334 protein-coding genes and 3 tRNA genes (2 of these 337 running past the window's edge) are annotated in these 461,373 nt (G+C 46.6%); 162 read left to right on the top strand and 175 right to left on the bottom strand.

The window, feature by feature from the left end; all coding sequences use genetic code 11:
* From ACO08K_RS22640 to ACO08K_RS22665, 6 genes are all read right to left on the bottom strand, one after another.
* On the bottom strand, nucleotides 1-814 hold the 5' portion of the coding sequence (locus ACO08K_RS22640) for an MFS transporter (RefSeq protein ID WP_421798751.1). It extends 626 nt beyond the left edge of the window; the window shows 814 of its 1,440 coding nt (coding positions 1-814); the start codon lies at nucleotides 812-814; the stop codon falls past the left edge of the window.
* A 224-nt stretch (nucleotides 815-1,038) separates the two neighbouring features.
* Nucleotides 1,039-2,337, bottom strand: coding sequence for a glycosyl hydrolase family 17 protein (locus ACO08K_RS22645; protein WP_421798753.1), 1,299 nt, complete (start codon nucleotides 2,335-2,337; stop codon nucleotides 1,039-1,041).
* Nucleotide 2,338: 1 nt separating this feature from the next.
* On the bottom strand, nucleotides 2,339-5,755 hold the full coding sequence (locus ACO08K_RS22650; RefSeq protein WP_421798754.1) for a hypothetical protein: 3,417 nt from the start codon (nucleotides 5,753-5,755) through the stop codon (nucleotides 2,339-2,341).
* 6 nt (nucleotides 5,756-5,761) lie between these two features.
* Complete coding sequence (locus ACO08K_RS22655) at nucleotides 5,762-6,601, bottom strand: glycoside hydrolase family 16 protein (RefSeq protein ID WP_421798755.1); 840 nt, start codon at nucleotides 6,599-6,601, stop codon at nucleotides 5,762-5,764.
* 47 nt (nucleotides 6,602-6,648) lie between these two features.
* Nucleotides 6,649-8,994 carry a hypothetical protein gene (locus ACO08K_RS22660; RefSeq protein WP_421798756.1) on the bottom strand — a complete coding sequence of 782 codons (2,346 nt, stop codon included), beginning with the start codon at nucleotides 8,992-8,994 and terminating at the stop codon, nucleotides 6,649-6,651.
* A 20-nt stretch (nucleotides 8,995-9,014) separates the two neighbouring features.
* Entirely contained in the window at nucleotides 9,015-12,173 is a 3,159-nt protein-coding gene (locus tag ACO08K_RS22665; protein ID WP_421798757.1) for a glycoside hydrolase family 2 TIM barrel-domain containing protein, read from the bottom strand.
* A gap of 274 nt (nucleotides 12,174-12,447) precedes the next feature.
* Between ACO08K_RS22665 and ACO08K_RS22670 the strand changes: the two genes are divergently transcribed.
* Entirely contained in the window at nucleotides 12,448-15,303 is a 2,856-nt protein-coding gene (locus ACO08K_RS22670) for a triple tyrosine motif-containing protein (RefSeq protein WP_421798758.1), read from the top strand.
* A gap of 192 nt (nucleotides 15,304-15,495) precedes the next feature.
* Here ACO08K_RS22670 and arsB read toward each other — a convergent pair whose 3' ends face one another.
* The 4 genes from arsB to cdd all read right to left on the bottom strand — a co-directional run bounded on the left by arsB (nucleotide 15,496) and on the right by cdd (nucleotide 18,347).
* Nucleotides 15,496-16,563: an ACR3 family arsenite efflux transporter gene (gene arsB, locus ACO08K_RS22675; protein WP_421798759.1), complete on the bottom strand. Its 1,068-nt coding sequence runs from the start codon at nucleotides 16,561-16,563 to the stop codon at nucleotides 15,496-15,498.
* A gap of 280 nt (nucleotides 16,564-16,843) precedes the next feature.
* The gene (locus ACO08K_RS22680; protein WP_421798760.1) at nucleotides 16,844-17,269 is read right to left on the bottom strand and encodes an arsenate reductase ArsC; all 426 of its coding nucleotides are present in this window, start codon (nucleotides 17,267-17,269) and stop codon (nucleotides 16,844-16,846) included.
* A 19-nt stretch (nucleotides 17,270-17,288) separates the two neighbouring features.
* Nucleotides 17,289-17,618 (bottom strand): ArsR/SmtB family transcription factor, encoded by a 330-nt coding sequence (locus ACO08K_RS22685; RefSeq protein ID WP_421798761.1) that lies wholly within the window; start codon nucleotides 17,616-17,618, stop codon nucleotides 17,289-17,291.
* Nucleotides 17,619-17,873: 255 nt separating this feature from the next.
* Nucleotides 17,874-18,347, bottom strand: a complete 474-nt coding sequence (cdd, locus tag ACO08K_RS22690) for a cytidine deaminase (RefSeq protein ID WP_421798762.1) — start codon at nucleotides 18,345-18,347, stop codon at nucleotides 17,874-17,876.
* A 66-nt stretch (nucleotides 18,348-18,413) separates the two neighbouring features.
* On the opposite strand from cdd, the gene ACO08K_RS22695 reads away from it, so the two are divergent.
* Nucleotides 18,414-19,748: a saccharopine dehydrogenase C-terminal domain-containing protein gene (locus ACO08K_RS22695; RefSeq protein WP_421798763.1), complete on the top strand. Its 1,335-nt coding sequence runs from the start codon at nucleotides 18,414-18,416 to the stop codon at nucleotides 19,746-19,748.
* A gap of 157 nt (nucleotides 19,749-19,905) precedes the next feature.
* On the opposite strand, the gene ACO08K_RS22700 is transcribed toward ACO08K_RS22695, so the two are convergent.
* The 3 genes from ACO08K_RS22700 to ACO08K_RS22710 form a co-directional block, all read right to left on the bottom strand.
* Entirely contained in the window at nucleotides 19,906-20,808 is a 903-nt protein-coding gene (locus tag ACO08K_RS22700; protein ID WP_421798764.1) for an alpha/beta hydrolase, read from the bottom strand.
* 106 nt (nucleotides 20,809-20,914) lie between these two features.
* On the bottom strand, nucleotides 20,915-21,790 hold the full coding sequence (locus ACO08K_RS22705; RefSeq protein ID WP_421798765.1) for an alpha/beta hydrolase family esterase: 876 nt from the start codon (nucleotides 21,788-21,790) through the stop codon (nucleotides 20,915-20,917).
* Between the two features lie 72 nt (nucleotides 21,791-21,862).
* Nucleotides 21,863-22,297, bottom strand: a complete 435-nt coding sequence (locus ACO08K_RS22710) for a nuclear transport factor 2 family protein (protein ID WP_421798766.1) — start codon at nucleotides 22,295-22,297, stop codon at nucleotides 21,863-21,865.
* Nucleotides 22,298-22,487: 190 nt separating this feature from the next.
* Here ACO08K_RS22710 and ACO08K_RS22715 point away from each other — a divergent pair, with 190 nt between their 5' ends.
* The 6 genes from ACO08K_RS22715 to ACO08K_RS22740 all read left to right on the top strand — a co-directional run bounded on the left by ACO08K_RS22715 (nucleotide 22,488) and on the right by ACO08K_RS22740 (nucleotide 32,490).
* A complete protein-coding gene (locus ACO08K_RS22715; RefSeq protein ID WP_421798767.1) occupies nucleotides 22,488-23,729 on the top strand; it encodes a lipopolysaccharide biosynthesis protein in 1,242 nt (413 codons plus the stop codon).
* 93 nt (nucleotides 23,730-23,822) lie between these two features.
* Complete coding sequence (locus ACO08K_RS22720) at nucleotides 23,823-25,034, top strand: saccharopine dehydrogenase family protein (protein WP_421798768.1); 1,212 nt, start codon at nucleotides 23,823-23,825, stop codon at nucleotides 25,032-25,034.
* 277 nt (nucleotides 25,035-25,311) lie between these two features.
* Nucleotides 25,312-26,451 carry a carboxynorspermidine decarboxylase gene (gene nspC, locus ACO08K_RS22725; protein ID WP_421798769.1) on the top strand — a complete coding sequence of 380 codons (1,140 nt, stop codon included), beginning with the start codon at nucleotides 25,312-25,314 and terminating at the stop codon, nucleotides 26,449-26,451.
* Nucleotides 26,452-26,645: 194 nt separating this feature from the next.
* Nucleotides 26,646-27,503 carry a peptide chain release factor N(5)-glutamine methyltransferase gene (prmC, locus tag ACO08K_RS22730; protein WP_421798770.1) on the top strand — a complete coding sequence of 286 codons (858 nt, stop codon included), beginning with the start codon at nucleotides 26,646-26,648 and terminating at the stop codon, nucleotides 27,501-27,503.
* A 40-nt stretch (nucleotides 27,504-27,543) separates the two neighbouring features.
* Nucleotides 27,544-28,758, top strand: a complete 1,215-nt coding sequence (locus ACO08K_RS22735; protein ID WP_421798771.1) for an exonuclease SbcCD subunit D C-terminal domain-containing protein — start codon at nucleotides 27,544-27,546, stop codon at nucleotides 28,756-28,758.
* Nucleotides 28,759-28,842: 84 nt separating this feature from the next.
* The gene (locus tag ACO08K_RS22740; RefSeq protein ID WP_421798772.1) at nucleotides 28,843-32,490 is read left to right on the top strand and encodes an SbcC/MukB-like Walker B domain-containing protein; all 3,648 of its coding nucleotides are present in this window, start codon (nucleotides 28,843-28,845) and stop codon (nucleotides 32,488-32,490) included.
* Nucleotides 32,491-32,573: 83 nt separating this feature from the next.
* Here ACO08K_RS22740 and ACO08K_RS22745 read toward each other — a convergent pair whose 3' ends face one another.
* Both ACO08K_RS22745 and ACO08K_RS22750 read right to left on the bottom strand, forming a co-directional pair.
* A complete protein-coding gene (locus tag ACO08K_RS22745; RefSeq protein WP_421798773.1) occupies nucleotides 32,574-32,747 on the bottom strand; it encodes a hypothetical protein in 174 nt (57 codons plus the stop codon).
* 40 nt (nucleotides 32,748-32,787) lie between these two features.
* Nucleotides 32,788-33,300 carry a hypothetical protein gene (locus ACO08K_RS22750; RefSeq protein WP_421798774.1) on the bottom strand — a complete coding sequence of 171 codons (513 nt, stop codon included), beginning with the start codon at nucleotides 33,298-33,300 and terminating at the stop codon, nucleotides 32,788-32,790.
* A gap of 101 nt (nucleotides 33,301-33,401) precedes the next feature.
* Here ACO08K_RS22750 and ACO08K_RS22755 point away from each other — a divergent pair, with 101 nt between their 5' ends.
* Both ACO08K_RS22755 and ACO08K_RS22760 read left to right on the top strand, forming a co-directional pair.
* Nucleotides 33,402-34,415 (top strand): acyl transferase, encoded by a 1,014-nt coding sequence (locus tag ACO08K_RS22755; protein WP_421798775.1) that lies wholly within the window; start codon nucleotides 33,402-33,404, stop codon nucleotides 34,413-34,415.
* A gap of 169 nt (nucleotides 34,416-34,584) precedes the next feature.
* Nucleotides 34,585-35,460, top strand: coding sequence for a carbon-nitrogen hydrolase (locus tag ACO08K_RS22760; RefSeq protein WP_421798776.1), 876 nt, complete (start codon nucleotides 34,585-34,587; stop codon nucleotides 35,458-35,460).
* Between the two features lie 89 nt (nucleotides 35,461-35,549).
* Here the strand turns inward: ACO08K_RS22760 and ACO08K_RS22765 are convergent, their stop codons facing one another.
* The gene (locus ACO08K_RS22765; RefSeq protein WP_421798777.1) at nucleotides 35,550-36,098 is read right to left on the bottom strand and encodes an ExbD/TolR family protein; all 549 of its coding nucleotides are present in this window, start codon (nucleotides 36,096-36,098) and stop codon (nucleotides 35,550-35,552) included.
* Between the two features lie 224 nt (nucleotides 36,099-36,322).
* Between ACO08K_RS22765 and ACO08K_RS22770 the strand changes: the two genes are divergently transcribed.
* Complete coding sequence (locus ACO08K_RS22770; protein WP_421798778.1) at nucleotides 36,323-37,081, top strand: tRNA1(Val) (adenine(37)-N6)-methyltransferase; 759 nt, start codon at nucleotides 36,323-36,325, stop codon at nucleotides 37,079-37,081.
* Between the two features lie 131 nt (nucleotides 37,082-37,212).
* On the opposite strand, the gene ACO08K_RS22775 is transcribed toward ACO08K_RS22770, so the two are convergent.
* Nucleotides 37,213-37,458 (bottom strand): DNA-binding protein, encoded by a 246-nt coding sequence (locus ACO08K_RS22775; protein ID WP_421798779.1) that lies wholly within the window; start codon nucleotides 37,456-37,458, stop codon nucleotides 37,213-37,215.
* Nucleotides 37,459-37,790: 332 nt separating this feature from the next.
* On the opposite strand from ACO08K_RS22775, the gene smc reads away from it, so the two are divergent.
* The 4 genes from smc (at nucleotide 37,791) to ACO08K_RS22795 (ending at nucleotide 44,148) form a co-directional block, all read left to right on the top strand.
* A complete protein-coding gene (gene smc, locus ACO08K_RS22780) occupies nucleotides 37,791-41,348 on the top strand; it encodes a chromosome segregation protein SMC (protein WP_421798780.1) in 3,558 nt (1,185 codons plus the stop codon).
* Nucleotides 41,349-41,408: 60 nt separating this feature from the next.
* Entirely contained in the window at nucleotides 41,409-41,630 is a 222-nt protein-coding gene (locus ACO08K_RS22785) for a hypothetical protein (protein WP_421798781.1), read from the top strand.
* Nucleotides 41,631-41,712: 82 nt separating this feature from the next.
* Nucleotides 41,713-42,003: a hypothetical protein gene (locus ACO08K_RS22790; protein ID WP_421798782.1), complete on the top strand. Its 291-nt coding sequence runs from the start codon at nucleotides 41,713-41,715 to the stop codon at nucleotides 42,001-42,003.
* A gap of 48 nt (nucleotides 42,004-42,051) precedes the next feature.
* Nucleotides 42,052-44,148: a leucine-rich repeat domain-containing protein gene (locus tag ACO08K_RS22795; RefSeq protein ID WP_421798783.1), complete on the top strand. Its 2,097-nt coding sequence runs from the start codon at nucleotides 42,052-42,054 to the stop codon at nucleotides 44,146-44,148.
* Between the two features lie 4 nt (nucleotides 44,149-44,152).
* Here ACO08K_RS22795 and ACO08K_RS22800 read toward each other — a convergent pair whose 3' ends face one another.
* The 10 genes from ACO08K_RS22800 to ACO08K_RS22845 all read right to left on the bottom strand — a co-directional run bounded on the left by ACO08K_RS22800 (nucleotide 44,153) and on the right by ACO08K_RS22845 (nucleotide 54,041).
* A complete protein-coding gene (locus tag ACO08K_RS22800) occupies nucleotides 44,153-45,022 on the bottom strand; it encodes a cell division protein FtsX (protein ID WP_421798784.1) in 870 nt (289 codons plus the stop codon).
* Nucleotides 45,023-45,324: 302 nt separating this feature from the next.
* Nucleotides 45,325-45,789: a hypothetical protein gene (locus ACO08K_RS22805; RefSeq protein ID WP_421798785.1), complete on the bottom strand. Its 465-nt coding sequence runs from the start codon at nucleotides 45,787-45,789 to the stop codon at nucleotides 45,325-45,327.
* 55 nt (nucleotides 45,790-45,844) lie between these two features.
* A complete protein-coding gene (locus ACO08K_RS22810) occupies nucleotides 45,845-46,768 on the bottom strand; it encodes a GlxA family transcriptional regulator (protein ID WP_421798786.1) in 924 nt (307 codons plus the stop codon).
* A 191-nt stretch (nucleotides 46,769-46,959) separates the two neighbouring features.
* Entirely contained in the window at nucleotides 46,960-47,730 is a 771-nt protein-coding gene (trpA, locus tag ACO08K_RS22815) for a tryptophan synthase subunit alpha (RefSeq protein WP_421798787.1), read from the bottom strand.
* Nucleotides 47,731-47,825: 95 nt separating this feature from the next.
* Complete coding sequence (trpB, locus tag ACO08K_RS22820; RefSeq protein WP_421798788.1) at nucleotides 47,826-48,998, bottom strand: tryptophan synthase subunit beta; 1,173 nt, start codon at nucleotides 48,996-48,998, stop codon at nucleotides 47,826-47,828.
* A gap of 171 nt (nucleotides 48,999-49,169) precedes the next feature.
* Nucleotides 49,170-49,829 carry a phosphoribosylanthranilate isomerase gene (locus ACO08K_RS22825; RefSeq protein ID WP_421798789.1) on the bottom strand — a complete coding sequence of 220 codons (660 nt, stop codon included), beginning with the start codon at nucleotides 49,827-49,829 and terminating at the stop codon, nucleotides 49,170-49,172.
* Nucleotides 49,826-50,629 carry an indole-3-glycerol phosphate synthase TrpC gene (gene trpC, locus ACO08K_RS22830; RefSeq protein ID WP_421798790.1) on the bottom strand — a complete coding sequence of 268 codons (804 nt, stop codon included), beginning with the start codon at nucleotides 50,627-50,629 and terminating at the stop codon, nucleotides 49,826-49,828. Before trpC ends, ACO08K_RS22825 begins: the two co-directional genes overlap by 4 nt.
* 269 nt (nucleotides 50,630-50,898) lie before the next feature.
* Complete coding sequence (trpD, locus tag ACO08K_RS22835; RefSeq protein WP_421798791.1) at nucleotides 50,899-51,885, bottom strand: anthranilate phosphoribosyltransferase; 987 nt, start codon at nucleotides 51,883-51,885, stop codon at nucleotides 50,899-50,901.
* A gap of 102 nt (nucleotides 51,886-51,987) precedes the next feature.
* Nucleotides 51,988-52,593 carry an anthranilate synthase component II gene (locus ACO08K_RS22840; RefSeq protein WP_421798792.1) on the bottom strand — a complete coding sequence of 202 codons (606 nt, stop codon included), beginning with the start codon at nucleotides 52,591-52,593 and terminating at the stop codon, nucleotides 51,988-51,990.
* A 32-nt stretch (nucleotides 52,594-52,625) separates the two neighbouring features.
* Nucleotides 52,626-54,041: an anthranilate synthase component I family protein gene (locus ACO08K_RS22845; protein WP_421798793.1), complete on the bottom strand. Its 1,416-nt coding sequence runs from the start codon at nucleotides 54,039-54,041 to the stop codon at nucleotides 52,626-52,628.
* Nucleotides 54,042-54,478: 437 nt separating this feature from the next.
* Here ACO08K_RS22845 and ACO08K_RS22850 point away from each other — a divergent pair, with 437 nt between their 5' ends.
* Nucleotides 54,479-55,417, top strand: a complete 939-nt coding sequence (locus tag ACO08K_RS22850; protein ID WP_421798794.1) for an alpha/beta hydrolase family protein — start codon at nucleotides 54,479-54,481, stop codon at nucleotides 55,415-55,417.
* Nucleotides 55,418-55,457: 40 nt separating this feature from the next.
* Here ACO08K_RS22850 and ACO08K_RS22855 read toward each other — a convergent pair whose 3' ends face one another.
* Together ACO08K_RS22855 and ACO08K_RS22860 are read right to left on the bottom strand one after the other, a co-directional pair.
* Nucleotides 55,458-55,952 (bottom strand): hypothetical protein, encoded by a 495-nt coding sequence (locus ACO08K_RS22855; RefSeq protein ID WP_421798795.1) that lies wholly within the window; start codon nucleotides 55,950-55,952, stop codon nucleotides 55,458-55,460.
* A 25-nt stretch (nucleotides 55,953-55,977) separates the two neighbouring features.
* Entirely contained in the window at nucleotides 55,978-56,319 is a 342-nt protein-coding gene (locus tag ACO08K_RS22860; protein WP_421798796.1) for a XisI protein, read from the bottom strand.
* 205 nt (nucleotides 56,320-56,524) lie between these two features.
* On the opposite strand from ACO08K_RS22860, the gene ACO08K_RS22865 reads away from it, so the two are divergent.
* Complete coding sequence (locus tag ACO08K_RS22865; RefSeq protein WP_421798797.1) at nucleotides 56,525-58,507, top strand: S9 family peptidase; 1,983 nt, start codon at nucleotides 56,525-56,527, stop codon at nucleotides 58,505-58,507.
* 308 nt (nucleotides 58,508-58,815) lie between these two features.
* Nucleotides 58,816-59,181: a hypothetical protein gene (locus ACO08K_RS22870; RefSeq protein WP_421798798.1), complete on the top strand. Its 366-nt coding sequence runs from the start codon at nucleotides 58,816-58,818 to the stop codon at nucleotides 59,179-59,181.
* 5 nt (nucleotides 59,182-59,186) lie between these two features.
* Here ACO08K_RS22870 and ACO08K_RS22875 read toward each other — a convergent pair whose 3' ends face one another.
* The gene (locus tag ACO08K_RS22875; RefSeq protein WP_421798799.1) at nucleotides 59,187-60,170 is read right to left on the bottom strand and encodes a bestrophin family protein; all 984 of its coding nucleotides are present in this window, start codon (nucleotides 60,168-60,170) and stop codon (nucleotides 59,187-59,189) included.
* Nucleotides 60,171-60,310: 140 nt separating this feature from the next.
* Between ACO08K_RS22875 and ACO08K_RS22880 the strand changes: the two genes are divergently transcribed.
* The 5 genes from ACO08K_RS22880 (at nucleotide 60,311) to ACO08K_RS22900 (ending at nucleotide 69,031) form a co-directional block, all read left to right on the top strand.
* Entirely contained in the window at nucleotides 60,311-61,951 is a 1,641-nt protein-coding gene (locus ACO08K_RS22880) for a metallophosphoesterase (RefSeq protein WP_421798800.1), read from the top strand.
* Nucleotides 61,952-61,999: 48 nt separating this feature from the next.
* Entirely contained in the window at nucleotides 62,000-63,709 is a 1,710-nt protein-coding gene (locus ACO08K_RS22885; protein ID WP_421798801.1) for a FlgD immunoglobulin-like domain containing protein, read from the top strand.
* A 76-nt stretch (nucleotides 63,710-63,785) separates the two neighbouring features.
* Nucleotides 63,786-65,258, top strand: coding sequence for a YHYH protein (locus ACO08K_RS22890; RefSeq protein ID WP_421798802.1), 1,473 nt, complete (start codon nucleotides 63,786-63,788; stop codon nucleotides 65,256-65,258).
* Nucleotides 65,259-65,273: 15 nt separating this feature from the next.
* Nucleotides 65,274-67,433, top strand: coding sequence for a DUF1566 domain-containing protein (locus tag ACO08K_RS22895; RefSeq protein ID WP_421798803.1), 2,160 nt, complete (start codon nucleotides 65,274-65,276; stop codon nucleotides 67,431-67,433).
* On the top strand, nucleotides 67,433-69,031 hold the full coding sequence (locus ACO08K_RS22900; protein WP_421798804.1) for a sulfatase-like hydrolase/transferase: 1,599 nt from the start codon (nucleotides 67,433-67,435) through the stop codon (nucleotides 69,029-69,031). The genes ACO08K_RS22895 and ACO08K_RS22900 overlap by 1 nt, the downstream gene beginning before the upstream one ends.
* Nucleotides 69,032-69,162: 131 nt before the next feature.
* Here ACO08K_RS22900 and ACO08K_RS22905 read toward each other — a convergent pair whose 3' ends face one another.
* Nucleotides 69,163-69,834, bottom strand: a complete 672-nt coding sequence (locus tag ACO08K_RS22905; RefSeq protein WP_421798805.1) for a GldM family protein — start codon at nucleotides 69,832-69,834, stop codon at nucleotides 69,163-69,165.
* A gap of 108 nt (nucleotides 69,835-69,942) precedes the next feature.
* Between ACO08K_RS22905 and ACO08K_RS22910 the strand changes: the two genes are divergently transcribed.
* The 10 genes from ACO08K_RS22910 (at nucleotide 69,943) to ACO08K_RS22955 (ending at nucleotide 87,283) form a co-directional block, all read left to right on the top strand.
* On the top strand, nucleotides 69,943-70,614 hold the full coding sequence (locus tag ACO08K_RS22910) for a hypothetical protein (protein WP_421798806.1): 672 nt from the start codon (nucleotides 69,943-69,945) through the stop codon (nucleotides 70,612-70,614).
* Between the two features lie 174 nt (nucleotides 70,615-70,788).
* Entirely contained in the window at nucleotides 70,789-73,884 is a 3,096-nt protein-coding gene (locus ACO08K_RS22915) for a VPS10 domain-containing protein (protein WP_421798807.1), read from the top strand.
* Nucleotides 73,885-74,280: 396 nt separating this feature from the next.
* Nucleotides 74,281-77,487 (top strand): SusC/RagA family TonB-linked outer membrane protein, encoded by a 3,207-nt coding sequence (locus ACO08K_RS22920; RefSeq protein ID WP_421798808.1) that lies wholly within the window; start codon nucleotides 74,281-74,283, stop codon nucleotides 77,485-77,487.
* Nucleotides 77,488-77,520: 33 nt separating this feature from the next.
* On the top strand, nucleotides 77,521-79,083 hold the full coding sequence (locus ACO08K_RS22925) for a RagB/SusD family nutrient uptake outer membrane protein (protein WP_421798809.1): 1,563 nt from the start codon (nucleotides 77,521-77,523) through the stop codon (nucleotides 79,081-79,083).
* A gap of 222 nt (nucleotides 79,084-79,305) precedes the next feature.
* On the top strand, nucleotides 79,306-81,582 hold the full coding sequence (locus ACO08K_RS22930) for a PQQ-binding-like beta-propeller repeat protein (protein ID WP_421798810.1): 2,277 nt from the start codon (nucleotides 79,306-79,308) through the stop codon (nucleotides 81,580-81,582).
* Between the two features lie 51 nt (nucleotides 81,583-81,633).
* Entirely contained in the window at nucleotides 81,634-82,848 is a 1,215-nt protein-coding gene (locus ACO08K_RS22935) for a cupin domain-containing protein (RefSeq protein WP_421798811.1), read from the top strand.
* Between the two features lie 78 nt (nucleotides 82,849-82,926).
* Nucleotides 82,927-84,048 carry an alpha/beta hydrolase-fold protein gene (locus tag ACO08K_RS22940; RefSeq protein ID WP_421798812.1) on the top strand — a complete coding sequence of 374 codons (1,122 nt, stop codon included), beginning with the start codon at nucleotides 82,927-82,929 and terminating at the stop codon, nucleotides 84,046-84,048.
* A gap of 11 nt (nucleotides 84,049-84,059) precedes the next feature.
* A complete protein-coding gene (locus ACO08K_RS22945; RefSeq protein ID WP_421798813.1) occupies nucleotides 84,060-85,691 on the top strand; it encodes a hypothetical protein in 1,632 nt (543 codons plus the stop codon).
* A 283-nt stretch (nucleotides 85,692-85,974) separates the two neighbouring features.
* Entirely contained in the window at nucleotides 85,975-86,901 is a 927-nt protein-coding gene (locus ACO08K_RS22950) for an RraA family protein (RefSeq protein WP_421798814.1), read from the top strand.
* Between the two features lie 37 nt (nucleotides 86,902-86,938).
* A complete protein-coding gene (locus ACO08K_RS22955) occupies nucleotides 86,939-87,283 on the top strand; it encodes a hypothetical protein (RefSeq protein ID WP_421798815.1) in 345 nt (114 codons plus the stop codon).
* 78 nt (nucleotides 87,284-87,361) lie between these two features.
* On the opposite strand, the gene ACO08K_RS22960 is transcribed toward ACO08K_RS22955, so the two are convergent.
* Nucleotides 87,362-88,363 (bottom strand): SMP-30/gluconolactonase/LRE family protein, encoded by a 1,002-nt coding sequence (locus ACO08K_RS22960; protein WP_421798816.1) that lies wholly within the window; start codon nucleotides 88,361-88,363, stop codon nucleotides 87,362-87,364.
* 20 nt (nucleotides 88,364-88,383) lie between these two features.
* The gene (locus ACO08K_RS22965) at nucleotides 88,384-90,180 is read right to left on the bottom strand and encodes an SMP-30/gluconolactonase/LRE family protein (RefSeq protein ID WP_421798817.1); all 1,797 of its coding nucleotides are present in this window, start codon (nucleotides 90,178-90,180) and stop codon (nucleotides 88,384-88,386) included.
* 374 nt (nucleotides 90,181-90,554) lie between these two features.
* Here ACO08K_RS22965 and ACO08K_RS22970 point away from each other — a divergent pair, with 374 nt between their 5' ends.
* A complete protein-coding gene (locus ACO08K_RS22970) occupies nucleotides 90,555-91,511 on the top strand; it encodes an RraA family protein (protein ID WP_421798818.1) in 957 nt (318 codons plus the stop codon).
* A 42-nt stretch (nucleotides 91,512-91,553) separates the two neighbouring features.
* Complete coding sequence (locus ACO08K_RS22975) at nucleotides 91,554-92,843, top strand: mandelate racemase/muconate lactonizing enzyme family protein (RefSeq protein ID WP_421798819.1); 1,290 nt, start codon at nucleotides 91,554-91,556, stop codon at nucleotides 92,841-92,843.
* A gap of 141 nt (nucleotides 92,844-92,984) precedes the next feature.
* On the opposite strand, the gene ACO08K_RS22980 is transcribed toward ACO08K_RS22975, so the two are convergent.
* Nucleotides 92,985-94,550 (bottom strand): SusD/RagB family nutrient-binding outer membrane lipoprotein, encoded by a 1,566-nt coding sequence (locus tag ACO08K_RS22980; protein ID WP_421798820.1) that lies wholly within the window; start codon nucleotides 94,548-94,550, stop codon nucleotides 92,985-92,987.
* Nucleotides 94,551-94,555: 5 nt separating this feature from the next.
* Nucleotides 94,556-97,696 carry a SusC/RagA family TonB-linked outer membrane protein gene (locus tag ACO08K_RS22985; protein ID WP_421798821.1) on the bottom strand — a complete coding sequence of 1,047 codons (3,141 nt, stop codon included), beginning with the start codon at nucleotides 97,694-97,696 and terminating at the stop codon, nucleotides 94,556-94,558.
* Between the two features lie 491 nt (nucleotides 97,697-98,187).
* On the opposite strand from ACO08K_RS22985, the gene ACO08K_RS22990 reads away from it, so the two are divergent.
* Nucleotides 98,188-99,891 carry an AMP-binding protein gene (locus ACO08K_RS22990; protein WP_421798822.1) on the top strand — a complete coding sequence of 568 codons (1,704 nt, stop codon included), beginning with the start codon at nucleotides 98,188-98,190 and terminating at the stop codon, nucleotides 99,889-99,891.
* A 3-nt stretch (nucleotides 99,892-99,894) separates the two neighbouring features.
* On the opposite strand, the gene ACO08K_RS22995 is transcribed toward ACO08K_RS22990, so the two are convergent.
* Nucleotides 99,895-100,293: a UPF0158 family protein gene (locus ACO08K_RS22995; protein ID WP_421798823.1), complete on the bottom strand. Its 399-nt coding sequence runs from the start codon at nucleotides 100,291-100,293 to the stop codon at nucleotides 99,895-99,897.
* Between the two features lie 163 nt (nucleotides 100,294-100,456).
* Here ACO08K_RS22995 and ACO08K_RS23000 point away from each other — a divergent pair, with 163 nt between their 5' ends.
* The 10 genes from ACO08K_RS23000 (at nucleotide 100,457) to ACO08K_RS23045 (ending at nucleotide 113,420) form a co-directional block, all read left to right on the top strand.
* Nucleotides 100,457-100,807, top strand: a complete 351-nt coding sequence (locus ACO08K_RS23000) for a hypothetical protein (RefSeq protein WP_421798824.1) — start codon at nucleotides 100,457-100,459, stop codon at nucleotides 100,805-100,807.
* Between the two features lie 141 nt (nucleotides 100,808-100,948).
* Nucleotides 100,949-101,755 carry a hypothetical protein gene (locus ACO08K_RS23005; RefSeq protein ID WP_421798825.1) on the top strand — a complete coding sequence of 269 codons (807 nt, stop codon included), beginning with the start codon at nucleotides 100,949-100,951 and terminating at the stop codon, nucleotides 101,753-101,755.
* Nucleotides 101,756-101,766: 11 nt separating this feature from the next.
* Nucleotides 101,767-102,372 (top strand): ABC transporter ATP-binding protein, encoded by a 606-nt coding sequence (locus ACO08K_RS23010; RefSeq protein ID WP_421798826.1) that lies wholly within the window; start codon nucleotides 101,767-101,769, stop codon nucleotides 102,370-102,372.
* Complete coding sequence (locus ACO08K_RS23015; protein WP_421798828.1) at nucleotides 102,369-103,133, top strand: hypothetical protein; 765 nt, start codon at nucleotides 102,369-102,371, stop codon at nucleotides 103,131-103,133. Before ACO08K_RS23010 ends, ACO08K_RS23015 begins: the two co-directional genes overlap by 4 nt.
* On the top strand, nucleotides 103,130-105,025 hold the full coding sequence (locus ACO08K_RS23020; protein WP_421798829.1) for a prolipoprotein diacylglyceryl transferase family protein: 1,896 nt from the start codon (nucleotides 103,130-103,132) through the stop codon (nucleotides 105,023-105,025). The genes ACO08K_RS23015 and ACO08K_RS23020 overlap by 4 nt, the downstream gene beginning before the upstream one ends.
* A 115-nt stretch (nucleotides 105,026-105,140) precedes the next feature.
* Entirely contained in the window at nucleotides 105,141-105,485 is a 345-nt protein-coding gene (locus ACO08K_RS23025; protein WP_421798830.1) for a hypothetical protein, read from the top strand.
* A gap of 38 nt (nucleotides 105,486-105,523) precedes the next feature.
* On the top strand, nucleotides 105,524-107,305 hold the full coding sequence (locus tag ACO08K_RS23030; protein ID WP_421798831.1) for a glycoside hydrolase family 13 protein: 1,782 nt from the start codon (nucleotides 105,524-105,526) through the stop codon (nucleotides 107,303-107,305).
* Nucleotides 107,306-107,436: 131 nt separating this feature from the next.
* The gene (locus tag ACO08K_RS23035; protein WP_421798832.1) at nucleotides 107,437-108,792 is read left to right on the top strand and encodes an ATP-binding cassette domain-containing protein; all 1,356 of its coding nucleotides are present in this window, start codon (nucleotides 107,437-107,439) and stop codon (nucleotides 108,790-108,792) included.
* Between the two features lie 189 nt (nucleotides 108,793-108,981).
* Entirely contained in the window at nucleotides 108,982-110,091 is a 1,110-nt protein-coding gene (locus tag ACO08K_RS23040) for a fatty acid desaturase family protein (protein ID WP_421798833.1), read from the top strand.
* Between the two features lie 53 nt (nucleotides 110,092-110,144).
* Nucleotides 110,145-113,420, top strand: a complete 3,276-nt coding sequence (locus ACO08K_RS23045) for a thioester reductase domain-containing protein (protein WP_421798834.1) — start codon at nucleotides 110,145-110,147, stop codon at nucleotides 113,418-113,420.
* A gap of 187 nt (nucleotides 113,421-113,607) precedes the next feature.
* Here the strand turns inward: ACO08K_RS23045 and ACO08K_RS23050 are convergent, their stop codons facing one another.
* Complete coding sequence (locus tag ACO08K_RS23050) at nucleotides 113,608-114,345, bottom strand: fibrobacter succinogenes major paralogous domain-containing protein (protein ID WP_421798835.1); 738 nt, start codon at nucleotides 114,343-114,345, stop codon at nucleotides 113,608-113,610.
* A 171-nt stretch (nucleotides 114,346-114,516) separates the two neighbouring features.
* Nucleotides 114,517-116,052, bottom strand: coding sequence for a carboxylesterase/lipase family protein (locus ACO08K_RS23055; RefSeq protein ID WP_421798836.1), 1,536 nt, complete (start codon nucleotides 116,050-116,052; stop codon nucleotides 114,517-114,519).
* Between the two features lie 455 nt (nucleotides 116,053-116,507).
* On the opposite strand from ACO08K_RS23055, the gene ACO08K_RS23060 reads away from it, so the two are divergent.
* Nucleotides 116,508-117,191 carry a choice-of-anchor E domain-containing protein gene (locus ACO08K_RS23060; protein WP_421798837.1) on the top strand — a complete coding sequence of 228 codons (684 nt, stop codon included), beginning with the start codon at nucleotides 116,508-116,510 and terminating at the stop codon, nucleotides 117,189-117,191.
* A gap of 53 nt (nucleotides 117,192-117,244) precedes the next feature.
* Nucleotides 117,245-127,708 carry a PKD-like domain-containing protein gene (locus ACO08K_RS23065; protein ID WP_421798838.1) on the top strand — a complete coding sequence of 3,488 codons (10,464 nt, stop codon included), beginning with the start codon at nucleotides 117,245-117,247 and terminating at the stop codon, nucleotides 127,706-127,708.
* 85 nt (nucleotides 127,709-127,793) lie between these two features.
* On the opposite strand, the gene ACO08K_RS23070 is transcribed toward ACO08K_RS23065, so the two are convergent.
* Nucleotides 127,794-129,347, bottom strand: coding sequence for a helicase HerA-like domain-containing protein (locus ACO08K_RS23070; protein ID WP_421798839.1), 1,554 nt, complete (start codon nucleotides 129,345-129,347; stop codon nucleotides 127,794-127,796).
* A 7-nt stretch (nucleotides 129,348-129,354) separates the two neighbouring features.
* Nucleotides 129,355-130,275, bottom strand: a complete 921-nt coding sequence (locus ACO08K_RS23075) for a DNA/RNA non-specific endonuclease (RefSeq protein WP_421798840.1) — start codon at nucleotides 130,273-130,275, stop codon at nucleotides 129,355-129,357.
* A gap of 129 nt (nucleotides 130,276-130,404) precedes the next feature.
* Here ACO08K_RS23075 and coaE point away from each other — a divergent pair, with 129 nt between their 5' ends.
* The 4 genes from coaE (at nucleotide 130,405) to ACO08K_RS23095 (ending at nucleotide 135,715) form a co-directional block, all read left to right on the top strand.
* Nucleotides 130,405-130,989 carry a dephospho-CoA kinase gene (gene coaE / locus ACO08K_RS23080; RefSeq protein WP_421798841.1) on the top strand — a complete coding sequence of 195 codons (585 nt, stop codon included), beginning with the start codon at nucleotides 130,405-130,407 and terminating at the stop codon, nucleotides 130,987-130,989.
* A 114-nt stretch (nucleotides 130,990-131,103) separates the two neighbouring features.
* The gene (locus ACO08K_RS23085; RefSeq protein WP_421798842.1) at nucleotides 131,104-133,668 is read left to right on the top strand and encodes a DUF7133 domain-containing protein; all 2,565 of its coding nucleotides are present in this window, start codon (nucleotides 131,104-131,106) and stop codon (nucleotides 133,666-133,668) included.
* Between the two features lie 5 nt (nucleotides 133,669-133,673).
* Complete coding sequence (locus ACO08K_RS23090) at nucleotides 133,674-134,789, top strand: sugar phosphate isomerase/epimerase family protein (protein ID WP_421798843.1); 1,116 nt, start codon at nucleotides 133,674-133,676, stop codon at nucleotides 134,787-134,789.
* Nucleotides 134,790-134,923: 134 nt separating this feature from the next.
* On the top strand, nucleotides 134,924-135,715 hold the full coding sequence (locus tag ACO08K_RS23095) for an SDR family NAD(P)-dependent oxidoreductase (RefSeq protein WP_421798844.1): 792 nt from the start codon (nucleotides 134,924-134,926) through the stop codon (nucleotides 135,713-135,715).
* Between the two features lie 149 nt (nucleotides 135,716-135,864).
* On the opposite strand, the gene ACO08K_RS23100 is transcribed toward ACO08K_RS23095, so the two are convergent.
* Nucleotides 135,865-136,737: an endonuclease/exonuclease/phosphatase family protein gene (locus ACO08K_RS23100; protein WP_421798845.1), complete on the bottom strand. Its 873-nt coding sequence runs from the start codon at nucleotides 136,735-136,737 to the stop codon at nucleotides 135,865-135,867.
* A gap of 47 nt (nucleotides 136,738-136,784) precedes the next feature.
* Here ACO08K_RS23100 and ACO08K_RS23105 point away from each other — a divergent pair, with 47 nt between their 5' ends.
* Nucleotides 136,785-139,004 carry a DUF6851 domain-containing protein gene (locus tag ACO08K_RS23105; protein ID WP_421798846.1) on the top strand — a complete coding sequence of 740 codons (2,220 nt, stop codon included), beginning with the start codon at nucleotides 136,785-136,787 and terminating at the stop codon, nucleotides 139,002-139,004.
* A 1-nt stretch (nucleotide 139,005) separates the two neighbouring features.
* Here the strand turns inward: ACO08K_RS23105 and ACO08K_RS23110 are convergent, their stop codons facing one another.
* From ACO08K_RS23110 to ACO08K_RS23125, 4 genes are read right to left on the bottom strand one after another with little or no spacing between them, the layout of a single operon-like run.
* The gene (locus tag ACO08K_RS23110) at nucleotides 139,006-140,163 is read right to left on the bottom strand and encodes a serine hydrolase domain-containing protein (protein WP_421798847.1); all 1,158 of its coding nucleotides are present in this window, start codon (nucleotides 140,161-140,163) and stop codon (nucleotides 139,006-139,008) included.
* 53 nt (nucleotides 140,164-140,216) lie between these two features.
* A complete protein-coding gene (locus ACO08K_RS23115) occupies nucleotides 140,217-141,092 on the bottom strand; it encodes a DUF3667 domain-containing protein (RefSeq protein WP_421798848.1) in 876 nt (291 codons plus the stop codon).
* A gap of 41 nt (nucleotides 141,093-141,133) precedes the next feature.
* Complete coding sequence (locus tag ACO08K_RS23120) at nucleotides 141,134-141,958, bottom strand: alpha/beta hydrolase (RefSeq protein ID WP_421798849.1); 825 nt, start codon at nucleotides 141,956-141,958, stop codon at nucleotides 141,134-141,136.
* A 6-nt stretch (nucleotides 141,959-141,964) separates the two neighbouring features.
* Nucleotides 141,965-142,609, bottom strand: coding sequence for a deoxynucleoside kinase (locus ACO08K_RS23125; RefSeq protein ID WP_320029515.1), 645 nt, complete (start codon nucleotides 142,607-142,609; stop codon nucleotides 141,965-141,967).
* Nucleotides 142,610-142,891: 282 nt separating this feature from the next.
* Between ACO08K_RS23125 and gatC the strand changes: the two genes are divergently transcribed.
* From gatC to ACO08K_RS23140, 3 genes are all read left to right on the top strand, one after another.
* Nucleotides 142,892-143,182, top strand: coding sequence for an Asp-tRNA(Asn)/Glu-tRNA(Gln) amidotransferase subunit GatC (gene gatC, locus ACO08K_RS23130; protein ID WP_421798850.1), 291 nt, complete (start codon nucleotides 142,892-142,894; stop codon nucleotides 143,180-143,182).
* Nucleotides 143,183-143,217: 35 nt separating this feature from the next.
* Nucleotides 143,218-143,943 carry an ABC transporter ATP-binding protein gene (locus ACO08K_RS23135; protein ID WP_421798851.1) on the top strand — a complete coding sequence of 242 codons (726 nt, stop codon included), beginning with the start codon at nucleotides 143,218-143,220 and terminating at the stop codon, nucleotides 143,941-143,943.
* A 459-nt stretch (nucleotides 143,944-144,402) separates the two neighbouring features.
* On the top strand, nucleotides 144,403-150,036 hold the full coding sequence (locus tag ACO08K_RS23140; RefSeq protein ID WP_421798852.1) for a gliding motility-associated C-terminal domain-containing protein: 5,634 nt from the start codon (nucleotides 144,403-144,405) through the stop codon (nucleotides 150,034-150,036).
* A gap of 76 nt (nucleotides 150,037-150,112) precedes the next feature.
* Here ACO08K_RS23140 and ACO08K_RS23145 read toward each other — a convergent pair whose 3' ends face one another.
* Both ACO08K_RS23145 and ACO08K_RS23150 read right to left on the bottom strand, forming a co-directional pair.
* Entirely contained in the window at nucleotides 150,113-150,304 is a 192-nt protein-coding gene (locus tag ACO08K_RS23145) for a cold-shock protein (protein WP_421798853.1), read from the bottom strand.
* A gap of 92 nt (nucleotides 150,305-150,396) precedes the next feature.
* Complete coding sequence (locus ACO08K_RS23150) at nucleotides 150,397-151,641, bottom strand: serine hydrolase domain-containing protein (protein ID WP_421798854.1); 1,245 nt, start codon at nucleotides 151,639-151,641, stop codon at nucleotides 150,397-150,399.
* 307 nt (nucleotides 151,642-151,948) lie between these two features.
* Here ACO08K_RS23150 and ACO08K_RS23155 point away from each other — a divergent pair, with 307 nt between their 5' ends.
* The 4 genes from ACO08K_RS23155 (at nucleotide 151,949) to ACO08K_RS23170 (ending at nucleotide 160,387) form a co-directional block, all read left to right on the top strand.
* A complete protein-coding gene (locus ACO08K_RS23155; RefSeq protein WP_421798855.1) occupies nucleotides 151,949-153,730 on the top strand; it encodes a histidine kinase in 1,782 nt (593 codons plus the stop codon).
* The gene (locus ACO08K_RS23160; protein ID WP_421798856.1) at nucleotides 153,727-154,476 is read left to right on the top strand and encodes a LytR/AlgR family response regulator transcription factor; all 750 of its coding nucleotides are present in this window, start codon (nucleotides 153,727-153,729) and stop codon (nucleotides 154,474-154,476) included. Before ACO08K_RS23155 ends, ACO08K_RS23160 begins: the two co-directional genes overlap by 4 nt.
* A 121-nt stretch (nucleotides 154,477-154,597) precedes the next feature.
* The gene (locus ACO08K_RS23165) at nucleotides 154,598-157,261 is read left to right on the top strand and encodes a T9SS type A sorting domain-containing protein (RefSeq protein ID WP_421798857.1); all 2,664 of its coding nucleotides are present in this window, start codon (nucleotides 154,598-154,600) and stop codon (nucleotides 157,259-157,261) included.
* A gap of 246 nt (nucleotides 157,262-157,507) precedes the next feature.
* Nucleotides 157,508-160,387 carry a VPS10 domain-containing protein gene (locus tag ACO08K_RS23170; RefSeq protein ID WP_421798858.1) on the top strand — a complete coding sequence of 960 codons (2,880 nt, stop codon included), beginning with the start codon at nucleotides 157,508-157,510 and terminating at the stop codon, nucleotides 160,385-160,387.
* A gap of 183 nt (nucleotides 160,388-160,570) precedes the next feature.
* On the opposite strand, the gene leuB is transcribed toward ACO08K_RS23170, so the two are convergent.
* Together leuB and ACO08K_RS23180 are read right to left on the bottom strand one after the other, a co-directional pair.
* Complete coding sequence (gene leuB / locus ACO08K_RS23175) at nucleotides 160,571-161,683, bottom strand: 3-isopropylmalate dehydrogenase (protein ID WP_421798859.1); 1,113 nt, start codon at nucleotides 161,681-161,683, stop codon at nucleotides 160,571-160,573.
* Nucleotides 161,684-162,063: 380 nt separating this feature from the next.
* Nucleotides 162,064-163,233, bottom strand: coding sequence for a 2-isopropylmalate synthase (locus ACO08K_RS23180; protein ID WP_421798860.1), 1,170 nt, complete (start codon nucleotides 163,231-163,233; stop codon nucleotides 162,064-162,066).
* Nucleotides 163,234-163,382: 149 nt separating this feature from the next.
* Here ACO08K_RS23180 and ACO08K_RS23185 point away from each other — a divergent pair, with 149 nt between their 5' ends.
* A complete protein-coding gene (locus tag ACO08K_RS23185; RefSeq protein WP_421798861.1) occupies nucleotides 163,383-164,933 on the top strand; it encodes a hypothetical protein in 1,551 nt (516 codons plus the stop codon).
* Nucleotides 164,934-165,001: 68 nt separating this feature from the next.
* On the opposite strand, the gene ACO08K_RS23190 is transcribed toward ACO08K_RS23185, so the two are convergent.
* Nucleotides 165,002-165,844: an O-methyltransferase gene (locus ACO08K_RS23190; RefSeq protein WP_421798862.1), complete on the bottom strand. Its 843-nt coding sequence runs from the start codon at nucleotides 165,842-165,844 to the stop codon at nucleotides 165,002-165,004.
* 104 nt (nucleotides 165,845-165,948) lie between these two features.
* On the opposite strand from ACO08K_RS23190, the gene ACO08K_RS23195 reads away from it, so the two are divergent.
* Nucleotides 165,949-167,610 carry a S8 family peptidase gene (locus tag ACO08K_RS23195; protein WP_421798863.1) on the top strand — a complete coding sequence of 554 codons (1,662 nt, stop codon included), beginning with the start codon at nucleotides 165,949-165,951 and terminating at the stop codon, nucleotides 167,608-167,610.
* 92 nt (nucleotides 167,611-167,702) lie between these two features.
* Here ACO08K_RS23195 and ACO08K_RS23200 read toward each other — a convergent pair whose 3' ends face one another.
* Entirely contained in the window at nucleotides 167,703-169,610 is a 1,908-nt protein-coding gene (locus ACO08K_RS23200; RefSeq protein ID WP_421798864.1) for a DUF3857 domain-containing protein, read from the bottom strand.
* A 4-nt stretch (nucleotides 169,611-169,614) separates the two neighbouring features.
* On the bottom strand, nucleotides 169,615-171,591 hold the full coding sequence (locus ACO08K_RS23205) for a DUF3857 and transglutaminase domain-containing protein (protein ID WP_421798865.1): 1,977 nt from the start codon (nucleotides 171,589-171,591) through the stop codon (nucleotides 169,615-169,617).
* Between the two features lie 446 nt (nucleotides 171,592-172,037).
* On the opposite strand from ACO08K_RS23205, the gene ACO08K_RS23210 reads away from it, so the two are divergent.
* Both ACO08K_RS23210 and ACO08K_RS23215 read left to right on the top strand, forming a co-directional pair.
* The gene (locus tag ACO08K_RS23210) at nucleotides 172,038-172,970 is read left to right on the top strand and encodes a sensor histidine kinase (RefSeq protein ID WP_421798866.1); all 933 of its coding nucleotides are present in this window, start codon (nucleotides 172,038-172,040) and stop codon (nucleotides 172,968-172,970) included.
* Nucleotides 172,967-173,722, top strand: coding sequence for a LytR/AlgR family response regulator transcription factor (locus ACO08K_RS23215; protein WP_421798867.1), 756 nt, complete (start codon nucleotides 172,967-172,969; stop codon nucleotides 173,720-173,722). Before ACO08K_RS23210 ends, ACO08K_RS23215 begins: the two co-directional genes overlap by 4 nt.
* Nucleotides 173,723-173,752: 30 nt before the next feature.
* Here ACO08K_RS23215 and ACO08K_RS23220 read toward each other — a convergent pair whose 3' ends face one another.
* The 3 genes from ACO08K_RS23220 to kdsB form a co-directional block, all read right to left on the bottom strand.
* A complete protein-coding gene (locus ACO08K_RS23220) occupies nucleotides 173,753-174,490 on the bottom strand; it encodes a sulfite exporter TauE/SafE family protein (RefSeq protein ID WP_421798868.1) in 738 nt (245 codons plus the stop codon).
* A gap of 16 nt (nucleotides 174,491-174,506) precedes the next feature.
* A complete protein-coding gene (locus ACO08K_RS23225; RefSeq protein ID WP_421798869.1) occupies nucleotides 174,507-175,652 on the bottom strand; it encodes a DUF2252 family protein in 1,146 nt (381 codons plus the stop codon).
* 127 nt (nucleotides 175,653-175,779) lie between these two features.
* The gene (kdsB, locus tag ACO08K_RS23230) at nucleotides 175,780-176,520 is read right to left on the bottom strand and encodes a 3-deoxy-manno-octulosonate cytidylyltransferase (RefSeq protein WP_421798870.1); all 741 of its coding nucleotides are present in this window, start codon (nucleotides 176,518-176,520) and stop codon (nucleotides 175,780-175,782) included.
* Between the two features lie 66 nt (nucleotides 176,521-176,586).
* Between kdsB and ACO08K_RS23235 the strand changes: the two genes are divergently transcribed.
* Nucleotides 176,587-177,435, top strand: coding sequence for a LysM peptidoglycan-binding domain-containing protein (locus ACO08K_RS23235; RefSeq protein WP_421798871.1), 849 nt, complete (start codon nucleotides 176,587-176,589; stop codon nucleotides 177,433-177,435).
* Between the two features lie 3 nt (nucleotides 177,436-177,438).
* A complete protein-coding gene (locus ACO08K_RS23240; protein WP_421798872.1) occupies nucleotides 177,439-178,797 on the top strand; it encodes a pyridoxal-phosphate dependent enzyme in 1,359 nt (452 codons plus the stop codon).
* Here the strand turns inward: ACO08K_RS23240 and ACO08K_RS23245 are convergent.
* Together ACO08K_RS23245 and ACO08K_RS23250 are read right to left on the bottom strand one after the other, a co-directional pair.
* Nucleotides 178,794-180,899 carry a heavy metal translocating P-type ATPase gene (locus tag ACO08K_RS23245; protein WP_421798873.1) on the bottom strand — a complete coding sequence of 702 codons (2,106 nt, stop codon included), beginning with the start codon at nucleotides 180,897-180,899 and terminating at the stop codon, nucleotides 178,794-178,796. The genes ACO08K_RS23240 and ACO08K_RS23245 overlap by 4 nt on opposite strands.
* Nucleotides 180,900-180,989: 90 nt before the next feature.
* Nucleotides 180,990-181,733 carry a superoxide dismutase gene (locus ACO08K_RS23250; protein WP_421798874.1) on the bottom strand — a complete coding sequence of 248 codons (744 nt, stop codon included), beginning with the start codon at nucleotides 181,731-181,733 and terminating at the stop codon, nucleotides 180,990-180,992.
* 233 nt (nucleotides 181,734-181,966) lie between these two features.
* On the opposite strand from ACO08K_RS23250, the gene ACO08K_RS23255 reads away from it, so the two are divergent.
* Together ACO08K_RS23255 and nhaD are read left to right on the top strand one after the other, a co-directional pair.
* Complete coding sequence (locus ACO08K_RS23255; protein ID WP_421798875.1) at nucleotides 181,967-182,401, top strand: CBS domain-containing protein; 435 nt, start codon at nucleotides 181,967-181,969, stop codon at nucleotides 182,399-182,401.
* A gap of 99 nt (nucleotides 182,402-182,500) precedes the next feature.
* A complete protein-coding gene (gene nhaD, locus ACO08K_RS23260) occupies nucleotides 182,501-183,814 on the top strand; it encodes a sodium:proton antiporter NhaD (RefSeq protein ID WP_421798876.1) in 1,314 nt (437 codons plus the stop codon).
* A 141-nt stretch (nucleotides 183,815-183,955) separates the two neighbouring features.
* Here nhaD and ACO08K_RS23265 read toward each other — a convergent pair whose 3' ends face one another.
* Nucleotides 183,956-184,588 carry a hypothetical protein gene (locus ACO08K_RS23265; RefSeq protein WP_421798877.1) on the bottom strand — a complete coding sequence of 211 codons (633 nt, stop codon included), beginning with the start codon at nucleotides 184,586-184,588 and terminating at the stop codon, nucleotides 183,956-183,958.
* Between the two features lie 91 nt (nucleotides 184,589-184,679).
* Complete coding sequence (locus ACO08K_RS23270; RefSeq protein ID WP_421798878.1) at nucleotides 184,680-188,036, bottom strand: caspase family protein; 3,357 nt, start codon at nucleotides 188,034-188,036, stop codon at nucleotides 184,680-184,682.
* Nucleotides 188,037-188,185: 149 nt separating this feature from the next.
* Here ACO08K_RS23270 and ACO08K_RS23275 point away from each other — a divergent pair, with 149 nt between their 5' ends.
* Together ACO08K_RS23275 and ACO08K_RS23280 are read left to right on the top strand one after the other, a co-directional pair.
* The gene (locus tag ACO08K_RS23275) at nucleotides 188,186-188,725 is read left to right on the top strand and encodes an RNA polymerase sigma factor (RefSeq protein ID WP_421798879.1); all 540 of its coding nucleotides are present in this window, start codon (nucleotides 188,186-188,188) and stop codon (nucleotides 188,723-188,725) included.
* Nucleotides 188,726-188,803: 78 nt separating this feature from the next.
* Entirely contained in the window at nucleotides 188,804-190,138 is a 1,335-nt protein-coding gene (locus ACO08K_RS23280) for an outer membrane beta-barrel protein (protein WP_421798880.1), read from the top strand.
* Nucleotides 190,139-190,140: 2 nt separating this feature from the next.
* Here the strand turns inward: ACO08K_RS23280 and ACO08K_RS23285 are convergent, their stop codons facing one another.
* A complete protein-coding gene (locus ACO08K_RS23285) occupies nucleotides 190,141-190,947 on the bottom strand; it encodes an MOSC domain-containing protein (RefSeq protein WP_421798881.1) in 807 nt (268 codons plus the stop codon).
* Between the two features lie 161 nt (nucleotides 190,948-191,108).
* Between ACO08K_RS23285 and ACO08K_RS23290 the strand changes: the two genes are divergently transcribed.
* The gene (locus ACO08K_RS23290; protein ID WP_421798882.1) at nucleotides 191,109-191,687 is read left to right on the top strand and encodes a DUF1415 domain-containing protein; all 579 of its coding nucleotides are present in this window, start codon (nucleotides 191,109-191,111) and stop codon (nucleotides 191,685-191,687) included.
* Between the two features lie 45 nt (nucleotides 191,688-191,732).
* Here ACO08K_RS23290 and ACO08K_RS23295 read toward each other — a convergent pair whose 3' ends face one another.
* On the bottom strand, nucleotides 191,733-193,058 hold the full coding sequence (locus ACO08K_RS23295) for a DEAD/DEAH box helicase (protein ID WP_421798883.1): 1,326 nt from the start codon (nucleotides 193,056-193,058) through the stop codon (nucleotides 191,733-191,735).
* Nucleotides 193,059-193,191: 133 nt separating this feature from the next.
* Between ACO08K_RS23295 and hscA the strand changes: the two genes are divergently transcribed.
* Entirely contained in the window at nucleotides 193,192-195,048 is a 1,857-nt protein-coding gene (gene hscA / locus ACO08K_RS23300) for a Fe-S protein assembly chaperone HscA (protein ID WP_421798884.1), read from the top strand.
* A 5-nt stretch (nucleotides 195,049-195,053) separates the two neighbouring features.
* Nucleotides 195,054-195,476 carry a hotdog fold thioesterase gene (locus ACO08K_RS23305; protein WP_421798885.1) on the top strand — a complete coding sequence of 141 codons (423 nt, stop codon included), beginning with the start codon at nucleotides 195,054-195,056 and terminating at the stop codon, nucleotides 195,474-195,476.
* Between the two features lie 140 nt (nucleotides 195,477-195,616).
* On the opposite strand, the gene ACO08K_RS23310 is transcribed toward ACO08K_RS23305, so the two are convergent.
* The gene (locus ACO08K_RS23310) at nucleotides 195,617-196,714 is read right to left on the bottom strand and encodes a hypothetical protein (protein WP_421798886.1); all 1,098 of its coding nucleotides are present in this window, start codon (nucleotides 196,712-196,714) and stop codon (nucleotides 195,617-195,619) included.
* An 807-nt stretch (nucleotides 196,715-197,521) separates the two neighbouring features.
* Here ACO08K_RS23310 and ACO08K_RS23315 point away from each other — a divergent pair.
* Both ACO08K_RS23315 and ACO08K_RS23320 read left to right on the top strand, forming a co-directional pair.
* Nucleotides 197,522-198,817: a sensor histidine kinase gene (locus ACO08K_RS23315; protein WP_421798887.1), complete on the top strand. Its 1,296-nt coding sequence runs from the start codon at nucleotides 197,522-197,524 to the stop codon at nucleotides 198,815-198,817.
* Nucleotide 198,818: 1 nt separating this feature from the next.
* On the top strand, nucleotides 198,819-199,568 hold the full coding sequence (locus tag ACO08K_RS23320; protein ID WP_421798888.1) for a LytR/AlgR family response regulator transcription factor: 750 nt from the start codon (nucleotides 198,819-198,821) through the stop codon (nucleotides 199,566-199,568).
* A 48-nt stretch (nucleotides 199,569-199,616) separates the two neighbouring features.
* Here ACO08K_RS23320 and ACO08K_RS23325 read toward each other — a convergent pair whose 3' ends face one another.
* The 4 genes from ACO08K_RS23325 to ACO08K_RS23340 all read right to left on the bottom strand — a co-directional run bounded on the left by ACO08K_RS23325 (nucleotide 199,617) and on the right by ACO08K_RS23340 (nucleotide 203,904).
* The gene (locus ACO08K_RS23325; RefSeq protein WP_421798889.1) at nucleotides 199,617-200,159 is read right to left on the bottom strand and encodes a hypothetical protein; all 543 of its coding nucleotides are present in this window, start codon (nucleotides 200,157-200,159) and stop codon (nucleotides 199,617-199,619) included.
* A 72-nt stretch (nucleotides 200,160-200,231) separates the two neighbouring features.
* Nucleotides 200,232-201,965 (bottom strand): M56 family metallopeptidase, encoded by a 1,734-nt coding sequence (locus ACO08K_RS23330; RefSeq protein ID WP_421798890.1) that lies wholly within the window; start codon nucleotides 201,963-201,965, stop codon nucleotides 200,232-200,234.
* A 7-nt stretch (nucleotides 201,966-201,972) separates the two neighbouring features.
* Nucleotides 201,973-202,338 (bottom strand): BlaI/MecI/CopY family transcriptional regulator, encoded by a 366-nt coding sequence (locus ACO08K_RS23335; RefSeq protein ID WP_421798891.1) that lies wholly within the window; start codon nucleotides 202,336-202,338, stop codon nucleotides 201,973-201,975.
* A 126-nt stretch (nucleotides 202,339-202,464) separates the two neighbouring features.
* Nucleotides 202,465-203,904 carry a pyruvate kinase gene (locus tag ACO08K_RS23340; RefSeq protein ID WP_421798892.1) on the bottom strand — a complete coding sequence of 480 codons (1,440 nt, stop codon included), beginning with the start codon at nucleotides 203,902-203,904 and terminating at the stop codon, nucleotides 202,465-202,467.
* Nucleotides 203,905-204,097: 193 nt separating this feature from the next.
* Between ACO08K_RS23340 and ACO08K_RS23345 the strand changes: the two genes are divergently transcribed.
* Nucleotides 204,098-205,732, top strand: a complete 1,635-nt coding sequence (locus tag ACO08K_RS23345; RefSeq protein WP_421798893.1) for a hypothetical protein — start codon at nucleotides 204,098-204,100, stop codon at nucleotides 205,730-205,732.
* A gap of 20 nt (nucleotides 205,733-205,752) precedes the next feature.
* On the top strand, nucleotides 205,753-206,979 hold the full coding sequence (locus ACO08K_RS23350) for a radical SAM protein (protein WP_421798894.1): 1,227 nt from the start codon (nucleotides 205,753-205,755) through the stop codon (nucleotides 206,977-206,979).
* A 152-nt stretch (nucleotides 206,980-207,131) separates the two neighbouring features.
* Here the strand turns inward: ACO08K_RS23350 and ACO08K_RS23355 are convergent, their stop codons facing one another.
* Nucleotides 207,132-210,602 (bottom strand): DUF2126 domain-containing protein, encoded by a 3,471-nt coding sequence (locus ACO08K_RS23355; protein WP_421798895.1) that lies wholly within the window; start codon nucleotides 210,600-210,602, stop codon nucleotides 207,132-207,134.
* A gap of 318 nt (nucleotides 210,603-210,920) precedes the next feature.
* Here ACO08K_RS23355 and ACO08K_RS23360 point away from each other — a divergent pair, with 318 nt between their 5' ends.
* The 4 genes from ACO08K_RS23360 (at nucleotide 210,921) to ACO08K_RS23375 (ending at nucleotide 215,221) form a co-directional block, all read left to right on the top strand.
* Nucleotides 210,921-212,381, top strand: coding sequence for a circularly permuted type 2 ATP-grasp protein (locus ACO08K_RS23360; protein WP_421798896.1), 1,461 nt, complete (start codon nucleotides 210,921-210,923; stop codon nucleotides 212,379-212,381).
* Between the two features lie 117 nt (nucleotides 212,382-212,498).
* The gene (locus ACO08K_RS23365; RefSeq protein WP_421798897.1) at nucleotides 212,499-213,464 is read left to right on the top strand and encodes an alpha-E domain-containing protein; all 966 of its coding nucleotides are present in this window, start codon (nucleotides 212,499-212,501) and stop codon (nucleotides 213,462-213,464) included.
* A 20-nt stretch (nucleotides 213,465-213,484) separates the two neighbouring features.
* Nucleotides 213,485-214,372, top strand: a complete 888-nt coding sequence (locus tag ACO08K_RS23370) for a transglutaminase-like domain-containing protein (RefSeq protein ID WP_421798898.1) — start codon at nucleotides 213,485-213,487, stop codon at nucleotides 214,370-214,372.
* 120 nt (nucleotides 214,373-214,492) lie between these two features.
* Nucleotides 214,493-215,221: a peptidase gene (locus tag ACO08K_RS23375; RefSeq protein ID WP_421798899.1), complete on the top strand. Its 729-nt coding sequence runs from the start codon at nucleotides 214,493-214,495 to the stop codon at nucleotides 215,219-215,221.
* Here the strand turns inward: ACO08K_RS23375 and ACO08K_RS23380 are convergent.
* From ACO08K_RS23380 to ACO08K_RS23410, 7 genes are all read right to left on the bottom strand, one after another.
* A complete protein-coding gene (locus ACO08K_RS23380) occupies nucleotides 215,218-216,225 on the bottom strand; it encodes an AAA family ATPase (RefSeq protein WP_421798900.1) in 1,008 nt (335 codons plus the stop codon). The genes ACO08K_RS23375 and ACO08K_RS23380 overlap by 4 nt on opposite strands.
* A gap of 133 nt (nucleotides 216,226-216,358) precedes the next feature.
* Nucleotides 216,359-217,039 (bottom strand): nicotinamide riboside transporter PnuC, encoded by a 681-nt coding sequence (gene pnuC / locus ACO08K_RS23385; protein WP_421798901.1) that lies wholly within the window; start codon nucleotides 217,037-217,039, stop codon nucleotides 216,359-216,361.
* Nucleotides 217,040-217,255: 216 nt separating this feature from the next.
* Nucleotides 217,256-219,790: a zinc-dependent metalloprotease gene (locus ACO08K_RS23390; protein ID WP_421798902.1), complete on the bottom strand. Its 2,535-nt coding sequence runs from the start codon at nucleotides 219,788-219,790 to the stop codon at nucleotides 217,256-217,258.
* A 180-nt stretch (nucleotides 219,791-219,970) separates the two neighbouring features.
* Nucleotides 219,971-220,822, bottom strand: a complete 852-nt coding sequence (locus ACO08K_RS23395; protein ID WP_421798903.1) for an MbnP family protein — start codon at nucleotides 220,820-220,822, stop codon at nucleotides 219,971-219,973.
* Between the two features lie 6 nt (nucleotides 220,823-220,828).
* Complete coding sequence (locus ACO08K_RS23400; RefSeq protein WP_421798905.1) at nucleotides 220,829-221,674, bottom strand: exonuclease domain-containing protein; 846 nt, start codon at nucleotides 221,672-221,674, stop codon at nucleotides 220,829-220,831.
* An 80-nt stretch (nucleotides 221,675-221,754) separates the two neighbouring features.
* The gene (locus ACO08K_RS23405; RefSeq protein WP_421798906.1) at nucleotides 221,755-222,792 is read right to left on the bottom strand and encodes an FAD:protein FMN transferase; all 1,038 of its coding nucleotides are present in this window, start codon (nucleotides 222,790-222,792) and stop codon (nucleotides 221,755-221,757) included.
* On the bottom strand, nucleotides 222,793-223,194 hold the full coding sequence (locus ACO08K_RS23410; protein ID WP_421798907.1) for a DoxX family protein: 402 nt from the start codon (nucleotides 223,192-223,194) through the stop codon (nucleotides 222,793-222,795).
* A 120-nt stretch (nucleotides 223,195-223,314) separates the two neighbouring features.
* Between ACO08K_RS23410 and ACO08K_RS23415 the strand changes: the two genes are divergently transcribed.
* From ACO08K_RS23415 to ACO08K_RS23445, 7 genes are all read left to right on the top strand, one after another.
* Nucleotides 223,315-224,892: an ArnT family glycosyltransferase gene (locus tag ACO08K_RS23415; RefSeq protein WP_421798908.1), complete on the top strand. Its 1,578-nt coding sequence runs from the start codon at nucleotides 223,315-223,317 to the stop codon at nucleotides 224,890-224,892.
* Complete coding sequence (locus tag ACO08K_RS23420) at nucleotides 224,889-225,611, top strand: FkbM family methyltransferase (RefSeq protein ID WP_421798909.1); 723 nt, start codon at nucleotides 224,889-224,891, stop codon at nucleotides 225,609-225,611. Before ACO08K_RS23415 ends, ACO08K_RS23420 begins: the two co-directional genes overlap by 4 nt.
* Nucleotides 225,612-225,678: 67 nt before the next feature.
* Nucleotides 225,679-227,496 (top strand): hypothetical protein, encoded by a 1,818-nt coding sequence (locus tag ACO08K_RS23425; RefSeq protein ID WP_421798910.1) that lies wholly within the window; start codon nucleotides 225,679-225,681, stop codon nucleotides 227,494-227,496.
* Nucleotides 227,486-228,226, top strand: coding sequence for a glycosyltransferase family 2 protein (locus ACO08K_RS23430; RefSeq protein WP_421798911.1), 741 nt, complete (start codon nucleotides 227,486-227,488; stop codon nucleotides 228,224-228,226). Before ACO08K_RS23425 ends, ACO08K_RS23430 begins: the two co-directional genes overlap by 11 nt.
* Before the next feature lie 32 nt (nucleotides 228,227-228,258).
* Nucleotides 228,259-228,777 carry a hypothetical protein gene (locus ACO08K_RS23435; protein WP_421798912.1) on the top strand — a complete coding sequence of 173 codons (519 nt, stop codon included), beginning with the start codon at nucleotides 228,259-228,261 and terminating at the stop codon, nucleotides 228,775-228,777.
* A 24-nt stretch (nucleotides 228,778-228,801) separates the two neighbouring features.
* The gene (locus ACO08K_RS23440; protein WP_421798913.1) at nucleotides 228,802-231,132 is read left to right on the top strand and encodes a hypothetical protein; all 2,331 of its coding nucleotides are present in this window, start codon (nucleotides 228,802-228,804) and stop codon (nucleotides 231,130-231,132) included.
* A gap of 9 nt (nucleotides 231,133-231,141) precedes the next feature.
* Nucleotides 231,142-232,533: a hypothetical protein gene (locus ACO08K_RS23445; protein WP_421798914.1), complete on the top strand. Its 1,392-nt coding sequence runs from the start codon at nucleotides 231,142-231,144 to the stop codon at nucleotides 232,531-232,533.
* A gap of 38 nt (nucleotides 232,534-232,571) precedes the next feature.
* Here the strand turns inward: ACO08K_RS23445 and ACO08K_RS23450 are convergent, their stop codons facing one another.
* The 3 genes from ACO08K_RS23450 to ACO08K_RS23460 all read right to left on the bottom strand — a co-directional run bounded on the left by ACO08K_RS23450 (nucleotide 232,572) and on the right by ACO08K_RS23460 (nucleotide 235,222).
* A complete protein-coding gene (locus ACO08K_RS23450) occupies nucleotides 232,572-233,828 on the bottom strand; it encodes an RNA polymerase sigma factor (protein WP_421798915.1) in 1,257 nt (418 codons plus the stop codon).
* A 7-nt stretch (nucleotides 233,829-233,835) separates the two neighbouring features.
* Nucleotides 233,836-234,189 carry a YciI family protein gene (locus ACO08K_RS23455; RefSeq protein ID WP_421798916.1) on the bottom strand — a complete coding sequence of 118 codons (354 nt, stop codon included), beginning with the start codon at nucleotides 234,187-234,189 and terminating at the stop codon, nucleotides 233,836-233,838.
* A 199-nt stretch (nucleotides 234,190-234,388) separates the two neighbouring features.
* Nucleotides 234,389-235,222, bottom strand: a complete 834-nt coding sequence (locus ACO08K_RS23460) for an HAD-IIA family hydrolase (protein ID WP_421798917.1) — start codon at nucleotides 235,220-235,222, stop codon at nucleotides 234,389-234,391.
* A gap of 207 nt (nucleotides 235,223-235,429) precedes the next feature.
* Here ACO08K_RS23460 and ACO08K_RS23465 point away from each other — a divergent pair, with 207 nt between their 5' ends.
* From ACO08K_RS23465 to ACO08K_RS23485, 5 genes are all read left to right on the top strand, one after another.
* The gene (locus ACO08K_RS23465) at nucleotides 235,430-236,101 is read left to right on the top strand and encodes an MCP four helix bundle domain-containing protein (RefSeq protein ID WP_421798918.1); all 672 of its coding nucleotides are present in this window, start codon (nucleotides 235,430-235,432) and stop codon (nucleotides 236,099-236,101) included.
* A 51-nt stretch (nucleotides 236,102-236,152) separates the two neighbouring features.
* Nucleotides 236,153-238,213: a S8 family peptidase gene (locus ACO08K_RS23470; RefSeq protein WP_421798919.1), complete on the top strand. Its 2,061-nt coding sequence runs from the start codon at nucleotides 236,153-236,155 to the stop codon at nucleotides 238,211-238,213.
* A 625-nt stretch (nucleotides 238,214-238,838) separates the two neighbouring features.
* Nucleotides 238,839-239,693 carry a glycerophosphodiester phosphodiesterase gene (locus ACO08K_RS23475; RefSeq protein ID WP_421798920.1) on the top strand — a complete coding sequence of 285 codons (855 nt, stop codon included), beginning with the start codon at nucleotides 238,839-238,841 and terminating at the stop codon, nucleotides 239,691-239,693.
* 120 nt (nucleotides 239,694-239,813) lie between these two features.
* On the top strand, nucleotides 239,814-240,356 hold the full coding sequence (locus tag ACO08K_RS23480; protein WP_421798921.1) for a hypothetical protein: 543 nt from the start codon (nucleotides 239,814-239,816) through the stop codon (nucleotides 240,354-240,356).
* Nucleotides 240,357-240,446: 90 nt separating this feature from the next.
* Nucleotides 240,447-242,858 (top strand): TonB-dependent receptor, encoded by a 2,412-nt coding sequence (locus ACO08K_RS23485; RefSeq protein ID WP_421798922.1) that lies wholly within the window; start codon nucleotides 240,447-240,449, stop codon nucleotides 242,856-242,858.
* A 137-nt stretch (nucleotides 242,859-242,995) separates the two neighbouring features.
* On the opposite strand, the gene ACO08K_RS23490 is transcribed toward ACO08K_RS23485, so the two are convergent.
* The 4 genes from ACO08K_RS23490 to ACO08K_RS23505 form a co-directional block, all read right to left on the bottom strand.
* Complete coding sequence (locus ACO08K_RS23490) at nucleotides 242,996-244,801, bottom strand: acyl-CoA dehydrogenase (RefSeq protein ID WP_421798923.1); 1,806 nt, start codon at nucleotides 244,799-244,801, stop codon at nucleotides 242,996-242,998.
* Nucleotides 244,802-244,927: 126 nt separating this feature from the next.
* A complete protein-coding gene (locus ACO08K_RS23495; protein WP_421798924.1) occupies nucleotides 244,928-246,898 on the bottom strand; it encodes a hypothetical protein in 1,971 nt (656 codons plus the stop codon).
* Nucleotides 246,899-246,915: 17 nt separating this feature from the next.
* Nucleotides 246,916-247,674: a hypothetical protein gene (locus ACO08K_RS23500; protein WP_421798925.1), complete on the bottom strand. Its 759-nt coding sequence runs from the start codon at nucleotides 247,672-247,674 to the stop codon at nucleotides 246,916-246,918.
* A 257-nt stretch (nucleotides 247,675-247,931) separates the two neighbouring features.
* The gene (locus ACO08K_RS23505; protein WP_421798926.1) at nucleotides 247,932-250,379 is read right to left on the bottom strand and encodes a heavy metal translocating P-type ATPase; all 2,448 of its coding nucleotides are present in this window, start codon (nucleotides 250,377-250,379) and stop codon (nucleotides 247,932-247,934) included.
* A gap of 189 nt (nucleotides 250,380-250,568) precedes the next feature.
* Here ACO08K_RS23505 and ACO08K_RS23510 point away from each other — a divergent pair, with 189 nt between their 5' ends.
* Nucleotides 250,569-251,837: a sugar MFS transporter gene (locus ACO08K_RS23510; RefSeq protein WP_421798927.1), complete on the top strand. Its 1,269-nt coding sequence runs from the start codon at nucleotides 250,569-250,571 to the stop codon at nucleotides 251,835-251,837.
* A gap of 115 nt (nucleotides 251,838-251,952) precedes the next feature.
* Here ACO08K_RS23510 and ACO08K_RS23515 read toward each other — a convergent pair whose 3' ends face one another.
* The 4 genes from ACO08K_RS23515 to ACO08K_RS23530 form a co-directional block, all read right to left on the bottom strand.
* Entirely contained in the window at nucleotides 251,953-252,567 is a 615-nt protein-coding gene (locus ACO08K_RS23515) for a CHAP domain-containing protein (protein ID WP_421798928.1), read from the bottom strand.
* A 28-nt stretch (nucleotides 252,568-252,595) separates the two neighbouring features.
* Nucleotides 252,596-253,291 carry a hypothetical protein gene (locus ACO08K_RS23520; protein ID WP_421798929.1) on the bottom strand — a complete coding sequence of 232 codons (696 nt, stop codon included), beginning with the start codon at nucleotides 253,289-253,291 and terminating at the stop codon, nucleotides 252,596-252,598.
* A 178-nt stretch (nucleotides 253,292-253,469) separates the two neighbouring features.
* Complete coding sequence (locus ACO08K_RS23525; RefSeq protein ID WP_421798930.1) at nucleotides 253,470-256,058, bottom strand: COR domain-containing protein; 2,589 nt, start codon at nucleotides 256,056-256,058, stop codon at nucleotides 253,470-253,472.
* Nucleotides 256,059-256,119: 61 nt separating this feature from the next.
* Nucleotides 256,120-256,254, bottom strand: coding sequence for a hypothetical protein (locus ACO08K_RS23530; protein ID WP_421798931.1), 135 nt, complete (start codon nucleotides 256,252-256,254; stop codon nucleotides 256,120-256,122).
* Nucleotides 256,255-256,416: 162 nt separating this feature from the next.
* Here ACO08K_RS23530 and ACO08K_RS23535 point away from each other — a divergent pair, with 162 nt between their 5' ends.
* Nucleotides 256,417-256,743 carry a hypothetical protein gene (locus ACO08K_RS23535; RefSeq protein WP_421798932.1) on the top strand — a complete coding sequence of 109 codons (327 nt, stop codon included), beginning with the start codon at nucleotides 256,417-256,419 and terminating at the stop codon, nucleotides 256,741-256,743.
* Between the two features lie 336 nt (nucleotides 256,744-257,079).
* Here the strand turns inward: ACO08K_RS23535 and ACO08K_RS23540 are convergent, their stop codons facing one another.
* On the bottom strand, nucleotides 257,080-259,440 hold the full coding sequence (locus ACO08K_RS23540; RefSeq protein WP_421798933.1) for a TonB-dependent receptor: 2,361 nt from the start codon (nucleotides 259,438-259,440) through the stop codon (nucleotides 257,080-257,082).
* A 288-nt stretch (nucleotides 259,441-259,728) separates the two neighbouring features.
* Here ACO08K_RS23540 and ACO08K_RS23545 point away from each other — a divergent pair, with 288 nt between their 5' ends.
* From ACO08K_RS23545 to ACO08K_RS23555, 3 genes are all read left to right on the top strand, one after another.
* On the top strand, nucleotides 259,729-261,099 hold the full coding sequence (locus ACO08K_RS23545; protein ID WP_421798934.1) for a DUF4403 family protein: 1,371 nt from the start codon (nucleotides 259,729-259,731) through the stop codon (nucleotides 261,097-261,099).
* Between the two features lie 190 nt (nucleotides 261,100-261,289).
* The gene (locus ACO08K_RS23550) at nucleotides 261,290-261,862 is read left to right on the top strand and encodes an RNA polymerase sigma factor (protein ID WP_421798935.1); all 573 of its coding nucleotides are present in this window, start codon (nucleotides 261,290-261,292) and stop codon (nucleotides 261,860-261,862) included.
* 65 nt (nucleotides 261,863-261,927) lie between these two features.
* On the top strand, nucleotides 261,928-263,631 hold the full coding sequence (locus ACO08K_RS23555; protein ID WP_421798936.1) for a hypothetical protein: 1,704 nt from the start codon (nucleotides 261,928-261,930) through the stop codon (nucleotides 263,629-263,631).
* A 110-nt stretch (nucleotides 263,632-263,741) separates the two neighbouring features.
* On the opposite strand, the gene ACO08K_RS23560 is transcribed toward ACO08K_RS23555, so the two are convergent.
* The 4 genes from ACO08K_RS23560 to ACO08K_RS23575 form a co-directional block, all read right to left on the bottom strand.
* On the bottom strand, nucleotides 263,742-265,877 hold the full coding sequence (locus ACO08K_RS23560) for a DAPG hydrolase family protein (RefSeq protein ID WP_421798937.1): 2,136 nt from the start codon (nucleotides 265,875-265,877) through the stop codon (nucleotides 263,742-263,744).
* 72 nt (nucleotides 265,878-265,949) lie between these two features.
* A complete protein-coding gene (locus tag ACO08K_RS23565; RefSeq protein WP_421798938.1) occupies nucleotides 265,950-266,537 on the bottom strand; it encodes a Crp/Fnr family transcriptional regulator in 588 nt (195 codons plus the stop codon).
* A 46-nt stretch (nucleotides 266,538-266,583) separates the two neighbouring features.
* Nucleotides 266,584-267,603, bottom strand: a complete 1,020-nt coding sequence (locus tag ACO08K_RS23570) for a S41 family peptidase (protein WP_421798939.1) — start codon at nucleotides 267,601-267,603, stop codon at nucleotides 266,584-266,586.
* Between the two features lie 18 nt (nucleotides 267,604-267,621).
* On the bottom strand, nucleotides 267,622-268,518 hold the full coding sequence (locus ACO08K_RS23575; protein ID WP_421798940.1) for an alpha/beta hydrolase fold domain-containing protein: 897 nt from the start codon (nucleotides 268,516-268,518) through the stop codon (nucleotides 267,622-267,624).
* Between the two features lie 270 nt (nucleotides 268,519-268,788).
* Between ACO08K_RS23575 and ACO08K_RS23580 the strand changes: the two genes are divergently transcribed.
* A complete protein-coding gene (locus tag ACO08K_RS23580; RefSeq protein WP_421798941.1) occupies nucleotides 268,789-270,372 on the top strand; it encodes a hypothetical protein in 1,584 nt (527 codons plus the stop codon).
* Nucleotides 270,373-270,546: 174 nt separating this feature from the next.
* Complete coding sequence (locus tag ACO08K_RS23585; protein ID WP_421798942.1) at nucleotides 270,547-271,749, top strand: hypothetical protein; 1,203 nt, start codon at nucleotides 270,547-270,549, stop codon at nucleotides 271,747-271,749.
* A 5-nt stretch (nucleotides 271,750-271,754) separates the two neighbouring features.
* On the opposite strand, the gene ACO08K_RS23590 is transcribed toward ACO08K_RS23585, so the two are convergent.
* The 5 genes from ACO08K_RS23590 to ACO08K_RS23610 form a co-directional block, all read right to left on the bottom strand.
* Nucleotides 271,755-272,417 (bottom strand): response regulator, encoded by a 663-nt coding sequence (locus ACO08K_RS23590; RefSeq protein ID WP_421798943.1) that lies wholly within the window; start codon nucleotides 272,415-272,417, stop codon nucleotides 271,755-271,757.
* Entirely contained in the window at nucleotides 272,401-273,084 is a 684-nt protein-coding gene (locus ACO08K_RS23595) for a sensor histidine kinase (RefSeq protein WP_421798944.1), read from the bottom strand. The genes ACO08K_RS23590 and ACO08K_RS23595 overlap by 17 nt, the downstream gene beginning before the upstream one ends.
* A 122-nt stretch (nucleotides 273,085-273,206) precedes the next feature.
* On the bottom strand, nucleotides 273,207-273,842 hold the full coding sequence (locus ACO08K_RS23600; RefSeq protein ID WP_421798945.1) for a hypothetical protein: 636 nt from the start codon (nucleotides 273,840-273,842) through the stop codon (nucleotides 273,207-273,209).
* Nucleotides 273,843-273,916: 74 nt separating this feature from the next.
* Entirely contained in the window at nucleotides 273,917-274,762 is an 846-nt protein-coding gene (locus ACO08K_RS23605) for a hypothetical protein (protein WP_421798946.1), read from the bottom strand.
* A 550-nt stretch (nucleotides 274,763-275,312) separates the two neighbouring features.
* Nucleotides 275,313-276,563: a hypothetical protein gene (locus ACO08K_RS23610; protein ID WP_421798947.1), complete on the bottom strand. Its 1,251-nt coding sequence runs from the start codon at nucleotides 276,561-276,563 to the stop codon at nucleotides 275,313-275,315.
* A gap of 498 nt (nucleotides 276,564-277,061) precedes the next feature.
* Here ACO08K_RS23610 and ACO08K_RS23615 point away from each other — a divergent pair, with 498 nt between their 5' ends.
* The 4 genes from ACO08K_RS23615 (at nucleotide 277,062) to ACO08K_RS23630 (ending at nucleotide 280,368) form a co-directional block, all read left to right on the top strand.
* Nucleotides 277,062-277,508, top strand: a complete 447-nt coding sequence (locus ACO08K_RS23615; RefSeq protein ID WP_421798948.1) for a hypothetical protein — start codon at nucleotides 277,062-277,064, stop codon at nucleotides 277,506-277,508.
* A gap of 5 nt (nucleotides 277,509-277,513) precedes the next feature.
* Entirely contained in the window at nucleotides 277,514-278,368 is an 855-nt protein-coding gene (locus ACO08K_RS23620; RefSeq protein WP_421798949.1) for a DUF6895 family protein, read from the top strand.
* A gap of 7 nt (nucleotides 278,369-278,375) precedes the next feature.
* Nucleotides 278,376-278,915, top strand: a complete 540-nt coding sequence (locus ACO08K_RS23625) for a hypothetical protein (RefSeq protein WP_421798950.1) — start codon at nucleotides 278,376-278,378, stop codon at nucleotides 278,913-278,915.
* A 373-nt stretch (nucleotides 278,916-279,288) separates the two neighbouring features.
* Entirely contained in the window at nucleotides 279,289-280,368 is a 1,080-nt protein-coding gene (locus ACO08K_RS23630; RefSeq protein WP_421798951.1) for a lipase family protein, read from the top strand.
* Between the two features lie 53 nt (nucleotides 280,369-280,421).
* Here ACO08K_RS23630 and ACO08K_RS23635 read toward each other — a convergent pair whose 3' ends face one another.
* From ACO08K_RS23635 to ACO08K_RS23645, 3 genes are all read right to left on the bottom strand, one after another.
* A complete protein-coding gene (locus tag ACO08K_RS23635) occupies nucleotides 280,422-282,050 on the bottom strand; it encodes a DUF5597 domain-containing protein (protein WP_421798952.1) in 1,629 nt (542 codons plus the stop codon).
* 139 nt (nucleotides 282,051-282,189) lie between these two features.
* A complete protein-coding gene (gene groL / locus ACO08K_RS23640; RefSeq protein WP_421798953.1) occupies nucleotides 282,190-283,824 on the bottom strand; it encodes a chaperonin GroEL in 1,635 nt (544 codons plus the stop codon).
* Between the two features lie 92 nt (nucleotides 283,825-283,916).
* Nucleotides 283,917-284,180: a co-chaperone GroES gene (locus tag ACO08K_RS23645; protein ID WP_413776687.1), complete on the bottom strand. Its 264-nt coding sequence runs from the start codon at nucleotides 284,178-284,180 to the stop codon at nucleotides 283,917-283,919.
* Nucleotides 284,181-284,419: 239 nt separating this feature from the next.
* Here ACO08K_RS23645 and ACO08K_RS23650 point away from each other — a divergent pair, with 239 nt between their 5' ends.
* Both ACO08K_RS23650 and ACO08K_RS23655 read left to right on the top strand, forming a co-directional pair.
* Complete coding sequence (locus ACO08K_RS23650; protein WP_421798954.1) at nucleotides 284,420-286,357, top strand: glycoside hydrolase family 13 protein; 1,938 nt, start codon at nucleotides 284,420-284,422, stop codon at nucleotides 286,355-286,357.
* 151 nt (nucleotides 286,358-286,508) lie between these two features.
* Complete coding sequence (locus ACO08K_RS23655) at nucleotides 286,509-287,060, top strand: RidA family protein (RefSeq protein ID WP_421798955.1); 552 nt, start codon at nucleotides 286,509-286,511, stop codon at nucleotides 287,058-287,060.
* A 101-nt stretch (nucleotides 287,061-287,161) separates the two neighbouring features.
* On the opposite strand, the gene ACO08K_RS23660 is transcribed toward ACO08K_RS23655, so the two are convergent.
* The 4 genes from ACO08K_RS23660 to ACO08K_RS23675 form a co-directional block, all read right to left on the bottom strand.
* Nucleotides 287,162-288,760 (bottom strand): T9SS type A sorting domain-containing protein, encoded by a 1,599-nt coding sequence (locus ACO08K_RS23660; RefSeq protein WP_421798956.1) that lies wholly within the window; start codon nucleotides 288,758-288,760, stop codon nucleotides 287,162-287,164.
* A gap of 96 nt (nucleotides 288,761-288,856) precedes the next feature.
* The gene (locus ACO08K_RS23665) at nucleotides 288,857-291,691 is read right to left on the bottom strand and encodes a TonB-dependent receptor domain-containing protein (protein WP_421798957.1); all 2,835 of its coding nucleotides are present in this window, start codon (nucleotides 291,689-291,691) and stop codon (nucleotides 288,857-288,859) included.
* 197 nt (nucleotides 291,692-291,888) lie between these two features.
* The gene (locus tag ACO08K_RS23670; RefSeq protein ID WP_421798958.1) at nucleotides 291,889-292,629 is read right to left on the bottom strand and encodes a ZIP family metal transporter; all 741 of its coding nucleotides are present in this window, start codon (nucleotides 292,627-292,629) and stop codon (nucleotides 291,889-291,891) included.
* A 5-nt stretch (nucleotides 292,630-292,634) separates the two neighbouring features.
* Nucleotides 292,635-293,213 carry a phosphatase PAP2 family protein gene (locus ACO08K_RS23675; protein ID WP_421798959.1) on the bottom strand — a complete coding sequence of 193 codons (579 nt, stop codon included), beginning with the start codon at nucleotides 293,211-293,213 and terminating at the stop codon, nucleotides 292,635-292,637.
* Between the two features lie 47 nt (nucleotides 293,214-293,260).
* Here ACO08K_RS23675 and glmM point away from each other — a divergent pair, with 47 nt between their 5' ends.
* Nucleotides 293,261-294,640, top strand: coding sequence for a phosphoglucosamine mutase (glmM, locus tag ACO08K_RS23680; protein ID WP_421798960.1), 1,380 nt, complete (start codon nucleotides 293,261-293,263; stop codon nucleotides 294,638-294,640).
* Between the two features lie 93 nt (nucleotides 294,641-294,733).
* On the opposite strand, the gene ACO08K_RS23685 is transcribed toward glmM, so the two are convergent.
* The 6 genes from ACO08K_RS23685 to ACO08K_RS23710 form a co-directional block, all read right to left on the bottom strand.
* Complete coding sequence (locus ACO08K_RS23685) at nucleotides 294,734-295,285, bottom strand: carboxymuconolactone decarboxylase family protein (protein ID WP_421798961.1); 552 nt, start codon at nucleotides 295,283-295,285, stop codon at nucleotides 294,734-294,736.
* A 122-nt stretch (nucleotides 295,286-295,407) separates the two neighbouring features.
* Complete coding sequence (locus ACO08K_RS23690; protein ID WP_421798962.1) at nucleotides 295,408-295,953, bottom strand: carboxymuconolactone decarboxylase family protein; 546 nt, start codon at nucleotides 295,951-295,953, stop codon at nucleotides 295,408-295,410.
* 6 nt (nucleotides 295,954-295,959) lie between these two features.
* Nucleotides 295,960-297,192, bottom strand: a complete 1,233-nt coding sequence (locus ACO08K_RS23695) for an MFS transporter (RefSeq protein ID WP_421798963.1) — start codon at nucleotides 297,190-297,192, stop codon at nucleotides 295,960-295,962.
* Nucleotides 297,193-297,317: 125 nt separating this feature from the next.
* On the bottom strand, nucleotides 297,318-300,083 hold the full coding sequence (locus ACO08K_RS23700) for a TonB-dependent receptor (RefSeq protein WP_421798964.1): 2,766 nt from the start codon (nucleotides 300,081-300,083) through the stop codon (nucleotides 297,318-297,320).
* A gap of 117 nt (nucleotides 300,084-300,200) precedes the next feature.
* Nucleotides 300,201-300,770 (bottom strand): carboxymuconolactone decarboxylase family protein, encoded by a 570-nt coding sequence (locus tag ACO08K_RS23705; protein WP_421798965.1) that lies wholly within the window; start codon nucleotides 300,768-300,770, stop codon nucleotides 300,201-300,203.
* An 81-nt stretch (nucleotides 300,771-300,851) separates the two neighbouring features.
* Nucleotides 300,852-301,400, bottom strand: a complete 549-nt coding sequence (locus tag ACO08K_RS23710) for a hypothetical protein (protein ID WP_421798966.1) — start codon at nucleotides 301,398-301,400, stop codon at nucleotides 300,852-300,854.
* A 150-nt stretch (nucleotides 301,401-301,550) separates the two neighbouring features.
* On the opposite strand from ACO08K_RS23710, the gene ACO08K_RS23715 reads away from it, so the two are divergent.
* On the top strand, nucleotides 301,551-302,816 hold the full coding sequence (locus ACO08K_RS23715; RefSeq protein WP_421798967.1) for a DUF5690 family protein: 1,266 nt from the start codon (nucleotides 301,551-301,553) through the stop codon (nucleotides 302,814-302,816).
* Nucleotides 302,817-302,833: 17 nt separating this feature from the next.
* Here the strand turns inward: ACO08K_RS23715 and ACO08K_RS23720 are convergent, their stop codons facing one another.
* From ACO08K_RS23720 to ACO08K_RS23730, 3 genes are all read right to left on the bottom strand, one after another.
* On the bottom strand, nucleotides 302,834-303,376 hold the full coding sequence (locus ACO08K_RS23720; RefSeq protein ID WP_421798968.1) for a DinB family protein: 543 nt from the start codon (nucleotides 303,374-303,376) through the stop codon (nucleotides 302,834-302,836).
* A gap of 6 nt (nucleotides 303,377-303,382) precedes the next feature.
* Complete coding sequence (gene ytxJ / locus ACO08K_RS23725) at nucleotides 303,383-303,763, bottom strand: bacillithiol system redox-active protein YtxJ (RefSeq protein ID WP_421798969.1); 381 nt, start codon at nucleotides 303,761-303,763, stop codon at nucleotides 303,383-303,385.
* A 152-nt stretch (nucleotides 303,764-303,915) separates the two neighbouring features.
* On the bottom strand, nucleotides 303,916-306,294 hold the full coding sequence (locus ACO08K_RS23730; protein ID WP_421798970.1) for a gliding motility-associated C-terminal domain-containing protein: 2,379 nt from the start codon (nucleotides 306,292-306,294) through the stop codon (nucleotides 303,916-303,918).
* Between the two features lie 229 nt (nucleotides 306,295-306,523).
* On the opposite strand from ACO08K_RS23730, the gene ACO08K_RS23735 reads away from it, so the two are divergent.
* Nucleotides 306,524-307,771 carry a DNA/RNA non-specific endonuclease gene (locus tag ACO08K_RS23735; protein ID WP_421798971.1) on the top strand — a complete coding sequence of 416 codons (1,248 nt, stop codon included), beginning with the start codon at nucleotides 306,524-306,526 and terminating at the stop codon, nucleotides 307,769-307,771.
* A 306-nt stretch (nucleotides 307,772-308,077) separates the two neighbouring features.
* On the opposite strand, the gene ppk1 is transcribed toward ACO08K_RS23735, so the two are convergent.
* Nucleotides 308,078-310,195 carry a polyphosphate kinase 1 gene (gene ppk1 / locus ACO08K_RS23740; RefSeq protein WP_421798972.1) on the bottom strand — a complete coding sequence of 706 codons (2,118 nt, stop codon included), beginning with the start codon at nucleotides 310,193-310,195 and terminating at the stop codon, nucleotides 308,078-308,080.
* Nucleotides 310,196-310,377: 182 nt separating this feature from the next.
* On the opposite strand from ppk1, the gene sppA reads away from it, so the two are divergent.
* From sppA to ACO08K_RS23770, 6 genes are all read left to right on the top strand, one after another.
* Nucleotides 310,378-312,159, top strand: a complete 1,782-nt coding sequence (gene sppA, locus ACO08K_RS23745) for a signal peptide peptidase SppA (RefSeq protein WP_421798973.1) — start codon at nucleotides 310,378-310,380, stop codon at nucleotides 312,157-312,159.
* Nucleotides 312,160-312,387: 228 nt separating this feature from the next.
* Complete coding sequence (locus tag ACO08K_RS23750) at nucleotides 312,388-313,080, top strand: metal-dependent hydrolase (RefSeq protein ID WP_421798974.1); 693 nt, start codon at nucleotides 312,388-312,390, stop codon at nucleotides 313,078-313,080.
* A 109-nt stretch (nucleotides 313,081-313,189) separates the two neighbouring features.
* Complete coding sequence (locus ACO08K_RS23755; protein WP_421798975.1) at nucleotides 313,190-313,996, top strand: ParA family protein; 807 nt, start codon at nucleotides 313,190-313,192, stop codon at nucleotides 313,994-313,996.
* 12 nt (nucleotides 313,997-314,008) lie between these two features.
* Complete coding sequence (locus ACO08K_RS23760; RefSeq protein ID WP_421798976.1) at nucleotides 314,009-314,941, top strand: ParB/RepB/Spo0J family partition protein; 933 nt, start codon at nucleotides 314,009-314,011, stop codon at nucleotides 314,939-314,941.
* Nucleotides 314,942-315,000: 59 nt separating this feature from the next.
* Nucleotides 315,001-315,597, top strand: a complete 597-nt coding sequence (locus ACO08K_RS23765; RefSeq protein ID WP_421798977.1) for a DUF5683 domain-containing protein — start codon at nucleotides 315,001-315,003, stop codon at nucleotides 315,595-315,597.
* 89 nt (nucleotides 315,598-315,686) lie between these two features.
* Complete coding sequence (locus ACO08K_RS23770) at nucleotides 315,687-317,561, top strand: hypothetical protein (RefSeq protein WP_421798978.1); 1,875 nt, start codon at nucleotides 315,687-315,689, stop codon at nucleotides 317,559-317,561.
* Nucleotides 317,562-317,727: 166 nt separating this feature from the next.
* Here ACO08K_RS23770 and ACO08K_RS23775 read toward each other — a convergent pair whose 3' ends face one another.
* From ACO08K_RS23775 to ACO08K_RS23800, 6 genes are all read right to left on the bottom strand, one after another.
* Complete coding sequence (locus tag ACO08K_RS23775) at nucleotides 317,728-318,396, bottom strand: transposase (protein WP_421798979.1); 669 nt, start codon at nucleotides 318,394-318,396, stop codon at nucleotides 317,728-317,730.
* Nucleotides 318,397-318,791: 395 nt separating this feature from the next.
* The gene (locus ACO08K_RS23780; RefSeq protein ID WP_421798980.1) at nucleotides 318,792-321,998 is read right to left on the bottom strand and encodes a S41 family peptidase; all 3,207 of its coding nucleotides are present in this window, start codon (nucleotides 321,996-321,998) and stop codon (nucleotides 318,792-318,794) included.
* 140 nt (nucleotides 321,999-322,138) lie between these two features.
* Nucleotides 322,139-323,212 (bottom strand): PorV/PorQ family protein, encoded by a 1,074-nt coding sequence (locus ACO08K_RS23785; protein ID WP_421798981.1) that lies wholly within the window; start codon nucleotides 323,210-323,212, stop codon nucleotides 322,139-322,141.
* Between the two features lie 32 nt (nucleotides 323,213-323,244).
* Complete coding sequence (locus ACO08K_RS23790; protein ID WP_421798982.1) at nucleotides 323,245-324,360, bottom strand: YihY/virulence factor BrkB family protein; 1,116 nt, start codon at nucleotides 324,358-324,360, stop codon at nucleotides 323,245-323,247.
* Nucleotides 324,357-324,770: an acyl-CoA thioesterase gene (locus ACO08K_RS23795; protein WP_421798983.1), complete on the bottom strand. Its 414-nt coding sequence runs from the start codon at nucleotides 324,768-324,770 to the stop codon at nucleotides 324,357-324,359. Before ACO08K_RS23795 ends, ACO08K_RS23790 begins: the two co-directional genes overlap by 4 nt.
* A 121-nt stretch (nucleotides 324,771-324,891) precedes the next feature.
* Nucleotides 324,892-326,142 carry an arginine deiminase family protein gene (locus ACO08K_RS23800; RefSeq protein WP_421798984.1) on the bottom strand — a complete coding sequence of 417 codons (1,251 nt, stop codon included), beginning with the start codon at nucleotides 326,140-326,142 and terminating at the stop codon, nucleotides 324,892-324,894.
* Nucleotides 326,143-326,415: 273 nt separating this feature from the next.
* On the opposite strand from ACO08K_RS23800, the gene ACO08K_RS23805 reads away from it, so the two are divergent.
* Entirely contained in the window at nucleotides 326,416-327,099 is a 684-nt protein-coding gene (locus tag ACO08K_RS23805) for a hypothetical protein (protein ID WP_421798985.1), read from the top strand.
* Nucleotides 327,100-327,165: 66 nt separating this feature from the next.
* A complete protein-coding gene (locus ACO08K_RS23810; protein ID WP_421798986.1) occupies nucleotides 327,166-328,194 on the top strand; it encodes a hypothetical protein in 1,029 nt (342 codons plus the stop codon).
* An 81-nt stretch (nucleotides 328,195-328,275) separates the two neighbouring features.
* On the opposite strand, the gene ACO08K_RS23815 is transcribed toward ACO08K_RS23810, so the two are convergent.
* Nucleotides 328,276-329,070, bottom strand: a complete 795-nt coding sequence (locus tag ACO08K_RS23815) for a DUF6089 family protein (protein ID WP_421798987.1) — start codon at nucleotides 329,068-329,070, stop codon at nucleotides 328,276-328,278.
* 202 nt (nucleotides 329,071-329,272) lie between these two features.
* On the opposite strand from ACO08K_RS23815, the gene ACO08K_RS23820 reads away from it, so the two are divergent.
* Together ACO08K_RS23820 and ACO08K_RS23825 are read left to right on the top strand one after the other, a co-directional pair.
* Nucleotides 329,273-329,806, top strand: a complete 534-nt coding sequence (locus ACO08K_RS23820; RefSeq protein ID WP_421798988.1) for a hypothetical protein — start codon at nucleotides 329,273-329,275, stop codon at nucleotides 329,804-329,806.
* 77 nt (nucleotides 329,807-329,883) lie between these two features.
* Nucleotides 329,884-329,959 (top strand) — tRNA-His (locus ACO08K_RS23825).
* A 169-nt stretch (nucleotides 329,960-330,128) separates the two neighbouring features.
* Here the strand turns inward: ACO08K_RS23825 and ACO08K_RS23830 are convergent.
* The 5 genes from ACO08K_RS23830 to ACO08K_RS23850 form a co-directional block, all read right to left on the bottom strand.
* Entirely contained in the window at nucleotides 330,129-331,439 is a 1,311-nt protein-coding gene (locus tag ACO08K_RS23830) for a gluconate:H+ symporter (RefSeq protein ID WP_421798989.1), read from the bottom strand.
* 135 nt (nucleotides 331,440-331,574) lie between these two features.
* Nucleotides 331,575-331,985 (bottom strand): ubiquinol-cytochrome c reductase iron-sulfur subunit, encoded by a 411-nt coding sequence (locus ACO08K_RS23835; RefSeq protein WP_421798990.1) that lies wholly within the window; start codon nucleotides 331,983-331,985, stop codon nucleotides 331,575-331,577.
* Between the two features lie 164 nt (nucleotides 331,986-332,149).
* Nucleotides 332,150-332,956 (bottom strand): orotidine-5'-phosphate decarboxylase, encoded by an 807-nt coding sequence (gene pyrF, locus ACO08K_RS23840; protein WP_421798991.1) that lies wholly within the window; start codon nucleotides 332,954-332,956, stop codon nucleotides 332,150-332,152.
* An 11-nt stretch (nucleotides 332,957-332,967) separates the two neighbouring features.
* A complete protein-coding gene (locus tag ACO08K_RS23845) occupies nucleotides 332,968-333,219 on the bottom strand; it encodes a NifU family protein (RefSeq protein ID WP_421798992.1) in 252 nt (83 codons plus the stop codon).
* A gap of 136 nt (nucleotides 333,220-333,355) precedes the next feature.
* Nucleotides 333,356-334,450: an Mrp/NBP35 family ATP-binding protein gene (locus ACO08K_RS23850; RefSeq protein WP_421798993.1), complete on the bottom strand. Its 1,095-nt coding sequence runs from the start codon at nucleotides 334,448-334,450 to the stop codon at nucleotides 333,356-333,358.
* 268 nt (nucleotides 334,451-334,718) lie between these two features.
* Between ACO08K_RS23850 and ACO08K_RS23855 the strand changes: the two genes are divergently transcribed.
* From ACO08K_RS23855 to ACO08K_RS23865, 3 genes are read left to right on the top strand one after another with little or no spacing between them, the layout of a single operon-like run.
* A complete protein-coding gene (locus ACO08K_RS23855; RefSeq protein ID WP_421798994.1) occupies nucleotides 334,719-336,713 on the top strand; it encodes a bifunctional riboflavin kinase/FAD synthetase in 1,995 nt (664 codons plus the stop codon).
* The gene (locus ACO08K_RS23860; RefSeq protein ID WP_421798995.1) at nucleotides 336,710-337,441 is read left to right on the top strand and encodes an RluA family pseudouridine synthase; all 732 of its coding nucleotides are present in this window, start codon (nucleotides 336,710-336,712) and stop codon (nucleotides 337,439-337,441) included. The genes ACO08K_RS23855 and ACO08K_RS23860 overlap by 4 nt, the downstream gene beginning before the upstream one ends.
* 11 nt (nucleotides 337,442-337,452) lie before the next feature.
* Nucleotides 337,453-339,123: an ArnT family glycosyltransferase gene (locus ACO08K_RS23865; protein WP_421798996.1), complete on the top strand. Its 1,671-nt coding sequence runs from the start codon at nucleotides 337,453-337,455 to the stop codon at nucleotides 339,121-339,123.
* On the opposite strand, the gene ACO08K_RS23870 is transcribed toward ACO08K_RS23865, so the two are convergent.
* Both ACO08K_RS23870 and ACO08K_RS23875 read right to left on the bottom strand, forming a co-directional pair.
* On the bottom strand, nucleotides 339,124-339,873 hold the full coding sequence (locus ACO08K_RS23870) for a GNAT family N-acetyltransferase (protein WP_421798997.1): 750 nt from the start codon (nucleotides 339,871-339,873) through the stop codon (nucleotides 339,124-339,126).
* Between the two features lie 57 nt (nucleotides 339,874-339,930).
* The gene (locus ACO08K_RS23875; protein WP_421798998.1) at nucleotides 339,931-340,242 is read right to left on the bottom strand and encodes a hypothetical protein; all 312 of its coding nucleotides are present in this window, start codon (nucleotides 340,240-340,242) and stop codon (nucleotides 339,931-339,933) included.
* Nucleotides 340,243-340,385: 143 nt separating this feature from the next.
* Here ACO08K_RS23875 and ACO08K_RS23880 point away from each other — a divergent pair, with 143 nt between their 5' ends.
* Nucleotides 340,386-340,592, top strand: coding sequence for a hypothetical protein (locus ACO08K_RS23880; protein ID WP_421798999.1), 207 nt, complete (start codon nucleotides 340,386-340,388; stop codon nucleotides 340,590-340,592).
* Nucleotides 340,593-340,683: 91 nt separating this feature from the next.
* Entirely contained in the window at nucleotides 340,684-341,415 is a 732-nt protein-coding gene (locus tag ACO08K_RS23885; RefSeq protein ID WP_421799000.1) for a hypothetical protein, read from the top strand.
* Between the two features lie 169 nt (nucleotides 341,416-341,584).
* Here ACO08K_RS23885 and ACO08K_RS23890 read toward each other — a convergent pair whose 3' ends face one another.
* Nucleotides 341,585-343,003, bottom strand: a complete 1,419-nt coding sequence (locus tag ACO08K_RS23890; protein WP_421799001.1) for a c-type cytochrome — start codon at nucleotides 343,001-343,003, stop codon at nucleotides 341,585-341,587.
* A 113-nt stretch (nucleotides 343,004-343,116) separates the two neighbouring features.
* Between ACO08K_RS23890 and ACO08K_RS23895 the strand changes: the two genes are divergently transcribed.
* Nucleotides 343,117-343,731 carry an inorganic diphosphatase gene (locus tag ACO08K_RS23895; protein WP_421799002.1) on the top strand — a complete coding sequence of 205 codons (615 nt, stop codon included), beginning with the start codon at nucleotides 343,117-343,119 and terminating at the stop codon, nucleotides 343,729-343,731.
* 83 nt (nucleotides 343,732-343,814) lie between these two features.
* Nucleotides 343,815-345,050, top strand: a complete 1,236-nt coding sequence (locus ACO08K_RS23900; RefSeq protein WP_421799003.1) for a hypothetical protein — start codon at nucleotides 343,815-343,817, stop codon at nucleotides 345,048-345,050.
* On the opposite strand, the gene ACO08K_RS23905 is transcribed toward ACO08K_RS23900, so the two are convergent.
* Nucleotides 345,047-345,406 carry a hypothetical protein gene (locus tag ACO08K_RS23905; protein WP_421799004.1) on the bottom strand — a complete coding sequence of 120 codons (360 nt, stop codon included), beginning with the start codon at nucleotides 345,404-345,406 and terminating at the stop codon, nucleotides 345,047-345,049. The two genes, ACO08K_RS23900 and ACO08K_RS23905, sit on opposite strands and share 4 nt — an antisense overlap.
* The gene (locus ACO08K_RS23910) at nucleotides 345,403-346,005 is read right to left on the bottom strand and encodes an RNA polymerase sigma factor (RefSeq protein ID WP_421799005.1); all 603 of its coding nucleotides are present in this window, start codon (nucleotides 346,003-346,005) and stop codon (nucleotides 345,403-345,405) included. Before ACO08K_RS23910 ends, ACO08K_RS23905 begins: the two co-directional genes overlap by 4 nt.
* Before the next feature lie 244 nt (nucleotides 346,006-346,249).
* Between ACO08K_RS23910 and lysA the strand changes: the two genes are divergently transcribed.
* From lysA to ACO08K_RS23925, 3 genes are all read left to right on the top strand, one after another.
* The gene (lysA, locus tag ACO08K_RS23915; protein WP_421799006.1) at nucleotides 346,250-347,479 is read left to right on the top strand and encodes a diaminopimelate decarboxylase; all 1,230 of its coding nucleotides are present in this window, start codon (nucleotides 346,250-346,252) and stop codon (nucleotides 347,477-347,479) included.
* Nucleotides 347,480-347,489: 10 nt separating this feature from the next.
* On the top strand, nucleotides 347,490-350,225 hold the full coding sequence (locus tag ACO08K_RS23920) for a valine--tRNA ligase (protein ID WP_421799007.1): 2,736 nt from the start codon (nucleotides 347,490-347,492) through the stop codon (nucleotides 350,223-350,225).
* Nucleotides 350,226-350,542: 317 nt separating this feature from the next.
* Nucleotides 350,543-351,526, top strand: coding sequence for a hypothetical protein (locus tag ACO08K_RS23925; protein WP_421799008.1), 984 nt, complete (start codon nucleotides 350,543-350,545; stop codon nucleotides 351,524-351,526).
* A 167-nt stretch (nucleotides 351,527-351,693) separates the two neighbouring features.
* Here ACO08K_RS23925 and ACO08K_RS23930 read toward each other — a convergent pair whose 3' ends face one another.
* The gene (locus ACO08K_RS23930) at nucleotides 351,694-352,389 is read right to left on the bottom strand and encodes a LytR/AlgR family response regulator transcription factor (protein WP_421799009.1); all 696 of its coding nucleotides are present in this window, start codon (nucleotides 352,387-352,389) and stop codon (nucleotides 351,694-351,696) included.
* Nucleotides 352,382-353,413 (bottom strand): sensor histidine kinase, encoded by a 1,032-nt coding sequence (locus ACO08K_RS23935; RefSeq protein ID WP_421799010.1) that lies wholly within the window; start codon nucleotides 353,411-353,413, stop codon nucleotides 352,382-352,384. The genes ACO08K_RS23930 and ACO08K_RS23935 overlap by 8 nt, the downstream gene beginning before the upstream one ends.
* A 219-nt stretch (nucleotides 353,414-353,632) precedes the next feature.
* Between ACO08K_RS23935 and pnuC (ACO08K_RS23940) the strand changes: the two genes are divergently transcribed.
* Nucleotides 353,633-354,244: a nicotinamide riboside transporter PnuC gene (gene pnuC / locus ACO08K_RS23940; protein WP_421799011.1), complete on the top strand. Its 612-nt coding sequence runs from the start codon at nucleotides 353,633-353,635 to the stop codon at nucleotides 354,242-354,244.
* On the top strand, nucleotides 354,228-355,310 hold the full coding sequence (locus tag ACO08K_RS23945) for an acyl-CoA dehydrogenase family protein (protein WP_421799012.1): 1,083 nt from the start codon (nucleotides 354,228-354,230) through the stop codon (nucleotides 355,308-355,310). Before pnuC (ACO08K_RS23940) ends, ACO08K_RS23945 begins: the two co-directional genes overlap by 17 nt.
* Nucleotides 355,311-355,425: 115 nt before the next feature.
* Here the strand turns inward: ACO08K_RS23945 and ACO08K_RS23950 are convergent, their stop codons facing one another.
* The 4 genes from ACO08K_RS23950 to ACO08K_RS23965 all read right to left on the bottom strand — a co-directional run bounded on the left by ACO08K_RS23950 (nucleotide 355,426) and on the right by ACO08K_RS23965 (nucleotide 362,024).
* Nucleotides 355,426-358,506, bottom strand: coding sequence for a WD40/YVTN/BNR-like repeat-containing protein (locus tag ACO08K_RS23950; RefSeq protein ID WP_421799013.1), 3,081 nt, complete (start codon nucleotides 358,504-358,506; stop codon nucleotides 355,426-355,428).
* Nucleotides 358,507-358,801: 295 nt separating this feature from the next.
* Nucleotides 358,802-359,548 carry a LolA family protein gene (locus ACO08K_RS23955; protein ID WP_421799014.1) on the bottom strand — a complete coding sequence of 249 codons (747 nt, stop codon included), beginning with the start codon at nucleotides 359,546-359,548 and terminating at the stop codon, nucleotides 358,802-358,804.
* Between the two features lie 252 nt (nucleotides 359,549-359,800).
* A complete protein-coding gene (locus ACO08K_RS23960; protein WP_421799015.1) occupies nucleotides 359,801-361,102 on the bottom strand; it encodes a sialidase family protein in 1,302 nt (433 codons plus the stop codon).
* Between the two features lie 355 nt (nucleotides 361,103-361,457).
* A complete protein-coding gene (locus ACO08K_RS23965; protein ID WP_421799016.1) occupies nucleotides 361,458-362,024 on the bottom strand; it encodes a hypothetical protein in 567 nt (188 codons plus the stop codon).
* Nucleotides 362,025-362,166: 142 nt separating this feature from the next.
* Here ACO08K_RS23965 and ACO08K_RS23970 point away from each other — a divergent pair, with 142 nt between their 5' ends.
* The 5 genes from ACO08K_RS23970 to katG all read left to right on the top strand — a co-directional run bounded on the left by ACO08K_RS23970 (nucleotide 362,167) and on the right by katG (nucleotide 370,550).
* Complete coding sequence (locus tag ACO08K_RS23970; protein WP_421799017.1) at nucleotides 362,167-363,684, top strand: hypothetical protein; 1,518 nt, start codon at nucleotides 362,167-362,169, stop codon at nucleotides 363,682-363,684.
* A gap of 2 nt (nucleotides 363,685-363,686) precedes the next feature.
* Entirely contained in the window at nucleotides 363,687-364,427 is a 741-nt protein-coding gene (locus ACO08K_RS23975) for an OmpA family protein (RefSeq protein ID WP_421799018.1), read from the top strand.
* A 102-nt stretch (nucleotides 364,428-364,529) separates the two neighbouring features.
* Nucleotides 364,530-367,310, top strand: coding sequence for a DUF7133 domain-containing protein (locus ACO08K_RS23980; RefSeq protein WP_421799019.1), 2,781 nt, complete (start codon nucleotides 364,530-364,532; stop codon nucleotides 367,308-367,310).
* A gap of 183 nt (nucleotides 367,311-367,493) precedes the next feature.
* On the top strand, nucleotides 367,494-368,213 hold the full coding sequence (locus tag ACO08K_RS23985) for an SDR family oxidoreductase (RefSeq protein ID WP_421799020.1): 720 nt from the start codon (nucleotides 367,494-367,496) through the stop codon (nucleotides 368,211-368,213).
* Between the two features lie 123 nt (nucleotides 368,214-368,336).
* Complete coding sequence (gene katG, locus ACO08K_RS23990) at nucleotides 368,337-370,550, top strand: catalase/peroxidase HPI (protein WP_421799021.1); 2,214 nt, start codon at nucleotides 368,337-368,339, stop codon at nucleotides 370,548-370,550.
* 88 nt (nucleotides 370,551-370,638) lie between these two features.
* On the opposite strand, the gene ACO08K_RS23995 is transcribed toward katG, so the two are convergent.
* Nucleotides 370,639-371,607, bottom strand: a complete 969-nt coding sequence (locus ACO08K_RS23995) for an alpha/beta hydrolase (RefSeq protein ID WP_421799022.1) — start codon at nucleotides 371,605-371,607, stop codon at nucleotides 370,639-370,641.
* Between the two features lie 58 nt (nucleotides 371,608-371,665).
* The gene (locus ACO08K_RS24000) at nucleotides 371,666-372,658 is read right to left on the bottom strand and encodes a 2-hydroxyacid dehydrogenase (RefSeq protein ID WP_421799023.1); all 993 of its coding nucleotides are present in this window, start codon (nucleotides 372,656-372,658) and stop codon (nucleotides 371,666-371,668) included.
* Nucleotides 372,659-372,800: 142 nt separating this feature from the next.
* Between ACO08K_RS24000 and ACO08K_RS24005 the strand changes: the two genes are divergently transcribed.
* The gene (locus ACO08K_RS24005) at nucleotides 372,801-375,245 is read left to right on the top strand and encodes a glutaminase domain-containing protein (protein WP_421799024.1); all 2,445 of its coding nucleotides are present in this window, start codon (nucleotides 372,801-372,803) and stop codon (nucleotides 375,243-375,245) included.
* Between the two features lie 78 nt (nucleotides 375,246-375,323).
* Here the strand turns inward: ACO08K_RS24005 and ACO08K_RS24010 are convergent, their stop codons facing one another.
* Nucleotides 375,324-377,645 carry a right-handed parallel beta-helix repeat-containing protein gene (locus ACO08K_RS24010; protein ID WP_421799025.1) on the bottom strand — a complete coding sequence of 774 codons (2,322 nt, stop codon included), beginning with the start codon at nucleotides 377,643-377,645 and terminating at the stop codon, nucleotides 375,324-375,326.
* A gap of 96 nt (nucleotides 377,646-377,741) precedes the next feature.
* Between ACO08K_RS24010 and ACO08K_RS24015 the strand changes: the two genes are divergently transcribed.
* Nucleotides 377,742-379,163, top strand: coding sequence for a sulfatase-like hydrolase/transferase (locus ACO08K_RS24015; RefSeq protein WP_421799026.1), 1,422 nt, complete (start codon nucleotides 377,742-377,744; stop codon nucleotides 379,161-379,163).
* A gap of 187 nt (nucleotides 379,164-379,350) precedes the next feature.
* Here the strand turns inward: ACO08K_RS24015 and ACO08K_RS24020 are convergent, their stop codons facing one another.
* The 6 genes from ACO08K_RS24020 to ACO08K_RS24045 form a co-directional block, all read right to left on the bottom strand.
* Complete coding sequence (locus tag ACO08K_RS24020) at nucleotides 379,351-381,495, bottom strand: TIM-barrel domain-containing protein (RefSeq protein WP_421799027.1); 2,145 nt, start codon at nucleotides 381,493-381,495, stop codon at nucleotides 379,351-379,353.
* 55 nt (nucleotides 381,496-381,550) lie between these two features.
* Nucleotides 381,551-384,484: a glycosyl hydrolase gene (locus tag ACO08K_RS24025; RefSeq protein ID WP_421799028.1), complete on the bottom strand. Its 2,934-nt coding sequence runs from the start codon at nucleotides 384,482-384,484 to the stop codon at nucleotides 381,551-381,553.
* A 10-nt stretch (nucleotides 384,485-384,494) separates the two neighbouring features.
* Complete coding sequence (locus tag ACO08K_RS24030) at nucleotides 384,495-386,936, bottom strand: alpha/beta hydrolase-fold protein (RefSeq protein WP_421799029.1); 2,442 nt, start codon at nucleotides 386,934-386,936, stop codon at nucleotides 384,495-384,497.
* Between the two features lie 127 nt (nucleotides 386,937-387,063).
* Nucleotides 387,064-388,194, bottom strand: a complete 1,131-nt coding sequence (locus tag ACO08K_RS24035; RefSeq protein WP_421799030.1) for a hypothetical protein — start codon at nucleotides 388,192-388,194, stop codon at nucleotides 387,064-387,066.
* A gap of 3 nt (nucleotides 388,195-388,197) precedes the next feature.
* The gene (locus ACO08K_RS24040; protein ID WP_421799031.1) at nucleotides 388,198-389,982 is read right to left on the bottom strand and encodes an FAD-dependent oxidoreductase; all 1,785 of its coding nucleotides are present in this window, start codon (nucleotides 389,980-389,982) and stop codon (nucleotides 388,198-388,200) included.
* 242 nt (nucleotides 389,983-390,224) lie between these two features.
* Nucleotides 390,225-390,941: a pirin family protein gene (locus ACO08K_RS24045; protein WP_421799032.1), complete on the bottom strand. Its 717-nt coding sequence runs from the start codon at nucleotides 390,939-390,941 to the stop codon at nucleotides 390,225-390,227.
* A 97-nt stretch (nucleotides 390,942-391,038) separates the two neighbouring features.
* Between ACO08K_RS24045 and ACO08K_RS24050 the strand changes: the two genes are divergently transcribed.
* Nucleotides 391,039-391,329, top strand: a complete 291-nt coding sequence (locus ACO08K_RS24050; protein WP_421800577.1) for an alkylphosphonate utilization protein — start codon at nucleotides 391,039-391,041, stop codon at nucleotides 391,327-391,329.
* Nucleotides 391,330-391,359: 30 nt separating this feature from the next.
* On the opposite strand, the gene yiaK is transcribed toward ACO08K_RS24050, so the two are convergent.
* From yiaK to ACO08K_RS24075, 5 genes are all read right to left on the bottom strand, one after another.
* Nucleotides 391,360-392,373: a 3-dehydro-L-gulonate 2-dehydrogenase gene (gene yiaK, locus ACO08K_RS24055; protein WP_421799033.1), complete on the bottom strand. Its 1,014-nt coding sequence runs from the start codon at nucleotides 392,371-392,373 to the stop codon at nucleotides 391,360-391,362.
* A gap of 84 nt (nucleotides 392,374-392,457) precedes the next feature.
* Entirely contained in the window at nucleotides 392,458-393,057 is a 600-nt protein-coding gene (locus ACO08K_RS24060) for a DUF6992 family protein (protein ID WP_421799034.1), read from the bottom strand.
* A 33-nt stretch (nucleotides 393,058-393,090) separates the two neighbouring features.
* A complete protein-coding gene (locus ACO08K_RS24065) occupies nucleotides 393,091-393,549 on the bottom strand; it encodes an HNH endonuclease signature motif containing protein (protein ID WP_421799035.1) in 459 nt (152 codons plus the stop codon).
* A gap of 413 nt (nucleotides 393,550-393,962) precedes the next feature.
* A tRNA-Gly gene (locus ACO08K_RS24070) sits at nucleotides 393,963-394,038 on the bottom strand.
* Between the two features lie 125 nt (nucleotides 394,039-394,163).
* Nucleotides 394,164-394,236 (bottom strand) — tRNA-Gly (locus ACO08K_RS24075).
* A 315-nt stretch (nucleotides 394,237-394,551) separates the two neighbouring features.
* Here ACO08K_RS24075 and gldC point away from each other — a divergent pair.
* From gldC to msrB, 4 genes are all read left to right on the top strand, one after another.
* Nucleotides 394,552-394,908 carry a gliding motility protein GldC gene (gene gldC, locus ACO08K_RS24080; RefSeq protein ID WP_421799036.1) on the top strand — a complete coding sequence of 119 codons (357 nt, stop codon included), beginning with the start codon at nucleotides 394,552-394,554 and terminating at the stop codon, nucleotides 394,906-394,908.
* 6 nt (nucleotides 394,909-394,914) lie between these two features.
* The gene (rimO, locus tag ACO08K_RS24085; protein ID WP_421799037.1) at nucleotides 394,915-396,228 is read left to right on the top strand and encodes a 30S ribosomal protein S12 methylthiotransferase RimO; all 1,314 of its coding nucleotides are present in this window, start codon (nucleotides 394,915-394,917) and stop codon (nucleotides 396,226-396,228) included.
* A gap of 82 nt (nucleotides 396,229-396,310) precedes the next feature.
* Nucleotides 396,311-396,775, top strand: coding sequence for a hypothetical protein (locus ACO08K_RS24090; protein WP_421799038.1), 465 nt, complete (start codon nucleotides 396,311-396,313; stop codon nucleotides 396,773-396,775).
* 143 nt (nucleotides 396,776-396,918) lie between these two features.
* The gene (msrB, locus tag ACO08K_RS24095) at nucleotides 396,919-397,446 is read left to right on the top strand and encodes a peptide-methionine (R)-S-oxide reductase MsrB (RefSeq protein WP_421799039.1); all 528 of its coding nucleotides are present in this window, start codon (nucleotides 396,919-396,921) and stop codon (nucleotides 397,444-397,446) included.
* An 87-nt stretch (nucleotides 397,447-397,533) separates the two neighbouring features.
* On the opposite strand, the gene ACO08K_RS24100 is transcribed toward msrB, so the two are convergent.
* The 3 genes from ACO08K_RS24100 to ACO08K_RS24110 all read right to left on the bottom strand — a co-directional run bounded on the left by ACO08K_RS24100 (nucleotide 397,534) and on the right by ACO08K_RS24110 (nucleotide 400,028).
* Nucleotides 397,534-397,953: a hypothetical protein gene (locus ACO08K_RS24100; RefSeq protein ID WP_421799040.1), complete on the bottom strand. Its 420-nt coding sequence runs from the start codon at nucleotides 397,951-397,953 to the stop codon at nucleotides 397,534-397,536.
* A 244-nt stretch (nucleotides 397,954-398,197) separates the two neighbouring features.
* Nucleotides 398,198-398,899: a hypothetical protein gene (locus ACO08K_RS24105; RefSeq protein WP_421799041.1), complete on the bottom strand. Its 702-nt coding sequence runs from the start codon at nucleotides 398,897-398,899 to the stop codon at nucleotides 398,198-398,200.
* A gap of 175 nt (nucleotides 398,900-399,074) precedes the next feature.
* A complete protein-coding gene (locus tag ACO08K_RS24110; RefSeq protein WP_421799042.1) occupies nucleotides 399,075-400,028 on the bottom strand; it encodes an ADP-ribosylglycohydrolase family protein in 954 nt (317 codons plus the stop codon).
* Nucleotides 400,029-400,171: 143 nt separating this feature from the next.
* Between ACO08K_RS24110 and ACO08K_RS24115 the strand changes: the two genes are divergently transcribed.
* The 3 genes from ACO08K_RS24115 (at nucleotide 400,172) to ACO08K_RS24125 (ending at nucleotide 404,483) form a co-directional block, all read left to right on the top strand.
* Nucleotides 400,172-401,284: a D-TA family PLP-dependent enzyme gene (locus tag ACO08K_RS24115; RefSeq protein WP_421799043.1), complete on the top strand. Its 1,113-nt coding sequence runs from the start codon at nucleotides 400,172-400,174 to the stop codon at nucleotides 401,282-401,284.
* 151 nt (nucleotides 401,285-401,435) lie between these two features.
* Nucleotides 401,436-402,386: a class I SAM-dependent methyltransferase gene (locus tag ACO08K_RS24120; protein ID WP_421799044.1), complete on the top strand. Its 951-nt coding sequence runs from the start codon at nucleotides 401,436-401,438 to the stop codon at nucleotides 402,384-402,386.
* 99 nt (nucleotides 402,387-402,485) lie between these two features.
* The gene (locus ACO08K_RS24125; protein ID WP_421799045.1) at nucleotides 402,486-404,483 is read left to right on the top strand and encodes a T9SS type A sorting domain-containing protein; all 1,998 of its coding nucleotides are present in this window, start codon (nucleotides 402,486-402,488) and stop codon (nucleotides 404,481-404,483) included.
* Between the two features lie 58 nt (nucleotides 404,484-404,541).
* Here the strand turns inward: ACO08K_RS24125 and ACO08K_RS24130 are convergent, their stop codons facing one another.
* The 5 genes from ACO08K_RS24130 to ACO08K_RS24150 all read right to left on the bottom strand — a co-directional run bounded on the left by ACO08K_RS24130 (nucleotide 404,542) and on the right by ACO08K_RS24150 (nucleotide 410,687).
* Nucleotides 404,542-405,324 carry a PhzF family phenazine biosynthesis protein gene (locus tag ACO08K_RS24130; RefSeq protein WP_421799046.1) on the bottom strand — a complete coding sequence of 261 codons (783 nt, stop codon included), beginning with the start codon at nucleotides 405,322-405,324 and terminating at the stop codon, nucleotides 404,542-404,544.
* Between the two features lie 10 nt (nucleotides 405,325-405,334).
* Nucleotides 405,335-406,465, bottom strand: a complete 1,131-nt coding sequence (locus ACO08K_RS24135) for a DUF819 family protein (RefSeq protein WP_421799047.1) — start codon at nucleotides 406,463-406,465, stop codon at nucleotides 405,335-405,337.
* Nucleotides 406,466-406,474: 9 nt separating this feature from the next.
* Nucleotides 406,475-408,742, bottom strand: coding sequence for an AAA family ATPase (locus ACO08K_RS24140; RefSeq protein WP_421799048.1), 2,268 nt, complete (start codon nucleotides 408,740-408,742; stop codon nucleotides 406,475-406,477).
* Between the two features lie 128 nt (nucleotides 408,743-408,870).
* On the bottom strand, nucleotides 408,871-410,049 hold the full coding sequence (locus tag ACO08K_RS24145) for a class I SAM-dependent rRNA methyltransferase (RefSeq protein WP_421799049.1): 1,179 nt from the start codon (nucleotides 410,047-410,049) through the stop codon (nucleotides 408,871-408,873).
* Nucleotides 410,050-410,183: 134 nt separating this feature from the next.
* Entirely contained in the window at nucleotides 410,184-410,687 is a 504-nt protein-coding gene (locus tag ACO08K_RS24150) for a metallophosphoesterase family protein (RefSeq protein ID WP_421799050.1), read from the bottom strand.
* Nucleotides 410,688-410,774: 87 nt separating this feature from the next.
* Here ACO08K_RS24150 and ACO08K_RS24155 point away from each other — a divergent pair, with 87 nt between their 5' ends.
* Nucleotides 410,775-411,905: an FG-GAP repeat domain-containing protein gene (locus ACO08K_RS24155; RefSeq protein WP_421799051.1), complete on the top strand. Its 1,131-nt coding sequence runs from the start codon at nucleotides 410,775-410,777 to the stop codon at nucleotides 411,903-411,905.
* A 2-nt stretch (nucleotides 411,906-411,907) separates the two neighbouring features.
* On the opposite strand, the gene ACO08K_RS24160 is transcribed toward ACO08K_RS24155, so the two are convergent.
* Nucleotides 411,908-413,191 carry a hypothetical protein gene (locus ACO08K_RS24160; protein WP_421799052.1) on the bottom strand — a complete coding sequence of 428 codons (1,284 nt, stop codon included), beginning with the start codon at nucleotides 413,189-413,191 and terminating at the stop codon, nucleotides 411,908-411,910.
* A gap of 166 nt (nucleotides 413,192-413,357) precedes the next feature.
* On the opposite strand from ACO08K_RS24160, the gene ACO08K_RS24165 reads away from it, so the two are divergent.
* Nucleotides 413,358-414,629, top strand: coding sequence for an NRAMP family divalent metal transporter (locus ACO08K_RS24165; RefSeq protein ID WP_421799053.1), 1,272 nt, complete (start codon nucleotides 413,358-413,360; stop codon nucleotides 414,627-414,629).
* 8 nt (nucleotides 414,630-414,637) lie between these two features.
* Here the strand turns inward: ACO08K_RS24165 and ACO08K_RS24170 are convergent, their stop codons facing one another.
* Nucleotides 414,638-415,597: a zinc-binding dehydrogenase gene (locus tag ACO08K_RS24170; protein ID WP_421799054.1), complete on the bottom strand. Its 960-nt coding sequence runs from the start codon at nucleotides 415,595-415,597 to the stop codon at nucleotides 414,638-414,640.
* Between the two features lie 107 nt (nucleotides 415,598-415,704).
* Here ACO08K_RS24170 and ACO08K_RS24175 point away from each other — a divergent pair, with 107 nt between their 5' ends.
* From ACO08K_RS24175 to ACO08K_RS24190, 4 genes are all read left to right on the top strand, one after another.
* Nucleotides 415,705-416,259: a Uma2 family endonuclease gene (locus ACO08K_RS24175; RefSeq protein WP_421799055.1), complete on the top strand. Its 555-nt coding sequence runs from the start codon at nucleotides 415,705-415,707 to the stop codon at nucleotides 416,257-416,259.
* Between the two features lie 46 nt (nucleotides 416,260-416,305).
* On the top strand, nucleotides 416,306-417,373 hold the full coding sequence (locus ACO08K_RS24180; RefSeq protein WP_421799056.1) for a phosphotransferase family protein: 1,068 nt from the start codon (nucleotides 416,306-416,308) through the stop codon (nucleotides 417,371-417,373).
* Between the two features lie 154 nt (nucleotides 417,374-417,527).
* The gene (locus ACO08K_RS24185) at nucleotides 417,528-418,724 is read left to right on the top strand and encodes an acyl-CoA dehydrogenase family protein (protein ID WP_421799057.1); all 1,197 of its coding nucleotides are present in this window, start codon (nucleotides 417,528-417,530) and stop codon (nucleotides 418,722-418,724) included.
* Nucleotides 418,725-418,771: 47 nt separating this feature from the next.
* Nucleotides 418,772-422,599: a PVC-type heme-binding CxxCH protein gene (locus ACO08K_RS24190; RefSeq protein ID WP_421799058.1), complete on the top strand. Its 3,828-nt coding sequence runs from the start codon at nucleotides 418,772-418,774 to the stop codon at nucleotides 422,597-422,599.
* A 372-nt stretch (nucleotides 422,600-422,971) separates the two neighbouring features.
* Here the strand turns inward: ACO08K_RS24190 and ACO08K_RS24195 are convergent, their stop codons facing one another.
* Nucleotides 422,972-423,754 carry a TIGR02757 family protein gene (locus ACO08K_RS24195; RefSeq protein ID WP_421799059.1) on the bottom strand — a complete coding sequence of 261 codons (783 nt, stop codon included), beginning with the start codon at nucleotides 423,752-423,754 and terminating at the stop codon, nucleotides 422,972-422,974.
* The gene (locus ACO08K_RS24200) at nucleotides 423,751-424,212 is read right to left on the bottom strand and encodes a regulatory protein RecX (protein ID WP_421799060.1); all 462 of its coding nucleotides are present in this window, start codon (nucleotides 424,210-424,212) and stop codon (nucleotides 423,751-423,753) included. Before ACO08K_RS24200 ends, ACO08K_RS24195 begins: the two co-directional genes overlap by 4 nt.
* Nucleotides 424,213-424,307: 95 nt before the next feature.
* Here ACO08K_RS24200 and ACO08K_RS24205 point away from each other — a divergent pair, with 95 nt between their 5' ends.
* On the top strand, nucleotides 424,308-425,132 hold the full coding sequence (locus ACO08K_RS24205) for a mechanosensitive ion channel family protein (protein WP_421799061.1): 825 nt from the start codon (nucleotides 424,308-424,310) through the stop codon (nucleotides 425,130-425,132).
* A gap of 113 nt (nucleotides 425,133-425,245) precedes the next feature.
* Here ACO08K_RS24205 and ACO08K_RS24210 read toward each other — a convergent pair whose 3' ends face one another.
* The 5 genes from ACO08K_RS24210 to ACO08K_RS24230 form a co-directional block, all read right to left on the bottom strand.
* Nucleotides 425,246-426,079, bottom strand: coding sequence for a TPR end-of-group domain-containing protein (locus tag ACO08K_RS24210; RefSeq protein WP_421799062.1), 834 nt, complete (start codon nucleotides 426,077-426,079; stop codon nucleotides 425,246-425,248).
* Nucleotides 426,080-426,227: 148 nt separating this feature from the next.
* Nucleotides 426,228-427,106, bottom strand: a complete 879-nt coding sequence (locus ACO08K_RS24215; RefSeq protein ID WP_421799063.1) for an alpha/beta hydrolase — start codon at nucleotides 427,104-427,106, stop codon at nucleotides 426,228-426,230.
* A gap of 147 nt (nucleotides 427,107-427,253) precedes the next feature.
* The gene (locus ACO08K_RS24220) at nucleotides 427,254-430,829 is read right to left on the bottom strand and encodes a family 78 glycoside hydrolase catalytic domain (protein WP_421799064.1); all 3,576 of its coding nucleotides are present in this window, start codon (nucleotides 430,827-430,829) and stop codon (nucleotides 427,254-427,256) included.
* Nucleotides 430,830-430,914: 85 nt separating this feature from the next.
* Nucleotides 430,915-431,958: a sensor histidine kinase gene (locus ACO08K_RS24225; protein WP_421799065.1), complete on the bottom strand. Its 1,044-nt coding sequence runs from the start codon at nucleotides 431,956-431,958 to the stop codon at nucleotides 430,915-430,917.
* Nucleotides 431,955-432,596 (bottom strand): hypothetical protein, encoded by a 642-nt coding sequence (locus tag ACO08K_RS24230; protein ID WP_421799066.1) that lies wholly within the window; start codon nucleotides 432,594-432,596, stop codon nucleotides 431,955-431,957. The genes ACO08K_RS24225 and ACO08K_RS24230 overlap by 4 nt, the downstream gene beginning before the upstream one ends.
* Nucleotides 432,597-432,785: 189 nt before the next feature.
* Here ACO08K_RS24230 and ACO08K_RS24235 point away from each other — a divergent pair, with 189 nt between their 5' ends.
* Entirely contained in the window at nucleotides 432,786-433,649 is an 864-nt protein-coding gene (locus ACO08K_RS24235) for a hypothetical protein (protein ID WP_421799067.1), read from the top strand.
* 226 nt (nucleotides 433,650-433,875) lie between these two features.
* A complete protein-coding gene (locus tag ACO08K_RS24240) occupies nucleotides 433,876-438,579 on the top strand; it encodes a BACON domain-containing protein (protein ID WP_421799068.1) in 4,704 nt (1,567 codons plus the stop codon).
* Between the two features lie 117 nt (nucleotides 438,580-438,696).
* Here ACO08K_RS24240 and pfkA read toward each other — a convergent pair whose 3' ends face one another.
* Nucleotides 438,697-439,683, bottom strand: coding sequence for a 6-phosphofructokinase (gene pfkA / locus ACO08K_RS24245; RefSeq protein WP_421799069.1), 987 nt, complete (start codon nucleotides 439,681-439,683; stop codon nucleotides 438,697-438,699).
* Nucleotides 439,684-439,841: 158 nt separating this feature from the next.
* Nucleotides 439,842-440,702 (bottom strand): hypothetical protein, encoded by an 861-nt coding sequence (locus ACO08K_RS24250; protein ID WP_421799070.1) that lies wholly within the window; start codon nucleotides 440,700-440,702, stop codon nucleotides 439,842-439,844.
* A 174-nt stretch (nucleotides 440,703-440,876) separates the two neighbouring features.
* Between ACO08K_RS24250 and ACO08K_RS24255 the strand changes: the two genes are divergently transcribed.
* Nucleotides 440,877-441,707, top strand: a complete 831-nt coding sequence (locus tag ACO08K_RS24255) for a glycoside hydrolase family 73 protein (protein ID WP_421799071.1) — start codon at nucleotides 440,877-440,879, stop codon at nucleotides 441,705-441,707.
* Between the two features lie 56 nt (nucleotides 441,708-441,763).
* Here the strand turns inward: ACO08K_RS24255 and ACO08K_RS24260 are convergent, their stop codons facing one another.
* On the bottom strand, nucleotides 441,764-442,396 hold the full coding sequence (locus tag ACO08K_RS24260; RefSeq protein WP_421799072.1) for a thioredoxin family protein: 633 nt from the start codon (nucleotides 442,394-442,396) through the stop codon (nucleotides 441,764-441,766).
* Between the two features lie 131 nt (nucleotides 442,397-442,527).
* Complete coding sequence (gene ribD, locus ACO08K_RS24265) at nucleotides 442,528-443,712, bottom strand: bifunctional diaminohydroxyphosphoribosylaminopyrimidine deaminase/5-amino-6-(5-phosphoribosylamino)uracil reductase RibD (protein WP_421799073.1); 1,185 nt, start codon at nucleotides 443,710-443,712, stop codon at nucleotides 442,528-442,530.
* A gap of 163 nt (nucleotides 443,713-443,875) precedes the next feature.
* Here ribD and ACO08K_RS24270 point away from each other — a divergent pair, with 163 nt between their 5' ends.
* On the top strand, nucleotides 443,876-444,517 hold the full coding sequence (locus tag ACO08K_RS24270) for a hypothetical protein (protein WP_320028131.1): 642 nt from the start codon (nucleotides 443,876-443,878) through the stop codon (nucleotides 444,515-444,517).
* 33 nt (nucleotides 444,518-444,550) lie between these two features.
* Here ACO08K_RS24270 and mnmD read toward each other — a convergent pair whose 3' ends face one another.
* The gene (gene mnmD, locus ACO08K_RS24275; protein WP_421799074.1) at nucleotides 444,551-445,249 is read right to left on the bottom strand and encodes a tRNA (5-methylaminomethyl-2-thiouridine)(34)-methyltransferase MnmD; all 699 of its coding nucleotides are present in this window, start codon (nucleotides 445,247-445,249) and stop codon (nucleotides 444,551-444,553) included.
* Nucleotides 445,250-445,273: 24 nt separating this feature from the next.
* Nucleotides 445,274-445,432: a hypothetical protein gene (locus ACO08K_RS24280; RefSeq protein ID WP_421799075.1), complete on the bottom strand. Its 159-nt coding sequence runs from the start codon at nucleotides 445,430-445,432 to the stop codon at nucleotides 445,274-445,276.
* 176 nt (nucleotides 445,433-445,608) lie between these two features.
* On the opposite strand from ACO08K_RS24280, the gene ACO08K_RS24285 reads away from it, so the two are divergent.
* The gene (locus tag ACO08K_RS24285; protein ID WP_421799076.1) at nucleotides 445,609-446,595 is read left to right on the top strand and encodes a pyruvate dehydrogenase complex E1 component subunit beta; all 987 of its coding nucleotides are present in this window, start codon (nucleotides 445,609-445,611) and stop codon (nucleotides 446,593-446,595) included.
* A gap of 55 nt (nucleotides 446,596-446,650) precedes the next feature.
* Here ACO08K_RS24285 and ACO08K_RS24290 read toward each other — a convergent pair whose 3' ends face one another.
* Nucleotides 446,651-447,745: a M50 family metallopeptidase gene (locus ACO08K_RS24290; protein WP_421799077.1), complete on the bottom strand. Its 1,095-nt coding sequence runs from the start codon at nucleotides 447,743-447,745 to the stop codon at nucleotides 446,651-446,653.
* Nucleotides 447,746-447,814: 69 nt separating this feature from the next.
* Nucleotides 447,815-449,092, bottom strand: a complete 1,278-nt coding sequence (locus tag ACO08K_RS24295; RefSeq protein WP_421799078.1) for a tetratricopeptide repeat protein — start codon at nucleotides 449,090-449,092, stop codon at nucleotides 447,815-447,817.
* A gap of 182 nt (nucleotides 449,093-449,274) precedes the next feature.
* On the opposite strand from ACO08K_RS24295, the gene ACO08K_RS24300 reads away from it, so the two are divergent.
* The 4 genes from ACO08K_RS24300 to ACO08K_RS24315 all read left to right on the top strand — a co-directional run bounded on the left by ACO08K_RS24300 (nucleotide 449,275) and on the right by ACO08K_RS24315 (nucleotide 461,055).
* Nucleotides 449,275-451,713 (top strand): bifunctional YncE family protein/alkaline phosphatase family protein, encoded by a 2,439-nt coding sequence (locus tag ACO08K_RS24300; protein ID WP_421799079.1) that lies wholly within the window; start codon nucleotides 449,275-449,277, stop codon nucleotides 451,711-451,713.
* Between the two features lie 232 nt (nucleotides 451,714-451,945).
* Entirely contained in the window at nucleotides 451,946-453,415 is a 1,470-nt protein-coding gene (locus ACO08K_RS24305; RefSeq protein ID WP_421799080.1) for a M48 family metalloprotease, read from the top strand.
* 316 nt (nucleotides 453,416-453,731) lie between these two features.
* The gene (locus tag ACO08K_RS24310; RefSeq protein ID WP_421799081.1) at nucleotides 453,732-458,804 is read left to right on the top strand and encodes a translocation/assembly module TamB domain-containing protein; all 5,073 of its coding nucleotides are present in this window, start codon (nucleotides 453,732-453,734) and stop codon (nucleotides 458,802-458,804) included.
* Nucleotides 458,794-461,055, top strand: coding sequence for a BamA/TamA family outer membrane protein (locus ACO08K_RS24315; protein WP_421799082.1), 2,262 nt, complete (start codon nucleotides 458,794-458,796; stop codon nucleotides 461,053-461,055). Before ACO08K_RS24310 ends, ACO08K_RS24315 begins: the two co-directional genes overlap by 11 nt.
* Before the next feature lie 2 nt (nucleotides 461,056-461,057).
* Here the strand turns inward: ACO08K_RS24315 and ACO08K_RS24320 are convergent, their stop codons facing one another.
* Nucleotides 461,058-461,373, bottom strand: partial view of a D-sedoheptulose-7-phosphate isomerase gene (locus ACO08K_RS24320; protein WP_421799083.1) — the 3' portion only. It continues 248 nt past the right edge of the window; only the last 316 of its 564 coding nucleotides appear in the window; its start codon lies beyond the right edge, outside the window; it ends in the stop codon at nucleotides 461,058-461,060.

The following is a 461,373-nucleotide window of genomic DNA, read 5'->3' on the forward strand; positions in this document are numbered from 1 at the left end:
TGAAAAAAGAGAAGGATGCTACGGTGTTGAATGCATTAAAAATAAAAAAAGTAGCAATGCATAATTTCCTGAATGGGACAATTATAAAGGCATCTTTGAATCCATTCAATATTTCTTTGAACCCACCTCCAATATTCTTCAGGCTCAAGGGGATGAGGCTCTCGTCGTCCTTGGTGGATTTACCTTTGATGAAAATAGCGGGAATCATGGCCATAACCATACAAAAAATACCCACCCAGATCGATAGGGTTCGTGTGGCGGTGTCTGCGTTTTCAAACCAACTTGGATCATACATTACTACCCAAAACCAAGGGGCAATTACCCAAGCCCACTGCCCAATCCATTGTGCTACCGCCATGATATTGGTACGCTCATGGAAATCATTGCTCAACTCGTAACCCATGGCTACATAGGGTATACTAAAAATGGTCAACCCGGTATAGAATACAAAGGACCAAAACAGGAAATAGGCGAAGTTGTATTCTACACTATTGTCGCGATACAATTGCCACATTGCCACAAACGAAATGCCCAAGATGATGGCACCGATGAAGACATAATGCCTGCGTCTGCCCCAAACGGAACGGGTATTGTCGGTGACAAACCCCATGATGACATCAATAATTGAATCGTATAGTCGGGGAAGGAAAAAGAGGATGCCCCACATCCAGCCTGGGAAACCCAAATCCTGTACCAGTACAACCATAAATATCCCCAGGGCAGCCGGGAACATTTGATTGGCCAGCATGCCCAAACCGAAGGCCACTTTTTGCCCAAAAGGAACTTTTTGCGATGATGTAGATGAATTGCTCATTGTTGGTTTATCATTGATGAATCAATATGGTTTAGGAGGAATCTTTTAACAAACGAAACTATTTAGCACCCATCCACCTGCGGTGGATTTTAAATCCAATTTTTTACCACAAAGACACAAAGGCACAAAGACACAACTTTTAGCACTTAATGTCTTTGTGCCTTTGTGTCTTTGTGGTAAAAAATCCCGCCGCAGGCGGCTGCTAAATAGTTACTAACAAACAATCAATTGTCTGGTGCCTTTCCTTTTTTTACCGGGGGAAGCGGCACCTGTTGGAGTAATGCCGCTTTGTTTCCACCGTAGGTTTTTACAATGGGATTCCCGTCCCTTGACAAACCTTTCAGCACACCCTGGTCTACCAAATCCCAGATAGCATACTTAGCCTTGCCATCAAGGGTGAATAGCCCGAAGTGGTTTTCCGATCCGCCAGGATTGGCCGCGTCCTTCCAGATTTCATCAAAAGCTTCAAAGTAAAAGCAAGCGATGCCCTCCCGATTGGTCCATTCCCGCATTTTCTGGTAATAAAGCCCTTCCTTGTACTCATCGGTTGCTCTGGAACCTTCCAAGCCATAGTGTTCATTGGAAGCGCTGGCCCAGCCCGTTTCGCCAATGTGAATGGGTTTTTGAATGCCCAATTTCTGCATGTATTTCGCTACACTTTGGTATTGTGAGATGGCGTAATTGACGGCACGGGTCATGGCCGCATCAATTTTGGCGGTATCGGGGAGCTTTTCTTCGCCCTCAAAATTGCCCCAAAAGGCAGGGTTGTAGTGGGTGTCGTGCATCGGGTAGGTATGCATGGACACATAATCAACCGCCTTGAACAATTTTGTTAAATCTTCGACGTGGTATTCAGCACCGCCGCCACCCCAGGACGCAAAATTATCGGAGCTGGTAATCCATAAGTCCTTTGGCAGCTTTCCAGCTTTTTTCAGCGCTTGCAAGTGGTTCACGTATTTTAGAATCACCCAGGGCTGTACGAAGTAGCTAGTGGCCCATTTCACCATTGCCTCGTTGCCGACGGCGATGATTTTTACAATATCGGGGTATTGGCTGGCCATATCTACTGCTCTTTGAATTTCGGCAGCGTTGGACTCGGCCTCTTCCTCTTCGTGTATGGGGGGCTTCGTCGTCCAGGCGTTTTTGCAATCAATCCAGGCCCCCAACATGACGTACATCTCGAAATTGGGGTCTTCCTGCTTCAATTCACGGATCGCCTTCAGCAAGTTGGAAGCTTCAGCCAGCTTGGTATTGTAGGTCCGGAGCACCTTGATGTTCATGGCGAAGAGGATTTTCATGTCCTCTTTCAATTGTGCTATACTCGGCTGCAATTCGCGGCTGTTTTCCCGGTAGCCACCATAAGAAATGGCCAGGTATTTGGGATTTCCCAAGATGTCTTTTGCCGTCAATTCTTTGCTGTTTTGTAGTCGTGATGGTTGATTTTGCCCCATTTTTACCCCGCAGGATAAGATGAAGGTCAATGCGAACAGGATCGCCAATATTTGACATAGGTTTGTTTTCATCCTATTTCAAAATTGACGTTTGGATGTGCACCCTGATTTGAATGATCTCGCCAGTTCGTTCAAAAATTTTCAGGCTGTTGCCTTCATCCAGGCTTAAGTCGTTCAGCGTGGTAGTGGTATGGTTTTTATCCGTAATGCTCAGTTGGTTTTCGGCTGCCAGGGTATAAATGATGGGCACCTGGCAATAAGTGAAACAAAGGGAACCTTTTTCAACCTGTAATTGCCGGGATTCCTGATGAACGTCCACGTAGGCAAAGGTTTTGGCTTCCTCCAGAAACTCGCTTTTTCGGAGCAGACGGGGATTGAAATGCAAGCGCCCATTTTTCACCTGAACGCCCAACTCGCCGAACCTGCTCAGGATGTCCTCCTTGACCTGACCGGTCATGCCGGGTTGCTGTGCGCCTTTTCCGGCAGGCGTATGGGAATAGGGGTCGGTTGGAAAAGCGCCATACAGCGACGGCGATTTGTGGACACCAATGCCTTCACTGATTTCATAATAATGGTCTAATAATTGGCCGATGAGTTCAGGGCTTTCGCCTTCATCAACGGCTTTTTGGCAACATTCCAGCACGGCCAATTGGAATTTAGATACCATGTGCCAATAAATGGATCCCAGGCCTTCATAACCGTAAAAAGTACCAGAACGCCCGGTAAACGCTTTGTGATTGAATAGGTCTTCAAAGATTTGCAGCACCCTTTTTTTGTCTTTTTCCAGGAGGGATGCATAAGCAGTATTGGCCAATTCATTCAAAGCTGTGGTCAGATCGTTGGCGTTTTTAAAATTGCTGTTGAAATGGAATACCCCATTGACGTCTTTTTCGATGATGTCCACATTGCCGTCGGATACCAATTGAGTGAGCAGGAGCGATTGTTCGACGGCTTCTTTGGGTACATTATTTTTTACAAAAAAGCCAGGTAGGTCTTTATTGGGATACAGCAGGTAACTGTACTGGTCAGGTCGGAATAATTTGCTTTGTTTTAAACTGTCCAACAGTGTCAATACCTCTTGACCTGGTAAATATTTAGCACTCAACACCGCCACTTGCCCCTCCAACATTTCGCTCAAATGGGAAATGGAAACGGCGTCATCGCCCTTGATGGTCATCAAGTTATAGGCGTGGTACAAGTGGTTTGGCCTTTTGTTGGCTTCAATCGTATGCTCCAAAAAGCGGAGGCTCAAATCAAAAAACGCGTTGATTTCATCCAACGCAATGGCTTGCTTTGCTCCTGAAAATGGCTGGCTGTACAGCTGCGTGCGGTATGCGCTACCCGCTTTTCCCAAGCCATCCAGGATCTGTTTGCGATCCTGGTCGCTGATTTTACCGGAAAGTAAATGTTCGTAGCCCTTCAAGGTCTGAGCTACACCATTCAAAAAGACCAGCAATTCGCTGGAAACCGCAGCCTCCTTAGCCTCAGAAGCATCGAATACTTTTTTGAAAAAATACAAGAATCGGCGCAGGTAGCATAGGGTCACAACCGAAACGCCGTTGCCAACCAGGGCGTTGTTGGCGTCGTTCCATTCAGGGCGCTGGGTGTTCATCCAAATGCCGCCTTCGGGAATGAAATTGGACAATTTGGCCAATACTGTTGCCAGGATTTTTTCCACAAAAGTCACCGTATGAATCTCGCCCTTTTGGTTCCGCAACAAGGCCCCATCTGCACCCAGGCTTTCTTTTTGTGCATGGATTTCCTTGTCTGATTCGTGGTCGAACTCAATGGTGTCCTTGGGGTTTTTGAGGGTATCCTCGTAAGTTTTTATTCGGTAAGGCACATTGGCATAGACGAAGCTGGCCTGGTCAAAAAGGCTTTCCAACTGACCGGGTTCATGGTCTTCCATGAATTCCAGAAACTTCAAGAGGTAGATGATCTGGTGGTCACCCCAGTAGCCGATGTACGACCAGGGGTTGTCCGGCTCAATGGTCTCCCAATCGAACCCGTCCTTGGTCACCCGGTAAGGGTTGTAGCCATCAAAAGTAGTAGCATTCAAAAACTTGAACACCATGCTTTCTATGAAGGCAGGGTAGGAGTGGGCCAGGGCTTCCCAGTTTTGGAAGATATCCCGCCAATTACCCTGGTAGTCAAGGATTTTTGAACCATCCTTTTCGCTGCGGGTATTGATCGAAAACCAGTTCCAGGGGCGGCTGGGGTCGCCGTGTCTGCGACTGAATTTGAGCGGCATGTATTCGAGGCACAAACGTGCAAAATGCGCATCCCCGCTTTGCTGGGCTATTTGTTTTACTTCAAAAAATGAAAAAACTTCGGGCAATTTGTCCAGAATCGGTTTTGCTTTTTCAAAAACGATTTTGTTGGCCTTGGACAAATAATGTGTGAAATCCCATTTCTCGATTTGATAATTGTTGTCAAAAATACCGCCCCGCATGATGTTGAACAGCACATTGGAAAAGTGACGGGTATCCTTCCGGTGGTCAGCGCTCATTTGTAGCCCATCTGCAGCTGCGTTGAGGGCGAGCAAACGTTTGGTTCCGGCGGCAACATCCTCGTTGACCAGTTGCGCCAAGCCTTTTTCATTTTTGATCCAGTCCAGCAGTTGGGCAAGGGTCATGTGGCTTTGGTTCACGTTGGCAACAATCATCCACGCTTTTTCCGATTGTGGAGCCAGTACGACTTGTTTGTGGAGAAAATAGGCGCCTTTTTCCGCCTTTACATCTTCTTCCTGCTGGAGCGGCTTGCCTTTTCGGAACGCAGCGAGTTGCAGGGAAGAAAGTAAATAGGTAGGGTTTTCAAGTCCTAGCGACCATACCACGTTGGCTTTCAGTGCCTCACTGGGTTCGGCTTTGTCCACAATGATGGCGCTCAAGGCATAGATGCCCAAGCCTGTCGCCTGGTCTAACTCGCTTCTTTTGTAAGCGTCAACGAGATTACTGGAGCTGTTTTGCAAACTACTGGGCACCCCGTAAGGCAGGATGTTTTGGATGCCATCCAAAAGGGAAACAGCAACTTCGGAGGGCCCATTGTTGATCAGCCTTGATTTTCTGACAAAACCAAATTGATCGCTGGAATTCCATTCAACCTGAAAGGTCAATTGCAGGTCGTGATTGGTTTCCTCGAAGATGATTTTATTCCCAAAAACATGCTTGTACAAATTCTGGCTTCTGCGGTGCAGGCCTTCGTACCGGGAGGAAAAGGGTTCCCAGATGTGATTGGCTCCGGTTCGCTGCACCAGAAATATGGACTTGCTGCCCGTTATTTCCACCGACTCGGTTATTTTGTCGTCGGTGTAATAAGGGAACAATGCGTAATCTGCATTTTTTCGTCCTGCGCTCAGTCCGCCATTGCTGGAAATGAACATCCAGTGGTCAGAGTCGCTGACGATGCTCATAAAAAATGGGCGAAGTGCATCGCTATCCGCTATTTTAAAATAGCTATCGCTGCCTATTTGGGTGTATTCTAGCTCCATGGTTGATTAGTTGACCTCTTTGTAAACTTTGACATAATCCACCAGCATAGTTTGTGGAAATGGCGTTTGGGGGGTAGGGAAGCCCACAAAGTTGCCGCCCACTGCAACATTCAGGATGATGAAAAAGGGTTGGTTGTAAACCCATTCTCCCGGCGTATCTTCTGGGGTTAAGCGTTGATAAAGGACATCGTCAACGTAAAAGTCAATAAAGTCTTTGCCCCATTCAACCGCAAAAACATGGAAATCGACATCAAAGCGGTCGTTTGTAAAACCATAACTTTTGGTAATGGCTGCTCCGCCCGAGTAGCCCGGGCCATGCACGGAACCATGAATGAGGTTGGGTTCCTGCCCACGGTACTCCATGATGTCGATTTCGCCGCACTGTGGCCAGGTAACCTGGTCAATATTGGCACCCAGCATCCAGAAAGCTGGCCAGATTCCAGGGCCCCAGGGCATTTTAATGCGCGCTTCAAAGCGGCCGTAAGCTTGGGCGAAAATTCCTTTCGTATTCAGCCTTGCTGAAGTGAAGCCACGTCCAGCATAACTTTCTCTTCGAGCGGTAATGGCCAGGTTGCCAGTTCCATCCAGTGCAACGTTTTCGGGACGATTGGTGTAAAACTGTAATTCCTGATTGCCCCAACCGTCATTTCCTGGGCCGATCCCGATGTCGTAAGCCCATTTAGTGGCATCGGGCGCCTTGCCCGCCGAGCCATCGAAATTGTCTTCCCAGACCAATTGGTAGTCGCGGTCCACGATCACATTGTCCTCATCCTGGCAGCTCCAGAAGACACAAAACATCAGAACAAGCAGAAAACTATTTATGAAGGTTGAATGATTCCATTTCATTGTAAAAGGATTAGTAACGCAGAAAAATGCGTCATGCTAAGTCAAGATTATTTGTGAAATAAAATATTGTCGAGATAGATTTTCCCGTTGCCCTCGAACTTGAACTGGAAAACCTTACTCAGGTCAACTGGCGGAGCGAATTCCTTCAGCGGAATATCGATGCTCGTCCAGCCTGAGGTGGGCACTTTTAAGGTATAGGGCTTCTCAGCGGGGCCTGGGCTGATCAGGAACACCTTTAGTTCAGTGGAGTTTGCTGTCCAGAAATCGAGGCGCAAATGAGTCATGCCACTTACGTTCTGATCACTGCCTAACTGCAGGCCTTGATAATTCAATCCGGAATACACGAGCGTATTATTGCCGGCTACTTTTACTTCGGTAACCTGGGTTGCCTGTCCCCAGTTAGGATTGAGGTCTGATCCAGCTACATTGGTATAAGCATCGCTGAACACCGAGATGACGTTGGCGGCAGCATAGGTAGGAGTTGGAGCAGCAGTGGTGGGTTCTGTAGCCGCAGGTGGATTTTTATAAAAGTAGATGTTGTCCAAATAAATGTCGCCGTTGCCGTCAAATTTGAACTGAATTAGGTCGTTAAGTGCGACCGGAGAGAAACTACTCAGTGGAATGTCTACACTGGTCCAGCCATTGGTGGGTACAGTTAAGGCCACCGCTCGCTCCACCGGCCCGGGACTGATGATAAACACATTCAAATTGCTGGAATTCTTGCTCCAGAAATCAAGGTGCAGGTGAGTCATGCTGGAGACGTTGAGGTTGCTGCCGAATTGTGTCCCCTGGTAATTCAAGTTCTCATAACGCAGCGTGTTGTTTCCTGCAATTGGCAATTGGGTAACCTTGGTCGCCTGTCCCCAATTCGGATTAAAATCTGTTCCGGCAACGTTGGTATAGGCATCGCTAAAAATGGAAGTGACATTGGCCGCACTACGGGTAGGCGTTGGCGCTGCAACAGTAGGCCCAATTGGCACCTCCTTTGGGGCTATGTTAAAATATACGTTGTCGAGATAAACATTTGGCAAGTCGCCCGATAGTACCAATTGTGCAAGGTTTCCTCTTCTACTCAGTCCCGTGAATCTCGAGAGAGGTATATTAATGCTCACCCATTCCTTAGAAACCAGAGTTGGGCGAGTAATTGATATTTCATGTGAAGAATCATCACCTCCTCCAAAAGTTCCATTTGGACCAAAATCAACGAGTTGCACTTTGAAAGTTTTCGGAAGGTCGGTGGGGTCAGGCGTCCAGATATCCAGATGGAAATTGGTCATGGCCGTAGCGTTAATGGTCTTGGAACTGAACTCGATGCCTACAAAATTTAGGTCTCGATACCGTTTTACGTCATTTCCGGCTATTTTAAGATCGACAGTCTGAGCGGTTGAAAACTGCCAGCCCGTGTTCCAGGTATCTACGGTCACATTGTTGTAGGCATTGCTGAAAAGCGAAATAACACTGTCCGCTTTAATGGTAGGGGTGGGGGCTGGAGTTTCGGGACCAACTGCTTTCCCACTTGAATTTAGGGTCATGGAGCCGGCTGCATTCACCTCGCCCACCTTGGCAGTGATGATTGCTTTTCCGGCATCAAGGACAGTAACAACTCCTCCGCTACTGACCGAAGCCACTGCGGGGTTGGAGGACAAAAATGTGAAATACGCCGGGGCTGCTTCCACACTTTGATCAATGCCCGTTGGCAGATTAAACGCAACCTTCAAGCCGCCGATGTTCAGCTTTTGATCCGTTTCCACCGAAAAGACCTGATTTTGTCCATCCAAAATAGCAGGTTTCGGATGGGCTATGGTGCCTAATTTTTCAAATTTCAAGTCGTCAATCCAGAAGGTATAGCCGAGGTCGTTTTCCGGGCCTTCGGAATAAAAGAACATCCCTTTTTCCTGTGTCAATTTTGAAGGATCGGGAATGGGGATGATGAATTTTTGCCAATTGGAGTTGACTTTTACCCCTCTTAGCGTAACCTGGTATTTTGACTCGCCAAAGTCGTTTCCAAAACCGACCACATCAATCGTCGCTGATTTGGAGGCCTTGGCCCAAAAGGTCAGTGCATCATAGCCCGACAGGTCACGCCCAACCGTGGTAATGAATCCACCACCAGCATAAGCCCCCTTGGGGTCTCCAGCATCGGGCACAGCAAATTTCATGGAGGCTGTGCCTTTGTATTTTACATCACCATCAACATCAAACGCGGTGACTTTAGAGCCACCGAAGGCGGCGTAGTTGAGTCCGGCGCTGAATCCGTCAATGAACACCTCAGGAGTAGTAGGAAAGGTAGCTGGCGCGAGGCCATCGATGTCTCGCTTGCAACTGAGCACAGTGATTAGGGCCGTGCTGGCGAACAGGATGAGGACAGATATTTTATGCTTTAAATGTTGCATGGTAGATTTCTTGAGGTTGACTAATTATTATTGATATTGATTTGCAAATAGGTCTGAAATTCCCATTCTTGGCCATTCCCGAAACCTATGGCAGTGGGATCACAAACGAGTTGTCCACTTGCATCAAATTTCGTTGCCGGGCAGTAGCGGGGCGAATACTGATCAAGGGAACGCCAAGTGTAGCGGATGCCTAAGCGGGAATTGGGCAATTCAATCCAGGAAGGTTTTGCCAGGCTGGTGGAAATATCAGCCATGAGCTGCAAGGGGAAGGTCAAGTTGAAGTCGCGGTGGTAGTCAAAAGGCCCCCAATCGTTTACCTTGGCCATGGCGATCAATTTGGTCTTTTTATAAATGAGTCGCAAATCGCCCCCAAAACGTTTGATGAGCCGGGAATCACTACCGTTGGCCTGGGCTGTCCCGGCGAAAAGGTTGGCGATAAACCCAAACTCAGGGGTCATTTTTGAAACGATGCGTGAATGGGCCTCCCAAAGGTCTTGTGCTGGAGCGGCTCCGGGGAAGGCAAAAATAGTGCGTCCGTCGCCCAGGATACCAATCGCTGCGTCTTGAGTGGTGGGCAAGTGGCGGTAAACGAAACCAGCGTTGATGGCAAACCTCGCATCTTCTGCAATGTCGTTGTCCCATTCATACATCCAGGTGCCGGGAGTAGGGTCGTAGGTAAAAAGGATTTCACCTGCCACGGTTTCCCGGTTTGAACGCACTGCAAATGGATCATCGAGAATGTTTCGCGGACGCCCCGGAGCTGGCACCCCGCTGGGAATGGGGTCTTCGATTGGTTTCTGCCACAAGAAGTTGGGAGCGATTTGGAAATCGCCTAATCCGACAGTGAAACCGGTCAGGAAATTGTATTGATTGCCGCTACCACTGTCTTTGAGCCGCCAACCAGTGAAGGTTTTGGTGTAATCAGCTCCACCTTGCGCAAGAATTCCCTGTGCAGCCCCCTGAGCATACCATTGGAAGGGCCCCGAAGCATAAGTCACCTTGAACTTACCTCCCCAGGTATCTTTCATGGTGGTTTTATCCTGGTAAATCTCGTATTTTCCTTCCTCGGTTTGGTGGGCAACCTGGAATACTTCTCCGACGCGGTTTGAGTTCGACCAGATACCGCCTATTTCAAACCCCACTGATCCCATCATCCTTTTGACATGCAAGGAAGCCCTGCGGGTAGGTGGAATCGGCACTGCAAATGAGCTCACGGCAGGGGCTTGCCGATCGATGTCTTCGTGGAAAACTCCCGTCAGGTTGTATTTGCCGATTTGTTTGCTGTATTTCGCCAAGACGGCCGGGTTGGCACCCCACCACAGTTGAGGACCGAATGCCACCTTTAAATTTTTGATTTGCTTTTTACCCGTCAGTTCAAAGCCAAATGGCGCATCACCATTGTAAATGTCAATATTGGGGCCGTAATTGGCTTCTGGGTAAAAGCCGAAAAAATCGCCTTCGTAGCCCCAATGGTAATGTCCGGTACGGTAGAAAGCCTTCAAGTCGAAGTGTTTGGCATTCCAATTGATATCGGCACGGTAGACCTTAAAACGTTCTGCATCGGACAGTTCAACTGCGCTGTTCGTATTGTTGCCAATGTTGAATGATTGCACCGTGCGGATGCGGCCTCGGTTTTCGTAAAATATTTCGTTGATGGGGTTTTCTGCAACGTTCCCCAGAATGTTGAAAGACACGTTGGCCCGCAAATTTTCGGAGGGTTTTGCCTCTACGCCAACAAAAAATGACTGCATGTGGTCAAAGCCCAATTGGTCGGGGTAGGCCGTCCGACCAGGAATCGGGTCATTGGGTGTAGAGATCCTTTTTCCACCCGTATTAAAGGTGTAGAGATCTGCTCTGAATTCGCTCAATCTTACCTTTTTGGTCTGCTCTCCGGCGAGGGCTGCTTTGTCTCCCCGTGCCTTTATCACCACATCCATGATTTGGATGTGGGAGAAATGATTTTCCACATTGGCCAGCGTCATTCCTTCTTCCAATGGGTTTAGGCCGTGGGCTTCTTTCAGTGCATAGTAGGCTGCCCGAGGATACAGCTGGTAAAGCCCTCTTTCATTGGTCGGCCCTTTGGCACAGATGCCAAACCACTCTTCATTCATGTTGTTTTCGCCCTCATCATAATCGTGCAAGTAACCACCGTTGCTCCAAGAGGCGTTGTTATCGTGGATAGAGAGGTTGCTGGTTTGTCCAAACTTCCACCAACCGTCGCTGAACTGGAAAGTGAAACCTCCGAGGCTATTGCCTGCTTTGCCCAGACCCGCAGCATTTTCATAAATTTCTTTCCAGTTGCCCAACATATAGTAGGCTTGGGATTGCTGGTCTTCTTCATTGTCACGGGCGTTGAAGGCATCTGCGCCAAATTCTGTAAACAAAATAGGTTTGTTCAGTTCAGCCTTCACCTTTTGAAAGGCATCCCCAAAGGAAAGGCCCCGGTACATGTTGGTGCCCAAAATGTCTACGTCTTTGCACTCTTTAACAATGAGGTCTAAAAAAAGCAGATCCCCATTACACATCGCCACAGGGTGTGATTGGTCGATGCCTTTCATTGCTACTGCGGCTTCGTTGAAGAGTTTGTACATCGCCGTTGCTCGGGTAGTAGATTTTCGGTCCTGCACCGGGATGTCCTCTGTTTCGGCACCTTCCCAGAATAGTCCGTAGTTGTTCTCGTTGCCGAGCAGGTACAGCAATAAACCTGGCGTGTCCTTGTATTGCTCGGTCATCGTTTTTACTTCTGCAAGCAGTAAATCCCTAGTGCGGGGGTCGGCATATTCCGTATTGGCTACCCAAGCGCCTCCCAAGGTGAGGCCGTAGCGCCCAAAAGAATGATTGAGCATGGTATAGATGCCATATTTTTCATAGATATAGCGAATCCAGCGGGCTGGCACTCCAGTGTACTGGCGTATTACATTGACCCCCATGCTTTTCAACAAGGGCATTTCGGTATCGAGGGCTGCCCGAATGATGTCGTCGGGCTGTTTCCACAGGCTGTAGGAATAATTGGCCCCGATTGGGAAGTAGTCCCAATTCATACCGTTGATGAAGAAGTCCTTGCCGTTGACGACTAGTCTCATCCCATCCTGCTGGTTTGTGATGTTAACCTTGTCAACCTGGGCCATGGCTGAAATGGCAAGAAAGGATAGAATCAAAGTTTTAACTATTTTTTTCATTTCCAGGTTATTGTAAAAGTAAATGATTGGGTCTGACGAATATTTCCTTTCTACTTGGGTGCGAAGCCTTTTTTTATTTGGTTTTTCAAGTAGAACAGGTGATTAGCTCAAATGTAAACTCGAAAATCAGCAGAAAAAAAAATTGAACCCCATCAAATATTTCATCAATAATTTTTTTGACTACTACAAAAAAGTATTTTTATCTTTATAATTAATTTGCTATTAATTTATTATGAAAATTAAAGACTTTCACAACACTAGTAACTTACACTACATGAAGTACATTTTTTGTCTGGTTTTTGTCTTTTTGCAAATCGGCATCAGCTATGCTGTTGTAGGAAAATATCCCATTCAAAATTTTATGCCTTCCGACTACAAAGCCGGAATACAGAATATTGATTTTGCACAAAACAGGGATATGACTTTGTTCGTCGCAAACAACCTCGGTATCCTTTCCTACAATGGTAAATCTTGGGAGAAGCATGCCTTTCAAACGGGTAAAAAACAGCGCTCCCTGGCATTCGACAAACAAGCAAACCGTTTGTATTTTGGTTCCCAGGGGGTATTCGGCTACTTTGATGGCGACTGGAACATGGTTTCGCTTAAGGACAAAATACCACAGTCTTCTCCCGATTTCGATGAAGTATGGGACGTTTTCCTGCTCAACTCAAAAGCCTATTTTTGTACCTTCCAAGGCATTTACATCTATGATGGCCGGACCATTTCGGTACTTTCCCATAAAGATGGGTTCAACCGAAGCTTTCAGACCAATGGAAAATTATTTGCCCAAAGCAAGCAGGGGCAACTTTTTGAGATAAAGGACAAGCAACTCCTCACTCCTGCTTACTTACCCAGTTTGAGTAATGAAACCATTGCTGGAGTCATCTCACAGGACGGTGGATACCTTTTGATTTACAATTCGGGGAAAATCGATTTTGCCACTTCATTCGGGGTTGAGAGCAAATACACCGCTTTGAGCAATGCATTGCAGGGCAAGTACGTCAACCATGTTCTTCAACTATCTGATAACCGTCTGGCCATTTCTACCCAGACGGCTGGCATGTTTCTTTTCGATTTACAAAAACAATCCATCGAAAACATCACAACCCAGGATGGCTTATTGTCCAACGCCTGTTTGCGCGCCTTTCAAGACTATTCCGGAAACCTGTGGGTGGGCATGCAAAACGGGATTGCGCTCATCGACATTAATTCCCCGATGCGCTTTGTTAACCAGGAAATCAACATTCAGGGCAGCGGGTATGAAGCATACCAAAGGGATGAGGGCACCTATTACACTACATCGGGCGGCATCTACTTCTTGGCTAAGAATGCTGGCCAAAGCGTATTTCTTAAAGGAACGGAAGGCCCTGCATATGGGATGCAAAACATCTCCGGAAAATTGTATGCCGGGCATCACACCGGACTTTTCCTACTGGCAAATGGGACCGCTAAGCGGATTGCCAATACACATGGATTGTGGGTAGTAAAACAGTTGCAATCTAACCCGGGTTTTGCCATCGGTGGCACCTACTCAGGCTTGTATCTTTTCAGGATGAATGCAAAAATGGAGCTTGAGGTGGTCGGAAAAATCTCCGGTTTTAATGAGTCGAGCCGTTTTTTTGAAGAAGACCGACAAGGAAAAATCTGGGTAGGGCAGTTCTACAAAGGCTTGTATCAACTGTCATTGTCAGCTGATTTAATGGCAGCAGCTGTGCACAAAATTTCTGCCAGTCAGGGACTCCCAATGGATGAGCAGATTATTTTGAGCCGAATTGACAACGAGCTGTATCTGGGCACCCCCAAAGGAGTGTACAAAATAGATCAGTCAAAGAATCGCATCGTAAAGTCGGAAACTTTTTCTACCGTTATCGGGGAACACCAGGTCTATTTGATGGTACAGGACAACCAAAAGAATGTCCATGTTTATACAGATGACATCGCTGGTTTTTTTAAACAAATCAGTGTCGACAACTATACATTTGTGCCGTCCTCTTTGTTTCGCTTGCGTTACTCTTTCAACAACGATTTGCTGAATGTTTCGACGCATACCGACAATGGCGTGTTGTTCAATGCCAACGAAGGCTTTATCCAGTACCGCGCCGAGTTAGAAAACCTTTTGGCTGCTGAAAAACCCTTGATAGTAAGCAAAGTAATCAATGTGGCTGAAGACAGCATTTTGTATGAGCGAAAACCCTTTGGAACAAAGTTGGAAAACCCGGTGCATTTGACGGTTTCGTATCGGGCCAAAGTATTGCAATTCGAAGTGGAGGCCTTTCAGTTCAATGAAGTGAACAACCAGCAGTTTCGTTATTTCCTGAAAGGTTTTGATGAGGGTTACGGCGAATGGACTTACGCTACGGTCAAGGAATACACCAATCTTAAGGAAGGTACATACGAGTTTAGGGTACAAACCAAAAACTTTCTGGGACAGATCATCACGAGTCAGCCTATCTTTTTAAAAGTAAAACCGCCGTTTCACCGGAGCCTGCTGGCCCGGATTTTATATGTGGCATTGGGTGTTTTGTGCCTGCTGATGGTGTCAAAGCTACAAAAGCGCCGTTACAAGTTGAGGGCACAAAAAGCAGAAGAGGCGAAACAACAAGAATTGATGAAAAAACAACAGGAATTGATCGACATAGAACATCAAAAGGAGCAGGCAGTACGACAAATAGAAGAGGATAAGATGAAAAGTGAACTGCAGCACCTCAATAGTTTGCTGGCTGCTTCGACCATGAATTTGGTGGTGAAAAACACCTTCATGGAAACCATCAAAGAAGAATTGGAAGAAGTGAAGCAAAAAGGGAAAAGTGTGGAAACAAAGCAGGCATTGGAGAAAATCGTGAGGGAAATTGATACTTCGTTAAGGCTTCAGGAGGACTGGAATCAGTTTGAATATCATTTTGACCAGGTTCACGGAGACTTTCTGAACCGCCTCAGGGAGCACTTCTCCGATCTCACCCCCAATGAGCAAAGGCTTTGCGTCCTGTTGCGGCTAAACCTGAGTACCAAGGAAATCTCCAACCTCATGAGTATCTCTCTCCGGGGGGTGGAAATTGCCCGTTACCGCCTCCGCAAAAAATTGGGACTGGACTTGGGGCAAAATTTGTCGAAATTTATTTTGGAGTATTGAAACACGAATCATCTCGAATTTTCAAAATAATTCCCAAGCCACATAATTTTCACAAAGAAAGCACAAAGAAACACAAAGCGAAGCGTTGTCTACCTCTAACTTTGTGTTCTTTGTGCCCTCTTTTTTTCCTTTGTGATAAAAAAATGTCGCATTTGTAATGCTTTAAGAAATTTGGGATGACGAACTCAGCCCTTATGTTGGAAGGTAATATCTTTTTCTCAACCAAAACGCCACATTCACCAACGCAATCAGGGCTGGCACTTCCACCAATGGGCCAATCACCCCAACAAAAGCTTGTCCACTATTGATGCCAAAAACGCCAATGGCTACCGCGATGGCCAACTCAAAGTTGTTGCCCGCCGCTGTGAATGCTATCGAGGCGTTTTTAGCGTAATCCGCACCGAAGGCTTTCCCGATGAAAAAGCTCAGTAAGAACATGATGGCGAAGTAAATCACCAATGGCACCGCAATGCGCAATACATCCAGTGGAATTTGTACAATCAGTTCCCCCTTGAGACTGAACATCACCACGATGGTGAAAAGCAGGGCGACCAGGGTAATGGGCGAAATGAAAGGGATAAACTTGTTTTGAAACCATTCTTCCCCTTTGACTTTAATCAAGGTATACCGACTGATTATCCCAGCGAGGAAAGGAATACCCAGGTAAATGGCCACACTTTCGGCGATTTGGGCGATGGTGATGTTGACATCCAAACCTTTCATGCCAAAAATCGGCGGCAAAATGGTGATGAAGAAATAGGCATATACACTGTACAACAACACTTGAAAAACGCTGTTCAATGCCACTAAACCCGCCGCGTACTCGCGGTTGCCTTCCGCCAGCTCGTTCCACACAATCACCATGGCAATGCAACGCGCCAGTCCGATCAGGATCAAACCAATCATGTATTCAGGTTGGTTGCGCAAGAAGGTAATCGCTAACAGGAACATCAGGATGGGGCCAATCACCCAGTTCAGGAGCAGGGAGGCGGTCAAAATCTTGGTGTTGCGGAATACTTCCCCCATTTTTTCGTAGCGCACTTTGGCCAAGGGTGGATACATCATCAGGATCAGCCCAATGGCCAATGGGATATTGGTAGTCCCTGAGGAAAAGGAATTGATGAAATTGGCGGAGGAGGGAAAAAAATAACCGATGCCTACGCCAATACCCATCGCCAGAAAAATCCAAAGAGTTAGGTATTGGTCGAGGAAGCTCAGTTTTTTGCGTTCGTGCGCGGGCGCACAGTCGTTGGCAGACATGTTTTTAGGTTAAATGGTATTGAAAAATTAGATTTCGGGCGAATTGATTATCAGGGAATTATTAGGCAACGACTAGCGGCAGCGCCGCCAAAACGTCTGTAGCTTTAATGCATGGTACCTGATTAAAGGTGCAGAGCACCGTAACTCCTGCTTCTTTGTTGCGGTGCTCTGCACCTTTATCCCAGAATTCGGCAATTTAGACTACAGACGTTTAGCGGCTCTGCCGCTGGTCGTTGAGCCTAAGAATGCTTAGTTTCTTGATGATCAATTCGCCTCAAGTTTATTGAAGGTACTGCTTAGCAAAATCCCCGAAATACACCTTAATCACTTCGCGCACTTCCCGAAATTGCTGCATGATTTCCTCCTCGCTCCCCACTGCCTTAGCCGGATCGGGAAAATTGTGGTGAAACTTTTGTGCTTTGCCGGGGAAAATGGGGCAACGCTCGTTGGCGTTATCGCATACCGTGATCACGTAGTCGAAATCTACATCCAGGTATTCATTGACGTTGTTAGAGGTATGCTGACTGATGTCGATACCATCTTCTAACATAGTTGCTATGGCGCGGGGATTTACGCCGTGGGTTTCCACCCCGGCGCTGTACACTTTTACTTTGCGACCATCGGTTAAATGCTCCAAATACCCGTGGGCAATCTGGCTACGGCAGGAATTGCCGGTGCAAAGGACAAGGACGTTTTTGTGACTCATTTTGGTGGGTATAAAAAGATTAACAATTACAGGGAAAATCATGAATGGTCAAGGCAAACAAAGCTTCAAATTGCCCTTTGATGGCTCGCCACTTCTCCGTATTTAAACAGTAATTCACATTCAAACCACTGATCTCCCCCTTGATCAGTCCCGCATTTTTTAACTCCTGCAAATGCTGGCATACCGTAGCCCGGCTCAGCGGCAGCTCATTGGCAATATCCCCGGAAATGCAAGTTTTTTGCGCAGCCAAGAGCTTGATGATCGCAATCCGCGCAGGGTGGGAGAGGAGCTTGGCAAACAGCGCTAACTCTTGTAATTCAGGATCAAATTCGGCAGTTTTGGCGTGCATGCAGTCAATTTTAGTTTGTATGTCGTAAACATACGAATTAATGCGCCTACTTTTATACTTTTACTAAAAATTTAACCTAGACTTAATGTACCATGAGCCTTTTTAGATCAAATTTTGATTGACTTCGTCTAACACCTAACGTAGTGCATAACTTTCTAAGGTGCCCCTAAGGTGAACTGAGGTGCCTCAGGTGGTGAAAAAGAAAAAAATCCCTGCGAAGCAAGGCTCCTACAAAAACTCCTTCTCTAAATGTTCTCAACCCAAATCCGTCCCACTAAACCCAAAAGGCAACAAATCCCCAATCGACTTAAAACTATACACTTTTCCTTCTGGCCCTTGAATCAACATAGTGATCGGTGCCCCATTCCGTTGCTCATTTTCCCAAATCACCTGCCGGCAAGCCCCACAAGGTGAAACAAAAATGTCTTCTTTTGCAGCAACAACGGCCATCGCTACCATTTTTTGGGAAGGATACTGTATATTTGCCACCGCTAAGGCATTTCGTTCGGCGCACAAACAAAGCGGGTAGGACGCATTTTCCTGGTTGGCACCCGGTATTTGGGTACCATCTTCCAGCAAAATGGCAGCACCCACTTTGAATGAAGAATACGGCGAATACGATAGGTCTAACGCTTTTTTTGCGCAGTCCAACAACTCTTGATACTCTGGCGGAAGTTCTGTCGTTGATGCATAACAACGATAGTCTACTTCCAATTTCAACTCTACCATCAGCGCAATTGGTTTACATCAGGGCATGCCCAAAACAAACATGCCTTTAGTTCAAAAATATACCATATGAACAACATTCTGATCATCGGAGCCGGACTTTCTTCCAGTTCACTGATCAAATATGTATTAGAACAAGCCGCAGTGCGGTCTTGGTTCGTTACGGTTGCAGATGCCCAACTGGAAAACGCCGAAAAAAAAGTAGGAAACCACCCCAATGGTCGTGCAGTATGGTTGGACGTGATGAAGGTCAATGACCGCCGTGAACTAATTGGCCGAGCCGATGTGGTCGTGTCCATTCTGCCCGCACACTTGCACCTCGAAGTTGCACACGATTGTGTAAAGCTCAAAAAGCACCTGATCACTGCATCGTATGTTTCCCAGGAAATGTACCGCCTGGGCGACGAAGCCCGCGATCGGGAACTGATCTTTATGGGTGAAATGGGCTTGGACCCCGGCATCGACCACATGTCGGCGATGAAAGTAATCGATGAGATCAAAGAAAGTGGGGGCAAAGTCACCGCTTTTCGCTCCTATACGGGTGGCCTGATTGCGCCCGAAAGTGACGACAATCCCTGGCACTATAAAATTACCTGGAACCCTCGGAATGTGGTGTTAGCAGGTCAAGGGACTGCCCAGTACCTGGAAAATGGCCGTTTGCGCTACCAACCTTACCACCGATTGTATAAAGAATGCCGCACCATTGATATTCCTGAAGTGGGCAAAATGGAGGCTTACGCCAACCGCGATTCCCTCTTGTACCGCGAGGCTTACGGATTGGGGGATATTCCCAATATTTTGAGGGGGACTTTGCGCTACCCCGGCTTTTGTGAAGCTTGGGATGCTTTGATCCAGATCGGTCTGACGGATGCCGACTTCCCAATTTTGCACTCTGGCGAAATCTCCTACCACGAGTTGATGGATGCCTACGTGGATCAACACATTGGTGGTTCGGTCAAAGAGCGGATTGCCCAGATGTTGAACGAAGACATCAATTCCCCCATCATGAAAAAACTGGAATGGTTGGGCGTCTTCAGCAAGAAAAAAATCAAACTGCCCAATGCCACTCCTGCCTTGATCCTGGAGCACCTGCTGCGGGACAAGTGGAAACTCAAGCCGACCGACAAAGACATGGTGGTGATGCACCATGAATTCGAATACGAGAAAAAAGGTGAAAAACGCATCCGTACCTCCACCATGTCCCAAAAAGGGGTAAATGCCGATGAAACAGCTATGGCGCAAACCGTAGGTTTACCGATGGCCATCTTTGTCAAACTGGTGGTAGAAGGCAAAATCAAGTCACGCGGGGTGCAAATTCCGGTGATGAAGGAGGTATACGAGCCCGTGTTGAGTGAGTTGGAACAGTACGGGATTGTGTTTAAGGAGATTGATCGGAAGTTGTAGGGGGCTATTCCTTTGTTATGACTTCTTGAATACAATTGATTAATGAGGGCTCCAATCCCGAAGTGTCGAAGCTTCGAGGTTGGAGCCCTTATTGTTTTGGTGAAATAGTAGGCTTTGGCTATGATTTTTGTCGCCAGGACAGTTTATCGAATACCATTTACCGAAAACATTGCACGAAGAAATTTTTCAAGGGCTCGGTAACAATCGTTTCACCCGCTGCCCCAATCGCATCGTTGATGCCTTCATGGTCGTATTGATTGGCGGTAACTTCACTTACCGAAATACCAACACTTTTTAATTTACTGATAAAATCATTCGCGTAAGTGATACGGGTATTGGTACCCCGTTTGGCGATGAAAAAATTGGGATAGGTAGTGCCATTAAACAGGTTATTGATCGGAGAGGCTTCCATCCAAAAAGTGTTGTTTTGCCCAAACGCATTGAGATAAACCTGATTGTTTTCCTTGCAACGCGCAACTACATCATATCCTTCCGTATCGATGCAAGCTACTCCTTTCAGTGCGTTCAGGTTTAGGCCACGGGTAGGCAGAAACTGTTTGCTTGTTCCGGTCAAAGCCACCAGGTGGGCCCCTGCACTATGTCCTAAAAGAGCCATTTTTTGAGGATTTCCGCCATAACGGCTGATGTTGTCGTAAATCCATTTGATGGCATCGGCAACGTCGTTGTTATGGGTAGGGTACATCACCCTATTCGGATCGGTGCTATAGGTTTCCGGGCTTAACCGATAATTTACACTGACCAGGATGTAACCCAAGGCCAAAAACAAATTTTGTTTATTGGTCATTTTATTGCCCTTGTCGCCAGTGGCAAAACCGCCGCCATGAACGTAAATAACTACGGGTTTTGATGCCTTGCCTTCTCTGTAATGGTACACATCAAGGCTTAATAAATTGGCATCTACACCATTCAATACTTTGTACTGAAGGGTGGTTTTGAGGTAGGTTTGGAGGCCAGGGTCAACCATGTTGTCACTTTTTTGGCAACTGGCCAAACCGATAGCAAAAAGTAGGCAGGAAATGGAATAGAAGATTTTTTTCATGCTACGGGCTTTCATTTTACCCATAGACAGCCTTACAGGGCCAAGGTTTAATCATCAGATTTAGCACGATGACCCTTTGGGCGCCTTTTACCTGAATTGAAAATCCTTACTGCCGCTTAAAAAACGCCCAAGCTTCCACATGCACATCAATATCACCCGGGTAATCATGTTTCCCCCCAATTACTTTCAGCAGTGTCACTTCTGGTTTTCCTTTTGCCTGGAACTGATACCGCTCAATCGTCTTCCCATCCTTGGGATCGGTATCGGGTAAGGTTGTTTTTACGGGCTCGCCAGTGTATCCAGCCAAAGCAGACCAATACTGAAAGCTACTTTCCGTTGAGCGCATCAATCCCATATTGACGCCACCTCCCAGTTTGATTTCGCCACCTTCCCAACGATTTAAAGGGTCTGCTGTCCCATTGACAATCATTACTGGTTTGGCCACTTTTTTATCGATACAGTCAAAATTACTCGGGTCGGGCAAACTGGCTACGATGGCGGTAATGGCCTTTATTTTTTCCGGCATGGTCATAGCCAATTTGTAAGCCATATGGCCACCGCCACTGGTACCCACTACAAATACATTTTTTGCATTGATCCGATAATGTTTTTTGAAGTAGTGGATCATGGCTTCAAAAAAGGCCTCTTCATTGATGTTTTCAAGATTTGGGGGGCTAGTAGCGGCTTTACGACACTCGTTCCAGTAGCGTTTGTAGCCATCGGGATAGACTACAATAAAATTTTCACTGCTGGACAATTTATCCAATTTGCTTGCGCCTGCCATCATTTGTTTGCCATTCCCGCCGGAGCCATGGAGCACAAAAATGAGACTCTTGTTCTTTTTGTTGTTTTCGGGTCGGTTGAAATGAAAACGGCGGAAGTTTTTTTCAATCTCAATCGAATCACTGATCACTTGAGCGGATGCTGTCAAGGAAAACAAACAGCAACACAGTAGTAAAATTGAAGGCATAAGGAATTTCATCCGTAGAGAAGGTTTCTGTGCTTGGTATAAGTATGATTTTAGCTGGGGCAAATATACTTTAGCCAACTAGGACTATTTGGGAATGCGGTTTTTTCGATAAGAATTCTTCACCGCGATTTTCCCATTTTTGAACGTAAAGAGATCACACCCCGTTACTTCAACCCTTGTTCCATCTGATTTTGTCCCTGAAAATGTCCATTCGGAAACCCCTCGGTCTCCAACGATCAGGTGCCTAGGATTGGACCAGCGGGCGTCTGGGAAAGTTTTAAATACGTTCTCAAATGCTTTCCGAACTTCAGCTTGACCTTGAAATGTCTCACCTTCAACGTTGGGACCCGCGGAAGCTTGGAAAACACAATCATCGGTCATGGCGTTCATGATTGCGTTAATGTCATGTGCATTGAATGCATCCGCAAAAGATTGCAAAAATGCTTCATTGACAACCGATGATTGAGCCATGGTCAAAATTGAAATTGTTGAGAAAATTCCGATTAATAATGGTTTCATTGCGAATGATTGAAATCTAAGTAATTTTCTGCTTTATACTAAAGCGTAAATTACAAATTTGCTGCGGGTCGAAATGTATCGCTCAGGCTTTTCTTAACTTTTATTTTTTATGTACCAAAGACTCAACTTAAGCCACTACCTCACCCTCCCTCGAGTTTACCTTTTCTATCAGCTTCTCCGCCAAGGAACGATGCTTCTCATCGCTATCCTCCTTACCAAAAGCGGCCTGGGCACCGCCGCCATCGGCCAATACGAACAAGTTTGGTTCATGGGTGGCGCGCTGAGTTTTTTCTGGATGATTGGTTTGCAACAAGGCTTATTGAATTATTATCCCCGTCTCGATGCCAAGGCTCAACCACAACTTTTGGCTTTAGCGGTGACCGCCTATTTTTTGATCAGTGGAGTTTTATTGGGAGGCTTGAGCTTATTTCCCACCGTGCTTTTGCCCATCTTTAGCGGCCAAAGCAGCTTACCCTTTGCCAGCATCGCCCTTCTGTTTTTGTTTTTTTACCTGCCAACCCTTTTGACAGATACTTTGTATGTGTTGTTAAAAAAGCCAGTTGAGCTTTTGGGGTATGGAATCCTGAGCTTTGGGGGCCAATTGTTGGTCGTTTTGTTGCCTGCATTTTGGGGTTGGAGCGCGGGTGCGATTGTGTTGGGTTTGCTCTGGCTTACTTTTTTCAAAGCACTGTGGTTGATTGCTTTAGCATTTAGATTCGGCCAATGGAACTGGGAATGGCTACAGGTGAAAAGTTGGTGGAATGCCTCCTTTTACCTGATGATTTATTCTGCCATCGGCGGTTACATCACCGTGTTCAATGCCTGGATTGTGAATTGGTATTATACAGGCGACGAACTTCAATTTGCCCTGTTTCGCTACGGTGCGCGGGAATTGCCAGTGTCCCTGGCTCTGGTGGGCGGGCTGAATGCCTTGATTTTGCAAAGAGCAGCCACTGATTTGCAGGGCACCATGCCAGAAATTCGGCTACGTTCCACGCGTTTGATGCATTTTTTGATGCCTTTTACGATTCTATTGATGCTGAGCTCCCGCTGGTGGTTTCCGGCCTTGTTTAATGCTGATTTTTTGGCAAGTTTACCTGTGTTCAACACCTTTTTGTTGCTGGTGATTTCCCGGGTGGTTTTTTCTTTCCCGATCCTCAACGCATTGCAAGACAAACGCATCACTTTGATTGGAGCCTGTAGTGAAGCTGCGTTTAATGTGATTGCTTGCTTTATTTTGGTGCCCATCTGGGGCTTGTTGGGCATTGCCTTGGCCAATTTTCTGGCTTATGGCCTGGAAAAACTAATTTACGGCATTCACTTATCCCGTCGTTATGGCATTGCTGTAAATGCCTATTTGAACCTGCCAGTTTGGGGGCTATACAGCCTTTTATTGATTCTTGCCTGGCTTTTTCAAATTAAGTTTGGATAAATTCTTCTTCACTGAAACCTTTGCGCTAGTTTTGCGTCTTAACTTGGCTTGTCAACTGACAAACTAGCTTTCATCGTTAAAATCCATTGAAAAATGTCCAAAGTACTCATCATTGGCGCGGGTGGGGTAGGCCGGGTTGTGGTCTACAAATGCGCTCAACATCCTGAAGTATTCTCCGAAATCCTGGTCGCCAGCCGCACCCAATCCAAGTGTGACGTGATTGTCAACGATGTAAAACGCGACACTGGGCATCAACACATCAGCACTGCAGCAATTGACGCTGAAGATGTGCCTGCATTGGTGGAACTGCTGCGCAGTTTTCAACCAAAATTGGTGATCCACGTGGCCTTACCTTACCAGGATTTAACCATCATGGAGGCCTGCCTGCAAGCGGGAGTCAATTACCTGGATACCGCCAACTACGAGCCTAAGGACGAAGCCAAATTCGAATACTCCTGGCAATGGGCCCTGCAAGACCGATTCAAACAAGCGGGTTTGACTGCCATTTTGGGTTGTGGTTTTGACCCCGGAGTAACGGGTGTGTTTACCGCTTACGCCGCCAAACACTACTTCGATGAAATGCACTACCTCGACATCATCGATGCCAATGCAGGTAGCCACGGCAAAGCCTTCGCAACCAATTTCAACCCGGAAATCAACATCCGTGAGGTCACTCAAAAAGGGCGCTACTGGGAAAATGGCCAGTGGGTGTACACTGAGCCGCACGAAATCTGGAAAGACATCAACTATCCCAACGTCGGCCCTAAACGTTCTTACGTGATTTACCACGAGGAACTGGAATCATTGGTGAAAAACTATCCATCGCTCAAAAGAGCCCGTTTCTGGATGACCTTTGGCGATGAATACCTCACCCACCTGCGCGTCATCCAAAACATCGGTATGGCGGGCATTGAACCGGTGAAGTACAAGGGCATTGACGTGATTCCGTTGGAATTCCTGAAAGCCGTACTGCCCGATCCCGGCGATTTGGGTGAAAACTACACGGGCCAAACCTCCATTGGTTGCCGCATTCGAGGCATCAAGGATGGCAAGTTGCGCAACTACTACATCTGGAACAACTGCCAGCACCAGGATGCCTACAAAGAAACGGGTACCCAAGGGGTTTCTTATACCACTGGCGTTCCTGCCATGCTAGGTGCCAAAATGTTCCTGGAAGGCCACTGGGGTGGCGCAGGTGTGTTCAACGTAGAAGAATTTAATCCAGATCCTTTCCTCGCTGAATTGGGTAAAGTTGGTTTGCCTTGGCATGAGGAGGTAGACGGGGATTTGGAATTTGAATACTAAAATCTCACATTACGCAGTAAGCAGCTTCGCTGCTTGTTTTTGTAACCGCGACGGCGCGACGGTGCGACGACTCATTTGGCTGCGCCAAATGTGCGGCGAAATACGACGCAAAGTGTGCGAAGCACACATAACGTCGCGCCGTCGTGTCGTCGCGGTTACAAAACATTTGGCGCAGCCAAATCAAAAAATCATTGCTTTTTTGAAAATAAAGCATTTGATATTTAGACTACTTCATGTGAGTTAAAGCCTAACGTCGGTTGACAAACCTTGGAACTAAATGATCAACTATTCAGCAATCCCTTCTCCCGCTTACGTACTCGACGAATCCCGGCTACGCCGCAACCTGGAGCTCATCCAGCGGGTGCAGCAGGAGTCCGGAGTTTCCGTAATTCTGGCGTTGAAAGGTTTTTCCATGTGGAAGGTTTTTCCACTGGTCAAGCAATATTTGGCGGGAGCTACAGCCAGTTCGCTGCACGAGGCACGGCTCATTTTTGAAGAAATGGGGGTGCAGGCGCATACCTACTCTCCTGCATACATGCCCGATGAGTTTGTGGAAATCATGCGCTACAGCAGCCACATTACTTTCAACTCAGTGGCGCAATACGAGCGCTTTTGGGGGCCACTGAGCCAGGCTGAGCGACCCATTTCGCCGGGTTTGCGGGTGAATCCTGAGTTTTCCGTGGTGGAGACAGATTTGTACAATCCCTCGGCAGCGGGCTCACGATTGGGTACGATGTTGGAAAACCTGGGTGGTCAATTGCCCGCTGGTATTGAAGGTTTACACATCCATACCTTGTGCGAGTCCAGTGCGGAAGATACTGCTAATCTGTTGGAAGCGGTAGAAGCTCGTTTTGGCGTCTTTTTCCCCCAATTGAAGTGGATCAACTTTGGCGGCGGCCATTTGATGACCCGCAAAGGCTACGATATTGAGCATTTGATCAAGGCCCTGCAGGCTTTCCGTGCGCGTAACCCGCACCTGGAAGTGATCCTGGAGCCGGGCAGCGCCATTGCCTGGGAAACCGGGGAGTTGGTTTCGACTGTGCTCGACATCGTGGATAGCCATGGAGTTAAAACGGCTATTCTGGACGTCTCTTTTACGGCCCACATGCCGGATACCCTGGAAATGCCTTACCGACCAAAAGTTTTGGGCGCTACTGATCCGGTGCCAGGCAAACCCACTTATCGCTTAGGCGGGGTGAGTTGTTTGGCCGGGGATTTTATGACGGAATACTCTTTTGAGCAGGAACTACAAGTGGGCGACCGCCTGATTCTCTGGGACATGATCCACTACACCATGGTCAAAACCACTACTTTTAATGGGGTCAAACATCCGGATATTTGTATCTGGCATGAGGATGATCAGTTGGAAGTGGTGAAGCATTTTGGGTATGAGGATTTTCGGGGGAGGTTGTCTTGAGCGTTTTGATCTCCGTACCACTAAGGACCAATAGATAAAAATGAAGATTCCCCAAGCGACATATTTTCACAAAGGACACGAAGGCAGCACAAAGGACACAAAGTTAGACGTTGACGGTCTTTGTGTCCTTTGTGCCCTTCTTTGTGTTCTTTGTGAAAATATGTCGCTTGGGTTCCTTCATAGCGCTACCAACTATGAAAACCTACGATGAATTTGTCATAGCCCTTCAATCCCTCTTCGACCCTCGCGAAGCCCAAAGCATCGCCCGAATCGTCTTTGAAGACTGTTTCCAGCTTCAGCGCAGCCAATTCCCCCAGACTATCCTGAATGATACCCAATCAAGCCGCTTACAATCCATTTTCTCCGCCCTGCAACGCCAGGAACCCCTCCAATACATCCTCGGCCAGGCCGATTTTTATGGTCTCAAATTCAAGGTCGACTCCCGCGTATTGATTCCCCGCCCCGAAACCGAAGAACTGGTCGAATGGGTGCTGGACACGATAAAGCCCCCGTCCTTTAGCACCTCAGCCCGCATCCTCGATATCGGCACAGGTTCTGGTTGCATCCCCATTACCCTGGCCAAAAAACTACCCCAGGCCGAAGTTTGGGGCCTAGATGTAAGCCCCGCTGCGCTGACACTCGCCCAGGAAAATGCTCAACTCAACCAGGTGCAAGTCCATTGGCTCGAAGTGGATATTTTGCAGGAAACCCTTTGGGGCCAGCGTTTTTCAAACAACCCCACTTTTGACGTGATCATCAGCAATCCGCCCTATATTCCTGAACGGGAAGAGGTCTTGATGCCCGTTCAAGTCACCCAATTTGAACCACACCTGGCACTATTTGTCTCCGACGATGACCCATTGATTTTTTACCGCCAGATTGCCCGTTTTGCCAAGCAATACTTGCGTAGAAATGGCTACCTGTTTTTTGAATGCAATGAATACAATGCCAGTGAAGTAGCGACTATGCTCAGCGAGATGGCTTGGAAAGAAATCGTGTTGCAAAAAGATTTGAGTGGAAAAGAGCGGATGATACGGGCATTACTATATTAATCCTACTTTTGTTATATTGGCTGCCTGAACAGCTTTGTACATGAAAATCATCCACACTTCCGATTGGCACCTCGGTCAACGCCTCCTTTTCAACGAGCGAGGCGATGAGCAACAACTGGCCCTGCAATGGCTCCACGAGACCATTTTGCAGGAGCAAGCCGATGCCTTAATCCTGGCGGGGGATGTATTCGACAATGGCAATCCGCCCCATCCGGCGCGGAAGTTGTACTATAATTTTTTGACCAGTTTATTGAATACCACTTGCCGCCACATCGTCATTATTGGTGGCAATCACGATTCGCCGGGTATGCTGGATGCGCCGCGCGACTTATTGGAATACCTCAACATCCGGGTGGTGGGTGCCGCTTCCGAAAACCTGGAACAAGATTGTTTGCTGCTTCACAATGCCGAGGGGGAATTAGAAGCGGTAGTTGCTGCGATTCCTTTTTTGCGCGACCGCGACCTTTCACCAAGTGTGGGCGGCGAAAGCACCCTCGACCGCATTCAACGCATCCAGGCCGGAATCCGCCAACGCTACCAGGACATGGGGGCCTTGCTGGAGCCTTACCGCGCTCAAAATGTACCCATCCTGGCAACAGGACACCTTTATGCCCAAGGTGCTCAAGCCTCCGACAAACAAGACAACATCTACATTGGCAATACCGAAAACCTGGATGTCGATACCCTGCCTAAATTGTTTTCCTACGTAGCCCTCGGGCACATTCACCGTCCGCAAGCCATTGCCGGAAACCAACGGGTGCGCTATTCCGGCTCCCTGATTCCGCTCAGTTTTAGTGAAACCAAAGATGAAAAAGGCGTGTATTGCCTGGAGTTTGATGGCCACACCCTGAGCGAAATCCGCTTTTTAGCCGCGCCTACTTTTCGCCGCCTCAAAACCATTCAAGGCACTTTGGCCGAAGTGGAAGAAAAACTGCAAGTTTTTGCCAACAAAGAGCGCGAAGCATTGCCCGCCTGGGTGGAGGTCATTGTGCAATCACCTACTTTTATTCCTCAGCTCGATAGCCATTTGCGCACCTTGGTCAAGGATTGGCCCCTCGAAATCCTCAAAATCCGCCTCGAACGCCAGTACCAGGCCCTCGATGAACAATTGGACGCCGTGGTAGAATCCCTAGAATCCCTAGATGTGCTCGAAGTGTTTCGCAAACGAGCCGAAAAAGACCAGCGCAGCGAAGAAGAATGGACCGAATTGGAAGCCACTTTTCGGGAGTTAGTGGAAGGTTTGAATAGCCCATAACCTGGTCGTTGAGCGTCGCTTACTGAGCGAAGTCGAAGTAAGCCGCGCTGCTATTCACTTTTCACTTTTCACTTTTCACTCAACATGAAGATCCGCAAACTCACCATAAAAAACCTCCATTCCCTCCGCCTCGATGCCGAGATTGATTTCCTCTCGGCACCACTGGGCACCACTGGTCTGTTCGCCATCACTGGAGATACCGGAGCGGGTAAAAGCACCATCCTGGATGCGATAACCCTGGCGATGTTTGGGAAGTTGCCCCGGGGCAGCGAGCGGGGTGAGGTCTTGTCTTTTGGTGCGACCCAATGTTTGGCGGAAGTAGAATTTGAAAACAACAACATCCTGCTACGCGCCAAATGGGGCATGCACCGCTCAGGGGGAAAACTGGAAGGAAAAATCCAGGAGCCCGTCCGCCGCCTGGAGCGTTGGGACGCCGAAAAAGAGGAATTCCTCACCATTGGCCAAAAGGGCAAAGAAGTTGATCAACTCATTGAAGAACTGACGGGGCTTGATTACGATCGCTTTCGGCGTTCAGTTCTATTGGCCCAAGGCGATTTTGCCGCTTTTTTGCACGCCGACGAAAGAGAGCGCAGCGAATTGTTGGAAAAAATCACCGGTTCTGAGATTTACAGCGAGTTGTCAAAGGCCGCTTATGCCCGGCACAAACAGGAAGACCTTTTGCTAAAGGAACTCCAGGCTGAAAAAAGCCGCCTGGAAATCCTGCCTGCCGAAGAAGCTGAAGCCCTGTCCCAACAAGCCAAACAACTGGAACAGGAAAGCGCCAGCACCCAACAAAACCTCAAAAAACTCCGCCATTTCCAGCAACAACTCCAGCGGAAAACCGAACTGGAAAACACCGCCCAAAACCTCAATCTGGAATACAGCCAATGGGAAGTAGCCCGGGCCGCAGCAGAAACCTCCTTTTTTCGCTTGCAGCGCTACCAATCACTCCGCGTTTACCAGCCCCAGCTGCAAAAAATGGACGATTTACTCCTTGGGAAAATCCAAATCGAGGCTCAAGTTATCGAGTTGAAAACACAGGAGGAAGCCCAGCAAGTGGCATTGTTGGAGCAGGAAGCTCAAACCCAAGTGGCCCAAAAACGCCTGGAACAAGCCCAACAACAGCAGAAACAACAAGAGCCTATTCTAGCCGAAGCCCTGCGCCTGGATGTAGAGATCAATACCCGTGCCCAACCCTTAAAAACGCAACAGGAAAACCTATTGCGTTTGCAAGCAGAAAAGGAACAAAGCCAGGCAAAAGGTAAAGAACTGGAAGCCGAACAACAGGCCGCAGCGGAACGCCTGCAAAAAGTGCAGACCTGGTTGCAAGAACATCCCAATTGGCACCAATTGGCGGGACTATTGCCCCTTTTGCAAAGTGAAATTGGAGCCTTGGAAGAGGCCCGGCAACAAAGCACCTTGTTGATTCAGGACCAAAGCCAGGCTACCCAACAGGTAAGTGAACTGCAAGCACAAATTCAGGAAGTTCAGGCCCAAAAATCCAAATTGTTGAGCCGCCAAACTGAGCTGAAAGCTGCTTACGAAGCCGCTTTGCCCCCTGATGTGCCCCATTCGGATCAGGCTTTGCTCAACTGGTTGTCTCAGGACTTGATCCGCCTTAGTCAACGCCAAAGTCAGTTGGAGCAATTGCAGGAATTGAATGGCACTTATCGGCAAGTGTTGGCCGAAATCAGCCATTTGGAGCAACAGCTGGAAACGCTGCGCCACCGCGAGATGGATTTGCAAAAACAACTCCTGAATGTTTTTGATGAACAGGAACTGAGTGATGAAATCCTCTTGTACAAGCAGCAAGTATACGAACAACAACGCCTGATTGCCAATTACGAACAAGACCGCAACCGCCTGAAAGAAGGGGAGGCCTGCCCACTGTGTTTTTCCACCGAACATCCCTTTCGCTACCACGAGTTCAAGCCCTTCGTCGATTTGGCTTTGCAGGAATACGAAAAAGCCCAGGCCAGCGCCGAAACCTTGCGTCTGCACCGCCAGGAACTGGCCCTGCAATTGCGGGAAACCAGCACCCAGGTGGAACAATTGGAACAACCCCTCCACGGTAAACTGAGCCAGGGCCTGTTGCGGATCAACGAATTGGAAGGTAAAAGGGGGCGGATCATGGGTAGCTTGGTGGGTATCGATGTGGATCAGGAAGCTGGGACATTGGGTGAATACCTTGCCGATACAGCCCAATTGTTACAAGCCCGCCGACAAGCCATTGCCATTTTGACCAACCTGACCAAGGAATTACAAACCTTACAGGAAGCACTGTTGGAGTCCCAGCAGGCCGAGCAACAACTGCTGTCGCGCAGCGCCATTCTAGCCGAACGACAGACTCAATTGGAGCAAAAACAAAACGAGATCAATGCCCGAATGGCCCAGAAGCAGGCCATCGTTTTGGAAAAATTAGGCTCACTCGATTTTGAGTACCAGGAGAACAGCAACATCTTGCTCCAAGCCCTGAACAATACCCGGGAGCATTTTCAAAAAGCCCAGGAACTGCAAGTGACCCTGGAACGTGATTTGGAGAAAAACCGCTTTGAAATTCAACAACAATCCGATAACCTGCACAAGTTGAATTTGCAAGCAGAGCAGCAACTGCAGTTGATTCAAAAGGAAACAGAAGCTTTGTCCCTTTTGCAACAAAAAAGAACTGCCTTAATTGGAGATCAGGACATCGAAGAATTTAAAGAAACATTGCAATTGGCCATTGTTCAAGCCGATGAACAGGTGCAAGCAGAAAATGCTCGCCTGAAAGCATTGCGAGAAACGAACATTGTTGCCCAGGCGCGCCTGGAAAATGTGCAGGTAGAGCTCCAACGCAGCGTTCAGGAAATCCAAAAACTGGAGACTGATTTGAAGTTGGTACTCCAAAACCAACAATTGCCCGATTTAAGCGCACTGCGCGCCTGTATGCTCAGCGCTGAGGAAGAGCAGGAAATTCGCAAACTGCAGGAACAATTGGCACGGCAGGAAGCAGAGTTACAACGACTACTACAAGAAAATGCCCTTCAATTGGCCGATCTGATCCAGGAAACCAGCGAGGTGCCTGAGGCAGAAATGCTTAACACCTTACTGGAAGAACAGGAGAAAGCCTGGCAAATGTTGGAGCAAAACCTAGGGCAATTGTTGGAAAAACTCCAGCGCCACGAGCAGCAACAAGCCAAGGCCAAAACCTTGCTCAAATCCATACAAGCCCAACAAAAGGAGTACCAACGTTGGGCCAAACTCAATGACTTGATCGGCTCAGCGGATGGCAAAAAGTTCCGCAGCTTTGCACAAGGTTTGACCCTGGCCAAACTCATTCAATTGGCCAACCGCCACTTGCAACAACTCAATGGCCGTTATGTGATTTTGAAAAAGCCCAACGAAGATTTGGCGCTGGAAATCATGGATACCTTCCAGGCCAACAACCGCCGCAGCATGCGGACTTTGTCGGGAGGTGAGAGCTTTTTGGTGAGCCTAGCCCTGGCCCTGGCGCTCTCCGAACTGGCTGGCCGCAATACTTCCATTCAATCCCTATTTATCGATGAAGGTTTTGGTACCCTAGACGACAGCAGTCTGGATCTTGCCATTTCAACCTTGGAAAACCTGCAATCGAGTGGCAAAACCATTGGGATCATCTCTCACGTCAAGGAATTGAAAGAGCGGATCGGCGTACAAATTCAGGTGAAGAAGCAGAGTGACGGGTTTAGTCAAATCAAGGTTTTACATGCTTGATTTGAAAAAAACGTACTCTAGCAGCTATAAAAAAGCCCAGAGTAGCAGTTGCTTCCCTGGGCTTTTTTCGTGGTTGATAGGGTTTACCCCGCCATCATGAAATACATCAACACCAAAAAAGCGACTACACACGCCGCGATGATGACTATTGTTTTAGTAGAGATTCCCTGTTGGGCATGCATCGTGCGTGCCCCTGATCCTTTGGAATCGTGTACACTGTGCATACCCGCTTTGCGCGGAGATTTATGTGGTTTCATACGTCCGATGTTTTAACTGCCAAAGCTGTTCATGACAGGTTTATTTACAAAAAATGGTTATTCTCTCGGTTTTGATGGTATTGCTCCATTTGCCGGAACGATCCCGAATTCGGATGAAATAAGAGAGAGAATCTGTGGGGTAAGTGGTGCTGGGGATACAGGTCAGACGGGTATTGGGAAAGGTACAACAAAAATATTTGGTATCCGGGCTATTCGTTAGTTTAATCGAAATTTCGCCTTGAATGCCATCCCCGGAGCCCAGCTGGGGAATGGGGCTCACCTTGAAAAAATGTTCGAAATTATCCCGGCTATCGGTCAGGGAGATGTTCGTGCTGTCTTTGCTGCCCAGATCGCCATCTCCATCGGTAAATGCAAAACGGATTTCGATGGTATCCAGCGGAATACCTCCGCCACGGCTTTGGGCGATAGAAGTATGACTCAACCCCAGGTACTTGATCACGGGTTCGGCCGGAAATTCTGGCGGGTTGGAGCAAGTACTGGCCAGCAGCAAAATCAAAAGGCAATAGAGGAAATATCCAGACTTTTTCATCATAATTACTAATTTTGACCGGATTCGAACTGGCCCCAGCAGTGTATTTAAAACGGGGCAATTTCAAATTCCGACTCAATTTGATCAAAAAATAAGACTTTTTATTGAAACAAGAAATGATATTTCAGTCGGCCAGGAGTCATCTGTACGATCTCGTCCAAAATGTGCAGCCTGATGAATTCGAAGCGCTTGCCCTTCAAGTGTTTCGCTTCCAGGCAAAGTACAATCCATTGTACGCACAATTTTTGGATTTGTTGCACATCAACCCCTCTCGCATTCAACGTTTGGAAGCCATTCCTTGTTTACCGATTCAATTGTTTAAGCAATACGAGATAAAAACCGGAGAATGGCCAAACGAGGCGATTTTTTCCAGCAGTGGTACCACCGGCGCACAAACCAGTCGCCATCCTGTTCGCAGTTTACAGGATTATACCCACAATACCCTGCGCGGTTTCGAGGCATTTTATGGGCCTTTGTCCGATTATTGCTTCGTTGCACTATTGCCAGCTTACCTGGAACGGGAAGGTTCTTCCCTGGTTTATATGGCAGAACAATTTGTACAATGGTCCAAATACCGACAAAGTGGTTTTTACTTGTACGATCATGCCGCCCTGCGCAAGACCCTGGCGGAATGCGCTGCAAAAAAAATCCCAACGGTATTGATTGGAGTTAGTTTTGCGCTCTGGGACTTGGCTGAGGAGGGAGATTTGAATTTTCCCGAGCTGATTGTGATGGAAACGGGCGGTATGAAAGGTCGGCGTCGGGAATTGACCCGGGTAGAACTGCACGAAATTTTGACGCAGGGTCTGGGCGTTCCAGAGATCCATTCTGAATACGGGATGACTGAATTGTTGTCCCAGGCCTATTCAAAAGGGCAAGGTTTGTTCCAACCCAGTCCGACCCTCCGCGTCTGGACCCGTGAGCCCAACGACCCTTTGGCTGCAACACCCCCAGCTCGTACCGGAGTCATCAATGTAATCGACCTGGCAAACCTGGACACCATTTCCTTCATCGCCACTGAAGACTTGGGTAAAGTGCACGCCGACGGCTCCTTTGAAGTCCTGGGCCGCCTCGACGCCGGAGACATCCGTGGCTGCAACCTGCTAGTCGAAATGTAAAATAGTGTATAAAATAAAGGGGTATTGCCCCTTTTTTAAGTGCATAGCCAACCCATGGATTTATCCGTGGGAGGCCACAAAACAGCATCACCCCATGGATTTATCCGTGGGATATCACACATGGCTTTAGCCGTGGGACCCGAATAGCTACGGGAAAAGAACCAAACACATGAAAACAGGCATCATTCAACAAACCTGCTCCCCCAACCAAAGCGAAAACATCGCCAAAAGCCTCGCCGCCATCAAAGCCTGCGCCGAGCAAGGCGCAGAACTGGTCGTACTCCAGGAACTCCACTGCGGCATTTACTTTTGCCAGGCAGAATCCGCCGACATGTTTGATCTGGCTGAACCCATTCCTGGCCCAGCTTATCATACCTTTGCCCAGGCAGCCAAGGAAAACAATGTCGTGTTGGTCACCTCCCTTTTCGAAAAGCGGGCACCCGGCATCTACCACAACACGGCAGTGGTATTTGAAAAAGACGGCACCGAAGCCGGGCGTTACCGCAAAATGCACATCCCTGATGATCCTGCCTACTATGAAAAATTCTACTTCACCCCTGGAGACCTGGGCTTCAACCCCATTTCCACTTCGGTAGGCAAACTAGGCGTTCTGGTCTGTTGGGATCAATGGTACCCTGAAGGCGCTCGTTTGATGGCTATGCGTGGTGCCGAGGTGCTGATTTATCCCACCGCGATTGGTTGGGCCGATACCGACCCGCAGGAGGAACAAGACCGCCAATTTGGTGCCTGGCAAACCATTCAAAGGGGGCATGCCGTTGCCAATGGGCTTCCGGTCATTTCCGTCAACCGGACGGGCTGGGAAGAAGATTTTTCGGGGGTAACTGGAGGCATTCGTTTTTGGGGTCAAAGCTTCATCGCAGGGGCGCAGGGAGAAATCCTTTACAGTGCCCCCATCGATCAAGAGGTAACTCAGGTGGTCGAGATTGACAAACAACGCACCGAAGCGGTACGCCGGATGTGGCCGTTTTTCAGGGATCGGCGCATTGATGCGTATGATGGATTGAACAAACGGTATTTGGATTGACGTATGGGTGGCCACCCAGGGCCGCCCATACGTGCGGGCGACCACATACGGGCGACCACACAGGGTCAGGCGACCACACAGGGTCACCCCTACAAATTACCCGAACGCGCCCCAATCACCCCATCCATTTCATTCCATTCATCCACAATCGCGTAGCGTTTTACCCCGCAAATTTTCATTTCATCCAATAAATCCACCATGTTGCGGTATTTGGATTTGGGGAAAAACTTTAGGGACACAAACAATTCATCCTGAGATCCCCACTGATCTTTTACCTCTTGTTGGCGCCGAATGATCCGTTCGCGCAATTCGTGCCTTGAAAAGGAGAGGGAATCAAATTTTAGGCCTGTTTCATCATCTGCACCAGTGTAGCAATATATTTTGTCATCTTTTCCAGCCACTAGGGTGAATGTTTTACTCTTGGACAAAAAAGAACATATGAGCTGCTCAGGGTCATCCGGAGGCACCGGCTTATTCACCTCCATCGCCTTCGGCTTTTGAAAAGCGGAAGCCAGCATAAAAAAGGTGATCAACAAAAAGCCCAGGTCAACCATTGCGGTCAGATCTACCCGAGTAGATGATTTAGGGGCACGGCGCGGCCCTTTGGAGCTACGCTCCGGAGTGTTCATTTCTGCCATCTTTTTTAATTTATTTGCTGTTGATTAAAAAAGGTCAGGGCGCAACTGCCCCATGACCGACGATTGAGAGTATGCTTTAAAAACAGTGTTTAAGAGTGTAGATTCACTAAAAATCATTTTTGGCGTGTGTTGAAAAAAAACTAAAGCTATTTTAGGATGTTGTAACTTTGCAAAAGCAGGTCTGGATTTATTAGACTTGCTCTAAGTTCAAAATGAAAGTGAGCATGAGTGCTAAAGCCAAAGCAGATCCAGCGGATAAAATTGAAAAAGTGGAGCAAATCTTTCAATTCAAACAATTCAGCATCCAACAAGATAAATGTTCCATGAAAGTGGGCACCGACGGTGTACTGTTAGGCGCCTGGGCAGATGGAGAGAAGGCTACCCGGATTTTGGACATCGGAACTGGTTCCGGCTTGATTGCCATAATGTTGGCTCAACGTAATGCCACGGCACAAATCCATGCCGTAGAAATTGATGACCAGGCCTACCTGCAAGCTACCGAGAACATGGAAAACACGCCATGGGCAGATCGTTTAACCGCATTCCACCAATCCATTCAGGAGTTTGCTGAAACGCCACAACAAGAATACGATCTGATTGTGAGCAACCCACCCTTTTTCAGTGGAGGGACTTTTTCCTTTAACCAGGATCGCAACAGCGTACGTCATACGGTCAAATTACCCCACGGCGACATGTTGCGCGCTGTACAAAAACTGCTCGCCAAAACCGGAAAGTTCTGTGTGATTTTACCTTTTGTGGAGGGTCTGCGTTTCCAGGAGCTCGCCGCGAGTTACCATTTTTATTGTACCCGGGTCACTGAGGTATTGACCAATGCCAATAAGCCCGTAGAACGATTGTTGATGCAGTTTGAATTGGAAAGTCGTACTCCGCAGCGGGATCAATTGGTTGTTCGGCAAGATGGGCCGATTGAGTGGACCGAAGCATATCAAAATTTAACCAGAGCTTTTTATTTGAAGATGTAAAGGGTAAAACCCGACGGGGGTGTTTGGCTACCAAGGCACGAAGACACCCAGTAAAACCGCGTTGGGGAGGTGCCTACGTGCCTTGATGGCCGGTTTGAAAAATCGGTTTGTCGTGGCAAAAATGGGTAGCGCTACTGCTGTTCGGCCAGGATTGCCCGGGCCGCCTCCAAAATAGCATCATCATCTAAATGAACAACTCCTCCTCCGGGACCCGGTTCGATGTGTACACCTATTGTCTCACCGTCATCCAACTTCGATGCTCCAAAATAATTCCGTACCGTCTGTTCGGAAATGTTCAGCTTTTTCGCAATGCGCGTAATGCTGCCAGTAGGGAGCTTGTGCTTAATGTCCCTAAGATCATTGAATGTGATGTTCATAGACAGTAAATTTAGTGAAAAAAGGAGAACCAACTGTTCATGTGAAATGTAGCAAAAATTTTATAATCTTCCAATAGAAGGCGTTTTAATTTTGTCAAAAAAAGCTTTCTAAAAAGAAATGTCTAATTTTTGATGATAAATAAAAATTAAACAATGATAAAAGTCAGTAGAGAGGGATGATTTTTGTGCCTCTGAAATCTTTTACCCTTAAGAACTCGTGCATAACTTCCCCCTTTACCAACAGCAAATGTGGAAAACTCGCCTACTTATCAAGACCCGATTGGAGGGGGATGCTGTATCTTTGTAGGCTTGTTTTCAACTAACCCACACTTATGCGGCTCAAAAGTCTAGAAATCAAAGGTTTTAAAAGTTTTGCGAATCCCACCGTCATCAACTTCGCTGCGGATGTCATTGGTATTGTAGGCCCCAATGGCTCGGGTAAGTCCAATGTGGTGGACGCCATCCGTTGGGTATTGGGGGAGCAGAGCAGCCGGGAATTGCGTTTGGATCAAATGTCCAGCGTCATTTTTAACGGCACCAAAAAGCGTAAACCAGCCGGGATTGCCCAGGTTTCACTGACTTTTGAGAACACCAAAAACCTGCTTCCAACTGAATACAATACCGTCACCATCACCCGCATGCTTTACCGCAGCGGGGAAAGTGAATACCGCCTCAATGGGGTTACCTGCCGCTTGAAGGACATCACCGGATTGTTTTTGGACACGGGCATCGGCTCCAACTCCTACGCCATTATCGCCCTGGGCATGGTGGACGACATCCTGGAAGACAAGGAAGACTCCCGCCGCAAAATGTTCGAGCAAGCTGCCGGGGTGTCCAAGTACAAGCTGCGCAAAAAAGAAACCCTCAGCAAACTCAAAAGCACCAGCGAAGACCTGGAGCGCATTGAGGACCTCCTGGCCGAAATAGAAAGCAACCTCAAATCGCTCGAAAAGCAGGCCAAACGCACCCAAAAATACTTCGAACTCAAGGAAGAATACAAGCAACTCAGCGTGGCCCTGGCCCTGATCAAGGTCGGCTCGCTCAAAGAAAAACACAAAACCCTACAAAGTCAGATCGACCTGGAGCAGGACAACTACCGCCAGATCGACGTAGAAAGTCGCAACCTGGAGGCCAACCTGGAAAAAGAACGCCTCACCCACCTCGACAAAGAAAAAGCGCTTTCCGAGCGCCAACGCGACCTCAATAGCCTGGTTGGGCGCATCCGTGGGATGGAAAATGACCGACGCATGTTGGAGCAAAAGCAACAGTTTGTGCAACAAAACCGCCAAAAACTGGAGCAAGACATCCAACAAGCCCAAGGCCGCATCGTGCAACTGGAGGAGGACATCGAACACTACCGCTCCGAATTGAACGTAGAAAAACGGGTGGAAGCACGCCTCGAACAAGAGCTGGAAAGCGCCGAACAACAACTCGATAAAATTCGCGGTGGCCACGGTGCCATGAAAGCCGACCTGGATGTAGTGGTCCAGGAGCAACAAAAACTGGAGCGTGCCATCAATGAACTGGAAAAACAGAAGGCCATCAGCCTCAACCAGATCGACAACCACCACAACGACCTCAACCGCAACGACGCTGAAATCCGCCAACGTCAGGAATCGGTGAGTGGCCTGCGCAACAAGGTGCAGGAACTTGAAACCCAGGAGCGCGTGCAGCAAGACGCCGTCACCCTCCTCGAACAAGCCGAGGAAAAACGCCAGCAAGACCTGCAAAAAGGGGAAGCAGAACTGAGCGAGATCACCCAAAAAATCGCCCGCGTCCGCCGTGACCTCGACGCCAAGCGCAACGAATACAAACTGACCAAAAGTATGGTGGAAAACCTCGAAGGTTTCCCCGAATCGATTCAATACCTCGTCAAAAGTAAGGATTGGGACAAGGGCGCTCCCCTGCTTTCCGACCTGATTTACGTGAGTGAGGAATACCGGGTAGCCATCGAAAACTACCTGGAGCCTTACCTCAATTACTTCGTTGTCAACAATCTGGAAGAGGCTTACTTCGCCATTGAATTGCTGGGCAAAACCCAAAAAGGCAAGGCCAACTTCTTCGTTTTGGACGCTTTCCGCGACTACCAGATGCCGATGACCCTTTTGCCCGAAACCAAAATGGCCATCGAACTGGTACAAACCGATCCAGCTTACCGGAATCTGGTTAGCTACTTGTTGGAGAATGTGTTGCTGACCGAAAAAGAAGAAGTCAGTGGCGCTTTACCCGATCAGGACGTGGTGGTGCTTTCCCGCAGTGGGCGGATCATCAAGCGCCGCTTTAGTGTGTCGGGTGGTTCGATTGGGTTGTTTGAGGGTAAAAAAATTGGGCGCAAGAAAAATCTCGAAGTGCTGGAGGAAGCCATCAAAAAGGCCGAGCAGGAAGAAAACCGCCTGTCGACATCTTCCTTCAACCTCAAAGAACGGGTGGATGCCCTCAAAGCCAAACGCCCCGACTTGGAAATGCAGCAACAGCGCAGCATCCTGAACAAATTGGCTCAGGAGAAAGTGTCCCTGGCTACCAGTTTATCCAATTTTGAGTCTCTGATCCAAGAGGTGAGTAACCGCCGGGAACTGACCGAACAACGCATCAAAGAGTTGCAAGTGGCAGTAGGGGAGACCGAGGCGCAACTAACCCTGCGGTATACAGAATTGGACGCGGTGAAGGAAAAAATCTCCCAAACCGATGGCAGTTTCCGCCAAATGGCCGACCAACTGAGCCAGGCTTCGGCGGCTTTTAACGACAAGAACATCCAGTTCATTCGCCAGCAAAATAAGGTCAATACCTTCCAGCAGGAACTGACCTTCCGCGAAAAACAAATCACGGACACCAAAAATGCCCTGCAACAAAACCAGCAAGGCATCCTCACTGCGGATCGCGAAATTACGGTGGTAGCGGATGAATTGGTGCGCTTGGCCGGCAACTTACAAACGGCTTATGCTGAGCGGGGTGTCCACGAATCCTCGCTCACTGAGGCCGAGCAGGTGTACTTCAAGGCCCGCACCGGTATGGTGGAAATGGAAGACCGCCTGCGCAAACTGAGCCGCCAGCAAAGCGACCTGCAGGTGCTGATCAACAACCTGAAGGACAAATTCAACGACGTCAAGTTTGAAATCAGCTCCATCTCTCAGCGCCTACGCATCGAGTTTGAAATCGGCATCAACGACATCCTGAACGAAGAGCCCTCAATCAAACGCCCCGAAGCCGAACTGCAAGAGGAAGTAGACAAACTCAAAAAACGCTTGGACAACTACGGGGAAATCAACCCCATGGCGGTCGAAGCCTATACCGAAATCAAGGAGCGCTACGACAATATCGCCCAACAACGCGACGACATCGTGGCGGCCAAAAAATCGCTGGAACAAACCATCCTCGAAATAGAAGAGACTGCCACTCGCCAGTTCCTGGAGGCCTTCGAGAAGGCCCGTCTCTACTTCATCGACGTATTCCGCAGCCTCTTCACCGAAGACGACAACTGCGACCTGATCTTGCTCGATCCAGACAACCCACTGGATTCCCGCATCGAAATTGTGGCCAAACCCAAAGGCAAACGCCCGCAAACGATCAGCCAATTGTCGGGCGGGGAAAAAACCCTGACGGCTACCGCCCTGCTCTTCGCGCTCTACCTGCTCAAACCCGCGCCCTTCTGCATCTTCGACGAGGTAGACGCACCCCTGGACGATGGCAACATCACCAAATTCAACCGCATCATCAAGAAATTCTCCAAGGACTCGCAGTTCATCATCGTCACCCACAACAAGCTGACCATGGCAGCCGTGGATACGATTTATGGGGTGTACATGGCGGAGCAGGGGGTGTCGGGTGTGATGCCGGTGGATTTCAGGGATTATGAGAATGTGGGGGGGCAGTTTGAAGTGGCGGTGGGGTAGGCTGATCCGAAGCTTGTATCGTCTAAAAAATAACCGTATTTTGCGAGTAAATTTCTGATTATGGTGTTGCCACAAACAAGTTATGTAGTTGATGCCCAAGGACAAAAGATATTTGTTCAAGTAACAGTTCAGGATTGGGAAAACCTGGTCAATGAGCTGACTAGATTGGAGAATCTGTTGGCATTCAAAGCAAAACTCAAAGATGCTTTTCGGGAAGTGAGGCAAATTAAAAGAGGGGAAATACAAGGTATTTCATTAAGCGATTTGATTGATGAATTGTAGGATTGTCGCTATTGCTGCTTTCAGTAGAGATGCAAAAAGGCTCAGCAAAAAGTACGCGTCGCTCAAAACGGAATTGCAAACCTTGCAAAATGAACTCTTGCAAAACCCAAGAGCCGGAACGCTCATTAGAGAAAACACTTACAAAATAAGAATGGCTGTAAAAAGCAAAGGAAAAGGGAAAAGTGGTGGTCTGAGCATCATCACTCATGTGGTTGAAGTAGAAATTGAGGTTGCTGAAAATGAGAAGGAACAAAATATTACGGTGGTGCTTGTCGCCATCTATGATAAATCCGAAATGGATACTCTACCAGATAAACAACTACGGGAATTGATTGATGATATTGAGAATGAGTTGGATGAGGATGAGAGGTAGATGCCCAAAGACTCGCAGTTCATCATCGTGACCCACAACAAGCTGACCATGGCCGCAGTGGATACGATTTATGGGGTGTACATAGCGGAGCAAGGGGTGTCGGGCGTGATGCCGGTGGATTTCAGGGATTATGAGAATGTGGGGGGCAGTTTGAAGTGGCGGTGGGGTAGGTCCGTTATAGAATTTAATAAAGACGAAATGAAGAAAAGGGTTTATTGGCTGATTTTAATTTTAATTCCTGCATTTTCATCATTTACAGCAGCACAAACGTCAATAACTGACAAGGAAAAAGAGCTGTTTAGAAAAATGAATTATGGTTATGCGGGGTATTTTTCTTATCAAAACTATATTATTGATACAGTAAACTGGGAAAAATATAGGCTTACTAGTAATTTTGATAGCATCCAAGTTGGAATTGATGGTATCCACATTTCTTGGAGGGGTATATATAATAAAACTCCTCAGGACTCAATTTTAACAAAAATAACTGCCCTCTCGGCAAGTTGGGATAAAGGAAAGGATTCAGTTTTATTTTCCTGGATTAGAAAAATGAAGAACCTAAAAGTATTAATTTTATTGAGGAATAGTTATAAGAAAATACCTTCTGAGATATACGAGTTAAATGAGCTTGTAATATTGTCATTGGAAGGCAATAGTATTTCCCATATTTCAGACTCACTAACAAGGCTTGAAAAATTATCTACTTTGAATCTTTCTGATAATGATATACAAAATGGAGAAAATCTACTCAGTGGGTTAATTAATTTAAAGCAATTGATTTTGAGTCGTAATAAATTAAGTTCTTTTTTGTTGGATTTTTCCAAATTAAAAAAATTGGAACATCTTGACTTGTCTTACAATGCTATTCAATCTATTTCTGAAAATCTTGGTTCTGCCAAACAACTCAATTTTTTAGATTTACAGTTTAACCAGCTTGCTATTTTGCCAAAAACAACCTATAAATTAACTGAACTTAAGGTTTTAGACATAACAGGTAACAAAATAACAGAAATAGCAGATGATCTGGGGGATTTATCAAACTTACACAAGCTTGAGTTTTCTGCTAATAAAATTAAAACAGTACCATCATCAATAGGCAAACTAGTCGATTTGCAAAAACTTAGCGCCTGGTCTAATTTAATCCAAGAAATTCCGGAAAGTATTGGTAACCTTTCAAAACTTCAATATTTGAACCTTAGCAATAATGAAATAGAAAAAATACCTACATCAATAAACCAACTAAAAGAGCTCATAGAACTCGATATAAGTGGAAACGCTATCGCGACCACAGGACCAGCTTTGGATGGATTGTCAAAACTCACAGAAATAGATTTTAGCTCCAACCAAAATTTGATAGTTGCTAGTAAAATGCAAACATGGACTTCGCTTAAAGAGCTTTCAATTGCTTATTGTAATTTGAAAGAAATTCCTTTTGGCGTTTTTGGGCTTAAGAACCTTCAGCATTTAAATTTAGCTGGTAATGGGGCGACAATTGCTTCTCCTGAATTAAAAAAACTCCCTAAGTTATCTTTATTGGATTTATCTTATAATCACATTAAAAACATTCCAACTTTCTTGTTTTTTATGCCATCACTTAAATATATTGAGCTAATGGGGAATGAAATTACGTATCTACCCAAAGAATACCCGTATCGAAAAGGCCCAGAACTTAGACTGAAAAAAAATCCAATTTTAGAACATCCATCCGATCTATTAAAACTTTCTAATTGGCAAGATCATTTATGTGATGTGCCCGAGCTATATTTTCTGCAAAAACAGTTTAAGAAGGCCCTGGAAGCTGCTACCAATTGCAATAAAACCAGGCCATATGAGACTACAAAATTGGATCCCAAAAACCACATCCGCTACGCCATGTATGCCCAAGATGCTCAACAAACGATTGACCTAGCAACTCGTTTTTTGACCTGGCATAGTACAGAAACCTACATCAACGCCCGCCTGATCATCGGATACATCTTCAACAAACAATTCTCTGAAGCGGAAAAACTCATTCTGGAATGGAAGGGAAAAAAATTCAGCAATGGAAAAGACGCGCATGAATACATCCTATACGAGATCCAGCTAATGGAACAAAACGGGATTCAGCATGTGGATTTTGCCAGGGCCAAGCTATTGCTGAAATGAAGATTCAATACAAATCATCCACCCGCATCTTCAAATACTTATTCACCACATAAAACGTCGACAGCGCATAAATCAGCACCCCCAAAAACACGATCCCAAAAATCACCAGCGACAACAAACGCAGATCCTGAAACAGGTACACCTCCGGGAAGCTTTGGTTGATCCAGTACAACAGCCCGACCAAAGCAAAAATCGCAATCATACTACTCAGCATCCCGTGCAAAATCGCCCGCAGCAAATACGGCCGACTGATGAAGCCCCAGGAAGCCCCCACCAATTCCATGTTTTTGATCAAAAAACGATTGGAATACAGCGCCAGGCGGATGGTATTGTGGATCAGCGTAGCACTCAGCAGGATAAAAAACAGCCCAAAGCCCAGGGCGAAATAGCCCGCTTTTTTCAGATTGTTGGCAATGTTGTCGATCAGGCTTTCCTGGTAGTACACGTCGTTGATGGCGTTCAGGCCTTTGATTTCTTCACGGATTTGTTTGAGTTTTTGTGGGTCGAGGTATTCGGCTTTCAGGTTGAAGAAGACCACGTCGAGAAAGGGGTTGGGCAGGTCGAGTTTGAGGAAGCTCTCCCCAAATTCGTCGCGCATCATTTCTGCTGCTTTTTCTTTGGACACCGTTTGGACGGTCCCTGGACGCACGAATGGCGCGTTGTTGAGGTAACTTTCCAGGTTTACCATGTCAATGATGGCAGCGCTTTCATCCAATTCTACGATGAGGTTGACTCGTTCCTTGTACAAGCGCACAAACTGTTGGGCGTGCAACAAGATGACGCCAAAAAAGCCCAGTACAAAGAGCACCAGGGCCACGCTGATCATGGAGTAAAGGTAGTTGGGGCGAGTGCGGCGAGTGGCGATGTTCGACATACGTTTGAGGGTTCCAGAGTTCCTAGGTTCCAAAGTTTGTCGCCCGACTCTAAGTTTTATAAAGGCGAAGCGACAAAAAGTTAAATCCAAACAATAGCCCCAAATGAGTTGACCAGCGGCAGAGCCGCCAAACGTCTGTAGGGGTAAGGGAACGAAGATAGATTTTAAGGTGCGTAGCACCGCAACTTTTCTTCTGTTCCGGTGCTACGCACCTTAAATGCACTGCTTGATCTAAACGCTACAGACGTTTGGCGGCTCTGCCGCTGGTCGTAAACACTAAATGGTGCAAATTATATGACCTTTTATTCTTTCTCCATCTGCCGCATCAACGTTTCCGTATCGCTCAGCAGGCGGCGCAAGTCAATTTTGAGTTCTTTTTCATCGGCGACGAGCGTCGTTCCCAAGGGGCGGTTTCGGCTGGTCTGGAGGTCCTTTTCCGCTTCGATTTCGGCCATTCGCTGCTCCAGCGCCAGGCGTTCACGTTCCAGTTCGGCCAAACGTTGTAGCGATTCGGTGTCGTTAGTGGAACGGGCCCGGCTGCGCAGGTCGTCATACACATTGCCAATCTTGTCGATAGCCGTATCGTATTTGCCTTCGTCCAACTTGGCTTTTTCCGATTTGAGCAAGGACCAGGAAGCTTTACCCAATTCGCCCACTTTGTGGAATATTTCTTTCGACTGGGCTTTTTCTTGCGCATCACCAAAGAAATAATTGTAGACCAGAATGGCTACAACGAGGATTAAACCCAATTTGATGAGTTGTCTCATGTCTGCTGATGTTTTGTTCCAACAAAGATATACAATCTAGCCGAAATTGGGTAGTTCATCCTTCCATACTCGCCATCACCCGCCGCAGTTGTCGATCACTTTGTAAACCAATGTGTTGAGCAATTTGGTGCCGCGATAAATCCGGCTTTTTCCTCAATTCCCTGATTTTTTCACAGCGCAAGAGCGTAATGTAATCGCTCACGGTGATGCCTGTTTCTTTCTTAAAGATCCGGGTAAAATTGCGGGTGCTCATGTGGGCCATTTCCGCCAGGTCATCAATGGAGTACTTTTTGTGCAGGTTTTCATTCAGCCAGTCCTGCACCTGATGAACGCCTGTATGCAGGTGATTGCGGTAGCTCAAAAACACACTGTGTTGCGCTTCATTTCCGCCGCGCCGAATGTAGACCACCAGTTCCCGGGCTACTTTGTGGGTGAGGTAATGCCCTGCCTCTTTCTCTAAAATATGCAGTGCCAGATCAATCCCTGAAGCCACCCCGGCACTGGTAAAAATACCCTCCTGCTCGGTGAACAGCACATTTTCTTTCACCTTTGCCCGAGGAAAAAGGTTTTGCATCTTTTGGGTATACTTCCAGTGGGTAGTACAACTTTTACCATTCAATAAACCGCAGTGCGCCAGCATAAAAGACCCTGTACAAACGGAACAGATGTTGACTCCCCGGGCGTGAATGGTGCGCAACCAGGCCAATAATGCTGGGGGTGCCAGCTTGTTTTCAACGATCAATTTGCCATCCATACCCGGGATGAAAACATAATCACCAGCCTGGAGCTCCACCTCCTCATAAGGGCTCAATTGGGCAAAATGTAAACCAGAAGAGGTATAGCTGGACGAGGTATAACTGCAGTATTCCAACTGAAAGGGCACCCCAAAATCGATGGCTTCATAAAAAACCTGGTCAGGTCCGGCCAAATCGAGAAAATGGGTTTTGGGGGAGATTAAAAAGGCGATTTTTTTAGACATGGTGTGGCGTATTGCCACAAAGATAAGAGAGGCAGGGGAGAGAGTGAAGACAAAAAATGGACAGATTCGGCCAAAACAACCCCGTAGCGGCGACCCTATGTGGTCGCCGCCTGTCGAAAAAAAAAACATTTAGGATCGGCAACCATGTAGGACGGCAACCATACAGGATCGGCAACCACATAGGGTTGCCGCTACAGGACCATTTTTACAAACTCCGCCGTACACTCCGCCACATTCGGATTGTTTTTCAACGCCTTGATGTACGCACTACCAATAATCGCCCCATTGGCATATTGACAAGCCGTCTCAAAAGTCTCATGATTCGAGATCCCAAATCCGATGAGCCGTTTGTTTTTCAAGTGCATGTCGTTGATCCGGTTGAAGTAGGCGATTTGGGTATTGGTGATTTCACTCTTGGCCCCAGTGATGGAAGAACTCGACACCATGTAGATGAACCCGTGGGTAAGTGCATCAATCTTGCGGATGCGTTCCGGCTCGGTTTGGGGGGTGATCAAAAAACTGACCGCCAGGCCCAGCGATTCCACGATGTCTTTCCAATAGGTTTCGTATTCAAACAGCGGCAGATCTGGTAAAATCAATCCATCTACCCCCACTTCGGCCACTTTTTCAAAAAATGCCTTTTCGCCGTATTGCATGACCTGGTTGAAGTAGCCCATCATAATCAGGGGCATTTCGGTCTTTTTGCGCACTGCCGCCAATTGTTCAAAGAGCAGCTGTAAGGTCATACCGTTTTCCAGGGCCGCCGTGCCACTTTCCTGAATGGTGGGGCCGTCAGCCAAGGGGTCCGAGTAGGGCATGCCTACTTCTACGAGGTCAACACCCGCTTTTTCAAGTGACAGAATGATGTCTTCGGTATCGTTCAAACCTGGATAGCCAGCGGTGAAATAGATGTTGAGTACGTTTTTATCTTTTCGTTGAAAGAGTTGTTCAATGCGGTTCATTGAAAAAGAGTTGAGAAGTTGAGAAGTTGAGGAGTTGAGAAGTGGCTACGTCAACGTCTCTGCGGTAGCCTCAACCTCTCAACTTCTCAACCTATTTACAAATGTTTCATATACGTGTTCAAATCTTTGTCGCCTCGGCCAGACAAACACAAAACCAACACATCCGTTGGATTGTATTTCATCACCCGTAGTGCAGAAAGCGCATGTGCCGTTTCCAGGGCAGGGATAATTCCTTCCTGACGTGAAAGGAACAGTGCTGCCTCCAGCGATTCTTCATCGGTGATGCTGATGGCTTCGGCCCGGCCCGAGCTGATCAGGTGGGCGTGCAAAGGACCAATGCCGGGATAATCCAGACCCGCAGAAATCGAGTGTGGCTCCACAATTTGACCATCCGCTGTCTGCATCAGCAGTGTTCGGCTGCCGTGGATCACACCTTTGGTGCCCAACACACTCGTTGCCGCGCTTTTGCCGCTGTGGATGCCTTCACCTGCCGCTTCTACCGCAATCAGGCGCACCCGGGTATCGTTGAGGAAATGGAAGAATGCTCCAGCGGCGTTGCTGCCACCACCCACACAGGCGATGACTGCATCTGGGTAATCCTTGCCCGTATGTTCTTCCAACTGCCATTTGATCTCCTCGCTGATCACCGATTGGAAGCGCGCCACCATATCTGGATAAGGGTGAGGGCCAACCACCGAACCAATGATGTAGTGTGTATCCACGGGGTTGTTGATCCAGTCGCGGATGGCTTCGTTGGTGGCGTCTTTGAGGGTTTTGCTTCCGCTAGTAGCTGGGCGTACTTCGGCACCGAGCATTCTCATGCGGGCAACGTTGGGTGCCTGGCGTTCGATGTCCACTTCACCCATGTACACAATGCACTCGAGACCCATGAGCGCACAAACGGTGGCCGTAGCCACTCCGTGTTGACCAGCACCCGTTTCAGCAATGATGCGGGTTTTGCCCAGGCGTTTGGCCATGAGGATTTGACCAATGGTGTTGTTGATTTTGTGGGCACCGGTATGGCAAAGGTCTTCCCGTTTGAGGTAGATGGTTACCCCGAAGTGTTCAGACAAACGTTTGGCCAGGTAGAGTGGGGTAGGGCGACCTACAAAATCGCGGAGCAGGGACTGAAATTCGCGCTGAAAATCGGGCTCAGCCATAAATTTCAGGTAATTCTCGCGGAGCTCCTGCACGTTGGGCCAGAGCATCTCCGGAATGTAAGCGCCACCAAATTCGCCGTAATATCCTCTTTCGTCAACCGCTATCATGCTGTTTATTTTTTAGTAACTATACAACCCGTTCATTTTGATCAAAAAAGGTCAATTTTTCGCCATGCTGCGCCTCTTTTTTCAGCCGATGCGCTGCATCGCCTTCAAAAAGAAGGCTTGCCTGCCAAAAAATTGCCTACTTTTTTGATTCAAAATCACTGGGTTGTATAGTTACATGTTTAGGTTTTGAATAAAACGTTCAATCGCTGCAATGTCTTTTTGCCCGGGTGCGGTTTCAAACTTGCTGTTGATGTCGACTCCGGCCAGTTGTGGGTGTTTCAGTTTTTTGATGGCTTCAGCCGATTCTTCGCCGATGCCACCACTGAGCAAAAAGGGCGTTTCTCCCTTGTATTGTTCGAGTAAAGACCAGTCGAATTGCACCCCGTTGCCACCAAAAGAAGCTCCCTTGGTATCGAATAGGAAATACTTGCAATAAGGCTCGTAAGCTTTGACCGTATCAAAATTGAACTTTTCGTCAACGCTAAATGCCTTGATGATGGAAGCGCGGCGAATGCTGCTAAAGTCCCACAAACTGAAGAGTTCCTTGCAGTATTCCGAACTTTCGCTGCCGTGTAACTGGATGTAGTCCAGCTCATAATCGTGGATGCGATTGATGAGGTCTTCCAATTCTGCATTGACAAAGACACCAACTCTGGCAATGCTTTTCAGCGCCGTGGGCGACTCCTTGGCCAGCCATTTTTCCAACTTCTTATTGGCGCCCGCAAAACGGGGCGAAGCGGGATAAAATATGAAGCCCATAAAATCAATGGGCAACTGGCTCAAGGCACTGATGTTATCCGGCTCGCGCATGCCACATACTTTCACTCTCATACCGATTGGGTTTCTAGAAGATGTAAACGTTGTACAAACTCCGCAAAGCGCAGTTCTGGGTGCGCATCACTCATGAAATATTCCCCGATCAAAAAGCCCTGGAAGCCTACCTGTTTGAGTTCCAGAATGGTTTGGGGATCATTGATGCCACTTTCAGAAATTTTTAGGAATTCCGACGGGATTTGCTCAAACAAGTCAATAGAGGTTTGTACACTGACGTTGAAGTTTTTGAGGTTGCGGTTGTTGACCCCAACTACATCTACTTCCGGGCAAAGTTTTTCTAACTGATCGCCGGAATGGACCTCCATCAGTACTTCCAAGCCCAAAGACTTAGCCGTTTTGGCCAAACTCCGCAATTGATCCGCCTCCAAACATTCCGCAATCAACAAAATGACATCGGCTCCAATCGCCCGGGCTTCGTAGACCTGGTAATCGTGCACGATGAAGTCCTTGCGCAAAACCGGGATTTGGTTGACTTCACGGCCTGCCATCAGGTCGGCGCTGCTGCCGCCAAAGAATTGCTCATCGGTGAGGATGGACAATCCGGATGCACCTGCGCCTGCGTATCCTGCGGTCACTGTGGCCACATCGGCGCTGGCGTTGATGTCCCCTTTGGAGGGAGAACGGCGTTTGAATTCGGCGATGATGCCAGTTCGCTCGGGATTCAAGAGTGATTCGCGCAGGGAGTAAGTCGAGCGGGTGAAATATGGGCTTTGCTCCAGTACACTGATGGGTGTTTTGGCGCTACGCTCGGCTATTTCCGTGTATTTGTGGGCGACAATTTTGTCAAGAATGTTCATTTTGCTTTGCTTATTGCTGTTGTTTACAAAAGCGACAATGAATAGCAGCGCGGATGACGCGGATTTACGCGAATTTTGCTTTGCCTGCGGCAAAGTTTATTCAACCACAAAGGCGCAAAGACACAAAGTGAATAAAACAGAACTAATTGCTTTGTGTCTTTGCGCCTTTGTGTCTTTGTGGTTATTTCTATTTCATCACGCCGCAGGCGTGTTTAAAATCCGCTTAATCCGCGTCCGCGCTACTGATATTGTCGCTTTAGACAATCAATTTATGAAACCAATTTCTTCCAACCCGCCAAGGCCTTTCCACTTTCAATGCTTTCCCGCGCCTCTGCAACACAGTCTTCTGCCGATTGTTCAGGTTTGATGACTTTGATGGCCATTCCTGCATTGGCGATCACCGCCATTTTTTGGGCTTCGGTTGCCTTGTCTTCGAGTACGGCCATGAAAATTTTGGCCGCATCCTCAGAGCTCTGACCACCATCTAGATCCTGCTGCTTGAGCTTCTTCAGACCCAATTCCACTGGGGACCAGATGCGTTCACTGTCGTTGCTGACCATTTTAAAATCGCTGGTGAGAGAGATTTCGTCGTAGCCATCCAATCCGTAAACAATGGCAAAACGCCGCCCGGAATGCTGCATGATATACTGGTACATGCGCAGGAGTTCCATGCTGAAGGTACCAAACATCTGGTATTTGGGCTGAATTGGATTGACCAATGGCCCCAACATGTTGAAAAAAGTACGGGTAGCCAGTTGTCGGCGGATTGGGCCAACCACTTTTAGGGCCGGATGAAAAAGGGGCGCGTGTAAAAAGCACATGCCTGCTTCATCCAGATGACGACGCAGGGTATCCTGCTCGTTGGTGAATTGGTAACCCATCTGGATCAGCACATCCGAAGAACCCACCGATGAAGAAACCCCATAACTACCGTGTTTACTTACCGGATAACCGGCCCCAGCAACCACCACGCAAGACAAGGTTGAGATGTTGAAAGTGTTTTTGCCATCTCCACCCGTTCCCACGATATCGATGGTTTCTCTGCCTTCCAGATCGAGGGGCACACAGAGTTCCAGCAAGGCATCGCGAAAGCCCTGCAACTCCGACAAGGTGATCGACCGCATGTTGAAGGCCGTGGCGAAGGCCGTGATCTGGACTTCGTTGTATTGCTCAGCGGCGATGTTGAGCAGGATTTGCCGGGCTTCTTCCCGACTGAATTTATCGTGCTCGTAAAGCCGATTCAAATATTGTTTCATTGCAAAGGACTTGTTCGGATAAGAACTTAGGTGTCTCTTAGGTGCCTCAGGTTTCTTAGGTGGTGAAAAAATTAAACCAAAGAAACCTAAGGTACACCATAGTTATGCAACTGCGGCTTTAGTGCCCAGTTTTTCAGCACAATAATCGAGAAAATTGCGCAACATTTTTTTGCCATCTGGCGTCATCACCGACTCAGGGTGAAATTGTACCCCAAAAACCGCATAATCGCGGTGGCGCATCGCCATTACCTCGTTTTGGTGGTCTACAGCTGTGACGATCAAGTCATGTGGCAAGGTGTTTTTGTTCACCACCCAACTGTGGTAACGGCCCGCCTCAAAAACCATGGGTACATCCTGGAAAAAATTGGCGTCGTTGCCCAATTGTTTCATCAAGGTAGACACGCCGTGGTACACGCGGGAAAGGTTGTCCAGGTTGCCACCAAAAGCTTCTCCAATCGCCTGATGCCCCAAACATACCCCCAAGATACATTTGCTTGAAGCATATTTTTTGATCAGTTCAGGCATAATTCCGGCCTCACTAGGCAAACCCGGACCTGGAGAAAGCACGATGACATCGTAGCGACCAACCTCATCTAGCGAAATGGCGTCGTTGCGGTACACATCTACGTTTTGCCCCAGAATTTCCTGGAAATATTGCACAAGATTGTACGTGAACGAATCGTAGTTATCGAGAACGAGCAGTTTCATGCTGTTTGTTTTTATAATGCTTTAGGAATGGATTAAATTTTTTCCGCTTCAACCAAGGCGCGGGTCAAAGCACCGAGTTTGTTGTGGACTTCCTGCAATTCGTTTTCCTCCTTGCTGTCCACCACAATTCCAGCACCAGCCTGGTAGTAAAGGTGGTTGTCCATACTCAGGAAGGAGCGGATCACAATGGCCTGATTGATTGATCCATCAAAACCAATCATCCCCAAGGCCCCACCGTAAAACGAGCGGTTTTGGTTTTCATATTGGTTGATGAGCTCAATGGCTTTGTATTTGGGGGCTCCAGAAAGGGTGCCGGCCGGGAAAGTATCGCCAAAAATTTGCACGGGATTGGCGTGGTCGGGCAAATCACCCGTAACGGTTGAAACCAGGTGAATCACGTGGCTGAAGAACTGGATTTCCTTCAATTTGCGCACCTGTACATTTTGAGCGTGTCTGCCCAGGTCATTGCGGGCCAAATCTACCAGCATGATGTGTTCGGCATTTTCTTTGGGGTCTTCCGCCAGGGCTACTGCGCGACGGGCATCTTCAGCGTTGTCGCCCGAGCGGCGGTAAGTACCAGCGATGGGGTTCAAACGAGCTACTCCGTTGCGGATGACCATTTGTGCTTCAGGTGAAGAACCGAAAATTTTATAGTTGCCGTAATCGAAGTAGAAGAGGTAAGGAGAGGGGTTGATGGAGCGCAGGACGCGGTAAACATTGAATTCATCTCCTTTGAACTGGCGGGAAAACTGGCGGGAAAATACAATCTGGAACACATCTCCAATTTGACAATGGCGTTTGCCGACCCGCACCAATTCCATAAATTCATCATCGCTGAGGTTGCTTTCTTCCTTGCCTTCCAGATGAAACTCGTGGGTGGATACTTTTTGACTGCGCAAAAGTGCTTCCAGTTTATCCATTTCCGAGGGCTGATCTGGCATGAGGTTTTCCAGCAGGTACAACTCGTTTTTGTAATGGTTGATCGCAATGATGAAGCGATGCAAGGTAAAGCGGATATCGGGGATGTCGAATTTGCGTTTGGAGGAGTCAAACTTCAGGGTATCGAAATATTGCACCCCGTCGAAACCTACATGCCCGAAGAGGCCATTGTACACTGGATAAGGCGTATCCTGTTCAACGCTGAATTGCTGCGCAAAATGCTGCAAGGCGTCGGGCACCGTATTGACATCAGCGACCGGGATGCTGCTGGTTTCGCCATCGGGTAACATGGTGCTAATGAGGCCATTTTTGACCTGAATTTCAGCGATGGCCTGAAGACCGATGTAAGAAAAGCAATCTTCCGCACTGCTGAAATCGTTGCTTTCCAGCATCACTGGCTGGGTGTAGTGGTCGCGTACTTTCAAAAAAACCGAAACGGGCGTGACCATATCCGCCAGTTGTTTTTTGATGTGGGTGCGCAGGTGAATTTGTTGGGTCGTGTCGATCATGGTTAAAAGTTGGGGTTGAGGAGTTGAGACGTTGAGGAGTTGAGGCTACCGCAAGCGTATTAGACAAGAATGCGTCCAAGTTACTCGCGGTAGCCTCAACTTCTCAACTTCTCAACTCCTCAACTTTTTTCAAAAATGGACCAAAAACAAAAACGGCTTGCCGAGTGATCCGACAAGCCGTTTTTGCGCTGTATGTTCTTTTAACAACATCAATGGCTATCTACTTCACCCGAGAACGGAATGATTCAGACGCCACCACCAATTGTTGTTTTGAACTGCTACAGTCATGATTGAATTTTTTTTCAATTCGCTTGCAAAGATATAGGCTTTTGAGAAATGTGCAAGGGGGCGAGTCATTTTTTTCAAATTTTTCAATTTTTAACTGCAATAGCCACCCACGTCGTATCTTGGTTTATTGTTTACGCAAAGACCTTCTTATGAAACAGTCTTTTTTGATTACCTGCCTTTGTATAATTGGCTTTTCGGCCACGGCTCAGCGCCCTGCTTACCTTCGAAAAGACAGCATCCGTTCGGCTTTGGATGGGGTCACCCAGGTTTTTTACTACGATAAATCCACTGCGACTACCCCACAACCGCTGGTGGTGGAATTGCATTCCTGGAGCAATTCGGCCGACTCCCAAATGGGCATGATTGCAACCCAGGTGCATGCCAAAAACTGGAATTACCTATTTCCCAATTTCAGGGGAGTGAACAATCATCCCAAGGCCTGTTGCAGCGAATTTGTGCTGTCAGACATCGACGAAGCCATTGATTGGGCGCTGAAAAACCTGAAAATTGACCGCAAGCAGATTTACGTGGTGGGCTTTAGTGGAGGTGGTTACGCCACCTTGTCGACCTACATGCGTTCGCGGCACGCCATTCGTGGCTTCTCGGCCTGGGCTTCCATTTCGGATTTGGAGGCCTGGTATGCACAATCTGTGGAACGCAAGAACAAATACGCCGCCGAAATTGTGCAATGCATCGGTGCCAATGGGACTTTTGATGCCGAAAAAGCCAGGGCACGGTCACCCTTGTTTTGGGAAACACCGGTTGGGAAACGTAAGAACAGCCTGCTGCAAATTTACGTAGGGGTACATGACGGTTATACCGGCTCGGTTCCTATTTCTCAATCCATCAATTTTTACAACAAACTTTTGAAGGATTTTAGAGAGAAGGATCAGACGCGGTATGTCTCAGAAGAGGATATGGAGCTGATGTTAAAAACGCGCTCCTTTCCGACTCAAAATCCAGCCGAAAAATTAGGAGACCGGGCGCTTCTTTACCAAAAAACAGCCAAGAATATCGGTCTTACGGTGTTTGAAGGGACGCATGAGATTTTGTATGGGGAGGTTTTGAGGGGAATGGGCATATGGTGATAGGCTGGCTTTCACATGCAAGATTAAATACAGCGTATTCTCATTCCGGCCGATAAGCTCCAAAAAACATTCCACTCAAGCCATATTTGTGGCAAATATCGTTGTATTGATTGCTGGCATAGCGGATTCTATTTTCACAACCCTCCAATTGCCCGTGTATTTCGATTGCTGGGTCATTCCAGTTTTTTGATTTTGAATTTTTTAAGGATTTTTTTAGTAGTTTTTTCAATATGTTTGTGAGTTGCTGATGTTGAATATTGATGGTTTCAATGGACGAGACATTTATTTTTTCCACTGCATTTATAGTATTGGAGAATAGTTGTGCAAAATTTCGAGCGTCCTCGGGTATGGTTTTGTTGATTTTAGAAGATTTACTAAGTAGATCGCTCAATTCTTTTACGTGATTTGCCTTTCGAAAAAGCATTTCTTTTAGATTTAACCAACTCTGATGTATTATTGAATCCTGTGGCTGAGCATAACAGCTATGAAAAATTAGCAGATTGAGAATAATCAAAAGTTGAAGTTGGAGTTTCATTTTAAGTATGTTTAAAATGAAGCAATCACCCCATTGCAAAATCAGGCATCAATTCCCTCCTAGCCGGAGCATGATAAGCCAAAACAATATCTTCTTTAGGGACAGCTCTATCAATCAACCATTGTGCCAGTACCAAATCCGTCCCATCGTGTTGAATCCAAATCTTGCCATCGGGTTTGACATCGATGTGTACAAAAGGTAGATATTCCCGCTTATTGTCGTGCCAGCCTAATGAAAGAAGCACATAATGCCCTCTCTCCGAATCCATGATCAATTGGGTTTCAGAGATATCATCGGATGGAGTCATGTCGGCTATTTCTTGAGCGATGTCCTCAACGATTTTTTTGTATGCAGTTACCTTATCCATGTTAAAACTAATGACAATAACGGTTTAAGATTCAAGACAAATTTAAGGAAAATTGCTAAATGATGTTGTCCATTTTAAAACTTGCAATACCGCTATCGAAGATTTTTGGAGGTAAAACAAGATCGTTTAAATGCTTGGTATTATTTTTAATCCCTCAGCTAACCTGGAAGGGCTTAAATACCTCTTCTGCCACATCCACTAATCAATGAAAACCAAGCTTTTTCTGTTCGCAATCACCTGCGTGTTTTGTGCCAATCTCAAAGCCCAAACCACCGCCAAACGCCCGATTGCAGCCTCCGATGTATACCGACTTTCCAGCATCGGCAGCCCCAAAGTATCGCCCGATGGCGCATGGGTGGCTTATGCGCTTTCGAGCGTAGATACCGCCAAAAACCGGCGGAATGCCGATATCTGGATGATCAGTTGGGATGGACAACAATCCATTCAATTGACCAGTAGCCCGGATGGGGAATCACAGCCACAGTGGAGCCCGGATGGCAAATATTTGTCCTTCGTATCGGCACGACAAGGTGCTACTGCTGCCCAAATCTGGCTGATGGATCGTAGGGGAGGAGAGGGCAAACAACTCACCACTTTGAAGGGAGATTTGCAGGAATACCTCTGGTCGCCGGATGGCAAAAAAATTGCACTGGCGATCCAGTCAGCCGACAGTACGGGCATCCCCAAATCCAAACAACCGCAGCCCTATGTGCTGGATCGCTACCATTTTAAGCAGGACGTAGAAGGTTATTTGCAAAAAAAACGTACTCATTTGTATGTGGTTGACGTGGCGACCAAAAAACTGGACACCCTTACCAGAGGAGATTACAACGAAAGCTCCCCAGCGTGGTCGCCAGATGGAAAATTTTTGGCTTTTGTCAGCAACCGTACCCCTGAACCCGACAAAAACGAAAATAGCGACATTTGGGTAATGGAGGCCAAGCCCAAAGCCGCCATCAAACAAATCACTACCTGGACTGGTAGCGAATCTTCGCCTGCATGGAGCCCGGATGGTACGCAGATCGCCTATTTTCGCTCAAGTTCGCCCACTTACACCATTTATGATCAAAACGTATTGGCCGTGGTTTCCAAAGATGGCGGCGAGCCCAACGTGTTGTCAACTGTATTGGATCGTCCGGTAAGCAACCTGCGCTGGACCAAAGATGGCCAATCCATTGCTGTACTGGTCAGTGATGACCGCCAACGGTATGTCGCCCAGTATGCAGTAAAAACAAAGCAGTTGGTTAAAATTGCGGATGGAAACCGCAGTTTTAGTGCATTGGAAAACCATCCTAACGGAGCATGGCTGACCATGCTCAGCGAACCCCGTTTACCCGCCGAATTGTTTGCTTTGGAGAATGGAACGCCTCGCCGATTGACCAAACACCACGAAGAATTTTTAGCGCCATTGGATTTGGCCACTGTGGAAGGCTTTGTTTCAACCAGCAAGGATGGCACCAAAGTATCGGGTTTGTTGTTCAAACCATCCAAAGCGGTAGCCAATCAAAAATTGCCGACTATCCTGTTTATCCACGGTGGCCCCACCGCTCAGGACGAATGGGGATTTGACCTAAGCAGGCAAATTTTGGCACAGGCAGGCTACGCGGTTGCTGCCATCAATTACCGGGGAAGTAATGGACGTGGGCTGGCATTTTGCAATGCCATTTCTGCCGATTGGGGCAACAAGGAAGTGATGGATCTTCATGGAGTTGCTGATTACCTCGTACAAACTGGAGTTGCTGACCCCAATAAATTAGGCATCGGTGGCTGGAGTTATGGAGGCATTTTGACCAACTATGCCATCGCTTCGGATACTCGTTTTAAGGCAGCAGTTAGCGGTGCGAGTTCAGCACAAGTGATGGCACTATACGGAGTGGATCAGTACATTTTGCAATACGAAAACGAATTGGGCCCGCCTTGGAAAAACGTAGACAAATACATGAAGCTCTCTTATCCTTTCTTGCAAATGGATAAAATCAAAACACCAACCTTGTTCTTGGTGGGCGAAAAAGACTTCAATGTCCCTTCGGTGGGCAGTGAGCAGATGTACCAGGGGTTGCGCAGTTTGGGCATACCGACTCAGTTGATCATTTACCCTGGGCAATTCCATGGGATTACTGTACCCAATTTTCAAAAGGACCGTTTTGAACGCTACATTGGCTGGTTTGATAAATACTTGAAAAATTAGGATTGATGTCTTCCATTTCTGAAATACAAAACATAAGTCATCCCGAATTTACAAGTACCACAATGAAAAAATGAGCACAAAGGACACAATGGCAGCACAAGGACACAAAGACGCGATTTTGACAAAGCAATAGGCCTGAAATTTATCTTATTTTGGATGTAAAGCATCGTCAACGTCTCACCTTTGTGTCCTTTGTGCTGCCTTTGAGTTCTTTGTGCTAAAAAAATGTCGCTTTGTGTTTTCTGAAAAATTTGGGATGATTAATGTTCCAGACGAGCGCATTGCGCGAACCAACAAATCCAAACCACATGAAACTCGAACACCGCACTCAAAAACTCGTACCCTTCTCTCATTTTTTAATCCGCGTTGGGCGCTACGGGTTCTTTTGTGGCCTGCTTATCTTTGTATCGCTGGCCATTGGTATGGTGGGCTACCATGCCGTAGGGCACATAGGTTGGCTCGACAGCTTTTACATGTCCTCGATGATTTTGACTGGGATGGGCCCGGTGGCCGAAATGCCCATGCATTCTGTGGCAGCCAAACTTTTTTCGGCCTTCTACGCCCTATACAGTGGCGTAGTATTTTTGAGTACCACGGCTGTATTTTTTGCACCAATTATCCACCGGGTGCTGCACATCCTGCAAGTGGATGAGGATGAAAATGCAGCGGATTAACGAGGCTACAACAACACATCATCCACTGGATTCATTTTGGCTGGCAGCGCCTCGCCCAAAAATTCTTTGATGTCAATTTCGATGTTGCGGCAAATCGCGGCTATGGGCGTATCATTGACCGAATTATCAAATGGATTTTCTGAGAATTCCCCAATTTGTTCCATCGTAAAAAACACCCAGGAAATCAGCATCGAAAAAGGTATAGTGAGCCAGACTCCCCAGTTGGCCAGATTGCCCAAATCCTTCAACAAACCAAAGGGCAAAAGATAGATAAACAAGACGACGAAGACCCGACTAAAGATGCTGTATTGCCGAAACAAGGGTGTGCTTTTGAGTCGCTCGCAGCCCCCTTGTAAATTGAAAAATTCGTTGACATGGCGCACCAAATCGCTGTGTTCGTATTCATCGATTTTTTTCTCCCGTTTGAGACGGGTTAAATCCATAATCTGCAATTTGAGAATGCCCGATGCCACATTGTTTTTGACCCGCAAAGTTTCATAATAATCCCCTTTGTTGTTTTCCTCCAGGATCTTTTTTAAACCCTGGTCAAACTCCTCTAGTTCAGCACGCTCGCCACGAAAGGTTTGGTGCAAATTATCCTTACTGGTGGCCCAGGGAATGGTTTTGCGCAGTTGGAGCCGCAGTACATTCAGGTAAGCGATGTGTCGGTACAGCAGTTCTTTGACCACTGCTTTCTCCTCAACCAAAGCAATCAACTGCGCTGAAAAATTGCGGCTGGTATTGGTGAAGCCACCCCAGAGTTTGCGGGCTTCCCACAAACGGTCGTAGGCCTGGTTGTTTTTGAAACCAATGTAAAAAGCGACTGCCGTACCAATCGTACCCACTGGCAAAAAGGGTATGGCCACAAATTTGAATTCAAAAACCTTGTACAAAACTGTAGCAACGGTGCTGACAATCATGGTTCTGAACAGGTTTTTGCGGGCGAAATGCCAGAGTAACTTGAAGTTGAAATCTTTTCCGGTGTACATGCTTAATCTATTTCGGGTAAAGGCTACTTAATAACTCGTGCTGAAGGTATAAAAACGAACACAAAAGAAAAAACGAGAAAAAATATCAGGGTCTTAAACCTTTTGAAAGTTGATCAGTCTCAGCTTTAAATTTTAGCTATATGCAAAAAACTTTACTCTTGATTGGCATTTGTGTGGCAAATATTGTGTTCAGCCAAAACAAATCTATCATCTTGGGCCGTCCTACGGACAACTCCATCACTGCGAGTATTTTATTTGATCAAAAAGTGGATTTTTACCTGGAATATGGCACAAACAAAGGCCTTTATCCACTGCGCAGCAGCACGGTGAGCAATGAAGCCAACCGCCCGGATAAAATTGAACTCAGTCAATTATTGCCCAACACCCGCTATTATTACCGGCTTCGTCACCGGGTGACTGGAACCAACACATTTGTCACGAGCCCGGAATATACTTTCCATACCCAGCGTGCGCCGGGTAATTCCTTCCGTTTTGTTGTGGAAGCAGATGAACACCTCTATGACAAAAAGGGCATACGCAACCTTTACAAAATTGCACTGGACAACCAGGCCAAAGACAGTGCGGATTTTATGTTGTCTTTGGGTGATACTTTTGGCGACGACCATACCCCCAACGAAACGACCAGCGAGGACATGAATGCCCTGCACAAGGATTATCTGCAATACCTTGGGGCAGTATGTCATTCTATGCCCTTTTTCTTTTGCCTGGGCAATCACGAAGGGGAAAATGGCTATTACCTCAAACAAAACGCGCCCAATAACATCGCCGTTTATGGCACCCAATGGCGCAAATATTATTATCCCAACCCATTTCCAAATGCCTTTTATTCGGGCAATTCCACCAAAGAAGCCTACGGCATTGAACAACCTGAAAATTATTACGCCTGGACCTGGGGTGATGCCTTGTTTGTAGTGTTGGATGTGTACCGGGATTGTGACGTTAACGAAAAACCACAAAACTGGGATTGGACTCTGGGTAAAACTCAGTACGACTGGCTCAAAAAATCACTGGAAACCAGCAAGGCTAAATACAAATTTGTTTTTGCACACCATACTCGTGGTCAGGGGCGTGGAGGAATCAACACGGCTAAAGGATTTGAATGGGGGGGCTATGGGGGCAAAAACACGTGGGAATTCGATAAAATGCGCCCAGGTTGGGCCATGCCGATCCACCAGTTGATGGTGACCAATGGTGTAAATATCTTTTTTCAGGGTCACGATCACTTGTACGCCAAAGAGCAGTTGGATGGTCTGGTTTACCAGGAAGTCCCCATGCCCAGCGATTCCACTTACGAAATTGGCGTATTGGCCAATGCCGACGCCTACACCGATGTAACCCTGGATGGATCGGGGCATTTGCGGGTCTCTGTGACGCCTACTTGTGTGACGGTGGATTATGTGCGGGCGTATTTGCCTAAAGACACCCTTGGTGGGAAACACCACAATCGGGAAGTGGCCTATCGCTACACTGTTGGACCCTGTTCCAGCACTACGCCGAGTAAGGAACTGGAAACGGAACAGGGTTTTAACGTTTTCCCCAATCCAGCGCAAGAGCTGTTGAATGTACAAGCCAAAACCGCCTATGATTTTGACCAAAAAGTGGAGCTCCTCAATTTGCAGGGTCAGGTATTACAAACACAAGTTTTAGCCCAGGGAAGTACCTTTTGCCGCTTCAACTTGCAACAAATACCTGCTGGGGTTTATGTGCTGCGTTTCCCAGCGCAGCAAAATTCCAGGGCGATGAGGGTTGTCGTCCAATAGTGTTGAAAACCCGGGTCTAACCATTTTTGATAGCATATTTTAACTTCCATGAAATTTCAACTCCTCATCTTGATCTCCGGTCTGGCTCTGTTGGCACAGGCTCAAACCTTGCGACATGCTGAATTGCTGGGCCGACCGACCGATCGCAGCATTACCCTACAAGCCTTTTTTGACAACCCCGCAGAGGTGTGCATCCAATATGGCACCCGCAGTGGAGTATACGACCAACAAAGCCCCTGGAAAACCTTTGCGGCAGAGGAATCTGCGGAAATATTGATTGAAGGACTTAGCGCCAATACCGCCTATTTTTACCGGATGTGCTACCGACAACCAGGCACAACCCAAATCATTACCCGCCCCGAGTACAGTTTCCGTACCCAGCGTACACCGGGTAGCACTTTTACCTTTGTTGTTCAGGCGGACCCACACCTTGACGAACAAAGCGACTCGGCCATTTATCGGCGTTGTCTCCGCAACCAATTGGAGGATGCACCCGATTTTATGATTGATCTCGGGGATATCTTCATGTCAGACAAACTCAAAAACGCGTCAGGTCGAATCACTCACGACACCATCACTTACCGTTGTCACCTCATGCGTTCTTTCTATGAAACCTCTGGTCATTCCGTGCCGTTATTTATGGCTTTGGGCAACCACGAAGGGGAGTCTGGCTGGAACTTGAACAACACGGCTGAGAATGTAGCGATTTGGGGTACCCTGGATCGCCAGAAGTTTTTTATCAACCCCGCGCCAAATGGTTTTTATACCGGGGATGAAACCGTTCATCCATTTGTAGGCAAACGTGAAAATTACTATGCCTGGACCTGGGGTGACGCCCTATTTATCGTACTGGACCCTTACTGGTACACCAGCCTAAAACCAGATGCACGCAACGGCTGGCGTTGGACTTTGGGGAAAACCCAGTACGATTGGCTCAAGGCAACTTTGGAAAAAAGTAATGCGAAATTCAAATTTGTTTTTGCTCATCAACTTGTCGGTGGGGATCCGAATGGACGCGGAGGAATTGAGTTTGCTGACTTGTATGAATGGGGCGGTAAAAACCTCGATGGAACGGAGGGTTTTGCCAACAATCGCCCCGGCTGGTACAAACCCATCAAAGATTTATTGGTAGAACATCAGGTCAACATCTTTTTTCACGGCCACGATCACTTTTTTGGCAAACAGGAAAAAGACTGTTTGATTTATCAGGAGACTCCCCAGCCGAGCCACCCCAATTTCCAGAATACCAATTTAGCCACAGACTACGGCTACTTTACCGGACAGTTTTTACCCAATTCTGGTCATATCCGGGTCACCGTTAGCCCGGAAGGGGTTAAAGTGGAGTATGTACGGGCCTATGCACCCAGGAGTGAAACGGCCACCCGTAAAAATAAGGACGTTTCTGCTTCTTATTTTATCGGGGCCAAAAACTGCTACAACTCAACCACAACGGGAACTTCCATGCTTTGGAACAGCAATTACGCTGATGAATTGGTGTACCCTAATCCTTTTAAACAGGACGCTGTGATTGAATTTACGGTTAACGAAGCCGAAAGGCTCAGCTTATCCATCCTCAACGAGCAGGGACAAACTGTACGCAATCTGATCACTGGAAACCTGGTGCAGAGTGGTAAGTTTCAAATTATTTGGGATGGCAAAGGTAATGCTGGAGAGGCGCTTCCTGCCGGAATTTACTGGTACCACATAAGGGGTGAAAACGGCGGGGTGAGAACCGGGAAAATACTGCATTTGCGATAATTCGTTCGACCTTTCTCATGCTAAAAAGGAACCCCTATGCCCCGCTTTTTTGTGCATTATGGAAAAACCAAACGTTATGAAAAAACCAACTATCACACTCCTCGTGTTTTGTTTGATTGCTCATTGTTTATTGGCGCACAATGGCAATGACCATGGGCAAATCAAACGTTGGGCCTTATGGCAAAATGGCAAAAAGACCACCATCGATGCTTACTTTTATTTGTACAAGGATGGCAAAGTTTTGCTTGAAAAAGCAAACCGCGAACTGATCAGCCTTCCAATCGAAGCCTTAGTCCAAAAAGACCGCTTCTTTGTTTTTGAACGCTACGCGGAAATTCAAATCCTCAATGAAAAATTGAAACAAAAGAAATCTGGTCCGTTAAAACCAGTCAATCCACTGGGGAAACGACTCCTTACCACTGACCCCCAGACTCTGGACGCTGCCTTCAAGCCATTCAAACCCAATATTGCCACCCGATGGGACGCCAATTATTTTTACGTTGAATCCAACGGTTTGCCGACTACCCACCCCATGATGAAGGGAATTACCGGTTGGCAACAGCAGTTTCCCATTCCGCAATGCTACACGGGCAGCAATGCCTGGAGCATCCCTTTAAACCCGGTTTTGGCCACCACGCCTGTACCGGTAAACGCGAACCATTTTATCCGGGGAGCAATCGCGATTGCCGTGAATGGGATTGCCATTTTTAATCCCTTTACCAATACCGGGGTAGATGCCCTCGTTGATGGCCAACTGGATGAATACGGTGGACATTGTGGCCGTGCCGACGATTACCATTACCACATTGCACCCTTAAGTTTGTACGACCATACTACTGCTACCTTGCCCATTGCTTACGGGTTGGACGGCTTTGCTGTTTATGGTGCTGTGGAGCCCGATGGAACGGCAATGAAAACCCTGGATGCCAATCACGGCCATTTTGGAGCAGATGGAGTATATCACTACCACGGTACCAAGACCTTTCCGTACATGATTGGCAATATGGTAGGCAAGGTAACCGAAGATGCTACCCTACAGATCATTCCACAAGCAGCAGCCAAACCCGTTCGGCCATCCGGTACGCCGCTGAGAGGTGCAGTGATAACCAGTTGTTTGCCCAATGCGAGCAACACCGGTTTCACCTTAAGCTATACCTTATCCGGGCAAAACTATTCGGTGGAGTACAGTTGGACGGCGGCCGGAGTGTTTACCTTCAACTTTAATTCTCCAACGGGCACAACCACTGCTACTTACAATGGCACTTCGGTTTGTAAAATCGCTACTGCAAGTCAGGATATTGTAGGGAAAAAGCTGAAGGTTCAGGTTTATCCCAACCCGACCAGCAAAGCAATAAACGTCAGTTTACCGAACGAACTAAAAGATATCGACATACAATCATTCACCCTTTACAATTTAAAAGGGGAATTGATTTACAAAACCAGCCATTTTACGCCAAACCTTGATTTGTCCCAATTTGCAAAAGGTGTATATCTGCTGCAAATTCGCTGGAAAGAAGGCCAGGTGAGCAAAAAAATTATCGTGCAATAATCAAAAAGAATCACCATGCCCGTGATAATTCATAGAGTTAATTTTGTCCTTACACTGCTTTGTTTAGGGCTGCCCTTTGTATCAGCAGCCCAATATACCGGAACGGCCTCGGTAACCCAGGGCTTGGCCGCCACGACGACCTCCAATTTGTTCTCCTGTGCCAACGGACGGGTCACCAATCTTGGCTCTATCACCGCTACCGATAAATCGGTTTGGACTGTACCTGCGCAGACAAATTTCAGCAATACCAGTTTCCCCTTTGCCTCTGACCTCCACAATGTTTGTAACGGTACTACGTATTCTACGGCTGCTGAGGCTCTTGCAGCGCTTAAAGGAACGGACATCATCAACGTTGATTCAGATGGAGAGGTGATTACCGCTTACATTTTTGCCGACAATTACTTTGAACTATACATCAATGGCATTGCAGTGGGCAAAGACAAAGTGCCTTTTACCCAGTTCAATTCCAGCATTGTGCGATTTAGGGCAAAAAGGCCATTTACCATAGCCATGTTGTTGGTAGATTGGGAGGAAAATTTGGGCTTGGGTTCTGAGAGTAATGGTGGTTTTGCTTACCATCCCGGAGATGGCGGTATGGTTGCGGTTTTCAAAGATGCAAGCAACAAAATTGTGGCCACCACAAACAGTGATTGGAAAGCCCAGACATTTTATACTGCGCCAATCATGAATTTAAGTTGCCCCACCGAAAATGGCAGCGCCCGGCTTTCCTCCAATTGTAGCACCCAGGATTCAAACAATGGGACAAGTTTTTATGCTTTGCATTGGAACAAGCCCAGCAACTGGTTTAGCTCCAATTTCAATGACTCATCCTGGCCAGCTGCGAGTACCTTCAGCAATGAAACTGTTGGTGTAAACAACAAACCTGCCTATACCAATTTTACAAGCGTATTTGATGACCCCAACGGTGATGCCCAATTCATTTGGAGCAGCAATATTGTGCTGGATAACGAAGTGGTGGTTCGTTACACCGTAGCAGCTGCATCGGGTACGGGAACCCTTAAAACCATGCTGCGCCTTCCCGACACGGGGCAAAACACCAGTTACACCGCTACTTTTGGCGAAGATCATGATTATACACTCAATCCCCCTTTTTTTATCAATCATGGCAATGGTACCCTTACCGATACCATTACCGGGCTGATGTGGCAAAGAATGGACGGAGGTGAAATGACTTTCGAACAAGCCCTGCAGTATTGTGATACCCTCACTTTGGGGGGCTATACGGATTGGCGTTTGCCCTCGGCTTTCGAAGCGTTCAGCATCTTGAACCATCAGCGCAGCAACCCCGCTTTGGATGTCTCCCAGTTCGCCAATTCAACGGCAGAATACTGGTGGTCGGCCACGGTTCAGTACAATGACACGCGCAGGGTTTGGGTTACCAATGCGGGGGGAGGCATCGGCAACCATCTTAAAACGGAGACCCTTAGTGCCGGAGGAAGCAAACGATACCATGCACGTGCGGTTCGTTCGCCCATTCCAGGTCAGTTGCTGAGTGCCCGTTTCATTGACAATGGCAATGGTACAGTGACCGATCAATTGAGCAATTTGATTTGGCAAAAAGTACCCAGTACGGGCACCTTTACCTGGGAGCAAGCCCTGACTTTTGCCGAAAACCTGAGCCTGGCCGGTGCAAACGACTGGCGGGTTCCCAACATCAAAGAACTTCAATCGCTCAATGATTTCAGTGCCAGTAACCCTTCTGTAGACCCGGCTTTTTTCGGTACCCTGGGAGTCAAAAAATACTGGTCTTCCACCACCTTGCCCAACCAGACTACCCGAGCCTGGTTTTGGGACACTCAATTTGGCATCACCACCTACGACTTAAAAACGGCAAGCAACTACCTGATTTGTGTACGCAGCAATAAGGCGATTTCGACTGGTATTCGCAAAATTGACCCAGAACTGGAGTCGGTTCGAATTTCCCCCAACCCTGCCGCAAATGAAATAATCCTGTATTTTGAAGGCGAAGACAAAAGTGCGGTCAAATCGATGACTTTGGGCAACGCTTTAGGGCAAGTATCGCAACAGATCAATATTCCCTTAGCCAGTAAAACCTTCCAAATCAATACAGGTGGGCTGGAGAATGGCTGGTATTTTTTATCCTTGCAAAAAGGTGAAGCCATCAAAACTTTTAAAATTTTAATCCAACACTAATGCTCAAAAAGATTCTGCCCATTTTCGGCTTCTTGTTCCTAACGTACACCACTCACGCCCAGCGCAACGTCATCCTGATCATCGCCGACGACGTGGGTTCTGACTACTGCGGTTTTTACGAAAACCACCTGGATACCTGTAAGTTGCCCAACGTACGCCGCTTGCTGGCGCGGGGTGTCCGTTTTCGCAATGCCTGGTCTAATCCACTTTGCTCGCCAACCCGGGCCGGAATCTTGACCGGGCGCTACAGTTTCAGGACAGGCGTGGGTGATGCAATAGGTGGTGCAGGATCAGCAGTATTGGACACCGCAGAAATCACCATTCCAAAATTATTGAACCGCTACGCCCCAAATGGCATTGCTAAAGCCAACATCGGGAAATGGCACCTGCAATCACCAATGCCGAATACCAATTTGGTTTATCCGAATCGGATGGGCTACGATCATTTTGAGGGCAATTTCACAGGAATGCTCAACAGTTTTACCAACTGGACTAAGGTAAAAAACGGCGTATCCAGCAACGTGACCACCTACGCTACCACCGAAACCGCGAACAATGCCATCAGTTGGATCAAAACCCAGGGCAACAAACCTTTTTTCCTCTGGCTGGCCTTCAATGCGCCGCATACACCGCACCATTTGCCACCTACAAGTTTGCATTCCTACAAAAACCTGAGTGGCACAACTGCTGATATTGCCGCTAATCCGAAGTCTTATTTTAAAGCCTCGGTGGAGGCGCTCGACCACGAGATTGGGCGCTTGTTCGACTCACTCCAAGCCTTGGGCAAATGGGACAATACCGACATCATTTTTATTGGCGACAATGGGAATGAAAGTTCGGTTGCCCAAAGTCGGGGAGGAGCCAAAGGCAGCATCGATCAGGAAGGGGTGGGCGTACCCTTTATCATTTCAGGCCCCTCTGTGGTCAACCCAAATCGGGTTAGTGATGCTCTGCTGAGCACACATGATCTGTTTGCCACCATTCTCGAACTATTTGGGTACTCGGATTGGCCCGGCCAAATTCCCGCCAATAAACCCGTTGACAGCCGCAGCATTATGCCCATCCTCAAAAACCAGTTGACCGAGGTGCGTAGCTGGGTATTTACCGAGGTATTTAAAAATCCTAGTGTGGCCGGCGATGGCAAAACCATGCGCAATAAGGACTATAAACTTTTGGATTTTGACAATGGCGCCCAAAAATTTTTCCGCATCTCCAACGACCCAACAGAAAGTAATGATTTGCTACTTAGTACAATGGATGCTACGGCTAAGAACAATTACACCGCTTTGTGTACCGAAATGACGAAGCTGGTGGGAACTGGTGGTTTTTGCAACCTGAGCACACCCACAACCGACCTTACAAATGCGCACAAACAATTACGGATTTACCCAAATCCGGTACTGGATTTCCTAACCCTTGAACATGCACAGGGCAATGAAGCATACCGGGTATTAAATGGCCTGGGGCAGGTGTTGTACGCAGGCGTAGGCATTCAGAAGCTGAATCTGAGTGGCTTGGATGCAGGAGTGTATTTTTTGGAGTTAGTGGGGAAGGAAAGGACGGTGTTGCGGTTTTTGAAAGGTAGATTACACAACTGACGAGCAACGCAGCAAAATCAAAAAAGAGCAAGGCAAGTGTTTACTTTATTTTTCGTTCCTTAGGTCTACAGGATTGTAAATTGAATTGCAGGAAAAAATAGAGGTGCGGCTACAAGTTCTTTGTTTTGGAATCACTCAATCTCGATGGCGATGTCTTGGGCAAAACTAGGCTGAACACTCCCGGGGCAACGATACCGAATATTGCGGAACCAATAAATGTCGCCGGGTAGTGCACGGTTAATGATGGGGCGAATGGTTGCATCAAACGGCCCTCCCGTGTTGCTGCCTCGAAAAACCATGCTCCGGGCATTGAATTTAAGGATCTCGTAATCGATGACATCACAGCGGGCATTAATGTCACAACATTCGATAGAAGCGATTATTCCTCCCTGGGCTTTGAACATCCCGCTGCTCATTTTGCCACTTTTGTTTAAACCTGCAAATCTCGTTACAGCATCCAAGGCAACACAACGCAGTTTTTTCTCAACTATGCCTTGCTCTGTTTTGATGCTTAAAATAAGGATCCCCGTTGTATCGACCAGAAGCCTAAAATGCCCTTTATCCCCAGTTAAAACCGCACGAGAACTGGAGTCAGGATTTGGATGTTCAAACCGCAGGCTGATTTGATTCCGATAGACTGGTTTTGCCTGCTGAGCCACAATGACAATCGGGTTTTCGATACCAGCCAGGATACGTGGATTACCTGCAGTGCTGATGGCGATTTCGGGTTTTTCAGCGGGCTTTGGAAAATGAAAGCTATGTAAAAGAAGGAAGGCTAGGGTGGCAATTAGGAATTGGTTCATGATTGGGTGGGTTTTGTTAAAAGAAAAATGCGGGGAGTGGGGAAAGGTTACATAGAATAAATAAGTTGCACCGATTAAATCTCAAAACATTGGAGATAAACAAGATATTTGGTAGGTTTGTATATGATCAATTGTGGCTCGCAATACACCCCCTCCGAAATCCTTGAGATCTTCAAAGAGCAGCACCGCCTTTGTAGCCCACTTGATCCTGATACAGACCCAAGTGCAACAATTACCCCGGAAATGACCATCCACGCATGGCGGTCAGCAAACGACCTAATCGGTTGGAAAAAGCTAGGCCAATTCCTCAACCAGGAATTTAGACTGGACATATCCGAACAAGAATGGTATAGTACCTTAGAACCATCGAAACAGAGGCAGTTGATTGACGTGTGTAAATTGATCTCAAAGTACGCTCAAAAAGACACCTATGAACCAAAGATTCTATTTGGACATGCTTGTTTAAAAGCAACGGTGTTCTTGACAATCAAAAGTAATCTGCAAAAAAAAGGTGTAAATGTTTCAAACCTCCGCCCCTCTTCTGTCTTGTCGGATTACCTGCTAAGATATTTCTCACCCATGATCGAAGAAATTACGCTTACAGGTACTCGGCCAATTGAAAAAATTGAGGTAAGCAGAAAGAAAAAGGGTTTTTGGAACACCATAAATATTTTTGATGCTGACAGATTTGAAATTCTAACGGGAGAGGTGAAAACTTTCCGGGATTTAATTGAGCAAATAGTTGACGAAAACAGAAAAATAGCGCGTGGTAAAAATTGATTGTGAGACAAAACTGGGTCATTTTCCAAAAGCCCTTCGTGTCTTTGATAGTCCTCTGATACTTTGTGGTGACAAACTGACACCTGTTCTTGCCAGAAAAAACCAAGCTCTGAGCAACAACCCACCTCCTTTTTCCCTATTTTAATCCCCAGAAACCAACACAAGCCGAACCAAATGCAAAAATCCATTCTCTCCCTGGGCACGCTGCTCTTATTCAACATTCTGAGCCTGGCCCAAACCAACAAATCCCTCACTTTTGACCCCGCCCTTTACGAAGGCCTCCGTTGGCGCGAGCTCGGCCCCTTCCGCGGCGGGCGATCCAGTACCGCTACGGGTGTACGCGGTAATCCCAATTTGTACTACTTCGGTACTGTAGGTGGGGGAGTCTGGCGCACCCAAGACGCAGGCCAAACCTGGGACAACATTAGCGACAAATACTTCGGGGGTTCCATTGGCGCAGTTGCCGTGGCGGAGAGCGATCCCAATGTGATTTACGTCGGAGAAGGCGAACAAACCTTGCGCAACAACGTAGCCTCCGGCGCCGGACTTTGGCGATCTACCGACGCTGGAGCGACCTGGAAAAGCATTGGCCTCCAGGACTCCCGACACATCGCCCGTATTCGAGTGCACCCCAAAAACGCGGATGTGTTGTACGTAGCTGCCCTCGGTAACCTCTGGAAACCCAACGAAATGCGCGGCGTATTCCGCAGTCTGGATGGTGGCCAAACTTGGAAAAAAATCCTCTACATTAACGATAAAGCGGGTGCGGCCGACCTCATCCTAGACCCCAACAACCCGCGCATCATCTACGCCAGTACCTGGAACATGACCCGCAATGGTTACCGCATGGACAGCGGCGGACCCGATTCCAAACTCTGGAAAAGCACCGACGGCGGCGACACCTGGGAAAACCTCTCCGACAAACCCGGCATGCCCAGCGGCATCAATGGCATTATTGGAGTGACGGTTTCGCCCCAAAATTCCAATCGGATTTGGGCCATCATTGAAAACAAGGAAGGTGGAGTTTACCGCTCCGACGATGGCGGCAAAACCTGGGCCCGCATCAATCAAGATCGCGCCCTACTCCAACGCGCCTGGTATTATTGCCGCATCACTGCCGACTCTCAAAATGAAGACATTGTATACGTAATGAACGTCAGTTACGGCATTTCCAAGGATGGGGGTAGAACCTTTACCCTCAAAAACGCCCCTCATGGTGACCACCACGACCTTTGGATTGACCCCGACAACAACCGCCGGATGATTATTGCCGACGATGGTGGTGCCCAAATTTCTAACGATGGAGGCAACAACTGGACGACTTACCACAACCAGCCCACCGCCCAATTTTACCGCGTTTCCACCGACAACCATTTTCCTTACCGCATCTACGGAGCGCAGCAAGACAACACCAGCGTGCGCATCCCTCACCGTACGAATGGCAGCGCTGTAACCGAAAAAGACTGGGATGCCCTGGCCATTGGCGAAAGTGCCCACCTGGCCCCCGATCCCTTGAATAGTGAAGTGGTATACGGCGGCGATTACAAAGGTTACATGACCATGCAGAACCTGGAAACGGGTCAGGAACGCTCTACCAACGTTTATCCAGATCTGCCTGCAGGCTCGGGTGCAGAAGTGATGAAGTATCGTTTTAACTGGAACTATCCGGTCTTTTTTAGTCCACACAATCCCAAAAAACTCTACGCTTGTTCCAACCACCTGCACATGAGTTTGAGTGGTGGGGAAAGTTGGGAGGTGATTAGCCCGGATTTGACCCGCGCTGATCCGGAAACGATCAGATCTTCTGGTGGCCCGATTACTCAAGACAACACCGGAGCAGAATACTACGCCAATATTTTTGCAGCAGCGGAGTCACCTTACACCGAAGGTGAAATCTGGACGGGTTCCGATGATGGTCTGGTGTACCTGAGTCTGGATGGCGGCAAAAACTGGAAAAATGTGACCCCACCCATGTCGCCCAAACTCAACATGATCAATGCCGTGGAAGTTAGTCCCTTCGTGAAAGGGGAAGCCTACATCGCCGCTACTTCCTACAAATTCGGCGACTACACGCCCTACATTTACCGGACGCTGGACTATGGTAAAACCTGGACTGTCACCACCAAAGGAATCCCCAAAGATGAATTTGTCCGGGTGGTACGCGCTGACCAAAAACGCAAAGGACTGTTGTACGCGGGCACCGAAAAAGGCATGTGGGTCTCCTTCGACGATGGCGACAACTGGCAAAAACTACAACTCAACCTGCCCCCGGTGCCGATTGCCGATCTGGCGGTCAAAAACGACAACCTCATTGCAGCTACGCACGGGCGTAGCTTCTGGCTCATCGACGATCTGACTCCTTTGCAACAGTTGAGCGCTGAAATGGCCGCCAAAGAAGCCATTCTGTATCAACCCATGCCAACTTACCGCATGGCGGGCAGCAATCGCCGCGACCCCAAGCTGGAAGGGGAAAACCATCCCAACGGGGTGATGATTCATTATTTCATCAAAAAACTGGAAACCGGGGCCGAGGTGAAAATTGATATTCTGGAAAGTGACGGCGATACCATCCGTACCTTCAGCACCAAGGCCAAGGACAAGTTGAATCAAATCACCGTCAAAGCAGGTGGTGGCCGCTTTGTGTGGGACATGCGGTATCCGGGTTACAAAACCTTCCCAGGGATGGTCTTTTACGGCTCGCCAAACCAGGGGCCAAAAGCGATACCTGGCAAATATCAGGTGCGCTTGACCGTAAACGGCAAAAGCCAGACCCAGGAGTTTGAAATCCTCAAAGACCCGCGTTTGAATACCAGACCCGAAGATTTTCAGGCTCAATTTGATTTCCTGATGAAGGTGCGCAACAAGGTCACGGAAGCCAACGAAGGCATCATCAATTTGCGCAAAATCAAGGAAGACCTAGGTTACCTGAAAAACAAACTGGGCAGTGACGAGAAGAACAAAGACATGATGGAGGCCATCAAGAAATTTGAGGAAGAATTGAATACCATTGAAAACAACATCCACCAAACCAAAAACCAGAGCGTACAGGATCCGCTGAATTATGGCATCAAGCTAAACAACAGGCTTGCACACCTGATGGTGGAACAGGCTCAGGGGGATTTCCGACCCACGAAACAAGGGGAGGAGGTACGCAGCAAGTTGAGCCAAATGGTGGATGAGGAATTATCCAAACTCAAAACCACCATCGACAATAATCTATACAAAATCAACCAAATGGCGAAGGAGAAGGGGGTTATGTTTGTGAATTAAGGGGCGACAAAATAAAATGTTCATTTTGCCAGAGGATTAGATGAGTAAACGGTTTATTTTAAGCGTATTATCTCGGTTTTTGGCAAAATGAACATTTATTTATTCCTCACTACTTAAAAAAATGTAGGGTTTTTTAACTCAGATACGTCTTTCATTTAAGACACCCGTTTCACAACAAAATTGAGGACTAAATTTTTCTCACAGCTGTAACGAATTGAAGCTGACTGGGCTGAGCTGGTATTTTTAGTGTTTTACAAATTAAATTTTTTTGAGTAAATTAAATTCATTATTTTATTATTAAAATTTACGCAATACTTAATTTTTTTACTAAATTTGGTTTGATTTTTAAAATAAAATTCTCTCACTTCCCTAATCTCCCATTTCGGGTTTATCAAGATGAAAAAAAAGTTACTTCCCGGCAGAACCTGGCCTCATTTTGGTCGGTTGCTGCTCACCCAAATCGCACTGGTGATTTGCTGTACTGGCATTTTGTATGCCGCCCCCAATCGAGAACCACTCGAAAAAATGGAAACTGAATCAAGGGTAGTTAAGGCCATTAACGGTACCGTTCTGGATGAAACCAATTCGCCATTACCTGGCGTGAGCATTTTAGTAAAAGGTACCACAAACGGTACGGTAACTGACGTAAACGGACAGTTCAGTTTGGAAGTACCGGAGGATGCAACATTGGTTTTCTCCTACACTGGTTATCTTACACAAGAAGTCGCAGTAGGTGCTCAAACTACAATTTCCGTCAGCCTAAAAACGGACGCAAAGTTGCTAGAGGGCGTTGTGGTGATCGGTTACGGCACGGCCAAAAAATCGGACTTGACTGGTTCGGTTGGTTCCGTCAAAGTCGACCAACTCCAGGAACGTCCCTCCGCATCACTTACCCAGGCGCTGTCTGGAAGAATTGCCGGGGTACAAGTAAACACCAACTCTGGCCGTCCCGGTGGTAGAACGACCATCCGCGTGCGTGGATTTAGTTCCATCAACTCTTCAAATAACCCGCTTTACGTGGTAGATGGGGTGATGCTTCCCCAGGGTAACCAAACTCAATTCAGCTCGGCCATTGACTACATCAACCCCAACGACATCGTATCGGTGGAGGTACTCAAAGATGCCTCTTCCACCGCCATTTATGGCGCCAGAGGTGCCAACGGGGTTATTTTGGTCACCACCAAAAAGGGAAAAGCTGGTGAAGGTTCGGTAACCTACAACGGCGATTTTAGTGTCAATACGATCGGACCAAACCGACCCGAAGTATTGAATGCCAAACAATACATGGCCGTAGAGGATTTGGCTTGGGCGAACATGGCCAAATACGACCCCGCAGGCTGGGCAGCAGGCAAATGGGCGTACTTGAACCCCAAATTGCGCCGCACTGACCCACGGGTATTCAACAGTGATGGTACGCCTAAATTTGATACAGATTGGTTTGAAGAAACCTCTCAACAGAAGCTTTCCCAAAACCACCAATTGGGTTTTAGTGGGGGCAACGAGCGCACCCAACATTCGATTTCGCTGGGTTATCGCGACGATCAGGGCTTGCTCAAGACTTCGTACATGAAAAGATACTCCGGTCGGTTTACGATTGACGACCAGGTGAAAAGATGGTTGAGAGTAGGCGGTACCTTGAGCTACAACAACCAAAGCGAGAATATTGTCGATCAAAATGATGCCATCGCTCGGCAGATTGTAGAGGACTTTCCATTTTTGCCCGTAAAGTACGAAGATGGAACCTACGCCAACAACCGCGATTTCCCCTTTGCAGAAGGCACCTTCAGCTCCGTTCACCGTTTGATGGGGCGTAAGTTCATTATGAACACCCAAACAACACTGGGAAGTTTGTATTCAAACATCCGTTTAGCCGAAGGTTTGGAGATGCGTACTGTGCTTGGTGTCAATGTTCTGACGCAAGAAATCAACCAATCTCAAACCCGCACACTGAACATCGGGGGCAATGGTAACGCTTCTACCAATAACAACAAGGAAAGCTTCTGGTCATTGGAAAACTACTTGACCTACAACAAGCAATTGGGCGACAAACACTCCCTGAATGGCTTGTTGGGGGTTTCCTGGCAAGAAACCACCACTTTTGGTATGGGAGCCAGTGTGAACAACTTTGCCACTGATTATTTCGGATTCAACAACCTGGGAGCGGGTGCCACCAACCCTGCAGTTAGCTCTGGTGCATCACGTTTTGCGTTTAACTCCTATTTTGGACGACTCAATTATACCTTGTCCAACAAGTACTTGTTCACACTTACTGGCCGCTCAGATGGTTCTTCCAAGTTTGGAGAAAACCACAAGTTTGCGTTTTTCCCCTCAGGTGCCGTGGCTTGGCGGGTATCTGAAGAAGGCTTTTTGAAAGGGAATACGCTTATTTCCAATTTGAAACTTCGTGCAAGTTATGGTCTGACCGGTAACTCTGAAATTCCGGCTTATTCCTCCTTGTCTTTGTTGAGCTCCAACTTCGCCACCATTTACAATGATGCACGGGTAGCTGGAACAGGTATTAACCGTTTGGCCAACCCCGATTTGCGTTGGGAAAAAACGGCACAGACGGACGTAGGGATTGAATTCTCTTTGTTCAAAGGCCGGGTTTCGGTTGAAGCAGATTATTACTACCGCAAAACAACCGATATGCTTTTGGATGCCCCCGTACCAACAACGAGTGGTTATGGTACCATCCGCAGAAACGTGGGATCCATGTACAACAAGGGCTTTGAAATTGGCTTGAATACCAGAAACGTTGACGCAGGCGGATTTCAATGGAATACGGCTTTCAATATTTCGTTCAACCGGAATAAAGTACTTTCCTTGGCAACGCCCTCCGATATTTTCAACGTAGGTGGACCCAACTTTACCAACCCAACCAACATCATTCGCATTGGTGAAGCAGTTGGTTCTTTTTGGGGCCTTACCCGCCTGGGGGTTTGGAGCGAATCCGAACGTGAGGAAGCGGCTAAATTTACGAGCTATCGCAACGGTTTGACGGTTTTGCCGGGTGATATTAAATATTTGGACGTAAATGGCGATAAAGCCATCACCGATGCCGACCGCAGCATCATTGGCAATGGTAGCCCCAAAGGTTGGGGATCATTAACCAACACCTTCCGTTACAACAACTTTGATTTGACCCTGGAACTTCAGTTTTCCTACGGAAACGATGTCATGATGATGAACTTGCACGCCAGTGAAGATCGTCAGGCCCTCGCCAACAGTTATACTTCAGTGCTGAACGCTTGGACGCCGCAGAACCAAAATACGATGATTGCCGAAATCCGCGACACCCGTGCGGGTTATGTGACCAACGTAGATTCATGGTGGATCAAGGATGGTTCATTCCTGCGGGGGAGGAATTTATTGTTTGGGTATACTTTCCCAGGACAAGTCCTCAATAAGCTCAAAATGGGCCGCCTGCGGATATATGCCTCAGCTCAGAATTTCTTCCTGGCCGTAAAAGACAAGATTGTGGGTGACCCTGAAGTTACTCCTACCAATCAAGGGAACAACAACAGTGCGTTTTCTCAGGGTATGATTTGGCACAACTATCCAAAGCCTACTACCTACATGATTGGTTTGCAAATTGGCCTTTAAGCACTTTTTTAATTCAAAACAACTTCATTTGTCATGAAATTGAACATCATCAAATATATCGGCAAAGCTACGCTCATTGGGGCGATCTTGCTGGGAACCTCGGGTTGTAACGATTTTTTGGACGAACAAGCTCCGTCCAACCTTACTCCTGACAGTTTTTATACCATTCCAGACCATGCTGAAGCTGCATTGGCTGCTGTTTATGCAGATTTGCGTTTTATGGGCGGCGGTGCCGGGATTTTTTCCAGCAACTGGCAGTTGTTAGAAGCCCTCACGGGTACTTCAACCACCGAAACAGCGCAAAACTCTGATTTGAATAACTTGTATGGTCTGGTACACGACGGCAATACCGCCCACGTGGTCAATTATTGGAACGGATTGTACCGCGTGATTGCACAAGCCAACCAGGTGATTGACAAAGTGCCGCCGATTACACCTATGCCAGAAGCCCAAAAGAAAAAAGTCTTGGGTGAAGCCCGATTTTTACGTGCTTCGGCTTACTTCACAGCAGTTCAATTGTGGGGCGATATTCCGCTCATCACCGTGCCACAAACAGCAGCTTCAGAAGATTTTTTACCTGCGCGGACGCCACAAGAAGAAGTGTACAAACTGATTGTAGATGATTTGATTGCTGCTGAGGCAGCTGGTTTGGCCTGGACGGACGTCAGTGGTCGGGCCAATTTGGCTGCAGTAAAAGCGCAGTTGGCAAAGGTTTATTTAACCATGGCTGGATTCCCGTTGAAAAAAGGAGCCTCGCATTACAAACTTGCGGCTGATAAAGCGCTGGAAGTAATCACTTATGCAAATGCGAATCCTGGATCCATTAATTTGTTTACCACCTACGAAGACGTGCATAAAGAAAGCACCGAAAACCGCCTTGAGCACCTCTTTATGCTGCAATACAATACTGTAGTAGCGGGGAACCCAATGGAGAATTTTTACCCGAACTTCAAGCCTGTAACGTTTAGCGGCCCCGGTGGAACCGGAAGCAGCGTGCCTACCTCAGCTTTTTACAAATCGTACGAGGAAGGTGATTTGCGGGCAAAGGACCAGGAAGGCTATTTCTACACTACCTATTTCACCAACGGCAACGGCGCGCGTTTTGACTTGGGGGCACCTTATGTTTTCAAACACTTCAATCGTACTTCGAGTGGCACTTCTGGAGTGGCAGGTACGCGCCAAAACAACCTGAACGTGCCGCAGATCCGTTATGCGGAAGTCCTATTGATATTTGCGGAAGCGCAGAATGAATTGGGTACACCTACACAAGCCGCTTATGATGCCTTCAAACGCATTAGAGATCGGGCCAAACTCACTACGCCAGGTATCGAAACGTACAACCAAAACTCATTCCGCGAGGCGGTTTGGAAAGAGCGTTGGCATGAGTTGTGCTATGAACAAATCACCTGGTTTGACATGGTGCGTTTGCGCAAGGTGTTCAACGAAAATACCAAGAAATTTGATGAATTTGTAGGGCATGTCAATTTGAGCTCCAATCGGCCATTGGAAAGTAAGCATTTGTTGCTGCCAATTCCAAAGCAGGAGTTGCTGAATAATCCAAATTTGAAAACTCAGAATCCGGGGTATCCGCAGTAAGGGGTAGCTTGATTTGATAAGGGAAAGCCTGTGAGGTACTTGTTATCTCATAGGCTTTTTTTATCGGTTGCCAGGCAAGAAATTTTTCTCCCAATTTTCTCCCTACAATCCAAAATAATTGTATTTTAGACAATTATTTCAATGTTTTTCATCGCGCATTACCCATGTGGGTTGCTAATCAGTACATTAGCTTTCACATGGGTAATGTTAAATGAAACCTACATGCTTAAAGATCGCAACAAAACCAAAAAGGTGTTTAGCCTTTTTACACCCGTTTCTACTGTACTACTCTTGTTGGTAGTGATTGGATTGTTGTCCTTGACGGACTATAGTGACAACAATATCGACCCGGCCCATACCACTTGGTCCCATTATGGCGGAAGTCCTGACCAATCCAGGTATTTCGCAGCTTCGGACATCACCAAAGAAAACGTTGCAAAACTGCAAGTGGCCTGGATGTACCCCTCGGGCGATCAACAACCCTACTTCTTCAGCCCGATTATCGTGGACACCACCATGTATGTGATGGGCAAAAACAACTCCTTAATTGCAGTAAGTGCATTGAGTGGCAAGGAGATCTGGATTCACGCCAATCTGCTTGGCATGAGCAGAAGGGGGCTCAATTATTGGGAGAGCAAAGACAAAAAGGACAAGCGCCTGATTTTTACCCTCAACAATTCCCTTCAGGCCATTGATGCAGTGACCGGAAAAACCATCACCAGCTTTGGAACTGATGGCTACGTAGACATGCGCGAAGGACTGGGCCGCGACCCTTCCTCCATCCGTAGAATGCAGGCCATGATGCCAGGTGTAATTTACAATGACCTCGTGATTGTAGGTTCTGCCCCTGGCGAAGGTTATTTCTCCTCGCCGGGTTTTGTAAGGGCCTATAATGTGGTGAGTGGAAAATTGGAATGGACTTTTCACACTGTCCCGCAACCCGGCGAATTTGGCTACAAAACCTGGCCAAAGGATGCGTACAAGTACATTGGTGGCACGAATGTGTGGAGTGAAATCTCGGTTGATCAAACCCGAGGCATCGCCTTTTTGCCCATTGGTTCACCAACCTATGATTTTTATGGTGCGGACCGCCTGGGGAGCAACCTTTTTGGCAATTGCCTCGTAGCTGTTGATGCACGCACGGGCAAACGTTTGTGGCATTACCAAATTGTTCACCACGACCTTTGGGACGTCGATCTCGCCAGTGCGCCTCAATTGTTAACCGTGAATCAAGGTGGAAAAAATATTGATGCCGTGGCAGTGGCTACCAAACATGGATTTTTGTTTGTATTCGATCGGGAAACTGGGAAGCCACTATTCCCCATCGAAGAAAAACCCTTCCCAGCCAGTCAAATGCCCGGAGAAAAAGCCTGGCCTACCCAGCCTATTTCTTCACTTCCCAATTTTACCAGACATGAGGTGACTTTGGAAACACTGAACCCATTTTTCCCCGATAGCATTAAGCAGCAATGGCAAAAAAGGCTGGCTACGGCCAAATCTGGCTTGTACATTCCTCCCTCCGACAAATACGAAACCATCATGATGCCGGGTGCATTAGGAGGCGCGAATTATGGCAACACGGCCTCTAATCCCAAAAATGGGTTCATGTACATCCTGACGCAGGAGCACGCTTCCACCTATAAATTGAATAAAGTAGAGCCTCCCAAAGTGGATCTTTCGGCAGATCAGGTTGCTCAGGTAAAGACTTTTTATGCTTCTACCTGCCAACCCTGTCATGGCAAAAACATGGAGGGCGTGACTGGCCCAGCTTTGGTCAATGCCGGGCAATACATCATCTACACCGAATTTAAAGACATCGTTTTAGGTGGCAAGGGGTCAATGCCCGGTTTTACCCACGTCAGTGAGGAAACGATTGAAGCGTTGTACCGCTATCTGGGTGGCAATCCGCGGGCCTTTAATTTTCCCCGCAGGGCCAACGCTGTGCCACCTAAAGGCCCGGTAGTTGCCTCCGGTGGAGCTACCATAAAGCCTGATGCAAAGAGAAGTGCACCAATGTTGGATTATCCCGAAAAAGTGAAACATCCAAAAGATCGCTACATTACCGATTATGGAACCGAATGGTCAGGTTTGGCGGCGCCACCTTGGTCTTCCATCGTAGCCTATGATTTGAACAAAGGAACCATCAAGTGGAGAAAACCTGTAGGGCTGGATTCCCTTTATGGCAAAGGGGATCCCAGTTTGGGTGCCCCCGGAGGGACCTTGCGGAAAGGTATGGTGGTTACTTCGACAGGTATCGTTTTTGCCACCGCCAAAGGAGGGAAGTTGTATGCATTTGATGCTGATAATGGGAATACTTTATGGGAAACCAACCTGAGTTATGAGGCCAATGCCCAACCCAGCATGTACACCTTGAATGGAAAGCAGTATCTGGTTATCAATGCTACTTCCAATTTTACCCGTGATAGTTACGACCGCTCCAAAAAACCTGGAGCATTGCCCCGGGGATATGTAGTGTATGCCTTGCCGAAAAGCAAATAAGTCAAAAGCAGGCAATACGTTTTTTTAAAACTATAACAAACAAGATCGCAGATGAAACCATTCTTGCTACTACTCGTGGCCAGCTTCGCGGTACAGGCCACTGCTCAATCCTTAAAGGATCGTATCATCCCCAATGATCCCTCCAAATACCGGGAACTTTCGGCTGTACATGCTGGTGCCGGGAAAATGGGATTCACCCAATTGATCGGTCGCAATGACCTATCCACCAACTTTCTTTACCTCCATACCGGAGTAATCAATGCCAAATCCGGCATTGGCCACCATTTTCACCACAGCATCGAAGAAATGTATGTGATCCTCAATGGTGAAGCAGAATTTACGATCAACGGGCGTACCGCCAAAATAAAAGCACCTGCAATTGTGCCCTGCAAAATGGGCGACTCGCACGCCATCTACAACGCTTCCAACGAGCCTATCCGTTGGCTCAATTTTGCGGTAAGTCAAAAGAAAGGGGTAGGGGACGCTTTTGATTTGGGCGATGCACGGGTTGGAGCAACCCTCGAACCTGTTCCCTCTTTTGTATCGGCGCGTTTGGAGCAAGATAAACTCAAGCCAAATACCCAGCTTTATACGGGTGAGGGGGTACTTTACCGCCGCCTGATCGGGCCGGAAGTATTCCGTACCGATTGGGACCATGTTGATCATCTGCTTATTCCAGCGGGTAAATCTGCGGGAAGACAGGCAATTGATGGCGCCGAAGCGGTTTATTATGTAGTAAATGGAAGTGGAACCATCACCAGCAACGGAGAAACAGCAAGCATCAAAGCCAATGATGCCTTTTCCAGCACTTTAGGTGAAAAACTGAGCATCAACAACAACGGTGACAAGAACCTTGAAATCCTGGTTATTGGCATCTCGGCTTCCAAACAAAAGAGTTTGAGCATTGCCAAACCACTGGCCACGCCCAAAGCAGTTTTGCTACAAATGGACTTTGTGGTTCCCCAAGAGAATGCCCAGGCCTTTGAAAAAATGTATTACTCTATCTATGTTCCGGCCATGACCGTGCAAAAAGGTTATGTGGGTTCCAAACTCTTGCGGCTTTTTCCAGAAGCTATTGCCAAGGAAATTCAAGCTGAACCAAGCACTCACAATTACTCCATTCAAATTTCTTTTGCTACCGAACAAGACCGTCGAAATTGGGTGAAGAGCAAAGAACATCAAATTGCCTGGCCTGCCGCCTCCGGCCTTGCTACCGCCTTTAAGTGGCGTGGTTTTGATGTGATGGGGGATGACAACCAGCCCTAAATCAATAACATAAATTTGATACGCCCCAGGATGTAATGCAAACTTAAACAGCTTTTTAAACAACAAACAAAAAACATTATGAGACGTAATTTTTTGGCATCAGCATTGCTGTTTGCCCTTTCTGCTTCATTCTGCTTTGGTCAAGGCGGTCAGGCAGAAATCAAAGAAGATTTCAAACCATCGATCCTCAATCAACCAGGGCAGGAGTACCCACAGGTCAATTCGCAAGGGTATGCGCGCTTCCGCATCATTGCGCCAGCTGCCGACAGTGTTCGGGTGAGCCTGGGCCTCGGTGGGCGAGGGGGTACGAAACTGGCCAAAGCTGCCGACGGATCCTGGATGGGCACTACCGCTGGCCCCATGGACGAAGGATTTCACTACTACAACGTCAATATCGATGGTGGAAAATTTAACGACCCGGGAACCCTCAGCTTTTACGGCTCAATACGTTGGGAAAGTGGCATTGAAATTCCCGCACACGATCAGGATTTTTATGCGCTGAAAGATGTACCTCACGGCCACGTGCAGCAGGTTCTCTTTCCTTCACCTAGCACCAATACTTCCCGTCGGGCCTTTGTCTACACTCCACCCGGGTATTTTGAAAGCACCAAAACGCGTTATCCTGTCCTGTATTTGCAGCACGGTTGGGGTGAAGACGAGACCGCCTGGAGCAATCAGGGTCGCGCCAATTTGATCATGGATAACCTCATTGCTGCGGGTAAAATTAAACCCTTCATCATCGTCATGACCTACGGGATGACCAATGATGTTAAAATGGGCGGCCTGAGAAATTTTGACATCAAGCCATTTCAAACCGTTCTGGTGGACGAGCTGGTTCCCTATGTAGACAAAACTTTCCGCACCATTGCCAAGCCAGAAAAACGCGCTATGGCTGGGCTTTCTATGGGGGGCATGGAAACCAAAACCATCACCATGAACCGGCCTGAAGTCTTTTCCCACTATGGCCTCCTGAGTGGCGGAATTTATGCACCTGCAGACATCAAAGACAAAACCAAAGTGAAGCTCGTCTTCCTGAGTTGTGGCAGCAAAGAACGACCAGATGGGATTAAAAATGCCAGTGCAGCCCTTAAAGAAGCTGGCTTTAACGTGGTTTCTTACATTTCTGAAGGTACCGCTCATGAATTCCAGACCTGGAGACGTAGTTTGTACCAGATGGCACCACTTCTTTTTAAAGATTAAGCCAATCATCAATGAGATTTAACAACTCTTTGATTGCAATCGCAGCATGCTGCCTTAATGCTTTTGTCGCCCAGTCTCAGGATATGCCTCCGACAACCTCTTTGGTGTATCCTGGGACTGGCGGAAAGTTGGTGTACATTGCGGATAGCCTTGGCAATACCATTCCTGATTTTTCTCATGCTGGGTATCAAGGGGGAGGGGTGCCTATTCCTTATGTGGCGGTAAAAGAAACGGTTTGGCCAAAATTGGGGGACAATGCCGATCTTATCCAAGCAGCTATCGATCGGGTATCTGCATTGCCGCTTGATGCCTCGGGATTTCGCGGAGCAGTGCTGCTTAAAATGGGTATGTATCAATTGGATAAACCCATCTACATCAAGGCTTCAGGAGTAATTCTGCGCGGGGAGGGCCGCAGCGATGTGGGTACTATTTTGTATGGCAAAATTCCCAAACCTGCTGAGCCAGGCAGTGGACCTCGTTTCAGACGCCCAGCCCTAATCAATGTTAGTGGCGCAACGGGTATAAAACTCCAGGAAGAGTCCAAACAAGACATCACGGATGATTACGTGCCAGTGGGGGCGTCTAGTTTTAAGGTTGTCTCGGCCAAAGGATTCAAAAAGGGCGACCGGGTAATCGTTAGAAGGATTGGCAATGAAGATTGGATCAAAAAGATTGGATTGGACACGGCCACGGTGGGAAGGAACCGCTGGAAGCCTTTTGATATCAATTTTGATCGAAGCATCGTTGCTGTCAATGGGAATACCATTACCCTTGATGCACCGATTTTTACCGCAATTGAAAAACGCTGGGGTGGGGGAGCGCTCTACAAATACAGTGAGGAGCGAATCGAACAAGTTGGCATTGAAAACCTGCGTGGAATCTCAGAATATGACCCCTCCATTCGTACAAAAGAGTATGGAAACATGGACCGAGACGACCTGGGCGCAACAAATCGTTATCAGGGGGAGGAGTATTTTTCTGACGAAAACCATTATGCCAATTTCATCGACCTTAGCAACGTTAAAAATGCATGGGTGAGGAATATGACCGCGCTTCATTTTGGAAGCAGCGTTGTACAGGCCAACGCTGGCACAAAATGGATTACGGTCCAGGATTGTGATGCCCGGGAACCAGTGTCACAACGCTGGGGCGGGCGGAGATTTACGTTCCAGATGAATGGCCAGTTTTGCCTGGTGCAGAGATGTGTTTCTGAAAAAGGGCGCCATTCCTTTGTTTTACAAGGATCTGAAGCAAGTGGGAATGTCTTTTTGGCTTGCACGGCTATCAATCCCTATTCTTCCAGCGAGCCCCACAACCATTGGTGCAACGGGGTCTTGTACGACAATGTGAAAGCCCCATTGACTGCCCGTTTTTGGGATTTCATCATTGGTTGGGCCGGGGCAAACATCGTATTTTGGAATTGCGAGGGAGACTACTTGATTCAACAACCGCCAACTGCACAAAACTATTCTTTTGGGCATATTGGGCTTAATGCGGTCATTTTTAATGCCGCGTTGCAAGATTTGACCAAACGCAATGGCCACGTAGAGGTTATGGACAGGCATGTAACGCCCAAAAGTTTATTTCTAACCCAACTTGAAGAACGACTGGGATCGGGAGCAGTTAAAAATATCAGCAACTAGAAGCTAAGGGACGAGAAAGAAATAACCTGATCTAAATTTAGTACAAAATTTAGAGATAGGTTGATGGTTTCTCTTTGAACATCTTACGTTAAAGAGCTTTTCGAAAGTCTGAAACTTTCGAAAAGGCGGCTTGAATTTGAGGTTTAAGCACCATTTGGGAACCCCTTTTCGAAAGTTTCAGACTTTCGAAAAGTTCAAATATGCACCATTTGGGAAGATAAATCGCAACTCAAATTACCTGCTTTTTAATTTCCCGTTCCAAAACGTGTAAATAATCAGTACCATGAGACCATATTTCGCCATTATTGCACTACTGTTTTTTTGCTGTTCAGCGCGTTTTTCTTTGCATGGGCAAACCATTTCCAAAGAAGAACTGATTTTTCTTACCTCGGAATGGAAAGGAGAACGTTTTGCCGATGGACGACCAAAAGTTTCCGATGACCTATTGGAAAGGGCAAAGCACATCATGATCGATGACGCCTGGACGGTGCTGAAAAACGAAGGCTACCTCAACCAATACGAAGGCGGCTGGAAAATGGTCAACAACCAAACCATGAGTGGCCGCGCAGTAACGGCCATGTACCTGCCCAGCCGACCCGATGTGGAAAAAAACGTCAAGGAAAGAGGGGCAAAACAAGGTCGAAAGGGGAATACGAATGCCTGGCCGATCGATGTACTGACCAAAGGGGACTTGTACGTTGCCGATGCCTTTGGGAAAATTGGTGGTGGCCCCATCATGGGTGCTACCCTGGCCAATTCCATTTTAAGCAAATCCGGTAACGGCGTAGTCTTTGATGGCGCTTGCAGGGACTTGCAGGAAATCACCAACCTCAAAGGTTTTAATGCTTTCGTACGGGATTTTCACCCCTCTTTCACCGAACAAATGGTGCTGATGGGACTCAATAGCCCCATTAGGATTGGCGAAGCCATCGTTCTTCCCGGAGACCTGGTAATTGCAACCATCGAAGGGGTGCTTTTTGTGCCCGCTCACCTGGCCGAGCAAGTGGTCAGCACGGCTGAATTTGTGATCCGCAAAGACCAGTTTGGCTTTGAAATGGTCAAAACGAACAAGTACAGCACTGGTGAAATCGACAGCCAATGGACGGATGAGATCAAAACGGAGTTTTTAAAATGGCTGGAAAAACATCCTGAACTGGGCAAGATGACCCGCGCCGAACTCGACAAAATGATGAGTAAAAGAACTTGGTAATCAACAAATTTTATTAACCACCTACAACTTTTTTATCATGAAACATTTGATCGCAGTACTGTTTTTACTTGGAAGCTTTAGCGCCTTTGCCCAAACCGGCATTGACGGAGACTGGAAAGGCACCCGCGAAACGCCAAATGGCACGATGGAAATCAACTACACGTTTAAAGTTGAAGGAAACACTTTAACGGGCATTTGGAAAACTCAATTTGGCGAACGTAAAATTGAGAACGGCAAAGTGGATGGGAAGAAATTTTCCTACACCATTTCCTTTAATGAGATGACCATCAACAACACAGGAGAATTGGTGAGTGACAACGAAATTGTTACTAAAAACGAAAGAGGGGAAATGAAATTGACCCGGGTAAAGAAAGAAAATTAAGCCTGGAGCAATTGAACCTATAACAACCCCGGTCGTCCGTCAGGAAGGACCGGGGTTGTTTCATTTTTTTGCTGTAATCTAGCGCATTTTAACCCTCAACAAGTATTGCGTAGCAGTAATGTAAAGCGTTTTTCCATCCGTACTTAAGGCACAATTGGCCGCAGTGATATTATTTACCTTGATTTTTCCAATTAATTTGCCCTCCTTGGTAAAAATCCAGATTCCACCTGGTCCAGCCGCGAATACATTGCCTTTTTTGTCGATTTTGAATCCATCACAGCCTCCCGGCTCCCGGGTCGTTCCTGGATTGTAAAACACACGAGCGTTTTCCAAAGCTCCATTCGAGGCAATATCATAAGCGTACCAGCCTCTGCCTCTACCCTGGGTATTGGCTACTAACAAGGTTTTTCCATCGGGAAGAATACCGATGCCATTGGGCGCTTGCATGGAATCAATCAAAACAGTAATTTTTCCTGCTTTGTCCATCCTGTAAACACCTTGAAATTGGAGTTCTTTTTTGGGATCCCTCATGCCTCCCTCAAAACCATAAGCAGGGTCGGTGAAATAAAGATCACCTTTCTTTGACATAAAAAAGTCATTCGGACTATTCAATTTTTTGCCATTGTAGGTGCCCACAACGGTTGAAAAATTTGCCTTTGGTGCATCGAGAGGAGCATCCATAGCGGCAATTCTGCGGTCTCCATGTTGGCAAATCCACAATTTACCGTCTTTGGTTTTGTACAATCCATTGGGTCCCATAAATCCACCTCTTGGTTCGCTGCCCGTGTAGCCACCTGGCTTCACATACACTTCTTTACCATTGGCTTCAGTCCATTTGTAAATGGTATTGGCAGGAATGTCAGAAAACAAGAGCATTTTCTCCTTTTCCAGCCACAGTGGTCCTTCCGTAAATTGAAAACCCTCTGCAATAACTTCTACCTTCGCTTCTTTTTTGATGAGGCTAGAAAGCTCTGGCGAAATGAATTCAATGCTGCCAATCGCTTGACCCGATACTTGAGCAACTCCAAAAAAGAATAGGTAGACTGCCAATAGCCTGCTGTTCATTGTGATCTTATTCATGCAGTTATGATTGTGAAAAATTACAAATAATTAACAAAACCCTCCATGTTGGTGCGAATTGTGTACACCTTGCTGTAGCTGACAATGTAAAGGGTTTTCATGTCCTTGTCCCCAAAGCATAGGCTCACCGGGAAGCTTGGCAAATTGATCATGCCAACATATTTTCCTTCGGCATTGAAAATTTGCACACCATAGTAGGTGGCTACGTAGAGGTTTCCTTTTTTGTCAATGGCCATTCCATCGGCACTAGATGACTTGCCTTTTCGGTCTAGCACATTGCCCGTCAGGAATAATTTGGCGAATTGCCTGCCATTGCTGATGGTCCCATCTTCCTTCACATCGTAGGCCCAGATGTAATTGTCCTTCTCACTGTTTACCGGAAACCAGGATTCGTCGTCGTAACAATTGTTGATGTACAGCGTTTTGCCGTCTGGTGACAAGACAATCCCATTGGGCATCGCGAATTCATTCGGTTTGGTAAGCCTCGTCACTTTACCCTGGGGCGAAACGTAATACACAGCCCGCCCGGGTTGAGATTTCTGGGGCTCCATTGTAAACTGAGGATCGGTAAAATAAATTCCCCCTTTGGCGTCGGTAACAATGTCATTTGGCCCGTCGATGGGTTTCCCATCGTATTGATCTACAATTACTTTCACCTCTTTTCCACTTGGCGTCATCTCCACCACTCTATGGCCGATCATGTCACAAACCAGGAGATTGCCATTTTTGTAGGGGTATAACCCATTGGTTTGCATTTTTCCCTGAGTAATATTTTTATAACTACCATCAGGATTTAATTCGACCGTAGAACTCTTGGAAGGATCGGCGGTCCAGGCCTGATCAAAATACATGTTGGAGAAATAGACTTTGCCGTTCATCCATTTTGGCCCTTCACTGAAAGTCAAACTTGGTTTGGTTTTTGTTCCATCCACCAATAATTTAGGTTTTGAGCCCTCCGGAATAATTGTTCTGAAAGCGGCCATCCTGGCATTTTCCTTTTCCATGTAGTCTGCCCGAACTGGCCAGAAAATGTCCAGCGCGTCACATCCCAAATCTCCCATTTTTGCGCCATGTACCATGTTGCCCGGGATGACTACCATGCTGCCTGGAACCATTTTTTGTTCAGTATCCAGCAAAATTTCGTCACATTCCCCTCTCAACACCATCATCATTTGTTCTTCAGGGTGAATATGATGTTTGAAAACTGAACCAGGGTCCATTGAAATAAAGCTAAGCTGGGTATACTCACCCGAAATCAGCCTGGAATTAGCTCCTTCTGCCAGTTCAGTCAATTGGAACTCGTACAAATCGTAAACCTTATTGGGTTCTACATTTGGCTTTGCAGGTTTCGAAGGTACCTCCATTGTGCTTGGAAGATTGCTTACTCCAGCCTTTTTTAGGTAATCCAAGCGGAAAGGGCTGTATATTTCCAATAATTTGGCTCCGTCGCTACCCGCGGTTACCCCACTTTTGGTTCCTTTTCCCAGGTACACAAAATCAACCCGAGGTGTACCACTATGCGTACCATCTGGAGCTTCCCTTTCCTGGGAAATCAGCGAAAGGGTCTTTCCGTTGGCCATTTGCTGGATTGAACCCTTAAGTACAAATGCAAATCTTTCCGCTTGAAGTTCCTCTTCAGGGATTTTGGCATTTGGCGCCAGTTCAAGGACACTCACCATAGTGCCTGTTCCCCAAAACATCTTGGCCTTAACACCTGGGTAAAGTTCCACGCTATCCAGTTTGTCCAAACTTGCCACCTGGCCATCTTTTAGGTTGGACTCAATATCATTGGTGGGTAATCCAGAGAGATTCCGCACCTTCAAATTGTGTTTACTAATTAGTTCCTGGTTAAGCTGTTGCCACTCTGTTTCAGGAGAAGAGGCACATCTGGTCATCGCAAGGACAATCGTAACAGACAAAATGAAGTAAAGAAAAATTTTGTTAGATCCTAAGCCATTCATAATTGATTAAGTTTTGTTGATGGGATGAATCTAGCAATATTATTTCATTTTCAATTGAATAATTGTAAAAAAAACAGTTATTATTTTGCTAAATTGGGTCCAATTCTTTTACCTTGTTTAGTGGTTATTATTTTCTCAAAAAATAGTAATTTAACATCTTGCGGATGTGACACTTCAAAAGTGTTTTTTCACGAACAAACAAACAAAAAAACATTAAAATCTTTTTCAACATGAAAACCTTGATCAAGTTTTGGGGCCTTTTAGCAATGCTCCCGCTGATGCTCCAAGCGCAGCAAAGCTCCAAAGAAGAAATGCTTTTTCTCACCCCCGAATGGAAAGGAGAACGATTTGCTGACGGGAGACCCAAAGTTTCCGATGACATTTTAAAAAGGATGAAATCGGTTACCCTTGAGGAAGCCTGGGCTACCTGCCGAGGAGCTGGTTTCAACTATCAATACGAAGGCAATTGGATGCAAGTTCACCCTGAAGGAGTTTTGGTAGGGCGAGCTTTAACCGCCACCTTTATCCCCGGCAGACCAGATATCCACAAAGCCATTCAGGAAAAAGGCAAGGCCGATGGCCGCATTTTGTCACCCAATGCCTGGCCGATCGACATGCTCCAACCTGGCGATGTGTATGTTGTTGATCATCACGGTGCTGAAATTGATGGTCCAACTGTTGGCGACAACTTGGCCAACTCCATTTTGGGCAGATCGGGCAATGGATTCATTTATGATGGCCCGATCCGCGACGTTAACGGCATGAAAGAAATGGCGGACTTTACCGTCTATTTCAAAACTTATCATCCTTCGCATCATTTTGGTAGCATCGGCCCTAATGACCGGGTGCCTCGTTTGAACACTACTCTGATCGGTATCAATACCCCTACTCGGATTGGCGCTGCCACGGTAATCCCTGGTGACGTGGTTCTGGCCAGAGATGGAGGCGTGATTTTTATTCCTGCTCACCTGGCTCAACAAGTGGTTGAATCTTCTGAAATCGTACGCCTCAGAGATATGTTTGGCCACGCAAGATTGCGGGAGAAAAAGTACACCGCTGGGCAAATCGATACCCGTTGGTCTGATGATATTGAGAAAGATTTTTCTCAATGGTTGAAAGACAACAAAATGAAGCTTCCGGTATCTCCAGAGCGGGTGGAAGAACTACTGAAAACCAGAACTTGGTAATTGTTTGTACCTACGTTCATCATTAATTAATAAACTATAAACATGAAAAAAACAGCTTCAAGACGTGCGTTTTTGAGCAAAAGTGCCTTGGTGGGTGCCATGGGGTTTACGGGGCTAACCCAAACTTTTGGCAAAGGGTATACCAACGCAGTGGATGAGAATCCGAAATTGTCCGCCCCTGCTGATCTGAAGATTACCGATGTAAAAGTCGCTTATCTGAGAGGCGGAGGAAGGATGTTCATTAAAATCACTACCAATCAAGATATTGTCGGGTATGGAGAAGGAGTGGATGCAGTAGGAGGCGCCTATCATCTGGCCAAACGTTTTGGGATGATGTTGAGGGATCAAAGCCCACTTAATGTTCACCGGCTTTTCGATCAAATCAGGAAAGGAGGGGTTTTTGGCGGTGCTCAGGCCGGTATGTACGTAGCCGTTTTATCCGCCATTGAAAGCGCATTGTGGGACCTCGCTGGAAAAGCACTAGGGGTTCCTGTTTACCAGTTATTGGGCGGGAAGTTTCGAGATAAGGTGCGGGTTTATATGGATACTGCCTTGTATCAGAATCAGTTGCCTAAGCCGGAGGACTTTGCCACTGCCGCAAAAGAGGCCGTTGCGATGGGCTTTACTGCTGTGAAATTTGACCTCGATCAAGGTAATGACCCCAACAAGTACGACCGCTACAACTGGACTGCGGGCCCAGCAGAAATCCAGAGAATGTATGACCAAATGGCTGCAGCAAGGCAAGCAGTGGGGCCTAATATTGACATTTGTGCCGACATGCACGGGCGTTATGATTTCCCAACTGGGCAACGCGCTGCTAAGGTACTGGAGCCTTTAAACCTGATGTGGTTGGAAGAACCCATTCCTGCCGAAAACGTGGATGCATACGCCGAAATCGCCAAATCGACCAGTACTCCGATTTGTGCTGGTGAAAACCATTATTTGGCTTATGGTTTCCGTCCATTACTCGAAAAAGGCGCAGTAGATATTGTCATGCCGGATTTGCAAAAAGCAGGAGGACTGGGTGAAGGCCAACGCATTGCGAACTTGGCAAATTTATACTATGTGCCTTTTGCTCCACACATGGTTGCATCTTACCTGGGCGCAATGGCCTCTGCCCATGTATGTGCCTCTGTACCCAATTTTATGATTTTGGAATGGCAAATTTATTACCACAAAGAGCCGATGTGGAAAGAAATTGTCAATTTTGACGGCACAGAATTTGTTGAAAAAGGTTTCATCAAAGTACCAGATAAGCCGGGTGTTGGGGTGAGCATCAACGAGGAAGGATTGAAAAAATATGCCGCTCAGGGTATACCGTTTTTTGAATAATGAGACTACTCTTACTCTCGGGCATTAAAAAAACGCCATAATAAAAGAGGGGCGTAACCACTCGGTTACGCCCCTTTGTTTGTGCTAATGCATTTGTTGTGATCAAAAGAAAGCTGTCGTTTGTTTATAGTTCAAAAAAAGTTATTCTTTATCCCAAAATACCCTTGTCGTTAAATTATCCGTCCCACCAATGGCCTTTACTGCGTTCTGGTAATTGGTACGGTTTTGAGCCAATTCGTAATCTGGATAAGACAATCTTCGGATGAACCCTCCATTGAGGAGATTGTTGAATTTATTAGGACTCAGCGCAGGGAAACCACTTCTTCTGAAATTGGCCCAGGCTTGGGTGCCATTTCTGATGTAGGCAATCCAAAGTTGGGTATTGATCAACTTGAGCGCATCCGTTGCATTATACGCTATTCCTGGACTAGCCAAAAAAGTAGCAATATCTGCGTCTGAAATGGTCGAAGACTTTGGATAAAGCGCATACCGCTTGATGTCAGCTTTGATGCCCTCCTCGTAGTATTGTTTGGCAGCGGCATCACCCCCGGCAATCCAACCTCTTTGGGCAGCTTCGGCTAAGAGTAAAGAAACTTCTGGATAGGTTACCCAAAAATCAGGAGCTGTCAGGGAAGCCACCACATTCACGTTCATTTGCGAATAGTTGTAACCACCTCCTTTGGCACCACGATAGGCTGGTTTGGTCAGATCAGTATTGATCACCCCCACTGGTACTCCAAACTGGCTTGCCAAATCGGTAACTGGCTTCGGATCAGCCAATGGATTTGAGGGGTTGGCGTAGGTAGCTACTATAAATTGCCCACGTGGATCGGCGGTTGTTTTTAGTTGCTCCACCAAGGGCTCGGCGGCATAATAAAAATAAGGGTTGTTGTTGACCAGGCCCCCGTTGGCTCCATTGGTAAACAAGGTTCCATCGTACTTGACCCAGGCATTGTCATCATTGGATTTCATTACTCCGCCGTTAAATGCGTCTGATACAATTGTTTTGGCTTTGGCTGGGTCCAACTTTGAATACCGCATGCCCAATCTCAAGAGCAGAGAATTCCCCAATTTTTTCCACTTGTCCACTTGTGCAGTGGCAGTAGTGGTTTTAGCCGATCCATTCGCTCCAAAAAAGAGATCCGCAGAAACAAAGTCTCCACTAGGGTTCAACGCAGCGATGGCTTCCCGGAGTTCTTTCTCCAGATCAGCGTAGATGGCGGTATCATCGTCGTAGTTGGGGTAGAAATACTCACTACCTTTGAGAAAAGCTTGCCCTGCGTTGAAATAGGGAATATCCGCATGGGTATCTACCAAACCCATATAAACCTGGGCCTTCCAGATGCGCAACATGCTCCGTAAGTTTACCCGGTCGCTCCCTTCTAGTAGTGAAAGTGCTTGAATCATGTTTTTAATTGGACCAGGATAGGAGCCGTCCCACTTCCCATTGTTGAAGTTGTCGATGTCGGCATTAAAATTCGGACCAAGCGTTGCACCTGAGTTGAAGGGGTTCACAAAGTGCTGAACGATGGTATGTTCGGTTTCCCAGCCCCCCAAGTGGGTACGTTGAGCTCCAGCAAACAAAAGGGCCGGATCAAGATCGGTTACCGCGTAAGGATTTGTGTTTAATTCTATAAAATCCTTGTCGCATCCTCCCAATAAGAAGAAGATGGCACTTATCAGCAAAAGTCCTTTAAACTTTTTCATAGTCATTAGAATTTGGCATTAAGACTAAAATTGAAATTGCGGGTGGTTGGCAACGAGGTATTCTCATAACCAGACCGGAAGTCTCCCGAAGATTGGATGGCTTCTGGATCAAGGTCAGGTATATCCTTGTAAAGCAGTGCCACATTTCGACAAGAAGCTGTAACGGAGAGCCCCTTGATGAACCCAAGGACATTTGATTTCCGCATCAAATCGGTAAGATTATAGGATATCGATACGTTTCTCAGCTTAACAAAATCAGACTTAAAGGTCACGATGTCCCCCATTTGATTGTTCCGGTAGTCCGCATAAAATGTGGCCGGATCAACTGCAGAGGTATTGGGCTGTTCATTTGATCTGTAAACACCAGGGAATACAACACCTTTTTCTCCTTCTCTACGACCAACCAAAGACTGTTTGGAGTGTCCTTGTCTGTTCGCATTTAAGGCAGTAGAGGAGATGACGACCCCACCTAATTTGTAATCAAAATGAACGGCCAGGCTCAGGTTTTTGTAGGTAAAAGTATTATTCCAACCACCAGTGTGTTTGGGAATCGAGCTGCCAAAACTTACGTAGTCAGCAGATGGAATTAAACGCCCTTGGTCGGTAAGGAGAATCTGGCCTGCTGCATTTCTTAAGTAGGTTCTTGCATAAACCTGATTCATTGGTAGCCCCTCAACATAGCGAAGTTGTCCAATGAACTCATTTCCGGTAGCCCCCCAGTTGAGCACAATGATTTCACTTGGCGCGCCCACCGATAGTACTTTTGTAGCCAGGAAGGCGTGATTCCAGGAACTTGTCCAGCTAAAATTCTGGGTTTGGATAGGTTTAACTTCCAATAAAAATTCCAAGCCACTGTTCTTTAAGGAGCCAAGGTTCTCCTTCGAGGTGTTGTATCCAGATGAGTTGGACAATTGAACATCCAATACCTGATCGGTGGTTATTTTGTCAAAAGCTGAAATGTCTATTGTTACCCGATTGCCGAACATCCTCATTTCCAGACCAATTTCTTTTTCTTCTACACTAAATGGCCGCAAAAACCGGTTGGGTGCTGAATTCCCTGAAATACTGGCTGTAGTTTGACCTTGAAATTGGTTTTGGCTGATGCCATACGTAAGTACCCCGTCGTAGGGGTTCACCCCGTTTGAACTGCCCACTTCAGCCCAGGAAGCCCTCAGCTTACCGTAGGAAAGCCATTTCTGATCTTTCATCAATTCAGAGAAAATGAAACTTCCCGAAACGGATTGGTAAAGCTCACTGTTGTCTTCTGGATTTAAGACGGAGAACCAATCCTGTCTGCCTGTAAAGTTGAGGTAAAACATGTTGTTGAATCCAAGTTCTGCCCAGCCATACAGTGAATTAACCCTGTATTGGGAAAAACCATAACCTTGGTTGCGTACACTACCGTTTCCGATGGAATAAAGATCACGGACGATAAAGTTTGATGAACTTTGATTAAATCCATTGTTTTTAACCCGCCAGGTGTTCCCACCAAAATTGGCATCTACTGAAAACTTACCAAACTCTTTGCCTCCACCGACCAGGAAATCGGCATTTACATCCGTCCCTTTATTCTGCGACAAATTGTAAGCTCCTTTATACGTACCGTCCGCATTGGTAGGCACACTGGTGCCTATCCCGCCCGGATCGTGTGATTCAGTAAAAGTCAGGGCAAAGTCATGATTATACCTGCCCTGCACATACAACCAATCGGTCAGATCATATCTTAATGTCGCCGTTGAAAGGAAGCGATTTCTTTCAGTTTCAAAACGTTGCCCTACTGCTAAAGCATAATAAGGATTTAATAAAGTGCCCTGGAAACCAGAAGTCAGGGTCTCCGTTCCATTGGCCGCTACTGCACTGTTTTTCAAAGCGGACAGCGGAATGGACGTAGCTAATCTGGTAAAGAAGTTTACAGCCCCTGGCCCTTGTGTGCCAATTTGCGGTGGATTGATCTGTTGCTCATTGGTGTAATTGACGTTCAACAGCAGTTTGAGCTTTTTAGAAATGTTATGATTGATCCCTATATTGGCAATTTTCCGGTTGTACTCATTGCTCGGTGTGATCCCTTCAGCATCGGTGTTGGAAAATGAGGCTCTAAAGCTACCGTTTGGACCACCACCCGATAGTGCAATCGTATTGGTGAAGTCTGTTCCGGTTTGTAAAAAGCCAAAAAGATTGTCTGGATTAGCCGAGTAAGGTTGCAAAGTTCCATCAAAAATGGGTGTGGGTGCGCCATCCAAGCGCTCGCCCCAGGCAAAATGGCCAGTAGTGGCCGCATTTGCACCACTGGTAGGTCGTTTTCCTCCTGTACCTTGACCAAACTCCGTCTGAAAGTCGAAGAAATTTAACGCATGTTGTGTCGAATAATTGGAGCTATATTCTACGCCAATTCCCTGATTCTTCCGGCCCGATTTGGTCGTAATGATGATGGCTCCGTTGGCTGCTCTGGCCCCGTAAATTGCGGCAGCAGTAGCACCCTTCAATACCGTCATACTTTCGATGTCATCTGGGTTAATGTTGGACAAGTTATCACCGAGGTCGCGTGGAGTTCCCAATCCATTCACACCTCGTGCACCTTGATCAATGGGAAGCCCGTTGATGACAATCAGGGGGGCGTTGTTTGCTCCTGCAAAGGCAGCTTGTCCACGTAAACGAATCTGCATACTGGACCCCGCACCAGCAGCAGGGGGGGTAATATTGAGGCCTGCAACCCGACCTTCCAACGACTCCATCACATTGGTCGTTCTATTTTGGGTGAGCTGTTCTGTATTCACCGCAGTTACGGAATAGCCCAGTTTTTTGGAATCCTTTTGGATCCCCAAAGCGGTTACGACTACTTCTGTCAAACTTTGAGCGTCCTCTTTCAAGGTGACATCCAATTTTTTTTCATTGCCTAGCTTAATTTCATAAGCCGCGAACCCAATGTAACTAAAAACCAAAGTGTTGCCTGGAGCAGCAGCAATTTGGAATGTTCCATCTGATTCTGAAATGGTACCTGTACTGGTTTCTTTGACGGAAATGTTTACTCCAATCAAAGGAGTTCCATCATTGGCCGTAACTTTACCAGTCACCTGTTGTGCAATTACTGTTAGGTGACAGCATAAAAAAGCCAGGACTAGAACAACGAGTTTGTTTAGTCGCATCATAGGGTTAATGGATTTAAATGAAAAAATATATCAATAGTAGACAAATAGCACTGCCATTGAACATGGTTTAAGCCATTGTCCTTCAATGAATTTTAACCTTGAAATCGATTGAATTTTTTTGCTGAAAAAATCTTGAAATCGATTGAATTTCACAGCAAAAAATTGAATCCAATGCAGGTATCCCCGTCATTGCCTTTATATCCCTTTTAAAGGCAAATGATGATGTTTTGGCAATAGTTTAGCTTGAACTTTAAGCGTACCGAATGGCCTTAAAGCTTTTAAATGTTTGATAATAGTGTCTTGTCCAAATTTTCGGTATCATTAATTGTCAAACTTACAATTGTTTTTTCTAACTTCCTATTTTGAAGCAATATTTTTTTGAAAGAGATTTTTATGGTTTTTTATTCTTTGGATGGCTCAGATTTACGCTTTATCTTTCGTAAGATGAAAAGAAGGCCGTTTTTACAGCCAAATAGTCTAAATTTGTTCACATGTCCATTCAACTCAGCTACCTCAGCGGCACCAGTAACAAACCATTGCTCGGTATCACCATCGGCGATATGCTTGACGGTATTGCGGCCCGTTTTCCGCACAACGATGCCTTGATCGTACCACATCAGGACATCCGCTTCAATTACCAGCAGTTTAAAGCAATAGTGGACGACTGCGCCAGGGCGTTTTTAGCTCTGGGTGTACAGAAGGGCGATCGGGTCGGGATGTGGTCGCCAAATCGTTATGAGTGGACGGTTACGCAATTCGCCACAGCCAAAATCGGGGCCATTTTGGTCAACATCAATCCCAGTTACCGCTTACACGAATTGGAATATGCCTTGAATCAATCCGAGTGTAGTACTGTTGTGATTGCCGATCAGTTCAAAGCCTCCAACTTTACGGAGATGCTTTTTGCACTGGCTCCAGAGCTGCAACATTGCTCAAGAGGGGAATTAAAAGCGGAAAAAGCCCCGTATCTGCGCACCATTATTCGTTTGGCCGAAGATGAAAGGCCAGGCATGTGGCGTTGGGATGATTTTTTGCAGGAAGCGGAAAAAACGCCTACCGATACACTAATAGATCGGCAAAGCAGCCTAGCTTTTGATGAACCCATTAATATCCAATACACTTCCGGTACCACTGGCTTCCCCAAAGGAGCAACCCTCAGCCACCACAACATTTTGAACAATGGCTACTTCGTGGCAGAGCTGATGAATTTTACAGAAAAGGATCGACTGATCATTCCCGTGCCCCTTTACCATTGTTTTGGCATGGTCATGGGGAACTTGGGCTGCGTTACACATGGGGCTACCATGATTTACCCTAGTGAAGGATTTGATCCAGCCAGTACTTTGGCTGCCGTGGAAAAAGAAAAGGCTACCGGGATTTTTGGAGTCCCTACCATGTTTATTGCCGAATTGGATTTACCCGATTTTGATCAATACGATCTGAGCAGTTTGCGTACAGGCATTATGGCTGGTTCGCCTTGCCCAATTGAGGTGATGAAAAAGGTACAAAGCCTCATGCACGTGTCCGAAATGGAAATTGCCTACGGCATGACCGAGACCAGCCCGGTGAGCACCCAAACCCGGATTGGAACTCCCCTGGAAAAGCAAGTCAGTACCGTGGGACAAATCCACCCACACCTGGAAGTTAAAATCATCGACCCTGAAACTGGCCGCACCGTTCCACGCGGGACTCCCGGCGAGCTATGTACTCGCGGCTACAGCGTGATGCTCGGTTACTGGAACAATGAAACCTCCACCCGCAACGCCATTGACAAAGCCCGTTGGATGCATACCGGCGATCTGGCGACCATGGATGAAGAAGGCTACGTCAAAATAGTGGGCCGCATCAAAGACATGATCATTCGGGGTGGGGAAAATATTTATCCACGCGAGATAGAAGAATTTTTGTACACCCACCCAAAAATCAGTGACGTGCAAGTGATCGGCGTGCCCGATCCCAAATACGTGGAGGCAGTGATGGCCTGGATTCGGGTAAAAGAAGGTGAAACCCTGACTATCGAAGAGGTAAAGGCCTATTGTCAGGGGCAAATTGCCCATTACAAAATCCCGCAGTACATCCGTTTTACCGATGGTTTTCCGATGACAGTTACCGGAAAAATCCGTAAGGTGGAAATGCGGGAGCAAAGCATTGCGGAGCTGGGGCTGGAGGGTGCGGCGGGGATAAAAACCGCCTAAAATTTATAACCTGTCACGGACCAGCATCTGTAAATAAGCATCCTTATAGGCGTACCAATCATCTTCTATTTCTTCACTCTGAAGGGCATTCCGAAAGTTGCGGAAAGGCTTCCGTGAGGCTAACGCATCCAATAATCTGGCTTTTAAATGCACATTTTTTAAAGTCTCTACAAACAATTCCATCATTTCAAAAGACTCATCTGAATTAGGCGGATCAAAACGGATGTAGCTGCCCGGATCGGTATTGATTACCTCCATAACCTCCTGCTCAATGTAGTCAAACTCTTCATCTGTAGGCCCATCTGCAATGGGATAAGACAAAATTTCGTGGGTTTCCTTGTGTAAAAACACCACCTCCGAGCAGTCAAGTGATTCTGCTATTTCTTTGATGATCTCTTCCATTGAGCTTGGTTTTGATTCTGGGCACAAAATACAGTTTACCCAGGAAAATCCCCTTGGCCAGTTTTATAGAACAATACATTTGTCAGACTACATCAACATGTGGATGAACCTTCCTCCTTTTGACCACAACTTTGTACCATCAACAAAATCAAATCAATTGACTATGAAAAGCACTAAATCCTTCATTCTTGCACTCAAAACACTGGGCTTAATGACCCTGTATTTCCTGATCGTTACCAAAGTACAGGCCCAAACTCCCGCTGCCACTGACCCCGTCTACATCCAGCGCGAATACATGAAAGTAATGCCCGGAATGAGAGAGGATTACCTGAAAGCGGAACAAGTTTGGAAGGCCGTTCACCAACGCCACAAGGACGAAGATAAAATCCTGGGCTGGACCTTGTACCGCAGCATCTTCCCGAGTGGAACCAACGCCGAGTACGACTACATGACCGTTACCCGCTTCAAGAGTTGCAAAGAACTGGAAGAGGCCGGTAAAATGACCTGGGCTTAATCCGCTTTAAGTTTATATGTTCCTCTACTTATGCCCCAAAATAAATTCTTTTGTCGAAGTATATTTCAGTGTAGACGGTAACTTATGTCATTCATTTTACTGCTATTTTACTTGAATTTGGATGTTACTGATCTACTTGACATGAAAACCAAATCCTCCTTTCATTTAAAAAAATGGTATTTCGACTGCACTACTGAAGACGGCAGGGTGCTCATTTGTTATGCGGCCTTGCTCCATTGGCGGGCCTTCAAAGTCGGGTACGTCAGTTACATTTATGTGGATGGAACTGGAGAAAGGCACCACATGAACAAGCTCAAAACGGTTCAGGAGCCGGAAATTGAAGACAAAACCATTCGTTGGCATGACTCTAGTTTAGACCTTTCCGGCTCATGGCACAGCGCTGCCCCGCCCATCCGCACGCGGTTGCACGACACTGACGAGGGCTACCTCGATTGGCACTGCATGCAACCCGCAGCTCAATGTTCCATCCGCCTTGGAAACGATCCTAACCTTTCTGGTTGGGGCTATGTAGAATGCCTTGAAATGACTCTCCCGCCATGGAAAATGGATTTCAACGAGCTCCGTTGGGGACGCTTTACCCAGGCGAACACGCCCCTGGTCTGGATTGAACTGCGGGGAAAATTGAACCGTTTTTGGGTTTTTGATGGCCAGGCCAGCATTCCGGTAGCTAATATTTCAGAGGAGGCCATTGTATTACCCGAAAGCCACAAAAAATTGCTATTGAGTGAACCATATGTCCTCGAAGACACGAATAAAATCAAGGAGACTGTAGACCTGTTGATCCGCTGGATGCCGGGGATTGACCGTTTTACCCCTCTGCATTTTTTAAGCGCTCAGGAAACCAAATGGCGCAGCAAAGGAACCTTGCTGGTCAACGATCAGGTAGAAAATACCGGATGGGTGATCCACGAATTGGTGAAATTTTAGAAAACTACCACATGTCAAACGTACTGGAAGTTGAACACGTAGCCCGCTCTTTTGGTCGCCAAAAAATATTGGTAGATGCATCCTTTACTGTGGATGCGGGACAGTTGATTGGCATTACTGGTGAAAATGGCTCTGGTAAAAGCACCTTGTTAAAAATCATTATTGGAGTGCTAAAGTCCGATTCCGGCCGTGTTATTCGACCCGAAAGTATGGGGTATTGCCCGCAAGAAGTATTGTTATTTGATCAACTTACAGTTTTGGAACATTTTAAATGCTGGGCTAGGGGCTATGGAATGAAGCAGGTACACTGGCAGGAACGTATGGAGCTGCTGCTCCAGCAGTTTCAGTTTAAACAGCATTTGGACAAACTAGTCGAGCAATTGAGTGGCGGTACCAAACAAAAGCTCAATTTGGCATTAGCCCTGCTTCATCAACCCGAATTGTTGGTGCTTGACGAACCCTACAATGGATTTGACTGGGAAACCTACCTACGTTTTTGGAGCTATGCAGAGGGAATTGTTGCAGCAGGACAGACCGTCCTGGTTGTTTCCCATTTCATCAATGACCAGCAGCGATTTGACCGTATTTTTCACCTACAAAATGGGGTACTGTCATGAATTTAAAACGCACCTGGAGTGTTATAGAAATCACCTTGCTTCAACTCGTCAGGCGGCGCATCACCCTCGTGTTGTTACTGGTCATTCCTTCTCTTTTCTTTTGGGTAGTCGATTTTACAACCAGCAAACGTATAACGCCCTTCAAGTTGGCTACCGTGTCGGAAAAAACCTACATTGAAGTGCCTGCACGCGACGAGTCTTTGGTTTTCATTGGGGTTGCGGCTGTAGGTTTTTTGGCCTCCTTTTTAGGCCTGAATCTGGTACAAAAAAATGTAGGCGTACACCGTCGGATGGTTCTGGCTGGGTACCGGTCCTGGGAGATTTTTCTTGCCTTATTTGCGGTTTTATTCTTTACTGTAGGACTGTTGGCTTTGTATGTAGGGCTCGCCTTGCATTTGTTTTTTACGCCACAAAATTTGATCGGAACCCTGCTGGGGATTTTTTCAGCAGGCATTGTTTATGGTAGCTATGGTATCCTTTCCGGAGTGCTGATTCGAGGGGAATTGGAAGGGATGTTGTTGATTGTTTTATTGGCCAATATTGACGCAGGTTGGCTGCAAAATCCCCTGTTTTACGATGGAGCACAGCATCAGGAGTTCATCCGTTACCTGCCCGCCTGGTTTCCCTCTCAAGCTACTTTGACTGCTGTATTCACGTCACATTCTTTTGTTAAATCCCTGGGCTTTTCTGCATTATATGGATTGGGCCTCTTATTGCTGGGGCTTTTATTGTACACCTACAAAATGCGCATCTTCAAATGAAAACAACTAGCCAAGACCTCATCGGTAAGCTGATCTACAGTTTGATTTTTATGGTGGTACTGCCCGTTGGGCTGTTGCTTTGGGCCAAAAATGCTAGCCATGCGGTGTTTTTGCCGCCAATTTCATCTGCTAACTGGGGTTTGATTCTTAGCTGCCTGGGAGGAGTTTTGGTGCTCACCGGGATGTATGCCTTGTGGCATTTTGGGCAAGGCTTGCCCATGAATGGGTATCCACCACCAAAATTTGTGCAAGATGGAGCCTTTAAGTTGCTGCCCCATCCCATTTACACGGGGTTTGTGCTGCTTTGTTTTGGCGTTTCCATCTATGCAGGCAGCGCCATTGGGTTCTGGCTGATCAGCCCGATAGCCACCTTGGGTTGTATGGCGCTGGTATGGGGTTACGAACGGATTGATTTGTTACAAAGATTTCCTTCAGAATCTCGCCAGTATTGGCTGGCCATTCCCTCCAAAGGAGAAGGCAAACCTTCTATTAGCAATTTTGCCTCGGTCTATCTCTGCTTGTTGTTTCCTTGGATTTTATTGAATGCCAGTGTTTTGTGGGCTAATCAAGACAATGTTTATACACCATTGCTGGTTCTTTCAAGCATGGAATTTAAACCAAATGTACATTGGGCAATTGGTCTTGCAGCCGCAATCTGGGTTTTTGCTGCCCCACTTTTTGCCAGAACGCAAGAACAGTTGCGGCAGTTTTTTATCAGCGGTTTCCTCGGTGGATTGGCAGTGCTTTATTTGGCCTTCATTTTGCCGATTATTGGACTGGGACATTTTAACAAGATTGAGGGCAGCCTTTGGCTAAATGCCAACTTATCCATATCCTGGTTTTGGATTTGGGTGGCAACCCAACTTTATCGTAAATCAATACCCGCATTCCAATCTGTAACAACAGCATTTGCAGGATTGCTTACCCTAGCTGTAGTGATCGCCAGTCGAGATCCTTTGGCCCATTTGTTGAGTGGTGGAGTGGGATTTGCTTTTGCTTTTTATGCTCCAGCTATTTGGTCTTTTTTGCGCCGTTCGGCTGAAAAAGTAGCCAACTCCTGGCAGGAATGGGTATTTGGGCCAGTACGGGTCATCAATCATGGCTTCTACGTTGGATTTGGTGCATTTGTAGGTACTGTGACAGGCAGTATTTTGGCTGGCGAGGAATACGCTTTTGGTATTGTTGTTGTAGGCGTATTTTTGACGGTTTGTGCCGGATTATGGGGGCAATTCATCGAGGGTTCCGACAAACTGAAACGCCCATTTGGTTGGTACGGCTCGATGGTAGGCGTCTTCCTGGCTATCCTGGTCATTCGTTGGATGGGCATGGATGTATGGATTATGTTGGGCGTGTTTGCGGTATTTATGCCTTGGGTTCAGGCAATTGGGCGCTTGCGCTGTCTCATTAATGGCTGTTGCCACGGAGCACCTTCCAATGAATACCTCGGCATTCATTATCTACATCCCCGATCCCGAGTATGTTATATTTCCAATTTGAAGGGGGCTGCACTTCATCCTACCCAGTTGTATGCCATGATTTGGCTGCTGCTCGTCGGTGGTTTACAATTCCGCTTGTGGTACAGCGGTGTTCCCATGTCGCTCCTAATTGGTTTGTATTTGATGTTGAATGGGCTGGGACGCTTCGTAGAGGAAGCTTATCGGGGCGAACCACAAACCCCCATTTTTGCCAAGCTCCGGCTTTACCAATGGGCTGCAATTGCCTCGCTACTGATTGGGATGCTTGTTACTGTTTTTGAAGCCCCATTGCCCCCAACCTTCTCGGGTATTGGTTGGCGGACATTAAGTGCCGGGATGATCAATTGGGTGATTGTTCAGTTTCTGATGGGGATAGATTTTCCTAAATCAAACCTGCGATTTTCACGCTTGACCTGAGTGGTGATAAATGAGCACTTGTTTGCCCGAAGACTATGGCGTGTTTTATGAAAAAGGATGTTTGATAAGGTGTTAAATTCTCTTACTTTGCTAACACCTAAATCGGATACCTACCATGAAACTGCGATTCAAAAATCCATTTGCCCAAAAAACAGGTTTACAACAATTGGCTGAAAACCTGGGCAATGCCCGTTTGTTGTACGCTACCGAAGGGCGTGGTGGAACGGTTTTTTTTGAAAGTGATGAAGCCAAGTTTGACATGTGGTGGGAATTTGGAGGAGGTGATGCCCTGGCAATTATTGATGTTCCTTCTGAACAACAATGGGGCGCCAGGACAAAATTACCATTGGAAAAAAGAGCGGCGGTCCTGGATTACATCGCACAACAGGTCATTCATGATCAGGCTTCAGGTAGAGGGACTTATGAAATCAGTGACAACTATTTGACGATTTATCAATAATGAAATTTTAAATTTGCCGGGTATGAAACAATAAAAAAATGAGATTAGTCCTTCAATCAACCCTGTTGCCAATCCTGGCAATGGCCCTTTTGCTGGGCGCCTGTAAGCAGGCAACGCAAAAAGCAAATCAATCAACTGTTAAAACAACTGCCCCCGCAAGCAGTGAACCCTGGTGGAAAGAAGCGGTTGTTTACCAGATTTATCCGCGCAGTTTTAAAGACAGCAATGGCGATGGAGTAGGGGACCTTCAAGGGATCATTTCCAAACTGGATTATGTCAAAAGCCTGGGCATCGACATGGTCTGGCTCAATCCGATTTACGCTTCCCCTAACAAAGACAATGGGTACGACATCTCGGATTACCAAAACATCATGAAGGAGTTCGGGACCATGCAAGACTTTGACGCCTTGCTCAAGGGATTCCATGATCGGGAGATCAAGGTGTTTATGGACTTGGTGGTCAACCATTGTAGTTCCGAACACGCCTGGTTCAAATCGGCGCGTAGTTCGCGCAACAGTCCCTATTACAAATACTTCCATTGGTGGCCCGCCGAAAAAGGAAAGCCACCGTACCGCTGGAGTATTTTTGATGAAAAAGGGGACGCCTGGGAATACAACAAGGCGACCAATTCCTATTACCTGCATTATTTTGCCGATGCACAACCGGATCTGAATTGGGAAAACCCCCAATTGCGCCAGGAAATCTACAAAATGATGCGTTTTTGGTTGGACAAAGGTATTGACGGTTTTCGCCTGGATGCCATTGCTTTTTGTTCCAAAGACACCACCTGGCAGCCACTTCCCGCCGAGTACAATGGCCAATGGGGCATGTATTACGCCAGTGGCCCTCACCTTCACGACTACATGCAGGAGATGAACCGCGAAGTGTTGAGCAAATACAACGTTGCAACAGTAGCGGAAGCCATGGGCGACGTAGAACGGGTCATGAAGTTTGTAGCCCCTGAGCGCAAGGAGTTGAACATGGCCTATTATTTCGAAGCCATTGATTTTGGTTACCTGCCCAATGAATACAAAATGCCCGACCCCAAGGGTTATGATTTTGTGGCCTGGAAAAAAATCTATGCCAAATGGACCGAAGCTTTTGCACAAAAAGGTTGGGGCACCATTTACCTGGCCAACCACGATCAGCCGCGCATGTTGACCCGTTGGGGCAATGATACCCCGGAGTTCCGTGATGCCTCCTCCAAATTGCTCAGTACTTTTATCCTGAGCATGCGGGGCACAGCCTTTTATTACTACGGCGATGAAATTGGCATGAGCAACATTAAGTTCGACAAAGTGGAAGACTATAACGACATCGAACTGTTGACCAATTACGCCCAGGTGAAAGCCAAAGGTGGCGACTTGAAACGTTTTTTAGAAGGCATGAAAATTTCATCCCGTGACAATGGGCGTACCCCCATGCAATGGGACGACAGTGACAATGGTGGTTTTGGAGCTGGAAAACCCTGGCTTAAAGTCAATCCCAATTACACCAGCGTAAATGTAGCCGCACAGGAAAAGGATCCAAATTCTGTGCTCAACTACTTCCGCAAGATGGTTCAATTGCGGAAAAAGGAACGCGCCTTGATTTACGGCGACTTTAAGTTAGTAGACGCTGAAAACCCCTCCATATTTGCCTATACCCGCTCTTTGGAAGGCCGTACCATTTTGGTGTTACTCAATTTTAAAGCTGTAGAAGCAAAAGTAAATACCGAAGGATTGGATTTGAGCAAAGCCAAAGTATTGCTGGGTAATTATCCCAATTCCAAAGCCACAAATCAGCTAAAACCTTACGAGGCATTGGTTTTGAGTTTGTAAAACATTTTTATTTTAGCCACGAAGGCACTAAGAAGCTTAAGAACATTTTCTGATCTTAGGGGCGATAAAAATAAGTGCTCATTTTGCCCGCTACTTAGGAACTTCGTGGCTAATTTTTTTAAAAGGTATCAATGTCGCTAATAACTGTAGATGGATTACCCATTGGTGATCAGGTGCTCAATTTTGAACTAAAATCTCAGCACCTTTATGAGATCACTGGCCCTAATGGCAGCGGCAAATCCTATTTGGCCCGCGTTCTTTGTGGCAAAGTGTTCAATAAAAACAACATCAACCGCCAGCTGAGCCTTACCGAAATTTCCTACACTGATTTTACTGCCGATGGTTCAGTATTTCAATACTCCAGCTCTTACTACCAGGAACGCTACCAGAGCGGGGTCAAGCAAGAATCCATCAAAGTCATCGATTTTCTCAAACTGCAACAGGCTGATCCAGCTACAGTCGATTTTGCCCAAATCATTTTGCCCGCCAAATTATTGGATCGGGAAATGATTGAACTATCAAGCGGAGAGACCCGCAAAGTGCTCATTGCCAAAACCTTGCTCAAACCCGCTCAAATTTATATCCTGGATAACCCTTTTACCGGATTGGATGCGCAGTCGACGGCTGACTTGTCGGAATTTTTGCGCCATTTTCACGAGCGGAGTGGCTGTTGTTTGGTGGTGCTGACGGTAAAACGCCATTTCACCAAAGATGATGAAGTGGAATCCATTTATTTAGCTCCATTTACCAGCCGTAGTGGCGCCATACCCGATCTGCATCAATTGCCTCGATTTGAAAGCCCAATCGCCCCGTTTGAACGTGTATTTGACATCCATCAGGGGCAAATTCAGGCCGGGGGTAAACAATTGCTCAGCGATGTAAACTGGTGTATTCGCAAAGGGGAGAAATGGCTGTTGCAAGGCCCCAATGGTTCTGGCAAAACGACTCTGACCAGTTTGATGTATGCCGATAACCCTAGTGCTTATGCCCAGAACTTGGTCATTTTTGACAAAAAGCGGGGCTCCGGTGAAAGCATTTGGCAAATCAAAGCCCGCATTGGTTTTGTCTCACCTGAAATCCAGAATTATTGGCCGCAAAGCGCCAAAGTATTGGATGTTGTACAATCTGGTTTGAGTGGCACCCAAATTTTGGTGCGTTCGATTAAAGCAGCCGAAAAAGTGCACATAGCTGCATTATTGAAAGCGCTTGGTTTATCCATTTTTTCCCAAACGCCCCTGGGACAATTGTCTTCTGGTGAAAAAAAAATGGTGATGATCGCAAGAGCCTTGGCCCTCAACCCTCCTGTGCTGATTTTGGATGAACCTTTTCAGGGTTTGGATGCCGAAAAAACGTCCCTGGTGCAAGCTCTATTCAGCCAATTGGCAGATGATGAGCGGACAATTTTGCAAATTGCCCACGAGGAATCGGAGATTTTGGATTGTATTCAGAAGCGTGCCAGGATTGAGGATGGGCAATTAAAAATCTAAGCTTTTGTACCCAATTGTAAAGGCTTGGAGGAACAAGCCACCAAATAATATAGATCAACAGGGTAGTAAATATAGACAAGCTTATTACATTTGGGGATTAAGAGCAAATTTGAGTTTTGGGGGTCGGGTTGGGAACTGCCCGGTTTTTCCCAAATTGTGATCTGATTCAAAACAAAAAACACCTACAATATGTCAACAACTGCTGTCGACACTAATGCGGCATTCAAAAAGGTTTTATTTGAAAGGCTGAATTATTTTTTTGAAAAAAACCAGCTTTCCAAGAAGGGAAACTGGGAAATGACGTTGAAAGTTACTTTTGCACTGGCATGGTGGATAGGCAGTTACGTGTTGCTATTGGCATACAACTGGAACTACACCCAGTTCTTCTTCTTGTATTTGTTGCAAGGCTTGGGCCAGATCTTTATGTTTCTAAACATTGCCCATGATGCCAACCACAATTCCATTTCGAATAAAAAAATCGTCAACAAGGTTCTTAGTTATGTCCTGGACGCCTGTGGCATTAGCTCCTATATGTGGCGGATCATGCACAACAAAGGCCACCACGCGGTAATGAACGTTTATGGGGATGACGAAGGAATTTTCGCCCATGGAATTTTCCGTTTTTCTCCCCATGCAGAGTGGAAATGGATGCACCAGTTTCAGCACCTTTACGTTTTTCCCATGTACGGGATTACCACCCTTGATTTCCTTTTTGTCAAGGACTTTGAGTATCTGTTTTTCAACAACAACAAGCACGTAGAAAACGTCAAACACCCTCTGAGAGAATGGATTACCATCATTGGTAGTAAAATCCTCTATCTCTTTTACATGATCGGAATTCCAGTCATTGTGCTCCATTTTTCGATTTGGCAGGTGCTGATTGCTTTTGTGATTACTCACCTTATTATGGGATTGGCTGCAGCCTGGATCATTCAGACGGCACACTTACTCGACATCAACGAATTTCCCGAAACACGACACGATCTTGATTTTGTAGACCACATTTTTGCCACCACTACTGATTATGCAACCCGCAGTCGCATCGCAAATTTTATTTGTGGAGGCTTGAATCACCATGTGGTTCATCACATTTTCCCTCAAGTTGCACATACCCACTATCCCAAATTGACAAAAATAGTACGCGAGACTGCGGCTGAATTTGGTGTAGAATACCGCGAAAACCGCTACATGTATCAGGCGATGGCCCACCACCTTAAATTACTCAAACTGCTGGGTAAACCACCCGTATCCGTAACTTCCCAAAACTTTGCCAAGGACAGCAACGCTTCAGTCTCCTAATGAATGATTACAAATCGAACAACCAATTGACAATAAACGAACAAGCTTTGCCTATGAATTCTATTTTTGAAAGACTTGATTTCTGGGTGGATGAACAACCGGACAAGCTACTCTTTTCATTCCTCGATATTTCTGGCAATCAAACAGAGAAATACACGTATAGTGAATTTATCTATCGCACCAATGCAATTGCGAGCAATTTGTACAATGAGCATAACTTTCCGGTTGGAAGCCGCATCTTGCTGGCTTACCCACCTGGGTTGGAAATGATTTGTGCTTTTTTTGCTTGCGCTCGTTTGGGGTTGATACCGGTGCCTGCCTATCCACCCACCTCGCATGGGTTTGAGTCATCACTCAATAAAATGACTTACATCGCCAAAGATTGCCAGGCCAAAGCCATTCTGACCAGCCGGGATTATTACTGGTCGGTAAAGCTCAACCTGTCACGTACCAATATTGCGGAATCATTTTTTAGCACGAGTTACATCTCTAAACTCAGCTGGATCAATACGGAAGATTTTAGAGACGTTAACAAAAATGGATTCGAGGCAGGGCATTCTGATGTTTTGTTTTTGCAATACACTTCAGGTTCTACCAGTGAGCCTAAAGGTGTAATGGTATCTCATCAGAACATCTTGCACAACTGTGATCTGGCCACAGAGTTCGTTCCCGTAGGCGTAAGCTGGTTGCCCCAGTACCACGACATGGGCTTGATTGGTTACTATATTTACATCGCTTTAAAAGGAGGAACCACTTATGGTTTTTCTCCGCTTGATTTTATCCAACGCCCGGCCTTGTGGTTGGAAACGATCACAAAATACAAGGCAACTCACTCCTCTGCGCCCAATTTTGCATTTGAATATTGCTTGCAAGCAGGCAAAATTTCCGAGCAAACCTTGGAAAAATTGGACTTGAGTTCACTCGAATACCTGATGACTGCTGCAGAGCCAGTCATTCCTGCTACTTATACGCGTTTCCTGAAGTTTTTTGAACCTCGTGGACTCAAACCAGAAGCCTTATTCGCAGCCTTCGGTTTGGCGGAGAATACATTAGCAGTAACCAATTACGGGCGCACTTACGTATCAGTTGACCCTGCCGCCTTCAAACAAAACAAGCTGAAAGTATTGCCCGTATTGTCTGAGCCGGACGCTGGTACCAACATCATGAACTGCGGAGCAGCATTGGGTGATATCATTGTCAGAATCGTGGACCCCAACACGCGTCACGCACTCAAGGAAGGACAGATCGGCGAAGTGTGGTTGAGTGGCAAAAGCAAATGCCTGGGGTATTGGGATAAGCCAGATTTGACCAAAAAAATCTTCCAGGCTTCGATTGTTGGTGAAAACCAAAACGCCAACAACTACCTGCGTACCGGTGACATTGGCTTCATGTACCAGGATGAACTTTACATTTGTGGCCGCCAAAAGGACATGATCATCATCAGAGGGCTCAATTATTTCCCTCAGGACATTGAAAAGATTGTCGAACAGACCGCGTCCAGCCATGTACGACATGGTTTTTCTGCTGCCTTTGACGTTTTTGATGGTGAGGAGAAGTTGGTTGTTGTAGTTGGGGTCAAAAACCCAAAATCACTGCCTGATCCACTTCCAATCGTCAATGCCATCCGCAAGGGTTTGAACGTACAAACCCATATCATTGCCTTTGTGTCCGCCCGGGAAATCCCTAAAACCAGTTCTGGTAAAATCATGCGGCACAAGGCCAAAGAAATGTGGGAATCCGGCCAATTTAATGTGCTGGAGCAGTTTTCCGGTGCTGCTGCTGTTGAACATTTCCATGAAGAATGCAAGGGCCCAACTTCGCCCCTGGACGATCTCAAGCAGAAATACGGATTTACGGGCGAGGAGACTTACACTCTGGGTAAGGCTGGCCTCGAATCCATCGATTTGGCGGTGTTGATGCACGACATCAAGGAACTGCTCAAAGAGAAAGGTGCGGATGCCTTGTCCAAACAAATTGACCTGCGGCTCATCCAGGAAATTTCCATTTCTGAATTGTTTGACCTGGTCGCTCAATTTGAATCCGCATCGGCTCTGGCCATTTTGCGGTTGAAAAAAATGATCGACACGCTCCAGAAGGAGCATACCGAGATGGAACAGAAAATCATGTTGAGTGATGTCCATCTCTCCTTTGATCCGCTTGCCCCGGTTTATCCAGCCGAACATCGGGCAACGGATGTATTGCTTACCGGAGGTACGGGCTTTTTTGGCCCCTTTATCCTGAAAAGTATTCTAGAGCAAACTGAGCAGAGAGTCTACGTTTTGGTTCGCGCCTCTAGCGAAGAACAGGGGATGGAGCGCCTCATGGCCGCGATGGAAGCTGTAGAACCTATGAATGCCCAACTTGAAACGGCATTTAGAGAGCGGGTAATTCCAGTTTGTGGGGATTTGGGCCAGCAGCAACTTGGCTTGAGCCGCGAAAAATGGGAATTCCTGGCCAATAATGTTCAGGAAATCTACAACAACGGCGCTACCGTAAACTACCTGTTCAACTACGACAGGATGCGGAACGTCAATGTGGTGGGTACCAACGAAATCCTCAAGCTTGCTTTCCACGGCAATCCCAAAGTGTTCAACCACATCTCAACTACCTTCATCTTTGGATGGGCGGTCAAAGATGTGTTGTATGAATCGACTACGAACGACAACATCAACCTCCTCGATTTTGGATACAGCCAAACCAAATGGGTGTCGGAAGAAATCGTGAAAGATGCCTTGAGTCGGGGGCTGCAAGGCCGTATTTTCCGCCCGGCACTGATCACTCCTTCCATCAACGGGGGAGGCCACAATTTTGACATCTCCATTCGCCTGATTGCATTTATGTTCAATTACGGCATTGGGGTTGACGCCCAAAACCAGGTCAGTTTTTCACCAGCGGATCGGGCTGCCCACAACATCGTGGCTGCTTCCAATATGCCGGAAACTATCAACAAAACTTTCCACGTGGTTCGGGATGTGTACTCCAATATGCGCGACATTACGGACATCATCACCGAGCTTACGGGTAGGGAGTTCGTGATCTATCCACTCAAGCAATTTGTACCAGTTATCCTGGAACGTTGCACCAAAGATGACCTGCTTTTCCCACTGCTCGACTTCTTGGTGCGCTCAGTAGAGAATATTTCAGCGATGGAATTCAAACTCTATGACAGCAGCAATTTCCAGGCTGCGCGGAATGCCTCGCCAGTGGGATGGCCAGATCCGAGCTTGAAAGAGACAGTGAAAGGGATTCTGTTGTTTTTGAAGAAAAACGGCATCATCGACTTTGAATTTGTGCCAGCTGAGCAACAATTAAGTTACTCTCAGCAATAGGCCCATCCATAAATACATCAAATGCCCGTTTGGCTTTTAAATAAGCTGAACGGGCATTTTTTTTGCGCAAAGTAGTGGGGCAAAATGAAGCACTTGTTTTTTTCGCCCTTAAAAAAAGCCACCACAGTCTTTTAACACCATGGTGGCTCCAGATTCAAAACCAACTACTCAACTATATGCAGCAATATTAATCTTGCAAACAACGGATACAGTACCCTAACTGCTTGGGGTTAGCCCCTTCAAAAGATGACTCATAATTTCCAAAATCCCGAAACCAGGCAAAATTGGCGTCTTTTTCCGTAGTAGTCCACCACCCCGTTAATCCACCCAGGTTGGAGAATTCTCCAGTGTCGCTACGGCGAACCCCTGTTGGGAGGGCAGTAAAACCACTGCTATTGGTCCCCCCTGTATTGTTTTTCCATTTGGTCCCAGTTTCCTTTAGTTGTGTTCCGGCTGTATTTTGACCTAAAAAGGTCATTAAAGTTTGGGCTTCTGCCTTGCTGGGTACGTGCCAACCAAAAGGACAAACCTTACGGCTATCTGAAACCACATACCAATTGTAGAGGTTGCCAAAGGTGGCGATGCTGTCTGGATTATTCGAGTTGCCATAGGTGCAATAAGCACCGCTGCTAAGTTTGATCCAATCCGCAGCGCCTTTTACATTGGCGATTGGATCCCCATTGCGGTAGTGTGTGCTACGCAAGTTTTCCGCCATCCAGGTTTGGGTGCCAATTTTAATGGTTTTGTACACATTCCCCTGGTGGTCTGAAACGGTACCATAAGTGAGCGATGGATTAAAAACAGCGCTACTTTTTCCCTCCGTAACTACGGGCTCGGTCCCTTCCTCTTTTTTACAAGAACTGGCAATCAATAAGGTTGAGGCAAAAACTAAGCACAACAAATTTCCTCCAATCGGATTTTTCATAAAAACGAAACAATTTTTTCCCTACTTGACTGCGGCATCGGGTTTCCGCTTTGGGTTTTAAGTGCAAATCGCAAACAACTGCACATTGTACAAATGAATGTGTTTTTGGCAAGGTGCAGCGTTCCAGGATGACTGGGAATTTTTTTAAATTTTTTCAGCTTAGGATGGACTTTATTTGTTTAAGCTCTCTATGAGCATCAACTCAGCCTTGTATAAACCTGGTTTGGACAAAACCTGATCGCCCAAATCAATAACTGTAGCCTCGCCTGGCTCGTATTTTTTCCATTGAGGCAGACCTGGGCCGTTGGGATCCCCATTTTTGGCAAAATTCACCCAGTAGTCTGACATGGTTTTTTCCAGATCGAGGTCCACTTGCCGCCAAGGGCGGTTCCATAATTTGAGTGTATGTAGTGCAAAAGGCACTTCAGACGTATGGAAGGCACCATAGTTGGGAAAACCAGGCTTGTCTACCGGGACATGGCTGAACTGGTAAACGAATGATGCTTTGCTATTGGTGCTGGCCATCATGTGTGAACTGAACACCGCAAATGAAATGAGGCCCTGTTTGAGGGCGGATTGTTTGGCCTCTTCGTCTGTATTGGCAGGGAATAAGGCCAAAAAGGCATCTATTTTGTCGCCATATACTTTTTGATTGTTGGCCTTAAATTGTTGCGCCGTAATGTTCTGATTGCCGCCACCCAGGCCCCCATCACCCATGACCCAGCCAGTCATGATCGGGATTTGGTTTTGTTTCCCGGCCCGGAAATGAGCAAAAACATCAAGGGGCAATACATATCCATCATTTACTGGTGAAAAACTACCTCCTGGCATGGTAGCCGAAATTTTCAGGATTTCATCGGGTGATTTTTTGCGTAAATTAGCCAGGCTACTAACCCCCGCATTTTTAAAAAACAACTCTCCTGCTTTCTCAGCATCTGCTAAAGACTTTGTTCTTGCCCGGTTAAACAAACCACCACTTTGCGCAATTGCTCGGTGAAATAATCCCTTTGCTAGTGGTGACGCAATCAGGGCATTGATGGAAAAAGAACCAGCTGACTGGCCCGCGATGGTCACATTGTTGGGATCGCCGCCAAAAGCTGCAATGTTTTGTTTCACCCACTTCAAAGCGGCGATTTGGTCCAGGAAGGCGTAATTGCCCGAAGCATTGTAGCCTGATTCCTTGGATAACTCCGGATGCGCCATAAAGCCCAGTGCTCCAACTCTATAGTTTATGCTTACGTACACCACGCCCTTCTGGGCTATAGCATCCCCATCGTACACCGCACAAGCACTGGAGCCAGAAACAAAACCTCCCCCGTAAATCCAGACCAGGACTGGTCTTTTTTCTTTGGCAGATTTAGCCGCTGTCCACACATTCAGGTACAAACAATCTTCACTCAAAGGTTCAGGAGGTGCAATAAACTCTTCGGTCCACATTGAAAAGGGAACGGGTTTATTTTGAATAGGACTGGCTGAAAATTTGGTACAGGCACGAATCCCTTTCCAGTTTTGAGCGGGTTGGGGCGCCTTCCAGCGCAAATCCCCGACGGGAGGTGCCGCAAAAGGAACCCCCAGATAGCTGCGGACAGTTCCATTTTGCAAACCACTCACAAGCCCATTTGCTGTTTTGACGGGCTTGGCTTGAGCAAAAAGAGCGAAATTCAGGGCAAAAAATACCAGAAAAATGGAGATGTAGGTACGGTACATTAGAATCGTTTTTGCTAATAATCAGCGTCTAAAATAGCGGTTAAATCGCATCGGTGTTAAAAAACAGCTTTAGGATTTGCCAGCTAATGTTAACTTTTTAAAAAAATATCAACAAGCATTTCGTTTTTTAAAATCAATGGTTACATTTGCATTGTAATAGAAGTATACTGTTAAATACATTTGACTCCCTTTCTGAAAGTTCAACTCCCTTTATTACATCGATTTTACTACCATGTACCATTTGTAATGCTTGATTTGTAGTGTTTTAGCACTTCAAATAACACCACTGCGCTAAATTTTCGGTTTTGCATCTTTGACTAAGTTGTTTTCTTAGTCATCAGAGTAGTATTTTTTTTACTATAAAAAACTTGATTGTTGCTTATAGATGGAAGAGGTTTGTCCTTTTTTGATCTATTGTGCTGGTAATTAATGACTTTGTAAATCAAAATGTTCTCATGAAAAAAAACTACGACTTGCTCCACGCTGGAAGCGAGGCACTAATCTATTGTCTCAAAGCAATAACAAAGTTTTGGGATAATTCGCCGACGATCCAGAAAAGACCGAAGTACCCATTGTTGTACTTCGCGTTACCGCTTGTAACACTATTTTTGTGGACAGATTTTGTTCAAAACAGTGTTTACACCCAAGCCCACCGTTCCATTGCCACTGCTGAAACTTGTAACGAAGTTACTTTCCAGAACAATAGCCAGACTGCAGCTTTGAGCCTGCCGAAGTTTGATCCGAACCTGGGTACTTTGCGCAGTGTGGAAATCATGACTGAGTGTATGGTCATGGCCGATGTCGCTGAAAAAGAGGTAAAAGGGAACAATTATGCCCTGATGTTGAGTGTGGATTTGACGGCCCAATTGCCCAACCAAACGCAAAAAGTACATCAGTCCAGCGCCAAGTTCAATAAAACGGTGCGGGATGAAGGCATGCAGCAAAATGGCTTTTCTGAGACATTCAAAGACGCCAAACAAAGTACAGAGTTGATTACCACGAACCTGGATGCCTTTACTGGCAGCGGCAACCTGACGATACCATTGAGTGTGAGTGGCTTGATTAACTTCAAAGATGAAGTTTCAACCATTACTTCGAATCTGAAAGCTAAGATTTGCATCAAGTACAACTATGAATAAAGCTTGATGCTTTTTGTTTCTATTTCCAGTATTGAACACATCATAATCACGACATGAAAAAATTTTACACCTATCTCCAATTGGGGCTATGGTTGATCATTGCTTTGGCAATTCCCAATCTAGGGCTTGCCCAAACTTGCGATGTGACACCCATGAACATCTCTAAAATTGCCACCGATTGGACTACCAATTGCGCCAGAGTTGCGACCGATGCTTGTGATCCGACCAATGGGCCACTCTGCGACGGAAGCCCAAGCTCCAACTGGCTTTTACTCAATCCAAATGACTATTGCCTGCCCAAAGCACCTTGTAATGCCGTCGGTTTTTCCAAAGTGGAAGTGACCATGACCATGGAAGGTACCTGGAAGGTAAAAAACATTGGGAACCTCTCCCAGAATACATCAGTGGGCCTTTTGGGCTGTATCAAAGCCTGGATGTGTGATCTGCTTTTCGACCCACTCGAACCATCTGCATTTACCGGAATCATTACTTTGGCAGCTGGGGAAGAAAAATCAGGACTTTTACCTACCCGCACCAAGACCTCCCCATACCCAGGCGATTTAGACGCTCTTTTTGCCAAAAATTGCTCAGACAAAGTCTGCATTGAAGGCCTTGCCGATGGTTTCACAACTTTAACCATCAGCAACGGTAACCTACAAGCTGTAACTACTGTTTTCGCTTCGCTCAAAGCCTGCGTCAACTATAAGAAATTTGATTGGAGTGTTACCGGATCAGAAGCTGCTTGCGAAACAAGTTCTGACGGCAAGGTATTTGTCAGCTTTACTCCAGCTCCAGGTACCAGCGCGAGCGACTACGAAATTCGGGTCGGTAATGGTGGCACCTGGACGGTTGCTCAAACCGCAGTAAGTGGTGCAAATACCATTAGCGGCCTTCCTGCTGGCAGTTATACGGTTGCGGTGGTTTACAAGCCGCTAGCCAACACCGTTAAGCCTTCTGACAGCGAGTCTTGCGGCTATTGCAAAAGTTCAGTGACTATTGCTTCTGCTACGGCTACGATCTCTTGCGCTTCCACTCCTGATTGCCCAGGGGGCTCCGGTGATGGTACCGTGAGCGTAAGCGTAAGTGGCAACAGCCTGGGCACTGTGAAATATCTTTGGGGCAATGGTGCCACTACTTCTGGCATTACTGGGCTGACTCCTGGAAATTATTCAGTTACGGTTACCTATGGTCCAGATAACAAGTGTAGTAAGATCGAGACTTGCACCGTAGTGGCAGCACCTGGCGTAGATGCCGATGTCACCTTTACCAACGTCAAGTGTAAAGATGCTGCTGACGGAACCATTACTGTAGATCCTACGACGGGAACGGCCAACTTTATAATCTCGGTGACAGGCAAATCCAACCAAACTTCAAATGGAGTGGCAAGAACCTTCACCGGTTTTGGCCCTGGAACTTATACCGTTACGGTAACCGATAAGAATGGTTGCGTGTACACTGAAATGGTAACCATTACAGAGCCTCCCGCCATCACTGGTTCCATAACTCCCACTTCCGCAGCCTGTACTGGTGCCACCAATGGCTCGGCTACAGTGAGCGCGAGCGGCGGTACTGGCGCATTCACCTATAACTGGTCACGGGGAACTGTGGCGATGGGCGGCACTCAGGTTACAGGTCTTGCACCTGGATCCATCAGTGTAACCGTTACTGATGCCAACAATTGTAAAAAAGTGCTGACTAGCACCATTGGTACAGTAAGTGAAATATCGATCAATTGTACACCTACTCCAGAACAGTGTGTAGATCAGGACAATGGATCGGTGAGCGTTGCAGTATCCAATGCGTCGCCCAATTATGTGGCGAGCTGGATCAGTGGACCAACTCAATTCAGCCAGGTTAGCTCTGCTACCAGCCCGGTAGTGGTCAATAACCTGAAACCAGGCAATTATAAAATTAGCATCACGGATAACAATGGTTGTTATGCCGAATGCACCTTCACCATTAATGAAGGCCTGGATTTGCCTTGTAACATCTCTGGTACTACTTCAATTTGCCAGGGGGAAACGCAGAATGCGCACAGTGTGGAAAGTGTTTCCGGTGCTACTTATGCCTGGAGTTTGGAAGGCAATACCGCTGGTGCCTCTATTTCTGGAATTTCCACGAATAGCTCAGTTACCGTTTCCATTCCAGCCAATGCAACGGGGTCCTATACCATACGGATGACCATTTCTAAAAATGGCTGTACCGAAACCTGTACCAAAACCGTCAATATTAAGGAACTAGTCACTTGTACCATCAATGGCCCATCCTCTGTATGTGAAGGCAGTACCGCTACCTTCACCACCAGTGGAGTTACTGACCGCACCTGGTTGGTGAGTGGTGGTTTGTCATTTACGGGTCAGGGGACTACTTCAATAACGGTTACTATACCCAACGGAACTGTCTTGACTAATTTTACAGTAAGCCTTTCTGGTACAGCGAGTTCGAATAGTTGCCCCACCAACTGTAGCACCACAACAACCATCAACCAAAAACCGGAAATAAGCATTGAACCCATCAGCCCGGTTTGTAACCTGGGTACTCAGCAAGGGGCGATTCAGGCCACTGCTTCGGGCACGGCACCCTTTGTGTACCGCTTGTACAAACACAGCCCAAGTCGTACTTTGCTTAGTACCTCTGCTTCCACGCCAAATGCAACGTACAACTTTACGAATTTGGGACCGGGTACTTACGACGTGGAGGTTACCGATGCCAACAACTGCACCTCCGATCCAAGTGCAACCATCATTTTGGTAAAGCCAGTTGCATTTGAACCAGCACTGGATTGTGAATCAAGAAGTGGTGAGAACATTGACATTATCCTGAATATCACCAATGGCACCGGACCTTTCACTTATTCTCTGGACAACAACAGCTTTAGTGCGGTTCCTGCCAATGGCATCATTTCCATTCCATTTGCTGATGGTTCCAATCAAACCATTTACCTTAAAGATGCAAATGATTGCCCTGCAATCAGTGAGACCATTCTATTGCAATGCTGCAAACTGGAGGGGGTATGCAAATTGACTAAACCTTCTCCATTGACAGGTTGTGATTACAGCGTTGTGCCAGCGGCAAAAACCAACCCTGCCGATGTCTTCAGCAACATTGCCTTTTGTGAAGAAGCAAAAATCAAGGTGATTACCACTGATGGCGGTTCCTTGTGTGGTGATGGTTTAACCCGGACTTACACTTACATCCTTTACGATGATTTGAATGACAACGACAAGTTTGACGAGGATGACGAGCCTTTCATCGAGGGTACCTGTGCCGAAACCTACGTGGTCAAATCACCCGCGCTCTCTTGTAACGCACCAACCGATTTTGCAATTAAAGAGACTTGTACGACTCAGAACATTGCCAACCTGTTCAGCACCTGGAAAAATAGCTTTACGTACACAGGTGGTTGTTCTCCCATGGTACGTTATCTGGTGAGCATCAATGATGGACCTGAAGTAGAATATCAGAGCATTGCCAATATTACTGCACCTACCTTTTGCGGTGGAAAAGTCAAGATCAAAATTTTGGTCAAGGACGCTTGTACTGCTGAAAAGATGTGCATGTCTACCTTCACTGTACCTACCCGCCCAGATTTGGTAGCAGAAGGTCCAGAGAATGTAACCAAGCCAACCTGTGCATCGACAACTGACTTCGCTAGCTGGAAAGCGGCCTTCAAATACAGCAGTGGCGGTTGCAACTACAAGATCAAATACGAAGTATCGATCAACGGTGGCAACCTGACCACGGTAACCAACCTGAACGACGTGTTAGCACCAAGCTCCTGCGGAGGTTCAGTTCGCATCAAAATGACGGTGACCGACGATTGTGACCAAACGGTGGTGAAGGACGCTACTTATACTGTACCTACCCGCCCAACGCTGGTAGCAGCAGGTCCAGAGGATGTTACCAAGCCAACCTGTGCATCGACAACTGACTTTGCTACCTGGAAAGCAGCTTTCCAATACACTAGCGGCGGTTGCGACTACAAGATCAAATACGAAGTATCGATCAACGGTGGCAACCTGACCACGGTAACCAACCTGAACGACGTGTTAGCACCAAGCTCCTGCGGAGGTTCAGTTCGCATCAAAATGACGGTGACCGACGATTGTGACCAAACGGTGGTGAAAGATGCTACTTATACTGTACCTACCCGCCCAACGCTGGTAGCAGCAGGTCCAGAGGATGTTACCAAGCCAACCTGTGCATCGACAACTGACTTCGCTAGCTGGAAAGCGGCCTTCAAATACAGCAGTGGCGGTTGCAACTACAAGATCAAATACGAAGTATCGATCAACGGTGGCAACCTGACCACGGTAACCAACCTAAACGACGTGTTAGCACCAAGCTCCTGCGGAGGTTCAGTTCGCATCAAAATGACGGTGACCGACGATTGTGACCAAACGGTGGTGAAGGACGCTACTTATACTGTACCTACCCGCCCAACGCTGGTAGCAGCAGGTCCAGAGGATGTTACCAAGCCAACCTGTGCATCGACAACTGACTTCGCTAGCTGGAAAGCGGCCTTCCAATACACGAGCGGCGGTTGCGACTACAAGATCAAATATGAAGTATCGATCAACGGTGGCAACCTGACCACGGTAACCAACCTGAACGACGTGTTAGCACCAAGCTCCTGCGGCGGTTCGGTACGCATCAAAATGACGGTGACCGACGATTGTGACCAAACGGTGGTGAAAGATGCTACTTATACTGTACCTACCCGCCCAACGCTGGTAGCAGCAGGTCCAGAGGATGTTACCAAGCCAACCTGTGCATCGACAACTGACTTTGCTACCTGGAAAGCAGCTTTCCAATACACTAGCGGCGGTTGCAACTACAAGATCAAATACGAAGTATCGATCAACGGCGCCGCCCTGACCACGGTTGCCAACCTGAGCAGCGTAGTAGCGCCAAGCTCCTGCGGTGGTTCGGTACGCATCAAAATGACGGTGACCGACGATTGTGACCAAACGGTGGTGAAAGATGCGACTTATACGGTGCCCATCCGCCCAACCTTAGTAGCGGCAGGCCCGGATAATGTAACGAAAGAAGCATGTGCCTCTACCAGCGACTTTGCTACCTGGAAAGCAGCCTTCCAATACACTAGCGGCGGTTGCAACTACAAGATCAAATACGAAGTATCCATCAACGGTGCTGCTCTGACTACGGTTGCCAACCTGAGCAGCGTAGTAGCGCCTAGCTCCTGCGGCGGTTCGGTTCGTATCAAAATGACGGTGACCGACGATTGTGACCAAACGGTGGTGAAAGACGCTACTTATACAGTGCTTACTCGTCCTGATCTGGTGATCAATCTTCCTGCTGATAAAACCGTAAGATGTCTACTTCAAGGTGGTATCGATACAGAATTCGCAGCTTGGATCGCCCAATTTAAGACCAGTGGTGGCTGTGGTGCTACGGTAAAATATTATGTGAATGATCAGGAAGTGGCCAGCTTAAACGGTGTGGATGCACCAAGTGAGTGTGGTGGCAAAGTGACCATCAAAATTGTCATGACTGACATTTGTGATCAAACCTTGACCAAGACTGCTTATTTCAAGGCCATTCCAAAACCAGTTGGTTTACCGATTGAAAAGAACATTTACTCTTGTATTGCGGTCAATGTAGATTTGCAATTGCAGGTGAAATGTGACGTACAAAGTACCTTTAAATGGTATAGCGTAGCATCTGTTGGTTCAAGTGTACCTTACAATCATCCGCAAATTGATGGTGAAACCTACAGCCCCGTTGGGACAAGTACGGTCATCAATGACCTGCTTACCAACTTGAGTACTACCACCCAAACCATCATCTACCGGGTTGTTCCAACGAGCACCGAAGATTGTGAAGGGGATCCATACTACGTAACTGTCAACATCCGACCAAAGGCAGACATCCAGTGTTTGGCCTGTTTGACCGAGGTATGGGTTACTTTGGACAAAAACTGTCGCTTGTTGATCACACCAGATTTGGTGATTGATGGCTTTGAACAATGTCCAAACCGGGAGTTGCTTCGCGATGCCTTGGAAGTCCTTATCGAAGATGGCAACAACGACAACTACGTTGATTGTGCAGGAACGCACAAATACCTCGTTCGCCTCAAGCCGGAATACGAAGCTTGTTTTGACTATGCGCCATGTTGGGGAACCATCGTTGCTGAGGATAAAACCGGACCAATCCTGGAATGTGCCAACTTTTTTGACAAACCACTGGATTGTTACGATGTAAACTACGTACTCAACAACCGCTTGACCATTGGCAATGTAGGCACTACGAGCTCACCTCGTCCATCCGCCAGCAGCAGCCAGGTCATCAATAACGCGGAGGGGATTGCTGACGATGAATCTGCTTGTGGTTTGAAGCCAGCAAGTTTGGTTTCCGACAACATCAAGAATCTGGGCTACCCATTCTTCCGTGACAATTGCCGCGACTGTGGTTGCCGCACTACCTTGAAATGGAGCGATCGCGTTGAATACTATTCTTGCGAACAAATGGAAAAGAATGGCGGCATTTATGCACGCATTTTCCGCCAATGGGTGGCCACTGATTGCAATGGCATGACTGCGGATACGGTTCAAGTAATTGATTTCAAACGGCCCAAAATTGCTGATTTTACCTTCGAAGGAGATGGTGAGGGTAAATACGATCGGGTTGTGGAATACAATGCTTGTGCTCCAGACAAGAGCCTGATTAAGAAGGAAGATGTAACTCCATTTGTGTGTAGCTACTTCAACAATCCTCCTGGCAACCCACGTTGTTTGTACATCGATCAGGTGGAATGCAACTATTCCGTACAAATCAAGGATACCGAATTCCCCATCTGCAATGGCAAGGGCCTTAAGATTGATCGGGAAATGTACATCTTTGACTGGTGTGCTGGTGGTATTGTGGATACCCTCCATGTCCTGATTAAAATTGGTGACTTTGAAGCTCCTACCTATGATTATGCGCATGGTGCGTCCTTCGATATCTCGACTGGCCCGATGGATTGTACTGCAGCCATACCTGTAACGGTGGCTGGAATCAAATCTGCTTTTGGGGTAAGCATCAAAGACAATTGTGCCCTGGGGAATGTCAGTGTGAGTGTGTATACCAAAGACCGCTATGTCAAAGGCATCCTTGTTTACGAAGGTCCTGATTATCCTTTCTGCCAACCCGAACCCGAAGCGCGTAAAGCGGAGCTGCGTGGTGAACATGAAGACTTTGGGTATTGCAACAAGGAAGACATCTGCTGGGAAAAAGTAGAATATCCGGTAATGAACGGTATGATGATCGGTCTGCCAGTAGGTAAACACCTGATGGTGATCGATGCTTTTGATGGTTGTTACAATGCCTCTACAGCTTGTTTTGTCTTTGAAGTGAAGGACAAGATCGCACCAATCATGAAGTGTGACGATGACCTGCATGTGACCTTGAGCAATGCCAATGGCTACACCAATGGTTATGCTCAGGTAAGCGCAACAGACATCGATGAAGGCTCTTGGGACAATTGCAAACTGGACTGGATTGCGGTTCGCCGAAATGTACCGGATGCTTGTGCAGCTAGCTTCATTGCCAAAGGTTACGACACGAACGGCAACGGCAAACTGGATGCATTACCTGCGGATGGCGATGTAAGCAAAGCAGATGGTTTTGACCGGAATGGCGATGGCGACATTGCTGACTTTGGCGAAACCTTCATTCTGAAAGGCGGCAAATTGATGACACCACTGTTGGACTTTGTAGAGTTCTTCTGCTGCGATTTGAGCGAAAGAGTGACTGTTGAATTGTGGGGAGGTGACATCTACGGCAATACGAACTACTGCTGGATGGACCTGCTGATCGAAGACAAGGTGGCACCAACTTGTTTGGCCCCATGGGATGTGACGATCTACTGCGATGACAAAAACATTGCTTCTATCGATGACAAGTTTGCTTCAGCGAAAATCTTTGGCGATGTGACCATCCCAACGGGCAACGATTGTGCTGCACTGGATACGACCTATACCACCGAGAAAAAATTGAAGTGTGGCGCAGGGTACATCGATCGGATCTGGACTTTGACCAAACAAACGGCGAAAGGCCCAATCAGCGTGACTTGCAAGCAACGCATCCACATTCTACCTGTCCACGAATACAACATTTGTTTCCCTAAAGATGTATCGACGGATTGCAAAACGCCAATCATCGACACGGTAATCACCGACGAACTGGGCTGCGATATCCTGGCGGTGAATGTCCATGACAAGCGCTACGATGCCTCGGATGATGAATGCTACAAGATTTTCCGGACTTATTCGGTGATCAACTGGTGTACTTACGATGATCGTTGTGGTGACCCATTGGAACAAACCAATGTCTCGGTCATCGATCGGGCGGTGTTTGGCAACTATGGCAAGGCACCAATCTATGTGTTGGTTCGTGACCGCAAAGGCAATAAGAGAGATGGCATCGAAGAGTTCTGGGTTTCCAAGGACTTGGTTGCTGGTAACGCAGACGATATTGACTTTACCGAGGAGGTTCCCTACTGCGAAGTAGCGGGCGAGTTCTACCACAGCTTCATCTATACCCAAATCATCAAGGTGTACGATGACACTCGTCCAGTGGTAAGTGGAGTGAGAGACACCTTCTGCACGAGCCCAACGGCCTGCACAGCGAACATCACCAAGGTGGTGACGATCAAAGACAACTGTACCGATAAAGTAGAATTGGAACGTCAACAACTGATGATTGCGCCCTTCCAGACGCTCGATGCTGGCAAGATGATCACTTACAGCACCCCTCGTTGGAGTACCAAAGATCTGGGTAATGGCCAATACGAAATTACCGTAAGCAACCTTCCTGAAGGTACCCACGACTTGATCGTGGTGGGCCGCGACGAATGTGGTAATCTAAGTGTAGCAACCCGGATCCCATTTGTGGTGAAGGATTGCAAGGCACCAGCCCCAATTTGCATCAACGGCCTGAGTGTCGACCTGATGCCTGATGGCAATGGTGGTGGCATGATGACGGTTTGGGCAACGGACTTTGTTGCATCCAAGATTTACGACTGCAATGGTCAGGGACCAGAGACGAAGGATGGCTTGAAGCTGATCACGAAATACTCTGTGAACCGGGTGAAAGAACCCGTGAATCCAAACCAAACGAGCATCAGTGTAAACTGTGCAGATTTGGAATTGGGCTTCATTCTGGTTGAACTCCACGCCTGGGATGAAGCTGGTAATCACGATTTCTGTGTAACCTTTGTAGAGGTACAAGACAACCGCAAAGTTTGTCCTGATCCAAGCAACGTTGTGACTGGCGAGATCAGCGGTTTGGTGGCTACTGATGAAGCAGAACCCGTTTCTGGGGTGAAAATTGATGTCAGTGGCGGTGCGCAGCTGAACCAGAATACTGCAAGCAATGGCTTGTTTAATTTTGGAAAATTGCCCGCAGGCAGTGACTTTACCTTAGCAGCTCAACTCGACAAGGATCATCTCAACGGGGTATCAACATTTGACTTGGTACAATTGCAAAAACACATTCTTGGTGTACAAACGATCAACAATCCATACCGTTTGATCGCCGCAGATGTGAACAATTCCAAGTCTATTTCTACCCTCGACATGATCCAGATGCGTAAGCTGATCCTCAATATCGACGAGCGATTCAGCAATGTACCCAGCTGGCGTTTTGTGGATGCCGCCTACAAATTCCCTGATCCAAACAATCCTTGGGTTGAAGCTTTCCCAGAGGTGGTGAACGTCAATGACCTGGCTGGTAAAGTTCAGGCCAATTTCATCGCCATCAAAATGGGAGATGTCAATGGCAATGCCCAGGTGAGCAGTACCGCAAGTGCCGAGGTACGTAGTGCCAAAGCCCTGCAATTGCAAACGGAAGAACAGGACCTTAAAGCCGGACAACGTTACGCTGTAAGCATCCGCGCTAAAGACCTGGCGAGTGTACAAGGATTCCAATTTACACTACAAGTTGATCCAAGCATGGCTCAGCTTGAGCAAATCGAATACAATGGTGTAATGAAGGCCGACCATTTTGGTTATTTCCCTCGTTCAGGCCAAATTACATCGTCATACGTAGGGGCACCGCTTGCAGGTGCCCCTCTTTCCAGCACAACTGCGGAGTCAATACTGTTTACCCTACACTTGAAAGCTGAGTCTAACTTACCTTTAAGTAAAGTGTTGAAAATCAACAGCCAGCTGACGCCAAAAGAAGCGTATGACAAAGACGATGAACTGATGGATGTACAATTGGAGCTAAAAGGGGCAACCCCGAGTGATCTGGCGGCATTGTACCAAAATACGCCCAACCCATTCGTGGAAGAAACCGCCATTGGTTTTTACTTGCCCGTGGCTAGTGCAGCTACTTTGACTGTGCGCGATGTGAAAGGTGCTTTGTTGTATCGCCTGGAAGGCAACTATGCCAAAGGTGATAACCAGGTTACCCTCAAACACGAGCAACTGCGTAGCAGCGGAGTATTGTACTACACGTTGGAAACTGCAGATTTTACTGCAACCAAGAAGATGATCTTGTTAAATAAGTGATATTGATGTTTTGTTAGGGTAAAAAGCCCCGGAGCGTCTTGATCGATGCTCTGGGGCTTTCTTTTTTATGCCATGGAGAACAAGGTTAGCGTCTCTTTTTGAATCCCAAAACCGACAACAATCCTCTTGTCAACTCCCGGGTCAAAGTCCCCGCAATTTGCTTGGTAGTTGGGCTCCTCAAAATGTCTTCTACAAAACTGCGTTCCCCACGCTTGGTACGGCTAGACTCTTTTGTGGCTTTTTCCAGTTCTTCCCGGCGGGCTTCCTGGACTTCCACTTCACGTACCGCATCCATTTTGCGCTGCAAAATTTCTGCTGCACTCTCACGGTCAACCACCTCGTCGTACTTCGCCACCAGTGAAGAACGCATCACGATGCGATCAACCTCACCATCCGTCAGCACATCCATTCGCGATTGTGGTGCCCGCATGAGGGTGTAGGCTAGGGGAGTGGGGATACCTTTGTCGTTCAGCACAGTAACCAAGGCCTCCCCGGTACCCAATTGTGTGAGTACTTCGTCCACCTGGTAATATTCGCTGATTGGGAAGTTTTCGGCAGCCAGCTTGATGGCCTTCCGGTCTTTGGCGGTAAAAGCCCGCAAAGAGTGTTGAATTTTCATCCCCAACTGGCTCAACACGATATCCGGTACGTCGATTGGGTTTTGGGTAATGAAAAACACCCCAACTCCTTTAGAACGAATCAACTTGATGATCACTTCGATTTGATCCAACAAAGCATCAGGAGCCTCGTTGAATACCAGGTGTGCCTCGTCGATGAAGATCACCAACTCAGGTTTTTCAGGGTCACCTTTTTCAGGAAAAGTGCTGTAAATTTCTGCCAACAATTGGATCATGAAGGTGGAAAACAACTTGGGGCGATCCTGGATATCCGTCAAACGTACAATGTTGACCGCGCCATGGCCATTGGCATCTTTGCGGCAAAGGTCGTCGACTTCAAAGGAAGGCTCACCAAAAAACACATCGGCTTTTTGTTGCTCCAGTTCTACTACCTTGCGCAGGATATTACCAGCCGAAACGGTATTCATGGTGCCGTAACGCTCCTCAATTTCGGCTTTGCCCTCCCCGGTAATCCACTGGATAACCTTGCGCAGGTCTTCCAGGTCGAGTAGGGGAATATTCTTGTCATCACAATATTGAAAAATCACCGACAGGATGCCCGACTGTGCGTCCGACATTTCCATCAGACGCGAAAACAGCACGGGGCCGAACTCTGTAACTGTAGCCCGCAAACGAGCGCCTTTTTCCCTGGAGAGGGTAAAAAATTCAACCGGGTTGCCCTCTGTTTTAAAGGGGATACCGATTTTTTTATGCCGCTCTTCAATTTTCGGATTCACTTCACCGGGCATGGCAATACCACTGAGGTCGCCCTTGATGTCCATCAACAGCACTGGAACCCCATTTTCAGAAAGCTGCTCGGCCAATACCTGCAAGCTTTTGGTTTTACCCGTACCCGTTGCCCCACTGATTAAGCCGTGGCGGTTGAACATGCGCAAAGGAGCACTGATGGTCAGGCCAGGAATGGATTCCCCATCCAACACTGCTCCACCCAATGCAATCGAAGCCCCTTTAAAGGTATAGCCCTGGGTAACTTCCTCGATGAACTTTTCTTTTTTAGACATAGACCTGTTATTCTTTATTCCACTTATTCACCCGCAAATCAAACTTTTTTTTGCTAAACGGCCAAAAGTCACGGTTGAATTTACTTTCCAGTTCGCGTTCCAATTCACGAGTCATGAGTTTTGGGAAAAAATTGATGCCGGTTTGTTTCTCCACCTCGTCAATGCTGACAGCATATTTGAACAAGGGATCATAACTCACTTCATTGGGAACGATAAAAGCGATCGCTTTTTGATCTGGCTCGGATAAATCTAGCAAAACTTTATAAAATGCACTAGGAACTGTTACTTCATTATTGCCAATTGTGCCTTTTCCTCCATCTTTCAGGATTGGCCCGGTGACCACGTAGAGCTTTTTGAACTTGATGGCCCAATCACGGGTCAATTCTTCCAATTCTTTCCAGATGCCCTTGTTGAAATCGCGGGCTTGTGGGCTGATGTTGCTGAGGTAAAAGGTTTCGGTAATCGCAGTGGTGTTGAAAGCCATATCTGCCGCTGGAACCAGATGGCCCCGGTCATAGCCAGAGCCACGATAATCGCTTAATGTGGCTGAACCGCTGCGCACTTTGGGATCAGCTTCGAAAAGATCAGGACGATCTTGCCATTCCATTTGCAGGCGCTCGCGGGTAAGCACGTAGGCGACCCACTCGGCTTGTTCGTGGCGTTCGTTGTAGGAGAGGGTGTAATATTTGTGCTCTACAATGGCTCCAGTGCTGGATGTTGGTAGGTAAAATTCCTGGTCGTCAACCTCGTCAACTGGAGTGACCACTTCTTCAATTTTGGTCTCATCAGTAGGCAATGTAGCAGGAGATTTGGAGAACCAATTGTAAACAGCAATGAGTCCGGTAATGACGGCCGCAAAAAGTCCAACGCGGGCTGCCGTGTTACCTTTTGAGCCTTGAGGTGTGTGATTTCTTCTGAATTTGGCCATAAGAGCAAATAGCTTGTTTTGAATTGTAGGCTGTTCTAGATTTTAAAACAAAGTTGAAAAATTATTTTGACAATCAAAAAAAAAGTCTATTTTTGGATAAAAGAAAAAAATCATGATACCCGATTGATCATGCAACACCTCGGCATTACTGGCGGCATTGGCAGCGGCAAAACCACTGTATGTAAAATCTTTGAAACCCTTGGTATTCCCATTTATTATGCAGATGATCGGGCCAAATACCTGATGAGCCATGACCCTGATTTGATTGCGGGTATCATTGACTTGTTCGGCCCAGAAGCCTATCTGGAGCCACATGTACTCAATCGTGCTCACATCGCTCAGGTAGCCTTTAACGACAAGGACAAACTCTCTCAACTCAATGCCTTGGTTCATCCTGCGGTTGGCCGAGATGGGCTGGAGTGGCAGGCTGCCCAACACGATGTGCCTTACACACTTAAGGAAGCCGCCCTGCTTTATGAAAGTGGCTCCTACCGCAGTTTGGACAAAATCATCGTAGTTACTGCCCCACTTGAATTGCGCATTGAACGGGTGATGATGCGCGACGGTGCCAAGCGAGAGGATATCGAAGCCCGCATCTCCAAACAAATGCCTGAGTCAGAAAAAGTCATTATGGCCGATTTCGTGATTTACAATGATGGGGAGCAGGCGCTGATTCCTCAGGTGATGAGTATTCACCGACAATTATCTGCCTAATTCGTTTTTTTGTCTTTACTTTATTTGGTGTTTTTTATTTTTTCTCAAATAAAATGGTAAACTTCGCTACGAAAGAGATTTTTCTTTCACTAAGTTCAGCACAGGCGCAAGTTTATGTTTCGTCTTCGTTTTTCACTCTGCTCAATCATTTTGCTGTTTTTCATTACTGGAAAAGAGCTTAGGTATGGATTGTACGCTGATCCATCCCCCGCCAAGTCTCCCTCCGAAGAACTTGCCACCTTCCAGGTAGAACCCGGATTCAAAGTACAACTGGTCGCCGCAGAACCCCTGGTGCAAGAACCTGTCGCCCTGAGTTTTGATGAAGATGGCCGATTGTGGGTAGTCGAAATGCGCGGCTTTATGCCCGATATTGACGGCAAGGGTGAAACCTTACCTTCCGGCCGCATTTCTATTTTGGAAGACACCAATGGTGATGGAACGATGGACAAAAGTACCCTCTATCTCGACAGTCTGGTAATGCCCCGGTCTTTGGGCTTGATCAAAGGAGGTGCTCTGGTTGCGCACAGTAAAGCCCTTTGGCTCACCCAGGATTTGGATGGGGATTTACGCGCCGATTCCCAAATTTTGCTGGATTCCACTTATGCCAAAAATGGCTTGCCCGAGCATTCGGATAATGGACTTCTGATCAATACGGATAATTGGTACTACAACGTCAAATCCCGCCTGCGCTATCGACTAATTAATGGCGCCTGGAAACGCGACAGCACCGAATTCAGAGGCCAATGGGGGCTGAGCCACGATGATCAGGGGCGTTTGTTTTACAATTACAACTGGTCACAATTGCATGCCGATCTGGTGCCTGCCAATAGTCTTACCCGCAATCCCCACCACCGTCATTCCTCGGGCATCGATCATGGTTTGACCATCGACCGCAAAGTGTTTCCCATTCGCTCAACTCCGGCCGTCAATCGTGGCTATATTCCGGGAACCTTGAGTAAAAAAGGGCGTTTGTTGGAGTTTACGGCTGCTTGTTCTCCCTTGGTACTGCGGTCTACAGTATTACCCGAGGAATATTACGGCAATGTGCTGGTTTGTGAGCCCGCCGGGAATTTGATCAAAAGAAATATAGTCCGGGAAAACGGAGCCTTGCTGAATGCCTATGACCCTAACCCTGGTAAAGAGTTTTTTGCCTCCAGCGATGAACGTTGCCGCCCGGTTAATTTGACCACTGGCCCCGATGGAGCGATTTATGTGGCGGACATGTACCGGGGACTGATCCAGCATGGAGCTTACGTCACGCCATATTTAAGGGAACAAACCCTCAAACGAAATTTGGTTTTGCCCATTCATATGGGGCGTATTTGGCGGATTGTTCCGAACAACTGGACCCCCAAAAAGGCCGAAAAAATGAGCGCTTTGAGCACTTCCGCTTTAGTAGCTCAATTGTCACACCCTAATGGCTGGCAGCGTGATATGGCTCAACGTTTGTTGGTGGAAAAAGCGGATCTGGCCGCATTGCCTTTGCTGGAGACGCTGATCCAACAATCTAGCTTCAACCTGGCTCGCTTCCACGCCTTGTGGACTCTGGAAGGACTAGGACAACTTAAGCCTACTCAACTTCTGGCCTTACTCGATGATCCTCAATATTTTATAAAAACTACGGCCTTGCAATTGTTGGAAAAATCTATCCACCAGGCTCCACAGTTGCAGGAAAAACTGGATCAAAAGGTCCTTGAATTGGCCAAAGGGGCGAAGGTAAAGGTGGCTTTACAATGCGCTTTGAGTGCCCATATGCTGAGCTCCGCAGACAATCTAAAGGTAAACGAAATCATCATTGATCAATTTGTAGACCTGCCCTTGCTGCGCGATGCTGTAATGAGTAGTCTGCGGGATTTAGAGTTGATTTTTTTGCAAAAACTTTGGCAAAACCCCGCTTGGCAAAATCCGGAACAAAACCGGGAAATATTTTTGGAAATGTTGACTGCGGCCATTGCGGCAAAAAAAGACCCCACTGAACTCATGCAATTGCTGAATTTGTTGCACAATCAAGGGAAGCCTATTGCAAAAAAAGAACAAGTCGTACTGAATGCTTTGGCTATTGCTGCACTCAATTTTAAAGGGGCAAAACCCATTGCATTGCCCGCTCAGGCCGATTTGTTGAAAAGAACCGACCTACCCCTGGAGCCAAACGCTGCGGCAAATCTCAAAAACATGTTCAGTTGGCCTGGCTTTAAGCCTGAATTAACCCTTAATGTGCAAAACGCCTTGGACGAAAAAGCCAGCAAACAATTTGCCCTTGGCAGACAAAAATACCTGGCCACCTGCGCAGGCTGCCATGGAACCAATGGCCAGGGATTGGATCGTTTTGGGCCACCCATGGCGGGGTCTGAATGGGTGTTGGGGGATGAAAAGAGATTGTCCCTGATCATCTTGCACGGCCTGGAAGGCCCCATTGTGGTGCAAGGCAAAAAATACGGAGCCCCCGAAATTTTGCCGGTCATGCCAGCCCATTCGGTAATGGACGATGCGGATATCGCGGCAATATTGACTTACATCCGCAATGAATGGGGCAACGAGGCCAAACCCGTTACCCCAGGTACCGTAGGCAGTACCCGGCACACTTCCCAAGGGCGGGTGATGCCCTGGACTGTAAATGACCTGGACAAATACGTCAAAGCCAAATGGCCAATTGTAAAAACACCTAAGGGTCAAAAATAAGTGCCATGAAAAAACACCTTCAATCCATTCATAATCAGACTGCCCAGCGCAGTGGCCTTCAACGTCGAGAGTTTTTACACACTTCCGCTTTGGGCTTGCTGGCCTTTGCACAACCCTTATCCTATTTATCTGCCATGACCAAGGAATCAGCCATGGGCGTCATCGTCCATTCATATTCCATTCGCTGGAATGCCAAAACCGAAAGTAAAAACTATCCGGCTTTTACCGATGCCATTCAACTTTTGGAACATTGCTACGAACTGGGTGCTGGTGGAATCCAGGTTACCTTGAACAATTGGACCAGCGATTTTGCCAGAAAAGTCCGGGATCGGCGTGAGAAATTGGGGCTTTACCTTGAGGGTAGCATTGGACTCCCCAAAACGGCAGAGGATGTGGCAACTTTTGAAAAAGAAGTACTGGCCGCCAAAGAAGCAGGTGCACAGGTGTTGCGTACGGTTTGCCTGAATGGCCGCAGGTATGAAACCTTCAACAGTCCGGAAGCATTTGCGGCTTTCAAAAAACAATCCATCCAGTCGCTGCAATGGGCTGAACCTATTGTCAAAAAACACCGAATCAAACTAGCGGTGGAAAACCACAAGGACTGGAAAGCTGCTGAATTGCTGGAAATCCTCAAAGACCTTGCTAGCCCCTGGGTCGGGATAACCCTCGATTTTGGCAACAACATTTCCTTGTTGGAAGACCCCATGGAAGTGATAAAAGCGCTGGCACCTTATGCTTTTTCGACCCACGTCAAGGATGTTGGCTTGGCGGAATATGAGCAGGGTTTTTTGATGTCAGAGGTGCCTTTGGGCACTGGGATCATCGATTTGCGCGCAGCGTTAGACTTGTGCAAAAAAATGAATCCAGCCATCAATTTTAACCTGGAGATGATCACGCGCGATCCGCTGCAAATTCCCTGTTTCAGTGATGCTTACTGGGCTACTTTTGCTCAAACTCCAGCTACTGATTTAGCCAAAACCATTCAACTGGTGCGGGCGAAAAAATACCCGGGGACTTTGCCGGGGGTGAAAAACCTGGATTTTGAACAAAAGCTGGCTTTTGAGGAAAAAAACGTGCTGGATTGTTTGAGCTACAGCAAGAATAAATTAGGTTTAGGCTAACTCTTAGGTGATTCCTCAGGTTCCTTCGGTTTCTTAGGTGGTAAAAAAATAATCTTAACCACCTAAGAAACCGAAGGAACCTGAGGAATCACCTAAGTTAGTTGGATAATATGTTCAATTTCGCAGCAAAAGACATGGATCAAGGACTACAATCATTACCTGGTATCAAGTTATTTGACCTGAGTGGTAAAACCGCCATCGTTACCGGAGGTTCCAAAGGGCTAGGGCTGGCTATGGCCGCGGCACTGGCTTCGGCGGGGGCCAATATCATGCTCGTCAATCGCAAGGAAGATGAAGGCTTGCAAGCTGTTGCCGAACTCGCCCAAGCTTTTCCGGTTCAAGTCATTGCTTTCGCTGCTGATGTAAGCAACCAGGCCCACACCGAAGCCATGGCCCAAAAAGCCATTGATACATTTGGCCGCATCGATATTCTGATCAACAGTGCGGGCATCAACATCCGGGGCGCCATCGATGAACTGAGCTTGGAAGACTTCAATCAGGTGATGAATGTGAATGTCACAGGTACCTGGTTGTGCTCTAAGGCTGTGATCCCGCACATGAAAAAAGCGGGCAAGGGCAGCATCATCAATCTGGCCAGCACCCTTGGCCTGGTTGGTTTAGCCAATCGTACACCCTACACCTCAAGTAAGGGGGCAGTAGTACAAATGACGCGTGCACTGGGCCTGGAAATGGCGCCCTACAACATCAATGTCAACGCCATTTGCCCCGGGCCATTTTTAACTGAAATGAACTTGCCAATTGCGGATACTGAGGAGGGTAAAAAGTTTGTGGTAGGGGCTACAGCACTGGGCCGTTGGGCCGAGTTGAAAGAAATCCAGGGTGCAGCGATTTTTTTGGCCAGCGATGCTGCCAGTTATATGGTCGGGAGTATGGTGACGGTGGATGGGGGCTGGACCGCACGATAGGAATTTTGAGCTTTTAATCGATACGCAAGATGAGGCGCAATATTCCTTAGGTGTTTCTTTAGTGCCTTGGGATTCTTAGGTGGTGAAAAGAAAAAACTATTTTACCACCTAAGAATCCCAAGGCACTAAAGAAACACCTAAGTTTATAACTACCACCCCAACACCACCATTACCGCATGGTGATCTGAAGCAAACCTTCCACCCCAGGTGTTGCTCAAGGTAGCATGTTTGAGTACTTTGAACTTGCCAGGGTTTTTGGTGAAAATGTAATCAATCTGCCGACCCTCTTGCTCTTTGGCTTCAAACCCATTGAAAGTACTGTACGGGCCAAAATGAGGGCTCAGTGATATTTTTTCGGTATCGGTTAGCCTATCTGGATTGCTTGAGTCTACCAACACCTTGATTGGCTCATCATCAGGTGTGGCGTTGAAATCGCCAGTGATGATAGCTGGCGTATTTCCGGCAATTTCTTTTACTTTTTGCAGCAGCAATTTGGAGCTTTCCCGCCGGGCAATTTTACCAATATGATCATAATGGGTATTGAAGACGAAAAACACTTTTTTGCTCTTTTTGTCTTTGAATTTTGCCCAGGTGACAATCCGATTCAGGTTGGCATCCCATCCCTTGCTGGGTAAGTCGGGAGATTCGCTCAGCCAAAATGTAGCACTACTGAGCACTTCAAATTTATCTTTGCGGTACAAGATTGGGGAGAATTCCCCGCCCTCTTTGCCATCATCACGACCTACTCCGAGGTAGGTATATTGTGGTTGAGCGTTGACTACATCCCTGATTTGACCAACTAAGGCTTCCTGCATGCCACAAATATCCACCTCGTAAAAAGGCAACATGCTGGCCAAATTTTCTTTGCGCTTTGACCACTGGTTTTCTCCATCCTGAGTGGTGTTGTAACGAATATTAAAGGTCATGACCTGCAAAGTTTGAGCAGGCAAAAGGCCACTGAGGCATAAACAAAATACCAAAACAAACTGGCATTTGTATTTATGCGTAATTTCTTGGATCATGTCGGTTTTTTTAAGTTAATTCGCCTGCAAGATAAAATACGATTCCCATGAGACAAGGTACTCTACACTTTTTCATTTTCTTTGGCCTAATACTATGCATCGCCAGTCATTCCCAGGCACAACATTCTGTAGCCAGAAAATGGAATGAAGCAACCTTGCTAGCCATTCGAAACGACTTTGCCCGACCTACGGTTCACGCCCGCAATCTTTTCCACACTTCAGTGGCGATGTACGATGCCTGGGCCGCCTACGATCCTTCGGTTCAAACCTTCTTTTTGGGTAAAAAACTGGGCACGTATACTTGCCCTTTTAATGGAGTTCCAACTCCCTTGAACATCCAGACTGCAAGAGAAGAAGCCATCAGTTATGCCATGTATCGCCTGCTGAATCACCGCTTTAAAACTTCACCTGGGGCAGCCAAAAGTTTGCCTTACATCGATAGTTTGTTTGTTGCCTTAGGCTATGATGGCAGCTTCACCTCCACCAATTACAGCACGGGTACTGCCGCCGCACTGGGTAATTACATTGCAGAGCAACTCATTGCTTTTGGCCTGCAGGATGGCTCCAATGAGCGCAATAGTTACGGCAATACTTTTTATAAACCGGTAAATTCACCTTTGGTAACCAAGCTATTGGGTAACAACATGGAAAACCCCAACCGCTGGCAACCCCTTTCCCTGGATGTATTTATCGATCAGTCGGGGAATGTTATCCCCATCAATACACCCCTGTTTTTGTCTCCGGAATGGGGGCGAGTCGTACCTTTTTCCTTAAAGAGTCAGGATTTAAAAATTTTCACCCGAGACAACAACCAATATTGGGTGTACCACGATCCTGGAACTCCACCCCAATTGAGTCCGGACGGAACAGGTACCAGTGATGCCTTTAAATGGAACTTTGATTTGGTTTCTTGTTGGTCAGCCCATCTAGACCCCACCGATGGGGTGCTTTGGGACGTTTCGCCAGCAGGGATTGGCAATACAGGCACATTGCCCAAAACTTTTGAAGAGTACAAGGCTTTTTACAATGTCGTTCAAGGGGGGGTGACCCAAACTGGTCATAAGTTGAACCCTGCTACTGGAAAGCCTTATGCGCAACAGATCGTACCCCGTGGGGATTATACCCGGGTACTGGCCGAGTTTTGGGCCGATGGACCAAATTCGGAAACCCCACCCGGGCACTGGTTTTCTATTGCGAACTATGTAGCCGATCACCCGGCGCATAAACGCAAGTTTAAAGGGCAAGGTGAAGAGCTTAGCCCTCTGGAATGGGATGTCAAGACTTATTTTATCCTGGGTGGTGCTTTACACGATGCCGCGGTCACTGCCTGGGGTATTAAGGGTTGGTACGACTATGTACGTCCGGTCAGTGCCATCAGGTATATGGCTACCAAAGGACAATCCAGCGACAACAAGCTCGGCCATTTTTCAGCACAAGGGATGCAGCTGGTCCCAGGTTTGATCGAAACCGTTCAGCCAGCCGATACCCTGACCTGGGCAAAAGGAAGTGACCTTGGCAAAGTCAAAGTGCGTGCCTGGCGCGGTCCCAATTTTATCCCAAACCCTGAAACGACTTATGCCGGAGTTAGCTGGATTTTGGCAGAAGGTTGGTGGCCTTACCAACGGCCTACTTTTGTATCTCCACCCTTCGCTGGGCTGGTTTCCGGGCATTCCACTTTTTCCCGCACGGGAGCAGAAGTGTTGACGATGTTGACTGGCGATGCTTATTTTCCGGGAGGTATGGGCGAGTTCGTGGCCAAAAAGAACGAATACCTAAAGTTTGAAGAAGGCCCTAGCGTTGACGTGATTTTGCAATGGGCCACTTACCGGGATGCTTCCGATCAGTCGAGTTTGTCGCGTATTTGGGGTGGCATTCACCCACCTGCTGATGACATTCCCGGGCGCTTGATTGGCGAAAAAATTGGCAAAGCGGCTTTTGCTTTTGGGGAGCAATATTTCAGCAAAACCAGCACTCCGACCCAGGATGGCCTTTCAGCTTTTCAAAATATGGCAGTCAGGGTATATCCCAACCCGATTTCCAGCAGCGCGAATGAAATCAAACTCGAACTACCCGCTACGCACCCTGCCCTGCAACTTGAGCTGATCAACCAGCAGGGGGCAAAACTCAAATCCTGGAAAATGGAAATGGATCAGTTTCAAGCCGGTTTTTCCCTGCATGAGGGCGGCCGCTTGGCTCCTGGGGTGTATTACTTGCGCATTACGGGTGAAGGCGAGCAATTGACGAAGAAGGTGGTGATTGTGGAATAAATTATTGTTTTTGCAAAACAGCCAATGCTTTAGCCAAAACCGGTGCATTGCCACGTACTGTCCAAGCCTGACTGTAATTGGCCGCGATGGTAGCGTTCATGCTGGGCACAAAAGCCACCTGAGTTCCCCAAAAGCCCGAATGGGTGTAGGCATCTACACCATTTAGCTGTATGAAATACATGCCCATGCGGTAATCCATGCGGGGTTTGACGGCATAGTTGCGTTTGGCCAGCATAGTGTCCAGGGTAGCTGGTTTGTCGAAGACTTTGTGGTTGAATAAATTTTGAAAATAAATGGCCAAATCCTTGCTCGTTGACAAGAGTCCACCGCCTCCGTACAAATCCAGGGAAGCATGGTAGTGGTAAGTGTCCACACCGTCGAGGTATTGATGGATGCGTTTGAGGTCATTGCGGTGGAGGTTGGCCTCGTTTTCAACCCAGGTGTTTTTCAAGCCAAGGGCTTTGAGTTTAAGCAAATTCTCAATTGCATCACCCATAGTTTTACCCGTAATTTTTTCAAGGGTTTCGCCAAGAAGGGTGTATCCCGTATCAGAATAGCTGAATTTTTCTCCCGGCTTGCCCAGGAGTTTTCCCCAGGTGATGCAGCCTCGTAGCTGTTCAGTGCGGGTCCAGTGATGGGTAGGATCGTTTTGGATTTTTTCAAGATAAATCTGAGCCGCTGCGTGGTCAAACATTCCGCTGGAATGGGTGAGCAGGTGCCGAATGGTGATTTGATCGGGTTGATAACCACCTTCAATCAAAATGGCGGTATGTTCTGGAGAAATGTATTTACTGATGGGGTCGGTCAGGGCCAGTTTTCCCTGTTCCCAAAGCCGAAGAATGGAACAAGCCACAAAGGTTTTGGTGACACTGGCAATTCGAAAGGTTTGATCTGGCTGAAGCTTGTTTTGGGTTTTGGTGTCGGACACCCCAGCAGCACCACTCCAGGAGATTTTATGTTTGGGGCTTTCCACATGCACCAGAATGCCGGGCATTTTGTCGTTGATCGCACTATCAAGTAAGGCCTGAAAGGCGGCTCCGCTGGAATTGGAAGAACTATTTTTTAAGGTCGCAGTTGTCTGGCAAGCAGGCAATAGCATTGCGCAGCACAGGAGTACCAAGCTAAGGCCGGGTAGAATTGCACAAATCGGACTTTTCATTGTTTTGTTTTTTTGGTTAACGTTTGACCAAAGTTAAAAAATCAAAGAAGTTCCTACATCCCCACAACCGTCAAAACAGTTATGATTTGGCGGTAGAAAATGATGCTGAAAATTAAAGAAATCAGTGCGCCCAGGAATTTCAAAGTTTGCCAGGTCCAGGAAATTTTACCGTAGACTTTTTGTAAAGACCTCCACAAATAAACCCCGTATCCTATAAACAAGGGCAAAAACCATAAATCATCAATAGAGTTGAACTTTAGCAAATCAGACATAATGAGGAGGAAGAGCAAATCAATAGCCATAAAAAAAGCAAAACCATGCAGGGCGAAAACCAAGTGGGGGAGGTAAAAGCGGTGTTGAACGTAATAAAGTCCCCAGATAAACAAAGCCCAGAATGGGGGAATTGCGATTAGATACAACTTTGAACTTTCCCAACATTTTTTGAAAGCCAGGGTGTAAAATTCGCTAGGAGTGATGTTCAATGCCTGGCTTTTAAGTTGTATGGCCTGAGCCATGTTGTATCCAAGAACATTTTGAAGCCGGTTGCCATTATTGTAACCACTGATCAATTCATCCAGTAATTCAAAGTAGACATTGGTTGTTGGTAGGAAAAAATGAACGGCTACAGCCACCGTCAAAAAAAGGGTTAAGGGTTTCATGTATGCTTTACGCTGGCCCTGAATCCAAGCTAGGGTAAGGCTTCCTGGCTGAATAAAGAACAGGTTAAAACTCCGCAAAACTTTTGCATCAAAGTTCAGGTACTGCTCAAGTGTTTCCCGTAGGAAATAGAACAAGTTGAAGTCATGCTCTGGCTCAAGCTGTTTTTCTCCACAGTGATGACAGTAATCTCCCTTGAGTTGAGTTTGGCAAGATACGCAGAAAACATCTTTGGATGGAGTAGGATTATTTCCCATTTCACCTGTATTCATTGGATGAAATTAAGAATATTTACCTCATTCTACCATTATATTTACTTCTTTTGATTAAAAAACTTAAACGCCCTGGCCACAGCAGGATGCAAAATCGTTCCATGATTCTCCTCGGGCAAAAACTCAAAAAGCAAGTTGGGGAATTTTTGGCTTTTTTGGAGCAGTTTGGCTAAATTTCGGGCATCGTTTTCCATCATTTTACCTTCCTTACCCACTGCTATGTATACTTTGGTTCCAGGCTTGGGTTGAGCTGGTTGTATCTGTAACAAAGACTCATTGTCCCACCACAAACTTGGACTCATGATGATGTACTTATTGAACAGTTGTGGCTTTTTTAGCAAAAATTCTGTGGCCATGAGCCCAGCCAGAGACTGACCGATCAAGGTTCTTTCCGCATTGGTCTTGTAGGTTTGATCGATGTAGGGCTGCAATTCTTTTTCAACAAAATCCATAAAACGGGCTGATCCGCCAGCATTTTTGTAGGCACTTTGAAAGGCTGCCAATTCCGGAGGGAACTTGAACCCGGTGGCCGAGGTGTAGGTGAAATCTCGCTTGCGATCGGTATTGGCAATGCCGACTAAAATGGAAGGTGGCAAATGTTCAACCCAGGAGAAACTGGCAAATTGTACCAGGCCCGCGATGTGGATAAAATCTTCATCAGCAGCACCATCGAGCAGGTAGATCACTGGATAAGTATGCGCAGAATCCGGTGAATAGCCACTGGGCAAAAAGATGTTCAATACTCTTTTTTCTGCTAAAGTATTGGAATAAAGGGTATCTACATGCCCCAGCACAAATGCTGCTTTTTGAGCGATGACATTACCCAAAATAAAGACTGAAAACAGGATGGGCAGTGAATATTTCATTAGATGTTAAAATAACCCGTGCAACTCACCTTGTACCATATTTACTACCTTGGACAAGTCATCCTGGCTACGAGCAAAGTCAATGTCATCGGCATTGATGATGAGCAGTCGGCCGTGGTTATAGGTTTCAATCCAGGCTTCGTACTTTTCGTTGAGGCGGCGTAGGTAGTCCAAACTAATGCTGCCTTCGTAATCCCGTCCCCGCATTTGGATGTGGTCCACGAGCGTGGGAATGCTGGCGCGCAGGTAAATGAGGAGATCTGGTGGCTGGATTTGTGAAGACATGGTTTCGAACAAGTCCAGGTAATTGTGGTAGTCCCGCCCGGTCATCAAACCCATGTCGTATAGGTTGCGGGCAAAAATGTAAGCATCTTCGTAGATGGTACGATCCTGGATTACGGTTTTTTCTCCGCTGAGAATGGACAAAATCTGCTGGTACCTGCTGTTTAAAAAGTAAATTTGCAGGTTGAATGACCAACGGTTCATGTCGTTGTAAAAATCAACGAGGTAAGGATTATCGTCGGCGGATTCGTAGTGAATGTCCCAGTTGAAACTTTTGCCCAATTGGGTACAAAGGGTCGTTTTTCCGGCGCCAATATTTCCGGCAATGGCCACGTGCTTGATTTTGGAGACTTGGTCTTGCTGATTCATATTTTGATCTAAACTAACTATGTAGTGGGGCAAAATAAATGTTCATTTTTTTTTAGGCCAAAGGATTAGCTAAGACACTTTAAATGGAGCGTTTACTTAGCTACTCCTTTGGCAAAATGAACATTTATTTTTTTATCGCCCCTATGCTTTGTGACGCGGCTAAAATACGTTTTTTGTTGAGCAGGACGAATTATCCTTTAAGAAGTTTAGAAAATTAATGCAAGGATTAAGTGTATTTTTGCCGCTGTCGAACAAAATCGCCTACTTATCTAAGAATTTATCATGACGATCACTGGAACTTTAATTTCGAGACTGGAACATTTGGCCCGTTTAGAACTTTCTGATGCCGAACGCCAATCCTTGCAAAAGGACCTTAGTAATATTTTGACTATGGTGGAGAAGCTTCAGGAATTAGATACCAATGATGTAGAGCCTTTGGTATACCTAAACGAAGATGTCAACGTCTGGCGCGAAGATCAGGTACAAAACCAGGTAGACCGGGAAAAAGCCTTATCCAATGCGCCCCAACAAGACGGGACTTTCTTTATGGTACCAAAGGTGATTGATCTTTAAAGTGCAATTTGCACAGACAACACAAATCTTTGTACATGGAACCGATCATTTCTTTTCGTGAGCTCAAGAAGACCTACATCATGGGTGAAACCCAGGTGAATGCTCTTCAGTCGGTGAGTCTGAATATTTTTAAAAATGAATATGTCGCACTGATGGGACCTTCTGGTTCAGGAAAGTCAACCTTGATGAACGTATTGGGCTGTTTGGATACCCCCTCCGGTGGAGACTACTTCTTAAACAGCGTCAATGTGAGTTCTATGACCGATGCTGAATTGGCCGAGGTGCGCAACAAGGAAATCGGCTTCGTTTTTCAAACGTTCAACTTGTTACCCCGGCTTTCAGCACTAGAAAATGTTGCACTACCTTTAGTCTATGCAGGCATCAGCAAAAATGCCCGTTTGGAAAAAGCTCGTGCCATGTTGGAGGCAGTTGGACTCGCTGATCGTATGGATCACAACCCCAATGAACTTTCGGGTGGACAAAGACAAAGGGTGGCCATCGCCCGGGCTCTGGTCAATGATCCTTCGATCATTCTGGCTGACGAACCTACAGGTAACCTCGACTCTGCGACTTCTTACGAAATCATGGTCTTGTTCGAACAAATCCACAAAGCAGGCAATACGATCATTTTGGTCACCCACGAACCTGATATTGCTGATCATGCCCACCGGATCGTGCGCATGCGGGACGGGCTGATTGAAAGAGACTATAAAAATGAAAACATTACAACGGCGGAAGCTCTGGGAACGGTTTCAAAATAAAGTAACAGTTTGACTGGACTCTTTTTTGATTTTGCTGCGTTGCTTCTCAGTTGCGTAGTGCACTATGCGCCTTCCTCGCGCCTAGCCAAATCAAAAAATAGTCGAATCAATTTTATTACTTTATTTCAAAACCGCTCCCCAGCAAAATAAGGGGGTTCGCAGATGCGAGCCCTTTTCTGTTGCTCCCTACACGACAAGTTTTTTAAAAATCCCTTCTCGTTTAAAAAATATACTTTATTTTTGTTTGCGTACGGTCCCCTCACGTACCTGTCTGGCCGTTTTTTGCGTTACTTTAAAAAAAATGACATCTATTCTATCCATTCAGGTCTGCATTCCAGCCTTAGCATTCCTGTGAACATATGATTGGTAAATTGCACCTATCCCGGGTGTCGTTTATTGGAACACTGGCACTTCATAGACCGTTGTCTTTGGAGTTGAGGGGCAACTAAAAAAACAATCATGGGAATTCGTTATCTCAAAAACTCGATTTGGGTCTTACCCATCTTATTTTCGTTTTATGTTCAGGCGCAAAAGCCCAATACCGATTGTCGAACCGCAAAAGTGATTTGTAGCGATAGCACCTTTTCATTTTTGCCATTGGGACGGGGTATTGATGATTTTGCCAACCTCAAAAACAGCCAAGGCTGTTTGCAAAGGGGCGAGAACATCAGTAGTTGGTTTTATTTTGAATTCCGAAAGGATATGCCTCCTAATAGCCTGGTTTGGTTCAAAATTGTTGATAAAATTGAAGCCAATTGTATCCAGGACTTTGACTTTGCCATTTATCCCGGACAATTGCATTGCGATAGTCTTGGAAAACCCATCCGCTGCTCATTTTTCCAACCGCCAACCAGTGCAATTGATTCCTTGGAAACTGGTATGCGCCCTTCTGCCCAGGACACGACAGAAGGTTTGGTTGGCGATGGCTTTTTAAAACCGATGATCGTACAGCCAGGACAGGGCTATTTTTTATTGGTCGATTTTTTTGTGGGGGTTTGCCTACCTGTTTTTGATTCCACCAAAGTCCAGGATTTTGTCTTTGACTGGGATGGCCCTGCTGCACCCTTCCTAAACTGTATCGCCAACCCAAATTGCGATTTGGTTGAACTCACCACAAGTAGTGATACTACCGTTTGTGCAGGAACTAGCCTCAATTTGACAGGTTCTGCGTCATTTACAAATAACGGAGAAACCTATATTTGGCGAGCTAAAGGAGCTGGAGCTGCCTTTATCAAGCCAAACGGTCGTACCAATGCCACAGTTGACATTCCTCTCAATTTTTCAGGGCGATTGGTCTACGAATTTACCGTTGAGGAGGGGAACTGTGTCCATTCCGATTCGGTGGTTATTATTGTTACCCCAGCGCCACAAGTCAAATTAACGGCAGATACAGTTTTGTGCCCTGGCTCATTTACCACGGTTCAAGCTCCCACCGGATTTGCTGCTTATCTATGGCAAGATGATAGCCGTGGTGCTTCATTGCCATCGGTAGGTGCAGGAACCTATAGCGTAACAGTAACCTCCAGTGATGGCTGTAAAGGCACAGATGACATTCGGATTTTGGAAAAAAAGGCACCGAGCCCATTGATTACGGGTGATTCAATCCTATGTGTTGGTGAGAGTACACGAATTATGGTAGTAGATACTTTTGCTACCTATCGCTGGTCAACTAGTGCAACAGGAAACTCTATTTTGGTCAATGCCGCAGGAACCTATTCGGTTACAGTGACGGATGGGGAAGGATGTACCATTCAAGGCTCAAAATTGGTAGAAGTTAAAAACAACCCCCCAGCCAGCATCGGTGGCCCTGCGTTTTTCTGCCAAGGCAAGAATACCATTTTGGTAGCACCTAATGGCCAGTTTAGCTATCGTTGGTCGACTAATGAAACGACTCAGGATATCGTAATAAGCAACAGTGGAGTGGTTGGATTGACCGTAACCAATGAATTTGGATGTACTGCATCGAGTAGCCTGAGCGTAATTGAAAGGTCCAATCCGGCCATCCAGGTGGGTGGGGACAAGACTTTCTGTGGCAATGAAAGCGCAACCTTGATTGCTGATCCTGGCTTTCGGGCGTATTTGTGGTCAACTAGCGACACAAGTAGAACCATTACCATAAAAACGCCAGCTACTTACCGGGTGTCTGTTACCGACGCCTTTGGATGCGAGGGGGTTGCCGCTGCGACTATAGATACCATTCCATATCCACGTCCGGTTATTTCAGGCCCAACTACCATTTGTAGTGGGGATCGTGCTGTACTTACTCCCGGAAATTACCAAAATTATCTTTGGTCCACTGGTGCAACAACCCCAAGTATTTCGGTCAATACTCCATCTAATTATAGCGTGACTGTAACTGCTGCGAATGGATGTATGGGGATTGATTCTTTGCCTTTACAGGTCAATTCGAGCCCAACACCGGATATTGAAGGTGATCTGGTGCTTTGCCCTGGAGAAACCAGCACCGTCCGCCTTTCGGCCAATTATACCATTTATGCCTGGTCTATAGGCCGAAGCACTGCCAGCGTACAAATTAACCAACCTGGTCCACTTACGGTGCGGGTTACAGATCAGAATGGGTGCACAGGAAAAGATTCGGTCAATGTGTTGCTTGTTACGAACCCTATTCCCTCAATACAAGGTATCACCCAATTGTGTGAAGGTGATACTGCAGAATTGAGCACAGCTCGCGGATATCAAATTTATCGTTGGTCCACCGGAGATACCCTTAGCGATATCAACATCACCAGAGGGGGACTTTACACCTTAACCGTGACAGACTTTAATAATTGTGTTGGAGATACCTCTTTTACTGTTCAATCTTTAAGCAATCCCAAGCCGCAAATTACTGGGGACAAGGTCATTTGCGACGGTACCCGGGCTAACCTTGATGCAACTCCGGGCTATAGCCTATACAATTGGTCCAACGGGCGCAATACTTCCAGCATCTCAGTGGGCAATCCAGACTTGTACATCCTGACAGTTACCTCAGCCAATGGCTGTATCAACCGGGATTCCATCGATTTGCCCTTAGTCAAACCCAAACTGCCCAGGGGCATGGGCATGGAGAAAGTCCTTTGTCAAGGCTCTACTGTGGTGTTAGACCCCGGACCTGGCTTTAACCGCTACGTTTGGTCAACCGGAGCAACTTCACAAGCAATAAGTGTAGGTGTAGGCGGCACTTATGACATAATGGTGGTTGACAGCAATGGCTGTTCTACTTCCACTTTTTATCCGGTAAAAGCAGTTAGTGTCGATACGCCAGATATTTCAGGTCCCAGAGAAATTTGTGAAGGGCAATCGACTTTGCTTTTCGCGCTCAATGGCAGCTTTAGAACCTATCTTTGGTCAACTGGTGAAACAACTGGTGCCATCCAAATCCGGGCAGGTGGTAACTTCAATTTGATCACCACCGATTTAAATGGCTGCCGGGCCTCGGCGCAAAAAAGCATCGTAGGCAAACCTTCACCGCCCATCAGTATCACTGGAGATTTGATCATTTGCCGAAACGAAACTACTATTCTTACGGCAAGCCCAGGCTATCCAGATTATTTATGGACCAACTCCAACAACGATACGTCGCGTTCCATTTTGGTGGGAGCACCAGGCCCTTATTCTGTGCAGGTAATGGGTGCAAACGGATGCCCAGGTAGCGCTACAGTGCAGGTGGTACAAAGTAGACTGCCATTTCCCATTATTGAAGGAGACCGCTTTTTGTGTGAAAAAGACACTTTGATTTTGGAGGTAGAGACCGGTTTTACAACTTACTCCTGGACTAACGGAGAAACCGACAATAGCATTATCATCAGAGAACCAGGTCTGTATGGAGTTACTGTAGTGGATCACCTAAATTGTGTGGGGAATGCTTTGATATCGGTATTTCCCAAGTTGGCGCCACCTGTTGAAATAGTTGGCCCTCGCACCATTTGCCCTGGCGATACGGTGAGTTTGCGCACTACCACTACCTTTAAAGCCTACCAATGGAACAAATCCGATACAACTTCAGCGTTTAGTGTTCGCGCCCCAGGAACCATTCAGGTGAGGGTGCAGGGAGATAATGGCTGTTTTAATCAGGATACCTTCCTGTTGGCTCAAGCACCAGTACCTCAATTTAGTTTCTCTGGAAAACCCTTTTTTTGTGCAGGTACTGAAACGACTATTTCCGTAACCCCAGGTTTTGAGCAATATCGTTGGCGTGACGGTTTTCAGGGCACTACCCGGATTATCGACACCGCAGGAACCTATTACCTTGAAGTAGGGAACATCAATGGCTGCCGAAAATCAGATTCCATTTCGATCCAAAGAATCGCTTTACCCATTGCCAATGCCGGACCTGATACGGTGCTCAATTGCATTTGGCGGGATATCTATCTGGGGGGTATGAATACCAGCGAGGGTCGATACAGTTGGACTGGGCCTGGCATTTCCCTTACCAGCCGCAACCAACGCAACCCCAAAGTAGCCCAGGCAGGCTGGTACACATTGGTGGTAACTGACCCAAAATATGGTTGTGTTAGTAAGCTGGATTCCATGCAGTTACAAGATTTGGCGTATCGGCCTGCACTTAGTATTACTCCTGTTGGGGGTTTATCCTGTCGCCAGGATACCATGAGTTTAGTCGGGAATTCAAGCTTGGTGGGCAATCGTTATCAATACCAATGGCAGGACGCCTTTGGTCAGGATATCCTGGATGCCCAGGACAATCGATTGGTGATCAATCGAGGTGGAAAATATTTACTTCAACTGATCGATACCCGCACGGGGTGCATCGGTGATGCCAGTTATACGGCCATTCCGGATACCCTGGCCCCGGTAGCGGATATTTACGGAGCGGAACCTTTGACTTGTATTCGCGATTCGGTTACCTTGAGCATAACCCAGGCTCGACCAGGGGAAACCTGGACTTATGCATGGCAACGCTCAAATGCGGGTCAAAGTGTCAATCTGACCACTAACCCTAAATTGACTTTGGGGCAAATTGGCATTTACCGCTTGCGGGTGCAAAATGAAGGGAATGGTTGCTCCGCATTGGACTCCGTACAAATCGTCAAAGATACCTTGGCACCACTTGCTGATGCTGGCCCTGACCAGGAACTGGATTGTAACAACCAAAGCGTTGAGATTGGAAAAAGCAATCAAAACAACGCCAGTTTCCGCTGGTACCAGATCGAAAATGCCTTTTTTAACCGCAAAGAAGCCCAGCCAACAGTAGACGAAAAAGGCACCTACATCCTGGAAGTCGAAAATTTATTGAATGGATGCCGCAGCACGGATACCGTAGTTGTAAGGGTTTTTGGCAATTCACCCGATAGTTTGAGCTTAAATGTCAAACACGTTACCTGTGCCGGCTTGAACAATGGCGCACTGGAAATTGTGGCTGTTCGGGGTGGTGAAGGACCGTTCCTTTACCGCTTGGGCAAACAAGGAATTTTTGGCACCAATTCCTCTTTCAATAACCTGAAAGATGGTTTGTATACCTTGGCGGTGCAAGACATCCGTGGTTGTACCTGGAACCAATCGGTGATCATCAACCCGGGGGTAGCTGCCGATTTACAGGTGACTCCAGAACAATCCATCAAGAGAGGGCAAACCGTACAATTGCAATCGGTGACCAATTTGAGCCTCAATACAGTACAGAATTTCCGCTGGAGTACAAATTCCACCACCACCACGCTGCCTTGTGACACCTGCCGGAATTTTTCCATTCAACTTTTTAGTACAACCGAGTTTATGGCCAATATTGTAGACACCAATGGTTGCGCAGCAGTGGCTAAAACCATTGTGACGGTTGATCCTAAAGCAGGTTTTTTTGTACCGAATGCATTTTCACCCAATGGAGACGGACTCAATGATACCTTTGATGTGGAAGTGGGGCCGGACATTGACAATGTGCTGATTTTCCAGGTTTATGATCGTTGGGGAGAATTGATGTACAGCCTCGAAAATTTTGACCCACGGAGAGAAGGCCACGGCTGGAACGGAATGCACAAAGGTAGATTGATGAATACAGGAGTTTTTGTGTGGCGTATTGAAATCTTGGGATTGGACGGCCAGAAATTTTCAGGTAAAGGAGACGTATTGCTAGTCCATTAAAAATAAAAACCCCCGGCAAAAATTGGAGGATTGCCGGGGGTAAGGATTCTTATCAATCAAAGATCGAAACTTGCGATTAGGCAAGTTTAACCTCTACTGCATTCATTCCTTTTCTGCCATTTTCGACTTTGAAAGTGACATTGTCACCTTCACGGACTTTGTCAACCAAACCCGTAACGTGTACGAAAAATTCCTCCTTTGAGGCATCATCAACGATGAATCCAAAACCTTTAGATTCATTGAAAAACTTTACTGTTCCAGTATGCATTGGAAAAAACTAAAATGGTGATATGGCAATTTGCCGAAACAAAGATACACCTTTTTTGCTAAGAAATTGATTTTCATTAAAAAAAAACGGAATTACTGCTTCGCCTCAAGTATTCTCTTCACCAAACCATCCATTCCATCGCCCTTTAACCACCTGGCAACCACCACAAAATCCTGATCAGGTAGCACAAAAATTACGTTGTTTCCATTCCCCAAATGCCAAAAAATATTGGCTGGTGCACTAGGCAAAGCCTTTTGATCGGTATTTAAAAAGTAGTTCATGAAGCCATAATCGGTTTTAACCGGGGTTGGAGTGGTCGCCATTTTGAACCATTCCTCTGAAAGCAATTGTTGGCCTTTCCACTTGCCTTTGTGCAAACTCAGGTAGCCAAAACGCGCCATATCATACGCATTAATGAACATACCGCCGCCCCAATGACCGCCACCACTGACTGATTGTACCATTTGGCCGTCCATCAGCACCCAGGAGTTGTCGTAACCGTACCATCGCCAGGTATTGGATGCGCCGATGGGATCCATGATGTATTCTTTGAGCACTTGGGGCAAAGGGCGTCGCCAGATATTGAGAGTAGCCAGGGCCAAAACGTTGACGCGGGAATCGTTGTATTCATATGCGGTGCCAGGTGCAGCTCTTTCCGGATTAAGCCAGGTTTTGGAATCCGGCGCAGGGCGGTCGGCCCAATCCGGCTTGCCCCAGAGGGTGCCTTGCCAGGAGCTGGTTTGCCGCAAAAGCTGATCCCAGGTAATTTTGCGATTGTGCGGGGTGCTGAACAAATCCAGGAGTTGGGGTTGACCAAAAGCTTCGGCGCGGTCAAAACGTTTGCCGGGTTCCATCACCCAAATGGGAGCCATATAGGGATAAACGGTGTCGTGTACACTTTTGATCATACCCCGGTCTACGGCGAGGCCTACGGTGCTGGATACCATACTTTTGGTGACGCTGAAGGTCATGTCTACCCGATTGGGGTCTCCCCATTCAGCTACGATGTAACCTTTGTAAATGATTAAACCCGTAGCAGGTCCTCTTTCTTTAAGTGGTCCGGCTGCTTCCCCAAAAGGTTCGCGGCCAAAACTTTGGTAATGCGCCAGTTCCAAATCGCGGGGCGCAGTGGATTCTTGTTCCTGGGCGAATTGAATGGCTGCTTTGATTTTTGCGGGGTTTAAGCCCAGGGCTTCCGGGTTCCGTTTTTCCCAGTTTTGGGCACTTGGGAAGTAGATTTCGGGAGCAGGGGGCGGCGGATTAGTGGGGGGAGTTTTTTTCTTTTGGGCAAAAAGAACTAGTGGCAAAAACCACAGCAAGAAAAGCCATTTTTTCATGTTGGAAATTTTTAGGATAAACAGAATCAGTTGACAGCACAGGGTAGGTTGCAGTTCACCTACACCGCAACATTGAGCAGGCCTTAAAGTTAATGGAATCCAGCGATAACTAAACGAGGATCATCGAACACTCAACCGAAGCCTGCGTGAGTGCTCAAACTCAATACACTCGGGTATCTTTGCTCATCAATCTACCGAGAAACCGATTCCCATGAACTTCCCATCTTTTTTGTGTTTTTTATTATGCATTTTTTTATCGTTGCTTGTGCAGGCGCAAGATCAGTGCGAGTGTGCTGAAGAAGTTCGATTGCGACCCAGGATCATCCAGCTTTTCAATGCCGGGAAAGTGGATTCTGCGGTATTGGAATTTGAAAAAATTCGCCGCGTGGGTACTGCAGCCTGTCGCATTTCTTATTGCAACTCTATGGCCCAGTATTATTTCAACAAAAATGAAACGCAGCGGGTACCAAGCCTGAAGCGGGAGGAGAAACGGCTTCTAGACTCCGTGCAATGCTCACATAAGGCTTACGCCAGGTACTACAACACTTATGGCAATTACTTCCTTACCCAAAACCAGTACCAAAAATCTGCTGACTATTTCCTGCAAGCGCTTCGCCATGGAGAATCTGCCAAATTTGTTTTTGCCCAACAACGAGCGCTGACCAGCCTTTCAGTCGTTTTTTCCCAAACCGAGCAGTATGAAAAGAGCCTGATTTACCAAAAGCAGGCAGAAACTTTGGCCAGAAAGATCAACAATCAGGATGAACTGGGCATAGTGTTGTCTCGCCAGGGAGCTACTTATAACAGCCTTTTTGAACAAAAGCACAACAAAAAGTACCTTGATTCTGCTTATTTGACGGCTAAAGCAGGTCTGAGATTGGGGCAAAAACTGGGTAACGTCCACACTCAAATCGATGCCTACCTCGCATTGGCAACCCAGGCCTTGTACAACCAGCATTTTCACTCATCCTTGCGATTGGCAGATAGCGCACTACAACTGTTGCCAAAGGATTTGCACCATTTGTACCGTTACCAGGCATTGCGACTAAAAAGTCAGGCCTTGCAGCAACTGCGCCAAACGCAGCATGCCGCATTGTATGCCGATTCTGCTCAGATGGAAGCCCTATTGTTCAATCCCCAAATGCAAATCAATGCTTTGAAACAGGTTTATGAAATCCAAAGGACCCTGGGGCACCACAAACAGGCTTTATTGGCTTACGAAAAGATGAGTGCCCTCAAAGATAGCCTATCCAAACTCGCACAATTCAATACCATTAATGAACTGGAGCAACGGTACCAAGGCATAAAAAAAGAAAAGAGCATTCAGGAATTAACTCAGTCCAGAAAAATCGCCCTCTTGCACAACCAACTGCTTTTATTGGCCATTGCAGCAGCTTTGTTGGTGATTTTGTCTCTGGCGTTTTTACTCCGCCAACGCACCATGCAGGCCAAACAGGTGACGCTGGAAAAAGAGCAAAGGCTCAATCGGGCCAGGATGAATCCTCACTTTTTCTTCAATGCGCTAGTAGCCTTACAGGTCTTGGCCATGCGCACCAACGACGGGAGGAGTATTGCTCTTTACCTTTCCAAATTTGCCTCAATCATGCGCCAAATTCTGGAGAGCACCTACATGGAATATGTAAGCCTGGCCCAGGAAAAAGCTTTTTTGGAAAAATACCTGGAATTGCAACGTTTACGTTTTCCTGCCACTTTTGAGTACTCCATTTCAGTCGCGGAAGGACTGGATTCCGAACACATGATGTTGCCGCCAATGCTGATCCAGCCTATTGCTGAAAATGCCATTGAACATGGATTTCGGCAAAAAGATCGGCAGAATGTACTACAAATCCGGTTTATCGCTACCCCTGATCAGCAGTTGATTCTAGAGGTAGAGGACAATGGGCAAGGCTTGGATCAACAATTGGAGCAGAAAAAAAATCACCTATCCCGCGCCAGTCAAATCATCCAGGATACCCTCTCTATTCTCCGCCAAAGACACCGCTGTAATGCCCATTTTACCCTTGCAAACAAACCAGAAGGGGGAGTCATTGCCCAGATTTTTTTACCCTTGATTCTCAAAGCCGGATGAAAGTACTAATCGTTGACAATGAACCCGCACTCCGGGAAATGTTGCACCTGATGTTGGAGGCGTTTTGCCCAGAAGTCAAAACCATCTTTTCGGCAAGTTCAATTGAAGAGGCCAAAGGGATGATTAAGCAATACCCAATTGATTTATTGTTTCTGGATGTGGAACTCAATGAAGGAACTGGTTTTGACTTGTTGCGTCAAATCGAGGTGCGCAATTTTCAGGTCATTTTTATCACGGCCCACAATCAGTACGCGATTGATGCCTTCCGCTACAGTGCCATCGATTATTTGCTCAAACCGATAGAACCTGAACTGTTGGTGCAAAGTGTTCAAAAAGCAGTACAAAACCTGAAGAACCAACAACTCAGCTCCCAGATTGATTTTCTCTTGTCTAGGATTGGACAGCAAAACCAAGACCAATCCCGGCGTATCGCACTAAAAGACGCTGAACGTATTTATTACCTGCGCTCTGGCGAGATCAATTTCTGCGAAGCTGCAGGCACTTACACCCGTTTTTTTTTGGAGGACGGTCGCTGCATTACCGTATCCAAAAACCTCAAAGAGTTTGCCCAAATCCTGGAGCCATTGGGTTTTATCCGCACCCATAACTCCTACTTGGTCAATCAGGAAAAAGTGCTGCGTTTTGAACGGAATACCGAAAGTTTGATTCTGGAAAACAACCAATCTGTACCCTTATCCCATCGCAAAAGGGAAGCAGTACTCCGGCAGTTGGAGCAGTTGCGTTAACGGCTATTTCCTTTCCTATTACACTTATTCATCCAAGGCCACCACTTATCTATACGCAGCAGAAGGTTTGTCAAAGCAGCCCAATTTTACAGCACAAAACTGCTAACAAACCTTTTATCATATGTCCCATTACTGGAAAACCCTGCTCTGTTGTTTCCTTACAACAGCAGCATATCTCAATCTTTTTGCGCAAGAGTCCTGTGGATTCAACCCAACCGCAGAACAAATTGCCCATTTTGACCGCACTCGCCTACAACGGCAACAATTCAACCCATTGCGTTCGACTTCTTCGATTCACTGGATTCCCATTCAGTTTCAGGAATGTATCGCCACCAGTGGAACCAATGCGAGCCCAAGAATCACCTATGACTACATTACCCCCTGCCTGACCGACCTCAATGCCTTGTTTGGCCCATATGGCATTCAGTTTTATGAATGTGGGGCAAAAACCAATTTCGCCAACAACACACTATTTGGCTTTGATTCAAGTGAGGAACCACAGCTCAGCGCTCAGGACGTACCCAATGTCATCAATGTGTATTTGTTTCAAGCCGTAACGATTAATGGCAATCCAGTTTGTGGGTACAGCAGTTTGCCACCCAGCGCCGACCGCATCATCCTGGCAAAAGGCTGTACTGACGGCCCGGTGGTTTTTCTCCACGAAATGGGCCATTACCTCGGCTTGTACCACACTCATGGCAAAACCAGTGTGAGTGATGAACTGGTCAATGGAAGCAACTGTAGCACTGCCGGGGATGAAATTTGTGATACCCCCGCCGACCCCAACCTGGCCAGTGGAGGAATGATGTATGGTTGTAGTTACGTCGGTAATTTTCGGGATGCCAATGGGGATCTTTACCAGCCCGACCCCACCAACATCATGTCTTATGCCCATGTGCAGTGTAAAGACCGCTTTACACCCCAACAGCTAAGCCGCATGGCTTACACTGCGCTCAATGATCGGGCTTACCTCAGCAACGGCTGCCCTCATCCCAACGATTGTACCAATCAAATTACGACCTTACCCCAACACTTTGATTTTGAAACAGGCCTGGAAAATTGGTCGAATACGTGGATCTATCCAGATATACAGGCAAATTTCATTCGCGGGACTGGTTCTACACCTACGCCAAATACTGGCCCGGATGCGGCCTATTCGGGCAATTATTACCTATACGTGGAATCCTCTGTCGACAGCAATTTGTGGGAGCGCTACGGCTTGTTGCGCAGCCCTTGTTTTGACCTGCGAGGCTATACGGCCCCCAAGATGTCGATACGCTATCATGCCTTTGGCAACAACATCCTGGAGTACGCGGTGCAGGCCAGCACCGATGGAGGGATTACTTGGAGTTTTTTACCACAAGATCTCTTGTTTTACTCCAATCAGGGGACAGGCAATGCCTGGCAGCAGGCCATCTGTGATTTGAGTCCTTATACCAATGTGCCAAATGTGCAATTCCGCATCGGCTGTTTTTTGGCTAGTGGGAATGAGGGGGATTTTGCAGTTGATGACATTCATTTTTACAATGATGGACAAAATTGCAGTCTCAGCCTTACAAACACTGTGTTGTCTCCGGCTTGCAATGGAGGTAGCAATGGCCAAATCACGGCTCTGGTTACTGGGGCAAATGGGGCGCTGGATTACCTCTGGTCTACTGGAGATACTAGTGCCATTCTGACGGGCTTGAGTGCAGGTACCTACGCACTAACCGTAACTGACCTCTCGGGTTGTGTGGCAAGTGCTGTTGTTGCCGTACAAGATCCACCCACACTACAACTCAATCTTACGCCTACAAATATTGCCATACCTGGGCAATCTACCGGATCCATCTCCACGAGTGTGAGCGGAGGGGTGGCCCCATATTATTACGTGTGGTCCACCAATGCAACAACGGCAAATGTCAATGGCCTCGCAGCAGGCACCTACACAGTTACGGTCATCGATTCCAAGGATTGCCAGGTCGTTCGTTCGGTCACGATTACGGAACCAGCTAGCGGATGTGGAACCTTGTACAGCAGTTTTCCCTGGAGTGGCAGTTTTGAATCCAATTTTATCATCTTTGAACGAGTCCTGGGTTATCAAACCAACTGGGTGCGCCGCAGTGGTGCAACCCCTAATGCGAATACCGGACCCGATGTAGCGCAGCATAGCTCTTTTTATGCCTACATCAACTCATCCAGCCCAAATCGAACTGCGGTTTTACAAACCCAAAAGTGTTTGAATTTGAGTGGAGTGAACAACCCGATATTGGAGTTTTATTACCACATGTACGGAGCACAAATGGGGGAATTGAACGTGGAAATCAGTACAAACAACGGCGTATCCTGGACTACAGTTTGGACTCTTTCGGGTAATCAGGGCAATCAATGGCACAAAGCCACCATTGACCTTCAACCCTACAACAACGGTACTACTCGCATCCGTTTCCGGGGGGTAACGGCTTCAAACACCAGCGATATGGCCTTGGATGCCCTGTACATCGGGCCTGCCTCTGGTAGCCAAAATTTACAAGGTGTTTCTCTGCAAGCCAGCCCTGTATCCCAAGCAGCTTTGAAAGTTTACCCCAATCCAAGTACAGGGATGATCTACTTTGACGCCGCAGAAGCACAAGAATGCAGCAAAGTGGAAGTATTCAATTACGCGGGTCAAAAAGTATGGACCTCACCGAACAAAGAGCCACTTCAACAAATTGACTTGTCAAACCAGGCGGACGGCATTTACTTGCTCCGGGCTATCATTGATGGAGCGGCAGTTGTGAAGAAGATTATGATCAAACGGAACTAAACAGGATGGAACGAGCCTCAGCTTAATGGATGAGTTTAGCCTGATTACCGAAATTGAAGGAGTACATCGTAAGGTGTGCTCCTTTTTTAGTTGTTACAATGCAGCGAATTAAGGTTGTTTAGCACTGTTCAGAATGCATTCATCTCTAAAAAAGTACCAGTGCTTGGGCGATCCTTTAAGAATCCCTATTTTCACCCATCACTTAACACGGATTAGTTCAAAACATCCACACAAGCACATTCACCAATGAAACCATTTTTACCGATACTCCTTCTCTGCGTGAGTATTGCCTTGCAAGCACAGCCTTCGGCTACACCCGCTGCACAACGGATGCAGAGCATGGTGCAGCAGCGTAAATCCTTGGAAAACAACTCCCTGGTCAATGGCGTCGAATTCCGCAGCATCGGCCCCACTGTACAAAGTGGGCGCATCGTTGATGTTGATGTAAAAGAGGACGATCCCAGCCATTTTTACGCTGCCTTTGCTTCGGGTGGCCTTTGGAAAACCACCAACAACGGCATCAGTTTTGAGCCTCTTTTTGACAAGGAGGCCGTAATGACCATTGGCGATGTAGCCGTCAACTGGAAAAACAACATCATTTGGCTGGGCACAGGTGAAAACAACTCCAGCCGATCTTCTTATGCGGGTTCAGGAATGTACAAAAGCACCGATGGTGGCAAAAGCTGGCAATACCTGGGCTTGGAAGAAAGTCACCACATTAGCCGCATCATTTTGCACCCCACGGACCCCAATACTGCCTGGGTAGCCGTACTGGGTCACTTGTACAGCCCCAACAAGGAACGTGGGGTATACAAAACCACCGATGGTGGCAAAACCTGGAAACTGACTCTGTTTGCCAATGAAAATGCAGGCGCTGCTGATTTGGTCATCGACCCACAAAACCCCAATATCTTGTACGCCGCTACCTGGCACCGCGAGCGCCGGGCCTGGAACTTCGTGGAATCTGGCACGGGAACAGGTTTGTACAAAAGTACTGATGGTGGAAATAAATGGACCTTGTTGAGCACCCCAACTGCTGGTTTCCCTACCGGCGAAGGCGCTGGCCGGATTGGTTTGGCCATTGTTCGTTCTGGAGGGAAAGCAGTACTGTACGCAGCCATTGACAACTACAACCGCCGGGCACCAGAAACTCCGGATGTTCCAGATGCCTTGACCAACGCCCAATTGCGGACCATGAGCAAAGACCAGTTTTTGGCTTTGAAAAAATACCAGATCAAGGAATACCTGGCAGGCAACCGTTTTCCTGCCGATCTGACGGTGGAGAAAGTGACCGAGATGATCAAATCGGACAAAGCGAAACCCGCTAGTTTGGTGGAATTTACCGAAGATGCCAATTCCCTCTTGTTTGAAACGGATGTGGTTGGATTGGAGATTTACCGCTCGGATGACGAAGGCAAGTCCTGGAAACGTACCCACAAGGATTACCTGGATCAGGTATACAGCAGCTACGGCTACTACTTTGGTCAGGTACGGGTAGCTCCGAATGACCCGAATAAGGTATACGTTTATGGGGTGCCGGTTTTGCGCTCCAATGATGGGGGAAAAACCTTCCGCAGCATCGATGACGACAACGTACACAGCGACCACCATGCCTTGTGGATCAATGGCAAACGCCCGGGGCACCTCATCTTGGGTAACGACGGGGGCATCAATATCTCTTACGACGATGGGGAAAACTGGGTGCATTGCAACACTCCTGCGGTGGGCCAGTTTTATTACATCAATGTCGACATGGCCACTCCTTACAATGTGTATGGTGGTTTGCAAGACAATGGCGTTTGGATGGGCCCCAGCACTTATCAAGCTGGAAGTGGCTGGTATTCCAGCGGGCAGTATCCCTACAAGCGCATTGGCGGCGGCGACGGGATGCAGGTGATGGTGGATACGCGTGACAATGCCACCGTGTATTCCGGATCTCAATTTGGCAGTTATACTCGTCAGAATACCCGTACCGGGGAGCGCAAGTTCATTACGCCTCGGCATAAATTTGGCGAGCGGCCCTTGCGCTGGAACTGGCAGGCGCCAATCCATTTGTCGGTACACAACCAGGACATCCTCTACATGGCTTCCAATAAATTGCACCGCTCTTTCAACAAGGGAGACAATTTTGAAGAAATCTCTGGTGATTTGACCCAAGGAGGTAAAAAAGGGGATGTACCTTTTGGCACCTTGAGCTGTATCCATGAATCTCCGCTTAAATTTGGCTTGCTCTACACGGGCTCCGACGATGGCTTGATCCACGTCAGCCGCGATGGTGGGGTGAGCTGGAAACTGATCACCAACGGTCTGCCGAAAGACCTCTGGGTGGCGCGCATTCAGGCTTCCAGTTTTGTGGAAGGCCGGGTATACGTAGCACTGAATGCATACCGTTACGATGATTTCACTCCATATCTTTACATGTCGGATAACTATGGTGAAACCTGGACAGCTATTGGTAAAGATTTGCCGATGGAGCCCCTTAATGTGGTGAAAGAGGATCCGGTGAATCCAGATCTCTTGTACGTTGGTTCCGATCATGGCTTGTACATTTCGCTGGACCGGGGCAAAAGTTTCCAATTGATGAACAACGGATTGCCTGCCACGCCTATACATGATGTGGTGATTCACCCACGCGAACGGGAGATTGTGGTCGGTACCCATGGTCGTTCCTTGTACGTTGGCGAAGCCAAAGAAATGCAACAACTTAAGGCGGATGTGCTGGCAAGTACTATCAAAGCTTTTGAGCCGGATGCGCCACGGTGGTCGCCGCGTTGGGGGGCTGTATTTGCAGTTTGGGCGGATACGGGTAAAGCAGAAATGAAATTTCCTGTGTACGTCAATGCTGCTGGGAAAGTGAAGATTAGCATCAAATCAGACGATGTGGTGCTCAAAACCTTTGACGCTGATGCTAAAAAGGGGCTGAACTATCTGAGCTACAACCTGACCATGGATGCGGACAAAGGTTCGGTGATGGAACAAAAGCTGAATAAGTCACGCAAGGAGGATGAGCGGCCTACTACATTAAAGGCTGCTAAGGATGGTAAAATGTACTTGCCAAGAGGGGATTACAAGGTCGTGTTGAGTAAGGATGGTAAGGAGAGTGAGGTGAAACTGAGCTTGAAGTAGCACGAGGTTTTTATTTTCACAAAGAACACAAAGGCAGCACCAAGGACACAAAGTTAGACGTAGACGACTTTCTTGCTTGGTGTTCTTGGTGCTGCCTTTTCAATTTTAAAGATATTTAAAATTGAAGCTTATCTGTAAATTTTCAGCTGTAAAGAAGTTTCCCTTTACAGCTGAAAATTTCAATCATATAATCGTCGCCACCCTTTCACCCATCACACTGATGCTGTGCGCTAAATCATAATGATCTGTAATCAAATGATCGATCATATCGCCCATTTGAGAGCAAGAATAAACCGTATCCAGATGCAATTCAGCCGTGCCGATACCCTTTTCCAGGGCGTTGCGCACTTTGTGGCGTACCACGGATGCTTCTTCGTACAATTTGAAATGGTCCAACATCATGGCAACCGAAAGGATTGTAGCAATGGGGTTGGCAATGTCCTCACCCGCTGCCCGAGGAAAAGAACCGTGAATGGGTTCAAATAGGGGAGTACCATCACCAACAGACGCCGAAGGCAGCAGGCCAATCGATCCCGTAATGGCGCTCGCTTCATCCGAAAGAATATCTCCAATCAAATTATCTGTTAAGATGACGTCGAATTCCTTGGGATTCAAGACAATTTGCATGGCCGCATTGTCGGCGTTCAGGTACTCCAATTTTACCGTTGGATAATTTTGGGCCATTTTGTCCACCGTTTCCCGCCACAAGAGCGAGGTTTCCAACACATTGGCTTTTCCAACCAGGGTCAGTTTACCCCGTCGTTTGCTGGCTTGTTTAAAGGCCAGGCGGGCGATGCGCTCGATTTCACGGGGGTGATAAGTCGTTACATCATAAGCGCTGCCATCGGCATTGCGGCCTTTTTCTCCAAAATAAATGCCACCCGTCAGTTCCCGGTAAATGATAAAATCTACGTTTTTGACCCGTTCTTTCTTGAGTGGGGAAAGGTGCAAAAGTGAGTTGACGGTGCGCACTGGGCGAATGTTGGCAAACAAACCCAGTTTTTTGCGCAACTGCAGTAGTCCTTGTTCCGGGCGGGTTTGTACCGTGGTTTGATCATCGTATTTTGGATCACCAACCGCTCCGAACAAAATGGCATCACAGCGTTGCACTCCTTCGAGGGTATGAGTGGGTAGGGGAGTGCCATATTTTTCAATGGCGGCTGCTCCAATATCGAAATAGTGCAATCGGAATTGGTGATGGAATCGGTCAGCAATGGCTTCCAGCACTTTGACGCCTTGTTCAACTACTTCCGGGCCGATGCCATCGCCGGGAAGTATGGCAATTTTCTTTTCCATGGGATACTTATAATTTGTCAGTAAAAAGGACTGAAAAATAATTCAGTTGAGAAGTTGAGGTGTTGAGAAGTTGAGGCTGTCGCAGCGGTAGCCTCAACTTCTCAACACCTCAACTTCTCAACTTTTTCATTAGACGCAATAAAATAGAAAAAGGTTTCCTTTGGCGACACCAAAATGGGAAACCTTTTTCTTTTCTAAAGAACGAACTAAAAGCTGATAATGCTTCTTAAGGCAAAGTAAAATTTTGGTAATATTTGCTGAGGGCAAAAAAAATAAATGTTTCATTTTGCCAAAGGAATAGATAAGTAAACGCTTCATTTCAAGTTTCTTATCTGTTCCTTTGGCTCAGAGAAAATGAAACACTTATTTTGCCCCACTATTTAAATAACTGTTGCCATTTCTTTGGCTTCGGCAATAATGTGCACCAGATCGTTGTCGTCGATCTCCTTTTTACGGTCGGCCCATTCCAAAAACTTGCCGTAAGTGACATCCAATTCATCTTTGGTCAGGTTGTGACCAATTTCTTTGGCGCGGAAGGCCAGGGCAGCACGACCACTGCGGGCGGTCAACACAATTTTGGACTGGTCTACACCTACTTCCAGCGGATCGATGATTTCGTAGGTCTCCCGCTGCTTGATTACCCCATCCTGGTGAATACCGGAAGAGTGAGCAAAAGCATTTGCGCCTACGATGGCCTTATTCGGTTGTACGGGCATCCCCATGCGATCACTGACCAATTGGCTGGTAGGATTCAACAACTTAGAGTTGATACCCGTGGTGAAGCCCAGGTAAGGGTGTTGGCGTAGAATCATCACCACTTCTTCGAGGGAAGTATTCCCCGCGCGTTCCCCAATCCCATTGATGGTACATTCCACCTGCCGAGCCCCGTTTTGTACCCCAGCAATCGAGTTGGCAGTAGCCAAGCCTAAATCGTTGTGGCAATGGGTGGAAAGGGTACACTTGTGGATCCCTTTTACGTTCTCGTAGAGGTATTTGATTTTGAGGCCATATTCCTCTGGCAGGCAATAACCGGTGGTATCTGGGATGTTCAAAACCGTTGCACCAGCAGCCACCACGGCTTCGATTACCCTGGCGAGGTACTCATTGTCGGTACGCCCAGCATCTTCCGCATAAAATTCTACATCCTCAACGAAGGATTTAGCGTATTTTACAGCGGCAACGGCGCGTTCGATGATCTCCTCCCGGGTTGCTTTAAATTTGTGGAGGATGTGCGAGTCTGAAGTGCCAATGCCCGTGTGGATGCGGGGGCGTTTGGCGTATTTCAAAGCTTCGGCGGCAGTTTTGATGTCTTTTTCCACTGATCGGGAAAGCCCACAAACCACGGGATCTTTCACGGCTTTACAAACGGCTTCCACCGATGCAAAGTCACCAGGACTGGAAATAGGGAAACCCGCCTCGATCACATCAACCCCTAGTTTTTCCAGGGCCAATGCCAACTCAATTTTCTGTTCGGTGTTCAACTTACACCCTGGAACCTGTTCCCCATCCCTTAAGGTGGTATCAAATATGTAAATCCTGTTGCTGCTCATTAGTGCGGATTTTGTATGTTTGCTGTCTTCAAAGATATTTTGTTGCTTAGGCGGCTTAAAATCAAAATCAAAAATTAGTACAAGTCGGTAAACAACATTGTATTCCGAAAGTTGTTGACGCTTAATCGATTAATAAAATCGAATCTACAATGCCTAAACAAAAAACTGATGACCTTGTGGCGTTGATCCGCTCCCTTACGCGGGCCGAAAAAAGGCATTTTCGCTTGTTTGTGAAACGAAATCAGTCTTCCGAAGACATTCTGTTTCTGCAACTTTTTGATTTTTTGGAAAAACGTGGCGAGTATGAGGAGGACGTTATTTTGAAAAAAATCCCTGATGTTAAAAAGAGCCAACTCTCCAATCTCAAAGCGCATTTATACAAACAATTGCTGACCAGTTTACGGCTACTGAGTACCAAAAATGCCAACGATATTCAAATCCGCGAAATGGTGGATTATGCCCGAGTGCTCTACAACAAGGGCTTGTACCGCCAGTCCCTGGATATGTTGGAAAAAGCCAAAAGCCGGGCAAAAGCGGGCAATTACCACGCGCTGGCACTGGAAATCCTGGAATTTGAAAAACACATCGAAGGCCAATACATTACCCGAAGCATTGAAGGCCGGGCTGATTCCCTGGCAGCCGAGACTTTAGATCTAACTCGCATCATTGAACAAACCCATGCTTTTTCCAACCTGGCTTTACAGTTGTATGGCTTGTACTTAAAGGTGGGTTATGTGCGCAATGAAAAGGACGCCCAGGAGGTAAAGCAGTTTTTTTATGCCAAATTGCCTAAGGCGGATTATAAAAGCCTTGATTTTATGGGCAAGGTCTACTACAACCAGGCCCACATGTGGTATTATCACATGAACCAGGAATTTACCTCTTGTTACCGTTATGCCCAGCGCTGGGTCGATTTGTACAAGGAGGAGCCGGAGATGCTAGAATTGCATACCCCACTTTATCTCAAGGGCCTACACAACCTGTTGAGTACACTGTACAACATGTTGCATTACAATCGTTATGCCGAAGTTTTTGAAGATTTGATCAATTTTCCCAAGCGCTTCGATATGGCCGATGACAACAACATCGAGGGCCTCTACTTCCTGTTCAAATACATCCACGCCATTCAGAAACACTTCATCGAGGGGACTTTCAGCGAGGGTATCGCCTTGATTCCGGAATTGATGGAGATCATTGAAAGTGATCGTTACAACTGGGATCACCACCGCATCCTGGTCTTTTATTACCGAATTGCCTGCCTTTATTTTGGCAGTGGGGACAATGACAATGCTATAACTTACCTCAACCTGATCATCAATCAAAAGAACCCGGATTACCGGGCCGATATTCAGGTTTTTGCCCGTATCCTCAACCTCATTGCGCATTTCGAAATGGGGAATGCGCAGTTGGTGGAGTACCAGGTGAAATCGGTTTACCGCTTTTTGTCCAAAATGGAGGATATCGGGGCGGTGCACCGGGAAGTATTCCGCTTCTTGCGGCGCATCCCGCGCATGCGCGAGCAGGAGTTGCGCAACGAGTTCATTTCCTTGCGCGATAAGTTGATCAAGCTGGAGAACGATCCTTTTGAGCGCAGGCCCTTTATGTACCTCGATATCATCTCCTGGTTGGAGAGTAAAATTGAGGATAAGGAGGTGCAGGATGTGATTCGGGAGAAGTTTGTGGGGCGGAGGTTGCGGTAGGTTTTTACTTTAATACTTCGCCTCATTTCTGGGGCATTGTCTTCAGAAATGAGGCGAAGTATTAAAAGTCATTTACGTCCAAATAGTCCCAATCTCCAAAACTTCCACTTCCACTTCACCAAACTCAAATGCTGTTCCTCTCGAATGGCATCATCGAAAAACAAGACACCTAGTTGCAACAAATCAATCGACAACTTCACTTGCGGGTGTTTTCGAATTTTCTCCCAGCATCCCTCCATCTCCTTCGACCAATGAATATCCGCCAGCACAATAATCGATTTGGCATGGATTTTGGGTAAACTCCACTCGAAGTATTGCTCTGCTCTTCCGGCGCGATGATCCCCATCAATGAACAAAAAATCCAATTGGGCTATTTCAATGAGGACTTTGGGGAAGGTGTTTTGAAAATCCCCCAAAAGGAGTGAAATGTTCGAAAATTCGAGCCTTTGGAAGTTCATTTGGGCAACATCCGCAATATCGGGGCAACCTTCCAACGTTGTGACCTGTCCATTAGGGGCAGCTGCGGCCATATACATTGTGGACACACCTAAAGAGGTACCCAGTTCTACGATCTGTTTGGGCTTGTAGTGAGCGACCAGGCGGAACAATTGCTGGCCAGTGGCTTCAGATACGGCGCTGTAGCGCAAAATGTTGCGCACACTACGTACTTTGGCTTGATTGGCTTTAGAACCCGCACCCAGATCGACGATTTCTATCGGGTAGTTGTTGCGGTGGAGGCGGGCACGCATGCGCTCAATGAAGGGGAAAGCGTAGAAAAGACGCTCATCTTCCACAATATATTCCACAAAGTCGGCAACAAATGGCGAATGAACATCGTATTTAGTAGCGGCTTGAAAATAAAAGCGCAAGCAACGAAAGCAGAACCGCAGGTAAAAGAGGAATAACATCATGCAAATTCAGTTCAACGCGAAAGATATAATTTGCTTTGGTCTTTGAATACCCTGCGGATGGTCTATTTTTGTTTTTATTCTATTTTGATCAAATAAACCTTGAAATGAAGCGCAAATTTTGCACAATTGTAGCATTCCTGATTGGAATGATGGCTAGCAACTTGATGGCTCAAGCGCCACAAAACTGGTTCCACTTGGATCCTTCCAAAGACGGCGTCCCCGGTTTGGCCACCGAATCGATCTACAAACGTTTGCCTAAAACCAAAAAAGGCAAAACCGTGGTTGTAGCCGTAATCGATTCAGGAGTGGATTACAAGCACGAGGACCTGAAAGACGTGATGTGGGTCAATGAAGACGAAATCCCCAACAATGGCATCGATGACGACAAAAATGGCTATATCGACGACATCAATGGTTGGAGTTTCCTGGGCAATGCCAAAGGAGAAAACGTGGTGCATGACAACCTCGAAGTAACCCGCCTTTATGCAACTTTGAAAAAGAAATTTGAAGGCAAAGACCCAGCTACCTTGAGCAAAGCGGACAAAGCAGAATACGCCAAATACGAAGAATACAAAGAGGTGGTGGAAAAAGGCCGTCAGAGTGCTGAAGGCAACCTTAAGCAATTTGCCATGGTCAAAGATATGTATGACCAGTTGGTAAAAGGTTTAGGAACTGACAATCCATCTCTAAACGACCTGAAGAAGTTTAAAACCACCGACCAGCGCCTGAATGGCATCAAGGGTATCTTTATTCAAGGCATCGAAGCAGGTGAGACCTTCAAAAGTATGGCCGCTCAAATCCTGGAGGCCTACGATCACTACTACGGCCAATTGAATTACAACTACAACCCTGACTACGACCCTCGCAAGATCGTTGGTGACAATTATGCCGACATCAATGAGCGCTTTTATGGGAACAACGATGTAAAAGGCCCCGATGCCAAGCACGGAACTCACGTGGCAGGCATCATTGGTGCCAAACGTGGCAACAACATTGGCATGGACGGTGTAGCAGACAATGTTCGCATTATGTCTGTTCGCACGGTGCCTGATGGCGACGAGCGCGACAAGGACGTTGCCAATGCCATTCGTTATGCGGTAGACAATGGTGCTACAGTGATCAACATGAGCTTTGGTAAGGGGTATTCTCCCAACAAACCAGCGGTTGACGCAGCAGTGAAATACGCCATGGAAAAAGACGTACTACTCATCCATGCGGCAGGTAACGATGGCAAGAACCTAGATTTGACCAACAACTACCCAAATGACCATTTTGAGAAAAAAGGCAAACCGGGCAAAAAATCAGCAACCAATTGGGTTGAGGTAGGCGCCTTGAACGCAGACCTGGGCGAAAATATGGCGGCAGAGTTTTCCAACTACAACCAGGAATATGTAGATGTATTTGCACCTGGGGCAGAAATTTATGCTACAACACCTGAGAATACCTATGAAAATCTTCAAGGTACCAGTATGGCGGCTCCGATGGTAGCAGGGGTTGCGGCTATCCTCCGCTCTTATTTCCCTGACCTCACTGCCGATCAGGTTAAAGAGGTACTGATTGCTTCTTCGGTCAAACAAAACCGGAAGGTGATCAAACCTGGCACTGAGGATGAAAAGGTTGACTTCAGCACGCTCAGCAAAAGTGGCGGCATTGTTAACGTTGAAAAAGCCGTAGAACTCGCCACCAAAACGGTGGGTAAGAAGAAAGGGGTTAAGCGGGTTTTGGAAGCGGGAGATTTGGCTCCAGCACCGAAGGCGATTCCATAATGGAGTGATGAATGATAAGTGATGAGTGATGAATTGCTGCCGCAGCGACATTATTAAAGTCGCTGCGGCAGCAATTCATCACTCATCACTCATCATTTATCACTAACCAGCACCATTTTCGTCCCATCCCACTTCGCAACTTCCCGATAAAAATTGCTAAAGGCCGTATATTCAGTAGCAGGGAGGTTAACCGCTTCGATTTGTAAGCGACGCTTAACCAAAATCTTATCACCCAGCTGTTCTACTTTTACCTCATATTGGCCAAATGGGCTTTCCAGTTTTTTGTCTGAAAAAGGCAAACTTTCCACTTTGTAACCTGCTGGAAGGGTAAAACTTAGATCTGATTCCTGCACATAAGCTTTGCGGTTGACCACTCTTTGGAGGCGATTTTCGGCTTTGGCGGGTGCTTTCGTCAATGGATTGAGTGGATTGAAGGGCACGAACCAGCGTTTGCCCGATCGACTACCCATGCGGCTGAGTGCAGCTTTAAAAGATAAGGAAGCCTCGGCACGGTCTTTTTGGTAATTGACTTGTAGACTATCCAGGGACTCCAGAGCCAGATGGAGGTTTTCTTCCAACCATTCCTTGCGCTCTTTTGCAGCCAAACTTTCCTTCAAGGCACGATACAGCTCATGATTGGCGCCATAAAAATCAGCTCGGGCACTATTTTCAACCTTTCCTTCAGCATCAATCCGAAATTCTGCTCGCCAATACTCCCGATTTTCCTTGCTGCTTAAAACGGGGGTACGCAGCAATTGACCGCCCTCCTCGTTGAGCAACAATACCTGTCGATCGGAGTTGCTTTCGCCCAGGTAGTTGATGGGGTAATTGGTAGAGGTGCATTCCAGCCAGATTTTTTCGGAGGGAACGTACAAAACTACGTGGTTGAATCCGGGATCATTGACAAAGTTTTCGTCAAACACCCGGGGAGCCTCATCTGTATTTTGAATGGCAACCGGGTAGGCTTTGATATTGGCATAATTCAACAGTGCTTTCATGAAGTTGGTCAAGGCCTTACAGTCGCCGTATTTATTGCGGTGCACGTATTCCGCCGTAAATGGCTGCCAGCCACCAATTCCCAATTGTACACTCACATAACGCATTTTGCCTTGCATGTAGCGGTACAACCGTTCGACTTTTTCGGCGTTGTTTTTAGCCCCGTTCAAAACCGTATTCAATTCATTTTTCAATTCCAAAGGAAGTTCATCCCGACCCTGGTATAAGGAGGCCATAAAGCGCCCAAATTCCTTCCAACTGCTCATGCTGCCCGAGTAACTTGCAATCTGGAAGCTGTTGATCGCCAATTGTACCTGGGGCAAAACCTGCTCGTAATGCGGAGAGTAAGGTTCTTCCTTGACTGCTTTCAAATCTCGGACTTTCCATAAGTACTGCTGGTAACCATCTTTGAGTGCATTTACTACAGGATTGAGTTGGATGTTTACGCTACGGTGATGCAATTGGGTGTTTAGTGGAACTTCTACACTCAATTCGCCCAGTTCCACGGCAGTGCCATACCGCTGAATGTCCCAGTCGGGCAGGAGGGCAAGGGTAATCCCCTTTAATTTTTGTTCGTATTCCCACTCCACTGTAAAGGGAAAATCGGTGTGATTGAGGTTCAATACCTTGACTCGGCTGTCTTGGTAAATTGAAAACCCATCTACTGCGGCATAATCTTCAAACTCTTCCTTTTTGATTTTGCGCAACAGCTGATTGTTTTTATCGTACAAATTGGCCCTGAGCTGTGAAATGGGCGTTTCAGGGTCATAGCCGATGTAGATGGTGTTGGCGGTGCTGTTGTTGTTCAGTACTGTTACCACCTTGCGGTAGGAATAAATCCCTTCAGTGTTGGAATTGAGCCGGATTTTGATCCTTTCCACCCGTACTATTTCCTTGGCGTTGGGCAGTAGGGAGTCGATAGGCTTTGGTGCCAAATCGATTTGGGCACGTAGCAAGGGCGACCAGGCGAGTAGAAGTAATACGCTTATGATTTTGAATTTCATGGGATTAGATTTTTTTAAGCACCAGTTGTTCCTGTTGCTTTTCAATGATTAGGTCAAAAAACTTTTTGATGGCCGTGTATTCTTCAGGTTCAAAATGTACCTGGTTGATTTGGATGGTACTGTTGATTTGGAATGTGCGGGTTGTGCCAGCCAGTTTGCTGACCAGGAAGGTGAATTTACCTCCATTCTCCGGTAGGGACAAACTGACTTGTTCGGGCATTTGTTCCACAGCGTAACCTTCGGGTATAGTCAGGTTGAGTACGTAACGATGGGACAAAGGGTAGGGGATATCGACCGGGTATTCCCGTACAGTTTGTTTAAAGGGATTTTCATCAAACGCGGGATGGAATACAGGGTTGAGGTAGATAAAATCGCCATTGACCGTACCTCCTTCAGGAATGACCACTTTGGCATTGTAGGCCAGGGTTTTGTAAATGTCATCTAGGTTTTTGATTGTCACAGAATCATATTCAATATTGGCAAGGGTAGCGGATACATCCTCGTCTTTATCTTCCTCTGGTGCTTGACTGCTACTTTGTGGATCATCTTTTTTGGTCAATTCCTCCCGGACTTCCAGTGCTGCGTAACCATCGTAAGCAGAAACAATTTTTCCTACAGCTTTACCTTCCTCGTTCAAGGTGATATTGAACATCCGGGTTGAGCTGGAGCGCCCGGGGGCAATGTCTACCCATTCTGGTTTTTCAGCGTCGACCACCCAACCTTTATTATTGAGTGCTCTTATTGCGGGCAGTCCCATCGGACGTTGGTGGTGAGTTGCATCCAACAATTGGATTTTATCATTGTGCTTAAGGAAAACCAAAACATAATTGAATTGGCTCCGGATGGGGTACAATTCGATTGGTTGACCGTGCTCCCGGGTACTGACCAAGAGGGGTTTGGCATCAAATCCAAATGCTTTAAGCAGCGCAATGAGCATCAGGTTCACCCCCGCAGCATCTCCTTTTTTGAGCTCAAATACTTTATTTAAGGGTTCCGTTTGGTAGATGCCATTCGTTCCATCCCATTTGATGTGGTCCAGCACAAAGTGGTAAATGGTTTTGATTTTTTCTTCGGGCGTTTTGGCGCTCGCTACCAAGGGAGCTACTTTATCGTATGCGTCGTTGAAATTGGCTTTGCGGTCGATCCTTTTGCCAAAACTTTCATCTTCCAGAAACTGTTTGGCTACGGTTGGCCAATCACTCAGGTACGGTTCCCGGACTCCGTTCTGTACCGTACCACTGATTTGAAAAATGACGTGCGCGGTATAATCAGTCATGGTGGTAATAAAGGCTTCTTCCTTGAGTGCTGGGGCGTCTTTGACCGCCAGGATGTATTTGCGGTTCCGGATGCCGATGCCACTTTCCAAAAACTGCTCGTTGCGATCCAACTCACGACCCCGCGAAATGATCACGAACTCCAAAAATTCAGGGATGTTCAGCACATATTCACTCAAACGCACGGGGATGTCGGTTTGAAAATACCAGGTGGGAATGCGTACCCAATCCTTTGTTTGCATGACGTAGGAATACTCGATGACGCTACCTACCTGTATTTCAGGGAAAGTAAATTTTTTGGTAGTATAGCCCTCGGCAGTTTTTTCTTCAAAAAAATCTTTCTTTTCAATGCTGCGTTTGCTGCCGTCCGGGTTAAAGATTTGGGCTTTGAGCTGGATGATATCCTGATAACGGTCTTTGCTGTAATACGGTATTTCAATATCGCCTTCACTAAATCCATTGCGTTTCAAAATCTTGATGCGGCGGTGAACATTCAATTCGGTCAACTGATCAGGAGCGCGTAAGTCGTAGGTGAAATAGCCAATATCGGCGAGCACCAGGGCAGCGGCGGAGGTGTCCAGGTCATAACTGGTCATTTTTAACTCTTCTTCCGGAATTTTTCCCCATTTGATTGAGGTTTCTTGTGCAGAGAGATTCAAGTACAATACAGTGGCCCATAGTGCCAACATTGAGGTTTTTAAGTTCATGGCAATAAATAATTTATAGATGTTTATTGAAAACTATTCTAAAGGCAAAGCACTAATTCAGACTGCGATTCTATACGAAAGTAACGTGTTGTGAGGTGAATTATTTTAAATGAAACAAGAATTTACCGTAGTTTGTGCAATATTAGAGCCAGTTCATACAACAAACTGGAGACTGGTTGATTAGCTGAAAATCTAACCCGAAACATCTATTAGTTTGCCAAAACGGTCAAGCGATCATCCCTTTTTGCAGAGTAGATAAGGCATTTACTAAGCCATGGGCATTTTACACCACGATTAGTTGTAATTTTGAAGGGTATTTTGATGAATATGGAAACGCAAAACAGATGCAAAACTTCATTCAAAAGCAGCGGGTCCTTTTGATCCATTTCTGCTTCTGGTGTTTTTATTTTTTTACCTTTTGTTACCAATTAAGGGACCACAAAGGTGTGCATGAGACTTGGTTTGACATCATCAGCAATGCTCTTTTACAGGTGACCTATTTGATGTCGGTGGCTTATTCCAATTATTTTCTCTACCTGCCTCGTTTTTTCAAACACAAAAAATGGTGGAAATTTGCCCTGGAGCTGTTGTTGACTGTGGTGGTTGCTACCTGGATTTTTTTGATCCTTAAACGTTATTTGATAGATGGGTACACCCATCAGGTCCCTTTCCCATATTCCAATCGTTTTGCTATTACGGTATCCATGTCTGCCGTTTTTATAGCCTCTTTTATTGCTATGCTCAAATTTTTGGAGGATTGGTTTCAGCTGGAAGCCAGCAAGCGAGAAATGGAGAATGAAAAACTCAGCGCAGAATTACGCTTCCTCAAAGCCCAGATCAACCCACACTTCTTGTTCAATACCCTCAATAACCTGTATTACCTGGCCTATACCCAATCTCCCAATACCACGGAAGTCATCGCCAAGTTGTCCCAAATGATGCGCTACATGATTTACGATTCCAATCACCAGCGGGTGCCCATGAACAAGGAATTGGAATACATGCAGAACTACATCAGTCTGGAGAATTTGCGGCTCAATGACCAAATCCCTATCAAGTTTGACGTAGAGGGAAATCCTGAGCAAGTATTGATTACGCCACTGATTTTGATTACCTTTCTGGAAAATGCCTTTAAACACGGAGTGGGAAACAACAATCCCAATGCCTGGGTAAACATCAGTCTTAAAATTGACCAAAATTCTTGTGTTTATATTGTAGAAAACAGCAAATTACCGACCCAAACCATCGGCGAAAAATCGGGCATTGGCCTACAAAACGTTCGCCGCCGATTGGAATTGAGCTACCCAGCCCAATATGAACTGATCGAGGAAGATCGAAAAGACAGTTATTTTATACAACTTAAATTGGATTTGTCATGAACAATCTGCTGAATTGCTTGATCGTAGACGATGAACCACTGGCACGGAAACTCCTCAGTGATTATGTTCAAAAAGTACCCTACCTCAAGCTTTTACGCACTTGTTCAGGTCCGATGGAAGCCCTGGATTTTTTGCGGGACAATCCGGTTGATTTGTTGTTTTTGGATATTCAAATGCCCGAAATTACCGGACTCACGCTACTAAAGATTTTGCAAAAAAAGCCTTGGGTAATCCTCACCACAGCTTATTCCGAATACGCACTCGAAAGTTATGACCTTGACGTGGTGGATTATTTGTTAAAACCCATCACACTGGAGCGCTTTTTGAAGGCGATGGAAAAAATCAATCAGAGGATGCAAGGCATCGCCAATCAACAATTGCCCTCAGAAGAAGCAGCAGCACCTGTTGCTGTGGTCGAATCAAGCCCTGCTTATATCTTCGTCAAAGACGGCACCAAGTTGGTCAAGGTGAAAATAAGTGAAATCATGTACGTGGAAGGGATGAAGGATTACGTGGCCATCCATACCCCCCAGCAACGCATTGTCACCCTGCAAAGGTTGAAAGCTATGGAGGAACAATTGCCGGAAAACCAGTTTATCCGCATCCACAATTCTTACATTGTAGCCCTGGAGTGGCTGGACTCCATTCATAAGGAAAAAGTCAAAGTTGGCAATGCCCTTTTGCCAATCAGTGATTCCTACCGCAAATCGTTCAAGGATTTTATTGAAAAGAACCACATCAAGATGGACTAAGGGGCGATATAATTTTGCCCCACTACCTAGTTAGTTCAACCAATGTCTTAGCGCGTCCAGCCACATACCCAATGCAATGATGGCCAGTAAGATTCGATTCAATTGATTGAAACGATGTTGAGAGATCTTTTCCATCAACCACTTGCCGATAAAGGTGCCCAGGATGGTTGCGACGCACAAGATCAACAACAAGCATTGGTATTGCCCAAAATCAAAACCGACGGAAATCAAAAACACTCCGGTTTTGACGATTTGCGTCAAAGCCTGGCATACTGATTTGGTGGCGATCAATTCTTCCTTGGCAATGTTGTTGAGCACAAAAAAAGAAGCAATAAAGGGCCCGGTAACGGCCACAATCATTCCCAAAAAACTGGATAAAAAACCCAAAACGACGAACATCCAGGGTCGGGTAGGAGGGAGCTTGCCTTCCGGGATAAAAATACTGATCAGGATAAAAGCGCCGACCAAAAACTCTAACAAGATTGGGTTAAAATAATTGAACAACAAGCCGCCCAGCCAGGCACCTGGCAATAGTAAAATGGAAAACAGGCCAACAACCCTCCACTTGATGAATCGCCAAAATGCAGTGAAACGGGCCAGATTGCCCACCACTTGTATGGCACTGTGCAAGGGAATGGCTTGTTTGGCATCCAGGCCCCAGCTCAGCATTGCAAAGATCAGGGTGCCACCTGCCAAGCCAAATATGGCAGAGACAATCGACGCCAGAACAACACCTAACGCCAATACCATGTAAATTACTGGACTCAATTTCTTGGATTATTACTTAAACCAACTCTAACTCCAGACCAGTATCTTCTTCCAATTGGCTGGGGCTATATTTGTTGTGGTACAGTTCCACGTATTTCTGGTGCCCCTGAATCAGCTCCTGGTTCATTTGCATGCCCAAGGCAACGAATAAATCGTAATGTTGTTGGAAATGCTTCAACAGGACATCGGGCTTCAGGTCTTTTTGTAGTGATTTGCGGTGAGCCCGACCCAACTGGGTAGCTACAGAATAGGCGATGTCTACCTGCTCAAATTCATTGAGGGTATCCTTGATTTTGGCACTGCGATGGGGAATCTGGCGGCCCCAGTATTCCTGCCCTTTGTAAGTAGTATAGCCCAAGCCTTGTTCCACCTGTGGTGCATACAACTCAGAGGCCTTGATCATGCGCAAGCCATGATGCTTAAACGGGTTGTAATAATGCTCGGTATCGGGGTCTTGATAAACGGTTTTGAGTTCCAGCAGGATTTTATCCTTACTCTGGTTCTTTTTGGGTTGCAAAACCACCAAAATCCGCTTATTGCCAAAGGTGCCCTTAGCCTTACCCGCCTCTTCTATCTCGTATTCCTTGAGCAAATTTTCCTCTTTGCGGCTTTTGAGGTAGCCTTCCAGGATTTTGAGCAGGACCTTATTGTTGGCGTTTAAGGGAGTTTTGCGCATTTCTTTGGCCCATTTGACTTCCGCGTTCAGGTACTCACGGGTGGAGTTGTACCAAACATCAAAATTGGCTCTATCGGTGGATTTAGACGCTTCCTTGTAGGGCGTCTTATGTACCTCAAAACCCCGCATGTAACCCTCTCGAAAATATTCCAGCACTGTAGCGTTTAAAAAGGGCGCACTGGTGTCGGCACGTTTGAGCGAAAGGGAGCACAAAAAACGGGTGATATCCCAGGCGTAAGCCCCAATCCTAGAACGGTCGAAATCGGCCATACCTGAACCTTGGTCTGTAATCAGGTAGTTTTCGGTATGAGGATTCCCATGGATAAACACTTTGGGAATTTTTTCGTGTGGAATCAGGGTGGTGAAGTGGGCTTGCATGCGCATGCACATGTGGCGAAAGTAAAAAAACAAGCCCTTGTCTGGATGCAAATAGCTGCGAATCAATTTTTCCTGATCAAATTCAGGAGTTTTAAGGTATATCTTCATTGCGTAAAACCCGGGTGTCAAAAGATGAATACGTTATCCCGAATTACAAAGGTATCACTTTACGTTCACTTTACAAATAATTAACCTTGAATTAACATTAAGTTAGCTTAACTGACAACTTAACATTTCAGCCTTGCAAAAAGATTTTGGCCTTCTCCAAATCTTCAGGGGTATCCACGCCTACAATGGCCTGGTTGGTCAGCTCCACATAAATGGACTTGCCATGGTACAACCAACGCAACTGCTCTAGTGCTTCCAATTTTTCCAATTCTGCTAAGGGCAGTGGCGCAATTTCCAACAAGGTTGACCGCAAATACCCATACAAGCCAATGTGCCGATAATGAACGCCTTGGGCCAGCCATTCCTCCTGGGGTAAATTGCGCAAGTAGGGAATGGTGCTGCGACTAAAATAAAGCGCCAGCTTTTGAGCATTAAAAACTACTTTGACTACATTGGGATTGGACAATTCCATTTCATCCTGAATAGGCATTGCCAGAGTTGCAATTTGGGCCAGGCCCCGCCGCAAGGGATTGGCTACTTTTTCAATTTGTTCATAATCTAAAAAGGGTTCATCGCCCTGAACGTTGAGCACTACTTCATAATCGGGGAAAGATTGGGCTACTTCAGCACAACGATCGGTACCACTTTGGTGGGCTTCGCTGGTCATAATTACTTTTCCTCCAAAGGCCAACACATGATCAAAAATCCGTTGGTCATCGGTCGCCACCACTACTTCATCCAGAGCGGGCGCAGCCATTACCCTTTCGTACACGCGCTGGATGAGCGACTTGCCGTTGAGATCCGCCAGGGGTTTTCCTGGAAAGCGGGTTGACGCATATCGAGCGGGGATAATACCAAGAGTTTTCATACCTTTGCAAGGGTTTAAAAGCCTGTAAAAATGGTAAATTATTAAACTCCAAACATACTGAAAACTATGTGGAAAATCTTATTGCTCTTGTTGCCTGGTCACCTTTTTGCAACCGGGGACAGCCTGCATTATTTGACCCCGAGAGATACCATTATTCTGAGTGTCAGTGCCAACGAAGAAAAAATATTTGAACACAAGATTGTAAAAGGGCAAACAATCTTTTCGCTGGCAAAGTTTTATGGTTTAAAGATGGATGATCTGCGTCACCTCAACCCAAGTTTAAATTTTGACGTCGTAAGTCCTAATCAAAGCATCAAAGTGGTGATTCCCAATCGGGCAATTATCCGATATCGGGAACCAAAATTTAATCCCCGGATTTATACCCCGGTGTATTATCGGGTAAAAAAGGGGGACAACCTCTTTCGGCTCAGCAAGGTTTATTTTCGCATGCCTGAAGACACCATCAAAGCCCGGGCAAAGCTAAAACAGGGCAGCTTGCAACCCGGACAGTTGATTCATATCGGTTGGATGAGCCCTCAGGCAATTCCAGCGGAATGGCATACCCGGCCAACTTTACCCCCTTCCTTGAAAAAAGTGGCCGACCTCAAAAAAACATTTGAGGCCTACGCCGAGAATAAAAAGAAAAAGGTTAACGCTCAGCAGGGAATTGCTGTGTGGCAAAAAGAAGCACCAGCGGCACGGAACTATTATGCCCTACACGACAAAGCTGCCAAAGGTTCTATCATTGAACTATACAACCCGGTTACGAAAAGAACCGTTTATGCCGAAGTGTTGGGTAAAATTCCCGCCACTTCCTATTCTACCAACTTGGTGGTAATCCTTTCCCCCAACACTGCGAAGTTACTGGGAGCGAAGGATGCCAACTTTTTTGTAAAAATTAAATATTACCAATAAGGCATGGATTTCCATAAAAACATCCTTTCCACCATCGGCAACACCCCAATGGTTCAATTGCACAAAGTTGTAGCGGAAATTCCCGCCACGGTGTTGATGAAAGTAGAAACCTTTAACCCTGGGCATTCCATTAAAGACCGCATGGCGCTGAAAATGGTACTCGACGCCGAAGGGCGTGGGGATTTGAAGCCAGGTGGTACCATCATCGAATGTACCTCGGGTAACACCGGGATGGGGCTGGCAATTGCCGCTGCGGTCAAGGGCTACAAGTGTATTTTTACCACCACGGATAAACAATCCAAGGAAAAAATGGATTTGCTGCGTGCCCTCGGTGCCGAGGTCATTGTCTGTCCAACCAACGTAGAATCAGATGATCCCAGGTCTTATTACTCAGTTGCTTCCCGATTAAGTAAGGAAATTCCCAATAGTTACTGGTGCAATCAGTATGACAATCTTTCCAACCGCCAGGCGCACTACGAAAGTACCGGCCCCGAAATCTGGAAACAAACCGATGGCCGGATCACCCACATGATTACTGGCGTGGGCACCGGTGGAACCATTTCAGGTACAGGCCGCTATTTGAAGGAGCAAAACCCTAATGTGAAAATTTGGGGCATCGATACTTACGGGTCAGTCTTGAAAAAATACCACGAAACCCGAGAGTTTGATGAAAAAGAAATTTATCCCTACATCACCGAAGGCATAGGGGAGGACATCATCCCCAAAAACATCGATTTTGACATCATCGACCACCTGGAAAAGGTGACGGATAAAGACGGCGCACTGATGGCCCGCCGCCTTGCTCGGGAAGAAGGTATCATGTTGGGGTATTCTGCAGGCTCAGCCCTGGCTGGATTGTTGCAACTCAAAGATCAACTTACCCCTGAGGACATTGTGGTAGTAGTCATCCACGACCATGGCAGTCGGTATGTGGGTAAAATTTACAACGATGACTGGATGCGCGAACGAGGCTTTTTGGACACCGAACTTCGGGTGAAAGACATCATTACCCGCAAACAGGAAAAGTCATTTTATACAGTCCGTCAAAACGATACAGTGCGTTTTGCTTTTGATTTGATGAAAAGCCACGACATCTCACAATTGCCGGTGGTGGATCAGGAATCTATTGTTGGCTCTTTATCAGAAAGTGCAGTGCTCAACTTTTTGCTGGAGAACCCCTTGCGCAATGGCGACCGCCCGGTAGGAGATATCATGGCTGAGCCTCTGCCAGTTGTAGATGAATACTTGCCATTTAGCCAATTGCGGAATTACATCAGCAAACAGATTCCAGCAGTTTTGGCGCGGGATAAGGCGGGCATATACCACATCATCACGCAGTACGATATGATTCAGACGGTCTAATCGATCTTTTTATACTTCAATCTTATCGCATTGCCGATTACCACCACATCCGAAAAAGCCATAAACAATGCGCCCCACATCGGATTGAGGTAGCCCATTGCGGCCATGGGAATAGCAACAATGTTGTAAGCAAAAGCCCAATACAAACTTTGTTTGATGGTCAATACGGTATGTGCGCTGATGGCGAGGGCCTGGGGCAAACGTTCCAAACTGCCGTTGAGCAATACAATCTGCGCCGATTGAATGGCAGCCTGAGAGCCATTGCTTAAGGAGACGCCGATGGTGGCCTTGGCCAGTGCTGGTGCATCATTGATGCCATCGCCTACCATTGCAGTAGGCGCTTCTTGGCTCAATTGGGCAATTCGTTCCAGTTTTTGACTGGGTATTTGTTCCGCAAAAAAGTGCTCAATGCCCAGGGCTTGAGCTACCATTTCGGTTTTATGGGCTTTGTCACCACTCAAAATGTAGGGACGAATGTTGTTGGCTTTGAGGTAGTCGATGCAAGCTTTGGCCTCGGGTTTGATCTGGTCACTGAGGCTGAGCGCTGCCAATTGTTCTCCGTTTTTGCGCAGCACCAAATGCCCCTGTCCATTCTCAGATGCCCCTAAGCTGTAAGTATTGCCTGCATCATCATAGCCCAGCATTCCTTTGCCTTTTTCTTCCTCTACCCGGTTCAAGGAAATTGGACCAAATCGTTGTCCATTAAAGATGATTTTGCGCTCCAGCTCAGTCACCAGGGATTTGGCAATGGGGTGGGAGGAGTGGGATTCCAGGTCATAAATCAGGTTTTGCACTTCCGCAGGCTCTACACCTGGAGCATAGTCGATGGTTTCGATGGCAAACTGTCCGGTAGTCAAGGTTCCGGTTTTGTCAAAAACGATGTTTCGAATCTTGGCAAAAATCTCCAGGGTTTTGCCCCCTTTAACCAGAATGCCATTGCGAGCCAAACGGCCTACACCAACCATCACAGCAGTAGGTGTAGCCAAACCCATGGCACAAGGACAGGAAATAACCAGCACTGCGATGGCATTCATCAGTGCGTTTTTGAAGGCGATGTCGAAAAAAAAATAACTGAGCACAAAAGTCAGGGCTGAAATAGCCAGTACTGTGGGCACAAAAATAGCGCTGATTTTATCGGCCAGGCGTTGGATGTCAGGTTTGTCCTGTTGGGCGGTTTTGACCAGTTCGATCATTTGCCCCAGTACTGATTTTTTGCCCACTGCGCCCACGGTCAATTGGAAATTGCCACTCAATACCAAAGAACCTCCAATGACCAGATCACCCAGTCGTTTGTTGATGGGCAAACTTTCACCAGTCAACATGGATTCGTCAATACTGGCCTGGCCCATAAAAATCTCGCCGTCCGCAGGGACCTTGTCGCCTTCATTGACCTGTAAGATGTAACCAGGTTGGATTTCTGGATAATGGATGCTAATGATGGTGCCAGAAGGCATGATTCGGCGCGCGTGCTCCACCTGCAATTTACTCAGCTCAGAAATGGCAGTAGTAGTTTGGGCTACCGCCCGTTTTTCGATCCAATTGCCCAATAAAACCAGGGTGAAAATGGTGGCACAAGTTTCATAAAAAATGTATTGTTCTTCGCCACTAATGGTTCCAATAAGGCTATAAACAAAGGCAGCCGTACCACCAATAAAGATGAGTACATCCATGTTTGGCATGCCATTACGCACGGAACTCCATGCGCTTTTACCAAAATGCCAGGCCCCTAAAATGAACACGGGTAAACAAATGAAAAACTGCAACCAGGCATTGTGCATCAAAGACCAATGGATACCTGCCGACATGAGCAGATGCCCGCTGAGGAGTGGTGTGGTAAAAATTGCGCCAATGAGCAGTTTCCGTTCGAGGGTCCAAAATTCAGGCTTTTGTTCGGGCTCTACTACGGTATAACCGAGTTTACGGATTCCCCCTTTGGCTTCCTCTATGCTGAAATCTTCGTCGACCAAGCGAAACCGTACTTCTTTGGTTTGGAAATTGACGTAGACGTCTTCCAATCCCTTGCGCTCCAGGTAGCGGGTGATGCCCGCTGCACAGTTGGCGCAGTCCATTCCATCTACGGTTAGTTCGACCAGTTTTTTCATATTTAGATTTATTGTGTAGAGATGCACGGCTGTGCGTCTCTGTTTTATTTAGGCATCAGAATAGATGCACAGCCATGCGTTTCTAAGAAATTATGCCTTTGCAGCGTTGTACCGTTTTTCCACCTCAGACCAATTCAGTACATTCCAAAAGGCTTTGATGTAATCAGCCCGTTTGTTTTGGTACTTGAGGTAATAAGCGTGTTCCCATACGTCCAAGCCTAAAATAGGCGTCCCCGCTTGTTTCTTAACAATTTTAGTCATCAGGGGGTTGTCCTGATTCGGGGTAGAGCTAATGAAAAGTTCACCCTTGCTGTTTACACATAGCCAAGCCCAACCTGAACCAAAGCGTCCGGTTGCCTCTGCGGTAAAGGTCTCTTTGAATTTGTCAAAGCCGCCAAATTTGGCCTCAATGGCTTTGCCAACATTGCCAGTGGGGGCGCCACCGCCCTGAGGAGACAGCAAAGACCAAAACAAGGTATGGTTGAAATGCCCGCCGCCATTGTTGCGGATGGCAGGTTGTTTACTCGTTACATTGCTCAATACCTGATCGATGCTCATGGTCGCGAAGGCTGTACCCGCTACCGCCTTGTTGAGGTTGGTCACGTAGGCATTGTGGTGGCGATCGTGGTGGATCTCCATGGTCATTTTGTCGAAATGAGGCTCCAGTGCATCGTTCGCAAAAGCGAGCGGTGCGAGGCTAAAGGGCCCGGTTTGTTCTTCACCCGGCAAATCCAGATCATTGTCTATTGCAGAATCAGCCCAAAGGTTGCGGGGCTTGAGCAAAGAAGCGGCAGCTACAAACAAACCGGTGCGCAGGAAATTTCGCTTGTTCATTGATTGATTTTTTGATAAAACAGTCTCCAACTCTGTGGAGTTCGATTTAGGGCTAAATATAAAGCGCTTCCGGGTTTTATTGAATTTTTGGAAGAATGTGCTTTAAAATTTTACTAAAATTGGTTTTTTAAGAAATAAATTTTATAAAATAAAAAAGAATCGTTATTATTAGGAATTAAAATTGGATAATACCAAATTTAATAAAATTTTTCCCTCACCAAATTCTCTCTGCCATGCTTTCTGTAAGTCGTCTTCTCAGCAACAAGAAAAATGAAGGGGTTTGGAGCGTCAGTCCCAACCATATGGTGATTGACGCTCTCAACCTGATGTCCGAAAAAGGCATTGGTGCCGTAATGGTGATGGAAGGAGACCGTCTGGTTGGCATTTTTTCTGAAAGAGACTATGCACGCAAGGGCATCATCGCCGGGCGAAAGGCCAAAAGTACTCCGGTCACCGAGGTGATGACGCCCAACGTGTTTACCGTATCGCCCAGTATGGATATTGAGGATTGTATGACGCTGTTTTCTGAAAAGCGCATTCGCCACCTCCCGGTGGTCGACAATCAGCGCGTGATTGGCATGCTGAGCATTGGCGACATCGTGACCGCCATCATCCAGGCGCAAGATCAACAAATCAAATACCTGGAAGCCTACATCACTGGTCAATGATTACAAGTGCCTAAGCTTCCGCTTCATTTGCCTCAAGTGCCTTAGTTGTGTATTTGGGGCTTGTTTCATTCACCTAATCAATCCTCAATACCTACACCTATGGCCACACTCCTCGTTATCGTCTTCGTTGTGGGCTATGCCTTAATCGCTATGGAGCATCCATTGAAGCTGGATAAGGCCGCCTCAGCCATGTTGACCGGCGTTTGTTGCTGGTTGGTTTTAGCCTATGGTTACAGTTCGATGCCAGCTGCTGCCGGGACAAGTGGAACGGTTACCGAAATTTTGGAACATTCCTTGTTTGAACACCTGGGCGAAATTGCCGGTATCCTCTTTTTTCTGTTGTGTGCAATGACCATTGTAGAACTGGTAGACGTTCATGACGGTTTTCGGGTGATAACAGATCGAATCACCACTACGGATCGCATCAAACTCATGTGGATCATCTCCTGGGTAACCTTTTTTCTTTCGGCGGGCCTGGACAACATGACCACTGCCATCATCATGTGCGCCCTGATCCGGCGCTTGATCAAAAAGCAGGAAAACATCTGGTTATTTGGTGGTTTTGTGATCATTGCAGCCAATGCTGGGGGTGCCTGGTCGCCGATTGGAGATGTCACCACGATTATGTTGTGGATTGGAGGACAGGTATCCACGGTGAAGATCATGCAATCTTTGTTTATCCCAGCAGCGGTGAGTTTATTGGTACCATTGTTAATAGCCAGTTTTTACCTCAAGGGCAAAATGGAAGCAAAGAACTTGCATGAGGAGGATATAGATAAGACATTCATTTTACCACCCTGGGAAAAAACGCTAATGTTGGTTTTTGGGGGGGTGGCCTTGCTTTCGGTGCCTGTATTTAAATATTTCACTCATTTCCCTCCCTACATGGGCATTTTGTTGTCTTTGGGGCTACTGTGGTACATCACCGAATTTTTGCACAGAGGTGACCCAAAAGAAGTCCAACACGATTATTCGGTAGGTGCCATGTTGCGGCGGATTGATACGCCTAGTATCCTATTTTTCCTGGGCATCTTGCTGGCCGTGGGAGCATTGGATACTTCAGGCCATTTGACCATGGCCGCAGATTTTCTCAACAATTCAGTTGGTAACATTTACTTGATCAATACCATTATTGGATTACTTTCCTCCATAGTAGATAATGTACCCTTGGTCGCAGCGGCAATGGGGATGTACGATTTGAACACTTTTGCCATGGATCACCCATTCTGGGAGTCGCTGGCCTACTGTGCGGGCACGGGTGGGAGTATTTTGATCATTGGATCAGCAGCAGGTGTCGCATCAATGGGGATTCTGAAAATCGACTTTTTGTGGTACATGCGGCATATTTCCCTCTACGCGTTAGTTGGCTACTTAAGTGGAATTGGGGTTTATTATCTGATGAGCCACGGATAAGCGCCGAAGGCGCATAAATTCTTAGGTGAATCCCTTAGATGAACTTAGGTGCCTTAGGTGGTGAATATTCGCCCTGCTCCGCAGGGCTTTTTTTCTTTTCACCACCTAAGGCACCTAAGTTCACCTAAGGAAAGGTATACTTTATTCTCCTCCTTCAACCAATTCCCGGCCTGCTTGGGTGAAGGCTTCCAGATCAGCCAGAAGCACCTTGGCCTGTTCAGCGATGTTGCGCAATTCATCGACGTTTTGGTTCAATTTTTGGCGAATGCTGGAAGCAACCAATACCATGTGGAAGTCGTTGCCCGATTCCAAAACGCTGGTAACTTTGTCAATGCTGAGGCCTGCTTCCTTGTAGGTCACATCCCATTTTTTGCGCAGTTCTGCGTTTTTACCCAACTCATCTTTGCGCAATTTTTCGTTGTTGATGCTGCTGCTCAACTGATCCAGGGTGCCAAAGTATTCATCTGAACTTTTTCCAACCCGTTCGAAATCACTTTTCAATTTGTTGTAGCGTGCCTGAATACCCGTCCATTCTTTTTCAAAATCTTTGGATACTTCGGGCAGGTCAGGATTGGGTTGAGTCAGGCTTTCTTCAGCTTCTTGTAGGGTTTCAACTACTTGTGAAGAGAGTTTAACCCGGTTTTTTTCAAAAGACTCGATTGAGCTTTTTAAAACCTCGCCGTGTTTCAAGGCTTTTTTAGTTGTTTCCCAGCGGCAAGCGCCCAGGGTGAGCACCAGCAAAAGCAGGGTGCCAGTCATGGTTTTACGAATCATCTTAAGGTTGAATTGCTTGTAAAAAGACCTCGAAAGGTAAATAAAAAATGGGACAAGTACGCTGAGATCCCAAGGCTCAGCGTACAATCAACTATTTTTTCAGTAGTTCCATAATTTTGTTCACACTTTCTCCTACAGTAAAATAGTTCAAGTGGTGGCATTTGACATCAAAAAATACGGGTGCAGGCTTGCGCTTGCTAGGTACCCGTTTGATGCTGTTGACTCCTACCGCAATGTCATTCGGTTCTGTATAAAAAAGTGCAGCAACGTTTTTGAACAATTTGTTGACTAAACGTTTGGCCTGGTTGTCTTTTTCCAAAAACTGGTCGAGGTGCCCGGCTATGACATAATAAGGAATACCAGGATCTTTGCTCAATTCCAGGTTTTTGAGGAAGCGACTTTTGCTTTCGTAGTTCATTTGGTCCAGGCTGATGGTGAGGCTTTGGGAGCCTTTCAAAATCCCCATGATGCTAGCGATGGCCGGAATGGCCAGACCTGCATTGACGGCCAGAGGCAAGAGTAGCAAAGCATTGTCGCGGTATTTGAGTAAATTCGATAAGTTCGAACCTCCATTGGGCGTGCCAGCCAGAATGAGTTTAGTCACTACGGTATTACCGCCCAATTGTTCAATATAGTAACGAGAAACCAGCCCGCCCATAGAATGCGCCAGGATCGTAAACTTTTTCCGAAGCATACCTCTTCTCTCAGCCTTAATTCCTACTGCTACCAGTGCTTCTTTCAACTTCCCAGCATTGGCATCGATGGTGGAGTTGAGGTTTTCGTAATCGTAGGCGAGCACGAGGTCCACGGTTTTGTCGCGCAGGGCTTGTTCCATGCCCATGGCCATTTCCTGGGTATTGCCGATGATCCCGTGAACAACCAGCAAGATGTTTTTGGCTGCGCTTACTTTTTCTTTTACACCAGTGTCGTGGTAAATGGGCTTTCCATCTTTGTATTCAATCCAGCAGAGTTTATTGAGGTTTTCTTTGCCCAATACGACTTTGAAAAAACAAAGTTTGAGTGCTCGGAATACACTTTTACTTTCTGCTTTTACATCTGGAATGCTGCGGATTGCGATCTCAACTTTGCCTGCGGTATTGGATTGAGCGTCACCAACTGGGATAAAGTCTTCTCCATCAAAGGTCAGGGGAAGGATGAATTCGCCTTCCTTCAATTTTTCATCCAACTCAATGATCAAAGGATTTTTTTCTAGATCGGCATCATTTTGCAAATCATTCAACTCCAGGGTATCCGCAGTGCTGCTGTTTAAGTCCCGACTGGAATATTCCAGCGATAGGAGGTTTTTCCAACCCAGAATCTGGGGTAAAGAGGCTACACTATTCAGATCACGAGTGGAACTACCCGCTGTGGAAAGGGAAACATTGGCCCGGAAGGTATCGTGTCCCTTGATGGTAATTTTGCCACCGGCCAGTTTGGTTTCGGTTTTGTTGACTTCGCCAGCCTGGGCACTCAATTTAAAAACGAGGGTTTTGCTGAACCATTCGTTTTCGGGGGCTTTTTTCTGTTGGGCTTTGGGTAGCAGATCTCTGTCATTTCCAAAAAGCTCAGGCAAACCAGTAGCTTTCCAAAATTCTTCTGTTTCTCCTAATCCCACGACCCCATCCTTTTCCAGCAAAAATTCTTCGTTGATTTTAGTGGTACTAATGATAAATTTGATGATTTCAATACTTTCCTTTTTCCCCTTCACCACTTCAAATTCCAAAAGCTCCGGTTGGATGAATTGATCTTGGCCCGGGATTTCATCTACTGTTAGGTATTCACCATTTAAGGATCTGACACCATAATCTGGTGAAAAATATAGGGCCTTATAAAAAAGAGTACCTCCACTGGCATTTTTGAGTTCCAGATCGATGGGTAAGATGAAATTACCGTTCAGGTTTTTTCCAACTTGAACATTGATCACCTCCATATTGGGATTAGCAGGGTCAAAAATACCTTTGGTAAGAACTTGTCCAGTCTCCGAGTTTTTGATGGTAATTTGAAAGGCATTCCTATTGAATTGGGTACTGCGGTTGTCCAATAACAAATTTTGCTCCCATTTGGCAATACTTTCCAAGACATCCAGTGCCAATTCAAATACTCTATCGTCATTGTCCCCTCCAATCCTCTTGATCAAGATGTTGCTTTCCTGATTGTAAATTTCCAACACATCCTGGTCAATATTCACCCGATATTTGCCCCCCACTTTCCCTTCTACCAATTCAAAGTAGGGGGACAGGCGGCTTTTGCCCATTTTTTGTTGAGCACTTAGGTAGGCTTGATAACGCTTTTTCCCTTTTTCGCTAGTCTTTAGGGCGATGGCATAGGGAGTACTGGGCAAACTGAGCAACCTAGCGTCATAACTGCCGTTCATATCCAGAGCCAAATTGTTGGCTAAAACCACCGTACTGTCCTGAAAACCAACGCTGCTGGTACTGGCTCGCCCCAGTGCCTTACCCGTCTTCTGGTCCACAATCTCAAATTCGGCAGTTTTATTTAACTCGGTTGAAAGCCCATGGATGGCACCACAATTGATGTTCCAGGCATTTTGGTCATTGGCACTTAATAAATAAACCTTGCGTTGAGTAAGGTCTTTGGCCGAACCCAAATTCAAAAATTTCTGATAAGGATCGAAACCAGCAATGGGCTCGAATTGTGGGTGTTGTTTTTCAGCCGAACGAAACATCGAAGCCTGGCAACGGGTATACAAATCGGCGTAACTGACATCAGGATCGTTGGCGAGGACGTTCAGCAAATTGAAAGAAAACATCCCACGTTGATTTTTCAATTCAAAGGCTTTCTCTTGTCGGTCACAGGCTGACATCATTAAATGAGTTGCCAATGGCAACTGGTTGCTTCGCGGCCCTTGGGGAAAGTTTTTGACAAAATAACCATTCAAATAAGAGGCGTAGGGGCGTGCTTCGGTCCGTTCCGGGAAAAAGAATTGCCGGGGTTTTCCATGATTGATATCGTCAATGGCTCTGGTGATGGTGCCAGAATGGCAACAGTCAAAAATGGTGAGCACATGCGCGCCTTGTTGTTGAACTTGTTGCAACAATATCCTAATCTCTTTATCCGAGAGGCAAAATTTATCTTTCAAACCACTATCGTAACAAACCATTGCTTCCTGCACCCCGGTTGGGTCCAGCCATTCAAATTCAGGTGCTGCTTTCTCCTGGGTACCATGGCCGCTATAGTACAATAGCACCACGTCGTCTTTACCGGCTTTGGACAAATGATCCGGGCCAAGGAATTTACATATGTTCTGATAGGTAGCATCCTGGTTTAGGAGGGTTAGACTTGGTGCTAAATCAAAGGCTTTGGCATAGGTGTTGCTCAAAAAGTCTTTCATGGCAGTTACGTCGTTCCTGCAGCCATCCAGCGGAGTGATTTTTGAATCTGGATGATAGGTGTCGATGCCAATAAAAAGGGAATACAGCTTTTTCATAAAGTATGGCAGTTCATTGGATGTATTGCTTAGAATAACGAAAAGTACTAATTTTAAATTTTAGTGCGCATTATTTCAAAAAATTAAAGCAGCAAAGCAACGCTTTTTCTTCCGGACTTGTACTAGGGTAAAAACATTCGAGCATTCATATGGAGAACCGTGAAATCGCTGATGTACTGGAGGGTTGCCGACGCAAGGATCGGGCAGCTCAGAAGGAACTGTACCGGCAGTTTTATGGTTATGCCATGTCGATTTGTTTGCGCTATTGCGACAATGAAGATGAGGCTATTGAAGTGGCCAACGATGCTTTTTTAAAGGTTTTTCTCAACATTAAACGTTACGATCCTCAACTGCCTTTTAAACCGTGGTTTCGGCGAATTCTGATCAATACGGCGATCAATCACATCAAGCAGAAACAGAAACTCAAAATCGGCACACTGATGGACACTGAGTACAACATTCCCGACACTGAAGAAATCCTGGCCAGGCTGGGCTTTCAGGAACTAATGAAACTGGTGCGCTCGCTTTCCACGGCTTACCGCACTGTTTTTAATTTGTATGTATTGGACGGCTTTACCCATGAAGAAATTTCACAACAATTGGGGATTTCGGTGGGTACCTCCAAATCAAATTTATCCAAAGCACGTGAGCGTTTGCGGCAACTGATCCTGCAACAAATGCAACAGTAGGTATAGGGGTGATAAAAAATAAGGGCTTAAGAAACATGAGCACTTATTTCAGCCCCGCTACATAGTAATTGAATTGCCATGAAGGATTTTGTAGATGATTTGTACAGGCGGGCTTCTGAAGATCCAGACATCCCCTTCAATGAAGAGGCATGGGACCGGATGGATCAAAAACTGGACTACGCGGCGCGGAAGCGGCGGCGTGGACTGATCTGGCTATTCTTTTTATTGTTTGTTTCATTGGGAGCCGGATTGCTCTGGGGCATTCAGGGAATGGGTACTTTTGATCAAAAAATAAAAAAGGAAAAATACACTGGCCCGGTTGCCGAAAATGCACAACCTGACCAAAGGGACAAAATCAAGACTGAACAAAATTCTTCCCTGAAGGAAACTGGAAAAAACCAGGCTCGGGGATTCAATGCGGATGTTGCCATAGCTAAAGACCCAAAAGAACAAGGAGATGTGAACCAAACTGGTAACCAAACCAATTTTCTCAAAACCGCACCGCGCTTATTTACATCGGAACAGCAGGGTTCTCGGAAACGTGCTAAACCTTCGTCTGGAAACCAGGCAAAGGCAAAAGCACAATTCAATCAGGACAAGTCTAAATTTGTCGAGGACCTTGCTGCTATTTCACTAAATGAAAAAGTTACAACAAAGAAGGACACTCTTTTAAATGTTTACCGAGTTGATGAGCCTGACTGGCTTGTTTTAGAAACTTTGCCAGCTGCAGGTGTATTGATCAATGAACTGAACCGACTCCCAGAACCTAAAATCATTGGATGTACTATGGAGGTTCCTCCAGTTGCAAAGCTTAGATCCTGGGGAATCGGCCTCAGTGCAGGTCCCGATTTGGCCTCCGTAAATGCCAATGGCAGTACTGCCTATGGTTTAAATGCCGGTTTAGCTTTTGATTACCGTATTGGCAAACGTTGGGTATTTCAGGCATCCGGACAGTATTTGCTCAAAAATTACATCGCAGATCAGAGGGAATATGTGGCACCGAATGGTTTTTGGCCTACCCGTTCTTATCCAAAATCCACGGAAGGTACTTGTGATATGTTGCAGTGGAGTGTGGATTTGCGCTACAATTGGTTGGCAAAGCCAAAGTTTAAAAGTTTTGTCTCTCTTGGGTCTTCTTCCTGGACCATCCTGAAAGAAGAGTATGAGTTTTATTATGCCAAAGACTACCCTGGGTTGATCTACAATTGGTCGAGTGGGCAAAACAAAAATTACTGGCTATCTATGGCTCAAATGGGTATTGGTATTGAAAAGACCATTCGGCCGGGCTTGAGTTTGCAGCTCAATTGGTTTGCCCAAATGCCCTTGCAGGGTGTTGGCAATGGAAAAGTAGAGATTTATTCCAGTGGTTTGGGCTTTATGGTACACAAACAAATGGGACGCTTGAAGAAGTAAGCTTAATGCACCACCAATTTATCCCCCACACGAATAGTGCCTATACCCAAAGTAATCAAATTCATTCCAAAGAGCACTTTGTTACCCTGCGTACGGTAAGTTGCTAGTGTTTTGAGCGGATCGCCTCCGGCGTGGCGCTGGCCAGTATCCTGATCCGTAGTGGTCAAAATGCAGCGACCACAGGGCTTGATGCCCCGAAAAGGTACTCCGCCAATCAACAGATCGCTCCAGCTGTCTTCCTGATAAGCCGCAGCACCTGCAAACACAATATTGGGCCGAAAACGATTTATGGGAACAGGTTCTGCCAGGCGTTGATTCAAATCGGCTAGAGAATTTTCACCCAATAGTAAATAAGGGTAAGCGTCGGCAAAACTTACATTCATCGGTATTTGCACCCGCTCGGGCTCGACTTGCCTTGGCGAATCATCGGGTAGGTAAACCAAGCGTATTTTGGACTCCAGCGCTTCACTCAACCAGGCATCAGCAGCCTTATCCACCGCCAATGCATCACAAAAGTCGTCCCATATTTGTACCGTAAAGCGCTCACTGGAATTGGTCTGAAGAGGAACCTGGAGTAAGCCCAGTTCGGGTTTGCTTCGATGTCGGATGATTAGGTATTCAGTTGTAATTTCCGTTTGTAGCAAAGCTAAAGCACCAAATTCCCGTTGGGTAAGGAATCGATTGTTTTCATTGATCAACAGCCAGCGGCGATCATGTTGAAAACCTCTTTCGGTGACCAGTGCTTCCTGAACGGCAATGCCAGCAAGGGATTTGACCGGATAAATATGGAGTTGGGTGATGTTGAACATAAGGGAGTGGAATGTTTTTTGTGCAGCAAAGATATGGATTTGCCACATCTAATAAACAAATTCTACCCAATTCTGCCCATCACCAATTAAATCAAAGCAATAATTAGTTGCCCTGATAAAAAAAGCCCACCTTCACCACTCATTTCTTTCAATCCATCTGAATGTCAAAAACATCCCCGTCAAAAAAAGAACTCCCTAGTGATGAAATCATTGTCAGCCAAACCCAAGCTTGGATCAAAAAAGTAATCATCGGCTGTAATTTTTGTCCATTTGCGCAACGCGAAGTTCAAAGGGGGAGTATCCGCTATCTGGTCGTTCACTCAGAAGACATAGACGTTTGTATGGAAGCCATGTTTGCTGAATGTGGCCGCTTGGATGAAGACGAAAGCATCGAAACGACATTGGTGATTTTCCCCGGGGCCTTCAACGCCTTTAAAGACTACCTGCTGCTCATCGAGAACTGCGAAGACATGCTGCTGGACAATGATTACGAAGGCATTTATCAAGTGGCGAGTTTTCACCAGGATTACCAGTTCGCGGACGCACCTGCCGATGACCCCGCCAATTACACCAACCGCTCTTTGTATCCCATGCTGCATTTGCTGCGCGAATCCAGTCTTGACAATGCCTTGGCAAACTATCCCGACCCTGAAAACATTCCTCAACGCAATATTGAATATGCCCATAAGTTGGGACTTCGGCAGATGAAACTGCTCCGGGATTCTTGTTGGAATGCTTGATTTACTTGCACTGGTATTTTTTGCAAATAAAAATTGGGCTAGTGCTTAACGAACTACCTCGATTTTGTACTTGGCCCCTTTCATTTTTTCGCCCTGAATTTTTTTCAATACCGCTTGAACCTGGTCTTTTTTTACAGCTACAAAGGACATGTGGTCCAATAATTCGATTTTTCCCAGGTCTTCTTTTTGCAGTTCACCTTTTTTGGACAAAAAGCCAACGATGTCTGTTTTGCTGAGTTTGTCTTTTTTCCCTCCGCTAATGTACAAGGTAACCCAGGCGGGTGGAGCAGGCAAGGCAACTCCAGTAGGGATGTCAAAAACCTCGGGGATTCCAACCAGGTAATCCGGGAGTGCTTCTTCAGCATACAAAATGACAAAGGCTGTCCCTTCCGCATGCATGCGCGCAGTACGGCCATTGCGGTGTACAAAATCAGTTCCTTTGGAAGGCAATTCAAAATGGATGACATTTTTTACCTCGGGAATGTCCAGGCCCCGTGCCGCTAAATCAGAGGCGACTAAAATGGAAATACTGCCATTGCGGAATTGCACCAGCGTTTTTTCACGGGTCAACTGATCGAGGCCACCGTGGAAAAACGAGCTTTGTAGCCCTTTTTCGCGCAACATTTCCACACAATTTTCAGTGGCTTCACGCTGATTGCAAAAAACCAGGGTTTGCTCGTTACCCAAGGCAACAAGCAAGGCAAAAAGGGTATCCAGTTTATCTTGGCCGGGAACCATTACTGCCTTTAGTTGAAGGCCATCGGTTGATTTTTCCTCCACCTGGGTGAAATCCAATACTTTGGGCGCTACAATACCCGTGAACTTTGGGATGTGTTGTTTGCGACTCGCCGATACCAGGATACGTTTTTCAATTTTAGGTAAACCCGCTACAATCTGCTCCATTTGTTCCTGAAAACCCATGGACAAAGATTTGTCAAATTCGTCCAATATCAGTACCCGCAGGTTTTGTGGATCAAAAGATTTGCGGGTCAAATGTTCAATGATGCGCCCTGGAGTGCCAATGAGTAGGGCGGGGGGCTGACTCAGGTTGCGGATTTCGGTTTGCATGGGGTGCCCGCCATAACAGGTGTTTACCTTAAACCCAGTAGCCATCTTTTGCCAAACCCGTTCGATTTGGATGGCCAATTCACGGGTTGGAGAGACCACCAAACACTGTACCCCTGCGTGATCACTTTTTAATAAACTCAAAATGGGCAATAAAAAAGCCAGGGTTTTGCCGGAGCCGGTGGGAGCCAATAACATCAGATTGGGTTCCTGAGGAATGTGCAGCAGGGCTTTTTCCTGCATTTCATTGAGCGCGTTGATGCCAAGTTTGTGGAGCACAGCATCCAGTGATACGTTGTTTTGCATGGGGCAAAGGTACTATTTTTGCCAGGAAACCCCATGCTCAGTTACTTATTGTTTTGAATACCCAAACATTCCCCTTCGCAATGCTGTTTCAATTCCATACTTTTGCGATTCTTTAAAACTGCATTAAAATTTTATGGCAAAATTTGCAATCGACCTCAAGTCGGGTGACATCAAAAACGAGGCCGAACTGATCGTCGGAATTGACCTGGGAACAACCAATAGTTTGGTTGCGTATATAAAAAATGGCGAGGCCGTAGCCGTAAAAGGCAAGAATGGGAAAAGCACCCTGGTGCCATCGGTGGTGCATTTCAGCCCCGAAGGCAAAATTGTGGTAGGGGATGCCGCCAAGGAAAAATTGATTAGCGACCCGGAAAATACCATTTACTCCGTAAAACGCCTGATGGGGAAATCCTACGGTGATGTGCAAGGCGTACAGCAGTATTTTGGCTACCAAATCATAGACAACGATACCGAGAGTTTGGTCAAAATTCGGGTAAAAGACAAGTTTTATACGCCCATCGAATTGTCTGCCGAAATCCTCAAAGTGCTCAAAAATCGCATTGAAGAGGAGCTGGATCGGGTGGTGAGTAAGGCGGTTATTACTGTGCCTGCCTACTTCAATGATTCCCAGCGTCAGGCTACCCGTGATGCGGGCAAATTGGCGGGACTGGACGTGTTGCGCATCGTGAACGAACCCACCGCGGCAAGTCTGGCCTACGGCATTGGCCTGGATCAAAGCGAGAGCCATACCATCGCGGTTTACGACCTGGGTGGCGGCACTTTCGACATTTCCATTTTGCGGATTCAAGACGGGGTTTTTGAAGTGATGGCGACCAATGGCGACACCTTTTTGGGCGGCGATGACTTTGACCGGGCCATTGTTGATTATTGGATTGCCGAAAATAAATTGGATACCCAGCAGATCAATGCGGACAAAGAATTGAGTCAAGCCTTGCGCTTGCAAGCGGAAAAGGCTAAAAAGGCCTTGAGCAGTGAAGCTGAATACCGTGCTGAAATCAATACCATTAAGTGCGAGATTACCCGTGAGCAATTTGAGAAATTGATTCAACCACTCGTAGATCGGACGATTGCTTGTTGCCAAAGTGCCTTGAACGACGCCAAAGTCCAATTGACTGAGATCGATCGAGTGATCATGGTGGGTGGCTCTACCCGGGTGCCTTTGGTACGTGAATCGGTGGGGGCCCTCTTTGGTCAGGAAGTATACGACAAAGTCAACCCGGATGAAGTAGTAGCTCTAGGGGCAGCCATTCAGGCGGATGTATTGGCGGGCAACCAAAAAGACATCCTTTTGCTGGATGTCACACCTTTGTCCCTGGGTATTGAAACGGTGGGGGGCTTGATGGACGTCATTTTGCCCCGTAACTCCAAAATTCCAACCCGGGTAGGGCGCCGTTACACCACTTCGGTAGATGGCCAGCGCAACCTTAAAATAGCTGTTTACCAGGGTGAACGCGACTTGATTCAACACAACCGCAAACTGGGTGAATTTATCCTGAAGGGGATTCCCCCGATGCCTGCTGGATTGCCCAAAGTAGAGATTCAGTTCATCCTCAATGCCGATGGTATCCTGAAAGTAAAAGCAGAAGAGCTGCGCTCAAACGTAGAGCAAGAGATTGAAGTTAAGCCGACCTACGGCATCAGTGAAGAAGAAATGGCGATGATGCTCATCGATTCTATACAAAATGCAGCTGACGATTTAGCCATCCGCGCACTGCTCGAAGCACGCAATGAGGCCAACAACATCGTGCTCAGCGCCGAACGTTTCCTAGGGCAAAACGAGGAAATCCTCAACGAAGAAGAAATCGCGACCACCCGCTCCCTGACGCAAGCGCTGCGTGACGCAGTGGCCGGAACCGATAAAGACGCCATCAATCAGGCAATGGAAACACTCAATACCTATACCGCTCCGCTGGCGCACCGTGCTATGGATGTTGCATTGTTGGAAGCCATGAAAGGCAAACAGATTTAAGCACCATGATTTGGAAAACACCCATCGACCTGGCCGTTTTAAATGCCAGCCGGAAAAACACCTTGATTGAACACCTTGGCATTGAACTCTGTGGTTATGGCGACGATTATCTGCAAGCCAAAATGCCGGTGGATCACCGTACGGTGCAACCTTTTGGCCTTTTACACGGTGGCGCATCCGCTGCCTTGGCGGAAAGTGTAGGGAGTATGGCTTCCTTGTTTACTTTTGAAGAGCCTGGCAAACAATACGCTGTAGGAATTGAGCTCAACGCCAGCCATTTGCGTGGAGTGAGTAGTGGCTATGTGGTGGCAACTGCCAAACCTGCCCGCCTGGGTCGTAAAATCCATGTCTGGAACATTGAAATACACGATGACCAGGGGCGATTGGTGTGTGTAAGCCGATTGACGATGGCGATAGTGGCGGAATAAAAATAGCCTGATGCCATTTTAAGGGCACCAGGCCTTTTTAAACTTAAAATTAATCCACTTGAAACCTTAGACGCTGTCCATCTAAAGCCGATAACACATCAAAGATTCCCCCTTGCCGTATTTAATTAGGATGCGAAAAATCATTTTACATTCTCGCACAGCATTTCATTCCCATCCAATCCATTGAATATGGCTTTGGTATTGGTAAACGAAGTGCCGATGTATTCTTCCCGGATAAAAACATAATCTGGCAACAGGTAGCATTTTCCATCGCTGCCTTTGTAGGCCATTTTGGCGCTGCGTTCCCGACCAATCACCGCACCACTTACATTATGGCGCAAAGTAGTCCAACCGTTTTGGGTTAATACTGCTTTGAGTGCAGTTGCTTTTTGAGTATTTCCAAATTTCGCATTAAAACCATCAATCAAGATCTTTTCCAGCTTGGAATCAACCACAACGGGAGCAGGTAATTTTCTGCTTTTAATTTTTTCGGCGTTATTCTGTTCCATGCCTGCTTTCATGCTTTCCAGACTCCCCATTTTGGCCACAAAATCAGAAACGGCTTTGTATTGGTCTGCATAAGCTGTTTCTTCTGGGAAAATTTTGGCGGCCGCTTCCCAGTAGAGCTGATTGTACTTGGCCAGGTAATAATTTCTTTCAGCCACTTCGGGGATTGTGCCACTGGCTTTGGCGTTTTCTATATTCGTTAAGTCCCCATTGGTTTGGTATACGTGTTTTTCAATGATTATTTTGGTTCGCTTGATGTACATTTCCTGGGGCTTGGTATTCAAAGAAATATACTGCTGAACCATATCCGAATATTCTTTAAAGCGGAATTGCATCACGGGTACATCGCCAGGACGAACGCCAATGTTTGTTTCTTCAAAGAGCTTGCGCAGCAGTTGGTCCGCTTTAATCGCTTTTTGGGTTGGGTTGAGTTGACTGAAATCCTCCGCTGCAGGTGTAGCACTACTTGTGCTGCCCGCTTTGGCCTTCCATTTGACAATCTCTGCTTCCATTTTGTCGGTTTTGTAAGCAGGGTCTTTTTGCTTTACTTCTTTAAGTTTGGCTTCTAAAACGGCTACTCCTTCCGCAAACTTTTGTGTTTTTTGAATGCCCATAGCGTTTGTCCAAAAAGAACGAACTTCGGCCCTGGCTGGACCTTCGTAGGCGAAATCCTGTGCCATTGCGCCAAAAGAAATCAGCATGGCGATAAAGACTAGTTGAATCGTTTTCATAATCGTTTTCAGAATTTGTTTAAGGCCCAAAATATGACCTGGCAAAAAAGTAAATGAGCCCGATTCACAAGCGATGGGAAGTGTTTTATATCTGATAGAACTCCGCTTGATTGGCCGAAATGGAAGCTCAAGAAGTTACCATGTATACTGAGCGATCATCTGCTTAAAGTCCAAGGGGGATTTTGAAAAACAACATGGCCATTTGCTTATCTTACAGGCTCTTAGAAAAACATCAATTCGATGAAGCGCATTTTTATTTCCTTTTTATGTTTTAGCTTTTTCCTCAATTATTCTGTTTCCCAGCCCGATTGCTGGTGTACCCGGATAACCCAACAACAAATTGATGGATTAATAAGCAATTTTGATTCTACAGCCATTCATCAAACCATACGTAAATTAAGATCAGGTAGTGATAAAACCTGTCAGGTTATGAGTTATAACATTGAAGTGGACTATCTGATGGCAAAGAAAAATTTAAGTGCCACTCTTGCCGCAATTCAGAAACAAGAAAAACTGGTTTTTAGCCTTTCTTGTAAAAAAGAGCTACTCATCCATACCTATTTGAATTACGCCACTTACAGTAAATCTACTCAAAACTATGAGGCTCTTTCCAACTATGCATTTAAAGCATTAAAAGCAGCAGAAGCCCTCAATGATCAACAAAAAGAACTTAAAGCCATTGCCCTGATCGTTTTTCTAAACACCAGGCAAAATCAAAATGAAAAAAACTGGGAATATGTCAAACGGGCCGAGAAAATCATCCTGACCCTGAATGCGGATTATACACTGGCTACTCACTACAACTGGTTGGCATTTGAATACGAACAAGAGTATTCTACCAAAGGAAGGCGAGGTCTAATGGATTCTTCGGTAATGTATTCAGCAATTGCATTAAAAGCAGCTTTAAAAAGAAGAGATCATTTTGAAATCACGAGATGCTTCCGGGTGCTTGAATCAAATGCGGTAAGTAAGGAAGACTATCAAGCAGCTGTACGATATGCCGATTCTGCGATTTTTCACCTAAAAAAGATAAAAATCCCAATGAATCCGGCGGCTTTATACGTAACAAAAGCCTTGGATTATGCTGATTTGAAAAACCATTCAGAAGCCCAAAGATGGATCGACACAAGTATTTATTATGCAGAAAAAATGGAAGGAAAAACTCCCGCTACCGCAGCTGTTTACGGCCAGGCTGCCCAGATTTTTGAAAAAGCAGGCAACCTGCCCAGGGCAATTGCTGCAATGAAAATTTATAATCACATGAAAGACAGTGTGTTCACACAAGAGCGACTGGTGAAAATAAATGAATTGGAACAAAAGTATTACAAGGAGAAAAATGAAAATACGATAAAAGACCTGGCTAGGAAAAAGCAGTTTTATCTTTTTTTGGCAATAGCAGGTTTGTTGGGGATTGCGGCGGTTTCATTCTTCCTTCGCCAACAAGCTTTAACTTATAAGAAAAACATTCTTGAAGCGGAACAGCGGCTCAACCGAGCACGGATGAATCCACATTTCTTTTTTAACGCATTAACAGCGCTGCAAAAGTTTGCAGTGACAGAAAACAATCCCCAGGCAATGGCTACTAACCTTTCGAGGTTTAGCAATATCATGAGGGAAACTTTGGAAAGTACTTATAAGGAATATGTAAGCATAGAACAAGAGATGGACTTTTTGGAAGAATACCTTGATGTGCAAAGCATCCGCTTTCCGCAGGCTTTTTCTTACGAGATAAAAGCTGATCATGACCTGGAAGTGGATGAACTACTTATTCCTTCCATGATTATTCAGCCCTTCGTTGAAAATAGCATTGAACATGGCTTCTCGGGTATTGAGTATCAGGCAAACATTCAGGTAGAATTTAAAAAAGACGACAAAAGTTTGTTGGTCCTCATTTCAGATAATGGCCTGGGCATTCGAGGGGAATCTCCGGAAAACCATCAACACATCAGCCGCGCCAGCCAAATCCTGAAAGACAGGATTTATCTGCTCAACTTAAAACTCAAAACAAAGGCGGGTTTTCACATTGACAATGAGGCTTCGGGAAAAGGAGTGATTGTAAAAATCAATTTACCTTTACTGTACAAAAATCAAAGCCAATCCTGACATGAACATTTTGCTCATCGACAATGAAGCCGAGGTAAGATCCACCTTAAAAAGCATGCTGGAGAATTGGAGCAAGGGCAAACATACCATTGCGGAGGCAGATGGAGTGTCCACAGGTGTTCAAGCCATTCTTTCCTTTCATCCGGATGTGGTAGTGCTGGATGTGGAAATGGATGATGGCACCGGTTTTGATTTATTGAAGCAAATTTCCGCGCCTTCCTTTCAATTGATTTTCGCCACCGCATTCAACCAGTATGCTATACAGGCATTCAAGTTCAGTGCCATTGATTACCTGCTCAAACCCGTTGATCCCATGGAATTGGCAATAGCTCTACAAAAGGCTGCGGACAACATCAACAGCAACAACTTACAGCAACAACTTGCCATACTCATGCAACAACTTGCCAATAAACAAGGCGCACATAAGCAGATTGTATTAAAAGATATCGACAAAACCTACTTTGTAAACATCAACTCCATCATTTACTGTGAGGCTGAAGGCTCTTATACCAAATTCTATGTTGAGGGATCTGCCCCCATTTTTGTGAGCCGGAACTTGCGTAGTTATGAGGAATTACTGGCATCTTCAGGCTTTATACGAACCCATCATTCCTGCCTTGTGAACCCTGACAAAATAAAAGTATTTGACCGCAAGACGGATTGTGGAACCTTAATCCTTGAAGGTGGTTACACCATTCCTGTTTCGCAGCGCAAGAGGGAGTTTGTAACTCAGTTTCTGGAAAACAGGTGAGAATCGTTTACCTATACACTTTAAAACAGGTTATGTACCCGCTGCTTTTTATAAACTTTGACTAATCCCGGTAATTTTCCATTTTCCTTCAATCAATTTAACCAAGATCAAGCGTTTTTGACGATTGGCCCCTGATGCCAATTCCAACTGAATTTCAGCATTACCTTCCTTGATCTTGCTTTCCAGAACTTTGATGGATTCCCATGGCTGCATGTCGGAAACCCAGTGGTATTGGGTGAAAAAAGGACATGGAACGTTGTAGGTGAATGGATCATTATCTACTTGATCGTAATATATGGCATAGGGTATGTCCTTAAAATAATCCTGACAGCTTTGAAAACGGGCTATTTCTGATTGTTTAAAAGTATCGGCAACACAACCCACGGAGTCGAGATTGTGGAGGTAACGCTCGTAATCCAATAAAGTCTCACCCTTTGGCCCTTTTTTGACAATGGCCGTATGCTCCTTTACATTCCTACCTTTGATGGCCTTGAGATACCACTCATAAAAACACTTTGCAGCATCAGCAGGGGTTTGAGCTTTACAAAAACTACTGACGATCAAAAATCCAATCAAAATAAGTTGACGCATAAAGTGGAATTGTGTGCCAAAATTAAGCGCTTTTTTATTTTGGCACACAAATTCATCGAGGATATGGATTGCTTATTGTTGCTTGGTTTCCACCTCAATTACCCCATCTTCGGCATCTTTGCCATATTTGTCGGTGGCAGCTTTCCCTTTGATGACGTTAATGGATTTGATGGTAGATGGTTCAATTCCTTTCAAGGGCGCGTCAGATTCATTTTTGTGTAGACGGCCCAACACTTTTCCATCTTTAACGATTAAAGGACGACCATCCACATTGGATTTAAAGCGGACATTTCCTTTAGGGCTTTGACTTGCATCGATGTTGATTGTTTCGACCTTCCCAGAAACTGTATTGACATTATTGACCCGGATTTCAACGTTTTGGTTGTTGTTGACGTTTTCGGTCTCAACCTGATTGGTCACATTAATGCTGTTGTCGAGATTGATTTTGTTCAGTTCGATTTCCTGAATATCGCCACCCTTGTAATCTTTGGTATTCACAATAATCACTCCATCTTTTCCCTCTTCTCCGTAAGTAGCGGTAGCCGATTCACCTTTGAGTACCGTCATTGACCGGATATCATTGGGGTTCAATTTGGACATTGGGTTGCCGCCAGGGCCGTCTTCCATTTTACCCATGTTTTTTCCGTCGACAATCAAGAGTGGTTTGCCAATATTTCCTGAAACCAAACCATTTTGACCCACGGTGAAGGACTCGCCGTTGGTAACGATCTTTACGCCGTTGGCAGATCCGTTAATTTTGACCGAATTCACCACAGGCACTGTGTCCAGTTTAAGGGAAAGAATGTTGCTGGGTTCAAGTTTTCCAGAAGTAGTTTTTTGCGCCGCTGCTGGAACTGCTAATTGAATGACCGGCGTTTGTTCCATCTCTTCGATGCTTTCTCTCAAGGTGACCTCACCGGTAGGCAAGGCCTGCAAATAATTCACCGAAAAAAACAGTACGAGGCTCAGTACCAGCGGTAAACAAAGTGCGTATTTAACGGCTTTCCATTGTGGCGATCCCGCTTGGGTCATGCGCCGTAGCCGCGTATTCAATTGTGCTGCAAAAGTGTTGTAAGGCATTTGTTCCAATTTTTGTTTTTGTGAAGCTAAAAGGCACGCATATGCATATTTTGAGCCTTGGGCCTCAATGACGCCCGCATCGGCTATAAATTCGTGGGTTTCCTGTAAACGTTGGCGCAGGCGGTAAATCAGCGGATTGAACCAATACAGCGCAATCCAACATTCCATCAGCAATACATCCCAACTGTGCCCTTGCTGGACATGGATCAGCTCGTGTTGCAAAACCATGGAAGGCATGGGGTCTTTTTTTTGCCAGAAGATGTAGTTGAAAAATGAAGCAGCTTCCGGCACATTTTCTTGCTCTACCAGGCTCCAATCACCCATGGCATGTACCTTGCCACTGCGGATCCAGTGCCATATTTTGAGGTAACTGACCAGGCTACGTCCCAGACTGATCAATACCCCGGAAGTATACACAAGCAAAAGGGTAGCGCCCCAGGACAACACCCATTCCTTGGGTGGCGGTACCAACAAACGCAACCATTCAGCGGGTATTTGCTGGGTTTGTTCCAGCATCAGCACGGCCGGATGGGGATTTGCCGCCAGACTGACTTCAATCTGCAAATGGGGAATCAACAAGGCAATCAAGGGCGTGATGAGTAAATACGCACGATTGGCTTGATAAAATGATTCCCGGTGCATCCAACGCTCATACAACAGCCCAAAGGCAAGCAGGCAAAGCGCAGCACACAACAAAGTGAAAAAAGTGGGTGCGATGATGGTCATACCACAATCATTTTGACTCTGATTTTTTTATTTCTTCCAACAAACGTTCAATCTCAGCAACATCCGTCTTTTCTTCCCGCAGGAAGTAGGAGAGGAGTTGGGCCGTTGAGCCAGCAAAGTAGTGTTCCTTGATCTGGGATACACTGGCCTTACGGTACTCTTCCATGCTGATCAGGGGGAAATAGCGATGGGTTTTACCAAAAGCTTCATGATCAAGCCATCCTTCGGTCTCCAGTTTACGCACCAATGAAGAAATGGTGGTCACCGGAACCTGGGGGTCATCCAGTTCCTCCATAATTTCGCGGACAAAGGCTTTCCCCATCCGCCAAATGATCTGCATGACCTGTTCTTCTTTTTCATTTAACTTCTTCATGATTCAAATGTATAACTAATTTTTCGTTGTTACAACTGAATAATCATTTTTTAACTAAAATTTCGTCATTAAATAGACATTTGAGCTGAACGAGGTAGGAGGGGAGGGGTATTTTTTCGCAAAATCCTAACGAGTCATGAAGCGGGTAGCAATGGAGAGTGGTCGAAAAGTATAGCGTTTTTTGACGTGATGGCCACCGCTGCGGATTAAAATATTGCGCAATGCTTCCATGGTGCGGATGATGTGGTTGCCTTTGTTGATCATCACACATTCGGCCAGGGCGGCGTGGGCGGCATCAGTAACCTCCGAACGGGTGGCTACACCAGATTTATTAAGGGTATCCAGTACTTGGGTTGCCCAAATGACCGGCACATGTGCGGCTTCACAAATCCAGAGGATTTCTTCCTGGATTTCGCTCATGCGTTCAAACCCAATTTCTACAGCTAGGTCACCACGGGCGATCATTACGCCGATATTTTTTTCCTTCAATCCACTGAACAATAAATCAGGCAAATTCTTGACGGCTTCGGGCGTTTCAATTTTGATGACCAATCCCAATTTATGGTCGGAGCCCAAAGCCTGTTGCAATTGGGACATATCTTGGGTATTGCGTACAAAGGAATAGCCAACAATATCAGCATGTTGCAGGATAAAGGGCAAACAAGCCAGGTCATACTCTGTTAATGCAGGGGTAGACAAGATCGAATCGGGGAAATTGATCCCTTTTTCTGCTTTGATAAAAGGCTTTTTGCTGGAGATGCGCAGGATTTGTAGTTTGGCCTTGCCAGCTTCGGTTTTTTCCACTCTGGCCTCAATCAGGCCATCATCAAAAAGTACAATTTCGCCCGGATTCAATTGTTCACAAACTCCGGGTAAACTACATCCAATGGCACCTTTTTCTTGCCCCAGCAAGTATTCGTCTATGAGGAGGATGCTTTGGCCAAGTGCTATTTTGAGTTTCTTTTTCTTGCGTAGTACCGTGCGGATTTTGGGCCCGGCCAAATCCATGTATATTTTACAATTCAAGCCAGTGATTTTTTCTGCCCTTTTTACATGCTCAATCATCCGAAACCAGGTCGCCTCATCGTCGTGGGCACAATTGATGCGGGCCACGTTCATGCCAGATTGCAGCATATTTTTTACTTTTTCATAATCGTCGGCCATCTTGCTGTCGAAAGTGAGCATGATGTAGGGCACTGAGTCAATTTGTTTGGGCCCAAAAAGGGCGGCTGATTTTTGAGCCAGGGACTTTTTACTGCTGCGGTAGGTGAATAGCTCGTGGTCAGGGTTAACTTTTATTCCCAAGCGTTGCATGATGGCAAGCAATTGACCCCTGACATGGCTTTCAGAACTGGTAATTGAGGATAGCCCAGCTTCATGTAATGCATCTTGCAATTCGCGAATATCCAAACTGCGAAGGGCTAAGTAATGCAACAAATTGACGGCATTGGCAAGCTGGCTTGGATGCACTTGATCTAGCAGCTGACTAAAATCCTTTTCAGATTGAAGCATAAAGTCGTCGATTTTTTTCAGCTCAGCAGCCAACTTGTTAAATGCGGTAGTCATTGACGTTGATTTATGGCCTTGAAGTTGCCCCGATCAACTATGAAATGCAATGACTTTTGGCGGTTTTATTTATGCTTGAAACTGTTCGAAGACACTCGAAGGAATGAGATATGTCATTTGAATTACCGTGAAGAATGGTCAATTTATCAAAACGGATTGGCAATAGTATTCATCACTGTATAAATCTACTGCAATGAAAACCAACACAATATTGAGCTTTGCCCGAAATAGCCATACAGCTTTGTTTTTGGCCTTGTTGATGATGTTTTATGCGGTCAGTTGCCAAATTTTTATTATACAAAAGGTTGCACCTGAAAAAATGGCCGACAATAAATCAGACGCTTCCAAACGATTTATTGTCCACGCAGGCAGTAACCTATACGAATTGAAGGACCTTAAGCTTAGCCTTGAACAACTCACGGGTACTTTGGAAATCGCTCAGGAGCCCGTTTATTACAGCATTTCACGATCAAGTAATTACACTAAAGAAGAGAAAGGCATCCTCAATGAGGTACATATTTTTTTGAATTCAAAACATTCGATGTGGCCTTTAGGGGAAACAAAGATTCCTGTGGACCAAATTGCAGAAATTAGAATTATCAAAGATGGAACATCAGGAGTGGCCGCTGTTTTTGTAATTATGGGACTTTCAACGCTTATTGCTATACTTACATTAAGCTTTAATCCTCCTAAGCCTTCTCCTCCATCTACAACTTCCTGCCCCTTTGTCTACGTTAAAGATGGCGAAAAATATGCGTTCCAGGGAGAAGCATTTGGGGGAGCTGTTGGGGCAAATCTTTGCCGGGATGATTATATGCCTTTGCCCATGCTTAAAACCACCGGTGGCCAATATCAACTAAGCCTAAACAATGAACTGCAGGAAAGACAATACACCGATTTGGCTGAATTGATGGTGGTCGAACACCCAGAAGGTACCCAGGTATTGGTGGATCAAAGCGGTAGGGCCCAACTTTTTAAACAGCAATTATCTCCCATAAGCGCTGAAAGCTACAATGGCAACAACCTTCAACCCTTACTGGAAAACAAAGACCAACTTGCTTACTCCTTTAACGATGAAGATTTTGCGCGCAACGGTGTTGAGCTGAAATTCGACAAACCGGAAGGAGCCCAAAAAGCAAATTTGTTGCTTAATGCCAAAAATTCCATCTGGGTTGATCAGGTATTGGATGCCTACTTTAGCAAGTTTGGCAACAAGTTTGACACCTGGATGGAAAAACAAAGCAAACGCCCTACCGAGGATCGTTTGCAGAGTATTCGAAAGGGCGACTTACCTTTATCCATTTACCTGAAAAAACAGGGTGAGTGGCAATTACTTGACCATTTGTTTTCGGTCGGTCCTCTTGCTGCTCGAGACCTGGTGGTTCCCATCGACTTGACGGGGCTGAGCGGCCATAAAATCGAATTGAAAATCGAAACGGGGTTTATGTTTTGGGATTTGGATTATGTTGCTATGGATTTTACGCCAGCCAGTGCGGTATCTACTACTTTTATACAGCCAAAATTGGCTATGGACCAAAACCAGCACAATTGGGCGACCACCCTACAATCAGCAGATCAAAACTTTCTGCCACAAAAAAACACTGGAGAATTTACGGAGATCATTTATCCAGCGCCCCCTGCTAAGCCAGGCATGAAACAAACAGTTTTCCTGCACAGTCGTGGCTATTATGAACTGATTCGAAGCTATGAAGGGGAACCTAAAGTGAAAGAGTTAAAAAAACTCCGAACCCCAGGCGCCTTCTCGGAATTTTCGAGAGCAGAGTTTTTTACGTTCCAGGCTACAACTACTCAAGCTCCAGCATTTTAATCACCAAATAGAAAAAGGCCATGACGACGACCAGCAACATATCATTCCTGCAAAAGCGCCTAATTCTTGCTCAAAAATCTACGATTGTGAATGGTTTTTGGGAGAAAAACTTGCTCAAAGCCAGGGTTTTGTGGCAGTTTTATCAGATTAGCCTTGAACTTACCCAAAGTCCTTGGCGTGCGCTGAAACTGCTTTTAGAAGTTAACCAAAAATACCAGGAAGCTTTGGGTCAGGATTTTCTGACCAAGGTGGCAAAGGTGGGAACGCGGTATTTCTGGCGCTTGGGTGCTCCAGGCTTCCCTTCCTCTGCTGCAAGCAATGCCTATAAAAACGAACTTAAACGTTTTTTGCCCAATGGAGTTCCAACTGGTTTGCGGAGCCTTTTGTTTGCCATTACTAAACAATGCCCACTACATTGTGAACACTGTTTTGAATGGGACAACCTCAACCAAAAAGAGGAATTGAGCACGGAGCAGATCATCCAGATTGTAAAGGATTATCAGGATTATGGCACTAGCCAGATTTTGCTGAGTGGGGGTGAGACAATGTTGAGGGTGAACGACGTTTACCGGGTTTTAAAAGCAGCCCAGCCGGACTGTAGCGACTTTTGGGTATTGACTTCTGGTTTGGGTTTGACAAAAGAACGTGCTCGTCGCCTGAAAGCAGCTGGCCTGACCGGAGTTATGGTGAGCCTAGACCATTTTGATCCAGTCCAACATGATCGGTTTAGAGGTTATGAAGGGGCTTTTGATATGGCCATACAAGGAATTGTGAATGCCAACAAGGCAGGCCTTGTGACCACCATTTCTTTGTGTCCGACTAAATCCTTTACTACCAGGGAAAACTTGAGTGCTTACTTGGAGTTGGCGCATAAACTGGGGGCAACCTTTATCCAGATTGTTGAACCTAGGGCAGCTGGACGTTACAAAGGGCAAGCGGTAGATTTGGAACCCGAGCACCTGGCCATACTGGAAGATTTTTATTTGACCTACAATGCGGATCCGGGTTATCGGAACTATCCCATCATCAATTACATCGGGCACCTGCAACGGAGTGAGGGCTGTTCGGGCTCAGGAAACCGTTTTGTCTACATTGATACCGATGGCGATGCGCATATTTGCCCATTTTGTGGGGATAAAGTAGCGAGCGCCTTGCAGTTTCCAGTAAAGGATATCTTGAGTTTATTGAGTACTCAACCTTGTGCGGCGTTTGAAACCTACGAGTCAAGGCATGAATTGAAAGAGTAGATCGAAAACTTAAGACCTCCACCCGAAGGTTTCGAAACCTTCGGGTGGATAGGGCAAAGGAACAGGGTTGCACTCAATAAAAATCTAAAACCTATGGAGCTTTGCAGCACCAATTATAACATTTGGGCAGCCACCAAGGGCTGCCACTACGATTACCGTTTTCTTCGCAAATCCAAACACCATCCACCTTCTGCTGCCATTGGCACTTCTAATGGCATGGCTACCTCTCGCTCGCCGAATACCCTGGTCTCCCGAACCACATCGGTTTCTTCGTTTGGCGGTGCCACAGTCAAAGTCGTCTGCGTATGCCCATAATCCCAGAAGCGACTGATTCGGCGGCCTTCTGCTTCAAAACTGTTCACTGGGTAGGTCTCATATGCGCGGCCACCCGGGTGCGCCACGTGATAGGTACAGCCGCCGATAGAGCGTTTGTTCCAGGTGTCATACACATCGATCACCAGCGGCACATCCACGGGTACGGTAGGGTGCAAAGCGCTTGGCGGTGCCCAGGCTTTGTAACGAACACCTGAGACGAACTCTCCATTGATGCCCGTGCTTCGCAAAGGTAAGCGCACCCCATTGCACAACAACCAATACCGTTCAGCATTGATGCCGGTAACCTTTACTTCCATGCGTTCGACGGAAGAATCCACAAAGCGGGCAGTTCCAGAATTGCTCATTTCTTCACCCAATACATTCCAGGGCTCGATGCCGCTGCGTAATACCATTTGGACGTCGCCTACCTGTACGCGGCCCAGGAAAGGGAAGCGGAATTCGAAGAAAGGCTCCAGCCATTCCATTTTGAAAGGGAAACCCGCGGCCTGCATTTGGTTGCACACATCACGCAGGTCTTCACGTACGTAATGGTGCAAAAGGTATTTGTTGTGGAGCTCGGTGCCCCAACGTACCAGTCTTTGGTTGTAAGGCTGTTTCCAAAACCAGGCTATCAGCGTGCGGATCAGCAGGAGCTGTACCAAACACATCTCCTTGCTGGGTGGCATATCAAAAGCACGAAGCTCCAACAATCCCAAGCGCCCGGAGGAAGAATCAGGACGATAAAGTTTGTCAATGCAAAATTCAGCCCGGTGCGTATTGCCCGTGATGTCGACCAGCAAATTGCGGAAAATACGGTCGGTCAACCAAAAGGGTAAATTGTCTTCACCCGGCTCCGGGATTTGGCTGAAGGCAATTTCCAGTTCATACAACATTTCGGCCCGACCTTCATCTACCCGGGGCGCCTGACTGGTAGCTCCGATAAATGCGGTTGAAAACAAGTAGCTCAAGCCCGGATGGTTTTGCCAAAAACAAATCAAACTGCGCAGCAAATCAGGGCGGCGCAAAATGGGGCTATCAGCAGGAGAAAGGCCTCCAATGGTGATGTGGTTGCCTCCGCCAGTGCCCGTATGTTTGCCGTCGAGCATAAATTTTTCAGCGCCCAGGCGACTTTGCCGGGCTGCTTCAAAAAGATTGTCATAATTGAACAGGACTTCGCTCCAGGATTTGGCTGGTTGGATGTTGATTTCTACCACGCCAGGGTCGGGAGTTACGGCTAGTTTTTCGATGCGATTGTCCCGGGGAGGCTCGTAGCCCTCAATGATGATCGGAATTTGCAAACGCACTGCGGTGGCTTCCACTGCTGCCAAAAGCTCGAGGTAGTGTTCGATGAGTTCGCAAGGGGGCATAAAGACAAAAATCTTCCCTTCACGCGCTTCCACACATAAGGCGGTTTTGATGGTGATCATCAACTTTTCAGGACGGTAGTCGTCCTTTTCCGCCAGTTCTTTTTTCTTTTTGATGTGGTAAAGCGGGTCTTTGAGCTTGGCCACTTCTTCGTCTATTTCCTCTGCTTTGTAGGCCTTGGGATTGCTCATGCGCTCGGGTATCCGCTCATCTGCGGGGAGGTCGTAGCGGGCAGCCACTTTGTCATGGTATTGCAAAAGGGGCCCCACTTCTTCAAATGGACTGCGTTCGATAGGCTCTTCCTGCTGTTCAGGGGTGAGTTCCGGCAAACGATCAAGGGGAATCCGCAAACCCATGGGGGAATTACCCGGTAACAAAAACAGGTGTTTGCGACTGAATTTCCAGGCGCAACTCCACCAATGATCGGTGTCGCGGTTCCAGGCCAGAGGCAGGGCGAAACCACTGGGGTTGTTTGGCCCGCGATCGAGTAGCTCCATTAAGGTGCGCCGCTCGATGGTGTCCCGCATGTTGATCTTTAAAGGGTCGACGTTTTCGGGCAGGTTGCCTTCTTCCCAGAGGAAATAAACCAGGTCTTCGTAAGCTGGGCAGCGATTGAGCGGATTTACCCCCAGGTACTTGGCCATTTCGGCAATGAAAGCTTCGGCATGGGTATGGTTGAATTTGTACTCACCGTTGATGTCGGCGAGCCACTCAGGATTGCGCCACATGGTTTGGCCATCTTTGCGCCAAAACAAGGTGTAGGCCCAACGCGGAATAGGTTCCCCCGGGTACCATTTTCCCATACCATAATGGATAAAACCTCCTTTGCCAAAAATATCCTTTAGTTTGTGGGCCAAATCGTTGCCTAGTTTGCGTTTGAGTGGGCCATCGGCAGCGCCATTCCATTGTTCGGATTCCATGTCGTCGACCGAAACAAAGGTAGGCTCTCCACCCATACTCAGGCGTACATCTCCAGCCAGCAATTCCTGATCTACGGCATGCCCGAGAGCAATCACCTGAGCCCATTCAGCATCACTGTAGGGTTTGGTGACTCGGGGATCTTCGTGGATGCGCTCAACGGTGTTGCTGTAGTGAAAAATGGTCTGGCAAGGTTCCAGTCCGCCCGTAATAGGCGCTGCGCTAACTGGGTCAGGCGTACAAGCCAAAGGAATATGACCTGCTTCGGCAAGCAAGCCCGAGGTAGCATCCAGGCCGATCCAGCCTGCTCCCGGAATGAACACTTCGGCCCATGCGTGCAAGTCTGTAAAATCTGCTTCAGGACCAGAGGGGCCATCCAGGGCTTTTTGATCAGCCTTGAGTTGCACCAGGTAGCCGGATACAAAACGCGTGGCTAAACCAAAATGCCGCAATGCCTGCACCAGTACCCAGCCAGAATCCCGGCAAGAACCTAAAGCCTTGCCCAGGGTTTCTTCGCAGGTTTGCACTCCGGTTTCAAGCCGGATGGTGTAATTGACCAGTTTATTCAAGTGCTGATTGACATTCACCAGGAAATTGACGGTGATGTCATTGAGGTATTGTTTACATTCTTCGATGAACTGCATCAGGAGTGGCCCTCTTTCCGTTACTTCCAGATAGGGTGCCAGTTCTTTGAGCAGTTGGGTATCGTATTGAAAGGGAAATTTCTCTGCATATTCCTCCAGAAAGAAATCGAAGGGATTGATGGCGCGCAATTCAGCGATAACTTCCACATCTATTTTGAACTCCTTAACCCGATCAGGAAAAACTACCCGTGCCATAAAATTGCCAAAGGGGTCCTGTTGCCAATTGACAAAATGTGGCTCAGGGCTGATTTTCATCGAATACGCTGCAATTTCGGTGCGGGAATGAACGGCAGGGCGCAGGCGGATGGTTTGGGGCCAAAGTTTAACCAATCGGTCGTACTCGTAATGGGTGCTGTGGCGGATCGCTACTTTAATGGCCATGGTAAAAAATTTTCGGGCTGTGGTAAATCCGAGCAATTAAATTTAAAGGCATACAGACAAAATTTTAAATGCCGTTTTTAAAAATAATGCTGGGTCAATCGCTCAAATTTTTCCCGGATATTTGGAAAAAAAAGATTTTAACGTACAAAATACGGAAAGCTATAAAAAGCGCTAAGTTGATAATTGTCAAATTTTTGCGCCTTCATTTTGCGATCTCCGCAATTATTTTGGCAATTTATTGATTTTTTGTAAAAATAAGCTATTTTTGGTCGAAACGATTTTTTATTTACAACAGCGCTTGTCAAAATCGTATGCTTCATGACCACAACGAGCAACTTATTTCAACACTATCCACTCAACGCGGCCTTCTTTGATGAAGTGTTTCGCCACGATGGGCAGGTGTACCCCCATTATGAGGACATACACCGACAATTTAGCCGATTGACCAGTGCTGATTTTGAGCATTTGAACGAGTACGCCAAGTTATCCTTTCTCAATCAAGGCATCACCTATGCTGTGTATTCAGATGGCCACAAAGGGGCCGAACAAATTTTTCCCTTTGATCTGTTTCCACGGGTTATTCCTGCTGCAGATTGGGAGATGTTGGAAAAGGGGCTCATTCAACGCAATCTTGCCCTCAACCTCTTTATTAAAGATGTTTATGGCGAGCGCAAAATCCTGAAGGATAAAGTTGTTCCTTCAGCACTTATTTTTTCTTCGCCACATTATAGCGAAGAGATGAAAAGCATCAAACCCAAAAATGACATTTATTGTCACATTAGTGGGACCGACCTGATTCGGCACAGCGATGGCCGTTATTATGTGTTGGAGGACAATTTGCGCAGTCCTTCCGGAGTGAGTTATGTATTGTCCAATCGTGATGCGATGAAGCGCACTTTATCCAACGCCTTCCGCTGGTCAAGCGTATGTTCAGTGAACGAGTACCCGGCAGAACTGTTGGCTACTTTACAATCGGTTGCCCCCAACACGGAAGAACGGCCTACTTGTGCACTGCTGACTCCGGGGACCTACAATTCTGCCTACTATGAACATTCCTTTTTAGCCCAAACCATGGGGATTGAACTGGTAGAAGGAAGGGACCTATTTGTAGAAAACAACTACGTTTACATGCGCACCATCCACGGCCCAAAAAGGGTAGATGTGATTTACCGCCGCATCGATGATGCTTTCCTGGACCCCTTGGTTTTCCGCCCGGAATCCATGTTGGGTGTAGCAGGCATAATGGGCGCGTACCGGGCTGGTAACATCACCATCGTGAATGCGCCGGGCACTGGGGTTGCCGACGACAAAGCTGTTTGTTCCTATGTGCCAGATATGATTCGGTATTACCTGGGTGAAGAACCGATTATTCCGAATGTGCCTACCTATTTATGTGAGCGTGAGGATGACCTGAAATACGTGTTGGAACACATTCAGGAATTGGTGGTCAAACCTGTTGACATGTCAGGCGGCTATGGCGTAACCATTTGCGACCGTCTTAGCAAGGCGGAACTGGAGGAAGTGAAGCAAAAAATCCAGGCAGATCCACGCAATTACATCGCCCAGCCTCGGATGTCGCTTTCGGTGCATTCTACATACATTGAAAAGAAGGGAGAATTTGAACCCCGGCATATTGACCTGCGTACTTTCACCCTCATGGGTAAGGATCGCCCCTATGTCTTGCCCGGTGGGCTCTCAAGGGTGGCGCTGAAAGAGGGAAGTCTGATCGTCAATTCTTCTCAAGGAGGAGGTTCAAAAGACACTTGGGTAACTGTTTAAAGGTTTCAGGGCTCCTGATTTCCAATGCTCCAGGGCTCGGAAGCAACATAAAACCTAAAATCTAAAGCAACCGCAACCCATGGCTTTAACCGTGGGAGCGACATACAAAACTAGCCCATGGCTTCAGCCGTGGGGGAAAAAGAAACCATGTTAGCAAGAATAGCCAACACCTTATACTGGATGGGCCGCTACCTCGAAAGAACCGAGCACCTGGCCCGTTACCTGCGCGTCCAATACTTTACCACCCAGGATGCCCCCATGAGCCAAAATCGCCATTTTGTGCTTAATTCCATTGTGAACATGGCCGGGGTTCCCTGGGAAGAGGGCACTGAATTGAATGAGGCCGAAATTTTGTTCAACGTAGCGCTGGACAACAACAACCCGATGTCCATCCTTTCGACCATTACTTTTGCCCGCGAGAATGCCCGCGGTATGCGCAACGTCATTTCAACCGAACTCTGGGAGGTCATCAACAAGTACTACCACTATGTCAACAATTATCCGGTAGAATATTTCAAAACCCAGGGCTTATACGATTTTACACTGGCTGCCGGTGAAAACTGTTCGGTTATTCGGGGGTATGTGGACAGCACCCTGACCCACAATGACGTGTGGGCCTTGATCCGGCTAGGGGTACATCTTGAGCGCACAGCTCAAATTGCCCGGATCATCAGCTGTAAGTTGTACGATATTTTTGTACTAACCAATGGCAACGAAAATATGCCAGTGGAGAACTACCAATATACCGTACTATTGAAGTTGTTGGAAAGTTTTGACATGAACCGGCACCACTACAAAGCAGCACCTGATCGACAAAAAGCACTGGAATTTTTGATTTTAAATGCTGATTTCCCGCGCTCCTTGGCCTTCAACTTGCGCCAAATCCAATATTTCTTGCGCAAACTAGGCCTTAAGGAAAAGGCACCCGAAAGTGTGGGCTTTAAAGTGGGTAAACTTTGTTCCAAGTACCAATATTTGCTGTTTTCAGAGATTGAGAATGAAGTAGGGGCTTTTGTGACCGAAACTTTGAACAGTGTTTATGAAATACACGATGCCCTCGAGAAGGATTATTTTCATGTTTAAGCGTTCCTTATTCCCGACTTATGACCGATTACGTAATTGAATACCGCACCTTGACCGAATATGAAAAATCCGTTAAGCAGGGCGCTTACGAGTTTTTGATTATGCCTTGTGAAAATGAATCACAATTGGTCAAACACCACCGTTTGTTGCATTCTATGCCTCGCGAACCCTTCACAGCACGCAATAAGTACGGTTTTATCACTTATCATTTTCATTCCAATGCGGATACCTTTGATTACTTCTCCTTGAGTTTGCTGGCGCAGGTAGCCAAAAATCCGCCACCCCTGGATGTGATCACTGATTTGAGCCTGGAGGAAGAAAACTCAATTCTGGAAGACATTGATTTCCAAATGGATCACCAGTCTTTTTTACAAAGTACTGCCTTGAGTAGTCTCAAACCCGGTGATTTTTACCTAGATTTGTTGCGCCAGAAAGAAGAAAAGGTAGGCATGTACTTGTTGCGCCTCAATTCGGCGGTTCATGGCATGCTAAGATATGTGCAAGGAACAACTAACACAGGTACCAGTGCAAAGGTGGCTTTGCAAGGAGGCAGCGGAGTATGCCAGGATTATGCACACATCATGATTGGGATTTTACGGCAACAAAACATCCCAACCCGGTACGTATCTGGTTACCTCAGTTTGAGCGACAATCGTGATTCCCAATTACACGCCTGGGTCGAGGTGTTTATTCCCAAACTAGGTTGGCGTGGTTTTGACCCCACCAACAACCTGCAAGAAAACGACCACTTTATCAAAATTGCGCATGGACGAGATTACCTGGATTGCCAACCTATTAAAGGGGTTTTGGTTACCGAAGGAGATCATAAAACTTCCTATGAAGTATCAGTGCGCAACAGCAAGGACTACAACTGGTTCTTGCAAGAACAACAGCAACAGCAACAATAGCCCATGAATTTATTCGTAGGTAACCATGAATGAATTCTTAGTGGGATTATAAAAGAAACAAGCAAAACTCTGCAACCTGGGACTTTTTCCACAGGATTACAGGACACAACAAAACGAAAAATGACCTATTGTCTTGGCATTAAAGTACGCAGTGGCCTGGTGGCTATTGCCGATACACGGATTACTTCAGGTACTGAAACGGCAACCGCCAAAAAAATATCAGTCCATGAGAGCGGGAATAACAGCCTTTTTTTGATGACTTCAGGCTTGCGTTCCATTCGGGACAAGGCTGTGACCTACTTCGAAGAACTGTTTGAAGATGAGTCCTTTAAGTTTGATAAAATGTACAAGGCCGTCAACATGTTTGGCGATCAATTGCGAAGGGTGGCACAGGAGGACAAAAAATCACTCGCCGAGTCGGGCTTGTTTTTCAACCTATATGCCATTGTTGGAGGACAACTTGAAAACGATAAAGAGCACAAACTTTATCTGCTGTATCCGGAAGGCAACTGGATTGAAGTAGGAGAGGGGTCACCTTTTACCATAATCGGAAACTCGGGATATGGCAAACCCATACTCAACCGGGCCTTGACCTATGAATCCAGTCTCCGCTTTGCCTTTAAAACGGGTTTTTTATCCTTCGATTCTACCCGGGTTAGTGCCAATGATGTGGGGTATCCCATCGATGTAGCGCTTTATCCACGTGATTCATACAAACTGGAACAACATCGGCTGGAAGAAAAAGATACCGCCCAAATTGGACAAATGTGGGCAAGTAAACTCAAAAACAGCATCGATGAAATTCCGGAAAGCTGGATGGATGCATTTCTAAACAAACCGGAATATTAACTACGTTTCCCAAAAAAATTATCAAATTTCACAAAATTAACTAATACTGCGGCTACTTGCTCCATTCGCTCGGACAAGGTGCCTCGCAGTGTAATGTAAGGAATCCGCCGTTCGTGTAAATCTGCAATGATTTGTTTCTGAAAAACCTGGCGCTTTTGATCCCCACTGCGATCCCAGGTGTCGTCGTATGGGATGTCAATATCACAGAGGAAAAACAGGTCGTAACGTTGGGCATTCTCTAAGGCCATTTGAGTTAACAGTTGTGGTGCTTTGCCATGGTAATCCTTTGCATACATGTAGGTGGTTATGGCATTGGTGTCCACAAACAAGTATCGATTGGCTTGTAATAAAGCGATTTCTTCCCGTTCCCAATGGCCAATCGCTATCTCGTCAAAAGCTTCAAAACTGATGCGTCGATCGACCTGGTGTTGGGTCCAGTATTCCCTTCCGTATTCTGCTGCAAAAGTGGTTTGGTATTTTTTGGCCAAAGCCTCAGTAAGTGTCGATTTCCCAGTCGACATGGCGCCTACAAAAACAACCTTGGTAATCAAGTCTTTGTAAACCACGTCGTCCATAAATCCCCGATAGCGCAAAGGATTTTCCCGAATCATTGTGGCAGAAATGGGGACGGTTTGGCGTGCTTCATCCAGGCGTCGATCCACTGCGCCCAATGCTTTGCTGACATGATCCCCATAAAATTCGCTGCTGTAAAAATGGGTAATACGTCGCCCATTAAGCATCTTGAGGATATACTCTTCTTGCTGGATTTCAAAGGCCCGCTCGCTGGAATACCCTTCGGGCCCATCCCATGCTTCAATGACGGTCACTTGTGGATATAAAGTACGAATCCAATTGGCCCGCACACTTAATGGAATGGAGGTGACGGAAGTGTCGTAAATCAATACCACCATTTCGTCAACTTCAGCCAGAGCGGTTTCAATGACGTACTGATGCCCTCGATGAAAGGGGGCGTATTTGCCTAGGGTAAGACCGGTTGTTTTCATATCATTGAGGAAGGTTGAGATAGTTGAGGGAGGTTGAGGAAGGTTGAGGCTACCGCAGCGACTTTGACAAGGATTTTGTCCAAAACGCTGCGGTAGCCTCAACCTCCCTCAACCACCTAAACCTTCTAAACTTTTAAACTAATTTTGTTCCCCGGCTCCAATTCCAGTACCCATACCCCGCATTGATCAGATAAGCCGACCACATGACAATCATCAAAGGCCCTTCGGCACTGCCATTGGCTGTTCGGATGCTCCACATCAAAACGGTAAACACATTGAGCAAGATGTACAAAAGCCACTGTTCGCGATAACGGTACATCATCAGGATGGTGGCGATGATAGACAACACGTTGGTGGTTGCATCAATATACGGTGTGTTTTGTAGTGGATTCAATGCCAAGGCATAGCCCATACCGGCAATACTGACCATACAAATGAGCAGGGTCAGGAGGACCCACTTCAGATCCAGGGCGCGCATTTGAACGTAGGCACCATCCAATTTAGGTTTCCAAAGGAGGTAACCCAGGACATTGGTGGGAACAAAAAAGAACAGATTGAGGTAGGCCTCCCCGAATAATTGATTGTGGTAAGCCAGGTAGGCATAAGCCATGGAATTATACATGCCAAAGCTGTAGGTCCATACGTTCCCCTTGGCCGCGAGGAGTACACAAAATACACCGGATAAAAAGACGCTGAAGTCGAAAAGGGAGTTTTTCCAAAGAATGCACAGGGTGATGGCAATGGCAGTGAAAAAGAGGAACCAGAGGATTTCGTAGGTGTTCCAGCGATGGAGAGTGAGGTTTTTTGGTGTCATGGGAATTAGTTGGTTATCAAAAATCTAAAAATGACCTCCCGAAAGTTTCAAACTTTCGGGAGGTTGGAGCAAAGAATAAATCTTGAATTTACTCCAGGATTTGAGCATCAGGATTGGAAAGCCAACCTTGCTTTTCGTGCAAGATTTTGCGCTAGAAACCTCCTCGAAAGGCTGAAACTTTCGAGGAGGGATTCACAAATTTATGCTGGCTCACAATTACTTGGGATGAAGCGCAGAATCCAAACGATTCGCAACATCCTCCAAATGGTAACGGGTCAATTTATCTGGTGCTGCACCAATGGCCGCCTTGATTTCCGACAACAATGATTCCAATTGCCCACGGGTGATCGAAGGCAAGTCGGTAGTTTTTAGATCAATGCGACGGGTGTTTGAGCCATAGGCACCGCCAGCGGGTACGTACTGGATCGTGGCAGGATCTTTGGGTGCCAGGTAGGTAATGGCTTTTTCCACAAAGACTTTTTGCAGGTTACGGCGGTAGATGTCGATGGCTTTTTGGCTTTTCAATTCTGACCATATGCTGTTGCGCAAATCGGTCATCATTTCATCCAGGGTGTAATTGCCATCTTTTCCCGTTTCCAATAAACGTGCGATCCGGCTGCCAGACAACAAGTTATTCAAGGTGTTTTCCTGCAAGGTTTTGATCGCATCCACACCCGCGTCAGGACGAATTTTATTCAAAATAGTACCATCCATCAGCCAGGTTGGCGTTTCAAACAAATGGCTGCTCAAAAAAGCCATGGCTTCTTTTTGGCGCTCTTTGGGTACTGGCTCAAACACTGCGCCAGCCATATCGTAGGTTTTTGGCGTATCATAAATGCCCCCTACGTTTTTGGTGACGTGACCCAGGTAACGGTTGAATTGGCCCACTACGTTGTTGTACAATTCTTCCAATTCGGAATAACTCTCGCCATTTTCCTTGCTCCATTCTGGCAGGTTGGGCAGAATACGTTTGAGGTTTTTGACCCCATATTCCGAAGCCTTCATGGAGTTGTCGCTCAAATCTTCGGTTTGGTAACGTGGGTCGTTGGGACTCACTTCAGTGCCGAAAGCCAGGCGTGGATTTTTTACCTTTTCTTTGGTCAGATCGTGGAGTAATTTTTTCTCTTCTTCGTCACTTTTGGCGTCAACGAAGTATTTGTAGCCCCATTCGATGGCCCAGATGTCGTAGTCGCCAATGCGGGGGAAGAAGTCAGTTACCCCATCTTCGGGTTGCGCCACGTAGTTGAAACGGGCATAGTCCATAATAGAAGAAGTGTGGCCATTTTGAGCCACCCAGGCTTTGTCGCGCAGTTTTTCAACCGGAGTAGCCGAACTTGCCCCCATGTTGTGGCGGAGCCCCAGAGTGTGACCGACCTCGTGAGAAGACACAAAACGGATGAGTTGTCCCATCAATTCATCGTCAAAATCTTTTTTGCGCGCCTTTGGATCGCTGGCCGCGGTTTGAATCAGGTACCAGTTGCGCAGGAGGCGCATTACGTTGTGGTACCAACCGATGTGGCTTTCCAGAATTTCGCCGGACCGGGGGTCATTGACATTGGGCCCATAGGCATTTTGGATTTCGGCTGCGAAATAACGGATCACCGAAAAACGCGCGTCTTCCAGACTCATGGTAGTATCTTGCTCGGGCCAGTATTCACCCCGGATGGCATTTTTCCAGCCCGCTTTTTCAAAGGCTTTTTGCCAATCATCTACCCCTTGTTTGAGGTATTTCCGCCATTTGAGGGGAGTGGCTGGGTCGATATAATAAACGATGGGCTTGGCCGGTTCGATGAGTTCGCCACGCTTTTGCTTCTGGGCATCTGCTGCGTTTTTGGGCTCCAGGCGCCAGCGCACTGCAATTTGTTCTTCGTCGGCCTTTTGGGATTCTTCTTCAAAAGTGCCGTATCCGGTAGAGAAATAACCCACTCGCGGGTCAAAATGCCGAACACGCATCGGTTTTTTGGGCAGAATGATCATGGAAGTATTGAACTCCATGGTAACTACCCCTGCATCAACGCCTGCTGGCAAAAAGGTGCCAATTTGTGGTGTTGGAACCAGCGAGATGGTAGGCGATTGAGAACCAAAAGTCTTCACGGTTCTGATTTCTGTGTTAATCGGATAAGTTCGGATACTCTGAACAAAAGAACGATCGGCCTTGAAGTCAGAAATTTTGAGCAATTGTTTCGTAATTGGGGGCAACGAAAAGATCTGGTTGTCTGCCTTGAAAAAATCGGTCACATCAATGACTACTGAAGTGTCTTTGCGGATTGATTTAATGTCAAAGGAGGCTACAATGGGATCAGCGCTGGAATTTTTGACCGCCTTAAAAATGGGCTTGGTGCTATCCGGGCTGACGATGATTTGGGTAATGGAACGCAAAAATACCTTGTTATCGGGGCCGCGCTCCCAGGCGATCACCTGGCGATTTACTTCTTCGCCGCCGAAAATCCCACCTCCTGCTGCTGTTTTGGAGTAGCGGGTTACGGTCATGATTTCTCGTTTGAAAATGCTGTCCGGGATTTCGAAGAACCATTTGTCTTCTACCTTGTGCACGTTCACCAAACCCTTGCTGCTGATGGCTTTGTCAGTGATGACTTCCTTAAAAGGTTTTGGCCCAGGTTTTGGCGTTTCTTTAGGAGCGGGGGCTCCAGGAGTTGCCGGTGCATCTGGTTTTTTGTCTTGTGCGAAACTAAGGCTTACTGTGAGCATGAACAGCAAGCTGAGGAGGGTTAATCGGGTCATGAATTGCATGATGACATTTGGTTAAGTAATAAAGCTTGTAATAATCTAGTGTGAGTGTTTTTTCCAAGCCATTCATGGCCGGAGTGAGAAAGATAAAGAGACTTGTGAAATATCCCAGAATATACACCATAAAATGCTGACTAAACTGCGTCAAATCAGTATAAAAAAAAGGAAGACCGGCAAAATGAGTTACAAACCAGTGGAAACGGCAGTTACAGTGAAGGATTGGGCCAGATTTTGGGTGATTTTTTGGCTGATTTGGGCTGGAGTATCACTGTTGACGTTCACGTTTTGGAACCAACGGGCATAGTTCACATCCATCAAAACATTGAGGTTGTAGCCACGTTGGAGCTTAATTGGGCTAAAAGATACTTCAATAGTCCGTAGGTTGGCGCTGCCACTGATTTTGACATCAACGGTATCCTTGGCATAATACAGAGCCCGGGTAAAAACGTAACCATTTTGTGCACCCAGGTACATACCATCGTACACACTGCTCCGCATGGGGTGATCGCTAGGCAGCCGCAAAGGGTTGGCCTGGTTCATTTCACCACTCACACCAACGGTAAAGCGGATGCGGTTGATGGTGGCGGTATCCCGGTAGGATTGGATGTACATGTCGGCCTGGCCAAGCCCGCGAGCCAAGCCAAAACTATTGGGAATACTGGTTTTGAGGGTATCACCAGCGGTTTTTTCCAAATAGACATCCAGTGGCTCTTGGACATCGATGACCTTGTTTCCTATCGAAACAACCTGGATGTTGGAAAGGTAAAAACGCAGGTCCCCAAATCCAAAGGGATTCCCCGATCCATCAGCAAAAATGGCCTGGTTATAGACCATAGCCGCGCTGCCATACTTGTGGGTCAGGCGAATTCGTACTCCCGGGTATTCGCAACAACCATCGCAGGGTTTATCGGCGGCCAGGTCAAAATTATTGGCTAAGGCGTCGTTGCATCCTTCTTCCCGGGTGGCGCAAGCAGCAAAAAAAATAATTAATCCAAACAGGATCCCCAACTGCACTAACTTCAACACTTTTTTCATGGTAATTTATTCCTTGTTTCCGTTTTCATCTTTGCCTTTCAGCCCTTTTTCGTACTCGCGCACCAGTTTTTTGACCATTTGTTTGACCTGGGAGGTAAACTCCTTATTGAGGATCCAGTTGTAGTACTGGCGGTCTTCGTATAAGGTTTCGCCAACAGGTTTGCCCATGTATTTGCCAAAATTGAAGACGATGTCCCCATTTACATCGGCGCGTAGTTTTTGGGTGGCATCCACAAAACGGTTGTCGTTGGTAAATTCGTGCAGTGATTGTACATCCTTTTTTACTGGCGCATCCAGGATGTTGCCATCTTCATCCCGGTAATCCACACCTTCGTATTTGCCCAATTGGCCAACGAATACATCAATCGTAGCACGCACATCAGCCATTGCGTCGTGGGCTTCATCATGATCCTTGTCGCAATAAAACTTGAGCGCAGCCTTGAGTGTACGGGGTTCCATTTTGTAAAAAATCCGTTGAACATCAATTGAGCGGCGTTTGCTGATGTCGAATTCCATACCAACCCGGGCAAATTCCTCCATCAACATCGGTATGTCAAAACGGGTGGAATTGTAGCCTGCCAAATCAGCATTGCCAATGAAATCCCAGATTTTTTGCGCCAATTGCTGGAAAGTAGGTTTGTTCGCTACATCCTTTGGCTGAATACCGTGCACCAACATGGCTTCCAATGAAATAGGAATACCCGGGTTGATCATCAGGGACAGTTCCTGCGGCTCCCGACCATCCTTAAAGTACTTGATGATGGCAATTTGTACGATGCGGTCGCGCACTACATTGAGGCCAGTGGCTTCGATATCGAAAAAACAAAGATCACGTTCTAGATTCAGATCCATTTTTTGAAAGATAAAAGAGGAGAGATGAGAGATGAAAGATGAAAGATGGCCTTGAGTTACCTGCTTTCATCTTTCATCTCTCATCTCTTATCTTTAAATTTTGAAGTATATTTCACCAGCATGGCTCCCTTTGGATCGCCATATATAAAATACGCCTCCAAGTTAGGCAGAGATTCGATCAGTGCCAAACCTTTTTCCAAACCCTGCACCATACAGACGGTGGCATACGCATCGGCGGTCATGGCATCGGGGGCGATAACCGTGGCACTGAGCAGGTTGCTGCGTTCTGGAAAACCGGTTTTGGGGTTGATGGTATGGCTGTATTTTACCCCTTTAACGGAGTAGTATTTGCGGTAATTGCCAGAGGTAGCCAGGGCTTGGTTGTGAAGAGGTACTGTTGTTTGGATGTCACCACTTTCAGCGCCTTCTTTGGGCGTGGTGATGCCCAGCAACCAGTCTTTACCCTGTGCATTTCGCCCTTTAGCCAATATCTCGCCGCCAATGTCGATCAAATAGTTGTAAATCTGCTGAGCTTCCAAAACCCGACCCAATTCATCTACGGCATAACCTGGCGCAATGGCGTTGAAATCCAATTTGATGCCTGGGATTTGTTTGCGAATGAGTACCGAGTCTCCACGGGTGGTCCAGTTGAGTTTGGACATTCCAACCAGGTTCAGCAAGGTTTTGATTTTTGTACTATCCACCTCGGTGACGGGCTTTGAACCGGTATACCCAAAACCCCAATAGTTCACCAGCGGTGCCACAGTAGGGTCAAAAGCGCCTTCACTGCTGCGGTATACTTCAGCACTTTTATTGAGGTTGGCCAAAAAATGCCGCGCACTCAGGGGAACATCGAATTGTATTGCAGTGGATTGATTAAAGGCAGAGATGAGTGAGGTGCTGTCGTAAGTGGATAATTCCGCATTCAACTCAGCCAGGCTTTTTTCAACCTTGGACTGGATATCACGATCCAAAGAGTCCTGAAAAGTGATGCGGTAGTAAGTCCCCATCGTTTGTCCTTCGATGGAACGGTATCCATTGGCCTGCTCTGTTTTTTGCTGTGGATTATTGCAGGCAAAAAACAGCAGCATAGATCCGAATAAAAGGATAGTTCTCATCTAGTCCAGTGATTTACGGATTTGGGCATCCAGGGAATACCAGCCAGGACCCATAAGGAAGATGACTACATAAGGCACCAGGTAAGTGATGGCGTGTTCCCGCTCGACGAAGGGCTGCCCATTGTGGCCATACGTGATGGCCATGACCATGTTAAAAATAAGTGGGATACAAGCCAGGCGGGTATACAAACCAAGGGCAATCAGGGCCGCGCAAAACACTTCAGCAAATACGGATAATGCCAGGGTAGCCTGATCCCCGATGCCAAAAGGATCAAGAAACTCCACCGGGTATTCGGTCAACAATTGCAAAAACTTGCTTTTTCCCCACAGCCCCATCATCAGCCCGCCAAAAGCCAATCTTAGCAAAAGCAAGGCTAAATCGTAATTTCTTCCACTTTTCATTTCGCTTTGAGTAAATTTGACCCGCCTAAAACAAAAATCAAACAGGCTTTAAAATTAAGGCTAAAGCGGGAGAATTCCCATTTAACCCCCAATTTTAGCCATTATATTCCAATTTTACGCATGCAAGGTATTCGACTCAGTGACAATTTTCTCTATTTCTGCGCTGCTTTTTTGCTGCTCGTCGGATATCTTTTGAATTTGGGGGTACAGCCGCTGTATCTGGAAGAACCTCGCCGGACCATCGTAGCCATGGAATTGTTGGCCAATCAAAACCTTTGGGTACCTACCCTCATTGGGGAATATTATTACAACAAACCACCCTTGTACAATTGGTTGTTGATAGCCTTTGTCAATCTTTTTGGTGGATTCAACGAATTTGCGCTGCGTTTGCCAACCGTGTTGTCCAGTTTTGGGATAGCTGGTTTGATGTATGCTGCGGCAAAGCGCTATTGGCAGGATGTTTCAATCGCCATGCTGAGTGCTTTGTTGTTTTTGACTGCGGCGGGGGTATTGTTGTTCTTTTCGATGCTGGCGGAGATTGATTTGTTTTATTCGCTGATCGTATTTGCTGGCATTTTGGCCATTTATCATTTTGGGGAAAAGGAGCGTTACTGGCCCTTGTTCTTATTGGTGTATTTGAGTTGCGCCCTGGGGGTTTTGACCAAAGGTCTACCTTCTTTTGTATTTACGGCTGTGTCCTTGTTGGTATACTTTATTGACAAAAAGCGCTTTAAGGTGTTGTTTTACCCGGCTCACTTTGCGGGGATTACACTACTGGGAATTTTACTTTTTGCGTATTACTACCAATATGCCAAATACCATGATTTGAGTCGGGTATGGACACGAATGCTCACGGAATCGGGGGACCGGACAGTGGTCAGCAACTCATTTGGTGATTTTGTCAGTCATTTACTGCTTTTTCCTTTGAATTGGATTGGAGATATGGCCCCGGCCAGTTTTCTGCTGCTTTTTTTGTGGAGGAAGGACTGGAAAACGGTTTTGTTCAAGCAAAATTCCTTTGTGCGTTTTTGTTCCTTGATGTTGTTGTTCAACGCACTTCCTTATTGGATTTCACCAGGAACCCGGATGCGCTATGTGTACATGTTGTACCCGTTGGCCTGCATGATTTTAGCTTGGGTATATGCTCAACGGGCTACTGCGCCTGAATGGACAGGCCGGGTTTTTCGCAGTTTAGTGTTACTGATTTTGGTCATTTTGGCTTTGGGTGCTTGGGCTTTGCCCTGGTTGCCAGAGTTGCAATTTATGCGCAGAAGTGCTTTTGCCTGGGCTTTGGGTACTTCGGTAACAATGGGCTTGTTTACCTGGTTTGTTTGGAAAAAAACTCAATTTGCTCTGCCTTTTTTGCTGCTTGCTTTCGCCTGCATTCGGATTGTATTCGACGGTACCGTCCTACCCCAACGCAATGATGAAAGTGGAGCCCAGCGGGATCGGTCACTGGCCAAAAAAATTGATCTCATCGTGGGCGACGCGCCCCTCTATACGGCCTATCAGGAAAAAGTGGTGGCCTATACAACGATTGTGTACTTAAACCGTTTGCGTCCCAAAGTAGTCCAACGCAAAGATCACCTAAAAAAGGGCGCCTACTACCTGGTGCCGCTCAGACGAGCCCCAAAAAATGTGAAAATCCTCCTAACTACTGTGTACGGAGACAAGACAAAAGCACTGATTAAGTTATGAAAGAAGCCATCAAACAACTACTCAAAAAACTGCCGATTGCCTTTACGCAGAATCAGCGTTATGATCGCCAAACCAGGGCGGTGATTCAAAAGGTATGCAAGGCCGACAGCACGTGTGTAGATGTGGGCTGCCACAAAGGCGAAGTGTTGGATGTGATGCTGCAGGCAGCTCCCTTGGGCAAACATTATGGTTTTGAGCCCATTCCATTTATGTTTCAGGCTTTAAAAGCAAAATACCAGGGGCAAAATTGCGAAATTTTGGACGTCGCTTTAAGCAACGAGGATGGAGAAACCACTTTTAATTTTGTCGTATCGAACCCGTCCTACAGTGGTTTGCGCAAGCGCAAATACGATCGGGAGGGAGAAGAAGATACGACGATTACGGTGCGTACCGCTAAACTGGACGAGGTTTTACCCGCTGATCAAAAAGTTGACCTGATCAAAATAGATGTGGAAGGCGGTGAGCTATTGGTGCTGGAGGGGGCAAAACAAACCTTGCTACAAAAACGCCCAGTAGTTTTGTTTGAGCATGGTTTGGGTGCTTCGGATTATTATGGTGCTGGGCCGGAGCAAGTTTTTACCTATTTTACTGAATGTGGATACACCATTAGTACGTTGAAAGCCTGGTTGAATGGGGAGGAGGCTTTTGATCAAAAAAACTTTGAACGCCAATTTTTTGAAAAGTTGAATTACTTCTTCATCGCCAACCCTAAAAAATAACCTTATCTTGTTGCGCGGTTAGCTTTGGTTTATCCGCCTACGATTTAACATTAGTACAAAAGATCCAATGCAAGCACCTAAGTCCCTGCTCAGTCTCTTCCTTTGTTGGGCAATTCTTTTTTCAGCCCTATTTTTTTATTTTCCACGCTGGAAGAACCACTACGCGGAAGCGACTATAGGCTGGGATGTTACCGGGTATTATTATTATTTGCCTGCTCTTTTTATCTACAAGGACATCAAACAGGTGCATTTTAAAGACCAAATCCTGCAACAATACCGCCCAACCAATGATTTTCAACAAGCTTTTTTGCACCCCAGTGGGAATTATGTGATGAAGTATTCCCTTGGGCAGGCTGTATTGTATTCTCCCTTTTTCCTGATTGCGCATACCTGGGCTTCGTTGAGCGATACCCATCCAGCGGATGGTTTTTCATTTCCTTACCAGTTCATGCTGGCTTTAGGTGGCTTGTTGGTGGCGTTTTTGGGTTTGCTGGTCTTGCGGAAGGTATTGCTGCGGTTTTTCAGTGATCTGGCTACCGGGGTTACCTTGGTTTTATTGGTTTTTGGCACCAATTATCTTGAATATGGCAGCATCACAGGGTCGATGACGCACAATTACTTGTTTACTCTTTATGCCTTGCTACTGTCGTTGACCATAAATTTTTATGAAAAACAGACCTACATCAAAGCAATAGGCATCGGTTTAATTGTTGGTTTGGCTGCCCTGGTGCGCCCTACGGAAATCATCAGCGCTTTGATTCCCCTGTTATGGTCGTTTAACTTACCGCTGAAAAGGGGATTAACGGAAAAATGGCAATTCATTAAAGACAAATTCAGCTACTTGGCGTTAGCCGTCATTGTATGTGGATTGGTTGGGTCTTTGCAATTGATCTATTGGAAATACGTCTCCGGCGATTGGTTGGTGTACAGTTATCAGGAAGAGGGATTCAGCTGGCTGCGGCCACATATCTGGAATTGTATGTTCAGCTATCGCGCAGGCTGGTTGATGTATGCCCCGATTATGATCTTTTCACTGATTGGATTCAGCCAATTGTCCAAACAGCATCGAACACTTTTTCCAGGTTTATTGGCCTTTAGCCTTTTGTTCATGTACATTGCATTTGCCTGGGACATTTGGTGGTACGGAGGGAGTTTGGGGCAAAGGGCGATGGTGCAAGCTTACCCCATTTTGGCCTTTCCTTTGGCTGCATTTGTTGAAGCGAGTTTAAAAAGCCGGATTTGGAAATATGTTTTTGGCGCAATAGCCCTGGTTTTTGTGTACATCAACCTCTGGTGGATCCACCAGGCCCACTGGGGTGGTTTGTTTGTTCCCGAACAGGTGAACCGGGCTTATTATTGGAATGTTTTGGGCCGCTTTAAAAAACCCGATACCGAAACCCTGAAACTCCTGGATACCAACGAACCTGGCTATTATGGCGTACGCAAAGATGTACGGCAATTGGTGTATGAAAACTTTGAACAAGATACTTCAAATGCCGTATGTGACTTGCCACCGATCGAAGGGCAGCGAAGCGCCTGTTTGAACGCAAGTGTGCAAAGTCTGGCAACATATTCGGTTCCCTTTGTTACTGGGGATGCGGGTTGGTTACGGGCCACTGGTACCTTCCGCTGCCGCACAAAGGATTGGAACATTTGGTCGAGTCCACAGTTGTTGCTCATCTTTTACAATGGTGGTGAAATCCTGAAATCGGAACAAATCCGGGTGTACCGCTTCCTCAACGACGGAGAAACCAAAACTTTATTTTTGGACATCAAAGCCCCCAAGGCAACATTTGACCGAGTGGGGGTATCCGTTTGGAATGGGGGAGGGGTAATGCCGATTCTGGTGGATGAACTTAAACTGGAAGCTTTTAATGAACAATAATGCTGTGGTGATCAAAAAACTGTCGATTGTAGTACCGGCCTACAATGAAGGAAAAACCATCCACCTGATTCTGGATAAGATTGCTGCGGTAAACTTGATCAATGGCATTGAGAAGGAGATCATTTTGGTCAATGATTGTTCCAAGGACGATACTGAGGAGGCCATTTTTAGGTTCAAAAATCAACACCCTGAGCTCAACCTGCAATATTACAAACACGAAGTCAATGCAGGCAAAGGTGCCGCGCTACATACTGGAATTCAGCGTGCCACAGGAGATTATTTGATCATTCAGGATGCCGATCTGGAATACGACCCGGATGAATACAACGACTTGTTGAAACCGGTGCTGAAGGGTTTTGCCGATGTGGTGTATGGTTCGCGTTTTATGGGCAGCAAACCTCATCGTATCCTGTTTTTTTGGCACTCAATTGGCAATAAATTCCTGACCTTTCTCTCCAATTTTTTTAGCAACCTCAACCTGACGGATATGGAGACTTGTTACAAGTTATTCAATACCAAGGTGGTGAAGGAATTGAATTTGGTGGAAAAAAGATTCGGGTTTGAACCCGAAGTAACGGCCAAAATTGCCCGCATTAAAGGGGTTCGCATTTACGAGGTAGGCATTTCCTACTATGGCCGGACTTATGAAGAGGGCAAAAAAATTGGCTGGAAGGATGGCTTTCGGGCGATTTATTGTATTTTGAAATATGGATTGTTTAAGGCGAGTTGAGGAGACTTCCCTCAACCATTCAACGTATAATCATGAAAATTCTACAGCCTATTTTCGGCTTACTGCTAATTTTTGCTTTTGCTTGTAAAAAAGAAGCAACAGCCTTGGGAGAATTTGCTTTCCTGAACGATTTTGAAGGCCAATTTGGGTACAATCCTCATGTATCCCTGGGTAAAGTGAGCCATAGTGGGAAAGCCTTTTGCCGGATGAGCAACGCCCTGGAATTTAGTCCGGCGTTTATCCAGCAGTTTAAGAATATATCCGCCGTGAAATTTTCCAAGGTACGCTTCAGTGCTTATGTCCTGATTCCTGACGCGGGTACCGCTGCGGCCCTGGTGGTTCAGGTATGGAGCCCGGAAAACACTCCACTCAAAGTGGATCAGGTCAATGTATTGGGGAGTGACATGGGCACCAACCGTTGGAAACAATTGGTGCTGGAGATGCCACTAAACGATTTGCTTGCACCAGAAAACCAGGTCCGTTGCTTTATTCACAATCCTGGCTTGCAGAACGTTTATGTGGACGATTGTCTGGTAGAGTTTTTGCCTTAATTTTACCTTGTTAACCAGTGTATCATGACCCAACATAAAGGTTTAGGCCTGCTGTTTACCATTTTGTTGTCGGCTACGGCCTTGTTTCTCCATTATCGGCCTTACCTCACCGATCCTGATAATACCTTCTTTAACCTCTACGGGGATGGTTACAAAAACTACTTCACCGTTTATTACCACGTCAAACACGATGCCACCTATACGCACTTTGAGGGGATGAATTACCCCTACGGAGAGCACATCATGTACACGGACTGCCAACCCATTTTGGCCAATACGCTGAAATTCATCAGTCAAAATATTGTCGACATCTCCGAGCACACCATTGCCATCATGAACATTGCAATTGTGCTATCCTTTTTGCTTTGTGCGGTGTTGTTGTATTTAATTTTGACCAAATTGAAAGTAGCACCCTGGTTTGCGATGCTGGCTGCATTGGGCATCATGTTGATGTCGCCGCAGCATTTTCGGCCAATTGCGCACTATGCCTTGTCCTATGGTTTTGTGATTCCGTTGATCATTTATTTGTTACTGCGCTTTGAAGAAAAGCCTTCTTACCTGATCAGCGCCATCATTGGTGTAGTCATTGGTCTTTACGGCCTGATTCACATGTATTACCTGGCCATTGCGGGGATGCTGATTGGCTGGTATTTCCTGTTTACTTTTTTGCGGAACAAAAGTTGGAAAGAGGTCATTCGCCTTGGTATTCACTATGGCATTCAGGTCATTTTACCCTTTATGCTCATTCAAATCTGGATGATGAGTACGGACGCGGTAACGGACCGACCACCCACTCCTTTTGGATTTTTGGACTATCGGGCGCGTTGGGAAGGCATCATCACGGCGATTCAAATGCCCTATTGGGCTTGGATTGATAAGAACGTGGTGGACATTCGCAACATGACTTTTGAAAGTGAAATCTACATTGGACTGGTAGGCGTGATTGGATTTATTGCCTTTTTTATCCCTTTGCTGCGCAAAAAAGTATTGCCTCAAACAGAGGAATTGGCACCGCGGTTTTTGCGTTTGTTTTTTCCAGCCATTCTGCTCATGCTGGTCGTTTCCTTAGGTTTGCCATTTGTATTGCCGGGTTTGGATTTTTTGATCGACTACCTTGGGCCTTTCCGCCAGTTTCGGGGACAGGGGCGTTTTGCCTGGGCTTTTTATTATGGCTGGGGAATTGTGTTATGGTATTTATTGTACCAAAAAGCTCAAGTCTGGACAGGTACGCGTCGGGTAGTATTGATTGGTGGTGCCATGCTGATACTTGGCATAGAATCCTATTTCATGTCTACGGCCTCTTTCATCAAACCCTGGAAAGACGAGGCGCACTACAATCGCCAACAATTTGAGAGTGGACCGGATTTTTGGTTCAAAAACATTAATTTATTGGATTATCAGGCGGTACTGCCGATGCCTTATTTCCACATTGGTTCAGAAAACTTTATTGTGGATGCCCCTGGTAACGCGGTGCGTATGGCTACTTTGGCAGGTTGGCTTTACGGGTTTGGCAACATGGGCGTACAAATGAGCCGTACCTCTTTTTCGCAGACAATCAAGCGAGTTCCTTTGGACATGCTGCCCTATCGACCTGTACCAGTGCTCAAAGACCTACCCAGTAACAAACCATTTTTGGTCGTGCTGGACAAAGGCCAGTATTTTTCTACGACTCAGGGTACCAGTTATTTGTTGCGTTTTAGCGAAATGTTGTATGAGGATTCACTGGTGCAGTTGCGCAAACTGCCCTTGGATGCCTTTGATCAGGCCATCAATGCCTGGCGGCAGGACATCAAAGGGGGCTATGAAGGTACCTTACAAAAAGGTTTTCAGCGGGATGGATTTTTGTTGCCGGACAGCACCTACCAATTTTATTATGAGAATTTTGACAAACTGAAGTCGCCCAGAACCTATCAAGGTAAGGGAGCATTTGTGGGGCATCGCAAATTTTTGGGCAAGGGCCGTAAACAGGTGCCATTTTTGACCTTCCAAACCCCGGCAGCCAATAACGAATGTTCGGTATGGGTGTACCTGGGTGAAGACCAGCGCCCGCGAATGAACTTCAAAGGTTATGAAATTGACGTGGCGGGTAATAGACGCCTGATTGTACACAATGCCTGCAAATTTGACTTGCAGGTGCTGGATAACAACGGTTGGGGCCTGGTCGTTTTTCCGATCAATGCCAGTCGAGCTGGAGCTACCGTGGAGCTGGAGCTCGAATACAAAGACATGAACATCAAGGATGTTTATGTGGATGAATTTTTGGTGCGGCAGGTAGGTCGCCCCGAGGACAATATATTTTGGAGAAAGGGGAATGATCTGGTGTTTAATAATTTTTGGTTCCCTAAGCTGTATTAAAATAAAACTATGCAAGCAAGGCATGTACTGATTTTAGGACTTTGTGGCTACTTCGCACTGGGGGCCCTGGCAGCCTATTTTTACCAGGAGCGCACCATTTTTCTCGACCCTGCTTTTTTGCTTTTTTCGATTGCCAGTTCTGGCGAATTTGCCATTCAGGCCAACCGTTTTGGCTCGGCAATGACCCAGTTTTTTCCCTGGATCGCGGTACAGCTACATTTGCCGATCAAATGGGTGATGATCATTTATTCGGTTGGGGTGGTGTTTTACTATTTTGCTTGCTTTTATGTGGTGCAGCGCTGGCTGAAAAACAGCAATTTGGCCCTAGGGATTCTGCTGATCAACACTTTTATTGTATCTTATACTTTTTGGTGGATGCAAATTGAATTTGCGCAGGGGATTGCCTTGTCGATGGTCTTTTTGGCTTTCATGACGCGGGAACGCCAATGGGCCGATTACAATGCTTTTGAAATTTCGGCCTTCTTTCTGATCCTGATCACCTTACTGTATTTCCACCCACTCATTCCATTTTTGTTGGCTTATTTGATGCTGTTTGGCTTGTTGGATGAACAATTGCGCTTGCCCAAAAAGCAGTTTTGGACGGTAGCGATTCTGTCGTCAATGATTTTGTTGTTCAAAAACTATGTGATGCCCACCGCCGTTTACGACAACCAGGCCAGCCAGGGCATCAACAACTTCAAAACCCTGCCGAGTTATTTTAACATCCAGTCGAACCTCAATTTTATCGAATATTGCAAAAAAGACTATTACCTCTTACCGATCGGCTTATTGGCTTGCCTGGTGGTTTTGGCCATGCAGCGTAAATGGTGGAAGTTACTCTTATTGGGTGGGATGTTCTTTGCCTACCTGTTACTGGTCAATGTGTCATATGCTCAAGGTATGCCGCAGTTTCACATTGAGAGTTTTTACTTACCCTTGAGTGTATTTGTGATCCTGCCCTTGATTTTTGATGTTTTACCATTGATCAAAAAAACTCCGGTATCACTGGGGCTTTTGGGTGTGGTTCTGGCTGTACGTATTTTTCACATTGGCTCCTTGCACCAACCCTACACCAATCGGCTGACGGTGCAAAACAAGATGCTTGACAAACTCGAACAAATGGACAGCAAAAAACTGATCATCAGCGAAAAGGATGTTCCGATGGATACCTTGATGATGAGTTGGGGCTCTTCGTTTGAGTTTTGGTTGTTGTCTTCCCTGCGCAACCCTGAAGCGCCACGTTCGATAGTCATTGATGAAGACCCAACGCGTTTTGACTGGACTTTGAGTGCAAACAACTCCTTTTTTACAGAATGGGGGATTTATCCATACGCGGACTTGCCGCGGCGGTATTTTAATTTTACAGACATTGGGTATTATCGGAAAGGGAAGGTGGAATAGGGTTGATTCAATTGCTGAATAAATTCTGAATTTCAACCTTACCCACAGCCCTCAATTTTCCCCTGAATGACCTTGTACTCAGCAGGTAAGGTGACCAATTCTAAGGCCTGTTGATAGGCTGCAAGGGCTTCGATTTTGTTTCCGGCCTTGTGGTAAAAATCACCCAAAGCGGTATGCCATAAATAATGTTTGCTCATTCCCTCAATTTTTGACAAAGCGTCAATTCCTGATTTGGCCCCTTCAGCATACCCCATGGCAATGGCCCGATTGAGTTCAACAATTGGAGATGGCTGAACTTTCATCAACAAGTTGTAACAATAATAAATAGCTTGCCAATTGGTTTGAGCAAAACTTGGGGCAGCTGCGTGGTAAGAAGCAATGGCTGCTTCCAGGTGATAAGCACTGATTGTCTCACCCCGGCTGGATTGTTTAAAATGTTCGTACCCCAGGGCAATCAGCTGTCGATTCCAACAACTGCGGTCCTGGTACTCCAACAAAACAATCTCTCCATCGGCATTGAGCCGGGTATCCAGGCGGGCCGAATGAAAGCAGAGTAAGGCCAACAAGGCGTGGGTTTTGGGCAAATTGCTCAAAGGATGGCGCGCCAACAAAGCCCCCAATCTCAGCGCCTCAGCACACAATTCGCGGCGCACTACGGCATCATTGGAAGCGGATTTGTACCCTTCGTTGAACAACAAATACACTGCGTGCAGCACGGCGTCCAAACGTGGAAGTATCTCCACGCCGTTGGGGACCTCCAGGGATAATTTTTCCTGGCGAATTTTTTCTTTGGCCCGGTACAAACGTTTGCCAATGGAGTCAGCAGGCAGCAAAAAAGCAGCGGCAATCTCATCCGTGCTCAAGCCACAAAGGGTACGCAGCATTAAGGCCAACTGCGATTCCAATGGAATGGCCGGATGGCAAGCCGCAAACAACATCCGCAATTGCGCATCTTCAATTTCGGTATCCAAAAAATAGGCATCCAGCCAATGGCTTGCCTCGGGATTGGACTCCTCCTGGCGAATCGCGGGGGCAACGCGCTCCCGAAAATTGCGCTCGCGGCGCAAATAATCAATGGTGCGGTTTTTGGCAGCGCGGTACAGCCAGGCTCGGGGATCAGCAGGCAGACCCTTGAGTTTCCAGCTTTCCAGGGCGGCAATCAGGGTCTCTTGCACGATGTCTTCCGCAATTTCGACCTGGCTCAAGCCGAATAAACTGGTCAATACCGCGAGCATCTTTCCCGACTCGTGTCGGAAAAGATGCTCTACAGTATGATGAACCGGCTGCTCCGCCATGGCTGGCTTAATTAAAAACCTGGATGGCCCGAACTTCCACTCGTCCTTCAATTTCGTAAATAGGACAGCCTTTGGACAACTCGATGGCTTCTTCGATGCTGGCAGCTTGCAAAACCAGGTACCCGCTGACCAACTCTTTGCTTTCTACAAAAGGACCGTCGGTTACCACATGTTTGGAACCCGTAACGACCTTTCCTTCTTGTACCAAAGCCTCAGCACCTACCAGCTTGCCCTGAGCGGCAATGCTTCCAATCCAGCTGTTCCATTTGTCCAACTCTGCCTGCATGGCTTCGGGCGACATTTCCTGATAAGCAGTTTCAGTTGCCGTAGTGTTGCGAAACAGGAGCATGTACTTTTCCATTTTTTTTGGTTTAAAGTTAAAAAATTAATCAACATGCCCTGTTGACGAACAGCGGAGAAAGAATCGGACAAGAACAGCAATTTTTTTTGTTGAGAAGTTTAGGAGTTTAGGAGTTGAGGCTACCGCAGCGACTTAGACAAGGTCTTGGTCAAAAACGCTACGGTAGCCTCAACTCCTAAACTTCTCAACTCCTAAACCTTTAATTAGCCACCATCAATTTACCATTCCTGCTTGCTTGCTCATGTAAAAAAGAGCTTGGCCCTTCCAGCCATTCATCCAGGTTGAGTTCGCCTATGGTGTTGACGATCAGGTCGGGCGCAAAAGCGTAGGATTTTAAATCAGCTCTTTTGGATACCCCGGAAAGGGTGAGGATGGTACGGTAGCCCATTTGGATGCCGCCCAAAATATCGGTATCCATGGTATCTCCAATGATCGTTGTATTGACTGTTTCGAGGCCCAATTTTTTGCGAGCAACCCGCATCATGACGGGGCTGGGTTTGCCCACCGAAAAAGCTTTGACTCCGGTCGCTTCTTCAATCATGGCTACTACGGATTTGATACCCAGATTGGTCCAACCTTTGGTTTTGGGTGATGGGTCCAGGTTGGTGGCGATTAATTTGGCACCATCCAGGATCATGTCAACCGCGTGGTTGACCATCTCCAGGGTAAAATTCCGACCTTCACCCACCACCACAAAATCGGGATTTTGGGTAACCAGGGCATAACCATGTTCGTGCAGACTGTTGATCAAGCCGCCCTCACCCAGTACATAGGCAGTCCCTTCCGGCTTCATGCGGGCCAAAAACCAGCCCGTTGCAATGGCACTGGTGAACACATTGTCTTCTTCAACCTCGATGCCGAGGCCAGAAAGTTTATTCACGACGTCACGCGGTGTGCGTTGACTGTTGTTGGTCAAGAAGAGAAACGGAATGTTGCGTTTTTGCAATGCTGCGATGAACTTGTCGGCCCCGGGAATCAGGTGATTTCCACCATAAATAACTCCATCCATGTCGATCAAAAAACCTTTGTTCATTCGTAAAGTTTTGATTATCAAAAATGTCGAAAAATAAAAATTTTCAACACGATCCTAAATATAGTTGCAAGGTAGTCGCGATTCAGGTCGAGTTCCAGCAGGTATTTGACACATTTCGATGCTCGATTGACCAAAATTTGCTTTTTTCCCACCAAAAAGAGTTGTAACTTTCCCTGTAGACAAGTTAACTTGTAAAAAGGGATGATTATGAAATGGACCTATGGCATTCGGCAAAAAGCTGCCGCTTCGGTATTGCTTGCAGTGGTATTGGGTTTGGTGATGTTGAACAATCTGGTGGAAAGGAATCAAATCCGCCGACTGGACAAGTCTTTTTCCTCCATGTACGAGGATCGATTATTGGCAGAAAGTTACCTCTTCCAGTTATACGATCAATTGCAGCAAAAAAATGAACTTTTCCAAGCCAGTTTGCAAGCTAAACATCCAGATATCCAGCAATTTGACATTGATCAACATCAGAAAAAATTGAATGCCATCATTGATAAATTTGAAAAAACTCAACTTACCAAAGAAGAAGCAGACAAGTATCAACGTTTCAAAACTATCCTGGCTGATATGTCAGCCATCGATGCCCAAGTGATGGACCAAACTGAACAACATAGCGAAATCCAGTCCAACTTGATTGAAAGAAGTGAAGCTAGTACCACTAAGGCATTTGCAGTTTTAGCGGAACTTTCTGAAATTCAAACCACCGAAGGGCAAGTTTTGCGCAGCCAATCCAAACGGATTATGCTGGGTAACCTTTCCGCTTCTTACTTTGAAATGGCCATTTTGGTGATCATTGCACTGTTGATACAAGGACTGGTGTTGTCGACTAAAACTTTACAGTTACCAAAAACGCAGGGTTCAAACCTAAACTAAAAATTTAAACAGGCTCAAAAACAGGGGCTTAGCTCCTAAAACCCAAAAACTATGTATTCTATTCGTTACGGAGGCCGCGATGGCCAACTTATTCAACTGGTTGAAGCACCTGATCTCGTTGTTATTCGCACCCAAACGGGTAAATCCTTGTCTGATGTAACGCTCTCGGAGGATTCCCGGGAAGCTGCATCCACTTTATCACCAGTTGCAGCCTTTCCGGAAGCAGATGTGGTGGTGTACAAAATTATGGAAGCCAAACGCTCCATAGTCAAAGCCTTGCGCAATACCATTCGCAAACTCCTCAAAAAAGAACCGAGCATTCGTTTTGCTGGCCGGGTGTTGAAAGATGCCCAAACCGGTAGTATTTATGTCTATACCGAAAACTTTTTCGTCAAATTCAAAGATGAAATAGCCCCAGGGCGTTGTGAAGCCATCCTGAAAGAACAAAAACTGGAGATTGCCGAAAAACTCACTTTTGCTACCAATGCCTACTTTGCCAAGGCTCCAGAAGGGACTGGTTTAGATATTTTTAAAATCGCAGAAACCCTGATTGAATTACCAGAGATGGAGTACTGCCATCCCGAGTTGGTCCAGGAAAAACGCAATAAGGGTGTTCACTCCATGCAATGGCACCTGATCAATACCAAGATCAACGGAAACACCATTGAACAAAGCGTTCAGGCTGAAGCTGCCTGGAAAATAAGTCGAGGCTTAGGTGCTACCATTGCAGTTATTGACGATGGAGTAGACATCGACCATCCTGAATTCAATCAAACCGGGAAGGTAGTTGCCCCCCGGGACACCATTCGCAATACCGATGATCCCCGCCCGCGTGGTTTTGGAGACAACCACGGCACCGCTTGTGCTGGAGTAGCTTGCGCAGCAGGTGTTGGTAAAGCAAGTGGAGTGGCACCAGACGCAAAATTGATGCCCATCCGTTCGGGCGGGCTAGGGTCAATGGCCGAGGCCAAAGCTTTTGCCTGGGCTGCTGACAATGGCGCCGATGTAATCTCCTGTAGTTGGGGGCCTGCTGATGGTGATTGGAGTAATTCCAACGACCCTATCCATAATGTAAACGCCCCATTGCCAGACAGCGCACGTTTGGCGATTGATTATGCCCTGAAAAATGGGCGCAAAGGAAAAGGCTGTGTGATTGTTTGGGCGGCAGGCAATGGCAACGAAAGTGTTGACCTGGATGGTTACGCCGCTTATGCACCTATTATTGCGGTCGCTGCGTGTAACGATCGAGGTAAACGCAGTGTATACAGCGATTTTGGAAAAGCCATTTGGTGTGCTTTCCCCAGCAATGACATATTTGCGCCAAACCTTGAACCTACTCGTCCCCTGACTCCAGGTATTTGGACTACTGATCGAATGGGTGGGAGAGGGTACAATGTTGGAGTCACCAACGCCGAAAACACCATTGGAGACAAGGAGGGCAATTACACCGCTACCTTCGGAGGCACCTCCAGCGCTTGCCCAGGGGTAGCAGGAGTAGCCGCGCTGATGCTGGCAATTAATCCGGAGTTGAGTGGAAGTCAGGTGAAAAATCTCATCAAATCGGCTTGTGATAAAATTGATAAAAGCGGGGGAAATTACGACGCAAAAGGACATAGCCAGCTCTACGGTTATGGCCGCATCAATGCCCTGAAAGCGGTGCAACTGGCAAAAGACAGCGGAAGTACCCCTCTGGAAGACCTGAATATAAGTGGCAAAGCTTATTTCAATCGTGAGTCCAGCGTGGTACTTCAAGAAGGCCAATTTACTAAAGACGCTTTTACCAGTAATCGTTTATTGGGTCTGGAATTAAAAGTAGAACCTGAAAGCAGCAAAATAGGGATTCAATACCGGCTTTTCATTCAAAACTTGGGCGGAACTGCCTTTGTACAAAATGGGGCTTTTGCCGGAACGGACGACGCTAGACGAAAGGTCATTGGTTTTCAAATTACCCTATTCGGACCACAGGCAAGTTTGTATAAAATACTGTACTCCGCTAAGTTGCAGGGGAAAAACACAATTGTCTCCGGGCAGGATGGCTCCATCTGCGGTACTTCTGGCTTGACTGGAAATGCCATTCTTGAGGTGATGATCGAAATAAAAAAGGTCTCCTAAATGAGGACCCAGGAGTTTTTTTTCACACATATGACGCTTTTATGATAATTCATTTTGGCGATTTTTTGATCGGATTTTGGTTTTTTGGCTAAAATTAAGTGTGTGTAAGTAATTGATATACTGATTGTAAAGGCTTTTGTTGATGCGTTTGTTTGTAGCGTTTTTACAAATGAGTTTTCCCTAAAATTGTAGATTTTTAAATTTAAACTAGTCCTATCTTTATGTCGCACTTTGAACGCTGAAGAACATGCTGAATATTTGGCACTGAACACTGGATTACAATTTAGTTCTATGAAAGTCTTTGCTACTAACAAACACCCGTACCAATGGTGCAAAAAGGGAATTGTAGTGGTGGATATTATTGCTCCACTACTTTAATTCAACCTTTTACTAAAACCAGTCCCCTTCTACACTGTATGCTGATCACACGTTACTTGATGTACAGAATGCCTTTTTTGAAGTTTTTAAGTACCTTGATTACCGATCCCCTTTAATTTTTCATAACCTTGCTGTAAAAATGTAAGGCATGAAAAATGGACTAGAACAAAGTTTCTCCCTTCCCTTCCCCTTCCTATTCACAATCTTCCTATTTTGTTGCTCAGCCTGTCATTCCTCAAAACGCACAATGAGCGACATAAAAATCCAAAATACATTTGATTGGCAAGGTCACCGCGGTGCACGTGGTTTGGCCCCCGAAAATACTTTGCCAGCTTTTTTAAAGGCATTGGAATTTCCAAGGATTCGTACTTTGGAACTAGACCTTGCTGTGTCGGCCGACAACCAGGTATTGATCTCGCATGAGCCCTGGATGTCGGCCACTATTTGTTCCACTCCCGTTGGTGATGCAGTCAAAGCTGAAGATGAAAGCAAATTACTGCTATACCAGCTCCCCTACGCTGAAATAAGCAAATACGATTGTGGGCGAAGAGGAAATGAACGTTTCCCCGAGCAACAAGCTATGGCCGCACATAAACCGCTCCTGCAAGAGGTGGTACAAGCAGTACAAGCTCACTGTGCCAAAACCAAACGTAAACTACCGCAATACAACATTGAAATCAAAAGTCAACCGGCCTGGGATGGAAAAAGAACCCCTCCTCCTGCTGAATTCGCCAAATTGGTACTTCAGGAGATTCAAAAACTTGGCATTGCCAACTCCTGTTGCATTCAATCTTTTGATCCTCGGGTGTTGCGTGAAGTCAGGGCAATTGCACCTCAGATGACCCTGGCGCTGTTGGTGGAAAACCGCCGTGGAATGGAAGCCAATGTGCAAGAACTGGGTTTTACCCCAAATATTTATAGCCCTTACTTTGGCTTACTTTCCGCAGAAGTTGTTCAAAAAGCCCACACTATGGGGATGAAAGTAATTCCCTGGACAGTTAATGAAACCGCTGCGATGCAAAAATTAATCGAAATGGGTGTAGATGGAATCATTACGGATTATCCCAATCGTATACCCGAGGAATTGAAAAGTGAAAAGTGAAAAACGAATAGCAAGTTTCTTCTTCTGGAAAAAAAGGTCGGTTTTAAAGACTATCGTTTATATTTGCTTTACACCACTGGCCTATCTGAACTGGTTGTTGGATTGGACTAAAATACGAGCTTGAAAAAACTGTCTGGCATATTCCTTTTGGCTTGTTTGAGCCTGCCTGTACTGGGTACCTATACCTGGTTGCAGTACAAAAGATTGATGGTCAAGCAGGAGGTGAAACAAGCTATGATGGCGGGTCTGAGCAAAGAGCGTTTGGTGCGATTGGCTTTCACCAAAGCCCAGGTTGACACTTTGTTGCACTGGGAACATGCCAGGGAATTTGAGTTCCAAAACCAAATGTACGATGTGCTGGAACAAAAAATCCAGGGAGATTCCATCGTTTATTGGTGTTGGTGGGACCAGGAAGAAACCTTGCTGAACCGACGCTTGGACGATCTTTCTACCAAAGCCTTCGCGAGCGACCCACAACAACAAAAAGCACAGGATCAACTCCTTCAGTTCTTTAAGTCCATTTATTGTAGTGTTCCAGATGCTTTGAACCCATTCCCGCTCAGTGAGCCAGGTGAGTTTTCCCAAAGTTTAAATTGGGGAGAAAAAAACGAGCATCATTCCTGGAAACAAAGACCTCCTTCCCCGCCTCCCAAATTGGTGTAAACCCACTTTATTTTTTGTTTGGATCTAGTTCAGGCACCGCGCTGTCCCTGAACCCAATTTTATTTGACGGAACTTTTTACACCAATCAACATGAAAAGACTATTCTTTACTTGTATAGCCTTTTGGGCCATATCTTTTGTTTCTGCACAGGTGATCACCATACAAGACGCAGAAAGCAAATTGCCACTGGAGAATGCAACCCTTTCGAGCAGCAACCCTAAAATACTCTTGACTACCAATGCCAAAGGGCAGTGTGACATTGCTACCCTGGCTGGAGCTGAAAAGATTGAAATCCGCTATTTTGGCTACAAAACGCTGATTAAAAGTTTTGCGGAATTAACCCGGGAAAACTTCCAACTTGCCCTAAGCCCTACGCGGGTTTCGCTGGATCAGGTGGTCATTTCAGCTAGCCGCTGGAACCAAAATCAGCGCGATATTCCCTCCAAGGTGAGCACCATTACGAGCCGGGAGATAGCTTTACAAAACCCTCAAACCGCTGCCGATTTACTCGGGGCTTCCGGTGAGGTTTTTATTCAAAAAAGCCAGCAGGGTGGGGGCAGCCCCATGATTCGCGGCTTTTCCACGAACCGTTTGTTGTATGCCGTTGATGGCGTACGGATGAATACGGCCATTTTTCGCAGTGGCAATTTGCAAAACGTGATTTCATTGGATCCTTTTGCTACGGAACGCACTGAGGTGTTTTTTGGCCCGGGCTCAATCATTTACGGCAGCGACGCCATTGGTGGTGTGATGAGTTTTGAAACGTTGAGTCCCAAATTGGCCACTGATGACAATACCTTGATAACAGGCAAGGCCCTGAGTCGGTTTTCTTCTGCGAACAAGGAAAAAACTGCTCATTTTGACCTGAATGTTGGATGGAAAAAATGGGCGCTGGTAACTAGTTTTTCCAGCTTTGACTATGGCGACTTGCGCATGGGGCGTTTTGGCCCCGATGAATACTTGCGGCCATTTTATGTGCAAAGACAAGGCACCACCGATGTTGTAGTGACCAATGATGACCCACTTGTACAGCGCCCGACTGGCTACACCCAAATCAACCTGATGCAAAAAGTGCGGTTTAAACCTTCCGAAAGTTGGGATTTTCAATACGCATTTCATTATTCCAGTACTTCGGATTATTCCCGGTATGATCGGCAGATTCGGCTGCGCAATGGCCTACCTCGCAGCGGAGAGTTTTATTATGGCCCGCAGGTTTGGGCCATGAACCACCTCAATATTAGCCATTCAGCAAAAGGGGGGATTTACGATCGAATGACCATTCGCCTTGCACACCAATTTTTTGAAGAAAGCAGGATAGATCGGGATTTGAACCGCACCGAGCGGCGCATTAGAGTAGAAAAAGTGAATGCTTCTTCCCTGAATTTGGATTTTACCAAGGCCATAGGCGCAAAAAGTCAGTTGTATTATGGACTGGAAGGTGTGATTGACGAAGTGGAATCTACCGGAACAAATGTAGATGTGTCTACCAACAAGTCGGTGGTGGGCCCTTCGCGGTATCCACAATCCACCTGGTCTTCTTATGCCGCTTACTTGAATTACCAGTTGAAAGCGGGAGAAAAATTTGTACTCCAGGGAGGTCTTCGTTACAACAACTTTGCCCTAGATGCCGATTTTAGCAACAACCTGGCTTTTTACCCCTTTCCATTCTCCACCGCAAAACTGGACAATACTGCCTTGACGGGAAGCCTCGGATTTGTAATCAATCCCAATGAAGATTTGAGCATTCGGGCTAATGCTTCCACTGGTTTTCGTTCACCGAATGTGGATGATGTAGGTAAAGTATTTGACTCTACACCAGGATCAGTGGTTATTCCCAATCCTGACCTCAAGGCTGAGTACGCCTTCAATTACGAGTTGGGTATAGCCAAAGTATTTGGAGAAGTGTTGAAAATAGACCTCACCGGATTTTACACGACGCTGGAAAATGCGATGGTACGCCGCAATTATACACTAAATGGGCAAAGCCAAATTAATTACAATGGAACCCTGAGCCAAGTGCAAGCCATCCAAAATGCAGCTGCGGCCAATGTCATCGGCTTGCAGGCGGGGATAGAACTGAAAATTGCGAAAGGTTTATCTTTTTCTTCCCAGTTTAATCTACAAGACGGCGAAGAAGAATTGGACAATGGTGAAAAAAGCCCTTCACGACACGCTGCACCCTGGTTCGGTGTTTCTCGTCTGACTTACATCGCAAGTGGGCTTAATTTGCAGTTTTATGCCCAGTACAGTGGCGAAGTGAGTTATGAAAAGCTCTCGGAAGAAGGCAGGGCTACTGATTATATATATGCCATCGATGCAAATGGCAAACCTTATTCGCCAAGTTGGTACACCTTCAATTTTAAGGCATTGTATCCAATTTTAGAACGGTTTACATTGACTGCCGGGGTGGAAAACCTGACGGATCAGCGGTATCGTCCGTACAGTTCGGGGATTGTGGCACCGGGGCGGAATGTGATTCTGGCGCTGAGTTTGCATTGGTGATCGTATGGGCGGCCCTGGTTGGGGTGGCCATATGTGGCCGCCCATACACAAGATATACGCGACCCTCGTACGGGCGGCCCTACGTGGCCGCCCGGGGGGCGACACGACCGCCCGGGAGCGACCACATAGGGTCGCCCCTACACCAACATATTGGGGCTGGTATCCATGGTTACCCGGACCCGACTGTTCAATCTGATCTTCATGCCCACCATTTTTGGCAATTCATACTCAAAAAAGAAGCTGAAGGCCTGCAATTTACCTTCGTAGAAATTTTTATCCCCCTCAGCTGGGTTTTGTGCCAGCCCTTTTTCTGCGGCGACGGCCTGTTTCAACCACATCCAGGCGATAATCATTGTGCTGAAATACTCCAGGTATAAAGTGGCGTCAGCCAGAAAAACTTCAGGGCTTTCTGTACTGGCTAGTTGGAAAAGATTCATGGTGGTCTCCTGCAAACCGGCCCCGGTTTTCATCAGCTGTTCAGCATAGGGTTTCAACCTTGCACTGGGTAGCGCCGCTTCGATGACACTTTGCATTTCTTTGCTCAGTAACTGAAGTCCTTTTCCATTTTCCATCGTTAGTTTGCGGCCCAACAGGTCCATACCGTGGATAGTCGTAGTCCCTTCATAAATGGCATTGACCCGAATGTCACGATAATGCTGCTCCAGGGGGAAATCGTCGGTATAACCCGCCCCTCCCAATACTTGCATGCCTTGGCTAACCGATTGCACGCCCATCTCCGAAGGATAGGATTTGGCAATGGGAGTCAACAATTCCAGCAGCAGATGGGCATTGCTGGCTTCTTCACCTTGAGCACGGTGGGCCAGATCTCCGTACAAACTACATTGCAAAAGCAGGGCAATGCTACCTTCGGTAATGGCCTTTTGAAACAGGAGCATCCGTCGTACATCGGCATGCTCGATGATCAACACTGGTGGCTGGCTGATGTCTTTATTGGAAGGATGACGACCCTGCGGGCGTTCATTGGCATATTTCAAGGAAGCGTAATAAGCTGCGGAAGCGGTAGCCGCCGCCACCATCCCGGTGCCGATGCGGGCTTCGTTCATCATTTGGAACATGTAGCGCAATCCCTGGTTGGCTTGGCCTACCAAATATCCCCGACAATCGTCTTGTTGTTCCCCCAACATCAAGTGCGCGGCAACGTAGCCTTTTTGGCCCATTTTACCATAAATACCCGCGGTGGTTACATCATTGAAGACCAATTGCCCGTTTTCTGGCCGAAATTTGGGCACAACAAACAGGGAGATGCCCTTGGTACCCGCTGGAGCTCCTTTGATTCGGGCCAAAAGCAGGTGTACTACATTGTCCACTGCGTTGTGATCGCCACCTGAAATGTAGATTTTTTGACCTTTGATTCGATAGTATTCACCATCATTGACTGGCTCCGCGCTAGAGCTTAGGTCTGACAAGGAACTCCCGGCCTGAGGTTCCGTCATGGCCATTGTTCCTTGCCATTGGCCACTGTAAAGTTGGGGAATATACGCTTCATTCAAAGCCGCTGACCCAAAGGTGCGAATCAAGTTTGCTGCCCCGGTGGTGAGAAAAGCGTTGCAGGCAATGTTGGCATTGGCTGCGTGGAAAATGAGCGTAGCTGCATTGAGCACGGTATAAGGCATTTGTTGTCCGCCTGCATCAAAATCTTCGTGCGCATTGATCCAGCCACCTTCGGCCATGGCCTGAATGGCAGGTTTCATACAGGGATGTACATGTACTACGCCGTCTTCGTAACGCGCTTTTTCCTTGTCCATCACGCGGTAAAAAGGAAAAAGGTATTGGTCGCCAATTTGTTTGGCAGCATCAAGCGCCATATCGATTGCTTCCCGATCATACGCTTCGAAGTGTTCAATTTTTTGGAGTTGAGTGACGTCGAGAACCTCGTAGAGCATGAAGCGGAGGTTGCGCGAGCTGATGTATTGTTCAAGCATGGTGCGATAATTTAAACCACAGCGAATTTTCGCTAATTCAGCGCAAGATATTGCACTTGAATTTAAATGCTTGAAAAATATTTTACTCAGTTATAAAAATCTCAATAATTTATTTCCATCGAAAACTTACTTAACCAAGTTACAGATGCCCTCCGGCAACGCCAACTCTCCAAAATGTACCCTGATGCGGCCATTTTTGCTCATGGTGTAAAATTTCCCAAAACCCAATGAGTCTGCGCTTAGCCGAATGCTTTGGAATTCCTGCAACTCCCGACCATATTGGATTTTAAAATCGTAACGTTCACCCAAACGTAGGGGTAAATTCGTCAACAAGGTGCCAGCACTGATGTCCCCTAGTTTTTTATAAGGCATCTCCATGCCCGTATTACAAGCACTTCGATAAAAAATTGGCAGGGTAGGGCGGATGGCGGGTTGGTAGCTGCCGCCACAAGAAGCATTGATACTCAAATCAACACTGGATAAAACGCTGGCATTGCTAGGGCGAACCCGCAACAAAGCGCCCTGGTTCAATACCTCACACACTGGGAAGCTGCGGGTACTGCTGCGCAACTGACAACCTTCCTCATAGTAAAAAATAAACTGGGCCTGAGTGCCATAAAAACCGCCGGGAGTGAATAGTGGATTCCGGGGATAAGCCACCTGTAAATTGTTGATGCCTTTATTCAGGCGCATAAACCGATACCCGCTGCTGCTGCCAATTTGGTAATACAACCAGCCTTCGGTCGCCTCATCGGCATTGACCGAAATGGGGATGTTGTTTTTTTCCTGAAAACTGTATTCTGAGCAGATGGGCAAGGGCTGGATGACAAAGACACTGACCTGGGGTTGAAACTTGACATTGCCAAAAACCGTACTGTCCTGTTGTAGAAAAAAATCCCGGGTTTGTTCTCGCACGTTGCGCACAAGAGCGTCCATATCAAAACCTTGACCTGAACGGCAACTGGGGAAAACCTGCATAAAATTCAAAATGGCTTTGCTGGTGTAATGATAACGTACCGGAGTAGTGCCCCGATAATACACGCCTTCCAGGGTATCGGGCATATCCCCTTGTACCTGGACAAAAACCTGACAGAGTTCCGAAATTTTTTCTTCTGGCCACAGTTCCATAAAACCTAAAGCCCAGCGACCGGTATAGGCCATAGGCATGCTGGCTTCCAGTTTGCCATTGCGGTTGCTGACCGTGGCGAAGGATTTGGCTTGCCAGATCCCTTCATCCGGATTTTGCGAAAAAGCTGGAATCAAATCACCTGTTTTAATTTTGGCCTGAGTCAATGGATTGTACAAATCGGGACTGATCGGAATGTTCAATTGGGCGGGGAAACTCAAATGATCCGCCGACTCACTCCCGGATTTTACCTGGAAATCAATCAAACTGACCGGATTGAGGTTCAACTTGCCAATACTGCCATCTGCTTTGCGGAATGGCGCCCGAATCAAAGTAGACTCCAGGTAGTTTTTATTGGCTGGAGTGCCCGGCATGACCATCAGTTTGAGCGCCAAGGTGCCAGTGATGCTGGACTGGCCTTCGCGAAATTCAACGTAAGGATCAATGCGGAGGCTGGCCTGTAGGTTGGTCGTGCTAAAAGTCAGACTGGTGGTCCGTTCTGAGGATAAGGTTTTATTCAATACATCAATATGGGTCGAAGCACGCATGGGACGCATCCACACCGTTGCCAATTGACCAATCGTATCATTGAGCAGGTATTCTTCCTCCACCGTAAAATAGCTCGATCCCTGAAAGCGGAAACGCACTTTACGTGGGGCACTTTCGCTGGGGGCTTCCCGTTTGAGGGTGCCCAGGGTAAGTAGCCCGCCTTGTAATTGCAGGCTTTTGCTGCCACTGTTGCTGTACAATTTCGAAAAATCACTGCTGATTAACTCCAGGTTGACACCCTCTGCGGGCGCACCGGTCAACTCATCCAGCACTTGTAGGGTCAGGGGTTGGTGCAATACTCCGGTACTGACCTCGAACTGAAGGCCTTCCAGCGTGTCTTCTTTGAGCTGATCCAGGGCTTTTTCGCAAGCACTACAGCACAATAAGCTGAGCAATAAGATATAAAAGTTGCCGTATTTCATGGGAGGGATGGTCTTTTTTATAAAAATCGCAAGCCAACGCGGAGGTTCAAAGCTGGCCAAATGCGCTTGTTCTGAAGGTTGTCTTGCAGTTTTTGGCGGTTATTCTCATTCGTTGCCAATAAGCCGGTGGCCTGAAGGTCGGTGCTGGGTTTGCCTCGAAAATAAGCTCCTGCATCCAGACATACGCTCAAACGCCGCCAGGGCACCATGCGGCCCAAACCCATCCCCAGGTAGGGCGATGCGAAACGACCATAGTGGAGCCTGGCATCAATCTGGCCCATTTCTTCCGGCGCAATTTTTACTTCATTGAACTGGACGGAGTCGCGCAGCACAAAAGTTCCGTTGATGCGGTTTCCTGGATGAACGGCCAAACCCACTACTGCCCGCACTTGCTCGTTCAGCACAGCATAATCAATCATGATTTCTGCAGAATGCTGACGAATTTTTCCGGTAAATAGCCAAGTATTGTCGCTCAAGCCAAAGCTGCCCAGGTCAAATTGTTGTTGGCCAAAACTGCCTTGTAAATAATTCAAACCTGCCCGTAAGTGCCAGGAGGGGCGCACGCGAAAGGCCATGTCTGCTCCTGCACCCTTGGTGCCTAGGCTTGCGCCCAGCGCGTATTGCCATTCGCGGAAACGAATCAAGCCCTTTTTCACTGGCGCTTCCTGAGCAAAAATAGGGGCTAGGGAACTCAACAGGAGCAGCACCAGTACAATTGTTGGAGGTCGAAAAATGTTGGAAAGTAGGGGCTTTCCGTACTTCAATCGGTTGTTCATGGGACAATGAATTATGATTTTCCAGGCCGTTCAACACGCCGGAATCAGTAGAAATCAGTAAAACAAATGGAATGATGTGTAGATAAAAGCCCCTGAAAATGAAAGATTGTTCAAAAATAGTAATATTTCTTGGAAAGGAGGTAGTGGGTGGGAAAAAAAGTTGAGCAGGTTGAGGGAGGTTGAGAAAGTTGAGGCTACCGCAGCGATTTTGACAATGGCTCTTGTCAAAATCGCTGCGGTAGCCTCAACTTTCTCAACTATTTTCTCAATACTTTAGCCGCCAACCAATTACTCGCAATTGTCCCAAAAATAACGATGGTAATCGAGCTCAAGGGCATTAGAATGGCGGCAACCACTGGCGACAAGGCACCCTGCACGGCAAAGCTCAACCCGACGATATTGTACAACAAAGCGAGACTATACGCACCAAAAACGAGGACCACACTTTTGCGGGCATATTGGATAAATGCTGGCAAACGATGAAAACGATCAGCACTCAGGATGGCATCGGAAGCCGGGGTGAAATTGGCAGTATCCTCAGTAATGGCGATCCCTGCATCTGCCTGGCGGAGCGCCCCCGCGTCGTTGAGCCCATCGCCCAGCATGAGCACCCGATGGCCCTCATTTTGGAGTTCTTGAATGAATTGAAGTTTGTCTTTGGGGCTTTGGCGGAAATGCATGTTGTCGCGCTCTTTAAAAATGGGTGCCAATAATTCAGCTTCCCGGTCATTGTCGCCACTCAAGAGGTAGACCTCGCCCAAACTTTGGAAATACTGTAAGGTTTCAAGGGCCTGAGGCCGCAAAAAGTGCTCCAATACGAAGTATCCCTTTATTTCATTGTTGATTTGAACATAAACCCCTTCGCCATCCAGACTTGGATTCAAGAGTGTTTGATCCATGAATTTTCGAGAACCCAATTTGATGTTGCGGTGCCCGACCAAAGCCTCAACGCCCTTCCCAACTGTTTCCTGAAAATCAGCAATGGGATACGCTGTCGTTTCCGCAATTTCTTTGGACAACTCAGCATGGATGAGTTTACTGGCCGGGTGATTGCTTTGACCGCTCAGTGTTACGATCAATTGTTTTTCAGTATCAGTCAAAGGTTCCCCTACAAATTGAACGGTGCTGGATTGGCCCGCAGTAATGGTTCCCGTTTTATCCACTACAATGGTATCAATGCGGTAGAGCGCTTCAATGGCATTGGTGTTTTTGAGGAAAAAATTACAACGGCCCAGAATGCGCAGGGCATTACCCAGTGTAAAGGGCACGGCCAATGCACCAGCACAAGGACAAGCCACAATCAATACCGCCGTAAAAGCATTGATGGCAACGCCGATGTCACGAGGCACCCAATAGATCAGAGTGCCAAATCCTACCAATAAAATGGAGGTAGTAAAATATCGGCTTACTTTGTTGGCCAACACACTGGCCTGGCTTTCCTGTTTTTTGTTAAAAGCATCCTCGTTCCAGAGTTGGGTGAGGTAACTTTGGCTGACTTTTTTGCTCAAACTCAATTCAATCACACCTCCCATTTGACGGCCCCCGGCGAATACTTTTTCGCCTGCTGGAATGCGCACGGGTTCGGCTTCGCCCGTTACAAAACTGTAGTCGATGTTGGCTTCCCCGCGCAAGATGATGGCATCGGCGGGGATCAGTTCTCCGTTGCGAACGTAGATGATGTCGCCAGCGTCCAGTTTGTCCAGGGCGACGGATTGCTCGGTTTGGTCTACCTTTTTGCGGGCAGAGATGGGGAAATAAGATTTGTAATCCCGCTCAAAGGAGATGTGGTGGTAAGTGCGCTGTTGAAACCATTTGCCGATCAACAAAAAGAAAATCAAACCAGCCAGACTATCCATGTAGCCTGCTCCGCTATGGCTCAAAATTTCGTAGACACTGCGTAAAAAAAGCACGGCTGCTCCCAAGGCCAAAGGCACATCGATGTTGAGCTGTGCCCGTTTTAAACTCTGATAGGCCGAGCGGAAATAATCCTGGGCGCTGAAAAAGATCACCGGAAGCGACAAGAGGATATTGAGCAGGCCAAAATACTTAGCAAAACCAGACTCAGTCAATTGATTCAAACCCAGGTATTCAGGAAAACTCAGCAGCATGATGTTGCCAAAAGCAAAGCCAGCTACGCCGATTTTATAGGCAAAACTGCGGTTGATGACCGGCCGGTTTTTTTCGTCCAAACTACCCAGATTGATGGCTGGTGCATAGCCAATACTGGCCAGGGTTTCGGCAATTTTGCGCAGGCTGGTTTGTTCCTCCGAAAAAACCAGGTGCAACTCCCGTTTTAAAAAATTGACTTGGGAAGTATGGATGCCCTCGGTGAGTTTGTACAGGTTTTCCAACAACCATATGCAGGAAGCACAGTGGATTTGGGGCAGAAAGAGGGTGATCCGGGTCGTTTTGCCGTCGCTGAACTGGACCAGCCTTTTGAGTACTTCGGGGTCGTCCAAAAAAGCGTATTCTTCCTTGCGTTTGCCACGCAGACTGATGCCCGCCGTTTCGTCAATGTTGTAGTATTGGCACAAACCATTGGTGTTCAGGATTTCGTACACGGTACGACAGCCTTCGCAACAGAAATTCTTTTCATCAAATGGAATCGGATCACTGGGTAGTGGTTCACTACAATGGTAACATTGGGTGTGGTTGTCTACACGTACTTTTCCGGCACTTGATCTTAGGGTGGTATTCGCCGTCATGAATGACTGTTTTCAGATGATTTAACTGCGTGTAAAAGTACCAGTGCCCAAAATAGAGGGGACTGATTTTTGTCACCCTCCAGAGATGATAAAATTGTAAAAATCTAATACAGACCAAAGGGGATTTGTCATACTGTGAAACTTTTTTTACTACCTTCGGAGCTATTCATCACCTAACCTTTAAAACGTATGAGTTCAAGCACTACGCAGAAAGCAGGCAATTACTTCACGTCAATGCTGATCATTGGGGTACTGTTTTTCATCTTTGGATTTGTCACCTGGCTCAATGGAACCTTGATTCCATTCCTCAAGCTGGCTTGTGAACTGAAGACGGATACCCAGGCCTTTTTTGTCACCTCGGCCTTTTACATGGCTTACTTTTTTCTGGCCATTCCTTCCTCGGGCATTTTGCAACGCACGGGATTTAAAAACGGGATGGCGCTTGGACTCCTGGTTATGGCAGTGGGCTCGCTGATTTTTATTCCTGCAGCTACTTCCCGTAACTTTGCCTTGTTTCTAACGGGCTTATTTGTGCAAGGAGCGGGTTTGTCGCTTTTACAAACTGCTTCCAATCCCTACATCAGCATCATCGGCCCCATCGAAAGTGCGGCGCAGCGCATCAGCTTTATGGGGATTTGCAACAAGATTGCCGGAGCACTTAGCCCACTGATTTTAGGCGCAATTGTGTTGAAAAATGCCTCGAAATTGGAAGCCGACGTAGTGGCTGCTACCGACCCCCTCCAAAAAGCGGCTTTACTGGACGAATTGGCCCAACGGGTGATCATGCCTTATGCGGTCATGGCAGTAATTCTGGTGATTCTGGCCCTCTGGATCCGCAGATCGGCCTTGCCCGATATTGACATGGACGGTGAAGAAACTACCGATACCAAAAGCAGTAGCAAAAGTAGCGTATTCCAATACCCGCACTTGCTCCTTGGCGCGCTCTGTATTTTCACTTATGTAGGTGCGGAAGTAATGGCTGGGGACGTGATTGGTACTTATGGCAAAAACCTCGGCTTCTCTCTGGATCAAGCCAAATACTTCACCTCGTTTACCCTTATTTCGATGCTGATCGGCTATGTCATTGGTATCGTGGCCATTCCAAAATACATCTCTCAGGAAAGCAGCTTGAAATACGCGGCCATTTTGGGAGTAGTTTTCACCGTTGCTGCTTTTTTGACCAAGGGTCAAACTTCGGTGACCTTTATCGCCTTACTGGGCTTGGCCAACGCACCAATGTGGCCAGCTATTTTCCCACTGGGCATCAATGGTCTGGGTAAGTTTACCAAAATTGGTTCGGCCATTATGATCATGGGCATTGCTGGTGGTGCAATTATTCCACTGATTTATGGGGAGTTGTCGAAGAGTATGGACTTCCAGATGGCCTTTATGGTGACGATGGTACCCTGTTATTTGTATGTGTTGTACTTTGCGATGCGGGGACATCGGGTGGGGTAGGAGTACCTCAATGCTTCCTAAAGCGGCATTTTTTTATCACAGAGAAAAATAGAGAGGGCACAAAGGGCACAAAGTTAGGCGTTGACGGCGCTTCGCTTGGGTTCTTTGTGCCTTTTTACTTTTTTTTTCGCAACCAGCCCAAGATGCGCTTTTTATGGATCAGCCATCGACCATTCTCTTGGCTCAGTTGATACCGCTGACGGGAACGGCCCCAGCGACCCGGATTTTGTTGGATGATTTCAATGGTATTCGCCTGCACTTCCGCAACAATCGCGACATGGCCATATGGGTTAAAAAGAGTAGGGGAGTAAACCAATAAATCATTGACTTGTGGTTGAAACTGACTGGGGTTGTGGTGTTGGGTCAAGGCTCTCTGACTATTTAAAGCGCCATCGGCCAGGTTGGGGATAAAAAAATCCTTGGCGTGGCCATAAGTATCCGGCATTTTGTGATGCAAATGTTCGTAATAATATCGTTTGACAAATTCCACACATTGGTACTTCAACCCAAAGTTGTTTTGTCCAGGGCCAAGACTGCGGCCTGCGACATTTTTTATTGAACCATTGTAGTAAACTTTTACCCCATTGAGGCTGTCGATGGGGGTACCCAAGGCTTTGGAAAATGGGTTTGATGGGATATTGGGGATGAAAAATAGACTCAAAAGGAAAATCAGAAGAATGAGGAGGTAGAGGGGTGTTTTGGCGTGATTTGTTTTTTTGACCGGGCGCATTTTTACTTGTTTTTAAGCTGGTGTTTTATCAAAAAGGGAAAACCAATTCCGTAGAGGTTTTTACACCATTCACAAATAAACAATGCAAAATAGCATCGCAGGTCCACTGCCCACCTTCACTTAAATGGTCACCGATGGTTTCTTCGCTAAAAATGATTTTGCTTTCCTTTTTTGAATAAATGGTGGTTTTTAACTTTAGCAGAGGCCACTCCTCTCTAATTTCCGTATGAATATTTTCGAAAAACAATACATAATCGGCATTTTGGGCAATGGCTAAACTGGCTAAATCACTGAGCTTCGTGCTTTGATTTGGCCATTCAAGAACTTCGGCAATCGGCTTATACTCATTGTAATAGGTGTTGTAGAACTCGCTTGAATAAGCGGATATCGCATGAAAATACTTGAACTGTTTGATCTCAGGTTCTTTTGATTTCATCACTTCAACCGCTTTGATCAGCGCAGTTTTTTCCTTTTCCATGCTTTTTTTTAATTCCTTGGGAAAATCCTGGAAGTTCATGAGTTCATCCATTTGGCGTAATTGCTGGTAATAGCGTTGTTTGTAACCCATAACTATACTATCGGTTTCCGGGTAGAGGGATTTTTCCAATATGGCGGTATCCGGCTTCAATACCAGCATTTTAAATGCTTTGGGGAATTTGTTTTGGGCAGATAAAACAGTCCAGGATAGACACAACAGGTAAATGCAAAGCAAGTGTTGTTTCATATAATTGGTGTTTGTTTTATGGATACAAACGAAAATCGATTAAAAAATGTGCAGGTGGGTGCTGGTATTTTTAATGTTGGGTAGTGATTGGTAAGTTCTAGATTTGGAAGTAAAATCTGGCGTAGAGACGTAAGATCTTACGTCTCTACCATGTTCTACGTAACGCGAGAAAATTTCTTCACCCCAAAACCCTTTTCACCCCTCTCACCACCTCCAACCAGGCCTCGTCCTCATTCGTCCATTGCTTATTCACCACCTCCACCCCCTTACCCGGCAGCGCATTCCGCCGAGCAAAATCATACTCCTGCCAATTGCAAAAATCCACAATCACCGGCACCAAAACACAATCCTCCCGTTCTTCAATCAAGGGCAGTTCCACTTTTTGGATGTACTCTGTCGCCAGGCTATGGGCGCTCACGAGGTAGAGCACTATGTCCGCTTCGGCGATGGCGTCGCGGATGGATTCATCCCAGTCCTCGCCAGGGAGGATGTCCTGATCATGCCAGGTGAGGGCTTTGTCGCGCAGGCTGGCCAGATGCACAAGCAGCCTGTCTTTGTGGTGTTGGTCTTGCTTGGAATAGGAGATGAAAATTCTGCGTGGGCTGGCCTCTTCTTCGCCGCCATCATATCGCATCCGGCCATCAAAACGATGCTCCCCTTTGTATTTCATCCTCGGCTTTGTCACCCCCGACTGACCAAAAATGCTGTCCACCTTGATCGAGTCCAAACTCACGTCACAACGCAAATCGGGAATGCCTTTCTCCAATGCCTTTTCCAACACCGAAAACTTGAAAAAATGCCGATCATTGTCCGGCAACTTTGCGCACTCCCCACAAGGACAAGGCACCATCTTCTCCACCTGCATGTTCTCGTACTTGGCATCCCGATTGATGTCGTCCATTTTTCGGATCACCTCGTTGAGCATTTCGGCGTGTTTTGGGCCAGTGGCGCGTAGCTCGATGGTGTTTTCGCTGTACACCTCGCGGGCAAACACCCGGCCTTTGCCATCGGGTAGGGTAAAAATGACCGCGTCGTTCCAGACTCGTTGCCCCAGTTCCACGTCCTCATCGATGCGGGTATGCAGGCGGCAGATCAGGCGGGTGAGTAAGCCTTTTGGCATAAATTTGTAGCGGTACTGCACTGGGACATTGCCCGTCGTATCCCAACCATAAGTTTTGTTTTCCCCCGGCAAACGTTGCGGGATGATGTAATTTTCGCCTTCACCTTCCACCCGATAGCAGAGTTCAAATTCCTTCATCATGCGCACCAGCAGGCCGTGCATGCCTTGGTACTCGGGACGCAGCCAGATTTTGCGGGTGTCTTTTTCGGAGAAATGCCCCCGAGTGACTTCCAAACTGGGGTGCAACAACAACTCAAACAAGGCATCGATCAACCATTTGGGCCGCAAAAAAACGTAATCGGCCAGCAGGGCATCGTCGGGAAAATATTGGCAAACGCCCAAAAAAGTGAGGGCATTGGCGTAGTCGCGCAGCAAATCTTCACCCAACTCGGGCATGAGCGCGAGGTAGGCTTCCCAACGCAGGTAGTGTTTTTCACTGAGCGCTTCGGCTTCCAGTTTTTCGCGCAGTTCATTGAAGGAGCGCAGGTATTCCCGCTCCACGTGGGGGAGTTTGGAGGCTTGCTCGACGATGGTTTGGCGCAATTCCGCAAATTCCCGCTCGGTGGCCGCCTGCGAAAAATCCGATTGGTAGACCTTATTGTGTACATTGCCAAAACGGGCACGGATGGCGGCCTCATCTTTGAGTGCTTGGCAATGACCACCGTCCTTGTTTTGGATCAAAATCACCGGGCTTTTTTTGCCCAACATTTCTACGATATTGAGCCAGTAGGGCAGGTGTACACTGTCCTGGATGCGTTCATTGGTGATCAGGGCGTACAAGGAACTGCCCGTGAGGAAAAACTGATGGGCGTAGTGTTGGATGTCTTGGCCGCCAAAGTCCCAGAGGTTTAAGCGTAAGTCCTCACCCGTATGGGGCATTTTTTCATCCAGGCGGGTGATTTCGATGCCTCGGGTGGTGTCTCCGGGGTCGGGCATTTCTGCGGCAGGGTTTTCCAGTTTTTTGCGGAGGCTGGTTTTGCCGGATTTGCCTTGGCCGACGAGGAGGACTTTGGCTTCGCGGACTTTGATCAGGGATGGTTGGTTTTGTTGGTCGAGGCGTTCTTTTTCTTCAAAGTAGCGGAGGATTGCTTCGTTGCCATTTTTAATGACTTCGAGTGGCGGATTTATTAAAATGCAGCCTTTTATGTATATGTGTTTTTTGTAAATAATTTTTTTATTTGTGACGGTAGCCCCTTTAACAATGATGGATTTTAAAGGGGTTAAGTCACCCACTTTTGTGTTGGAAATATCAAGTAATTTCAAGTTATACAATTGAGCCAAGGGGCTTAAGTCTCTCACTTCCGTGCTGGAAACAGAAAGCCATTTCAAGTTATGCAATTGAGCCAGGGGGCCTAAATCGCTCACTTTCGTGAAGTCAACAGAAAGCGTAGTCAAGTTTTGCATCGTAGCTAGCGGACTTAAATCGCTGACTTGCGTAAAGTGAACCCTAAGTGTAGTCAAGTTTTGCAACTGAGTCAGGAGGCTTAAACCACTTAGATTCATATTGTCATTTAGTATCAATTCCTTCAATTGAATTAATTCCCCTAATTCTTTGGGCAATTCATTCAATTTACAATAGCTTAAATCCAAACTTTTAGACTCATTTTTTAACGCCTCTTTAATCCGTTCTTTAGCTTCTTTCGACATAGGATCAAGTTTTATTCCACCAATAAATATATCCTTTTCTTCCCAAATCAAAAATCCACTGTCACCTCAGCACCGGCATCACCCCACTACCATCATACACCACATACGTCGCATTTCGTACCCCATCATAACCCACCCGGCTCGGATTGATCCGATTCACCCCATTTTGCACATCCAAACTCACATTCCCGGCCATTTTCTGCTTGTTGAAGCGGTAGGCGATGCGGGCATCCAGGCATTGATAACATTACCCAACACAATATGACTATTTTTCACCAAATACCCCAAACTCCCAACGCTTAAATCGAACCCCCCGTCTTTTTCAGCAGCTACTTCACTTATCCTAAATCACCTTACCATGAATAAACTACTCCTACTGCTTTTACTATTTACCAGCTGCGCCTGTAAAAAACGCGAGGAAGCATTGTCTAACTTGCCCACTTGCCTCCAAACACTGGTTGCGGATAAGCAGCAATCAGCTGGATTGCAAACGATCAGGTTTCAAAAAATTAAAGGAGAAAAACAGTATTGGTTAAATACGGATGCCCGCCATCTCGACGGAGCTGAATACGTTGTGAATGCTTCCTGTGATACGGTCTGTTTCATTTGTACAGAATGCCTTCCACCAGAATGCATGAAAAAGTATGGTGCTGAAGAGGAATGGAAGATCATTTGGCGGAAGTAAAGCAATCGTTTTTCATTCACTCGCATTATGCAGCAGGCAGCTTCGCTGCTCTTTTTATTTTACCACGACGATACGACGGGCACGACGTTTTGTGCGCTTCGCGCTTTGACGCCTTCGGCGTAGAGCGGCATGATTGGAACACGGATGCCACGGATGCCACGGATCGGAACGGATTTTGACTCACCTTCGGCTCGTCCTTTTCCGCCTGCGGCGGAAAAAAATCTGTTTTTATCCGTGGTATCCGTGGCATCCGTGTTCCAATCATGTCGCTTTTAGCAAAAAATAGGCAGCGAAGCTGCTTCTCAGGGTAATGGGAGTAATCAAGTAATCTTTTTATCAAAAATCCAACTGCACCCCCAGCACCGGCACCACACCACTACCATCATACACCACATACGTCGCATTCCTGACCCCATCATAACCCACTCGGCTCGGATTGATCCGATTCAGTCCATTTTGTACATCCAAACTCACATTCCCCGCCAGTTTCTGCTTGTTGAAGCGATACGCGATGCGGGCATCCAGGCGTTGGTAGCTCGGTACTTGCTTCGCAAAATCAGCACCTGCCAGAGCTACGTAGCGCCCACTGGCCGCCGACTTTACCGGGTCATGCGGCGTGTAGCGAAAGCCCCCGTTCAACAAAAATCGGCCCCCAATTTGTAGGATATTGCCCTTGCCCACCGGGAACTCCTTACCCAAGCTCAGGCTCGTAGAAAAGACCGTATTGAAGCGGGTATTGTATTTGCGCCCGTCCAGGGTTTGGAAAGTGCCCTTCATGAGCGAGCCATTGAGTAGGAAATAGTAGGAATTAGAGAAGAGTTTTTCTATCGCCGCGTCGATGCCGATATTGGTCCCTTTGCCCTGGCTCACCACGTCATCTTGGGGGAAGGCGTCGCTTTCGTTCAGCATCCAGTAGTTCTCGCTCGTTTGGGGGCGGATGGGCACATTGTACAGGCGTTGCCAATAAGCCTCCAGTATGATGCGCATTTTTTGCTGGTTGTAGAGGTGGTAGGCCAGGATGGTATGTTGGGCTTTGAGCAGTTTCAGGTCCTTGTTGAGGTAATTGCCTAGGCTGTCGCTGAAGAAGTAGGCCATCAGCGGCAGGGCGCGGGAGTACCAGCCTTCGGAGAGGCTGAGGCGCTGGTTGCTGCTCGGTTTGAACTCCAGCGACAGGCGGGGTTCCAGGGAGCTGGTGTTGTTGGCAAAAAGGTGCAGAAAGTGGTAGCCACCATTCAGGGCCAATTTGTCGGAGATTTTGTATTGGATTTGGCCGTAATGCTGAAATTGTTGGGTATTGCCGCTGCCCTGGACGGAGGTATTGAATTCCGTTTGGTTGATGTTGGAGGTGTTGGTACGGGCGCGGGTCGATTTAAAAAAGTCGAACCAGATTTGGTTGAAGATGATCCCGGTTTTAAATACGGTACTGGGATTGAGTTTACGGTTGTAGGTCAAGGAACTCACCAAGCGCGTGTCCAGGTACTTTTGGGTGTCGTAGCGGTAGCGTTCGTCCTCGCGGTTGAGGGTATCGTTCAGGCGCTCGATTCGGCTGCCCACGAGGGCTACAACAGTTTTGAAGTATGACTTGTCATCGGGCAAATAGGTCCAGGTCCAGCCTAGGGTGCCCATATTGGCGGGGCGCACGCGGTCTTCCCAGTGGTTGGAAATGCCAACTTCCCGTTCAGCGGGATTTTCGACAGGGATGTAATGCTCTTCACTCAGGCCGCCGATGCCAAAAAGGGTATGGACACTTTTGCTGTTTTTGGACTTAAAAACCAGGTTGAAAGACAGGTCCTGAAAATTGTTGGTCACCCTTTCACCCACCAGGTAAATCCCCATGCTGCTCAACAAACCCAGGGTGGAATAGCGGTAATTGACCAGATAGGAAGAACGCCCTTTTTGGATAGGGCCTTCTTTGGACAAATCGATGCCCAGCAAACTCAAACGAAAACGATTGGAGGATTTATAAAAGTTGCCCTGCCTAAAATGGATGTCAAACACCCCGGAAAAGGCGTTGCCGTACTCCGCCGCAAACCCACCTGTGGAAAAATCGGAACGGGCCAGCAGCTGTGCCGAAAATACCGTAATGCCTCCACCCGAAGAACCGATAATGGCAAAATGGTTGGGGTTTGGAATGTCGATGCCCTCCAGTCGCCAGAGAATGCCCGCCGGGGAATTGCCACGCACGACGATCTGGTTTTCGGTATCGTTTTCGCCGCGTTGCACGCCTGGGTAGGAGAGGGCAACCCGCCCAGGATCGTTGGCACCAGCGGGTACCCGTTCGGTTTCTTCCGCGGTAAAGGAGCGGGTGCTTACTGTGGAGGATGCGTTTACGGCTTCAAAGGCATTTTTGGAGGCATTGACCACGACTTCGTCGATGGCGATTTGGCCTTCGTTGAGTTCAAATTCGAGGTAAGTTTGTTTGGTGGATTGGAGGATGATGTCTTCGAGGGTGAGGGGTTCGTAGCCAAGGTATTGTACGCGCAGGTTAACGCGGCCTACGGGGACTTTTTCTAGGATAAACGCCCCATCATTGTCGGTGATAGAAACTTGCTTGGTGCTCAACACTTCTACACTGGCCCCGATTAGCAGTTGTTTACTGGCTTTGTCACGGACAATGCCGCGAATGGTTTGGGTGGGATTTTGGGCACTAGCCACTTGGATACACAGCAAAAATAGGGACAATAATAGTGGTCTCATGGTGTCAGGTTTCTTTTGTGTTAGGTTTCACAATATGAGCATTTTTTTGCAAATACATTTAAACTTACCCTTTCTAAGGTGCTCTAAGGTGCCTAAGGTGGTTCAATTAAAATGTCGCTTTGGTTTTCACCACCAGACTAGTTTTTTTTGAACCACCTTAGGCACCTTAGAGCACCTTAGGAAGGTTGGGTTTAGAATTTTAAACCATTTCAACTATTTTTGCCAAAATTACCCCCCAAACGTAACCTCAATACCCCTTTTACGTTACTTACACCAAAAGGAAAGATTATGAAATCCCTTGAACGACTTGGATTGCTCATTTTTTTGGCCGCAACACTGGCCTGTCAAACCCAACGCAAAATAGAACCACCTATGGAGCTGTATGCATCTGAGCCGGAGGAAAAACGCTCGGTTTTGCACATTCCCATCGAGTTGAAAATTGCCGATCTGGAGCGTACCCTCAACGAAGAATTACAAGGGGTGCTCTTCAACGACAACAGCTTTGACGATGGCGACAATATGAGACTCAAAGCCACCAAACTCGGTAATATTGGCTTCAAAGCCGACAACAAATCCATTTCCTTCTCGCTGCCCCTCGCACTTGACATACAGTACAATGCGGGTATTTTGGGTACGCTGAATGCGCTGGGTGACATCTCTCTCGACCTCAAAACGGAGTATAATATCCAACCCGATTGGTCGATTGTGACCAAAACGGAAATCTCTGGTTACAAGTGGCTCAAACGACCAACGCTACAAATGGGCAGCATCAACGTACCTATTGGTTCTTTAGTCGATTTGGTGCTGAACAAAACCCGCAAATCCATTGGCCGTGAAATCGACGATGTGGTTAAGGATTACCTGGGACTCAGCCGGGTGATTCAGGATACCTGGGACATGTTTTACCAACCCCTGCTCGTGTCGCCCGAATACAGCGCCTGGCTGCAGGTCAACCCCACCAGCATCGGCATGACACCTGTAGGCATCGTCAATAACGCCCTGAGCACTACCATTGTGATTGAGGCAAGACCTTTGGTGAGTGTAGGCCCACGCCCCGAAGACAAGGAGGCCGAAAAATTGCCGCCCCTCACCATGTACACGGCCCTTGCCCCTGGCATCGAAATGTACCTCAACACCAATGTGGCCTGGGAAGAAGCCGAACGCATCGCCAAAGAACAGGTACTGGGTGAAACTTACTCCTCCGGCAAACGTAAAGTCACGGTGCAAGACCTCAAATTTTACGGCAGCAAAGACAACAAAGTAGTGGTCAGCACCCGCCTCACGGGCAGCTACAATGGCAACATCTACCTCACAGGAACGCCTGAATTGGACCAAAACAGCAATAAAATCAAGATCAAAGACCTGGACTTTACCCTTGAAACCCGCAACGTGCTGATGAAGGGAGGCGCCTGGTTATTGCGCACCACGGTCAAAAACCGCATCCAGGACAACATGAATTTCCTGCTTAAATACAACCTGGAGGAAATGAAAAACATGCTCCAGGCCGAACTCAACAACTACCGCATTGGTTCTGGCCTGCGCATTGCTGGCAATGTACACCGCCTCGATATTGGCCAACTCCGTCTTAGCTCTACAGGCTTCAACATCGGCTTGGATATTGCGGGGGACATGAAGGTGACGGTGGACCAGAAAAAATAAAGATGAAAGATGAAAGATGAGAGATGAAATAGGGGACTACCGCTCTCATCTTTCATCTCTCATCTTTTATCTTTAAAAAAAGTGTAACTTTTTTTAATTCCTGCATTATATAGGAAAATAATTACTCTGAAAACAAGTCCAGATGTTCGCAAATTTGCAAATAAGTCGTACCCTTGCAAAAAATGAATGGATGGATCGGTCTGCTAAGACTGTTTCGGAGTCTGCATTGCACCAAGAGTGGGAGGAAATTCGCGCAGCCCAGGGCAACCCGGCACTGTTCCGTCCGTTGTATGAACGTTACTATGAGTCTGTTTTTCGACTGATTCATCGGCGCACGTCCGATATGGAACTCTCCGGCGACCTTTGCTCGCAAGTTTTTCTCAAAGCGCTCCAAAAGATTAATACTTACACCTTTCAGGGGGTCCCGTTTTCGGCATGGCTTTTCCGCATTGCCGTCAACGAGGTCAGCCAGCATTTCCGGCAACAACAAAACAATCGGGTAGTTACCGTCAACGATATGCACTTGCACGATTTGATTGACGACATAGGAACCGACCCCGAAGAAATGGAGTTGTTGCGCCGCAAAATGTTGGGGGCACTGGAAAACCTGAAGGGAGACGACATGCAACTGATTGAAATGCGCTTTTTTGAGCAAAGATCGTTCAAGGAAATTGCCGACATCCTCGGCATGACTGAGAACAATGCAAAGGTTAAAGTACATCGAATTTTGGAACGTCTTAAACGCAAATTATCAGGAGGATAGGGTAAGGGTAACATCAATACCAAAGCCTTTTCTACTGAGTAACTGCGATCCAAAACCGTGTTACTATGGGGAACAATTACAACATACAACGCAATGTTCCGGAGCCAAGTAAGGAGGACATCCAGAAGTTTATGGACTTCGATGCCCTGCTTAAGGCCCACCAGAACGCCGAAACACCGCAGGAGGGTGCCGTGATTCGGATGTTTACCTCGCCCCGCGAAGGGCAGATCGGTAGCCGGATGCGGCGGCGGATCGTGATGGGGTCAGGATTGGCAGCGGCAGCAGCCGTGGCTTTACTGCTCATCGTTCGTTCCCTCAATGACTTGCCTACGCCAGCTCAATCCCAAGCGGTTGCAGACGCATATTTTGCTCAACAACCTATTGTCAACCCTCCATTGGCAAGTGTTGAACCAAAAGGCCGTCCCATCAAAGTCAGCGCAGCCGAAGGGGGTACCCTAGACCTGAATGCAGGTACCCGGCTGGTCATTCCACGCACCGCTTTTCAATCGGATCGGGGGCAATTGATCGAGTCTGGTGATGTAGACATCTATTATCGGGAAATGCACGATGCCGTCGACTTTTTCGTGGCAGGTGTACCAATGACCTATGATTCTGCTGGTACTCGTCATTACTTGCAATCAGCGGGTATGATCGAGATCATTGCCCTGCAAAATGGTCAACCTGTAGGCATGGCCCCAGGCAAAACCATCCGCATCGAATTGTCCTCAAATATCGCAGCCCAAGCTGATGGTTCCTGGCCTTCTTTTAAGGTGTACCATTTGGATACGGAAGCTCGCAATTGGGTCTTTTATGGCCAAAGTGCCATGGTTTTTGACAACCCAAGCAATACTGAACAACTGGAAGGCATGAGTGCTGTAGACAGGTTGAACGCTGAAAAAGCGGCAATCCTGACAGCCGATCCGAAGCCGGAAGCCCCCATGAAACCTGTAAAACCTGATGGTAAAGCTGTTTCCTTTGAACTGGATTTGAAGAATGGTGACATTCCAATTGAACCTGGTTCAGAGTCAGAAGTCGCAGATTTGAAAAACAAAGGAATTTGGCAAGTATTGCCTAATTGTCCTCCTTTTAACTTGGGTGAACTAGAATTGACCTGGAAATCTGTTCGCTTGAGAAAACTGACCAATGAGCAAGGCTATGAACTGACCTTACTCGATGATGGGAAACAGCTGAGACTGCTGGTACAACCGGTGATGACCAATAAAGACTACGAGAAAGCACTTCAACAGTATGAAGTGGCATTGGCCGAGTCTGAAAAGGAGTTGGCAGAATGGGAAAAAAGAACCACCGAAAAGATTGCTGCGCTGGAAAACCGCTACAATCAGGAAACAAGTGATAAAGGAACAACGGCCTCAACCCAAACGCGCCAGGTGCGCCACATTTTCGACATCAATGCTTTTGGCATTTGGAACTGTGATCGCCCGGCACCGTTGGCGAAGAACAGCTTCCGCATCCGTATGATTGAAGATCAAAACGGAACCCGTTACCCCAATCAAACGGCCTACTTGAGTGATGAAAATGGCCAGTCCATTTATCAACTGCACACTGGCCGGGGCAGTACGGTTTATTTTGATCAGAAAAAAGAGTACCTCTTGTGGATGATGACGCCTGAAGGCAAAATTGCACTGGTGAAAACCAAGCCCGAATGGGCTCAGTCCAACCCCAAAAAAGGGGTGAAACTCAAAGTACAGACCATTGACCGTGCGATTCGCAACGAAGCGGATATACGTAAGGTACTTGGTAACGAGTAAAATAATTTCACGTTTTGCTCCAATCGTGACTAAACCCGAATTAGCAGCCTTTGAAGCACTTGATCGGCTATACATATGGCCGATCAAGTCTTCAAGATGCAAAGTTTTATTTATTCAGGTTTACTGTGCCATTCAAAAAACACGCCATTTGGATCCCATCTCTGGCGGATTTCCTGCACCTTTTTTAGATTTTCACCACTCATAAAATGAGCAGTACGTTTGTGCAAACCTTCATCGGCCAACTGAATACCGACCGAAAGGTGCTCCATTTTGCGCATCGTATCAGCGGCCCAGTTGCCGTATTTCGCCGTATCGTTTTTGTCTTTCCAACAGCTGTACAGCGCCAGGTACAGGTCATCCTCTTTGCTGTAGGCCATGTCTGCATTTATGTTTCCTGGATACCAATTGAGCCATAAAAAATGCGAGGGTGCGGGAGGTAAGGTATCGGCAATGTTTTTGATAAATGGAAGCAAATCATCAAAACTGGCATGGGTCCACATGTTGTCTACTCCCCAATGGTGATTGGAAGGGTAGTGGGTCATTGCAGATTTGTACAACATTTCTATCCCAGGATTAAACGCGGGGATGGAAACGGTCGCTTTGTTTTTAATGGGACTATTGAGCATAAACCCTTTGGCTGCCTCAAATTCCTCTTCCGTATCTGCAAAAATGGGCGCCAATGCCTCGATTCCGGGGCCAAGCAAATTGAGCATGTGGCGGCTCATGATCAATTGAAATTCAATGGCTGTAGGGATATTTGGTCCCGCTTCGTGAGCCCAACGGTAAACCGCCTCCAGGTGTTTGATGTCAAAATTATGGGACATCGCAGCGCGGTATTTTGGCAAGGGAAATACCTTCAAATAAAAACAGGTTACAATGCCAAAAAAGCCCGGTCCTGAGCCGCGGGCGGCCCAAAACAGATCGGCATTTTGAGTTTCATCGGCATAAACCAGCTCTCCGCTGGCGGTGACGATGTCCATCCCAATGATATGCTGGCAGGCAATACCCGTTTTTCGGCCATTCCAGCCATAGCCGCCTTGCAATAAATAACCGCCGATACAAACTCCTTTGCAATGCCCGGCCGGGAAAAACAAGCCCTGTTTGTACAAAGCCGCCAAAAGAACACTACCACCGACTCCCGGGCCAGCTTTGGCGGTCATGGTTTCAGGATTCACCTCAAATTGGTTGAAGTGTTTCATAAGCAGGAGGATACTGCCATCCCGGATGAAATTGGCACTGAAACTATGCCCCCCAGAACTCACTGTGATGCGTTTTCCTGCCCGCTGTGCATATTTCACAGTGTGGATGATGTCTTCCACGGTTTTGGGCTCCACAATCAATGCCGGGCGCTGACCGGGGTCTATTTTATTGAACAGCGTGTTCATCACCACCTGGTCAAAATCCTGGTGAGTGGGTGGAATGATGGCTCCAGCAACGGCCAATTCAGTTTGTTTGGCCTGTTCCTGGTACAACTCCGGGAGAAAACCCGCCAAGTGTTTCATTTCTTCCGCACAGTGTTGGAACAAATCCTTGGCGAAGTTTTTGGGGAGTTTTTTTACCCTTTTGACCACGTTTACCAGCGCAGCGGTTATTTTTCCTTCTTTTCTGGGGCTGATGTACTGTCCTCCAACCCAAAAACGAGAACGCATTTCCGAGCCATTTTCGGTAGCCCGGACTTGGTGCACCAGGTAGCCATAATCAACTGGGAAATCGGGGTGTCCGATCCGGGCACAGATGAAAACCGCTTTATCCGGTTCGTTTACGGCCTGCTTGCTAAACCCGAATGCCAAAGGTGATTTAAATTGAATAACTGCGTCCTGAATCGTATTGCCAATGTATTCCTTGATGACGGAGTTCCGGCCAATGTAGCAATGATCGGCCCGTCCATCCTCCCAGTTTGCTGCAAGGTGGGCGCCCGGATGCCAGAGTTTGTAGCGCATGTCCTGAGAACCGTGCCATCCAAACCACCAATCCCACATTTGGGGCGTTACCCCGGGCATATCAGTCAGGACGGCAACGCGGATGCTCCCGTCTTCGTGTTCGGCGTACCCGTTTTCAACGGCTAAGTAACCGTCTTTTTCCAAGACTGCTAAATCCTGGAGCTCCATCATTTGCTCCCATTTCAGGGGAGCTTGGGAAAGTATGGAGACCTTTTCAGGTGCTAAGGGTTTGATGTTGTTGTCCAAAAACCTGGCCAATGTATGTTGCAGCTCTTGTTCTGCGTACCCTAAATATTTTTTTGCCATCGTCAGTTTGTTTGAGGCAAAAGTAGGTCGGTAGCCGAATAGCCGCAATTGAACTAATTCAAGAAATGTCTTTCAGGGCCACCTGGTGACTCTTTTTAATTTGCTCAACCATTCCGCAGAGATGCCCATCAATTCGGCGATGTATTTGGAAGGTACTTTTTTGATGACCATCGGAAAAGTATTCATGATGTATTTGTAGAGTTCTTCGGAGGGGAGCGCGATGATTTTGAGTTTTAATTCATTTTCTTCGGTAAGTGCACTAATGACCTGTGCATTGTAAAAATTGAAAATTTCTTTGTCCATTTCAAAGAGCTGATCCAGGTCTTTGCGGTGCAAGGCCCAAACCGTAGAAGGGCAAATGGCCCGCAATTCGCAAGAAGTTGGTTTCTGGCTAAAAAAACTATCCACACAGGCCATAAAGGGATGGATGTCCTCCAGGTAAAAGTTGATGGTTTTTTCTGTTTCAGTGCTTTCATTGATGTATCGGCATACAAAACCTCCTTGCACGACGAGGTAAACCCGATCGCAAACGGCTCCAGGCCTAATGGCTACTTCATTGTTTTTGAAGTGCAAAACCTGGATTTTTTCCTCAATGAATTGTGCCGTTGTTGCACTGAGCGTTGGGAATAATTGCTGGAGGAATTCATGTATGCTCAACATATGAGATCTTATGTATAAGCCCAGGTTTTGGGGCATTCGTGATGTATTAGTCCTTTGAATTTTCAAGTGCCTTGGCATGGGCGGTTTTTAATGCCTGGTCGGCACTAATTTCAATGTGTGGCGCAACACCAGTTCCTTCCCAGTTTGCATTTGTGACAGGACTTGTCGTTCTGCCTTGTGGTATCCTTACATAAAACTTGTCGGTTGCGATTACCGATCCAGTAAGGTGTGCTCCGCCTGCCGTTGTTTCTCCAATAATAGTTGCACGACCTAGTTGCTTCAGTTGATAGCTGAATGCTTCGGCAGCCGAAAAAGTCTTCTTACTGGTCAGTATGTACAAATCTACATCTGGTCTACGGACCCCAGGTACGTAGGGCAATGTCCAGGATTGAGTCAGCTCATTTTTTGGGCGGTTGTAGTGATCAGCTAGATGTATTGGCTCGGATGAAAAGAAGTAGCTTGCCAGTAGTTGAACCATCCATGGTGAACCGCCATCATTTTCACGAAGGTCAAGGATAATTGCCTTTGTATTGCTGAGAAAATGCATTGCCGCAGTTAAAGTTTCACCGCCATGTTTAGGATCTACGAACTCGCGTATATCCAAATAGCCAATATTTCCATCCAGGATTTTAACTTCTCTAAATCCATAATTGTCACGCGTCAAGTTTTTGATCAACTCTTTGTTCCATTCAGCTTCTTCATTCGCCCGGTCTTCGGCTGTTGAAGCCCGCTCCCGGGCAATGATTGAAGGGTTGAAAACGACCATCAAGTGTTTATCTTTACTCACTGACTGAAGGTCGCTGGTAAGTTGACGGGCAAACTCAATAGGATTGACTAAGGCATAATACTTGCCTTCGGTCAAATTTTGTTTAAGCCTTTTTGACATTTCAGCGGCGTGCTCTGGAAACACGTAATTGCCCTGAAGTTTAAGGTTGATGGAGTCTATGGTAAGCGCCATTTCTGCTCTACTCAATTTCGGTTCTCCTATTTGAGCAGCTAGTTCCTGATTTTGAAAAAGCAGGAAAGTAGCGAAAACAATAATGACCACTAATTTAAGATTGACCATTGGGTTATTTTTTATTGCTTACAACAAATGACTTTTCAAAAACGCCAGTACCTTCTCTCTCACCTCCTCCACATCAAACATCACCCCATAATGCGGCGCTCCTTTCACAATTATCAATTCATTTTTTACCCCCTTCACCGTCAGCCAGCTGCTCAGTAGTTTGGACTGTTGATATGGAACACTTTCGTCCTTTTCGCCGTGAATGATTAAAAAAGGTGGGTCGTTTTTGTCCACATAATTGGCAGGACTGGCAATTTTGGCCAGGTCGGGTCTATCCAAAGGTGCTGCACCCAGCAGAATAGCCTCAGGTGATTTTGGGTCTTCACCATTTTTTAAAGCAATCAGCTCGGATGGGCCGTAAAAATCAACTACAGCTTTGAAACTGAATTTTTTGGAAGAACCGGGCACAAAAAAGGCAGCCACATCATTGTTTTTGGACAAACCTTGCAAAGAGGCCAAATGCCCGCCCGCAGAGAAACCCATGAGGGCGATACGGGTTTTGTCCAGGCCATACTTTTCGGCATTGTCGTAGAGGTAGGATACCGCCCGGTTGCAGTCCTGAATTTGGGCGGGAAACACGGCCTGGGTGCTCCAACGGTAGTCGATCGAGGCTATGGCAATGCCCTGATTGAGGATGGCCGAGAGGGTATTGCCCATGTAACCCATGTCAGCGTATTTGTCGTTGACCAGCCAGCCACCGCCGTGGATGAACACGAGCAGAGGGCATTTACCAGTGGCATTGGCTGGGAGGTAAATGTCCAGCAGGTGTTTTTTCAGGGTGTCGTTTTGGTAGGGGATGTTGTTGTGGAATTTGGTGCCTGGGGGGAGGAGCTTGGCTTTGGGGTTTTGATTTTGTGCAAAAAGGAGGTTTGAGGACAGAAGAAGGGCGATCCAAAGCCAGTTGCGATTTATCATGTTTTCAGTTTGTTTAATTGAAAAGAAAAGATGGTTGTCCCGATTTCCCAATTCCATCAAGAAGCAAGATAAAAAATGTCGCTTTTGTTGTTCAAATAAATCGTGATGCAGACGATCTAGCACTCGAAAGATAATACTAATTCCCTTGCTTCAACACCAGCGGCCCCAACAAACCCGACGGCTATCAGTGTTCATGACGAATTGTTGGATTATGCATGAAAATCCAGCAACTCGTCTGTATGTTTACGTTCGCTAAAAAAATAAGTCTGCATGATGCGTATCGTATTTTTAATTGGGTTTCTGTTGTGTGTGTGTGGAGTTTTTGCCCAAAAAATAAACTTCGCAATAGGCCCCGAAATGAAAGAGGACAAAGGCCTGGATTTTTGGGGACACCTCCACCACGATGCCAGCGGGCACTACGTTTTGTGGACAGAAAAGGATGGCTCTGGTTTTACTTTTCGCGATAAAAAACCTCCACTTTTACAGAAGTACGACCACAAATTCAAACTGTTGTTTTCCCGAGAGCTTGTGGTAAAAGAAGAGGATATTTCCTTTGGCAATTGTTTCTACGCCCTAGATAAATTTTTGTTGTGCACCCACCAGTACGAGGCCAGAGATAAAACGCTCAGATTACAAGCTACTCCGATTGCCATGGATGGACGGATTGGCAAAACGACCCGCCTTGCCCAAATTCAATGGAGAAGTAAAGACGATGAACCGAAGGAAGTGGATTGGAAGATGTCGGAAGATACGACCAAATTGATGGTGGCGACCTATGCTGATGACGATGACAACGATGTAAAAACCCAAGTCAGCGTCATTGTACATGACCACAAGCTGCAAAAACTTTGGGAAAATGTCTTTACGCTGCCGTATTCGCAGAAGCAGTTTAGCTTCAAAAACTGGACGGTGGCCAACGATGGAAGGGTATACCTGTTGGCGAAAATTTATGATGAAAACAACAACAAGGAATCCAAAAAAGAAGACGGCAAACGTAGTCCCGCTTATAAAATGGTGGTGTTTCGCCTGGACGCTGAAAGTAGAGTACCTTATCAAATCCAATTGCAGTTGGGGGAAAAATATGCTACTGATGTGACTTTCAAACTTGATGCAACAGGAGATTTGAGTTGTGCAGGGTTTTATTCCAACGACCGTAGAGGGGTCATTCAAGGGGTCTTTTTTTCGCGCATCAGCGGGCAAAATGGTCAAATGCTTACCACAAACCATAAAGAATTTACCCCCAGTGATCTCGCATTATTTGACACAGATAAAGACAAAACCGGGGATGAAGGGCTAGACAGAACCTTTCAATTCAATCGAATCATCCTGCGCGATGACGGCGGTGCTGTAGTCACCGCTGAACAAGCCTATTTCATCATCAGACGATACTTGAGCGGAAACTATTGGGTGACCCGCACTACCTATGTCAACAATGAAATATGTGTCACCAACATCAGCCCGACCGGAGAAATAGAATGGGTGCGCACCATTCCCAAAAAGCAAATTATGGAGGAAACGCCAATTTTTAATGGGTATACCATGATGGTTTCGGGCAGCAACCTCTATTTTTTGTACAATGATGATGTGGACAATTTGAAAAAACCACTCAATGTACCCGCAAAACGGATAAGCTCTTTTAATGATGCTGTAGCCACTATCGTGACCATTAATGTGAACGGCCAAATGGCGCGCGACCTTGCTTTCAAATTGAAAGAAGATACCAATAAAGGGCTCATCGTAGCACGCCACTGTAAACAAACCGGTCCGGACGAGCTCTTTTTTCTCACCACCCGTTACCAGTTGCTTAGTAGGCCGCGTTTAGTGATGGGGGCGTTAAGAGTGGAGCCTGAATAAGCCAGACTTTATTTGGGCAAAAAAAGCTGAGCGCTATGCTGAGAAAATCATCAAAAGAATTCCTCGCCCTAGAATTGCCATTTCTCACCCCTTCAAGCTGACCTAACTCATTGAATATCGTTTGAATAAGCTGGAACTTCCTACTGAAATGGACAAAACCATTTTGCCAGCATCATGAAAACCTTATTCAACACCACAAAAGAAAGAGGTATTGTCCTGTTTTTGGCCTTATTCCTCTCCGTTACATTAGGGGACAAAACGAGTCCACACCCATCCGTTTACGTGTTTAATGGCGAAAAGTACGTGGTACAAGGTGAACTGTACAGCGGCATGATCGGTGAGAACCTTGCCAATTACGAGTATTTCCCACTGCCAGCGCTACAAGCACAGGCAGGGAATTTTCAGTTGCGCATCAGCAATGAATCCAATGGACAACAATTTACAGATATGGCTCAACTGCTGGTGGTTCAGCACCCACAGAACAAAGAAGTCATCATGGACCAACGGGGCAAAGCTCACCTGATTGGCAAAGCCCAAAAGCCAAATAGTGTGACCAGTTCCAATGGCAGCGATTTAAGCCTGGCTACTGGTGCCAAAGACGATCAGGTCTTTGCTTTTGACAATGAAGAGTTTTCGCGCAATGCGGTCATCCTCAAATTTAAAAAACCGGAAAGAACCGAAAGGGGCAAGCTGATCCTGCGGGCACAAAGTTCGGAATGGATGGCTCAAGTACTGGACAGCTATTACCGTAAATTTGGTAAAGATTTTCCCAATTGGTTGCAAGAACAAAATGCCCTCAGCAGTCCGGAAAGATTACAAGGCATGCGCGACAATGACCTGCCCTTGTCTGTGTACCTCAAGCGGGATGGTGAGTGGGAATTGCTGGAATATTTTGTAGCCACTACTCCTTTACAAGCCCGTGACCTGGTGATTCCACTCAACCTGATGACCATAAAAGATACCGAACTAGAAATGAAGGTGGAAACCGGCTTCAAGTTTTGGGAACTGGACTACGCTGCGATGGATTTTACCCCCAATGGCCAGGTGACTACCACATTTATCCCAGCTACCTCAGCACTTAATCAGGACAAAACTAATGCTTTGGCTCTGCTGGCAGATGCTGACCTAAAATACGTTGTGCTCAAAAAGACCGGTGATTATCTCGAACTCTTGTACCCGGAATCAGCTGTGACAAATGGGGGAGGGGCGAATACTTTCTTTTTGTACACCAAAGGATATAGCGAAATGAATGCCCGCTTTGAAGGCGCTCCTGCAGTCAATGATTTGAAAACATTAAAAGAACCTGGTGCACTTGCTGATTATTCAAAAATGGAATATTTGAAGCGTAAGGCAGAGGGAAAGGTTTCCTCGATGTAAACCGCTCAATCCTCCTGAAACCCATGCTGGATGGCATAACGCACCAACTCCGGAGTGCTGTTGGCATGGGTTTTATCCCTTAAATTTTTGAGGTGAAAATCTACCGTTTTGATGGACAAGAACAATTTGTCGGCCATTTCCTGCCTGCCGTATTTCCCGATAATGGCCAGGATTTCGCGCTCGCGCTCCGAGAAACTGTTTTCTTTTACAACTGGTGCACTCCGTCGTGGTTTTTGGCTTTGGATTTGTAATTGTTTCAACAAGGCTTTGGACACATAACCCGGGAAGTACTGCCCAGTTTCCATTACCTGTAAAATGGCAGTTTTTACCGTCCCGGAATTTTCATCTTTGAGCAAATAACCATTGGCACCGTTTTGCATCATGAAGGCCATCAAGGCTTCGTCGTAGTGCATGCTGAGGATGAGCACTTTTATGGCGGGGTAGGTGGCTTTTATTTTTTGCATGGTTTCAAAACCGTCCATTTCGGGCATGGTATAATCCAGTAGGATGACATCGGGTTGATGGCTTTCCAATTGTGTCAATACACTTTTGCCGCTATCGGCTTCGAGGGTAACCTCCAATTCGGAGAAGGTGTTCAGGATGAGTTTCATGCCCTCCCGGAACAGGTTTTGGTCATCAACCAAGCCTATTTTAATAGGTGTTTTCATGGGTTTCTCTTATGGTGTTGAGGGGAAGGTTTAAACTTACGGCTACACCATTGCCAGGTGAGGTTGTGTAATTCAGTTCACCGTTCAAAAAAGCCATGTGGCGCTCAATGTTTTTCAGGCCGTAGCTTTTGTCTTGCTTTTGCGAGTAGGCTACCCGATCAAAACCTTGACCATCATCATGGTATTGCACCAGGAGCTGGGTGTCACTAAACTGAAAGTGGATGGCTACGTTTTTAGCTTCGGAATACTTGAGTGTATTGTGTACCAATTCCTGCAAAACCCTGAAGAGTGCTTTTTCCCGATCCCCTTCAAACCGCTGCTCGGCATTGGCCTGTAAATCGATTTTGATTTGTTTCAATTCCTCCAGCTTTTCCAGTAGGCCACGGGTGGCACTCACGATGCCTAGGCGCTCCAGGCTTTGGGGCAGCAGATCATTGGTAATGGTGCGTATTTCTTGGATGTTTTCAGTGAGGGCTTGCAGTGCTTTTTCTTTAAACAACAAAAATTGACTTTCCACCAGCTCCTGGCTCACGTTGGAGACATAAATCTTTGCAGCAGACAATAGCCCTCCAATGCTGTCGTGTAGTTCTATAGCCATTCGTTTGCGTTCAGCTTCCTGGGCAAGGATACCGGCATTGAGTAGTTCTTTTTGGTACGCTGCTTCCATTTGTTGGCTATTTAGTTGCTGTTGCAATAGTCGCCTTTGGTACACGATAAAAAACACAATGATAAAAGTTACGAGCAACACCATCCCGACAATGCCAAAGGTGATTTGAAAAGATAAATTGTTTATTGCTTCGGTTGAACCCATAATGCGATAGTGTAAAAAATGTACAAAAGGATGGTGAATATAGCGTGAATTCCAAAATAGGTATACCATAAATCACGACTAGCAGTGAGATAATGGCTAAACAAAAAAATAAAAAAACTAGCTGCATTGTAAAACAAAACACCTACGCTAATCCAGAACAAAGGCTCTTTCCCTAGGTTCTGGATTTTCATTTCTCGTAAGGTTTTGGTAAAAAAACTTAGGGCGTAAAGCATTAAAATAAATGCACTTATAGAACGGCTTAGGACATTTTCGGTTTTGAGGTGCTCAAAAAAAACACTATTAATAGAAGCGAAAATTGGAAATCCAAACAGTAAAAACCGATTTAAATAAAGTGGTAATACTTGCTTAAAGATGAGACAAAGAAGAATAAAATCAACAATTGTGTAAATATGCAATAAGAATAAGTTGGTGCGGTGCAGAAAACTGGCGATATACAAAGCCACTAATCCAATTGCGGTTCCCCACCAAACGAGGAAGCTTATCAAAAGATATTCCCTGCTTGCATTTCTAAATTTAATTAGCGCTAATAGACTGGGAATTAAACCTATGAATGTAGCTAAATACCCCAATAAATGTTGAAGTTCTTTACTCATTTGAAATACTTATTACGATAGAAGATGTGCTTAGTTTGTTTTTTTAGAATTAGCCAAGCACATCCTAATTTTAGTTAATTACATTGGTGAGGACATTGTACAGCAAATTCAAAATTATCTTCGCCTTCAGTTTTTCCTTGTGGCGAAGTCATTGGATTTGGGGTAAGGCGAATAATGACCCGGAAGGGTACATGATCTACCTCTTCATACTGCCCTATATAAATAAAAAAACCACAATTAGGATTTTGACTCCAATAGGCGTATATCGCCTCGGTATCCTGGGCATTAAAATTATAATGCCGAATACGATCCTGGACATCGCTAATTTTGCCGTTTATATAGAGTTGCTGAACCAGGTTCTCCGCGGTGATTTTCTTCCATTCCTGGGTTAAAGAATCGGCTAGAGTACCACTGATGGCTTGATTTAGCCCTTTAATTGGCCTCAACGGATAATGGCTATGATCACCAATAGGGGGCTTACCATTTTTTAATACGTTCATCAAGAGGGTGAAGTTAGGTTGGTCAGTTTGTTTGCTGCCATTTTCCCCGAGTAGCGCCATATGGGTACAGATTTGTAGGGATTCATTTGGTGCAGCTGAAGTTTTTAGTTGCTTGAGTTCTTCAAAAAAGGATTTGATCTGGTTGGGATTTAGTCGAAAATAAACAGCCTTATTGCTGGGAGATTTATCACCTTCAAAATAAAAATCCCCGGTAAGTTGGTCATTAGCAGATTGAAAATTATTAATCAGTGCTGCTGCTTTAAGGGCGTCTAACTTATCTGAAAGGGTATCAGCAGCATCCAATGTTTCTGTGAAGGTCTGTTTCTTGGCGTTGTTACAAGATTCCAAAAACAAACTTATGAGGAGAAGAATTAACAGCATTACCCTCGAAGTTTTTGACAATTGACTGGAAATGGCCATGACTTTAGGACTTTTTGATGATTAATGAATGAAATAAAAGTATAACATATCCTCTGGTTAAAAAAACATGTAATCCATTTTTGGAAAAAACCCTAGTTATGACTGGTGTTTTTACTGGCAATTAGCACTGGGACAAGGAATCCTGTCCAAGGAGGCCCGCAAGCCCGTTTTTCTTAAGATTCCAGCATACATTGGGTTTATTGTTCCCGCTTTCATTCCTAGGAATAGTTCTAGATTTTTTTGAACTAGGGTGCAATTTTTTGGCCTTCTGCCTCTGCTCTTCCAATTTTATCCTCGCCATTTGATAATAAGCACTTTAACTAGGTGATGGTCACCACGGTAGAAATGGGACCATACACCCCAAAACACCTTCATTCACCATAAAGCTTATTTCACATGAGACGAAACCATGAACTCGAAATTCAACAGCACCAACCTCTGGCTTCTAGTCCGAAGGTTGTGACGGAAGACATCGTAGTCAACTGAGATGGTTTTAATGGTACAATAATATGCCCTTTGTAAAGGTCTAAAACCCATATTTTCCACTTTCTCAAGACCACGGTCGTTCAGTTACTGGACGGCCGTCTTTTTTTAAAGCCATTGCCTCTTTTGCCTTTTGCCTTAGCCAATTTAAAGCCTGAATATTGTCCTCATTGCTTAGCAATTTTTCCAATTTTTGAGCATTAGGTTCTGGTTCGCTGTGGTAACGCACCAGTATTCGGCACACCTGTACAAAACGCAGGAAAGCGGCAGTATTGGATTTAGCCCAAATTTTATCGCGGTGGAGCCATTTTTCGAAGGCATCCAAAAAATTAAGCAGATAGAATTGATAGCTTGAGTCGCTCAGGTACAGGTCAAAATGCGCCTGGGTACTCAATACCCGACCGATCAATTGAAATTGAAGCTCTTCAAATTGATACACTTGTAAAACCGCCAGGGAAACTTTCAGGTCTTTTTTCCAGTATGCGGTGTGTGCCTTAGCCCAATGTATGCAATCGTTTCGGGTTTCAGGCGGCAGACAATCTGTGTAGGTATCTATAAAATGATTTGTAAAGTCAAATGAACCCTTGGTATTGCTTGCGCTGACGATCGTCATATATGTGTTTGCGGAAATTTTTCCCTGATGCAAAATGGCTCCATTACTCAACCCAAGTTGGTACAGTGGCAAACTCTCGGTGATGTCAAGCAAGCCCGATTTGATCAGCAATTTCGCTTCGTTGAGCAAAGAGAGCAATTGGGTAGTTTGCTCCCGTTCGTTCAGCAAGTCAAATCGCTCCATAAATGCAGCTTTCAACGCTAAAAATTGAGGAAGCAACTCCTGATCGGTATAAGCGAAACGCATTCGGTATAGCTCCAGTGCAGGATGTTGCAGGCCATCTACCGCGTACTGCCATTTCTCGAGCTCAGTAGCTAGGTTATAGTTGACTTCCTTGTACATGCGCTTGCGGAAAATCATTTCATTGATAAGGGCCGCTTTTTCCTGCAAATAAAACAGATCTAGATTAGTACTCATTTGCTCCAGCCAAGTGTGAGCTTCCTTTATCCTCGCTTCAGGGTTGGGATGCTGATAGAGCCTTTGGTGAAGGGAGAAAAGGCCGAGGTAGTCACCGTGATTTTTTACTGGTTTTGTCTCCACGGTCTCGATTCGCTGGGTGGTGCTTTTGAAAAACCAGTCATCTAGACCTCGGCTTTGAAATTCTTGTGCCAGTAGATCTTCTTGGGAATTCGGTGTTTCAGTAAGACCTTGGAAGACGAGAAACCGTTCTGCAGCCAGATAAGCTTCCGACAAAAGGTTGTTCATCCTACGCTCGCTGAATTTGCCCTTGGGCAGTACCTGTTGGAACAATTTCTCTTTGTTCAGTTTAGAACTCGAAAAATCGGGATAGTAGGGCCTGAGGCAAGCCAGGAGCCGCGGAAGGTTTTTGTTGCTGTTGCACCAGGGAGAGTGTAGCCATTCTTCAAATGATTTGAGCTCATTTGGAGAGAAATGTTGGAGGATACGCAAAAATTTGGAGGGGAACCTAAGCATTAATTTTGTGGTGATTTTATATGAGGGAATTAACACAAATATATAATTTATAATAGGTTTTGGCGAAGATAAATTATGTTTTTTTTGTGGTAAGGGGCAGAATTTGTCTTTTGAAAGAGGGCTATTGCATTTGATATTTGTGACATGCAAGAAGATGGTAGTTGAATTTTTTTATTTCCATTACCTGTTTTCTACAGCTTGAAAATTCGCCACTAAAGGCGATTGTATTGTTTCAATTAACTCATTTTTCACCTTTTAATCCAATTGACCATGTCTTCTAATTACAACAGCAGTGCTCTGGTTAAGGTAACCAACAACAGTGGCGGTAATGCTGAGATTACTTTGTCTCACCGTTACAGCTCGGACCCCGTTCAATCATTGACCTGGAAGGTAGGCCCTGGACAGATAACTACCCCACCATTAAGCGTAGGCTTTAACACCGGATTTATGCGTACTGGAAAGGATTATTGGTGGATCGGCATCCGGGTATTGGACGGCCCTGCTGCAGGTTATTATGCCAGTAGGGGTTCGGCAGATGACCCAAGTAAAGAATGTACGCTCGAAAGCGCTGACAACGGTAAGACTCTCACTTTCAGTGTAGATACAAGCAACTTTGTCATTCAGCAGGTTTCCGGTTCTTGTTCTACAGGAATGCAGAAGAAGACTGCAGAGGAAGCAACTCTGGTAGAGGTTTCTGATGAAAAGACTAGAAATTAAAAGTCTTGAACGCAAATGAGCAAGATTTCCTCCCCATATGGGTAAAGGCAAATCTTAACAGGTTCAGGCTTTCAAATCAGGAAAGTCTGGACCTGTTTTCAGCTGCTAAGCCTTTGGGCGAATTATGTCTGGTATTGATTGGCATTAAAAATTGCGGAATATCAGATTTAAACTGGGCCAAAGAGCTTATCCAATGTTTATGGCTGGATTTGGTAGAATTGAACAGGCAATCCTATTGGACCCGCTTATGGAAAAAAATAGACGAACAGGATGTTTATGGAGAAATACTACAACTGTTTCTGCATTTGGAGCTACTCTGTGGCCACCGTTTCACGTTCCACAAGCAGATTCGAGACTACCTTCAAGGGGTAAGTTCTCGTCCATCAATTGCGCTGTCGCTTCGCTATACCTGTGAGCTGATTGGAGAAGGTTCCTGTGAAAGATATGCTCTTGAAGAAATTGGGGAACTGTTATCTAGGCAGGAAAGGGGCGAAACCCTTTATTCTTCAGACTTATATGATCTTACCCACGCCATTTTTTACGGCAGTAAGATGGGGACCAGGTCATTGAAATGGAAGGGTGTCTTTCCTGAATTACCTGAAGTATTAAATTTTTACATGCAGAATAGTTTAGAAAGCAGTGATCTGGATTTAGCCGCCGAGTTATTGTTCTCATTAGTTTTACTTAAAACGACGCAATCACGAATAGCAGAAAAAACCTACCAACGATTGAAGGAGAATATCCAACCAGACCTAAACAGCCCCCTTATAGTGGGTAACCTATTCTATGAAGGAGACCAATTCAACAGGCAGTACCACCTGGCCTTGGTCACGATCCTTTCACTTTACACCATGAAATAAGATTGTCATGTTGTTTCATTCCACCACACAAGGAGAAGAATGGCTGCAAGCTAGTGCGGTACTTTCCCCTCTATTGGGACAAGAAGCCCATGTTTCACCACTCATTCTCCAAATGATATTCAGTGAACCGGATTTGCAAAAACGCCTGCAAACTGAAATTAGCACCATCTCTGAATTACAGGTATTTCTGACAGAGGTAAAACAAAGCGTTCAATGCAAGTATCAAGCCACGACGCAGATAGACCCCACTTCATCAGAACTGGTTTTAGGAGGATTGAAGGCTTTCTGGGGCTGGATGGCAGACGGTTTCAATATTGTTAGTCCCGAAAGGTTTAAGAAGCGCCTGTTGGTTTGTTACAATTGCCCGTTTTTTCAAGATGCAGGAGAAGGTTTGTTATACGATTTGGCTCGAAAGGTAATGGGGACTTCCCCTGTTTGTGGTAAGTGTGGTTGCACAATCTTCAAAAAGGCCAAAATAGCTAGCCTATCCTGCCCGCTGGAGGACCCGCAGCGTCCGGGATACACCCTTTGGGGCGATTCGTTTTAATAAAAAACAACAAGTTTAATATAACAATTTCATAACCTTTAATTCGGATCGATTAGAAACAGGTCAAAATGCGATTGGGCGCTCAGCACCCGTCCGATCAATTGAAATTGTAGAGCTTCAAATGAGTAAGCTAGCAACATAGCCAGAATAAATTTTTCATCAGCCTGCGTAAGATCATCTTCCACTTTAATCCTAGAATAAACGTATAGGGTGGAAATTGAAGAGTAAAATTGACCGGAACAGTTTTTAATTGCCGACAAATCTTCACGATTACAGGCACTATTTTTTACAATGGAGCCCAGCCACCATTCAAAAAAACGGGGAGCATTCCGAAAATCCATAAGAGTAGGAGTAACTTTCTAATCTTTTTTTTATGGCAACTCAAATAGATTCTAAGGCAAAAACAATCATGCTTTTTTCACAGCTATCCAATATTAATTTTAACTACTCGGCTTCTATTCCCGATTTAGAAGCCAATTCCGACCGGATAGAAACAATTATCTCATCGGATAATGTTGCAAGCCAAAAAATTAAAGCTTTATGGGACTGTGATTGGCAAGTTGTGTGGGGGCCTGCGTTAAATTACTCACTAATAGATTTACCAGGCAAACATCATGCGAACAACTCCATGTTTGTAGCAAAAGGGATGGACAAAGCAACACATAAGTACGTATATATTGTGGCTATTGCCGGAACAAATGGATTATCCTGGTTCGAAGAATTTGGTGAAGATATTGATGTGAAAAAAATAGTTCTATGGAACGCTGAAAACCCAGAACAAGGCCATATCTCAAGAGGAAGTATGACTGGCTTGAAAAAAGTATTGGGTAAATTTAAATATGGCTCAAATGAAATGCTAATGGAATTCTTTGCCGCCGAAATACAGCAAATTGGAGCGGACAACATAGAAATCATTACTTGTGGGCATAGTCTTGGAGGTGCGCTTTCGCCTTTGGTGGCATTAAAAATAAAAGAAACATACCCAACTATTCCTGTAAGCACTTATCCTACTGCGGGTCCAACATCTGGCGATGTAGCATTTGCAAAATACGCTGAAAACACTTTAGGGGCAAACAACTACATCTCTGTGATTAATACCGACGATATAGTCCCCATGGCATGGGAACATGATACATTCTCCAATATTTCGAATGTTTATAACAATGATAAATTTCAGCATATTGAGCTGGATTCCCAAAATCCAAAGGAAAAGTTCATACTAAATTTTTTAACTAAATATGCGGAAGGCACAGCAGATCTAAACTATACCCGCATTGCAAAAGAGACAGAGCAAACCTTTGAGGGGCAGTCTAAAAATGCCAATGGAGGAGATGTGAAATTTATGGACGAAGCCTTGTATCAACATTTGGATATGTACATGATTGAATTTTTTAAAAATGAAAATAAATTCATAGTTGATTTCCATGAACTGGTTCATCCTCAACGATCCTAGCGTTTAGACAAACGCTGCACACGGCCCAAGTACGAAAAATTAAAGTACCAACCTCACCGATACCCATACAACTCCACCCGTTGCACCCCATACTGCCCATACGGAATCCGTACATGCCGCCCCTGATGCGTTTGATCCCCATTCAAATGCCGCAAAATTTTCCACTGATTTTGCTCAAAAGCCCCTTCATCCACTTTTAAAATGCCGATGTTAAGGGCTGGGTCACTGACGTGTTTGAAGGTAGCCACCACGCCCGTTCCCGCCACATAAAACTCATCTTCACCCGTCTGGATCAGCATCGCCCCGGCCATCGGCCAGTCCGTAGCGGAAGCCCCTGGAGACCAGCCCAAGGTGAACTCATGCTTAAACGTAAACTCATATTTGCCCATCCGCACAATCGTTTCAGCGTTATTTTTGTCCAAAAGCACACCCTCAATTTTGCCCTTGCCCTGGTTGTTGGTAATCAGTGGAGTGAGGGATTCAATCAATTGGTATATTTTGCCCAAACCTTCCTCACTTGGCTTTTCGGTTGATTCAATGGAAAAGGGGGAAAAACCGAGTGCATTGTAATGGCCAATGGCGTAGATTGCCTTGGCAGCAACAGTTGGGTCAAAACGGTGCTCGGGAACAAATAAAGGATCACCCTGACGGGTATACAGGTCGTTCCAGTGCTTAAAATCGGGATTGTAAAAATCGGGAGCCAGGAAATCAATGGCCGGGCCAGCGGCTTTCCACACATCCATCAAATGGGGTAGGGGGCCAGCGCTGGGGTAATTGCCAGGCTCTCGTCCGGGACGATTCAAGGCTGCATTGACAAACATGGGTAAGGGATAGATTTTTTTGCCCGCTTCAGTGATTTTATTGGCAAAAAGAGCATAGTACCAGGCCATGAAGATTTCGTCGGTGTGGAGCCCCTTGCCAAAAACTTCTTCCCAGTTGCCAGTGGTTTTGTAGCCGTTGTTTTTCCAGATTTGCAGAAATTCAGGAACCAGTTTTTCTTTGTTTTGCTGCAGGTACTTGATCAGTTCGACAGGTACTGGTTTTTGGAAAATTGCATTGGCTAAGGGGTGATGATCCCGCGCCGAGGGCAACATCCCGATTTCATTTTCCACTTGCACCATGATGACCGTGTGCTGCGTGCCATCGTATTCCTTGATGAAGCCCATCAGTTTTTCAAAAGCCCGCAGGTCGGTCTGCAAGTTATTTTCACTGAATGAGCTCAGAATCTCCTGGCTACGGCCAGTATTGTCTTTTACCCGGGGGTACTTGTCCTGGTTGAGTTTGATCCAGGCTGGAGCATGGCTCGACATGCTGTTTTTCCAGGAACCAAACCAGAGGAAAACTATTTTGAGCTCGTTTTTACGAGCATCGTTGATCAAGTCGCGGAGTAATGTGAAGTCGTATTTTCCTTCTTGGGGTTCGAGCAATTCCCAATAGACGGGGATGAGCACCGTGTTGAGGTGCATGGCCTTGAGTTTGGGCCAAATGGACTGCATGTTTTGAATGGTAGAGGCGGAGGAGTTGCCGAGTTCACCGCCCAGCATAATGAAGGGTTTACCATCAACAATGAACTGGGTGACGTCGCCCTGCTTGCGAAGGGCGGGGATAGGACTTTGTGCGACTGTAAATTGGAGTTGGGCTACTGTAAAGAGCAGCAGCGAGAGGTAAGTTAGATGTTTCATTGTTTGTTTATAAGAGGCTCAACCCAGGGGTGAAGAAATGATGTATTAAGTGGAATTGGAGCGAACCCCAAAAATTGAACCAATAAAAAAAGGCTATCTCCAACCTAAGTCAAAGATAGCCTTTTCCACTTATACTATATTACATCATCCCAGGCATCCCGCCGCCGCCATGCATATTTGGCATTGCAGCATCTTTCTCTGGTTTGTCATTTACCACACATTCGGTAGTCAACACCATTCCGGCAATGGAAGAAGCATTTTCCAAAGCAACGCGGGTAACCTTTGTAGGGTCAATTACGCCTGCTTTTTTCAGGTCTTCGTATTTGTCGGTACGGGCGTTGTAACCCATAGAATCCTTGGAGTTGGATACCCGTTGCAACACTACGGAGCCTTCTACACCAGCATTTTCAGCAATGCAACGCAGAGGAGCTTCCAGCGCTTTTTTCACGATGGCCATCCCGATGGTTTCGTCTTCGTTGGTGCCTTTGGCATTGGTCAGTGCTTTGATCGCACGTACCAGGGCTACACCACCACCTGCAACAATACCTTCTTCGATAGCAGCACGGGTTGCGTGCAGCGCATCGTCAACGCGGTCTTTTTTCTCCTTCATTTCTACTTCGGTGGGTGCACCTACATAAAGTACTGCCACCCCGCCTGACAATTTAGCCAAACGCTCTTGCAGTTTCTCACGGTCGTAGTCAGAAGTAGTAGCAACAATTTGCTGCTTGATCTGCGCAATGCGAGAATTGATCAGCTCTTCGTCGCCTTTGCCGTTGATGATCGTCGTGTTGTCTTTGTCCACTTCGATTTTCTCGGCAAGTCCCAAGTGCTCCAAACCAGCGCTTTCCAGTTTGTAGCCTTTTTCTTCGGAGATCACGGTACCACCTGTCAATACGGCGATGTCTTCCAACATTGCTTTACGGCGGTCGCCAAAGCCAGGAGCTTTAACGGCAACGATTTTCAGGTTGGCACGCAGGCGGTTAACCACCAATACGCCCAAAGCCTGGCTTTCGATGTCTTCAGCGATGATCAACAAGGAACGACCGCTACCTACTACTTTTTCCAAAACTGGCACGATGTCGGCCATGTTGGAAATTTTGCGGTCAGTGATCAGGATATATGGACTTTCGTACTCCGCGGTCATGTCCTCTGTGTTGGTCACAAAGTAAGGAGAGAGGTATCCGCGGTCGAATTGCATACCCAATACTTCATCTACATAAGTATCGGTACCTTTGGCTTCTTCTACGGTGATGACGCCATCTTTGGTTACCCGCTTCATCGCATCTGCGATCAGGGCACCAATTTCTTCGTCGTTGTTGGCAGAGATTGCAGCAACTTGTTTGATTTTTTCAAAATCGTCGCCAATTTGCTCAGACTGTTCTTTGAGGTTTTCTACCACTTTGCGAACAGCTTTATCCATACCGCGCTTCAGGTCCATTGGGTTGGCACCAGCAGCAACGTTTTTTAAACCTGCATTGATCATGGCTTGAGCCAAAACGGTTGCAGTCGTGGTACCATCACCCGCGATATCGGCGGTTTTGGAAGCTACTTCTTTAACCATTTGAGCGCCCATGTTTTCAACGGCGTCTTCCAGTTCAATTTCTTTGGCTACGGTAACCCCGTCCTTGGTGATTTGGGGAGCGCCGAAGCTTTTTTGAATAACCACGTTACGGCCTTTGGGTCCGAGGGTTACTTTCACTGCATTAGCCAGAGCATCTACACCAGCGCGCAATTTCTCTCTTGCGTCGCGGTTGAAGCTAATTTCCTTAGCCATATTGCTTTTGAATTTAAATGTCGAAAAAGGTAATTTGGAAAGAGGACGCTATGTCATGCGCCCAAAGTCAGTAAGACGAAGTGACAGGTTGATTAAATTACCACCAGAATGTCGTCTTCACGCATGATCAGGTATTCCTGACCTTCGTAATTCAGCTCTTGACCGGCATATTTGCCATAAAGAACGATGTCGCCAACCTGTACGGTCATCAAATTACCGTCTTTACCTGGGCCAACAGCCACAACTTCACCGCGCTGCGGTTTTTCTTTGGCGGTGTCAGGAATGATGATACCACCTTTGGTTTTCTCTTCAGCCGGAGCGGGTTTAACAACAACTCGATCGTTGATAGGCTTCATAATCAGAATATTAGTAAATAGTTTTGAAACTTTAGGTTTAAATAACGCCTATCTCTTAGCATATGTCGTGCCAATGTGGGCTGGGGTGTCAAAATGGCAGGGCTGAAAATTTTGGGTTCCTCTTGTTTTTGCACCATCTAAGGCAAGCACGAGAAAGTGGTTCTATGATTCCGGGAAGTGGCACACTAAAAACTTGGAAAGCCGTGCAAGGTTTTATTTCTTGCCAAAAATTTGTTTTTATGAAATTGTTCAGATCGCTAGCAGTATTGCTCCTTTGTTTTGGGTTAACCGGGCAGCCCTTACTAATGGCTCAAAACATTTACGACAACGACCCCATGCAACGCCTGCCCATCGGCATGCAGCTTTCGGAGTACAGGCAACATTTGCCAACAGGAGGTAAGGTGGATAAAGCCCGGATTTGTCCTCCCAACTGGTGGATAGGCATGAAAAATACCAATCTCCAGTTGATGATTTACGACCAGAACATCCACAAATGTTCAGTAAAAATTAAATACCCCGGCGTAAAGGTATTGAAGGTACACGCGGCCGAAAACCCCAATTATTTGTTCATTGACTTGCAAATCAACCCCTCTGCCAAACCGGGTCAAATGCTCATTTCTTTGTGTGATGGGCAAAAATCTTACCCCTATGAACTACGTGCCCGTGAGCGCAGCCCTTTGCTCCACCAAACTTTGAGCCCAGCTGACAATATGTACCTGATCATGCCCGATCGTTTTGTTAACGGAGACCCCAGCAACGATAGTTTTAAGGACATGAGTTCTGATCTGGTGAACCGGGACAAAATATACTTCCGCCACGGTGGCGACATCCAGGGCATCATCGATCGCTTGGATTACCTGCAAGACCTGGGCATTACGGCCATTTGGGTCATGCCCGTGCTGGAATCCGACCAACCTTATGAGTCTTATCACGGGTATGCACCTACCGATCACTACGTTGTGGACAAGCGTTATGGCAGCAATGAATTGTACAAACAACTGGTGGCAAAGGCCCACGCCAAAGGCATCAAAGTGGTGATGGACATCATTCACAATCACGTGGGGGATCGGCATTGGACCATCCGGGATATTCCCTTCAAGGATTGGATCAATCAGGAATGGCCCACCTACACGAAGTCCAATTACCGCGATGCCGTCTGGATCGACCCTTACGTTTCAGAAGCGGATCGGCGGCGCTTGGCAACTGGTTGGTTCGACAGCCATATGCCTGACCTGAACCAGCGTAACCCATTTTTGGCCAACTTCCTCTTGTACAGCAACCTTTGGTGGATGGAATACTCCGGGCAGGACGCCTTCCGTATTGATACCTATTTTTATCCCGAACAGGATTTTATGATCAATTGGGGCAAACGCATGCAAGAGGAATACCCGGGTTTTACTTCTTTTGCCGAAACCTGGGTACAAAGCACGCTTTCACAAGCACAGTTTACCGCCGGAAACCGCCTGACCGAAGGCCAACGTTTTCTGCCTTCCGTGACAGATTTTCAGTTGAACTATGCCTTATTGGAAGCTGCCGCTGGCCGGCAAGGCTGGACCGAGGGTGCCAATCGCCTTTACCTCACCCTCAGCAATGACTTCTTGTACCAGGATGCCCGTCGCAATGTCACTTTTTTGGACAATCACGATGTCAGTCGCTTTTTAACCGTACTGAACAACGATTGGCAAAAATACCACGCTGGGTTGACTGCACTTTTGACCATCCGGGGTTTGCCTTGCCTATATTATGGTACCGAAATTGGGATTACTGGAGCTGGGGGCTCGTTTGGTGAAGCGGGACGTAAAGATTTTTTAGGTGGTTGGAAGGAAGACAAAGTCAACAAGTTTACAGCAGCGGGTCGACAGGGGATGGAAGAAACGACCTATCAACTGTTGCGTAAGTTGTTGCAGTACCGGAAAAATACGCCCGCCCTCCAAACGGGTAAAACGCGACATTTTATCCCTGAGGATGGTGTTTATGTCTATTTCCGCTACGACGACGCCAAACGGGTGATGATGCTTTGGAACACTACGGATAAAGCTCAGGAGCACAAACTGGAGCGGTACGCCGAAATGCTGAAGGGTTATCGAGGTGGGCGAGATGTGCTCAAGGAGGAGACGGTGAATTTGAATGCCATTCGGATTGAACCTTTTTCGGTACGGGTCATAGAGTTGCAGTAGACAAAAGTGACTTGGGTGTTTCTTAAGTGCCTTAGGTTTCTTAGGTGATAAAAATATACTTTGTTTGTTTTTCTTTTTTCACCACCCAAGAAACCTAAGGCACTTAAGAAACACCTCAGTTAGATAAAAGTGTATTTTGCACAGAAAAAACATGAGCAATCGCAACCTCTTTTCTCTCCTGTTTTGCCTCTTGATCACAGGAATTTCCTTACAAGCCCAGAATAAAAAGCCAGCCAAGGGTCAACCCAGTATTGATCAAAAACTGGTCGAATTGGGCATTGTACTTCCTACCGTTTCGGCTCCAATTGCAAACTATGTCAATGCTGTTCAAACCGGGAAACTTGTCTTTTTAGCCGGCAAAGGCCCACGCAAGGAGGATGGCACCTACATCATTGGTAAAGTCGGCACCGACCTGACAATTGAGCAAGGCTACGAGGCGGCCCAACTCACCGCCATCCATCAATTGGCAGCGCTAAAAGCTGAAATTGGCAGTCTGGATCGCGTCAAGAGAATTGTAAAAGTATTGGGTATGGTCAATTGTGGACCCGATTTTGGCGATCAGCCCAAAGTCATCAATGGATTTTCCGACTTGATGGTTAAAGTATTCGGTGAGAAGGGCAAACATGCCCGGTCGGCGGTGGGTGTGAGTTCGTTACCCAGTAAAATGGCCGTAGAAGTGGAAATGATTGTGGAAATCTGGTAGGGGCAACCCTACGTGGTTGCCCTAAAAAGGCGACCCGTAGGGTTGCATACCGTGTGACCACGCAGGGGCGCACATATCAAGGAGCCCACGAAGGGGCTCCACTACTTCAATATCAATTTCTTAGCCACAAGCCCCTTATCAAAACGGACCTGCAACACATATGTCCCCGGAGGTATACTTCCCCGTTGTAGCTCAAAATCATTCTCATCCACATTGGCGTAGCCTCGGACCATCTTCCCATCGAGACTGTAAAGTGCTATGTCCCGCATTTTAAATTCCGTTGCACTTTCCAGATAGATCCGATCGGCAACGGGGTTAGGCCCGATTTTTAATTTTACAACATCTTCGGAGATGATATCGTGGGTAGATGTAGCAAGATTCAGTTCGAGGAAAGCACGTGGAGTGAATACCATCATCATCGTATCGATGTAGGCCATCGCTTTGGCTTTGCTCATGTTCGGGTTGGTCAACAAACCATTGGAATGGAGCGTCTTCCAATCGTAATTGGAGCCCAACTGTTGGTTGGTTCCGGCAACAACCAGTTTCAAAGTAGTAGTATCCCACCATTCCCATGGACCAGCTTCAAAGCGGTTATTAGGGGTAACAAATGGGTACATGTGATCCGTGGAGAGGGTAGTTGCTGCACCTTTATAGCTGAAAGTTGGGAAAGGCAGCGGCACATTTTTCAACACTGCGTTTTTAAGGTTTACAAAAATTTGCTCGCCGGCAGCCGGGTTCATTTTTGAATTCAAACCAACTTCATTGGCACGTTGAACGATAGAACGGGTACCAGATACAGCTACCACAAACTCACGAGTGGTAGGTACAATTACGTTCCCATCGGCAAAAGGAGCAAATGGATCCGAAAGTACGTGGAAACCAATCGTAGCTGGTTCGCCAGCTTTGCCTTCCAACCAGCTGATATCGCCCAGGGCACCCCCCATGTTGACCGCCATTTTGAAGTCGGAGCTGTAACCCACATGGTTCACCAGGTTCAACGGCTTGGCCGTAGTGCCAAATGGGTTGCCATTGAGCGCGGTATCAACATACGCCGTCAATTTGTCGGTATCAATAAATTTGGTGATTTGAATCTCTTCTTTAAAGCGATCCAGGTAAGCAGTTCCCAGGGAAATATATCCACCCGTACCTTGGCCCCACAAGACCATTTTTTCGGGATCAATACCGTAAGGGTTGCTATTTTCTGCAACTGATTTACGCAAAAACCGAATACAAGCCCGAGCGTCCTGAATACCACGGTAAGCAGCATTCAAAAGGGTACCTGTACGGGTGTTTTGGCCAGTAGGGCCAGTTGCAACCGGGTTCCAACCCAGGCGATAAGTAGGAACGACAACCACATAGCCCAAACGAGTCAAGCGACGGGCAAATTCAACCACCGAAGAGTCACTACGTGATCCCGTGATCCCGCCATTGATCAGTGGTGGCAAGAAGCTACCGGTGTGGAAGTACATGACAACTGCACGTTTGGTGTCTGAGTCACCAGCTGGAGTGTAAACATCCATTACTAGGTCTTGAGCAGCAGGAGCGCCGGTCAAAACAGAAATATTGCGGGCGTACACCACGTTTTTTTGCACAGTAAAACCAGCGAATACATTCGAGCGGTAACGCGCACTTTGGGCGTTAAGGCTGAATGTTCCCACCACCGTAATCAACAACAGCAGCAAAGTGTTGAGTTGTTTCATTTGAAAAAAATTTTTGTGATTTAAAATGAAATGACCTTAAAAAAACTTCAGGAGTCTACCAGCAATATGCGGATAAACTCCTGAATATACCATTTTTTATTTTTTATTCCAATCATAGAGCAGCGACAAGTAAGCCAACCGACCAATTCTTGGACCGCCGTAAGTTTGGAATGTCATATTGTTCAGGAGGTTAGATGCACCCAGCTTAAAAGTGGTATTGATTTTTTTAACCTGCCAGTTTACTTGCGCATCCAACATGTTATAGCTGGGGATAGTACCTGTAAACTGTGGAGAACCCTCAAAAATAAAGCCATCGATCCACTTGTAATTGATGCTGAACCCAAAATCCGGAAATTTCAGCCCAAGAAAATCAACCGCTAAATCCCGACCGGAAAAGCCAACATTGTACTTGTGCTTTGGCGTATTAAAAGCGGGGATAATTGGATCGTCGCTCAAGGTGTTGAGTTGGTTAAAGGAGTAGTTGCCATTTAAGACATAGTTTTGCCCAAAATAATAACTGGTTCCCAGCGAAAACCCTTGGGTTGTCACACGATCAGTCGCATTGGCTGCTACCCGGTAGGCCTGAATCGTAGTGGGCAAGCCCGTTGATTGCTCAAATTTTGCATCCACCCCAATGTTGTAGCCAATAAAATCCTGGTAAAAGCTGTAATAATAGGTGGCGTCAACGTATAACTTGTCAAAGAAAGTGTTGCGGTAACCGGCTTCAAAGGTGCGCACCTGTTCTGGTCGAATGGGGGCAACATTGAAATAATCTAACTTGGTTCTATCCCGGGTGTTGAGGTATTCCCGCAGCGATTCTATGGTTAGAAGGTTATTAAAACCGTTCAGGTTACCAATCAGGATCGCCCGGCCAACATTGTAAAACAAGTATTGGTCAGCCAACGTTGGGTTGCGGATGGCTGAGGAAAAAGACACCCTTAGTACCTGGTCTCTGGTCGGAGTATACACCAGGGATGCTGCCGGAGAAAGCAGGTAGTTGAAGTTTTTGTTTTTATCCAAACGAACCGATCCGCTGATTTTTAATCTTTTGTCCAGCTCGATGGTGCCTCCACCATATACGCCATATTCGTAGGTGTTGATGTTGACGTCTCCTGTATCCAGCAAAAGTGAGCCTTTTGAATTTGGGGTGTAGATGCGGAAGTTTGCACCAACCAAAAGATCCAGGTCGGTAATGGAACCACCTTTATCTGGCTTAACTAGGTCGTTAAATTTGTACTCGCCGTGGGTATGATACAGGGCAGAACGGTCAAAAAAACGAGTTCCGCCTTCGCTGTAGCCCAAACGGGTGGTGATGCTTTTGAATTCCTGATCAAAACGGGCGGTACCTGGCTCATAAAAATCTACTGATTCAAAAAGAGGATTCCCTTTTGATACTTGCACCTGAGCCAAAGAGTGATAATAAGCAAGGGAGTCCATCACATTAGGCTTGCCTAAAAATGAATTTTGAGCGGCACGGAATTCATCAGGTCTTCCAAGATAATCAATTGGATTCGGGTAACCTTCAATTTTACGTACTCTGGGGTTAATGGTTGTTTGCCAAAAGTTGATGTAATCTGATGCCCAACGAATGTCTTCTTTGGCATTGTTTTGCAATTGCAGGGCGGTGAAATAAGGGTCATAAGAGTTGCCAGCGTCTTCATGGGTTACATAAAAACGCAGGAAATACTTCTCATTTTGCTTTAACTCAATTTTGTGTTGAAAGAACTGAATGTCCCGCAAGCTATAGCGGTTGTCACCTTGATACACTGTAGTTCCGGTGCTGTAATTGGTACCCAAGACCAATTCCGGTGAATTGAAATCTTTGGCCGGATTCAGGCGGAGGTGAAAAGCAGTAGCCGCTTTGAGGTTTTCAGAGTCGTAATCTACAAGGTCAATTTCCTTGTAGCCTTTGCGGTGAATGATGCCCATTCCGACCAAGTTAAAGTTTCCGGTAAAGTCATTGGAAATCAGGTATTCATCACCATAAATATTCACAGCATCGTAGCCGCCGGGATTGCTGGCTTTGCTGGGGGTGTCAAAAACCGGATCATAATTATCCGCCACCCAGTCATTTGCTCTAAAACCGGAGAAATTGAATTTATAAGCAAAAACATCCTTTCCTGACTTGTTTTTAAAAGCATCCGCCCAACGCAAACCCGCTTCAAACAAACTTCTTTCCCCACCTTTCACCATAGCTTCCAAACCCTTGTGCAAAAATGGGTTCTTGGTTTGCATGCTCACTACGCCGTTAAAAGCGTTGGGGCCATAAAAAGCAGAAGAAGCACCCACGATCAAAGTCACGTTGTTGACATCCAATTCAGAAGCACCCAAAAAGTTGCCCAAAGAGAAGTTCAAACCCGGCGATTGGTTGTCGACACCATCGATGATTTGCAATGAACGCACCGGGCTGGTACTGTTGAATCCCCGGGTATTGATGATTTTGAAGCCCAAACTGGCCGCGGTAAGGTCAACTTCTTTCAGAGACCCCAAACCATCGTAAAAATTGGCAGCTGGTGTCTCCGTAATCGCAATGGCATCCATGGTTTCCATGGTCAAGGGAGATTGGACTTTCTTTTCGGAAATACGCCGCCCTTTAACTTCCACCTGATCAATTGTAACTGCGTCTTCAGCCAACTCTATCACTAGTTTGGGCTGAACACTGTTGAGGGTAACCTCCTTGTCAGTGTAGCCTACGTACGAAATGACGAGTGTAATGGGAAATTTTTGGGCGGTAGACAATTCAAAATTACCCTCCAAATCCGCTACTGTCCCTTCTGTAGTCCCTTTTATTACCACTGTCGCATTGGCCAGGCCTTCTTTATTCCCCGCATCTTTAATTTCTCCCCGTATGGTCGTTTGAGCATAAATGATGCATGAAGAAGAGAAAATCAAAATGATGCTAAACATCAATGACTTGTATAGATATTTCATGCTGAAAACCGAAATAGTGAGCGAATAATATTCTTAAAGAGGGCAAATTAGTGAAAATTCGCTAACAAGTTAATCTTTGCAAACCGAATTTTATCCAATTGCAGGCATAAGCACCATTTTTTATTCGGAACATTCCACATGTCAAGAAATTAATTTGTGTATGCCACTTATAAAAAAGAGATTTCCAAAATAATTGACTAGTGGAAATGAATGGCGGATAAAGCAAACCCCAATAAAAGGGCCAGCCATTTGCCCCAGGAAAAATGATGACTGGTATGGGCGTCGTTTTCAAAAAGAATCGTTGAGCCGATTTGTAACAGATTACCTGTAACTACCGAAAGCAAGATGTGTAGGACTTTAGGATCCTGAAAAAAGAACTGAGCGAAAAATGCAGCCAAGGGAGACATCCCAGCAAAAACCAGTAGCAGCAGAGAGGTCGAAATTTTCTTAAGCCCACTCATCAGCAAAAAAGAAGTAAGGGCAAATGCCGCCGGGATATTGTGCACGGTAATGCTTATCAGGAGGTGGTAAAATTGGTTGTCACCATTTTGTTCATTAAAGGCCTGCGCAAAAGTACGGTAGCCTCCCAAAGGTAGACCTTCAATCAAGGCGTGCAAACACAAGCCAAGCATAATTGAAAAGGCCAGCCAACCCGTTTTTTTGCCATGCGAGTGCACATGACCGTGTTCAACCCCTCCTGACCATTCTTCCAACAACAGCTGAAGTGCAAAACCAAGCAACATCCAAAGTCCCGTGTAATGATCTCCTTTCGCAAACAAATCGGGCAAAAGTTGCACCAGAACCACCCCCAAAATAAAGGCACCATTGAACAACATGATGAAGCGCACCAATTTAGGCTTTCGATCGCCCAAATAAAATGCGGGTATGCCTCCGATAAAGGGGGTTAGAAATAGGAGCAAGTATTCCCAAATGTGCATTCGTGTTAAACTTGAGTCTGTAGAAATGTGGGATTTAGTATGCGAAGATACGTTTTTGCAACAATGTTGCCAATAATAATGCCTAAAATCGCACCAATAAAAATGTCGAGTGGAAAATGTACGCCCACATACACCTGACCAAGCGCAATACTCGCTGCCCAAAGGTACAAGGGCCAGCGGATCCTACGATAAGGCAAGCCTAGCGTCAAACTCAAAAAAGCAGCCACTGCAAAATGATTGGAAGCATGCGAGGAGGTAAAGCTGTATCCACTACCACAGTGCACCAGCAGTTGCACCTCATCTTTTAAGGCTGGATCGTTGCAGGGGCGTAAGCGATGTACCGATGGCTTGATGATTTTGCTACTTACTGTATCCGCGAGGCCAACAGCCAAAGCCAGTGCCAAAAGCAGGTACAAGCCTTGCAATCGATATTTGTACCCCACAAAAGCAGCCAGTGCTATATATAATGGTATCCAGGTGGATTTTTCACGCCAAATGGGCATCAACCAATCCAGCACTGCATTGTGGGCCTGACCATTGATGAGTTCAAATAAAAATTGATCAACGGCAATGACTTGTTCCATGCTGTAGAATTAAAATGATAATTTTGCCCCAAATCTAATCCAAACCAATGGCATTAATCAAGTCAATTTCCGGAATTCGTGGCACCATCGGCGGTGTGCCCGGCCAAAACCTGACCCCACAAGACATTGTAGAGTGTACCGCCGCTTTTGGCACCTGGCTACTACAAAAAGGCAATACGCCCAAAGTGGTGATTGGTCGCGATGCCCGTATTTCGGGAAAAATGGTGCGCGATCTGGTGGCGAGTACCCTTACCGCACTTGGGATAGATGTAGTTGATCTGGGTTTATCCACTACCCCCACGGTTGAAATGGCCGTTGGTTTTGAAGGTGCCGGAGCCGGGATCATCATTACCGCTAGTCACAATCCCAAAGAATGGAATGCGCTGAAATTCCTGAATGAAAAAGGAGAATTCATCTCAGCCGCCGACGGCGCTGCAGTACTGGACCTGATTTCCAATGGCGGCATTCATTACCAGTCTGTTGATGCATTGGGGAAAGTTCTAGAAGGTGGCGACTTTCTGCAAAAACACATCCAGGCCATTATTGATTTGCCCGAGGTGGAAGTGGATTTGGTGCGGGCGCGAGGTTTCAAAGTGGTACTTGACCCTGTCAACTCATCCGGGGCGATCACTGTTCCCGATTTATTGGAATACCTGGGCTGCGAGGTAATCACTATCAATGGTGAAACCAATGGCCAGTTTGCCCACAATCCAGAACCACTACCCGAACATTTGCGCGATTTATCCGCAGCTATCCTGGAACACCATGCCGATTTGGGCATTGCCGTTGACCCAGATGTAGACCGTTTGGCGCTGGTTTGTGAAAATGGAGAGGCTTTTGGGGAAGAATACACCCTTGTGGCCGTAGCGGACTACATGCTGCAACACACCTCCGGCAATACTGTCTCCAATCTTTCTTCTTCCCGTGCCTTACGTGATGTCACGCTCAAACACGGTGGTGAATACTTTGCAGCCGCAGTTGGTGAAGTGAACGTGGTGGAAAAAATGAAAGCCGTCAATGCCAGAATTGGTGGCGAAGGTAATGGTGGTATTATCGTACCCGAATTGCACTACGGTCGCGATGCGCTGGTCGGTATAGCTCTGTTTTTATCCTGGTTGGCCAAATTTGGGGGTACCACTTCTGCCTTGCGGGCCACTTATCCCAATTATCAAATGGTGAAGGATAAAATTTCCCTGCCTGAAGGACTTGATATGGAAGCAATTTTGCACCAATTGGAGCAAAAATACCAGCACGAAGAGCATAGCACCATTGATGGGCTAAAAATTGATTTCCCTCAAAGTTGGTTGCACCTGCGCAAGTCGAACACGGAGCCAATCATACGGATTTATGCGGAGGCGCCAAGTTTGACTGAGGCTGAGGACTTGGTAGGCAAAATTAAGGCGGAAGTATTGGAACTGATTGCTTAGGTGCCTCTTTGGTGCCTTAGGTTTCTTAGTTGGTAAAAAAATATTCTTTCATCACCTAAGAAACCTAAGGCACTAAAGACACACCTCAGTAGTTTACCTGTGGAGATCAAAATGCAAATACCCCTCCTCCGCCCGCATTTTGCCCCGATCTATGTAAACCTGCCGATCAGGATTGGCGGAAGTGCCTAAGCCATCCACATAACGATTGCACATACAGAACAAGGCGGAAATGAGCACGGTATCATGAATTTCCTTTTCCGTAGCACCCTGCGCTTTAGCCGCTTCAATCTGCTCCGGCCGTACCGCCTTTCCACCCTGTTGCACACTTTCGGCGATACTCAACAAGCTTTTCAACTTGTCCGAAATTGGCATTGAGGCATAATCCGCTTTGATGTTGTCAATGAACGTCATGTCGCATTGCAGGTAGTGCTGAGCAATGCCGCCGTGGGCATTTTGACAAAAGAAACAATCATTGAGGTGCGACACATAAGTGGCGATCAGCTCTCTTTCCCCTCGCGAAAGGGTATTGTCATCATCGCGAAGCAGCACTTCGGCCAATCCATTGATGTAATGAGCCGTTTCAGGCCGAAAGGCCATTAAACCACGAATGCCCGGCAAATCATCGGGTACTTGAATATAAGCCATGACTTTTTGGTTTAGGGGTTGAGGAGTTGAGAAGTTGAGGCTACCGCACGCTACTTAGACAAGGACTTTGTCAAAATCGCTCGCGGTAGCCTCAACTTCTCAACTCCTAAACTCTACTCAACTTATTTTTGAACAGGAGGTACATACCCCGTGCTACCCATTCGTTCGCCCATTTGGCGATACTCAGTGGGATCACTTGGAGTCAATGTACCCAATCCATCTACATACCGATTGAACATACAAAAAGCCGCAGCGATCAATACCGTATCGTGGATGTCTCGGTCGCTGGCACCAAAAGAACGCGCCTGGGCTACATCGGCCTCGCCCACGGTACGGGCATCGGTTTGAACTTTGCCCGCAATGTTGAGCAGAGCTTTCAACTTGTCTGAAATGGGCGCGCTCTGGTAATCCGCCAACACCAAATCCACCGTTTGTTCCGCATCCTGATAGAGATAACGCGCTGCGGCTGCATGACTACACGAGCAAAAAACACATTCATTTTGAGCCGAAACATAGGCAGCAATCAACTCTCGTTCGGCAGAACTCAATGGGGAGTCGGCCCGCAGCAACACTTCTGCCAGCTCGTACAATGGTTTACCCGTATCGGGGCGATACATCACCAAACTCCGGATGCCGGGTACTCCATCTTGTAAATTGATATGAGCCATGTTTATTTATTTTAAAGTTGAAGCAGTCAATGATTCAGGTTCCCGATTGCTGAATGCAACCAATAGCGCAAGCAAAAAAGTCAGCGAAAAACTCAGCAAGGCGTTGCCAAAACCGCCGAAAAAAGTCACCAGACTCCCCACAAAAAAGACCGCAGTAGCTGTAAAGAAGCGCCCAATATTGAAACAAAACCCCGTTGCTGTAGCCCGGATATTGATGGGGAAAAGCTCCGGGATATAACTCGACAAAGCTCCCTGACTGATCCCGAAAAACAGGGAAAGCAAGGCAGTTTCAAAGTAAATAATGGGTGAAAAACGGGTATTCGTCAAAAACAGGAGACAGCAGGCGACAAAACAACCCGCGAAAGTGAGCATCAAGGTATTGCGAGAACCCAGTTTTTTGATCAAAAATCCGGAAACAACTCCACCCGCAATCCCGCCTAAACCCAGTAGCATCATGCTCAGTCCACGTTCTTGCTGGCCATCGACTCCTTTGCCCAAAAGGCTTTGAATCCAGGTCGGAAACCAGGAAAAAATGGCCCACAAGCCAATCAAAACCGAGCCAAAAATCACCGAACCCAAAACTATCCGTCTTTTGTAAGTCCCTGAAAAAATAGATTCTGTACCACCCATCAGTTTAGGCTTGGCCTGGTGCCATTGCTCCGACTCCGGAATAAACAAGAGCAACACCACCGCCAAAAACATGGGAATAAAACCCAGCCAAAAAGCGGAGCGCCAATAGGCAAACAAAACACCTATACTGCCTGTTAGCACAATGCCAATTGGAAAGGAAACCGCCAAAATACCCAGGGCAATGGGTCGTGAGTTTTCTGGCCAAATTTCAGAGATGTAAACCGTGCTGATCAATAACACGCCTCCAACCCCAACACCTGCCAAAAAGCGATAAAAGAGTAATGTTTCCCAATTGCCTACGAATACGGTCAAGAGGGTGAAAAAACCATAGAGGAAAATGGCGAAGGCCAGGGTCTTGATGCGCCCAATTTTATCACCAATAACACCTAAACAGAGGCCACCCAACATCCAGCCCACCAGGAAGGCAGTACTGAGGTAAGCACCAATTTGACCCAACTTGGCTTCATCCACAGTTTTACCCAATATTTCGGGAATGGCGACCGGAAGATACGTCGACATCAAAGTAGACACCGTCCCCGCCAGCAGGTAACTCAACATGCATAGGGCGAAAGCGCCTACATTGGTATTTTTTAGGGAATGATTTTCCATTTGAAATGCATTAGAGCATGAAAAAAAGGAGTGCGGGTCTGGAAGGGAATTGCCGTTCCCAAAACCCGCAGCTCCATCCTAAATTCTGTAGCACAATTATAACAAAACACTAAAGTGCACTTACTCTAGCGCAATAAATCATCAAAATTCAAACTCAGGTAGTACAAGCCACCCACCGCTGGTGAGCCATAGGCTTGTACCACGTAGTTGTTGGTCAGGTTGGCTGCACCGAGTTTGACCATGGTTTTGAGTTTGGGCACCTTGTAGCTGATTTGAGCATCAAACAGGCTATAGGCATCAATATGCCCTGGCGTTAAACCAGTGAAGGTTCCGTACCAGTCAAAGGCACTTTGCCAATGCCAGGCTACACTAAAGCCGATGTTGTCACTCAAACGGGGATTGCTAAACGTTACATTAGTTTTCCAGCTTGGTGTATTGAATGCTGGGATGTTGTTTGGATTGGCATCCCGGAGGTTGAATTCTGTCCAGGTAGCATTGGTATGCAAGCGGTAACTTTTGGGCAAAATGAAGGACAAACCGGCACTTACCCCTTGAATCGATACCTCATCGGCCGCATTGGTGTATAACTGGAAGGCTTGAATTTTGCCATTGAGGATGTCCGTTGCTGCATTGGTATTGATGGATCCATTCTCCAACAAGACTGGGCTATCCGGACGAATCACCACTGTGTTGATCAAAAAATCCTTGTACTGGCTGAGGTAATAGTTGATGTCAAAAAGAACCTTTTGACCAAAAAAACCTTTGTAACCGATCTCCAAACTTTGTACTTGCTCTGGTTGAATGTAAGGCACATTGGATTTGACCAGTTTATCCTTATTGTTGGCAACTGCTGTTGGGAAAGGTACACCCTGCGCCACCTGGGCCCCAAAAGCACTACCAAAAGCACCAACAGAAGCAGCGGTAAAGGAATTTTCATAGGCGTTCAACCCTTGTGAATTGACGGGCGCGCCACCCAAAATGATGATAGGACCTACGTTCAACTTGATGTATTGATCACCGATGGTCGGATTGCGGAACCCGGTTTGATAGGAAGCCCGGAAATGGTGCTCTTCGCTAGGAGAAAATACCGCCGAGGCCCGAGGGGTAAAACGCCCTACAAAGTTTTCGTTTTTGTCATAGCGACCTGATACAGTAAGTTTCAGGTGTTCGCTAAAAAGATCTTTGGAAACCTGTACAAAGGCGCCGTATTCGTCGTTGCTCAGGTTTTTGTTTTTGTCGTCAAACAAGGTGCCCTGAGTATCCAGCGTATACCTGCGTAGGTTGCCACCCACTTGTACGTTCAACACTTTGAAGATTGAGCTGAAATCGTAAAGCCCTTCGACGTGTTTCAGTCCACAATGGCTGTAAATTCCGGCACCACTCAAACCTTGGGTAGTAATCAAGCGATCACTGGCCGCATCAAAAGCAGCACTGCCTGGCAACAAACGACCTTCGTCGGCAAAATTCCTGGCACTGAGGTGATTTTGCCCACTAACGCCATTGACAGAACCGTTATAAGCCGCAGTGTACCGTTGGAACCAGGTGGCATCGGCTTTATCGGGAGTAACCTGGTTGCCATTCAAGTCTTTCACCCAAGAGCGGTTGATGAGTTGCCCCAGGGAGCGGGTATTGTAAGAGTCTTCGGAATTTTCCTTGTTGGAATAGGCGCGGATGTAAAAGTTTTGGCCTTTCAGCTCCAGCCGATGTTGGAACAATTTGAATCCATTGATTACAAAACGGCTACTGCCCGTATACTGAGCCACACCCTGGTTGTAATTGCCTTGATAAATCAGCTCCATACCATTTTTCAGGCGGTAATGCAGAGCGCCGTTGAGCTTCAGGCTGTATACGCCATATTGGGCCAAGTCTTTTTCTTCATAACCCGTGCGTGATACCCGACCAATGCCTTGAATGGTTTGAGCTACTTCATCGCCATAAATGTTCAGGGCATTGCGGCCAGGGTTGTTGGGGCCACGACTTGCTGCAGGAGTATTAGGATCAATATCGGTGTAATCGTTGGCGTACCAGTCGGTTCCGGTCAGGTAAGCAGCATTGATTTTGAACGCAAAACGATCGTTAATAGCTTTGGCATAACGCAGGGCCAGATCGTAAAAGGGCTTCGCACCAAAATCTGTTCCATCATTGAGGTGGTTGACGCCCACTTTGCTTTGCACACTCAAACCTTGAAAATCAAATGGACTTTTAGTGCGGGTTTGCAACATGCCATTAAACGCAATCGGGCCATATAAGGCCGAGGCGGCACCGGGGATAAGCTCTACACTGTGTACATCGAGATCATGGGGGCCAAACAAGTTACCCATGGCGAAGCCTAAACCTGCGGATTGATTGTCAACACCATCTACCAATTGTAAAAAACGGCTATTGCCCGTGCTGTTGAAGCCCCGGGTATTGATTTGTTTGTAGGTCAAACTGCTAGTGATCAGGTCAACGGATTTCATGTTCAAGAGGGCGTCGTAAAAATTAGCCGAAGGCGACAATTGAATTGCCTTCGCATCCATTTTTTCAATGCTGACGGGTGAACGCAAGATCCGCTCTTCCACCCGCGAGGCTGAAACAACTACTTGATCGAGTTCTTCGGTTTGGGCAAACAGCTGAATATTGAGTTGACTTTCTGAATTAACGGCTACTTCCTGGGTTGCGTAACCGACCAATGAAACTTGTACGATAAAAGGTGGCTTGACCGTACTATTGAGTGCAAATTTTCCATCAGCATCACTTACTGTACCTTCCTTTTGCTTGGCGATACTGACGTTAACTCCGCTCAGTGGCTTTTGAGTTGCGGCATCGCTGATGGAACCAGTGATGGTTTGGGCCATCACCAAAAGAGTATGAAAGAATAAAAAGATAGTGAGTGTGTATATTTTTTGCACGACAAAACAATTTGAATACGATTGTTGGATCGAAAGGAAGGGAACACACGCGTGTATCCAGACCCCATAGCGATCAACCTTCGCGATGATGGAATAGAGAATAAATCAGGTGGCCGTTTAAGCCTGCTCTTTTTTCAATTGCTCGTAGATGGCAGGCATACGATTGTACCCATTGCTGGTGATGCGTTCACCCAACTTTTGGTAAAATGTCCCTTCCCCGGGCGTCACGCTAGCTAGGCCGTCAACGTACTTGTTGTACAGGCAAAACAGAGCTGCAATCAACACTGTGTCGTGGATTTCGCGATCAGTGGCACCGGCGTTTTTCGCCCGGTCAACGGCGGCTGAAGTGACGTTTTTACCGTTTTGTTGCACCAGCGCGGCAATAGCCAACAGGGCTTTCATTTTTTCGCCCAACTCAGCCTGCTCAAAATCGTCAATAACTTGAGCACAGGTTTGGGTTTCGCCGAGCAGAATGTTGGCTGCGGCAGTGTGCGCGGCGGTGCAAAAGCGGCATTGGTTGCGTGAAGACACCAGAGTGGCGATCAATTCACGTTCGGCTTCGCTAAGGCTGGATTCGCCTCGCAACAAAATTTGAGTGAGTTCACGGATGGGTGCCGCCGTATCCTGGCGGTACTCCAACAAACCCGTGATGCCCGGCAAATGGGATTCTAAGGGAATATGTGGCATTGAATTAACTTGAACCAATTCGAAAAAATGAAAGATTCCTCTTGTCAGTCGCAGGTAGGGCCCGACAAGTCCAGCAATGGATTAGGCGATTGGTTCAGGAGGTGGAGCGTGTAAGGATTGAAAATCAGCAGTAATAAAAGAAGCGTAGGCAGCATTGAGGGCTGCGGTCACAAAAGTAGTTTGTGTACTTTGAGGGAGTGAAAAAGTGAATGCCTCGTCGTAAATATAGTCTTTGATGAATGACTTCAATAAGTGTTTGAACGGTTGGTTGTGCCCGGGTTGATCATCCTGGGTTTGGCTGAGTACGATGTCGTTGAGCGTTTTGCGGAGGGCTTCCTGGTGAAAATCCCGGAAGTAGTACAATTCAGCGGTATCGTTTTTGATCCTTTTTTTGACAATCTGGTAGGTTCGATCGCCTACAGTCATTTCTTCGTTGACCTGTTCAAAATCAGTATCAGCCACTGAGGTATACAAGGCTACTTTGACTTTGACCACATCAAACAAAGATTCAGGCATAGTGACAAGCGCCATCTCCCTGGCCTCTTGCCGCTGATAGGCAAAGAGCAGGTAATAACCAAAGGAATTGTACAACAACAATCCCAGTAGTGATATGGCGATTAATCGTTTCATCGTGGCGAAAATAGAAAGAAATTTGTATTTCGTGCTTTTTTACCAAATTTTTTATCTTTTTGTAAAGCAGAGATTAATTTTTGAACAAATCTGAATGAGATTACCCGTGTTCAGAACGAATTGTGCATTTTGTGCTTCAAATGACCTAACATGTCCACTACCCGTCGTGATCTTCAATTCACTATCCTAGCCGCCATTGCTGCCTTTGGAACCTATACCTGTATGTACGCCTTTCGAAAAGGCATTACGGCGGCTACTTTTGAAGGGATGGAGTATTGGGGGGTGAGTTATAAAATCTGGTTGGTCAACCTACAGGTTTTTGGATATGCTTTGTCCAAACTGATTGGCATTAAGGTCGTTTCGGAGGCGGTCAGACACCTGCGGGGTTGGTACATTTTGGGTCTGGTGAGTTTCGCTGGTTTAACACTGGTTGGGTTTGCCCTGGTGCCGCCGCCTTACAACATGTTCTTCTTTTTCCTCAATGGTTTACCGCTAGGGATGATTTACGGCTTAGTATTGGGCTTTTTGGAGGGACGGCGGCAAACCGATATTCTGGTGGCAGCCCTGACTGCTTCCTTTATTTTTGCTTCAGGTTTTGTCAAAACGATAGGTCTGTATGTGATGCAAAACTGGGGAGTATCCGAGTTTTATATGCCTATGGTTACGGCGGGTTTGTTCATTCCGGCTATTGCCGTGTTTTTGACCATGCTGATGCGTTTACCTGCGCCGAATGCAGAGGACGAAGCCTTGCGCATGGTGCGGGTACCGATGAACCGGGAGGATCGCCACAAATTTGTACAAACCTTTTATCGGGGGGTAGTTTTGTTCATCATCGGTTATGTATTGCTCACCATCTTGCGCGATTTTCGGGATAATTTTGGCCGGGAAATTTTTCAAGAACAAGGCATCAACAATCCCGTAGTATTTTCCCGGGTGGAAACACCTATTGCCTTGGGCATCCTGATCATGTTGGGTTTATTGATTCGGGTCAAGGATAACTTTCGGGCCTTTACCATCGTCAATGGCATCACTTTTTTGGGTGTACTTTTGGCCGTAGGCGCTACTGCTCTGTTTCAGGCGAAATTGATTCAAGTGGAGTTTTGGATGTTGTGCGTAGGGGCGGGCATGTACCTGGGTTATGTACCCGCGAATGGCATTTATTTCGATCGGATTATTGGGGCCTTTCGTTATCCCGGAACGGTAGGTTTTATCGTGACTTTGGCTGATACCTGGGGGTACATGGGCAGTTTTGGGCTGCAATTGTACAAAAACTTTGGCCAGGCGGATATCTCCTATACCACCTTCCTGATTTATGCGGTATATGTCATGCTAGGCGGTTATGGAATCCTGGTTTTATTGACGTATCGCTATTTTCAAAAACGCTTTATTCAGTTGGCACTGGCGACAAAAAAATGAACACTTATTTTTGCCCCCTACAAAGGTTTGACTTCCTGAAGGATACGCTTCATTTGTTTTTGATGCCGATCAAAGTGCACCTGAAAAAAACGCAGCATACCTTCAATGCTTAGCATTCCGCTGCGTGGATGACGGTAAACTTCTTTGTCAAAAATCTCTTGGGGCAACTCGCTGAGAAACTGCCGCAATTCTTCACGTTGTTTTTGCCATTGACCACTCAGCGCTGCAAAACTTTCCACCGGCACAAAAACTTCTACGCCAGCCCCTTTGGGCGCTTTGAATTTGATCGGGGAACGCATGATCAATTCAAGCAGCCACACTCGAAATCGGGCACGAAACCCCGCTACTTGGAGCTCCGCCAAACCCAGCGATTTTTTGCGCAAATACTTGAGTGAATTGCCTTCTGACAACATCAAATGTTGCATCACCTCATACACCGACCAACGTTCTGGTGACAGTTTTTGATCCAAATAGCTGGGATCTTCCTGGAGCAACCACTCAAATAAGGTATTGAGTGTGGCGTCCAATCGATCGAGGTGTTGGCGGATTTGAGGTGTCATTGGCTTTTATAAATTTTTCCGCAAACCATCCACACTGATCCGGTGGTGCGAGGTATGAAAGGCAACTTTCCCATCTTTAAGCAACAGTACTTGCGGAGATTGGTGCGTGACCTGAAAATCTTGGGCAATGCGATTGGAAATCGGACGGTGTTTGAGCAAATCCAGGTAATAAAAATCCAGCTCGTGCCCCTCGAAATCCCAATTTTCCATCAGGGTATATTTCGCCCCTTCACTAATCCCACATGTAGTGCTGTGTTTGAAAATCACTACGGGCTTTTCTTTGGAGGCCTCAATGATCTCCTCCAATTGTTGCTCGTCATGCAATATCTTCCAGGCGTCAAAGCTCAGGCCTTGCTGCGCCAACTTCAAGTTTTCTAAGTAGCTCATCCTTGTTTTAATGGTTTGAACAGTAAATTACCTTGTTTACATTTATCGTGCACAAAGAACCGTCGAATTAGGCAAAAAGTTTGCGCAGAACCCTGAAATTCACAGCAAAAATAAACAACAGGAGCATCATCCGATTATTTTTCAACTTTTTCCTAGTGAATCAAGCTCACTTCACCCTGTACCAGGGCATTGCCAGGCCCTTTATCGTCGATGTACTCGATCCTGAACCAATAACGGTAAACGCCTTGGGGTGCTATTTGTCCACGGATGGAGCCATCCCAGCCGGTATTGAGGTCGGTGGAGCGGAACACTCGGCTGCCCCAGCGGTCGTATACCTGCATCTCATAACTTTTTACTTGCACCAATTCGTTGATGTACGGACGGAAAAAACCATTGACTTTGTCGCCATTGGGTGAAAAGGCATTGGGCGTAAATGCTTTAAAAAAGATACAATGCTGAAAAGTCAATTCTAGGGTGTCGATGCTGAAACAATTGTCCTTGAAAGCTTTAACCCAATGAGTCCCTGGTGTTGAGGTGAGCAAGGCCGTATTGGTGCTTCCGTCTTGCCAAAGCAGTTGTGTTCCCTTACTGGCCATTGCGCGCAGCAGGAAGGGTTTATTGTCACAGACCATTGTATCCTGGCCCAGTGAAACCAAGCGCAAAGCGGGACATCCCTGGATCACAATGGTATCCCGGGCGCTACACCCAGCATCATTGATCTCCACCCAATAGGTACCTGAAGTGTGGACGAGTAGGGTTGGGGCTGAACTTTTGTCGCTCCACAAATAATTTCGGCTACCCGTATCGGAGGCATCCAACAGCAAAGGCTTTGCCTCATTTATGGAGGTATCTCGCCCCAAATTAAGGGCAGCTACATTGATGAGGCGTAGGGTAGTAGAATCGCTTATGGTGCAGCCTGAAAGTTCTACGACAACTTTGTATTTCCCCGCTTGATTAACTACGAGTTGTGCATTGCTGGAGCCATCCTGCCAGCGGTAACTTGCACCGCTCAGCTTGAGGTCGGCGTCAAGCACCAAATCTTGCTTGCTGCAAAGGGTAGTATCATTGATCAGTCCGAGTTTAAATTCGTTTAGGGATATAATTTTAACGGTATCGTACAGCACGCAGCCAGCCCGATAGGTTATGGCCACATGGTAAGTGCCCGACTGGCCGACCTGCAGGGTGGCTTGGGTACTGCCATTACTCCAGAGGTATTTTTCGTTGGAATTGAAGGTGTTTGCCTCAAGGGTGATGGAATTGTCGTTGCACAAGACCACATCAACACCTAAAACACCAATATCGATGTATTCTGGAGAGGAGGCAAATACCCAATTTTCATTGCTGTTGTTGAGGTTGTTACTGTGGCCTCCTGCCAAAAACCGGGTTGATCCCATTCCCTTTTGATCCCGCATTTGAATAAAATCAGCCCGTACCTTCCCTCCATCCATCTGCACAATGGCCTTTCGCCCTGAGAGGGTGGAGCGCAATTCAATGGAATCACAGGGATTGCCAAGCAGCTGGAAATATTTATGGATGGTTTGTGCATGAGCAGCATCCAGGTCATAATTTTTACCTGCGGTAAAGACGAGGGAATCGATCACATTTTCCCCCATAATAACCCCACTGTTGCGAATTTCAATGCGATTGAAGGTACTTACTTTGGGAATCTTGTCGAACGCTCCTTCGTAATCGCTGAGGAGTGAAGCAGTGCCTTCTGGATTAGAGAACAAAACATTGTGAAATTGGACATTAATATATGTGATATAAGTGGGCATCGTATTGGTAAATTCCAAAAGTGAAGTACCCGCATCAACGCTTGCTATTGGACCAATAAAAAAAGAATAAAGCGAGGAAGACAAAGCGCCATTCCCGGTGATGCGCCAATGGCTCTTGCCCATTTTAAGGCTTGGAGAATCATCGTTTAACATAAAAAATGTTTCTGTCGTAACGGGTTTGCCATTGGAATTGAATTCACCAGCACGTTGGTAAATATTGGTAGCGCTTAAGGTGTCCAGTAAAATCCAGGAGCCGGTACCATTCAAGAGGAGATTGTAAATGTGGTATCCACGGGTGAGTAAAGTTTGGTTTTGGTCGGGCGAGAGCAACCTCAATTCGGAGATTCCTCCAACTTTATTTTCAGGTAAATCAACCGATCCATAGGCATTCAAAACCCACATACCAAAATTGATGGGACTGTTGGTAACTCCAGCCCAACTCATGTTTTTACAATATGCATATTGATCTCTGCTGATTACCCTTTGATTAGGGCCGTCAAAGGAGTTGGCATCAAAAAAAACATTGTCCATGGCGGTGGGAATAAGTTCTCCGCCCGCTCCACCACTGGTAGCAGCCCAATTGGCAGGGTCGTACCAACTACCCATACCTCCTTTTCCTACCCAATAGAGATCTCGTCCACTCTGTTTATTGGTGAGACTGTCGAAATGGTCAACTTCTACATAGGAATGATTGGTGGTCTGTGCCACCTGGCCAATCAACAGGATTATCGTTGATAAAAATAGGGGTCTAAACACGAGTTATACACTTTTTGATGAACCCAAAATTACTGGTCATTGAGCTCAATCGTTGTTTCCAAACCCCAAACTTGTTTTGTTCTTCTACGTGTCCATACAATTTAGGAAAATTATTCAACTATTCAAAAGAATGCTGCATATTTTTTAATTCCTTCATTGTGTTGAAAGAACCGTCAAATTATGCGGAAAGTATTCATAGAATCCTGAAATTCATGCCAAAATGAGCAACATGAGAATCATCCTGTTATTTTTTTTACTCAGTTGTAATTTTCTCGTAGGGCAAAATGTAGAAATACAACTTAAAAACCTGGAAGCCAAGCTGGAAAACCTGCGTCAGCAGCAAAAGGAAGTGGAATTGGCCATCGAAGACCTGAAAATGCAAAAAGTGATGGCCGATTTGCAGCCCATGTTGCCAGCTTTGGGAGTAGGAGAGGAGGTGGTGAGCCATTCACTGATGGCGTTGGTTTATGCGGAGGCTTTTGAGCAGGCCAGATGGGTGGGGCACATCATTACTCCAGATGTAGTAAATGGTGTAGTGGGGCGCACCAACGATTTTCGCCCCGACTCTAAAATCAAAACAGGATCAGCCGTAGAGCAGGATTATTTCATCAAAACCTTGCAGCCCGACAGTGCCTATGTGTACGATGGTTTTGGCTATGATCGGGGACACCTGGCGCCTTCAGCCGATTTCCGATGGTCCGAAAAAGCGCTTTCCGAATCTTACTTCTATTCCAATATGTCACCACAGTTGGCCGAATTCAACCGGGGCATTTGGGCAGATTTGGAAGGTTTACTGCGTGCCTACTTGTTCAGAAATACCACTACGCAGTTGTTTGTATTCACCGGGCCAGTGTTGAAACCGGGTTTGCCCACTATCCCTCGCGCCAAAAACAAGGTGGCCATCCCCGAACAGTATTGGAAAATTGCCCTGGATTTCCAAAACCGCAAAGCGATTGCTTTTTTGGTGCCTCAAAACACCAAGGGTTATCCGCTCACCAGTTTTGCCACCTCCATCGATGAGATTGAAAAAGTTACCGGGATTGATTTTTTTGCCAGTCTTGAAAATACCTTGGAGGAGACCCTGGAAAAACAAATCGACAAAAGTTCTTTTTTGACCACGGTTGCCTCCGGTGATGTGGAACCACTCAGTGCGGTAACCCTACCTCCGGCACATTTCAACTCCGTACAGGCTCGCCTATACATGGGACGGAATGAAGAAATTAAAGTGTGCGGAAAAGTGGTTGGTGCCCGGGCCAGCCGCAAAGGCAACATCTTGCTCAATCTGGATCAGCAGTATCCCAATGAACTATTCACCATTTTTATCAACAAAGAGCAACTGGTTAATTTTTCTTACGATCCCCTCACCAATTGGAAGGACAAATACATCGTGGTACGAGGAAAGGTGAATAATCTGGGGAATGTACCCGTGATTTATGTGGAAAAAGAAAACCAGCTGAGCGAATTCCGGGAAAAATAATTTTAGATTTTTTGGCGCCTGAATTGAAAAAAATCAAAAAATAAATAGGTTAATAAATTGAATTATAAATGATTGTACGTTTTTGTTTGTGGGTTTTTTTCAAAAAACACCAGAACGAGTACAAGACATCAGCTAAAAACGCCCCTATCTTTGTTATGCAAAGACTGATTACCGGGCTAGATTAGTAGTTCAGAAGGCTGCCAAGAGCAGCCTTTCTTTTTTTGACCAAGTTACATCGAAATATATTAAACCGCCACTTTCCTTCCAGAAAGTGGCGGTTGTGTTTAACACATGTTGACTTAGATTTCACTTTTCATTCTCCTCCATTTTCCGCTTCGCCATATAATACGTATCCACCTGTGAGCGGCAGGGAAAATCTCCATCCACTTTATTGCGCTCATTGGACAGGTTTTTGTCCAAAACCCTGGCCTTGACGTTGTCGTTCAACTGAACGTTGATGTAGTCCAGAATATCTCGTTTTACCTCGGGATCATAAATTGGGAATGCCGTTTCTACACGAAAACTCAAGTTGCGGGTCATCCAATCAGCTGAGGAGAGATAGGTGAGTTGCTCGCCACCATGGTGGAAAATGAAAACCCTGGCGTGTTCCAGATACCGGTCTACTATGCTGATCGCCTTGATGTTTTCGCTGTATCCCTTGATTCCAGGTACCAATGAACAAATGCCCCGGACGATCATGTCAATCTTTACACCCGCCCGGCTGGCTTCGTACAATTTTTCAATCATGGGGCGGTCCTGGATGCTGTTGATTTTGATGATGATCCTGGCTGCTTTGCCTTTTTTGGCCTGGGCGATCTCGTAGTCGATCAACTTTTCGATGCCTGAACGCAAATTGAACTGGCCGACTAAAAAGTGTTTAAACTCTTGTTGGGGCACTTTTACGGTTTCCAGATAGGTGAAAATCCGCGCCACTTCAGAGGTTAAGCGGGTATCTTTAGTGAACAGGCCAAAATCGCTGTAGACTTTGGCGGTGTCTTCATGAAAATTCCCCGTGGACAAATAGGCGTAAAAGGCTGGGCCACTACTTTCCATCCGCCGCACCAGAGCCAACTTGGCGTGTACTTTTACGCCCGGGAAGCTGTAGTGCACATGCACGCCCGCTTTTTTCAACTTTTCGCCCCAGCCCAGGTTGGCTTCTTCGTCAAATCTAGCTTTTACCTCAATAAAAATCGAAACCTGCTTGCCATTTTCCACCGCATCCATTAAAGCTTGCAGGATTTGGGAGTTTTTGGCCACCCGGTATTGGGTAAGTTTGATGTGTGTGACTAGGGGGTCTTTGGCTGCGTCTTCAAAAAAACGAATGACGGCTGCGTAAGACTGATAGGGGAAATTGAGGAGGCGATCCTTTTCACTGATTTTTCCAAAAAGATCCTGGTCTGCATCCTCGAGTAGCTTACACTCCAGGGTTGGTAAAACCGGATTTTTAAGGTGATTCAGCCCAAAATCTGGAAACTTGAAAAAGTCAAAATTGTTGTGGTAGCGGCCTTCACGTAGGGTATCGTATTTTTCCAAAGAAAAAACCTCTTTCAATACATCTAACATGGCCAAAGGCATCTCGCGATCATAAACAAAGCGCGATGTTGAACCAACCTGCCGCTTATTGAGGCTACTGCGGATTTTTTGGACCAAATCCCCTGAGAATTCATCATCGATGTACAATTCGGCATCACGGGTCAACTTGATCGAAAAGGTATCTTCAATGGCATAGCCCGGAAACATCCAGGATACGCTGTGCCGTACAATGTCGTCGAGCAGAATCATGTCGTGTCGACCAGGTGCCGAGGCAGGTAGATTGATGAAGCGTGGCAGCTGATCCGAAGGCATTTTTACCAGGGCATACTCATCAGGCGCATCTGGATTTTCAATAGGTTTGAGCCACAAGGTGAGGTAAAGGGCCGCATTGTTCAAAAAAGGCCGAATACGCTTTTGGTGCAACAACACGGGCTGTACGTAGGGCAACATGTTGTCCTTAAAATAGGCCTCCACAAACTGTTGTTGTTCCTCATTGAGGTCCAAACGGCGAAGCAGGAAAATTTTGTGGTCTTTCAGCTCAGGAATGATCATCTGGTCAAAAACCATACTGAAAACTTCCTGTTGTAAGTTGACGATGCGCCGAATTTCTTTGATGGCCGCTTTGGGATCGTACTCTAGCTCCTGCTTGGTGCTTTTGCCCACCCGAGCCAGGTGCCGGTGATAGGCCATCCGCACCTTAAAATATTCATCGAGGTTCGAGGAATAAATGGCCAGGAACTTCAGGCGTTCAAACAAGGGCACACTGGGATCCATGGCCTCCTGCAGAACACGGTAATTGAACGAAAGCCAACTGATGTCGCGGTGGATATAAGGCAAACCATCTTTGGTTTCCTGAAAATCTTTGAGTGGTTTTAAGTCGATGCTGGTCACTGCCGGTATTTTGTGTAAGAACGCGGTAAAAATAGAATTTAATGAGGGATGACCAACAAAAAGCACTTTAATTAATTGCAGGGAAAGCAATCCATCTTCCCAATTTTAGTGCAGTTCATCTAAAAAAAAGTCCTACTCCATTCATTTTAGGTATTTTTCCGCAGTTCGTAAAACTTTAAACTATGGGACAATTTTTCAAGATGTTTTTTGCCTCCTGCCTGGGGGTCTTAGTGGCTTTAGGTGTATTGTTTTTCGTCGGGATTGCTATTATAGGTGCAATTGCCAGTAGTGCCGAAAAGACCGAACCCGTAGGCCCCAATTCTGTACTTCGCCTCACCTTTGATCAGCTCACCCCTGAGTTGACCAATAATGTGGAATCGGCCTCTTTCTCTGATCTTAAAAAAACCAAGGTCTTAAGCACCCACGATGTGGCTGATGCCATTCGGCGGGCAGCTGACGACGATAACATTAAAGGTATCTTCTTGGAACCTGAAATGGCTGCTTTTAATGGCTTTGCTTCGGCTCGGACTGTTCGACAAGCCATAGAAGATTTTAAGAAAAAAGGCAAGTTTGTAGTTGCTCATGGCAAATTTTTTACCCGGGGTAGCTATTATGTGGCATCAGTAGCCGATGAGGCTTACATCAATCCCAGCGGTTATGTAGAAATCAATGGTTTCGCGGTACAATCGATGTTCTACAAACGGATGTTGGACAATCTAGGCATCAAAATGCAGATTTATTACGCCGGGAAGTTCAAAGGAGCCACGGAGCCTTATCGTTTGGAAAAATTCAGTCCCGAAAACAAATTACAGTACAAAGAATTTTTGGCGGACTTCTACGATATTTTCCTGAATGATGTGGCCAAAACCCGCAAAAAATCCAGTGCGGAATTGCGCAACGTGATCAACCAGGGATTGGCAGATAGCCCCGAAAAAGCAGTGCAATACGGCTTGTTCGACAAGGTGATGTACCGCCAGGAACTGATTGAACAAATCAAGAAAAAACTGGGACTGGATAAAGATGAAGACGTAAAATTTGTCAACATCAATCAATACGACCAGGCTCGTCCTGCAAAAAGCAACTACAAGGCCAATAGCAAAATTGCGGTCTTATATGCCGAAGGAGCTGTACTGGACGGCAAAGGCAGCAATGGTTCGATTGGCGACAAACGTTACGTGAAGGCCATCGAAGACATGCTCGATGATGAAAAAATTAAAGCCATCGTACTCCGTGTCAATTCTGGCGGTGGTAGCGCCCTGGCTTCCGAAAACATCTGGTATGCGCTCACCAAAGCCAAAGAAGCTGGCAAACCTCTGGTGGTTTCAATGGGTGATGTTGCTGCTTCCGGTGGTTACTACATCGCCTGTATGGCCGATTCAATCTACGCCGAGCCCAATACCATTACGGGCTCCATCGGGGTATTCCGTATGGTCCCCAGCATCGAAAAAATGATGGCCAACAAGCTGGGCATCACCATGGACTCGGTAAAAACCGGTCCATTCGCCCTTGGCCTCAATGTGCTGCAAGACATGTCGCCTGAAGAAGCCCGCCGGGCTCAGGCTTCCACCGAAGAAATGTACGCCCTCTTCCTCAAGCGGGTAGCGGATGGCCGCAAAATGAGCACCGAAGCGGTGAACGAGATCGCTCAGGGCCGGGTATGGAGTGGGGTAGATGCCCGCAGAATTGGCCTGGTGGATAAACTGGGCGGCCTGGATCAAGCCATCAAATCTGCGGCTAAACTGGCCAAGGTCAAAGATTACCGTACCGTGAGTTACCCATCCATCAAAGACCCTATCCAGCAATTGGTCGAAGAATTTGTAGGCGAAAGCGGCGATGACGAGGCCAAAATGGGCAAAATGGTGAAGAAGGAATTTCCAGAATTGGCGCCGATGTTTGAGTTCTACAGTCAAGTGAGGAAGTCGCATGGATTTCAATCGAGATTGCAGATAGTGGTGCCGTTTTAATGCTTAGCTGACTCTTGGTGCCTGAGGTTTCTAAGGTGGTGAAAAATTTTGTGCTACAAGTTTTTTAACCACCTTAGAAACCTCAGGCACCAAAGATGCACCTTAGAAAATACAGCTTTGGTCATCAAAATGATTGATATATTTTAGTTGAAAATTTGCGTTTGAGCATTTGAAACTCCCCGAAGAAAGCGTTTCTTTAAGCATCCAAATCCTCAAACCAAATCAACCATGCAGATCACCTACTACGGCCAATCCTGTTTCCTGGTCGAAACTGTGGGCAAAAAACTACTTTTTGACCCCTTCATTTCTCCCAATCCACTGCAGGCCGATCAGGCCGCAGCTATTGTCAATAGCATTCAAGCCGATTACATCCTGATCACCCACGGGCATGGTGATCACGTGGCCGATGCCGAAGCCATTGCCAAACGTTGCGACGCCACCATCGTTTCCAACTACGAAATTGTTTCCTACTATCAGGCGAAAGGCATCAAAGGACATCCCATGAACCTGGGGGGCAGCTGGAATTTTGATTTTGGTAAACTCAAAATCGTCAATGCAGTCCATTCCAGTGTATTGCCCGATGGCACTTACGCCGGGAATCCGGGAGGTTTCGTGATTTCCAATGCCGAAGGAACCTTCTACCACGCCGGGGATACCGCCCTCACCTGGGACATGAAACTGTTCCCGATGATTTGCCCCAAACTGGATTTTGCCATCCTTCCCATCGGCGACAATTTTACCATGGGTATCGACGATGCCATCCTCGCTTCTGACTTCATTGACTGCAACAAAATCATTGGTTGCCACTACGATACCTTCGGCTACATTAAAATCGATCATGCTTCCGCACAAAAAGCTTTTGCCGCTAAAGGAAAAGAGTTAATTTTGCTGCCGCTTAATGAAAGCACTATTTTGGGTTGAGGAGTTGAGGAGTTGAGAAGTTGAGCATCCAGTCGCTGAATGAAGCCGAAGCGCCAGGGTGCTCAACTTCTCAACTCCTCAACCCCTCAACTTCTCAACTTCATTTTTTATGGGAAAAGTAATCACCATTGCCAATCAAAAAGGTGGAGTGGGTAAAACCACCACCGCCATCAACCTGGCGGCGAGTCTGGCTATTTTAGAAAAAAAGGTCCTGTTGATCGACTCCGATCCGCAGGCCAACGCCTCTTCTGGGGTGGGAATATTGCCAGGCGACGCAGAAGCCTCCCTCTACGATTGTTTGATCAATGGTATGGATCCCATGGACGCCATTTATGAAACCGATACCCCCAATTTGCACCTTCTGCCTTCCGACATCAACCTGGTTGGCGCGGAGATCGAGTTGGTGGGCCGGCCCAATCGGGAGTTTTTTATGAAAAACGTGGTGGAAAAACTCCGCGAATACTACGATTACATCTTCATCGATTGTTTGCCTTCCCTCGGGATGGTGACCGTCAACGCGCTTTGTGCAGGTGATTCGGTTTTGATTCCGGTGCAGTGTGAGTTTTTTGCACTGGAAGGTTTGGCCAAATTACAAGATAGCATCAACCTGGTTAAACGTACCCTGAATCCCAATTTGGCGATTGAAGGAATCGTCTTGACCATGTACGACCCTCGCCTGCGTTTGGCTAATGTGGTGGTCAAAGAAGTTAAAGATATCTTCAAGGATCGGGTTTTTGATACCATCATCCACCGCAACGCCCGGATCGGTGAAGCGCCCAATATGCACATGCCCGTGGTGCTGCTCAATGCAGGTAGCAAAGGGGCCATCAATTACCTGAACCTCGCCCAGGAATTCCTGGTGCGGAATGGTGATTTGAGTGTGAATAAAACGATTAACGAACCCGTAGCGGATTAATGAATTAAGGACATGGCTAAGAAAGTAGTTCGGAATGAACCTGGGAAAAAGGTTACCCGGAATGATCTGGGTGCAGGTTTGCGTGCAGTTTTTAATGCCGATACGTTAAGTGAGGCTATCGCTGAGGATCCGGTAGCAGTGGTGAAGGAATTGTCCAATCATTTTTTGATGATCCCCATTGAAGAAATAGAACGCAACCGGGACCAACCAAGAACTCATTTTTCTGAAAATGAATTGAATGAATTGGCAGAATCAATTAAAGTACATGGGCTGATTCAGCCTATTACCGTTCGGTACCTGGAGCCACACAAGTACCAGATTATTGCTGGGGAACGTCGTTTCAGGGCTTCGAAAATTGCAGGACTTACCAGTGTCCCTGCTTTCATTCGAACGGCTAATGATACCGAGCTATTGGAAATGGCCCTATTGGAAAACATTCAACGACAGGACTTAAATCCAATTGAAGTTGCTACCTCTTACTCTCGTTTGATTGAAGAGTTTAAGTTGACTCAGGAGCAGCTTTCGGAAAGAATGGGCAAAATTGATCGGACGACCATTGCCAACTACATTCGATTGAATAAGTTAGAAGAGCCAATAAAGGATGCTTTGCGACAGGGGATTATTTCCTTCGGTCATGGCCGGGTTTTAGCGGGAGTAGATACTTACGCAACCCGGATGTCGCTGTTTCAGGAAACAATCGATAGTGGATTGTCCGTTAGAGGCTTGGAAGATTTGAGGAAATCGCTGGAAATGCCAAAGGTTAAAAAGCCTTCCGAGAAGCTCCCTGGAGAGTATAAAGATATTGAAGATCGTTTACAACAACAATTTGGCATCAAAAAAATCCAACTCAAAGTGAATGCTGAAGGCAAAGGTCAAATCGTTTTCCCTTTTGCCAATACTAAAGCGTTGAATGATCTTTTGGACCGTCTGGAAGAAAACAATTAACATTTCCACAAGAAGCATTTTGGCCTTTTGCCTACTCTAAGCTACAAACTGACCGTATTATGAAGGCTTTGTTAATTGTGGTTTTGACTGTATTTGCTTGCTCCCTTTTTGCTCAACAAAAGGATACCCTTCCTGCGGCAACCGCTCCGCAGGAAAAAGTGCAAATGATTTTTATGGACAGTGTGAAACTGGCCCGTAAAAATCGCTTACCTGTGCCGAAAAAAGCGCTACTCTATTCTTTGGTTTTACCTGGTTCTGGTCAGGTTTACAATGGGCGTTGGTGGAAGGCACCCATTGCAGTGGGGGCGATTGGAGGGATGGCTTATGTTTTTTACTCCAACAACGACCTGTATCAGCGTTTAAAAACCGCCTTGGAGTTGGAATTGCAAGACAAAACGCACGAGTTTAGCGACAAGAAGCTCGGAGTCAATGGCTTACGTTCGAACCGTGATTTATACGATAAAAATCGCCAGGCATCCCTTGCCGGGATAGTAGCTGTTTATGGTTTAGTGGCCATCGAAGCTTTTGTCGATGCTCACCTGCAAAATTTCGACATCAGTGAGGATTTGAGTTGGCGAATAAAGCCTACCTTTCAGACCGATCCCCGCTCGGGAATGGGTGGCCCCGGGATCGGAATTGTATTTTCTGTAAGATAATTTTAATGTGATAGGGTCTTGTTGTGCTAATTTGCTAATAATGTCTATATTAGCACATCTGAATATTGTCACATTAGTACATGCAATTGATGCAAAAGCGCAAAATCTTCAAAATTGGCATTGCGATGGCTGGTGCCGTTTCCGCTGGTGCCTACACTGCCGGAGTAATTGATTACCTGCTAGAAACCCTTGAGAAATGGGATCGCGCCAAAAAGCTCAACGAAGAAGTAGGAGAGGAGAGCCCGATGTACGACTTTTCGGTGCCCATGCACGATGTGGTCATTGAAGTCATCGGTGGTGCATCGGCTGGGGGGATGACAGCAGCTATTGCGGCTTTGGCCATGTTTGAAGGCATCAAACCCATCAACGAATACAATCCGGAGAAAAAACACAATAAGCTGTACGACTCCTGGGTCAACCTCAATGACGAGCAAGGTTTACCTACCATTGAGCAGATGTTACAAACTGGGGACATCCTGGCCAACAATGAGGTACAATCCCTGCTCAATTCAGACCCCATCGACGCCATTGCCGACAACGCTGGCGTTCTGTCCCAAATCCAGGATTTACCCGAATACGTCTCTGCGAATTTACAAATCATTCTGACCATCACTAGTTTGAGGGGAGTACCTGTGGCTGTTAACTTTTTTGACAACAAAAGGAGAGAGGAATTAAAAGCAAAAGAAGAGCTTTCACGTGATGCATTCGGGAGCAGCGATGCCAAAGACCAACCCGCTCACCGCATGTACGTTCACAAGGGCATTGCCCACTTTATGGTTGCTAATTCTCCAAGTTATGAAGAACTACCCGAACATGTTATCCCTTTTCAACCCACCAGTGAGGCTAACCGAAATATGCTGATGGACTGTGCCAAAGCTACTGGCGCTTTTCCTTTAGGATTAAAATCCAGACCCCTCAGCATTGGTTTACCCTACGCCAAGGCAATGGTTTACCGGATGTTTGGTTTGAAAAACCAATCCCAAATGGAACAGGCCATTGAGATTACGGCGGAAGATAACCCCTTTAACTTTGTGGCCGTCGATGGTGGCACCATCAATAACGAGCCGTTCGGCGAAATCATTGATGCAATAGAAGAAAAATGCAAAAAAGAAGATAGCCCATACGCCATCATCATGATTGATCCGTTTCCAAATTTTGCGGAGGACAAATCTAAAAAATACAAGCAACCCACTTCCTTGTTGGACTTAATTCCGAATATTTTTGGAGCCATCCGCGCCCAAGCGATGGTAAAAGAAAACGATGTGCTAAGAGGATTGGCCGGTGATGTAACCCGGCGCATGGTTTTTCCCAAAAAGAACAATGATCCTTATCCGATTGCTTGTGGTGCACTGGACGGTTTCGGAGGATTTTTTAGTCGGGATTTTCGGGAACATGATTTTCAACTGGGTCGGTACAATTGTCAAAAATTTCTCCGTAAGCACTTTACCATTCCGCTCAATAAATTGGAGAGTGCCAAGGTGTTCAGCGATTGGAAAAGTGATGGCAATGACCCACGACATGAGCGTTTTTTTGTACCCAACGACCTGGGCGGCCCTGGTTTTTACCCCATCATCCCGGATATGGGTATCGCCAATATGGCCAAGAGCGAATACCACGAAGCTTACTTGCCCGAACCCGTTAAGCTGAAAATTCGACCCAGCGAGATTTTTAAATTGGACACCTTACTTGGTTTGCGCTTTAAAACGGTGTTGGACCATATTTTTGCCTTGAATACTCCTCCCGATGACCACTACAATAAGCCGGTTCACCAGGATGTTGACCATTTGATGCGGCAATATTATGGGGAAAAGGAAAAAAAGGCCAATCGACCCTCTTTTTTGAAACGAGTCTTCCTCTGGGCCTGGCGAACTTTCCTGACGCGGATGATTGGCAAGAATATTGCTAAACGGGCGATCAAGATTATTTTGTTGGATTTTAGGGAAAGAGATATGTTGGAAATGTAAAGGTGTTGGATCTTACTTCTGAAATGGTGTATCCTTGACCATTTCGAAAGTCTGAAACTTTCGAAATAGGGTGCCAAAATGGTGCATGAAGTTCAAATCTAAGTATGCCTTTTCAAAAGTTTCAGACTTTTGAAAAGCTCTTTAGCGCAGGATGCTCAAAGAAAAATCACCAATCTATTTCAGAATCTGCCTCCAAATTATGAGCAATTATGAATCCTTCTTTCCCACCATAATATGCTAGGACTTCATCTCGCAACAGAAGGGTAGGCTGGCTAGAAAGCAAACTTAAATAAGAAGAGTGGGGCCATTTTGATGGATGATCTGTGAAATGGTGATGAACTGGGTTATGATGAATGTAATGAATTACTTTTGAATAATATGACTCATCCAATATGGCTTTTCGCTTAAAATTACTCACAAATAAACTGCCAGTACGGCTCTGTTGGAGATTAAAAGCTTGGGTATACGCACTAAAAAAATTGCCAAATTGTTTGCTCAGCAACGTTGTAAGGTATTCATCTTGCAAAAAGGTCCCAGAATAATTGGTGTTTAAGATTTGATGTTTTTTGGTAACAATACGACCTTTTTTAGGCGATTTTATCAGTCGAAAATTCTGCCAAAGAATATCACTAGGCTTTATTCGAACTAAAAAGTGAAAATGATTTGGCATTAAAGCATAAGCGAATGTATCCGCAACGGGTGAAATGAATTCGGCATATTTTTTCAAAAAATAAACGTAGTTGCCTTCACTTTCAAAGATGTTTTCGAATCCATTGGCATGGTTGTAAATATGGTAGGAGTTACCCGGAGAAAGTGGGATTTCATTGTTTACCATTATTGGCTTGTGTTGTTTGTATTTGTGTAAAAATATAAAACTTTGGTTAATACAAACAATAAGTGTTGTGTGTTGAGCCTAAAATCGTGCATACTTGACCTTTTCGAAAGTCTGAAACTTTCGAAAAGGGGGCTTAAGATTGTGTATGAAGCTCAAATCTGAGAGTGCCTTTTCGAAAGTTTCAGACTTTCGAAAAGCTCTTTAGCGCAAGATGTTCAAAGAAAGATTACTAATCTATTTCCGAGTCAATAAGTTTTCAGCCTTTTTTCAAAACGGTGCATGCTTGATCTTTTCGAAAGTCTGAAACTTTCAAAAAGAGGTGCCAAAACAGCGTTTTTAGCACACCAAAACTAAACGTATCCCCTCAAGAATACCTAAAAGGGATACGCTCAATTTTACTTCAAATCCTTCAGCAGCGCTTCAACCGCCGCTTTCAACTGCTCATCGGTACCTTTCGCCGTATAATCCAGCGAATTCTCCACAATGATGTCGGGTACAGCTGGGCCCAATTCCTGATTTTTATCGGTAGCCTTGGTGAACCAGCCCCGGAAAGGCAGGCGAACAAAGGAGCCATCGATCAAACCACGACCTCCGGTAGAAATCACCGAGCCGTTCGTCGTTTGCCCCACCAGTTTCCCGATTCCCAGGGTTTTGTAGGCATGCGAAAAAATCTCGGCATTGGAATAACTGCCTTCATTGCACAAGGCAACCGAAGGTTTCATCCAGGCTGAAAACACTAGGCGTTCACCGGTAGGGTAGTAATCGCGGTATTTTTTCTTGTCTTTTTCCAGGTCTTCACTCGCTCCGCGAGGAATGGTATATGCGTGTTGTTTGTAGTTGAGTACCGTCATCAGGTAATCCGCGGTGGAACCACCACCATTGAAGCGCACATCGATGATCAGGCCATCCTTGCCATAACCAGCCGCTGTAAATTCCCGCTCGGTTTCTTCAAAACTAGGCATGTCCATACCCCGGATGTGGATGTACCCCAGACGGCCTTTAGACCACTCGTCCACCAATTTTTTCCGATTGTCCACCCATTCATCGTATAAGTTGTTGGCCAGGCTGGAGCTTGGACGAATCACCACTTCGCGGCTTTTGCCATCGGCACTCAGTACATTCAGTAGTACCTTTTCGTTGACCAGGCCATTTAGGTTTTCATAAAAATTACTGGTTTCGCTGTAATTGACGCCATTCACCGCAGTGATGATGTCCCCAACATTGAGCTGGCTGCCCACTTTGCTGGCTGGGCTCTCGGGAACAACCCGATTTACCCGCATTCCTTCTTTGACAGGAGTCATTTCAGCGCCCAACATACCTGTAGACTCTTGTTGGGTTTCCGCCCGGTCGGGAGCAGTCAGCGCCATGTGGCTGGCGTTGATTTCCCCGAGCAGGTAGTTGAACATGTCGCGGAAGTCGTTGTTGGTGGAAGCATTGACACAACGCTCACGGTACTTTTGACCCAGTGCATTCCAGTCGTAGCCGTGCATTTGTGGATCATAAAATCCATCGCGAATGGTGCGCCAGGCTTCTTCAAAAATCTGCAAACGCTCGGCAGTATAGTCAATCTTCATTTTGGCAGAGTAGGGAAGGCTTTCAGCGGTTCCCGACTTGGCATCTACTCGGGAAAAACCTCCTTGACGGCCATAATACACGTATTTGCCTTCTTTGTCCATTTGTAAACCGAAGGGGTTACTGCCTCCTCTGGTCACTTCTTTCAAGTCTTTGCCATCCCACTTGACGCTGTACAAATCACGGCCACGGGCGGTACTGCTGACAGCTGTGTAAAAGAAGGTTTGACCATCTTTGGAAATGACCAGGCCGGATTCATCCCCAGGAGAACTGGTGACTTGCACAAGGCGCTCGTGGATATTGTCAAAGTCAATTTGAATGGGTTTGGGCTCAGCCTTGGCATTCGCTCTGCCTGCCCCTGCTCCTGCGGCACCTTCACTTGGAGTGTCTTTTTCTTGCCAATCCTGGCTTACTTTTTCCCAATCTTCTTTTTTCAACCAAACAAACCACACATCAGCGTTGCGGTTATTTCGGGCAGAAAGGAAGCCCAGTTTTGAACCATCCGCACTCCAGAAAGGCTGGGAATCGGTGCGCGGGTGCATGGTGACGTTCACAGGTGGCTTGGAGTTGTCTGCAGCATGAATGAAGACTTCGTTGTTGAAGTACAGGTCACTCATGGAGTAGGCCAGCCATTTGTTGTCAGGGCTCCAGGTCACGCCATTGGCACCAGCCCAGCCATTAACCAATACTTTTTCATTGCTTAGTTTGCCATCACCAGCGATATCCGCTACGATCAAATCACCCCGCCCGCGGCCATAGGCGATTTTTTTGCCGTCGGAAGAAACCACGGGTGAAGATTCATCCTCCTTGGTATTGGTCAGGCGGATCAATTCGTGTTTGAGCGACTTAAAAGGATTAGGCTCGGTGCGGTCAGCTGAACGCAGGAGGAAAAATTCAAAATTTCCATCAGCACGGTCGGAGCAAAATACCAGAGAAGTATCACTTAGCCAGGTCGGGTTCATATCCCGATTGGGGTGTTCGGATACATTGACACTGCGGGTTTTTTCCTTGTCCGCTTCTTTGATAAACACTTCTCCACGAATGGCATATGCGATCAATTTTCCATTGGGCGAAATGGCCAATTCACTGCCGCCTGTGCTCTGGGTTTTCATTTCGCTAGGGTCAAAACGATCGTCGGCGGCAATTTGAACGTTGATTTTGGTGCCATTGCCCTTGCCAGCCTTCATCAGGTACAGGTTCATGTCCTTTTCAAAAACGATGGTAGACCCGTCGGTTGAAATGCTGAAATGACGGATGGCTTCATCTTTAAAAGTAGTCAATTGTTCAGGGCTACCCTGTGCCTGGCCATTTTCATTGATGTTGATCCGATACAAGTTGTAAGTGCCTGTAGTTGAACTCAGGAAGTACAAAGTGCGGTTGTTGCCCCAGTGTGGCAGGATGTCATTGGTGTCAAACAAAGGAAGTTTGTTGTACTTCTTGTTTTTGGTGTCGTAAATCCAGATTTCGCGATTGGCGCTGCCTTTGTAATCCTCGCGGAAAACCGGGTTGATGCTTCCGCGCACCAGGGCAATGAAACGCCCATCGGGAGAGTAGGTAGGGTCATACGCTTCAGCATCCAACAATCGGGACTCGGTGCCACCTGCGGCATTGATGCCATATACTTCGGGATGGCCACCGATTTGGCGAAATTCTCGGGTGGTACTGAATACAATTTGGGTATTCGAAGCCCAGCTCATCACGTTGTCTCCAGATGAATGGAAGGTCAATCGTTTGGGATTGCCGCCCTCAGAAGGCATCACAAACACGTCGTTGTTGCCGTAACGGGCACCCGAAAATGCGATTTTTTTGCCATCGGGGCTGTAAATGGGCGTCCCTTCGTAAGCTTCGTGAATGGTGAGCCGGGTTGCTTTTCCTCCGGTGGATGGCACCGTCCAAATGTCGCCCTGGAAAGAGAATGAAATTTGAGACCCATCGTTGTTGATTGCTGGATGGCGCAGCAAAAGATTGGATTGGCCTGAAAGCGCTACAGAAATGAGCGCCAGGACCAGCAGTGTACCTAGTTTGTGCATGGTTAGGATGTGAGTGTTAACAATCAGTGTCAGGTGAATGGGAAAATTCCCAGCTAAAACTCTGCTAATTTAGGTAAGAGCTTCTGATTGTTGACGTTTTTTACTCGGTTGTATCCATGCAAAAAAGGGTAATTGGGCTATTATTTTTTGGGTTTGAGGTTCAACAACAAAGAAATAATATGCGAATAAGTATTCTCCTGCGCCGCCAAATCCGTAAACGCATAATCAACCTGCAGCGCAGAAATTTTCAACCCAACCCCAATTCCTGGCCTTGGCGAGAGTACACTTTTTCCTGAAAAAGAACTTTCTTTCTGGAACTGGTTCATGCCCAGGCGCAAAAAAACAGTTTGGTTCAAATCCGCCTCAATGCCAATGGCCGGATCAATGCTGAAAGGATTGGAGGAGATCAAGGTATTGCGTTTGCCATCCGTAGAAACAATCAGGTCTATTTCTGGAGTCAATCCAATTTTTTTGAACTGAAAACGCTGGGCGACCCCCATGATCAGTTGCGGTTTGGTCGTTTCCAGGCTATTGATGGGTACTTCATTGTTGGTCAATTCCAAGGTTTGTCGTTCTTCTTCTGTAAAATTAAAAGACCAGGCGTTGAAACTGGTGCTGATGTCCTTGGCCATGGCCCCAAAGCGAAAACGACCCCGGCGGTATTGCAAGCCGCCATCCAGTCCAAAGCCCCAGGAATTGGCAAAAGGTCCAATGCGGCGATGGATGACTTTTATGTTGCCCCCCCAAAACCATTGACCCGTGCGAGGGCGACTTTTTTGGGCGTAAGACAACAATAAGGCATAATCAGCCGCAGAAAATTCGCGCAGGTTGTCAAAGTTGACCGTCCCGTCACTTTCGTAAAGCGTCAAAGTGTTGGGAATTTCATCCACCCCAAAACGAATGAAAGACAAGGCCAATCTGCGTTTGTCGTTACTGGCGGGCAGCATTACCCCGATGTAATCAAATTTACCTACCCCGGCAAACCACTCGGCATGCATGGCCCCTATCTGAAGGCCAGGTGCATCTTCATTGGCCGCCAGCCCGGCAGGGTTCCATACGCCAGCAGTGACATCATTGGTTTGTGCCACCACTGCATTGCCCAGCGCTTGTGCTTTTGCACCTACACCAATGGACAAAAACTCGTTGCTGTACTTTTGGGCGAACAAGTTACCAACCGAAATGGACAGCATTAAAACCAAGATATATACCTTCATACTTCATTGTTTGAGTGAAAAGCATTTTTTCCTCACTCACTATTCGCGGGTTGTTCTTCACTTTTTACAGCTTGTTCTTCACAATTCGCTTCTTGCTTTTCACTGGTCACGATTCGCTTTTCACTTTCAAGATCGGGTTTGAGCTCCAATTGTGGTTTGACCTCAGAGATTTTTTCTACGGTACTGAGCATTCTTTTGTTGATAACGATGCTTGCATTGAGTTCAAATCCGATCAGGATCGACATGACGTTCATTTGAATCCACAGCATCAGTACGATGATGGCTCCGATCGAACCATATAAACGGTTATAGGTGTTGAACATGTCTACGTACATGGAAAAAACGACGGAAGACAGCAGACAAAGAAAAGAAGCCAATGCTGCGCCAGGGGTGAAAAACTTAAAGCGGCGGATCATGGCGGCCCCATTGCGGTAGATGAGTGCAATGGAAACGTAATACAAGGATATGATCACAATCCAGCGAACAATATTGAGCGAAAGTTCTACCAGGGATCCAAGATGCAACCAATCATTGATCATTTTGACAAAAGACTGCCCCAAAATAACCAGTATCACTGAAGCAATCAGCAATGCACTCAATTGAACCGCCAGCACAATGGCCACCCAGCGCATTTTCCAAGAATTCCACTTGGCAAAGTCTTCATAAGTTTTGTCAAAGGAACGCAGAAGGGATAAAATACCATTGGAACCAAAATAGATGGCAGAGATAAAACCGATCGAGAGTAAGCCAATCCGCGGATTGTTGGTGATGTCCTCAATAAAACTGAACAATTGATCCCCCGCGTCGCCCGGCATGATTTTTTGAATTTCCGTTTGCAGGTAATCGTCAAAATTCTCTCCTCCGGGCAAGTAGTGCAAAAAAGTGCTTTTCAACCACGGAATCAGGGTGAACAAAGCGATGATGGAGGGAAACAAAGACAAAAAGAAGCTATAGGCAATGGAATTGGCCCGGGTAAACAAGTCAAAGCGCTGGATTTCCAATATGAAAAATTTCGCCACGTTGTAAATGGAAACGCCAAAAAAGCCCGGAAAAGAGCGGTTTTGCGCCCAGCGAACCAACTTGATCCAGAGGGGATGCCCCCAGAACCATTTTTCCCACTGCTTGAAATCTGGTAATCTTACTTTCACGGCTCAAAAAAGGGTCGAAGTTTTTCAATTAAATAGACCGGTGCATCAATGGTTTTGTTGCTTTTTTTGTCCACAAAACAAAGTTTAACACTGCCACCGTTGACCAGCTTATTCCTCTCGTTGTAAATTTCAACGTGAAAGGTAATGAATTGATCTGGAATTCGCCGCAATGCCGTTCGAATTGTCAGTAATTCATCGTAAAAAGCCGGTCGGACGTAGCGCATTTGCAGGGACAAAACGGGCATCATTACACCCAATTCTTCTTCCATTGCTTTGTAAGTCAAACCCAGCGAGCGCAACATTTCTACCCGACCAATCTCGTAATACTGGGCATAATTACCGTAGTAGAGATATCCCATTTGGTCGGTCTCTCCGTAACGAACGCGCTTTTGAAAATCGTGTGTGTACATAAATTGGGTTGAGGAGTTGAGGAGTTGAGGAGTTGAGAGGCTACCGCAGGGACTTAGACAATGGCATTGTCAAAAACGCTGCGGTAGCCTCTCAACTCCTCAACTTCTCAACACTTAAACTTTATTTGGCCCTTTCCATCGGACAAGTCATACAATGCGAACCACCCCTTGCTCTTGACAATTCATTGGAGGGCAGGGTTATAATGGTGTTTTCTACCGTCTCGGGGTCCAGCTTACCAGCCCGATACGCTGCTAAAAAGTCGCGGGCATGTAGAATTTTGTAACCCGCTTTTTGGAAAGCTTGTTCGGTCACCGGATTGCGGTCATAAGTGAGGGCTACCCCGGGTTTGAGGGCCACGAGATTGCAGCCATCCGTCCATTGTTCGCGTTCCTGGTAGGGAGAAATTCCATTGCCACTGTAGATGAATTTCATTTCTGGGTCTATTTCGGAGCGAATAAAATTGTGCACGGAGGGGTAGTATTCATTACTCCCATTGGCGCGGTACAACTCAACGGTAGAACTTATGCCATCTACCACCAGGGGCTTGTAAGCTACAATATGGTGGTGGTTGATTTGGGTAAAAACGGTATCAATGTGCATGTAGGAACGGTCGTTGGGGATGTTCACCAGTGCGACATTGTTGATTACCCCTTTTTCAAACAGCACCTTGGTCAGGGACATGATTCCGTGACGCGTGGTGCGTTCACTACAACCAATCAGGAGGTAATCAGGGCTTAAAATCATCATATCTCCACCTTCGATTGAGACATATTCCCCTTTTCGTGAAGGTGGAAATTTATCAATGTTGTTGAGATTGATCAGTTTGTCCTCCTCGTACCGGGTTTTAAACAAAGGATGGCTACCAAAAATAAAGCGAGTGAGGTGATTTTCCCGGTGGCGGGCCTCCTTGGCGGCCTTGGTAATGATTACATGATCGTTAACGGCCACGGCAATGTCGCGGGTAAAAATAAAATTAGGGATGGGGTCAAAAAGAATGTAGTCTTCCGGGGCATAATACCCAGTAATCAGGACCTTGGTCAGTTCCGTTGGGGCTAGGCTTTGCAAAAAGCTCAGTGCAGAACGAGGCAATTCTTCATAATCGGCAATTTCAGCCAATAGTCTTTGTCCACTTTCCGCATCGGCGATCAGGGATTCCAGCAGCAGTTGTTCGGTTTCATGGACCCGGTCATTACCTACGAATGCACGCAGCACTCCCGTAAATACATCGTGCTCTTCCTGCATTTGAGGCAAAAAAACGATGTCGTCGAATAATAGTTCCTCAGAGCGTTTTGGGGAGACTCGGGCGATACCTTCATCGGGGCGATGCACAATTACACGTTGCAATCGGCCAATTTCATTGTTCACTTGCATAGAGAATCAGTGGTTATGGGCTTTTTTAAACAGGAATTGAACTAGTCCTGCATTAATTTTTGTTGTAAATGTAATTCTTGTTTATTTTGTATGACGCAAAAAATTACTTCCCGATTTTTTTTGAGGATTTTGAATAGAAAGCTCACTTGAAATGAAGCGTTCGACTTCCTATTCAAAATCCAAACCAGGAAGTTAATTTTTCTGCGTTATTTTGTAGACAATAATTTTAATTTGGTCGTATACTAGCAACCATCTCAACTTACAAGTCGTATTATGTCAAATGGATTTTTAAAAGACTTTAAAGCGCTCTTCATCGTTCCCGAAGAAGAGCCCCGAAAGCCAGAGCAGAAAGCTAGCTCTGCTAGTACTACTCCCAGTCAGGAAAGTAAAACACCAACAAGTCTGCCAAAAGAGACAGGCTCGGATGCCCCTTCTCCGGGGAAAGTGAATGATAAGTTTCTGAATGTACTTTTTTCAGCCATTGAAAAAAACAATCAGGAAGGTTTCGACTACCTGGAGTTTCGAAATTCTCTACAATCTTTGAGAGAGATGAGTATGGACGAAGCCACCCGTTTTAAATCGGCAATGGCAATGGCCAAATCCATGGGAGCTTCTATGGCTGCGATTGTTACTTCTGCTCAGCAATACTTGCAAGTGCTCAAATCGGAGCAAGGTAAGTTTGATGAAGCCATGAAAAACCAACGTGCCCAACAAATTGGCAATAAGGAGCAACAAATGGAAGAGCTGTCCAACTCGGTGAAAGCCAAAGAGGAGGAGATAAAAAAAATGCAGCAGGAAATTGAACAAACCAAGCAGAAATATGTAGAACTTTCGCAGCAAATTAAAGATGCGACCCGACATATTGAATCCACCAAAAATGATTTTGTAGCTTCCTACGAATCGTTGGTTGGACAAATTCAGGGTGACCTGAATAAAATTCAAGAATACATGAAATAGTTTGACGGGTGAAATTTACCCCACGTGGGTGAAATTTTTTCCCATCATACACAAACCTTATTTTTTATGTCTGAGCAATTGAAGCCTAAATCATTCTGGAGCAGACCAGAAGGTAAAACCGGCGCAATTTTTTTAATCGGGATTGCCGTATTGGCGGCGATGGGGGTAATGTCAATTTTACCATTCATAGGCGCTATTCTGAGCAATACTATCAACTTGGCTGTTGCGGTTACTGTTTTGGTGGCTTTGTTGTACATGGTTTTGGACAATCGGACTCGTACGCTGGTCTGGTACATGTACAAAAGTGTGATGCGCTGGATCACCGGCCTTTTTGTACAAATTGACCCTATTGCGATTCTGAAGGGATATGTTGATCATTTGCGGAAAAACTTGCATGACATGGAGCGCCAAATCAATCGTTTGCGCGGCCAAATGCACAAATTGCGTGAAATCATCAGAAACAACCAAAAAGAAATCAAAAGCAACCTGCAATTGGCTAGTGAAGCCAAAGATAAAAAGGATGATGCCTCAATGATTTTAAAAACGCGTAAGGCAGGTCGTTTGCAGGAGTCCAATGTACGCCTAGAAGAGCTGGATCGCAAAATGGAGGTCATGTACCGGGTTTTGACCAAAATGCGAGAAAACTCTTATATCCTGGCTGAAGATATTCAGGACCAGGTGATGGTTAAGGAACAGGAACAGAAGGCAATTCACGCCAGCAATAACGCCATGAAATCGGCCATGAGCATCATCAGCGGTGATCCTGACAAACGCGCCATGTTCGACGCGGCGATGGACGCTATCACCGAAGATGTGGCCAACAAAGTAGGTGAAATGGAAAACTTCATGCAGATGTCTTCCAAGTTCATGGAATCGATCGACCTACAAAATGGGGTGTTTGAAGAGGAGGGCTTAAAAATGCTGGAGAAATGGGAGCAGGATGGAGTTTCATTGCTGCTGGGGGAAGAGAAGAAAAACATTCTTACCCTCGCCAACGATGACAACCAGGTACTGGACCTGAACAAACCAATGAAAGAGCCCATTCGGGAAATGGGACATAAAAACCAGTACGATAGTTTTTTTGAAGCAGAATAAACAAGTGATAAATGATAATTGATGAGTGATGAATCCTTAGTAGATTGGGGACACAATTCATCACTCATCAATTATCATTCATCACTTTTCAGTAGTAGCTGCCGCTCCCTCCGATACCGGGTTTTTATCCTTAATGAAAAAGCGACGATCCAAAACGGATTGTAAACGATAAGAAATAGTAACTCCTCCTACTGAATACCAATCGTTGTAATTCGGATTAGCTGACATGCTGATTCCATCCAGGTAATCATTAAAAACAGGGTTTAAGCCCAACTCACCACCAATCGTCCAGCGTTCATTCAAATCAATCTTAACGCCACCACCAAATGGAATGGTGAACACAACCGAGCGTTGATTTTGTTTGTCTTCAGCAATTAATGCATCATAACGAGTGCCAAGGTTTGGATTAAAAAAGGTGTTGGTTTTAATGAGACTCAGACCCGCTCCAGCGTACAGATAGAGGCTGAATTTCTTTTGAAACCCATCGGCCACGCTCCAACGCTTGTGATTCATGAAGTCAAACTCTGTACGTGCCGCCAGCTCTGTCAGTGAGGTGGTAAAACTAAAACCTCGCCCAATGCGATCCGTTCCCTCCCAATCGAGGTCATTGCCTTTGAGCTTTCCCTGGTTTAAGCTAAAGCGCCAACTCAGGTTGTTGCTTGAATACAATCGATAGAAAGCTCCGAGATTAAAGCAGGACGCACCAAGGTCATAATCCCCATTTTTGACAATGTCGCCAGCGTAGTTGCTCGCTCCTACCAAAATTCCAACTTCAGCTGGAAATTTGTAGGGATTGGCCAACGTAGTTTGGGCGCAAAGTGGAATACTGGCTGCAAGTAGCAGCACAAATAGGCTAGAAAGGTAATACTGTTTCATGAGTATAATTTGTTAGGTACAAAAAGCAAGATGTAGAAGTGATAATGATTCGTGCTTCGGAGAGAAAATTGCTGAATGGAGAAGTAAAAATGTGCAATTAATAGAAAGTGATAATTTCAGGTGCATTGTATTCTGCCGCTAAATTACAATTTTTTGCCATAAATGCAATACTAATTTATTTATTTTTTTCGTTTAGGGTGGCATGAAAAAATGGAATCTGATCATTAGCACTTTATTACTGTGTGCAAATTTCGCCCTGGGCCAATCGTATAATACGGCCCTAGGACTGAGAATGGGAACCGAATGGGGACTCACCATGCGGCAGCGTTTTTATAAGAACTATGCAGCAGAAATGTTGCTTCAATCAAGTCTGCAACGGGAGGAAACCCAGTTGACTGTTCTGGGACTTGTCCATAAACCAATATTGACGCGTCGCCTGAATTTTTACTATGGCGCCGGTTTTCATAAAGGTTGGGCGGATCAGTTGGAAGTGTCCTACGAAGACCCCTGGGGCATCGACTTCATTGCTGGTTTGGAATTGACCATCGGCCGTGTCAATTTGAGCTACGACTACAAACCTGCGATCAATCTGTCTGGTGGGGCCAAAACCTTCGACAGCCAAACGGGTATCAGCGTCCGCTACGTCATTTGGAAAAGAGATAAGTATCCTTGGGAACAAAATTCCAAGAAAAAGCGTAATAAAGGTAAAGGAGGCTTATTCGGAATCTTTAAGTAAATTTTTTTTTGAACAAACTTGACAATTTCCGAAGCAGTATATTATCTTTGCGTTGCTTTAGAAATAAGGCACAACATGGTGATTGTAGCTCAGCTGGTTAGAGCACCAGATTGTGGTTCTGGGGGTCGCCGGTTCGAACCCGGTCATTCACCCATCATAAGAGTCAATGGTTTTTTAAGCCATTGGCTCTTTTTTTTTTGTGCAAAATTGGTTCAATGGCGAATTATTCGAGTGACGAATGACGAGTATGGCGCATGGCCCTTGAATTTTGAAGAGCGCTCCCAATTCGTCATTCGTCACTCGAATAATTCGTCATTTTATTTTAAACTACCAAACTAAGCAGCATAACCCCAATCAATCCAGTCACACCCACAATTCCTTCCATAATGGTCCAGGTACGGAAAGTTTGACCTACCGTCAGCCCCATGTATTCTTTGAACATCCAGAATCCGGTATCATTAACGTGTGAAAGCATCAAACTACCTGCACCAATGGCCAAAACCATAAGTTCAGGAGAAACATCAGATCCTGCCATCATTGGTTGAATGATCCCTGCCGCCATCAAACCAGCCACCGTTGCAGATCCCAGAGATACCCGGATAATTGTAGCGATGAGCCAGCCCAGAAACAAGGGTGAAAGGGCAATTCCACCCATGAGGTCGGTCAATTGATCGCCAATACCTGACTCGATCAAAACCTGTTTGAATGCCCCACCGCCACTAACGATCAATAAGATGGTCGCCACACTCTCAATGGCCGTGGAGGTTTTTTGCATGATTCCTGCAAAATTCTTTTGCTGGCCAAGGATTGGAATAGCCAGAAAAACTCCCAGAATCATCGCTGTACTAGGGTCGCCGATAAAGCCTAAAATCTGCCGAATTGGATTTTCCTTTTCCAACACCAGGTCGCTGATCGTAGCTATGGCCATTAACACCACGGGAATCAGGGCAGCAATCAAACTTGGCCAGAATCCAGGCAGGTTTGCATCACTATTTTCACTTTCGGGAAACAGTTTGTCAGAAGGTTTGATGTCCATTCCCCGCAGCAAGCGAGGAAATAAAATGCCTGAGAAAAAGATAGCTGGAATAGCTACGATGGTACCGTAAATGATAACTAAGCCCACGTTTGCACCAAATAGGGCTGCAATACCCGACGGTGCAGGGTGAGGAGGCAGAAAACCATGGGTAACCGATAACGCTGCCGAGACAGGAACTACCACCTGGATCAAAGAAATACCTGTGCGGCGGGCAATACTGAACACCAATGGCAACAATAGGATAAATCCGGCATTGTAAAACATCACGATGCCAATTACAAATGCACTTAGCGCCATCGACAAACCTAAATATTTCATCCCGAAGGTGTCGATCAAACCCTGGCTAATTCGTTTGACTGCGCCAGTTTCAGATAAAATGATGGCCAGCAATGCACCAAAAGCAATGATCAGGGTAAGCGACCCGAGAGTGTCGCCCATACCCTTCTGAACGGCTTTAATTACAGTTACAGGGGCCATTTGGGCACCTAAACCCGCCAAAATGGACACCAAAATAAGGGCGATAAACGCGTTGAATTTAAATAAAGTGATGAGCAAAATCAGCAGCACTACGGCTGAAATCAGTACGATCAGGAGCATGATGCGATGGGTTTTTGATGTAGGAAAGAGGCAAAATAGGCATTTATTTTAAAAAACAGGAAAGTTTACAAATGAAAATAAGCCTGGCAAATGCATTGCCAGGCTTATTTTTAAGAACCAGTTTGGAAAGTTTGTTTAGGAAAAAATCCTTAGACTGGTTCCATTCAGCGCAGTGTTGTACTGGGTTAATGCTCGGGATGCTGGGCCACCTGTCACCGACCCGGATTCAGCAAACGTGGCACCGTGGTTGGGGCAATAAAAACGTTTGTTGTTGGCTTGATACTGCACGGTCGTTTGTTCGTGGGTACATGCAGCTGAAACCGCGATGTATGCACCGGCTGTGGTTCGGCCAATGATTACCCCATTTTTTACCAGCGATCCTCCGTTACTATTGAGTGCAGAGTTGGCACTATCGGACAAATCCAGGGTGAAATCAACATTGGAAGGGGCAATGCCCGATTCTTTGGAACAGGCCCCCAGGCAACTGGCTACTACCAGGCTGCCAACGGAAAACCCGAGTAAGTTCATGAATTCTTTACGGTCCATAATTGAATTTGGGTTAAATAATAATGGAAAATGGTCAGTAAGGAATAGGTGGTGTCGTAATTAACGAACGGATAGAAAATTGGTTTATACTTTAAAAGCAAAAAAAGGAAGGTTTGTACTCAGCAAGACTGAATAAAATTTCCAAGCAAAGCAACGGGAGGAAATTAAGAGATAAACATGGCCATTTGCTGCTGAATCTCTATGGCCGCGGCTCTAGCCTTGTCAGCAAAATCTAGCCCACTTCCCGCATAGATGATACCACGAGAGGCGTTGACCAATAAACCAATATCTTCGTTTAGACCAAATTTACACAAAGCTTCGAGGTCACCGCCCTGGGCACCTACTCCGGGTACTAGTAAAAAATGATCGGGCGCAATGCGGCGAATGTCAGCAAATTTGCCGGGATGAGTAGCGCCGACAACAAACATGAGGTTTTCGGGGGTACCCCAGTTCATGGCTTTGCGCATCACTTTTTCATAAAGTGGCATGCTTTGATCCTGTAAGCCAAGTTGAAAATCAGAACTGCCTTCATTGGATGTTAAGGCCAATAAAATGACCCACTTATTGGGGAAACCTAAGAAAGGTTGTACGGAATCTGCACCCATGTAAGGAGCAACCGTTACAGAATCAAAGGTATAAGTTTCGAAAAACGTTTGGGCATACAGCCGGGAAGTATTGCCAATATCGCCACGTTTGGCATCGGCAATGGTGAAGTGCTCTTCACCAATATATGCTATCGTTTTTTGTAGGGACTGCCAGCCTTGAGGTCCATGGGCTTCATAAAAAGCCAAATTGGGTTTGTAGGCTACACAGAGATCCCGGGTAGCATCGATGATTGCTTTGTTGAATTCAAAGATCGGATCTTCAGTTTCCAACAAATGTGCTGGAATTTTGCTCCATTCCGTGTCCAATCCTACACACAAAAATGACTTCTTGAGGCGGATTTGGGCAATTAATGCTGCTCTGTTCATGCGGTCAAAACTTACAATACGATGCCATTCACTGCTTCTACACCAGTGATTTCGGGTACTTTTACTCTAATGGCTTGTTCAATGCCGGCACGCATGGTCATGATTGACATGTTGCAGTTTTGGCAGTTGCCCAACCACTTGATTTTGACAATTTTATCGTCGGTAACGTCCACGACTTCCACGTTGCCACCATCTACAGCGAGGTGGGGGCGCACGTCGTTGAGCGCGGAATCGATACGGGCGATTAATTCGGTTTTTTCCATGTTGTTGTTTATGCGTTGCCGCCAAATCCCACGAATAAATTCGTGGGCTGGTTTCTATCTTGTGCCTCCCACGGCTAAAGCCATGGGTTGGCTGGTTATATTCAAATTTTGCAGGATTGCTACCTGCTTTTCACTTTTAGCTCATCTTCACCACCTGCGTTGGCTCCATCGTTTCGTTGCGAATGGCTACTTGCCGGGCAACGTTTTTAGCCAGATTCAAAAATGCTTCGCGTGAAACGGGGTCTTCGTCATCCAAAATGATGGGACGTCCACCGTCGCCTGCTTCCCGTATACCTTGTACCAGAGGGATTTGTCCCAGAAGCACTGTATTGTTAATGACTGCCAGTTTTTTACCACCACCCTGACCAAAAATCAAGTACTTGTGGTCTGGCAATTCCTTGGGGGTAAACCAGGACATGTTTTCCACTACCCCCAAAATAGGTACAGCTACTCCCGGTAGTTGGAACATGTTGGCTGCCTTTACTGCATCAATGATGGCAACTTCTTGCGGAGTTGTTACAATGACCGAACCAGTAACCGGTACCGTTTGCACCAGCGTCAATTGTACATCACCCGTCCCGGGAGGGAGGTCAACCACCAGGTAATCCAACTCCGGCCAGAGGCAATCGTTGAAGAACTGTTTGATAATGCCCGCCAAACGTGGCCCACGTAGCACCACTGCTTGTTCGGGTTCAATGATAAACCCGATCGACATCAGGGCAATCCCGTAAGCTTCCAGCGGAACCATCTTGGGTTGACCGTAAACGTCGCGGACCTTAGGCCGCTGGCCTTGCAAGCCAAACATGGTGGGCACCGAAGGGCCGTAGATGTCGGCATCTACTAAACCTACTTTTGCACCTAGCATCTTTAAACCCAGGGCCAAATTGGCTGCAACCGTTGACTTTCCAACCCCACCTTTGCCAGAAGCAACCGCAATGACATTGCGCACCTGAGGTAAAGAGCTAGTAGGTTGTTTTGTCTCGGTGGCCCTCGACATCATGTGAACATGTACATTGGCCTGAGGGTATATTTCGGCTATCGCAGCTTGACAGGCAAAATTGAGCTCTGATTTGTGTTGGGCATTGATTGAAGCCAATTCAATGGTAAAACTGATGGAATCACCTTCGATCGCCAAATCACGAACCATATTGGCTGTAATCAAATCCTGACCGGTGACGGGATCATTTACTTTGGCCAAGGCCCTGACAACAGTAGAAGTATCTATCGACATTTTTTGAAAATCATTAACGGGACTTGTGGCGATGGGTGCGCTTGAGGTCAAAAATCAGGGATTTTTTTCTTGATTGAGGCTTATTTTTGAGTGCGTAGCAGCGCTACGGAGGAAAAAATAAACGAAAAGCAAGGAAAAAAGACCGTTTTTGAACCAAGTAGTCACCCATCGTCACAAGTCCGTGTGCAAAAGTAAAACAATTCACGGCAAAAAAGAGTTTTTCAAATACTCTTTCCCACTTGCGCTTTGCACATTACCTTTGCACACCATGAGAGTTCACCGCGACCTTAACGCACTGCCAGATTTTAGCAACGCCGTAATTACCATTGGTTCTTTTGATGGCGTGCACCAGGGGCACCAAAGCATTATTGAGCAAGTAAAGCAAATTGCCTCACAACAAAAGGGAGAAAGTGTTGTCATCACTTTTCATCCCCATCCCCGTTCTATTGTATTTCCAAAAGACACTTCACTGCGTCTGATTACTACTACTGAGGAAAAGATCCATTTGTTCGAACGTTACCAGGTGGACCATTTGGTAGTAGTTCCCTTTACAGTGGAGTTCTCCCAAATGAGTGCGGATGAATACATTGAGAAGTTTTTGGTGGAAAAATTCCATCCGAAATGTATTGTCATTGGGTACGATCACCGCTTTGGCCTGAGCCGACAAGGAGACATCAACTACTTGCGCTGGCACAGCCAACGCTTTGGTTACGAAGTGATTGAAATCGAACCACATCAGGTCGACGACATGACGGTCAGTTCTACCAAAATTCGCAATGCCCTGGAAAATTGCGCTGTAAAAACAGCGGCTCAGCTGATGGGGCACTATTTTCCACTATTGGGGACGGTGGTGAAGGGGCAACAAATTGGGCGGACCATTGGCTTTCCCACTGCCAATATTGAAATCAACGACCGCTTCAAGTTGATTCCTCCTGACGGCATTTATGCGGTGAAATTGTGGCTCAACGGCCATGATTATCGGGGAATGTTGTACATTGGAACTCGCCCAACTTTGCCGCAATACCACAACCGAACCATTGAAGTCAACATTTTTGATTTTGACCAGGACATTTACGAGCAACAAGTCACCCTTGAACTGGTTGATTTTGTCCGCCACGATCAAAAATTTGATCAATTGGTCGATCTGGCCAAACAGTTGGATAAAGATCGGATTGCCGTAGAAAAGGTGCTCTTAGCAGCCAGTGATGATGATTTTTTACCGCTGGATCATTTTCCCAAGGTGGCAGTGGTCATTTTGAATTACAATGGGCGGGATTATTTGGAACGTTTTTTGCCCATTTTGCTTAAAAGTACCTACCCCAATCTGGAACTGATCATTGCAGACAATGCTTCAACGGACGATTCTATCGAGTTTTTGGAGGAACATTATCCACAATTGCGCTTGATTGAGCTGCCCGCAAACTATGGTTATGCCGGTGGTTACAATGAAGCGCTGCGCCAGGTGAGCGGGGTTGATTATTATGTGTTGCTCAACTCGGACATTGAAGTTGCTCCAAACTGGGTTGAACCCATTATCCAAATCATGGAAAAAGACCAGAATATTGGCGCTGCCCAGCCCAAAATTTTGTCTTTTGACCAAAGAGATACCTTTGAATATGCTGGAGCTGCGGGCGGCTGGCTGGATACCCTGGGCTACCCTTTTTGTCGAGGCCGGATTTTTGCTCATACCGAAAAAGACCTGGGCCAATACAATAGCACCCAGGAGATTTTTTGGGCGACTGGAGCTGCCATGTTCATTCGGGCAGAGTTATTTCACAAAATCGGCGGGTTCGATGCGGATTATTTTGCCCATGCCGAAGAAATTGACCTCTGTTGGAGGCTGAAAAGGGCAGGATACAAAATTGTGGTTCGCCCGCAATCGGTGGTTTACCACGTGGGAGGTGGAACTCTTTCGTACAACACCCCCCGCAAAACCTACCTCAATTTTCGCAACACCCTTTTTACGATTTACAAAAATGAAACTTTTGGTAAGTTGCTCTGGCTCTTGCCTTTGCGCCTGATTTTGGATGGCTTGGCAGCAGTTTTGTTTTTATCGCAGGGCCGCCTGGACCACATTGGAGCCATTGTTCAGGCACATTGGAGTTTTTTTCCACAATTAAAAGCATTGCGCCAAAAACGCCAGGAGGCAGCCCAAAGGGTTGCTGCTTGTCGCATTCAGGCCGAAAACACGCAAGGGCGTTATAGTCGATCCATTGCTATGGACTATTATGGTCGCCGCAAACGGCATTTTAAAGAATTATGAAAGCAAATCCGCTGAAGATTATTTTTGTTGACGAGCACATCATTGTATGCGAAAAACCCTCGGGGATGTTGAGCATTCCTGATCGTTTTGATTTGACCAAGCCCAATGTGTACCACGAATTGGAGACTGAATTCGGACAAGTGTGGATTGTTCACCGCATCGACCGGGAAACGAGCGGCATTTTGGTTTTTGCCCGCAATGAAGAGGCCCACCGGGCACTCAACCAGCAGTTTTTGGATCGCACCGTCGAAAAAATATACCTGGCCCTGGTAGAAGGTCGCCCGATGCCGCCGACCGGGGAGATCAACAAAGCGATTGCCCCACACCCCAGCATTCTCGGCAAAATGATTGCGAGTGGAAAGGGAAAGTCGGCATTGACCTACTACAAGGTGGTGGATACTTACAAAGCTTTTTCAGTGGTGGAAGCGGACATCAAAACGGGGCGCACCCACCAAATTCGGGTCCACTTTGCCACCATTGGCCACCCGCTGGCCGTTGATCCCATGTACGGAAAGCGGGGTGAATTTTTTCTTTCTGAGATCAAAACGCGCAAATTCAACTTGAAGAAAAGCCAGGAGGAGGAGCGTCCGCTGGTTAGTCGACTGACTTTGCACGCGCATAAACTCACCCTGGATCACCCGGCTACGGGCGAAAGAATGGTGTTCACTTGTGAATTGCCGAAGGATTTTCGGGCGCTGTTGAGCCAGTTGGATAAATGGGGGCGGTAAAAAAATGGACTATGCAGGGCAATGATAAATCTACTTTATTGAAAACCAGCCTCGGCCTCACCCTCCTCGCTGGCTTATTCTTCCTGCCATTTTTAGGAGGCGTTCACCTCTTTGACTGGGATGAAATCAACTTTGCCGAGATAAGTCGGGAAATGCTGATTTCCAAAAATTACCTGCGGCCATTGATCAATTACCTGCCGTTTTGGGAAAAACCGCCGCTGTTCATTTGGATGCAGGCACTGGCCATGCAAGTTTTTGGGGTAGGGGAGTACGCGGCCCGGTTTCCCAATGCGATTTGTGGGACTTTGACCCTGGTGATGATCTATCGCATTGGAGCAAAGCTCCATCATCACCGGATGGGTTTGCTCTGGGCCTTGAGTTATTTCGGTTCCGTTTTGCCCTTCTTGTATTTCAAGTCGGGTATTATTGACCCCTGGTTCAACTTGTTCATCTTCCTGGGCTTGTACAACCTGATTTTGTTTTATTGGAAAAAAGAAAAACAAGTGATCGAGTTGCCCAGGAACAAATGGAGTTACCTCATCCTTGGTGGCTTGCTTCTGGGTATGGCCATTTTGACCAAAGGCCCGGCTGCTTACCTTATTACTGGCTTGACGCTGGGGGTATATTGGGTCTACAAACGTTTCCGTTTTTACATCAATGTGCCCCAATTTGTGCTTTTTACCATTGCTGCTTTTTTGATCACCGGCCTCTGGTTTGGCATCGAAACGATCAAAAACGGGCCCTGGTTCATTACCGAATTCACCCGTTACCAATACCGCTTGTTTAGTACACCGGATGCAGGGCACGGTGGATTTCCGGGATATCACTTCGTGGTTTTGCTGGTAGGCTGTTTCCCCGCTTCCATTTTTGCCATTCGGGCTTTTTTCAAGTTGCCCGAGGCAGAGGGGGAAGTGCAGGTGGATTTCCGCCGCTGGATGAAATTTTTGTTTTGGGTAGTGCTCATCCTGTTCACCATCGTCAAATCCAAAATTGTCCATTACTCTTCGCTGGCTTATTTTCCATTGACTTACCTCGCAGCGCTGAGTGTGGAGAACATCATTGCAGGAAAAATCCCCTTCAATCGTGGGCTTAAAATTGGCTTGTGGAGTATTGCTGGCTTGTACATCCTCGTCATAGTGGCCTTGCCCTGGTTGGGCCAACGCCCGGAACTGTTACAAACCTTCATGGACAAAGACCCCTTTGCCTATGCCAATATGGAAGCGCAGGTGCGATGGACGGGCTGGGAGTTTTGGCCGGGTTTGTTTTTGCTGCTCGCCCTGATTACTTTTTTCATTTTATTCCGCCGAAAAGGAGCGCAAGTGGCTTTCTCTACGCTGTTTCTTTGCACTGGCTGCTTTGTCTTTTTTACCCTGATCACTTTTATTAAAAGAGTAGAGGGTTACTCGCAACGGGCGGCCATCGAGTTTTATGAAAGCAAAATTGGGGAGGATTGTTACGTTTGGACCTATGGCTACAAGTCTTATGCTCACCTGTTTTATACCCGCAAACAACCCGTTCAAAACCCCAAGAGTTATGAACAGGATTGGTTGTTGCAGGGCGAGGTAGATAAACCGACCTATATCGTTTGTAAAATCAACAAGGTGGAAGAGCTTCAGGCTTTGGGGACTTTGAAGGAAGTGGGACGGAAGAATGGGTTTGTGTTTTTTGAACGTAAAAAATAGTCATTTTTTCACCATCCCTTCCAGCACAAACCCACAAACACCCATCCCCGCCTTTTCCAAACAAGCCCTCGAAGCCTTATTTCCCAAATTACAGCGCGCTGCAGGCACCCTACCTGCCAGATAGCAAGCTTTTTTCACTTCCTGCAATAGATAACTGCCGTAACCTTTGCCGCGGTGTTCAAGCTGAACTTCCATGTACAAATCGGCAAAAGGGCGATTGTAGTGCAGCAAAAAACCACCCGTAGCCACCACTTTATTGTTGCGTACCAGCACATAATCACCAGGTGGCTCAGATTGGTGTTCGAAAACCTTATCATCGTCATTGTAGGGGCGAAAGGTGACATCGGGTATTTTTAAATCGGTGACTTGTTGGTCCTCGAATAAAATGACTTCAGTCCGAATTTGCTCAGCGAATTCATACAACAGGGGGGTGATAAACCCATCATTGCTTTGGCATTCGATGTAGGAAGTTTGAGTGAGTAGAATCAATTGTTGAAATGCTAAACTGGCTAATTTGCGCTGTGCAGGCAACAGAAAAAACTCAAAAATACAATCCCGATCAGCTAGTTCATTTTTACCTTTGATAGCAGAATAACCAATGGGAATCCCATCCAGAATGAACAAATAGAGCGTTGACCAACCGCGCTCGTGGCAGGCGTTGTAGCGGATTTGACGGTTCATGGCTTGCAGGTACAAGTCGCGGAAAGGCAGGATTTTGGATAATTCGGTTTGATGGATCTGAAGGTTCATTTTCAGGATTTTTACGCTTGTCAATATAGCACAAATCGGGTACCTTTATAGCCGAATTTAGACAAGCATATGATCCAATTCAAGCAGCACAGGCCATTTTTTGCCACATCGTCCAGCTCCTGGATGTTGTTGCTGCTTAGTTTGTATTTTTCCTGGATCTGTCCGGCAGAGTTCGCTGTCCGCCCTTGCGGCTATGATACAGTATTGGTAGAACAAAAGCCAAACGAAGAATTTTGCCGTTTTTATCAATGCAGTTTTGCAGCTGGCAAAAGCGGCAAAGTCAAAGCTTATCTTCCAATTTTTTCTTTTCACCAAAGCCTTGATTGTTATCAGGTTTTGGTCAAAACGAACTGGAGTCAACGCCGTCAACTGCAAAATTTGTTACCCGTTCCTTCCTCTTTCAGCCATTTTCAAACGCATCTTCCTCGCAGCGCTGCATCCTGTTGATGCACTTTTTAATTGCTGCAAAAGCACTGATCTCAAGTGCATTTTTCAATCGATTATTCTGATTTATGCAAAAGAAATGGCTCAAAGCCCTACGCTTATTGGGTTTGGCTCTGTTGATTGTATTGGCCGTATTGGGCGTTGGGCTCAGTGGTGCGGCGGTGGCTTTCCAAACCCGGAAACGCGCGGAAGACCCCGAAATTAAAATCGAATTGGTAGAACCCAAAAGAGATGAAAAAGAAGGGGCAAAACAGTTGGAAGTCAAAAAGCCCTAGGCTATAATATTCAAAAAAATCTACTTGTTTTCGGCAATAACTTTAATTTCGTGTGATTCTCGATTCATCGTTTAACCTAAACACCTAAACAATGTCTTTTACACCTGGAACACGGAATGCCACCTTGGCAATCCTGCTTTTGATTGCATTAAATGCCTGTAGCATCAAATACCGCTATACCAAAGCCCTTAACGACGCTGCTCAACCCAGTGCCAGCAAAATCAGCAATACCCTGACCAAAATCAGTCCAGATGCGCCTACCCTGAAGTGGAAAACCATCAATGGTGAAAAATACGTGCTGGTTTCTTCCTGGAAAGCGGATGCGAAGTACTACAAGAACGATCCGAACACTGGATTTTACAATACAGGCAAATACCCAATTTGGGTAACCGTTGCGCCAGATCTGCAAAATTGGCTAGCAGCACAGAAGAAGTTATCCGACCCTGAAAAAAGGCTCAAACAACTGCTGGGTTTGCCTCCCAATGCCGACAAAAAAATCTTTGTAGAGTTTTGGGTGCGTCCACAAGACCTGATTCGACCCTGTATCGATACCGAAGTCAATGACTCAGCTTGTGATTTGTACCTGAAAAACCCGGCTGCTGCTAATGCGGAGAACTTGCTTTGGCTGTTGGAACAAGCCCGCCAATCTTTTGCTGATTCCACTTTGTACAATCGGTACCCCTTCACTCAATTGGGCTATACTTACGATTGGAACCCGCGAAACAAAAGCCACGTAGGACTGAGTGAATTCGTAATTGGCAAAAACAAAAACATAGTGGTAGGCGAGGTCTTCGCTACCGCTGATTATTTGGCACAAAAATAATTTTGACCAAGCGTGCCGCAGGCGCGCTTCCTCAGGTGAATCTCTAAGGTGCCCCTAAGGTGAACTAAGGTGCCTGAGGTGGTGAAATACGGGCCCTGCTCCGCAGGGCTTTTTTTCGTTTCACCACCTCAGACACCTAAGTTCACCTAAGAGATTCATCTAAGAAGTTTTATAAACGCTTCAAATATTCCAACAAAGCCTTACGTTCCTCGGCATCCAATATATCCCCATAAGTGTGGCCACCGTTGCCGTACCCAAGCAGCGTGGTATTGTACGTTTCTTTGTCCTTTGCATTGGCCTCTACACTGTATTTCCAACCAATTTTATTTAGGTCGTAATCCTTGTCGTCAAAGCTTCGCTTCCAGAATTTTGGCCGCAACTTACTATCAAGCAAAGTTTCCAAGTCAGGCACCGAACCATTGTGCAAGTAAGGCGCCGTAGCCCAAACCCCATCCAACGGAGGCGCGACATAGCCCCGGGATGGTTTCGCTTCTGAACGTGGAATGGATTGTGCGTACCAGCTTTGGTTGTACCAGTTGCTGAATGCGATGTTTTCCATAAAATAATTGGCGTAAGCCGAATCTGTACCCACTTTTTTTAGTTCCACCAGCAAATTGGGGTAATTGGCCTCCTCGCCGTAACGCCCGTGGCAAGCCTGGCAGTTTTGGGCGTAAATCCTCCGACCTTTTGCAGCCAATGGAGCATCGATTTCACCAGGGTATTTTGGCGCTTCCAGGTTTTGCAACCAGGCCATTACGTCCTTAAAATCCGTATTCATCTGGCGAGCAGTGGCGGTATCTTCAACCGCCACAACAGATACCTGCATCAGCAATTTGGTGAAATCGCCCCGGCCCATGCCATTGTAATACAGTGCGTATTTCTTTTTAGCCAACCACAATGGCGGAACATCCGAGCCAATGGTCGTTTTGGGAATGTCAAAGGTGGTTTCCCCATCATTCCAGTTCAAATTGGCTGCTTGGCGGTGCGCCACACTGGCTTGTTCCAATGCGAAGGCCGGGTTGATGCCCCGAAAAGGTAGTACTATGTAAGGTGAAATGGCCTTACCTCCCCGCATAAAGGGCTCAAAAGCCTTCCATTCTTCCGATTTTTTGCCATACTTATTGCGGATTCCCAAGGCTACCAGATTGAACAATGCGCCAGTGTTTTTTGTAAAATCCAGGGTGCTATTGCCCAAGCCTGGAATGAATTGCCCATTCACTTTACCGGAGTGGCAGGCAAAACAGGTCAAACCACTGGCAATTTGTACGCCAGCAGCGTTGGTGTAGGTATTGAATGCTGGGGGAAGTTGGGCACTTGGCCCTTCTCTTTGCAACAAGTTTTCCTTGTCCAGATTCCTTTTGAACGCAGTGTAACTCGCTAAGGGGATTCCGCCACCAATAAAATTGCCATAACGCAGGTAATCCCAACCTTTGGCCGGATCACCCTCTGTGCTTTGGACGTTCGTCGGTAAAACCGAGGTTCCAACCGGAATTTCTGGGTCATTTGGTACTATCCATTCATCTTTACCAAAATTGTAAAGAAAAAAAATCAAAATGGAAAACAGGTAAAGGTAGCGTTTGGTGTACATCGGACATTGTTTTAAACTTGTTTCACAACGCAGCAATAATCCCGAATGTTTTTACTTTCTTTAGGCATGTTGGGGATTGTGCCTCAACAACGCCCAAATTAAAGTCCTTTAGCATGAAACAAATGTACGGCGTCACCATTTTTTTGTTGATCATCAGTACCTTTGCCTGCAAACAAGACAATAAGCCTACGATCACCATGAAAGATGTCAAAAAACTGCCCTTGCGCGGCGAAAAAGGATTCAACGCCATCGTTGAAGTGCCTGCGGGTACCAACCGCAAGTTGGAAATTCAGCCCGATGGGCAATATGTTGCTGAGTTGGTAGACGGCAAAGCCCGGGTGGTCAATTTTTTACCATACCCTGGCAATTATGGCTTTATTCCCTCCACCCTGATGGATGAAGCCCGAGGTGGCGACGGGGATGCCCTTGATGTCATCATCATCGCAGAAACGGTTCCAGTAGGCAGCATCCAGGAGTTTATCCCTATTGCTGTTTTAAAGATGATCGACGAAGGTGAAAACGACACCAAAATCATTGGCGTACCCGCGGATCCTGCTTTGCGGGTCATTCGTGCAACCAATTTTGAGCAATTTTTGTTAGAGTACGACGCAGCCAAACGGATCATCGAAACCTGGTTTGTCCATTACCAGGGTTATGGGACGGTACAGGTGTTGGGCTGGGAAGACGAAAAATCTGCACTTGCAGAAATTGAAAAATGGGCACTTTAATCAGCCTCCAATAAATACTCCCTGCTTAATAACTGTTGCGTTCAAGTATGCTCGATAACTCAAATCACCCGAATTCTTCGCCCATGAACACCTCTGACACCTTAGAGTCACCTTATCGTTGTACGATTCATTCTATGTTTCAACCCTTCAAACCCAAATCTTTTCCTTTTGGGAAAAAAGTTGCAGCGGAAGGTTACGAATGGGTATACGCTGATCGTATCCAGCAACTTGAGGGACAGTGGTTGGCTTCCGACAATTTGTACGTACAGTCACATTACTTGCAGGCTTTGGAAGATGCAAAAACTACGGGCCTGGACTTTCGATATCTATTGGTGTTTAAAAATGGCCAGCCGATTGGCGGGATCACCCTACAATTGCTTACTGTAAGCGCTGCGCACAGTATTCGTACTCTACGCCAGGGAGAAATTACCGGATTTTGGGATAGACTCAGGCTTTTGCTGGCCAGCTGGGGCAAATACCGCTTCATGATCTGGGGAAATATGTTTTTGACCGGGCAATTCAACCAATGGTGGAAAGCTCCCGAGCATGAAATTCCTGACTTACAAAGTGCAACCCTCAATGTGTTGAACTGCATCGCCCGCCAGGAAAAAATTCAAATCCTGATGGCACGAGATTGTTTTGAACGTGACCAGCCCCTGGAAACTGCGGGTTACCATGCCATTGATTTTCAGCCTAACATGTGTATGGATTTACCTCGGGATTGGAAATCCTTTGAAGATTATCTCAATGCAATGAGCTCCAAATACCGCGTCCGGGCAAGGCGAGCCTTCAAAAAGACGGAAGGTATCATCTTTAAAGAACTGGATTTGCGACAAATCGAACTCTTTGCCGATGATTTAAATACCTTGCACCACTCAGTAGTTGAACAAGCAGATTTTAACATGTTGTGGGCAGGAAAAAATTATTTCGTTCAACTCAAGGAGCAATTAGGTGCTGATTTTTGCCTGACGGCTTGTTTTGAAAAGGAACGTTTATTGGGTTTTTATACCACCATCCGCAACGGAAAAGAGCTGGACGCCAACTTTTTAGGCTTTGACCCGCAAGCCAACCGGGAGTACCAGTTGTACCTGGGCATGTTGTACAAAATGATAGAACAGGCCATTGTTTTGCGTTGTGAAAAGATCTGCTTTGCACGTACTGCCCTGGAGATCAAAAGTTCAGTAGGAGCCCTGGCACAGAAAACCTACATTTACCTCAAACACACCAATCCTTTACTCAATTACATTCTGCCTACCGCCGTTCGTTTTGGAGAACCCAAAGAAGAATGGGTGCCACGTCATCCTTTTCGGGAGGACTAGTCCTCTATTTGAATATGAATGGTGTCACCTTGCGCTCCAGCAGGTAAAGACAGGAATCGGCGCATTTCTGGCAAAGTATCTTCAGGTGACAAGACCTGCAAAATCACCGGGGGATTGCGCAGCTCTGCGCGTCGTTGCTCTTCGATGGATACACCAATCAGCACTGGGCCAACGATGGCCAACAACAATAAAAAAAAGAGTACAACTTGTGTAGATATACGCAAGGCAACTTTATTCCAACGTTCATGAGTATCCAAGCGGCGGGATAAACGTCGCCATACACTGGGCCCAGGGCGCTCTTGCACCTTGGAGGCCTGCTGCCGGAACAACTCGCTGAGATCTCTATTTGGTGTCATGGCTTGGTAGTTATTTTGTCTGGGGCTTCCACAACTTCTTCCTCTTCTTCTTCAATGTCGAATAATTCAATACCGGGGTAATGAATCTGTTCGAGTAAATTTTTGAGCCGTTTTTTGGCCAAAATCAATTGAGACTTGGAGGTATTGATGCTAATGCCCATGATTTGGGCAATTTCGCGGTGTTTGTATCCTTCCAATACATACAAGTTGAATACAGTCCGATACCCAATGGGGAGGATGTCGATGAGATTCAAAATGTCTCGGGCGACTAAGTCCTGCAAGGCGGAGGTGGTAACGGGAATGTCAACTTCAGTAAGTTCCAGCATCTGGCTGAAATTGACCCTTTTGCGCAACGCCATCAAGGATTCATTGACCACAATGCGGCGAATCCAACCTTCAAAACTGCCTTCTCCTTTGTATTGCTCGATGTTGGTGAGTACTTTGAAAAAAGCTTCAATCAGTACATCTTCGGCATCTTCCTGGGTTTTGACATAACGCTTGCACACTCCAAACATGTTGGGTGCAAAGCGGTCGTACAAGGCTTGCTGAGCCCTCCGATCACACTGACGACAGGCATTGATGAGATCTTTTTCGCTCACAAAAAGCAATTTAGCCAAGGAAGAAGAATGCGAATATATAGTAGATGCAATTTACACTGATTTTTGGCGTGAACAATGAAAAAAATATTTGCAATTTATTTTTTGTTTTTATTTAATTGTCAACAAATAAAATTAGAACCAGGGATCAACCCCGATGAATAAAGCCAGTAATAATTTTCAAAAACGCACAAATTATCCTTGTTTTTGCCGATATTTGCCCTCCAAAATTGGCAAAAACAAACCAATGGACTACAAAAACGGCCATTTCCTGCTTGGCGGGGCTATCAATCCACTAAAGCTGGTAGAGAAATACGGTTCTCCACTTTACGTCTACGAAGCAGACATCATTGAGCGGCAATACAATCGCCTCAAAGCTGCTTTTCAGGTAGAAAAACTCAAAATCAGTTACGCGTGTAAAGCGCTGACCAATATCTCCATCCTGAAGTTCATGAAACAATTGGGCAGCACCATCGATTGTGTGTCCATTCAGGAGGTGCAAATCGCCATTCGGGCAGGATTTGAACCAGTGAATATCCTGTACACGCCCAGCGGAGTAAACTTTAGCGAAATTGAAGAGGCAGTAAGCTTGGGCGTACGCATCAATTTGGACAATATTCCGGCTATCGAACGTTTTGGCGAAACCTACCCACATATTCCAATTTGTGTGCGCATCAACCCCCACATTATGGCGGGAGGCAATCTCAAAACTTCAGTAGGGCATATTGATTCCAAGTTTGGGATTTCCTACACCCAAATGCCCCTGGTACAGGGAGTTTTGGAAAGCACGGGGATGAAATTGGAAGGCTTGCACATGCACACCGGTTCGGATATCCTGAATCCTGAAGCATTCCTGGCTGGAGCGGATGTTTTACTCAACCTCGCCAAAGAATTCCCCGATCTGGACTACATCGATTTTGGCAGTGGCTTCAAAGTGCCCTACAAGCCCAACGACCTTGAAACCAACATCGAAGAATTGGGTGAAAAACTAGCTGCTAAATTCAATACTTTCTGTGCAGAATATGGTCGCCCCTTGACCATGGTTTTTGAACCCGGTAAGTTTTTGGTGAGTGAAGCCGGATCCTTTTTGGTCACTGTAAATGTGGTCAAACACGGCGCAACTACCGTATTCGCAGGCGTTGATTCAGGCCTTAATCACCTGATTCGCCCTATGTTTTACGACTCTTACCACCGCATCAGCAATATTTCCAACCCTGAAGGCAAAAAACAGCCTTACAACGTGGTAGGATACATTTGTGAAACCGATACTTTTGCCACCAACCGGGAAATTCCCGAGATTGCCATTGGTGATGTGTTGTGTTTGCACAATGCTGGCGCCTACTGCTATTCGATGGCTTCTAATTACAATTCGCGCCTCCGCCCGGCTGAAGTTTTGGTCTATCAGGGAAAAGATTACCTGATTCGGGAACGCGAAACCATCGAAGACTTGTTAAAGCATCAAATTGACGTATTTTAATCCTATAATTATGTCCTTGTCCACACGTTACACCCCACAAGAGATTGAAGGCAAGTGGTATCAACACTGGCTCGATCAGCGGTACTTTCATTCCGAACCCGATGACCGCGAGCCCTTTACCGTCGTGATTCCACCGCCCAACGTCACTGGGGTGTTGCACATGGGGCATATGCTCAACAATACCATTCAGGACATTCTGATCCGCAAAGCACGGCTGGATGGTAAAAACGCTTGCTGGGTACCGGGTACCGACCATGCTTCGATTGCAACCGAAGCGAAAGTGGTACAACAACTGCGTGCCCAAGGCATCCGCAAAACGGATATCGGCCGCGATCAATTCCTCAAACACGCTTTTGAGTGGAAAGACAAATACGGGGGCATCATCCTCGATCAACTCAAACGCCTGGGCGCTTCCTGCGATTGGGACCGTACCCGCTTTACGATGGAGGACAGTTTGTCGGAAGCCGTAATCCGCGTTTTTGTTGATTTGCACAAAAAAGGCCGCATTTACCGGGGCCTGCGCATGACCAACTGGGATCCTGAGGCGAAAACCGTATTGTCAAACGAGGAGGTGATTTACAGCGAGGAAAACTCCCAATTGTTCCACCTCAATTATCCCTTGGAAGGTGACCCTAGCCAGGGCATCATCATTGCTACCCAGCGCCCCGAGACCATCATGGCCGACGTGGCAGTGGCGGTACACCCGGAAGACGAGCGCTTCAAACACCTGATTGGCAAGAATGTACTAATTCCACTGATTGATCGGGCCATTCCGATCATTGCAGATACTTATGTCGATCGTGAATTTGGAACGGGTGCCTTAAAAATCACCCCTGCGCACGATCAAAACGACCATGAAATCGGGCAACGGTACAACCTGCCCGTTATTGATATCCTTACTGAGGACGCCAAACTGAACGAGCAGGCGCAAATTCTGATTGGTGAAGACCGCTTTGTAGCGCGCAAGAAAATCCGCAAAATGCTGGAGGAATCCGGGCATTTGATCAAGCTGGAGGACTACCGTACCAAAATTGGCCGCTCCGAACGCACCAATTCGGTGGTTGAACCCCGTTTGACCTTACAGTGGTTTGTGGATATGAAAAAATTCGCCCACATGGCACTGGAAGCAGTGCGCAGCGGTGAGGTGAAGTTTTATCCAGAGCATTTCTGGAACATGTACAACTCCTGGCTCAATGAAGACAATGTCCGCGACTGGTGTATTTCCCGTCAGTTGTGGTGGGGCCAGCGGGTACCTGCCTGGTATCTGGCCGGGGAAAGAATGGGGGAGGAGAGCCACATTTTTGTGGCGGAAACTGCCGATGAAGCCCTTGAGCAAGCGCGTAAAGCTACTGGAAATGCCAATCTGAGCATTGCTGACTTGCGGCAGGATGAAGACGTAGTAGACACCTGGTTTTCTTCCTGGCTTTGGCCGATCTCAGTTTTTGACGGCTTCCGGTCTCAGGAAGAACTGGAATATTACTACCCGACCAGTGTATTGGTGACGGGCTGGGACATCATGTTTTTCTGGGTAGCGCGCATGATCATGTCGGGCTACGAATGGGCACCCGAATTGATGCCAGAAGCAGTCAAATCCAAAGGGGCGATGCCCTTCAAAGGGGTGTATTTCACCGGCATGGTGCGCGACAACCAGCGCCGCAAAATGAGCAAATCTCTAGGGAATTCACCCGATGCACTGGCGCTGTTGGACAATTACGGCGCGGATGGGGTGCGTTTTGGCATGCTTTCCAGTGCGGCGGCGGGCAACGACATTATCTTCGATGCGCCCATAGGAAAAGATGGTGTACTGAATGAAAGTAAACTTTGTGAGCAAGGCCGCAACTTTTGTAATAAAATGTGGCAGGCCTTACGCTTGATCAAAGGTTGGGAAGTAACGGATAAAGCCGCCGATGTTCAGACCGAAAAAGTCAATCAACTGGCGGCGACCTGGCTGGAGCACAAGCTAAACCAGACGCTCACACAGGTGGAGGTGATGTTTACCGAGTATCGCTTGTCAGAAGCCTTGATGACTTTGTACAAGTTCATCTGGGACGATTTTTGTGCCTGGTACCTGGAAATGATCAAACCAGCCTACGAGGCACCGATTGATCGGCAAACTTTGCAGCAAAGTATTGCACTTTTTGAACGGATGATGACCCTCTTGCATCCATTTATGCCTTTTGTAACCGAAGAAATTTGGCATCAATTGCGCGAGCGGGCAGCGGGCGACGATTGTGTAATCAGCAAATATCCCCAGGCTGCTGCCTTTGATGCAGCTTTTATTGAAAAAATTGAATTGGCCAAAGGCATTGTATCCGGCATTCGGGATGTACGCAACAACAACGGCCTGAAGCAAAAAGAACTACTGAAGGCTTTTGCCCAAGATACTGCCAGCAACAAAGCTTTGCTTGAAATGGACGGCGTGCTGCCGATGGTGGTAAAAATGGCGAGTCTGGAAAGCCTGGAAATCACCAGCACCGAAATCAGCAATGGGGTAGCCTTCCTGGTGGGCAACGAAAAATTCTTCGTAGAACTGGAAATCGCCATCGATGTAGAAGAAGAGCGCAAACGCCTGCAAAAAGAACTGGAATACTACCAGGGCTTTGTGAAGTCGGTACAAAACAAACTCAGCAATGAGAAATTTGTGAGCGGTGCTCCGGCGGAGGTGGTGAACAAGGAGAAGCAGAAATTGGCCGATGGGGAGATGAAAATGAAGAATTTGGCGGAGGAGCTGGCGAAGTTGGGGTAGGATTCGGAAGTATAAACTTATTCATTACGTCTTTTAAAATAACGTGAGTAAGTGGGTTAATTGCTCAAATACATCTATCATCTTGTAACCCGCTGTTTCAACGGCGGGTAATGGACTCAATTCACGACTCCATCTAACATCCTTCCAGAGGCTTGCATCATGAAACTTTAGTAGATGGAAGCCTCTGGAAGGATGTTAGATGTGAAGGGTGGGGGCACTTAGATCCACCCGTTAAAACGGGCGGTTACAAGATGATAGATGTATTTGAGCGATTAATCTACGTACTCATGCCATTTTTTTAGAACAAATCAGTAAACATGGAAAAACAATTAAAACTAAAAAATACCATAACTGATATTTCGAAGAGGGAGAAAAAGAAGAATCGGAGTTGCTTTTTTGAAGGTTGCAATGAAAAAGTTATAAACTCACATTTACTTCAAAGAAATGGAATTTTAGACCAATTAGCAGTAGATCATCATTTATATATACTTGGTATGGTTGATGCTTTCCAAATCAAAAGGCCTTCAGATAATATGCTTCAATTTCAAAAAATGGGCATTCGAGAAGGTATGACATTACAACTTTTTTGTAATAAGCATGATACTGAAATATTCAAACCTATTGAATCAGAGGGATGTAATTATTATGATTATAAGACTCAATTGCTATTTAGTTACAGAAGTGTCTGCGGTGAATTGAGGAAAAAACAAATACAAGCAGACATACATGGGGCCATTGTCAATAATACAATGATTAGGGCCGAAATGCTTCCCCAGTCTTTAGAAAGAATTGAAGATTTTTTATACGGTTTTATGCTAGGGATTCAGGATTTAGAGTGGTATAAAAAAGAGATCGAAAATGATCTTTACGGAGATGAACAATCACCAAGATTTTCGTTTATAACAGTGGAAACGCCCAATCTTGATGTTTGCACATCGAGTATCTTTTCTCCAGTTGACTATGTTATGGATGATTCTAACAAAGAAGACTCACTAGATTCAATTGTGTTGAATATTTTCCCTAAAAACCAAAAAAATATTGTCATCTGTGGGTATCATAATCAACATAAAAATGATTGGATAATAGAGTTCACTAATTCATGGAATACACTTACAGATGATGAGTTGCAAAAAAGAGTATCTAATATTTTGATAAAAAGATGTGAAACTTGGGCTATTTCTCCAAGATTATACGATGAATTAAGCCCAGAGAAAAGAAACTTAATTCTGCTAGAATTTCAAGCAGATGTAATGAGTCACGATCAAAATTTAAATACTGAAATTAATATTTTTCGCAATTGATTGTCTAATGTTATCTCTTACCTCAGCACCACATCCTTCTCAATCAAATACACACACATCCTTATCCCGCGTTCACTGATGCAGCCAAAATGGCCCATTCTCCATTCATTGCGCTAAAAACCTGGCGGAGGAGCTGGCGAAGTTGGGGTAAAACTTTGGGGGAGTGTTTACCATTCCCCCAAAACTTCCCGATAACCCCGCCCAATCGGAATCCCCACTCCATTCACCTCAACCTCCTCAGCTGTATAAGCCTCAATTTTTTCCAAGGCCACGATAAAGGAGCGATGAATCCTTTTAAACCGTTGCGCGGGCAGCAGCGCCTCGATCTCATGCGTACTCATCTTGCTCAGGTATTCCTTTTTGGTGGTGACAACCTTGATGTATTCCCGCTGGCTTTCGATGTAAACGAGTTCGGAAAACAAGACCTTGACCTTCTTTTTTTGTACATTCAAAAAGATAAAATCTTTGGATTCCGGGCTTTCAGCAGCTGGAGTTTGAAAAGTTGGAGTACTGGTTTTAACCTTCGTCACAGCCACCAAAAAGCGCTCAAACTCAATGGGCTTCAATAAATAATCCGTTACATTCAAGTCAAAACCCTCCACGGCATACTGGTGATACGCCGTTGTGATGATCACTGCGGGAGGATGGCTCAACATTTTTAAAAAAGCCATACCCTTTAATTTGGGCAAATGAATGTCCAGAAACATCAGGTCAATGCTGTGGTTTCGCAAATAATCCGTAGCCAGAATGGCATCTTTAAAAGTGTCTTGCAAGTCCAGGAAGGGGACCTCAGCAATGTAGTCTTTTAGCACTTTCACCGCCAGTGGCTCATCTTCGATGATGATGCATTTGATTTTAGACATGGCTGGACAGGTTGATTTTTAAAGTAGCGCTAAACACGTTTTCCTTTTGTTCCACACTCAGGCTGTAATCGGTGTAAAGCAATTCCAGTTGTCGCCGCAGGTTGGAAAGGCCGATGTTTTCTTTTACGGGACCTTCTTCGCTGCTCATTTCCGTGGAGTTTTTGACAAAAAAAGCCAATTGCCGTTGTTTGACGGAAAGGTGAATATCGACAAAGGGTTGGCTTCGTGTTTCCGAAACCCCGTGTTTGAAGGCATTTTCTACCAGAGGAATCAACAACAAAGGCGGCAGGGCCTGCTTCATGTCCTCCACGTCATAATTGAAATTGACCAGGAGTGAATCATCATAGCGCAATTTTTCCAAGTCAATGTAATCGCCGATGATTTTTAACTCTTGTTCAATGGCCACAAAAGCACCGCTGGTTTCATAAAGCATGTACCGCAGCATTTTCGACAGCTTCAGAATAGACTCTGGTGCTAGATCGGATTTATCCCTGGCCAGGGAGTAAATGTTGTTCAGGGTATTGAATAAAAAATGGGGATTGGTTTGGGACTTGAGGTAGTTGAGTTCCGCTTCCTGTTTTTCGATGCGCAATTGCTGAGCAGTTCGGCGCAATTTCTGGTGATCATTAATATGGAGGAAAAAACCAAAAAAGAGAATGGAGCCAAGCGTATTCCCAAATTGGTCACCCACACCTTCCAAAATGTTTTTATACTCTTCCAATGGGAAATAGATATGTAATCGAATGCCAATGTACCGCCAGGCAAAAGTGCCAAAAGCATAGAACATCAGGTGGGCAAAGATTAAAAAGGGCGCTATCAAAAGCCTTTTCCAGTTGAACCTGATAAAGGGCAGGGTGTATTCAAAAAGAATAAAATGCAACACCAGGAGGTAGGCCAGGATCCAGATGTAATTGACCGTACTTTTTAAAACAGTTTCATGATCAATCAGGGCTGAAAAAAATACGGATATCCCCGCCAGGCGCAGATACAGTTTAACCCGCTCTTTATTGATCTTTATCTTCATTTTGTGCATTGAGCGCTTAGTTTGAGCAGAAAACCCATCGGTTCTTTTGACCGCCCAATAATACCGCTGTAAATATCCATTTAATGCGCTAAATTTACTACATCAAAATGGGGTGCCCTAAAACAACGGGCTGAGATCACACCCATCGGCGTAAATTCGTCGAACACCTGATCCGGGTAATGCCGGCGTAGGGATTGATCACTCTGGATAATTTTACATATGGGCCTAAACGAAGCAGGAGAATTGCTGGTTCAGCAAATTCGCCAAACCAGCGTGCTGGAATGGATCGCAGTGGTTTTTGGGGTAAGTCAAGTCCTGCTTGCCCGCAAAAACAACATCTGGCTGTATCCCACGGGGATCATCAGTGTAATTTGTTCGGTCATCCTGTTTTTCCAATCCAGGCTTTACGCAGAAACCCTGCTGCAGGGGTATTACCTTTTGATGAGCATTTATGGATGGGCCAATTGGGGCAATGGATCTGTTTCCAGTGCCTCACAAATCACCCTTAGCAAAAAGCAGGAAAAATGGATTACCTGGGGCATTGCCCTCTTGGGTTGGGGGCTACTTTATCTTGTGCTTGACAAGTTCACCGATTCGGATGTACCGATCCTGGATGCATTTGTATCCTCCACCGCCTGGGCGGGGATGTGGCTGCTGGCCAAACGCAAACTGGAAAACTGGATTTGGTTGAATGTTTCCAATCTGGTAGCGATCCCGCTGTTGTTGTACAAGCAGTTGTTCCTATTTTCTATTTTGACCTTGATCCTGTTTGTGGTAGCGATTTTTGGGTATTTGGATTGGAAAAAAACACTCAATGCCTCCGATGAATGACACCGATGCGTTGAATGCTGTAATGGCTAAAAAGGCCGAAGAACTTGGCTGCCTTCCCCCCGAATGGCTGGAACAGATCTATACGGAAAAGTGGTTCAAACTCTTTGTGCCAGAGAACCTTGGTGGATTAGGCTGTTCCTTGCCCGAAGCCCTGCGGATCGAAGAAAAACTGGCTTATGCTGATGGTAGTTTGGGCTGGACGGTTACGCTTTGTGCTGGTGCGGGCTGGTTTGTAGGGTTTATGGAGGATTCTTTGCGCAATACCATTTTTACCGACCCTAAACTTTGCCTCGCTGGCAGTGGGTTTGTAGGTGGAAAAGCGGATCGGGTAGGGGATCGATACCTCATTAATGGTCACTGGGTTTATGCCTCAGGGGCCTTGCATGCTTCTCATTTTACTGCGAATTGTGCGCTTTATGACAATGGTAACCCTGTCCATGATGCTAAGGGGAATCCAGTGGTGAAAGCCTTTATTCTCGATAAAAATGAAGTAAAAATCCTCGACGGCTGGAACTACATGGGGATGATTGCTACGGGCAGCCACGCTTTTGAGGTAGAGCACCTCGATGTTCCGCTGAATCGTTGTTTTGACATTGATCCCGCCAAAGCTCAATTGCCCGATTTGGTTTATCAATATCCTTTTTTACAATTTGCCGAAGCTACTTTAGCGGTGAATATTTTGGGAATTTCTCGGCACTTGCAGGAATTGGTTGTTGCTGCTTTTTGGAAAAGAGATGCTTATCGACAATACTCGGAAAGGCAGCAAAAATATTTCCGACAAATTGTAGACAAGCAAAAAGCTAAAATGGAAAGCATCAAGCTTACATTTTATGATGCTATAAAAAACTCCTGGAATGAGTTGGAAACAAAAAAGGCAATTTCCCCAACAACTTTAAAAAAAATCAGCCAAATCAGCCATAAACTTACCCGGACCTGTCGAGAAACCAATGCCAAACTTTATCCCTTTGCCGGACTGGAGGCAGCCAAAATAGAGACAGAACTCAATCGGGTTTGGCGGGATTTTAGTACGGTGAGCCAGCATGCTTTGTTGATTTTTCCTTTTTGAGGGCATTAAGTGTCCGAGGTTTTTTAGGTAATGAAATTTTGCCCCACTTCGCGAAGCTTTGTTTTTTCACCACCTAAGCAACCTCAGACACTTAAGGTACACCTAAGTTGGTGCCTTACGGCATTTTCAAAAACTCTTCAAACGGTTTTACGGAAATGGCGGCCAGCTGATTTTGAGTCAACAACTCGTTCAATTTGGCCAAATGTTTAGTTTTTAACTTTTGCAACTCTGCTTTGGCTGTGTTGAACTCCGACTCAATGCGTTTGAGGTTGGCTAACTCATTGGCCGAAGGTTTGTACAAACCGGATGCCAAGTTGCTGAAAAGAGTAGCCAGGTGTTCCCGCAATTGTGGCTCACCTGCCGACACGTAGTTGTCCCCAGTGGTAACGACCAAAGTTTCTTTCAATTTGTTGAAATCCGCCAACATCGGGTTGAGGGTAGCGGACAAACCTGTGTTTTTGGCCATCAACTGTTTGGCTCCGCTGATGCTTTCATCCAGTTCGTAGACCAGGTAGGCCAAAGATTGGGTCATATCGAAAACCTTCTGTACCGTCGCTTCTTTGATTTTGCGATCCTCTAACGTGATGGCAGATTTTGGATCGTAGGAAATATCCCAATCGTGGGTGTAGGTCTCCGTGCCTTTTTGCACCACAATTTTGTATTTCCCGGCCGGGATTGGCGCTGGAGTAGCCCCTTCGCGGCTGATGGTTTGGCCTTTGGCGATTTTGGGTACTTTGCCCGTGTACGCCCACTCTACGATGTTGATTCCTTTGGACTTGCCCGGAGTGATTTCGTGTACTTTTTGTCCAGCAGCGTTCTGGATTTCCATCGTAAACTTACCCAGGCTATGGCGTTTTTTGAGGTAATAAACGATTTGGCCAGCCTTGGATGGATTGGGTCCCACAAATTCAGTCTCCCCAGCGGTGCCCCCAAAACTACTTTCTTCGTACATAATTGCTGGGCGATTTTTGAAAAAGTGTAAATCCTTGGCCAGCACTTCATCATTGATTTGCCGCAGCGGGCTGATGTCATCCAGGATAATGACCCCCCGGCCGTGGGTGCCCATGACCAGGTCATTGGTTTTGCGCTGAATTTCAAGGTAGTGTACGGCCACTGCTGGCATGTTGTTGGTGAATTTATACCAGCTTTTTCCTCCATTCATACTGATGTACAAACCAAACTCGGTACCCAAAAAGAGCAAGTTTGGGTTGACAAAATCCTCTTGGATGTTGCGGGCAATTCCTTCTACGTCGGGTGTCAACACCGAAGTCCAGGTGGCACCAAAATTGGTGGTTTTGTAGGCATAAGGCTGCATGTCTCCGTGGGAATGCCCCTCGAAGACGGCATAAGCGGTGCCCTTGTTGAAACTGCTAGCCTCGATGTGGTAGCACCAGGTTCCAGCGGGCAATCCCGGCAAGTTGGTATTGACGTTTTTCCAGGTTTTGCCCGCATCCTGAGTCACTTGTACGTTGCCATCGTCGGTGCCTACCCAAATGACTTTTTCGTCCAGTGGGGATTCAGCAATGGTGAAAATGGTACAATGGTTTTCGGCACCGGAGTTGTCGGTCGACAAGCCTCCCGAGTTTCCTTGACTGGTCTTTTTGGGGTCGTTGGTGGTGAGGTCGGGAGATATTTTGACCCAAGTGTCGCCCATGTCGTCAGATTTGTGCAAAAACTGGCTGCCCATGTAAAGCCGATCCGGGCGAATCGCGCTGGTTGCCATGGGCGGATTCCAATTCCAACGCAATTTGGGGTCGCCAATCACGGGTAGAGGCTGGATGACACGGATTTTGTTTTTCTCCAGGTCCGTGCGCCAAACGTTTTCAGCGCCTTGCATTTCTGAGTAGACGATGCGTTTAGTGGGGTGGGGCAGTGCCCGGAACCCATCGCCGACTCCGATCAATTGCCAATCCCGGGCTTCAATACCACCGGGTGAAGAGGAAGGCCCATACCAGGTATTGTTGTCCTGCAAGCCGCCGTAAATGTTGTACGGCTCCTGATTGTCGACACTGACGTGATAATACTGAGAAACGGGCAGGTTTGCCACTATTTCCATGGTGGTTCCGCCATTCCAGGAACGGTATACACCTCCATCCGTTCCTACAAACATCCGTTCAGAGTCATTGATGGAAAAAACGATGTCGTGGATGTCGGAGTGCATGGCACCCAGGTTGCGGAAGGTTTTGCCACCATCACGAGAAATTGAGCCGGAAAGCCCACCCTTGGCAATTACCTCCGGGTTGCGGGGATCGACGGTGATGCGGGAAAAATAAAACGGGCGGACCACTATGCCGAAGTCGTTGTTCAACTGCTTCCAGGAAGCCCCGGCGTCGTCGCTGCGGTACAGTCCTTTGTCCTTATCTTGTTCTGATTCGATGACGGTGTAGAGGATTTTGGGGTTGGAAGCAGCGATGGCGATGCCCATACGGCCCAATTTGCCACTGGGAAAGCCATTGTGGATTTTATTCCAGGTTTTGCCCCCATCCACAGATTTGTATAGGGCGCTGTTGTTGCCGCCTGAATTGAATGACCAGGCGGTACGGCGGAACTCCCAAAAAGAAGCATATAGAATCGAAGGATTACTCGGATCCATCACCATATCGGCACAGCCAGTTGTGGCGTCCACATAAAGGATTTTGCTCCAGGTTTTGCCTCCGTCGCTCGTTTTGTACACGCCGCGCTCCTCGCTATCGCTCCACAAGGCACCCAATACACCTACGTATACCTCATTGGAATTTTTGGGGTTAACAATGATACTGGCAATTCGCTCGGATTTTTCCAGGCCCATTTTGGTCCAGTTGAGCCCCCCATCGCCCGAACGATAAATGCCGTCGCCCATGGAAACGCTATTGCGGGTCCAGGTTTCGCCTGTACCCACCCATACTACATTGTCAGGAGCACTTGGGTCGATGGCAACTGCACCAATGGATTGGCAATGGTTGTCAAAAACAGAATTGAAGCGCGCACCGCCATCGTTGCTTTTCCAAACGCCACCACCAGCAGTACCGACGTAAATGACTTTTGGGTTGCTGGGGTGCAACTCGATGTCGCTGATGCGCCCACTCATGATGGCAGGGCCGATTTGACGGGCACGCAGGTCGCCAAACAATTCTTTGCCACGGGTAGTAGCGTCTTGCGCAGGTAGCAGTGCTGGCAACAAAAGCGCCAGGCACAAAAAACGATATAGTTGATGCATGATTTTTGATTTAGTAACGCAGAAAAATTAACTTCCCGATTTGGGTTTTGAATAGGAAGTCGAACGCTTCATTTCAAGCGAGCTTCCTATTCAAAAGCCTCAAAAAAATCGGGAAGTAATTTTTTGCGTCATGCTTAGAATTTGTTAAAATAAAAAAACTGCTTTCTACCTGATCAATAGGCGTTTAGTCCTGGTTGATGTCAAGTTAAAAAGCAGTTTCATTGGCCTGTGGTTCAGGCGCTATTTTTTAGATCCTTTATTGTAGGGAAAAATGAACGCTTGTTCTTTATTGCCCCTATTTTTCCTCGGTGAAAACAAATTCTTTTGGGTCTACCTGAGGATTCAACTCAATTTTGCTCAAAGTGATGGGTTGGCTACCCATACCTTTTACCCCCTGGCCCAGCGAAAATGGGAAAAAGAGGCCGTTGACTTCCTGGTAGTCACTCATGGTGATTTGAGAAATTTTCCCCTTGGCTGGCCCTACTTTGATCTCTGATTCTACCATAATGGGAATAAACTCCTCCGCATCAAAAAAGTAGAAGGATACGTTTTCTTCAGTTTTGCCTTCAATGACGAGGGGTTTTTTGGTCAATTTGATTTTGAAAGTTTCGGTGCCTTCCACCGTCTCTTTGCCTACCAATTCCACTTTGTAGCCTTTGGCGCTGTAGTTCAGGAATGGATCCGGAAAATCGCCAAGCCCGGTTTTAAACATCTCGGTGGATTCGGCATCACTTTTTTCTGGCTTCATGGTCATGAAGTTGGTGCTCCAAAGGGTGGTTCCATCGTAAACACCTTGTTTGATGGTTTTGCCTTGAAAGGTAACCACGGTCATTTGGCGGCCATCCTTCAGGTTGAAAATATCGAGGGGAATGTCCATTCCGCCTTGATTGACTTTGGCCGACATTTTGACGCCTTCCAGTTTTTTCCAGTTTTCTACGCCTCCGGTAGCGGTAAGGTATTTGTTGATGATCTCGTCGGCAGTTTGCGCATGGCTGAAGCTGGCCGCAACGATTAGGGCTAAGAACAATGATAAGGTTCTCATTAGACAGTCGGTTGTTATTTTGGTTAAATAGAGGTTTGTACAAAGACAAAGAAATAGAGAAGATTGTTCAGAGAAGTGGTAATTATAACAAAATGGATAAACTATAGACGAGGAGGATCAATTTCAAGATGAAAGAAAGTAAACGGGTTGTTTGAGTAGCCCCACAGTCGGTTTAGTTAAAAAACGAAAACCACCTGTGGGGCTCTTCCTATATCCTATACTTATTTTTTAGCTGTAGAGGTCTTTCTACCGTTACAAAGCCACCGTAGTAATCTTCAGGCTATTCTTTTTATCGCCTTTCACTTCGTGAGCGAGGAGCAATTGGTTGTCCAGCATCAAACCGGTTGAATTAAGAGCATTGATGCTGCCTTCTACCGCCACCGTTTCAGACACCTTATCCCCATTGATTTTTCTGAATACCAAATTGTTTCCACTATCCGCCTGGCTTTGCTCCCACAGCATTACTGCTTGTTTCGCACCCGCCATGATCCAGGGATTTTTTACCGACGCATCACTCAATACGAAGAGTTTTTTGCCCTCCTGGGTCACCAAACGGAAACCCGATTCGGTTTCAGCGCCGGAAAACCAGGCGATCAAAGCGCCTTTGCCATAACTGCTGGAGATGGCGCCACTGTGTGGGCAACCATTGATTTTCCAACCGTCGTTGTGAACGATTTGAGGCTTGGAAAAAGTTGCTCCATTGTCAGTAGAGGTAATTTTGGCGATGTCGCGGATGTCATCGTTGTTGTCCCGGTAATAGACATTTAAGGCCCCATTGGCGTCGACCAGCAAGTTGATGTTGCAGCAATCGCAGACCACTGGGTCGATCAATCTTTCCGGTTGGAACACCCCGTTTTTGCTCAGTACCATCCGCAAATCACGCTCTTCATGCTTGGTGCTGTTGGCCACGTCTTTTAGGTAAAAAACGGCGATTTCGTCGTTGGGCAAGACAATGGCGTCAAAAAAGCCACGCATGGCTTTGGCTGGATCGGAGTCCACATTTTGCGGGCTGGTCCAGGTAGCACCGGCGTCTTTGGATACACAATACACTAGGTCGGAGGTGCGGCGGCCACCTGCTGGGGCACCCGCTGGTGAGTCAGGCCGATTGGTGAACAGAGCTACCAAGCTGCCATCTTTTTTGGCCAATACTTTTGCCCGCATCAAACGGCTATTGCCAATTCCCTTGCCAGAGAAAATTACCTTTTTGTCTCCAAAGGTTTTGCCTTTGTCCTTGGAGAAGGCCAGGCAAAAGGAAATCAATCCCTGTTCGTCTTTTTCCGTCCAGGAAAGCAGGATTTCCCCTTTGGGTGTTTGAGTCAACAAAGGCATGGTGTAGGCCTTGCTGGAATCTATGGCAAAAGCACTGGAACCCGCAGGAACGGAGCTGAGTACAGGCGAAGTTGGCAATTTGGTCCATTGGTCGACGCTTTCAACCATGCTGGTATTGCACATGGGCATGTTTTCGTCAAGGTTTGTCTTAGCCTCCTCTTTTGGACTGAAGATGGCTACCATGCTGAAAAACCAAACGTTGAAAAATGCAATTATTTTGATCATTAGATGAATGGATTGTGGTTAAAAAAAAGCAAATATAGTGCTTGGTAAAACGCTAAAGTATAAATGGAAGTTTTACCATGGTTGGCAAACCGACAATCCGGGTAAATGAGTAGATGGATGGGAGGGTTGTGGAGATTTACACACCACTGCCCATTTTGCTCAGAGGACATTAATTGCCCCTGGCTTCAGCCTGGGGGCATAGGAACACCCTAGAATCTGGGCTTCAGCCCTGGCTTGAAATTGAAAATTTGGGCTAAAGCCCGATTAAAGGGGAACCCCGATCCACGAGCTAAAGCACGTGGCAATTGATGTCCTCCGCGCCTAAAAAAACAAAAATATCCAGTAGTGTAGGAACTTATTTTTTTTCAAATTCAAAAAAAACTCCCGATTGATGATGTTGTACCTTTTTTCCTGTCAAAACAATTTTTCCATCCGAAAGCCTAGTTTTGACATTTTCCAAAAAAGGAATCAAGCCCGGCTCATACCTTTCAATTTTATTTCTTATTTCGTCTTCAGTATCGCTGTCCTTAATGATGTGTATCACGGACCTGCCAGCGTCTCCAATATCTGAAATGATGTCTATTTCACCCAAAAAAGTATACCCTTTCCAGCACCAACCATTCAATTCACTGATGCCATCTAGAATGTTGACTTTTTTTGCTAAAATATTATTAATCGTATTGGTGATCATAGTCTTGTGCATTTCTCCATAATTGAGAAATGGAGAAATTAGCTTGTTCACGGCTGAACGGCAGTCTGTATGTTTGTAGTTGATGCTAATGAGTTCGAGGTATAATTCATTGCCCAGTTCTGATTCTAGTGTTTCACTTGAATAGAGATAGGTTTCAAAATCGTGGGAGCTTAATTTTGAATCCAGATAGTTTAGGAATAGTTGTTGGGTGTTTGTGTTTAAGTTGTTCATTTCATATAATTTCAAGTAAAATGATGCTTGGTCGACAAATCGACCCTGTAAAATATTGTAATAGGCTAACAAGTTGTAATAAAATTCTATTTTTGAGCCAGCCCACAAATAGTAATCATTTCGCACAAAATCGCCAAAATTGATGTCGAGGCATACACTAAAGCTACTTGCCATTTCCGGGCTTTTGCTCACAGCATTTACAACATTTTCAGAACTCGCCTGGATTAAAGCGGGGCAGGAAGGAACATTACCTGCTGAAATGGAATTTAAAAACCATGCCGGAAAACTGGGCTACATCAATGCAGCAGGGGAAATACAGATGAAAGGCCATCCCTTTTTTGAACCTTTAGGCACCAATGGCCGCGCCTGCGTGAGTTGCCACCAACCCAAAGACGCCATGAGTGTATCGGTGGAAAGCCTCCGGCAAAGGTGGGTGGAAACCAAGGGAAAAGACCCCATTTTTGCTGCGCTGGACGGATCCAACAATCCCAAACTGCCCCAAGAATTAGAAAGCTCACATTCTTTGCTGCTGAACCGAGGCTTATTCAGAATTGCATTGCCCTGGCCCCCCAAGCCAGACAATGGCAAAACTGTTAAGCCGGAATTCACCATTGAGGTAGTCAGTGATCCAACGGGTGTAAACCTCGATCCTGATTTAGGATTAAAAAGTAAAAATCCCACCATTTCGGTTTTCCGCCGGCCCCGCCCGGTTGCCAATATGACCTACGTGATGTCGCCTGACCCTGTTTTTAACATCAAAACGGGCACCCTGGCCGTTACTGACCCCGAAACTGGGAAGGTTGTTGGCATGAACATGATGGCAGACTCGCGCCATTATACCCAAAAACAACAGGCGATTGATGCCTACTTTGGGCACCTGGAAGGCCAAAATGGCTTGAGCCCTGAACAACAAAAGCAAATCGTAGCCTTCGAAAACCAACTGTTCATGGCGCAAAGTCAGGATAAATGGGGCAGCCCGCTCACTGAAAATGGTGAACCAGCCGGGCTGGGACCCAAAGCCATGCAAAGCGGGAAAGTACACGTATTGGCCAACAACAACCGCGACCCGATTTTCCATTGGTTCAATACCTGGAAAAAGGAAGAAAGTATGCCTGCAAACCTGACTGCTGAACAAAAAGCCTTTCGGGCCTCGGTTGCCCGGGGCAACGATATATTTATGTTCCGCGAGTTTTGGATCAGAGATGCTACCCACATCAACAACATTGGCTTGGGCAATCCGGTCAGGCGCAGTTGCTCGACTTGTCACAATGGACAAATGACCGCTCAAGACCTTGCACCAGGCTGGGTAGATTTGGGTACCACCAATTACCCGACCTGGACGGAAAATACCATTGCCAATCTGAAGTCAGATTTGCCGGTTTTCAAATGCACCTGCGATAAATCTGCTCCTCCTCATCCATATTTGGGCCGGGTTATATACACAACAGATCCGGGCAGGGCCTTGATCACGGGAAAATGCATTGACATTGGTTCCATCGTAATGCAGCAATTCCGGGGCTTGTCGGCCCGGGCGCCTTATTTCGTCAACGGAGCTGCCAAAAGCCTCTTGGAAGTGGTGGATTATTACGACCGCCGCTTCGACATTAAACTGACGGATCAGGAAAAACAGGATTTGGTGAATTTTTTAAGCGTACTGTAGTCATGAGCAAACTGTATTTTTCCATAGCGGCAATTTTTTTGACGATTGGTATTCAACAAAATGAAAAACCACCCGCCAATCGGCGCAATTTTGTGGCTTGCCCCATTATCCGCGATTCCAAAACCATGCCCTGCTGGCTGGCAGAGTACGAGGGCGAGTTGTACTACCTGGGTCAACAAGGGCGCACCAGCAGTGCATTTTATCCCCCTCAACTGAAACATGAAGTGCTGGTGGAGGGTACCGTGAAACCAGGCGAAAGAATCTGCGGAGGTATTGTTTTGGAACCCTTGTCTATCTCCGTAATGCCAGAATTGAGCCTCAACTGCAATACACTGCTGCCCGCAGAAGATGGCCTGGAACCGCCGCTACCGCCGCCACTTCCCAAAAACGAACCCTTTCCAGATAGCACCCGAAGTTTTACGATTCTTTTTGATTTTGACAGTGATTATCTAACTCTGCACAAAACGCGAATTTTGGCGGAGGCCATACGCATCGCCAAAATCATTCAACTGAAGGAAATACAGGTTTCGGCCTATCGGGCCAGCACATTATTGTCGAACGGGCAAAAAATGCTGGAAAAGGAAAACATTGCAGCCAAACGGGCGGACAAAATTATGGATATTTTAATCGGATCGGGATTCCCCAAAGAGCGGATCAAATTATCCATCAAAGCTGCCCCAGAGCCTTGCGATGGACTAAATGACCCTGCAAGAAGGAGGGTGCGGATAAAGTTGCTTGGCTAATTTTATTCTTACCGTCCGAATAGGCCTGAATCATGCTTTAAAATTTTATTTTAGCTCCGAATTGCACTTTTAACTATAAACAAACTAAAAATATTCCGACTCATGTTAAAATCGTTTACTACGTATAACCTCGCCATGCTTATCTTGGCGTTCATCGGTTCTTCTTTTCTACTAAGTAGAGTCCCACTAAAAACGTTCAAAACGACCTATGCCATCCCTGCAAGAGACACCTTGCCCATCGTAAAAATCCCTGAAGGTGTGGACCCCAATTCCCCCGACTGGAAAGGCATCGACCTGGCGCCCAAAGCCCCGATTCTGCCCGTTTCACCAAGTGATGAGCAAAAACGGTTTCTCCTTCCTCCCGGGTACAAAATTGAACCTATCCTCACCGAACCGGCCATCGAACAACCCGCTGCTATCTCCTTTGATGGCAATGGCCGCATGTACGTGCTGGAACTCCGCTCCTACATGCTGGATGCGGATTCCAAAAACGAACTCGACCCGGTTAGCCGGATTTCCCGTTGGGAGGACAAGGACAATGATGGGGTGTACGAAACGGGCACCACTTTTGTAGACAGCCTGGTATTTCCACGTTTTGTGCTCCCCTATGGCAAAGATTGCATCCTGTCGATGGAATCGGATGCTGACAATGTCTACAAATACACCGATACCAACGGAGATGGCAGAGCCGACAAAAAAGAGTTTTTCACCAGCAAATACGGCCGCTCTGGCAACGTAGAACACCAGCAAGCCTTCATGTATTATGGCATGGACAACTGGCTCTACAGCACCGTCAATGCCTTCCGCATTCGCGAAACGCCACAAGGAATTATTCGGGAAAAAACGGGTGCCAACCGTGCGCAATGGGGCCTTACCCACGACGACGATGGCAAATTGTGGTTCCAGGGTGGGGCCAGCGGTTTGCCTTCCCATTTTCAGTTCCCCATTCATTACGGCAATTTCGAAATCCCGAATGAGTTTGCCAAAGGTTTTGATGTGCCCTGGGGTGCAGCCGTGAAAACCGCCGACATGCAGGGTGGTATGGATGAAATTCGCCAACCCGATGGCTCGCTCAATCGGGTAACTGGCTCGGCAGGTAATGACGTATACCGTGGCGATCGACTCCCTACCAACATCAAAGGCCAATACTTTTATGGCGAACCAGTAGCCCGCATTGTGCGCCAGATCAACCCCGTGGTAACGGAGGGCTTAACGACCTTGCACAACGTATTTCAGGAGCAGCAGTCTGAGTTTTTACGCTCAACCGACCCCTTGTTCCGCCCGGTTGATATGACCACGGCACCCGATGGCACACTATACATTACCGACATGTACCGCGGCATCATTCAGGAAGGGCAATGGACCCAGCGGGGTTCTTATCTACGGGTGAAAATTGAACAATACCAGTTGGATAAAGTGATTGGTCTGGGACGTATTTGGCGCGTTACTTACGATGGGATGGAGCGAGACAAAACCAAACCCCGCATGTTTGAAGAATCCGCTGCGCAGTTGGTCAAACACCTGGAACACCCCAACGGCTGGTGGCGGGATATGGCACAGCAACTCCTGGTACTCAAAAAAGACAAATCGGTGGTGCCACAATTGACCCGCATGGCTTTGAAGCACAAAAATCTGACCACTCGCTTTCACGCCATCTGGACCCTGGAAGGGTTGGGTGCACTGAGTGTAAAAACCACCCAAAAATTGCTCAAAGATACCAACCCACGCCTGCGCATCCAGGCTTTACGGGCCAGTGAAACCTTGTATAAAAACGGAGACAAAACCCTGGAGCCCGATTACCAAAGATTACTCACTGATCCAGATACGGATGTGCTCATTCAGGCTATGCTCACTGCCAAATTTTTGAAACTGCCCAATTTGGAGCAGGGCATCAAGGGGGCTATGGCCCAAAATAAAGCTACAGGGGTAAAAGTAATTGGTGAACAAATTCTCAATCCCCCCAAGCCGCGCAATGCTGGCCCATTTGGTGCCCCTGAATTGACGGAGGTGCAAAAAGCCATCGTAGAACGTGGAACTACCATCTACAACGAACTTTGTGCCCAATGTCACGGTAATACCGGTATGGGAACTCCCGCAGGTGAAGGGAAATTGATGGCACCAGCTTTGGCGGGTTCTGCACGTATGCAAGGCCATCCTGAATACGCCATTAAAGTGGTACTCCACGGCATGGATGGTGCCATTGAAGGCAAAACCTATGCAGGCAATATGATGGCGAGTATGAAGGATCAATCGGATCAGTGGGTGGCGGATGTGATTTCCTACATTCGCAGCGAATTGTCCAATGATGCCTCTTTTGTTTCTCCTGAGCAAGTGGCAACAGTGCGCAAAAAAACAAGTGGCCAAAGTGTCCTATATAAATTTGATGACTTGCTGCGCCAAACCCCTTATGAGCTCACTGCGAAAGACATGAAAGCCACGGCCAGTCATGTCTTTTCAACCCGTATCGGTGGCAATGCTTCTGCCCAAAGTGCCTTCAACTACGAAGGTTGGTCTACGGGTGGGCGACAAGATAAGGGCATGTGGTTTCAAGTGGAATTTCCACAAGAAGTGAAACTGGCCGAGATCCATTTCACGGCAACACAAATCACCAAACCAGGCTGGCGGCCCACGCCTAATACTCCACCTGCATCAAGGCCGATTTTGCACACCCATCCCCGAGTCTATTCGCTGGAAATTTCTATGGACGGGAAAAACTGGCAAACTGCGGTGGCCAGTGTCAAAGGAGTGCCAGGGGCGAATATTTTGACCGTAAATGGAGCCAAGGCAAAATTCATGCGGCTTAGTTTGGCGGAAGGTCTGCCAGCTGGTGATGATGATACACCTTGGTCGGTGCGGCAAATGAAGGTGTTTGTGGAAAAGTGAGCATAAGGAAAACGCCAGAATGCGCCCTTCGAAAGTTTCAGACTTTCGAAGGGCTTTGCCTGCACAATTTTGCGCTAAAGAACTTTTCAAAAGGGTGCACCTTTTGAAAAGGCATACTAAATTTATCCACTTGTTTACTCCAGTGGCCTTCAACCATTTTAATCCTCCGACGTTCTCGTTTATATGAACAATCTCAATCAAATGACCGCCCTCATCACCGGGGGCAGCAAAGGCATTGGCCATGGCATTGCCGCCAGCCTGCTCAAAGAAGGCCTTAATGTGGCCATTACCAGTCGCCGCCAGGAAGATGCCGACGCCACCGCTCGCGAACTCTCCAAGTTAGGCTCTGGCAAGATCATTGGCATTGCCGCGGATGTCCGTGATTTCGCTGCACAGCAAGACGCAGTGGCCAAAACACTGGAAGCTTTTGGCCGCCTCGACGTACTCATCGCCAACGCGGGAGTGGGCCATTTTGCGCCCATCACCCAACTCAGTCCAGAACAATGGCATGAAACGATTGATACCAACCTTACTGGGGTATTCTATAGCCTGAAAGCGGCAGTAGATGCCTTGACGGAAGCAAAAGGCTACTTCATCAGCATCGCCAGTTTGGCTGGAACCAATTTTTTTGCCACTGCGTCTGCCTACAACGCCAGTAAATTTGGACTGGTGGGTTTTACCCAGGCAGTCATGCTCGATCTACGGGATGCAGGAGTGAAATGTTCGACGATCATGCCAGGTTCGGTGGCTTCCCATTTCAACAATCACGAGCCAAGTGAGGCTGATGCCTGGAAAATTCAGCCAGAAGATTTGGGGCAAATTGTAGTGGACTTACTCAAGATGAACCCACGGACTCTGCCCAGTAAAATTGAGGTGCGACCAAGCCAAACGGCAAAAAAGTAAGGCCCAATCCATAGAATCTCGATTGTCTCCTTTAATAGCTTTTGTCTATGATGGCATTGTTATTATAAATTAAATTTCTCGAAAAATCACCCGTATTTTGAGCAAGTTTAAATCAATCGCATTATGGACAATAACAATGGTAATGGCGCTGGTAAGTGCCCATTTTCAAGTGGAATACTCAAACATAGCGCTGGTCGTGGTACCAGAAACCGGGACTGGTGGCCAAATCAATTGCAGTTGGGCATCCTTCGCCAACACTCCTCCCTGTCTAACCCAATGGGTGAGGACTTCAACTACGCTGAAGAATTCAAGACCCTTGATCTAGATGCGGTAAAGCAAGACATCGTTGATTTGATGACTACCTCCCAGGATTGGTGGCCTGCCGATTACGGCCATTACGGACCGTTCTTCATTCGGATGGCCTGGCACAGTGCGGGTACTTACCGCATTGCCGATGGTCGTGGTGGTGCAGGGTCTGGCACTCAACGCTTTGCCCCCCTCAATAGCTGGCCTGATAACGGTAACCTGGACAAAGCGCGTTTATTGCTTTGGCCAGTGAAAAAGAAATACGGCAGAAAACTCTCTTGGGCCGACTTGATGATCCTTTCAGGCAACTGTGCTTTGGAGTCCATGGGCTTCGAAACTTTTGGTTTTGCTGGTGGTCGTGAGGACGTTTGGGAACCAGAAGAAGACATCTACTGGGGTGCTGAAGGCAAATGGCTGGAAGACAAGCGTTACAGCGGCGACCGCGAGCTGGAAAACCCACTTGCAGCTGTACAGATGGGGCTCATTTATGTAAACCCTGAAGGTCCCAACGGAAACCCTGATCCGCTGGCAGCAGCCCGCGACATCCGCGAGACCTTTGGCCGCATGGCGATGAACGACGAAGAAACTGTAGCCTTGATTGCTGGTGGACACACCTTCGGCAAAGCCCACGGTGCTGCTGATCCAAACCAGTATGTAGGCGTAGAACCCGCAGGAGCAAGCATTGAGGAGCAAAGTATGGGTTGGAAAAACACCTATGGCACTGGCAATGCAGGGTATACCATTACCAGTGGATTGGAAGGGGCCTGGACCCAAACCCCCACCAAATGGAGCAACAACTACTTTGTGAACCTATTTGGCTACGAATGGGAATTGACCAAGAGCCCGGCTGGTGCCCATCAATGGAAGCCCAAGAATGGGTTGGGGGTAGATTCCGTGCCTGATGCGCACGATCCAAACAAGCGCCATGCGCCGATCATGTTTACTACTGACCTTGCGCTGCGTACGGATCCGGCTTACGAGAAGATTTCAAGACGTTTCCACGAAAACCCTGATGAGTTCGCTGATGCATTTGCACGGGCCTGGTTCAAGTTGACCCATCGCGATATGGGCCCACGTGCACGTTACCTCGGACCTGAAGTGCCTCAGGAAGAATTGATCTGGCAAGATCCAGTCCCCGCAGTAACCCATAAATTGATCGATGATCAGGACATCGCTGCGCTGAAGGGCCAAATTCTTGCCTCAGGCTTATCGGTTTCTGAACTGGTTTCCACCGCCTGGGCTTCTGCTTCCACTTTCCGCGGCTCCGACAAACGTGGTGGTGCCAACGGTGCACGCATTCGTTTGGCCCCGCAGAAATACTGGGCAGTCAACAATCCTACTCAACTGGCAAAAGTGCTGGATACGCTGGAAGGCATCCAGACTGCATTCAATAATGCTCAACCAAGTGGCAAGCAGGTCTCGCTGGCCGATTTGATCGTCCTAGGTGGTTGCGCAGGTATTGAAAAAGCGGCAAAAAATGCTGGTCATACCATCACTGTACCCTTTACTCCTGGGCGTACGGATGCATCACAAGCCCAAACCGATGTGGATTCCTTCGCGGTTCTTGAACCGATTGCTGATGGATTCCGCAATTACATGAAGGCTCGTTACACGATCTCTGCAGAAGAAATGTTGGTAGACAAAGCACAACTCCTGACCTTGACCGCTCCAGAAATGACGGTTCTGGTAGGTGGCATGAGGGTGCTCAACACGAATTTTGACGGGTCTCAGCATGGTGTGTTCACCCATACTCCTGGCGCGCTGACCAACGACTTCTTTGCTAATCTGATTGATTTTGGTACCACCTGGAGTGCAAGTTCAGATGCCCAAAATGTCTTTGAAGGTCGTGATCGTGCCACCGGTGCAATTAAATGGACTGGTACTCGGGTCGATTTGATCTTTGGGTCCAACTCAGAGCTCCGCGCCATTGCCGAAGTTTATGCCTGTGAAGACGGCAAAGATCGTTTTGTAAAGGACTTTGTTGCAGCCTGGAACAAAGTGATGAATCTTGACCGTTTTGATTTGGCTTAATTTGAATTGAATTCAACGGCCTTGGGGCCAAAAAGTAATACACGTAGAGGTGGTTGGGCAACTGACCACCTCTTTTTTGTTGGCGGGATTACTTTGGAACATATGTTTTATCCAACCAGAGCACCACTCTTTCCCAACTTTCCACCGGGAAGCGGGCATGGTAAGTGTCTTTTAAAACGACAAACTCTTTTTTGTCGCCAGGTACCAAGTTATAAAGCGCTTTCACTTTTTCCACTTCGAACAGTTCATCTTTATCTCCGGTGCCCACCAAAACCGGAATGTTCAATTGTTTAGGTAGAATTAGCGTTTTGACATCCAGCATGGTCAAAAAACGCAAGGTGTACCTGAAATTGAACAAGGGATCACCAGTGCCAGTCATACCATCGCGGTAATATTCAACGACCTGTACGGAGGGGCGAAAAATTGCACTGGATATGATTTTGGCTTGTTGAAACAAGGTAGGCCCCTTGCGCACGCCTTTTTTGCCTTCGTAAGCGCCAGAAAGTAGAACTAAGCCTGAAATTTCACTAGGAATGCCCTGGGTAACATAAATAGCAGTCGCTACACCCAGGCTATGCCCTAAAATCACCACTTTGGGAAAGCCTAATTTTTTAATGTACCGAACTGCTTCCGTTAAATCATCCATAAGGCGTTCCTTATTGGGGTAATCTGCTCGATTCCCACTGGATAAGCCATGCCCTCGGTAATCCAAACCAAAAGTAGTATAACCGCCTTTGGAAATGGGAACACCTGCCATGTTGTAAGCGCCACTGTGGGCGGTGACACCGTGCAAAATCAGGACGGCAAAGTCTTTTTTACTTGCTTCGATGCTATCCGGATTCCACCTGCGCAGAAATAAGGTTTCTCCATCCGAGGTTTTAATTAGATGATGCGGCCCTTCGAACTTTTGCCTCATGGTGGCCGCCTCTTCCGGTGTGATCCCTTTTTGTTTCACAATGGATTTCATAGGCAGGTAGGCCAAAATCAGCCCGGCAATTAATAGGACTGCAAGCAGGGAAAGAATAATATAGACGACCTTTTTGAGCACTTTTTTCATGGCAGTGGCTTTAGATGTAGTCATCAAAGATAACAATCTGCAACATACCGCTCTCAGCCTATCCTCTTATTTCGTTTTCAGAAACCTTGTCTGTTGCAAAGCAAGCCAGGTTGTACATCGTGGTTTTAGCAATATTGCTCAAGGATGTTTCAGTCAGAAAACCTTGGTGACTGGTAATCAAAACATTTTGAAAGGTCATGAGACGGGCAATGGTATCATCCTGTAAAACCTCCCCCGAATGGTCTTCAAAAAACAGCCCATCCTCCTCTTCATAAACGTCCATTCCAAAATAACCCACTTGCCCATTTTTTAAACCTTGAACCACATCATTGGTGTTCACCAGAGCCCCTCGGCTGGTATTGATCAACATCACACCCTTTTTCATCTGTTGGATACTGGATGCATTGATGATGTACCTGGTATCGTCATTGAGCGGCAAGTGTAGGCTGATGATGTCGGAACGCTGGTATAGCGATGCACAATCACAGTATTCTACCTGATATTTTTGCACGATCTCCTCATTTTCAAATTTGTCGTAGGCCAATAAGTGACACCCGAAACCGTGCAGAATCCGGGCCATTACCTCACCGATTTTTCCGGTACCCATGATGCCTACTGTTTTCCCGTTCATATCAAAACCGGTTAAGCCATTCAGGGAAAAATTTTGCTCCATGATCCGAGAATGGGCACGGATCAGTTTTCGGTTCAAGGCCAGAATGAGGGCTACTCCATGTTCAGCCACGGAATAAGGCGAATAAGCTGGTACCCTCGCTACCTTAATGCCGAGTTGTTTCGCTTTGTCCAGGTCCACATTGTTGTAGCCCGCCGAACGCAGTGCGATGAAACGAATGCCATTCTGGTGCAAGACTTCAAGGACTGGTGCCGAGGCGTCATCGTTGACAAACAAACTAACTGCCTCAAAGCCAACACTCAAAGGTGCTGTTTCCAGAGAGAGTTCTACATTGAAAAAATGCAGTTGCTGAGCACTGTCGTTTACCTGCTCGAAATAAGGCTTTTCAAATTGGTGGAAACTATAAACTGCTACTTTCATTTTGAGTGGTTTGTTTATTTGCTCTCTGATGGAGCTCTGGTAAAATAACAAAGTTCATCAGGATTAAAAGCACAAGCATTACACATTTAAAGCGTAATTTTACAGGATTCACTGATGTCAGCCATTTTCAAACTTTTTCGGAATGAAAGCCTTTTTCCTTTTTAGTGCACTTGCAGCTCTTGCCTCTCCATGCTTTTCACAAAGCCAAAAAGCTTCGGCCTATCCCTTGATTACCCATGATCCTTACTTCAGCATTTGGTCAACGACCGATCAGCTGAATGCTTCGCCCACCAAACACTGGACTGGGAATGATCATTCTTTGACTGGTTTTTTGAAAGTAGATGGCGAGATTTTTCAATTCATGGGTGCTGATGCCCCGAGTTATGACCCCATTTTACCAGCTGGAGATGATGAATCGTATCAAGCTAAATATACGGAGCAACAACCCGCTGCCGACTGGATGAGCGAGGCTTTTGATGACCGCAATTGGCAAATGGGCGCTGCCCCTTTTGGCAACATCGACGGTATTTCCAAAACCCAGTGGCGCAGCCGAAACATCTGGATGCGTCGGACTTTTGAACTGAACAGCACCGAATTGTCAGCTCCTTTGTTGAAACTCCAGTACGACGATGATGTCAATGTTTACCTCAATGGCGAATTGATCTATACCGCCGGATGCTGTGCTGGTAAATACCTTTTGCTGCCCATGACTGAAAAGATGAGATCGCTGCTGAAAAAAGGCCGCAACGTATTCGCCATCCATGTGGTTAACACGGGGGGCGGAGCTTTGCTGGATGTGGGGATTGTGAAAAAATCCACGCCTTCCAGCGCCCAAATCATCAAACTTGCCCAGCAAAAACAGGTTCAAATCAATGCCACCCAAACGATCTATAATTTTACTTGTGGTAAGGTGGACATGAAACTCACCTTTACCTCTCCGCTTTTACTCGAAGACCTGAATTTGCTAGCCAGACCGATTTCCTACATTGCTGCCGAAGTCAAGGCCAATGATGGAAAAGTACATCAGGTGCTATTGAGTCTGGGCGTCTCTACCGATCTTGCCACCAATACCAATGCCCAAGAAGTCAGCGCTAGCGCTTATTCGGCTAATGGATTGAAGTTACTGAAGACGGGTACAACTGAGCAGGCTGTTTTGAAGAAAAAGGGTGATGACCTGCGGATCGATTGGGGTTACCTGTATGTGGCGACTCCTGCAGCGAAACAGGTGCATCAGTACATCTCGGACCAGTCCAAGCCCTTCCAGGTCAACGCTAGTACCCAAAAAACGGGCAAAAAACTGACCTTGCACACCCTGGTAAATCTAGACGCAGTAGGCACCGAAACCAAAACCCAGGTCCTAATGCTAGGCTATGATGACCTGTATTCAGTGCAGTATTTTGGGCAAAACTTACGCCCCTGGTGGAATGACAAAGGCACCGAAAACATCGAACAGCTGCTCAGCAAAGCTTGGAAAGAATACCCCAGCGTCCTGAAAAAATGCCAGGCAACGAATCAAACCATTCGACAAGAGGCTGAAAAAGCTGGTGGTGTGGAGTATGCTACTCTCTGTGAACTGGCTTACCGGCAAAGCATTTCGGCACACAAACTGGTCAAAAGCCCAAGTGGAGAAACCCTGTTTTTGTCCAAAGAAAATTTCAGCAACGGTTCCATCAACACGGTGGATGTTACTTACCCTTCGGCACCGCTGTATCTGGCCTACAATCCTGAATTGCTGAAAGGCATGCTGAACGGGATATTTTACTACAGCGAAAGTGGCAAATGGACCAAACCCTTTGCTGCGCACGATTTAGGTACTTACCCCCTGGCCAATGGGCAAACCTACCCTGAAGACATGCCCGTAGAAGAATGTGGCAACATGATTATCCTCACCGCCGCCATTTGTATGGCTGAAGGCAATACGGATTATGCCAAAAAACATTGGCCAACCCTTTCGATTTGGGCCGACTACCTGAGCAAAGAGGGCTTTGATCCTACGACCCAGTTGTGCACCGATGATTTTGCTGGGCACCTGGCTCGAAATGCCAATTTATCGGCCAAAGCCATTGTGGCCATGGAAGCCTATGCCATGCTGGCCGAAAAAATGGGTGACTTGCCGCGCTTCACCCAATTTGATGCCCTCTGCAAAGGCTATGTGAGCAAATGGCAATCGATCGCGGAAGATGGCGACCACTACGCCCTCACTTTTGATAAAAAAGGCACCTGGAGCCAAAAGTACAACCTGGTCTGGGACAAGGTGTTAAAGCTGAATTATTTCCCATCCGCCGTTTTTGAAAAAGAGATAAAGTATTACCTCGGTAAACAAAATGAATACGGGCTGCCGCTCGACAGCCGGGCCAATTATACCAAGTCAGACTGGGTACTTTGGACGGCCACTTTGGCGAGCAAACAGCAGGATTTTGAAGCGTTGATCCGCCCAATGGTTCATTTTGCCACCAATACATCTTCACGGGTTCCCTTAAGCGACTGGCATGATACCAAAACTGGGAAAATGATTGGTTTTCAGGCCCGAAGCGTGGTTGGTGGGTACTTTATGAAGGTTTTGGAGGGGAAATTTATGGGGAAGTAAATGCAATAAACCTATGGCAAACGAAATCTTGTATTTAGAACTCAATTTCCAGATTCCAAACTCCAGCAGATTCCCTATTTACTCCAAATCCAGCACCAAACCCAACTCAGCCTGATTCCGAATCAGCTGCACCGACATTTTGCCCGTCCACAACACCTTTTCATAGATCAATTGTAGTGCTTCTACATGGGTTACTACTTCGCCATTGGCTTTGCGGATCACATCACTTTTTTGCAAGCCGGCTTTGGCCAGTGGGGATTTGGGGGACAACTCTAATACAATCACTCCATTTTCATCTGGCAGACCATAGGCCGAACGTTCCCCCAGGCCATTGATCGATTTGACCTTTGCTTGGAGCCAACTGACCTCTTTGGTTGTTTTTTCATCAGCAATAAACAGGAGTTCAGGAATACGGGGCTGAGCCGCGATTTTTTTCAAAGCAGGTTTTTGCACCCCAAACTGATCCATGGGAAAGTTTTCAAAACCGATATCAAAGGCTTTTGAGCCAGCTTGTAGTCTGAAATCAGCAGTAGCCGGATCAACAAACAAAAGTTCTCCTGCCACACTAGCTGAGTCGGTACCCTTACTTCTTGCCTTGGCCAGATAAGAAGCATTGCTGAAAAAATTGTAATCAATGGTTTTCCCCCAATCGTTCACCCCAATCGGAAAGTAAGCCCGCATGAACACATTGCGTTGGATGACATCGCCACTGTTGGGAAACCAGACATGGGGATGCAGGGAATTATTGACAAAAACGTTGTTTTCAGCCACTCGAAAATAACCCTCGCGGAGCTTTAAACCACCCTTCAGGAAGACATTGTTGTAAATGTGGTAATTGGAGCTGCCATCATCTAGGTCTACGTCCCAACCATGGTCACAACGGAAGCGGTTGTTGCGGATAATGGTGGTGTATTGAGCATCCAGCAAGGCCATTTCCATATCATTTCGATTGTTGAAATGCCAGTAACGATCGCGGCCCCAGGAGTTGAAAGCCCCGTGGTCGCTGGTTTCAAGTACGGTTTCAAAAGCGTCGTTGTATTCGATGAGGTGGCCACCAAAAGCGCCGTCACCCACGTTGATTGCAGCACGTGGCACCTGATAAATGCTGTTGTGCCGAATGGTAATTTGAGCGGCGACCTGGATTTGTATGCCCGCTACCTGTTTTTCAACCCGTCCAATGTGGTGGATAAGGTTGTCTTCGATCACGCATTGGCGCGGGTAATGCCGATTTTTTGGACCGGGTACATAGTCCATTTTTTCCACTGGGGTTGTTTTTTCGTAACGATTGGGCACGGCGCGTACAGCGGAAGTATCTCCCACCAAACAAATGGCGCTGGCTCCAATGTTGTAGAAATGGCAACCGCGGATAGTAGAATTCAAATTGTAAAGACTGACAAAAACGGCGTTGCCTCCCAAATTGTTGAAGTTGCAATCTATTAAGCTACAGTTCTCGGTATTTTCAAAAAGCACAGCCGCTCCTCGATAAATGCACCAATCACTGCGGAGGAGGGGCTCGTATTGGTCCATAAAAGTGCGCTCGGCGTGGGCAAAATGGATGCCACTGATCTGTATGTTTTTGAGGGGTAAATCATCCTGGCCTTCTAGCTCAATCAGGTGTTTGAGCCGGGAGATTTCGGTTTTGGCCTGGGCCAAATTTAATCCAGCTGGTGGATAAAAGTAGAGCGTTTTTTCGGCAACATTGAAATACCATTCCCCAGGAGCGTCCAGTTCTTCAAAGATGTTTTCGACAAAACGGTACTTATTGTGCATAGCCGATGGGCGGTTGTTTTGCCAGCCGCCTTCCAGTTGCACTTCATCCCCTTTTTTGCCCAGAATGCGGTACTGAAAACCGCCCCATTGCCCGGCGTGCATGGCGTGTACAAAGCCACCAGTGGGATTGCTCCAACGTTTGAACCGCTCGGGTGCAAGGGCATCGGCAGCAAAACCATTGAATACCCGGACCGTATCGGTGTAGTTGGGGTAACGGGCTAAGACCTGCTGTTGGTCATTGACAAAGAGTTGCTCAAAGGTGGGGTTGTCCAAATGGGCTTTCCATAAATTTCCACCAGCTTTTTGCCATTGCAGCCGGACTCTTTTGCCGCCACTCAAGGTCGCTCGCCCATCTGGGGAGGCGGAGATGTGCAGGCTTTTTCTGGCCCATTGTTTGGCATTGATTTGAATGGTTTGTTTGAGGTAATGGGTGCCTGGCAGGAGTTGAATTTGCGGGCTATTCGTAGTGGCTTTTTGGGCAAGTGAAAGCGCACGATCTAATGTCGCAACGGGTGTTTTTAAAGTGCCGGTGGCCTGGTCATTTCCCTGAGGGGACACGTAAATTACACTTTGTGCGAAAACAAGGGTATTTGAGCAGCAAAAGATGAGAATGCAGAGCAATTTTTTCATTGGTAGTTGTTTCAGGATGGCTGGTAAAATAAGTTTTTTGAGATTTTTATACTAGGTTTGGCGAAATTCCTTTCCTTTTTGGTTTAAACTACCATCATGAAAGCTGTTTTTAAATGCCTGTTTATTTGCTTGAGCCTTTCCGCCGCACTACAGGCGCAGAGCTCCAAGCCCAATATCCTCATCCTTTTTACCGACGATCACACTTATCATGCCGTAGGTGCATTGGGCAACAAGGTGGTCAAAACCCCACATATGGATGAATTGGTAAAAAATGGTACGACTTTTAGCCGGGCAAGTTGTTTGGGCGGAAAACATGGCGCTTTGTGTGTGGTGAGCCGGGCCGGAATCATGACTGGCCGCTACCTCAATAGTTTACCGGGCGGTGCCGATGTAATCCCCACGGATCACACCATGATGCCCGAACATTTGAAAAAATTCGGCTACAAAACCTTTGCTACTGGCAAGTGGCACAATGACAAAGCTGCTCATTTTCGGGCATTCGATGAGGCCGATAATATCTTTTTTGGGGGAATGCACTTTCCCAATGAAGGCGGCCATGAACATGCTAACCTGTACCATTATGATCCGAGCGGCCAATATCCAACGTCAGCGCAATGGAGTGCGGACAAATTTTCGAGTACACTATATGCCGACGCTGCTATTGCTTATTTGAACCAAAACAACCAAAACCAGCAGCCCTTTTTTGCCTACGTAGCTTTCACCTCACCACATGATCCCCGCACACCACCAGCTCCTTACGATAAAATGTATGACCCCAATAAAATCCCCTTGCCTAAAAACTTCTTACCCCGGCATCCTTTTGACAATGGAGAAATGGAGGTACGGGATGAACAATTACTGCCCGTGGAACGCACGCCGGAAATGATCAAAAAAGAACTTGCAGCCTATTATGGAATGATCTCGGAGGTTGACGCTCAAATTGGGCGGATCATCCAAACACTCAAGGCAAATGGACAGTACGAGAATACCCTGATCATTTTTGCAGGAGACAATGGCCTGGCAGTGGGTTCACATGGCCTGGTGGGCAAGCAGAGTTTGTATGAGCACAGCATGAGGGTGCCACTGGTGATGGTTGGCCCCGGGGTCCCCAAAAACCAAAAGGCGGATGCCCTTTGCTACTTGTCGGATATTTTTCCTACGGTTTATAACTTTCTGGGCATTGAAAAACCTGCTTCGAGTGAGGGCAAAAATTTATTGGAAGCCATCCAAAACCCTCAAGCCGTTTTTCGGCAAAACATCTATTACAAATACCGGGACATTCAACTGGCGGTGCGGACCCATGACGATTGGAAATTGATCAAATACAATGTCAAAGGTGTTGAACACCAACAGCTGTTCAACCTCAAAAAAGACCCCTGGGAAACCAAAAACCTGGCTATGGATAAAAAATACCAGGCCAGGTTGACCACTTTGACGGAGACCTTAAAGGCGGAAATGGCTTTTTACCACGACAACCTGGATTTGAATCTTCCCAACTGGGGGAAAACCGTGAAATGAATAGCCTGCAGGACAAAATTGGGGCAACTCAGAATCAACGGATGATTTCGGATGTAGAGACGCACGGCCGTGCGTCTCTTGACCTCGGCCATCTATAAGAGACGCACGGCCGTGCGTCTCTACGGCGCGTTGCCCCAATTTTGTAGAGCTCTCAAACTGAATAGCAATAATCATTAATCGGCCATTGCTATTTCGTCATAAACACCCATTTCACCGTCTTATCGTAACCAAAGGGCTTGCCTACTGGTAAGGTTGGCAATTCCCCCTGCAATCGGCCATCACCATCTTTAGATACTGCCAACCTTGTAAAAGAATATGCCCCTTTTTCAAAATCAAAACTCACTCCATCATCGTCATACAACTGAAAACTGCCCGCCGAGTCACCATAGTGGCGAACCTCTAGTGGCAAAATTTCACCTGCTTTTGGTGCCTGACGGCGAGTTGGAACCATTGGAATAATTCCTCCATCTTTTACAAACAAGGGAATTTTGTCCAAGGCTGGGCTGATGCTGATTTTTTGGTTTTCACCCACAAAAGCACCCGTATAAAAATCGTACCATTTCCCAGCGGGCAAATAAACCTCACGGCTGCTTTCGCCAGCAAACATGGGGGCAACCAGTAAAAAGTCTCCCATCATGTATTGGTCTTTAATGTCCTTTTTGATGCTCTTGGCATAGGGATTGGCCGTGGCATCCAGTTGCCCTGCGCTTGTGGTGGCAGTAAATCCAAATCCTTCCACCAGGTTCATGGCCCTAAAAGGCGGTTTGCCTTCAAAATGGTACTGAGCAAAGGTGGAGTACAGGTAGGGTAGGAGTTGCATGCGCAAACTGGCCACATCATTCACCGCTTTTTCCACTTCAGGAAAAGACCAGGGTTTGGTGCCATCGGCCCAAGCGTTGAGCATGGCCATAGGGGAGAAACAAACCGATTGCATGCGGCGCACCCACTCCTCAGCAGTTTTGGAGGCACGCACCTCCGGAGTCCACAATACACCGATAAAACTGCTGTTTACCAGAGCGGTGATGAAGTCCTTGTGGCTGTAATAATCGTTGTAAATGACGTAGGGGAAATTGCTGGAACCTGCATTGGAGCCGCGCACCAGACCATACGTGCGTTTGTTGATTTCCTTGTACCAGGAAGCGGTCATACTTTGAACCAAATTGCCATAAACCTGTCGCATTTGTTCGGCGCTGAAGCCTGAAGGGAAAGTCGCCACATCCGGCCAAACCCAAAAGTCGTAGCCGTCTACTTCATCTACTTTAAAGCCGCCCACTCCAATGGAGAGCTGGTTTTTTATAAAATGATCTTTGAACAATTGCCGTGTTTGAGGTAGGGTGAAGTCGGGTACAATCCCATTCCAAACAGTGTGTGAGGCGGATAAGGGTTTGATTTTGGAATACAAACTGGCCTTGGGCGATACATAAGGGTTGAGCCACAAATTGGCGCTGAGACCTTTTTTCGCCAGAGCGTCCAAAAATCCCTTTGGGTCGGGAAAACGGGTAGGGTCCCATTCAAAGGTACAAGGGTAGGACATGCTGTGCCAACCTGGCTCCACCCCAATGAAATCAAGGGGGAAATTGTGCTCTTCAAAACTGGTAGCTTCTTTCAAAATGTCATCCTGGGTATACAAAGTGGGGACACGTTGGGTAAAGCCCAAACCCCATTTGGGTGGAAGGTATCCACCGCCATTCATCAAATTGTAGCGCTGTACCACCTGCATTGGCGTAGGGCCTGCGAAAACATAAAGGGTAGCACCATCAGCTGGTACCAGGATTTCGACAGCGTCGGAGTAGGGCTGAGCATCCCACTCCTTGTTGGTATTGCGGTCGTACAAAACTGGGGGGTGCTGGCTCTCCCTGCGCACACCCGTGCCCATGTACACGGTCAGGTAACGCGCGGCATCGATCAAAACCCCGTACCCTTTTGAAGAAACATAAAAAGGGATCGGAGCATGGGTGCGGCCATTGTCCTTGCCGCCGTAATGGTCAACGTGCAAATCTAGGATACGCCCACGTTGGTTGACGGTCTGGAAATTGAGACCCAGCCCAAAGAGTTGTTCTGCCTCATCCAGCGGGAAGCGCAGGTAAACTTTATGGTCAATGATTTTTACATCAATATCCGTTTGTTTGAGCGGAAAGTTGCTTTTGGGCAATTTAGCGAGAGCCGTCACATTAGCAATGGCTCCTGCCGTACTCAGGAGACTGATTTTCTCGGGTTGGCCTGCCGTGGCTTTCCAGATTCCGGGGTATTGCTCCCGCCACTGGAGTTTGACTTGGGCAAAAATGAGGTATGGAAAAAAAAGCAGGCAAAAAAGGGTTTGAAAGGGTTTCATGTGTTGACGATTGATGTTGGTTTGTGGGGATAGTTTTAAATGTTTTCTGAAGGTGCTAAATCACTTTTGTTTCAAAAACCACCAGGCGTACAGGTCCCATGAGGCCTGCTGCTTTTAGTGGGCTATCCTTTCGATAATAATACCAAACGGAAAAAGTTTTTCGCCCCTTAGATGGCCGTGCTTGATTTTTTACAAACCAATCTGGATAAGCCTTCATGGCGTGGCCAAGATTGCCCCGGTCGCTGCCCCATTCAAAATCTGCGGGCTCCTGTTCATCGCCGATGAGGCGATTGGCCCAATTGGTAGTCACGGCTATTTCCAGCAGGTTGTCACCCGGAACGAGTGCTGAGGTTATGTCCAATACATAAGGTGGATACCACAAAACACCCAGCGCTTTGCCATTGATTTTTAGGCTGGCAATGTCGTACAGTTGGCCAAAATCAAGCTGTATCAGTTTGCCAGGTTTTAGGAGTTCCGGATCAATCTGAATGGTTTTGCTGTACGTGGCAGTCCCCGCGAAGTACTTCACTCGTGGATCGCTGTGCTGACTGAAATCCAACAATTGTGGGAAGTCGAGTTTAAAAGCTGGCTCCAATTTAGGTTGAAGGTTTAGATTCCAGGAGCCTTCAATCGTTTGGTGGCTGGCCGCGGGCAAGTCCACATTTATTTTTTTGCCGGAGGCATATTCCAGTGAAAGCTGTTGAGGGGTAGTTGCAAAAAGCGCAATTTGGCCATTCTTTAAAGGCACGATGTTCCAGTTCTTTTCTGGGCTGTTGATGGCAATCAGGTGCTCATTAGGGGTGATTGCTTTGCGAAAAACGACAAATACCGCCTGTTGATCCTTCAGTTGTAGTTCTACCTTGGTTCGGCCATCTTTTTCCTGCCAAACGGGGGCATTCTGGATGCTGACGTCCTCCGCCTGCCAAAGCTCAGGTTGTTTTCCAGTGATGCGAAAGGAAAGGCTAAGGTTTTGCGTTATTGGAGCCATATTGGCAACGAAATACACTTCGCCTTCTGGCCCACTGCGGTGCAAAACCCGGATGTATTGGCTGGAATCGGCTTTTTCAACCTGATAATCAGCCTGAATTTTATGCCATTTCATGGCGTCGGGGATGTTGGTAAACACCAGGCCCTTACCGTATTCCGCTTGTGGGCCGTAGTTCCATAGGATATTTCCTACACCGGCTACTTTTTGATCCGAGCTTGGGTAAGCTTTGAGACCCAGGGCTTTTTCCGGTTTTGGCCCCACCACGCTGGCTCCTTTGGCTACCAATGCCTTGATTTTTTCGGCCACTTCCACCTGCATGCTTTTTTGATTGGGTAAAACCAAAAAAGCATAAGCCCGTCCGGACTCCAGCACAATTTTCCCATTGAGCACCTGGATGTTTTGGCGCAAAAAATCAGGCCGGGAAATCAGATCGCCGGAACCTTGTAAAGTTTCAAGGCAGAGGTAATCCGCCACCCGTTCGCCGTATTGCAATAAAGTCTGAGTACGGCCTAAATACTGGAAAAACGCTTTGCCTGGCTCCGCCCAGGTTTGGTGCCGACTAAAATGGGTGCCCCACCAACCCATGCCCATTCCGGGCTGATAGCGATCGTCGAAAGGCTGATGCACCCAGTGGTGCAAAACCAGGCGATTGGCCCCGGAAACATAGCCTTTCAAAGCAGAAGGTTTTAGGAAAGCTGGATCTTCAGTGTATTTGCTGTTTTTAGGCAAACTGGTCAAAGCTTCCGCCCCAACAATCTTACGTCCTGCTGCGGCCGCGGCCGCAGGGATTTTGGCATCAATGCCGCCCGTATGGGTCCAGAATTCACCCATGGGTAGGTCAGCCAGCGCAGCACCTTGGGCTTCATTAAAAGGGCCACCGTAGGCTTCAAATTGTAGATCGAGGCCAGCGGCTTTGATGAGTTCTTTGCCTGTTTTCCAACCATTGTCATAGTAAAGCTGCTGAATAACATCCTGAAAATCCCAGGCAAAACGTTGACAAGCTTCTTCATTGTCGAGTACGAGGGGCTTTTGATCAATTTTGTCAAAAGAAAGAACCCAGGGAATGGGATCGTAACCCTTACGACGGATGAACTCTTGGCGAAAACCCGGCGTCCAGTTTTGATCACCAGCCTCATAACTGTCAATGAGGATGTGTTTGAAGGATTTGCCGAGGTAAGGTGCTAATTTTTCCTGGAGCGGGTTGAGTACAGTTTGCCAGTGAAAGCGGTTTTGGGTGATGCTCATTTTATCCACTTCGAGGGTTTTGCCGATGATGTCATCGGGCAGGGGGTGTGGATTGGCCATCGTGGGAGCATGACCGACGCGGTAAATCAGCCAATCGCCAGCGGGAGCTTCCCATTGGAGTTGGCCCTGCGCGTCCATTTTGCTGCTGAGATCGATGATGGATTTGCTGGATACCTGGGCTTGGGCAGGTACAGCCAGCACAGCGATGTCTTTGTAAAAAGTAGCTTTGATTTTGGGTGAGCCCCAGCCTTCCCAGATGGGGGGCTCGGGTTTGGCGAGTTTAACCTTGATAAGGGTGCCGCCACTTTGACTGGTTTTGGACCATGCCAGCGTTTGCATGGCCTTATCCTCTGTGACCCAAGGGCCACCCGTAGTGGAATAACCGGCAGTATTGTGTAGCCCAATTTCCAGACCTAACCGCTGTGCCTCGCTGGCAGCATGGCGGATGGCTTCCCAATAAGCTGGGCTGCGGTACTTTTGCTCCGGCCAGGGATTGTTTTCTGTAGGGACATGACTTTCCTGCACAGCGGAGGCGAGGTTAAAAATGGTGGCCCCGCCAATGCCTGCTGCCCGCATCGCTTCCAGGTCTTTGGTGATGCCCGCTTTGGAAAAATTAGAGCCCATCCAGTGCCACCAGACGTAGGGCTTGGCGGTGCTCGGTGGGGTGATGAAGTTGGCTTCAAGGGTGCTTTTATTTTGTGACAAAAGCGACCAGGCGCATAAACTGAAACAAACGAGGAGACTGAGTTTTTTCATTTGGCTACATTTAATTTTTTATCGCCCCGTACTGCCAATTTTGATCAAAAAAGCCAGTCGCTTTGATGGCTTTTGCGCCTTCTTTGGGCATTTCAGCGGTAAAAATCAGGTAATCCGGAAATCCACTGCCCGCCGCGAAATACTGATTGGCCCAGGCGGCTTTCATGCCCACTAAGCCTGTACCCGCTACTACCGAGACAGATGCGGTTTTACTATCAGGACGAGGGTAGGTAAAATAAACTCCCAGGTCGTTGCCAGTATGGGTTTCATCACCCAATTTGATGCTGCCACGGTTGACTTGTAAAGGGCAATTGACCAACAATTTGGACCAGGCTTTATTGGTACTGGCATTGCCAAAAAGGATGATGCCCCGATCTGGGTAGTCAGCTGGATTGAAGTCCTTATCGGCGATCAAGTCTACTGCACCATTGCCCCGGTAGTACCAGGTTTCGGCGTCAAAAACCGCTTTTTGATAAGCCCATTCATTCTCTTCCTGAGTGCCTCCGGTACCGTACACAAAAACCATTTGGTGGTTAAATGCTTCTTTGAAAGTACCATTGCGTTGGGCATTCCGTTGCTGAGGCCCCGGTTCTGGGGTAGCTTCCCAAGTAGTATTTTTGCTGAAAAATAGGGGCATTTCCCCCATTTTACAATTGTTACACACTTCCTGCCCATCAATGCTCAGTTTGAATGATTGGTCTTTGGGAAAAGCATCAGGCAGTAGTTTTAGAATCCGCACATTGTCGGTTTTGATGGCAATGGTTTTGGCGGTGGAATTGCGTTTGGCCGAAATATTGCTGTACATCAGCGGTGCAGACTGTTGCTCGATGCCAATCCAATGATAAGTGGAGGAAATGGCTGGGTTGGCGGTGGTGAAATTCAGACTGTCTACATCCTGGGCCTTGGGAATGCTGTGCCATTTGAAAAAATCGAATAATGCTGGCCAGTCCACACTGTGGTCGCCGTACCAATGCCCGCCATTGGGGTATTCGTAGTAGGAGAAGTCGTTGTGAAAAGTGCTGAGTACCTTGCGCATTTCGCGGGCGTATTCGACTGAAACGGTACGGTCAGCATCGCCGTGCAAGATGTAAATGCCACTGGCTTTGTAGTTGGGCGCCAGCGCGATCACATTACTCGGGTTGCTTGCGCGCAGGAGCATCTGTTCTGCCGGATTTTGGCTGCTTTCTGGAATTTTGCCATCCGCTGAGCCATAGCCCATCAAGGTTGGGTAACCAGCACAAGGGGCAACTCCAGCCCATTTTCCAGGATAAGTTGCCCCCAAGTACCAAGAGCCGTGCCCGCCCATGGAGTGACCAGTTAGGTAGATTTTTTGAGGATCGGGTTGGAAGCTTTTTTGAGCAATGGACAATACTTCCAGCGCATCTAAACGGCCCCAGTCTTCCCAGTTGAAGCCCCTCGGCCGACGATTGGTGGGGGCGACTAAGGTTCCCCAATCTTTGGGTTTGTAAGCCCGAGCTTGCCCAATGGCTTCTACCTCCGCGCCATGAACGGATAAAAATAGGGCCGAACCAGGCTTGTTGCCACCCACTTGTGGCGCTACGGCATAATATTGCACACTGCCATCAATGGCACTAATGAAGGTGTTGCTGTGGTGTTCGGTGGCGGATAGGGCGGTTAAAGTGATGCTTTTTTCATCAATTGGTTTTCCATCCTGGAGCAAGGTGAGGCTGCAGGTCACATTGCCTTTTTGGGTAACCGCTGCTGGATTCATTTTAAAAGGAACCTTGCGAGAGGTCATTGCACTAACTACTGGTACCTCGCTCAGTACCTTATTGCCACCGATACTGGCCTGCAATTTTAGGTTTTTCAGAGGTTTATCACTCGTGTTGATCAATACAACCCCTCCCCAGAGTTGACCATTCGTTTCTTCAATCAGAATATGGGGCAAGGTGGCATCGGCGGTGCTGATGGCCGCAGGTTTTTCCGGGAAAATCAACTTCGCTGTAATACCCTGAAACCGGCCACCCTGGCCAACCCGAACGTACAACTCATTTAGTCCTTTTTTGAGTTTGATGGGGTGAAACAACCAGCCATAACGGTACATGTCGCCGGAATAAGGCACTCCATTAAAAAACAGACCACTGTGCCCGGAGATTTGCAGTAAGGCGGTTTTTTCTTCACTGGAGGGATAAGTCAGGTACACATAACCATTGGTCAAACTGGCGTCGCGCAGCCGATTGGCAGTATCAGCCTGGACAGATTTCCACTGAATAGGCTTTCCATTTTTATCCGTCGCCAAGGTATTGCCCTCACTAGGGGTATTGAGTTTGCCCTGAATAAGTTGATGCACCAAAAGGTCGGTGTAGAGGGCTTCCCGGCCATATTGATGGCAGGGCCCGGCGGCTAGGCCTTTGGTGAAGGTGTAAGTACTTTGGGCGAAAACACTATTACAAAAGAGGAAAAGGAAGACAAAGTAGCGCAATGTTTTCATTTGGATTTATTTGTTAAGGCAGATGCATTTGGCGAGTAAAGTAGCGAAAAGAAGCGGCACTTCAATACACTAGTGGCCAATTTTTGGCTATACTTTTCCTTTTTTTCAAACTAAGCAATGTTGATTCTTAGTTGCTTTTTAAAAAGCTCTCGATTACATAATTTTCAGTAAAAGATTTATTCTGAGCTGATTGGATCAATTTGGTCTTAACCTGCCCGTTTAGATATTGCCGATTCTCAGAAAGGTAGTTCAAAAAGGTATTCAATTGATTTTTGGACATTTTTTCCAGGTCTTCTACCAGTATTTTCACCACACTGGGATGGGCGTATTTTAAGTTGTTGAGTAGCAAGGTCCGGGTGTTGATGTCGACGCTGGCAAAGCTTTGAAAAAAAGGCTGACTTACTTTTTCATCCTTCCAAAGTTCTCTGGGCATTTTTTTGAGAATGTACAATCGATTGCCAGGGGAGCTGTGCTTAAAAATTTCCTGGACAGCCGGAAGCTGATTGACCAGGGTCGTCAGATTCAGCTGTTTCAAGGCAAACAGCTGGTAGTCTTCAGCAGGGGATTTTAAAAAGGACTCTGCCAGAGCAGGGTCATAATAACTGAGCAAATGTTGTTCAATTTGTTCTTTGATGTTGCCGTGGGCCAAATGCCAGGCCGTAAAACAGGAATACAAAGCCCCTTCAACGACGGATTCTTTGATCTCCGTACGGGTAGCCCCAGATACGGCATCGACCTCTTTGCCCTTAAAAGTGATTTTTTCCACGGCGGCAATACTCTGATCGAACAAGTCCTCCATGGTTTTCCGCTCCAGGATCGAGTGTTGATCCAGCAATAGGGTGTGCAGCTTGGCGTAGTCGGCAGGGGTAAAGGCTTCGTGGTCGAATTTGGTCAACAAATTGTCGGGAAACACTCCATAGCCCACATAGTTTCCCACTAGATTCCAATACAGGGTGATGTACATGGGTTTGCAAAGCCCATCAATACAAACGGGGGTGATCACGTCGGCGCAATAGAGCAGAGGTCGTTGTTGTGCATCGGACAATAGCCATACCTGATGCTTCAAGAGGCTATCGGTCCCTGCCAGGGTAAAGACCATCTTTTCTCCTGCCACCTGTGCAAATTGCTCCGGCATGGCCATGTGCAGGGGGGCATTTTTGGCCAGTTTAATGGAGCTGGAATAGAGCAATGCCAAACCCAGAACCATCAATAATACAAGCCGGGAGAACCAGGTTTTAAAGCCAATTCCACGTAACATGACTCAGGGTTTTATGACTTGTTGTTCGGTGATGGTGCCCATGTATTCCTGCAAGTGTTTTTCATACACCGCTCGTGGCTGCACTTTGTACTTGTGGCAAATGGCGGCGGCAAATCCTACGGCTGCTCCCATCTGCCCAGTGGTACGCATCACACGAGGGCCACCCAAACCGATGTGCGAACAACTGAAACAACGCCCGGCCATAAACAAATTGCTGATGTTGCGGGAATACAAACTGCGGTAAGGGATGTAGTAGTTTTTGGTTTTGTAAAAAAGGGCTTCGGACAAAAAATCCGGCGTTTCTTCGTTTTGCAGGTTGCGTTGAAAATGCACGTCGATGTCGCGGGTTTCTACCACTACGGAATCGGGAAACTGGGTATGGTTGACCACATCGTTGAAGGTAAAAACGTGATCGCCAATGAGTCGACGAGATTCTCGTTTGCCCAACAAATAAGAGACCCATTGCAGGCGGTATTTTTCATTCCCAGCTTGTTGTTTTGCATTGAAAAAAGAACCGTAGATGGCCCGCAGCAAATGGTCGCGAATCTCTTCCCCGTCGTCAATCTGGTGTAGGTCATTACGTGAAAATTCCCAATACCATTCTCCCGCAGTGGCTTTGTGCTCTTTGGCCACGGAAACCGCCCAGGGTACTGTCGGAAATGTTTGAACTTGCTCAGCTACCTCAGTGCGCCAAAGGATGGAAGAGCCCATGACAAAATTGTCGGCTTCTTCGGGGCTCCAGAGCTCGCCCCACTTGTTCCAGGCCTCGCCGTAGGTGTGCACACTTTCCCGACCATAGGAGTATTCGGCGCCAGCCCAGTAACCGATCCAGCCATCTCCGGTGGCGTCGGTGAAGAGGGGAGCTTTGAAGCGAATCCGTTTGCCATTGGAGGTGTGTTGGGCATCGACATACTGAATGACATTGTTTTCCGCCACCGCGTTGTAGGCCCGCCAATTGTAATGGATGTCAATGTTGGGGTATTTTTGGACGTTACGGTCTCTTTTTTCCTGATCCTTTTGCGCCTCGGGGGAGCCATTAGGGTAATGCTCGGTGTCGATCATGCGCAAGATGCGTTCAAATTTGCCGTAGATACCGAGGGTGTGGACCCGGATTTCACTGCTGGCATTGCCTCCCAGCACCGGACGGTCGTGGATCAGGGCTACTTTTAAACCTTTTTCCGCTGCGGCAATGGCTGCTGCACAACCAGAAATCCCACCACCACAAATGACCAGGTCGTAGGTTTTGGTCGTTTCAGGAGCCAGGGGCTCGCGCAGCTTTTTTTTGCGCCATTCAGCCAGTTCTGGCCCACCTTGAGGAGGATCAATCTTGGTTTTACTCAAATAAATTGCATCGCAGCGGGCGTTGAACCCGGTAAGGTCAATCAATTCGAGACTGATTTCTTTGCTGTTGACAGCCACTTCTCCGGCATATTCCCAGGTCCAGTTGGGGATTTTCCCAAAGACATGACTTGCTTTTTGACCATTGATGGCGATCTGAAATTGCCCTGGCGCTTCCCAATTGCCCGGTGCCCAGTTTTTGGTTCTGGCCCAAAGGTGGTATTTTCCTTTGGCTGGCAGCAATACTTTGGTGGAAGCATTTTTAACGGGAGTGCCCATGCCATGGGCCATCAGGTAAGAAGAGCCCATCTGTTGGACAAATTGAGGGTCGGTCACCCAGTAGCCTTTATCGGTGAAACTTTCGGCTTCAATCAGGGCGTCTTTTTGGGCAAAAGCCAGATAAGGCAAGAGGAAAAATAAGCAAAAAAGGGAGCGATAAAGGTTTCTCATGGCTTGCGATTGAGGTGACCAATTTTGTCTACCAAAGGCTTGTTTTGCCTTCGGTAGGTAAGTACCATGAGACAAGATGGATAAAAATATTTTTTCTACAGAGCCCTAAATCAGGATTGAATGAGCTTTTCCTATCGGGAACCTTCCCAATTTGTAAGGAAAATTACGAATGCGAGATTTTTTTGAAAAAAGGGAAAAAGAATCATCCCGAGCTTTTCTGAAAAACTCGGGATGAGTTTCGATTACAATTCCATGGGCACTTCCATCAACAGAAATTCAGCATCACTACTCGCTTCAATCGAGAATGAATCTGCATCCCATATGCCCAAACCGTCACGGGTGCTCAGGGCTTGTCCATTGATGCTCACATCTCCTTTCAAGACAAAGGCATAAACACCATTTCCTGCCTTGTGGATTTGGTATTCCGCCGTTTTCCCGGCATCGAAATCCGCCAAATGAAACCAGGCATCTTGATGAATCCAAACGCCAGCGTCATCTGCATTGGGCGAGATGATTTGCTGGAGGGTGTTTTTGCGATCAGCAGCATTCAAGGTGATTTGATCGTAGCGTGGCTGTACGTTGCGTTGATTGGGGTACACCCAGATTTGTAGGAACTTGACCAAGTGGTCGCGGTTCTTGTTGTATTCGCTATGGTGTACTCCGGTGCCAGCACTCATCACCTGGATGTCGCCATTCCGGATCACAGTGGTGTTGCCCATGCTGTCTTTGTGTTCCAGGTCTCCCTCCAGTGGGATGCTGATGATTTCCATGTTGTCGTGAGGGTGGGTTCCAAATCCCATACCCGCTGCAACGGTATCGTCGTTAAGTACCCTCAATGCGCCAAAATGCACCCGATCGGGGTTGTAATAATTGGCAAAACTGAAAGTGTGGTAAGAATTGAGCCAGCCGTGGTTGGCGTGACCTCTTGTTTCAGCTTTATGCAAAACGGTATTTGCCATTTTTACTCCTTTTTTAAAATTTGTAGAATAACACCTTAGTGAGCGATAAAGTCTATTTTTGCGCCGGAAAAATTCAAAAAAAATGCTTGTTATGCAGATCAACGAAGAAGACTACTCAGACTACGACTACGATAGTGAGTACTACAACTACGACAGTGGTGATTCCACTGATACTCAGGTCACCAAGGATTGTAATGGCAATGAATTGAAAGATGGGGACTCCGTGACCCTGACCCAGGACCTGAAAGTAAAAGGGACTTCGGTAAACCTGAAGCGGGGCACTTTGATCAAAAACATCCGCCTGACCGACAACCCGGAAGAGGTGGAATGCCATGCGGAAAAGGTGAAAAACCTGGTCTTGAAGACGAAGTTTTTGAAAAAGCATTGATCCTTTGTAGAGACGCACGGCTGTGCGTCTCTACACCAGGGCTTCTATAGAATCCCACACCGTTTGCAGCACCGGCACACCATTTTTCAGGTTTTTGGCACGAGTAGCCAATACCCTTTCGCCGGGAAAACTGATCTTATTGCCCCCTTCCGATGGGGTCGACTCCTGATAGTCCTGAATGATTGCCTGGACCATTTTTTCTACCTCCTCAGCATGGCCAAAGCGACTTGGATCAATGGCAATAAAAACTTGGGACACACCGTATTCCACTTTGGTTTTGCTCACTTCATGGGTAGATGCACCACCCGAAATGACGGTGGCCAGAATGTCCAAAAGCAGTGACAGCCCAGCTCCTTTCCAAAACCCGATGGGAATGGAGCGCCCTGTTTCCAAAATGGCCTCTGGATCGCGACTGAGTTTGCCCGCTGCATCATAGCCGCCAGGCACAGTCAGTGTTTCTCCTTTCATGGCCGACTGTTCCATGGCTCCAAAGGAAAACTGCGACATGGCCATGTCTAGCACAATGGCTTCATTTTGATAGGGTAGGGCCAGTACAAAGGGATTGTTGCCTAGTTTGGGATCTAAAGCTCCCCAGGCAGGCATATTGGCGATGGTATTGGTCCAGGCCATAAAAATGAAACCACTGCGCGCTGCTTTCCAGCCGTAGGTTCCGCCCCGCATCCAGTGGTTGGTATGAGCCAAACCCAAGCAGCCGATTCCATGGGCTTTTGCTAACTCGATCACTCGGTCGGTGGCAAAAAGGGCATTGAGTGGGCCTGGTCCTAAATTGCCATTCCATTGCTCGATGGCCGCAAAACGGTGCTCCAAACTTGGGCTGGCACTTGGTTTTACATAGCCGTTTTCCAGGTACTCCACAAAACGCGGAAAACGATTGACCCCGTGGGTGTACACTCCGTCCACACTGTTTTGGGTGAAAATCTCGGCGCAGGTGTATGCATGGTCGGTTGGCATGCCTTTTTGAATCAAAATTTGTTCAAAGGTGGCCTGCATCTGTAAGGCTGGAATCAGAATGGTAGAAGACATAGTGGTTTGCTTGAGTAGGCTAAAAGTAGTACAACTTGCCCATTCAAAGTCGCTGGCCAGGGGAAAAAATAGCCAAGGCAGCCTTTATTTACTCAAGTTCAAACGCAGGTGTACTTCATTCGGCGCAAAACCAATGCTGCTTTGGGTCAGCAGGGGTTTGAGTTTTGGATTGTCACTGCTCAAGATGCTGTGTAGGGAAAGGTCAAATGCAAATAAAAAAGCGCCTTGAATCAGAATCGAACGCCCAAAGCCACGTAGCCGCTCTGCGTTTTTCACCTCCTGCTGTCCTCTTTGCATTAGATACGCGCCGCCCAGCATGTACCCAACATCCAGACCAGCATTGAACAGCAAGATTTTTTGGATTTTGTAGTGTTCCTGAACGCTTTGATAAGTATCCCAGCTGCTGGGATCGACCTTGAGGGTGCTGAAATAGCCCAGAGTGGCAATGCCGAGGTTCACCACATTCCAGCCAATTTGCATTTGTTGAAAGGCTTTGTTTTCGCCACTGGTATGGCCCAGGCGGATTGCTCCCACGGCCATATTGCCGAGTGCCCAGGTGCCGAGCACGAGCATGCCTTGGCGTTGTTTGTTGAGGCGATCGATACTTAAGTCAGTGAAGTTACTTTGAGAAAAACCAATATAAGCGAGTAGGATAAAAACAAAGGTTAATTTGACTTTTTTCATCTTTCAAAGCTAACCAAGTTTGAAGAAAATGGTTTAACCCCTTTTGTTTTTCGCCCTAAAAGTTTCGGTTTGGCTGTGGCAGTTTGGGCACAGAAGCATAATATTGTCAATTTTGTGATTGGTTCGGTCGCCATCGATATGATGGAGTTCCATTTGAATTGGTCGGCCATTCCATTCTGAAATCTGACAAGATTCACACACATTAGATTTTATACCATCTTCTAAGAGCCGTTTTTTTAATTTATAGGATTGGAAGTTTGGGTGTTTCCCTTGATAAATAATCTCTTCAATGGGTATTTTGGGCATGATTTTATTAATGCCTTTTCCAGCCTGATTAGGCTTATAGCAGCCCAATTCTTCCGCTCTTTTTTTGAAAGAATTAAAGTGAAGTTTCATTTGAGAAGCAGCATCGGCCATCGTTTGAGCACTATTGCAAATGCTGATAAAATCTTCATCAGTAATTCTGTTTTTCACAAACCATTTCGTACCCATTTTTTTTCTCAAAAATAAAAAAAACTTCTGCCAATTTACTCGACAGAAGTTTCGTGCCCGGAGCGGGACTCGAACCCGCACGGCCGGATGGCCACAGGATTTTCTTACCAGCTACGGCTTTCGCCGCTACCTGCACATTGCAGGTGTTTGTGGTCTGGACTATCCCTTCGCCATGGATCAATCTCTTTAGGCGTCCCCCATCTAGTCTCTACACCTTTTTCGATAAAAAAATACCGAAACTTGGCTCGGGATTGCCATTCCTACGGAGTAGGAGGAAGGTTTCCCCGAATTTGAGGGATTCTACTGCAAAAGTTTCCTTTTGCGCACTCAAATTTTACTTTAAGTCCTGCGTGTCTACCGATTCCACCATCTGGGCAGTGGATGCAAGGCACTTTTGCCCTGTACCTAAAAACTGGAGCGGAAAACGAGACTCGAACTCGCGACCCCCAGCTTGGGAAGCTAGTGCTCTACCAACTGAGCTATTTCCGCGAAATAGGGTGTGGGTGTGAGTGTGTGAAAGTGTGAGTGTGTTGGGTGCTCATTTACAAAGATAGCAGGAAACTTTATTCCTGCCGTACTCTTTTCAAAAAAAAAGCCTTCCGAAGAAGGCAGTGAGCGGATGACGAGATTCGAACCCGCGACCTCAACCTTGGCAAGGTTGCGCTCTACCAGCTGAGCTACATCCGCAAGAAGGGGTGTGAGTGTGAGGGTGTGGTAGTGTGGGTGTGATGGGGAGCGTTGCTCCTAGTGTGGGTGCAAATATAAAAGTAAAGGATTGGGTTGTGCAAGGGTTTTTGCGTAATTTTTTTTAGATTTTTTACCTTACTTTCAAAACCGCTGGTTCCCAGTTGAATAAAAAAGTCAATACCCGTTTTCAAATTATCCTTTGATAAATTGCTCGTGCCATTCAACCAAAGCCAAAGGGATTTGGTTCCCGGGATACACTTTTATTGTGAAGCTGCGCTAAAATGTTAATTTTGCAGCGGATTTTAAAAACGACAAATGGATCAAGTAGCAACGGAGAAAGAAATCCGCATCAAAGTTGGGCTGGACGACAAAAACATGCCCGTACGCATCTCCTGGGACGCCGATGACAACCCAAGTGGCGAAACCACCCAGGATAGCAAAGCCATGTTGATTTCCTTGTTTGACCGCGAACACCTCGAAACCGTCAAAATTGACCTCTGGGTAAAAGATATGCAGGTGGGCGAAATGGATCGTTTCGTTTTTCAAACCTTGCGTGGAATGGCTGATACCTATTTTCGGGCCACTCAAAACGCTGAAATGGCCCGTGACATGCAACGTTTTGTCCAATATTTTGGTGAACAAACCCAAGTCATCCCTAAAGAAGAACAATAAGCGCCGATGAAAGCCAGAACCTTAAAGCAGGATAAGGTCAATGTGATTACCCTGGGTTGTTCGAAGAATTTGGTGGATTCCGAAAACCTGATTACCCAATTGAAGGGCAACGACTACGACGTGGTGCACGATAGCCAGGATGAAGATGCCAATATCATCATTATCAATACTTGTGGCTTCATCGATTTGGCGAAACAAGAGTCAATCGATACCATTTTGGAGTACGCCGACGTGAAAAAATCGGGTGGGATTGATAAATTGTTTGTCACTGGGTGTTTGTCCCAGCGCTATAAGGATGACTTAGAGCAAGAAATCCCGGAGGTGGATGCTTACTTTGGTACGCTGGAATTGCCTGGTTTGCTCGCCAAACTCAACGCCGATTACAAGCACGAACTCATCGGGGAACGATTGATCACCACCCCGATGCATTACGCATACCTGAAAATTTCAGAAGGCTGTAACCGCACTTGTTCCTTTTGTGCCATTCCATTGATGCGGGGCGGGCACGTATCACGTCCGATCGAAGAGTTGGTCCGAGAAGCTCAGAGCCTGGCTCGACGTGGAGTGAAAGAAATCATGTTGATTGCTCAGGAGCTCACCTATTACGGCCTGGATATTTACAAAAAACGCGATTTACCCCGTTTGTTGCACGCCCTTGCCGACGTGGAGGGTATTGAATGGATCCGTCTGCACTATGCCTATCCCAGCAAATTTCCATTGGAAATCCTGGATGTGATTGCAGAACGCCCCGAGATTTGCAATTACCTGGATATGCCATTGCAGCACGCTTCCAATACCGTTCTGGAGCGCATGCGCCGTCAAATTACCCGGGAAGAAACGGTGGAATTGATCCAACAAGCTCGTTTGCGCATTCCAAACCTTACCCTGCGGACGACCATGTTGGTGGGCTATCCGCAGGAATCCGACCAGGAATTTGGAGAGCTTTGTGACTTTGTCAAAGAAATGGAATTCGACCGTTTGGGGGTTTTCCAATATTCCCACGAAGAAAGCACCAGGGCATACGACGTTGAAGACGATATCTCGCCTGAATTAAAAGCAGAACGGGCCAATGAATTGATGGAAATCCAGCAGGAAATCTCCACCCGCAAAAACCACGAAAAGGTTGGGAAAACCTTTAAAACGCTCTTTGATCGCAAAGAAGGTGGCTATTTCGTAGGGCGTACTGAAGGAGATTCTCCTGAAGTAGACAACGAGGTGCTGGTGCCTGCCAAGAAGCAATTTGCCCGGATCGGGGATTTTGCCCAGGTGCGCATCACCGAGGCTACGGAATACGATATTTACGGCGAGATTGTAGCTTGAGTGTCGATCAAAATTTTCTGGAAGGTTCTTCATTTTTATTCATTACATTTGAACCATATGCACTGTTTCCTATTGTATAGGTATGAGCAAAGTGAACAACTTAAACTGGGTTAACATCTCCAATCCAATCTTCCAGGCTTTGATTGCCTTGACGGGTGTTGTATTGGTCGACTTGATTGCGGAGCTTTTGCAGTGGATTGGTTTGGTCACTTTAGAGCCCCGCTTCGCCTACTTGACTGCAGCTTCTTTTTTATTGTGTTTTGCCATGTTTAACGCCGTACTTTCGCTGACAGCAGCAAACACATTGCAATATTGGGGTAAATCCATCTATAGCTTTTTGGGCCTGGTTCTGGTTTCAATTTCCCTGGCCTGGTTATTGTCTGGTTTGCGTTTAAGTGAAGCAGGGTCTTATTGGTGGATTCTTATCGTCGTAACCTTTGGCTACCTGGTTTTTTTAGCATTGGTCAATACCATTCGGAACATTGTCAATTTTGCCCAGAAAGAAGAGTGGAATCAACCCCGGATAAGACAAAACAGAAGAAAGTAAACCATAAATTGAATTGTACATTAATGGTGGGGCAAAACAACTACTTACTTTTTTTACCGCCCCTTACGGTGAACTAGTTTGGCTACCTTGACAAAACTAATCCTCCTTTTAAGTTCGTATTTCCAGCTAAACAGGTAATCGATATGAAATTCAGAAGAACAGTGTTGCTACTTGCAATCCCTACACTGCTGTGCACTTCCTGCAACAGTGCCAAATCCAACTACAAAAACGAAGTTGATCCTACCGGGAAATTTGTCGGTCTCGACGGCGAAATTTTGGGGCCAACGATCAAAAGTGATGAGGAATGGAAAAATGAACTCGATGAGGTCGAATTCCATGTGCTCAGGCAAGCGGGGACAGAGCACGCTTTTTCGGGAAAATATTGGAACAACCACAAAAAAGGGGTATACACTTGCCGGGCTTGCGACTTACCCTTGTTTGATTCCGAAACCAAATTTGAATCAGGAACAGGTTGGCCGAGTTTTTGGGACGAATACATGAAAGGCAATGTGGTTCGAAAATCAGACAATAGCCTGGGCATGATGCGAACAGAGGTCCATTGTGCACGTTGCGGTGGGCATTTGGGGCATTTATTCCCAGATGGCCCCCAACCAACAGGACTGCGCTATTGTATCAACTCAGTTTCGCTCAAATTTGTAGGAAATGAATAGCCTTTGAGTTATAGGGAAGGTTGAAAAAAAAACGGGGTGCTCAGACTTACATCCTGGCACCCCGCTCATTTTTAGCACAGGAGAGTGCTAGTTCTTTGCCTTAGAGAACTCGTATTGAAACAAATCACAACAAGGGTCACTCAAGATAAATTTATCTTTTTCCAGTAACACTTCTTTGTCTTGATCTTCAAAAGGAGCGTTGCTTGGCGTAGCAGATGGTTTAAAATCGATGAAGGTCTTACCGTCTTTTTTCTGCAAAGCATAGGTGCCTTGGTAACGCAAGGTGTCGTTTTGCAGGCGACGGTAAGTCAAATCGGCTTTTAATTCCAGGTAGTTCCAATCGGCGTTGTAGCCGCTACCTGAAAACCCACCGGAAATGTCCTCCAATTTCCATTTCCCTACTACTTCATTTTGGTCTGGGCTCGCATCGTCTTTTTGATCACAGGCCCAAAAAGTAGCTACAATGGCTACTATCGCCAGGAATCTAGATGCTTTGAATACGTTCATGTCTAAAGGTTTTGGGCTTCCTTCTGGCTAGTCGGTGCCATTAGGATTCCTAATTAGTAATGGCGACCCTTGCGGTCCCCTTTTTCGAGTTATATGCCAGGATTGCCCCTTGGCATTACTGATCGGTAAGACGGAAGAGTAGGAGGGAAGGGTTTGAAAAAAATGGAAATTAACAAATTTTTAAATGGCGGGCTGCTGTTGGGGCAACCCTTTGTGGTTGCCCCAACTTGGGTGGGGCGGGCGATCACATAGGATCGCCCATACGTTCCTTACGCGCTATTTTTTGGTCATTATTGCTTTCGTAAATGGTATAACTTTCATATTTGCTGACATCCCGTTCTGCCCAGATGTCCTTGCCTATGTTGCACAAGACGATCAATTCCTGGTACAACTTATTGCCTTGTTCAATGCGGCGTTCGACGGAAATGTCGCGGTCAGCAATTTTATCTTGTTGAATGTTGAGTGCATTTTCAAATTCCTGGTGAGCATCTACCACCCGTTGAATCTGGGTTTCATTAACGCCTACTTCGGCTAAAAAGTCAATTTGTTGGCGGGCCACCCGGACTACTCGGCGCCCACAAAACAAAAGCTGTGCATCAGTCATGTCGCCCATTTTGGCGGTGCCAAATTTGCGGTAGCGGCCAGAGCGATTGTTGTATTTCATCGCCACGCGTGTCATCAAACTGCGAATGGCAGTTTTTAATTTTTCGGAAGCAGTGTCCTTTTTTTCAGTTGTGAGCATTTGTTCTCCTACCAACTCGTCGTCGTCGGGCAGGGTATTGAATTGGTCGCAGAGGTTTTTAAAACCCTTCAAGCGATCCATGCTATAGCCGTATTGTTCAAAATATTGCACATCCCGGTGGGCATCCCGAATCCGTTCCATGCACAACAAATACAGGTCGGCATCAGGAAAATTGTATTGACGGTGTACAGATTGCTTTTTCATAGCTGCTTGATATGCTGTGTGTTGCAAAATTATCACTTTTTTGATTAAAACAAAATTATTTTAAAAAAAACTATCTTTATTTTAGGAGTAGATTTTTTTTACTCAGACGAAATTTTCTTATTACTTAAAAAATAAAAACACCTCCATTAATTGCATCTGAACAGGGTAGGGGATTTTAGTTCCAGCGGTTGTTCAAGTCATCACACAATTGGAGAATATCATTGAGGCGAGTCAGTTGGTTGACCCATTCGCTGGGGATGGCGTCAAAACCATACAAAATCCCGGCTAAACCACCAGCGATAGCGGCAGTAGTATCGGTATCATGACCTAGATTGACGGCAGCCAATACGGTTTCTTCATAAGTGTTGTAGCGCAAAACACACCACATCGCTGCTTCCAGGCTGTGCATGACATAGCCGGAAGAAGAAATTTCAGATACCGGTAAAAAGCTGATGCTGTGCTCAACTACACGATCAAAAATCCGCTGCTCACTGAAGGCGATGTTTTTTTTGCGGAAAAGCTCCCGGGCTTCAGTGCGCACTTTCAGATAGGCATTGCGCTTATCTCCACTTTGCCACAAATGCCAGGCAAAACGCAGGTAATACCAACAGGCAATGGCGGCGCGAATGTGACCGTGGGTGAGTGCTGAAACTTTCCAGGTAATTTCAAACCATTCCTCGGCAGGCTGTTGTTTGAGGTAAAAAAGCAGCGGCAGAATGCGCATCAATGAGCCATTGCCATTGCTCATTTCATCAGCTTCATAACGAAGGTGCTCAAGTGCCTCGTGGTCACCACTGATCAGGATATCCTCTAGCACCTCCATGGCTTCACTCGTCGTGATGCCAATGTCAAAAACCCGACCATGGGGCGTCCAAATGCGAGATTGGCTCCAGTCCACAAATTTCTGAGCCATGTCTGCCAGATTAAAATCTTGCGTCAGGCTATCCGCCAGGCAAAAAGCCAAAGAGCTGTCGTCCGACCAGGTACCCGCAGGCTGGCTATAAGTGCCGTAACCGCGCATGTCGGTGACAGGATTGGCCGTCAAACTGTCCCGTGATTCAAATTCTACTGGAACACCGAGGGCATCTCCAACGGCAAGGCCAATCAGGGCGTCGCGTATAATGTTCATATGAGTTGGGTTGTTGGGGCACCCCTCGCGGTTGCCCAGTTAAGGAATCGGTGGCGCAAGATAAATGTTTTAGAAGGTGGCTGTCAATACTTTTCAACTCTTCAACTATTTTTCTTTACTTCGCAGCAAAGTATACCGCACCTATGGACAACAATTGGTTTACCCTTAACGATCCTGCTTCAATTGACTCACCCGCTTTGCTGCTGTACAAAGATCGTGTGGCCTACAACATCAACCTGATGTTGCAAATCGCTGGCGACGCCGAGCGCCTGATCCCCCATGTCAAAACTTACAAAATGACGGAATTGGTGCGGATGCAAATCATGCGGGGCATCACCCGGTTTAAATGTGCCACCATTGCTGAAGCGGAAATGACGGCTAAGGCCGGAGCTTCTACCGTAGTTATTGCTCACCAGTTGGTTGGTCCCAAAATTGAACGCTGGGCACAATTGGTGCAAACTTACCCACAAGTAGAGTTTGTAAGCCTGGTAGATTGTGCGGATGCAGCTTCAGCCTATCAGGTCGTGTTTTCCCGCTACGGATTGGCTGCCAATGTGCTGGTAGATGTCAACAATGCCATGGATCGCTCAGGCCATCCAGTAAATGATCAGCTTTTTCCATTTTACCAATCCTTGTTTCGCTATCCATACCTTAAAGTTTTGGGTTTGCACGTCTACGATGGCAATTTTCGGGATGCTGATTTTGCCACACGCAAGGCCAAAAGTGACCAGGCATTTGCTGGGATCAAAGTCTTATTGGAGCAAATTCGTGCGGCTGGTTTGCCGGAACCATTGGTGATTGCAGGAGGTTCACCTGCTCAAACGGTACATACTCTGCGGGAAGGAGTACACATTAGCCCCGGCACCTGTTTGGTTTGGGATTGGGGTTACGGGGAAGGATTGCCAGATCAGCCTTTCCAATGGGCGGGCTTGGTCTTTACCCGGGTTATTTCCAAACCTAAGGCAGGATACATTACTGTAGATTTGGGCCACAAAGCCATCGCCGCGGAAAATCCCATCGACAAACGGGTGAAATTCCTCAATCTGGACAATTACCGCTGCGTTTCCCAAAGTGAAGAACACCTGGTATTGGAAGTTACGGATTGGGACAACTGGAAGGTAGGGGATGTCTTGTATGGAGTACCTTATCACATCTGCCCCACCATTAACTTGTATGAAGACGCCTATGTGATCCAAAATGGGGAATGGGTCGATACCTGGAATGTGGTTGCCCGCAAACGCAAAATTGCCATTTGATGAACGTAAGGCTCCAATCACAATTGATTAATGCTAATTGCAGGACTAATTTTGAGGCAGGCTTCGTTAAAAAGCCTCGCCGTAGCCCTGCTATGGCTACGTTTTTTGACTCACCTGCCTCAAAATTAGTTCCAGCTAAACATCATCAATCATGATTGGAGCCTTGTCAGAATTCGAAAATCGCTTACAAAAAGTCGATCGCCACATCAGCAAATGGGCGCGCCGCCAGGGTGTAACATGTTACCGCATTTACGACAATGATCTGACTAATTTTCCACTGGTCATTGATCGTTACGAGCAGGCTGTGCATGTTGCAGAATACCAACGCCACCATAGTTTGGATGAATTCCAGCATCAGGCCTGGTTGGAAGCATGTTTGGATACCATCGCTAAAATCCTGGAAGTACCGCGTTTTTTGGTCTTTTTTAAAGAACGCAAACGCCAAAAGGGCCAACAACAATACGAGAAGGTCGATACAGAAAAACAACAAAGATTGGTTCAGGAAAACGGCCTCAATTTTTTGGTCAACCTGAGCGACTACCTGGATACGGGCCTTTTTCTAGACCACCGCAATACCCGTCAAATGGTGCGCGAACAAGCCGAGGGCCAACATTTTTTGAACTTATTTGCTTATACTGGTTCGTTCACGGTTTATGCTGCGGCTGGTGGAGCACTAACCACAACCACGGTTGACTTATCGAATACTTATCTGGATTGGGCCAAAGCGAACCTAGTCGTCAACAGTTTTGCCGATCAAATTGGTAAAAAGCACTACCTCATCAAAGCTGATGTCAAACAATACCTAGATACTTTGCGACCAGGCCAATTTGATCTGGTTGTGCTGGACCCGCCTACTTTTTCCAACAGCAAAATGATGAGAGAAGAACTGGATACCCAGCGAGATCATGTCGCTTTGCTCAATCAAGTCATTTTTGCTACCCGGCCTGGAGGTACCATCTATTTTTCAACCAACTACCGCTCTTTCAAATTAGACGAAGCCAACATCAAAGGAGTAGAAATCGAAGAGATTAGCCAACGCACCATTCCTCAGGATTTTAAAAATAAAAAAATTCATCGTTGTTTTCGGATGCTTAAAAGGTAATAATTCAGATCAAATGCCAAAAATTAACAATTGTGCTCTTGCGCCGTAAACGGTGTTGTTTTATTTTTGGGTACAAATTGTTAATTTTAAATTTTCCCCATGAATTATTTTACCAAAATTCTGTTTCTTTCAAGCCTTTTTATCGCTTTTTCAGCGCCTTTGCACGCACAGCTAGAACAACAAAAACGTGGCCGTGTTGAAATAGAGAGGAAAGTATTGACCATTGATGGCCCAGGTGAATGGGTAAATCTTAACCTAGAGGTAGGCGACATTGGATTAAAAGAAGCCACATTTCGACTCTATCATCCAGCTAACACCCTTTTTATCGATTCGGTTGTTTCTGCCGTTCCTGGAATGACCGATTCACTCCGAGTAGATGAACAAATCAAACAGTTCTGGGATGCTGCTTATTTAAAAAACAAAGATTGGGTTGAAACTCGAATTCATTGGAAGGCAAACACTGACATTCCAGTTTTTAATGCTCAAGCGTTTTTACGCTTAAAAACCCGGGTACCCAAAGGGGTATTATGGGATTTGGCTGCACTAATTATGACCAATACCCTTGGTAACAATCAATTTATAGGTAAGGATGGACTGACTTATTATCCAAGTAGTATGGGGGCTTACTTTCCATTGCTGCGCAAAGAAACGCTTATTTTTACCTTTCAAGATACTGTAGTAACACCAGGAACTAGTTTTTGTCAAGATTTCACTCTATTGCAAAACGAAGCCCACTTGGTTGCATTGCAGATGGATTTTGTTTGGAATCATCGAAAAATTCGCCTGGATAGCATTGTACAAAGGGAAATGCCTAAGGGGGACGCAGCTACATTCCAAGGCAATTTTTCTCCCATTCCTCGCGCACAAACTTCAGGTTTTTTACGCATAGCCTGGACCACCGGATTTGAAAACCTGAAGGAAATGATTGCACCTAAAGCACAACAAGTATTGTTTGCCTTGTGTTTTAAGGCATTGGATAGTTTGGGAAATTCAGGTTTCAGAGTTGATGAAAACCAGACCATTGAGAATCTTACCAAAGAGTTTCAGCAACTCAACACTATTTTTTTACCAAAACAAGTACAAGTTTCTGTCAAGCCAGAATTATGGCCAGGAGATGCCAATATAGATGGCGTGGTGAACCATTTCGATTTTTTACCCATTGGTTTGGCATATAATACTTTAGGTCCAACACGTCGCAATACTGACAATATGACCTGGGGGAAAAAGGTAGCCTTAGATTGGGAGACAAGCTTGCCTGGCTCTCAAGTAGACCTTAAAAATGTCGACGCTGATGGCAATGGTGTGATCGACAATTTGGACATCAATTTAATCAGTCAATTCTGGAACAACCGAACCCAGCCTGGCCTTCAAAGCACCCCAGAAATACGCGCTATTGGCACCCCTTTGTCAATCAATGCCCAGGATATTTTTGCTTCCAAACCCACAGCTTTAAGCATCAATCTTGGAACAGAACAAGAGAAAATGGAGACAGCCTATGGTTTGGCTTTTGCCATAGAGTATGACCCCGGCAAAATCAACGCTGAACAAATTGCTTTTATACCCAGTAAATCCTGGCTTGGAGATCCCAATGCTGATTTGATCTACTTCCAATACAATGATACCAAGGCCGGTAAATTGTACATTGCGCTCAGCAGGGTAGATGGACAAGCCAGAAATGGGTTTGGCCCCATCGGAGACTTGATGCTACAAGCAAATGCTACGGCAGGGGATAAAACAACTACCGAAATACAAATCAGTGAAACTTTAGCGATCGACCCTCAACAAAATCCCCAAGGGCTCAGTACGGAAAGAACCGAACTCAATATTTCTACTACAGTTAAAACGCAGGAACCCGTATGGGCTCAATACCTGCGCGTGACTCCAAGTCTGAGCAAAGGAGAGGTGTGGATTCAGGCCAACCAAAATCTGCAAGTTCAGGCTTTGGAATGTATAGATGCCCAAGGGCGGGTACTCTTTTCAAAGACGGGAACAGCGGCGACATCCCTTAATCTTTCCAACTACAGCAATGGAGTGTATGTGCTGCGTATTCAAACCAACGAAGGCACGCTCAATAGAAGAATAATGCTCCAAAAATAACTTGATGGTTGAGCTGCCTAGGTTTATTTCTAAGCAGCTCAACTTTTACAACTATCACTTATATCCAAATCGTCCCTTGCAAATACGTTTGTGCTTTACCCATCAATTCAACTCGATCCCCCTTCAGCGTACAATGCAACTGGCCTTTACGTGCTGAACCTTGAATGGCACTGATGCTGTTTTTTCCTAATTTTTTACACCAATAAGGAGCCAATAAAGTATGGGCTGAACCCGTCACGGGGTCTTCATCAATCCCGAAATTGGGGAAAAAGCAGCGGGAAGCGATATCGGTGGTCGTACCAGGAGCGGTGACAATTAAACCTCGAGTTTTTAGATCTGCCAATAAACGGAAATTGGGTTGCAGCGCTTTTAATGACGCTTCAGAATCAATCAAAGCGAGGTAATCATCCGTTCCTTTGACCATTTCCAGGATTTGAATGCCCAAAATGTGCTCCAGGCTTTTTAACACATGAAAGGGTTGGGGTTCGTCCGTAGGAAAATCCATTACGTACTGATCAGCTTCTTTTCGCACACTCAACAAACCTCCCAAGGTATTAAAGTTGATGTGTTCTTTGGCGTAACCCAAGTGAGCAAACAATACATGGGCACTGGCTAGAGTAGCATGCCCACACAAACGCACCTCTGTGGAGGGGGTAAACCAACGCAAGTGGTAATTCTCGCCATCAGGAACAAAATATGCCGTTTCGGATAAGTTGTTTTCAGTGGCAATGTTTTGGAGGGTTTCGTCAGGAAGCCAGGTTTCCAAAGGCACAATCGCTGCTGGGTTGCCCTGGAAAATCGCATTGGCAAAAGCGTCGACTTGGTAAATTGATAGTTGCATAAATAGCTGTTTATAATATCCAGTTGATAAACCAACCCAAACCAATCCCCAAATAGTTGGCCAGCATAATGCCCATTAGGGCGGCGGCAATGCCAGGTAAAATCACCTTGGGATTGCCGATGGTGGCGGCAATTTGGGGAATAAAGGGTGGTCCAAAAATAGTCGCAGTTGAGGTAACTAAAAAGGCTTCATCGTCTACTTTAAAAATTTTGGCCAGCAAGAGGTGTAATCCAACCGTGCTTAGGATCGTACCAATGGTTAGGAGCACAATCGAAAACCCACCACCAACCAATTGCTCCAGATCAGCCAATAAGCCCAAACCTACACAAAACATCAGCAATAAATATTCGCCCACCTGAAAAGAACCTTTCAACGTTTTGATCCATTCCAAACGAGAGGCAGCAATACTAATTGTCGTCAAACAAAGGATAAGGAAGGCGCTATTTTTCAGACTACCAAAGATCAAATAGGAAAGCCCCGCAGAAAGTATCAGAATCGCCATACTGGATGCCAGGCTAATAAAAATCACCTCTGGAGCTGGGGCCACGCTGGCTTCCTCCGTTTCAATATGGTGATAAGTTGAACTAGGTTTGCGGTGCAAAACCAGCGCAACAAGTTTGGGGCCAACTGAAGTCAGAATCAACAAATAGGCCCCACCCACCACAATATCTGCGGCATTGACCAGACCGATATAATCTGCCGTTGCCCCCAATCCATAACCTGTAGCAAACAAATTTACAGTTCCACCTACATAAACCGCTAACAACATCCCTGCAGCCTGGTCAATATGGGGGAGGTGGGAGAAAAAAGCATAGGCAATTGTCCCCGTAGCCAGTACAGCAGCCAGAATAGCTAAGGCAAAAGAGAGTAAAAAAACCTTGAGATTGCGGTAAACAAAGCCCAGATCGGAAGAGTACAACAATAAAGGTAAGGCCAGCGCAATACTGAACTGGCTACAAGTTTCCCGAAAGGGGATAGGCGTTTGAATGAGGTTGAAATTGCTTAGAATCATGCCAAAAATATAGCACAATACCACTGGGCTCAAAAAATTCCCCAATTTCCCCCAATGCTTAGAGCGTTGGGCCAAGTAAGGAAAAATCAACATCACCAATACCTGAAATACGATCTGTACAGTTTTCACTACTCACAATTAACCATTTATAACAATACCTCCATCGTAGTCTATCGACAAGGTGTGATTACTTTTCTCTGGGTTTTCCAGCAGCCAAAGGGCTAGCGGGCCGATGATGCCTTGTTCAATGGCCCTTTGCATCGGGCGGGCACCATACCGTTCATCAAAACCAATGGCAACCAGGTAATCAATCAGCCGTTCTGAAAAATTGAGCTGGATTTTTTTCTTGGTAAAACCTTCCCGTTTGCCTAATTCTCGCAATTCTCGTCGTGCTAGCTCCCGGATGCCATCCTTACTCAGTTCATCAAAGACAACCAGAGAGTCGATTCGGTTGACAAACTCCGGGCGAAAATGTTTCAGAATGGAAGAAAGGTAGCGATTTTCTGCACTGGTGGTATCCGAAAAAGACACATTACGTCGCCCCGAAGCCCCAAGGTTGGACGTCATGATGATGATGGTATTTTTAAAATGGGTGACTCGCCCAAATCCATCCACCAACATTCCATCATCCAGAACGGCGAGCAAGGCATCAAAAATCGCCGGGTCAGCTTTTTCAATTTCATCCAACAATAAAACCGAGAAAGGTTTTTCCCGCACTTCTTTGACCAATTGCCCTGGCTCCCGATCAGCACCGATCAAGCGGTCGATCTGAAAAGCATGCTGGTATTCACTCATGTCGATGCGAATGAGTGGCGTTTTTTGTTGGCCTTTGCCAAAAAAGTATTCTGCCAGGGTTTTGGCGCAGGCGGTTTTACCGACTCCGGTTGGTCCGGCAAAAATCAGCGTGGCAATGGGGCGTTGCGGATTGTTGATGCCCGCCTTGAAAATTTTGACCAGGCTGCACAGTTGCTCTACCGCCCGGGGTTGCCCAATGATGCGTTCGTTGAAAAACTGCAACAATTCTGATTCTTCCCACTCCAGATTATCGTTTAGCAACAGTTCGGGCAAGCCAGTTTGTTGGATAAAATGTTGGTTGACATCTTCCACGCTGATTTCCTCAGCGCGATTCAGCCGGGTTTCAGCCAAACATTTGCCTAAAAACTTGATGGCCTTGCCCGGAAAACTCTCATAAGGATAAAAGCGGGATAAAAGTCGATAGGAGAGGTCCAGGGCAGGTTTTCCAATGTTGATTTTATGTGCATGCTGGGCAAATTGGGCGTATTTGCCCAATACACTTTGTACCTCAAATTCGCCCATTTCATCCAGATGAATGAGGTGAAAAGCCTCCACAAAGCCAGGCATCAAACGGCGCATACTTTCCAGTTCCTGCGGCGTAGCCTCCCCAATCATTTGGACTTTCCCCTGGTTCAACACCGGGCGAAAAAAAGCAGCTACACTATCTTCTGGCCCGGACCCACCCGTCATCAACAAACGGACCATCGATACAATCCAGAGAATACTGTTGGTGCTGGCCGCTTCATCGATCAATTCCTCGCAAGTAGCCTGCCATTCTCCCAGGTATTTGGCACTATTGGTGATGCGTTGGGGCAAAATACGCCAAAAGTTGATTTTTAACTTGGCACTTTTTGCCTTGTTGGTCATTTTGCGGATGGCAGCCTGAAGTACCGCACTTTTCCCTGAACCCGGATTGCCAATGATCAGTACATTCGCTCGGGAACTGAGCACTTTATCAACCACTTGTTCCACAATTGTTTCTCGCTCCCAGGCTACATCCGGGGTTTGCCGATTCAGACGCCGGGTGGCTTTTAAGGGTGGATAAGCCTCACCCAGGCGGGCCAGGGTAGTTTGTTGGTTGCGGAAATTCCAATTGGACTTCCAGTAATAATTGTTGCGCGGATTCACTCGTAACTCAATGCTGGTTAATCCAGGTGTGCCATAGCGCATCAATTTGTATATTTCCTCTGGGGTAGAGCGATTCAGATTGCTGATGGCAACATAGTCAGTCAAGGCCTCAAAATGCTCTGGCGAATAATAGGTGAAATGTTCTTGGAAAACCGGCAAATAGCAGTGGTAAAAACCGGAATCCGATGGGCCAAATACGGCTGGAATGGGCACCAAAACATCCTTGGGCAAAGGGTACACTCCATTACTATCCCGCAAAGAAGGGCGGAACGAGATAGTAAAGACCTTTAACTTTGGGTCAGAGATTCGGATATCGGGGTAAGTTCCCGTTTTTTTATAGTCCCGCTGGAGTTGGTTCTGAAATTTCAACTTCAAGGTATCCACATTGGCCGCTATAGCCTGCTGTTCGGAGCCAACCAAAAGTCCCAGCACTGCTTGGTCGCTGATGGGGTAGTAAAGAATCGGATAGTGGAGTCGCTCCATAATATGGGTTTAGGGAAGTTGAGGGAGGTTGAGGAAGGTTTAGGCTTCCGCAGCGTATTTGACAAGGACATTTTCCAAGTCGCTTGCGGTAGCCTAAACCTTCTCAACCTTCCTCAACTCCTCAACTTCTATTCTACATACAATACCAACCCTTTCAAATATTCCCCTTCCGGGTGAAACAAATTGACGGGATGGTCCGGGCCTTGGCTCAATTGGTGCATCACGCGCACTTGTCGTCCTGCTTCCAGGGCCGCAGCCACAATGGTGTCGTAAAATAGCTGTTTGTTGACAACTTGAGAACAAGAAAAGGTAAAAAGTATACCGCCAGGTTTTATTTTTTCCATTGCCAGGGCATTCAGCCGTTTGTAACCCTGCACCGCGTTGTGACGCTTTTCGAGGTTTTTGGCAAAAGCAGGCGGGTCAACTACCATCAAATCATAGGTATTGGGCGTTTTGCGCAAGAAGTCAAGTACATCGGTGGTGTAGGAACGGTGCCGGCTATCGTCAAAACCATTGAGGGCTACGTTTTTTTCGGTCAACTCCATGGCTTTGGCCGACACATCGACGGATTCAACGGAATGGGCCCCTGCTTTTAGGGCGTAAATGGAAAATCCACCGGTGTAACAAAAAGTATTCAACACCGTCTTACCAGCGGCGTATTCAGCCAACAAACGGCGGTTTTCGCGCTGATCGAGGAAGAATCCGGTTTTTTGCCCGCCTTCCCAATCGATGGTAAACAGCGCACCGTATTCTTTGACAACGGTTTCAGCTCCGGTGCCGAACAAGTACCCATTTTGCATGGTTGTGGCGTACTCCTTGGGCAAACTTTCGGCACTTTTGTCGTAAACTGCCTTGAGCTTTGAGCCATACACATCCTGCAAAGCCTGGGCAATCATCGCCCGATCCCGGTGCATGCCAATTGAGTGGCACTGGATTACTGCTGCTTCTCCATAAACATCAATTACCAAACCTGGCAATCCATCACCTTCACCGTGGATCAAGCGGTAACAATTCAGCTGATCGCGATCCGTCAATTCTATGGCCTTGCGGTATTGGTAGGCGCGGTTGATTTTTTGCGTCCAAAAATTTTGATCGATGGTGGCAGGTTCAAAACTCAACAAGCGTACACAAATGCTGCCATCTTGATAATGCCCCATACCCAACAATTCCGACTTGTTGGAACGCACTTCTACCCATTCGCCATCTTCAATGGCCCCACTCTTACGCGCCACGGCCCCGGAAAATACCCAGGGATGAAAGCGGAGTACCGCCGCGTCGCGTTTGTCTTTGAGAAAAATTTGTTTCATAGGAGCAAAAGTAATGATGAGTGATGAATGATGAGTGATGAATTGTCGATTTGTTTTCAATGTCGAAAAACAGGTAAAGCATATGACTTCCCAATGTGGTAATAATTCATCACTCATTATATATCATTCAACACTCAAAGAGCTCCTCTCTTGCCGAGTTCCACCACCTGCAAATCCTTCGGTTTGCCATTGTCGATCGAAAAACGAATGATGGTGCGCATTTTGTGAAAACCTTCCTGGCCACAGGCACCCGGATTGATGTGCAATAAACCCAGTGCAGGGTCGGGCATAACTTTGAGGATGTGGGAATGGCCACAGATGAAGAGCCCAGGAGGGTCAGCACGCAAAATTTCCCGTACCCTTTGGTTGTATTTACCTGGGTAGCCGCCGATATGGGTCATCAGCACGTCCAGCCCTTCACAAGTAAAGCGCAAATCCTCAAGATAACGCAGTCGAATCTCCTTGTCGTCGATGTTGCCAAATACAGCGCGGAAAGGCCGAAAGGCTTCAAGGCGATCGGCAATGCGGGAATCCCCTATGTCGCCTGCATGCCAGATTTCATCACATTCGTCGAAGTAGTCGAAGATAGTTTCGTCGAGGTAGCTGTGGGTGTCGGAGAGTAGACCGATGCGGAGCATGTAAAAATTGTTTGTTGGGTGGAAGATACTGGGTTTGTTTGGAAATTGAAGTGTATTTTGTAGGATTAAACACAACACCTTACTCCAATGGCGCTATTTACACCATTCTTCTTTATCCTGCTTATGTTGGACATCGACACTCCACCCATTCAATTCCGCAAGCAAATGATTGCTGCCGAAAGTTTTGAATCAGTGGGTGTATTCGATGTCAATAATGATCAAAAGCCAGATCTTGTTTCCGGTGCTTTTTGGTACGAAGGCCCACTTTTTGTCAAAAGGCATGTGGTTGCCCAACCCCGGCGTTTTGGTGAATATTACGATGATTTTTCTACTGTTCCAATGGATGTAGATGGCGATGGTTGGGTTGATTTTATCACTGGAGGGTGGAACGACAACACGATCAACTGGCGCAAAAACCCTGGCAACGGGGACTCAGAATGGAAGGAGTATAAAATCGGTGAAACGGGTAATATCGAAACCACCCGGGCCTGGAATATTGACGGAGATGGCATTCTGGAAATTATACCCAACAATCCCGGCAAGCCTTTGCGTGTCTTTAAACTGATTGTGGATGCTGCTGGCAAAGGCAGCGGTAAATTCCAGGCTTATCAATTGTGGGAAACCCAGGGGCATGGCCTTGGCTTTGGAGACATCAATGGCGATGGTCGAAGTGACCTTGTCCTCAATACTGGCTGGTTGGAAGCGCCTAAAAATCCTTTTGTGGACAAGTGGACCTTTCACAAGGAGTTCAACATGCAATCTGCCAGCATCCCCGTTATTGTCACTGACGTTAATGGCGATGGGAAAAACGATTGTATTGCGGGCAAAGGGCATGACTATGGCCTGGATTGGTACGAACAAAAAATAGACCCCAATGGTAAACGCTCCTGGCTAAAACATCCAATCGATCCCTTTAATTCTCAATACCACACCATGGCCTGGGCCGACCTGGACAACGATGGCAAAAAAGAATTGATCACTGGCAAACGCTACCGGGCGCACAATGAAAAGGACCCAGGCTCGTTTGACCCGATTGGTTTGTATTATTTCCAATGGAATGGAGAATCGTTTTCCAAGCAAGTCATCAGTTATGGCCCATTCGGTGAAGGCAAAGGCACGGGCATCTATTTTGAAGTGGTAGACTTGCGCGGCACTGGCCGAAAGGACATCATTGTAGCCGGAAAAGATGGCTTGTACGTCTTTTTTAATGAGGGATAAATTTACAGTTTAAGCTCAAACGCGCCATTGCTGAAACGGGTATCCTTCACCGCACCCCCGCCGTTGAAGCGGTACTGCACCCCCACAATTCCCGTCGGATCATTTGGGAAAGTAAAGGAATGCGCCTTTTTGCCGTTGACGTAAAAGCTCATTTTTTTATCTTTGGTCACCACTTTTAGCGTATTCCACTCATTCAGATCACAACCAAAGCCCGATAAATCCGCGTGTTTACTTTCTGCCATGGCTCCGGCGGCGTATATGCGCAGATCACCTGCACAAGCTTTGTCAGCCAATGGAATGATGATGATGTCGTCCTTGCATTGAATGAGCACTTCTACAAACTGGCAGGCGTTGCTGCCGCCACTGTATGGGCTTTTAAGGGTGGTTTCAAAAATGAAATTGTCGTCCATCAAATCGCCCATATCCCTTTGATTGAACAAGCGAATCTTTGGAGGATCAGGTAGCAAAGGCAGGTTGTAAGCACGCAGAATTTGGGTGTCAATTTCCACGCTTTCCCCCTTGAGGATTTCACTTTTTTTGAAATAAATCGGCCTCTGTTCATTTTCCACCAGCCCCAGCCAGCCATCTGTCGAAATCTGGATATCGTGGGTTTTGACAATGGTTTGCCCAATGATCAACTTGCTGCGGAAAAAGCCAGGATAGTAGTACACCGCAGAATGGTGCTGCTGGTTTTTGGGCACCAGGGTTTTGCGGCGAATGTCCCAGGTTTGTACAATGAATACGGAATCGGTAGGTGAGGCACTGGCATCATAGGTGAATATCACCGAGTTGGGTACCCCCTTGCTTAGCACTTTATTGGCCTGAAAACTGTATTGATCCTGATTTACCTTAAAGTTGAAAAACTCGGGAACAAAAGCAGAGATGGCCAGCAATACCACCAATACCAAAGCGCCCATCAATACCCAATTGCGTTTTATTTTAAACCCACTAAAACGTGGTGTTTTCGGAGTGGCCTTAGAAGGCGCTACTGGTGTTTCTTCTTGCTCTGCAGGTAAACTTTGGGTAAATGATCGCCAATCTGTATGTCCTAGAAACTGGGCCAAGGTGTTCAATGTAGTGAGCGTCGGAGCGTGAGGATATTTAACCTTGCCCCACAATCGTTTTAGGGTGGTCACGCTGAGGTTGACCTGGGTTTTTTGCTCAATTTCCAGGCTCAATTTTTCAAAATCGTAGTTCACCCAGTGTTGGCTTGAACCCCAATTGAGCCTGCCTTCGAGCATTTGCAGGCATTGGGTAATGGCTTGTTTTTCCTTTGCGTCATTCATGTGTGCATACAGTCGGAGTGATTGGACACAAAGTTGTACAAAGCAATTTGAACTGTCAAATTATTTTTTGAGCAATTGGGTAGTAAAATCACCATGACAGCAACATAAAATACCTGGCTTGCTTCGCACTTTTGGTTAACTTTACCTTCTGTCAGTCAAAATCCAGATGAAGAGAAAAAATTCAATAAAAAGCAAACTACAGCGCTTTTGGAAACTATTGGGCCCGGGACTAATTTCCGGAGCAAGCGATGACGACCCTTCAGGAATTGCTACCTATTCCCAGGCAGGAGCCGCTTTTGGGCTTTCTACTTTGTGGACTTCCTTGATCGCATTTCCCCTAATGGCGGTTTTGCAACAAATGTGCGCCAGGATTGGCTTGATTACGGAACATGGCTTGGCTGGCAACATCAAATTGCACTACCCTAGGCCCATTTTATGGTTGATGCTACTCTTTAGTTTTCCCGCTATTGTAATGAATATTGGGGCAGACATTGCGGCCATGGGGGCGGTGGGTAATCTTTTATTCCCTTCCATCCCCACAACCTATTTCAGCGTTTTTTTTACCATTCTCCTCCTGATTTTGATCATTTATTTGCCTTATCAAAAAATTGCTTCTATTCTAAAATACCTCTGTTTGGTGCTACTGGTTTATTTGGTTGTTCCATTTTTGTACCATCAAGATTGGTTGGCGATTGCAAAAGCAACCTTTATCCCCAGCATCCAGTTCAACAAGGAATTCATCAGCATTCTGGTCGGTATCCTCGGTACTACCATTTCTCCATACCTGTTCTTTTGGCAGGCCTCGATGGAAGTTGAAGAGGTGAAGCACAAAAAACGCCACCTGATTGTGAATAAAAAGGTCATCCACGAGATGCAACAAGATGTCGATTTTGGGATGTCTTTTTCGGGAGTAGTCATGTTTTTTATCATCCTCACCACCGGTACCGTTTTGTATAAGGGGGGAATCAATCAAATTAACACAGTAGAGCAAGCCGCCTTGGCCTTGAAACCACTGGCCGGGAATTTGGCCTATTTGTTGTTTGCAATGGGGGTTATTGGCACAGGTTTATTGGCCGTTCCGGTATTGGGCGGATCCCTTTCTTATGCGATTTCTGAAACTTTTGGCTGGGAACAAGGCCTTGACAAAAAATTCCACGAAGCCAAGGCCTTTTACCTCGTTTTGGCTGTTTCTTTGCTCTTGGGTCTATCCTTGAACTACATTGGAATTTCGCCGATTCAAGGCTTGATTTATTCAGCTATTTTCTACGGAGCAACGGCACCAGTATTGATTGCCATTATCTTGCACATGTCAAACAACAAGGCCATTGTGGGCAAACACGTCAACACCAGAACCGAAAATATTCTTGGGTTTGCGAGCCTCATCATCATGACGCTTGCAACCATCGCTATGATTCTTTTTCAGGTTGGAATATGGTAAATCCTGGCCTAAATTGCCAGTACAATTTTGCCAAATTGTCCACCCACGTCCATGCGTTGGAAAGCTTGAGCACCATCTTGGAGCGTAAAAACCTGATCAACAACCGAATGGATTTGATGGCTTGCCACGAAATCCAATAGCGCAGCAAATTCCTCGGCGGTGCCCATCGTGCTACCCAGTACTTCCAGTTGTTTCCAGAACAAAATTTGTGGGCTGAAATTGGGCACCATCCCGATCGTTCCACCATACGAAACCACCCGGGCACCCGACTTGCACAATTTGAGGACGGTACCAAAACCTTCTCCACCGGCGCCATCAATCACAATATCAAAGCCTCCCGCCGCTTCCAGTTGTTTATTCCAATCGGGAGTTTTGTAATTTGCCCCGCCCGTAGCGCCCAAGCCAATAGCGCGTTCTATTTTTTCATCAGAACTGGAGTTGACCCACACTTCTGCCCCTACAGCCTTGGCAAATTGCAGGGCAAACAGGGCGACGCCTCCACCAATACCCGTAATCAAGACCTTGTCTCCAGCCTTGCAGCGTCCTTTGGTAAACAGGGCTCGGTAGGCCGTCAAACCAGCCAAGGGTAGCGCTGCCGCTTCCGGCCAAGTGAGGTGCGCTGGTTTTGGAAACACATGATTGGCAGGTACAGCAATCTTTTCTGCCAGAGTCCCATTGCGTGGCAGGCCCAGAATCTCAAAACTTTTGCCTTGAAAGCGTGGATCGTCTCCCCAATTGAGCGCAGGATAAATGACCACCTCTTTTCCATCACAAATACCCGCACCATCCGAACCTAAGATGATCGGAAAGCGGATATTCGAGTATTTGCCCTGGGTGACAAATACATCGCGGTGGTTGAGCGCCGCAGCTTTGATGTCTACAATAACTTCGCCCTCGGTAGGGATGGGATCGACAGCATCTTGGTAAATCGGGAGCGAGTTGGCTTCGGTAAGGACTAGTGCTTTCACGGTTTGGCGTTTTTATTTGGAAAACAAATCTTGTAGAACCTTGTTGTGCAGGCTTCCTCAAAAATGCTTATTTTTGTCGAAAGAAGCATAGGAAATACAAAAAACACATGGCAATTCAGGTTCAAAAACGCTTGTTCACGGTGGAAGAATACCACAAGATGGCGGAGGCCGGTATCTTGCCTGAGCGAGGTGTAGAATTAATCAATGGAGAAATTATTGAAATGAGTCCGATTGGAAGTAAACATGCCAAAATTGTCAAGAAACTGAATAATCTGCTTAACAAGCTATTAGGCGATCACTTCATCATTAGTGTGCAAGACCCGATTGTGGCCAGCGATTTGTCGGAGCCAGAACCCGATGTTGCAGTACTCAAACACCGCAGTGATTTTTACGAGAATGAATTGCCCAAAGGAGAGGATGTTTTATTAGCAATTGAGGTGGCAGATACCACCTTGAGTTATGACAGTAAGGTGAAATTACCCATCTACGCCGCGAGTGGTATCCCTGAATGTTGGATCATCAACCTAGCTAAAAAGGAAATTCAGGTGTATTGGGAAACAAATGGCGCGGACTATCGTTTTCGCGAAAAAGTTCAGCTTGAGGATACTATCCAGGCCAAAAATGTTCCATTAACCCTGACTTCAACAGAAATTTTTCATTAGGCACTGAAGAAATCTTCCTACTTTGTTAGCGAAAATCCGCTAAGCAATGACCAACATCAGACTGGATGCAGCCAGCGAACCCAGAGTAGGAGAGGAGCTCCCTTTGGATGCGCTTAATGCCTATTTGCAGGCACAAATCCCCCATTTTGGGCAAATTCAAAAAGTTGGCCAATTCGGAGGCGGGTATTCCAACCTAACCTATCTGCTACAAACCGAAAATCGTGCCTACGTCCTCCGCCGCCCACCTTTTGGTGCAAAAGACATTAAAAAGGGACACGATATGGCTCGGGAATACCAGATACTGAGCACTTTGAGCCAGGCTGGTTACCACAAAATTCCCCAAACCGTCCTTTGTTGTGAAGACGAAAGTATTCTCGGCTGTCCTTTTTACCTGATGGAAAAAGTGGAAGGGGTGATTTTGCGGGGAAAAATGGGCCATAAGCTGAGCATTCCCGCTGAACAAATGCGGCAATTGTCCTACTCATTGATCGATGCGCTGGTGGAATTGCACGGAATTGACATTGTCAAAACTGGCTTGATCCAAATTGGTAAACCCGAAGGGTACATCCAGCGCCAGGTGGAAGGCTGGAGCAAACGCTATGAAGCAGCCCAAACAGATGACATTCCCCAAATGCTTGAATTAGCAACCTGGTTGCAGCAACACTTACCCACCGAAGGCCGCCCCAGCCTCATCCACAACGACTTCAAATACGACAACGCCATTTTGCATCCAGACACTTTGGAAATTATAGCCCTGCTGGATTGGGAAATGAGCACGGTGGGCGATCCGCTGATGGACCTAGGCACCTGCTTGTCCTACTGGTGCGAGGCGAGTGATAGCGACTTTGAAAAGACCTTCAATGTTTCCTGGCTATCCGGGAATCTAACCCGTCAGGAAATTGCAGCGTACTACCAAGACAAGAGTGGCCGGGATACTTCAAATATCCTGTACTTCTACGTTTTTGGCTTGTTCAAAAACGCCGTAATCATGCAGCAGATTTATAGCCGCTACAAAAAGGGATACACCAAGGATGAGCGTTTTGCTATGCTGATTTGGGGGGTCCAGGAACTGTCTAAAAAGGCAGTCCACGCACTTGAACAAGGAAAATTATAAACAATCATTGATAAAACCCCCTAAGGTGCTTCTTCGATGCCTTAGGTTTCTTAGGTGGTAGAAAACCCAAAACCTGCGCAGCAGGTCAATATTTTACCACCTAAGAAACCTAAGAAACCGAAGAGGCACCTCAAGGATGCAGCTGCCCTACATTATGCTAACCGAACTCATCAAAACCGATAGCATCAAAAAGCTCCTCCCTGCCATCCAAACCTTCATGGCCGAGGAAGTATTCCCGTATGACCTGCAATGGCTCAAACAATCCTGGACAGATCTACAACCAACCCTGGATGCCCTTCGCGATAAAGTAAAAGCCAATGGATGGTGGCTGCCCTGCTTCGATCCCCATTACGGTGGAATGGGCCTGAGCTTGTTGGAGCACGCCTTTATCGCCGAAGCAGTGGGTGGTTCCCCCTTTGGTTATTACCTCTTCAACTGCCAGGCGCCCGATATTGGCAACATGGAATTGCTGCACCTAGCGGGTACTGCTGCTCAAAAAGAACAATTTTTGGCCCCGCTCGCGGCAGGGGAAACCCGCAGCTGTTTTGCCATGACTGAACCGGAATTTGCCGGCAGCAACCCCGTGCGTATGGGCACCACTGCAGTCCGGGAAGGCAATGAATACCTGATCAACGGCCACAAGTGGTTCACCACCTCCTTTGACGGTTCTACTTTCACTATTGTTATGGCAGTGACTGATCCGGAGGCAGCACCCCACCAAAGGGCGAGTATGATTCTGGTGCCAACGAATACACCTGGACTCCAATTCATCCGCAACATCTCCATCATGGGGCACCCTGGCTCCGGCTGGATGAGCCACTCGGAGATTCGTTTTGAAAACGTACGGGTGCCCATCGAAAACCTGATCGGTGCCGAAGGCAGTGGCTTCACGCTCGCACAAGCGCGCCTGGGCCCCGGTCGCATCCACCACTGCATGCGTTGGATGGGCATTTGTGAACGCGCCTTCGGACAAATGTGCCACTATGCCGCCACCCGCGAAATTGAAGATGGAGTGATGTTGGGGGAAAAACAAATGGTGCAACAGATGATTGCGGAAAGCCGCGCGGAAATTGACGCCGCCAAACTGATGGTACTGAGTACGGCCTTGCTGATGGAAAAAGCGGGCCAAAAAGCGGCAGCAGAACAAGTTTCGGCTATCAAGTTTTTTACGGCCAAGGTGTTGGGCGATGTGCTGGATCGAGCGATTCAGGTGCACGGCGGACTGGGAATTACCGATGATACCATTTTGGCTTTTTATTATCGGGAGGAACGGGCTGCACGAATTTACGATGGAACGGATGAGACGCATAAGGCTTCGCTAGCACGGAGAATTTTGAAGAAATACCGGTAATTGGTTACCAAATGCCCTCAATCATGTCTTTGCCAAAATCTGCAAATATGAAATCCAAACTCTACGCTTTCTCCCTTGCCATGCTCGGTTTAGCCTGGTTTGCCTTGATGCCTAAAATGCTTAAACCAAAGGGTACACCGACTGCCACTGAATTTCGCCTCGTCCAAGACGAAGCACTCGGCACCATATCCGTTTTTACGGCCAAAGGCAAAACGCCCGTTTTGACCCAAAATGCCAAAGCTGATTTTCGGCCTTTTTTACATCCCATCGTCGCACCAGATGGCAATGGTATCCTGACCGAATACAGCCCCGGCCACCACAAACACCAAACCGGAATTTATTGGGGTTTCACCCGGGTCAATGGGCGGGATTATTTTCACCACCCGGAAGGAGATTATTGGCGGCGGGTTTCCGCTGCGGTCATCAAAGCCAAAGGGCCCGAGGTGAAATGGGAAACTGTGTACGACCTGCTCGATGAAAAGGGCAATACGGTACTGACCGAAACCCAAACCTGGACCATGCGGGAGCAAGACGGCAAATACCTCCTGGATTTGGAATGGGCGGGTGAAGCCCAAACCGACGTCACGATTGGCAAGTACGATTACGGCGGCTTGTTTGTGCGCATGCCCTGGAAGGAGGGCATCAAAGGGGAAGTCATCAATGCCGCCCGCCAACGCAATGAAAAAGCCGAAGGTCAACGCGCTGGCTGGGTCGATGTAGGTATGCAAATTGAAGGGCGGAACGATTGGGCGCATATCGCCATTTTAGACCACCCCGAAAACAAAGGTTTTCCTCAAAACTGGCGGGTAGATGGGCAATTGGGCATCGGCCCGGCCCGCGCACGTACCGCCGATTGGCAAATCCCCAAAGGTAAAGTGGAAGTCATCAAATACCAATTGGTCGTTTATACTGGTACGCTCAATGATGTAACGATGAACAGCATTTGGAGTGCCTACAGTGGCCAGGACATGATGTATTCGCTGTGGGGAATTGCTCAGGCTGAAGGCCGCGACGCCAAGTTTTTGTCTCCTGAGGAAGCAGTTAAAGCAATGACCCTCAAAGAAGGTTTTAAAGCAAATACCTGGGCCTCAGAACCGATGATCACCCAGCCAATGGCTTTCTGCTGGGACGATCGTGGCCGACTTTGGATAGCCGAAAACCGCGACTACGAGTCGCGTGGCTATGGGTTTTCCAAAGCAGGCAATAGCCGCATTTTGATTCTCGAAGATACCGATCACGATGGCGTGGCCGATTCCAAAAAAGTATTTTTAGAAGGCATTGCTTTTCCTGCGGCCATCGCCGTGGGCTTCGATGGCCTGTTTTTGGGGGCACCACCCAACCTGCTTTTTGTACCCGACAAAAACCACGACGACCTGGCCGATATGGACAACATCGAAGTGCGCCTGACTGGCTGGGGCATCCGTGACCGACACGAAACCTTGAACAGTTTACATTGGGGGCCAGATGGCTGGTTGTATGGTTGCCAGGGTTTTGCAACGCCTTCCAAAGTGCGCAAGCCGACGGGCAAAGGCCGGATTTACAAGCACAACGACCCTTTTCCAGAAGACATCCTCAATGCAGAAGGCGTGGACATCAATGGTGGGGTGTGGCGCTACCATCCAACCAAGGACAAATTTGAAGTAGTCGCCCACGGCTTCAGCAATCCCTGGGGCATTGATTATGACGCTAAAGGGCAATTGTTCATCAGTGCCTGCGTCATCCCGCACATGTGGCACATCATCCCAGGGGGTGTTTACCATCGCCAGGGTGGGCAACATTTCAACCCTTATTTGTACAGCGACATTCGTACCATTGCGGAGCACAGTCACCGTTCGGCGCATGGGGGTGCCAGGGTGTATCAGTCCGATGCTTTTCCAGCAGAACATCGGGGGCGAATTTTTATGGCCAACATCCACGAGCACGCGGTTTTGTCGGATATTTTGGAGCCAAAAGGCTCCGGTTTTGTGGCCAAACACGGCGATGACCTGCTCCTGGCCAACAATGCCCAATGGGTAGGCTTTAGTATGGAGGTTGGCCCCGATGGTGGCGTGTACGTGCTGGATTGGCATGATGCTGATATTTGTGGCAAAGAGGTATTGAATGGCGAAACCGGGCGAGTGTTTAGAATCATGCCGACTACTTCCTTGGCCCAAAATTGGGAAGGACGCTACGGGGATTTGACCAAATTGTCGGATGTACAATTGGTGGAATTGCAAAAAAGCCCCAGCGATTGGCATTCCCGCCGGGCTAGGCTAATTTTGCAGGGCCGGGCGAGCAAAACGGCACTAGATAAAACGGCAGTCGCCAATCTGCAAAGCATTTTTCAAAGCCATCCAAATCAAAACTACCGGCTCCGTGCCCTATGGAGCTTGCATACCACAGGAAACCTGACTGCATCGGCACTACTCAATTCACTCAACGATGCCGACCCCTACATTCGCGCTTGGGCCATACAGTTCTTGTGTGAAGACAAAGCACCTTCCGCCGCGGCCCTGGACAAGTTTGTAGCCCTGGCCAAAGCAGACCCTTCACCCGTGGTGAGGCTTTATCTGGCTTCAGCCATGCAGCGCCTCGACAACGAATCCGCCTGGGAAATTGCCGAACAATTGGTCAAACACGGCGAAGACCAGGGCGACCACAATTTGCCCAAAATGATCTGGTTTGGCCTCGAACCACTGGTGAAAGCCAACCCCAATCGGGCACTGGCACTGGCTGCACAATCCGAAATCCCGCTCATCTCCAGGTATGTAGCACGGCGTATCGTTGATGCCAACGCACCCGAGCTCTTGGTCAGCGCCCTGGAAAAGAACCCCAAGCAGAAATTGAATCTGCTGGAAGGAATGCGCGACGGTCTGGAAGGTAGAACGGATTTGAAAGCGCCCGGCAATTGGGCGGCGCTGTACGCCAAATTGCGCCAGGCCAAAGGCACTACCCAAGACCTGGCCACTCAAATTGCCCAACGTTTTGGGGATACCGAAGCCAGCCAAAAGGCCTTGATTACCCTCAAAAATAAAAATGCGCCACTTGCACAACGGCAGCAGGCCTTGCAACTGATCGCCGCGCGCAAACGGCCTGAATTGTTGCCGGAAATCCCCACACTGCTCAATGAGGCAGGGTTGCGCCTGGACGTCATTCAAGCCATTGCCGATTACGACCAGGAATCACTGGCGAAATTGCTAATCAGCAAGTACCCGGATTTTAATGCTGCCGAAAAACAACAAGCGATTCAAACCCTTTCGTCGCGGCCCAAGTATGGTTGGCAATTGACGCAGGCCTTAAAAAGTGAGACCATTCCCAAGCGGGATGTGCCACCTTATGCTGCCCGGCAATTGTTGCGGGTGGTGGGAAGTGGCTTCATCGAGGTATGGGGCCCGATAGAGCAGGAACCTTCGCTGGAAAAGGCGTACTCCAAATACCAGCGCATGATCACCGAAAAAGCGCTGCTTTCGGCCAATGCGGCCAAAGGGGAACTGGTTTTTCAGGCAGTTTGTGGGTCTTGCCATAAAATGTACGGCAAAGGGGGCAACATCGGCCCCGACTTGACGGGTTCCAACCGCGCTAACCTGGATTACCTCCTGTTCAACGTCCTGAATCCCAGCGGAGAAATCCAGGATGATTACAAATTGGTGGTGCTGACTACCCGCGATGGGCGGACCTATTCGGGCAACGTGGTTTCTGAAAATGAACGGCAATTGACTTTCCGTACTGTAGGGCTGGAGGCAGTGGTGCTGGATAAATCGGCGATTCAATCGCGGGAGGTGATGCCGACTTCGCTGATGCCAGTGGGGCTGTTTGATCCGCTTTCGGAAAGTGAGGTGCTGGATTTGGTGCAATTTTTGCGGACGACGGAGCCGGTGAAGGGGGGGAAGAAGTAGGCTGAGGGAAGGGTGTATTTTGCGAGAGAATTTACGCTGCGCAATTTTGAGGCTTCGCCTCTTTTTGCAAAAAGCGGCATGATGGAAAACGGACGAAACGGATTGAACGGATTTAAACGGATTTTCCGCCTGCGGCGGGATTTTTCACCACGAAGACACTAAGGCACAAAGACATTAAGCGCTAAAATGTTGTGTCTTTGTGCCTTAGTGTCTTCGTGGTAAAAAAACTGGGATATAATAGCCATCGCATGTGGATGGGCGCTAAATACTTACAAATAAAGAAGGCATTTCCGAAGGCAAAAGCCAAAATCCGTTCAATCCGTTTCGTCTGTTTTCCATCCTGTCGCTTTTGGTTGAATTCAAAAATGCTGTTCAACGCCATTCCTTCCCCAACACCCCCATCCCAAACAGCGCAAAATCATATTTCACCGGATCCATTGGGTCAAAACCCCGCAAAACCTCACTCAATTCCAGCACCGCCTGCCAATCCGTTTGTTTTCGTTCCAAAAGCTCCAAATTCCGCGCTACCCGATCCACATGTACATCCAGGGGAATCAACAACTGGGAAGGGGAAATTTTATCCCAAATCCCAAAATCTACGCCCTTGTTGTCTTTGCGGACCATCCAGCGCAGAAACATGTTCAAACGCTTGCAGGTGGAGCCGCGCAGGGGAGTGGGAATGTGTTTGCGGGTGCGTTCAGGCGCATCAGGTAAATCAAAAAACAATACTTGAAAGCCTGCCAATGCGGACTCCGTATGCAGTGCAGTAGGGGAGAGCTGCCTTGCAAAAGCATCCTCCAGGGAATCGTGGTGCTTATAGTATTGCTGAAAAAATTCCAGAAAATAGAGGGTATCCGTGGCCTGGAAGGTGCGGTGTTTGAAGTCCAGAAAAACCCGACGGTCTTCTTCCTGGTGGTTGAGTATAAAATCATAGGGGGCACCATCCATCAGTTCCACCAGTTTATTGGCGTTATTAATGATGGTTTTGCGCTGACCCCAGGCCAACATGGCCGTCCAAAAGCCCATGATTTCGCGGTCTTGTTTGAGGCTGAATTGATGGGGGATGGAAATAGGGTCGGATTCAATAAAATCGGGGTGATTGTATTGGTCAACGGCGGCTTCCAGTAGCTGGTATAGGTCTTCGTGTAGGTTCATGCTTTTATGGTGCGCCAAATCAACTCTGATTCGTACCCTTTACGCATCGCGTATTGAGCCGTTTTCTGTTGGGCGGTAAAATGATCCTCTCCGCGCAGTTCTTCCAGTTTTTTGGTGATGACTTTTTCAAGGGTGGCGAGGTAGTCCTCCTCTTCAATTTCCTCCAAACCTTTGCGAATACAATAGTCAGAGACTCGGCGCATCTGGAGTTCCTGCTTTATGCGGTTGCGCCCCCAGGATTTGGTGCGAAATTTCCCCCGGGCATAAGCGCGGGCAAAGCGTTCCTCATTGAGGTAATTATCCGCAATCAGCTCCGCAATGATTTCTTCCAAAGTATCACCATACACGGAGATTTCGATGAGCTTTTGACGCACTTCACTGTGGCAACGCTCTTGAAAAGCACAGTAGCGTTGCATTTTTTGGAGCGCTACGTCTTTGCCAGGAAAAGGTTTTTGCAAAATTAAAGGTTTTTTAATGTGTAAATTTTCAGGCTTGGAATATCCGCCTTATTTTAGCAAAAGCTAAAACATGCTCAAAAAATCAAAATTTAAAAATGGAACCAACACAAGTTACGGAAAAGGCGAGCAAATTTATGGAATTCACTATGAATTTTGCCCCTAAATTAGCCGGTGCTCTTATCGTTTTGTTGATCGGACTTTGGATCTGCAATTGGATTGTAGCGATCATGAGCCGCCGGATGGAAAAGACCAAAGTTGATCAAAGTTTAAGACCTTTTTTGCTTAGTCTGGTGAGCGTTTTACTCAAAGTGATGGTGGTATTCAGCGCCGCCGGGATTGTGGGCATTCAAACTACTTCTTTTGTCGCGGTCTTGGGAGCTGCGGGATTGGCGGTTGGTCTGGCTTTGCAGGGTAGCTTGAGCAATTTCGCTTCTGGAGTATTGATTTTGTTGTTTCGGCCATATCGGGTTGGCGATTTGATCACTGCTCAAGGCTTCAACGGAGTAGTCAAAGAAATCCAAATTTTTACCACAATATTGACGACACCCGACAATCGGACCATTATCATTCCTAACTCTGCCATCACTAGCGGAGCGATTGAAAACCTGAGTTCTGCGGGTACCCGGGTTTTGGAAACGCTGGTTCCGATTGATCCCACTGAAGACATGGTCAAAGTGCGCAGAATTTTTGAAGAGGTGGCCAAACAATCGCCTGGCTATTTGGCGGAATTGCCGATTACGTCACCAGTCGTGGATTTGTCGCCAACAGCTACTACGCTGGGTTTTCGTTATAGTGTAGTGCCTGATTTATACCTGGATGCCCAGGCTTACGCCAAGGAAGCAGTGCGCAAGCGCTTCCAGGCAGAGGGCATTTCTGGTGAGCACGAGCCAGTGATGGAGGTGAAGTTGGTGCAGCAGTAATTCTTCGGTGATTCCTTTAGTGCCTTAGGTTCCTTAGGTGGTGAAATATTGACCTGCTACGCAGGTTTTGGATTTTTCACCACCTAAGGAACCTAAGGCACCAAAGAGGCACTTTAGGATAGTAGCTTACGTTTTTGCGCCACAAACTCCTCCTCAGTTATCAATCCCTTTTCTCGCAAATCGCCAAGATGGAGTACTTCGTCCAATACATCTTTAGGCGCTGCATTACTTTGAGTCTCCAGTAGATTAGGCTGTGGCTCCGGCAATTGTTTGATGATGCGGTATCCATTGGCTACAAAAGCCTCAAATTCGGGTTGCTTGCGTAGGAAAGCCAAGGCCTTATGCGACTGGATCTTGGATATGTCGCTGAAACCGTTTTCAATGGCTCTTTCCAAACTTTGGAGGGCCTGGCTAGTATTTTCGACCATGGAATAACTACAGGCCAAATTAAAATGGATACTCGGAGATGTGATATTGTCTTCTAGCGCTTTTACGAAAGATTCGATTGCTCCCTCAAAATCCATACTGCGGAATTGCTCAATTCCGATGCGTTTGAAAAAATCCTCCTTTTTGGTTTCTTTTTTCCCTGCCTTGAATGCGGGTGGTACTTTACTGCTCCTCAATGGTTTTTCCATCAAAGCAGCTGGATCAGCCTCACTTTCTGCTTCGTCGTAGTAGGTTTCACGCTGTGTTTGCTGCAGGCGCTTTTTGTTGTATTTTTCATCAAAATCCTCCTTGGGCATTACAAAGAAAAGGAGGGCGTCAACAAAACCCAAAACCATGGGGATGAGGAAGGCGGGCCCTTCACCATCAGCAGTGATCATGATGGTGATGAAGGAGAGCGCCATATACATCACGCCCTGCCACCAACGTTGCAAATAGAAGCGGTGGACGCCAAACATGCCTGCAAACAAGGCCAAAAATGCAGCTACAATTTTATTTTTCATACCAAACGGGTGAAGGCTAAAACCTAAATAGCCAGTCTAAACTAGTATCATTCAATGCTTGTAAAGTTAAGTTTTTTTCGATTGAACGAGAAAAAAGATTAGTCCAACTGGCGATTTGTATGGATGTTTGGATGAAAAATGAATATCGTCATGGTAGCAAACCCTGTAATTTTAGCCACTCCCCGAATCGCTCGTACCAGGTATCAGTAGGAATGCCTTGTTTACGCATGCCAAATCCATGGCCACCTTTTTCGTAGATGTGCAACTCGGCGGGTTGTTTGGCATCGAACCATTTTTTAAAAATATTGATGCTGTGTGGTACAAAGCCCAATTGGTCATCGCTGGCGACGGCTACAAAAATGGGTGTTTTGGCTTTAGGGACTTCCGAACCCAGAATGGCATTTTCATAAGCATAAATCGGGGCGACAAAGTTGGGGCGGCTTTCATCATTGGCCGTATACACCACCGACATGGTCAAGGTGCCTCCCGCCGAAAAGCCCATGAATCCAATGCGTTCAGGGTTAATGTTCATTTCTTTGGCGTGCTCCCGGACATACTTTACCGCAGCCTGGCCATCAGCAGTAGCTAGGGGGATTATTGGTGCATTTTCTTCATCCAGCTTTTTAAAATCACCCATTTTGCTCATCAATTCCCGGACTGGATCATCGGTAAAACTGCGGGCTACCCGGTATTTTAACACAAAAGCAGCTACACCCTTGCTGTTGAGCCACTTGGCGACATCCACACCTTCACTGTTGATGCTCAAGGTATGGAAGGCGCCACCGGGGGCTACGATGATGGCGGTGCCATTGGCATTTTGAGGATGGGGGAGGTAGGCGGTAATCGTAGGTTGTACCACGTTGTACACAACTTCCGAGTTGAACATGTTTTTGCTGCTCGTTTGTTCGCTCCAGGTCCAATTTTCGGAACCCTTGGGCTTGCCTTGGTAGAGTTGGATGACCTTTTGGGCATTCAAGCTTGCATTGGCTAATGTGCACAAGGAGAGGAGGATAAATGTTTTTTTCATGCTTGTGTCTGATTTGGTTAAGGTAAGAATAATTTAAGGCTACCTGTACGCTGCTTGACCTCCTCGAAAGCCTAAAACTTTCGAGGAGGGGCTTTAGATTAGTACAATGGCCCTTGATTTTTAGTGTAAGGCCCGGATCATTAAATGTTACTGTACCACAAACACATAAGTCCCCGACCCCAAAGGGATTTTCGCCTTGGCGCCAGACATAGCCACCCCGGCCCATTGGCTGATGGGTTTACCGGATTCAGTGATTTGATCGATGTTTTTTGCAGGCAAATACAAAGTAGCTGTACTGTTCGCTGGCACCCTGCAGACATAAATCAGCTTTCCTTTTTCCAGTCTCCAGGAACTTCTGATCTGTCCGTACATCGAATCATAATGGCCCCTAGCGGAAGTGATTTCTCCATTGGGATCGGGAGTGGGTTGCAGGATGAAGGATTTGAATGCTGGCACACTGGGATCTCTCTGAATGCCCAGCGAAAAATTGTACATCCAGGCAGCCACTGCTCCAAAAGAATAATGGTTAAAGGAGTTCATGCTGTTGTTCCCTCCAAATCCGTTTTCAACGGTGTAGCTGTTGAGCCGCTCCCAAATGGAAGAAGAACCATTGACTACGGAGTAGAGCCAGGAAGGATACTGCTTGTTGGTCAATAGTTTATAGGCCAAATCGTCGGCGCCATTTTCCGAAAGTGCTTCGCTGATTGACGCGGTACCGATGAAACCCGTCATCAGGGAATATTCTGGCCGTTTTACACCCCCATCGTCTACGTTGGTTCTGGTTATGGTGGATCGTAAACCTTCCAGAGCCTTGGCTTTATTGGTCACATTGAAGATGTCCAAATCCAATGGGATGGCGTAGGAGGCCTGGGTATCCATGAGTTTACCTTTTTCTGACTCAGTCCGATTGTCGCTTTCGTTGGGGGCACCAATGAAAGCAGTCTTTATACCTGATTTTACGGTTTTACCAGCTTCATTGAAGTAAATGGTATTGGTTTTGGCCTTGATGTTGGCACTGCGTTGGGTCAATTCGGCTCCATCCGCAGTTTTGCCAAGGGCTTTGGCCATTTGGCTCAAAATGTCCAGATCGTAGGCATAATAGGACATCCAGAAAAGGGTATTGTCATTTTTATTGCCTTCGGGGCTCAACCAGTCACCCAAAGGGCCTTCGTTGAGGATGCCAGTTTGAGGATCAATTTTGGTTTCCAAAAAATCCACATATCGCTTCATTGCCGGGTAGTGCTCCTGCAACAACTGAATATCGCCATATTGCCGGTAGGTTTCCCAGGCTACAGTAATGCCTGCACTGCCCCATAGGGTACCGCCGAAGCCACCACCAACCGGTGCCACATCGGTAAAACGCCCATTTTCAAATTGAATGTCCCGCATGGCCAACATATGCCTTCTCAGAAACATCGGCGCATCGGCCAGATAGGTGGCTGCTTTTGAAAAAACAGAAATGTCACCACTCCAGCCCATCCGCTCGTTGCGCTGCGGGCAATCGGTGGGGATGGACAAGAAGTTGCTGCGCAAAGACCAGGTGATGTTTTCCCAAAGTTTATTGACCAATGGGTTGTTGGTTTCGTAAAGAGAAGACAATTTATGCACCGAACTCAGCACCAGGCCCTTTACATTTTCGATAGAGATAGCTGCATCGATGCCGGTAATTTCCAGGTACTGGTAGCCGTGAAAAGTGAACCGGGGTTGAATCACTTCATCGCCACCTTTAAGGATGTAGCGGTCCTGGGTCAAAGCAGCGCGGATGTTTTCCAACATGATCATGCCTTCATTGCCTTTGTAATCGGGTAATGCGGGGTAGGCGATTTCGGCAAAACGCAGGTTAATCGCCTGGCCTTTGCGGCCATTTTTGATCAAAATTTTGGGGATACCCACCATGTTTTGGCCCATGTCGTAGACATATACCTTTGGTCTAACTTCTTTTACCGAACGGGCCGTCAAGGTTCTGACGATTTTCACATTTTCGTCCATATTGCCGATCAATTGAAAATCCTTGTAGTCAAAGGTGCTTGTTCTGCCGCGTTCAGTAAAGGTGCCCTGGTAAGCACTTCCCTCCAATGGAACTACACTGGCTGCTTTCCAGGTAGCATCATTAAAGCCCGGGCTGGTCCAACCTTGGATTGCGGCCTCTTTTCCCGCATCGTAAACCTCCCCCTGGAAATAGGAACCGTAACGAATGGGGCCATCGGTGAAGAGTTTCCAGTCCTTGGCGTTAGAGGTGATGATTTGTTCGCTGCCATCGGCGTAGGTGATCACCATTTTGGCCAGCAAGGATTGGCGGTCGCCGAAGAAGTTCCAACTTTCGCCGCTGTAGGTGATGTTTCCACTCCACCAACCTTCACTCAGCCAGGCACCCAGCGCGTTCTCTTTACCTGCGATCAGGTTTGGGGTGACATCATAGGTTTGGTACTGATGGTGTTTGTTGTACTGGGTCAAACCAGGATTGAAATACTCATCACTTACTCTTTTTCCATTGAGGTAAACTTCGTAAATGCCCCGGGCGGTGACGTACAAACGGGCTTTTTTGATGTTGCTTTTGGTTTGAAAAGCCGTTCTCAACATCGGGGTAGCATTGCGGGAAGCATCGGCAGTGATCAATTGTTGCCCCGAAAATTGATAGGCTCCATTCGCCTTGGGGGCACTTTTTAACAGTTGATTGTTGATATCTTCAAAAATCACATTACTCGGAAAACGGAAGTTTTTTACCACTAAATCAGAGAAATAGGCAGTTTGACCAGCTTCGGTTTTAAAACCCATATCGGCCAACATGGGGAAGCTGATGAAGTTGTTGCCCGAACCAACCGGGTTCAAATTCAGGCCCCGGGCAGCAAAAGGTGAGGTTGGTGCTGGCCCGGGTAAGGCCAACTTGTGGGCATTATCGGTCCCATCGACAAAAAACTCAAACAAGCCAAAGTTACACTCTGCATAAATCTGGTGTTTGTTGTACTTGTTTTGCTGATTGATAATGCTTTGGGGGATGTCGAGTGATTGAAAAGGCACATCGGCCTTGTCGTTATTGGTGTAACCTACCCGAAAAATGTTGAGCTTGGCTTTTGACTCGGGGTTGTCATTTAGGCCGGAAATGTCCAGTTCCAGGGCGACATAACTCTCGTTTTTGCCTTTTTCGACCCCCATCAGGTTGAGGTAGCGGTTGGCCAGGCGGGTATCATTGGCCCCAAAGACGAAAGCTCCTTTGCTTGAGCCCGTATTTTTATCCAATTGAATGGCAAAACTGAATTTAAAAACGGATAAGTAGTGGGGGTAAAATACATCGTCGGTCGCGCCTCCACCAATCCATTGGGCACCCGACCAGGCTTTTTCGGAAGGATCCATCAGACCCGTTTCAAACCAGGAGGTGGACTTACTCAGTTTATTTTGGTTGTCCCAAACACTGAGCTCCCAGGTGTAGCGGGTGCTGGGTTTTAAAGCTTCGCCAGCGTATTGGATCGCATGGGCTTGTCCCGAATTGACTTTGCCAGAATCCCAGACTTTCAGGCCTTTATCGTTTTTGACCGTAATTTGGTAAGCGTTTTGGGACACTCCACGGCTGGTGCCGGGGGCTACCATTTGCCAGGAAAACTGGGGCGTGGCGATGTCGGTTCCCAGTGGGGTAGTGCGGTAATTGGTTTTGAGATTGGTCAAAGTGACCTGGGCAGCTGCCCCTATGCTCAGTGAGATGAAGAGGGCAAGGAGTGCGTGTTTCATGCTTGCGGTAGGTTGTGGTTGAATAAGGTGTCCTGATACTGGTGGTAAGATAGGGGATTATTTTGATTTAGACTTAAAAGCTGGCTTACTGCAACTCCAATTCCAACTTCGCCACAAACTCATCCCCTGTACTAATCGTATTAAAATAATACTTACCCGCATACAACAAGTCCAGGCGTTTTTGCAAATTGACCAAACCGATTCCACCGGCGATAGCTGGTTCGGCTGGCAAATTGGGGGTTCCAATGGTATTCTGCAAGGAGACCATCAGCTTTCCGTTCTGTACTTTTATTTTTCCATGCACGGCATAGTTTCCACTGCGGTTGCGGCCCACGTGTTTGAAGCTGTTTTCCAACAAAGGCAAAAGCAGCAAAGGGGCAATGCTCAGGCTTGTATCTGGCAAGTCCAATTGCAGGGATATGTCCATTTCTTCGCCAAAGCGCCACTGTTGTAGCTGGAAATAGTTGCTCAGGTGCTGGAGTTCTTTTTGCAAACTCACCGCTGGGCCAACCCCTTCATAGAGCACATAGCGCAGATTTTCAGATAACTTAAGGATGGCTTCAGGGGTTTTTGGATTTTCCTCTAGGGCCAGACTATAGAGGCTGTTGAGGTTGTTGAACAAAAAATGCGGATCGAGCTGAGCTTTAAGGGCATCGAGTTCGGCCTGGGTTTTTTGCTTTTCGAGCTGCTGGATTTTTTGCTTTTGCTCTTGTTCCCGAAACCAGCCACTGGATAAATTTAACAGGGTACTCAGGAGCCAAAAAACGCTGAGAAAGAGTAAAATTTGCAGTGGCTGATAGTAGGAAATGAAGTAATAGCCAGGAAAAATAATGTCAACCAGGTACTCCATGGTTAAAAAATACCAGGCGACTCCGCTGCACAAAACAAAGAGGGTAAACAACAGGAATTTCCAATATTGACCATTGGGGAGCAGGCGGTCAATCAAAAAAATGTTCCAATACACCACCCAGGTCGCTGGGCATAAAAACAAGAAAGTGTAATAAAAATCGGTGCGGCTTGGAACGTTGTTGTATGCCGTGAGGCGATAAATGACAAATCCGGCCACTGCCCAAAACAAGAGGTGTTGGAAGAACTGATTTTGGGCAATGGCCAGGATTACTTTTTTCATTTTTTAACCAGTTTACGGAGCACTTTAGGCTCGTCGTTCTTGAACAACTTGGGGTCGTTGCCGTATTTTTTGAAAAAATCCTGCAACTCCTGAGTCGAAGCAGTCAAGACCGTTAATGAAGATTCTACTTTCTCATGCTTGATGCGAACTTTGCGTTGTTTGAATAAGTCTTCGAGGTAATCGTCATTAAAGGGGTAAACATAAATGTTGTCGCCTTTAAAAGCAAGTTTGTAAAAATTATGACCGGGAATGTTGTAAGCCAAAAAACCTACGTCATTTTGATCTGAACTACCTTTAGCCACTTTAGGGTCGGGATTTTCGTCCGCCTTTTTGAGTCTTGCTGCTTCTTCATCACTAATGGGTTCTTCTTCCATTTGCACATCTAAAAAATAGTTTTCTCCAATTTTAACCAATCCTGCATTGTACACCGCAGTGAAATTGCGCGAACGACAACGCAGGCGATACAATTTGGAATCATCAGCTTTAAAAAATCGCCAGTACATGCCTTCCTTGTCTTTCCAAAGGGCCATCATTTCTTTTTTCTCAATCAAGGTTGCTTCGGTGTACAGTGGGTGTAAAGAGGTGATGCACGATTGCATGAAAACCAAAAATAAGGTTACGAACAAAATCTTTTTCATGGTGTTGTTGGTTTTTATCCGCAGTGCGGCTGATTTCTGGTACAAGGTTACAGGGAAATAAATTCCGAAATTGGAATAGTCGGTCAAAGGCTAGGGAAAGTAGGTGAATGGAAAGTTGAAATGTTTAGAGTTGAAAAGTTGAAAAGACTTGACCTAACATTTTAGCTTTGTCGTATAAAAAAACACAACTTGGGCTACCTTTCATTCCAACTCTCCAACCTTAAACATTTCAACTCCTTTCGGCTGTTACAAACGGCTACCACCGGCCTACTGCTAGGCCGGGCATGGCAACACCTGTTTTGGGATGCTCCCTACCGCGAATTTTTGTGGGACGAATATTGGATGAAAAATGTCGTCTCGATGGTTCTTGGGCTGAGTTGGTCGGAATACGTAGGCAACCCCCTCTACGATGAACGGATTCAGCTTTTTTCGCAAGGAATAGGTTGGTTTTATTTGTTGGCTGCAGGCGCTGCGCTGGGCATTCAATGGCTTCCTAGCCTGGCCCGTCCCATCTTAACTACTTCCAGTGGGACATTATTGATTTTGGCCTTGATCGTTTGGAAAGAACAAGGTTGGCAAATTGGGCAATTGTTGGAGCAAAGTTTGCAGTGGACTACACCATTGTTATTGGCGGTGAGCAGTAAAGGGGCGATCCCCGAACAATGGATCCGATATGGGACAAGAGTAGCCATTTCAAGCACTTTTATCGGACATGGTTTGTATGCGCTGGGCTACTATCCAATACCCGGCAATTTTTTAGAAATGACTATGCGGTCCTTGAGTATAGGGGAAGATCCTGCCAGGCAATTTTTGTTCCTGATCGGTATATTGGATGTATTGGCAGCCTTGGGAGTGCTTTGGCCCAGATACTTCAAAACCGCAATTTTTATCTACCTGATTGCCTGGGGATTGTTGACTTCCCTGGCTCGCGTGTGGGGCTATTTCAGTTTTGACTTTATTGAAAACTGGCTTCAAATGTGGGTGTACGAATTATTAATCAGGTTTCCTCACTTTCTGGTTCCTTGTTTTTTATGGTTGAGGGAGAGAAAATAAACAAAGGAAAGTGGAAAAATTTTATAAAACATTACTTTTTTATCTACTTTTGAAGCGCTTTATATCATACAAGATTCTTGTAAGATTTTTGGCCAGCGTTTAGTATCCTTTCTTCAGGTATCGCTTCATTTTTTTGATCATTCAAAAAGTATAATCACTTACCATTCCCTGGAATTGCTTGTGCTTTTCCCTCTAAGTTTGTAATTGTAATAAATACCTCTTAAATATGAAACTGTACGGTACTACTGGTTTTCCCATGAATTTCATCGGGCTTTTGATTGTTTTTTTGCTGAGTGGGCTAAGTGCTCCTCTGCTTGCTCAACCCTGGTCGAAAGGAGTATTGATTAATGCCCCCCAGAGATATGGAGTATTGCGCACCAACGCTGAGCAATACTTTAAAACCAAAGGAACTTCAAAGGGTTCGGGTTATAAACCATTCAAACGTTGGGATAACTATTGGGGCTCAAGAGCAAATGCTGAGGGGGTATTCCCGCCAGCTAATGTTCGTCAGGATGAGTGGAACAAATACATTTCTCAGGCAGTAATACAGCCAGGGATTGGGGGGTCTAGCTGGACCAGCTTAGGCCCAAATTCTTCAACTGGCGGATACGCTGGGATCGGAAGAATCAACCGGGTTGCATTTCACCCCAGTGATGTCAATACCTTTTTTGCCTGCACTGCAGGAGGTGGATTGTGGAAAACCAGCAATGGCGGAAACTCCTGGACCAACCTCACCAATAATTTGAGCCGTTTGGGAACCAGCGACTTGGTCGTTGATGCAAGCAACCCCAATGTCCTTTATTTGGCCACTGGTGATTGTGATGGTGGTGATACCCCCTCTATTGGTGTACTCAAATCCACCGACGGGGGCGCAAGTTGGAATCCTACTGGCTTAACTTTCAACGATGGCCAATACGTTTCCATTTACCGTTTAATTCGCCATTCCAGCAATGCAAACATTCTACTTGCGGCTACCAGCCAGGGAATCTATAAGACTACTAACGCAGGTCAAAGTTGGACTTTGACTTTGAGTAATAGTCGAATTTTTGACCTTGAGCAAAAACCAGGCGCGCCCACCACTTATTTTGCAGGAGGGTACGATACCCAGGCTAGGGTTTACATCTCTACTGACGAAGGCGCCACCTGGACAGTGCGTTCTACCATAGCAGGTGCTTGGCGTACGGCAATAGCTGTAACGCCATCAAATTCTAACTTTGTTGGTGTTTTGGCTGAAAAGTACTCTGATGATTCCTTCTCAGGATTTTATTCATCTAGTGATGGTGGAATGAATTATACTTTGCGTTCCAGCACTCCCAATATCCTCGGTTGGGAAAGCAACGGAAGTGGTGCCTCAGGCCAAGGATGGTATGACTTGTCGCTGACCATTGATCCTACTAACTCCAACACCATTTATGCAGGGGGGATCAATACCTGGAAATCTACCAATGGTGGAGCCTCTTGGACGATAAATAACATGTGGACTACCTCAGGGGCCATTCCCGTTGTACATGCAGATAAACACGCCCTGGCTTTTCAGAACAATAGTACTTTGTTTGAATGTAACGATGGGGGAATCTACAAAACGACAAACGGAGGCTCAAGCTGGACTGACCTATCAAATGGTATGGTTATCAGTCAAATGTACCGAATTGGGGTCTCTCAATTGGACACAAAAACCATTGCTGGTTTGCAGGACAATGGCACCAAATTACGGGGTACAAATGGAGTGTGGACGGATGTGATCGGAGGAGATGGGATGGATTGTGCCATCAATCCCACTAATGCAAACGTTTTATACGGAGAATACCAAGGGGGTGGGCTTCAGCGCTCTACCAATGGAGGGGTCAGTTGGACGGAAATTATTCCTGAAAATGGCAATGCAAGTGGAGCATGGATTTCCCCTATTGTAATTGATCCAAACAACAATCAGACCATTTACTTTGGCACAAATCGGGCGGTTTATAAATCTACTAACCAAGGTACTGCGTGGACAAAGATCACCAATACTTTGTCGCTGGCCAATGATGTTGATCACATTGCCGTTGCCGCTTCTAATTCTAACTACATCTATTTTGTTACGGGCACAACCAATGTCAAAGAAATTTACCGTACTACAAATGGGGGAACGAGTTGGACTAAAATGACGACGCCAATTAGTGACCGTGTTTCCTGGTTGAGTATCAACCCGACCGACCCCAATCTCATTTACATTACCTTTGCGAATTATGCATCAGGCAATAAGGTATACCGTTCAAGCAATGGTGGTACCACCTGGACCAATATCACTGGTACATTGCCAAATTTGCCTGCCAATTGTATCGTCTATCAGACCGGTAGTAATGGCAACCTATACATTGGAATGGATGCAGGTGTATTTTTTCGGGACAATTCGATGAGTGACTGGTCCTTGTTTAATTCGGACCTTCCTAACGTGGAAATTTTTGAATTAGAGATAAAATACAACACCAACAAAATTCTAGCGGCAACTTATGGCCGCGGGCTATGGGAATCTCCATTGTATACTGTTCAGAACCCAACGCTAACCGTGTCGCCCACTACACAAAGTGTCGCGTCCACTGCTGGGAATTTTGCTGCAACGGTTACTTCCAACGTGGCATGGAGTGTCAGTTCCAACGCCACCTGGCTAACTGCTAGCCCGAACGCAGGTAGCGGTAATGCCAGTGTAACCATTAGTCATACTGCCAACACCGGAGCGCAGCGCACGGGGATTCTTACTTTCACGGGGTCTGGACTTACTCAAACTGTCACAGTAACCCAGGCAGCGGCAGCGAACCTGACCGTAGCACCTACAAGTCAATCTGTTTCTTCCCAAGCAGGTAGCGCAAACATCACCGTTACCTCCAATGTGGCCTGGAATGTAAGTTCCAATGCAGCATGGCTTACCCCTAGCCCCAATTCCGGTAGCAATAATGGGACGGTTGCAGCAAGTTTTACGACCAATACAGGAGCAGCACGAACCGGAACCTTGACTTTTACCGGTGGAGGCATTACCCGTACAGCTACGATCACTCAAGCTGCGCCAGCCTCGCTCACGGTAACACCAAGTACTCAATCGGTAGGCACTGCCGCAGGAAGTTTCAACATCACGGTGAGTTCCAATATTGCTTGGACAGTCAGTTCTAATGCAGCATGGTTGACCACCAGCCCAACATCTGGAAGCAATAACGGCACAGTAACGGCAAGTTATGCTGCCAATACAGGTGCCGCACGGACTGGAACCCTTACTTTTTCAGGTTCAGGACTTACCCAAACCGTTACCGTAAATCAGGCTGATGGGCGAACTTTTTGGGTAAGCCCCGAAACTTATGCAGCTCCGGCTACCGCGGGTAGTTTCTCCTTTAATGTTAATGCGTCATTGTTTTCTACCTGGACTGTGAACAACAATGTTAGTTGGCTTTCTGTGAATCAGCTTTCAGGTTTTGGCAATGGTACTGTCACCGTTACTCATACGGCCAATGTGGGTTCAATCCGTACAGGTGTCATTACTATCTCTTCTGGCTTTGAGTCAAGAACTGTGACCATTACACAAATTGGCAATACTGCTCCGGTATTAAGCATCAGCCCGAGCACAAGGTCGGTTGGCAATGCGGCCGGCAGTTTCGTAGCATCAGTCACCGCAAATGTCCCCTGGACCGCAAGTTCCAACGCAACTTGGTTGAGCATTAGCCCAAGTACAGGGACTGGCAATGCTTCCGTCAGTCTGAACCATACTGCCAATAGCGGCGCCGAGCGAACTGGAGTAGTTACTTTAAATGGCGGTGGTGCCTCAACCAGTATTACCGTAACCCAGGCTGCCGCGCCAAGTCTGACAGTAACCCCAACTTCCCAATCTGTTGCCTCCAACGCAGGTAGTTTTCCAGTTGCAGTAAGCGCAAATATCGCCTGGACAGTAAGTTCCAACGCGAATTGGTTGACAGCCAGCCCAGCATCCGGGGCCAACAATGGGACTGTAACAGCCAATTACACCGCAAATGCGGGGGTAGCCAGAACAGGGACCTTGACTTTCAGCGGAAGTGGCATTACTAGAACAGTTACTGTGTCGCAAGCAGCACCTACTGCCAACTTCTTAACGGTAAGTCCAGGCAGCAAAACCTTACCAGCAGGGGCTGATACGTTCCAGATTATTGTGCGTTCAAATGTAGCATGGACTTTGATCTCTTCTGGGGCCTGGATGTTGCCTGGGGCGAGCAATGGGAATGGAAATGCTACTAGTGTGATTTTTTACCAACAGAACCAAAATGCTGCCACCCGAAGAGATACTTTAACCTTCAGTGGTGCAGGAATTGTTCAGAAGGTGGTAGTCACCCAAAATGCAGGTCCAGGTAGCAGCTTAGGGGTTTCTCCAAGCACAATTAATACAAGTGCAGTGGCATCCAGCGCGTTGGTTAACATTACGACCAATGGTTGTTGGACGGTATCGGATGATGCAAGTTGGGTGTTGCCAGGAACTACCGAAGGAGTGGGTAATGCTAGTTTGGCGCTTTTCATCCAGGTAAACAACGCAGCAGCTCGAAGCGCCACTGTAAGCATTGATGGAAATGGTGGTATTCAAACCGTTGTCATCAATCAAGCCGCCGCCGCCAGCCTGATTGCCCCCAATCTAGCTATTGCACCTAATAATTTCCAATTTGGTAAGCAAGCTGCATCCACTACACCCAGCATGGAATTGTTCCCCAATCCAGCTCAAGATATGGTGAACATCGTACTTGATGCCGTGGATGTAAAACAACAGGAAATTCAATTGGTGGTCATAGATGCTTACGGTAGAGTAGTCATGAAACAAAAGATGACCAGCGACTTTACCAAAATCTCATTGGCTAATTTATCGAATGGAATGTATACGTTCAGCATGCTATTGCCTGATGCAAAAATGCTTAGTAAAAAACTGATCGTAACCAGAACAGAGTAAGAGATTGTCTGAATATTTTTGTTTTAAGCGAAAATATTTAGATAAGCTCTAAGGTGAGATCAATAAAAAATGCCCTCAAAACAGAACAGTTTTGAGGGCATTTTTTATTGTCCAATGCTACATTGCCAAAATCCCTGCCATTTTGATCAACTGATTGTTGATAGCTTTTTCAGTAAAAATGGCCTCGTGAAATGGCGTATAAACAATTTCATCGTTGACAATACCTGCCATGACATCTGCTTTGCCTTGCACCAAACCTTCTACTGCGGCATGGCCCATTCGGCTAGCCAGCATCCGGTCGAGGTGACTGGGTGCTCCACCACGTTGTAAGTGCCCAATGACTGCTACACGAATGTCAAATGCGCCAGGCATTTTTTCATTGACCTTGCTGGCAATCTCATTTGCACTTCCCAAGGTGCTGCCTTCCGCAACAATGATTAAGCTAAATAGCTTTTTGCGTTTGGCGCTGCGTTGGAGAACACCTACTACGTCTTCGATGCTAACGCTGATTTCCGGAGTAACTACACTTTCTGCTCCACTACCAATACCCGTGTGAAGGGCAATGTAGCCAGCGTGGCGACCCATTACTTCCACAAAAAAGACCCTGTCGTGGGAGTCGGCAGTATCGCGAATTTTATCAACAGCCTCAATGGCGGTATTTACTGCAGTATCAAAACCGATGGTGTAATCGGTTCCATACAAGTCATTGTCGATGGTGCCGGGCAAACCAATAATTGGAATGTTGTGCTCCTGCGCAAATATGTTGGCTCCGGTAAAAGTACCATTGCCGCCAATGGCTATGCAAGCATCAATGTCGAATGCACGTAGCGATTCATAAGCGGCTTTGCGGCCTTCAGGAGTCATAAAACGTTTGCTCCGCGCCGTTTTGAGGATGGTTCCTCCCCGATGGATAATGTTGGCAACGTCTTTGCGTTCCAAACGTTTAAAATCGCCATCAATCATGCCTTCATAACCACGAGAAATACCATAAACATGTAGGTCGTGGAAGGAGGCGGTACGAACCACTGCACGAATAGCCGCGTTCATCCCCGGAGCATCTCCTCCCGAGGTGAAAACGGCAATGCGTTTAATGTCTGTTTTCATCACTTGTAACTACTTGTTGGGTTATCCGTTTGTCCTATACAGTGGGGCAAAAATAAATGTTCATTTTTTTTAAGCCATAGGATTAGATAAGACACTTAAATTAAACCGTTTACCTATTTAATCCTATGGCAAAATGAACATTTATTTTTTCATTGCCCCTATGCGTTGCGGCTCAATTCATGAGCGCGATGGAATTGCACCAATGTATCAATGGGCTTCAAGATAAACACTCCCGGCTTCATTCCACGCTCTTCCAGGATAATTTTTACAATATCCTGAAAGTAATACGCTACCGAACCAATAAAATGGATGGGCAGATTGAGGTGCCCGGGATATTTTCGCACATTGCGATCAATAAATTCCGCAAAGGATTGGTAAATGAGTTTCTGGATAAAAAAGTGGTTTCGAAACTCGCCCAAAAATTTGGTAAAAGAGGCGAGATATACATTTGGTTGTGGCTTGCTGTAGACGTTGTCCAAAATTTCGTCCTTTCCTCCCGGAACTTGTTCCTCCAGTGCCTTTTCAAGATCGGGGGGGAGTTCACGGTAAAAATAGGCCCGGATTAATGCCTTGCCCAGGTGGGCACCGCTGCCTTCGTCACCTACAAAATAGCCGAGATTGGTGACGTTATCGGTTACATCCTTACCATCAAACAAACAGGTATTGGAACCAGTGCCAATGATACAGGCAATACCAGGGTCGCGGCCACATGTTGATCGGGCCGCTCCCAGCAAGTCGTGTTCGACTTCAACATGAGCGTTAGGAAACAAGCGCCGCAATGCCCGGGCAATTTTTTCAGCCTTGGCATGATCCCATACCGCAGTACCATAATAGTACATGGCGCTTACCTTTGATAAATCTACTTGGTGCTTGTCCAATTCTTCTTTGCTTTTATCATAAATCAAATCCTCACTGTGGTAAAGAGGATTAAAACCCATGGTGTGCAGCAATAGTGCTCCTTCATCGGTTAAAAGCATCCAATCTGTTTTGGTCGATCCACTGTCGGCTACAATGATCATAGGTCTGAGCGCTGTTTTAGGACTGTTTTTTGGAAATTTCTTGGGTAAAGGTAGTGTAAAAGCTACACTAAGTAAAATCGAAGCTTTGTTTTTTTAGCCACAAAAAGTTTTATAAATTGTTTGTTTAAAAACATTTTTGTTTTAACTTTGCTAACACAAAAAATATCATTTGCCATGAAGCAGTACAATACCCACACCCAAAATTCAGGCAGCCTGGCCTTTTTGCAAGAAAATCAATTATTTGCATGGGTAAGCCGCAACTGGTTTAACAGTATCTTACTTTATCTTGCTGGTCACCTTTTGTTTCAAAGAGACCTTAGTTTACAAATAAACATGGATGGATCTGTCGAAAAAAAAATGATGCTGGCCACCCAAACCAGTTTAGAAAATTCCATTAACAGTCAACAAGCGGTATTTGTACCGGCTATTAACATTAGCCAATTGATCCAAAAAAGCACACCTAAAACAAGTGCCAAAACAACAAAAACAGAGCCAACATTTAGCGTATCCAACTTGACACCAGCGTTAAGCCAGAATAAAAGTGGGGGAGAGGTGCGAGGAGAAAAAGCCCAAACCATGCAAGCCTATATTGATAAATATGCCCCAGCTGCCATTCGTGCGATGAACAAATACGGCATACCAGCCAGTATTACCTTAGCTCAGGGATTGTTAGAGTCAAACGCTGGGGAAAGCAAATTAGCCCTGGAATCCAACAACCATTTTGGCATCAAATGCCGGCGCAAATGTAAGGGCTGTACTTGCCGCAACTACACCGACGACGATGTTTACGATATGTTCCGGGTCTTTGATTCTGCGTGGGAAAGTTATGAAGAACACTCTGTTTTATTGAGCAGCCCTCGTTATGAGCATTTACAGAAATATGGTAAAGATTACAAGAGCTGGGCCTATGGCTTGAGAAGGGCAGGTTATGCTACAGATAAAACTTATGGACAAAAACTGATTAGACTCATTCGCAATTTGAACTTGGACAAATATGATATTTAATGCTGTTTTGTAGAGACGCACGGCTGTGCGTCTCTACAGTGCGTTGCACAATCAAATTATCTTTTAAATCCTTCGGGCACCTTAAAATCTTTTTGAAAGATGGACCAGGGGACTTCTTTGTATTTACCGGTCCCAAAATAAGAGGAAATCATCAAAAGCTCTTCGGCATCCCGATAGCCAGGAATGGGTTGAATCATTTCCATGTTTTCATCTAAAAACACCAGGGAAGGAAAACTCAAATGACCGCGTAACAACTCTTCAGCCAGTTCATGGTGACCACCTTTGGAGGTACGCACATAGCGAAACTCTTTTCCCTTGTATTCCAATGGTTCCTTGGATTCGGCATCCAATTTGACCAGGTAGTAATTGTCGTTAAGGTATTTGGCGAGGTAGGAGTTGCTGAACGTTTCAGCATCCATTTTTTTGCACCAACCACACCAATAGGTGAAAACATCCAGCAGGATTTTTTTCTTTTCCTTTTTGTTCAATTCGACAGCTTCATCCCAACTTACCCAATTAAGCGTTACTGCCTGGCTACGAACGGGGGTACGCGGAGTTATGCCTTTTGCGGTTACACCAGATTTTGGCGTTGTACCTTTTTTCAAAAGCAGTTGTTCCTGCGCCCTTGCTGCCGTAATATTTAAGCCAATCATCAAAACCATAGCGAAACACATACCCAATCTGCTCATCTCAGCAATGTTTGTTTTCTCTGTAAAATTAGTAAATGTTGGCGAGCCATCCACCTACTGTATACTAAAGACAAAGGTAAAACACTTTGGTCACCCGATTTATGCTGCAAAAAGTAAACCTTAAAATAAGTTTAACTTCTGTGAATATTTCGATAAACTTTTAAATCATCCAAGCCTAGAGGTATTTTTTTTACCAGGATACCTGGTATTTCAGGGGCAGGGATACCATTGTCTAAAATGTTTTGCCCCTCCAAAACCCTGGCTTCATCCCACATTTGAGCAGCAACAATGCTTTCAAAAATTTTTGCCCCTCCTTCAATCAGAACCACTCCTAATTTATAATTCGTCCATAACATGTGCATCAATTTTTCCCAAAATGTGGCATCAAAGGGCATTTGGAGGTATTGGACTTGTTCCTGAATAATGGTCTCAGGGATTTGCTCCGTAACAATCAAGGTTTTTTTCCCGTCTGAAAAAACCTTTAGGTGTGGAGGTAAGTTTAACTTTCGATCCAAGACAATACGCAGAGGAGATTTACCAAAATAATGTCGGTTGTCCAATTGAGGATCGTCCATCAACGCAGTGGTGGTACCTATTAATATGGCATCAGCTTCACTCCGCCAGCGGTGTACCAACCTTTTGCTCGTCGCTTGAGTGATCCAAAACTGGCTCCGGTCCAGTGGAGCGAAGTACCCGTTGCTGGTAACAGCCATTTTTAAGATGATATAAGGTCTTTGCTGACTAACTGCAATATTCCGGGTTGCAGCCAATGCTTTTCCTTCTTCTTCCAGAATTCCAGTAATTACTTCAACGCCATGTTCGCGCAATATCCCGACTCCTCGCCCCCGGACTTCGGGGGTAAGATCCAAACAAGAAATTATTACTTTGGTAATCTTTTCCTGAATGATCAAATTGGTGCAGGGAGGCGTTTTCCCATAAATACAACAGGGCTCAAGAGAAACATACAGGGTGGATTCGGCAATAAATTCCCGATTGTGCATTGCTACTGATGCCACGGCGTTGACCTCCGCATGCGCTCCTCCATACCGTTGATGGTATCCTTCACCAATGATTTTACCATTGTAAACCAATACTGCCCCCACCATCGGATTGGGAGAAACAGCTCCTGCTCCCAAACGCGCCAGGTCGAAACACCTTTTCATAAAGAAAATTTGCTCTTTTCCCATATTTTTTTGTGCTTTTGCTGCCATACGACAAAGAAAAATATAGCTTTTACGTAAATATTGTTGAATAAATGTTATCCGTTTTTTGATTTTGTTTATCTTTAGAGCTGTAAATTCCAGCCCATTGAACAAAGAGAACCAGCTCTTGGATCGAATAGAACTACTTTTCCTAGGAAAAACTTGCTAACTTCCCTAAACCTAAACAGTACAACATTCAGTGCTACTTGTGCAATCCCTTAGAACAGAAAGGTTTACCATTCTATGCCTTATTTTGAATAACTAAAATTTTGAGAGCGTGCTTTACAAAGTTAAATTGAAAAACGCAGAAGAGTCAGTCCTTTTGGACGACAAAATCTACGAGTTTCTTACCACTGACCCGTATCTTGTTAAGGTAGATTTCATTAACAACCTCCGGCGTCACTCCAGTGGCTGCGCAGTTTTCCAAAAAACCTGGAAAAAAGCAGATGGAGGGTACAAAACCGAAACCATTTATCTGCATAAAATCATTGCAGAAAAGTTTCTGGTGGACACTAAGGGTGGTGATAAGAACTTGGTAGGTGCCAAAAACGGCAACAAACTAGATTGCCGGATGGAGAACCTCATTTATAGATCCCGTTCCGTAGCAAGTCGAAAACGGAAAACCAGTAGCAAAGTAGGCTACACTGGGGTATATAAAGAAAACAACCGTTACCGGGCAGTCATCTCTGTCAATCGAAAATCAGTGCACATTGGCATGTTTGCCTCGGCCGAAGAGGCAGCATTGGCCTACAACAAGATGTCGCGAAAATTATACGGTGATGACGGTAAACTCAATGCCATTAAATCATCGAGAAAAGGAGAAGAGGAGACTCCAATCGACCTTTCTCAAGTCATTGAAGTACCGAATACTGGCGTAAAGTCCAAAAGGGGGCGCAAACCCAAAAATTACGTTCCCTAACTGAAAAACGCGCCTGAATGATTGCACATCACTTCAGGCGCGTTCTTTTATGGCTTTGGTCATTTCACGTTTTCCGGGAGGCCCGGGCATACGCTCCACTATAAATCCTACCGATTTAAGCGTTCTTTTAAACTCCCCTTTGGCACAATAGGTCACCAAAACGCCACCAGGCTTTAACGAATCGTACATTTTTTGCATGATGGCTGCAGTCCACAATTCCGGTTGAGCACTTGGGGCAAAAGCATCAAAATAGATCAAGTCGAATCGAGGCTCGAATTGAAGTTCCTCCAAATTGCCCAATCTTTTTTGCAAATTGAAATGTGGAGCAAGGGCGATTTCTTGTTCCCAAGGCATATTGTGCATCTGGACAAACGCTGTATTCAACGTTGCATCATTTTCGTCGATCAGTTGAGGATAATTCAAGCTTTGCGCGGCAGGTATCGAAATGGGAAATTCCTCGATAGCTTCATAATACACCTCCACCTGGCGATTTGCCGTTTCATGATAGGTAAGCAAAGCATTGAGACCAGTACCAAACCCCATTTCAAGGATTGATATTTTTGCTGGTGTATTCAACAACAGGGGATATAGACCAGCCTGGATAAAAACATGTCGGGATTCAGTGATGGCACCGTACTTGGAATGGTAACTCACCCCAAAGCGAGATGCAGTAATGGAGTGTGAACCATCTTGTGTTACGAAGATTTCATCATTAGCTGCGTCATCGCTCATTGGTGTCTTGGCTACAGGGATAGATTAAAAAAACAGCGCTACAGCGGTTTTGATGGCTTCAGTAATCAGATCAGTAAAGGAAAAATTGGTAGGACATCCATAGCCCCGATTGCAGGAAAATGTGAGTGCAAGCACTGCACAAGCCAACAAGATGTTCTGAGATTTTTTGATTTGGATTTTCATATGTTCAGTCTATTAGCAAAAAAATGAATGTACAATTCGTCCAAACAAACGCAAAGGCAATTGGTTTTATTTTAGCGCTTTGCTTTTCGGTACAAAAGTAGAGATTTTTTCTATTTTTGCTGCGCCTAAATTTAACAGGGCAAAGGCACAAGCTTTAAAATTGACAAAAACTGCATATGAGTAGAGAACTTGCGCTTCGCGATGCACTCAGAGAGGCATTGATTGAAGAGATGCGCCGGGACGAAACCGTTTTCCTGATGGGAGAAGAAGTAGCCCAATACGATGGTGCATATAAAGTGAGTAAAGGTTTGTTGGATGAATTTGGTCCCAAAAGGGTGATCGATACCCCAATTGCTGAGCTAGGTTTTGCCGGTATTGGTGTAGGCGCGGCCATGAATGGTTTGCGCCCGGTGGTAGAGTTCATGACCTGGAATTTTGCCATCCTGGCTTTTGACCAAATAGTCAACAATGCTGCCAAAACCCTTTCGCAGTCGGCTGGTCAATTCAACTGCCCGATCGTTTTCCGTGGCCCTTCCGGAGCTGCTGGTCAGTTGGCACAACAGCACTCTCAGACTTTTGAAAGCTGGATGGCGAATGTACCTGGTTTGAAGGTCATTTCCTGTATTGATCCAGCTGATGCAAAAGGTTTACTAAAGTCTGCAATCCGGGACAATAACCCGGTATGCATCATGGAATCGGAACTTTTGTATGGGCACAAAGGGCTTGTGCCAGAAGGAGAGTACCTTGTTCCAATTGGCAAGGCTGCCATTCGCCGAGAAGGTACCGACGTAACCCTGATTTCCTACAATAAAATGACGCTTGTTGCGCTGGATGCTGCTACAGAACTGGCAAAAGAGGGCATTTCTGCCGAGGTGATCGACTTGCGCACGATCCGTCCGTTGGACGTGGAAACCCTGATCAATTCAGTGAAAAAAACCAATCGTTGTGTGATCGTAGACGAAGCCTGGCCATTTGCCAGTGTGTCTTCAGAAGTAGCTTACACCCTTCAAAGATTGGCTTTCGATTACCTGGATGCTCCTGTAGTGCGGGTTAGTTCAGCAGATACTTCCTTACCATATGCATCTACTTTGGTGGATGCGTATATGCCTAACCCCAGCCGGGTGATTAAAGCGGTGAAGGAAGTGATGTACGTGAAAGGTTGAGAAATTGAGTACCCGGTGCTTCGGCTCCGCTCAGCTACCGGGTACTCAATTTCTCTCAACTAAACCGCAGGTGCGGCTGAGAATTGTCAATCACCAATATCTCCATTATATTATCCCGATTCAGCACGCCAACCAATTTCCCACCTTCGAAAATCGGGGCAATTTCTACGTTTTCATCGGTCATTTGATCGTATACATCATCCAGGGGCATTTGTGGTTCCAATCGCAAAATGGTGTGATTCATCACTTCACTTAACTGGGCTTCTTTTCCGAAATGTCCCAATCCTTCAATCATCTCATTGCGAGTAAGCGTTCCCACCACCTGATCATTTTCGAGTACAATGAACTCTTTTTCCTGCCCATCCAATAAAAGGCGTACGGCGGTTCCAATGGTATCGGTACTTTGTAGTGGAGTGAACTGATGCATGATGGCGTCTTGCACCTTGTATTTAGACAAAGCCGAACGGGTTGATTCGTAATTGCCTTCAGCACCTGCCCCTAAGTAAATAAATACGCCAATAAAGACCAACCAAATATTGCCGCTCAAACCAAACAAAACCAAGCCGATCGCCAACAGTTGGCCAATTCGGACTGCAATGGTAGTGGCTTTGTAGCGGCCGTATTTCATGGCGAGTAATGCGCGCAATACCCGTCCACCATCCATCGGGAAAGCCGGAATCAGGTTGAAGGAAAACAACATGACATTGGTAGTAAACAAAGAATAAATCATGTTGTCATTGCTCACCGGGCTCCACCAATCAGAAATAGCGGGCACATGGCCAGTGAAAGCCAACAAGATCAGAAAGAGGATAGCCAAAACAAAATTAACGGCTGGACCTGCAAAAGCAATAAGCATTTCTTGCCAGGGCTTTTCGGGGATATGTTCCATCGCTGCAACGCCACCAATAGGAAGGAGGGTAATGTGGTTGGTTTTTACACCAAAACGTTTGCCCATCAAGGCATGGCCAAATTCGTGAAGAAGAACGAACAAAAAAAGCAGTACAATGAAGATAAAACCGTTTAAACTGCCTTCGGAGCTTCCGATGGTACGAATTCCAGCCACAAATACTCCAAGGAGCAATACAATAAAGGTCCAATGCAAGAACACATCGATGCCAGCAATTCTGGCTATTTTAAGCGACCATTTCATGGCGAGTGAGGTTTTGTAATGTGATTTCCGCCTAAAAGCGACCTCAATTTACAAAACCATCACTATGCATTACTGTTCTTGGGGTATTTTCTTTATGAGGTGCTGATCGATTAGGAGTTGGGCATCCTTAGCATCCTTCTTGAATTCGATACCTTTCCGGGTGAATCCTCTTTCTTTTAACTCGTCTCCAGCCTTGTCCAAAAATTTGGGATCCTCCAATTTTTGGTAATGCCTCATAGAGTCAATGCTTTTTACTGCACCGTTGATGTCATTCACTTTGATTTGAACGATAGCCCGGTTTCTTAAAGCTAAGGTATCATTTGGTTTGATGGTCAAAATTTTGTCGTAGTATTTGATTGATTTTTGGTAATCCTTTTTCTTGGCATGTGCATTGGCTAACGTCATAGTGGCAACCGATTCTGCATTGCTCTTTTGGGTACTTTTAGCAGCAGTACTATTGCTTTTAATTGTTTCTTGTAAAGCTTTTTCAGACAAAGCTACCGCACCTGGGTCATCGTTAACTGTAAGTACTCTGGCAACAATGATCAGGGCAGCATGCTTGATGCTAGCCTGAAAATTGCCCTGATTTCTAAATTGCAACATGCTATCAAGATCCGCTTGTTCATCCAGGTTGAATTGGGGCTCATAAAAGTTGAGTTCGATTTCGTTGTTGTCAAATACCCGGCCCCAAATGACCATTCTAGCCTGGCATTTTTCTATCATGGCCTTGGCAACCGACAAGTCTACCGAGCCTTTGATCTTGGTCACCAATGCCGCATCTGCATTGTATTTATTGCGGGCGAAGAGGCCATCAATTTCTTCTACCAACAATTGATCAGTAATGGAGTCCTTTGGATTGAGTGTGGTGAATTGAAAGATGGCAATGGGATATTCTGCTTTTTTATCAAATGCAGGGCAAGTAAAACTGGGGATGTCCACCACCTGGGTTGAATCACCTGGGTCGGTTTGGGGATCCGGTTCAACTGGTTTTGGTGATAAACTTTTCAGGACAAGCACAACAATCAAGGTCAAGGCTGCGCCACCAGCTGCATACCACCACCAAACCCGGCGATTGGGCAAGGGAGCCGAAGTGCTTCCCCGCTCAATTTGTTCCAGGATTTCGAGTACTTTATTGATGGCTTTGTTGTTGGCCAGACGGATTTGGTCTTCGGTCAGCAAGCCTTGGAGTTCCTTTTCTTTGATTTGGTTGAATTCGCTTTGAGCAACTTGTGCAGCACGGTAGAGTGGGGAATACTGGTCCATTTTGCTTTCCAAAAAAGCGACCAACTGATCCAATGCTTCATCCACCTTTCCCTCAGCAACCAATTCTTTAATTTCCGTTTTCATGACCAATATTTTTGGAGCTTAAGCGTCATCCTTGACAAATTGATGACACTTTGAGCATATAACTCGTTTTTGGCGAAAAGTGACGTAAAATAACTGATGTTTCACAAACTCTTAACTCAAGAATAGTGAAACTATGCGGAATTGTTAAGATTTTTATAGAACTTTCATCAATCCGCTCTGTCATGAAAATTAAAACACTTCTACTTCTAATCTTTTTGCTTAGCATTTTTGGCCTCAATTCTTGCAACAAATCCGGGCAAAGTTCCCTGAGCCTGGGGCGTTATGGTGAGGTCAAAAAACTAATGCTTCCCAACGGCTGGTCACTCACCCCGGTTGGAGAACAACTTGAGCTGGGGAATTTACCCCTTAATATGCTGCTTTCCAGCGATAAAAGCCGGGCAATTGTCAGCAACAATGGCCAATCCAAACACAGCTTGATGTGGATTGATACCAAATCCCGAAAAGTGCTACACGATTTGGAAATTCCCAAAGCCTGGTACGGCCTGGCCTTGAGCAAAGACGCTAAGACCTTATATGCCTCCGGTGGCTACGACAACCAAATCCGCATTTATAACATCGACAATGATCGCTTGAAATTGCGCGACAGCCTGGTCTTGGGCAATCGCTGGCCAAAAGGTGCGGCATCTCCTGCTGGAATTGCCTTGTCTAGCAAAGAAGACCGTTTGTTTTGTGTGACCAAAGGAGATAGTACTTTGTACACCTTTAAGGTAGAGAACAAACAGCTGGAAAAAAAGATCAAACTCAAAGCGGCGGCATACACCTGTTTGTTGGCACCGGATGGCAAAAAACTCTACCTCTCGATTTGGGGAGGTGCGGCCATTGCCGTTTACAATACGGAAACAGACAAAATAGAAAACGAGATTCCGGTGGGTTCTCACCCGAATGAAATGGTTTTCAGCAAAGACTCCCACTATCTTTACGTTGCGTGTGCCGACGACAATGCCGTTTCAGTGATCGACCTGCAATCGGGGCAAATCGTCGAAACCATCGTAGCTGCTTTGTACCCTGATGCCCCCATCGGATCTACCACCAACTCAATTGCCTTATCCGAAGACGGTAAAATGCTTGCTGTTGCCAATGCCGACAACAATTGTTTGGCCCTGTTTGACGTGAGTGAGGCACGCAAAACCAAATCCCTGGGTTTTGTTCCTACGGGCTGGTATCCAACTTCTGTCCGTTTTGTGGGCAATCAATTGCTAGTGACCAACGGAAAAGGCCTGAGTTCCAAAGCCAATCCCAAAGGCCCCAATCCTTACAAAGCCAGAACCAAAGATACCGAATACATCGGGGGCTTGTTCAAAGGCACCTTATCTTTTATCCCGGTTCCAAGTCTCGAAGAGCTACCTGCCTTTACCAAACTGGTTTACGGAAATACACCCTATCGGAAAAACAAGGAAATGCAAGCAGATGGAGAAGTTGGTAATCCTATTCCCCGTAAAGTTGGCGATCCTTCCCCCATCAAATACGTGTTTTACATCATCAAGGAGAACCGCACTTACGATCAGGTTTTGGGCGACATCAAGGAAGGCAACGGCGATCCTTCGCTTTGTCTTTTCCCGGATTCAGTTTCCCCCAACATGCACAAACTCGCCCGGGAATTTGTCTTGCTCGACAACTTTTATGTAGACGCAGAAGTAAGCGCCGATGGCCACAACTGGTCTACTTCGGCCTATGCCAATGACTATGTGGAAAAAACCTGGCCGACCAATTATGGTAGCCGAGGCGGGAACTACGAATATGAGGGTTCCAAAGAAATCGCCTGGTCGAAGGGCGGATTTTTGTGGGACAAATGTAAAGCCGCTGGTCTGAGTTACCGGAGTTATGGCATTTGGGCCGACTACGGAGAAACGTATATGCCTAACCTGAAAGGGCATTTGTGTGCCAAATTTCCTGGCTACAACCTTTCTATTCAGGACATTTTTCGTTTTGAACGTTGGAAGGCTGACTTTGACTCACTCCTGGCCATCAACCAGGTACCACGCATGAACTTTGTGCGCTTTGGCAACGATCATACGGCTGGAGCTAGGGTAGGGGTGCCTTCCCCCGCTTCTATGGTAGCCGACAATGACCTGGCGGTGGGACGTTTTGTGGAACACCTTTCCAAAAGTAAAATATGGAAAGAATCCGCCATTTTTGTGCTGGAAGACGACGCCCAAAATGGCCCCGATCACATTGATGCGCACCGTTCGCCCTGCCTGGTGATTAGTCCATATACCAAACGCAAACACGTGGAAAGCAGCATGTATTCTACCTCAAGCGTTTTGCGCACCATGGAATTGATTCTGGGCCTGAGCCCGATGAGTCAATACGATGCTGCGGCTAGACCGATGTACGCCTGTTTTACCAAAAAACCGGATTTTAGTACGTATGAGGCAAAGAGCAATCAAATCAGCCTGACCATGCGCAATACCATCGACGATTATTGGTCAAAATTGTCGCATTCTTTTGATTTAGAAAAAGAAGATCGTGCACCAGATTTGACCTTTAATGAAGTGATCTGGAAAGCGGTGCGAGGTAGAAATTCCAAAGTTCCTGCTCCGCGCAGGAGTGCTTTTGTCATTCCTATTCAAGGGGAAGAAGAGGAAGAAGAGGAGAAGTAAATTGCACGATATTTAATTTTTTTATTGAAAATCAAATATTTACAACAATAGGGCGAATCAAAAGTGGCAACTATTTGATTCGCCCTATTGTTGTAAATATTAACAATTTGTTTGTACCAATAAAAAAAATTAAGGCGTTTTTCACCTAAAAAGTGAATTTATAGAACGTTTTACGTCTAAACCATATATTTGTTTTACCCAAAAAATCAAAATCATGCAAACCATGCAAAAAATGCAAAAGATATTTCTGCGCATGCTACCGATGTTTACATTGGCCTCGGTACTTTTTCTTAATTCCTGCGCGGTTGTTAACCCAGTTTCTGGCAAAAAACAACTGCTTGTAATGTCCGAACAGGAAGAAATTGCCGTAGGTAAGGCCTCCGATCCACAGGTGATTGCAGAGTTTGGTAGTTATGATGACCCCAAGCTACAGGCTTTTATCAATGAAAAAGGCCAGCAGATGGTCAAAGTGTCTCACCGGCCTGCCTTGCCCTTCCAATTTAAAGTAGTGGATTCTGACGTGGTGAATGCCTTCGCCTTACCAGGTGGTTATGTTTATTTTACCCGAGGCATTATGGCTCATTTTAATAACGAAGCTGAATTTGCCGGGGTATTAGGCCACGAAATTGGCCACGTCACCGCACGTCACGGAGCTTTGCAACAAAGAAGCCAGATTTTGAGTGGAATTGGACTAATTGGAGTACTGATTGCAGTGCCCGGTGCCGCCCAATTTGCCGAACCCCTGTCCCAAGGCATGCAATTGTTGTTGTTGAAAAACAGCCGGGATCACGAAAGCCAATCCGATGAACTTGGGGTAGAATACTCTACTAAAATTGGCTATGATGCCAAGGAAATGGCAGACTTTTTCAGTACCATCGACCGTTTGAGCGGCGGCCCTGAAGGCCGAGTACCCAACTTTTTGTCCACACACCCGAATCCACTGGATCGCTACAAAAGGGTAGGGGAGTTGGCCGATGCTGAACAGAAAAAGACCAACAATTACAATTTGGCGGTGAATCGGGATAAGTATTTGCGCATGATTGACGGCATTGTGTATGGCCCTGACCCAAAGCAAGGGTATACGCTCAACAATGTTTTTTATCACCCGGTGCTCAAGTTTCAATTCCCTGTTCCTGCCGATTGGCAGTTGCAAAATTCACCCCAACAGGTGGCAATGGCACCCAAGGATGGCAAAGCAGCCATTATTTTTAACCTGGCGCCTGAAAAAACCTTGCGCGAGGCGGCTACTAAAACCATCAGTCAGGACTCTTTGAAGTTGATTGATTCCCAGAATTTGACGGTCAATGGTTTCCCAGCCATTGCAATGGTGGCAGAACAGACGACCAAAACCCAGCAAGGCACCCAAACTTTGCGCATCAACATTTATTGCATCCAATACGACAATTACATCTACCGCTTTTATGGCATGGCCACTGCGGCAGACTACAATACGTATGCCCTGACTTTTCAAAATACCTTCAAAAATTTCCGCGAACTGACCGATCCCGCCCGGATCAACGTGTATCCTGAACGGGTAAGCGTCAAAACCGTGAACCGTACTGGTACATTGGCGGATGCCCTGAAGAGTTTTGGCGTAACTGACAAACGCCTCGAAGAGCATGCCATTCTGAATGGAATGCAACAGAAGGATCAGGTGACAGCGGGGATGCTGATAAAAGTAGTGGAGAAGGGGAGTAAATAAACTTAAATTTATAACGTAAAGTGAAGTCAATTGATGCTTCACTTTACGTTATTGCCCCAAATTAAGGGTTTTGTGCTTAGACACCCCCCTGCCTGCAAATCAAACCAATTGTAACACAACTATTTGCCACTAAAAAAGGTTAGATTGGTAGCGATTTTGTTTTATGCAACAGACTTGGCCCCCTTTATGGTCTGTTTATCCCTATTCCATGCTACCAAATGAAGCAACAAAAAAAAACAGACCACTTTTAAGCAAAATTGGCCGAGGGATTATTGCCCTCTTGTGTTCCCTTTTGTTGCTGCTCGCAATTTCATTATTGCTCCTCCAAACCAAAGCAGTTCAGGATTTCGCTAGAAAAAAAGTCGTCACTTACCTTGAACAAAAGCTGGGCACCACCGTGGCCATCAAGCGCCTGGATGTTACTTTTCCCAAGATGTTGGTACTGGAAGGGGTATACCTGGCCGATCAAAACAAAGATACCCTGCTGGCTGGTCACCAATTGAAAGTGGACATCGACTTGTTTCAGCTGTTCAACAATCGGATACAAATCAATGAGATCGTTTTAAAGGGCATTACCGTGAAGCTGAAACGTCCCAAATCAGATCAGCCCTTCAACTACCAGTTCATCGTGGATGCCTTTGCGAGTGAGGAAGAAAAGCCGGTCAACGACAGCACTGCCCTGATCATGGCTGTGAAAAAAATGACTGTGGACAATACCCACTTCGTCTTTTTGGATGTACTCACGGGAAATGATGTGGATGTATACCTTGGCCATGCCCAATTGCGGATGGCCCGTATAGACCCAAACAAACTGGAATACGAAGTGCCCCGCATTGCCATTCGTGGCTTAAGGGGACGGATCGTACAAACTACACCTCTGGAAATAATTGCCATCAATACGAACCCCGATCCTAATGTGGCCAATGAAAAACCGGAATACATCAAATTTATCAACCAGGAAACGCGCCTTCAGGACGTAGACTTTGTATACAGCAATGAAGCAGCTGGCCTACAGACGAATTTTAGCTTAAAAGACCTGCAAATTTTTCCTAAAACCATTGATCTGGAAAAAAACCTGATTGCCCTCCACAGACTTGAATTGAGCGACTTTACTGGTAAAATCGATCTGAATGCAAAAACCGAGACCCCGCCAATCAAACTGACAACCCAAAGCAAGCGGGAAATCCAGACAGCATACTCACCCTGGAAATTCACCACGAACCTTGTTCGCCTCCGGAACAACAATCTGATTTACAACGACAATACCCAGGCGCGCCAACCGCGGGGAATGGATTACGCCCATTTGAAGTTCCAAAACCTGAGCCTGCAAGGCAACAGATTTTTGTACAACCAGGATACCATCGCCATGCGGATCACCCAAGGGCGAGTGGTAGAAGGCAGTGGATTTACTTTGCAACAATTGCAAGCAGATTTTCAGTATACCAGTCGGGAAGTACGTTTGGAAAATTTATGGATCAAGACTCCTGGTTCCAGCATCCGGAAAAGAGCGATCATCAGTTATCCTTCCATCGCCGCAATGCAAAAAAATCCAGTACTGATGGGGCTTAATTTAGACATTCAGGATAGTCACATTCAGGTAAAAGACCTCTTGACTTTTGTACCTTTTCTCGCTGACCAAGCAGCGTTCAAAAACCCCAATGCCGTTTTGCAACTCAATACCCGCATGTGGGGCAGCCTGTCACGACTAAATATTCAGGAATTGCAGTTCAGCGGTTTTGAAAATACCCAGGCCGATCTTTCCGGAAACATCTACAATGCAAACGATCCTGATCATTTTTCAGTAGACCTCAACATCCGTCAATTCAACACCAGCCGCAACGACGCCCTGCTTTTTGTGCCACCCAATAGTATTCCTGACAGCATTACCCTACCAGAAACAATGTCACTCAGCGGAACGGTCAAAGGCAGCGCAGCAAAGCTGGACGCAGAACTCGACCTGAACACTTCTTTGGGGAATGCCCAGGTGAATGGAAGCATTGGCAATGCCGCCCGCTCCCAAAAAGCAATTTACGCGGGTAACATTGCTATACAAGGCTTACAGATAGGAACCATCATCCAACAACCAGAAACAATGGGGCCACTCAGTGCCAATTTTACGGTGGAAGGAAAAGGCTACGATCAAAAAACCGCAAATGTGCACCTTAAAGGAGTCATCACCAGTCTTCTTTACAACAAATATACTTACCGCAATTTTCAGATGGATGCGACTTTGAACAGGCAACAGTTCGACCTACGCGGGGTTATGAAAGACCCAAACTTGCATTTTACAGTTAAGGCTGAAGGGGAGTTGGGGGGAGCTTATCCCTGTTTTGCAGCGACCTTGAACATTGACAGCATTAAAACTGGGCCATTGCACCTGACCACCGATCCAATTGTCTACCGAGGAATCATCCAGGCGGATGTTCCGGCCCTAAATCTGGATAGTTTGAATGGGCATGTGTATTTACTCCACTCCTTGTTGGTCAGCAATGATCGACGGGTAGCCATTGACTCCGTAGAGTTGGTGGCTAAGTACAATAACGGCCAACAAACCTTGAACCTGAGCACCGATTTTGCCCGGGCCAGCCTCAACGGCCAATACAAACTGACCCAATTGGGGGCCATTTTTACGCAAGCCATCCAACCTTATTATGCCATTGTGGATAGTACAAGCGGAGACAGTGCTCTGGTGTATGATTTTTCCCTCCAGGCAGCCCTTATTGATCATGTCGCTATCCAGGCTTTTTGGCCCGATTTGCAGCATATGGATGATTTGGCGCTGGATGCCCATTTTTCCAATAACCATGGTTGGGATGCTCATTTGAGCTCACCTTATATTGTGTATGGGGCCAATCGAATGGTCGGTTTGGACCTAAAAGCAGAAACCCAAGGTGACCACATCCGTTTCAACACGAGTGTATCGGAAATGGGTACTGGAGAAACCTTCGTTGTACAAAACACCCAGCTACGGGCGAAAATTGCCAACAATCAAGTAGACTTTGCATTGCGCATTGGAGACCGCGACAAACGGGCAAAATACCGCTTATCTGGCCTTTTTGCTCAGGAACCAGGGGAATTCTATAGGGTGTCACTTCATTCAGATAGTTTATTGCTGAACTACGAACCTTGGTCCATCGATGCCGAGAACCAGATTCGCTTCAGCACGACTGAGGTCTATGCCCAGCGTTTTGATTTGAGCAAAAATAATCAACACCTGAGCATCAATAGCCGGGACAACAGCGCCAATAGCCCGCTGGAAATATTGTTTGAAAAATTTCGACTGTCTACCATCACCGGGTTCGTGCAAGTAGATTCTTTATTCGCCGATGGTACCCTCAATGGAAACATCGTCTTGAATGACATCACCAAGCAATTGAACTTCACAAGTGACCTAACCATTAGCAACTTGGCCGTAGAGGGAGATACCATTGGTGACATAAATGCAAAAATCAGCAACCCCAATGCCAATATTTTTGTAACAGATGTCAGCATCAAGGGACAGGGTAACGACCTGGCACTCACTGGTAACTACTTCCTCAAACCTGAAGACAAGAGCACGATGGACTTTAACCTGGCCATCAAAAGCTTGCAATGGAGTACCCTCGAAGGCATCAGTATGGGGGCCATTAGCAATGGAAAAGGGTACTTGAGCGGCAATGTGAAAATTGGCAATAAACCTACTTCTCCGGACATTGCTGGCCAACTTGGTTTCACGGAAACCAGCATGGTCATCAACATGCTCAACTCTGAGTTCAAAATTGACGATGAACAAATCATCGCAGTAGAAAACAAGGGCTTACGCTTCAATTCCTTTACTATTCGCGATTCTTCTGATAACCAACTCACCATCAACGGCCTGGCCAATACGACGAACTATTTGAACTACACTTTTGACTTGAGCTTACGGGCCAGAAATTTCAGGGCACTGAATACTACCAAAAAGAACAATGACCTGTATTATGGCAAGGTCTTTTTTGATAGCAATGTAAAAATCACCGGTACAGAAAGCGAACCCATAGTAGACGGCACACTTCGCATCAATGAACTTACCCGCCTAACCGTAGTGGTGCCTCAGGAACAGCCCGGAGTAGTGGAGCGCGATGGGATTGTGGTTTTTGTGGACAAAGACGCCCCTCTGAATGAGGCTTTGTTTTTGACTCAAAAAGACCAGCTCAATAAAACCAATATTCAGGGAATGGAGGTTTCGGTCAACATTGAAATAGACAAAAAAGCGAATCTGAATTTGGTCATCGATGAAGGCAATGGGGACTTTCTCCGCCTCCAAGGTGAAGCGGTACTGAATGGTGGGGTAGACAAAAGTGGGAAAATAACCCTAACTGGATCATACGAATTGGAAGAAGGGGCTTACGAAATGTCCTTCAATTTTCTCCATCGGCGTTTCGACATTCAAAAAGGCAGTAAAATCACCTGGATTGGCGAACCCACCAATGCCGTGGTAGACATTACAGCCGTTTATGTGGCCAACACCTCAGCGGTTGAACTGGTGCAGGATCAAATTTCTGCCGCCAAAACCGACCTGCGTTACCACCAGAAATTGCCTTTTGCGGTATACTTGAACATGGATGGATCGCTGATGCAACCTGTACTCACTTTTGACATTGTGTTGCCGGAAGCAAGCACACTACGCATCGACAATCAAATTGCCGGTCAGGTAGAAATGCGCCTGAATCAACTAAAAGCCGAACCTTCTGAGCTCAACAAGCAGGTATTTGCTTTGCTTTTGCTGAACCGATTTATCTCCGAAAACCCGTTTGAAAGTGCCAATGGAATCATCAATGCGGGTACCCTGGCCCGGCAGAGTGTCAGCAAAATGTTGACCGAACAATTGAACAACCTGGCCAGTGGCCTGATTGAGGGGGTAGACCTCAATTTTGACATTGTTTCTTCAGAGGATTACACTTCGGGCAGCTTGCAAAATAAAACCGATCTGAATGTGGGAGTGTCGAAACGTTTGTTGAACGACCGCTTGAACGTTTCGATTGGCACCAATTTTGAGCTGGAAGGAGGCCGCCAGAGTAATGAAACGGGCACCGGAGGCAGTAGCACTTCGCCTAATCTGAACATAGAATACCTCCTCTCGCAGGATGGAACCTACCTCTTGAGGGCCTACCGCCGCAATCAATATGAAGGGGTGATCTATGGTTATGTGATCGAAACGGGGGTTGGCTTTGTACTTTCGGTGGATTACGATCAGTTTAAGGAGATTTTGGAGCGCAGAAAAATAAAACGTAAAGCGACCAGAGAAAGAAAAGCAATAGAACAGTACAACAGCCCTCCCGAAAAACCCGCCAATCCACCTACGAACCAGAATGAAGACCTTGATCCTGCATTTATTGACACCTCCAGAAAGCAGGAAGATGAAGAATAAGCGCATTAACCTCTGGTACTGTAATTTTTTGGGAATGCTGACCCTATTGCTGGTAGGCTGTAGTTCGATCAAATCTGTTCCCGAAAATGACGCTTTGTATACTGGGGCAAGGATAAAAATGACCCAAACAGAGGTTTCTTCCAAGCAAAAAAAGGCCCTGCAAACTACGCTGGAAGACTTAAGCAGACCCAAGCCCAATAGTCGGGTTCTGGGCATACCATTCAAGCTGTGGATATATAATCTGGGCAGTAAAAAGGGCCTGGGTGCCTGGTTGCGCCGCAAATATGGTGAAGCTCCGGTTTTGCTAAGCGAGGTCAAACTGAGTCGCAATGCGGGAATATTGGACAATTACCTCGAAAACCGAGGCTTTTTCCATGCAAAAGTGCAAGGAGACACTACAGTGAAGGGCAAAAAAGCCAGCGCTGAATATACGGTAGCCACCGGGCGGGAATACAAAATTAAAAACATAACTTTTCCAGCGGATAGTGGCATCCTTGGAGCGAGTATCCGTGCCACACAATCCAAAACACTTTTGGTGAAAGGTGCCCCTTTTAACCTTGACCTCATCAAAGGAGAAAGAACCCGTATCGACATGGAGCTCAAGGAGCAGGGTTTTTATTATTTCAGTGGCGAGTACCTCCTGATCGAAACCGACAGCACGGTAGGAAATTACGAGGTAGACCTATTCATTCAGGTAAAACCGGAAACCCCTGCTGCGGCCAGGCAAACCTACGAGATCAACAATGTTTACATTTATCCCAATTACAACCTCTCAACCATCAGCCCGGATACCAACCTGGCCAATGCCGAATCGTATCGGGGAGGCTATTATGTCATCGACTCTTCCAAGCTGTTCCGGCAGCGGGTTTTTGAACAAAGCATGCAATTCCTGCCGGGTGATTTGTACAGTCGAAAAGAGCACAATACCACCCTCAGTTGGTTGATCAACCTAGGGAGCTTCAAGTTCGTAAAAAACCGCTTTGAATCCGTACTGGACAGCACCAAATTAAACGCATTTTACTACCTGACCCCACTGCCCAAACAATCCTTGCGCGCTGAGCTTACGGGCACTTCAAAAACCAACAACCTCGTCGGTTCACAAGTAACGCTAGGGTGGAGGCACCGCAATATTTTTAGAGGTGCCGAACATTTGTCCTTGAATTTATTTGGCAGTACCGAAGTACAAGTCAGTGGTAATTTTGGAAAGTCAAATCCGTATAGGGTAGGAGGGGAGCTTACCCTTAGTATCCCTCGCTTCGTCGTTCCATTTTTGGACATTCGGGGGCGTAGTGAGTTTGTTCCCAGGACGAACTTACAGCTGGGTTATGAATTGTTAAATCGGCAAAATTTATACACGCTCAATAGTTTTCGTGGCAATCTGGGGTATACCTGGAAGGAAAACCTGCAAAAAGAACACCAACTCCATCCCTTTACCTTCAATTATGTAAGGCCCCTGGCAATTGCTCAACAGTACCTCGATAGCATCGCGAAATACCCTTCACTGTCCAAAATTGTGGAAGAACAATTTATAGTCGGTTCTACTTACAATTACAGTTACAATGAACTCGCTGGTTCCAATCGGCGCACTGGAATTTATTTCAATGGCTTGTTGGATGTTGCGGGCAATATTCCCGGACTAATCAATGGCTCTAACTGGAAAAACGATGAGATAGGGACCTTATTCGGAGTAAAGTTTGCGCAATATGCCAAAGCAGAAGTGGACTTGCGCTACTACAAACGCATCAACCAGCGCAGTCAGTGGGTTAACCGCCTCATCCTGGGCTTTGGTTATCCTTATGGCAATAGCCGTCAATTGCCTTTTGTGAAACAGTTTTTTTCAGGAGGGAACAATAGTCTGCGAGGATTCCGCAGTCGTACCGTTGGACCGGGGCGTTACACGCCACCCAATCGCGACAATCCGACCGTGTTGTTTTTACCTGATCAATCTGGTGACATCAAACTGGAATTCAATTCCGAATACCGCCCTAAACTGTTCAGCATTGTAGAAGGAGCCTTGTTTGTCGATGCCGGGAATGTTTGGTTGTTGAATGAAGATCCCTTAAAACCTGGCGCACAATTCAGCAGCAGTTTTTTGAAAGAACTAGCCATCGATGCAGGTTTTGGCCTTCGCCTGGATTTTACCATCTTGTTGCTGCGCCTGGATTTCGCTTTCCCCCTAAAAGTACCTTATCTCGACAAAGTCCCCAACCACAACATGGTGTTTAACCTGGCCATCGGGTATCCATTTTAAGGCTAGTTTTTTTCAATAAATGCATAACAAATCATGTGGCAAATCCCCATGTGGGCATCCTCCACGCGCCCGTAATGGGTTTCGTCTACGGCGATGACAAAATCGGCCAATTCCGCCAATTGGCAAGGGCGAGAGCTTACAAGCGCAATCACAAAAACCCCATGTGCTTTGGCCCATTTGGCGGCTTTGACCAGGTTCGGCGAGTTTCCACTGACACTCAGCAACATCAGCAGGTCACCAGCTTGAGCGAAGTTCATCAATTGCCGAACGTAGATGTCTTCGTAAGCGTAGTCGTTCCCCAATGCCGTGATCCAGGAA

It is taken from the genome of Haliscomenobacter sp. (genome assembly GCF_965225875.1).
Taxonomy (GTDB): Bacteria; Bacteroidota; Bacteroidia; order Chitinophagales; family Saprospiraceae; genus Haliscomenobacter.

Coding starts and splice junctions, on each gene's coding strand:
- ACO08K_RS22670 (WP_421798758.1), top strand. CDS start 12,448: ATGAAGTACATTTTTTGTCTGGTTTTTGTCTTTTTGCAAATCGGCATC.
- ACO08K_RS23375 (WP_421798899.1), top strand. CDS start 214,493: ATGACCTATTGTCTTGGCATTAAAGTACGCAGTGGCCTGGTGGCTATT.
- ACO08K_RS23120 (WP_421798849.1), bottom strand. CDS start 141,958: ATGAAATATTCACTGCCCATCCTGTTTTCAGTCTTTATTTTGGGTAAT.
- ACO08K_RS23485 (WP_421798922.1), top strand. CDS start 240,447: ATGAAAAGACTATTCTTTACTTGTATAGCCTTTTGGGCCATATCTTTT.
- pfkA (WP_421799069.1), bottom strand. CDS start 439,683: ATGAAAACAGACATTAAACGCATTGCCGTTTTCACCTCGGGAGGAGAT.
- ACO08K_RS23170 (WP_421798858.1), top strand. CDS start 157,508: ATGAAACCATTTTTACCGATACTCCTTCTCTGCGTGAGTATTGCCTTG.
- ACO08K_RS23240 (WP_421798872.1), top strand. CDS start 177,439: ATGGATTTCCATAAAAACATCCTTTCCACCATCGGCAACACCCCAATG.
- ACO08K_RS23780 (WP_421798980.1), bottom strand. CDS start 321,998: ATGCACAAACTAGGTACACTGCTGGTCCTGGCGCTCATTTCTGTAGCG.
- ACO08K_RS23185 (WP_421798861.1), top strand. CDS start 163,383: ATGCCTAAACAAAAAACTGATGACCTTGTGGCGTTGATCCGCTCCCTT.
- ACO08K_RS24120 (WP_421799044.1), top strand. CDS start 401,436: ATGATTGGAGCCTTGTCAGAATTCGAAAATCGCTTACAAAAAGTCGAT.
- ACO08K_RS24100 (WP_421799040.1), bottom strand. CDS start 397,953: ATGAACGTATTCAAAGCATCTAGATTCCTGGCGATAGTAGCCATTGTA.
- ACO08K_RS23460 (WP_421798917.1), bottom strand. CDS start 235,222: ATGAACAAAGGTTTTTTGATCGACATGGATGGAGTTATTTATGGTGGA.
- ACO08K_RS24210 (WP_421799062.1), bottom strand. CDS start 426,079: ATGAAAAATAAAATTGTAGCTGCATTTTTGGCCTTGTTTGCAGGCATG.
- ACO08K_RS23110 (WP_421798847.1), bottom strand. CDS start 140,163: ATGAAAAGTCCGATTTGTGCAATTCTACCCGGCCTTAGCTTGGTACTC.
- ACO08K_RS22740 (WP_421798772.1), top strand. CDS start 28,843: ATGAAGATCCGCAAACTCACCATAAAAAACCTCCATTCCCTCCGCCTC.
- ACO08K_RS23285 (WP_421798881.1), bottom strand. CDS start 190,947: ATGTTCAACATCACCCAACTCCATATTTATCCGGTCAAATCCCTTGCT.
- ACO08K_RS23805 (WP_421798985.1), top strand. CDS start 326,416: ATGTCAAATGGATTTTTAAAAGACTTTAAAGCGCTCTTCATCGTTCCC.
- ACO08K_RS23165 (WP_421798857.1), top strand. CDS start 154,598: ATGTCCCATTACTGGAAAACCCTGCTCTGTTGTTTCCTTACAACAGCA.
- ACO08K_RS22850 (WP_421798794.1), top strand. CDS start 54,479: ATGAAACAGTCTTTTTTGATTACCTGCCTTTGTATAATTGGCTTTTCG.
- ACO08K_RS22845 (WP_421798793.1), bottom strand. CDS start 54,041: ATGATCGACACGACCCAACAAATTCACCTGCGCACCCACATCAAAAAA.
- ACO08K_RS22810 (WP_421798786.1), bottom strand. CDS start 46,768: ATGTCTAAAAAAATCGCCTTTTTAATCTCCCCCAAAACCCATTTTCTC.
- ACO08K_RS23070 (WP_421798839.1), bottom strand. CDS start 129,347: ATGTCTAAAAAAGAAAAGTTCATCGAGGAAGTTACCCAGGGCTATACC.
- ACO08K_RS24045 (WP_421799032.1), bottom strand. CDS start 390,941: ATGGCAAATACCGTTTTGCATAAAGCTGAAACAAGAGGTCACGCCAAC.
- pnuC (WP_421799011.1), top strand. CDS start 353,633: ATGGGCCTAAACGAAGCAGGAGAATTGCTGGTTCAGCAAATTCGCCAA.
- ACO08K_RS23610 (WP_421798947.1), bottom strand. CDS start 276,563: ATGAACAACCTTTTGTCGGAAGCTTATCTGGCTGCAGAACGGTTTCTC.
- ACO08K_RS22760 (WP_421798776.1), top strand. CDS start 34,585: ATGAAAACAGGCATCATTCAACAAACCTGCTCCCCCAACCAAAGCGAA.
- ACO08K_RS23565 (WP_421798938.1), bottom strand. CDS start 266,537: ATGTTGAGCATACATGAATTCCTCCAGCAATTATTCCCAACGCTCAGT.
- gldC (WP_421799036.1), top strand. CDS start 394,552: ATGGATCAAGTAGCAACGGAGAAAGAAATCCGCATCAAAGTTGGGCTG.
- ACO08K_RS23670 (WP_421798958.1), bottom strand. CDS start 292,629: ATGCACATTTGGGAATACTTGCTCCTATTTCTAACCCCCTTTATCGGA.
- ACO08K_RS23140 (WP_421798852.1), top strand. CDS start 144,403: ATGGGAATTCGTTATCTCAAAAACTCGATTTGGGTCTTACCCATCTTA.
- ACO08K_RS22960 (WP_421798816.1), bottom strand. CDS start 88,363: ATGAATAAGATCACAATGAACAGCAGGCTATTGGCAGTCTACCTATTC.
- ACO08K_RS24030 (WP_421799029.1), bottom strand. CDS start 386,936: ATGAAAACATTGCGCTACTTTGTCTTCCTTTTCCTCTTTTGTAATAGT.
- mnmD (WP_421799074.1), bottom strand. CDS start 445,249: ATGAGCGATGACGCAGCTAATGATGAAATCTTCGTAACACAAGATGGT.
- ACO08K_RS24225 (WP_421799065.1), bottom strand. CDS start 431,958: ATGAAAAAAGTAATCCTGGCCATTGCCCAAAATCAGTTCTTCCAACAC.
- ACO08K_RS24190 (WP_421799058.1), top strand. CDS start 418,772: ATGAAATCCAAACTCTACGCTTTCTCCCTTGCCATGCTCGGTTTAGCC.
- ACO08K_RS22870 (WP_421798798.1), top strand. CDS start 58,816: ATGAAACTCGAACACCGCACTCAAAAACTCGTACCCTTCTCTCATTTT.
- ACO08K_RS23030 (WP_421798831.1), top strand. CDS start 105,524: ATGAGATTAGTCCTTCAATCAACCCTGTTGCCAATCCTGGCAATGGCC.
- ACO08K_RS24065 (WP_421799035.1), bottom strand. CDS start 393,549: ATGGGTACGAAATGGTTTGTGAAAAACAGAATTACTGATGAAGATTTT.
- ACO08K_RS24280 (WP_421799075.1), bottom strand. CDS start 445,432: ATGAAAATCCAAATCAAAAAATCTCAGAACATCTTGTTGGCTTGTGCA.
- ACO08K_RS23275 (WP_421798879.1), top strand. CDS start 188,186: ATGGAGAACCGTGAAATCGCTGATGTACTGGAGGGTTGCCGACGCAAG.
- ACO08K_RS23005 (WP_421798825.1), top strand. CDS start 100,949: ATGAAAACCAAATCCTCCTTTCATTTAAAAAAATGGTATTTCGACTGC.
- ACO08K_RS23400 (WP_421798905.1), bottom strand. CDS start 221,674: ATGGATCTGAATCTAGAACGTGATCTTTGTTTTTTCGATATCGAAGCC.
- ACO08K_RS23495 (WP_421798924.1), bottom strand. CDS start 246,898: ATGAAATACGGCAACTTTTATATCTTATTGCTCAGCTTATTGTGCTGT.
- ACO08K_RS22935 (WP_421798811.1), top strand. CDS start 81,634: ATGAAACCATTCTTGCTACTACTCGTGGCCAGCTTCGCGGTACAGGCC.
- ACO08K_RS23930 (WP_421799009.1), bottom strand. CDS start 352,389: ATGTCTAAAATCAAATGCATCATCATCGAAGATGAGCCACTGGCGGTG.
- ytxJ (WP_421798969.1), bottom strand. CDS start 303,763: ATGAGCTACTTAGAAAACTTGAAGTTGGCGCAGCAAGGCCTGAGCTTT.
- ACO08K_RS23145 (WP_421798853.1), bottom strand. CDS start 150,304: ATGCATACTGGAACAGTAAAGTTTTTCAATGAATCTAAAGGTTTTGGA.
- ACO08K_RS23280 (WP_421798880.1), top strand. CDS start 188,804: ATGAAGGATTTTGTAGATGATTTGTACAGGCGGGCTTCTGAAGATCCA.
- ACO08K_RS23810 (WP_421798986.1), top strand. CDS start 327,166: ATGTCTGAGCAATTGAAGCCTAAATCATTCTGGAGCAGACCAGAAGGT.
- ACO08K_RS22925 (WP_421798809.1), top strand. CDS start 77,521: ATGAAATTGAACATCATCAAATATATCGGCAAAGCTACGCTCATTGGG.
- ACO08K_RS23995 (WP_421799022.1), bottom strand. CDS start 371,607: ATGAAAAAAGTGCTCAAAAAGGTCGTCTATATTATTCTTTCCCTGCTT.
- ACO08K_RS23330 (WP_421798890.1), bottom strand. CDS start 201,965: ATGACCATCATCGCACCCACTTTTTTCACTTTGTTGTGTGCTGCGCTT.
- ACO08K_RS23050 (WP_421798835.1), bottom strand. CDS start 114,345: ATGAAAAATCCGATTGGAGGAAATTTGTTGTGCTTAGTTTTTGCCTCA.
- ACO08K_RS23370 (WP_421798898.1), top strand. CDS start 213,485: ATGACCGATTACGTAATTGAATACCGCACCTTGACCGAATATGAAAAA.
- trpA (WP_421798787.1), bottom strand. CDS start 47,730: ATGAACCGCATTGAACAACTCTTTCAACGAAAAGATAAAAACGTACTC.
- ACO08K_RS24040 (WP_421799031.1), bottom strand. CDS start 389,982: ATGAGAAACCTTTATCGCTCCCTTTTTTGCTTATTTTTCCTCTTGCCT.
- ACO08K_RS23540 (WP_421798933.1), bottom strand. CDS start 259,440: ATGAGACCACTATTATTGTCCCTATTTTTGCTGTGTATCCAAGTGGCT.
- ACO08K_RS22705 (WP_421798765.1), bottom strand. CDS start 21,790: ATGAAATTCCTTATGCCTTCAATTTTACTACTGTGTTGCTGTTTGTTT.
- ACO08K_RS24295 (WP_421799078.1), bottom strand. CDS start 449,092: ATGAAAACGGAAATTAAAGAATTGGTTGCTGAGGGAAAGGTGGATGAA.
- ACO08K_RS23830 (WP_421798989.1), bottom strand. CDS start 331,439: ATGCTCCTGATCGTACTGATTTCAGCCGTAGTGCTGCTGATTTTGCTC.
- ACO08K_RS23590 (WP_421798943.1), bottom strand. CDS start 272,417: ATGAAAACACCTATTAAAATAGGCTTGGTTGATGACCAAAACCTGTTC.
- ACO08K_RS22770 (WP_421798778.1), top strand. CDS start 36,323: ATGAGTGCTAAAGCCAAAGCAGATCCAGCGGATAAAATTGAAAAAGTG.
- ACO08K_RS23235 (WP_421798871.1), top strand. CDS start 176,587: ATGTGGAAAATCTTATTGCTCTTGTTGCCTGGTCACCTTTTTGCAACC.
- ACO08K_RS23585 (WP_421798942.1), top strand. CDS start 270,547: ATGAAAACCTTATTCAACACCACAAAAGAAAGAGGTATTGTCCTGTTT.
- ACO08K_RS23405 (WP_421798906.1), bottom strand. CDS start 222,792: ATGAGAACTATCCTTTTATTCGGATCTATGCTGCTGTTTTTTGCCTGC.
- ACO08K_RS23650 (WP_421798954.1), top strand. CDS start 284,420: ATGAAATTGTTCAGATCGCTAGCAGTATTGCTCCTTTGTTTTGGGTTA.
- ACO08K_RS24185 (WP_421799057.1), top strand. CDS start 417,528: ATGCTAACCGAACTCATCAAAACCGATAGCATCAAAAAGCTCCTCCCT.
- ACO08K_RS23410 (WP_421798907.1), bottom strand. CDS start 223,194: ATGAAAAGTGGAAGAAATTACGATTTAGCCTTGCTTTTGCTAAGATTG.
- ACO08K_RS24020 (WP_421799027.1), bottom strand. CDS start 381,495: ATGAAACCCTTTCAAACCCTTTTTTGCCTGCTTTTTTTTCCATACCTC.
- groL (WP_421798953.1), bottom strand. CDS start 283,824: ATGGCTAAGGAAATTAGCTTCAACCGCGACGCAAGAGAGAAATTGCGC.
- ACO08K_RS24240 (WP_421799068.1), top strand. CDS start 433,876: ATGAAACTGTACGGTACTACTGGTTTTCCCATGAATTTCATCGGGCTT.
- ACO08K_RS23755 (WP_421798975.1), top strand. CDS start 313,190: ATGGGAAAAGTAATCACCATTGCCAATCAAAAAGGTGGAGTGGGTAAA.
- ACO08K_RS23270 (WP_421798878.1), bottom strand. CDS start 188,036: ATGAAAAAGCTGTATTCCCTTTTTATTGGCATCGACACCTATCATCCA.
- ACO08K_RS23925 (WP_421799008.1), top strand. CDS start 350,543: ATGGAAAAACAATTAAAACTAAAAAATACCATAACTGATATTTCGAAG.
- ACO08K_RS23710 (WP_421798966.1), bottom strand. CDS start 301,400: ATGAAACGATTAATCGCCATATCACTACTGGGATTGTTGTTGTACAAT.
- ACO08K_RS23195 (WP_421798863.1), top strand. CDS start 165,949: ATGAAGCGCAAATTTTGCACAATTGTAGCATTCCTGATTGGAATGATG.
- ACO08K_RS23630 (WP_421798951.1), top strand. CDS start 279,289: ATGGCAACTCAAATAGATTCTAAGGCAAAAACAATCATGCTTTTTTCA.
- ACO08K_RS23420 (WP_421798909.1), top strand. CDS start 224,889: ATGAAAGAAGCCATCAAACAACTACTCAAAAAACTGCCGATTGCCTTT.
- ACO08K_RS24150 (WP_421799050.1), bottom strand. CDS start 410,687: ATGCTCCGCATCGGTCTACTCTCCGACACCCACAGCTACCTCGACGAA.
- ACO08K_RS23720 (WP_421798968.1), bottom strand. CDS start 303,376: ATGACACCTCAAATCCGCCAACACCTCGATCGATTGGACGCCACACTC.
- ACO08K_RS22665 (WP_421798757.1), bottom strand. CDS start 12,173: ATGAAAAAAATAGTTAAAACTTTGATTCTATCCTTTCTTGCCATTTCA.
- ACO08K_RS22715 (WP_421798767.1), top strand. CDS start 22,488: ATGCTTCTCATCGCTATCCTCCTTACCAAAAGCGGCCTGGGCACCGCC.
- ACO08K_RS23015 (WP_421798828.1), top strand. CDS start 102,369: ATGAATTTAAAACGCACCTGGAGTGTTATAGAAATCACCTTGCTTCAA.
- ACO08K_RS24000 (WP_421799023.1), bottom strand. CDS start 372,658: ATGAAAGTAGCAGTTTATAGTTTCCACCAATTTGAAAAGCCTTATTTC.
- ACO08K_RS24155 (WP_421799051.1), top strand. CDS start 410,775: ATGGCGCTATTTACACCATTCTTCTTTATCCTGCTTATGTTGGACATC.
- ACO08K_RS23655 (WP_421798955.1), top strand. CDS start 286,509: ATGAGCAATCGCAACCTCTTTTCTCTCCTGTTTTGCCTCTTGATCACA.
- ACO08K_RS23265 (WP_421798877.1), bottom strand. CDS start 184,588: ATGATTCGTAAAACCATGACTGGCACCCTGCTTTTGCTGGTGCTCACC.
- ACO08K_RS23530 (WP_421798931.1), bottom strand. CDS start 256,254: ATGGCCGGGAATGTGAGTTTGGATGTGCAAAATGGGGTGAATCGGATC.
- ACO08K_RS22950 (WP_421798814.1), top strand. CDS start 85,975: ATGAGACCATATTTCGCCATTATTGCACTACTGTTTTTTTGCTGTTCA.
- ACO08K_RS22940 (WP_421798812.1), top strand. CDS start 82,927: ATGAGACGTAATTTTTTGGCATCAGCATTGCTGTTTGCCCTTTCTGCT.
- ACO08K_RS23580 (WP_421798941.1), top strand. CDS start 268,789: ATGATGCGTATCGTATTTTTAATTGGGTTTCTGTTGTGTGTGTGTGGA.
- ACO08K_RS23335 (WP_421798891.1), bottom strand. CDS start 202,338: ATGAAGAAGTTAAATGAAAAAGAAGAACAGGTCATGCAGATCATTTGG.
- ACO08K_RS23415 (WP_421798908.1), top strand. CDS start 223,315: ATGCAAGGTATTCGACTCAGTGACAATTTTCTCTATTTCTGCGCTGCT.
- ACO08K_RS23100 (WP_421798845.1), bottom strand. CDS start 136,737: ATGATCCAAGAAATTACGCATAAATACAAATGCCAGTTTGTTTTGGTA.
- ACO08K_RS23425 (WP_421798910.1), top strand. CDS start 225,679: ATGCAAGCACCTAAGTCCCTGCTCAGTCTCTTCCTTTGTTGGGCAATT.
- ACO08K_RS24110 (WP_421799042.1), bottom strand. CDS start 400,028: ATGAACATTATACGCGACGCCCTGATTGGCCTTGCCGTTGGAGATGCC.
- ACO08K_RS23470 (WP_421798919.1), top strand. CDS start 236,153: ATGTATTCTATTCGTTACGGAGGCCGCGATGGCCAACTTATTCAACTG.
- ACO08K_RS22655 (WP_421798755.1), bottom strand. CDS start 6,601: ATGAAATGGAATCATTCAACCTTCATAAATAGTTTTCTGCTTGTTCTG.
- ACO08K_RS24005 (WP_421799024.1), top strand. CDS start 372,801: ATGAAAGCCTTTTTCCTTTTTAGTGCACTTGCAGCTCTTGCCTCTCCA.
- ACO08K_RS24175 (WP_421799055.1), top strand. CDS start 415,705: ATGGCAATTCAGGTTCAAAAACGCTTGTTCACGGTGGAAGAATACCAC.
- sppA (WP_421798973.1), top strand. CDS start 310,378: ATGGGACAATTTTTCAAGATGTTTTTTGCCTCCTGCCTGGGGGTCTTA.
- ACO08K_RS23980 (WP_421799019.1), top strand. CDS start 364,530: ATGTTAAAATCGTTTACTACGTATAACCTCGCCATGCTTATCTTGGCG.
- ACO08K_RS22880 (WP_421798800.1), top strand. CDS start 60,311: ATGCAAAAAACTTTACTCTTGATTGGCATTTGTGTGGCAAATATTGTG.
- ACO08K_RS22855 (WP_421798795.1), bottom strand. CDS start 55,952: ATGAAACTCCAACTTCAACTTTTGATTATTCTCAATCTGCTAATTTTT.
- ACO08K_RS23550 (WP_421798935.1), top strand. CDS start 261,290: ATGGATCGGTCTGCTAAGACTGTTTCGGAGTCTGCATTGCACCAAGAG.
- prmC (WP_421798770.1), top strand. CDS start 26,646: ATGAAAACCTACGATGAATTTGTCATAGCCCTTCAATCCCTCTTCGAC.
- ACO08K_RS23935 (WP_421799010.1), bottom strand. CDS start 353,413: ATGAAGATAAAGATCAATAAAGAGCGGGTTAAACTGTATCTGCGCCTG.
- ACO08K_RS24195 (WP_421799059.1), bottom strand. CDS start 423,754: ATGAACCTACACGAAGACCTATACCAGCTACTGGAAGCCGCCGTTGAC.
- ACO08K_RS23865 (WP_421798996.1), top strand. CDS start 337,453: ATGCAGGGCAATGATAAATCTACTTTATTGAAAACCAGCCTCGGCCTC.
- ACO08K_RS24230 (WP_421799066.1), bottom strand. CDS start 432,596: ATGAAAAAGATTTTGTTCGTAACCTTATTTTTGGTTTTCATGCAATCG.
- ACO08K_RS23215 (WP_421798867.1), top strand. CDS start 172,967: ATGAACAATCTGCTGAATTGCTTGATCGTAGACGATGAACCACTGGCA.
- ACO08K_RS23520 (WP_421798929.1), bottom strand. CDS start 253,291: ATGAAACAACACTTGCTTTGCATTTACCTGTTGTGTCTATCCTGGACT.
- ACO08K_RS23095 (WP_421798844.1), top strand. CDS start 134,924: ATGGATCAAGGACTACAATCATTACCTGGTATCAAGTTATTTGACCTG.
- ACO08K_RS23350 (WP_421798894.1), top strand. CDS start 205,753: ATGACGACGACCAGCAACATATCATTCCTGCAAAAGCGCCTAATTCTT.
- ACO08K_RS23800 (WP_421798984.1), bottom strand. CDS start 326,142: ATGCAAGTGAACAATGAAATTGGCCGATTGCAACGTGTAATTGTGCAT.
- ACO08K_RS24220 (WP_421799064.1), bottom strand. CDS start 430,829: ATGAAACACGCACTCCTTGCCCTCTTCATCTCACTGAGCATAGGGGCA.
- ACO08K_RS23180 (WP_421798860.1), bottom strand. CDS start 163,233: ATGAGCAGCAACAGGATTTACATATTTGATACCACCTTAAGGGATGGG.
- trpD (WP_421798791.1), bottom strand. CDS start 51,885: ATGAAACAATATTTGAATCGGCTTTACGAGCACGATAAATTCAGTCGG.
- ACO08K_RS22955 (WP_421798815.1), top strand. CDS start 86,939: ATGAAACATTTGATCGCAGTACTGTTTTTACTTGGAAGCTTTAGCGCC.
- ACO08K_RS23075 (WP_421798840.1), bottom strand. CDS start 130,275: ATGGCCAAATTCAGAAGAAATCACACACCTCAAGGCTCAAAAGGTAAC.
- ACO08K_RS23045 (WP_421798834.1), top strand. CDS start 110,145: ATGAATTCTATTTTTGAAAGACTTGATTTCTGGGTGGATGAACAACCG.
- ACO08K_RS23675 (WP_421798959.1), bottom strand. CDS start 293,213: ATGGAACAAGTCATTGCCGTTGATCAATTTTTATTTGAACTCATCAAT.
- ACO08K_RS22720 (WP_421798768.1), top strand. CDS start 23,823: ATGTCCAAAGTACTCATCATTGGCGCGGGTGGGGTAGGCCGGGTTGTG.
- ACO08K_RS22735 (WP_421798771.1), top strand. CDS start 27,544: ATGAAAATCATCCACACTTCCGATTGGCACCTCGGTCAACGCCTCCTT.
- ACO08K_RS23250 (WP_421798874.1), bottom strand. CDS start 181,733: ATGAACAAGCGAAATTTCCTGCGCACCGGTTTGTTTGTAGCTGCCGCT.
- ACO08K_RS24205 (WP_421799061.1), top strand. CDS start 424,308: ATGGAACCAACACAAGTTACGGAAAAGGCGAGCAAATTTATGGAATTC.
- ACO08K_RS22920 (WP_421798808.1), top strand. CDS start 74,281: ATGAAAAAAAAGTTACTTCCCGGCAGAACCTGGCCTCATTTTGGTCGG.
- ACO08K_RS24025 (WP_421799028.1), bottom strand. CDS start 384,484: ATGAAAAAACTCAGTCTCCTCGTTTGTTTCAGTTTATGCGCCTGGTCG.
- ACO08K_RS23065 (WP_421798838.1), top strand. CDS start 117,245: ATGAAAAAATTTTACACCTATCTCCAATTGGGGCTATGGTTGATCATT.
- leuB (WP_421798859.1), bottom strand. CDS start 161,683: ATGGAAAAGAAAATTGCCATACTTCCCGGCGATGGCATCGGCCCGGAA.
- ACO08K_RS24010 (WP_421799025.1), bottom strand. CDS start 377,645: ATGAAAAAATTGCTCTGCATTCTCATCTTTTGCTGCTCAAATACCCTT.
- ACO08K_RS23310 (WP_421798886.1), bottom strand. CDS start 196,714: ATGAAAACGATTCAACTAGTCTTTATCGCCATGCTGATTTCTTTTGGC.
- ACO08K_RS23430 (WP_421798911.1), top strand. CDS start 227,486: ATGAACAATAATGCTGTGGTGATCAAAAAACTGTCGATTGTAGTACCG.
- ACO08K_RS23855 (WP_421798994.1), top strand. CDS start 334,719: ATGAGAGTTCACCGCGACCTTAACGCACTGCCAGATTTTAGCAACGCC.
- ACO08K_RS22750 (WP_421798774.1), bottom strand. CDS start 33,300: ATGATGAAAAAGTCTGGATATTTCCTCTATTGCCTTTTGATTTTGCTG.
- ACO08K_RS23500 (WP_421798925.1), bottom strand. CDS start 247,674: ATGAACAACCGATTGAAGTACGGAAAGCCCCTACTTTCCAACATTTTT.
- ACO08K_RS23380 (WP_421798900.1), bottom strand. CDS start 216,225: ATGAAAACAACCGGTCTTACCCTAGGCAAATACGCCCCCTTTCATCGA.
- ACO08K_RS23545 (WP_421798934.1), top strand. CDS start 259,729: ATGAAATCCCTTGAACGACTTGGATTGCTCATTTTTTTGGCCGCAACA.
- ACO08K_RS23105 (WP_421798846.1), top strand. CDS start 136,785: ATGAGACAAGGTACTCTACACTTTTTCATTTTCTTTGGCCTAATACTA.
- ACO08K_RS23135 (WP_421798851.1), top strand. CDS start 143,218: ATGGAACCGATCATTTCTTTTCGTGAGCTCAAGAAGACCTACATCATG.
- ACO08K_RS23885 (WP_421799000.1), top strand. CDS start 340,684: ATGTCTTTTACACCTGGAACACGGAATGCCACCTTGGCAATCCTGCTT.
- ACO08K_RS23605 (WP_421798946.1), bottom strand. CDS start 274,762: ATGGCCATTTCCAGTCAATTGTCAAAAACTTCGAGGGTAATGCTGTTA.
- ACO08K_RS23685 (WP_421798961.1), bottom strand. CDS start 295,285: ATGGCTTATATTCAAGTACCCGATGATTTGCCGGGCATTCGTGGTTTA.
- ACO08K_RS22990 (WP_421798822.1), top strand. CDS start 98,188: ATGTCCATTCAACTCAGCTACCTCAGCGGCACCAGTAACAAACCATTG.
- ACO08K_RS22985 (WP_421798821.1), bottom strand. CDS start 97,696: ATGATGCGACTAAACAAACTCGTTGTTCTAGTCCTGGCTTTTTTATGC.
- ACO08K_RS23245 (WP_421798873.1), bottom strand. CDS start 180,899: ATGAAAAAACTGGTCGAACTAACCGTAGATGGAATGGACTGCGCCAAC.
- ACO08K_RS23950 (WP_421799013.1), bottom strand. CDS start 358,506: ATGCATCAACTATATCGTTTTTTGTGCCTGGCGCTTTTGTTGCCAGCA.
- ACO08K_RS23595 (WP_421798944.1), bottom strand. CDS start 273,084: ATGGAAGCAGCGTACCAAAAAGAACTACTCAATGCCGGTATCCTTGCC.
- ACO08K_RS22840 (WP_421798792.1), bottom strand. CDS start 52,593: ATGAAACTGCTCGTTCTCGATAACTACGATTCGTTCACGTACAATCTT.
- ACO08K_RS24215 (WP_421799063.1), bottom strand. CDS start 427,106: ATGAAAAAAACATTTATCCTCCTCTCCTTGTGCACATTAGCCAATGCA.
- ACO08K_RS22885 (WP_421798801.1), top strand. CDS start 62,000: ATGAAATTTCAACTCCTCATCTTGATCTCCGGTCTGGCTCTGTTGGCA.
- ACO08K_RS23690 (WP_421798962.1), bottom strand. CDS start 295,953: ATGGCTCATATCAATTTACAAGATGGAGTACCCGGCATCCGGAGTTTG.
- ACO08K_RS23000 (WP_421798824.1), top strand. CDS start 100,457: ATGAAAAGCACTAAATCCTTCATTCTTGCACTCAAAACACTGGGCTTA.
- ACO08K_RS23845 (WP_421798992.1), bottom strand. CDS start 333,219: ATGGAAAAAACCGAATTAATCGCCCGTATCGATTCCGCGCTCAACGAC.
- msrB (WP_421799039.1), top strand. CDS start 396,919: ATGAAATTCAGAAGAACAGTGTTGCTACTTGCAATCCCTACACTGCTG.
- nspC (WP_421798769.1), top strand. CDS start 25,312: ATGATCAACTATTCAGCAATCCCTTCTCCCGCTTACGTACTCGACGAA.
- ACO08K_RS22895 (WP_421798803.1), top strand. CDS start 65,274: ATGCCCGTGATAATTCATAGAGTTAATTTTGTCCTTACACTGCTTTGT.
- ACO08K_RS23345 (WP_421798893.1), top strand. CDS start 204,098: ATGAAAACCAACACAATATTGAGCTTTGCCCGAAATAGCCATACAGCT.
- ACO08K_RS24315 (WP_421799082.1), top strand. CDS start 458,794: ATGAAGAATAAGCGCATTAACCTCTGGTACTGTAATTTTTTGGGAATG.
- coaE (WP_421798841.1), top strand. CDS start 130,405: ATGCAACACCTCGGCATTACTGGCGGCATTGGCAGCGGCAAAACCACT.
- ACO08K_RS23160 (WP_421798856.1), top strand. CDS start 153,727: ATGAAAGTACTAATCGTTGACAATGAACCCGCACTCCGGGAAATGTTG.
- ACO08K_RS23340 (WP_421798892.1), bottom strand. CDS start 203,904: ATGACTACCGCATTTAACAAGTTGGCTGCTGAGCTGAAAAAAATCGAC.
- ACO08K_RS23625 (WP_421798950.1), top strand. CDS start 278,376: ATGTTGTTTCATTCCACCACACAAGGAGAAGAATGGCTGCAAGCTAGT.
- ACO08K_RS23890 (WP_421799001.1), bottom strand. CDS start 343,003: ATGTACACCAAACGCTACCTTTACCTGTTTTCCATTTTGATTTTTTTT.
- ACO08K_RS22650 (WP_421798754.1), bottom strand. CDS start 5,755: ATGGAGCTAGAATACACCCAAATAGGCAGCGATAGCTATTTTAAAATA.
- ACO08K_RS23760 (WP_421798976.1), top strand. CDS start 314,009: ATGGCTAAGAAAGTAGTTCGGAATGAACCTGGGAAAAAGGTTACCCGG.
- ACO08K_RS22685 (WP_421798761.1), bottom strand. CDS start 17,618: ATGCACGCCAAAACTGCCGAATTTGATCCTGAATTACAAGAGTTAGCG.
- smc (WP_421798780.1), top strand. CDS start 37,791: ATGCGGCTCAAAAGTCTAGAAATCAAAGGTTTTAAAAGTTTTGCGAAT.
- ACO08K_RS24180 (WP_421799056.1), top strand. CDS start 416,306: ATGACCAACATCAGACTGGATGCAGCCAGCGAACCCAGAGTAGGAGAG.
- ACO08K_RS22660 (WP_421798756.1), bottom strand. CDS start 8,994: ATGCAACATTTAAAGCATAAAATATCTGTCCTCATCCTGTTCGCCAGC.
- ACO08K_RS23025 (WP_421798830.1), top strand. CDS start 105,141: ATGAAACTGCGATTCAAAAATCCATTTGCCCAAAAAACAGGTTTACAA.
- ACO08K_RS23965 (WP_421799016.1), bottom strand. CDS start 362,024: ATGAACAACTTAAACACAAACACCCAACAACTATTCCTAAACTATCTG.
- ACO08K_RS22890 (WP_421798802.1), top strand. CDS start 63,786: ATGAAAAAACCAACTATCACACTCCTCGTGTTTTGTTTGATTGCTCAT.
- ACO08K_RS23775 (WP_421798979.1), bottom strand. CDS start 318,396: ATGGTAAACAATGAAATCCCACTTTCTCCGGGTAACTCCTACCATATT.
- ACO08K_RS22645 (WP_421798753.1), bottom strand. CDS start 2,337: ATGAAAACAAACCTATGTCAAATATTGGCGATCCTGTTCGCATTGACC.
- ACO08K_RS23435 (WP_421798912.1), top strand. CDS start 228,259: ATGAAAATTCTACAGCCTATTTTCGGCTTACTGCTAATTTTTGCTTTT.
- ACO08K_RS24165 (WP_421799053.1), top strand. CDS start 413,358: ATGAAGAGAAAAAATTCAATAAAAAGCAAACTACAGCGCTTTTGGAAA.
- ACO08K_RS23440 (WP_421798913.1), top strand. CDS start 228,802: ATGACCCAACATAAAGGTTTAGGCCTGCTGTTTACCATTTTGTTGTCG.
- ACO08K_RS23750 (WP_421798974.1), top strand. CDS start 312,388: ATGCAGATCACCTACTACGGCCAATCCTGTTTCCTGGTCGAAACTGTG.
- trpB (WP_421798788.1), bottom strand. CDS start 48,998: ATGATAGCGGTTGACGAAAGAGGATATTACGGCGAATTTGGTGGCGCT.
- ACO08K_RS23490 (WP_421798923.1), bottom strand. CDS start 244,801: ATGCTTGAACAATACATCAGCTCGCGCAACCTCCGCTTCATGCTCTAC.
- nhaD (WP_421798876.1), top strand. CDS start 182,501: ATGGCCACACTCCTCGTTATCGTCTTCGTTGTGGGCTATGCCTTAATC.
- ACO08K_RS22970 (WP_421798818.1), top strand. CDS start 90,555: ATGAAAACCTTGATCAAGTTTTGGGGCCTTTTAGCAATGCTCCCGCTG.
- ACO08K_RS24260 (WP_421799072.1), bottom strand. CDS start 442,396: ATGAGCAGATTGGGTATGTGTTTCGCTATGGTTTTGATGATTGGCTTA.
- ACO08K_RS23150 (WP_421798854.1), bottom strand. CDS start 151,641: ATGAAAAAATGGCTTTTCTTGCTGTGGTTTTTGCCACTAGTTCTTTTT.
- ACO08K_RS23320 (WP_421798888.1), top strand. CDS start 198,819: ATGAACATTTTGCTCATCGACAATGAAGCCGAGGTAAGATCCACCTTA.
- trpC (WP_421798790.1), bottom strand. CDS start 50,629: ATGAACATTCTTGACAAAATTGTCGCCCACAAATACACGGAAATAGCC.
- ACO08K_RS22805 (WP_421798785.1), bottom strand. CDS start 45,789: ATGAGACAACTCATCAAATTGGGTTTAATCCTCGTTGTAGCCATTCTG.
- ACO08K_RS24255 (WP_421799071.1), top strand. CDS start 440,877: ATGAAGCAGTACAATACCCACACCCAAAATTCAGGCAGCCTGGCCTTT.
- ACO08K_RS24035 (WP_421799030.1), bottom strand. CDS start 388,194: ATGTTACGTGGAATTGGCTTTAAAACCTGGTTCTCCCGGCTTGTATTA.
- hscA (WP_421798884.1), top strand. CDS start 193,192: ATGGCAAAATTTGCAATCGACCTCAAGTCGGGTGACATCAAAAACGAG.
- ACO08K_RS23325 (WP_421798889.1), bottom strand. CDS start 200,159: ATGCGTCAACTTATTTTGATTGGATTTTTGATCGTCAGTAGTTTTTGT.
- yiaK (WP_421799033.1), bottom strand. CDS start 392,373: ATGTCTTCTACCATTCTGATTCCAGCCTTACAGATGCAGGCCACCTTT.
- ACO08K_RS23445 (WP_421798914.1), top strand. CDS start 231,142: ATGCAAGCAAGGCATGTACTGATTTTAGGACTTTGTGGCTACTTCGCA.
- ACO08K_RS23040 (WP_421798833.1), top strand. CDS start 108,982: ATGTCAACAACTGCTGTCGACACTAATGCGGCATTCAAAAAGGTTTTA.
- ACO08K_RS23870 (WP_421798997.1), bottom strand. CDS start 339,873: ATGAACCTTCAGATCCATCAAACCGAATTATCCAAAATCCTGCCTTTC.
- ACO08K_RS23115 (WP_421798848.1), bottom strand. CDS start 141,092: ATGAATACAGGTGAAATGGGAAATAATCCTACTCCATCCAAAGATGTT.
- ACO08K_RS23205 (WP_421798865.1), bottom strand. CDS start 171,591: ATGAACTTAAAAACCTCAATGTTGGCACTATGGGCCACTGTATTGTAC.
- ACO08K_RS23770 (WP_421798978.1), top strand. CDS start 315,687: ATGCAAAAGCGCAAAATCTTCAAAATTGGCATTGCGATGGCTGGTGCC.
- ACO08K_RS23200 (WP_421798864.1), bottom strand. CDS start 169,610: ATGAAATTCAAAATCATAAGCGTATTACTTCTACTCGCCTGGTCGCCC.
- ACO08K_RS23055 (WP_421798836.1), bottom strand. CDS start 116,052: ATGTACCGTACCTACATCTCCATTTTTCTGGTATTTTTTGCCCTGAAT.
- ACO08K_RS24285 (WP_421799076.1), top strand. CDS start 445,609: ATGAGTAGAGAACTTGCGCTTCGCGATGCACTCAGAGAGGCATTGATT.
- ACO08K_RS22875 (WP_421798799.1), bottom strand. CDS start 60,170: ATGTACACCGGAAAAGATTTCAACTTCAAGTTACTCTGGCATTTCGCC.
- ACO08K_RS23695 (WP_421798963.1), bottom strand. CDS start 297,192: ATGGAAAATCATTCCCTAAAAAATACCAATGTAGGCGCTTTCGCCCTA.
- ACO08K_RS22900 (WP_421798804.1), top strand. CDS start 67,433: ATGCTCAAAAAGATTCTGCCCATTTTCGGCTTCTTGTTCCTAACGTAC.
- ACO08K_RS23960 (WP_421799015.1), bottom strand. CDS start 361,102: ATGATCAAAATAATTGCATTTTTCAACGTTTGGTTTTTCAGCATGGTA.
- ACO08K_RS24015 (WP_421799026.1), top strand. CDS start 377,742: ATGAAAGCTGTTTTTAAATGCCTGTTTATTTGCTTGAGCCTTTCCGCC.
- ACO08K_RS23010 (WP_421798826.1), top strand. CDS start 101,767: ATGTCAAACGTACTGGAAGTTGAACACGTAGCCCGCTCTTTTGGTCGC.
- ACO08K_RS23090 (WP_421798843.1), top strand. CDS start 133,674: ATGAAAAAACACCTTCAATCCATTCATAATCAGACTGCCCAGCGCAGT.
- ACO08K_RS23895 (WP_421799002.1), top strand. CDS start 343,117: ATGAAACAAATGTACGGCGTCACCATTTTTTTGTTGATCATCAGTACC.
- ACO08K_RS23600 (WP_421798945.1), bottom strand. CDS start 273,842: ATGAGTAAAGAACTTCAACATTTATTGGGGTATTTAGCTACATTCATA.
- ACO08K_RS23290 (WP_421798882.1), top strand. CDS start 191,109: ATGTCAAAAACATCCCCGTCAAAAAAAGAACTCCCTAGTGATGAAATC.
- ACO08K_RS23455 (WP_421798916.1), bottom strand. CDS start 234,189: ATGGAAAAGTACATGCTCCTGTTTCGCAACACTACGGCAACTGAAACT.
- cdd (WP_421798762.1), bottom strand. CDS start 18,347: ATGGTAGAGTTGAAATTGGAAGTAGACTATCGTTGTTATGCATCAACG.
- ACO08K_RS22745 (WP_421798773.1), bottom strand. CDS start 32,747: ATGAAACCACATAAATCTCCGCGCAAAGCGGGTATGCACAGTGTACAC.
- ACO08K_RS23515 (WP_421798928.1), bottom strand. CDS start 252,567: ATGCGCCCGGTCAAAAAAACAAATCACGCCAAAACACCCCTCTACCTC.
- ACO08K_RS23920 (WP_421799007.1), top strand. CDS start 347,490: ATGTCCTTGTCCACACGTTACACCCCACAAGAGATTGAAGGCAAGTGG.
- ACO08K_RS23975 (WP_421799018.1), top strand. CDS start 363,687: ATGAGCAAACTGTATTTTTCCATAGCGGCAATTTTTTTGACGATTGGT.
- ACO08K_RS24140 (WP_421799048.1), bottom strand. CDS start 408,742: ATGGAGCGACTCCACTATCCGATTCTTTACTACCCCATCAGCGACCAA.
- rimO (WP_421799037.1), top strand. CDS start 394,915: ATGAAAGCCAGAACCTTAAAGCAGGATAAGGTCAATGTGATTACCCTG.
- ACO08K_RS24060 (WP_421799034.1), bottom strand. CDS start 393,057: ATGAAAAAAGTCAAATTAACCTTTGTTTTTATCCTACTCGCTTATATT.
- katG (WP_421799021.1), top strand. CDS start 368,337: ATGGACAATAACAATGGTAATGGCGCTGGTAAGTGCCCATTTTCAAGT.
- pyrF (WP_421798991.1), bottom strand. CDS start 332,956: ATGAACAGAGCAGCATTAATTGCCCAAATCCGCCTCAAGAAGTCATTT.
- ACO08K_RS23815 (WP_421798987.1), bottom strand. CDS start 329,070: ATGAAACAGTATTACCTTTCTAGCCTATTTGTGCTGCTACTTGCAGCC.
- ACO08K_RS23850 (WP_421798993.1), bottom strand. CDS start 334,450: ATGTCGATAGATACTTCTACTGTTGTCAGGGCCTTGGCCAAAGTAAAT.
- ACO08K_RS23390 (WP_421798902.1), bottom strand. CDS start 219,790: ATGCAATTCATGACCCGATTAACCCTCCTCAGCTTGCTGTTCATGCTC.
- ACO08K_RS22905 (WP_421798805.1), bottom strand. CDS start 69,834: ATGAACCAATTCCTAATTGCCACCCTAGCCTTCCTTCTTTTACATAGC.
- ACO08K_RS23020 (WP_421798829.1), top strand. CDS start 103,130: ATGAAAACAACTAGCCAAGACCTCATCGGTAAGCTGATCTACAGTTTG.
- pnuC (WP_421798901.1), bottom strand. CDS start 217,039: ATGACACCAAAAAACCTCACTCTCCATCGCTGGAACACCTACGAAATC.
- ACO08K_RS24090 (WP_421799038.1), top strand. CDS start 396,311: ATGAGCAAAGTGAACAACTTAAACTGGGTTAACATCTCCAATCCAATC.
- ACO08K_RS23795 (WP_421798983.1), bottom strand. CDS start 324,770: ATGTACACACACGATTTTCAAAAGCGCGTTCGTTACGGAGAGACCGAC.
- ACO08K_RS22930 (WP_421798810.1), top strand. CDS start 79,306: ATGCTTAAAGATCGCAACAAAACCAAAAAGGTGTTTAGCCTTTTTACA.
- ACO08K_RS23635 (WP_421798952.1), bottom strand. CDS start 282,050: ATGAAACATCTAACTTACCTCTCGCTGCTGCTCTTTACAGTAGCCCAA.
- ACO08K_RS24130 (WP_421799046.1), bottom strand. CDS start 405,324: ATGCAACTATCAATTTACCAAGTCGACGCTTTTGCCAATGCGATTTTC.
- ACO08K_RS23365 (WP_421798897.1), top strand. CDS start 212,499: ATGGCTTCAGCCGTGGGGGAAAAAGAAACCATGTTAGCAAGAATAGCC.
- ACO08K_RS23820 (WP_421798988.1), top strand. CDS start 329,273: ATGAAAAAATGGAATCTGATCATTAGCACTTTATTACTGTGTGCAAAT.
- ACO08K_RS23575 (WP_421798940.1), bottom strand. CDS start 268,518: ATGATAAATCGCAACTGGCTTTGGATCGCCCTTCTTCTGTCCTCAAAC.
- ACO08K_RS23785 (WP_421798981.1), bottom strand. CDS start 323,212: ATGAAGGTATATATCTTGGTTTTAATGCTGTCCATTTCGGTTGGTAAC.
- ACO08K_RS23705 (WP_421798965.1), bottom strand. CDS start 300,770: ATGCCACATATTCCCTTAGAATCCCATTTGCCGGGCATCACGGGTTTG.
- ACO08K_RS22765 (WP_421798777.1), bottom strand. CDS start 36,098: ATGGCAGAAATGAACACTCCGGAGCGTAGCTCCAAAGGGCCGCGCCGT.
- ACO08K_RS23860 (WP_421798995.1), top strand. CDS start 336,710: ATGAAAGCAAATCCGCTGAAGATTATTTTTGTTGACGAGCACATCATT.
- ACO08K_RS23970 (WP_421799017.1), top strand. CDS start 362,167: ATGTCGAGGCATACACTAAAGCTACTTGCCATTTCCGGGCTTTTGCTC.
- ACO08K_RS23735 (WP_421798971.1), top strand. CDS start 306,524: ATGAGAATCATCCTGTTATTTTTTTTACTCAGTTGTAATTTTCTCGTA.
- ACO08K_RS23900 (WP_421799003.1), top strand. CDS start 343,815: ATGAACACCTCTGACACCTTAGAGTCACCTTATCGTTGTACGATTCAT.
- ACO08K_RS22700 (WP_421798764.1), bottom strand. CDS start 20,808: ATGAAAAAAATCTTCTATTCCATTTCCTGCCTACTTTTTGCTATCGGT.
- ACO08K_RS24250 (WP_421799070.1), bottom strand. CDS start 440,702: ATGATCATTGTAGCCGACAGTGGATCGACCAAAACAGATTGGATGCTT.
- ACO08K_RS23525 (WP_421798930.1), bottom strand. CDS start 256,058: ATGTCGAAAGAAGCTAAAGAACGGATTAAAGAGGCGTTAAAAAATGAG.
- ACO08K_RS23190 (WP_421798862.1), bottom strand. CDS start 165,844: ATGATGTTATTCCTCTTTTACCTGCGGTTCTGCTTTCGTTGCTTGCGC.
- ACO08K_RS23570 (WP_421798939.1), bottom strand. CDS start 267,603: ATGGTCAATCTTAAATTAGTGGTCATTATTGTTTTCGCTACTTTCCTG.
- ACO08K_RS23225 (WP_421798869.1), bottom strand. CDS start 175,652: ATGAAGATATACCTTAAAACTCCTGAATTTGATCAGGAAAAATTGATT.
- kdsB (WP_421798870.1), bottom strand. CDS start 176,520: ATGAAAACTCTTGGTATTATCCCCGCTCGATATGCGTCAACCCGCTTT.
- glmM (WP_421798960.1), top strand. CDS start 293,261: ATGGCATTAATCAAGTCAATTTCCGGAATTCGTGGCACCATCGGCGGT.
- ACO08K_RS23715 (WP_421798967.1), top strand. CDS start 301,551: ATGTCCACTACCCGTCGTGATCTTCAATTCACTATCCTAGCCGCCATT.
- ACO08K_RS22995 (WP_421798823.1), bottom strand. CDS start 100,293: ATGGAAGAGATCATCAAAGAAATAGCAGAATCACTTGACTGCTCGGAG.
- ACO08K_RS22980 (WP_421798820.1), bottom strand. CDS start 94,550: ATGAAAAAGTTTAAAGGACTTTTGCTGATAAGTGCCATCTTCTTCTTA.
- ACO08K_RS23765 (WP_421798977.1), top strand. CDS start 315,001: ATGAAGGCTTTGTTAATTGTGGTTTTGACTGTATTTGCTTGCTCCCTT.
- ACO08K_RS22865 (WP_421798797.1), top strand. CDS start 56,525: ATGAAAACCAAGCTTTTTCTGTTCGCAATCACCTGCGTGTTTTGTGCC.
- ACO08K_RS22825 (WP_421798789.1), bottom strand. CDS start 49,829: ATGAGAGTGAAAGTATGTGGCATGCGCGAGCCGGATAACATCAGTGCC.
- ACO08K_RS23905 (WP_421799004.1), bottom strand. CDS start 345,406: ATGACACCAAATAGAGATCTCAGCGAGTTGTTCCGGCAGCAGGCCTCC.
- ACO08K_RS23505 (WP_421798926.1), bottom strand. CDS start 250,379: ATGACGGCGAATACCACCCTAAGATCAAGTGCCGGAAAAGTACGTGTA.
- ACO08K_RS22860 (WP_421798796.1), bottom strand. CDS start 56,319: ATGGATAAGGTAACTGCATACAAAAAAATCGTTGAGGACATCGCTCAA.
- gatC (WP_421798850.1), top strand. CDS start 142,892: ATGACGATCACTGGAACTTTAATTTCGAGACTGGAACATTTGGCCCGT.
- ACO08K_RS23510 (WP_421798927.1), top strand. CDS start 250,569: ATGAGTTCAAGCACTACGCAGAAAGCAGGCAATTACTTCACGTCAATG.
- ACO08K_RS24305 (WP_421799080.1), top strand. CDS start 451,946: ATGCAAAAGATATTTCTGCGCATGCTACCGATGTTTACATTGGCCTCG.
- ACO08K_RS23450 (WP_421798915.1), bottom strand. CDS start 233,828: ATGGCGGAGCAGCCGGTTCATCATACTGTAGAGCATCTTTTCCGACAC.
- ACO08K_RS23880 (WP_421798999.1), top strand. CDS start 340,386: ATGCAAAAGAAATGGCTCAAAGCCCTACGCTTATTGGGTTTGGCTCTG.
- ACO08K_RS23645 (WP_413776687.1), bottom strand. CDS start 284,180: ATGAAGCCTATCAACGATCGAGTTGTTGTTAAACCCGCTCCGGCTGAA.
- ACO08K_RS22795 (WP_421798783.1), top strand. CDS start 42,052: ATGGCCGCAGTGGATACGATTTATGGGGTGTACATAGCGGAGCAAGGG.
- ACO08K_RS22915 (WP_421798807.1), top strand. CDS start 70,789: ATGCAAAAATCCATTCTCTCCCTGGGCACGCTGCTCTTATTCAACATT.
- arsB (WP_421798759.1), bottom strand. CDS start 16,563: ATGTCTGCCAACGACTGTGCGCCCGCGCACGAACGCAAAAAACTGAGC.
- ACO08K_RS24300 (WP_421799079.1), top strand. CDS start 449,275: ATGAAAATTAAAACACTTCTACTTCTAATCTTTTTGCTTAGCATTTTT.
- ACO08K_RS23295 (WP_421798883.1), bottom strand. CDS start 193,058: ATGCAAAACAACGTATCACTGGATGCTGTGCTCCACAAACTTGGCATC.
- ACO08K_RS22785 (WP_421798781.1), top strand. CDS start 41,409: ATGGTGTTGCCACAAACAAGTTATGTAGTTGATGCCCAAGGACAAAAG.
- ACO08K_RS23615 (WP_421798948.1), top strand. CDS start 277,062: ATGTCTTCTAATTACAACAGCAGTGCTCTGGTTAAGGTAACCAACAAC.
- ACO08K_RS23360 (WP_421798896.1), top strand. CDS start 210,921: ATGACCACAACGAGCAACTTATTTCAACACTATCCACTCAACGCGGCC.
- ACO08K_RS23355 (WP_421798895.1), bottom strand. CDS start 210,602: ATGGCCATTAAAGTAGCGATCCGCCACAGCACCCATTACGAGTACGAC.
- ACO08K_RS24105 (WP_421799041.1), bottom strand. CDS start 398,899: ATGAAAAAGCAATCTGTACACCGTCAATACAATTTTCCTGATGCCGAC.
- ACO08K_RS23665 (WP_421798957.1), bottom strand. CDS start 291,691: ATGAAATATCTATACAAGTCATTGATGTTTAGCATCATTTTGATTTTC.
- ACO08K_RS23955 (WP_421799014.1), bottom strand. CDS start 359,548: ATGAGAACCTTATCATTGTTCTTAGCCCTAATCGTTGCGGCCAGCTTC.
- ACO08K_RS22975 (WP_421798819.1), top strand. CDS start 91,554: ATGAAAAAAACAGCTTCAAGACGTGCGTTTTTGAGCAAAAGTGCCTTG.
- ACO08K_RS22775 (WP_421798779.1), bottom strand. CDS start 37,458: ATGAACATCACATTCAATGATCTTAGGGACATTAAGCACAAGCTCCCT.
- ACO08K_RS23395 (WP_421798903.1), bottom strand. CDS start 220,822: ATGAAAAAAGTGTTGAAGTTAGTGCAGTTGGGGATCCTGTTTGGATTA.
- ACO08K_RS23305 (WP_421798885.1), top strand. CDS start 195,054: ATGATTTGGAAAACACCCATCGACCTGGCCGTTTTAAATGCCAGCCGG.
- ACO08K_RS24145 (WP_421799049.1), bottom strand. CDS start 410,049: ATGAAACAAATTTTTCTCAAAGACAAACGCGACGCGGCGGTACTCCGC.
- lysA (WP_421799006.1), top strand. CDS start 346,250: ATGGACTACAAAAACGGCCATTTCCTGCTTGGCGGGGCTATCAATCCA.
- ACO08K_RS23465 (WP_421798918.1), top strand. CDS start 235,430: ATGAAATGGACCTATGGCATTCGGCAAAAAGCTGCCGCTTCGGTATTG.
- ACO08K_RS24290 (WP_421799077.1), bottom strand. CDS start 447,745: ATGAAATGGTCGCTTAAAATAGCCAGAATTGCTGGCATCGATGTGTTC.
- ACO08K_RS23835 (WP_421798990.1), bottom strand. CDS start 331,985: ATGGACCGTAAAGAATTCATGAACTTACTCGGGTTTTCCGTTGGCAGC.
- ACO08K_RS23035 (WP_421798832.1), top strand. CDS start 107,437: ATGTCGCTAATAACTGTAGATGGATTACCCATTGGTGATCAGGTGCTC.
- ACO08K_RS24125 (WP_421799045.1), top strand. CDS start 402,486: ATGAATTATTTTACCAAAATTCTGTTTCTTTCAAGCCTTTTTATCGCT.
- ACO08K_RS24160 (WP_421799052.1), bottom strand. CDS start 413,191: ATGAATGACGCAAAGGAAAAACAAGCCATTACCCAATGCCTGCAAATG.
- ACO08K_RS22800 (WP_421798784.1), bottom strand. CDS start 45,022: ATGTCGAACATCGCCACTCGCCGCACTCGCCCCAACTACCTTTACTCC.
- ACO08K_RS23475 (WP_421798920.1), top strand. CDS start 238,839: ATGAGCGACATAAAAATCCAAAATACATTTGATTGGCAAGGTCACCGC.
- ACO08K_RS22710 (WP_421798766.1), bottom strand. CDS start 22,297: ATGAAACCATTATTAATCGGAATTTTCTCAACAATTTCAATTTTGACC.
- ACO08K_RS22945 (WP_421798813.1), top strand. CDS start 84,060: ATGAGATTTAACAACTCTTTGATTGCAATCGCAGCATGCTGCCTTAAT.
- ACO08K_RS22695 (WP_421798763.1), top strand. CDS start 18,414: ATGAACAACATTCTGATCATCGGAGCCGGACTTTCTTCCAGTTCACTG.
- ACO08K_RS23560 (WP_421798937.1), bottom strand. CDS start 265,877: ATGGCAAAAAAATATTTAGGGTACGCAGAACAAGAGCTGCAACATACA.
- ACO08K_RS23255 (WP_421798875.1), top strand. CDS start 181,967: ATGCTTTCTGTAAGTCGTCTTCTCAGCAACAAGAAAAATGAAGGGGTT.
- ACO08K_RS23945 (WP_421799012.1), top strand. CDS start 354,228: ATGCCTCCGATGAATGACACCGATGCGTTGAATGCTGTAATGGCTAAA.
- ACO08K_RS23555 (WP_421798936.1), top strand. CDS start 261,928: ATGGGGAACAATTACAACATACAACGCAATGTTCCGGAGCCAAGTAAG.
- ACO08K_RS22680 (WP_421798760.1), bottom strand. CDS start 17,269: ATGAGTCACAAAAACGTCCTTGTCCTTTGCACCGGCAATTCCTGCCGT.
- ACO08K_RS23660 (WP_421798956.1), bottom strand. CDS start 288,760: ATGAAACAACTCAACACTTTGCTGCTGTTGTTGATTACGGTGGTGGGA.
- ACO08K_RS23085 (WP_421798842.1), top strand. CDS start 131,104: ATGTTTCGTCTTCGTTTTTCACTCTGCTCAATCATTTTGCTGTTTTTC.
- ACO08K_RS23125 (WP_320029515.1), bottom strand. CDS start 142,609: ATGAATCAGCAAGACCAAGTCTCCAAAATCAAGCACGTGGCCATTGCC.
- ACO08K_RS23535 (WP_421798932.1), top strand. CDS start 256,417: ATGAATAAACTACTCCTACTGCTTTTACTATTTACCAGCTGCGCCTGT.
- ACO08K_RS23985 (WP_421799020.1), top strand. CDS start 367,494: ATGAACAATCTCAATCAAATGACCGCCCTCATCACCGGGGGCAGCAAA.
- ACO08K_RS23060 (WP_421798837.1), top strand. CDS start 116,508: ATGAAAAAAAACTACGACTTGCTCCACGCTGGAAGCGAGGCACTAATC.
- ACO08K_RS24115 (WP_421799043.1), top strand. CDS start 400,172: ATGGACAACAATTGGTTTACCCTTAACGATCCTGCTTCAATTGACTCA.